We start from the raw sequence: 461,373 nt of genomic DNA, 5'->3' as shown, positions 1-461,373 counted from the left end.
ATTCTGATTGTCGAAGCGGATGGCAAGATTGTGGGCAGCAGCGCTTTGGCTGACGGCAAAGCAGAGCTAAAAAATCTGTCTGATTTTGCGGGTAGTTTGCCGATGGCTGCCGAGACACAGCGGTTGTTGCCGCAAATGAAAGAGCAAAAAGCGCTAGAAAGCGAATTTGATGTCGATGGCACCTCGCACACCCTGTTTATCCGCCCGATCGCCAATAGCCCGTGGTATTTGGTCACTGACCTGCCAACGAGCTTATTGGTTAAACAGAGTCACAGCATCCTGATGCATCTGGGATTGGTGCAGATTCCGATCATGTTGTTGCTGCTGCTATTCCTGGTGTTCTCCATCCGCGTCTTTATGAAGCGCTTAGCGAATTTGAAAGAGAATATCACCGCATTGTCTGCGGGCGGGGCGGATTTAACTCAGCGCTTGCCGGAGAGCAGCAGTCCGGAGTTCAATGCCATTAACCAGAGTTTCAATGCCTTTATCGACTATTTGCAGCAAATGATGCGTCAAGTCGGTGAGAGCAGTCTGGCGATTGCCTCGGCATCACGTGAGATTGCCAGCGGCAATCTGGACTTGTCTGCCCGTACCGAGGATCAAGCCAGTTCAATTGAAGAGACGGCGGCTTCGATGGATGAGTTGACCAGTACCGTGAAACAAAATGCGGATAACGCCAGCCATGCCAACCAATTGGCGATGGAGGCTTCCGCTGTGGCGGTAAAAGGCAGTACGGTCGTGAAAAAAGTGGTGGATACCATGGGTTCCATCAATCATTCATCGAAGAAAATCGTCGATATCATCAGTGTGATTGACAGCATTGCCTTCCAAACCAATATCTTGGCGCTGAATGCGGCGGTAGAGGCCGCCAGAGCCGGTGAGCAGGGTCGTGGTTTTGCGGTGGTGGCATCGGAGGTGCGTAATTTGGCGCAGCGTTCGGCAACCTCCGCGCGCGAGATTAAAAAGCTGATTGAAGATTCGGTGTCTGATATTGCGATTGGTACCGGTTTAGTGGCTGATGCGGGTACTACCATGGATGATTTGATGAGTGGCGTTTCCAATGTGGCGGCATTGATGAATGAGATTATGTCATCCAGCCAAGAGCAGAGTTTGGGTATTGAGCAGGTTAATTTGGCAATTAATCAGTTAGATAACTCGACTCAGCAAAATGCGGCGCTGGTGGAGCAAGTGGCGGCAGCAGCTCAAGCCATGCAGGATCAAACCTTGCAGTTGGAGAATGTGATTAGCGGATTTAAGGTTTAATGCACGGCTGTGACTTATTTGAAAAATGAGTGAGTGTGTGAAGGGGAAGGGGGACTGCACCTAGGGGCGCTTCGGTGGCTTACGTCACTATGCCCCAACGGCAGGTTTCCCCCTTTCATTTTACTTTAGACGTCAGTCCGGAGACGGGTGCTCCGGCGGCTCACGCCGCTACGCCTCATTCGGCACATTTCCCCGCTTATCAACGGATCATCAGTCTCGGATTTTTACGCATTATTTATTCGCGGCGAATTTTACTGGCAAATAAATTGCCCAGTGATTGGATAAGTTGCACGGTGATAATTAAGACAATGGCGGTGGTGACTGTCACAAAAGTATCAAAACGCTGATAACCATAAGTGATGGCTAAATCCCCGATCCCCCCACCACCGACTGTCCCCGCCATTGCCGTTGCACCAATCAAACCAATGGTGGCGGTGGTCAGGGCCAATATTAACGATGATAAGGCTTCGGGTAACAGAAAATACCAAATCGCCTGTAAAGGGGTCGCGCCCATTGATTTTGCCGCTTCCAAAATACCGGGATTCACATCCAGTAATGAGTTCTCTACCAGCCGACCAATATAGGGCGCGATAAAAATAATCAACGGTACAATCGCTCCCGGTGTCCCGATAGTGGTATTCACAATCAAGCGGGTGAGCGGAATAATCGCCACCATCAGAATAATAAAGGGCAGTGATCGGATGATATTGATGACCGGATTGAGAATATTATAAAAGGCGCGGTTTTTAATTAACCCGCCCGGACGGGTCACTACCAATAATATCCCCAGGGGTATACCAATAAGAGAACCGATCACCAATGAGATACTGACCATCACCAGTGTGTCGTGCAGCGCTTGAACAAATTGGTCCAGTGTAATGGCGGTTTCGATCATCAATTTATTTCCTGTATATCAATACCGGTCCCTGTCAGATAACTGACGGCGTCATCAATGGTGTGATTCTCACCGGTTAATAACAGCACCATGTGGCCGAGAGTGGTGTCCTGTATCTCTGACATGTTGGCAAACAGAATATTAACGCCAATGTCATACTGCTTGATGAGCTGATTGATCACCGGTTGAGTGGCGATTGAACCCATAAAGGCTAATCGGAATTGGCGACCTGCATGGCTGTTATCCAACAGCTTTTTTACGCTCTCGGGTAAACTGTCTTTTATGACGGTGCGGACGAAATTAAGGGTAGTGGGGTGCGTCGGATGACCAAACACCGTTAATACGGATCCTTGCTCAATAATTTGGCCGTTCTCCATAACCGCCACCTTATTGCATATTTTTTGAATCACTGACATTTCATGGGTAATCAGCAAAACCGTAATGTTGTATTGCTGGTTGATTTTCTTCAGCAATAATAAAATCTGGGCGGTGGTTTGTGGATCCAGTGAAGAAGTGGCCTCATCACATAATAGAATCGACGGATTGGTTGCCAGTGCGCGGGCAATACCCACTCGTTGTTTCTGGCCACCCGATAATTCGTTAGGGAAGCTGTGGCTTTTATCGCCTAAACCGACAAAATCTAACAGTTCAGCGACGCGATCCTGAATGAATTTTTTGTTTTTTCCTAATAGAATTAGCGGCATAGCCACATTTTTAAAAACTGTCTTTGATTCCAGTAAATTGAAATTTTGGAATATCATGCCAATATTTTTTTTCAGCAGCCGGAGCTGCTCATGACTAAAATCATGCAGGTTCTTACCATCAATAATGACATTACCTGATGTCGGGCTCTCCAGCGAGTTGACCATCCGCAATAAGGTGCTTTTCCCTGCACCGCTATAACCGATGATGCCAAATATATCGCCATCTTCGACGGTTAAATTGACATTATTCAATGCCTGTAGCTTGATACCTTTGCGCTCAAAGGTTTTAGAAATATGCTGAAGCTCAATCATCAGGTTATCCCGTTAGTTCAGATAATCAGGCAGCATATAACCGCTATATTTTTCGTTTTCTAGAATATATTTTTTGAACTCAGGCGAGTGATATCCAGCAATAATATCTTTGGCAAACTCAGCATCTTTATTTTTACCGGCCACGGTCACTACATTAACAAATTGCGTAGTGGGTTTTTCAAGTTGCAGAGCGGAGGTGAGTTTGATTCCGTTGGATACGGCAAAATTACCCTGAATAGCACCAAAATCGACATCAGGCAGCGCCCTGACTTGCTGGGCATTATCCATCTCTTTGATCACTAGATGATACGGATTTTCCGCAATATCCTTCTGTGAGAAGGTCGCTGGATCAATTCTCTCTTTCAGCTTTATCCAGCCAATAGATTGCAGCAAGAGTGCCGCACGATACTCATTTGAGGGTTGGTTTGGGACGGAAATCCATGCACCATCTTTGGGCTTATCTTCTTTCTGATGCTGATTGGAATATAGCCCCATAGGCGGCGTTGGCACCTGAACAATACCTGTATTATCAATACGTAACCGGTCATTTATGGCTTGCAGATAAATCGGATGCTGCATGATATTGCCATCAATTTCACCGGTACTGACAGCATTATTGACCTGGATGCCATCATTGAAATCTTTATATTCAATGCGGTAGCCTTTGTTTATCAGATAGGGGGCCACGCCCTTTTCGAATTGTTCTTTATAAGGGCCGGGATTAAATCCTAATTTAATTAATTTCTGCTCCTCACTGTGAGCGTTCAGTGACGTTAAAATAATTAAGCTAAGGAGAGGCGCTGCCAGTGAAGATATTCTCATCATCATTTCCCTGTGGAGTAAATATTAATTCAGTATCTAAAGGAGAATTTATTCACAAGGTTGCAGGTGATTGCGTTTGTGGTAAACGAAGAATATAGACTTAGCTTATCTATTATAAAGCTATAGCACTATCAGGAAAGTATAAGGGCGGGGAGTCATAAGAAGATGATTAACCCACTGCGCTGTGGTGTTGCAGCGCAGCGGGTTTGAGTACGGTAAACCTGAGTTTAGCCCTGAATCAGATTCGGGATTTTTACGTCAGGGTTAACATCGGCGTCATAGTCCACACCGTCGACTGAGAAACCGAACAGATTGAGGAATTCGGTTTTATAGCCAACGAAATCAGTCAGTTGATAGATGTTGTCATTAGTGACTTGATCCCACAACTGCTGCACCTGGCTTTGAACTTCAGGAGCCAGCTCTTTGTAGTCAGCGCGCAGACGGCCCTCTTGGTCCATATGTGGCGCGTTACCACACAGGCTGTCTTTATACAGCGAATAGACCTGCTCGATACAACCTTCGTGAGTGCCTTTCTCTTTCATCACTTTGAATAACAGTGACAAATAGAGTGGCATCATTGGAATGGCAGAGCTGGCTTGGGTCACAACAGCTTTCAGCACAGACACACGGGCATCGCCGCCGCCGTGGGCTGCCAAGCTATCGCGGATAGCCAATACTTTTTGGTCCAGATCCTTTTTAGCTGCGCCAATGGAACCGTTCCAGTAGATATCATGGGTGATTTTCTCGCCCAAGTAGGTGAAGGCAGTGGTTTGTGCACCTTCAGCCAACACACCTGCTTCCAACAGTGCATCAATCCACATCTGCCAGTCTTCGCCGCCCATGACCGCGACCGTGTTGTCGATCTCTTCTTGGGTTGCCGGTTGCAGCACGGCTTCTTTGATCACTTCTTTATCGGTATCAAGACCACGGAATTTAACTTCATGGCCGATAGGTTTCAGTGTGGAGTTAAACACTTCGCCAGTTTTCGGGTGAGTACGACGTGGCGAGGCCAGGCTGTAGATCACCTGATCAACTTGACCTAAATCTTGTTTGATCGCGTCAATGGTCAGTTGCTTAATCTGATCGGAGAAAGCATCGCCATTGATGCTCTTCGCGTACAGGCCTTTTTGCTCGGCAAACTTATGGAACGCCGCGCTATTGTACCAACCAGAGGTTGCTGGTTTGTTCTCTTCACCAGGACGTTCAAAGAAAACACCCAGGGTATCGGCACCACAACCAAATGCTGCTGTAATGCGAGCTGCCAGCCCGTATCCAGTTGACGCACCAATCACTAATACTCGTTTTGGGCCGTTAGCGATTGGGCCTTCTGCGGTGACATAATCGATTTGCTTTTTGACGTTGGCTTCACAGCCCGCCGGGTGAGCAGTCACACAGATAAAGCCGCGTACACGTGGTTTTATAATCATGGATACCTCAAATTTAGGGATAGAGTTAAGTGTTCGAGCCACTGTGCAGTACTGATTTTGATAGCTCAAGCCGCTGCACAGTTCAGACACATAGAGCAAGATTATCAAAATTAGCGATAATCTGCTCTCGCGCTAGCGAATTACACTCATTTTCCGATACAAAAACTGGAGAAAATGCGCCCCAGTAAGTCATCCGAGCTAAATTCACCGGTAATTTCACTCAATGACTGTTGTGCTAAACGTAATTCTTCCGCCAGTAGTTCACCGGCGTAAGCGCTTACTAACTGTTCATTGCCCTGTACCAAATGCTGTGCGGCTGTTTCCAGTGCCTGCAAATGGCGGCGGCGAGCCAGAAAACCGCCTTCCGTGTTGCTGGTAAAGCCCATACTCTGCTTCAAGTGGTTACGCAGCAGGTCAATACCCTCGCCAGTTCGGGCGGACAAGCGAATTAGTGAGTGACCATTCACTTCTGTTAGCCCTAACGTCTCACCGGTGATATCCGCTTTATTACGCACTACAGTGATAGGGAGTGTCGAGGGCAAACGCGCCATAAACTCCGGCCAAATCGCGGCGGGCTCGGTGGCATCTGTGGTGGTGCCATCAACCATAAACAGCACTCGGTCGGCTTGTTCAATCTCATGCCACGCCCGTTCGATACCAATGCGCTCAACTTCGTCACTGGCTTCGCGTAAACCGGCGGTGTCGATGATATGCAGTGGCATCCCATCGATATGAATATGTTCCCGTAATACATCACGGGTGGTTCCGGCAATATCGGTGACAATCGCGGCTTCACGGCCTGCTAACGCATTGAGCAGACTAGATTTACCGGCGTTAGGGCGACCTGCAATTACCACTTTCATCCCTTCGCGCAGCAAACTGCCTTGGCGCGCTTCAGTGCGCACCTGTTCCAGGTCGGCCATCACGCCGTTCAACTGGCCTTCAATCTTGCCGTCAGAAAGGAAGTCAATTTCCTCATCTGGGAAGTCAATGGCAGCCTCGACGTAGATTCGCAGGTGAGTAAGTGCTTCCACCAATTGATGGATACGAAGGGAAAATGCTCCCTGCAATGAGTTCACCGCCGAACGCGCGGCTTGCTCTGAGCTGGCATCAATCAGGTCGGCAATCGCCTCTGCTTGTGCCAAATCCAGCTTGTCGTTGAGGAATGCGCGCTCAGAGAACTCACCCGGACGGGCAATCCGCAGCCCTGGCAGGGCTAGAATGCGTTTTAACAGCAGATCCAGTATTACCGGGCCGCCGTGACCTTGCAGTTCCAGCACGTCCTCGCCAGTGAAGGAGTTCGGGCCGGGGAAGTAGAGAGCAATACCTTGATCCAGCGTACTGCCATCGACGTCTTTAAACGGCAGGTAATCGGCATAACGTGGTTTGGGTAATTTACCCAAAACCGCCTGCGCGACGGCAGCGGCGGCACGACCAGAAACACGTAAAATACCCACGCCACCACGGCCTGGCGGCGTTGCTTGTGCGACGATAGTATCAGTGGCGCTCATGGTTGTTTCTCTCTTTAACTTATTGTTTTTGCACAAGCCTGAATCACTAAAATCAGGCTTCTGTAAAAAGAATAAGGCGGTCATATTGACCGCCTTGAGCTTGCTGACAAATCTCATTTATAGCTTGGTGACTGGCGGGGCGACTGCACCGATGGGCGCTCCGACGGCTTACGCCGTGACGACCCATTCGTCACATTTCCCCGCTAATCAACTTTGTCAACGGTCTGCTTGATACCCTGCTGACTTGACGTTACCGCGTTGTGAGTGGTTTATCTACTCGGCCCATCCTTGGGCTTTACCGCTGCAACTCCAATTAATTTGGGTATCTCTCTATTAAGACTGTTTTTTCTTATCGCGGCTGTGTAAGCCACGTTTTTCCAGACCACGATAAATCAACTGCTGTTGCAGGATGGTCACCAGGTTACTGACGATATAGTACAGAACCAGACCCGCCGGGAACCACAGGAAGAACACAGTGAAGATGACTGGCATGAAAGTCATGATCTTCTGCTGCATCGGGTCAGTCACGGTGGTTGGTGACATCTTCTGAATGAAGTACATGGTGATACCCATCAGAATTGGCAGAATGTAGTACGGGTCTTGTGCTGACAGGTCATGAATCCACAAGATGAACGGCGCGTGGCGCAATTCAACCGAGCTCATCAACATGTAGTACAACGCCAGGAAGATTGGCATCTGAATGACCAGCGGTAAGCAGCCACCCAGTGGGTTAACCTTCTCAGCTTTGTACAGCGCCATCATTTCCTGACTCATACGTTGCTTATCGTCGCCGATACGCTCACGCATGGCAGCCAGTTTAGGCTGTAGCAAACGCATTTTCGCCATCGAGGTGTATTGCGCCTTCGTCAGCGGGTACATGATACCGCGCACGATAAAGGTGATAACAATGATGGAGAAGCCCCAGTTACCGACAAAACTGTGAATGAATTTCAGCAGTTTGAACAGTGGCTGAGAGATAAACCATAACCAACCATAATCAACCGTCAGATCCAGATGTGGCGCGATGGCCGCCATTTTGTCCTGAATTTCCGGGCCAACCCACAAGGTGGCACCCAGTTGTTTCTGCTCACCGGGTTGAATGACGACAGGCGTACCTTTGAAGCCGATAGCAGCCAGACCGTTACCCAAGTCAGCGGAGTAGAAGGTGTTGGTTTCGTTAGCCGCTGGGATCCACGCCGTTGCGAAATACTGCTGCAACATCGCAACCCAGCCACCTTTGGTGGAGATGTCTAAACTTTTGTCTTCAATGTCACTAAAGCTGTATTTTTTATATTTAGTGTCATCAGAAGAGTAAGCCGCACCACGATAAGTATGCAGCGCAAAGTTATTGCTGCCGGTATCACGGTGTTTAGGCAAGTTGATGCTTTGCTTCAATTGGCCAAACAGCGTCAGTTCCAATGGGGCATCTGAGGCGTTTTTAACGTGATAATCCACGCCAATGGCGTAATCGTTACGTTTTAGCACGAAAGTTTTGGTGAAAACGGAGCCGTCTTTGCCGGTGAAGGTCAATGGAATGCGCAGTTCGTCCTGACCATCAGCTAATACAAAGCTGGTCTGTGGCGCTTCAAATAGCGGGCGCTCACCGTTAGCTGGATTATCCGGGCCGCTTTTGCCTGTCAAGCCGCTTTGCGCCTGATAAACGAAAGCTGGAGTGGTTTCCAGTAATTCGAAAGTTTTGTCTGAACCCAGAGCATCCGGGTAAGCCAGCAGGTTAGCCTGCTCGATGTCACCGCCACGGGTATTAATGGTCAGAGACAGCACATCAGTTTTTACAGTAATCAGTTGACCCTGACCACTGGCTGGCACGGCCTGACTTGCTTTATCACCGGTAGCAGTATTCGCAGTCTGTTGCGTGGTCTGGGCCGCAGGTTGTGGATTGTTATCCACTTGCCAGGCTTGCCAGATCATGAAAGACACGAACAGCAGAGCGATGAGTAGAAGATTGCGTTGCGAATCCATCGTTAGTGTTCTCTGTTATCGTCGGGTTTCGGCGGCACGGGATCATCGCCACCTGGGTTCAAAGGGTGGCATTTTAATACGCGTTTCAGTGTTAACCAACTGCCTTTTATCATGCCAAACCGGCGCAATGCCTCAATTCCGTAATGAGAGCACGTCGGATGGAAACGACAACGCGGCCCCAACAGCGGACTTATCACGAGCTGATAGCCCCTGATTAGCCCGATCAGGATGCGGGAGCCTGGCGACAGTGGCGACGCCATAATTTTTCCAAAGCTTCCGTCAACGCACGGTTATCGAGGTCAGCCACACCCTTTTTCACCAAAACGACAAAATCCATAGACGGTAACGTGTGCTGATGCAAACGGAAGCTTTCGCGGGTTAGGCGCTTTATCCGATTACGTTCGTGAGCACGTTTGACATGTTTTTTGGCGACGGTAAGACCGATGCGGGGATGCCCCAGCTCGTTCAGGCGGCCGAGGATGGTGATTTGCGGCGTGCCAGCCCGTAGTGGCTGCTGGAAGACGAAAGTGAAATGACTGGGAGTTAACAAACGTAACTCCCTAGGAAATGCTAGCTTAACCACTGAGATGGTTAGCTTTTATTACTTAGAAACAGTCAGACGAGAACGGCTTTTCGCACGACGGCGAGCCAGAACTAGACGACCATTTTTGGTGGCCATACGAGCACGGAAACCGTGGCTACGGTTGCGCTTCAATACGGACGGTTGGAAAGTGCGTTTCATAGCGATTTCTACCTAAACTTAAAATAATTACTGATTCAGTAAACGCGTTTGGCTGCTCGGAGTGAAGACACCGACGCCTCAATCGCAACATATAAAGAAGCGGGATTGTAATAATTGTACAGTCCTGAGTCAATTGACATTGCGCACGCCCGCACAGAAGTTTTCTGTATCGGGAGTTTACCAAGAGCCTGTCCGTGTTTACTGCTGGTCTCTTTTTGACCGAGGCCATCAAGATAACAGTCATCACACGTAGGGCTGAGGATTATACGGACTCCCGAATAAATCGCAAGGATCGCCGTGAGATCCTTTGTGGAATAATGGGGATCAGTTGCCGGAAAAGGGGAAGGTGATACCAGTATAATCTGAAATATTTCGGGATCCTTGACGATGAGGCGCACGAAAAGCTGTGCGCTGGGTTACACTCCCAGCAGAAGTTATGCCCTGTGGATAAAAAGGATCTAATCTGTGAGGAAGGGGAGGATCTATTGCTCCTTTTGCGCTATGATCCGCCATTCCGATCGCATCTATTACTCTGGGATCACTACTCCGGGATCTTGGGGAGATGTTAGTCGTAAAAACAACCGAAAAACGGTTCGCATGTCACCTTGGCTTGCTACAGGCCATATTGGCGTGTGTCAAAAACGATGAGTTGCAAAAATCCTGATTTCTTTCTTTTATTGATCTTGTTCGAGTGGAGTCCGCCGTGTCACTTTCGCTTTGGCAGCAGTGTCTTGCCCGATTGCAGGATGAGTTACCTGCCACAGAATTTAGTATGTGGATACGCCCCCTACAGGCGGAACTGAGTGACAATACTCTGGCGCTTTACGCACCTAATCGCTTTGTGCTGGACTGGGTCCGTGATAAGTACTTAAACAATATCAATGGCTTACTCAATGACTTTTGTGGCAGCGAGGTTCCCTTACTGCGTTTTGAAGTTGGGAGTAAACCAGCGGTAAGAGCAGCACAAAGTCATCCAGTTACAGCCAGCGTTAGCGCGCCTGTCGCTCCGGTTACCCGCAGCGCCCCTGTGCGTCCAAGTTGGGACAGTTCACCCGCTCAGCCTGAACACTCTTACCGTTCGAATGTTAACCCGAAGCACACATTTGATAACTTCGTTGAGGGTAAATCGAACCAACTGGCCCGTGCAGCAGCACGTCAGGTGGCTGATAATCCGGGCGGAGCGTACAACCCGTTATTCCTCTATGGCGGTACAGGTTTGGGTAAAACTCACCTGTTACATGCGGTGGGGAATGGCATCATGGCCCGTAAAGCCAATGCCAAAGTGGTTTACATGCATTCAGAGCGTTTTGTGCAAGATATGGTCAAAGCCTTGCAGAACAACGCGATAGAAGAGTTTAAGCGCTATTATCGTTCGGTTGATGCACTGTTAATCGATGATATTCAGTTCTTTGCCAATAAAGAGCGTTCGCAGGAAGAGTTTTTCCACACCTTTAATGCCTTGCTGGAAGGTAATCAGCAGATCATTCTGACGTCAGATCGCTATCCAAAAGAGATCAATGGCGTAGAAGATCGCCTAAAATCGCGGTTTGGCTGGGGCCTAACGGTGGCGATCGAGCCGCCGGAACTGGAAACCCGAGTCGCGATCCTGATGAAGAAAGCGGATGAAAATGATATTCGCTTGCCAGGTGAGGTTGCGTTCTTTATTGCCAAGCGTCTGCGTTCTAACGTGCGTGAGCTGGAAGGAGCATTGAATCGTGTGATCGCTAACGCCAATTTTACTGGCCGGGCAATCACCATTGATTTTGTGCGCGAAGCGCTGCGCGACTTACTGGCATTGCAGGAAAAGCTGGTGACTATCGATAATATTCAAAAGACTGTCGCAGAATATTATAAAATTAAGGTCGCTGACCTGCTCTCCAAACGGCGTTCACGTTCGGTAGCCCGCCCACGCCAAATGGCGATGGCGCTGGCGAAAGAGCTAACCAACCACAGCCTGCCTGAAATCGGCGATGCGTTTGGTGGCCGCGACCATACCACGGTGTTGCACGCTTGCCGCAAGATTGAGCAATTGCGTGAGGAAAGTCACGACATCAAAGAAGATTTCTCTAACTTAATCAGAACATTATCCTCCTAGCGCTATGAAATTTATCATTGAACGTGAGCATCTGCTAAAACCGCTGCAACAGGTCAGTAGCCCGCTGGGTGGACGCCCTACGTTGCCTATTTTGGGTAACTTGTTGCTGCAAGTGACGGAAGGTTCTTTGCGCCTGACCGGGACCGATCTGGAGATGGAGATGGTGGCCTGTGTTGCCCTGTCCCAGCCCCATGATCAGGGTGCTACAACAGTGCCCGCACGGAAGTTTTTTGATATCTGGCGTGGTTTGCCGGAAGGGGCTGAGATTACCGTTGCATTAGATGGCGATCGCCTATTGGTGCGCTCTGGTCGCAGCCGCTTCTCGTTATCCACCTTACCGGCGGTAGACTTTCCGAATCTGGATGACTGGCAGAGTGAAGTTGAATTCACTTTACCGCAAGCCACTTTGAAGCGTCTGATTGAGTCCACTCAGTTCTCGATGGCCCATCAGGATGTGCGCTATTACTTGAACGGCATGCTGTTTGAAACCGAAGGCGAAGAGTTGCGCACTGTCGCGACAGATGGTCACCGTTTGGCGGTATGCTCAATGCCGATTGGCCAGACGCTGCCGTCACATTCGGTGATCGTGCCACGTAAAGGCGTGATGGAGCTGGTGAGGTTACTGGATGGTGGTGATACGCCACTGCGCCTGCAAATTGGCAGTAATAACATCCGCGCCCATGTCGGTGATTTTATTTTCACCTCCAAGCTGGTTGATGGCCGCTTCCCTGATTATCGCCGCGTATTGCCGAAAAATCCGGACAAAACGCTGGAAGCGAGCTGTGATTTGCTGAAACAAGCTTTTGCTCGAGCGGCTATCTTGTCTAACGAGAAGTTTCGTGGCGTTCGGCTCTATGTTAGCCAAAATCAGCTCAAGATCACCGCTAATAACCCTGAGCAGGAAGAAGCGGAAGAGATCCTCGATGTCAGCTACGATGGGACGGAAATGGAGATCGGTTTCAACGTCAGCTATGTGCTTGATGTGCTTAACGCACTGAAGTGCGAAGATGTGCGCCTGTTACTGACTGATTCGGTTTCCAGTGTGCAGATCGAAGATGGTGCTAGTCAGGCCGCGGCCTACGTTGTCATGCCAATGCGGTTGTAATATTTATCGGGCTATCTTACTTGCCCCTTTGCGATTGGGCAGTGCTCGCCATCCTCACGTACAATAAGTACGCTCCGGTGGCTGTGCGCTGGCCGCACGCAAATGGCCTGCGACGATAACGCCCTTGATAGTTTGATTACTTCGATAATGAAGAAATTTGCAGCATGGCTTTGACGCGTTTACTGATTAAAGATTTTCGAAATATCGAATCGGCAGACTTGGCGCTGGCGTCGGGTTTTAATTTTCTAGTTGGCCCCAACGGCAGTGGCAAAACCAGTGTGTTGGAGGCGATTTATACCTTGGGTCATGGCCGCGCTTTTCGTAGTTTGCAGGCCGGTCGCGTGATACGTCACGACTGTGCTGAGTTTGTGCTGCATGGGCGGGTTGATGTGAATGAACGTGAATCATCGGTCGGCCTGAGTAAAAGCCGGCAAGGTGATAGCAAAGTGCGTATCGATGGCACTGACGGTCATAAAGTGGCTGAATTGGCGCAAATGCTGCCGATGCAGCTGATTACCCCCGAGGGCTTTACGTTATTGAATGGCGGGCCAAAATTTCGGCGCGCTTTTCTAGACTGGGGTTGCTTTCATAACGAACCCGGTTTTTTTACGGCCTGGAGCAACCTGAAAAGGTTACTTAAGCAGCGTAATGCCGCGCTGCGCCAGGTTAGTCGCTATGCGCAAATCCGACCATGGGATCAAGAAATCATCCCACTGGCTGAGCGTATTAGCGAGTGGCGGGCGGCATACAGTGACGCAATTGCGGCAGATATTTCAGCCACATGCGCCCTGTTCCTGCCAGAGTTCGCCCTGAGTTTCTCTTTCCAGCGCGGCTGGGATAAAGAGAGCGACTACGGTGAGTTGCTGGAACGCCAGTTTGAGCGTGACAGAGCGCTAACCTATACCGCCATCGGGCCACATAAAGCGGATTTCCGCATTCGGGCCGATGGTACGCCGGTAGAAGATTTGCTATCGCGCGGTCAGCTAAAACTGCTGATGTGCGCACTGCGGTTAGCGCAGGGTGAGTTTCTCACCCGACAGAGCGGGCGGCGTTGCCTGTATCTGCTTGACGATTTTGCTTCCGAATTAGACACCGGCCGTCGTCGTTTATTGGCCGAGCGTTTGAAAGCGACCCAGGCCCAAGTTTTTGTCAGCGCAGTCAGCGCTGAGCAAGTGGCCGACATGGTAGGCGAAAAGGGCAAGATGTTCCGCGTGGAACATGGCAAAATAGAGGTTCAACCACAGGATTAAAAATGAGCGAGAAACGTTGATGTCGAATACTTATGACTCCTCAAGTATCAAGGTATTAAAAGGGCTGGATGCGGTTCGTAAGCGTCCGGGCATGTATATCGGTGATACTGATGACGGTACCGGTCTGCACCACATGGTATTCGAGGTTGTGGACAACGCTATCGACGAAGCCCTCGCTGGCCACTGTAAAGAAATTATCGTCACCATCCATTCCGATAACTCGGTTTCTGTACAGGATGATGGCCGTGGTATCCCAACCGGTCTACATGAAGAGGAAGGGGTATCCGCAGCTGAGGTCATCATGACCGTGCTGCATGCTGGCGGTAAGTTTGATGATAACTCTTACAAAGTTTCCGGCGGTTTGCATGGCGTGGGTGTATCAGTCGTTAACGCCCTGTCTGAGAAACTGGAGCTGGTGATCCGCCGTGAAGGTAAAGTTCACGAGCAGACTTACAAAATGGGTGTGCCGCAGGCACCGCTGAAAGTGGTAGGTGAAACGGATCTGACCGGGACTACCGTGCGTTTTTGGCCGAGTTTCCAGACCTTCACCAATAACACCGAATTCCAGTATGAGATGCTGGCTAAACGTCTGCGAGAGCTGTCATTCCTGAACTCCGGTGTTTCCATCAAGCTGAAAGACAAGCGCAACGACAGAGAAGATCACTTCCATTACGAAGGTGGTATCAGGGCGTTTGTTGAGTATCTGAGCAAAAACAAAAACCCGATCCACCCGAAAGTGTTCTACTTCTCCACCGTGAAGGATGACATCGGTGTGGAAGTGGCCTTGCAGTGGAACGATGGTTTCCAAGAGAACATTTACTGCTTTACCAACAACATTCCACAGCGTGATGGTGGTACCCATTTGGTTGGTTTCCGTACGGCGATGACCCGTACGCTGAACAGCTACATGGATAAAGAAGGCTACAGCAAAAAAGCGAAAATCAGTGCCACCGGTGATGATGCCCGTGAAGGTCTGATTGCCGTGGTTTCGGTGAAAGTGCCAGATCCTAAGTTCTCCTCACAGACCAAAGATAAATTGGTCTCTTCTGAGGTGAAAACGGCGGTTGAAACACTGATGAACGAGAAGCTGGTTGAGTATTTGCTGGAAAACCCAACTGACGCCAAAATCGTTGTCGGTAAAATCATTGACGCAGCCCGCGCCCGTGAAGCTGCGCGTAAAGCGCGTGAAATGACTCGCCGTAAAGGTGCGTTGGACTTGGCTGGCCTGCCGGGCAAACTGGCTGACTGTCAGGAACGTGACCCAGCGTTGTCCGAACTCTACTTAGTGGAAGGGGACTCTGCGGGCGGCTCTGCGAAACAAGGCCGTAACCGTAAAAACCAGGCCATTTTACCGCTAAAAGGTAAAATCCTGAACGTTGAGAAAGCGCGCTTTGACAAAATGCTCTCTTCGCAAGAAGTGGCAACGTTGATCACCGCGCTGGGCTGTGGCATTGGTCGGGATGAATATAACCCGGACAAATTGCGCTATCACAATATCATTATCATGACCGATGCCGACGTCGATGGTTCTCACATCCGTACGTTGTTGTTGACCTTCTTCTATCGTCAGATGCCGGAAATTATTGAGCGTGGTCATGTGTTTATCGCTCAGCCGCCACTGTACAAAGTGAAGAAAGGCAAGCAAGAGCAATACATCAAAGATGATGATGCGATGGAAGAGTACCAGATGTCGCTGGCACTGGATGGTGCAGCACTGCACATCAATGCCCATGCACCCGCACTGGCAGGTGAGCCATTAGAAAGATTGGTTGCTGAGCATTACAGTGTTCAGAAAACTATCGCCCGCATGGAACGCCGTTTCCCGCGTGCTCTGCTGAATAACCTGATTTATCAGCCCACTCTGCTAGAAGAAGATTTGAGCAATAAAGAGGTTGTGACGCAGTGGATTGATTCGCTGGTGGTCTTGCTGAACGAGAAAGAGCAACACGGCAGCAGCTACAGTTCAGTGGTGCGTGAAAACCGTGAGCGTCAGTTGTTCGAGCCTATTTTGCGTATCCGTACCCACGGTGTGGATACTGACTATGAGCTGGACTTTGATTTCATCCACGGTGGCGAATATCGCAAAATCTGTCTGTTGGGCGATAAGTTGCGTGGCTTAATCGAAGAAGACGCCTTTGTTGAACGTGGCGAGCGCCGTGTACCGGTTTCAAGCTTCGAAGATGCACTGGATTGGTTAGTGAAAGAGTCCCGTCGTGGCCTGGCAATTCAGCGCTATAAAGGTTTGGGTGAAATGAACCCAGAACAGCTGTGGGAAACTACGATGGACCCAGCCAGTCGTCGTATGCTGCGAGTGATGGTCAAAGATGCTATTGCCGCAGATCAACTGTTCACCACCCTGATGGGTGACGCGGTTGAACCTCGTCGTGCCTTTATCGAAGAGAATGCGCTGCGTGCAGCCAACATCGATATCTAATCTGCGGATAAGATAAGCGATAAAAAATCCAGAGCAGGCAACTGTCTCTGGATTTTTTTTGCCTGAAAACAGCCCCTATCGCCGTAACCATTGTACGGCACACAGACTTACTAGCATTTGAGCGCTGAATCGCGTTAGCATGAGGTATTAGTTAAATAAATCTGAGGACTCTATGGCTATTGAATTGATCGCTATCGATATGGACGGCACGTTACTGAATCCGCAGCATGAAATCACACCACGGGTAAAGCAGGCCATTGATGCTGCTCGAGCGAAAGGTGTTTGCGTGGTATTGGCCACGGGTCGGCCTTATATCGGGGTCCAACGTTATTTACGCGAACTAAATATGGAGAACAGTGGCGATTATTGCATCAGCAATAATGGTGCATTGGTCCAAAAAGCCGCCACTGGTGAATGTATTTTGCAGGAAACCCTCAGTTTCGAAGATTATCTCTATTTTGAAGCTTTATCGCGCAAAATGGGCGTCAGTTTCCAGGCTTTTGATTTTGATACCTTATATACCGCCAACAAAGACATCAGCAAATACACCCTGCATGAAGTGTTATTGACCGGTATCCCATTGAAATATCGTGCTGTGGAAGAGATGGACCCGACATTGCGCTTCCCGAAAGTGATGATGATTGATGAGCCTGAAATGCTGGATCGTGCATTAGCGATGATGCCTGCCGAGGCTTTCGAGCGTTTCACCATTATGAAGAGTGCACCTTTCTACCTGGAAATTTTGAGTAAGCGTGTCGATAAGGGAACCGGCGTGAAAATGCTGGCTGACCATTTAGGCATCGCACAAGAAAATGTGATGGCGTTGGGTGATCAGGGTAATGATATCGCGATGGTTAATTACGCTGGCGTGGGAGTGGCGATGGGGAATGCTATTCCTGAGCTAAAAGAGATTGCGCAGTTTATTACCACGACGAATAGTGAAGAGGGTGTGGCAGTGGCAATTGAGAAGTATGTCGTGTGATTATCGAGTCGGGCCGCTGCCGCTGGTGGCCCGGAAGAGGAGATTTACGAGTAACACTTTAAGGGATATGAATATTTGCTGACGCCGCCGCGCTTGATATTCAGCCGCTCATCATCCATCACAAAACCTTTAATCAGATATTCCTGCAAGGTTTGCGTAGCCCACTGGCGGAACTGCTTGGCACGACCCAATCAGCGGTATCTCAATGGGAGGCCGTAGATTCTTGCCCACAGAAGAAAACCAGAGAGCAACTCGCCGCGATTTATAACTGCCGAGCGGCGCAGATGATTTTGTGAGACCAACTTTGGCGGAAGACCACAGGAGTCGAACCTGCCGAGGACCGCTGGCGGCCCCATCTGGATTTGAAGTCCAGCCGCCCCACCGGGGACGATGATCTTCCATAGATATGCATTATCTAAGTCGGTGATTATAGCGCGTTTATTGTATGGCGCTATCCATTCGATAGAGATGGTGAATAAATGGCTTTATTGCATTAACGGAAGTCAGTCAGCAACCGTGGTGTTGTCGCAGAATAAGTGCAGCCTGTTGCCAGACTGCACTTATATCCAACTAAGGGGGTCAGTCCGTAATAGCTCTCAACGCAATGCCTGAAGAATATGATAGGCAGCTTGCACGCGGACAGGATTAGGGTAGTTCTTGTTAGCTAACATCACTATGCCAATATTCTCCTCTGGGATGAAGACAATATAAGCCCCAAAACCATTGGTAGCACCAGTCTTATGCACCCAAGATGCCGGTATTGCAGGCTGTGCAGGCTCCAGTGCCTCAACCTTACGCGGTTTCAACGCGATATCATTGCCACTGTCGGCAATGACTCTCTGTGGATTGATAGGCCAGTTGTACATTTCCCACCCCAACCCCTGGAACATCTCTCCCGCCTGAAAATAGCGAGACTGGGATGCGATGATCGCTTGTTTTAACTTATCGTTACCGGCAGGTAAGCTGTCTGGGTCCATATTGGCCTGCATAAATCTCACCATATCTTGCGAGGTGGATTTCACTCCATAGGCTTCTTCACCCAGCATGCCCAATGTGACACGTACCGGCTGACCATCCTTATAGCCCCACGCATAGCTTGACTGCATGGATTCAGGGACAGTGATAAAAGTATGTTTCAGTTGTAATGGCTGGAACACATTTTTCGTCATGTAGTTTTCAAATGTTAACTGACTTTTCTTCACCGCCAGCGCACCAAATAAACCAATGCTGGCATTAGAGTAATTTCGCATTACCCCTGGAGCCCATTGTGGCTGCCATTGTTGATAATATTGCCATAATGATTTCTGGTCGGTGACCGAATCGGGGAGTTGAAGAGGAAGCCCGCCCGCAGTGTAGGTCGCCAGATGCAACATTTTCACCTGTTTCCACTGCTCCCCCGTTAGCTCAGAAGTGTATTCCGTCACGGGATCATTAAGGTTCATCATTCCGGTTTGCACGGCATACTCCCCGGCAACGCCGGTAAAGGTCTTACTCACCGAACCTAGCTCAAACAGGGTATTTTCGGTTACTCGGCGGCCAGTTTTTATATCCGCGACGCCATAGTTAAAAAATTGCGGCTTACCGTCATAAAATACCGCGACGGCCATACCGGGAATATCTTGTTTTTCGATCAACGGCGTAAGGGTGTTATTGACGATAGCTGCAACCTGCTGTTTCGTCAGGATTGTTTTTGCTGAGGTACAAAGTGGGAAAGCTGCGATGGCGGTAAAGACCAAAGTAGTGATTATAGACTTTTTCATCATTGGGGAATCTTCCATAGACTGATAAATGACACGCAGTGTGGCTCCTTCTGCGGCACAAATTCTGCAAGGATTGACTATGGATCACAATCGATTATATTTGGCATTTGATAATAGAAAAACTAACAGATAAACCTATGGTACGCAGTTATATTCCGCTAAATGCACTTCGTGCCTTCGAAGCCGCAGCCAGACAGTTAAGTTTTACTAAGGCTGCTATCGAATTAAATGTTACCCATGCCGCAATAAGCCAGCAGGTCAAAGCGCTGGAGCAGCACCTCAATTGTCGCCTCTTTATTCGTATTTCACGCGGATTAGTGCTAACAACGGAAGGTGAGAATTTACTCCCCATCCTTAACGACTCTTTTGATCGCATAGCTGACACCCTAGATCGTTTTTCCGCTGGGATGATGCATGAAAAAATCAGAGTGGGCGTTGTCGGCACCTTTGCCACCGGTTATCTATTACCGCGCCTGAAACATTTTCAACAGCGTTACCCCCATGTGGATATTTTACTTTCCACCCATAATAATCGCGTCGATGTTGTGGCTGAAGGGCTGGATTATGCCATTCGCTATGGTAATGGAGCCTGGCATGGCACGGAGTCGCAATTTTTATGCGATGCACCCCTTACGCCTTTGTGTGCACCCTCATTAGCGGGGTATTTACGCAATCCTGATGACCTCCAGAAATTTACTCTGCTTCGCTCCTATCGTCGTGATGAATGGTCGACATGGTTTACCGCAGCAGGGGGATCTGTGCCTTCACCTTCCCAACAAATCATCATGTTCGACTCGTCGGTGAGCATGCTGGAAGCGGCGCAAGAGGAAATAGGTATCGCGCTGGCCCCGCCGTCCATGTTTATGCACCTGCTACGCAGTGAACGCATCATTCAACCTTTTAGCACGACGATTAACCTCGGGGGATATTGGTTAACTCGCCTACAATCCCGCACAGAAACTGCCGCGATGCGGGATTTTGCTCTGTGGTTATTATCTGAGATGAAATCTGAGAGAGTCGAATCGCGCTGACAGATTCTGCTGTATTCGCGGAGGTCACTCAGCAGCAGTTGTGTGGCCATTTCTTTACAGTGACTTAGCGAGGGTTAATAACTCACTTCGCCATATTTATCGCGGTGTTCTTTCGGGGTGATGGAGTAGCCTTTTTTGAATACCGAATAGAAGTATTGCAGCGACGGATAGCCACACATTTGCGAGATTTCATTGATAGGCAGCGAGGTGGCGGCCAATAAATTGCGCGCCCGATCGAGTTTTTCTTCATGAATCACGCCATGAATCGTCTGCCCGATATCGTCTTTAAAGCGCTTTTCTAAATTCGAGCGCGACATCCCTACCGCATCCAGCACCTGCTCGACCTTAATTCCCTTGCAGGCGTGATGACGAATATAGTGCATCGCCTGAATCACCGCCGGATCACGTAGCGAACGAAAATCCGTTGAGCGGCGGGCGATCACTTTCACTGGGGGAACCAGAATGCGCTGCAACGGTGGGGCCTCTTGTTGCTTTTGGCGTTGGTTAAGGCGCTGATGCAGCAACTTAGCCGCCCGATAGCCCATTTGTCGCGTCCCTTGCGCAACCGATGAAAGTGCCACTCGCGATAAATAGCGGGTTAACTCTTCATTATCGATGCCAATAACGCTCAGTTTTTCCGGTACCGCAATATCCAGATGCTCGCACACTTGCAATAAATGACGCGCCCGTGCATCGGTCACGGCGATAATCCCGGTCTGATGTGGCAAGGTTTGTACCCAATCGGCCAGCCGATTTTGGGTGTATTGCCAGTTGGCTGGCGCGGTGGCCATACCTTGATAAACCACCCCTTGATATTGCTCCGCCGCCACTAATTGGCGGAATGCATACTCCCGCTCCTGCGCCCAGCGCTTATCACTGCTGGCCGGTAGCCCGTAGAAAGCGAAGCGATTTAAGCCCTTCTCTTTCAAATGCATAAAAGCCGCCTCGACCAAGGCCCGGTTGTCGGTCGCTATATAATCGACTGGTGGGTAATCTTCCGGCTGATGATAAGACCCACCGACGCCGATGATCGGGACATCGACATTCACCAGCAGTTGCTCTATCTGCCGATCATCAAAATCAGCTATAACGCCATCACCTAGCCAATCGCGGATATTATCGATACGGCAGCGAAAATCCTCTTCAATAAAAATGTCCCAATCACATTGCGAAGCCTGTAAATACTCGCCGACACCCTCTACCACTTGCCGGTCGTACACTTTATTAGCGTTAAACAGCAAGGTTATCCGGTAGCGTTTCTCAAACATGGGAGTGGCTCCTGAAATGGGTGGGGTATCAAAACGGCATCCGCAGAGAGATCAATGCAGTATGGCACTGAACGCTCTGCGGTGGGATAGGGTTAAACCCGACGTTTGGTGGCGGAATCCATCCACACGGCCAACAGCAAAATCGCGCCTTTGACAATGTACTGCCAGAATGTCGGCACATCTAGCATGCTCATCCCATTATCAAGAGAAGCCATGATAAATGCGCCCATGACCGCACCGGCCACACTGCCGATCCCACCGGCAAGGCTAGTGCCGCCAATCACACAGGCGGCAATGGCATCCAACTCAGCAATATTCCCCGCCGAAGGCGAACCGGCCCCCAGACGTGAGCTAAGAATCAAACCGGCGATGGCCACCATCAAGCCATTGATTGCAAATACCGCCAATTTAGTGCGCTCGACGTTCACCCCAGATAAACGGGCAGCATCGATATTGCCGCCAATGGCATAGATCCGGCGGCCAAATGCCGTGCGGGTCGCCATAAATATCCCTGCCAGCATCAACGCCGTCAGAATCAATACCGGAGTAGGCACACCGCGATAATCATTCAGTAAATATATGGCACCAAGCACAATGACGGCGGTAATGGATTGACGGGTTACATCCCCCTGTGGCGCGGCGACAGGTAAACCGAGCCGGATACGGTGGCTGCGGCGATGCCACTGCCAGGCCACAAACAGCATCAGGCCAATCGCGCCGATGCCAAATCCAAGACCATTGGGCAGATAACTTTGACCAATCTGCGACATGGCATTACTGGTGGGGGATACCGTGGTGCCGTTGGTGATGCCAATCAAAATGCCGCGAAAAGCCAGCATTCCCGCTAGCGTGACAATAAATGAGGGCACTTTGCGATACGCCACCCACCAACCATTCCATGCTCCAAGTACCAGCCCTAAACCCAGGGTGACCACAATGGTCAGGGGCAGCGGCCAGCCAAGCCATACGTCAAAAATCGCCGCTATCCCACCCAACAACCCCATCATTGAGCCGACGGACAAATCAATTTCCGCCGAGATAATGACAAATACCATGCCGACAGCAAGGATGCCGGTGATCGCCGTCTGACGCAGCAGGTTCGAGATATTTCTGGCGCTGAGATAGGCCCCTTCGGTGGTGAAAGTGAAAAACAGCATAATAATGGCGATAGCCGCCAACATGACAAAAACTTGCAAATTAACGGATTTTAGTCGAAATAGTGGCTTTTTAGCGCCATTTTCGGCTGTATTCACTTCTGGTTGATTAGCTTGCAACATGGGTTTCACTCCTGAGTGCGGCTTCCATGACCTTTTCTTGAGTCAGGTTCTGGTTAATGAGATCGGCTTTGATGCGCCCCTGATGCATGACCAGCACCCGATCGCTTAATCCCAAGACCTCCGGCAGTTCAGAGGAAATCACAATCACCGCAATCCCCTGTTGGACCAATTGATTGATAAGTTTATAAATTTCATATTTTGCACCAATGTCGATGCCGCGTGTCGGTTCGTCGAGGATCAAAATTCGTGGGTTCAGTAATAGGCATTTAGCCAGTATGGCTTTTTGCTGATTACCCCCACTGAGACGGGCAATGGCCAGCTCCGAAGAAGACGTTTTCACTTTCAATCGCGCCAGAGACTGCACAATCGTCGATTGCTCTTTAGCATCATCCAGCACGCTAAAAGCACCGGTAAAATCATCCAGCGCAGCCAGTGTGATATTGGCCCCAACCCCCATCACTGGCACGATGCCATCCTTTTTTCGGTCTTCCGGCACCATGGCAATACCCAGCTTCATTGCTTGCTGACAATTGCTGATGGTGACGGCTTTGCCATCGATAAAAATCTCGCCCTGCCAGCGGCCCGGATAGACGCCAAACAGGCATTGCACCGTTTCGGTTCGACCCGAACCAACCAATCCGGCCACCCCCAAGATCTCGCCCCGTCTCAATGAGAAAGAGACGTCATCTACCCGACGAATATGGCGGTTTACTGGATGCCAGGCGCAGAGATTTTCTACCCGTAGAATTTCCTCGCCGATGTGGTGTGCTTCGTGGGGGTAGAGTTCTTTAAGTTCGCGGCCCACCATCATGGCGATAATGTCATCTTCGCTCATGGTCGCCGCAGGGCGAGTGCCAATATGACGACCATCGCGGATTACACAGATATGATCCGAGATGGCTTTCACTTCGTTCAATTTGTGCGAGATATAGATGCAGGCTATGCCGTGATTGCGCAGATCACGGATAATATCCAGCAAAATGGCTGTTTCGCTCTCTGTTAGCGAGGCCGTTGGCTCATCCAACACCAGCAGTCGCACTTGTTTATTCAGCGCTTTCGCGATTTCGACCAATTGTTGCTGCCCAAGGCCCAACTCACCGACCAATGTATGGGGATCGACCGCTAGCTTTACCTGTGCCAGCATTCGTTGGCAGCGTAAATACATGGCGTCGTAATCCATGATGCCGAAGCGGCCCCACTCTGAGCCGAGAAACATGTTCTCCAGCACGGACATTTGTTTCACTAAGGCCAGTTCCTGATGAATTATTGCAACACCCTTTTGCTCTGTTTCACGAATATTTTTGGCCTGAAGCGTTTCACCTGCAAAAATTATTTCCCCTTGATAGGAACCTGTGGGGTAAATACCGCATAACACTTTCATTAGTGTGGATTTTCCCGAGCCATTTTCGCCGCATAATGATAATACTTGCCCAGCCTCCAGTGTCAGGCTGATATTATCGACTGCCTTAACGACGCCAAACTGCTTGGTTATCTCTTTCATTTCGAGCAGGTAGGCCATTGATCCCTCCTGTACCTTTATTAATTAAAGTTGCAGCTTTGTCAGCTGCAACTCCAATTGCTTGTGGCACATATGAAATAGCAGCAACTTTAATAATCTGGAAAAACTCACCACTTATTAAAATTAGCAATACAAACTCAAAATAAACTTAATCAGTAAATGTCTGCTTTTTTATGGAATCCATCGGCGATAATTGTGCTATCAATATTATTTTTATCGACTTGAATTGGTGTTAATAAATAAGCCGGAACATCTTTTATGCCATTATTTAACTGACTGTTAGCTTTGGGTTGTTCACCTTTACCCAGGCTCACTGCAATTTCTGCGGCGTCATTGGCTAATTTACTGATTGGCTTATATACGGTCATGGTTTGCGTACCCGCAACAATACGTTTTATTGCTGCCAAATCAGCATCCTGACCAGAAATAGCCACCTTACCCGCCAGACCCTGCGCAGCTAATGCCTGAATAGCGCCGCCTGCGGTGGCATCATTTGACGCCACAACAGCATCAATCTTGTTATTGTTGGCTGTCAGCGCATTTTCCATGATTTTTAAGGCATTTTCAGGTAACCAGGCATCAACCCACTGGTCGCCCACAATTTTGATTTTACCCTCTTTTATCAGTGGATTAAGCACTGTCATCTGCCCCTGGCGGAACAACTTGGCGTTGTTATCTACCGGCGAGCCACCCATCAGGAAATAGTTGCCTTGTGGCACTCGTTCAACCAAGCTTTTGGCTTGTAATTCACCCACTTTTTCATTGTCGAATGAGATATAAAAGTCGATGTCCGCATTATTTATCATGCGGTCATACGCCAATACTTTTATCCCTTCCCGTTTAGCTTCGGCGATCACATTACTTAATACTTGACCGTTATAGGGAATAATAACCAGCACATCAACACCACGGTTAATCATATTCTCAATCTGCGACATTTGTGTTTCTTCATTGCCGTTTGCCGATTGAACAAATACTTTAGCGCCGAGGGACTCAGCCTTGTTAACAAAAATATCGCGATCTTTCTGCCAGCGTTCAAGACGAAGATCGTCTATCGCCATACCGATTTTAATTTCTTTACTGAATCCTGGCTGACTAAACATCACCAGTGCGGCACATGCGGAGAGTAAAATGTTCTTAAATTTCATCTTTTGGTACCTTTCTTATTGTGCAAGCAGGGTAAGAGAAACGGTAAACATCAACTACAATAGGGATTGTTGACGCTTATTTGCACATCAGCAATTACAGATTTTCGTCCGCCAATTATGTTTTTTGGTTTAATGTTAATTTTATGATAACGATCATGTTTTCTTCCCTGCAAAATGCATAATTCCACAGAGAGATGTTATCCGCACGATAAGTATTAGCGTGTTTCTATAATTAATCGGTTATTTATGAGATCTACACCACAATTAATAATTCTCTGAATTTGAGTGTGAAATAACGTAATTGAGAGAATAGCAAACAACTCCGAAGATAAAAGCTCACCCGCCCAATAATGCGGGCCAGCTTCCAAGGAGTATTGCATGCAATCTTATTTTGATGAATTAGAACAAGTGCGTTACGAAGGCAGCCAAAGCGCTAACCCGCTGGCGTTTCATCACTACAATCCGGATGAAATTATCCTTGGTAAGCGAATGGCCGATCACCTGCGGTTTGCCGCCTGCTACTGGCACACTTTCTGCTGGGGCGGGGCAGATATGTTCGGCAGCAATGCCTTTGAGCGCCCGTGGCAGCAGTCTGGCGATGCACTCGCGCTGGCAAAACGCAAAGCTGATGTCGCTTTTGAGTTCTTCCATAAACTGAATGTGCCTTACTACTGCTTCCATGATGTGGATGTCTCCCCTGAAGGTGCGTCATTAAAAGAGTATCTAAATAATTTTGCGGTCATGACCGATGTCTTGGCTGAGAAACAAGCGAGCAGCGGCGTCAAACTATTATGGGGTACCGCCAACTGCTTCACCCACCCGCGCTACGGTGCCGGGGCGGCCACCAATCCTGATCCCGAAGTTTTCAGTTGGGCGGCGACCCAAGTCTTTACTGCCATGAATGCAACACAGAAACTGGGCGGCGAAAACTATGTGTTATGGGGCGGGCGCGAAGGCTACGAAACACTGTTAAATACTGATTTACGGCAGGAGCGCGAGCAAATTGGCCGCTTTATGCAGATGGTGGTGGAGCATAAACATAAAATCGGTTTCCAAGGGACATTACTTATTGAGCCAAAACCGCAGGAGCCGACCAAACATCAGTATGATTATGATGTCGCGACTGTTTATGGTTTCCTCAAACAGTTCGGGCTGGAAAAAGAGATAAAAGTGAACATTGAAGCCAACCACGCCACACTGGCTGGGCACTCTTTCCATCACGAAATTGCCAGTGCCATTGCATTGGGTATTTTTGGCTCCGTGGATGCGAACCGTGGCGATCCGCAGTTAGGTTGGGATACCGATCAGTTCCCGAACAGTGTGGAAGAGAATGCATTGGTGATGTTTGAGATCCTCAAAGCGGGCGGCTTTACCACTGGCGGTCTGAATTTTGATGCCAAAGTGCGCCGCCAAAGTACCGATAAATATGATCTGTTTTATGGTCATATCGGGGCGATGGATACTATGGCATTGGCACTGAAAATTGCCGCCAAAATGATTGAAGATGGTCAGTTGGATCAGTTAGTTGCCAAGCGCTATGCTGGCTGGAATACCGAACTGGGCCAACAGATTCTGCAAGGTAAGATGTCACTGGAAGATCTGGCCCGCTATGCGGGTCAACACAATCTGAACCCACATCACCAAAGCGGTCATCAGGAGTTGCTGGAGAATCAGGTTAATCGCTATATCTTTGGTTGATAATAATATTTGTTAAAAACAACAGTGATAGACGGGGAAATGTACCGGATGGGTCGTAACGGCGTGAGCCGTCGGAGTGCCCATCGGTGCAGTCGCCCCGTCAGGCTCCGCACGATAAAACAGCCTACATGAAGGAAAATATATGTACCTTGGCATCGATCTAGGCACCTCCGGCGTTAAAGCAATCCTATTGGCCGAAAATGGGCAAGTGATTGCCAGCCAAGGTGCTGCATTAACTGTCTCACGTCCCCACCCCTTATGGTCAGAACAAAACCCAGCTGATTGGTGGCAGGCAACTGATCAGGCGATGCAAGCGCTGGCCGCAGCCCATGATTTGCAGCAGGTAAAAGCCCTCGGACTAACGGGTCAAATGCACGGTGCGACCTTGCTGGATAAACAGCATCAGGTGCTGAGGCCTGCCATTTTATGGAATGATGGCCGCAGTTTTGCCCAGTGCCAAACGCTGGAACACGCGGTGCCTGCATCGCGCCACATTACCGGCAACCTGATGATGCCGGGTTTTACCGCCCCTAAACTGAAATGGTTAGCGGAACATGAGCCAGAGGTTTTCAGCCGCATCGATAAGGTGCTGTTACCCAAAGATTATCTCCGTTTTCTGATTAGCGGTGATTTCGCCAGTGATATGTCCGATGCCGCCGGAACAATGTGGCTGGATGTGGCTAAACGCGACTGGAGTGATGAGATGCTGGCCGCTTGCGATTTGACTCGCCAGCAGATGCCCGCGTTATTCGAGGGTAGTCAGATAACCGGCCATGTCAGCGCAGAGATTGCACAGCGCTGGGGCATCAACATCATCCCCGTGGTTGCGGGTGGGGGCGATAACGCCGCTGGCGCGATAGGGGTTGGCCTGTATCAAACTGGTCAGGCGATGTTGTCGCTGGGGACTTCCGGCGTCTACTTCGCGGTTAGCGACGGTTTTCTCAGCAATCCAGCCAGCGCAGTTCACAGTTTTTGTCATGCACTCCCCAACACCTGGCATTTGATGTCAGTGATGCTCAGTGCCGCCTCCTGTCTGGATTGGGCCTGCCAGTTGACCGGTGCCGACTCCGTTCCCGCTCTGATCGATGAGGTGGCAAACACGCCTGCCGCCACGACACCTGTATGGTTCCTGCCCTACCTTTCCGGCGAACGCACGCCCCATAATAATCCTAATGCCAAAGGGGCATTCTGGGGTTTTACCCATGAGCACGGCCGCGCAGATTTAGCTCGCGCCGTGTTAGAAGGTGTGGGGTTTGCTTTAACCGACGGTATGGATGCCCTGCATGCCAGCGGATTACAGCCAAAATCGGTCACATTAATTGGCGGCGGTGCACGTAGCGCCTATTGGCGGCAGATGCTGGCAGATATTAGCGGTCAAACACTGGAGTACCGCACTGGCGGTGATGTCGGCCCGGCGCTAGGCGCGGCGCGACTGGCTCAAATTGCGTTGAATCCGCAGAGGCCTATGGCTGATTTACTCCCCACGCTGCCACTGGAACAGACCCATTTACCTGATGCGCAGCGACATCAAGATTATGCCGCTCGTCGGATAATCTTTAAAAAGCTATATCAGCAATTACTGCCATTAGCGGTATAAGCACATAGATAACAGTGTAAATAGCAATAAGGGGCGATGGGATAAAATATCTCTCAGCCCCTTAGCGGCATCAGTAGTAGTTAATTTTAACAATCGCGGTAGCATCAAATTGCCCCAGCTGTATTGATTGTCCAGCAATAGCATTCAGGCTGGCGGTATAGGTTTTTGTCACCTGATTGACATCATTTAGCTGTGCAAAGTTACTATAGCTGTTGTAGACAATCGCCTGATTAGCATCGTTATAGATCGTGAGTTTCGTGCCATTTTGCATATCAATGGCATTATCCCCCACTAGCGGATTGGTCGTAGAGAACTGTGCTTGAATAGAAAAGTTCGATAAACAACCCTGCTTCACCGCCGTAATAGAGAAGGGCTGGCTGATATTATCACCACTGTTCTGTAGTAACGCTTTATTGAATACACCAAAATTCACAATTTGTGATTCTGGATAAACTACTAAATCCGCACCACAGGCAATAAAGCGCACGCCAGTTAATCCCGATAATGCGTAACGTAAGTTCTTAGCTCCCGCAACCAAATTCAAGCCAGTTGAACCATCAAGTTGGAATACCGTAAAATTATCCGCCCCGACATAAGAACCACTGGAGGGTGGGTTACCGGTCACTTTAATATATAACCGAAAAGTCACCGTCACCGTCACGTTCTGCCCTCGGACTATCGGAGTCGTGTTGGTATTTAAGCGTGCCGCATTCGTTTCCAAATCTTGACCATTATAGCTGACACCTAATTGTAATCCTTGCCCCAGTGACTGATGCAGTGGATTAAAATAGAACCAGACTTGATCGACTGTTGAACCCAAAACATTATCGCAATAGGCCGTGACCGTAATCTCGTTAGACTCCCAGACTTTAGTCCCTGCCGCGACATTGGACGGTATTGCCAGTTGCCCGATAGGGATAGCAGGCTTAATCACCACGCCGGTCCCACTCTCAACACAATCAAGTGCATAGGCGGTCGGTGATAAGAGTAGTGCCACCAATAACATCGTCAGCGAGCCACCTATCCGGCCCATTTTATTTAACATAGCATGAGTCATTGTTATTCCTTTGCCAGTGCCGAGACAGGATGAGTGCATTATTTATTCTTTTCTACCGGCTGAATTTGGCAATCAACCGCTGAACAATTAACGATACGCATTTTCATACCACCAAAATCATCCATATAACCAAGGGTATAATGGCTACCGCTATAGCCCGGCGTTTTTACCGTCTCAGTACCAAAAGGCGCAATCATCACGCTATCGAAACCGGGGAAATTACCGCGATTGTCCTGACTTAAATACCCTAACGTAATGTAATAGGGGGTCGGATTATGAATTTTCAGGCTTTCACCTTGCTTGCTGAGCTGTAATTTCTCCTGCCAGATATTGCGATAATCGGCTTTGATAGCTACGGGCCGATAAAATAATTTCACTCTATTTTGAATGGCGATTTGCACCACATTGGTCATTTCACTTTTAGGCGGAACTTCCCGAATATTGAAATAGAATAATGTTTCGCGATCAGTGGGTAATTTGTCGGCATCGGGTAGCTTCATAATCCGTACCTGGCTTTTTTGTCCGGCATCAATTCGTTGCATCGGAGGCAAAGCAACCAATGGACTATCCACTTTCTGACCTGCGGCATTTTCCAACCATGACTGCGCCAGATAGGGCGATGATTTACTCTGATTCAGCAAAATAACACTGGCGGATTTGTCGCTATCATTAAAAATAATCCGAGTGCGATCCAGATTTATCGCCGCCTCACTTACCATGGCGGTAAACAACAATGCTATGCCTACTATGGCGATATTTATGGGCGAACTTTTTCTAGTACGCATCGGGTTATCAAGATTTCTCATTCTCTGCTTCGCTCTAATGTATGCCGTTATGCTGTGATTAACGGCTTTAATAAATAATGGCTTACTGACAGGGAAGCAGAATTTTTCCAGAATTCATGCCGCTGTTGTTTGGCAATATTATCCTGCACTGATCTTTGCCCCACTGAACCGTTAATTTGCCGCCATCTTCTAATCCAGCGAGATAAGTCAATCCGTTCTCTCCCACAATACCCACCTCTGCACCCGTTTTATCAGCGATAACCGATGAGCCCAGTGGTGGAAAATGACCCTCTTTTTGGCGGATTATGGCCATAATTTGCCGCCCTTTGACCGCTCTTATTTCGCGGTAGCCAATCGCTCCTTCAGTCAGCGTTTTTTGAATTACCGTACTGTAAACTTCAATATCTTCCGGCAAATTTTGTACATCGACTCGGATATCTGACTGCTGATAACTGGTGATGCCATTCACCACCGCGATACCAAATCGGTTGGTCATTGCCGAGTTATTATTCAGGGACACACCAGAGACATCGCCGGTATCAATCATTATTCTCGGTTCATTGCCTGACTTATTTTGATGAGCGGAAATACCCCGAGTCGTGGCGGTAATCGAGCCATACCAGTTGGAGTTGACTGAATTGTATTCGTTGTTTTTATGGCTGCCATCAATACCAAACTCACCATAAGGGGAGCTATGCTGATAGCCACCGCGGAAGACGCCATTACCTTGCTGCAATTCCGGACTAGCGCCACCGGCACTGACACGCCAAATGTTTCTCGGATCTTGGCTGTTAAAATAAGAGATATTTTGCGAGTAGCCGCTGTTTTTATCGTGCTGGGCGTCATAGCTAAGCTGCTGCCCGCTCCCTATTGGGAGGGTGAATGAGAAGAAGATCTGATTCTCATTTTCATACTGATAATTCACTTTATTGGCCGAAATTGTTGTCGAAATGCCCTTAAAAGTGCCGATATCGAAGATTTTACTCACAGAAACACCATAGTTGTTGCTGGAGGCATCATTCCAATAGGTTTTATGGGTTGCCGAGAGATACAGGGTAATATCCGGCCAGGCCAAATATTGGTTAGCGGTCACCGTGTATGTTTGCTTATCGTTCTGTAGGTAATTATTGCCATTGAGCCGATCCAGATACTGATTCATGCTCATAAAGTTCTTCTCCGAAAAACGGTATCCGGCAAAGGTAATCTGGCTATTGGTCTGATCAAAACGTTTGGAATAGTTAATTCGATAACTTTCGCCGCTTTTTTTCTCTTCATTGGGTATTTGAGCGCGCGAATGCGTGACATCGACAGAAAGCGCGCCAAAACTATGTAAATTCTGCCCAGCCCCTACGGCAATAGCGGTGTAATCCTGCGAAGTCGCAATCAACCCGCCATACAGGGAAACATCATTAAATGCTCCCCATGAAAGCTCGCCATTAAAAAAATTTGGATCACTGACCGCATGATGACTGCCCTGTGTTGGACGACCCAACGCCGTTTTATAGCGAATAGCGCCTTTACGGGTTAAGAACGGCACCGTAGCAGCACTCACCTGGAAAGTAGTAACGCGACCATCTTCCTCTTCTACGCGGACATCAATATTTCCCTGTACCGCCTCACTGATATCCTGAATGACAAAGGGTCCAGGCGCGACGTTGGTTTGATACAGCGTCCGGCCATTCTGACTCAGAATGACTCTGGCATTGGTGCGGGCAATCCCGACCACCTGAGGCGCATAGCCACGCAGGGTCGGGGGTAACATGCGCTCGTCGCTGGAGAGTGATACCCCGAGAAAACGAAATGAATCAAAAATACTGGAGCTGAGATAGGTCTGGCCGCCAACGAATTTAGCCTCTATCGACGGGATAGCCCGGAAAGCATAAACTTGCGACCAGTCAAAATTGCCGTAATGTGAACCGTCGGTTTCATTATTGATATATTGATAGTCAGCACGAATGCGCCAGGGTCCCATATTGGCACCCGCAGTACCGTAGCTGCTAAAATTCGTCGTGCTATCGCCATTTTTCGGCGCATAACGATTAGCAAACAGGTTGTAATCTAATATCACGCCAGGAATACCCTCATCCCATTGTGAAGGCGGTACCCAATTCGGATCACTGTAGGCCAACCATGCTTGTGGGATAGAGATAATTAAATACTGTTTTTCTTTATCGTAATTTGCGGTTATCTCTTCTTTTTCATCAATAGAAACACACTTACCGTCATTCCATAATGTCAGTGATTCACGAACGGCAGGGGATAAACCCAATAGGTCAACCAACTCTGGGGATAAACATAATCGGGTTGACTTTCCGCCTTCAATAGGCAGATAGGTTATTAAGAAACGCTCGGGTAACAATCGGCCATTAATAAGGATATCCAGCAGATAGTGTCCTGCTGGCGTGTAATCATCAACTTCAAAACGCGAGAGATCGATATTATCGCGGTCTTTCGCATCGATAATATTGGTATTGAACTCTACAGCCTCGGCCCATCGAGGCAAAAATAAGCTCATGCCTGCCAATGTTAATATTTGCACTATTCGAAAGATCATCTCTTTTCTTTTAGAATGATATTGCATAAATAAATCACTGTCTTATGGCAAGATATTAATAAAGGGGAGTGGCCTCCCCTTAAATTGCAGCAAGGAATGAACCGCTAGTCATACTGCAACTTTCAGCACGCAGGATAATTTTATTTATAGTTCAGCGCGTAAGTCGCCTGAGACACAATAGTCCCTGTGGTGACGGGGGCGCCAGTTGCTTCAACACGGGCGGCAAATACGATCTGATTAGGGCCAGTGACTAGGTTAACATCAGCACCGCTATCACCGACTTTCAGCAGCGCACCGTTAGTGTCAATCAGACGAATGCCAGCACCACCCGCGCTACCCGTATTAGCCAGCAATTCTGAGGCTGTCGCATCAGAAATACCGCCAAATGTTACGCTCACTTTTGATTGTGCTGGATAAGTCACGCTACCCGCGGTTTGCTCAGTCAAATCACAGTCTTGCAGATCGATGCTGTACTGTACGTTCTGAGAATATTTATTCCCGGTTTCCAGTACCTTATTTGCTACTTGCCCCATATCGACGTTAATATCAGTAGAATTTGGTGCAATGCTACAAGGTGCATTAATCACCGTACCGGTGAAATGAATACGGCCATTACCTTCATCCGCAGCAAATGCCTGAGAAATGAAAGCTGAAGATGCTAACGCAATAACCAATGCACTTTTCTTAAAATTGGACATATTAAAAACCTTTATTTAGACACTACATTTGAAGAAATTCGTTGATTGAAGGTTTCAACGACTCATGTCACTACCGGTGAACATCGCCACGGTAAATAAGATAAAATCAAACAGAAGAATGGGGGATCATAAAGTGATACGGTAATTTTTTTACAAAAACTCATTCCGGAATAAATAACCCCAGAATCCTATTTCATAATTTTCGTTATATCTATTAATGATCTGTTGTTATCAAATACGAATCCATATCATTAAGAAATTAATTAACAGGGAAAATAATATCCTGCTGACTTCAATATTTTTATACCACTTTGCTGATTTACTCATTTTTGACACGGGAAAGTATACGCGATCTTTTTATCTAGTAAATTGTCATTTTGTCGACGAATCGATCGCTATATGTAATATATGCAGCGTTTTATTCTAAAAAATAGATAGATATGTGGTGTTTTAAGCTAGTGTGAGATCATTAAGTAAGGTTATACTTCAAATAGTTTTATAATTGTAGCTATAAATATTATCGGCATCTATTCGATAAATCAGAAGCTTCATTCAAATAAAATGAAATTTCGTACAAAAATGAAGGAAAAAAATATTTTTATTTTTCTAAGTTTCCTATTCTCATTATTAAATAAATGAAACGCGAAATCAGTTTATTTATATAAGATGGCGATAAGAAGCCAAATGAGAGGCTGAATGAAGATCTGGTCCTGATTATCCCCTACGATGGCCTGATTTGGCATTCCTCTTGGTTTGAAACCCGCGCATGATGGATTCATACCCATACGGCGGAGGGCCGAAAATGACTCACAGCGCACTTTTGATCATCGATGTTCAGCAATCATTCGAACATAAACCTTTTTGGCAACTGCAAGACGTACCTGCCTTCTCAGCCGCACTGAACCAGCTCATTAGTGGTTGCAAGCAACGTGGCGTTTCACTGGTGGATGTGTTCCATGTTTCACCCGAGGGGCCATTCTCATTGGCTTCCGGTTATGTTAAACCGATGTCGCTGGTTTCCCATCAGGCCGATGTTTCCGTGCAAAAGCGGGTGCATAACGCGCTAACCGATTCAGGGCTAGATCACTGGCTCAAAGAGAGAGAGGTCGACCACCTGATTATTGCCGGTATGCGAACCGAGCAGTGCTGTGAGACCACCGCCCGCGTGGCGTCGGATCTGGGCTATCAGGTCACCTTTGTCACCGAGGCCACTCTGACCTTCCCGATGACGCAGCCAAATGGTGTGGTGCTGAGCAGCGCAGAATTGAAACTGCGCACTGAAACGGTCTTGGCTGACCGCTTTGCGACTATCCGCACTGTCGCAGAGACACTGGATGCGCTGGATTCACAATCTGTCGCAGCGACCGTCGAAGAAACGGTCAGCTGGCAACCACAGCCTTATTTGCCACGGGCCATCACGCCAGCAGGGATCAAAATTCTCAACCAATGGCGATTAAAGCGCTATGTGATTCGCTACTCGCAGGCGCAGGGTGCCACGCCGGATTACAGCCCCGCTTATCAACTCGTTGGGCAGTGGTTACCGCATGATGCAGAGACCGTCAATCGCCCTGGCGTAGGTTTTGTGATTGAGCATCAGGGGAAAACGCTGAATTACCTGATTGTCGGATGGTGGGATAACGAAAACGAATTACGAGTGAAAGTGTGGGTGCAGGAACAGGGAATGTGGCGCGCGGCGCGGGATGAATCATTCTGTGTGTGGGATTTGCAGGTAATGGCCTTTGAGCGCGACGCGTTTGTTGGTACTTTGCTACAGCATACTCCGGATATTCCGGCTTATATGACCCGTTATTTGACGGTAACTGTGGATTAACCATGCAACGAAATGTCTATTTTCTCTTGCTGCCCGGCGTGCTGTCGCTGGATTTAACTGGCCCTGCTGAGACTTTACGGCTGGCGGGGTCGTTTAACCTTTGCTATATCAGCCCGCTACCAGAAGTGATCTCTTCCACCGAAATGTTGCTGGGCCAACTGCAACCACTGCCCGCGCATTTGCCGGAAGGCAGTTTACTGGTGGTACCGGGTGTGAGCGATTCGCATCACTATTTTGCGACCGAAACGGCGGCGGTGGCGCGTCAGTGGTTACAGCAGCAGAAAAAAGCCATCGTGCAGCAAAAAATCCTATTGGTCTGTGTCTGCTCCGGTGCGTTGCTGGCCGCGCAAGCGGGGTTACTGGACGGTTATCAATGCACTACCCATCACCTTGTGCTTGAGCGGTTGCGCCAGCAGGCACCGGCGGCACAAACCAAAGAGAACCGCATTTTTGTTGAAGATCGCGGGGTGTATACCAGCGCCGGGATTACGGCGGGGATTGATCTCTCTTTGCATCTGATCAGCCGCTATTGCAGCCCACAAATCGCGCTGGAAGTGGCGCGGGAGATGGTGGTTTACTTCCGCCGTTCGGGGGATGACCCGCAACTTTCGCCTTGGTTACGTTACCGCAATCATCTCCACCCAGCGGTCCATCGCGCACAGGATGTGATGTCAGCAGAGCCACAAGCCGAATGGTCGCTGCTTCAGGTGGCGCAGAAAGCCCATGTTAGCAGCCGTCACTTAACCCGCTTGTTCCGCGAACATGTTGGCATCAGTGTGCGCGAATTCCACGAGCAACTGCGGGTCGCGGTCGCTGAAGTGCGCTTGCAAGAGGGGTTTAATCTGGAGAAAGCCGCGCTGGCCGCCGGATTCTCCTCCGGTCGCCAGCTACGGCGCGCACAACAGCGCGGGTTAGCGATGGTTAACTGACCAAACGCCGCCGATCAATGCGCTGTAACCCCATCGATAGCAAGGTGCTCAATGCGAGGGCCAGCGCAAAGACATAGAAAATATCCAGCACCGGATAAGCGGTGAAATCGTAATGATGGGTGCGGATAAAATGGATAATTAGCGCGTGGAAACCATAAATCGCCAATGAATGGCCCGCCAACCAACTTAGCCAGGCAATTTGCTGGTTGAGGCAGTTTTTAAACCACACCAGCATCGATACTGCCGCCACAAAGACCAATGGGCCGCAATACATATAGAAAGTATCGGCAAAGCTGCCATTAATCCGCGTCTGCTTTTCCGTTGAGATGGCAATAAATATCACGCTCAGGATAAACAGTGCAGCTGCGCTCCAACTGATGATTCGCCCCTGCGTTTCCAGCATCCCAATCGCCCGTCCCAACAGCGCGTACAGCAAATAATAGAAAGTATCGCCATAGATATAGAGGTTGATCGGCAGTAAATGGAAGCCGCCAATCGAGAATTTGCTGGCCTGTGGATTGGCGAGTACCGCCAGCAGCAGGATGATCACCGCTAGGTAGCGGCCCGACACCGGTTTGACGTTTATCAGCGGTGAAACCAGGTAAACCACGATAATGGCGTAGAAAAACCAGAGGTGATAAAACACCGGTTTTTGCAGGATATTCTTCAGTGAGGCCCAGCCATCGATGGGGGTGAGTGTCGAGATATAGATCAGCGCAATCAGGCTATAGAACAGCAGACACAATCCGATGCGGGTAAAGTGCTTCTGTTTGGCGCTTTTTTCACCAAAAAACAGGTAACCGGAGATCATAAAGAACAGCGGTACACAGGCACGGGAGGCTGAATTTAGCAGATTGGCAATATCCCAGTTCACTTCCCCCACCTGCGCACCACTGGTCACGTAATAGGTGGTGGCGTGGATCATGACCACCATAATGCAGGCCACCGCCCGCAGATTATCAATCCAGCCAATCTTATTGGTCATGCATACTCTCGATCGCCTTAATATGAGTCTGAAAACAGTTACTTCACGAATAATAACGTAAGTTTGGGGATATACACAGGGATCAGGGGGATTAGGGTTTGCCTCTGTAGTGGAACGGATCTGGTTTCGGTTGGTAGTCGACTCGGTGATCGGTTCGGTTGACATGAGATCGGCGTTTATTTGGCCTCTAACGCCTCAACCGCCAAGGGGGTTACAAGCGCGTAACCCCCTTGGAACCCCTGCGCTAGCGCACGTATCGCTTGCCCACTTCGTGGGTACCCTCGGCTCATCATATCGCTGGCGGGACGGTGTGATTCGCAATCCATTGCTCAAGCACACCTCAACCCGCCGTCCATGGCGGGTTGCCCTTGCGACACTCTTCACTCGGCAGCTCAAATGTGCTTTTAACTTCAAAACCTAAAAACAGGATTTTGAATTGGCTTTTGACGTTGAGCGCAATCAGGAATATTGCCGACAAGGATAGAGGGTAGAGTGAGCGGGCAGGACGCCCGCGAAAAGCGCGCTTGAGCAATGGATTGCGAATCGCGCTGGCTCGTCAGCCCGAAAGACGTGGGAGGTTGACCCGCAGGGCAATATTTCGCGCAAGGCGCGGGTGTTGGGCCGCCGCCCTGCGGCCCGACTCGGTTGAGGCCACGAGGGTAAGGTGATCACTGAACAAATATCAACCGAAACCTGATCCATTCCTACCTTCACTCTTCACTCGGCAGCTCAAATGTGCTTTTAACTTCAAAACCTAAAAACAGGATTTTGAATTGGCTTTTGACGTTGAGCGCAATCAGGAATATTGCCGACAAGGATAGAGGGTAGAGTGAGCGGGCAGGACGCCCGCGAAAAGCGCGCTTGAGCAATGGATTGCGAATCGCGCTGGCTCGTCAGCCCGAAAGACGTGGGAGGTTGACCCGCAGGGCAATATTTCGCGCAAGGCGCGGGTGTTGGGCCGCCGCCCTGCGGCCCGACTCGGTTGAGGCCGCGAGGGATAGGTGGTCACTGAACGAATATCAACCGAAACCAGATCCATTCCTACCTTCACTCTTCACTCGGCAGCTCAAATGTGCTTTTAACTTCAAAACCTAAAAACAGGGTTTTGAATTGGCTTTTGACGTCAGGCGCAATCAGGAATATTGCCGACAAGGATAGAGGGTAGAGTGAGCGGGCAGGACGCCCGCGAAAAGCGCGCTTGAGCAATGGATTGCGAATCGCGCTGGCTCGTCAGCCCGAAAGACGCGGGAGGTTGACCCGCAGGGCAATATTTCGCGCAAGGCGCGGGTGTTGGGCCGCCGCCCTGCGGCCCGACTCGGTTGAGGCCGCGAGGGATAGGTGGTCACTAAACGAATATCAACCGAAACCTGATCCATTCCTACCTTCACTCTTCACTCGGCAGCTCAAATGTGCTTTTAACTTCAAAACCTAAAAACAGGGTTTTGAATTGGCCTTTGACGTTGAGCGCAATCAGGAATATTGCCGACAAGGAGAGAGGGTAGAGTGAGCGGGCAGGACGCCCGCGAAAAGCGCGCTTGAGCAATGGATTGCGAATCGCGCTGGCTCGTCAGCCCGAAAGACGCGGGAGGTTGACCCGCAGGGCAATATTTCGCGCAAGGCGCGGGTGTTGGGCCGCCGCCCTGCGGCCCGACTCGGTTGAGGCCACGAGGGTAAGGTGATCACTGAACGAATATCAACCGAAACCTGATCCAATAATCGAACAGATAACATAAACACCTATCAACCGAAACCAGATCCGATCCATCACTCCCATCTATTGTGGTAATTGTTGCCATAACGTTATATTGACGGCAAAATAGCCGACCTGACGCGCTCTGACTGGCATCCTGCCTGAGTGCTTCCCATTTTTTACGTTTATAATTAATAGCTTAATCTATGCAAACTTCATTTTCACCCGCGACGCGTTTAGGTCGACGGGCGCTTTTATTTCCGCTGTGCCTGGTATTATTCGAATTTGCCGCTTATATCGCCAACGATATGATTCAGCCCGGAATGTTGGCAGTCGTGGCCGATTTTAATGCCAGCGTTGAGTGGGTTCCAACATCCATGACCGCTTATTTGGCGGGTGGGATGTTCCTGCAATGGCTGTTGGGGCCACTGTCAGACCGCCGTGGGCGTCGTCCGGTGATGTTGGTCGGCGTGGCGTTCTTTGTGGTGACCTGTCTTGCTATTTTGCTGGTCAATAACATTGAGCAATTTATCGCCATGCGCTTCCTGCAAGGGATCGGTTTGTGCTTTATTGGCGCAGTCGGTTACGCCACGATTCAGGAGTCATTCGAGGAAGCGGTGTGTATCAAAATCACTGCGCTGATGGCCAATGTGGCCTTGATAGCCCCGCTGCTTGGCCCATTGGCCGGTGCGGCGCTGATTCACGTCGCGCCATGGCAGTGGATGTTTGTACTGTTCGCGGTACTGGGCGCAATTTCCTTTGTTGGCTTGTGGCGTGCCATGCCAGAAACCGCGTCGCTGAAAGGCGAGAAATTGTCAGTGGCGGCGATGTGGAGCGACTATAAGCAAGTGCTCGCCAACCGCCGTTTCCTGTGCGGTTCGCTGGCCTTGGGCTTTGCCAGTCTGCCATTGCTGGCGTGGATTGCTCAATCGCCGGTTATTTTGATCAGCGGCGAGCGGCTATCCACTGTCGGGTACGGGGTGCTACAGGTACCGATTTTTGGCGCGCTGATTGTGGGTAACCTGACACTGGCGCGATTGAGCGGCAAAACCTCCATTCCACGGTTGATCCGCTATGGCGCAGGCCCAATGATTATCGGCCTGCTGATTGCAGCCGGTTCCACACTCTACTCATCCCATGCTTATCTCTGGATGACGGCAGGGTTGAGCCTGTATGCCTTTGGTATTGGGCTGGCGAATGCCGGTTTGGTGCGGCTGACACTGTTTGCCAGTGATATCAGCAAAGGGACGGTCTCTGCGGCGATGGGGATGATCAGTATGATGGTCTTCACCTTCGGCATTGAGTTTGCCAAGTTGGCTTACCTGTGGGGCAATAGTGGTATCTTCAATTTATTCAATTTGATCAGCGGCTTGCTGTGGCTGGGCTTGGTGATGATATTTATTCGCCGCCAGCCAGAGACACTCGCGGCAGAATAAAGCGGTGTGAGTTCCCCTCGGAATACCAAGATATCCCGAGGGGAGTCACCGCGTTTTATTGCCTGTTCCCGGCCAATTGCACGACTCGATCCAGTCATTCGCCAAGAATAAAGTCATTAATGATGCTGTCAAAATCCTTATCGCTAATGAAGCCAAGCGCCTTGGCGTAGTGCGCCTCGAAATCCCCCGGCCAAGAGTTGACGATTTTCTCGATCGAAGGGTCTTGCTGCACTTTAATACGATCCGCCACTGCATCCCCCGCGATACGCCGCAAGGCATCAATCATCTGCTGCACCTTGATGGATAACCCCGGCAGGTTAATCACTCGCCCAGATTTCAGCTGGCTGGCACTCAGTTGATGACCGAGGATCAAGTTATTAATCGCCATTTTTGGCGAGAGCAACCACAGCGGTGTTTGCAGGCTAACTGGGCAAATCACGTCGATGCCTTGCAGCGGCTCGCGGATAATACCGCTGGCAAAACTGGAGGCGGCGCGGTTCGGTTTACCGGGGCGAACCACAATAGTTGGCATCCGCAGACTGCGGCCATCAATAAACCCCCGGCGGCTATAATCGGCCAGCAATAAGTCGTTTAAGGCTTTTTGCGTGCCATATGAGCTTTGCGGCGACCACACCTGTTTATCAGGTACTACCGTCGGTAAATCACCGCCAAAGACTGCCACCGAACTGGTAATAATGACTTTCGGACAGTGGCCTAGCTGACGCGCTTGCTCAAATAAATTGCGGGTCGCGTCGAAGTTAACCCGCATACCCAAATCAAAATCTTCCTCAGCCTGACTGGAGACAATCGCCGCCAGATGAAAAACCGTGTCGATCTGTCGATCTAAAACGGTGGCTAGCCATTTGGCATCTGAAATATCACCACAAACGACCTGCACTCGCTCATCCGCGATACCACTCAGCGGTACCACATCACAGGCGATAATTTTATTGATACTGCGCTGATTGCCTTGGCTGTCCGCCAGATAATCTAGCGTCAGTAAGCGCTCAATCAAGCGGCGACCCAGAAAACCTGCGGCTCCCGTGACCATTATGTTCATTGTTTCATCCTTTTTATCTGTGCCGTTAGCGGTTTACTGTCTTGGCCGGCACCAGGAAGACCAGTGCTGCGCCAATAAAGAGCATGGTGGAGATAATCAACATCCCGGTGGTGGTGCTTTGGGTGAGATCTTTCAGGTAGCCCATCATGTAAGGTGCGACAAAGCCCGCCAGGTTGCCCCAAGAGTTAATCAGCGCGATACCGGCAGCAGCGGCGGTGCCACCGAGGAAGGCGGTCGGTAGGCTCCAGAACAGTGGCAACGTACTTAATGCGCCCATCGCCCCCATGGTTAGACCAATCATGGCGATGACGATATTGTCGCTGAAGCTGGCGGAGATAATCATCCCAATCCCCCCCAAGGTGGCGGTGAGGGCTAAATGCCAGCGCCGCTCCCGCAAGCGGTCAGCACTGCGCGATACCACAATCATGGTCAGCGCCGCGGCAGCATAAGGAATGGCACTCAGCAGGCCGATACTCAAGATGCTGGTGACACCGCTGTCTTTAATCAAGGTCGGCAACCAGAAGCCAATGGTGTAAAAACCGGCGATCAGGCAGAAATAGATCAGGGTTAACAGCCACACGCGGGGTTGCAGGAAGATCTCTTTCAAGCTGCTGTGGACGTGATGTTGGGTGTCGTTATCAATATTGGTCTGTAAGATTTTTTTCTCTTCGGCGGTTAACCATTTGGCATGGCCGATGCGATCTGTCAGCTTAAAAATCACCAAAATACCGATTAATACCGAGGGAATGCCTTCCAGAATGAACATCCATTGCCAGCCCGCAAAGCCGTGGAAGCCATTAAAGGCATCCATGATCCAGCCGGATAACGGCGCACCTATCACGCCAGATAATGGCACTGCGGTGGCGAATAGGGCATACATGCGGCCACGACGGTTGGTCGGGAACCAATATGAGATATAAAGAATCACCCCTGGGTAAAAGCCCGCCTCGGCAATCCCCAGTAAGCAGCGCATCACGTAAAATGACATTGGCGTGGTGACGAAAGCCATCCCCGCCGAGATGATGCCCCAGGTGATCATGATGCGCGCGATCCACAGCCGCGCGCCGACCCGATGCAGCATCAGGTTGCTGGGTATCTCCAGAAAGAAGTAAGCGATAAAGAAGATGCCCGCCCCAAAGCCATATACCGCCTCGGAGAACTGTAAGTCATCGGCCATTTGCAGTTTGGCAAAACCGACGTTAACTCGGTCCAGATAAGCGACGACATAACAGAGCATCAGTAAGGGTAAAATGTGCCATGCCGCCTTACGGTAGGCATGATTCTCTGCCGGTAGCACCGTCGGTATCACTGTTGGTTCAGTGGATGTTTCAGACATGATAGAGCCTCATTTTTAATTATTTGTAGGGAACAAGGTTCAGCGATAATCCTTTGGGCTATGGCTGCAGGCGTTGGATAAAAACAAAATGTTAAATTTAGTTATTTAATGTTTGATAAAGTTAAATCTAAGGGATTGGATAACAACTAAATGCGAGTTGACTCACAAATATTAACAGTCGATAACTTAACATCCGTTAAGATACTGATTGTTAGTGTTATTTAAACTTCGAGGTGTTCACGAAAAGCAACATTACTGAGGAGATATCTGCCATAAGCCGCCGCAGGCACCCATAAAGGCGGTGAATAACAAGACCAATGCAATAGAAAATGCCACTGCATTGGCCGATGATGCATGAAAGAATCAAGGGGTGGGGGTTTTGGCGATCAGCAGATGGATGCCCGTATGCTCAAGGGTTTCCAAGGCGGTGAGTGGTATGCCCTCATCAGTAATGATGGTGTCGAAGACGGTCATCGGCAGCGCCAGATAGGTGGCTATCTTGCCGTATTTCGAGGTATCGCACAGCAAAACCCGCTTACGGCTGGCTTCAACAATGGCTTTTTTTACCGCGACTTTATCTTCGCTGGGCGTTGAAAGGCCGCGCATACTCCACGAGGAGGCCGAGATAAAAGCGATATCTATCGACAGATGCCGCAGCGCTTGGGCCGCCGCCTCACCCACGCAGGAGCGGTTTTCACGGCACACCCGCCCACCGGTATGAATCAGCTCACACTGGCTGAATTCCATCAGGTAGTTGGCAATCACAAAATCATTGGTGACCACCAGCAGATCTTGCCGCTCAGCCAGATGCCGCGCTAAGGCCAATGTCGTGGTCCCCGCATCCAGATAAATACAGCTGTTATCCGGTATCTGCTGGGAGGCCAATGCACCAATCGCGGCCTTCTGGCGGCTGTACATCCCCTCTTTATCCTGATGAGAAGGTTCAAACACCAATTTTTCCGGTAGCTGAATCCCACCGGAAACCGAGAGCACCATCCCTTGCTGCTCCAGTTTTTGTACGTCACGGCGGATGGTCATATGGGAGACATGCAGGCGCTCGGTCAGTTCGGCAATGCTGATTGCGCCACGTTCGGCCACCAGTGCCAGTATTTGTTGATGCCGTTCAACAGGGATCACGATGACCTCTTGGTTTGCTCAGAGTGGTAAATAATGTGATTTTACGTCAATTTTCACAAATAAGTGGTGAATTTTTTCGCAACATCACAGGGTTAGGAGGTTTCTGACAGAGTTAACATTTTTTCCCTTGCTGAAGGAAACCAAAATAACATTCGATAAAACAATCAACTAACGTAATTCTCTCCACCTAAAAATAGATTTTCACGTAATTTAAGCTATCTTTAAATGTTAATAACTGTGATGCTGGTCACCGTACCTGCGGGTTAAAGCCCTTACATTTAACACATAAGAACAAATGGCAACTAAAATTAACAAGCATCATGGGGGGGGTTATGAGATTAGGTGTCATTGCTGATGACTTTACTGGCGCGACCGATATTGCCAGTTTTCTGGTCAATAATGGGATGGCGGCGATCCAATTCAATGGCATCCCTGAGAACCCGCCACAGGTTAATGCTCAAGCGCTGGTTGTCAGTCTGAAAACGCGCTCTTGTCCGGTTGATCAAGCGGTATCGCAATCGCTGGCCGCCTTGCAGTGGCTACAACAACAGGGCTGCACTCAGTTTTATTTCAAATACTGCTCCACCTTCGACAGCACCCCGCAAGGCAATATTGGCCCCGTGATCGATGCATTGCTGGCGGCACTTGGGGAACTGCACACGGTTATCTCCCCTGCGCTGCCCGTCAATGGGCGCACAGTTTATCAGGGCTACCTGTTTGTGATGGATCAGTTGTTGGCTGAATCGGGGATGAAAAACCACCCAGTGACGCCCATGACAGAGAGCAATCTGCTGCGGCTGATCGAAGCGCAAGCCTGTGGTCGTGCAGGGCTGGTGGCTGCTAGCGTGATGGATCAGGGAGCCGAGGCCGTTTGCCAGCAACTCCAACAACTGTATGACAACGGCGTCAGTTATGGGGTGCTGGACTGCCTGAATGAGCAGCATCTGCTGACCCAAGGCCATGCGCTACACAAGATGAAGCTGGTCACTGGCGGATCTGGGCTGGCGCTGGGTCTGGCCCGTCACTGGGCTAGCACCGCCCCGCAACACTCCTTCGCCACCGCAGCGGGCAAACCACAAGGGCAGCGGGTCGTAGTGCTCTCTGGCTCCTGCTCCACCATGACCAATCAACAAGTGGCGCTCTATCAGCAGAAAGCCCCCGCCAAAGCCATCGATATTGCCCAGTGTATGGGGAGCGAGGAACAGCGGGCGGCTTATGCCGAACAACTCAGCCAGTGGGTGCAATCTCATGGTGCGGAGACCCTTGCCCCATTGATCTACGCCACCGCCCAACCCGCTGTTTTGCAACAGATTCAGCAGCAGTATGGCATGGCGATCGCCAGTCAGGGTATTGAGCAGCTGTTTGCTCTACTGGCGGTGCGCCTACAGCAGGTGGGGTTCTCACGCTTTATTGTCGCCGGGGGTGAGACCTCTGGCGTGGTGTGTCAGGCACTGGCGATCGACGCTTTCTACATTGGTCCCAGCATCTCCCCCGGCGTGCCTTGGGTGAGATCAATCAACCCCAACGTCCCAATTTCACTGGCCTTAAAATCCGGCAATTTTGGCGACGAGGACTTTTTCGCCAGAGCACAATTGGCGTTCCCAGTATGACTGACGTTTCCACTATATGACTGACGTTTCCACTATATGACTGGCGTTTCCACTACGATTGGAGTGACCACAATGATTGAAGATTCCACCGTCCATGAACAGCAGGCGCGTGACAGTTTGGTGCGTTTGGGGGCCTCGTTCTTCCAGCGGGGTTATGCCACCGGATCCGCCGGTAATCTCTCCCTGCAACTGGCTGATGGCTCGATTCTGGCCACACCCACCGGATCATGTCTGGGGGAGCTGCAACCGGAGCGGCTATCGAGGGTCAGCTGGCTGGGGGAGTGGTTATCCGGCGATAAGCCCTCGAAAGAGGTGAGTTTCCATCTGGCGCTCTACCATAATAACCCCGAATGCAAAGCGGTGGTTCATCTGCACAGCACCTATCTGACGGCGCTTTCCTGCCTGCAAGATTTGGACCCGCACAATGCCATCAAGCCCTTCACCCCTTATCTAGTGATGCGGGTCGGCAAACTGCCCGTGGTGCCTTATTATCGGCCGGGGGATAAGCGTTTAGGTGAGGATCTGGCGCGGCTAGCCCCCCATCACACCGCGTTTTTGTTAGCGAATCATGGTTCGGTGGTGATTGGCAAAGATCTGCGCGCGGCGGCAGACAATACCGAAGAGTTGGAAGAGACCGCCAAGCTGATTTTCACTCTCGGCAACCGCAAAATACGCTATTTAACTGACGAAGAAGTTGCCGAATTACGGAGTTGAGTCATGCCCAAGTTTGCTGCTAACTTATCGATGCTGTTTAACGAGGTGCCGTTTCTGGCGCGTTTTAAAGCTGCTGCCGATGCCGGTTTTAAGGCGGTGGAGTTTTTGTTCCCTTATGACTACCCCGCCGACCAATTAGCGGCGCAATTGCAGCAGCACAGACTACATTTGGCGCTGTTTAATACTCCGCCCGGTCAGCCACTGAGTGGCGAGTGGGGGTTGGCGGCGCTGCCAGGGCGCGAGGCGCAGGCGCGGCAGGATATCGATCGGGCGCTGGAGTATGCCCTCGCCTTAAACTGCTCTTCGATACATGTGATGGCGGGTATTGTGCCGCCGAGTGCCGATCGCGCTGCGTATCAGCAGACATTTATCGACAATATCCGCTATGCGGCTGAGAAGTGCGCTCCGCATCAAATCAACATTTTGATTGAAGCGCTCAGCCCGCAGGTGAAGCCCCACTATCTGTTCTCCAGCCAATATCAGACCCACGAACTGCTGTCGTTAATTGACCGTGGCAATGTGTTTATGCAGTTGGATTTGTTCCACGCACAGTTGGTGGACGGCAACCTCACGCAGTTAATCGAGGATTTCGCTGGGCGCTACGCCCATATCCAGATCGCCTCGGCCCCCCATCGCCATGAACCGGATGACGGGGAGATCAACTACACCTATCTATTTGATTTGCTAAATAAGGTTGGCTATCAAGGCTGGATTGGTTGTGAATATCACCCCAAAACCGACACCTTGGCGGGATTGGGGTGGATCAAGAAATATCTCAATTCATAGCCGAAAACAGCCCACTGTCGCGCAAGATATGGTCATTGCCTCGGCGGCGGGTAAATCCGCTGCGGTCAAAGAATTCGAGGATTTGAATCGCCAGCTTGCGGCCCACACCTAATCTGTCGCGGAAATCCGCGGCGCAGGCGCTGCCCTGAGTGGCATCCAACTCTCGGACCAAATCGGCGAACTGCTCAATACGCTGACTCAGATAGTAGCGATCCGGCACGATGGCCGTGATGTGGCCCAGTTGCGCCGCTTTACGCAGTAGTGCGCGCATCTCGCCTTCATCCATCTGCAACTCCGCCGCTAAATCACGCACCCACCACGGAGAATCCGCAAAATAGGGGGCGACTCGCTGCCACTGCGCCTGCTCCTGCTCGGTAAACCCCAGCCCGTGCGCTGGCAGATGCAGCCAGCCACGACTATTTTTTAGCTCCCCTTGCGTCAGCAAGTGATCGATCAGCCGGAAGACCAGTCCTTCATCCAACGTCGGCAAGGCCATGCGCCGCAAGCGCGCGCGCCCTAATCCCAACTGGTCGCCATGCTGCTGATGATAAAGGCACAAGACATGCAGCAGGGTTTGCTGCGCCTGCTGAGCATGGGGCTGCGACAGCACGATATCACCGGCGACCACGCTCTCCGTTCCCGCCAGCAGTGCCGCCATATCAGGTTCAGTCAACTGGCGCGCCCAACTGAAGCTACGCAAGGAAACTGGCCCTTGCGCCAAGTGTAAATCCAGTACTTCGTGGTCAGTATTAGCCTGCGCCAACGCCGTTAACCAGGCTAAATAGGCGGGTTGACGTTTACCCCGTTTCGGCACCGACAGATGGATCACCCGTGCGCCGCCTAAGGTTCTCTTCGCCGCGATATCCCGCAAAATAAGGCGGTCGTTTTCGGCCAGCCACAGGGGGTGATCCAGCAGTAGCTCAGCCAGTATCAGTGGGGATGAGTTATCCGTGGATGGGTGATCAATGGATAGGTTGTCGTCAGGGGAGGGTGGATTCGTCAGCAGCGAAAAACGTCCGGTAATGTGGCTGGCGGCGTGGTGCAGATGCAGCGGCTGCCAGTGCTGTATTGGCAGGTCGGCATCGACCACCACCAGCACCCGCTCCACCGCTTCAGGGGGTTGTTGCGCTAACAGCCAGTCGCCGCGATTGATCTGCGCCTTGCTGATATCACCGCTGATATTCAGGGCAATACGTTGGCCTGCCTGCGCCTGTTGGGTATCTTGATTTTGGGCATGAATGCCTCGCACCCGCACCGGACCATCACTGCCGGTGAGCCATAAGGTATCACCCACCGCCACTTTGCCTGCCAGTGCGGTGCCAGTGACCACCAAACCGGCCCCTTTCACGCTAAATGCCCGGTCGATCGCGAGGCGAAAACGCCGTTGTAATCGGCCATGGGCGTTGTCTTGCTGATGACATTGCGCCAGATGTTCGCGCAATTCACTGATGCCACGGTCAGCGGTGGCGGCGGTCACAAACAGGGTCACTTGCTCTGGCTGCCAGCCTTGCGCAATCAGTTCCGCCATCACCTGCTGGCGCACCTGCGCGATGCGCTCATCATCCACCCGATCCGCTTTGGTTAGCGCAACAGTGAGGGTCGGGCGACCCGTGAGCCGTAAAATCGCCAGATGCTCATGGGTTTGCGCCATGACGCCATCATCACATGCCACCACCAGCAAGGCATGATCAATACCGCCCACGCCCGCCAACATATTGGCTAAGAATTTTTCATGACCGGGAACATCAATAAAGCCGAGAATGGAGCCATCAGGCTGCGGCCAATAGGCATAGCCGAGATCAATGGTCATCCCACGCTGTTTTTCTTCCGGTAAGCGGTCAGCATCGACCCCGGTAATCGCCTGTAAAAGTGTGGTTTTGCCATGGTCGACATGGCCTGCTGTAGCAATAATCATGGTGCCAATTCCCTGAGCAACGCTGTTTCATCCTCCAAACAGCGCAAGTCTAACCATAAACGCCCGTCAGCCACTCGGCCAATCACTGGCTTCACCAATCCACGCCAGCGTGCTGTCAGTGCTTCCAACGTGCGCCCGCTGCCATCGTTAGGCGCAAAGGTTACGGCCCAACTGGGTAAGCGGTCAACCGGTAATGAGCCGCTACCGATCTGCGACAAACAGGGTTCCACTGCCAAGGTAAAATCAGCGCGATAGCGATCACTCAGTGCCGCCAGTACCCGTTGTGCACTCTCGGCGATAGCGTCTATCGGGCGGGTCAGTAGCCGCATCGTGGGCAGCAGCTCCGTGAGCCGATCGGGCTGTTGATAGAGGCGTAAGGTGGCATCCAGCGCGGCGAGCGTCATTTTATCAGCCCGCAGTGCTCGCTTGAGCGGATGCTGCTGTAAGCGCTCAATCCACTGTTTTTTGCCGAGGATAATCCCCGCCTGTGGCCCGCCCAGCAATTTGTCACCGGAGAAGGTGACCAAATCCACCCCTGCGGCAATCAATTGCTGTGGCATCGGTTCTGCGGGTAAGCCATAGCGGGTCATATCCACCAGTGAACCACTGCCGAGATCGGTGGCGGTCGGAATGGCGAACTCTTGCCCCAAGGCCACCAGTTGCGGCTCGGCAACGGCAGCGGTGAAGCCTGCAATGCTGTAATTGCTGGTGTGCACTTTCATCAGCAGGCCAGTCTGCTCATTGATGGCCTGGCGGTAATCTTTTAGGTGGGTGCGGTTGGTGGTGCCCACTTCAACCAGTTCACAGCCCGCCTGTCGCATGACATCAGGGATGCGAAACGCGCCGCCAATCTCCACCAGCTCACCGCGTGAAACCACCACTTGCTTGCCCGTCGCCATCACCGTCAGCATCAACAGCACCGCCGCAGCATTGTTATTGACGATGCAGGCATCTTCTGCGCCAGTCAGTTCGCAGAGCAGATCGGCCACCGCGCGATCACGATGCCCACGGCCTGCGCCGCTCAGGGAGTATTCAAGGGTGACCGCACCGCGCATGGCATCATTCACCGCCGCAATGGCCGATTCCGCCAGTGCCGCACGACCCAAATTGGTGTGCAGGACGGTGCCAGAGAGGTTAAAGACCGGTTTTAATGCGGGCTGACGTTGATTCAACCGCTGACGTAAGGCCGCAGGCCAGTCCGTGCACCAATCCGCCAGCGAATGAAACTGGCTTATGTATTCACGGGCTTCGCATTGCATCTGACGCAGGGTATCGGTCAATAGCGCAGGACCATATTCTGCCAGTAACGGGGCCATTGCTGGCTCCCGTAGCAGGCGGTCAATGGCCGGTAACTGGCTGTAAAGGTGGTGTGGTTCAGTGCTCATAGTCACGCAGGTCGCCAAATCTGGGGAATAGGTTATTCTCCGGGAAACACAAACGGATTGATACTGCTGCGCGCGAAACCTTCGCCTTCCATCTTAGCGTCTAGGATCAGCGAGGCCAGATCATCCGCCACCGCTTCTACCTGCGGATCTTTTTCCTGATACAGAATTTTCAGGTAAGTGCCACAATCGCCACAACTTTCCGCTTTCACGGCGGCATTCTCGCTGTCCAGCGACCAGTAGTTCAAATCGCGGGTCTGTTCGCAGTTGCTGCACTTAATCCGCACCACATGCCACTCGCTTTCGCACAGATTACAGTGCAAATAGCGTAAGCCATTGTGGGTGCCGATATGGACCACACTGGAGACCGGAATACTGCCGCATACTGGGCAGAATTGACGGTGCTCACCATATTCCGCGCGGGCTTTGCCGGGAATTTGGCTGGCCATCTGCGCCCAGTACAATGATAGTGCAGCCCAGATAAAGGGCGCCTTTTCGCTGCCGATCTGCGCAAATTCGCGATTTAACAGTGCATCGGCATAGAGTTCAAGCTCATGGACCGACGCTTTCTCCAGATTATCCAGCACCGCCAGAATATGATCCGGTGCATCAGGGCGCAGTTCGGCAATTAACGCGGAGAGCAGCTTGCGCCAATGTTCGGTGCGTGGAAAGACGCTCAAATCCAGTGGCGGTTTGCCGCTGGCCGCGGACTGTTCCAGCTCGGCTTTCATGTCCAACACCAACGGATGGTCATGGAGTGCCTTTTGCTGCGCTTGGGTAATTTTAGCCGCAAAATCCAGATAATCTGACAGCGGGTTATCCAGCGCCAACTGCTGTAAACGTTCAGTGCGCCGGGTATACAGGCTTTTTAAATTCGCGAAAAGTAACGGCGGGATATTCCCCGCCGTTGTACCTTTTTCGCTTTGTTTTCCCAACTGATCTTTAGGGACAATGCGAATACTCATCAGGGTTTCTCTTCCTGTTTTTTCTGAAGTTGCCGTTTGGCGTTCACCTCACGATACCAGCGCGGATGGTGCTTTTTCGCCCATGCTGCCGGTACCCAACCTTCGACCATCGCGGTTATGGTGCCCTTCACCCACAGGGCGGCGTAGATATGCACCATAATCACCAGAATCAACACTACAGCCGACAGCGAATGCACCAGCAACGCCAGACGAATCAGCGGGATGGGGAACGAGGGCGCAAAGTAAGGCCGCCAAATCACCACGCCACTGGCCAGCAGCAGCACCAGACTGATAATAGCAGCCCAGAATACGCATTTCTGTCCGAAATTATAGCGTCCAGTATCGCCCACTTCCTCATTCATGGCGATTTTATGGATATTTTTAGCCCACTCCAGATCTTCCTTGTTAATCAGGTTATGTTTCCAGTAGCGGAAAAACATGATCAGGAAGGCGGCGAACATAATCACCCCGGCGAAGGGGTGAAGGATGCGTGCCAGCTGTGGTGTACCAAAAATATTCATCAGCCAGTTAAATGACGGGAAGAAGAACCCCAAACCACTGATCGCCGCCAGCATAAAGCAGAAGGCCACTATCCAGTGGTTGATACGCTCCGGCGCACTGTAGCGCTGGATCCGTTTCTCTTTTTTCATTTCCGCGTCTCCCCGTCGTCTGAGTGTTCAGCGGTGGTTGCCTCTGGTGCCTTGTCGGTGGTTTCGGTTGGTGTGGCGTCCGGCTTATCGCCTTCCTCCTCTTCTTCCTCAACCCGATTCGGGCCGACCCCCACGTAGTGGAAGATACTGGCGGCAAAGGTGGCCGCAAAGCCAATCGCTGCCAGTGGTTTCCAGATGCCCTTCCAGAAGGTGATCGTTGGGCTGATGGTGGGGTTGTCCGGCAGGCCATGATAGAGCTGAGGTTTATCCGCATGATGCAGCACATACATCACGTGAGTACCGCCAACGCCCGCAGGGTCATACAACCCGGCGTTATCAAAGCCACGGGTTTTCAGCTCCGCGACACGGCCAGCGGCTACCTCTTTCATCGACTCTTTGGTGCCAAAGTGAATCGCGCCCGTCGGGCAGGTTTTCACACAGGCGGGTTCCTGGCCGACACCCACACGGTCGACACACAGGGTACATTTGTACACTCGGTTGTCGTCTTTGTTCATGCGCGGCACATCGAACGGGCAACCGGCGATGCAGTAGCCACAGCCGATACAGTGTTCTGACTGGAAATCGACGATACCATTCGCATACTGAATGATAGCCCCTTCCGACGGACATGCCTTCAGGCAGCCCGGATCAGCGCAGTGCATGCAGCCATCCTTACGGATCAGCCACTCCAGCTTGCCGCTCTCTTCGTCTTCGATTTCAGAGAAACGCATCACCGTCCATGATTTAGCGGTCAAATCGGCAGGGTTATCGTACACCCCGACGTTATGGCCCACTTCATCACGGATATCGTTCCACTCCGAGCACGCCACCTGACAGGCTTTACAGCCGATACAGGTGGTGACGTCGATAAGCTTCGCCACCTGTTCCTGATGGTTACGATCCTGTGGCGGCGGCGTAAGGGAGTTGGTGCCGGAGCGCCGGATAATGTCTTGAGTTTGCAGTGACATAGATTCTCTCCGTTACACCTTTTCCACGTTGACCAAGAACGCCTTGAACTCTGGCGTTTGCGTATTGGCATCACCGACAAATGGCGTCAGTGTGTTAGCCAGGAAGCCTTTTTTCGCTACCCCCTCGAATCCCCAGTGAATCGGGATGCCAATGGTGTCCACTTCTTGTCCGTGGACATTCAGTGTGCGAATACGTTTGGTCACCACCGCCTTGGCTTTGATATAGCCTCGGTTGGAGCTGACCTTCACGGTATCTCCCTGCTTGATGCCCTTCTTCGCGGCCAGTTTTTCGCCAATTTCCACAAACTGTTCCGGCTGAGCGATGGCATTAAGCAGCGCATGCTTGGTCCAGTAGTGGAAATGCTCAGTCAGACGATAGGTAGTACCGACGTACGGGAATTGCTCATGAGAACCCATCGCGGCCAGATCGTCTTTAAAGACGCGGGCGGCCGGGTTGGATATCACATTCGGATGCAGCGGGTTGGTACCCAGCGGCGTTTCGAATGGCTCATAGTGTTCCGGGAATGGCCCTTCCGCCATTTTGTCGATGGCAAACAGGCGGCCCATCCCTTCAGGCTGCATGATAAACGGCCCAACATCACTGCCCGGTGCGGCGGCACTGTAGTCGGCAACATCAATACCGGTCCACTTGGCCCCATCCCACTCCAGCAACTGACGCTTTGGATCCCACGGCTTACCTTGCGGGTCAGCGGAAGCACGGTTGTATAGAATGCGGCGGTTAAGCGGCCATGCCCACGCCCAGCCCAGCGTATTGCCGAGGCCCGATGGGTCGGCGTTATCGCGGCGTGCCATCTGGTTACCGGCGGGTGTCCAGCTACCGGCAAAGATCCAGCAACCGCTGGCGGTGGTGCCGTCATCACGCAGATGTGCGAAGGTACTGAGCTGCTCGCCTTTTTTGACCAGTACTTTGCCGTCGGCATCAGTGATATCAGCTAGCGCACGACCATTACTCTCCTGCGCCACCTCTTCTGGCTCTGGATTGTCCGGTGTCAGGTAATCCCAGGTCATATTGAGCACCTGTTCTGGCACCGCGCCACCTTCGCGGCGGTACTGCTCACGCAGACGCATAAAGATGCCCGCCAGAATGGCGCCATCGTTTAGCGCCTGTCCCGGTGCATCTGCGCCTTTCCAGTGCCATTGCAGCCAGCGGCTGGAGTTGACGATAGAACCGTTCTCTTCAGCGAAGCAGCTGGATGGCAAGCGGAACACTTCCGTTTGAATTTTCGATGGATCGACATCGTTAAATTCACCGTGGTTTTGCCAGAAGTTCGCGGTTTCCGTATTGAGCGGATCAATGGTGACCAGGAATTTCAGTTTCGACAGTGAAGCGACCACTTTGTTTTTGTTCGGGAACGACGCCAGCGGGTTAAAGCCCTGGCAGATATAGCCATTCACTTTACCCTGCGACATCATTTCGAAATACTGCAAGACGTCGTAGCCTTTATCCCACTTCGGCAACCAGTCGTAACCCCAGCTATTCTCTTTCTGGGCTTTATCGCCGTAGAAACTTTTCATCAAACTGACGAAGAATTTCGGGTAGTTACTCCAGTAGTTCACCTGGCCCGGCAGCAGGGTTTTTGGCGTATTGGCCTTGAGATAGGTATCAATGTCCGGCTGCTTTTCTGACGGTAGATTCAGGTAACCCGGCAGGCTTTGTGACAGCAAGCCAAGGTCGGTTAACCCCTGAATGTTGGAGTGACCGCGTAAAGCGTTAATGCCGCCGCCCGCCATCCCCATATTGCCCAGCAACAGCTGAATCATCGCCATGGTGCGGATGTTCTGCGCGCCGACCGAGTGCTGTGTCCAGCCCAAGGCATATAGGAAGGTGGCGGTTTTATCGGACACACTGGTTTCGGCGAGATATTCGCAAACCTGCAAGAAATCGTCTTTTGGTGTGCCGCAAATGTTGGATACCACCTCCGGCGTATAGCGGCTGACATGCTGTTTCAGCAGGTTCCACACGCAACGCGGGTCTTGCAGGGTGACGTCCCGTTTGGCAAAACCGTTCTCGTCCAACTGATAGTTCCAGCTGGTTTTATCGTATTTGCGGTTTTCGGCGTCATAACCACTGAATAAACCCTCTTCGAAGGTAAAGTCTTCCCGCACCAGCAAGCTGGCGTTGGTATAGGCTTCGACGTATTCACGGTTAATTTTTTCGTGGGTCATCAGGTACAACAATACGCCGGACAGGAACGCAATATCGGTACCGGAACGGATTGGCGTATAGAAGTCAGCCACCGAAGCAGTACGGGTAAAGCGCGGGTCTATCACCAGCAGCTTGGCATTGTTGTGGATTTTGGCTTCCATCGCCCAGCGGAACCCCACCGGATGCGCTTCTGCCGCATTACCGCCCATGACGATAATCAAATTCGCGTTCTTAATGTCAACCCAGTGGTTGGTCATCGCACCGCGACCAAATGTTGGAGCAAGACTTGCTACCGTTGGTCCGTGTCAGACACGTGCTTGGTTGTCTACGGCAAGCATGCCGAGAGCGCGACTAAATTTCTGGGTCAAATAACCCGTTTCGTTACTGGATGCCGAAGCACACAGCATACCGGTGCTCAGCCAACGGTTGACGGTCACGCCCGCGTCGTTGGTCTTAATGAAGTTCGCATCCCGGTCCTCTTTCATCAACTTGGCAATGCGGTCAAAGGCATCATCCCAGGTGATTCGCTGCCATTTGTCCGAACCTGGCGCGCGGTATTCTGGGTATTTCAGGCGGCTTTCGCTGTGGATGAAATCCACCAGCCCTGCTCCTTTTGGGCAAAGTGCGCCACGGTTGACCGGATGATCTGGGTCCCCTTCGATATGGAAAATACTCTCTTTAGCGTTTTTCGCGCCGTCGCCGAGGCTATACATCAAAAGCCCGCAACCGACAGAGCAATATGTGCAGGTATTCCGCGTTTCACGGGCACGCAGCAATTTGTAATTGCGCGTTTCCGCCAGCGCCACTGACGGCGCAAAGCCGAGTGCCGCGACCGTGGTTCCCGCCATACCGCCAGCGCAGATCTTAAAGAACTGCCTTCTGCTGACCTGCATGGGTCTCTCCTTCATCTCACGATTGTCACATTGTTGAAATTTAAAATTCAGTTCGCGCTTCCCTCAACGAAATAGGAGACGCTAAAATCGCTTACGCGATATCACGCTTTGCAGTGTGGGATACATTTCTAAAACAACGATACGTAGCCACACTATTCTTAATGTGAATGTTACCACATTGTGATTATGGGTTATAACTTTCAGGACCGCATAGTGAGCCAGATCAAACCTTCAGAAAATGACCTCACCACCGAAATTTGCGGTGCCAAGCGACTTAACGTGCTACAGCGCCATCAAATGACAGCACCACAATTGGATTGGCTGGCGGAAGAAGTGCCGGTAGCTCTGGTCTATAATGGTATTTCTCATGTGGTGATGATGGCAACCCCGAAGGATTTGGACGCCTTCGCGTTGGGATTTTCGCTGTCGGAAGGCATTATTAGTGCACCGCAAGAGATCTATGCCATTGATGTCACCCCAGGCTGTAACGGCATAGAAGTTAACATTGAGTTATCAAGCCGCCGTTTTGCCGGGTTGAAAGAGCGCCGCCGAGCGATGGCAGGCCGTACTGGTTGTGGTGTCTGCGGTATTGAGCAACTGGAGGATATCTTCCGCCCAATCTCCCCGCTATCTTTCACGCAAACCTTCAATTTGAATCAATTAGACAGCGCCCTTGCGCAGCTCAAGCAGGTGCAAACCGTGGGTCAGTTGACGGGGTGCACCCATGCTGCCGCGTGGATCACTCCGCAAGGTGAATTATTGGGGGGGTGCGAAGATGTGGGCCGCCATGTGGCGCTGGATAAGCTGCTGGGAATACGGGCCAAACAGCCGTGGCAACAAGGCGCGGTGCTGGTCTCCAGCCGGGCCAGTTATGAAATGGTGCAGAAAACCGCTATGTGCGGCGCAGAGATTTTATTTGCTGTTTCAGCTGCCACAACCTTAGCGGTTGAAGTCGCCGAGCGCTGTAATTTAACCTTGGTTGGCTTCAGTAAACCGGGCCGTGCCACGATTTATACTCATCCGCAGCGAATTTGCGAATAGAAAGACCACATTATTAGTACGGCATTGATAATCATTTTCAATATCATTTAATTAACTATAATGATCCGAACGCTTACGCGGTGCTCACTTTTTTGCACCGCCCTACACCTACGGAGACGATGATTATGAGTTACTCACTGCCATCCCTGCCTTATGCTTATGATGCTTTAGAACCCCACTTCGATAAGCAGACGATGGAAATCCATCACACCAAACACCACCAAACCTATGTTAACAATGCAAACACGGTGTTGGAGAGCTTCCCTGAGCTGACTAAACTGAGCGTTGAAGAGCTGATCCAAGATCTGGATAAAGTCCCAGCTGAAAAACGCACCTTTATGCGTAACAACGCCGGCGGTCACGCTAACCACAGCCTGTTCTGGAAGGGCCTGAAACTGGGCACCACTCTGACCGGTGATCTGAAAGCCGCTATTGAGCGCGATTTCGGTAGCGTAGAGAAATTCCAAGCCACATTTGAGCAAGCTGCCGCCACCCGTTTCGGTTCTGGCTGGGCTTGGCTGGTACTGAAAGCTGACGGCAAACTGGCCGTGGTTTCTACCGCTAACCAAGATAGCCCGCTGATGGGTGAAGCCGTTGCTGGCGCGTCAGGCTTCCCAATTGTGGGCCTGGATGTGTGGGAACACGCTTACTACCTGAAATTCCAAAACCGTCGCCCAGACTACATCAAAGCTTTCTGGAACGTGGTTAACTGGGATGAAGCAGCAGCGCGTTTCGCTCAAGGCAAGTAATTAATCAGCACCGCGCATTCGTGCCTTAACCCGCACGTTTCCGGGACTCGATCGATGCCAGCAAGGTTCTCCTTGCTGGCATTTTTATTGCCCATTTCATTGCTAAAGTTTAGCCAATTCCTGCCGATAGATTGTACAAGAGGGACACTGATATTTATGGCATGAGTCTATGAGTCATGGCCCCATAAATGTCGCCACATAAACGTTAGGGAAAGCACTCTTGCCAAGGCCGATCCCACGTCCAGCGCCCCTCCATTCTTCTAATAATTAGACCTACCCATTCACCTACGCTGATTGATTTGCAGCAAAGACACCGCATAACGGAGATAACATGGCAGCATTGAGCAAAGTTTTTGGCAACTTTGAAAACGTGAAAGTCGGTAAAAAGCTGGGATTAAGCTTTTTCCTGATGTTGTTGTTGGTTGGGATCATCGCAGGAACGACCGCCTATCACTTCTCCGTCATTGAAGAACATGCTTACAAAGTCGATCTGAGCTACAAAATTAACGATGAAGCTAATCAGGCAAAATATAATCGTGCGTTATACGAGCGCACCTATGACTTGAAATACATCAAAGAAAACTCGCAACACATCAACAATATAAAAAATCTGCTGACTCAGAGCGAGGGGCTGAGCTGGTCAGAAGATAACCGCAAAACGATAGGTAGCATTGCCGATGTGGTAGACGAATACCTGCAACAGCAGAGTAATTTTGTCAATGCTGTGGCACATAAAGATGATGTGCGCAAAAGCTGGAATATCTCCGAAACACAGAAGAATCTCAACGAGTTACAACAAAGTTTGCTCAATGAGGGCGCGGATACCAATACTCAAATTCTGCTCGCTGAGATGAACCAGAAGCTGATGACCGTGCGTTATAACGCGCGAGGCTTATTGCTGGATCGCAACCAAGAAGCCGAGTCGTCGCTGATTACCTCGATCAATATTGCCAACAGTGCAGCCAATGCATTTATGCCCGTGTTATCGGCGGATCAACAAAAATTGCTCGCGCCGGTTATCACCAGTCTAGGCACCTACAAAGACAACGTATTGGCCTATTTACCGGCTTATCAGCAAGAGCTGGAAGTGGGTAAAGTGATGGAAGCCAATGCCAATGAATTGAATAAGCTAGCAACTCATCTGTTCACCCAAGAGCTGCAAGGTACTCACGACGAAATCAATAATGCGCAATTGCAGTTAACTATTGCGGCCATTGCCGCTCTGCTGTTTGGTTTGCTGATTTCATGGCGTATGACCCGCCAAATTACCGTGCCATTACGTACCACGCTGGCGATGGCAGAGCGCATCGCTACCGGTGATTTAACAGCGGCGACCACCTCCAATCGTACCGATGAGTTGGGCCTGCTGATGAATGCCGTGGCGCGGATGAATGAGAACCTGCGCGCCATGATTGATGAAATCCGCATTGGCGTCAGTCAGGTGTCCCATGCCTCCGGCGAGATTGCTGCGGGTAATACCGATCTCTCCTCCCGCACTGAGGAGCAAGCTGCTGCCGTAGAAGAGACCGCCGCCAGTATGGAGCAGCTAAATGCCACGGTGAAACAGAATGCCGACAATGCTCACCACGCTAATCAACTGGCGACGGAAGCATCACAAACCGCGCAACAGGGCGGTAAGCTGGTTAGCGATGTAGTGCGCACCATGAATGACATCTCCGGCAGCTCTAAACGGATTTCTGAAATCACCTCAGTGATTAACAGCATTGCGTTCCAGACCAATATTCTGGCGCTGAATGCTGCCGTTGAAGCTGCTCGCGCTGGCGAGCAAGGTCGTGGCTTTGCGGTGGTTGCCAGCGAAGTGCGCAATCTGGCACAGCGCAGTGCGCAAGCTGCAAAAGAGATCGAGGGGCTGATTGGCGAATCCGTATCCCAGGTGAATGCCGGCACCTCGTTGGTGCAAAACGCCGGTCAGACGATGGAAGAGATCGTCCGCTCAGTGACCCACGTTCGCGATATCATGGCAGAGATCGCCTCAGCATCTGATGAGCAAAGTCGTGGCATCACGCAAGTCAGCCAGGCGATTTCCGAAATGGATAGTACGACGCAACAAAATGCCGCCTTGGTGGAAGAGTCTGCTGCTGCCGCGGATTCACTGGCGGAGCAAGCTATTTTGCTGGCGCAAGCGGTCGCGGTGTTCCGTTTGTCCGACGCGGAGACCCACTCCGTTCAAGCGAGTGTCTCCGTGCCAGTGGCGAAAGAGAGTGCATCAACACCACGTCCGGGTCCAGACAGCCGTCGCGTCAATCAGCAAGATAATTGGGAAACGTTCTGATTATCCATTGAACGTGATTATCGAGCAGGAGTAGTCAATACGGTTATTCCTGCTCATCTCATCGTATCTATCGTGCTATCAATAATCCCTTTTGCAGCCCAGCAGTCAGGCAGGTATTCTGGCTCTCCCTTCCGCACGCAGACAAGGAGAGCAGATGAAATATCCACAGGTTTATATCGGTCAAATCGAGCCTTATAACGGCAGTTCCCCGAGCGCCATTGGTAAACGTCAGGTCGAGGGCGGGATCATGCTCACGCCACTGGGGTTGGAGGGGGATGAGCAAGCTGAAAAGCGCTTTCATGGCGGCCCAGATCGCGCATTATGTCACTACCCACGGGAGCATTATGCTTACTGGGCGCAGCAGTTTCCTGAGCAAGCCGACATCTTCTCGCCACCCGCTTACGGCGAAAATATCTCAACCCTAGGTATGACCGAACAGAGTGTCTATATGGGGGATATTTACCGCTGGGGCGAGGCCATGATTCAGGTCACCCAACCACGCTCCCCTTGCTACAAACTCAACTTCCATTTTGCTATCGAGGATATGTCGGTGCTGATGCAGCAAACCGGCTACTGCGGCTGGCTGTACCGAGTGATCTCCCCCGGTAAAGTCAGCGAGAGTCATCCGCTGGAGCTGTTAGCGCGCACCAGTGATATCTCCGTCGCTGAGGCCATTGGTATCGCCTGGCACATGCCGTTCGACGAAGAGCAATATCAGCGCTTGCTGGCTGTTGCCGGATTATCCGCCAGTTGGAGCAAAACCATGCTGACGCGGATTGCTGAAGGGAAACTGGAGGATTTTAATCGGCGCTTGCTGGGGAATAGTTAAGTGACATCATTGATAATGATGCCAAAAAGCCGATAGCCGTAGGGAAATCAAAGTCAATGCCAAGGATGGCAGTCAAGACTAAATCCCCCCAATATGAACATTTATTAGAGAGAGACAATGAGTTTTCTGAGCCTATTATGTTTACTGGATATATTGAGCTTATAAATAATAATTAATTAACCCAATCCTCTATTCGTAACTTTTTAACTCGTTCGAACTCTCTCACATTATTAGTAACTAATATTGCACCGGCGGAAATAGCATGCCCGGCTATTGCTGCATCATTCCCACCTATTGGTGTACCCTGCTTTGCCAGCTCTATTTTAATATTTGTTGTGGCATCAATAGCCGCGACATCCCACGGCAATATAGCATCCAATCGTTTCACGAACTCATCAACTAAGTAGGTATGTTTTGGTGACGCTTTCTTACCAATAGCGCCAAAGCGCATTTCTGAATAAGTGATGGCTGAAACAACTATCTTATTCTGATGCTCAATACATTTTTGTAATCTTATAATTATTTCAGCTGGCCGTTCCCGCATAATAAAAGAACAAATGTTTGTATCAAGCATATATATTTTTTTGATCATAACTCGAAGCGTCCCTCTTCGATAACATCTTGTCTTTCGGCAAGAAAATCATCATCTGCTTTATCTTCATCCATAAATGACACCCACGTTGGTCGTATTGGGCGTAAGATTATATTATCGCCATCTTTGATTATTTCTAGTTCCGTGACCCCCTCAAAATCCATATCTTTTGGCAAACGAATTGCCCGATTCTGTCCATTTTTAAAAATAGATACGGTTCTCATATTTTTTCTCCTGATAGAAGTGTTACCAAAAACACTAGCATATGCCTAACATATGTCAAGAGAGAGTGGTGTGAGTGTCTTGGTCTACGTAGAACAAATCTGCACTATTTGACTGGTAATACTCACAAAAAACCGGGTGGCGGCGATGCCACCTACCCGGATTTATTCGACGCGGTGATCAGAAGGCTTTTTTAGCGTAACCCGTCACTTCTTTCAGGCCCATCTCGCGGCCTAATGCCGTCATTGGGTGGACGACAATGATGCCGCGTACCGCTTTCTTCAAGGTACCCATATCTGCCTGCTCTTTCTTGGTAATTGCGCGGCTGAACGGCAACTGAGCCAGTTTCTGAGCTTCGGCGCTCAGATTTTTGACTCGCACTTCTTTCAGGCGCTGAATTTCAGCCGCCAGTTTCTCTTTCTCTTTCATATGCTGCGCGATTAAATCCACATTGCCCTGCTGGATAACGCTTGGGTCTTTGTGGTTCATCGCATCCAGCAGATCGCTTAGACGTTTGATTTCTGCATGTTCTTTCATAGTATTGGCCCGTACATGCCGCTGATGGGCACGATATTTCGCTAAAGTTGGAGATAGGATAGCACTGATTGTGCATCGATATAGATAGTGTATCAGGATGCTGGCCTTTCGGCAGCAACCTCCTCTACCGGCTGCCACTGCATTCCCGCGGGCAGGCCACTGATTTCACAGGCTACGGCTCCCAGCCTCGCCAATGCCTCGGTATAGCGATTGTTGAACGGATAACAGCACGAGAGGCGGAAGGCGTTGCGATAGCGGCCACTGGGCGAATAGAGCGTTCCCGGTGTCAGGCAAATCTGTTCTTTCAGCATTTGATGGAACAGTGCAACGGTATCGACGCTCTCGGGGAATTCGACCCAGAATACAAATCCCCCGGCCGGTTGGGTCACTTTGGTGCCTTGTGGGAAGTAGCGCGTAATCAGCTGCTGGGCTTGCTGTACCTGCTGAGCATAACGGCGGCGCAAGCTGCGCAGGTGGTGGTCATAGCCACCGGACTCAAGAAACAGCGCCAGTGTTTCCGACAACAGCGCCGGTTCTGCCATTGAAGAGACCGCTTTTAGCTTGTGCAAGGCTTCGGCGAAACGACCACCGTCTATCCAGCCGACGCGAAAATCTGGGGCCAGTGTTTTGGTGAAACTGGAGCAAAACAGTATCCAGCCGTCGCGATCAAAGGCTTTGACCGCCGGGGATAAGGTGGAGCCAAATTGAATTTCGGCATATAAGCCGTCCTCTATCAAAGGCACTTGATGATCGTTCATCAGCTGCGCCAACCGCTTTTTTGCCGCCAATGGCATGGTATAACCCAAGGGATTTTGCACCGTGGGCATGGCGATCAGTGCATTCAACCGCCCCTCCTTAAGCAGCAACTCCAGCACATCCAGCGATAAGCCCTGCTGCGGATCAGTTGGAATCTCCACCGCTCTCAAGCCGAGACTCGCCAGCAATGGCATCAGGTAGAAATAGGTCGGTGACTCCAGTCCGACGCAATCCCCCGGCTTGGTAGTGACCCGCAGCGCCAGTTGCAGCGCCTCCATACAACCATGGGTAATAGTGATATCCGTTGGATTGGCCAGCATCCCCAGTGTCATCGCGCGGCGAGCAATCTGCTGGCGTAGGCGCTGGCTGCCGGGGGGCAGGGCGTATTGGCTGATCAATTGCGGCTCACGGCGCAGCAACGAGGCCATAATGCGCCCCAATTTCGCGCTCGGATAAAAATCACCCGTCTGCGGGCAGGCCAGCGAGATATTGGTAAAGCGCGGATTTTGTTGCGCGGCAAAAACGGTATCAATCAAATCCAGCACTTCATCCACTGGTTTACCCACCGTGGCCGTCGGCACCACCGCCGTCGAGGGGCTACAGACGTAGAACCCAGACTGCGGGCGCGCCTCAATCAGGCCGCGATCTTCCAGTGTGCGATATGCCGCCACCACCGTATTGATGCTCACCTGATGGCTCTGAGCATAACCGCGCACCGATGGCAGGCGGCTCCCCGCCAGCAAACTGCCATTGTTAATGGCTTGCGCCAGATTGTCTGCCACCTGTAAGTAGCGAATTTCATTCATAACAAGGGACATGGTGACAGTTCTCCGCAGGATCAATGGGTACAGTTTGGGCACACTTAAACTGTACCCATAACAATAGATAACTTCTGCTTCTGACGCCATCACGGATTGATGTTTATGCTGAATCTCTTGGTTGCACGCTTTTTGAAAAATAAGAAAATCGGGGTTTATATTATGCTAGACAGCGCTTTCATCAGTTACGTCACCGTCATGTCGATCACGCCCGGCCCGAACAATCTGTTGTTGGCGGCATCCGGCGTTAACTTTGGCTTGCGCCGCACCTTCCCGATGATGTTGGGGATTACCTTTGGTTGTGCATTGCAATGCGCGTTAATGACCACGCTGCTGGCCTTAATCCTCAGTTGGGTGGGGGTGATTCGCCTGCCGCTGGTGACACTGGGTTGCGGTTATCTACTGTGGTTATCGTGGAAGATTTATCATGCCGGTAGCCCCAATGCCAAAGAGGGCGAGCAGCCGATGGGGTTTGCTCAGGGGGCGCTGTTTCAGGCCATCAATCCGAAAGCATGGTTGATGGCAATGAATGTCGCCATCTTATTCACCCCACGTGAAGGTGCAACACTGAGCCACACGTTGCTGATTGTCGTCGGCTTTGCGCTATTGAATCTGCCTTGTGTCGCCGTCTGGGCCGTGATGGGTGATCAATTGCGTCATGCACTGCGGGTTAATTGGAAATTGCGGTTATTCAATGGCGTGATGGGAGGGTTGATGGCAATCACCGCACTCTGGCTGTTGGTGGATGAGTGGCTGAGTGTGTTGCGTTAATTTAGGCGTGGCCGAGGGGGGAGAGCTTGGAGACTTGTTTCAGGCTGATGCGGGAGAGCAGTTCAGTGATCGACAGTACCATGGTTGAGCGCACCATTTGCTGATAGCGCTGACGTTGCATGGCAATTAACGAGGCGTCTGCTTCATCGGGGCGCAAAAACGTAGGGACTGGGGGCAGCTCCGCGACACAATGTAATTCACCAAATGGCCCGAGGATTTCGTCGTCAGTGAAGCGATACTCGGTGCCATCGTGGTTGAGCTCTTCACGGAGCGCCATCAATAACTCAGCATCTTCATATTCATGACGCGTAATCACACCCAAGGCATAAACCAGCTTTAACCGCACTGATAACTCACCCAGCGGCCCATCCCCGACCAGCAATGGCTCCACGGCATATTTCACCGCATAGTCATCTTTACGAAAAACCTGCACCACGAGAATATTCAGCGCTTCTGCCAATAATTCGACAGCGGCCATCAGGAAACTCCGAACCGTCTTTCCGGCGTTCAGATGTTCCAGTACCCGATTCTCAAATGCCTGTGTTTTCTCAATCATCGCTTGTCACTGGGGTGGTTGGTGAATACTAAATGCGTCATCATTGGCCTGATAGTACTATCAGGCCAAGACTGAGAATCAGTGCGCCCGCTTATCCTGCATGGCGTTATACACATTCACCGCCTGTTCGACAACCTCGCTATCTGCAGGTAACGCTGAAATTTGCGCTAACGCAGCTTTCGGCCCTAATTTCGCCAGTAACTCAACTAATTCCTGTGCTTGCGGGTCCTGCTCACTGCGATAGCTCATGGCAGCGGCGATGCCGGTGACCAGATTATCGTGCGGCAATTGGTACTCCAGCGTTCCCAGCAGCGGTTTGATCAACCGATCACCGGCACTCAATTTACGCAGTGGCTGACGGCCAACGCGCTCAACATCGTCATGCAGGTAAGGGTTTTCAAAACGGGAGAGAATTTTGTTGATATAAGCGGCATGTTTTTGTGGATCAAATGCATAGCGCTTAATCAGTACCGCGCCGCTCTCTTCCATCGCGCCTTTCACTGTCTGGCGCACCGCAGGATCCAGAATCGCATCACGGATGGTCTGGTGACCCGCAAGTTGGCCCAAATAGGCGGTAATGGCATGACCGGTATTGAGGGTGAAGAGCTTACGCTCCACAAATGCCATCAGATTGTCAGTCAACTCCATACCGGCGATTTTTGGTGGTTGTCCTTTAAACTGGGTGCCGTCGACAATCCACTCGCTAAACGTCTCAACTGTTACGGCCAGAATATCGGTGCTGCCTGCTTCTGATGGCGGCACAATGCGGTCAACCGCAGAGTCGACGAAACCGACATGTTGCTCAACCCAGGCCTGCTCACTTTCCGGCAGGGCGGCAAAAACATGTTGTTTTAACTGACTGGTGCCACGCACCATATTTTCGCAGGCAATAATATTCAGCGGGCGGGTATTACCTTGTTGATGGCGGGCAATCAAACCCTGTGCCACCGTCCCGGCGATGCGGGCCAAAATTTGCGGGCCAACGGCGGTGGTGACAATATCAGCGTCGGCAATCAGTGCCACCACTTCTGGGCTACCACTGTTGACTGCGCTGACATTGTTGACTTCCTCGACTCGGGCCTGCTCGCCAACTACGTTGACCTGATAACTTTTGCGCTTATTCAGCTCATCCAGCAGCGGCTGGTTAACATCAGCGAAGGTCAGTTGCGCGCCAGCATCAGCAAGAAGTTTACCGATAAAGCCTCGGCCAATGTTACCTGCGCCAAAATGTAATGCTTTCATATTCGTTACCTTTTTTTGCTGTAAAAGGGCCGTTTGCTCCCAACGGCCCTATTCAGTTATTGCGGGTTTACTTCTTACCGCCAAGCAAATCCAACACTTCTTGCACGCTGGTGGTTTTGCTTAAGCGCTCAATCACCGACTCATCGTCCAGCGCGTTTGTCAGGCTGGTAATCACTTGAATGTGCTCGTTATTACGGGCAGCGATACCAATCACCAAACGGGCCACTTCATCTTCTTCATCGCCAAAGCGCACGCCATCAGGGTATTGGCAGAACACCACACCGGTTTTCAGCACACGGTCTTTCGCTTCAATCGTCCCGTGAGGCACGGCGATAGATTCGCCCAGATAGGTGGAGGTCAGTTTTTCACGTTCCAACATCGCCTCAACATACTCTGGCTCGACATAACCGCCTTTCACCAACTGTTCACCGGCGAAGCGGATAGCTTGCTCTTTGGTCGTCGCATGTTGATTGAGGAAGATATTCTCTGCGCCCAAGCGGAACAGATTGGCTTCAGATGCTTCAAAGCTATCGTCCAGCGTTTCAATCACTTTCTGAGTGGTCGCTGTCGCAATACCGGCTTCGACCAAACGTGTTGTCAGATTGGTGTACAGCTGGCTGTCGAGGAAGTTAGTCAACGAGATATGTTGTGCCTGCGGTGCGTGACGCATCGCTCGCTCGGTCAAATCACGGTGCGTGATCACCAGATCCACATCATCCGGCAAGTTGTTGATGGCGCAGTTAGTCACGGAGATATGTTTCAGACCTGCGTCTTGTACTTTTTTACGCAGCACACCCGCACCCATCGCACTGGAACCCATACCGGCATCACAGGCAACGATGATTTTACGCACGGTGCTTAAGTCACCCGCCGCGGCAGCAGCATTCGCCGCTTGTGCGCCTTTGGACTGCGCTTTCATGTCTTGCATACGGCGAGTGGCATCTTCCAGACTGTCTTCTTCGTCATCTTTCACTTTAGAGGTTTTCAGCAGGATAGCGGAGACGGCGAAGGAGACGGCAAACGCCGCAGCAACCGCAGCAATGTTGGCAAAATAGGCACCTTTCGGGGTCATCGCCAATACCGCCAGGATAGAACCTGGGGACGCAGGTGACACCAGACCGCCATTCAGCAGGGTCAGGGTGAACACGCCAGTCATACCGCCCAGAATCACCGCCAGCAATAAGCGTGGGTTCATCAGCACGTATGGGAAATAGATTTCGTGAATACCACCGAAGAAGTGGATGATCGCCGCGCCGCCAGCAGATTGCTTAGCGTTACCTTTACCGAAGAACATATAAGCCATCAACACACCCAAGCCTGGACCTGGGTTCGCTTCGATCAGGAAGAAGATAGACTTACCGGTTTCAGTCGCCTGCTGGATGCCCAGTGGTGAGAAGATACCGTGGTTAATCGCGTTATTCAGGAACAGGATTTTTGCAGGTTCAACAAAGATCGAAGCTAATGGCAGCAGGTTGTTCTGCACCATGATATGCACGCCAGCAGCCAGTACTTTAGACAGCACTTCTACCAGTGGGCCAATCGCCATAAAGGCCAGAATCGCCAACAGCATACCAATGATACCGGCTGAGAAGTTGTTAACCAGCATCTCAAAGCCACTTTTGATTTTGCCGTCTACCCAGCGGTCAAAGCGTTTGATTGCCCAGCCACCCAGTGGGCCTGCAATCATCGCGCCGAGGAACATTGGCATATCCGCACCAACGATAACCCCCATGGTGGTTATCGCACCCACCACACCACCACGATCGCCACCCACCAAACGGCCACCGGTAAAACCGATCAGCAGTGGTAACAGGTAGGTGATCATCGGGCCGACCAGTTTGGCTAAAGTTTCATTTGGCAGCCAGCCGGTAGGAATAAACAGTGCGGTGATAATACCCCAGGCGATAAATGCGCCGATATTGGGCATAACCATATTACTGAGGAATCGGCCAAAATTTTGAATTCTGACCTTTGCGTCTGGTGAAAACATAAAACACCCCTATTGGTACGCGCTAACAATAAGAGCGCGATATAATTGTTTTGTTGAGGCAGTTCTGCAAAACCCGCCGATGCTATCGAATACAAACACGCTGTATGCAAAACAAACTCTAGCACGCTCCTTTACCCACGCGTAGCTCACGGGATTTATGTGATAGAAGTCACACCAATCACCCCGTCATAGGGGGTTATTTGTTGATGGAGATCACATTATTGGGCTGTAAGAAAGTCACGGCGGAGAATTTTTAAGCTAAAAACCCTGAAAAAGGTGATTTTTATCACACTTAAAGTGTGGTGGTTTGTTTTTAAAATGTGATGTTAATCACAAGTTATTTTTGCTCGCAGAGGAGAGATAAGACATTTGCCTGTTCAATGCTTGCCTGGTGGGCAAGTGGCGGGGGAATGTGTAATAAAATGACAGGGGGATTAGGGGCCAGTTGGTGACGGTTTGGTGATTGAGTTTCGGTGATTGGTTCTGTTGTTAGAGTTTCATGGTTCACCTTGCCACCGTAATGGCTCGGATCAGGTTTCGGTTGATGGTCGTTAAGTGTTCATTTTAGCTACGCAGCCTCAACCGAGCAGGAGGGCAGGCCGGCCCTCCTGCTCCTGCGGCTTGCGCGAAATATTGCCCTGCGGGTAAACCTCCCACGTCTTTCGGGCTGACGAGCCAGCGCGATGGGCATCCCTGCCCAAGCGCGCTTTTCGCGGGCGTCCTTGCCCGCTCACTCTACCCTCTATCCTCGTCGGCAATATTCCTAATTGCGCTCAACGTCAAAAGCCAAAAACCATGGGGTTGACCTTGATGTTAAAAGCACATTTGAGCTGCCAAGTGAGCGCCGATCTCATGTCAACCGAACCCGATCACTAAGCTAAACCATCACTGAATAACACTCATCACACTCTTCTGTGCCGCCATCATCGCCGGGTATTTGGCGACCAAATTAGCCATCATAGTGTTGTACAACGCCGCTTGCTGTGGAGTCTGGAACTGAACGCCGCCATTATTAAAAGTGACCTGCGTTCCCTGCTGTTGTAGGAAATCCCCAACTTGGGCCAAATCTTGCACAAAAGCAGACACCACCGGAATGGCGGGGATCAGCACATTGGCGGGCTGAGTCACAATATTATCAAAAGCTTTACTGAACACCGCTTTCAAGTCATCAGGCTGTTTCAAGGCGGCGACAGCACTATCGGCCTGTGTTTTGGCCGTGCGAATCTGCTGCACCAACAGGTTCAAGGCACCCGCTGACTGCTGCAATGCATCGCGCTTATTGAGATAATCCTGCGCTACACGAATCTCATTGATTTGTGCGATAGCGGGCGTCAAGCTGGCATCTACAGATTTAGTCAGTTGCTGCGAAAAAGTGACTAAAATCGCATAATCGCTGACATAAGGGCCAAATTTCTGCTTTTGATCTTCACTCAGTGTGGGCAGCTTCATCCCGCTACGCATTACTGTATTTTGCAGATAATCAATAAACGCCTTACGTTGTTCTGGCTCTTTATCCCCGCAGGCAGTGAGTTGAAACACTACCAGTAACGCCAAAAATGGCGCGAACCAACGTGAATATCGGGTCGTTTTCAATGCAAAAGTCATGTGAAACTACTCCTGTAATAGGTACTTATCTTCACAACATCCCACTCTTATCACCCTGTGTCAGTGTTAAGAATAGCTAAGGGGAGCAAAAAAGCTCCCCTGTGACGAGCCAAATACCAGACTTACTGTAACAGCGAAATATCAGCAACCTGCAAGAACAGCTCGCGCAATTTACTCAGTAATGTCAGTCGGTTAACGCGAACTGCGTCGTCTTCTGCCATCACCATCACGCTGTCGAAGAACTCATCGACTGTCTCTCGCAGCGCAGCCAGTTCCACTAGCGCCTCTTTATACTGACCGGCAGCAAATACCGGTTCCAGCTTGTCGCGTAAGACCACCAAGTGTGTGGCCAGTTTCAGCTCTGCCGGCTCTTTAAGCACCGAAGCATGAACATGGTCATTCAGGGTATCCGTCGATTTCGCCAGAATATTCGACACACGTTTGTTGGCGGCAGCCAGTGTGGCTGCAGCATCCAGTGTGCGGAAATAGGTCACCGCTTTCACTCGGGCATCAAAATCAGCGGGTCTGGTTGGACGACGCGCCAGTACCGCCTGAATGGTATCGACACTATGACCTTCATCCTGATACCAGGCGCGGAAGCGGCCCAGCATGAACTCAATCACTTCATCGACTACTTTGGCGTTGGTCAGCTTGCTGCCGTATAGACGCGTGGCCTCTTCGGTCAGGGTTTGCAGATCCAGCGGTAAGTTCTTCTCAACGATAATTCGCAGCACACCCAAGGCCGCACGGCGCAGAGCAAACGGGTCTTTATCGCCTTTTGGATGTTGACCGATACCGAAGATACCCGCCAATGTGTCCATCTTATCGGCAATCGCCAGTGCACAAGCCACTGGGTTAGAGGGCAAGTCATCGCCCGCAAAACGAGGCTGATATTGCTCATTCAGCGCGACCGCAACGTCTTCAGCTTCACCGTCGTGGCGAGCATAGTGCATCCCCATCACACCTTGGGTGTCGGTGAATTCGAAGACCATATTGGTCATCAGGTCACACTTGGAGAGCAAACCGGCGCGCGTGGCGTGGTTAACATCGGCACCAATTTGCGCAGCAATCCAACCCGCCAGCGCTTGGATACGATCGGTTTTATCACGCAAGGTGCCCAGTTGCTGTTGGAACAGCACGGTTTCCAGACGCGGTAAATTATCTTCCAGCCGTTTTTTGCGGTCGGTGTTAAAGAAGAACTCTGCATCGGCCAGACGTGGGCGAACCACTTTCTCATTACCGGAAATAATCTGCTGAGGATCTTTGGATTCGATGTTGGTGACGAAAATGAAGTTTGGCAGCAAGTTACCGGCGGTGTCGTAAACCGGGAAATACTTCTGATCGCCTTTCATGGTGTACACCAGCGCTTCCGCCGGGACAGCCAGGAATTTCTCTTCGAATTTGGCGGTCAATACCACCGGCCACTCCACCAGTGATGCCACTTCTTCCAGCAAGCTTTCACTCAGATCGGCGACGCCGCCAATCTTCTGTGCTGCCAGCTCTGCATCGCGCTTGATGATCGCTTTACGCAATTCATAATCGGCAATCACTTTGCCGCGTTCCTGCAAAACTTGCGGGTATTGGTCGGCATTATCGAGAGCGAATTCTGCTTCACCCATAAAGCGGTGACCACGGATAATGCGGTCTGAATCGATACCTAACACGGTGCCAGGAATGACTTCAGCGCCCAATAGGAGGGTCACGGTATGAACCGGACGAACGAATTGAGTCTCTTTATCACCCCAACGCATCAGTTTAGGGATCGGCAACTTACTCAGTGCGGCATTAACCATGCCTGCCAGCAACAATTGAGCCGATTGACCTTTTACATGAGCGCGATACAGCAGCCATTCGCCTTTATCTGTGACCAGACGTTCAGCTTGGTCAACGGTAATACCACAACCACGAGCCCAGCCTTCAGCCGCTTTGCTTGGTTTACCTTCAGCATCAAATGCTTGTGCAATTGCGGGGCCGCGTTTTTCGACTTCGCGATCCGCCTGTGCAGCACTCAAATTCATTACTTTTACCGCTAAACGGCGCGGTGCAGCATACCAAATCACCTCGCCATGAGGCAGGTTGGCGTTATCCAGCTCGGCGGTAAAATTGGCAGCAAAAGATTCGGCCAGAGAACGAAGAGCCTTCGGCGGCAGCTCTTCCGTGCCGATTTCCACCAGGAAAGTCTGTTGAGTCATGACAGCCTCTTAGTTCTGATTCTTTTTGCACATAGGGAAGCCCAACGCCTCGCGGGAGGCATAGTAAGCCTCGGCGACAGCTTTGGTCAGTGTGCGGATACGCAGGATATAACGCTGACGCTCAGTCACTGAGATAGCTTTGCGGGCGTCCAGCAAGTTAAACGTGTGGCCTGCTTTCAGAATGCGTTCGTAAGCCGGTAGTGGTAGCGGATTTTCCAGCGCCAGCAGCGACTTAGCTTCTTTCTCATACTGCTCAAAGCAGGAGAACAGGAAGTCCACATCGGCATATTCGAAGTTATAGGTGGATTGCTCCACTTCATTCTGATGATAAATATCGCCGTAAGTCGTTTTGCCCAGCGGGCCGTCGCACCAAATCAGGTCATAAACGCTGTCTACGCCCTGGATGTACATCGCCAGGCGCTCCAGACCATAGGTGATTTCACCTGTGACCGGTTTACATTCCAAACCGCCGACTTGCTGGAAGTAAGTGAACTGAGTCACCTCCATCCCATTGAGCCACACTTCCCAGCCCAGACCCCAGGCACCCAAGGTTGGGTTTTCCCAGTTGTCTTCGACAAAGCGAATATCGTGAATCGTCGGGTCCAGACCCAGCTCTTTCAGTGAACCTAAGTACAGCTCCTGAATGTTGTCTGGCGAAGGCTTAATGATCACCTGGAACTGATAATAGTGTTGCAGGCGGTTAGGGTTCTCACCGTATCGGCCATCGGTCGGGCGGCGTGAAGGTTGTACATAAGCGGCAGCAATTGGCTCTGGGCCAAGTGCGCGCAGGCAGGTCATTGGGTGGGAAGTACCCGCGCCGACTTCCATGTCCAGTGGTTGAACAATGGTGCAGCCTTGGCGCGCCCAATAGTCCTGTAACGTCAGGATCAGGCCCTGAAAGGTCTTGGTATCAAACTTTTGCATGTTGGATTCGCACGCGATACAAGTGGATTAAAATAGAATGAGTTAGTATACCCGTTGACCGTAAGATATACAGCCAGAATCCGGTAACACATGCGAATTGGTGTGAAAAATAACGTTAACTATTCAGCTACTGCCCTACCAAACAATCGGTGGCGGTGCTAAAAAACGCAGGTTATTGACTTTGGGCTTCATTCTCGCCCCTTTCCAAGGGGGATCGAGATCACAATTAGTTGTACCCGGCTCCAATACACAATCATCATCTCTGATGTCGGAATCATCCACATGGCACTGGGCCAAGGTGGGGCCGACACTCGCAAAGAATATTGCCAACGCCATCATGGCGGTAATCGGCGCTAGTTTTAAATATTTAACATTCATACTAATTCCTCATAATAATGCTAATTAATTAAGTTTGAATGGAATTTAATTTCAGTTATTGATCAATTATTGTACAAATATATTTTCCGTCAAGAAACGCGCAATATAAAATAGATAGGTTGCATATCACCTACTGAACAGCGACTATCGTTGCCAAATGAAGCGCTGGAATGGGGTACGACTATGGAGTTACAACGTTGCGGCTGGGTCACCAGTGATCCGCTCTATCTCGCTTATCACGACACTGAGTGGGGGATTCCTCGCACTGATAACCAGGCGCTGTTCGAAATGCTCTGTCTTGAGGGCCAACAAGCGGGGCTGTCGTGGATAACCGTGCTGAAAAAGCGTGAACGCTACCGCCAGTGTTTCCATAATTTTGATCCGGTTCGAGTGGCTAAAATGGGGCCAGACGACATCGAAACACTGATGCAGGACAGCGGAATTATCCGCCATCGGGGCAAAATTCAAGCCATCATTACCAATGCCCAAGCCTATTTGGCAATGGAAGCTAAGGGTGAGGACTTTTCGCAATTTATCTGGAGTTTTGTCGATGGCGAGCCAAAAGTGAACCATTGGTGGTGTCTGGCAGAGTGTCCCGCCAGCACACCGACCGCCGATGCGATGTCAAAAGCGCTGAAAAAACGAGGCTTTAAGTTTATCGGTGCGACCATTTGCTATGCCTTTATGCAGGCCAGCGGTCTGGTGAACGATCATCTGGCAAGCTGCTTCTGTCACCCAGATAACACAGTGAAATGATTAGAGATTACCAACCGGACGATCTCGATGCCCTGATGCAATTATGGCTAACCAGTACCATTGCCGCGCATCCTTTTGTGGCAGAGCCATACTGGCACGAGAGCGCCCCGCTGGTCCGTAATACCTACCTTCCGGCGGCAAGAACCTGGGTGTATTGTTCGCAGGAAGGTCTGCCCGGGAAAAATTCCATTGTCGGATTTGTTAGTATTTTGGAAGAGCAGTTGGTCGGGGCGCTGTTTGTCGCCCAGGCCTACCACGGCAATGGCGTGGGTAAGGCGTTGATGGACCACGTGCAGCAGCACTACCGCGCACTGACACTGGAGGTTTATCAACTCAATCGCCGCGCCTACCGTTTTTATCGTAAACAGGGTTTTACGGTGACCGGGAAAACCTATAACGCCGAAACCAAAGGTTATATTTTGACGATGCATTGGCAGCAACCTTTTATTTAATTCATTTCACTTATTTCATCTATGACTTGATAAATTTTAATAACGCCTCGGATTAACAATAGTATTACGCTATTGCTGATTATCATTCCCAATGGGGAAATAAGAGGAGCGTTACATGAGAAATAAAAGGATTTTATTATCACTACTAATCTATTTATCATTCACAGAAATGACTTTAGCGAAAGAAAAAATAATCGATATATTAAAGTTTAAAGGTCTTGAACTGAAAATAAAACCTGAAAACACGTCACCTATCTGTTTCTATTATGAGAATTATTTCCAAGGCAAGAAATTCTGTTTAAATTCATCAGAGGTGATTGATTTTAAAATCAAAAATAACATTGGTGTTCGCGCCGATGAAATACATTCAATAAAAATACCTGAAACCCATCAGATAATCGTTTATCAAGGTGAGCATTCCTTCACCTTAACCGACAGTATTTTGCAGGAAGCATGGCAAAAAATAACGGGAAAAAATGACGTCACGGGAATCGTCGCCACAACTAAAAAACGGCTCAGTTGTGACACCAATTGTATTATTGCACAGAAAATGATAATTCCACTTTCTGCTATTTTCGCGCCTTATAGCGCAGACACTCAACACCAAGAAAGATCGGTATTACTCAGTTTTGAAAAGAGTCATAATACCTTTGATTTGAGTTTTAATAATTTTATGGAGGTGACCGTTGATAATGGCTTGGTTTCAATTCTGCCTGCAAAATCACAACAAATTGATTTTCCACTAAACCAAGATACGACCCATATTTCCTTTCTGTTCTCTTGGCATAACAACACATTGTCCCTCAGTTTCCTGGAAACAATGGAAGGTAAGTTACTCCATCTATCTCCGACGATTTCAATGTCACCTGATGATTCAATTCATCAGCAAGATATTTATTTAGCCATCTTTAATAGTGATGATCGACAACCACTGTCCATGCCAAAAGTGCTGATGGCAGTAAACAATGAGCCTGGCAGAGCGAAACGTGGCACCGCAGGGATCCTGGGCTGTTTTTTGTCTGGCCCTTTGGCACTTTATAACGTCATTACCCAAGGTCGTTGTAATCAGGTTGAGTCTGCATGGCATCATATTAAGACATTTTTCAGTGGGGAGGACCCGTCAAATAGCGTCATAGCGGGCACGGCTGGGCCTTTAAAACCCAAGTCTCTTACGACGGCCACTTTACCGGAAATAACCCCTCCAACACTCATGTTAACGCAGTTAAATACTGACCTTCATGGTCAATCATTGACCCTGCCAGCAGTGTCTCACTATTGCCAGACACCACTAGAACATGTGGTCGGTGCTCGTTTTCCCCGCCAAATTAAGCACTCCTGTTACACATGGATGTCATCAGTATTAGCCGACTTTACCTTGCTGTTCGGGCGCAGCTTGCATACTTGGTCAACGGAATATCTGATTCAAACCCTGAATGGCATTTTGGACAGAAGAGCCATCGACAGTGATCATGATGCCATTGATGCCTTTATTCGTGACCCACGGGCGGGGAATCGCTTAATCCAAACCATTAATGATGTTGCCGAGGAGTATGGCCGATCGGCGCTAATCGATAGCCTCACGCAAGCCTTTGTCTACGCTGAACAAAATTATATGCAGTATGCAATGGCTAATAGCCCACCGGGGCCGAGCAGCGGAAATTCTGCTGCCAGTTGCCATAGCCAAAGTGAGTACGATAGCGAAAGCTCTAGTAGCAGTGATAGTGACAGTGACACCGCATCACCGCTGCAAACTCAGCAATACCCACTGGGGACTTACCAGATGCCAATCTCCTCCTATGTGCATCAAGATGTATTACCGCGTGTGCTACATAATGGTGAATGGCAGGTGTCACAACAGCGATTTGATATTGAGGTCATTCAGGGTACTTATGAGCAAACCCGTCGCAGCATCTATAATTTACTCGAAACCATCGCCGCATGGGAAAACACCTATCAGGAACAGCAGGTTCACTGTAATCACCATGGCATCTTTCCGACTGAGATAGCGACCAATAGATATGCAGGCCAGGTCACCAGCCGACTGATAACCAGCCACGCACGGCACCCTCGTGCGAATCAAATCATTATCGTGGTGAGATTCAATCATCAGATTGTCAGTGTCAGCGTGGCGGACAGTTATTTTATTGATGGCAATCCAGCGATGAAACACGGCACGATAAGGGCAACATTAACCAACCCCGCCTATGTGTTAACACCGCAAATTGAAGGCGCGATTAGAGGTGCGGGATCAGCCGCACTGCACACCATGATCCAGCACTTAATAGCCGATGGTATCTCGGTGATTGAAGCGGAAGTGATCTCTACCCCTTCGGCCGTGATAAAAAAACGCATTGGTTTTGTTTTTATCCCTGACCCCTATGACAATTATCAATTCCCAGCCACAGACATACCCACTCCCGAACCTGAGCTTTAGGCTATTCCCCATTGAGCACTGCCCCCCTATTGCCGCCCATAGGGGGAAATCATAAAACAGCAGATCAATTGATGGCCTTTCCGTGCCTATTTTGCTGATAAACCGGCCAAATAACCCTTTGTGCTGAAACTATGAGAGTTTTCTCAATGGTATTCCCCCATCTTTTACCGGATAACGATGGCACACAAATACCGGTCGATAAGATGACGGCGGGTTAATGATTTTTTTAGTTAACTATTATTGGGCGACATTGCTGGATTTTCGCCGAAATAGAGCGCCATTTAAGGAAAAATTGATGAAAAAATGCATTCTGGCCACGGTGGCCGCCATTTCTGTTGCGCTCACCCTTTCTGCTTGTACTACCAACCCTTATACCGGTGAATCACAGGCAGGGAAATCGGGCTATGGCGCAGGGATCGGTGCCGTTTTAGGGGCAGGGATCGGCATGTTGTCATCATCCAAACATGACCGTGGCAAAGGGGCGTTAATTGGTGCCGCAGCAGGGGCCGCTCTGGGTGGCGGTGCGGGCTACTACATGGATGTGCAGGAAGCTAAATTGCGCGAAAAAATGAATGGTACGGGGGTCAGCGTGACCCGTCAGGGTGACAATATCGTGCTGAATATGCCGAATAACGTCACTTTTGATACCGACAGCAGCAACTTGAAACCGGCAGGGGCCAATACCCTGACTGGGGTCGCTATGGTATTGAAAGAGTATGAAAAAACCGCCGTCAATGTGACAGGTTTTACTGATAGCAGCGGTGCCAGAGCCCATAACATGACACTTTCGCAGCAGCGGGCTGACAGTGTTGGCAGCGCACTGATTGTGCAAGGCGTGGCCGCCAACCGTGTCCGTACCAGCGGTGCAGGTCCGGATAATCCGGTCGCCAGCAACAGCACCGCCGCCGGTAAAGCACAGAACCGCCGGGTAGAAATCACCCTAAGCCCACTGTAATCCTCCACCATGCGGTATGCGGATAAGCGCTCAGGTTTATCCGCACTTTTCTGACGGCCGCAATCACCCGGTCATCATAACTAATCTGTCATCACTCTTCTGGTTTGATGCGATAAGTGCAGCGGCGGGAACCCGATAATATGTGCTCTACGCGCTCAACGGGTGCGCCTAACGCTTGCTGAAATACCGCCAGTTCGGCGCGACAAAACCCCTGACAACGGGTAGCTGCCGCACAAATAGGGCAGTGATTTTCGATCAACAGCAGCGTGCCATCCGCCTCCACCTGCATCTCTGCCATATAACCTTCGCGTGTGCGAATCGCCACCAGCCGCTCAACACGCTCGGTCACATTTTCAGCCCCTACCATCGCCTGACAATATTGATTGCGGGTCTCTTGCTCACGGCTATCAATCAGCAGCTCAAGGGCGCTGTCACCCAATTGGGTGCGAATCAACCGCAGCAATTGCACGGTCAGTTCGCCATGAGCATCAGGAAATTGCGCGTTACCCGCCTCGGTTAACTGCCATAGCTGAATCGGGCGACCCACCCCCTGCGTTTTCGCTTCGGCGACCACCAGCCCCTCTTTGGCCAGTTTGACAAATTGCTGTCGGGCCGCTTCACCGGTCGTCCCCAGCAGCCTCCCTGCATCAGTCGATTGCAGCGGGCCACGGGTCTTGAGCAACATCAGCAAGCGCTCCGCAACAGACTGTGGCGGGCTGGCTGTATGATCGATATTCATATCTTCCCCACTATCATTCATTGCAACTTTATTAATTTTTGATGAATTATTGTCAGCATAACATTTCCCAAGTAGATGCTTGACTTATTATCGATGACTGGCCTACCTTATTCCAAGAATATTCTTGTTTAACTTTATCGTAACAACTTAATGAACTCAACAACCAGACTTCTGGCAGGATGGAAACGTGATAATGAATGATGCAAGCCGTTGGAGTGACCTGTTCTCCGGTAAAAATGCGGCCTTTGCCATAGCCCTGTCGGGGGGCGTTGTATTGCATGCGATCAATATTTATATCGCCACCACCATTTTGCCCTCCGTGGTGCTAGAGATTGACGGCCTGAGCCTGTACGCCTGGAATACCACCCTATTCGTCACCGCCTCCATCCTCGGCTCGGCGCTCTCTGCCCGCCTGCTCAGTGGTTACGGCCCCCGTAGCGCGTACCTGTTTGCCTCACTGGTCTTTATGTTGGGCAGCGCCTTATGTGCCATGGCACCCAACATGCCGATGATGCTAGTGGGCCGAACCGTGCAAGGTTTGGGGGGCGGCTTCCTGTTTGCACTCTCTTACGCCATGATTAATCTGGTCTTTCAGCAATCGTTGTGGCCACGAGCCATGGCACTGATTTCCGGCATGTGGGGCGTTGCGACCCTGATTGGCCCGGCTATCGGCGGCATTTTTGCTGAAATGGACGCCTGGCGCTTTGCCTTCTGGACGTTGCTACCAGTGACCTTGATTTATGCCATTTTTACCTGGCGGATCCTGCCTGCGGGCCGATCCAGCACCGACGCCGCCTCGACCCTACCTGTCACCCAATTAGTGTTATTAACCGCCATTGTCCTGACCATCTCCGCCAGCAGCATCGCCAGTAGTGGCCTGATAAACATGGCGGGAATGGCGCTGGCGGTGGTGCTGTTACTGCTGCTATTTCGCATCGAATCTCGCGCCACTTCGCGTCTGCTGCCAAAAGGGGCGCTGCGTCTTAGCTCACCGCTGGCGGCACTCTATATCACCATCTCTCTGTTGGCCGTCGGCATTACCTGTGAGATTTTCGTCCCTTACTTCCTGCAAACCCTACACGGCCAATCGCCACTGATTTCCGGCTATATTGCCGCCACCATGGCAGCAGGTTGGACGATTTCGGAGGTGATGAGTGCGGGCTGGAAGAAATCAGGTGTTCGCTGGGCCATTATCAGCGGCCCCATCATAGTGCTGGCGGGGATTGTGGCACTGGCGATCCTGATGCCAGCCGCCTCACTGGGGAGCTGGCAACAGATGGCCCCGATCGCCATCGCGTTAACACTGGTGGGTTTTGGCATCGGCTTTGGCTGGCCGCACCTACTGACCCGCATTCTGCAAGTGGCCGCTGACGAAGATAAGGACATTGCCGGGGCGTCGATTACCACGGTACAGATGTTTGCGACGGCCGTAGGTGCCGCGATGGCAGGGATGGTCGCCAATCTCTCCGGCCTGAACTTCCCAGGTGGCGTTGCGGGGGCGGAGAACACGGCCCACTGGCTGTTTACCCTGTTTTCCATTGCCCCTGCACTGGCGATTATAACCGCGCTACGTTGTGCCGCGATTCGCTCGCACAGCCTGACGGTGAAGAGTATCGCTAGCAGCGAAGCGTGATTTTTTAATTAGTCGTAACATTATGAGCGCGATTAGTGCTTGATCTCGCTATCGTGTTCGCTGTTATGCTGGCTTCAGATCTCACTTGCCCAAATTAATTGGAGTTTGCGATGAAGCCTTCCATTGTGCTGTACAAAAGTATTCCTACCGACCTGCATCAACGATTAGCGCAACATTTTACCGTAAATAGTTTTGATGGTTTAACGCCAGAGAATCAGCCCGAATTATTATCGGCGCTGCAACAGGCGGAGGGATTGATCGGTTCCGGCGGCAAGATTGATCAGGCTTTTTTGCAGCTAGCGCCACAGTTGCGTGCGGCTTCAACCATTTCTGTCGGCTATGATAATTTTGATGTGGATGCGCTAAACCAGCGTGGTGTGGCACTGATGCACACGCCAACCGTCCTAACAGAAACCGTGGCCGATACCATGATGGCGCTGGTGCTCTCTTCGGCACGAAGAGTGGTGGAATTGGCTGAGCGAGTCAAAGCCGGCGAGTGGCAAGAGAGCATTGATGATGAGTGGTATGGCGTGGATGTTCATCATAAAACCATCGGCATTCTTGGCATGGGCCGCATTGGCATGGCGCTGGCTCAGCGGGCGCATTTTGGTTTTAGCATGCCGGTGCTGTACACCAGCCGCCGCCCCCACGAGGAGGCTGAAACACGCTTTGGCGCACGCCGTTGCGATTTAGATACCTTGCTGGCGGAGGTGGATTTCCTCTGTATTACCCTGCCGATGACCGAGCAGACTTACCATATGATTGGCCGCGATCAATTGGCAAAAATGAAGTCCAGCGCCATCCTGATTAATGCAGGCCGTGGGCCGGTGGTGGATGAGCAGGCGCTGATTGCCGCCCTGCAAGATGGCACTATCCATGCCGCTGGGTTGGATGTTTTTGAGCAAGAGCCGCTGTCCGTGGACTCGCCGCTCCTCAAGTTACGCAATGTGGTTGCTGTGCCGCACATTGGTTCCGCCACCCATGAAACCCGCTACAACATGGCCGCCTGCGCCGTGGATAACCTGATTGCCGCACTGACCGGCAGCGTCACAGAAAACTGCGTCAACCCACAAGTTTTGCAGAAATCGTAAACTGACGCTACTGGCCTGCTTGCAGCTCAGTAGCATTTCACAGATGAATAGCTACCATTTATCTTTCGGTGGCTCTCGATGCGTATAAAAGACACGTAGTATTTGTATTTCATTATTTATCCTTCCCCTGAACGACCCCTCCCATTCTTTTAAAAAGTGAATTCATCTCATTTTCGAGAATGAAATCTTGCTGCTCGCTTCGATAATTGCTTGTTTTATTTCTGCAATTTGCCATGCCTCACGATCCAGAAAATCTTGGATTGCCTGTCCGGTCAGATTCTCCTCCTCCACCGCTCTCATCCCGACAAAAACTGTGCAGGGATGAGGTTATTTCTTCACCAAACGGCACACTGATACGTATCAAACTTTATTCAGATTTAAGGAAGATGTGCCATGAAACATCTCACTGTCCCTTTGCTATTGCTCATATCTCCGGCGGCGATGGCGAATTGGTCACTCCCCCATTTCCCCACCTTTACTGAGCAGGATAGCGGGGTCTTTCTCAGCAGCAGCGCATTGACCAAAGGTGAATATCCGCTCAAGTTTTATCAGGATAAGCAGTGCTGGCAACCCACCAGCGCGGTGAAGTTGAATCAGACTTTTTCGCTGCAACCCTGCCAGAATCAGGCCGATATCTCGTGGCGGCTGTTCCGCGATGGTCAGTATCAGGCGCGTATTGATACCCGTAGCGGCACCCCAACCCTGACCCTCAGTCTCCAAGAACCGGTGGTAGAAACTGCCAAAGTCGTGGTTCACAGTTGCCAGCGTTGGGATGGACAGCCAGTGACCATTGATGTGAGCAAAACCTTTGCTGAAGGCGAAATGGTGCGGGATTTCTACTCCGGCCAAACGGCAAAAGTCTCTCTCGGTAAAATCACCTTGCAACCCGCGCCCGAGAGTGGCGGCTTACTGCTGCTGGAGTCGGCACAAACCCAACAGGCCGCGCCGTTCAGTTGGCAAAATGCCACTGTCTATTTCGCCCTGACTGACCGCTTCGAAAATGGCAATCCGGCCAATGACCACAGCTATGGCCGCCACGGTGACGGCATGCAGGAGATCGGCACTTTCCACGGTGGCGATCTGGCGGGATTAACCGAAAAACTGGATTACCTGCAACAACTTGGTGTCAATGCACTGTGGATAAGCTCGCCACTGGAACAAATTCACGGCTGGGTCGGTGGCGGCACCAAAGGTGACTTTCCGCATTATGCCTATCACGGCTATTACGGGCTAGATTGGTCGCGGCTGGATGCCAATATGGGCACCGAACAGGAGCTGCATACTCTGGTTGAACAGGCGCATAAACGCGGTATTCGTATTCTATTTGATGTGGTGATGAATCACGTGGGTTATGCCACGCTGGCAGATATGCAGAGTGACCAATTCGGCGCGCTCTATCTGCAAGGCGATAAGCTGGAGAAAACCTTAGGTAAAAATTGGACAGATTGGACGCCCGGTAGCGGTCAAACTTGGCATAGCTTCAATGATTACATCAATTTCGGTGATAAAGCCGCGTGGGATAACTGGTGGGGTAAGAAATGGATTCGCACGGATATTGGTGATTACGACTCCCCCGGCTATGACGATCTCACCATGTCGCTGGCTTTCCTCCCGGACATCAAAACTGAATCCACCCAAGCTAGTGGCTTACCGGTGTTTTACCGTAACAAACCGGACACCGCCGCACGGGAAATTCCAGGCGCAACCCCGCGTGATTACATGACGCATTGGTTGAGCCAATGGGTTCGCGATTACGGCATTGACGGTTTTCGGGTTGATACCGCCAAGCATGTGGAGAAGCCTGCCTGGCAGCAACTTAAGCAACAAACTACCGCTGCGCTGGCCGCATGGAAAGCTGCTCACCCCGATCAAGCGCTGGATGATTTACCGTTTTGGATGACCGGCGAGGCATGGGGTCATGGGGTGATGAAGAGCGATTATTACCAAAATGGCTTCGACGCCATGATTAACTTTGATTTTCAGGATCAGGCAAAACAGGCGCTCACCTGCTTCTCATCCATTGATGGCACTTATCAACAGATGGCAGATAAACTGCAAGGATTCAATGTGTTGAGCTACATCTCCTCGCACGATACTCGGCTATTTTTTAAAGATGACGCGCAGCAATCATTGGTAAAACAGCAGCGAGCGGGTGATCTACTGCTGCTGGCACCAGGGGCGGTGCAAATCTTCTACGGCGATGAGAGTGGGCGCGAGTTCGGCCCCACCGGTTCTGACCCACTCCAGGGTACTCGGTCCGATATGAACTGGAATGAATTATCTGGTGAGAAAGGTGCGCTGTTGGCGCACTGGCAGAAAGTCAGCCAGTTCCGCGCCCGCCATCCAGCCGTTGGCGCGGGCGAGCAAAAATCGCAACAAACCGCTGATTATTATGCCTTTAGCCGTCAACATCAGGGCGATAAAGTGCTGGTGGTTTGGGTGGGTGACAAAAAAGAGTAGATCAGGGTATTATCCCGCAATAACCCTTCCTGTCGATATTTTCGCTCGGCAGGAAGAAATCCTTTCGCATTGCACCCGCTTTTATCTGCGAGTATGGTACTTGTTCACTTACGGATAACAATAAATTTTCATTTATGAAGTTCTCACTTTTCGGCGACAAATTCACCCGCTACGCGGGGATTACCAGATTGATGGACGACCTCAACGACGGCCTTAGAACCCCAGGTTCTATCATGCTCGGCGGGGGTAATCCGGCACATATTCCAGAGATGGATGCTTACTTCCAGCAACTGTGTCAGGAGATGCTGGAGCGCGGGCAATTGACCGAGGCACTGTGCAATTACGACGGGCCACAAGGCAAAGATTTGCTGTTAACCGCCTTGGCGAAAATGCTGCGCGACGAGCTGGGCTGGCAAATTGAGCCACAGAATATTGCACTGACAAATGGCAGTCAGAGCGCATTTTTCTACTTATTTAATTTATTCGCAGGCCGCTATGCTGATGGTAGCCGTCGTCGGGTTTTGTTCCCGCTGGCCCCTGAGTATCTCGGTTATGCCGATGCCGGTCTGGACGAGGACTTATTTGTCTCCGCTAAACCCAATATTGAGCTGCTGCCAGAAGGCCAATTCAAATATCACGTTGATTTTGATCACCTCAATATTACCGATGATATTGGTCTGATCTGCGTCTCGCGCCCCACCAATCCCACCGGTAATGTGATTACGGATGAAGAGTTAATTCGCCTTGATGCTATCGCTCAGCAGCGTGATATACCGCTATTGATTGATAACGCCTACGGCGTACCTTTCCCCGGCATCATTTTTACCGACGCCACTCCGTTGTGGAACCCGAATATCATCCTGTGCATGAGCCTGTCGAAGCTGGGCCTACCGGGTTCACGCTGTGGCATTGTCATTGCCGATGAGAAAGTGATCTCGGCCGTTACCAATATGAATGGCATCATCAGTTTGTCGCCGGGTAGCATGGGGCCAGCAATTGCCGCCGAAATGATTGAGCGTGGTGATTTATTGCGTTTATCCAACGAGGTGATTCGGCCATTCTATTTTGAGCGGGTACAGCAGACCATCGCTATCTTGCGCAAATACCTGCCGCCTGAACGCTGCCTGATCCACAAACCCGAAGGGGCCATCTTTCTCTGGCTCTGGTTTAAAGATCTGCCGATCAGCACCGAACTGCTCTATCAGCGCCTGAAAAAACGCGGCGTACTGATGGTACCGGGCCACTACTTCTTCCCCGGCTTGGGATATGACTGGCCGCATACCCATCAATGTATGCGGATGAACTACGTCCCTGCACCAGAAGAGATTGAAAAGGGCGTGGCGATACTGGCTGAAGAGATTGAGCTGGCGTTTCAGGAAGCGAAGTAAGCGACAAAATGCAAAAAAGGGCAGCTTATTCAGCTGCCCTTGAGGTTATTGATAAAGTGTCAGTGGCGGAGAGAACAGGCCGATCGCGTCACCGAGCTATAAATGAGGTTGATAATCACCTGTCTCGGGCGACATCACATTGTTGTCCAAAACAACACGGCCAAAATCTGCGGCGACATAATACGTAAAAACATCGCCAGTGGATAAACCGTGGCATAAGAGAGCGCGGCCGCACCGCTGGTCGGATGCAGGCCATTGGCAAACGCTAGCGCCGGTGGATCCGTCATGGAACCGGCTAACATGCCGCACAGGGTCAGGTAGTTCATCTTGGCTAACATGCGCGCCAGAATCCCCACGGTCAGCAATGGTATACCGGTAATCATCGCGCCATAACCAATCCACGCCAGCCCATCACCATTGACCAGTGTATTGATAAAATCACCGCCAGACTTCAGCCCAACCACCGACAAGAACAGTACAATCCCCAGTTCACGCAGCGCCAGATTGGCACTCGGCGGCATAAACCAATACAGCTTGCCGATACTGCCGATACGCCCGAGAATCAGCGCCACCACCAGCGGACCACCGGCCAGCCCCAAACGTAATGCCGCAGGGAACCCCGGTATAAACAGTGGGATAGACCCCAGCAATACACCCAGCCCGACGCCGATAAAGACCGGCAACATCTGCACTTGTTGCAACTTCTGCTGCGCGTTCCCCACTACAGCGGACACCGCCTCGATAGCTTCCGGACGGCCCACCAGATTCAGGATGTCACCAAATTGCAGGCTGGCACTGTTACTGGCGACCAACTCAATACCCGCACGATTCAGGCGGGTGATCGCCACGTCATACTTCTGTTTCAGATTAAGATCGCGGATTTTTTTACCTAATACCGCCTCATTGGTCACCACCACACGAGCGGTTTGCAATACCGTCCCCGCAGTGGACAGGGTGACATCGACCTCTTCACCCACCACCAGCCGCACTTTCTCCAAGGCTTCGCGCTGCCCGACCAAATGCAGATAATCTCCTAGCTCAATCACCGTGGCAGGCAGCGGCACCATCAGCAGGTCACCGCGTTTCAGCCGAGAGCAAACCACCTCATCACTGTTGAGTAACGGCACCTCTTGCACTGACAAACCATTCAAATTGGGGTTACGTACCGCGACATTCATAGTTTGCAGCAATTCACGGTTCTGCCCGTTATTGCTGTCAAAATCTTTTGCTTCGCGGTCGACGTTGATTTTAAAGAATAGGCGGATCAGCCACATCACCAGCAAAATGCCGCAAATGCCGAATGGATAGGCCATGGCATAACCCATCCCCATTTGGCTGACCAATTGTGGTGGCGACCCTAAATCAGTGAGAATTTGTTGTGCTGCCCCGAGTGCTGGCGTGTTGGTCACCGCTCCCGAAAAAATACCCAAAATGATGGGCAGTGGCACCGCAAACAGCTTATGGATAATCGCCGTCACCAAGCCGCCGACCAGCACCATCAGAATGGCAAAACAGTTAAGTCGCAGTCCTGAGACGCGCAGTGAAGAGAAGAACCCCGGCCCGACTTGAATACCAATCGTGTAAACAAACAGAATCAGGCCAAATTCCTGAATGAAATGCAGCATGTCTCCGTTAAGAACAACTTCATATGTTTGTGCAAAATGGCCCACAATAATGCCGCCAAATAACACCCCGCCGATACCTAACCCAACACCATAGATCTTCCAATTACCGATCCATAACCCCAATACGGCGACCAGCGCCAACATACTGACGGTAAGGGCGATAGCACTCATAAATCACTTCCTTGCCTAAGTTTAAAAACTGGTCGGCCAAGTGGATGGTGACGAAACACATGGCCTTAAATTCTTACAATTAGTAAGGATTCTGTCAGAAGGGAGGGCGGTTGAATGTGGGATGCACCACAAAATGCACCGGAGAGCGGGGAATCTCTCCGGTGAAAAACTAAACAGCAAAAAGCTTAACGCTAAAAGGACAACATAAGGAGAGGGTAATCGCTACCGACACCTCATGTGGAGGTGCCGGTCATCATTATTACTGCTGGTCAGTCGTGACCGGACTATCTAATACTTGCTGCTCTTGAGGAGCCGCACTGCCGATAGTAATACGCTGTGGTTGCAGCGCTTCAGGCACCTGACGCAACAGATCTATGTGCAGTAGACCATTTTCAAACTGTGCATTATCAACATTCAGATGCTCAGCCAGCGTGAAGGTCAGGGAGAACTCTTTACGCACCAAGCCCTGATGCAGATATTCAACCTGTTTTTCAGCCGCTGCTGGCTTACCGCGTACGGTCAGGCGTGGGCCTTCAACTTCGATATCCAGTTCGCTCTGTTTAAAACCGGCCAATGCCAGTGAGATGCGATAGTGGTTATCGTCAGTTTTTTCAATGTTGTATGGCGGGAAGCCTTGGGCATCCTGACTGCCTTGCATTGAGCTAGCCAGCTTATCAAAACCAATCCACTGACGAAGTAAGGGTGACAAATCATAATTACGCATAGATATACTCCTTCTTTGAAGCGAGATATTCCCATTATCTTTCAAACCACAGGTGTGTTAGCAGTTTGAAATCTATTGGGTATTAAAGCGGTCACGAATTAGTGATATAAATAGCCCTAACGCAAGAGAGTGGCGTTATATTATTTAAGTCTATCACTCCGTGACCGGTTAGCCCCCGATTACGGCAGGCTGAACGCTGTATTAAATAAAATCACTTACTCTAGATATAAAGGTTCATTATTTAATTTCAATACGACGTGGTTTTAAATTTTCAGGTACAACACGTTCGAGGTCGATATACAGCAAACCGTTAACCAAGTTGGCACCTTTAATTTTAACATGCTCAGCCAACTGGAATTTACGCTCAAAGTTGCGCTCAGCGATACCTTGATATAGATAGGTGCGCTGCGCAGGCTCACCGGCATGAGAACCACGAACAATCAATATGTTATCTTGAGTGGTGATCTCTAACTCCTGCTCCGCAAAGCCTGCCACCGCAATCGCAATGCGGTAGTTGTTGTCATCAACCAACTCGACGTTATAAGGAGGGTAACCCCCATTACTTTGATTCTGCCCTGACTCTAATAGATTAAACAACCGATCAAAACCGATAGCTGAACGATACAGTGGAGCAAGCTCGGAATTACGCATAAAAACTGCCTCCTAAATAGATTAGCAAGGGTGTTATCCTATTTTAAATAAGGCCCTCCATTATGGACAAGCCTATAGTCAGAATACCCTGTCGGCGTATTCTCTCTGACCTGATAATAAGATGGTATCGGTCTGCCTCTTTTCAAGAGCAAAATAAAAAATTTTTCTAAAAAAAATCTCAATAGGGCTTTTACTCGACTCATATTCGATAAATCAGCTGCTATAACTTACACTTAAGTGAAATCACGTCATAGGATTGAATCTTTGACCATAGGAACTGTCTGTAAGAGAGTGTAAAAGTTCACGACAAAACCTGACACTATGTAGTGTGATCGCCTGGCATGATGATGAGAGCTGAAAAAACAATGAGAAACACCGTTATCCCTTTTGTTACTGGCTGTTCGCTGCTGTTATCCAGCGGCTGCTCTAGCATTATGACGCATACCAGTAGCAGTCAGGGTTACTACTCCGGCACAGAAGCCAACGTGGCGATGCTCAAAGATGACAACACTGGCTGGGCACTGCGGCCCTTGCTCGCGGTAGATCTGCCCTTCTCTGCGGTAATGGATACTCTGTTGCTGCCGTATGATTATTTACGTTCAGACGGTGAAGATAAAATGGCCAGCTCGCCACGTGAACGGGTTCGCCAAGCTGAAGCCGCCAATCAGCCAACGGCACATATTGGCGAAACGCCAGCGCAATAATCTAACCCGCATTTACGGTAAAGATTTGAGCCAGCCCCGCTATTTCGCGCATAAATGCAATCTGGGTGCCGTCCGGTGAAAACACCACCGCGTCTGCTAATGGGGCGGTGGCACTCCGCGCAGTCAGTCGCCGAAGTTGGCCGCTCGTACTATCACACCGCATCACGCTGTTATCACAAACAAACGCCAAACTATGTCCTTGCGGATGCCAGCTAAAGGCAGATTGAATCCCCCATTGACTGTAGGTCAATTGCCGTGGTTCTCCGCCATTCGGGGAGACCAGCCACAGCTGCACAACACCATTATCATCTCTCATCAAGCAAGCAATAGTACTGCCATCAGGTGAGGCGCGTAGCCAGTGACGCGGGCTAGTGACAAGCCCAGGAAAGCGGCGCTCTGTGGTATGAGTGACCCGCCGCTGACTGACACCCGCAGGTGGTGCAGGCAGGGTGGTTGGTGTCCCCTCAAGTGGTGCATCGCCTGCGCGAGCATAATCTCGGTCATGCTCAGGTAGATCAGCAACAAAGATTTCTGGGATTTTCTCCCCTTGCGCCGAAAGGGTATCGCCAATAAAGGCGAGCGCCCAGCGCTGGCGGGTGCCATCTTTTTTCAGGTACCCCTGTGTGCCAATCCACCCCTCTTCATAAGCGCGATTGATTTGATCACTGCCCGCCTGCGGTGTGGGCGTGGTGCGGCTGATCAACACACAAAAATGGCTACCCTCATATTCACGTGGGTGCTGCTTGGGCGGATTGACTCCATGCAGCGGCAGCGCAATGCCGACATTGCGGCAATCCAGCGCAGGGTCTAACTCATGCAACACATGGTCGTTATAGGTAAAGCTCAGGCGGCTACCGTCTGGGCTGAAAACGTGAACATGTGTGCCACCGCGCAAAGCGCCCGGCGTATAAGGTGCCGTGATATCCATCGCATCCAGTGTCACCACCAGCTCTCTGTCCGGCTCAGCAACAATCACCCCGCGCCGATGATGAAAATCATAATGCCAATGGCTGTCTGGATGCTCTGGGCCGTGGATAAACACATAGCGCGCGGGCTGATCAGGGCTAACCGTCACCACCCCAACATGAGCGCCATGCTGAGCACGATAGATCACCTCAATATTGCGGGTGACACAATTAACTCGCTCAATGGTTAAGCCGCTAAAAGTCCCGCCATTGGGCCGCACGTCGTACACCAGCCACTGGCTGTCCGGCGTCCAGACATTGATATTAGTGAGCTGATGCCCTCTGGGATCAAAGGTGAGCTGCTGTTCCTGACAAGAGGCATCTTTCTGGCTGATCATGCTGACTCCGGTGATGCGACGGGTTAAATTATTCCATAAAATTATATCACTAATAACCTTCTGCACATCGGCATGAAAGATTTAGATGCAGTAAGATCATTGAGCAAGTAAATTACAGTAAAAAAAATTTATTAAGCTGTTAAATTCAGATTTCATGCAGAAATGATAACTCTGGATAGCCTAGTCTCTGCTGAGTATGTTATAGATACTAAATTACTCTAATTATTGACTGTAACTTACTCATTAGTCTTAAAATACTCGCTAAGGGGAATAGTTGTGTCTGCTTTCCATAAGTGGTTATCTGAAAAATCATCTGGCGAATGGCATATCTATATTAAGCGCCTTTCCGGTAATGATACTGGCGCAACAGGTGCGCATCAGGCTGGGGTCTATATCCCGGCGGAAGTGATTGAGAAACAATTCTCTTCAATTGTCCGAACTGATGTCAGAAATCCGGATATTCTTTTGTCAGCAAGAATAAGTTCGCATGGCAATCTTGAGAGTGTCGTAAGAGCTATTTATTACAATAACCGTCATTTTGATGGTACACGAAACGAAAAGCGAATTACTCGTTGGGGTAAAGGTAGTCCATTGTTGAATAAAGAAAACACTGGAGCACTGACTGTCTTCGCTTTTCAGTGTGTACCCGATGGCGTCTGTGATTTTATTGATGTGTGGCTATGTAATTCTCTGGCAGAGGAAGAGCTGCTGGAATCTATGACTGGAGAAATCATTCCTGGTTTTTCAGTTTCAGGCCCATCGAATCAGGTCTTGGGTGGTTTTGCTATAGCAAGCTATAGTTGGAAGTCTGGTAATTATCCGATCCCAGAACAATGGTCTGTTTCATTCCCATCAGGCGTTGAAATCATTCGTTATCTCCCCGAAGTATTCCGGTTTAAAAGTTTAAACCCTGATGAACTATTGCTCGAAAAACGCGATGCTGAATACTCTCTGTTTCGCCGAATAGAAGAATTACATGTTTTGGAGAGAGTGCAGGCAGGATTTTCTTCAGTAGATGATTTTATTAGCTTAGCAAATTCAGTAAGTAATCGCCGCAAGTCCCGAGCAGGAAGATCTCTGGAATTACACCTAGAGAATGTATTTATAGAAAATAACCTTACTGATTTTGTTACTCAAAGTGTTACTGAAGGCAATAAGAAACCTGATTTTTTATTTCCCTCTTCTGAAGCTTACTATGATGCTAAATATCCTTCAGATAAATTAAGAATGCTTGCGGTAAAAACAACATGTAAAGATCGCTGGCGTCAGGCACTCAATGAAGCTAACCGAATTGATAATATTCATCTTTTTACTCTTCAGGAAGGGGTGTCTGTTAATCAGTTTCAGGAAATGAAAGATGCAGGTGTCCAATTAGTGGTTCCTAAACCTCTTCACGAAAAGTATCCTAAATCTATTCGTGATGAGTTGATTTCTCTCTCTGATTTTATTGAGAAAACCAAAAGTATATATAATCATTAACGCCCAAAAGACTGAATTCTTACTTATTTCTAGTTAGAATTCGGTTAATTACTTATCATTTGACTAATTCCTTGTGTATTAATTTGAGCATTTTTTTCACTGGTACAAATCCACTCCTCTACTCTTGCTGAAATATCATTATCTGTAAGTTTATGCTTACCTCGCAATGCACATTCCCAGACCACTAAAACTTTCCAACCAACGCCTGAGAGGTGTTTTATAACATCATTACCTTTTTTTACATTCCCCTGTATTTTTTTAAGCCAAAAATCGGTACGTGTTGCTGGAGTCTTAAACAAATAGCAATTATGTTTATGCCAAAAGCAGCCATGAACGAATATTATTGCCCGATACTCATCAATAACAAAATCGGGTTTACCAGGGAGCTCGCTGGCCTGAACGCGGTAAGAAAGCCCTAACTGGTCAAGTGTTTTTGCTAACTTAATCTCTATGGCTGTATCCTTGGTTCGGATGGCCTTCATATTTTTACTACGAGTTTCCGAAGAGTGAACATCAGCCATAATTATCAAGCCGCCTTATCTTTTCGTTCTTTTTCCATTTTTACTATTTTTGCTATGAATGGAGCCAATAATTGAGCTACCGCAGCAAAAACCGGAACAATAACAGAGTTGCCAAATTGCCGATAAGCTTGTGTATCAGATACAGGAATACGAAACGACTCCTTACCAAGGGTTTCGAATCCCATCAAACGAGCACACTCTTTGGGTGTAAGGCGACGGGGGCGTTTTACCTGATTTTTTTTATCGTCAAAATCTATTTCTCCTAAAACTTTATCCCACCCTCGGTCAATCAAAATCTCTGAACCATCTTTATGGTAACGGGCTGATAATGTCCTGGCTACGCTTTCGCTATTTTTTGGATCAACTAATCCAAATCCAAAACCATTCCCTTTTGCCTGATGCTTTTTGGCATAATTATATAAATACTTCCACAAGTGTGGGGTCAATATATATTTATCATCAACAACTGGCTCAAGTAGTTCGCCAAATGTTGGCCGTTTTTCAGGGAAATATTTATGGATGTCTTTTAATGTAAAACCTTTATCAATATTGAGATCTTTACGAAAACCGACTAAAACGATACGTTCCCTATGTTGGGGGAGAAAATTCTTTCCATCCACGATTTTAGGATCTTGTGATCCGACCGCATCAGCATCAGCAACTGAATAGCCCAACTCATTGAGTGTATTCATAATAACCCGAAAAGTTTTACCCTTATCATGACTTTTCAGATTCTTAACATTCTCAAGTACGAAAATAGCGGGTTTCTTTGAGGCAATAATTCTGGCGACATCAAAAAATAATGTACCCTGGGCTTCACACTCGAAACCATGCGCACGGCCTAAAGAGTTTTTCTTTGATACCCCCGCTAGCGAGAACGGCTGACAGGGAAAACCGGCAAGTAAAACCTCATGATCGGGAATGTGTTGATTTATATATTTATAGGCTTCTTCATCTGATATTTCCGTATTTTCACTGAGTGTAATTTCGCGTATATCTGAATTAAATTGGTGCTCAACAGGATCACAATACCAATTAGCTTTATATGTCCGAACCGCATAAGGGTTCCATTCGCTGGTAAAGACACACTGTCCGCCAATAGCCTCAAATCCTTTTCGGATGCCGCCAATTCCAGCAAAAAGATCAATAAAACGGAATTGATAATTAGGATGGTGTTTTGGTGGTGAAGGTAGCATATTTTGTAGCATATCAATTTCGGCCTCAGTCAGAGGCTTCTGCATGGATTTCCCGTTATACCAGCGATTGAGAGCTTCACGAGTCCATTCACACTTACTGACTTTCCGCAGAACTTCAGCAACAGCTTTTTGATCGTAGATTTCTAGTACACGTCGAACAAGTTCTTTATCCTGTTGTAATCTTTGCTGTTCTTTCTGTTGTGCTTGTTCAGCAATCTGATTTGCGATTAAATTCAACTCTTCCATACTTAGGATTGCTCAGTTAGGGAATTTCATATGTAAGAATATCACTCATTTTACCCAGATGAAATAAGGCTGTATAAAAAAACAGTGTATCAATAATGAAAGTCCTCACCTTTTTCTCGCATTGTGGAGTGCCTTTATTAGACTGATTTTAGATAACTTTCAGCTGCTCATACATAATTTTCAATATCTGACCCCTTTCTCAAATTAGCTAGATTTCTAGAATAATAAGTCTAATATAGATTTTTTATTCTAAATGATGTGACCTATGCTTAGCCGCTACCAACCCATTGCCGATGCGATCGCCATGCTTTTTTCTCCTTATGCGGAAGTCGCCATTCACGACTTAGCCAGCCAGTCGCTGGTCTATATCGCCAATAACTATTCACAGCGGGAATTAGGCGAGGACTCCAACCTCAGTGATCTGCAATTTGACCAACATTCGCAGGTGATCGGTCCGTACCAAAAGCGTAACTGGGATGGCCGTCAACTGCGATCCATCAGCACCGTGCTGCGGGATGACCAAGGGCAATCTATCGGGCTACTGTGCATCAATCTGGATATTACGGTGTTTGAAAGTGCCAAAGCGGCGCTGGATATGTTTCTATCCGGCCATCAACTGCAACCACAACCTGATGTCCTGTTTCAGGATGATTGGCAAGAACGCATCAATACTTATATCCATAATTGGCTACAACAGCAGCAACTTACACTGGCGACCCTCAATAATGTCAGCCGTCGACTGCTGATTGAAGCGCTCTATCAGCAAGGGGCATTTAACGGCAAAAATGCGGCAGGTTACGTCGCAAAAATCCTTGGCATCGGCCGAGCCACTGTTTACAACCAGCTGAAAAGTATAAAAAACCGCTGAAGAATCTTAAGGGACCGACATGAATACACTATTTGATGCCATCAAAGAAGCCCATCAGGTTTTACGACCACAAGTGAGGGTGACACCGCTGGAGTACAGCCCGCTGCTGTCGCAACACAGCGGTTGCGAAATCTATCTCAAATGTGAGCATCTGCAACACACCGGTTCTTTTAAATTTCGCGGTGCCAGTAATAAGTTGCGGTTATTAACCGATGAGCAGCGCCAGCAGGGGGTTATCACGGCCTCCACCGGCAATCATGGTCAGGCGATGGCGCTGGCGGGGAAATTGGCGGGGGTTAAATCCACCATTTATGCACCGGAGCAGGCCGCGGCGATCAAGCTGGAGGCCATTCGTGCACTGGGCGGCGACATTGAGCTGATACCGGGGGATGCTTTGAATGCGGAGTTAGCCGCGGGTATCGCCGCGCAACAGCAGGGAAAAACCTATATTTCCCCTTATAACGATGTGCAGATTATTGCCGGACAAGGCACTTGTGGCATGGAAATGGTTGAGCAACAGCCGGATCTTGATGCGGTATTTGTTGCCGTCGGCGGCGGTGGCCTAATTTCTGGCATTGCGACTGTGCTGAAGAAACTCTCTGATAAAACGCAGGTTATTGGCTGCTGGCCCGCCAATGCCACTAGCATGTATACCAGCCTGCAAAACGGGCAGATTCAGGAAGTGGCAGAGCAAGAGACGCTGTCGGATGGAACCGCCGGAGGTGTTGAGCCGGGGGCAATCACCTTCGCGCTTTGCCAGCAGTTAATCGATCAGAAAGTGCTGGTCAGTGAGCCGGAAATTAAAGAAGCGATGCGCCTGATTGCCCGCACTGACCGTTGGATGATTGAAGGTGCGGCTGGCGTGGCGCTCGCCGCAGCCCTGAAGCTGGCACCACAATGGCAAGGTAAAAAAGTGGCAGTGGTGCTGTGCGGGAAGAACATTGTGCTGGAAAAATATCTGGGAGCGGTCGGCGAATGATTATCCTTAATAAGCAACAGATTCTCGACAGATTCGATGCCGATGCCGTCACGTTGCTACTCAAACAGGGCTTTATTGCTTTTAGCCAAAAACAGGTACAAATGCCGCCGGTACAGCATTTACTCTTTGCGCAAGCCAATGGTGATTGTTGCATTAAAAGTGGTTATTTGCAGGGCGACGACCAGTTCGTGGTAAAGATTTCCGGTGGATTTTACGATAATCCCGCGCAAGGACTCGCCAGTAATCAGGGGTTGATGATGGCATTTTCGGCCCAGACTGGTGAGCCGCAAGCCATTTTGCTCGATGAAGGTTGGCTGACCGCACTGCGCACTGCACTGGCTGGACGTATTGTCGCTGAACTTTGCGCCCCCCAGCATATCGGTGCCATTGGCATCGTCGGCACCGGTATGCAGGCGCGGTTACATCTGATGTATCTGAAAAGTGTTATTTCATGCCGTCAGCTGTGGGTTTGGGGCCGCAGTGAAACGGCATTAGAAGAGTATCGTCAATATGCGCAAGAGGAAGGTTTTGAGGTCAATATCACGCAGAATGCCGCTGAATTAGCCGCTCACTGCCAGTTCATCGTCACCACTACTCCCAGCCGAGAGGCGATTCTGCACGCTACCGATATCCAGCCTGGCACACATATTACCGCCGTCGGCGCCGATGGTGCGGGCAAGCACGAACTGGCACCCGAGTTAGTGGCGAAGGCCGATAAGATATTGGTGGATTCATGGGCGCAATGTACTGAATTTGGTGAGATTTCACCCGCATTTCAGCAGCAGTTGTTGGCGCACCTTACGTTGACCGAAATCGGGACTGTTTTAGCGCAAAACGCCTTTTTCAGAGACAATGATCAACAGATTACCTTGGCAGATTTAACCGGGCTAGGGGTGCAAGATGTGCAGATTGTGAAGGGGATTTTGGGAGGGTAAGGGGCTTTTAATCCCGGATGTTGAGGTTGATTAGGGAATGGATCTGGTTTCGGTTGATATTTGTTCGCAAGCCCGCGAATCTGCGGGCTTGCTGGTTTTATGCTTTCTGGTGATAGCTTGTGAAAGCTTACTCGATATTCTGAATCTGTTCGCGCATTTGCTCGATAAGCACTTTCAGCTCGATGGCTGAGTTAGTAACTTCGGCATTGATCGATTTTGATGCTAGCGTATTCGACTCGCGGTTGAATTCTTGCATCATAAAATCAAGGCGGCGACCCACGGCTTCTTTCTTCTTCAGAATATTGTGCGTCTCTTTGACGTGCGCTTCGAGGCGATCCAGCTCTTCGGCGACATCAACACGCTGCGCCATCAGCACTAACTCTTGTTCCAGACGGGTATTTTCCAGCTGGACCTGCGCTTCTTCTAGTTTGTTTAGCAGCCGCTCACGTTGCCACTGCAAAATGTTGGGCATGTGCGCACGGACTTTGACCACTTCCGCACTCACGCCGTCAAGGCGCTGTTCGATCAGTGTTTTTAATGCCGCACCTTCGGTCTCGCGAGAAACGATAAAGTCATCAAGGGCGATATCCAGTGCTTGCATCAGTTCAGTGCTGATGGCATCCAGATCCTGCTCTTCTGCTGACATCACGCCCGGCCAGCGCAAAACATCCAGCGGGTTGACCTCGCCTTCATCACTTTGCATTTTGACCCAGTTTGCTGCTTCAACCAGCTGTTTTGCCAGTTTTTCGTTCAGAATCAGCGAACTTTGCGCGGTGGCGTCCAGTTCAAAGCGCAGGCTGCACTCAATTTTGCCGCGAGTCAGGCGGCTGCGGATACGTTCGCGGATGACCGGTTCCAGGCTGCGGAACTGTTCTGGTAAGCGAATATAAGTTTCTAAGTAGCGTTGGTTAACGGAACGCAGCTCCCAAGCTGCGCTGCCCCATTCACCCTTAATGTCACGCCGGGCGTAGGCGGTCATGCTGCGGATCATTGTGCGTACCCGTTTTAATAAAGAAAAGATGCAGGGATTATAGCCTCGCAGGCGCAGGCAGGATAGGCATTACATCACTAAGGCCGTATAATGCGCGACCAATATCGATTTAAAGCCGGAGAAAGCCCATGCGTCCAGCAGACCGAGCAGCACAACAAGTCCGCCCATTAACCCTGACCCGTAATTACACGAAACACGCTGAAGGTTCAGTGTTGGTTGAGTTTGGCGATACCAAAGTATTGTGCACCGCCACGGTGGAAGAGGGTGTTCCGCGCTTTCTAAAAGGCCAAGGCCAAGGCTGGATTACCGCTGAATACGGCATGTTGCCACGCTCCACCCATAGCCGTAATGCCCGCGAAGCCGCGAAAGGTAAGCAAGGTGGCCGTACCTTGGAAATTCAGCGCCTGATCGCCCGTTCTTTACGTGCAGCAGTGGATTTGAAGAAGTTGGGTGAGTTCACCATTACTTTAGACTGCGACGTTTTGCAGGCTGATGGCGGCACCCGTACTGCTTCAATCAGCGGGGCTTGTGTGGCTCTGGCTGATGCGCTGAATAAATTGGTAGCCAGCGGTAAATTAAAAGCTAACCCAATGAAAGGGCTGGTTGCTGCGGTTTCTGTGGGGATCGTGAAGGGCGAAGCCCTTTGTGATCTGGAGTATGTAGAGGACTCTGCGGCAGAAACTGATATGAATGTCGTGATGATGGAAGACGGCCGGATGATTGAGGTGCAGGGTACTGCAGAAGGTGAGCCGTTCAGTCATGAAGAGTTATTGGCGTTGCTGGCATTGGCCCGAGGGGGGATAGAGACGATCTTCCAGGCGCAGAAGGCGGCGTTAGCGCAGTAATTGATTTAGGCGACTCGGTAGTCGCCTTTTTTTTGCCTGCAATTTGAGGCACCTAATAAATAACCCAAGTGATTAACGAAAGCGGTCACAATCTGGAGAGGAGAGGTCCCCATGAAAGCCTATCAGCGCGAGTTTATTGAGTTTGCGCTTAACAAGCAGGTGTTGAAGTTCGGCGAATTTACCCTGAAGTCTGGGCGAATCAGCCCCTATTTCTTTAATGCAGGGTTGTTTAATACCGGGCTTGATCTGGCAAAACTCGGGCGTTTCTACGCCGCTGCATTAATGGATTGTGGCGTGGAGTTCGATCTATTATTCGGGCCTGCCTATAAAGGTATTCCGATTGCGACCACTACCGCTGTCGCGTTGGCAGAACATCATGAGCGCGATGTGCCTTACTGCTTTAACCGCAAAGAAGCGAAAAACCACGGCGAAGGTGGCAGTCTGGTGGGTAGCCCGTTACAGGGCCGAGTCATGCTGGTTGATGATGTGATAACCGCAGGTACTGCAATTCGTGAATCAATGGAAATCATTAATGCGCAAGGCGCGACGCTGGCTGGCGTGATGATTTCATTGGATCGTCAGGAGCGTGGCCTTGGTGAAATCTCAGCGATTCAAGAAGTTGAACGTGATTATCATTGCAAAGTGATCTCTATTGTTACCTTGAGTGACGTGGTCAGTTATCTGGAAGAGAAGCCGGAAATGGCCGATCATCTGGCGGCGGTGCATCGTTATCGCGAACAGTATGGGATCACCCTAGGTCGTTGATCATAAACAGTAATAGCTGAGTTATCATGCCGTACTCCTCCCTTGAGGCGTTGTGCGGCACGATTTTCAGTTTCTTGATATTCCCCCAAAAAATACATCCCACTCCTGCTATTGATTGCAGACATCGCGCCATAAAACCCTCAGTTCTTTGACCGCACACCCTGTTAACTGCTGCTTTTTATCCATCACCATGATTAATCATTTCTGGTTAATTGTCTGGTTGAACTCTGTGTATTTCTATTGTTGCGTCCGCTTGAAGCGTTTCAGTTCTTAATTTCGAACGAAGGGTGCAATCCAGTGCAACTAATAATTTTCATATTGTTATGAGGGTGTTATTTTCCGCGCAAGCACGGATAAAAAAGAAGTGTCACTCAATCATTACTGAGAACAAAGCGACAGGCTGCCGTGTATTTCTCCAAAAGGACATAGTTATGAAAGCGTCAATATTTAAAAGTCTTTATTTTCAGGTGTTAACGGCGATTACATTAGGCGTCTTGTTAGGTCATTTCTACCCTGACCTTGGCGCTCAGATGAAACCTCTGGGTGATGGATTTGTTAAACTAATTAAAATGATTATCGCACCCGTGATTTTCTGTACCGTCGTAACGGGTATCGCGGGTATGGAAAGTATGAAGGCCGTTGGCCGTACCGGTGCAATAGCTTTGCTCTATTTTGAGATTGTCAGCACCATCGCACTACTGATTGGTCTGGTGATTGTGAACGTGGTGCAACCCGGTGCGGGTATGAATATCGACCCGGCGACACTGGATGCCAAAGCGGTTGCACTCTATGCCGAGCAAGCCTCGCAGCAAGGGATTGTGCCGTTCTTGCTTGATATCATTCCCGGCAGTGTGGTGGGGGCTTTTGCCAGCGGCAATATTCTGCAAGTGTTGCTGTTTGCGGTGTTATTCGGCTTTGCCTTGCACCGTTTGGGTGAGAAAGGCCAGATCATCTTCAATGTTATCGAGAGTTTCTCCCGTGTTATCTTCGGTATCATCAATATGATCATGCGCTTAGCGCCAATCGGGGCTTTCGGTGCCATGGCCTTCACTATCGGCAAATACGGTGTCGGTAGCTTGGTGCAACTGGGTCAGTTGATCATCTGCTTCTACGCCACTTGTATCCTGTTTGTGGTGGTCGTGCTTGGCTCGATTGCCAGATTCAACGGCTTCAATATTTTCAAGTTTATCCGCTATATCAAAGAAGAGTTGCTGATCGTGTTGGGGACTTCATCCTCTGAATCCGTGTTGCCGCGCATGCTGGACAAGATGGAGAAAGCGGGCTGTAAGAAGTCCGTGGTGGGTTTGGTTATCCCGACCGGCTACTCATTTAACCTTGATGGCACCTCTATTTACCTGACCATGGCGGCGGTATTTATTGCGCAAGCCACCAACACCCATATGGATGTGATTCATCAGGTAACATTATTAGTGGTGTTGCTGCTCTCCTCGAAAGGGGCGGCAGGGGTGACAGGCAGTGGCTTTATCGTGTTGGCTGCCACCATTTCTGCGGTTGGGCATCTGCCACTGGCTGGTTTGGCGCTGATCTTGGGTATCGACCGCTTTATGTCTGAAGCTCGTGCGCTGACTAACTTGGTGGGTAATGGTGTTGCAACCATCGTGGTTGCCAAATGGTGCAACCAGCTGGATAACGATCAATTACAAGCGGTGTTATCCAATAAAACACCACCGAATAGTGAGATAAAGGGCAGCATTTCTTCTTCTTGATCGGTGAGTCATAAAGATTCAGACAATTCACATAAAAACCGCCAGTGGCTCGCTGCTACTGGCGGTACTTCCCGCAAAATAAGTCCCCGATCCCCGTTTTCTTGTATTAATTACCCTTTAGATACTATTTTTTACTCTGATGAGTGACATCCGCAAAAGCACGCGGTCTAACAGAATGGTACACTCCCACCTCCAGTTTTCACGGTGGCGATGGCCGTTGATTTTTAGCCCAAAAATGCGGGTATTGCGGCCTGTCTTTGAACGCTAGCGGGTTTATGCATGTCTTTATGGCTGCGATATATGGCGTTGGTCGCTGACATGCTCAGCATTGGCCGTTCACGTGAAACACAAGTGACTTACGTAAAATTGTATTGTTTATACCCAAGGTAATTGGTGTTGCAGGTAGGCAGTCAGCGATGCACTGACCCATGTCAGGGAAGGCAGCTAACAGCACTGTGGCTTCGAGTAAGAAGGGTTAAAATTGGATAGATTATTAAGTAGGGGTTCACATGCAGGGCACCAGAATTCGTCTCATCGTGGGTGGATTATTGTTGGCTGCCGCCAGCAGTAATGTGCAGGCTGAAGCACTACAACCCGATCCTGCCTGGCAGCAGGGGAAGTTAGAAAACGGGTTTTCATGGCAGCTGTTGGCAACGCCACAGCGCCCAAGCGACCGGATCGAGTTACGTCTGGTCGTCAATACTGGCTCATTAGCAGAAAGCGCACAGCAAATTGGTTTTGCCCATCTGTTGCCACGTCTGGCATTAATGAGCAGCGTGAGCTTTACGCCCGCCCAACTTCAATCGCTGTGGCAGCAAGGGGTCGATAACGAGCGCCCGTTGCCACCGGCGATTACATCTTATGATTTCACTTTATACAGCCTCAGTCTGCCCAATAACCGCCCTGACCTGATGAAGGAAGCGCTGGCCTGGTTATCTGATACCAGTGGCAAACTGGCAATAAATGAACAAACCGTTAATGCGGCACTGAATAGCGCGACTGATCCGATAGCCACTTTCCCGCAAAACATTCAGGAGCCTTGGTGGCGTTATCGGCTGAAAGGCTCTTCGTTGATTGGGCATGATCCGGGCCAGCCCGTGGCGCAACCCGTTGATGTCGAGAAGCTAAAGCAGTTTTATCAGCAGTGGTACACTCCGGATGCCATGACGTTGTACGTGGTGGGGAATGTGGATAGCCGCAGTATCTCCGCCCAAATCAGCAAAACCTTCTCCGAGCTGAAAGGGAAGCGCACGACACCCGCGCCTGTAGCGATGTTAGCGCCATTACCGCCAGAACCGGTGAGCTTGATGGGTGAACAGGCCACGCAAGATACGTTATCACTGATGTGGGACACTCCATGGCACCCGATTCAGGACTCCATCGCATTAAGCCGTTACTGGCGCAGTGATTTAGCCCGTGAAGCGCTGTTCTGGCATATCCAACAAGTACTGAATAAAAGTGATCAGAAGAACCTGAAGCTGGGCTTTGATTGTCGGGTACAGTATCAGCGTGCCCAATGTGCGATTCACTTGAATACGCCGACAGAGAATCTGACCCCAGGGATGAGTTTTGTGGCTCGCGAGCTAGCTGCATTACGCACTAATGGTCTGAGTCAGGCGGAATTTGATGCATTGATGGCGCAGAAAAATGATCAGCTCAGCAAGTTGTTTGCCACCTATGCCCGCACCGATACCGACATTCTGATGAGCCAACGCCTGCGTTCACAGCAGAGTGGTGTGGTTGATATCGCGCCAGAGCAGTATCAAAAGCTTCGGCAGGCATTCTTGTCTGGCTTGACGCTGGCAGAGCTGAATCAGGAATTGAAGCAGCAGTTGTCGCAAGATACCACGCTGATTCTGACGCAACCGAAAGGCGAGCCGGAAGTGAATGTGAAGGTGTTGCAGGACGCTTATAACGCGATTATGACGCCACATACCGTGGTGCCTGAGGATGCAGTGCCGGTAGTGAGTGCAGCGGAAACTGCACCGCCAACACCTACGACGGCACAGTAGGGATATTTTCTGGTCGGCCACTGCGCTTTGCCATCTTAGGATTGGGCAGTGCTCGTCATCCTCACGTACTAGACTGCACCAACAACAGCTCGGTCATTAAATCGCCCGGATGCGGTATGCTCCGGGCTGACTAATGGCTATTGCTGAACGAAGGGGACGCGTGCCGTTGGAGGCGTAGCGGTGTAAACCGCCGGAGTGGCCCGAGGTGCGTTAACCCCTTCGAACTTAATGCTGAGTCAATCAGACCGCCGGCATGGCCGCCAGTGGGATGATGGCACCACGATACTGAATCACAGTGCTGGCGGTTAAATGGCCACGCACTGCGGCGTCATGGGCGCTGCCACCGGTCAGGCGAACAGCCAGATAACCGGCACTGAAAGAGTCCCCGGCTGCCGTGGTATCTACCACTTTCTCTTTTGGCAGTTTGACTGCCGGAACATCGTATCGCTGAGCTTCAAAGCCCTCTTTGACCCAGACGATGCAGGAGTCCGCGCCACGCTTGATGATAATCTCGCTCACACCTAATGCTTGAGTGCGATCAATCACCTGCTCCAATGGCTTCTCGCCCCACAACATATCTTCATCATCCAGTGTCAGGAAGGCGATATCAGTACAAGCCAGCATGTCGCGGTAGGCTTCCTGCGTCTCTTCCTTGCTCTGCCACAGACGTGGCCGGTAGTTGTTATCAAAGATAACTTTGCCACCGTTAGCACGGCAGGCGCGTAGCAATTTCAGTAACCGCTGACGGGAAACGCTGTCCAGAATCGCCAGACTGATACCACTGAGATACAGATAATCAAATTTTTCCAAACGTTGGCAGATTTCATCCGCCGCCGGGCTGGTCAGCCAGAAACGGGCAGCGGCATCATTGCGCCAATAATAGAATGTGCGCTCACCCGTACTGTCGGTTTCGATGAAATAGAGCCCCGGTAACTTATTATCCATACGCTGAATAAGGTCAGTGTGGATCTGCTCCTGCTGCCAAGCGGTCAGCATCTCTTCGCTGAAGTTGTCAGTACCTAATGCGGTCACATAATGCACATTCAGGGCCTGCTCAGAAACCTGACGGGCAACATACACTGCTGTATTCAGCGTATCACCGCCAAAGCCCCGGCTAAGGTCGGAACCTTTTTGTGATAATTCAATCATGCATTCGCCGATAACGGCAATATTTTTGCTGGTCATGGAAAGCTGGCCTATTCCTGAATGTGTGTCAGTGATGGGAGTGATTTAGGCTAGTCTCACTGCTGGCTTAGTCAGAGTCAATAGTATTAAAACGACGTTTTAAATTTTTTATGATATAGGTTGGGAAACTGACAAGTTTCCCGCTGTTCCGAGCCCAATTATGACGATTTTCGTAGGTCAGTGACACTCTGACCACCAATACCCCAGTTATCGGTCTCCACTTCATCGATTACCACCACGGTGGTCGCCGGGTTTTTGCCCAAGGTATCGACTAACAGTTGCGTAACGCCCGCGATCAGCTGTTTTTTCTGTTCCGCCGTCGCCCCTTCGCGAGTAATTTTAATATTTACATAAGGCATATTCATCTCCATTAAGAGTAATGGCATTATTGAGTTAAGTAATATAGATGGCTTAAATGTGTCGCGCCAGCTCATCCTGTCTGGGACCGTAATCTACCGGGAAATAAGAATCTGTCATGCCGCAATATAAAGTTATGGTCACACGAGTCGATAACATCTCCAGAAGGAATCACCTTTACCACAGGATGTCATCGGACTGGCGGCAATACACTCCACCATTACGGTCTGATGTCCTGAAACATGGCGACTAAACTGATGATGACTAATAAAGTATCAGGTTTACTTGCGCCATCCTTTGCCGCCATTGATCGAAATAAAGGACAGAGCTTCTGGCGGCAATGTCAGCGTCGGTACACTTTTCAACCTATCTATCGCACATCCGGGGCGTTGCTGGCGATTGAGTTGCTCACGGCTGTTTTTCACCCTTCCTCACCGGATACCCGTCTGAACCCCGAAGATTACTTCAGTTCCATTAGTATCCGCGATCGTCTGGATGTGGTGCTGGAGCAGCTGAACATGATTAAGCAGTGGCACGCGATATTTGTTCATCACTCGGTGCTGGTTTCGATCAATATTGATGGTCAGGCGCTGATGGCGATGCAGGATGACCGGCAGGCCAAGGTGCTCATCGACGGCATGCCCTACATTCGTTTTGAGTTGCTCGAACACGTTGATACCTCCCTTGATACCCCCTTTGCACGCATTGCCGAAGCAGACCGACTGTGGCTGGATGATTTTGGCAGCGGGCTAGCGAATTTCACTTCATTCATTAGCTGGCGCTATGAATACATCAAAGTTGCCAGAGATCTGTTTATCCTATTGCAAGAGAGTGATGTCGGAAACCAACTGTTCTTCACGCTAGTCACCTTAATGGACCGCTACAGCAAAGGCGTGATTGTGGAAGGTGTTGAAACCTCGCAGGAGTGGGCCATGGTGCAACGCTCTGACGCGGCAGCGGCGCAAGGTTATTACCTCTCCCGTCCAACCTCATTTGACCGATTGCAGGCGCTACCTATGCTGTTTTGTGGCTAATACTCTCTGAGCACTATTATCTGATTTTCCCTGTGTTGCCTCCCTCCGCGCCACCGCATTGAGCTGCCCAAATAATGGACTCTCCCCCATCATCGACTATGGTTAGTGTAGTCTTCTGAATCCGCAATATTCATCGGTTAACGATTTTTCTGACTGATTTTTCGACTAAAATACCGCAAGCTGACGCGCGTTTAAGCACCTCTTGGTGGTGGGTTTAGCGTTATCTATCAGATTACTGGCATGGAGCTAATATGACCAAAACCGGAAAAGTGCTCACCGCTGTTGGTGGGCTGATTCTGCTGCTATTGGCGGCGATTATCGTGTTTGTGATGACCTTCGACTGGAATCGACTCAAGCCGACGATTAACGAAAAAGTCTCCGCCGAGCTACAACGGCCTTTTGCCATTCGTGGCAATCTGGGGGTCGATTGGGCACGAAAAGGCGATGAGCCGGGTTGGCGCGGTTGGGTTCCCTGGCCGAATATCCACGCAGAAGATCTGTTGCTGGGCAATCCGCCGGATTTGGTCAGTGATAAAACCGCCGACGATAAAACAGCCTCCACGGCGTTCCCTGCTGGCGAGATGGTCACCCTGAAACGGGTCGATGCCAGTATCGCCCCCTTGGCCTTACTGGCGAAAGAGGTCTGGATACCTCGTATCTGGCTGACGCAGCCGGATGCCAACCTACTGCGGCTGGCTGATGGTAAGAATAACTGGACATTCAATCTCGCCAATAGCCCGAAGGAGGGCAAGCAGTCCTCTTCTTGGTCAGTCAATATCGACGATATCGTCTTTGATCGTGGCGAGATAAGTCTGAATGATGCCATCCTGAAAGCGGATCTGCACGCCGTGATTGACCCTCTGGGCAAGCCCTTGCCCTTTGCTGAGGTGACGGGGACACGCACGGAGAAAAAGGGCCAGACGCCTGCGGATAGTGCGCAAAGCAACACGGCAGATTATGTTTTTGGTTGGAAGATTGACGGAAAGTATCAGGGCCAGCCACTCACTGGCAGCGGTAAAATCGGCGGTATGCTGTCGATGAGTGATGCGAGTCGGCCATTCCCGTTGCAGGCTGATCTGCGATCGGGCACTACTCGAGTGGCGGTGGTGGGTACCCTAACTGACCCCGGCAATCTGGCGGGGCTGGATCTGCAATTGAAATTCTCGGGTACCAGCCTGGATAATCTCTACCCGCTGATCGGCGTGTTACTGCCCGCCACCCCACCTTACAACACCGATGGCCGCTTAGTAGCGAGCCTCAAGCAAACCGATGGGGCAGTTTATCGCTATGAAAACTTTAACGGTAAAATTGGCGACAGCGATATTCGCGGCAATCTGACCTATACCGCCAGTCAGCCACGGCCAAAATTAACCGGTAACATGGCATCAGAAAAATTGCGCTTTGCGGATTTAGCGCCATTGATTGGGGCTGACTCCAATCAGGAAAAAGCCAAGCGCGGCGAGCGAAATCGGCAACCCGCAAATAAGGTATTACCGACTGAACAGTTTGATACCAAAAGCTGGGGGGTGATGGATGCGGATGTTACCTATGCTGCAAAACGTATCGAACGCGATAAATCATTACCCCTAAATGATTTGTCGACCCACGTGGTGCTGAATAATGGTGAGTTATTGCTCGATCCGCTGCGTTTTGGTATGGCGGGAGGAAATCTGAATGCCACGCTACGGCTGAATGGCAACAAAGATCCGATGCAGGGCAAAGTGGATTTACATGCCCGTCGGCTGCAATTGAAGGCACTGTTGCCACAGGTAAAAGAAATGCGTAACAGCTTGGGCCAATTGAATGGTGATGCCTCATTTACCGCAACCGGTAACTCGGTGGCCGCGCTACTGGCGACCAGTAATGGCAGCCTGCGCTTGCTGCTGAATCAAGGATTGATCAGCCGCAGCTTGATGGAGCTGCTTGGCCTGAATGTGGGTAACTATCTGGTGGCGAAGTTGTTTGGTGACGATCAAGTGAAGATTAACTGTGCGGTGGCTGATATTCAGCTGCGCAATGGGCTAGCAACACCGCGCCTGTTTGTTATTGATACCGAAAACGCCATTATCAACATTACCGGTAACATCAACTTTGCGACCGAGCGACTGGATTTATCCATCAATCCAGAAAGCAAAGGGCTGCGTATTCTGACCCTGCGCTCCCCGCTCTATGTGAAAGGCACATTTAAGCAGCCGGATGCAGGTGTGAAAGCGGGGCCATTGATTGCCCGAGGTGCTATCGCCGCCGTGTTAGGGGTGGCACTGACACCCGCAGCGGCACTGCTGGCGCTGATCTCCCCCAGTGAGGCAGAGGAGAATCAGTGCACCCCATTCCTACAAAAAATAAAGCAGAAAAAATAATCGGTTAGTGCACCGGTGGTGGGGAAAGCAGCTTACATTCGTGATCCTGCAACTCCTCCACTGATGCACGATGAAGCTTCGTCAGGCTCGCTTTACTGGCTAACAGCAAGAACTCCCCGTTCGGCAATGCGGTCATGGCTAAACCATAATGGCCCATGTGACCTTTCGCGCCTGGGACTTCGTCGGCAAGCAGGCGAAACGCACCTAAATTCTGTAATTCCGTTGTCGTGGTACGCCGCACCAGATAGTCATTGCCTAGTAGACCGCCAGGCAAGGGCTGCCATTGCGGGCTGAAGTCCGCCGTATGTGCTGCTAGCGCGGTTTTTACCTGTGGTTTCAGGCAAGAGATATGGACATGTAATTGATCCTGAGAGCGACCATATTTTGAGTTAATGGTGAGTGAGATATCCGCGTCATCAATGGGTGCGCCATATTTATCAGCCATAAAGTGGCGGGCCTGCCAGGCATCCAGAAAATAGTTAGGGCTGTTAGCGGCTAATATCTCAGGACTTTCTATGCCGCTGATTTTTGCTGTTGGCATGAGTAAATATTGTAATGGCCCGTCTATGGACTTATACACCACAAAGCCAGCGGGCATATTGACCTCAATACAAGGCTTCGGGTCATTATTGGCCTCCATATTGGGCACGCATTGTTGGCTAACAATTTTCCACAAGATGTCGGCACGGCTGTTAAATCGCGATTGATAGGTCGCGATCAGCGTGATAATCACCAGTAACCCCAATACTAACCATCTAAATCCTGCTTTTTTTATATAACGTGACATGTGTGCTCCCTCACTTTCAACGATGGGTCATCAGTGTAGTGACAAATCAGAAATGGGGGCAAACCTTATAGCCCTTATTTATCATTATGGGGTATTCACCTTACTTGGCAGCAGATAGGCTCAAAGCGTCAGCCTGCCTTCTTACCCGGATTTTGGGGTAGGGTTTCATCCTCAATATAGTGGGCGGTGGCTATCCAGGCGGCGCAGAAGAGGGTCAGGCGAGCAAAGAAATAGAAAAAGGCCATCAAGCCAATCACGGAACCAAAAGCTGCACCGGAAGGCGAACTGGCAAGGCGTGGCAGCATCATGGTCATGACAAACTTGATAATTTCAAAGCCGATGGCAGCAATCAGAGTGCCGCGCAGCAGGGCTTTTTTCTTCGGCTTATGCCGTGGCAGAATCCAAAATATCCACAAAAATAACAGATAGTTAGCCGCGATAGAGATCGACATCGCAATCAGTGTCATTGCGGGCCGTAGCCACTCAATCCCCCCCAGCCCTAAGGCGTTGACGATGGCAGACTGCGCAGCACCCGCTATCGACGTCAGTGACAGCGTGATAATCAACGCGACAACCAATCCGATAAGCGAGATAAAATCACGGGCATAGCGGTAATAGAATTTTTCCTGATCCTGCGGATTACGCTCCCACACCTCCCGTGACTGAGCACGAATGGCTTCACGCAGATTACCCATCCAGCTAATGCCGGAATAGAGGGCAATCGCTAAACCGGTCAGCCCGACGGTGGTACGCTGCTGAATGGCGGTATTAACGGTATTTTTAAGTGTGGCGGCTAACGTGGGATCACTGATGGTATTAACAATTTTGTTAATTAATTCAGCTAATAAGTCAGGGTTTGAGGCCAGCACAAAACCGACCGCGGCAAAAGAGACCATCAAAATAGGGATCAGCGACAAAAATGAAAAATAAGTAATGGCCGCCCCGAACTGGCTGCCCAGTCGATCATTAAAGCGATCCGTGGCACGGATAATATGAGCGACAGCCGGGTAAGCTTTCACTCGGTTACTCATTCGCGTCATATAGGAAATCGCTTTCTTTCCGGTTTCAATACCCGTTGTCAGTGGCGCTGAGCTGTTTTTCGGTGCGTTCGGCATAATTCTCCTTAATTGCGTTAATCCATGCCTTATGCAGATGATTCTTCTACAAAATGTGACATAAAATGGCGAGTAGTCTGTTGATAATAGCAGAGTCGATGGCTATCACAAACGCAGTGGATAAATCTCGCGCTTATGGCCCCCAAATTTATATTCAATATTCTTATTAAAAAAACCTAACGTCTTGATTAAGATCTTAATTTCTATTTCATTAGGAAAAATCCTACATATTAGGTGGTGCGGTCTCATATTAAATGAATTTTTAAGGGATATATTGGCTATAGGCAGAGTCAATTATTTATCAATAATTTAATTCGGCAATAAATATAAGTAATTCAAAGCAAAAAAAATAAATAGATTAAAAATTCTTCTTTATTTAGAACATCTTGTTAAACACCAGGTTATTAATATGAAAATAAATAAAATAATGCTATCGCCTTGTTCTCGTAAGAGACTACTGGTCAGTTTACTGATTCCTCTTTTTAGTCCGCTTTATTGCTGGGCGGCGCAAACTATCAGTGTCACTAATGGTAGCTCTGTTCCTATCTCTGGCGATTACGGCACAGAGGATAGCTCCCAACCGGCTGTCGAAGTGAAAGGTTCTGGTAGCACCGTCACCGGGGGAGCCGATCTCTCCATTTATACCACCGGGCGGATGGCCAATGGCGTCGAAATATCGAATGGCGGTGCACTCAATTTGAAGGGTTCTACCATCAAGACCGATGGCGTGGTTGCCTATGGTATCCGTAATAATAGTGGTACGGTGAATTTGCAGGGTGGGGAAATAATGACCACTGGCTCCAGTGGTAATGGTATTTATTCCTCTGGTGCGGGGAGCCGTGTTGATATTAATGGCACAACATTCACTATGTTAGGTGGATCCGCTAACGCGGTGTCAGGTTATGGTGGCTCGGCATTAGCACTAAATAATACGACGATAAATATCAGTGGTGGGTATGGTATTTATCTGAGTGATCTTGGGAGTACATTAACTGGCGAAAATAACGTCATTAATAATACCAGCCCCTATAGCGGCACGGGTGTTTATATTTCCAATGGCGGCTTAAATGCCACACTGGATAACACGACACTTAATATGACCAACGCTTTTGCGGGGGTCGGTGTGGGTAAAGGCTCGACTATTACGATGGATGGCCTGACTGCTACCGGTAATATCAATAACGTTTTCGATATCAATGGTAGCGCCAATATCAGTAACGCCAATATTGATTTAGCGTCTGGTGCGGTATTGCGAGCCATGGGTAGCAGCCTGACCAACAAGGCCGTCATCGTGTTAAATAACGTCAATGCCATCTCTCGCAGCGGTAACGCCACCTTGGTTAACGTGAATATGAACGCCGATGTCACGATTAATGGCGGCTCTTACCACTCCCAAGGCACTTATGCCATGGGGATTTGGGTGCCGGACAACACCTCGTCTGTGAGAGTTAATAACGCCACGGTGATGACAGATGGAAACAGTGCGACCGCCATCGAGAATCGGGGAACGGCGATTGTTGACCATACGACGGTAAAAACCACAGGCAATAGCTCTCACGGTATTTACTCGGAATCGATTTTTAATGCTACGAACATGGCTATCTCGACTGCGGGTGTCGGCAGTATTGGTGCTACCGCTGCCCGAGGCGGTAACCTGAATCTTGATGGGGCGACTATCGAAACTACCGGTGCTTCCGGCATGGTGCTGGGGACGTTCATCGGATCATCCATCAGTGCCAAAAATGTGATCGGTACTTCTACGGGAGCCAGTGCCTATGCGCTGTGGACTCAAACCAGCAGCTCTATTTTGCTGCAAGACAGCCAGATCACCACTACGGGGATGAATGCTGGCGGTATTTACGCCGCAGGTTCCGATACGATTTATAGCAAGGTGACCTTGGATAATGCTCAGGTGCTCAGTGAGCAGGGGGCGGGCGTTCGGGCCTATGGTGCCAATATAAATATTGACGTGAACAATGGTTCGCAACTCAGCGGTGGTAACGGGTTGCTGGTCAATGCCAGTACCAATGTTGGCACCACGACCACCCCGCTGAATATTATCAGCAACGTCAATTTGAATGCCGATAACCATTCCATTTTGGTGGGGGATATTCAAGCCGATACCAATAACAATGTCAGTCTGGCGCTGAAAAATAGCTCAGTTTGGATGGGGGCAGCGCGTAACGCCAAACGTATTGATATCGACAACAGCAGTGTTTGGAACCTGAACGGTAATGCGGATGTTGGGTCAATGAATGTGCTGGGCCAAGTCAACTTTGTAATAACGCCTACGATCCCAGGTTCAAATGTATCGAACAATGGTTTCAGCACCTTAACGGTGAACGGCGACTTAACCGGCAATGGCAGTTTTGTCTTTAATGCGCAATTGGGCGATGACAGTTCACCGGCTGATAAGCTGCATATCACGGGTAATGCGACAGGTGAACATTACGTGAAAGTCGTGAACCAAGGGGGGCTGGGCGCGTTAACCACGGGCTCTGGGATCAGTCTGATTCGGGTTGATGGTGATGCACTCTACAGTCAATTTTTGATGAGCGACTTGGTGACCGCCGGTGCTTATCAGTATTTTTTATATCAAACTGATGAAAATAGCTGGAATTTACAATCCTATCTGGCTCCGGTTGGCCCAACCGATCCGGGTAAACCCATCGTCGTTAATCCTAGCCGTCCGGTAATACCTGAGATCGCTTATCGTAATGAAGTGCCGAGCTATATTGCCGCACCTTGGCTCAATACCTTTTACGGCTTCGCAACATTGGGCCGCTTACACGAACGCCGTGGTTCGGCAGAAGGCGGGACGAATGGTTTTAATCAGGACTCTTGGGGCCGGATCAGCGGGCAGCATAATACCTTCGAAGCAGGGCGTTTTAGTTACGATTCAGATATCTGGTTCGCACAATTGGGCCATGATCTCTTTCAGGGAGAAAATGCGGCCGGAACGCAGGCAATAGCGGGTGTGATGATTACACTCGGTAAACAGGAAACCGATGCGCAGGATAAGGCACGGGCAGTACGTCCAAGTTTATCAATCGATACCGGTAAAATCAAAACTGATGCCTATGGTTTGGGCGGTTATTACACATTAATGACGCAGCAGGGCGGCTATGTTGATCTCGTCGGCCAGGGAACGTTATACCGCAACAGCTACCAAAGCCAGCATGATGCCAAGCAGAATGGTTATGGTGTGGCGATGTCTGCCGAAGTCGGTCAAGCATACCCTGTCGTTGGCAGTTGGAAAGTGGAACCTCAGGGGCAGTTGAAATATCAATATCTGAACCTAAGCAGTTTCAGCGATGATATTTCTGGGATTAATGGTACTTCGTCCTCTGTCGGACAGGCCCGCGCGGGTGTGCGAGTGTTCAGTGAGGCCAACAAACAGCAAACCATTAAGCCTTATTTGTCAACTGATGTGATCTATCAACTGGGTGATAACCCTGAAGTAACTATTGATACCGCGAACCTGCGTCCTGAATTCAGTAAAACCTACTGGCAGGGGGGCACGGGTGTTAACGCTAAAATGAATAACAACGTTGATATTTATGCGGATGTTAAATACCAAAGAGCCTTTGATGGCAAGATGGACGGTTACACCGGGAACCTGGGTGTGAAAGTCAGTTTCTGAGTGATCCCTTGGTAATTAAAAATAGAGGCTAGAAACGACGAAGCCCACCGGAGGTGGGCTTCTAAACTCGCTTTGCCTATTATGTACGCAACGAGTACCTACTGAGTAGGGGAAGTAGACAGCACAAGCTCTTGGCTCTAAGGACAGGGGCCTATGACGGGGTCGTCAAGCCAAAAATTTGTCAGTATGCTTAGCGCATCGTCACAAACTCTTCGGCAGCCGTTGGGTGGATAGCGACAGTGTTGTCGAAATCTTTTTTGGTCGCGCCCATCTTCACTGCCACGGCGAAGCCTTGCAGGATTTCATCCATGCCGAAGCCGATACCATGGATGCCAACAATCTTCTCTTCCGCACCGACGCAGACTAGCTTCATCCGGCATGGTTGGCGGTGCTGAGTGACAGCGCTGTACATCGCGGTGAATGACGATTTGTACACTTTTACTTGATCGTCGCCAAACTTCTCGCGCGCTTGTGGTTCAGTCAGACCAATGGTGCCGATAGGCGGGTGGCTGAATACCACGGTCGGGATATTGCTGTAATCCAGATGCTCATCCGGCTTGTTATTGAACAGGCGCTCAGACAAACGGCGACCTGCTGCCACAGCCACAGGGGTCAGTTCAACCGCGCCAGTGTTATCGCCGACGGCATAGATGCCTTGGACGTTAGTATTCTGGAACTTATCAACCTCGATGTAGCCTTTTTCATTGGTTTTGACGCCGCTGGCAGCCAGATTCAGGTTGTCGGTTGCGGGTTCACGGCCAATCGCCCAAATCAGGTGATCAACAGTCACTTCAGTGCCATTTTCCAGCTGCAGTGTCAGGCTGCCATCGGCATTTTTGATGACCGCTTTTGGCACCGATTCGGTATGCAGCTTCGGCCCTTCGGTGTTCATCACTTCCAGCAGGGTTTCTACAATCAGCGGATCAAAAGTACGCAGCGGCGCATGTTTACGAACAAACAGATGCGTTTCTGTACCTAATCCATTGAGTACACCGGCAATTTCTACCGCGATATAGCCTGCACCCACGACGGCAACACGTTTTGGCATTTCGTCCAATTCAAAGAAACCATCGGAATCTATACCGTATTCAGCGCCTGGAATATCTGGATGGCTCGGACGGCCACCGGTGGCGATCAGGATGTGGTCAGCGGTGATTTTCTCACCGTTAACTTCCACGGTATGGGCATCAACAAAACGCGCATATCCATGAATCACATCAACTTTGTTATTACCTAAGCCACGCTCATAAGACTGATGGATACGATCGATGTAAGCAGTACGATTGGCAATCAGCTTTTTCCAATCGAAATGATTCACTGTGGTGTCGAAACCGTAGTCTGGGCCATACAAATGAATAGCTTCCGCAATTTGTGCGGCATGCCACATCACTTTTTTCGGCACACAACCGACATTCACACAGGTGCCACCGAGCTGTTTAGCTTCGATCAGTGCACATTTTTTGCCGTACATGGCAGCCCGGTTGATCGACGCGATCCCGCCACTGCCACCGCCAATTGCTAGATAGTCGTAATGTTTGGTCATCAGGGTCGTTTCCCGTTTGTTTAAAATTTGCCTAAGAGTTTAACCTTTGCTGGCGTTTTGTCGCAAAGGTTGCATCAATGGCTCTGATTCGCGTGACCAATTGGTTTAGGTCGCACTTATTCCGGTACGACCCATTTCACCAGTGTATGACCATGGCCTGATGGTACGAGTGCTTTGTGCAGCCACGGCAACAGCGTGTTCATTTGCTGTTCCAGTTTCCACGGTGGATTAATCACAATCATGCCAGAAGCCGTCATGCCGTGCTGGTCGCTGTCTGGGCGTACCGCCAGTTCAATTTGCAAGATACGGCGGATGCCCGTGGCTTCCAGATCCCGTAGCATGCGCTTGATTTGCTGACGTAAAACCACTGGATACCATAATGCATAGGTGCCGGTTGCAAAGCGCTTATAACCTTCCTGAATACCTTTTACCACGTCCTGATAATCAGTTTTCATTTCATACGGTGGATCAATCAGAACGAAACCACGGCGGGACGCAGGGGGTAACTGCGACTTAAGCTGTTGATATCCATCGGCACGCTGAACTTTAGCACGCTCATCTTTGGCAAATTCATTGCGCAGCAGCGGGTAATCGCTGGGGTGCAGTTCGGTCAGATGAATTTTGTCATCTTCACGCAATAAATGACGCGCAATCAACGGCGAACCGGGGTAATAACGCAGCTTCTCGGCACGGTTAAAATAGTGAATAGCACTCATGTATGGGGCTAAATCATCAGGTAAGTCATCGCGTTGCCACAGTTTGCCGATACCTTCAAGGTATTCACCCGTGCGCTCGGCATGCTCGCCGCTTAACTGGTAGCGACCGGCCCCGGCGTGGGTATCCAGATAAAGGAAGGGTTTCTCTTTCTCTTTCAGAGACTCGATAATCAAGCTCTGAACGGTGTGTTTAAGGACGTCGGCATGGTTGCCAGCGTGAAAACTATGGCGATAACTTAACATTTTATATTAACCAATTGATATTAATGATGAATGTTTCATTCACCGAAAATATATGCTGTACATTGTGGCAGTGCTTTTTGCGGTTTCTCTTTGTCGATGCAACAAAACATCACAGTCAGAAGCCGCAGCCAGCACATTATGGCAACTAGTATAAACTGTCTGGTGGATAAAAAGTGAAAAGCATTAATTTGCGGTGAATATCTCATCGCCACTCAAAAAGTAAAATTACGTGAGTGAAGCCGTCTGCCATTGATTTTCATGCTGGCAGACCTCATGTTAATTATTCAATCATCATTTATTCTCCGACGCTGGACAGGTTTTGGCGCTGGAATTCAAAATCATAATCAGGACTGCCCTATGACAAATCCGCTGTTGACCCCGTTCTCCCTGCCGCCATTTTCTGCTATTCGCCCTGAAGATATCGTGCCTGCGGTGAAATCCGCACTGGATGAATGCCGTCAAGCGGTGGAGCGGGTCGTTGCCCAGCCGGGGCCTTTCACTTGGGATAATCTGTGCCAGCCACTGGCTGAATCGGATGACCGCTTATCACGTATTTGGTCACCGGTCGGGCATTTAAACTCGGTGAAGAACAGCCCGGAATTGCGCACTGCTTACGAGCAAAGTCTGCCATTGCTGTCGGAATACGGCACTTGGGTCGGGCAGCACAAGGGCTTGTACCAGGCTTATGTCAGCTTGAAAGAGGGACCGGGCTTTGAAACATTGACCGCTCCACAGCGCAAAGCAGTAGAAAATGCGCTGCGTGACTTCCAGTTATCCGGTATTGGCCTGGAGCCTGAGCAGCAAAAACGCTATGGCGAAATCGTGGCCCGTCTGTCTGAGCTGGGTTCGACGTACAGCAATAATGTGCTCGATGCCACTATGGGTTGGAGCAAGCTGATTACCGATGTCGAGCAGCTGAAAGGGTTGCCGGAAAGCGCACTGGCGGCGGCTAAAGCCATGGCGGAAGCCAAAGAACAAGATGGCTGGTTGCTGACGCTGGATATGCCAAGTTACCTGCCGGTGCTGACCTACGCTGATAACGCCGAATTGCGCGAAGAGATGTACCGCGCCTTTGCGACTCGCGCTTCTGATCAGGGGCCGAATGCTGGCAAATGGGATAACAGCGAAATCATGGCTGAGATCCTCACGTTGCGACATGAGTTGGCACAGTTACTGGGCTTTAATAGCTATGCGGATAAATCGCTGGCGACCAAGATGGCTGAAAGCCCGCAGCAGGTGTTGGGATTCTTAAATGATCTGGCTAAACGCGCCCGTCCGCAGGCGGAAGCAGAGCTGGCGCAGTTACGCGCATTTGCTGAAAAACATTATGGTGTCAGTGAATTAGCCGCTTGGGACATCACCTATTACTCCGAGAAACAAAAACAGCACCTGTTCTCAATCAGCGACGAACAATTGCGCCCTTATTTCCCTGAGCAGCGCGTAGTCGAAGGGCTGTTTGAAGTGGTTAAACGCATCTACGGCATCACCGCCAAAGAGCGCCACGATGTGGATACTTGGCATCCAGATGTGCGTTTCTTCGAACTCTATGATGCCAGTGGCGAACTGCGCGGCAGCTTCTATCTTGACCTGTATGCCCGCGAACATAAGCGCGGCGGGGCTTGGATGGATGATTGTGTCGGCAGCCTGCGATTAGCAAACGGCCAGTTGCAAAAGCCGGTGGCGTATCTGACCTGCAACTTCAATGGCCCTGTTGGCGGCAAACCGGCACTATTTACCCATAACGAAGTGACCACGTTGTTCCATGAGTTCGGCCATGGTTTACATCATATGCTGACCAAAATTGATACTGCGGGTGTCTCGGGTATCAATGGTGTGCCGTGGGATGCAGTCGAATTGCCGAGCCAGTTTATGGAAAACTGGTGCTGGGAGCCGGAAGCGCTGGCGTTTATTTCTGGCCATTACGAAACCAACGAACCGCTCCCGCGAGAGATGTTAGATAAGCTACTGGCGGCGAAGAACTATCAGGCTGCGCTGTTTATTCTGCGCCAACTGGAGTTCGGGCTGTTCGATTTCCGCATGCATTACGAGTTCGATCCGCTGACTGGCGCGCAGATCCTGCCGATCTTGTATGAAGTGAAAAAGCAGGTCGCTGTGGTGCCCTCACCAACATGGGGCCGCTTCCCCCATGCCTTTAGCCACATCTTTGCCGGTGGCTACGCTGCGGGTTACTACAGCTACCTGTGGGCGGAAGTGCTCTCTGCCGATGCATTCTCGCGCTTTGAAGAGGAGGGGATTTTCAATGCGGCTACTGGCCAATCCTTCCTCGACAACATTTTGTCCCGTGGTGGTTCAGAAGAGCCAATGACACTGTTCAAGCGCTTCCGTGGTCGTGAGCCGCAGTTGGATGCTATGCTGCGCCATTACGGTATTAAGGGCTAGAATGTGTCACAGGTAAGTATTTGTTTATTGTCTGAAGCAGGCGCCGATCCCGGCGCCTTGTCTATTCTGGCTGAGCGCTGGGGATTGGTGTCTGACGAGCAGGCCATTATGGCGCTGGTGCTCACACCTGAACGCCTTGAGCTGCGCAAGCGGGATGAGCCGAAACTTGGCGGCATTTATGTTGATTTCGTCTCTGGCACACTGGCCCATCGTCGCAAATTTGGCGGCGGCCGGGGTGAAGCGGTTGCCAAAGCGGTCGGCATCAAAAAAGGCTACATTCCGCGCGTGGTTGATGCCACTGCAGGTTTGGGGCGCGATGCTTTTGTGCTCGCCGCACTCGGCTGTCATGTGCAAATGCTGGAACGTAATCCGGTGGTGGCGGCCTTGCTGGATGATGGTTTACGCCGTGGGTATCAGGATGCTGAGATTGGCCCGTGGTTGCGTGAGCGTTTGACGCTGCTACATGCTTCCAGTTTGACGGCGTTAGCGGCCATTGAGCCACGGCCGGAAGTGGTGTACCTCGATCCCATGTATCCGCACCGGCAGAAAAGTGCGCTGGTCAAAAAAGAGATGCGGGTATTCCAATCGCTGGTGGGGGCGGATGAAGATGCCGATGGTTTACTGGCACCGGCCCGTGCATTGGCGACCAAGCGGGTGGTAGTTAAGCGCCCAGATTATGCCGAACCGCTGGCCGGAATCGCGGCACAGGCGGCAGTGACCACCAAAAGCCACCGTTTTGACCTCTATTTGCCTTAGCGGTTTTCCTTGAAATAACAGGCTGTGGCACCCGCATGTCAGCAGCCTGTAATAAATAGTCAGGCTGTCAGCTGTGGTACACAAATAAAATTCTGAGTAGTCAGTTGATGCTTACCTACTATTTTGATCACAATATCTGTCTTATCGGTATAATAAAAATCAATCATTAGGTAAGTGATATCACTCACCGCACCATAAAATTGCATAATTTCCGTACCGCCATTACGATTTAATGTAGAACTAAATGAATCAACCAGCGTAATGTCACCATGCGCCAGATACGATAAATCGATTTTATCGAGACCAGACTCGAAATCATATATTGTATCCGCAGCATTTAGGGTTGAATCATTTATATTACGGTAGCTAAATATATCTTGCCCTTTCCCGCCCCATAGATGATCTGCCCCCCCCCCTCCGGTCAGAATGTTATCAGCATCATTCCCCCATATTCTATCATTGCCGTGACCCCCAATCGCATTTTCAATGATGACGCCGACAGCAATAGAAATATTTGCCGTGAGTCCACCTGCATCAGAAAAACTCGCTTGGTTAAGATTAATATTTTGATTTTCGGTATAGCCGGAGAAGTCGAAAGTATCCATGCCGCCAGCATCCCAAACACAGAATATCAGTTTATCTGCGGAAGTCCTGGCCGTTAGAAAATCTCTGTCACTATTGGAGTTAAAACCATAAATGGAATTACCTGTGCGGGTATTCATGTTCGGCCCATAGAGATATTGGGCAGCTGCAATATCATATAATTGCGCTGCCGACGCTAAATTACCGCCATGATCAGCACCTGAATACCATACCTCGCAGTAGCTCATCACGCTGACTTGCTGAGTATCACGTTGGTCATCCGGCATATCTGTTGGGCCGTGGGTGTGTTTTAACCCAAGTGTATGGCCTATCTCATGGGCCAATACAAAGCCGCCAAAGTTTGATTTGGTGGGTGTATTATTCTCACTGAGTATGTACTTAATATATATTGGAGTGCATCTCGAACTGTTTGGATAGTAGGCAAATCCATGTGGGGTGATATCTTCTGAGAAATTATAAAAGACAATGTTGGGGTCATCATATCCCGATGTTTCAATAAAATGAATGTTAGCCACGTCAGCCCAGGATTGCATAATTTCTTTGGTTAAGATTCTCTGTAACCCATTGAATGGAAAAACATCTACAACATTATATTCATTAAGGTTTCTTTTATTAAGTGGAGCATCGAATGTGTATGATAGAGTAATACCACGGCCATAATTCCTCCAACCGTTCCATGTGTCGTCTTTGACTATACTTGGCGCTATATATCTTTTTATTTCATATTGAAAATTTATATTTTCTTGCTGATTTATTGATTTAGAGTATTTATTGCTGCGACGCATGGCTAACTTTACCTTATAAACAATACTGATAGATGCCAGTTAAAATAGAATGGTATATTAACAATCAATATTGTTTTTAAAATTCGGATAGTCTTAAATTGTTTGTGTAATCATTACTCACAAAATTATAAATCATTATATAGATGGACACCCCATACTCTTTATCGATGCAGCTTAAAGAATATGGGGATAATCATGCCTTATTTACAGCACGCCTTGGGCCAACATGGCGTCTGCTACTTTGACAAAAGCAGCAATGTTCGCGCCGTGTACATAGTGGGTCTGTTTGCCTTCACCGCCGTACTCAACGCAAGACTGATGAATATCCAGCATGATGTGATGCAAGCGAACGTCCACTTTCTCTGACTTCCAGCTTAAGCGGGCCGCATTTTGCGCCATCTCCAAGCCAGATGTGGCAACGCCACCCGCATTGGCCGCTTTGCCTGGCGCGAAGAGCACACCCGCTTCCAGGAATGCATCTGTTGCCTGAATGGTTGTTGGCATATTTGCGCCTTCAGCCACAGCTTTAACCCCATTGGCAATCAACTGACGTGCCGCAGGCAGGTCCAGTTCATTCTGTGTCGCGCAAGGCAAGGCGATATCGACCGGCACACTCCATGGCTGCTGACCCGCTAAATAGACCAGATTACGTTCACGGGCATAATCTTCGATACTGCCGTAACGTTTGTTTTTAATTTCAGCCAGATGAGCCAGTTTTTCCGGTGTGAAGCCCTCTTCATCAACCACTGTGCCACAGGAGTCAGAGGCGGTAATGACTCTGGCACCCAGTTCCATCGCTTTTTCAATGGTGTATTGCGCCACGTTCCCGGCACCGGAAACTGACACTCTTCGACCTTCAAAACCTAAACCGTGGCGTTTTAACATGGCGTCGGTGAAATAGACCAAACCATAGCCGGTCGCTTCTGGGCGGATCAGGCTACCGCCAAAGGACAACCCTTTGCCAGTGAAGACACAAGCGGTGTTATTCGATAGCTTTTTCATCATGCCGGACATAAACGCCACTTCGCGGCCACCAACGCCAATATCACCCGCCGGAACATCAGTATCCGGGCCAAGATGGCGATACAATTCAGTCATTAGCGCCTGACAAAAACGCATCACTTCGGCCTGACTTTTCCCTTTCGGATTAAAGTCAGAGCCGCCTTTACCGCCACCCATGGGTAACGTTGTCAGGGCATTTTTGAACGTTTGCTCAAAACCGAGGAACTTAAGAATTGATAAGTTGACTGATGGATGGAAGCGCATTCCGCCCTTATAAGGACCAATCGCTGAGCTAAACTGAACGCGCCAGGCTCGGTTGACTTGCACCTTACCCTGATCGTCTGTCCAGGCAACACGGAATTGAATCACCCGTTCTGGCTCGACTAAACGCTCCAGTAGGCTCTGTTCACAGTAATGCGGGTTTTGCTCCAGAAAGGGCCAAAGCGAGGTGAAGACTTCACGCACGGCTTGGAGATATTCTGGTTGGTTGGCATCACGTTTTTGTAACGATTCTAAAAACGACTCCAGAGAGATTAAATCATTCATTACTAATCATTCCTTGTACCAATTAAGACTCTCCTGATAATTATTTCTAACTATTATTTTTATAAAAATAGTCAGGAGACGATGTTGTGCGTCATCGACTATATCATTGGTTTATATTCATACAGCAAGGGATTTTGAGAAAAAGTTAGCAGGGTTATCAATGAGTGGCGATGGGGTATACCAGCAAAAGCACCATAAAAAAACGCCCGCAAAAGGCGGGCGTTAGCGGTGACAACGTTAAGCTAGATTGAACGGACGCTTAATCGTCTTCGCCATTTTCGTCATCGCGCAGAGGCACGATCAACATATCGACATGCACGGTGTTGATCAGCTGACGCGCTGAAGACATCAACTTACTCCAGAAGTCCTGATGATGGCCGCATAATACCAAGTCCATATCATATTTCTTAATGGCATCAACCAGCACTTGACCCAAGTCACCGCTACCACTCAGCGTTTGCTCAATCGGGTAGCCCGCATTCTGTGAAAGCTCAGTGAGCGCATTATGTGTTTCTTCCGAGATGCGTTTTTGCATATCGCCAAGATTAACGTCGATCAAGCCGGTATAAAGATCTGAGTAGTTAACATCGACATGGATCAGGGAAACTTTGGCATTGTACGGTTTAGCCATGGAGACCGCTTTTTCCACCAACACCTTGCTTTCCGGAGATAGGTCAACCGCAATCAGAATGTGTTTGTAAGCCATAAGTAAACTCCTTCCATAATGTTAATTAATGGGTAAGCAAACATTCAACTGTTGAACGGGTGCTAACGCGATATCGACATAGTAGCATTATGACCCCTAACTGAAGTGTTTCACGGATCACAACACACTGTTTTGACGATGATCACTAAAGTAACCCTATGTCGTTTTACATCTATTTGTGCCGAGGTGTAACTCAATTCTGCTGTTTATAGCCTCGGAACCTTATCCGGTCACTCGAATTTGAAACAGATCATTATCTTAAGTATAGCGCTGATAAAGTACCCCAATGAACGGAATTTCATATTTGTGATGCAAATATAATTCAGTAAAAGCTGCAGTCAAGTTAATCTAATTTAGTTAAGTGAGATTAATGTTTGAGCGGTTTTTGTGTGAATATAACGCGTTTCCAGCAAGTAAGATTCAGTATAAGTTAGTGCTAATCGATAGTTAACAAAGGCTCAAATAGGCATAATTTAGAGATTATCAGGCTATTTCCCATTTCATTTCCTACACTCATAAAGGGAGTCCTACACGTTCGGATGCGGTGTCGAGCGAATAACACGTCGAACCACCATGAGAAAGCGAACGATAGGGGGTGGTTTTTTAGGCCCTGGGGGTGTTTGTATCGGCTAGAGTGAGCGATAGCGCAAAGGTTCAGGTAACTGACCCAATGTGTGAAATATCGCTGGGAGGATGATTATGATCAGTACCGTCGCGCTTTTTTGGGCTTTGTGTGTGGTATGTGTGATTAATATGGCACGTTATTATTCATCACTACGTGCTTTGTTAGTGGTATTACGTGGCTGCGACCCGTTGCTGTATCAATATGTTGATGGCGGTGGATTTTTTACCTCCCACGGTCAGCCGAGCAAACAGATTAGGTTAGTGGGTTACATTTTTACTCAACGCTATCTCGATCATCATGATCCAGAGTTTATCCGCCGCTGTGAGCGGTTACGTGGGCAATTTATACTGACCAGTGCATTGTGTGGTTTGGTCGTAGTGAGTCTGATGGGGTTAATCTTGTGGTATTAGCATGAATGATGGGCAGAGAAGGATTTAAAAAGGCGACCTGTTAAGGCCGCCTTTTTGCTTATTACCACCGTTCAGTGCTATGCACCGTCCGATATTATCATCGTGTTGAATATAGACGCACGGTGATAGTAAAACGTCTCGCTTGGCTTAAATAAACTTCAATGCGACCCAGTATAACCCACCGGAAAGAAGAATAGAGATCGGTAGGGTTAATACCCATGCCAACATAATGTTCTTAACCGTCTTACTCTGCACACCACCGCCATCAACCAACATGGTCCCGGCAACAGCTGAAGAGAGCACCTGCGTTGTCGATACGGGCATACCGGTATAACTGGCAATCCCGATGGAAACCGCCGCAGTCATCTGGGCCGAAACCCCTTGCGCGTAGGTCATGCCTTTCTTACCGATTTTCTCACCAATTGTCACAGCAACACGTTTCCAGCCAATCATGGTCCCCAAAGAGAGGGCCAGAGCGACGGCAACGATAATCCAGGTCGGTGCGTATTCCACAGTTTCCAGCAAATCAGTACGTAGATTATTGAGGAAACGACGGTCTTCAGCACTGGTTTCTGGCAGCTTGGCAACAGTCCCAGCCGTTTCTGCGACACACATCAGCAAGCGACGCATATGGCTGCGTTGATCAACCGTTAAGTTGTCATAGCTTTGCAGATTGGCCAGCAGAGTTTGCGCATGATCAATGGCTATCATGGCGCGTGAGCTATCACAGTGGAACTGTGCAGGTGTATTTGGCAAGGTTTCTGGTGTCGGTACCAGTGGTTTCAGCGCGACGGCATGAGGCAATACCTCAACATGTTGCTGATAATATTGTTGCAGATGAGTTACTGCATCGCGGGTGCGGGCAATATCATAACCGGTTGCATTCATATTCACGACAAACCCAGCCGGAGCCACGCCGATTAATACCAGCATGATCAAGCCAATCCCTTTCTGACCATCGTTAGCGCCATGAGAGAAACTCACACCGATAGCCGAGATGATCAGCGCTGTACGGGTCCAGAATGGCGGTTTACGTTTACCGTCTTTCTTTTCACGCTCAGCGGGTGTCAGGTGAATACGTTGCTGCTTCTTGGTTCCGTTCCAGTAACGACGTAACAGGAACACCATCAAACCGGCAATAACCAGACCCACAATCGGGGATAAGATCAATGACAGGAAGATTTGAATCATCTTAGGAACGTTCAGCGCATCGACAACGGATGTACTGGTCATTAATGCATTGGTTAAACCAATGCCGATGATAGCACCAATCAGCGTATGAGAACTGGAGGCTGGGATACCGAAATACCAGGTGCCCAAATTCCAGATAATCGCCGCCAGTAGCATGGAGAAGACCATAGCCAACCCATGTGCCGAACTGACGTTTAACAGCAGATCAGTAGGCAATAAGTGAACAATGGCGTAAGCCACGCTCAAACCGCCCAGCATCACGCCGAGGAAGTTAAACACCCCTGCCATCACAACAGCAACCTGTGAACGCATGGCACGGGTATAGATTACGGTCGCAACCGCATTGGCTGTATCATGAAAACCATTAATGGCTTCGTAAAACAGCACGAACATCAAAGCAAGAACTAACATAAGGCCGGTATGGAAATCCAGGCCAGCGAAAAGATGTAGCATAAGCGTTACGCCAGTTTGTGGACATGAACGCGGCGCATTATCAGTGACAATGGGGGGTGGGGAAAAGGAAAATATGACCTTTTTTTGACATGACCGCAGACGAACTGCTCTTTTTAAGCCACATATGTATGTTATATCAGCAAGTTACTTAATTTTACCGTATGAGACATTTTCTTACTATGGCGATCTTCCAGCCAGCGACTTACAATCCCCCGCCGCTAATTTGTCGGTTGAATGCCCTAAACAATATAATAAGCAGCCAAATATGGGCAATTTTGCAGCAATGATGATTTTACTCAGTGAGGCCCAGTGTGGAACAGTTTGATGTGGTCGTGATAGGTGCAGGTGCTGCGGGGCTATTTTGTGCCGCTCAGGCCGGGCAAGCAGGGTGTCGGGTGCTATTGGTCGATAATGGCAAAAAAGCAGGGCGCAAAATATTGATGTCCGGTGGTGGCCGCTGTAATTTCACCAATATGTATGCAGAACCTGCCGCTTACCTGTCACAGAACCCTCATTTCTGTAAATCTGCCTTGGCGCGTTATACCCAATGGGATTTTATTGATCTGATGAATCGCCATGGCATCGCCTGGCATGAGAAGACTCTGGGGCAACTTTTTTGTGATGATTCCGCGCAGCAAGTGGTGGAACTTCTGCTGAAAGAGTGTGAATTGGGGCAGGTGACGATCAGATTGCGCAGTGATGTGCTGTCAGTTGAAAAAAGCGAAGCGGGCTTTTTGCTCCAGATTAATGATTTAAAAGTGAGCACTCACTCACTTGTTGTCGCTTCTGGTGGGCTATCAATGCCTGGCCTTGGCGCTTCTCCATTCGGTTATAAGCTGGCAGAGCAGTTTGGTTTGAAAGTGTTGCCAACCCGCGCGGCATTGGTGCCTTTTACCTTGCATAAACCCTTGTTGGAACACCTGCAAACGCTATCTGGTGTTTCAGTCCCGGCGGTGGTCACGGCAGAAAATGGTGTTAGCTTCCGCGAGAGTATTTTATTTACCCATCGTGGACTTTCTGGCCCGGCTATTTTGCAGTTATCAAGCTATTGGCAGGCTGGCGAGTATGTGAGCATTAACTTACTTCCTGACACTGATCTGGACGCTTTCCTAAACAACGAGCGGCAAGCGCATCCTAATCAGACGCTGAAGAATACCTTGGCCCAACTGTTACCCAAGCGCTTGGTGGAGTGCCTTCAGACATTGGAGCAACTGCCGGATGTCACCTTGAAGCAATTAAATGCACCGCAGCAGGCAGTGCTGGTGGCCCATCTCCAGCAATGGCGCGTACAACCCAATGGGACAGAAGGCTACCGAACTGCCGAGGTCACCATTGGCGGCGTAGACACTCAGGAGCTCTCATCCAAGACGATGGAAGCCCATAAAGTGCCGGGATTGTACTTTATTGGCGAAGTAGTTGACGTCACCGGCTGGTTAGGAGGGTACAACTTCCAATGGGCCTGGAGTTCCGCCTGGGCTTGTGCGCAGGCAGTGTCCGCTAAAAGCGGGAGTGAGTGAAAGTCTCGAAATAATAATGGGATATAGAAAGGGTAGACTAAATAACAACCTCCTCAATATAATCAGGTTATTCATACCCCAATGTTATATAAGGAGGATTGCCATGTTGACCCGTGAAATGTTTTTAGTTTCGCTCGTCCTTAGCGATCGTCATAGCTCAAGCATTATCGGTATCGTGCTGCGATAACCTGCTGGTTGATCCACCAACGACGGCTTGAAGAGTGGCATGACCTGGCTCCGGTTTACGCCATTCTGGCCGATAATCCGGTTATGGCACCGAGTTCGACTTCAGCTGTTGTAACGGAGGTCATTACTGCACCAATATGACCAATAAGCCTCATCATTTCCTGATGAGGCTTATTTTTTGGCACTGGCAGGTATCAACGGTGAGTAACGGACGGTTGCTGATCGCCATCTACCTCAGTTGACGTTGTCTTGGTGGTCACATTTTATTGTCCAATTTTACCCTTACGGGCCGACTTTACTGTTTCTGCACAGTAGCTAGCTTTTAGAAATTGCTATGACTTACAAACGGTATTACTGTAATAAAATTACGAGGGTGCATTATATTCTAGTACAGATAAAGACTGGAATATTGAAGGTTGTAAAGACATACCCATCTCCTTGCTGATAAATGCGGATCCGCAACCCTCGATCTTTAAATAGATAGAAATCAGGAACGAACGAAACCAGCATTCTAGCTTGGTCATCGTTCAATGCTGAATTTGTAGATAACATAACAATTTCATTACCATGACGAGTGTAATTAAATGATAATTGCTGCGAGATTCGTCGGATCATCTTTCCTGATTTGCTGAGTTCACCCACGGCGACTACTTCACCCTTATCACCATCAAAAGTGTATTTAACTTGTGCGTTATAGCTTGTGTCATCATAGATGAAGTTGATTCTCCCCTTGCATGAGAAGTGATCTGAATGATAGTGATAGACTACCTTTGCGATATAAGGAGAAAAGGCGAGCACCACTAAAAAGGCAAATAGAATGAGCGTCCTTTTACCGTTCATTTTTACTCTCTATAATATATAGTTTTGTTAAGCAGGATGTAGTATTACTCACGCTTTCATCACAAACATGGATGAGTACACGTGTTCTAAATATATTTATCGTTATGTAGGCTACCTGTTCGGGTTGGCAATGAATGTTTTTATTATGGATGAAATTTAAATACTCGTTACGGGGCCACAGAATAGATGTATTGCTGGCATAAACCTTACACTGGTTCACTTCACCAATTAGCTGATAGTTTGAAAAAAATTCTGCGTTTTGGCTGGTGTCATTCTGGAAGTTTAACAAAAGAGAAATGAACACACTCAATAGACTGAGTATCAAAAAAATTTTGACATATAAAATAATCTGACTAGAAAAGAGTGGCATGGATGGTGGCTCTATTTCCACATCAATCACGTCGGGAGTCAGTATATCCGTTGATGCTTTGGTGGAGATATTCCTTGTATCGTCCTCCGTGGACTCAGTAGTAGATCCTGAATTGTCTTCATTGAGGTATGTTACTGTGCCTGTAAATCGGATCCCTTCCTTTGGTACCGTTTTAATGATGTTTTCTTCAATGCCAGAATTCTTCAAAGCCTTGCGTAATAAATGTATATTTTGAAAATAGGTATTGGCATTAGCAAACTGTCCTTTACTTTCCCAAACTTCATAAACAAAGTCACTTTGACTGATAACGCTTCCTTTGCGTTGAAGTAGTAATAATAAACACCGACTAGCAGGTACGTTCAAAGAAATGGCAGACCCTTGCTCTCCTATCGGCTCCAATCGATGCTCATCAGATAAAAAGCAAACCTTGCCATTAATAATAAATTTAGTGTGCATTTTTAATACCCTGATTAAAAATAAATTATTCTACTGTGGATAAATTCTGCCTTATTTAAGTGTAATTCAATATCTAATGGGAAAGGCGAAATTTATTAATAAGATAAATTAATTAAATTAAAACAAGTGGTTAGATTGTCTCTATCAATGGCTCTCCCTATTCTTTAGCCATGAACTCTATGCCTTGCTGGTAGAATCTTCCTACCTAGAATTAACTAAACATAAGTTTTAATAAACTTAAATAAAATTAATTAAAAAAAGTTAATTACGATAATTCCAGATTGTCTCTTAGTATTCATCTCACACAACAGAACGAGCGAAAAGACTGTTGTATGACAGAATGAATTGAGGAGGAGTACTGCAACAAAATAGCAGATGACGTATCAACGATACTGTCTGTTATAACAGATTACTTATGGGTTTTAGCTTCATAGAATGATGCTTTCATCATATTTTTGATAAAACCCTATGACTACCAGGGGTTAACACTGGAAATATACATTAAAATAACTTTTTATGCTAGCAAGAAAAGTGGAGAGATTTTAAGATGAAAAAACCAATAATTTACACATAAATGAACAAATTAACTGCAATATGCAGAATGATAATAAAAAATACTAAAAATACCAAGTTGGCATGAAAATACTTTGCCATATGTATGTGATTGCTTTGAGATGAGGATACCCTATATCATTAATAACCAATCGGAATGGAAATTGAATACTATACGTATTTGAATAAGGCTGTATGATTTATGGAAAATGGACTTTTTGGTTTTATTATTGATGATGATATTCAATTTGATATTGCCAATAAAAGATTAACGAGAATCTCGGCAGTGTTTCCTGAGCGCTCAATGATTGTGGGTGCCGTTGCCCTCAATGATGTGATGGTAAGGTTTTTGAAATGTCTTTTAACTCGAGTGTCTAAAGGTGAACACACAGTTTCAAAAGAAACTTTCCTAAAGGAAGTGTGGGAAGACCATAACCTGGTTGCATCTAGTCAGCAATTATGGAAAACGATACGAGAATTAAAATTCAAACTAACTTCGATTGGTTTAAATCAGGATTTTATTATTAATGTTGGAAAGGTTGGTTATTCGTTAAAAATTCATACTGTTACACCATTGTTTTATCGCCTAATTTCGTAGCAACTAGAGTTGCTTCAGTTGGCTGTGCGATTGATCCTGCAATGATTCTAGCTAGCTAATAGCATCTGAAGTATTGGATTTAATTGTAACCCCTTATGGGATATATAACATCTAGCTTGATAATAAAATTTGCATTTCGTGTTCGTAAATACCCCGTCAGGGGTGGGAGTTTTATCGAAGTGTATTCTAACGGCATTTAAAATAGACTTCGCTAATATAACCGAATATTAAAAACAGAACAGATTTACTGTTTTGTTTAAGGTTAACTTTATCTTATTTTTCACAACATCAATATATAGAAGGTATTCACATGAAAGTACATAATAAATCTCTGGCCAAGAAGCTGTTACCGTGCAGCTTGTTAGCACTGATTCCTCTGGCGGCCTCTTCCTTTGCTGCGGAAGTTGCAGGTGGAACCATTAATTTTAACGGTTCCGTTGTGACTACCGCCTGCGCCGTGAGTAGCAACAGCGCTAACATTAACGTAGATATGGGGCAGGTAAGAGCTGCGACTTTGAGTGCCGCAGCCAGTGAAGCACCAACGCTGAAGAAATTCTCTATTGTTTTGGAAGATTGCGACTCTTCAGTCTCCCAGGATGTTGCCGTCACCTTCAGTGGCACGCCAAATAATGATGATCCTACCAGCTTGGCAGTAGGTTCAAATGGCGGTACTGGTACTGCGCAGAATGTAGCTGTTCGCCTTTATAACGAAGAGGGCACGGCTGTTAAATTAGGTGAAGCCTCAAGCGCGGTGAACTTACGTGATGGTGTCAATACATTAAACTTTGGTGCGAAATACTATTCACCGAATGGCGGAGCTACTGCAGGTGATGCGAGCACTGTTGCTACTTACACCCTGACTTACTCTTAATCGACAGGTCTGGCAAGGATGGCTGGACCTTAAATTTTATTCCAACATCTAGGTTTTTTATTATGCGTATTCTGACTATATTTATTTTATTGATCACTTCTCTGTGCACATCTGCAGTCTATGCAGGGGGAGTAGGATTAGGTGTAACCCGGATGGTTTATTCAGGGTCAGTCTCACAATCTTTATTAGACGTCAGAAATACGGATAAAGAATTATCTTTTCTTATTCAGTCATGGGTTGAAAATTCCCAAGGGCAACGCTCGAGTGATTTTGTTATCACGCCACCTCTATTTGTTCTGAAACCGGAAATGGAAAATGCGGTTAAGGTCATGTTTAATGGACAGCAATTACCTCAAGATCGTGAAACACTCTATTGGATAACGGTAAAAGCGATTCCTCAAACGGCTAAACAAAGTAGTACTAATACCTTACAGTTTGCTTCTGCGAGTCGTATTAAGTTGTTTTATCGTCCTGATGCCCTGACAAAGAAAGCCAATAATGATGAGTGGAAAAATCTTAGTGGCGAATTTCATAACGGTAAAATAAAACTTACTAACCCGACTCCTTTTCATATTACGACTATAAATATGAAAGTGGATGGAAAAGCGGTCAAACCGTTAATGATTCCACCCAAAGATAGCGTGATACTTGAAGAGTCATTCAGCAACGCTCGACAGCTTACTTACCAGGCGATCAATGATTATGGCGCCTGGACGTCGGAAACTTCTCTTTCGTTAACAACACATTAAGTTATAACAATTCAGAGTAAATGAGAGTGTATAGAGTGAGGATGAAAATAAATTGCGTTCTGCTTTCCCAATTTTTATTTGGAAGCGTAGTTCACGCACAGAATGATATTCATTTTAATCCCGCATTTCTTAATGGCGAAAGTGATAGTGTTGCGGATCTATCTTGGGTTAATGATGGGCGTGAATTACCTCCAGGTGAATATAATGTCAGCATATACGTAAACGAAGAATACGTATTTACAGGGGACGTAAAATTTAGCACTAACAAAGAGAAAGATAACTCCGTACTTGAGCCATGTTTGACATTAGAACAGATGAAATCAATGTTAATTGATATCACTCAAACACAAGGTAATTTCTCCCCAGTTGATGACCAATGTTATTTTCTAGGAGATCATTTTCCAGACGTGCAGATCTCTTTTGATCAAAATAAGTTGTCTGTTTATTTTAATTTGCCACAGCGATATATGTTGAATGTGCCTCGGGGTTATATCAACCCAAAGAGTTGGGAAGATGGCATTCGTTCTGCTTGGCTGAATTACGTCGTTAATGGATCTCGTAATGAATATCATCGTGAGAAACGAGAAATAGACAATCAGATGTTTATTGGTTTGAACAGCGGAATGAATTTTGGTCCATGGCGTTTTCGTGATTATTCGACATGGACAAAAAATACGGATGATGGCCTGACGCATGTCCGAACGTGGGTTCAACGGGATTTACCCGCATTACAGTCTCAGCTCTATTTGGGTGAAACCAACACCTCCTCACAGATTTTTAGCTCAGTGGGGCTAAGAGGTGTGGCAATGAATACTGACGATAATATGCTGCCGACTAGCCTGAGCGGCTACGCCCCTGAAGTCCGTGGCATCGCGCGCAGTAACGCCACTGTCACTGTGCGTCAGAATGGCAATATTATTTATCAGACCTCCGTATCCCCCGGAGAGTTTGTATTGAACGATCTGTATCCGACGTCTTCTGGTGGCGATTTATCCGTTACGATCCAAGAAGCTAACGGTACTGAAACGCATTACACGGTGCCTTTTGCTAGCGTGCCGAATCTGGTACGTCCGGGCCAATTTAAATATGCCGCTGGAGTTGGCTATTTCCGCTCGAACGAAAACCAGGACTCCCCCCTTATTATGCAAACTGAAGCATTTTGGGGCTGGAAATATGGCTTGACGCTCTATGGCGGCGCTCAGTTTTCAGAAAATTACACTGGGCTGGCGATGGGGATCGGGCAAAACGTTGGGCGCCTAGGGGCCTATTCCATTGATATGACTCATGCCCAAAGCGTGTTGGCTGACAGAAATAGCTACAGTGGTGATGCGTTGCGTCTGCGCTACAACAAATTGGTGAACGACTATGGGACAAGACTCAATTTAAATTCGTGGTTCTTCTCCTCTGATGGCTTCTATGAATTGAGTGATACCACCTATAAAAGGATGCAAGGTGGAAATGTGGCGCTGATAACAGAGGCTGATGGTTCCATCAGCACTAATTATGAGAATGTCTACAATCTGGCCTTGTCACGTAAATCCAGAAATCAGGTGGTTTTGTCACAAAGTATGGGAGAGGCTGGCGCGTTATCGTTGTCGTGGGATAAACAGACTTACTGGAAATCAGATAAATCCGCTGAAAGTGCTCAATTTGCGTGGAATAGCACGCTCGGTCGTGTTTCCTACGGTGTTAGCTACCAGCGAAGTACCAGTCTGTATGACAGCAAAAAAGAGAATATTTTCTCGTTGTCGCTATCGTTACCGTTAGGGGATCCTGCGCTGTCAACGCGTGCAAATTATGCTCTGACGCACTCTGATTCATCCGGCACCATAAGCAATGTGGGTCTTAACGGATATGTGCCGGGGCAGGAAAATTTATTCTATAGCGCCAACCAGCGTTACAGCGCCCAGCAGCAGTATGGCGGTGATCTGGCCCTTCGTTACCAAGGGGCAAGGGGTGATTACAACCTCGGTTATGGTTATTCCAAAAATGCTCGCAACCTGAGTTACGGTATGAGTGGTGGTGCAGTGCTACATGAAGATGGCCTGACATTAAGCCAACCATTGGGTAATACCAATATTCTGATTAAAGCGGAGGGCGCGAGTGATGTCGCTATCCGTAGCCATCGAGGCGTTAAAACCGACAGCCGTGGTTATGCCGTGGTTCCGTTTGCCACCCCTTATCGTGTAAACCGGGTCGAAATGGATGCTACGACGGCAGGCGAAGGCGTTGAACTGGACAATACAATTATTAGCAAAACACCAACCGAAGGCGCACTGGTGAGAGCGACTATCTCCACCAAAGTTGGTATGAAAGCGATGTTTTTCGTTCGCTATAAAAATGGTGTTCTTCCATTTGGCACTATTGTCTCTCTGACTGATGAAAGCACTAACAGCAGCATCATCGGTGATGAGGGAAGTCTTTATCTATCCGGGCTACCGCAGCAAGGAACACTGCGGGCGGTATGGGGAGCTGGCAGTGATAAATCCTGTACAGCCCGTTATCAACTGGATAAAAAATATTACAACCCAAACACGGGCCTCTATTCGCAGGAGTTGGTATGTCAATAATCTCAAGAATGCCATTACTGACAATACTGGCGCTTTCGTTTTTACCGCCCCCTGTGCTGGCTTACGATGTGCTGGTATCAGTGACGGGAAAACTGATTGGTAACACCTGTACTGTGTCAACGGATTCGAAAATGCAGACAGTCCCGTTGGGAAACATCGCCACAAAACAGTTCGGTGTTAGTCATGGGGTTAGCAATATTAAAACCCCCTTTTTTATCAATCTGGAAGAGTGTGGGCCAACGTTTACGGGGGTGAAAATTCGTTTTGTCGGCACTCCGGACGGTGATGCGGCAGATCTTATTAAGGTTGATGACGGTAGTGCCACAGGCGTTGCCGTTGAATTACTGAATAAAGACGAACAGCCTCTTGCACTAAATAGGCAAACAGATGTTCTGGGAACACCCGGTGCGGAGAATGTTCAGATGAAATTTCACGCACGTCTTGCTGCAACCGGTTCACCAGTCAGCCCCGGACCTGTCTCAGCCATTGCCACTTGGGTATTGGAGTATCAATGATACGATTATTTTTCACTATTATTCTTTCGCTTTACTGCATAAGTAAGGCTTATGCGTTGGATTGGAAGTCCGATATTACGTTATCTCCACAGCCGATGAACTATTCAGGACCTGCTGATTCGGTGAAGCCCGGTAATATTATAGGCTCTACCTGGAGTGCGACTGCATCTGTTCAGCAGGTATTCTGGTGCGGTTATTTCGTTTATTGTACAAAAGGCACAATGATGCCAGGTAGCGGTGCAATCTCTACAGGTGCATCGGTAAATGTCGATGGTGTTAATTACACCATTTTTGAAACTGGGGTGACTGGCGTAGGGTTTATTATTGGAGTGAAAGATTTCAATAGCTCAGTCTATATACCGCTTCAGGACGGACTGACCCAGACGTATCCAGCACCAGGGACCAGCAGTTCCAGTCCGGATCTGGGCTGGTCAGCAAAAGTGACGTTTATCAAAACAGGTAATACACTCACCTCCGGCGTGTACCAGACTCGCTCTATCGATGCCGCAGTACTGACGGCTTATAACAATGAGGTGAAAACTGCGCGTGTGATCATCAATCCTGTCACTATCACGGTGAAGGCATCCGGATGTACGGTCATGACCAAAGCCGCCGATGTGGATCTTGGGGTAATTGATGTCCGCACACTTCCCTCAGTCGGCAGTACATCCGCCTTTGGTAGCTTCAACGTTGCATTGGGTTGTGATGAAAACATTGCCGTGAACGCAGTGATAACTGATCAGGCTAACCCCGCGAACAGCTCCTCTGTCGTCTCATTAACCAGTGACTCAACCGCCGCAGGTGTCGGTGTGGAATTTTTCTATAACGGTAATGGTCCGCTTATGCTGGGGCCGGACAGCTCGGCCTCAGGGACGCTCAATCAATTTTTTGTTCAAACCACCGGCCAGGCACAAACACTGAATCTGCCTTTCCAGGCGCGGTATATCCGCAAGGGCGATCTACGGCCAGGCACCGCGAATGCACTTGCCAGTATTACTTTTTCTTATCAATAGATAAGCATGAATTAAGCATTGTTACAAAAGGAGCTTGAACCGAGCGGTTAAGGCTTCCAAAAATTAGCGTAATTGCCGGTGCCGTTTGTTCATACTGAATGCCATTACGGGTAAAAACAGGAACCGCGAGTAAGAGGTCGGCTCCGGCACTCATCATCAGAAACTCGCGACGTGTTGGCATCACTTCTCTCCTTTAACTTCGTTTGAATCGCGACAGTTTGGTTGGGCTTTGTGTTCCGGCTAGACTCGGCATGGCTTGGCGCATAATATCAAGAAATGCCCGCAGTCTGGCGGGGTAAAAGCTGGCATGGGGATAAACCAGATATATAGGTAAAGGTAGCCCCTGCCAATCTGGCGTCAAATGCACTAACCGTCCCTGTGCAAGGTCATCGCTTATCACCCAGGTTGAGGCGATCCCCGCACCTAGCCCAGCCAATGCGGCGTTACGTAATGCATATAGGCTGTCGGTGCTAAGTTGTGGCTGAATGGCCAGCCGATAGATTTCACCATCTGTTTTGTGGCTCAATACCACTTCATTACGGTAGAACGAATTTAATGCTAGCCACTGAAAACCCTGCAATTGTTCAGGATGCGTCGGTATTGGCTTACCGGCCAGCCGTTCAGGTGCGGCAACCACAATACGCGGTATTTCGGCTAGCAAGATCGCCACCACCGAAGGGTCGGTTACCGCGCCGACTTGAATGGCACAATCAATGCCTTCTGCAATAAAATCGGGCCGACGGTCGTTGAGCATCCACTCAACACTCATCTTCGGATAACGGCGCAGATACTCTTTCAGTGGCTTGATTAACTGGTCTTGCCCGAAAGCGTGTGGAACCAAAACCCGCAGCAACCCTCTGGGTTCATCTGTCGCACCACGCAAGTCATCAGCCATGGTATTCCAGCTATCAATCAGTGACTTAGCATGGGAATAGCAGCGCTCGCCATCGTCGGTCAACTTCATGATGTGGGTCGTGCGCTGTAATAACTTTAGACCCAGTAAGCGCTCCAGTGTCTGCAACCGGCGGCTGATAGTCGGCTGGCTGGTACCCAAGCGCACTGCCGCCCCGGATAAACTCCCCGCCTCGACAATACGTATAAATGTTTGCATCAACTCTATACGATCGATGCTTGCTAAATTAGGCTCAGTCATACGTTAAGCGTATAACAGTTTTACTCCCCAAGCGACTACCAAGATAGGGCTGCGCACGCAAAAATAGCGGCTCAACATCACTATAGGTAGCCATCATGTCAGTCATTCAAACCACCTCTAGCCATGCAGAAAGTACCGAGCGCCCTCTTTCTGGCCGCACAGTTCTGATGTTGGCAACTGGCGCGGGCCTCAGCGTCGCATCAATTTATTACAGTCAGCCACTGTTGGGTGTCATGGGTACTGACTTGCAGGCTAGTGTCGGGACGGTGGGCATGGTGCCGACATTGACACAAATTGGTTATGCATTGGGCATTTTGTTACTCGCCCCATTAGGCGATCGCCATGACCGTCGGATGATCATTTTATTGAAGGGCATTTTGCTGACTGCCGCGCTGCTGTTCAGTGGTTTTGTTCCCGATATCCATGGCTTGTTGGTCACGAGTTTTGTTATCGGGGTGGCTGCAACCATGGCGCAGGATATCGTGCCAGCATCCGCTACGTTGGTTTCGGCAGCACAACGAGGGAAAACAGTCGGAACGGTGATGACAGGTTTACTCTTGGGCATTTTGCTGTCTCGAGTGCTCAGCGGTTTTGTCGCCGAATACTTCGGATGGCGGTCGCTATATATGGGGGCATCGTTATCCGTCATTTTGATTACTCTCGTCATATGGCGCCGCTTGCCGCAGGTCCCCGCAACCTCGATACTGAGTTATCCGGCACTGTTCGCATCGATGAGCCATTTATGGCTCCAGTTTAAAGATTTACGTCGGGCAGCGTTGTCACAGGGCTTACTGTCCGTCGGGTTCAGCGCATTTTGGTCAACGCTGGCTGTAATGTTACAAGACACATACCACCTTGGAAGTGCGGTCGCAGGTGCATTTGGTTTGGCAGGTGCTGCTGGTGCATTGGCTGCTCCTTTAGCGGGTACATTGGCCGATCGCCGTGGGCCACAAGTTGTTACCCTTATCGGTTCTGGTCTGGCAACTCTGTCATTTGCTGCTCTGTTCCTCTTGCCCTTGTTACCGCTTCATTTTCAAATAGGGCTTATTGTGATCAGCGCAATTGGTTTTGATTTTGGTGTTCAAGCCTCGTTGGTGGCACATCAAACCATTATCTATAGCTTGGAGCCTGCGGCTCGCAGTCGGCTTAATGCTTTGTTATTTACTGGTATGTTTATAGGCATGGCGATGGGGTCCGCCTTGGGTAGTTTGATGTTGGAACGATTTGGTTGGACTGGGGTTGTCGTTTTGATTACCTTGGCCGGTGCCGCAAGTTTGGCTGTTCGTTGGGGGGCGCAGCATCAAATAGCTAGGGCACTGATGGCAAAAGGGTAGCAATACAATCTTATCCAAGGTGGTTAGCATTATCTGATCTGTATCCATGTCGTTAGCGTTACCCAGTATCGTGAGTACTTCCCAAAATCGTCACTGTTTCGGGATGGCTGCTCCTACAGACATCCCGAAAATATCCCTTAAGCTCTGCGATAACACGCCCAGCCAGACCATCACTCGCAGTGCTGTTACTTGTTCTGCCTATTCGCTTGGCTTATTAACTTTGCAAATAGGCAATGCTCTGGCGAATCTCTCTTTCAATATCGGCTTCTGACCAAGTATTCAGCTGTGAGGAGAATGGCTCAAAAGCATATATTCCCTGATAACCCAACCGTTCAAGATTGGCTACCTGCTGCTTGCTGTTCAATTTATCCTTATCACTTAGCATGATGCGGTCTTCATCAGTTAATGTGGACTTCAATCTTGCCTCTTCGACACCGGAAAGATGCACCAGTCCAATCGTATTGACGTCAATATGCGCATCAAACTCAGCCTGAGCGATATCACTCAGGTAGTAGTGGAAGGTATCTAATACCATTTTGTAGGGCGCGGCTGATTTGTGGATGATGGATTGCGTCAGCAGATGAGAGCGTAATGAGCTGATGCCGAAACCTAAAGGTTCTACTAAACCAGTGACCTGATATTTTTTAAATAGCGGTGCCAGCAACAGTAGGGCATCCAGTGTGTCTTGCTCTTTTTGCTCGGCTGAACGCTTATCACTGGTACTACAATTTGGGCACAGGATAACTCCATGGCAATGAATCGCTTGCGCCAGTTTTAGCATCTCTTCTGCCTCTTGCAACAGCACAGAACGGCGCTCAGGCAGGTTGAAATATTGCAAGGCATTGATAGTGACAATCTCAATATCATATTCATTTGCCAGCGCATTAAGTTGTGCGGTGGTCAACTCGTCAGTCACTTTCCCACTTGGCATGTCATTGCGTAACTCAACCTTATTTAAGCCACATTTTTTAACCAGACGGAAAAAGCTTTCAATACTTAAATTGGGGGCAATTTTACGATTAATACAGAAACGATTTTGTGCAATGGACATGATATTTGCTCCTGCTATGGTGACTGCTTGAGATATATTTATTTTCCGAGCCAAGAGACCCGGAAATTAACCGTTCAATAAATAATGGCCGATAGAAAAACTTACTCGATAAAGATGTTACTTACTCTCACTAGGAACCACTGGTATGGCCTCTGCTAATGATTTTTTCGATCGTTTTGCTAGCATGGTCTCTTCCATATGTTCCAGTGCCACCCCTTTGGTTTCTGGTACAAAGCGGCAGATAAACCAATAACTGAATAAACAGCAAATGGCGAAAATCCACATTGGGAAGGCACCGTGGAATTGTGATGAAAGATAAGGTTGGTCATTCATCATCGGGAAGCTTTGTGAAACAGCAAAGTTGGCCACCCACATGCAACCGACTGCAATGCTCATACCTTGCGCTCGCATGCGGTTCGGAAATATTTCAGAAATCAGTACCCATGTCCCTACGCCCCATGAAAGTGCGTAGAAAATCATGAAGAACAGCATACCGAACAGTGCCAGATAACCAGTCGACTGGTTGTAGAGGGCAAATGAGGTAATCAGTAATCCGAGGATGGTGCCGATAGTGCCAAAGCGCATTAGTGGTAAGCGTCCCATGCGATCCATTAACACCGCACCAATAACCGACCCAACCAGTTGAAGTACGCCGAGCCAGATGGTTTGGAATAGCGCTTCTTGCATGCTACCGGTGACGACTTTCAGCACGACTGGCGCGTAATACATCATGACGTTCACGCCAGTCACTTGTTGCAACATTGCCAGCATACAGCCGACAAAAATAATAAAACGCACTCTGTAATCTTGGTAGTTCAGTCGATTTTTATGCTGTTGCCGATCTTCTGCCAGTGACATTTTTATTTCGTTCAGCACATTCTGAGCATGGCTGGCATTGGAGACCTTGGTGAGCATCGCTAATGCTTGAGCTTCTCTTCCCACCATTACGCTCCAGCGCGGAGATTCAGGAATAAAGAAAACAAAGATACAAAATAGTGCACAGGGAATAACGGCTGAACCAATCATCCAGCGCCAGCCATATTCAATCAACCAAAGCTCTGTGGCTTGGCTGGCAATTTTATAGTTAACGTAAAAAATCACGATCTGCCCAAATACAATGGCAAATTGTTGCATGCTCAGTGCTCGGCCACGCATATTTTTAGGGGAGACCTCCGACATATACATGGGAGAAACCGTTGAGGCCAATCCTACCGCCAATCCGCCGATAATTCGGTAGATGACAAATACCGTGAAAGTGGTTGCAAGTGCAGCGCCGATAGCGGAAATAGTAAATAGAGCCGCAGCCAGCATCAACGCTTTTTTGCGCCCCCAACGGCCTGCTATCGGGCCTGAGATAAATGCCCCAATCACACAACCAATGACAACATTGGATACTGCCCATCCGGTTTCTGCTGGGCTAAGGTTAAAGTAACTTTTCAGTGAATCGATCGCACCTGAGATAACCGCAGTGTCGTAGCCGAATAAGATGCCACCGAGAGCGGCGATGCCGCAGATCCGTAACACATAGCCGGTATTCCTTTTTTGCTGATATGCCATAAAAACTCCGTTTAGTGTCCCTTGTCGCCAACCTGCTGCATTAACCTGTTGAGAGAAATAGGCAGGGCAAGAGTTGGATTGAAGTAACGTGCATACTGATTTTAATAAGAACATTCATTTCATTTTTATTAAATAACGGAACATTAATTTTTCGATCCAGCTCAAATATCGAGCTAAAAAAAATCTTACAAAGGCGACTTAAGGCGACAAAGAGCCAACTGATTGCGTTTGTTTTTTTTTACATTAGCAGCTTATTCAAGCGGAAAAGATGAGAAATTGCAGGCGGATGAACACAATGCGGAGATGATCTGGACATTTTCATGATTGCTTGGAAGGCTTGCAGGAACTTGCGAGGTATCGCACAAAACAAAATTTCTAAAGAAAGTTATTTGAAACTTTTTTTTCAATAGAATAGAGTCTGCATATCGGCTGGTTTTTCGCCTTTCTGGCGGCTGGTCGCCTTGCGGGCTATCTTGGCTCAACAACAAGATAACCCTTACTGATTGAGCGCATGGTCCGTTAGGTGTCCGGCATATAGCCATTTTCAATGACCCTTGCGATAGCCGCTATTAAGAAGAGGGTGAGACATGAAAATTGTGAGTAACTTTATTGGCGGGAAGAATTCTCTGAGTTCCAGCAACCAGACTGCCGATATTCATAATCCTGCCACCGGTAAGGTTGAGGGTCGGGTGACGCAAAGCACTGCTGAGGAAGTTTATCAGACCATCGGGGTTGCTCATCATGCGTTTGCCGACTGGTCACGTACTACTCCTCTGCGCCGCGCCCGTATCATGTTCAACTTTAAGGCATTGATTGAACAACACCGTGATGAACTGGCTGAATTGATTGTCCGCGAGCATGGCAAAGTCTATTCCGATGCATTGGGAGAGATCACTCGCGGCTTAGAGGTGGTCGAGTTCGCCTGTGGTATCCCACACTTATTGAAAGGTGAATACTCCGCAGATGTCGGTACTGGTGTCGATAGCTTCTCAATGATGCAACCGTTGGGTGTCGTGGCTGGTATAACGCCATTCAATTTCCCAGCAATGGTGCCAATGTGGATGTTCCCTGTCGCATTAACTTGCGGCAATACTTTTATATTGAAACCGCCTGCGCTAGACCCTTCTGCTTCTGTTCGTTTGGCTGAGTTATTAACTGAAGCTGGATTACCGGATGGTGTGTTCAATGTTATTCACTGTTCAAATGAAAGTGCTGCCCAACTCTGCACTGACTCACGAATTCAGGCAGTCAGCTTTGTTGGGTCATCCACCGTTGCTGAACATATTTACACGACGGCCAGTGCTCATGGGAAGCGTGTACAAGCTTTTGGCGCCGCAAAAAATCAGGCGATCATCATGCCGGATGCTGATCTGGATGCCACGGTAAATGCATTGATGGGTGGCGCATTTGGATCCGCAGGTGAGCGTTGTATGGCATTGCCTATCGCGGTTGTCGTTGGCGATAGCACAGCAGATAAGTTAATCGAAAAGCTAAAACCACTTATTGCTCGATTGCGTGTTGGCCCTGGTATTCAGCAAGGTGGGGAAGAGAATGAGATGGGGCCGTTAATTTCAGCCACCCACCAGGAAAAAGTCATTGGTTACATTGCTCAAGGGGTTAAAGAGGGTGCGACGTTAGTTACAGATGGCCGTAATTATAAAGTTGCTGGCTATGAGCAAGGGTATTATGTCGGTGGCACATTATTTGACCATGTCACTCCTGATATGAAGATTTATCGGGAAGAGATCTTTGGCCCAGTACTGGGTATTGTCAGAGTTCCTGATTACCAAACAGCAATTGATACCGTGAATAGCCATGAATTTGGTAACGGGAGCGCTATTTTTACCAGCAATGGCCATTATGCTCGGCAGTTCGTCCATGAAGTTCAGGCTGGAATGGTGGGTGTCAATGTGCCGGTTCCAGTTCCAATGGCATTCCACAGCTTTGGTGGCTGGAAGCGGTCTGTATTCGGTGCATTAAATGTCCACGGTACTGATGGTGTGCGTTTTTATACGCGGATGAAAACAACCACAGCTCGTTGGCCTACGGGGCAACAAACTGTTTCAGAATACAGTATGCCAACGCTGGGTTAATGCAATAGATGGTGTTTTTTCGAATAATTTCATGCTGTTAATAGGAGAGTCATTATGCCTTCACTGCTTGCCAAATGTCAGTCGCCGGATGCGAATGAGCGTATTCAGCATATTTCACCAGAGAATGCGGGCTGGCGTTTTGTTGGGTTTGATGTTTATCGCCTCTCGGCGGGTAAGACATTAATCCTGGACAGTGGTGACAATGAACTTTGTCTAGTACTGATAGCAGGCATTGCTTCAGTTTCAACACAACGAGCTGAATATCCACATATTGGCAAACGCATGAGTCCGTTCGAGCGAACACCACCTTATTCTGTATATGTCCCTCATCATGATCATGTGAAAGTCGTGGCAGAGACCGATCTGGAGTTGGCTGTATGCCGTGCCCCAGCAAAAGGGCATTTACCTTCCCGTTTGATTACACCTGCAGATGTCAGTGTTGAGCAGCGCGGAAAGGGGCGTAACCAACGGTTGGTTCATAATATTTTACCTGACAGCGAACCTGCGGACAGTTTGCTGGTGGTTGAAGTCTATACCGATGAAGGGAATACCAGTTCATACCCGAGCCATAAGCATGATCAAGAAGATGCAACAGATGAAACCTATCTGGAGGAAACCTATTATCACCGGCTGAATCCAGAACAAGGCTTCTGTATGCAGCGGGTGTATACCGACGATCGTTCGCTGGATGAATGTATGCCGGTTTATAACCGTGATGTGGTGAAAGTGCCAAAGGGTTATCACCCAGTGGCAACATTGGCAGGCTATGACAGCTATTATTTAAATGTGATGGCAGGGCCAGTACGGCTATGGAGATTTACTTGGGAGAAAGATCACGCTTGGATCAATAGTGATCAGTATCCGGTAAAGAAAGGCTAATTCACGGCTATTAGAATAATGCGGATGGGTAGAAAGAATTCTACCCATTGATGAATCTACTGAGATCATGCACTTCCTGGCAGGAATAGCTAGAGCCGCGCTTTAGACGTTATGCCTTTGCGTTATTCAGCGCCAATGAAACCGCCAGTGTTTGCGCCAGGCACATAGATGCAACTTGCGAGCGGAATCCATCAACCTGAGCCTCCCGCACCACAAAGCACACATCGCTGAAAGCCGCTAATGGGCTAACCTGACTATCCGTAATCGCAATCTGCTGGGCACCACTTTTAGCGCCTAGCTCCACCAGTTCTAGTGCTTCTTGCGCATAGGGCGAATAGCTGATGGCGATCACGACATCTTTAGGTTTTACCATGCTCAACTGTTCAGCAAACATGCCACCTAATCCATCAATCAAGAAAGCGCGCCGTTCCAAATGGCGTAGCGCATAGGTTAGATAAGACGCGACGCTGAATGAGCGACGTAAGCCAATGACATAGATATTTTCGGCGTTTTTCAACAACTCAACTGCTTTATCCAGCTGTTCTGCACTGGTTTGTACTGCCAATTGTTGCAGAGCTTGCGCATTGACCATGGTAAATACATTCAGTATTTCAGACGGTTTCTCTGGTGCAGTATTACCATCTGTGGAGGTTTGGCGGAACAACCGAGCACGCTCGGTATAGTTCACCGTCTCTTCCATCAGGTGTTGACGAAATACCTGTTTCATTTCGTTAAAGCCACTGAAACCAAAGGCATTGGCAAATCGAATTAAGGTCGAAGGTGGCACACTGGCTTGAGCCGCAATGGAAGCAACCGTATCAAAAGCAATGCTATTACTGTTATCCAAGATATAACGGGCAACCTGTTTTAGGCGTTTGCTTAACGTCTCATAACGATGACGAATTTGGTCTTGTAACAATGAAAGTTGAGTAGGGTTATTCATCCATTCGGCCCACGGCAGAGGAAAATTAAGGTGCTATCTGTCAGGCATTCTAACAGATGGTTTGAAAATTTCATTTACTGATATTGGCATTTTATTTTATTTCATTACAACTTGAATCAGTTCACAAAACCATCTTAAAGGAAATGCGGTTAACCTAAAGAGTTTACTTTATTAAGTTTGATAAAAATCAGGATTTTTTCGGGCGTATAAGGAGTAAATAGCGTAGATAGCGGCATAATGGCGCCGACGTATTCACACGTCAGCGCCTATAAGGCAGTGTTAGATTCAGACTGTTGGACGATAGTCACGCCAATACCCAATTAGCGTTTGGTAATTTTGTTTCACTTGTGCAATCAGCTGTGCATCATTCAACTCACCCTGTAACCAGTGGCGTGATGCCTGCCCAAAAATGGTCCGGCCGACGGCAAAACCCTTCACCCATGGTGCCTGTGCAGCTGCGGCAAAACCTGCTTTTAACATGGCTTCTGGGGAGTCTAAACCCAGAATGAGTACCCCACGGCAATAGGGGTCTTGCGCTTCAATCAATTTGCCAACTTGTTGCCAGTTCTCGGCGCTTAGCGGTGGTAGTTTCCACCAATCCGGCTGAATACCGAGCTGATAGAAATGAGCCATAGTTTCAATATAATAACGCTCATCTTTATCATCATTATCTTCAGGTAAGATCACTTCCAATAGCAGTTCATGCCCTGTTTTACAGCATCCATGATAGACATCAAGAATCAGTTCATCTTGTTGCTGGCGTAGCTTTGCACTGTCTTTGGGGTGATAAAAAACTAGGCACTTCACAACATGTTCCAGTGGCCAATCGATAAGTTGGGAACCAATATTGCCATGTTCGAGCTGTAACGGTCTTGAACTGGGTAACTCAATGGGTCGGCCTATCCACCACCCTTGCCCGGTAATGGTATTGAGTGCTTCCTGACCATAAGTTGTATCCGCCAGAATGCCACTTTTATGCTCTAAGCCAGATTCTTGAGCCGCCTGTTGCGCGGCCTGTAGTAGTAATGTTTTGAGTTTAGGGATCCGTTCTTCACCAACGCCGGCCTCACGGGCCATATCAGCCAGTTGCTTGCGGTGATCAAAGGCGAAGACACAAAGTTCAGGCCATTGCTGTTTACGTGTGGTCACTCGGTGCAAATGATTAAGGCGGGCATCACGATCTGGGCGTGGAACAGAATTTTCACGGCTAAGATAATCATCTAATTCGATTTTGGTCGGCATGGCTGGCGCACAACCATGACGCGAAACAACCAGCGCTCCACAGGCATTAGCATAACGGCAAGCCTGTTCCCAGCCCTCATCATTAAGATAACCACGAAGTAGGCCAGACATAAATGCATCGCCAGCACCCAGCACATTGAGGACCTCGACCCGGACACCTGAGTGCAGTTTTACGACTTCCCAATTTGTGGGGATGTCTCCTTCAAACACGGAACAACCTTGTGCTCCCCGCTTGCAGACCAGTGTTGCCTGTGTGGCCTTACGTACATTTTGCAGTGCTGTCAGGGTATCGGTGCTACCACCTGCAATGTGGAATTCTTCTTCAGTACCGACGATTAAATTGAAATGATGCAGTACTTCCTGTAATTCCTGCGTCACTTTTTGCGACTCAATGAAACGTGTTTCACCATCTCCGAGTGATGTTAGATCCCATAATACTGGGCGATAATCAATATCCAAGGCCGCCCGTAAACCATGTTTATGAGCATATTCCAATGCTTTTAGCACTGCTGCACGGGTGTTTGGGTGAGAGAGGTGTGTGCCGGTAATTGCCAACGCTTTTGATGAAGCGATATAAGATTCGTCAATATCGTCCGGCGTCAGGGCCATATCTGCACAGTTTTCACGATAAAAAATCAGAGGAAAAGTCTCTTGATCTTTGATACCGAGAATAACCAACCCGGTCAGGCGCTGTTTATCAGTAATCAGAAAACGAGTATCGGCCCCAACACGCTGTAATTCCTCGCGTAAAAAACGGCCCATATGTTCATCACCTACACGTGCCAGCATGCCTGACTTTAATCCCTGAATCGCTGTACCATAAGCAACATTACCTGATGATCCGCCTAAATATTTGGCAAATGTACTGGTATCTTCCAGACGAGCACCAATCTGTTGCCCATAAAAATCGACGGCAATGCGCCCGATACATATGACATCCAGCACTTTGTGTTGTGTACCCATCCCCATTTCCTTCTGTATTAAACCAAGCCCCGACAATGATCGATGAAATGAATCTGTAATGGCGTTTCGAAAAACAGTATGAGGAATAAAAATTTCAAGTTCAAGGTTAAATGGAATTTATTCCCCGGTTATGTGACGCGGATAAAAGCCTTATATCACCCAAGAATATGGGACTTAGGCTAAACCCTTACGCAAGTTATTAGTGGCTTTTTCGGTGAGTAGAAGTAGAGATTAAAGTGCAATATAACTGAATAATATCAATGTAATATATGTTGATTTTGATGCGTAAAGGTAACGCTGCATAGAACGGGTCGCGAGTGGTTCAGTAGTTTCAGCGTTTACTGGATTATTTGATCTTCATCGCATAATGAAATGTTTCTTCTGTAATGTTATTTTATGAAAAAAATATTTGTTTATAATCCCTACTATGTTTCAACTTACTGTCGCCAGCATAGTGGAAGCCACCAAGTTTGCTTCCTCTCTTGGCTACGTATCCTTAGGGGCTGGATGTATTTCGGTCACCATGGTGTCGCGCAAACAGAGCAAAGGATGGGTAAATGAATAAGATTCGGCTAACCACTGCACAGGCATTAGTCCGATTTTTGGACAATCAATACCTGCAAGTTGATGGTCAGGAAATCAAATTTATCAAAGGGATTTTTGCTATTTTTGGCCATGGTAACGTGCTGGGGATTGGGCAAGCACTGGAACAAAATTGTGGTGACTTAGTGGTTCATCAGGGGCGAAATGAGCAAGGAATGGCCCATGCTGCAACCGGTTTTGCCAAACAAAAACTGCGTCAGCAGATCTATGCTTGTACATCGTCTGTCGGGCCAGGTAGCGCTAATATGATTACTGCGGCAGCGACGGCAACGGCTAACCGCATTCCACTGTTATTACTTCCCGGCGATGTGTTTGCATCGCGCCAACCTGATCCCGTGCTGCAACAAATTGAACAGTCTCATGATCTTAGTATCAGCACCAATGATGCATTCAAGCCGGTCAGTAAATACTGGGATCGCATAACGCGGCCAGAACAGCTGATGAGTGCGTGTATAAATGCGATGCGGGTACTGACCGATCCCGCAGAGACTGGCGCGGTGACACTTTGTCTGCCGCAAGATGTTCAAGCAGAAGCCTATGATTACCCAGACTATTTCTTCCAAAAACGAATCCATCGCCTTGATCGGCGACCTGCCAGTGCTGCAATGCTGGCTGATGCCATTGCTCTGTTGACCTCAAAGCGTAAACCGATTTTGGTGTGTGGCGGAGGGGTGAAATATTCGCAAGCGGGTCAAGCATTACAACGATTTTCTGAATGCTTTGGTTTGCCATGGGTAGAGACGCAAGCCGGTAAAGGCACTATCAGCTCCGAACATGAATTGAATCTCGGCGGTATTGGTGAAACAGGCTGTTTGGCCGCGAATACATTGGCAAAACAGGCTGATCTAGTGATCGGTGTTGGCACGCGCTATTCCGATTTCACAACATCATCAAAATGGTTATTCCAGAACCCGAACGTTTCATTCCTCAATATTAATGTTAGCGCTTTTGATGCTGGCAAACTGGATGGTTTGCAATTGCTGGCTGATGCGCGTGAAGCTCTGTCAGCATTGCATCAACAGCTTGGTAGCACCGGTTATCAGGCTGGCTGGGGTGGTGAAATCGCCCGGATGCGTGCTGAACAATTGGCAGAAACACAGCGAGTCTATCAGGTAGAGTACTGCGGTGAGGATTTCATCCCTGAAATAAATGACCACTTGGATCGTGAACACGTTTTTGCTGAGTTTATCCAGAAAACTGGCTCATTCTTGACGCAGAGCCAGGTGCTGGGTGTACTCAATAATCAATTGCCTCATGATGCCGTCATTGTTGCGGCAGCCGGTAGTCTACCCGGTGATTTACAGCGAGTTTGGCGTACCAAAGGGATCAATGGTTACCACGTTGAATATGGCTATTCGTGTATGGGTTATGAAGTCAGTGCGGCATTGGGTGTGAAGCTGGCCGAACCTAGCCGTGAAGTCTATTCGTTAGTCGGCGACGGTGCCTTCATGATGCTGCATTCCGAACTGGTCACCTCTATCCAAGAGCGCTGCAAAATCAACGTGATACTGTTCGATAACATGACCAATGGCTGCATAAATAATCTCCAGATGGAACATGGCATGGATAGCTATGCCACTGAATTCCGCTTCCGCAATCAGGAAACTGGTCAACTGGATGGTAATTTTGTTCCAGTAGATTTCGCCATGCTAGCTGCTGCCTATGGTTGTAAAACATACCGTGTTTCCACCGAACAACAATTGGTCGACGCATTGGCCGATGCCCGTTTACAGACAGTTTCTACCTTGATTGACATAAAAGTGCTGCCAAAGACCATGGTACATAAGTACCTGAGTTGGTGGCGGGTAGGGGTTGCTCAGGTATCTGAAGGTGAAAGGACTGACGCCGTAGTCCGTGTATTGGAACAGAATATAGCCAAAGCTCGCGACTATTAGCGCTAGCCCAATGAGTGGTAAAGAGCAGCTCTAATCGTATGTGATCTGGATGTGAAGTCATAAAACGAGCAGGTATCACCTGCAAACCGAAACTTCATGAGGAAAATAATATGTCGTTAAATATTGGTGTGATCGGAACGGGTGCTATTGGTCAGGATCATATTCGTCGTTGTAGCAAGGTTTTGCAGGGCAGCCGCGTAGTCGCTGTGACTGATATCAATCGTGAACATGCTACTAAAGTTATTCGCGACCTAGGTATTGAAGCGAATGTTTATGCTGATGGCTATGAAGTTATTAATGCAAAAGAAGTGGATGCGGTGCTAGTCACGTCCTGGGGCCCGAGCCACGAAGAGTTTGTTCTGGCCGCCATTGCTGCGGGTAAATATGTATTCTGTGAAAAACCATTGGCTGTGACGGCCGAGGGGTGTAAACGCATTGTAGAAGCTGAAGCTGCACAAGGTAAGCGTTTGGTTCAGGTCGGGTTTATGCGCCCTTATGATCAGGGTTATCGTGCACTGAAAGGGGTGATTACCAGTGGGAAGATTGGCGAGCCACTGATGCTGCACTGCGCCCACCGTAACCCAACTGTGGGTGAGAATTATACGACTGATATGGCTATCACGGACACATTAATCCATGAGATTGATGTATTGCGCTGGTTACTCGATGATGACTATGTTTCCGTACAGGTTGTTTTCCCACGTAAAGCCAAACATGCCAAAACACACCTGAAAGACCCGCAGATCGTGTTATTTGAAACGGTGAAAGGGACGCGTATTGATGTCGAAATTTTCGTGAACTGCCAATATGGCTACGACATTCAATGTGAAGTCGTGGGTGATATAGGTATCGCAAAATTACCGGAGCCATCATCAGTGTTGCTGCGCAGTGAAGCTCGTCTGTCACATGAAATTCTTACCGATTGGAAAGATCGCTTTATCGACGCCTATGACGTGGAGCTGCAAGCTTTTATTAACGATGTTCTGGCTGAAAAACTCACCGGGCCTTCTGCCTGGGATGGCTTCGCCGCCGCAGTGACTGCGGATGCCTGTATTGCCGCTCAGCTCAATGGCGAAATTGTTCCTGTTGATTTGCCACAACGGCCTGCTTTTTATAATAAATAATACCGATATCAGCCGCCTGTGCGTCAGTCATCATGCTGCCGCATAGTCAGACCTTTTATTGCAAACCGGGCTTATTTCAAGTTTGCGCGCATCACATGTGAAATCGGGGGCGTTATGAAGATTGCATTTGACGTTGATGTTATTAAAGAGCTCGGTATTACCAAGATGGTTCGCCAAGTTGCGGAGTGGGGATATGACTATATAGAGCAGTCACCACATCCACAGATTAATCCCTTTTATAAACATCCAAAAGCGGGCCGCGAAGTTGTCGCAGAATATAAGAAAGTCCTAAAAGAGACCGGAATCGAAATATCATCTTTTATCGTGGTATATCGCTGGGCTGGACCGCTTGAAGCACGGCGGCAAGCGGCGGTAACCAACTGGAAGAGAATGATTGAGGTTGCGGTCGAAATGGGTGTTTCAGTGATTAATACCGAGCTCTCGGGTGATCCGAATGAACCCGAGATTTGTGAAGAGATGTGGTATCGCTCAATGGAAGAGTTATTGCCAATTATTGAGCGGGAAGGCATCCGGGTAGAGATTCAATCTCACCCGTGGGATTTCTGCGAAGAAAATAATGAAACTGCGGATTTAGTGAAATCATTACGCAGCGATAATGTGAAATATCTCTATAGCGTGCCTCACACCTTTTTCTACGATAAAGGCAAAGGGGATGTCGCCAGTATGCTGAAATATGCCGGTGATGACCTCTCTCACGTATTGATCGCCGATACCATGAATCACACTAAACACTGTCGCTATATTGTTAATCCACCAGGGGTTGATGCTGTTATTCATCAGCATGTGGGAATTGGTGAAGGGGAGGTTGATTTCTCGGCACTATTCCAAACCCTGCGTGATATGGATTTCGCCAATCGCACTTTTAAAGTCGGCGGCGAATCAATTATTGCGACGTCTCTTTTTGGTTATCCGGAAAAAATGGTGCATCAGGCGGTTGCTACCCGCGAACGAATTGAGCGTGAACTATTGGGCAAATAGCATCGCTTGATGGCCTGAATATTAGGCGCCATTAAGACCTATTACTTTTTGAATAAAGACTATTTCTTGCATTAAAGGACGGCAATTAATCACCTTTTAATTGTATTCATCTGTATTAATTGGATGTATCGGCGAGGTTTATTATGAATAAAGATCGTGTGAAGTTGGCAATCGCTCCTATTGGCTGGACGAATGACGATATGCCAGATTTAGGCAAAGAAAATACTTTCCAACAATGCATTAGTGAGATGGCATTGGCCGGATTCACCGGCAGTGAAGTTGGCAGTAAATATCCACGAGATCCTAACGTATTGAAACCTATGCTTGAACTGCGAGGTATACAGATCTGTAATGCCTGGTTCAGTACTTTCTTTGCTGATGATCAACGCGCTAAGACCATAGATGAATTCACAAATCATATGAACTTCCTCCATGCTATGGGGGCAAAAGTGATTGGTTGCTCAGAACAGAGTAAGAGCATTCAAGGAACAACAAAAGCAGTCTTTGAAGAGAAACCCTACTTTACTGATGTAGAGTGGCAGCGTGTGGCGGAGGGTTATAACGAGTTAGCTAAAATTGCAGCGACCAAGGGTATGCAAGTCTGTTTACACCATCATATGGGGACTGGTATTCAAACTAGCGAAGAAATAGATCGCTATATGAGCATGGTTAACGATGATGTCTATCTGCTATTTGATACGGGTCATGCCTATTATTCCGAAGGCAGCCAAGAAGCCATGTTAGCCATTTTAGAAAAGTATTTACCGCGTATTAATCATGTTCATCTGAAAGACGTTCGTGATGACGTTGTCGCTGAAGTTAAAGCTAAAAAACTCAGCTTCCTTGATGGCGTTAAAAAGGGCACATTCACTGTACCCGGCGATGGCGTTATTGATTTTCGACCTGTGTTTAAATTACTGGATGAAAAAGGCTATCAAGGTTGGATGGTGGTAGAGGCGGAGCAAGATCCCGCTATTGCTAATCCATTTGAATATGCAGTGAAGGCGCGGCGTTATATTAAGGAGGCTGCTGGGATTTAGCCATACCCGTCATCTTTCAAATTGCAGGTGTGTTGGCTGCACTCACTCACCCGAATCACTGACTTGAGTCAGCTCATCGGGATTCGTTTGTTTGCCGCCTTCCTGCACTCTGAAGTCTATAGGGTATGAATACCCGTCATCTTGCAAATTGCAGATGTGTTGGCTTGCACGCTTAATTATCTGTTAGGGGATAGAGATAGGCTTGCGCACTATCCCCTGATGGTTAAGCGGGTATCTTGAGCCGGCCCATATGATGAGCATCAACAAACTGACCGTCGCGGAAAGCAAAACGTGGACTGGTACCTTCAATTTCAAACCCAAACTTATGATAAAGCGCGATAGCTGCTGCATTATCGATAAATACAGTTAGCTCAATACGTTGTATATTCAGCCAGTTATCACATAAATCTATCATGGCAGCCATCAATGCACTGCCGACACCTTTCCCACAAAAATTCGCGTCAACAGCAATACCAAAGGTAGCGACATGACGGCGGCGTGCCCGTTGATTCGCATCAACAGTAAGTTGCCCGACAATTGTTCCATCAATGCATGCCACCAGATTATGAACTCCTGCCGGAAAATCTTTAATCCTTTTAGCCCACATCTCTTGTGAAGGTAGGGGTAGTTGTAACGTGTCGCGATAAACCTGTGGATGAGAAAATAGCTGCTGCAAGGCTTGGTAGTCGGTGGATTCCACGTGGCGTATCTGCACATTCTTCATAAGCATACCCTTACTCTTAGCGTTTGAATAACCTGATAAAAAGTCCGTTTATTGACTCGATTCAATAATATTGCAATTGGCTAAAAAAAACACTTTACAAGTGAGAGTGATAATGATTATCATTGTCGTGCTTTCAGATGAGACCACCAAAGTTTAGGTGTTCGCATTACGAAGGCACGACATTGCTCACATTGCTTCCAGTGTTTACTTAGCCAGCCGGGTGCTGGCTTTTTTTTAGCTGTTTTTAGCTATTTTCTCTGTGAATCATGAGTCTGCAAACTACCATACCCAACTTACCTCGACGTTTCCTCTCTCTAATGACTCCAAATTCAAATCATTTGTATTTCAGCTGACTAATCAGTCGAATTTTTTGAACAGAGGAGTGAGTATTTTGCGCTTTCATATTCTCCAGCGACATCTAGACTAAAGAAAACGTTGAGGAGAACTGAACATGATTTTTTTACGCAAAGCAGAAGAACGCGGCCATGCTAATCACGGTTGGCTGGATAGCTGGCATACCTTCTCATTCGCCGATTATTACGATCCAGAGTTTATGGGTTTTTCAGCGCTGAGGGTGATTAACGAAGATGTTATCGACGCAGGTCAGGGATTTGGCACCCATCCACATAAAGACATGGAAATCCTGACTTATGTACTGTCCGGTACTGTAGAGCATCAAGACAGTATGGGTAACAAAGAGCAGATTCATGCTGGTGAGTTCCAGATTATGAGTGCCGGTACCGGTATCCGCCATTCAGAATATAATGGGCGGGATGATCAACTACTGCACCTATACCAAATTTGGATTATTCCAAATGAAACAGGTTTAGCGCCGCGTTATGAGCAGCAGATGTTCGACATCCCACAAGGGCGGCAGCTCGTGCTGTCACCGGATGCCCGTGATGGTTCGCTGAAAGTGTTCCAAGACATGACATTGTGGCGTTGGGCATTGAAGCGCGAAGAGCAGTCGATTTACCAGATTCAGGCAGAGCGCCGCATTTGGATACAGGTGGTGCGCGGTAAAGTGTCTATCAATGGTCACCATGCTGGTGCCAGCGATGCATTCGCTATCTGGGATGAAACAGCGCTGTCTATTCATGCAGATGAAGATAGTGAGATCTTGTTGTTTGATCTGCCACCGGTATAAGTTTTCTGCCTAATTAATAAAGGGTATGCGCATCGCGTTATACCCTTTTTAATCGACGCGACAGCGTTATTCTCGGCTCTTGTTACTCGTTTTCTGCCTAACTGTAACGCCAATTACTTTGGGTATATCCCCTTATTCTTTGCTAGAATGACATCCCGTTTACTCTGCCTCAGTTCATTGATAATGAAGAAAAAAAGGCCAGTGCTACAAGATGTCGCTGATATGGTGGGGGTCACTAAAATGACCGTCAGCCGCTATTTGCGTAATCCAGAACAAGTTTCCGCACTCTTGCAGGAAAAAATCGCGCTGGCACTAGATGAACTAGGCTATATCCCCAACCGCGCCCCCGATATCCTTTCAAATGCAACCAGTCATGCCATTGGTGTATTGCTGCCATCATTAACTAATCAGGTTTTTGCCGAGGTTTTGCGCGGTATTGAGAGTGTGACGGATGCGCATGGTTACCAAACCATGTTGGCACATTATGGCTATCAGAAAGAGCGTGAGGAGCAGCGATTGACCTCGCTACTCTCCTACAATATTGATGGCCTGATTCTCTCTGAGCGCCATCATACTGCCCGCACATTGAAAATGATTGAGGTCGCGGGCATTCCTGTTATTGAGCTGATGGATTGTTCTTCGCCGTGTATTGATTTGGCTGTGGGGTTTAATAACTTTGAAGCCGCGCGGCAGATGACGCAGCAAATTATCGCCAAAGGCCATCAGTACGTGGTCTATTTTGGCGCGCGTCAGGATGAGCGGACGGTGATTAAGCAGCAAGGTTATGAGCAGGCGATGCGTGAGTCAGGTTTGGTGCCGATGAGTGTCATGACCAGCCGATCTTCATCCTATTCTGCAGGGGCTGAGCTATTGATTGAGGCACAGTCGAGTTATCCGCAGATTGACAGTATTTTCTGTACCAATGATGACTTGGCAATAGGTGCGGTATTTGAGTGCCAGCGTCAGGGCCTATCTATCCCTCGTGATATGGCGATAGCCGGTTTTCATGGTCATGATATTGGGCAGTCGATGGTGCCGAAGCTCGCCAGTGTGCTGACTCCACGCGAAAGAATGGGGCAAATCGGTGCCGAGCGTTTATTGGCACGGCTGCGCGGAGAGGTGGTCACACCCAAGATGGTTGACGTAGGTTTCACCATCCTCCCCGGCGGCAGTATTTAACGCACTATTTTCTGAACTATTATTGCCTAGATCACCATCGACAACAGCAGGCAACCGACCAGGCCGCAGACTGAAATAATAGTTTCCAGCACCGACCACGATTTAAAGGTTTCGACGATGGTCAGGTTGAAGTACTCCTTGAATAGCCAGAAACCCGGATCGTTTACGTGAGAGAAAATCACGCTGCCGGAACCGACGGCAATCACCATCAGCTCAGGACTGGCACCGGTGGTGGCGATTAAAGGTGCCACGATACCGCCTGCGGTAATCGCCGCAACTGTTGCCGAACCCAGCGCGATACGCAGAACCGCCGCAATGGTCCATGCCATCAAAATTGGTGATAAGCCGCTGCTATTCATCATGCCAGCAATGTAATGGTCAACGCCGCTGTCGACTAAAACCTGCTTGAAAGCTCCGCCCCCGCCAATCACCAGCAACATCATCGCGATGATTTTAATGGAGTCGCTGACGGTATCCATCACCGACTCCATTGAGCGGCCACGGTTTAAACCAAAGGTGAAAATTGCGATCAGCACAGCAATCAGTGTGGCGATGACTGGGTCACCAAAGAACTCAGCATAAGAGAGAATCGGGTGGCCTTTTGGCAAAATCATCTCTGCCACTGCCCGCAGCGCCATTAAAATGACCGGAACCAGCGCCGTACTGACACTGACACCAAAGCTCGGCATCTCTTCGTCGGTGAAGGTTTTCGGGTTATACAGCCCTTCAGGAACCGGCTTATCGATCCCTTTCAGGAAACGAGCAAATACTGGGCCGGCCAGAATCACCGTTGGGATTGCCAGTAATGTCCCGTACAGCAGGGTCTTACCCATATCTGCGTGGAAAATGGTGGCAATGGCGGTTGGGCCTGGATGTGGTGGTAGGAAACCGTGAGTCACCGACAGCGCGGCGGCCATTGGTACGCCCACATAAAGTAGCGGAATACGTGCTGAGGCAGCGATACTGAATACTAATGGTAGTAACAACACAAAGCCGACTTCATAGAACAGGGCAAAACCCACGGTGAAGCCGGTCAGTACCACGGCCCACTGAATATGTTTTTTACCGAATTTATCAATCAGGGTGGTGGCAATTCGTTGAGCGCCGCCGCAGTCGGCCAGTAATTTACCGAGCATGGCACCGAAGCCCATGATCAGCGCCAGACTGCCCAGTGTTCCGCCCACCCCAGCTTTGATTGAACTGACGACTTTATCGACGGGCATTCCTTGCATGACACCCACCGCCAGCGCGACCAGTATCAGGGAGATAAATCCGTTGAGCTTGAAACGGATCATCAGTAACAGCAGCATGGCAACGCCAACCGCAACAATGACTAATGGCATGGTGTTTCTCCACTTACGTTAAGTATATATCTGTTTTAGTTATCTTTTTTAGCCATCTTCACCGGTGGTAGGGGAAGGAAGGTGACCCTTGTTTTATTATTTACACCCAGCCTTTCGGTCTGTGCGATTGTGCGATTGAGTTCAATAACGATGTTCTATCCTATGTGATAAAAGTCACATCTCCATTTGTTACCGGTATCATGATACCGGTAACATGGTAAAATACGGAACCATAGAGCGCGGTAAAATTCCTATTCTGAGATAGAGATCAAAATTATGGCAGGACATAGCATTATCGTGATGGGTGTATCGGGCAGCGGTAAAACCACGGTGGGAGAAGCTGTGGCCCGCCAAATTAATGCCAAATTTATTGATGGCGACGATCTGCATCCTCGCGCCAATATTCAGAAAATGGGCAGTGGGCATCCTCTCAATGATGAGGACCGTATGCCGTGGCTGGAGCGTCTGAGTGATGCGGCCTACAGCCTGAATCATAAAAATGAAACTGGCATTATTGTCTGCTCAGCACTGAAACGCCGCTATCGCGACCGCCTGCGGGAAGGTAATCAGGGCATGGTCTTTGTATATCTGAAAGGCAGTTTTGACGTCATCATGGCGCGACTCAAAGCCCGGTCCGGCCATTTTATGCCGACCGACCTACTGAAAAGTCAGTTTGAAGCACTAGAAGAACCCGGTGCAGATGAGCCGGATGTGATTTGCGTGGATATTGATGCGGATATTGATGAAGTGGTGCGACGCTGTGTGTCAGCATTGGAAGGGCAGGGTTGAACCGCTTTCTTATCGCTAAATGCTGAAAATCCAAAGCGGGCAGCGCGCCCCGCTTTGGTCATCACATCTGTGGGTAGAGCTTATTTACTCAGGTAGGCTCGCACGCCATCCAAAAACATCTGCGTCGATAGCATCACCAAGATCAACCCCATCAGCCGCTCCAGCGCACTGACTCCTTTACTACCGAGCAAACGCAGGAACAGATTCGACATCAATAAAATCGCAGCGGACAGACCCCATGCAATCATCAGTGCCAGAACTAAGTGGCTGATTTGATTTGGATATTGATGCGATAACAGCATCAGTGTCGCCAAAATGGACGGACCGGCAACCAAGGGAATCGCCAGTGGTACCAAAAAGGGTTCCTCCCCAGCCGATAGCCCGGTGACGCTGCTTTCGGGTGAAGGGAAAATCATCTTAATGGCGATTAAAAACAAAATGATACCGCCAGATATCGACACGGTTTCTGTTCGCAGATTCAGGAACGCCAAAATCTTCTCACCAGCGAACAGGAAAATCAGCATCAATACGAGTGCGATCAGCAATTCGCGGATCAATACCACTCGCCGCCGTTTCGGCTCCAGATGCTTGAGCACCGACATAAAAATCGGCAAGTTTCCTAGCGGATCCATAATCAAAAACAGCAACACAGTTGCTGCAATCATCTCTGTCATTATTACCTCAAAATAATCAAAACGACTGGCGTTTCCAGCCAGTCAAAGTCACATATTAGGAAGATTGCTTTGAATCATTCTGGTATCGAATAATTTAACTTGCCACTTTGTCCATATTTTGTAAGGTGGTATGACGTCTATCTTAGTCAGTCTGCCATACCCTACTACAACGTGTAGATGACAAGACAGCCATTCCATTAATCAGTGTCACCCTCCAAGGCAGGACAGTAAACATGAAAAACGTTGGTTTTATCGGCTGGCGCGGTATGGTCGGCTCAGTCCTCATGCAACGCATGATTGAAGAACGCGACTTTGACGGCATTCGCCCAGTCTTTTTCTCTACCTCGCAACACGGTCAGGCTGCACCGACATTCACCGGTCAGCAAGGCACGTTGCAGGATGCTTTTGATATTGATGCATTGAGTGCATTGGATATTATTATCACCTGTCAAGGGGGGGATTATACCAACGAAGTTTATCCAAAGCTGCGTAAAGCGGGCTGGCAGGGTTATTGGATTGATGCGGCTTCTTCACTGCGCATGCAAGATGACGCGATTATCATTCTCGACCCAGTTAACCACGATGTCATTAAGCAGGGTTTGGATAAAGGCATCAAGACCTTTGCTGGTGGTAACTGTACTGTCAGCCTGATGCTGATGTCTCTGGGGGGGCTGTTTGCGAATAATTTGGTTGAGTGGGCATCTGTTGCGACTTACCAAGCGGCATCCGGCGGCGGCGCGCGTCATATGCGCGAGTTGCTGACGCAAATGGGTATGTTGCATGCTGGTGTGGCAAAAGAGTTGCAGGACCCTGCATCAGCCATTTTGGATATTGAACGTAAAGTGACTGCCGCCACCCGCAGCGGCACTTTGCCGACGGATAACTTTGGCGTACCGCTGGCTGGCAGCTTGATTCCTTGGATCGACAAAGCGCTGGATAACGGCCAGAGTCGCGAAGAGTGGAAAGGTCAGGCCGAGACGAACAAAATTCTGAATACCGGTAGCGTGATTCCAGTTGATGGTCTGTGTGTCCGCATCGGCGCACTGCGCTGTCATAGCCAGGCATTCACTCTGAAACTGAAAAAAGACGTGCCGTTGCCGGAAATCGAGCAATTGCTGGCGACGCACAATGACTGGGTTCGTGTTATTCCGAACGATCGCGAGCTGAGTATGCGTGAACTGACCCCTGCGGCCGTCACTGGCACACTGAATACCCCTGTTGGCCGCCTGCGTAAACTGAACATGGGGCCGGAATATCTCTCCGCCTTTACCGTCGGCGACCAGTTGCTATGGGGCGCGGCAGAACCACTGCGCCGTATGCTGCGGATTCTGCTGTAATCAACTATTCAGAGTTATCGAATAGCAAGAGATAATAATAGAGCCCTGATCTCATGGTCAGGGCTTTTTAATTTATGATATATATGCAGGTTTGGTGTTCTTATTTTTATGGTGAATGCATAATTAAATAACCCTTCGCTTTATAATTAAGTTATTAATACTAATAATATGCTCATTTATTTTATTCATGCTATTTTTATGAGAGGGTAAAAATAAATAAAATTATGACTTGGATGAAAAATAAATTAGCGGTAACGTAATGGCTGGTTCGGAATATTCTAATGTTGTTGAGTTGAGTTCTCATTTGATAAAGTTAGCTACATCACCGTGCGCTATTCACTTTATGAATGTTATAAGGCGCATTAAATACAATATTATCTATTGTATCTGATCTTGTGTAGGGCGTATGAATGGTTATAAGCTTTTAATTATTGTTTTTAATATCCTTATCAAACTGTCATGTTATGTATTTTTTTTCGTTGCAATGATGTATTTGTCCGACGTTGTATTAGATTGGAGAGTCCCAGTCCTTGGAACTAAGCTCTATGTTTCTTTATTTTTCTCCGTTATTTGTACGTTTGTTCCTTTTTTTGACTTTATGGGTAAGTATATAAAACCCATACTTAAATAAGCAATGATGGGTGTGACAACGTAAGTTACTTTCAATAAAAGGAATTATCATATGAAAAAACTATCTATATTTGAAACTAAAAAAGTCAGTGGTGGGGATTCAGGACGAGAATTAGCTCAGGCCGCTGGTTCAGTCGCAGGAGGAGCAATAGGGGGGCGCTTAGGTGGCTCAGCAGGTATGACCGGAGGGGCCGCACTTGGTGGTGTAGTAGGAGGAAGAGCTTATGATGCAGCATCTAACGCCATTAACTCATCGCCACAAATTACTATTCCCGCGATGAGTTACGATCCTGCAACACTGGGAAGACCCGCTTATCTTAGTGGTCCTGACAGTTATTATATTTGTAGAATGACAGGAAAATTAAATTGTGGTTAATTCATTGGATCTAAAATAAAAAATCAAAAAGTACGCTATGTTTATTTTGTGCTATTGGCATTGGATGTGGTGTGCTTTTATTAATGGTTTAGATGACTATTAATAAAAATAACAGGATAGTATATGTTCAGGCAGGAAGTCTTTGATTATCAGAAGACAAAATGGACAGGAAAGGCATTGCTTATATCTGGTGTTCCCCCTTGGGTGGTCGCAACGGTATCATTGACAATTATTATTGTTTTTATAAGTGCTATCATGTTTGGTAATTACACTCGAAGAATAAATGTTTCTGGTGAAGTGACAACCCTCCCACGATCAATCAATATTTTTGCTTCTCAGCAAGGGTATATTACTAAAACCTTGGTTAAGGTGGGTGATGACGTCGTAAAAGGACAAGCTATTTACCAAATAGATATCGGTAAAGTGACTGACTCTGGCAGAGTCAGTCAAAATAACCAGCAAGCTATTGAACGTCAATTAACACAGGTTGATAGTATTATTAAAAAACTACAAAGCAATAAAACGGCCACTCTCAGTAATATTCAGGATAAAAAGAAAAAGTATGAAGCTGCTTATAAACAATCGTCTCAATTGGTAAAAGATAGCCAAGAAAATGTTGAGTCCATGCGCAAGATAGCAGAGAGCTATAGTGAATATCAGCGCCAAGGCCTTATCACTAAAGAACAGGTCAATAATCAAACCTATTCATATTATCAGCAACAAAGTGCTTTTCAGGGGTTGTATAACCAAAATATGCAAGAAGCACTACAAATTACCAATCTGGACAGTGAAATTATTACCCGTTCGGCTGACTTCGATAATCAGATTTCAAAGTATCAATTACAGTATGGGGATCTACAACGGCAGTTAGCTGAAACTGTTGCTACAGGGGTATTGGTCATTAATGCGCCAGCCACTGGACGTATAGAATCTCTCAGTGTGACAACTGGGCAAATGGTCAATATGGGGGATAGTCTGGCACAGTTGGTTCCGGGTACTGACGCCACATATTACTTGGTACTTTGGCTGCCGAATCATGCACTCCCCTATGTCACTACGGGCGATCGTGTCAATGTTCGTTACGATGCCTTCCCATTTGAAAAGTTTGGTCAATTTTCCGGTCGCATTGATACGCTCTCCACCGTACCAGCCTCTATCCAGGAGATGGAGAGTTACAATAACGCTCCGCTTCGCCACCCCGAGATGGACACAGAGTCTTATTATAAGGCTTTGATAGAGTTGGATAAGGTTCAATTCAGCCATAAAGGCAAAACACGTCATCTGGCTGGTGGTATGAAAGCACAATCCACCCTTTTTCTCGAAAAACGTCCTCTCTATCAATGGATGTTTTCACCTTTCTATGACATGAAAAAAAGTCTGATGGGGCCTGTTCATGAATAGCGGTCTCTTTTCCTCGTTGATTGGTAAGTTGAATCTGGCATGGAGAAAAAAGGTTCCACAGATTTTACAAACTGAATCATCCGAATGCGGTGTGGCAAGCTTAGCCATGGTATTTCACTATTTTGGCTTAAATATCGATCTATTTTACTTGCGGCAGCAGTTTGGTACTTCAGCACGTGGTGCAACGCTTAATACGCTGATGGATATTGCCAGTTCACTCAATTTTAAAAGTCGTGCTTTATCGCTTGATATCGATGAACTTTCAGCACTTAAAACTCCCTGTATCCTGCATTGGGATCTCAACCATTTTGTGGTGCTGGTGGCTGTTCGGCGAAATGGTATTGTTATTCATGATCCTGCCTTGGGGCGCAGAGTTATTGGTGTGCACGAGTTATCTCAGCATTTTACGGGTATTGCGTTGGAGCTATGGCCTGATAGCAATTTTACGCCAGTGACTCAACAAAACCGGTTACAACTGCGCCGTTTACTCTCTAATATCAGTGGATTAAAGGGGGCATTAGCCAAAATATTTTGTCTCTCACTGGTTATTGAAGCCGTTAGCTTGTTAATGCCTGTAGGTACACAACTGGTTTTGGATCATGTGATTCAAGCCAGCGATCATCACTTACTGGCTCTCATTTGTACTGGTCTACTGTTTTTTATTGTGTTCCGAACGGCTGTAGCGATGTTGCGTTCGTGGACCACAATTGTGATGGATTCACTGATAGATGTGCAGTGGAAGGCGGGTATGTTCGACCACCTTATGAGGCTCCCGCTGGCCTATTTTGAAAAACGTAAATTAGGTGATATCCAGTCGCGTTTTGGCTCTCTGGATACCATCCGCACGACTTTTACGACCAGCATTGTTAACAGCATTATCGACTGCATTATGTCTGTCGGTGTACTCGTCATGATGCTGTTATATGGTGGCTGGTTGGTCTGGGTGGTCGTGGGATTCACTGCTATTTATATTGGTATGCGCCTGATGACTTATAACTACTATCGGCAGGCTTCTGAAGCGTTACTGGTTAAGGAGGCGAAGGCAAGTTCGCACTTTATGGAAACGCTATATGGGATCGGTACACTGAAAGCGCTGGGAGTGTTAAAGACTCGCTCTCAATTCTGGTTGAACCTGAATATTGATACTACAAATGCAGGTATTCGTATTACGCGACTGGACATGCTATTTGGTGGTGTGAATGCCTTTATCGCGGCCTGTGATCAGGTCATCATTCTGTGGCTAGGGGCATCACTGGTTATCGATAATCAGATGACGTTGGGGATGTTTGTCGCTTTCAATGCCTATCGTGGCCAGTTCTCTGAGCGTGCAAGCAGTTTGATTGGTATGGTACTGCAACTGCGGATGCTCAGTCTGCACAATGAGAGAGTCGCGGACATTGTTCTGTCGGAACCGGAAAAAGAGAGTCCATCGCGCCAGCTGTTTCCCCCCAATACTGCGGTAACTTTTACAGCCCGTGATTTGATGTATCAATATGACGGTCTCTCTAAGCCAATCATTAATCAGATGAATTTTGAGATTAAGTCCGGTGAAAACGTGGCTATTGTCGGGCCATCTGGCGTGGGAAAAACCACGTTAATGAGATTGATGAGTGGGCTGTTGGAGCCGAGTGCTGGGAGTTTGTTGGTTAATGGGCTTGATATTCACACCATCGGTATTAATAACTACCGCCAATGTATCGCCTGTGTTTTGCAGGATGACAAACTGTTCGCCGGTTCTATCGCCGAGAATATTGCCAGTTTTGATGCTTCTTTAGATCGGGATTTGATTATTCACTGTGCCCGTCAATGCAATATTCATGACGATATTATTCAGATGCCCATGGGGTATGAAACGCTACTGGGCGAGTTGGGTGGCAGCTTATCCGGCGGACAAAAGCAGCGCTTATTGATTGCTCGGGCCTTATATCGCCGCCCCAGCATTCTTTTTATGGATGAGGCGACCAGTCATTTGGATTTGAAAAATGAAGCCTATATTAATGCCAGCATTGCTGCATTAGAAATAACCCGAGTGATCATTGCTCATCGTCCATCAACAATTGCTTCAGCTGATCGTGTTATTACATTGGCTTGAGTGGGTCATTTACTCACTCGCCGTGATAAAGGGTAATTTAATAATAATGCGAGTGAATTTCTCCACCTCGCTGATGACGGTGACACCATACTCCTTGCCATAGCGGACTTTAATTCGTCGATCGACCAGATTCATCCCCAAGCCATCGCCATTAGGGCGCGGTTGATACAATCCGGCATTATCTTCCACCGCCAATATAAGTACGCTGTCATCCAGCTTGCCGTGCAAGATAATTCGCCCATGGCTGAACATCTGTGATGTCCCGTGCTTAATAGCGTTTTCGACCACCGGTTGTAGGGAGAATGCGGGTAATCGGGCCTCCATCAGTTCATCTGGCAATGATATTTCGACACTCAGGCGATCAGCAAAACGCGCCTTTTCTATCTCCAGATACGCCTTCACATGTTCTATTTCATCGCTTAGCGTCACCACATCGTGGCTACGTTTAAGATTCTTGCGGAAGAATGTCGAGAGTGAGAGCACCAGCTTGCGGGCATGATCTGGATTACGGCGGATCACCACCGATAACGTATTGAGCGCATTAAACAGAAAATGAGGGTTGACCTGTGCGTGGAGCAATTTTATTTCGGATTGTGCTAGCAGTTGTTTCTGTTGTTCAAATTCACCGGCCAGGATCTGCGCCGATAACAGGTGCGCAATACCTTCGCCCAGTGTGCGGTTGATACTGGAGAACAATTTACTTTTCGGCTCATACAGTTTGATACTGCCAATCACCCGATGCTCTTCGCCCCGTAAGGGAATGACCAGTGTGGAACCCAGTTTGCAGGTGGGGGAAATGGAGCAAGTATAGGGCACAGCATTACCATCGGCATAGACCACCTGATTCAGCTCAATCGCCCGGTGGGTATGGTCTGAGGTAATGGCGCTCCCCACCCGATGATGGTCAGAACCGGTGCCGATAAAAGCCAGTAGTTTCTCGCGGTCAGTGATGGCGACTGCGCCAACACCCAGCTCCTCATACAATATGCGCGCCACCCGCATGCTGTTCTGCTGGTCAAAACCATGGCGTAGCAACCCCTCCGCCCGCGCGGCAATTTGCAAGGCTTTGGCCGAGAATGCCGTGGTGTATTTTTCGAAAATAGCCCGTCGATCCAATAAGATGCGCATAAACATAGCAGCACCAATGGTATTAGTGATCATCATCGGTAGGGCAATGTTCTCAACCAGTTCGACGGCCTCATTGAATGGGCGTGCCACCGCCAGAATAATCAGCATTTGCAGGACTTCAGCCAGCAGGGTCACCCCGGCCACCACCAGCGGTTGGAACAGCAGATCGAGGCGATTCTTACGGATTAGATAGCTGTGGAGAAAGCCCCCCAATAGCCCTTCGGCGACAGTAGATAACATACAGGCGCTGGCAGTCATCCCGCCCATGGAGTAGCGGTGTAACCCGCCAGTCAGCCCTACCAGAAACCCAACCGACGGCCCTCCCAGCACACCGCCCAATACGGCCCCAATGGCACGGGTATTGGCGATCGAGTCCTCAATATGCAAGCCAAAATAGGTACCCATGATGCAAAACATGGAGAAGGTGAGATAGCACACCAGCTTATGAGGCAACCGAATTGTCACCTGCATTAAAGGGATAAACAGGGGCGTTTTACTTAACAGATAGGCAATAACCAGATACACACACATCTGTTGCAGAAGGGAAAAAATCAGTTCGACCTGGCTGACGCCCATGTAGATGACCACAATTTTGTCTGGGAGGGGTTATTTTGGGCGCGATTATACCCATATTTTGGCGCGGAAAATTTTAACTGCCGCCCCTTTTAAGTAAAAAAGGCGTTATCTCGCCAAACCTCAGTCCAGCTCCCTATTTCTACTCTTTCTTAAGGTGAATGCTGACCCTCACTATTTTCACGTCATGACTTAGGATTTTTATGTCACTGGCCCACATCTTACGCAGTGCAAACGTCGTTTTTATGCCCAATTTACGTGAGAAAAAATTTCATTAAGCGTAAGCCAATTTTTTTAGCGTCCTTTGACTATGCTTATATACCCATCATCTTTCAAACTGCAGGTTTATTGGCCGCGCATTAGCGTTAGAAAAAACGTATTTGAGCATTAAATCAACTTATTGGTTGATCATTGACCTTAGTCACGCTTTAAACATTAAATGGATTGCATGATGAAAAGGTCATTTTCGAATGAAATTGTTCGGAATTTGTCCAATAATCATGTCATTAATCATAGGAAGAATGCCATGCCAGTACTTCCCGATCGTCAGGTGATTAATCAAATTATTTCCGGCCACTATGCCGATCCTTTTTCCATATTGGGAATGCATCAAACTGCACAGGGGTTACAGATCTGCGCACTGTTACCAGATGCTAAAGAAGTCTGGTTGGTTGAAACGGAAACGGGGCGCAACCTTGTTCAGCTAACCCGTGAAGACCCACGTGGTTTTTTTATTGCTAAACTTCCTCGCCGTAAAAGTCCATTTCGTTATCAACTCGCTGTGACCTGGCAAGAAAGCGCACAAATCATCGAAGATCCCTACCGTTTCGGTACATTATTGCAGGACATCGATAGCTGGCTCTTAGCTGAGGGCACCCATTTACGCCCTTATGAGCGGCTGGGCGCGCATTTGATGAGTCTCGATGGTGTTGCTGGTGTCAGCTTTGCGGTTTGGGCTCCCAATGCCAAACGGGTCTCGGTGGTGGGTGAGTTTAACTTTTGGGATGGTCGCCGCCATCCAATGCGGTTACGCCGCGAAAATGGCATTTGGGAGCTATTCCTGCCCGGTGTAGAGATTGGACAGTTGTATAAATTTGAGATCATTGACAGTAATGATCAAATGCGGCTGAAAGCGGACCCTTATGCGTTTAAAGCACAGATGCGGCCAGAAACCGCATCGATCATCAGCCCACTACCTGAGGTGGTGCCCAACACCGCCAGACGGCAAAAAGCCAATGATTTGCGCTCACCGGTTTCTATCTATGAAGTGCATCTTGGCTCATGGCGTCGCCATACTGATAATAACTTTTGGCTCAGTTATGGCGAATTAGCCGATCAACTGGTCGAATACGTCAAATATATGGGGTTTACCCATGTCGAGCTGTTGCCGATAAATGAGCACCCCTTTGATGGTAGTTGGGGTTATCAGCCATTGGGATTGTATGCCCCTACCCGCCGCTTTGGTACGCCACAGGATTTCAAAGATTTCGTCGCCAAATTCCATGAGGCGGGGATTAACGTCATTCTGGATTGGGTGCCCGGCCACTTCCCTAGTGACGAACACGGCTTAGCTCAGTTTGATGGTACTTCGCTGTATGAATATGCCGATCCGCGTGAAGGCTATCATCAGGATTGGAATACCCTGATCTATAACTATGGCCGCAATGAAGTACGTAACTATCTGGCGGGGAATGCGTTTTACTGGATGGAGCGTTTTGGTATTGATGCACTGCGTATCGATGCCGTGGCTTCGATGATTTATCGCGATTATAGCCGGGCCGAAGGGCAGTGGGTGCCTAACTATTACGGCGGGCGGGAGAATTTGGAGGCGATTGCTTTCCTGCGTTACACCAATCACACCATTGGTGTTGAGCGTCCCGGTGGCGTGACTATGGCTGAAGAGTCGACGGACTTCCCTGGGGTCACATTGCCGCCGGATGCCGGTGGATTAGGTTTCAACTACAAATGGAATATGGGCTGGATGCACGATACGCTCAATTACATGCAGTGTGATCCGGTTCACCGCAAATACCACCATAATTTGATGACTTTCGGGATGTTGTACGCCTATACCGAGAATTTCATCTTGCCTATTTCTCATGATGAAGTGGTTCACGGCAAGCGTTCCATGCTGGATCGTATGCCGGGGGATGCATGGCAGAAATTTGCTAACCTGCGCGCCTATTACGCCTTTATGTGGGCGCATCCCGGCAAAAAACTGCTGTTTATGGGCTGCGAGTTTGCGCAGGGGCGCGAGTGGAATTTTGATACCAGTCTGGACTGGCATCTGCTGGATGATGAAAACGGCTGGCATGCAGGTGTGCAACGCTTGGTTCGTGATCTTAACCATTGCTATCAGCAGCATGCACCACTCTATGAGCTAGATTACCAACCCGCCGGTTTTGAATGGCTGGTGGTGGATGACCACGAAAACTCGGTGTTTGCCTTCTTGCGCCGCGACGTGAACGGCGGTGAATTGATCGCTATCAGTAATTTCACCCCCGTCCCGCGCTATAACTACCGTGTGGGCATTCCGCAGGGCGGCCACTACCGTGAAGTGCTGAATTCTGACTCTGGATTTTACCGTGGCAGCAATATGGGTAATCAGGGTGGGATTCATAGCCATAATGTGAGTAGCCATAATCATGCGCATTCATTGCTGTTAACCCTGCCACCACTATCGACGATTTATCTGTTGCGGGAGGGGTAGGATGGTCAATCTTACTCAAGGACTCCCGACCCCAATGGGCGCGCATTTTGATGGGGCGGGGATAAATTTCACCCTGTTTTCAGCTAATGCTGAACAGGTTGAGCTGTGTCTGTTTGATGATGATAACCAAGAGCTGCGGATTTCATTGCCCGCTCGTACCGGTGATATTTGGCATGGCTATCTCCCCGGAGGAAAACCGGGGCAGCGCTATGGCTATCGGGTCAGCGGGCCATTTGATCCGCGCCAAGGCCATCGTTTTAATCCGCATAAGTTATTGATAGATCCCTGCGCCCACGCACTTGATCACAAAGTGGGTGATGACCCACGTTTAAGCGGTGGGGTCAGTCAACCTGACGAGCAGGACAGTGCGGCCGCTGTGCCTAAATGCATTGTGGTGCACGAAGAATATGATTGGCAGGGGGATAGATCTCCCTCAATTCCTTGGGGCAATACGGTGATTTATGAAGCCCATGTCCGTGGCTTAACCCAACTGCATCCAGATATCCCCACAGACCTGCGCGGGACTTATGCCGGTTTGGCCCATCCGGCCATGATTAATTATCTGAAAAAATTGGGCATTACCACGTTAGAGCTGCTGCCAGTGCAATTTCATGTCGATGAGCCGCGGTTGCAGAAAATGGGGCTGGGTAATTACTGGGGCTACAACGTGCTGGCTCCCTATGCCGTCGATCCGGATTACGCCTCGGGCCGTGAGGGCGTCTCTCCGCTACAGGAGCTGCGGGATGCGGTCAAGGCGCTGCACAAAGCCGGTATCGAAGTGATTCTCGATGTGGTGTTCAACCACTCCGCTGAATTGGATGTTTTCGGCCCTACGCTGTGCCAGCGCGGTATCGATAATGCTAGCTACTACTGGCTCACCCCCGAAGGCGAGTACGACAACATGACCGGTTGCGGCAATGCGCTGCGCCTTAATCACCCTTATGTGACGCAGTGGGTTGTCGAGTGCCTGCGCTATTGGGTCGATAGCTGCCACGTTGATGGTTTCCGTTTTGACTTAGGGACGGTTCTGGGCCGCACTCCGGCGTTTGATCCGCACGCGCCGCTGTTTGCCGCGTTAGCCGCTGACGAACGACTCAGCGCTTGCAAGATGATTGCCGAGCCTTGGGATATCGGCTTGGGCGGCTATCAATTGGGCCAATTCCCCACCGGTTTCAGCGAGTGGAATGACCAATATCGCGACGCGATGCGCCGCTTCTGGTTGCGCGATGACTTGCCGCTAGGGCTGTTTGCCCAGCATTTTGCGGCGTCCAGTGCGCTGTTCGAACAGCGGGCGCGCTTGCCCTCCGCCAGCATCAATCAAATTACCGCCCACGATGGTTTTACCTTGCTGGATTTGCTGTGTTTTAACCAAAAGCACAATCAAATCAATGGCGAAGAGAACCGTGATGGCAGTGATAACAATCTTAGCAATAATTTTGGACGTGAAGGTTTAGTGGCTGACGAGGCTATCTGGCAACGGCGTAGATCGTGCCAGCGGGCTTTACTGGCTACCTTGTTGCTGTCGCAGGGAACGCCGATGTTGCTGGCCGGTGATGAGCATGGTCATAGCCAGCAAGGTAACAATAATGCGTATTGCCAAAACAACATCCTCACTTGGCTCGATTGGGGCAGTGCGGATAACACATTGACGGCATTTACCGCTGAGCTTATCCGGTTGCGCCAGCAAATTCCGGCCCTGATTAAAGATTCATGGTGGCAGGAGGGTGATGGCAGTGTGCAATGGCTGGATAGCCAGGGGCAAGTATTGAGTAATGCAGCTTGGGAGCAGGGTCGCCAGAAACAGCTGCAAATCTTGCTGTCCCAGCGCTGGCTGGTGGTGATTAACGCCACAGACCAACCCTGTGACATGCACTTACCTGCGGGAGAGTGGGAGGGGATTCCTCCTTTTGGGCCATCAGCGCATCAAGGGCCATTAACCGTATGGAATGGAGCCGCGCATGATATTTGCGTGCTCGTACAGAAATCTTAAGGAGTCAGCCATGGTTAAATTCGAAAATAAAGACCCGTTGATGTTGGCCAGACAATTACCGAATAAAACGGTGGCGCTGATTTTAGCGGGTGGTCGTGGTTCGCGGCTGAAAGATTTGACCGCCACTCGTGCCAAGCCGGCGGTACATTTCGGCGGCAAGTTTCGCATCATCGACTTTGCGCTGTCTAATTGCCTGAACTCCGGCATCCGCCGCATTGGCGTCATTACCCAGTACCAGTCTCATACGCTGGTTCAGCATATTCAGCGCGGTTGGTCATTCCTTAATGAGGAGATGAATGAGTTTGTCGATCTCTTGCCGGCCCAGCAGCGCCTCAGCACTGAGCAGTGGTACAAAGGCACGGCAGACGCGGTTTACCAGAATCTGGATATTATTCGTCGCTATGATGCGGAATATATCGTTATTCTGGCCGGTGATCACATCTACAAGATGGATTACTCGCGCATGTTGATAGACCACGTCGAGAAAGAGTCAGAGTGTACAGTTGCCTGTATTCCGGTCCCCATTAATGAAGCCAATGAATTTGGGGTGATGGAGGTCGATGACGATTTTCAGGTGACCGCTTTTTATGAAAAACCGGCAAACCCACCCGCCATGCCAGGTCGCCCGGATATGGCGCTGGCGAGCATGGGGATCTATATTTTCAATGCCGACTATCTGTTTAAGTTATTAGAAGAAGACCGGAACACCCCCGGCTCTACCCATGATTTCGGCAAAGACTTAATCCCGAAAATCACCGCGCAAAAAAGCGCGTGGGCGCATCCGTTTGATCTCTCCTGCGTGACTTCTAATGCGGATATGCCCCCTTACTGGCGTGATGTCGGGACCTTGGACGCCTACTGGCGGGCGAACCTCGATTTGGCGTCGGTCACTCCTGAATTGGATATGTATGACCGCGCCTGGCCGATCCGCACCCATATGGAACCCCTGCCGCCGGCCAAATTTGTGCAAGACCGCTCCGGCAGCCATGGCATGACCATGAATTCGCTGGTCTCCGGCGGCTGTATTGTCTCCGGCTCAGTGGTGGTGCACTCGGTGCTGTTCCCTCGAGTGCGCGTGAACTCGTTCTGCACCATCGACTCCACCGTGCTGCTACCGGATGTCAATGTCGGGCGTTCGTGCCGCTTGCGCCGCTGTATTATTGACCGGGCATGTCACATTCCCGAGGGGATGGTGATCGGGGAGAACGCCGATGAAGATAGCGCCCGTTTTTACCGTTCTGAGGGTGGGGTGGTGTTAGTGACTCGGGCGATGCTCGCCAAGTTGGCTGCCAAATAGGCCTATTTGAGTGATTTTTAGCTAATTAGACGTACAGGTAAGTGATTCGGGTGAGTGAGCGCAGCTAACAACCCAGCCACTTCAATTAAGAAGGGTATAATTAGGAGCCACAATGCGGGTACTACACGTATGTTCTGAGCTATTTCCTTTATTAAAAACAGGGGGATTGGCGGACGTTGTTGGTGCTTTACCTGCCGCCCAAATTGCTGAGGGGGCGGATGTGCGGGTCATGCTGCCCGCTTTCCCTGACTTGCGTCGCGGTATTCCGGATACCGTGCTAGTGAGGGAAATTGATACCTTTGCGGGTCGGGTCTCGTTACGTTACGGCCAATATCAGGGGATTGGCATCTATCTGATTGATGCCCCCGCTCTCTATGATCGGGCCGGTAGCCCTTATCACGATCAATCGTTATATGCTTATTCCGATAACTATCGTCGCTTTGCGTTACTGGGATGGATGGCGTGTGAGTTGGCTTGCGGACTGGATGGCTACTGGCGTCCGGAAGTGGTACATGCTCACGATTGGCACGCCGGATTGGCCTGCGCGTATCTGGCGGCGCGGGGTCGTCCTGCACGATCAGTATTTACCGTCCATAATTTAGCCTATCAAGGGCTATTCTCAGGGCATCACTTGGCTGAGCTACAGCTGCCTGCGGCATTTTTCCAAATGTACGGGCTAGAGTTCTACGGCCAAATTTCCTACCTGAAGGCAGGGTTGTTCTTTGCTGACCATGTCACTACGGTCAGCCCGACCTATGCCAAAGAGATTACCCAGCCTGCGTTTGGCTACGGCATGGAGGGGTTATTACAAGAGCGTGCCAGTCAGGGAAGATTGACTGGGATACTCAATGGGGTAGACAGTGACATTTGGGACCCACAGACTGATACCTTGCTGCATGCACGTTATGACACGGAAAACCTGCAACAGAAAGCCGTCAACAAGGTACACCTGCAAACCACCATGGGGTTGGAGGTGACGGAAAAGAGACCTATTTTTGCGGTAGTCAGCAGATTGACCGAGCAAAAAGGGTTGGATTTAGTGTTGGAAGCCTTGCCCGAATTACTGAAACTGGGGGGACAGTTAGCGGTTCTTGGTGCAGGGGATGCGATTCTACAAGAGGCATTTTTGGCGGCCGCAGCGGACTACTCTGGTCAGGTTGGGGTGCAAATTGGTTATCACGAGGCATTTTCTCACCGAATCATTGCCGGTGCAGATGTGATTCTGGTGCCAAGCCGTTTTGAACCCTGTGGACTCACGCAATTGTATGGTTTGAAATATGGCACTTTGCCACTGGTCCGGCACACGGGCGGGTTGGCAGATACCGTGGTGGATTGCGCACTGGAAAATCTGGCAGATGGCAGCGCCTCGGGGTTTGTGTTTGATGAATGCGATGCGCAGGCATTGGTACGGGCAATGCGCCGTGCTTTTGTCTTGTGGAGCCGGCCAAAACATTGGCGCCATGTCCAGCGCCATGCCATGGGGTTGGACTTCGGTTGGCAAGTAGCAGCGGCAGAATATCTGTCACTTTATCGGCGTCTTTAGTTGCTGATTGGTTAGAAATACGATGGCTTATCTACCCTAAATAATTCAAGTTGCAGCAAGGCAGCTAACGCACATGCAGCTTGCAGTATGACGGGGATAACCACGAACTTGGGAAAACCGCTATGACATCACCGTTCAGTTATACCTCACCCGTTGTCAGTGTGGATGCACTGAAACATTCCATTGCCTACAAATTGATGTTTATTGTCGGCAAAGATCCCACCATTGCGACTCAGCACGATTGGCTGAATGCGACTTTATTTGCAGTACGTGACCGTATGGTTGAGCGCTGGCTGCGTTCTAACCGCGCACAGTTATCACAAGATGTCCGGCAGGTTTATTATCTGTCGATGGAGTTTTTATTGGGTAGAACGCTCTCTAATGCACTGTTATCGATGGGCATTTATGAAGATATCGAGCAGGCGTTAGATGAGATGGGCCTCAATTTGTCCGAGCTGTTACAGGAAGAGAACGACCCCGGTTTAGGTAATGGGGGGTTGGGCCGTCTGGCGGCGTGCTTCCTCGACTCGCTGGCAACCTTGGCACTGCCGGGGCGCGGCTATGGCATTCGCTACGAATATGGGATGTTCAGCCAGAAAATAGTCAACGGCCAACAGATGGAGTCGCCGGATAACTGGCTGGAATACGGCAATGCCTGGGAGTTCCCACGGCACAATACCCGCTATAAAGTGCGATTTGGTGGCCGTATTCAGCAAGAGGGCAGCAAAACCCGCTGGCTGGAAACCGAAGAAATTCTCGCCTGCGCTTATGATCAAATCATCCCCGGTTTTGATACTGATGCGACCAATACGCTGCGTTTATGGTCTGCGCAGGCCAGTAATGAAATCAATCTAGGGAAATTCAATCAGGGCGATTACTTCGCGGCGGTTGAAGATAAAAACCATTCAGAAAATGTATCGCGGGTGCTCTACCCCGATGACTCAACCTATTCCGGACGCGAACTGCGTTTGCGGCAAGAGTACTTTTTAGTGTCAGCGACGGTGCAGGATATCCTCAACCGCCACTGGACCATGCACCAGACGTTCGACAATCTGGCCGACAAGATTGCCATTCACCTGAATGATACCCACCCAGTGCTTTCTATCCCTGAAATGATGCGTCTGTTGATCGACGAGCATAAATTTAGCTGGATGGATGCGTGGGATGTGGTGCAACAAGTCTTCTCCTACACCAACCACACTTTAATGAGTGAGGCGCTGGAAACCTGGCCAATCGACATGATCGGCAAGATCCTGCCACGGCATTTACAAATTATCTTTGATATCAATGATCATTTCCTCAAGCTGGTACAGGAGCAGCACCCAGGCGAACCTGAGCTGTTAGCGCGGGTATCCATTATTGATGAAACCCATGGTCGGCGAGTGCGTATGGCTTGGCTTGCGGTGATCGCCAGCCATAAAGTGAATGGCGTATCCGCCCTGCATTCGGAGTTGATGGTGCAGTCACTGTTTGCGGATTTTGCCCGCATCTTCCCTAACCGCTTCTGCAATAAAACCAATGGCGTCACGCCACGGCGTTGGCTGGGGTTGGCTAATCGGCCACTGGCGGCGGTATTGGATGACAGTATCGGCCACAACTGGCGCACAGATCTGAGCCAACTCAGCGAGCTGGAAAAGAATCTCGATTACCCGAGTTTCCAGCTTGCGCTACAAAAAGCTAAGCTGGAGAACAAAAAACGGTTGGCAATCTATATTGCTGAAAAGCTGAATATTGTGGTGAATCCAGCGGCGTTGTTTGATGTCCAAATCAAGCGTATCCATGAGTACAAACGACAATTATTGAATGTGCTGCATGTGATCACCCGCTATAACCGCATCCTTGAAGCGCCTGACGAAAAGTGGGTGCCACGGGTGGTTATTTTTGCCGGTAAAGCGGCCTCGGCGTACTACAACGCGAAGCAAATTATCCGTCTGATCAATGATGTCGCCAAGGTGATCAACAATGATCCACGAATCAATAATCTGCTGAAAGTAGTGTTTATCCCGAACTACAGTGTCAGTTTGGCGCAGCTGATTATTCCGGCGGCTGATCTCTCTGAGCAGATTTCGCTGGCAGGCACCGAGGCATCGGGGACCAGTAACATGAAGTTTGCCCTGAACGGGGCGCTGACGATCGGCACACTGGATGGGGCGAACGTCGAGATGCGCGAACATGTGGGCGAGGATAATATCTTTATCTTTGGCAACACCACCGAGCAGGTCGAGGCGCTGCGCAACAGTGGCTACAACCCACGGAAATATTACGATGAAGATCCTGAGCTGCACCTGGCCCTGACGCAGATCGCCACCGGTACCTTCAGCCCGGAAGAGCCTCAACGTTATACCAGCCTGTTTGATTCGTTGGTGAACTTGGGTGATCACTATCAGTTGCTGGCGGATTATCGCAGCTATGTGGACACGCAGGATAAAGTCGATGCGCTCTATCGTCACCCTGATGAGTGGACGCGCAAAACCTTACTCAACATTGCCAATATGGGCTATTTCTCTTCCGATCGGACGATTCAAGAGTATGCCGATGAGATTTGGCATATTAAGCCTATCCGGCTATAAATGGGGTTTGCCAATAACTCAAACCCCTCTTCAGCTGTGAAGAGGGGCTTTTTGAAGCTAAAAAAGCGTAAATACTCGCGTTCGCTATCAGGAAACCAGCGACAGCGTCTGCTGTTTCTTGCCCTGTTCTGCGGCTAACCACTCAGCAACGCGTTGTTTTTGCGCTTCGTCCAAGGTCATACCCAGTTTGGTGCGACGCCAGATAGCATCATCCAACTCGACCACCCACTCTTTCTCGACTAAATAGCGTAATTCAGCTTCGTACAAGCCATGGCCGAAGTGTTCACCCAGATCTTCGATGCTAGTGGCACCCGCTAAAATTAGCTCACTGTGGCTGCCATAAGTGCGGGTATAGCGACGGGCCAGCGCTTCGGGTAACCAGTTATAACGATGGCGCAACTGCACAGTATAGTTATCACGGTTACCGCCAATATCGCCACCCGGTAACGCGCCGGTTTTGGTCCATGCTGGGCCGACATTCGGATAATAGGCCGACAGTTTCTCCAGCGCATGCTCTGCCAGTTTGCGATAGGTGGTCAGTTTGCCACCGAATACTGACAGCAGTGGTGCCTTGCCATCTTCGTCAGCCACATCCAGCGTGTAATCGCGGGTCACGGCTTGCGGTGCATCTGATTCATCATCACACAGCGGGCGCACACCTGAGTAAGTCCAGACGATATCGTCGCGGCCCAACGGCTTCTTAAAGTGGTCGTTATAGACTTTAAGCAGGTAATCAATCTCCTGATCGTCGATCTTCACCTCTTTCGGATCGCCGTGGTACTCCACGTCTGTGGTGCCGATGATGGAGTATTCGTCCAACCAAGGAATGACGAACACAATGCGATTATCTTCGTTTTGCAGAATATAGGCTTGTGGCTGGTTATGAACCCGTGGCACCACAATATGGCTGCCCTTGATCAAGCGGATACCATAAGGTGATTTAAGCTTCAGGCCATCGTCGAAGAACTGTTTAACCCACGGGCCAGTCGCATTCACCAAACCTTTGGCTTGCCAGGTATAGGTTTTGCCGGTGCTCACATCCACGGCTTCAACCATCCATAAACCTTGCTCACGCCATGCACGGGTCACTTTAGTGCGAGTGCGAACTTCCCCCCCACGCTCGACCACTTCCTGCGCATTCAGTACCACCAGCCGAGCATCATCTACCCAGCAGTCAGAATATTCGAAACCGCGCACCAGTTCGGGTTTCAATACCGACTCTGGTCCAAAACGCAGCCCTTTACTGGCAGGCAAGGTGGTGCGTTTACCTAAATGATCGTACAAGAACAGGCCCGCACGAATCATCCAGGCGGGGCGCAGATGGGGCTGATGCGGTAGGCGGAAGCGCATCGGGAAGGCGATATGCGGTGCCAGTCTCAGCAGCACTTCACGTTCGGCCAGCGCTTCGCTTACCAAACGGAACTCATAATGTTCCAGATAGCGCAGGCCACCGTGGATAAGTTTGGAGCTGGCGGAAGACGTCGCACAGGCCAAATCTTGTGCTTCCAGCAGCAGAACGGACAGGCCACGCCCTGCAGCGTCAGCAGCGATACCGGCACCATTAATGCCGCCACCGATCACGATCAAGTCTTTGGTTTCCATGCTTCCTTCCTCCAGATGTTCGAAACAGCTCTTTAATGTTCGTTTTCGCTCACGATTGTAATCAAAAACCAACAAACAAGCCAAGAGTTAACCAAAAAAAAACATTCACCCGTGATGGAGGTAACAGTTTTGTTATCAGGATGTGGGATGAATTGGGGAAAGGGAGTTGGGGTTGGTTGATATTTGGTTTGGTGATCGGTTCGGTTGACATGAGTTAGGCGCTCACCTTGGCTCCGATGCCCCAACCGCCAAAGGGGTCACAAGCGCGTGACCCCTTTGGAATCCCCGCGCTTGCGCACGTATCGCTTGCCTGCTTCGCAGGTGCCCTCACTCATCGTTTCGGCTGACGGACCGCCGTGATTCGCTCCTGCTCAAGCACGGCTCGCTCGGCATCCATGCCTCGCATCCTACCTTCACTCTTCATTCGGCAGCTCAAATGTGCTTTTAAACATCAACGTCAAAACCATAATTTTTGGCTTTTGGCTTTTGGCTTTTGGCTTTTGGCTTTTGGCTTTTGGCTTTTGATGTTGAGCGCAATCAGGAATATTGCCGACAAAGATTGCAGGCCGAATGAGCCGCATGGACGCGGCGAAAGGGGCTGTCGAGCTGGGAGCGAGTCAGCTCCGGTTCGATTAGCCGGCAAGCTGCCGGAGGGAATGGCGCAGCCACAATATTTCGCGCAAGGCGCGGGTGTTGGGCCGCCGCCCTGCGGCCCGACTCGGTTGAGGCCACGAGGTCAAAGTGACCGCAGAACGCCTATCAACCGAAACCAGATCCGATCTTATTTTGAAATTGAAATTGAAATTGAAATTGAAATTGAAATTAAAACTCCACCCTCAACACAACTCCAATTGAACCTCATGCTGCTCGATAATCTTCATCACGCTGGCGGGGGGCATCTGATCGGTAAACAGATAATCAATCAAATTCATATTCCCCAAGTTCACCATCGCATTACGGCCAAACTTGGAGTGGTCGGTCACCAACATCACGCAACGGGAGTTTTCGATAATCGCCCGCTTAGTGCGCACTTCATGGTAGTCAAACTCCAACAGCGAGCCGTCCATATCGATGCCGCTGATACCGAGGATGCCGTAATCAAGGCGGAACTGAGAAATGAAATCCAGCGTGGCTTCGCCAATAATCCCACCGTCGCGGGTGCGGACTTCACCGCCAGCCAAAATCAGGCGGAAATCCTCTTTGGCTGTCAGCAAGGTTGCCACATTAAGATTGTTGGTCACCACCCGCAGACCTTTATGGTTCATCAGGGCGTGAGCAACCGCTTCTGGCGTGGTGCCGATATCGATAAAGAGTGTCGCCCCATCGGGGATCTGGCTGGCAACACGTTGCGCAATACGGGCTTTCTCTTCCGACCACATCACTTTGCGATCGTTATACGCTGCGTTAACCGAACTGGACGGTAACGCCGCACCACCATGATGACGATGAATCTTGTTTTGATCCGCCAAATCATTCAAGTCGCGGCGGATGGTTTGCGGGCTAACGGTAAAATGCTCCACTAACTCTTCAGTACTGACGTAACCTTGTTGGCGTACCAATTCAATAATCGCATCATGCCGCTGCGTTTGCTTCACGATAATCCCCTAATGCGCCTGGTTATTCCAGGCAGTTATTGTGCGGTTCTTACGCTGCTGCGCGTATCCCAGAATGCCATTAATAGCCCAATAATCAAACCTGAGACATGAGCGGCGTTGGCAATCGATAAACCTAACATATCGAAATATCCGGCAACCAGCCAGAGAACAGAAAAAGCCATCAAACCGCGGGGTAGCGAGATACCACGCTCGGGTGCGCGTTCGCCAGTCAGCCAAACATAGCCCATTAAGGCATAGACCACACCAGAAAGCCCCCCAAAGTTCGCGCCGCTAAACAGCGACTGCCCCCAACCACTGAACAAAGCGGAAACGATAGTTAATACCAGCAATTTGCCGGTGCCAAGTCGTTTTTCCATCTGCCCACCCAGATACCACCACCACATCAGGTTAAACAGGATATGCAGCAGTGAAAAGTGGAGGAAGGCAGGGCTAACCCAACGCCAGATTTGCAGATATTGGCTGCTATCGCGAGGCCAGGCAAGCCAAGACATCACGGCGTTATCGCCGAAGATCTGCATCAGTATATAGATGGTGATGCATAGCACCATCATACTCAGGGTCAGTGGCCCAGCCTGACTGCGCAGAGTCTGGAGGTAGGAGAAGCGCTGATAGGACAAGTTAGAGTGTAAATTACCCGATTGCCAGCTGGCCGCTTGATAACGTGGATTCAGTGGATCAAGCAAAAATTGCTCCAACTCATGCTGCACCAGAGGTAATTGCTCATCATCGGCGAGCCAGATCTCAGCACCCTGAGTATCTGGTCGCACTTCCAGTGCCACATTACGGGTGGCCATGTAATCAACAAAGGCCTGCGCCAGACGTTGATTAGATATTGCTATCACACGAATCATATTTTTTTCATTCTAATGTGAGGTTATAAATCTTATAAATGCGATTAAAAATATCACAGTCGGGTGAGAATTGGCTAACTGGCAGACACCACATCTTGTGGGTAGCTTCTGGCCCAAGCTTCAAAACCACCGTCAATGCTGTAAACCGCTTCAAAACCTTGTTGGAGCAAATACTGTGCAGCACCTTTGCTGCTGTTGCCGTGATAGCACATCACCATCACGGGTTGTTCAAAATCGGTTTGCTGCATAAAAGTATGCAGGCTGCTATTGGTCAGGTGGAATGCAGTTGGTACATGACCTGCCTCGTAACTTTGTGGGTCGCGAATATCGACTAATACCGCGCTATTCTCTTTCAAGCGGGTATACGCTTGCTCAACACTGATGGTTTCAAACTGTTCCATATCGCCATTAAACCCTGATGCAGATAAATGATTTTAATGCGCTATTGTAAGCGATTTTTGACGGACAAAAACCAACAACTTATGTATGGGTATAGCCATTATCTAAAAAAGGTAAAATAAGGTGTTATATAAAAGAATTTTCTATGGCAAAGCATAAAATCATATAAAAATGTATGGGGGTATTTCTAATGGGTGATATTACTACGGCAGGGTATTTTGCCAATCATCAATTAAGTGAAAGTGATTTCTGTTCTCTTCAGGCAAAACCTGAGGAATTTAAACCGAAATTAACACCTTACGAAGCTATTGCTGATTTTTTAAGAATGATATTCTGCTGTGAAATGAAAAGAAGTGCACTAGTTAATTTAAATTATTTTATGCATGAAAATTATTTAACAAACAACCCAATTGAAATATTGACTGTATTCGAAAAAATACTTCCAGATGAGATAAAAGAGAAGGTTTTTTATTCTATTCATTATGAGGGTAGTGAGAGTAAACTAAAGAGTATAGTGATACAATACAATGAAAAGTCTATAGAAATAAGCCCCAATCACTGTTGGTTAACGGACTCAGATAAAGAGATAATAAAAAAACTAAAGTCAAATGTGATTATATTCCATACTGGAAATAGTGACATTATCAATGCAGATGAAGTCAATGAAACTGAAGGGAAAGAAAATAGCAACAGCAAAAGAGAGAACTTCATTAAGAATGCGTTGAATAGAGGAGTTAATGAATTATCAAGTGAAAAAAAATGCGTTAACTTAATTTACGATATTGATAGTAAGGATTGTGTGGTCGAAAGGGTAGTTCTAATCAATAATGGCCTTCCTTACTTGGAAATACCTCTCAAGTCAGGAGAGAACATAATCATACAAAATAGTCTTTCCGAAAGAATCGCTATTGAAAATACATACACTAGTTCACCATATAAAAAAATAACCCGTGAATTAAGATCTCTTGACGAAAAATTAGCATATTTAGATGATGATCAATCACCAGCCACGCCAAGGTTAATTGATGAAGTTGCTAAAATAATAGTGGAATTAAAGGAGTTGATTCAATTTAATGATATAGTTAGGGCGATAGATATCGATATTCAGTCAAAAAAGTGTAAGTATTATATTTCTAAAGCCCTAGATGCGATTAATAATATTAAAGATAATAAGTTAAGTCGTAATGATTTCAATCTTGAAGTTTTAGAAATAAAGAATAATATAATGTTTTTTAAAAATAACATAAGCACTGAAAATTATCATGATCCGCATAACCCAGAACAAACCATTACTTATGCTGAACGTGCTATTAGAATTACTGAGAAGAAAATAAAAGATTGGCAAGACAGACTAGGGCTAATCGATGTTAATTCAACCGTATCTACTATGACAGAATTCGTTAAGTACTGCGCTGAATATCTAAACGTAAAGACTCCCAAAGTTCACACCAAAAATATCGTTGATGTACAGGCGTTAGATGATCTTGAACGACAAAACGCCATGAATGCTGCATTTAATAACCTGTATAATTTTGCTTCTAATGATGAGGAGAATTCAAAATTAATTTCAATTAATAAAATTGAAGAATTCTTATTAGAATATCAAGGGAATAATTTAATTAACAAAGGAAATCAAGATATATCAAAATTTAGCGATGAACTTTATGGTTTCAATCCTAATTTATTTATTCCAAGAGACTTACTTAATGAGTATTCTGCTGCTAACAAGACATTAACCGAAGAAATAAAAAGTTCGCTTAACCTATCACTTCATAACTCGGAGGAATTTAGAGCTAAGGCTATGGGTTTATTAAGTAAAGTCCATGTAATGAAATCATTATTTTTAGATAAATATATGAAGTGTTTTGATGCGCAGCGAATGAGTGAAAGCCAAGATATGTTAACGGTGTTTAAGACTATTCTAAATCGAATCGAACAAAATAAGACTATCGATGAGGATAAAAAACACACATGGCTTCTACAGGCTAATAAGCGGTTACTGGATGAAATCAACCGCAAAATAGGGGCAAGCGCCACTATACCGGAATAATGAAATAGCAGGGCGATCTCACCCTGCGGCTAACTTAAATATACCCCATCATCTGTAATAAACGCTGCGCCTGCTGTACCGCTTCTTGCCGGTGGGCGACACCCAGTTTTTGGTACAAATTACGGATATGAGTTTTAATGGTGGTGGCCGCCACCTCCAACTCCCCAGCGATTTGGTCATTACTGTAACCGGAGTAAATCAGCCCCAATACCTGCCATTCACGTTGTGTTAGCGGGCTGGTGCGAATCAACTCCGGCACTTGTGGATGAGTCAGCAACTTATCGACGAAGATCTCGTCAAAATGGGCGAATTTATGCCGATGGTGCTGGTTAAGGTCTTTCAGAATTCGTTGGGCGCGGAATTGTTCCAATTCAGGCAACGCATTAAGTTGAATCAGTTGGCGCAGCTGTTGCGCCATGGCTTCACCTTCAATGACAAAATGGCTGATAAAGCCGGTGCGATTGGCCAGTGACAGTGATTCAATCAGCGCTTTCTGCGCCTCGCTTTTACGTTCGGTTTGCCAATAGAGCGTATTACTTAACAATAAGTTACGGTTAAGATCGCTGGTTAAGCGCAGGCGGCGAGCATTTTCATTTAGCTCATCCAACACCACTTCGGCTTCATTATAACGCCCCAACATAATCTGAATCCGGGCAATATTGCGCCATTGGCCCTGCAAAAAGTGGTTATCGGCCATGCCCGGTTTTTCCGCCTGACGCAGCCAATTTGCCGCCGCGGCTTTATCGCCGGTCATCTGCCAGTGAATTACCCGTGGCTTATCGGCATTGGTTATCCAGTCGAGATGATACTGGCTGCCATGTTGCAGCGCCTCGCAGCGCTGGATATACATATTAGCGTTATCCAGATCCCCACGGGCCAGTGAACACTTCGCCAGCATCGCCAGACACTGCAACTGCTGCTGCGGCTGGTAGTTAACCAAGATTTCGATGCCTTTACGTGCGGCGGCTTCTGCCTCATCCAGCCGTGACCATGACCACAACACCTGTGAGCGAATGCGCAGCAGGAATTCATGCATTGGCAGCTGCTCAAGATGTTGCTCATGAATCAGCTCAAAGGCTTTATCTTGTGTCTCATAGGCCGCTTGCAAGAAGCCCTGAGCAATCAGTATTTCACTCTGCTGCAGCAACGCCCACAAAGCGTAGTGATAAGCTTCATGGCGGCGTGCCATCTGCTCGGTTTGCTGCATCATCGGCAGCGCACGGCTCAGCTCCCCCTTGCAATGATGTACCTCTCCGGTGACGGAGGTGGCCACGATCCGGCTGTAAAAGTTCGCCATGGGGAGATATTTCAGGGCATCGGTCGCCAGTTTTTCGGCTTCGTCTGGTTTACCGGCATTGATTGCCACCTGAGCACGCAGCGCATCAAATTCAGCGCGCAAAATTTCATCGATCGGAATTTTACGCTCCTGCATCGCCGACTCCGCGCGCTCGAGTAGGGTATTGACCTCGCCGTAACGGTGTTGGCTCTGGGCCAACCAGGCTTGCAGCAATGCCAGTTCCGGATTTTGCACCAATAACGAGTAAGGCAGGGCGACCAGACACTGCTCCAGTAACGCCAACTCACTATGGTTAAATAACGTCCAGGCATGTTGCAGTAAAATATCGCGCAGCATGCCGACATCACCGGCCGCCAGCGCGTGGTGAATAGCTTCAGCGGGGTAGCCCAGCGCCATCCAACCTTCCGCTGCCGCATGATGCAGGTCCGGCAGTTCCAGTGCTAATTCCCACTGGCAGCGCTGGCGCAGGAAAGTGGCAAATAATGGATGGAAGCAGAACCACTCACCGCTGTCATCCATGCGATGAATGAATAGCCCCTGACGCTCTAACTCTTCCAGCCGCTGTTGGCCGTTGTCTTCACCGGTCAGGCGCACAATCAGGGCATCATTCATGGAACGTAATACTGAGCAACGCAGTAGGAAGGCGCGAGCATTGCTATCAACCTGATCCAGTACCTCATCGACCAGATAGTCTGACAGATGGCTGGCATTCAACCCCGCCAAGCGCTTGGCCGATTTTTGCGCCGAGGAGTTGGGCTGACGTGATGACAGCGCAATCAGTTGCAGCGCGGTAGCCCAACCTTCGACTTCATCACACAGGCGGCTACTGTCCCCCTGCTCCAGTGGCGCGGGCAGGCGGCAATCGAAGAATTGCTGTGCTTCCTGATGATTAAACGCCAGCTGCTGCATCCCCAACTCCAGCAATTGATCGCGCACTCGCAGGTTAGCAATACCCAGTGGCGGCAAGGTTCGGGAGAGCAGAATTAGCGTCAGATTTTCGGGTTGATGGCGCAAGAAGAAGCGCATGGCTTCATGAATGGCGTCAGTGGTAATCAGATGATAATCATCGATGACCAGATAGAGCGGGCCGTCCCAATCGGACAACTCGATGAATAATTGAGCAAACAGCGCCGAAAGGCTGGCATATTGATGCTTCTGGCTGAGAGCTTCACTTTTACTGCAATGGCCGCCAGTGGCTAGCTGTACCGCCGCGACCAGATAGGTGGCGAAGCGTTCTGGCTGATTGTCACTTTCATCCAGAGAATACCAGCCGAGGCAGGATTGGTCCGCAGCCCATTGGGCGACCAACGTGGTTTTTCCGTATCCCGCCGGGCAATTGATTAACGTCAGACGATAATTCGCCACACCTGATAACTTAACCAACAGGCGGTCACGTATCACGGTATTTTGTAGCCGTACCGGGCGGCTCAGTTTTGATGGGATCAGCATGCTGTGTCCGGTTTTAAATAAATCCGGTGAAAAGACGTCCTGGTGATTGATATGTCCATTTGTAGTGAGTTGTTACAGGCATTCATAAGAGTAATTATTTTTAGCCTCGTAATTAATCAGCACTGCTAAGGTCTGATAACAGCCATCTTATTGCAACAGAGTTAATGTTTCCTATGGCTGTAAGTTGCACCGGATCACAATTTTAGCTACGCCCTGCGACTCATCCCCAGCTAATCCTCCGGCAGGATGATGCCCTTGCCGGTTCTCCTTGGCAGGATAAGGGTAAAATTACCTAACCCACAGGATAGAGATCCCCCTATGTCACAGCCTATGCTTAAAAAGGACGATTTCCTGGCTGCACTGACCCGCCAGTGGCAGCGCTTTGGCTTAACCTCCGCTCAGCAAATGACCCAACACCAATGGTGGGAAGCGGTTAGTGCAGCGTTAGCCGAACAGTTATCTGCTCAGCCCGCGCCAGCGAAGGCCACGAAAGTACAGCGCCATGTTAACTACATTTCGATGGAGTTTTTAATCGGTCGTTTGACGGCAAATAACCTGATTAACTTGGGTTGGTATGAACAGGTGGAAGCCGTGCTGGCTGAACAGCAGATTAACTTGAGTGACCTGCTAGAGCAGGAGACCGACCCGGCACTGGGCAATGGTGGATTGGGGCGTTTGGCGGCCTGTTTCCTTGATTCGATGGCGACGGTTGAGCAATCCGCCACCGGTTATGGCCTGAATTATCAATATGGCCTGTTTCGTCAGTCGTTCAGTGAATGTAAGCAGCAGGAAGCGCCAGATAACTGGCAGCGTGAGAGCTATCCGTGGTTCCGTCACAATAGCGCACTGGCGGTGGATGTCGGTTTTGGTGGCAAGCTGGAAAAACAAGCGGATGGCCGTCAGTTATGGCGTCCGGCGTTTGCTTTGCGCGGCGAAGCTTGGGATCTACCGGTGTTGGGCTATCGTAATGGCGTCACCCAACCACTGCGTTTATGGCAGGCGACTCATCAGCATCCCTTTGATTTAACCAACTTTAATGACGGCAAATTCTTGCTGGCAGAACAAAATGGCGTTGAAGCCGAAAAACTGACCAAGGTGCTGTATCCCAATGATAACCACTTGGCTGGTAAGCGCTTGCGACTGATGCAGCAATACTTCCAGTGCGCCTGTTCGGTGGCCGATATCCTGCGTAAGCACCATCTGGCGGGCCGTAAAGTGGCGGAACTGCCGGATTATGAAGTCATTCAGCTCAATGATACTCACCCGACGATCGCTATTCCTGAAATGCTGCGCGTACTGATTGATGAGCATCAGCTAAGTTGGGATGCTGCTTGGGCGATTACCAGTAAAACCTTTGCTTACACCAACCACACCTTGATGCCAGAAGCCCTTGAGTGCTGGGATGAAAAGTTGGTCCGCAGCTTGTTGCCGCGCCATTTTGTCATCATCAAGCAGATCAATGCGCAGTTTAAAAAGTTGGTCGATAAGCAGTGGCCGGGTAATGACGAAGTTTGGGCCAAACTGGCGGTACATCATAATAAGCAGGTGCGCATGGCCAATCTGTGTGTGGTCAGTGGCTTCGCTGTCAATGGTGTCGCACAGTTGCACTCGGATCTGGTTATCAAAGATTTGTTCCCTGAATACTATGAGTTATGGCCAAATAAATTCCACAATGTGACTAATGGCATTACGCCGCGTCGTTGGTTGAAGCAATGTAATCCGGCGCTGTCTGGTCTGATTGATGAAACGCTGAAAGTTGAGTGGGCGAATAATCTGGATGCATTAGCTGGCCTTGAGTCTTATGCCGACGATAAAGCGTTCTGCGAACGCTATCAGCAGATCAAATATGACAACAAAGTTAAGCTAGCTGAATATGTTAAGCGTGTGATGGGGCTGACCATTAACCCAGACGCCATCTTTGATGTACAGATTAAGCGGCTGCATGAATATAAGCGGCAGCATTTGAATCTGTTGCATATTCTTTCTTTATATCGCCAGATTCGCGATAACCCGAATCTGGATATGGCGCCGCGCGTGTTCCTGTTTGGGGCCAAAGCTGCGCCAGGTTACTATTTAGCCAAAAATATCATTTATGCGATAAATCAGGCTGCCGATAAGATCAATAATGATCCGATCGTTAAAGATCGCCTAAAAGTGGTGTTCATCCCCGATTATCGGGTATCAGTTGCGGAATTGATGATCCCAGCCGCCGATGTCTCTGAGCAGATTTCAACCGCGGGTAAGGAAGCTTCCGGTACGGGTAACATGAAGTTGGCGCTAAATGGTGCTTTGACGGTGGGCACGCTCGATGGGGCTAACGTTGAAATTGCTGAACAGGTGGGCGACGAAAATATCTTTATTTTCGGTAACACCGTGGAGCAGGTAAAAGCCATTCTGGCGAAAGGTTATCAGCCACAGAAATACCTGAAAACGGATAAACACCTGAAAAGCATTCTGGATGAGCTGGCCAGTGGGGCATTCAGCCAAGGTGATAAACACGCATTTGACATGATGTTGCATAGCCTGTTGGAAGGGGGTGACCCTTATCTGGTGCTGGCTGATTTTGCCTCATATTGTCAGGCACAGCAGCAAATTGATGCCCTGTACCGCGATAAGGATGAATGGACCCGCCGTACCATTCTTAACACTGCCCGGGTAGGGATGTTCAGTTCTGACCGTTCAATTCGCGATTACCAATCGCGTATCTGGCAAGCCAAACGTTAAGGAGAAGACTGCATGGATCGTAAATCGCTCGATCAAGCAGCGACACTGGCAGGGATCGCCGCCAGCTATATTAATGCTCATGGTAAGCCGCAGGCTATTTTGCCGGAAACCAAGCAACAGTTGTTGGCGGCTATGGGGCGCATGAATGCGTCCCATGTTACCCAGACAGAAAAAGCACCATTACCGGTGGTAAAAGTATTTATTTTTGGTAGCCCAATGCAGCTGCCAATGGCGGGTTCAGGCGATTATCATTGGCAGCTTCAGACAGAAAAAGGTGAGTTGCATCAAGGGCGTATCAGTGCGAAAAAAACGCTGACCCTGCCTGCATCCCTGCCTCAGGGTTATCACCGTTTGATTCTGGAGCAAGGCTTACAGCAGTGGCAGTGCTCGGTTATCGTCGCGCCGAAGCGCTGCTATGAACCGGATGCGTTACTGGCCGGGAAAAAGCTGTGGGGAGCCTGTGTGCAGCTCTATACCCTGCGCTCTGAGCGCAATTGGGGTATCGGTGACTTTGGCGATTTAGCCCAGATGTTGGGGCAGGTCGGGGAACGGGGCGGGGCTTTTATTGGTTTAAATCCGATTCATGCGCTCTATCCGGCTAACCCACAAAGTGCTAGCCCTTACAGCCCCTCATCCAGACGCTGGCTGAATGTGATTTATATCGACGTCAACAGCGTGGATGAATTTACGCACAGTGAAGCCGCACAAATTTGGTGGCATCAGCCCGAAACACAACGCATCTTGGCTGAGATCCGTGCCAGTGAATGGGTCGATTATCCGCAGGCCATGGGGCTTAAACTGACCGCCTTACGTTTGGCATTCCCGCTGTTTACGGCGCGGAAAGCAAAAGACACGCGGGTGCAGGCATTCCATCAGTTTTTTGAGCAAGGTGGCAGCAGTTTACATCAACAGGCTGCCTTTGACGCCCTGCATGCCCATTTGAGTGAAAATGATCCCATGATGTGGGGCTGGCCAGTATGGCCTGCCGAATATCGCGATGGGCATAGCAGTGCCGTGGCTGAATTTTGCCGCAAGCACGCGGATGACGTGAACTTCTATCTGTGGCTACAGTGGCTAGCCGCCAGCCAGTTTGATGACTGCTTTCGTGACAGTCAGGCGCGTAAAATGCCGCTGGGCCTGTACCGTGATTTAGCGGTGGGTGTGGCTGAAGGGGGGGCTGAAACTTGGTGTGATCGCGAGTTATATTGCCTGAAAGCTTCAGTGGGCGCGCCGCCAGATATTTTAGGGCCGCTTGGTCAGAATTGGGGCTTGCCGCCGATGGACCCGCATGTGATGGTGGCTCGCGCCTATCAGCCGTTTATTGATTTGCTGCGCGCCAATATGACCAGTTGTGGCGCACTGCGTATTGACCATGTGATGGCGTTACTGCGCTTGTGGTGGATCCCTTACGGTCACACGGCGGATCAGGGGGCTTACGTCAAATACCCGGTCGATGACCTGCTGGCGATATTGGCGCTGGAGAGTCAGCGTCATCACTGTATGGTGATTGGCGAGGATTTAGGTACTGTACCGGTTGAGATTATCGGTAAGTTACGTGATAGCGGCGTGTACTCCTATAAAGTGCTCTATTTTGAGCATGACAGTGAAAATACCTTCCGTGCGCCGCAGTCTTATCCGGTTCAGGCGATGGCGACCATTACCACTCATGACCTGCCGACGCTGCGAGGTTATTGGCAAGCAGATGATCTGACTCTGGGCAATAAGCTAGGGTTATATCCGGACCAACAAATATTGAAGCAGCTCTATCTTGATAGGGAGCGTGCCAAGCAAGGGTTGTTGGAAGGGCTACATCATTATGATTGTGTGCCAAAGAAGGTGGGTCACAAAGCGTCGTTACTGGCGATGAGCCCGGTACTCAATCGTGGCTTGCAGCGTTATGTTGCTGACAGCGCGAGTGCGTTATTGGGCTTGCAGCCGGAAGACTGGCTGGATATGGCGACCCCGGTCAATATTCCCGGAACCAGCGATGAGTACCCAAACTGGCGACGTAAGTTGACGGTCACGCTGGAAGAGATGTTTGCTGACAGCCAGATTAATCGCTTATTGAAGGACTTGGATAAGCGCCGTAAGAATGTTTCTGCGGGGTGACTTTTTAGGTCGTACAAAGGGTCATTAGGTGATGGGTTCGGTTGATATGAGATTGTCGCCCACCCAACCCTTGATGCTTCAACCGGTTAAGGGTGTGTGGGTGCACACCCTTAGCAATCTTGCGCCTTGCGCGAAATATTGTGGCTGCGCCATTCCCTCGAGTCGCCGCTAGCCTCATCGAGCCAACGCGATGGGCATCTCTGCCCAAGCGCGCTTTTCACCGCCGTTCGTGGTGGCTCACTCGGGCCATCGTCTTTGTCGGCAAAATCTCTGACTGCGCTCAACGTCGAAAGATAAACTCGTCACATGCTGCAAGCACATGCGCTCTAGCGAAGCTAACACCGCTGTAGCGCCAAGGACGCAAGATAATTAGTAGTAAGAGTGCTCGCCGCGCTGATGCTCGGTCAAATCCCTCACGCCCTTCAATTCTGGGAATTTCTGCAACAGTTCTTTCTCAATGCCCTCTTTCAGGGTGACATCAACCATAGAACATCCGTTACAGCCGCCACCAAATTGCAGGATAGCCAAGGCATCTGGTGTGATTTCCATCAAGGTGACACGACCGCCGTGACCAGCCAATTGCGGGTTAATCTGCGATTGCAGTACATACTCGACCCGCTCCATCAGCGGCGCATTGTCGTCCACTTTGCGCATTTTGGCATTCGGGGCTTTCAGGGTGAGCTGCGAACCTAGCTGGTCGGTGACAAAGTCGATTTCCGCGTCTTCCAGATAGGGCTTGCTCAGCTCATCAATATAGGCTGATATCTGCTCGAATTTCAGTTCAGTATCTGTTGCTTCAACCGCATCCGGTGGACAGTAGGAGACACCGCATTCAGCGGTTGGCGTACCGGGGTTGATAACAAATACGCGGATTTGGGTGCCTTCTTCTTGATTTGCCAACAGTTTGGCAAAATGAGATTGTGCTGCGTCTGTTATTGTGATCATGGCATCTGCTCAATAGTTGACTACTCTTGTCGGCTATAATACGCCCATTGTTAGGGTGACTACAAGGTTCGGCAAATACACCAAACCTGTAATGAGGCAATCCCCTCAGCCCATAATAGCTTGGCAATCTCATTCAGCGTACTGCCAGTGGTGACAACATCATCCAGCAGGGCAATATGTTGACCCCGAATCGGCTCCATACAGCGAAATATTCCCTGCATATTTTTACGCCGCGCCGTGGCGTTGAGTTGCCGCTGGGGAGGCGTCGCGCCAATGCGCTGTAAGGTCATATTGCTATAGTGGCAGTTAAGCCAGCGAGCCAATGGCTGGGCTAACAGATCCGTTTGGTTATAGCCGCGTCGCCAGTGACGCCCGCGGTGGAGCGGTACACTGATAACTCTTTCTGGCTTGATGACCTTGCCCTGACGCCAGGCATCAAGCCAGCGCAGTAATAATAAGCGTGCTAATGCCGGGGCCAGTTGGGTGGATCCATTAAATTTGAGTTTTTTTATCAGCCCATTCAATGGGGGGGCATAATCACTGACAAAAGTGAGGCTTCCCCAGTCTGGTGGTTCACGCAGGCAGCGGCCACAGGGGAGATCAGGGCTGGAGCTGGGCAAACCACAACGTGGGCAGCAGGGCGGTAACCTGGGCAGATGGCGGCGGCAGTAGCAGCAGATACCGTGCCATGGGTGGTATAGCATTTGTTGGCATAGCCAGCATTGGCTGATGAGGGTTAGCATGCATATCTCCTTGGGGATCTATCTTCTTCGTCCTTGAAGTCGCAGGGGGCACTGCTCTATTTTCGTTAAGCCATTGAGTCAGGCAAGATGCCTGACAGGATTAAGGCGACAGGATATTAACGTATGAAACAACTTTATTGGAACATCTGCGGTGAAGGCGATCGCGATCTTGTGCTGTTGCACGGATGGGGGCTGAATGCAGAGGTGTGGCATTGCATCATTGATCGACTCTCCCCGCATTTTCGGCTGCACTTAGTAGACCTTCCCGGTTATGGGCGCAGCAAAGATTTTGGTGCGATGTCATTGTCTGATATGGCTGCCATCGTTTTGCAGCAAGCGCCTGAACAGGCGTTGTGGCTGGGTTGGTCGATGGGCGGGTTGGTTGCCAGCCAGATAGCCTTGAGTCATCCAGAGCGCGTCAATGGGTTGATCACCGTCTCTTCCTCACCCTGTTTTACTGCCCATGACGAGTGGCCGGGTATCCGACCGGAAGTGCTGGCAGGCTTCGAGCAGCAACTTAGCGAGGATTTCCAACGTACGGTTGAGCGCTTTTTGGCGTTGCAAACGTTGGGCACTGAAAGTGCGCGGCAGGATGCCCGCTTATTGAAAGCGGTGGTGCTGCAACACCAGATGCCGGAGGTAGAGGTGCTGACCGGCGGGTTGGAGATTTTGCGTAATGAGGATTTGCGCGAAGCGCTGGCGGCATGCGATCTACCATTTTTGCGTATTTATGGTTATCTGGATGGGTTGGTGCCGCGCAAAGTGGCGTCGTTATTAGATAGCGCATGGCCGCACACGCAATCAGTGGTGATGAAAGGGGCCGCCCACGCGCCGTTTGTTTCTCATCCTGATGATTTTTCGAATTTAATTTTGGATTTCGCACAACAAAACAGGCGCTAACACGGCGAATATCCCCTCGGCTCACCATGGGATCCTAGCCTCGCGCATTCTGAATATGCAGATGAATTTAATTTGTCATTAAATGGCTAAATATCAAATTTGTTTAATAATTAAGTCTGCTTTACTGGTATTACCCATTCATTGACGAGGTATTTGGTATGAATTTATTGAAAAATTTGGCTGTGGCTCTGGTGGTGACGGGTATCTCTTTTGGCGCAATGGCGGCGAAAGAGATCACTAAAGATGAAGCGAAGAATTACGAAAAAATCGGCACGATCTCAAGTTCTGGCGAAGCAACATCGCCAATGGACGTGAAAGAAGAATTATCAAAATTAGCTGATGAGAAGGGCGGTAAGTATTACGTGATCACCGCCGAGCGTGAGAAGAAGAAGTTTGATGCCACTGCTGACGTCTATAAATAGTCAATATAAGGGATGCCCGTCTGGGCATCCTGAGCTTGCTGACAAACCTCATTTATCGCTCGGTGACTGGCGGGGCGACTGCACCGATGGGCGCTCCGACGGCTTACGCCGTGACGACCCATTCGGCACATTTCCCCGCGAATCAACTTTATCATCAGTCTGGGCATCCTTTACCGATATTCTTTACCGAGATTACGGCTGCCCTTTTAACTGATAAATCACGGTATGACATTGATTCTGCCCCTCAGGGCAACTTTTGCAACTGCCCGTCAGGCACCCGCTGTTATCTTGCTCAATGCGTTCAATCTTGCCCATCGCCGCCAATCTTTCCAGCATCGCCTCAACCAGCGGCAAAGGTGCTGCCAATTGCTGGCTGAGTTGATGTGCGTCCGCGCTGCCACTGAGGGCGATTGCATCGCGTAATTGCAGTAAGCTTGCCATGGCATCTCCTCTTTTAGCCAAAATAGCCGTGAATGGCGATCATCAATTAATGGCAGTCGCTGCCTGAGCTTTGGCAACAACTGGCCGGGGTGCTGCTTTGTAATCTCATGGTGACCCGACTGCGCGCACGGCGTAAGCCAAAGAGTATCAGCGTATTAATCACAATCACTACTGCAATGATGCTCAGGCTTTGCTGTGGATGCTCGTGGAAGGTGGCTGCCTGATAGAACAGGGTCGCCAGTGAGTAAGCCACATTTAGCCCCCACAGTATCGAGAACGTCATCCAGCCACGGCTGGTTTCGCGCGCAATAGCCCCCATTACTGAGACGCAAGGCACATAGAGCAGCACAAATATCAGGTAGCTGTAGGCGGCAATGCTGGAGCCGAATTTGCTGCTCATCATGCCCATTGAGCCGGCAGCCATTTCGCCATCCCCTTTGCTGGCTTCAATCGGGTTGGCTAACACACTGAGACTAAAAGTGTCTTTTAACCCCTGCCACGTGGTTTGCGCCGCACCAGTCAGTTCTGCCAACAGGTTGAAGTTCTTTGCATCAAACGGCTGATTCTTGATCTGCTCAGCGGTGTAAAGGGTGTTGAGTGTTCCCACCACCACCTCTTTCGCCATGGCACCTGTCACCAATCCGACGGTGGCCTGCCAGTTATCGCTATGAACCCCCATTGGCGTCAGCATGGGCGTTAGCACTTTACTGACCGAGGCCAGCGCCGAGTCATTGATGCTATCCACCGCTTTGCCGCTGAAGGAGAAGCTATTCAGACCACCAATGAAGATACTGGCGATAACAATGACTTTCCCCGCTCGCAGTACAAAGCCTTTCAGCCGTTGCCAGGTTTGCAGTAATAAGCTTTTCAGATGGGGAACATGATAAACCGGCAGCTCCATCACAAAGGGAGAGGCTTCACCGCGCATGATGGTGTATTTCAGCACCAGCCCGGTGAGGATGGCGACCAGGATACCCAGCAGATAGAGAGAGAACACGATGCTGGCCCCGTCTTGCCCGAAGAAGGCCGCCGCGAAGACGGCAAAAATCGCCAGCCGCGCCCCGCAGGACATAAAGGGTGCCATCATGATGGTGATTAGGCGCTCGCGTTGTGCATCCAGTGTGCGTGCGCCCATGATGGAGGGCACGTTGCAGCCGAAGCCGACAATCAGCGGCACGAAGGATTTACCCGGTAAACCCAGCGCTTGCATTAAGCGGTCCATCACAAAGGCGGCGCGGGCCATATAGCCGGAGTCTTCCAGAAATGAGAGAAACAGGTACATCATGCCAATTTGCGGCACTAATGGCAGCACGGTATTAATCCCGCCCCCCACTCCTTGAGCGAGGAAGATGGTGAGCCACTGCGGGAAATGTAGGGTATAGCCGACCCATTGCAGCCCCTGAATAAAGATAGCCGCAGAGCCGATATCAAATATCGGCTGCAATGCCCCACCAATATTGATAGCCAATACGAACATTAAATACATCACAAACAGGAATATCGGGACACCCAACCAGCGGTTAAGGATCACCTTATCCAGTGCTTGTGTCAGGCGGTTGGGCTCCGCCTGCTGCGAGTTGCCGACGATATCGCAAATACGGGCAATGCTTTGATAGCGGGCATCGGCGATCACCAGTTCTGGGTCTTCGTGCTGGCTCTCTCGCAGATGATTACGCGCCAGCTCCACCATAGCGGGTGCAATATTCGCGCGGGCCAAACTGTAGATGTCGCCTTCCAGTATTTGCAGCGCGAGCCAGCGGCGCTGTTGCTCGGGCCAGGATTCCGGCATGGCCTGTACCAGCTTATCCACCTCGCCGAGTAGCACTGGCGGATAGTTAACCAATGCCTTGAAGGTGGCAGGTTGAAATTCATCAATACTGTTTTTTAATTCATTGATGCCATGCCCACGGGTAGATACCAGTGGAATGACCGGACAACCTAATTGCTGCGATAACGCATTGATATCAATCTCGATATTCTGACTTTTGGCGATATCCAGCATATTGAGTGCCACGATGCAGGGGATGCCTAACTCGACCAGTTGTAGTGTGAGATAGAGATTGCGTTCCAGATTCGCCGCGTCAATCACGTTAATCAGTAGGTCAGCTTCGCCACTCAGAATGTAGTGACAGGCAATTTGCTCATCCAGCGAGGTTTGCTCTGAGATGGTCGTCAGGGAGTAAGTCCCCGGCAGGTCAACCAAGGTCACCTGATGCTGCGCAGTGGTGAAGTGGCCCTCTTTGCGCTCGACAGTGACCCCCGCCCAGTTACCCACCCGCTGACGAGCGCCAGTTAACTGGTTAAAAAGCGTGGTTTTACCCGCGTTGGGGTTGCCGATCAGACCGATTGTGAGTGCTTTCATGATCCAACGTGATATCAGTAAATTAAAATTAAGCTGCACCCAGGCATTTTCACCGGCCACAAGGCAGAAAAAATCGGCAGCGAACCTGAGGTCTAGGGCTGTAGATCCAGTGTGAGCAGGTCTAAATCTTTTTTGCGTACCACCAGACTGACCCGACGGGTTTCTATCTGAATAGGATCACCTAAGGGTGCGAGACGAACAACATTAAATGAGGAACCGGGTAACATACCCAGTGATAACAGTTTTTGCCGATAAGCTGGGCTGATTTCAGGTGAGAAGCCCACGATTTTGTAGGAACGCTTCGGGATAAGATGCATAGGAGCCTCTTGAAATATCGTTATTGGCGTACCGGAGTTCAGAATAATGACATTCTAAAAACGAATGGATAAAATAATGATAGTAATAATCGTTTTCATATTCAACTAAAGCCAAATACTGAACAGTAAATATTCGTTACGCTTCTATTTTTAAAATTAATTAGTTTGATTTCTATTTGTGCTTGTTTTACCACCAAATCGACGTGATCGCAAATGCGAATGATGAGTTAAATCAGTTAACTAAATGTATCCAACACGTACCAGATGTACTGTGATACGCCGATCAGTAACATAATCGATGCACTCTGAATTGAATCAAATAACATTCACATTTTAATGAATTGGTAGCATGCCATCGTAATTATTTATAAATTAATGGTAATTTCTTTTAGATTAATCACTATTGTTAAATAGATTGTTAAATTGGTTTTATTTCTACCGCACACCGAATTGTTCGATATAAGCATAATATTGATTTGTTATTTTTTGTGTCGACGGCAATGCGATGCGGTGATGAAGGTATCGCCGTCATTAATATCTGTGCAGCAAGACCAAAATAATGAAACGTTGAGAATAGCATGGGCAAAAAATAACCCCCAATATCAGATGAGTATCCAATATTGGGGGTTAAGTGAATCAGCCGGACAAAAAGCTAGCGCTTTTTAAACGCTGCCGCCAGTGCATCACTCATGGCGCTGTTACCGCTTGAGCTACTCTCGGCGCGCCCTTTTGCCGGTGGGCGATTATTTGAGTCATTACTGTTGCGTGGGCGGCTGGCACCACGATTATCATTATTGGTGGTGGCGCGGTTTTCACCACCACTACCACGGCGCGAGCCGCTTTCACCCGGCTGCTCATCAAGGCGCATGGTCAGGGCAATACGCTTGCGCTGTAAATCCACTTCCATGACTTTCACTTTGACGATATCACCGGCTTTCACCACTTTATGCGGGTCATCGACAAACTTATCCGCCAGTGACGAGATGTGCACCAAACCATCCTGATGAACGCCGATATCCACAAAGGCACCAAAGTTGGTCACGTTAGTGACTGAGCCTTCGAGGATCATTCCTGGCGTCAGATCATTCATCGTTTCAACGCCTTCGGCAAAGGTCGCCGTTTTGAACTCAGGACGCGGATCACGGCCCGGTTTTTCCAGCTCGCGCAGGATATCCGTGACCGTCGGAACACCAAAACGCTCGGTGGTGAAATCACGTGCGTTGAGATTGCGCAGTGCCGCAGCATTGCCCATTAACTCCTGCAAAGCTTGCTCAGTGGCGGCCAAAATGCGCTCGACCACTGGATAAGCTTCCGGATGCACGGTAGAGGCATCCAGCGGGTTATCGCCGTGATTGATACGTAAGAAGCCCGCACACTGCTCAAAGGCTTTTGGCCCAAGGCGGCTGACTTTTAGTAATTGCTCACGGTTATGGAAGCGGCCATTCTCATCACGCCAGTTAACAATGTTTTGCGCCATCATGCGGGTCAAACCGGCAACGCGGGTCAGCAACGGCACCGATGCGGTGTTGAGGTCCACGCCGACGGCATTTACGCAGTCTTCCACCACCACGTCCAGCTTTTTCGCCAGTTGGCTTTGGCTGACATCATGCTGATACTGGCCGACCCCGATGGATTTTGGATCAATTTTGACCAGTTCGGCCAGTGGGTCTTGTAAGCGGCGGGCAATCGAAACGGCACCACGGATAGAGACATCTAGATCCGGGAATTCCAGCGCAGCTAATTCAGAAGCAGAATAAACGGATGCCCCCGCTTCGCTGACAATCACTTTTTGTGCCGTGACTGCCGGATACTGCTGTTGCAGCTCAGTAAAGAAGCGCTCGGTTTCCCGCGATGCGGTGCCGTTACCAATGGCCACCAGTTCAACCTGATGTTTGATGCACAGGGCGGCGACAGTGGCGGCGGCTTTGGCTGCCTGCCCTGTGTGAGGGTAGATAGTGTCATAGGCGACCAGCTTGCCGGTGTTATCCACCACGGCCACTTTCACCCCAGTACGCAGCCCTGGATCGAGGCCCATGGTGGCGCGCATCCCAGCCGGTGCGGCCATCAGCAGATCTTGCATGTTGCGGGCAAACACGTTGATGGCTTCGTCTTCGGCCCGCTCGCGCAGGGTGCTCATCAATTCGGTTTCCAGATGCATCAGCACCTTGATACGCCATGTCCAGTTAACTACCGCTTTGCGCCAGGTGTCGGCGGGGGCGTTATTTAATCGCAGGTCCAGATGGTTGATGATGATCTGCTCGCCCTGACTCTCGCGAGGGGGTTCATCAAACTGTGGATCTGGGTTTAACGCCAGTTGCAACACCCCTTCATTACGGCCACGGAACATCGCCAATGCGCGGTGAGACGGCACTTGGGAGATCGGCTCATGGTGGTCAAAGTAGTCACGGAATTTAGCGCCTTCCTGCTCTTTACCTTCCACCACTTTCGAAACCAGATGCGCGTTCTTCCACAAATATTGGCGCACTTTCGCCAGCAAAGTGGCATCTTCAGCAAAGCGCTCCATCAGGATATAGCGTGCGCCATCCAGTGCGGCTTTGGTGTCCGCGACGCCTTTATCGGCATCGACATAGGTCAGTGCCACCTGTTCTGGATCTTGTTGCGGGTCACTCCATAAGCTGTCCGCTAATGGCTCCAGACCGGCCTCAATGGCAATCTGCCCACGGGTGCGGCGCTTCGGCTTATAAGGCAGATAGAGATCTTCCAGCTCGGTTTTACTCATGGTGCCCTTGATGGCACCGGCGAGCTGTTCGGTCAGTTTGCCCTGATCGTCGATGGATTTAAGAATGGTTTGGCGGCGATCTTCGAGTTCACGCAGATAACCCAAACGGCTTTCCAACTGGCGCAACTGGGTATCATCCAACCCGCCGGTAACTTCCTTACGATACCGCGCAATAAAGGGCACGGTATTACCTTCATCTAACAGGCTGATGGCGGAGCTAACTTGCTCCGGTCGGGCCTGTATTTCGCTTGCAATAATGCGGCTCAGTTGTTCATTCATAAGTCTAATGTCAGTTCTGATAGAGGAGTAGGGGAAAATCATAGAGGACAGTTATACGGATTGCGGCAAAAAATTGCCAGTGCTGCGGTAATACCTGCGAGCCAGAGAAAGTATTGCTGTATATCTCCACTTTGCAGCAGGAAAGCAAACCCCCACATTCCTAGCATGCTGCCGAAAGAATCACCGAGTGTTGCTGAGAGTGAGGCCAAACCAAAATAGGTAGCGAAACTGCCAGGGCTGGCAAATGCGGCATTGCTTGCATCGGCGCTGGGCATAAAGACCATACGGGCAAGGGCGAAAACGGCACCTGCCAAGAGAAGCAATACCATGCCTTGAGCGAGATAAATCAGGAAAAAAGAGAGGGAAAATAGCAGCAGAACCACGGCAGGGTAATAAGGCTGAATGTGCTGATTAATATAGAGACTGACCCAGTGCTGCAACACCATGATGCATAGCGCTTCCACGGTAAAAAATAGGGTCAGATGATTTTCGCCCCCCAGCGTTTCGCGGATATAGAGCGGTATGGTGGAATAGAGCTGGGCATGTAACATCCACAATAGGCTGTTGATAAGCAGAAAGCGGCAATAACGTCGCTGCTTAAAGGGCATCAGCCAATCGGCGAGCGTGGGTCGTGGTGTTGGGGCGTTTGTGTTCTCAGGCCCCGATATATATGCCAGACAATAGATCAGGAGCAATAAATAGAACCCGCCTATTATCCAATAGAGCCCTTGGGGCAAATGGCGCAGTATTTCAAAACCGATGAACGGTGCCACTAATGCGGTGCCATTCATCAAAATATAGATAAAAGAGTAATCCGCCGGGGTGGTCACGCGGCGTAATTGAGTCTGTTTTTGGTTGGCAATAAATGACTGAATGAGCAGGACAACCGAGGCTGTACCCACCCCAGCAATACACAAACACCAAGGGGCGAATTTGCCCATGATACTGTTCGGTGATGCCAATAAAAATCCACCAGCGGAAATGCTCAGGGCAAAAATCAAGCCGGAGCGAAAAGTCCGGCGATCAAACCACGGCCCCAACGCCACTTTGGACAACCGCGAAACGAAAATATACCCAAACATAATGGCGCTAACAGTCGTAACAGGAAAATTCAAATAATCATGGAGATAAGTGGATAACGTCGTCATCAGCACGTAATAAGCCAAGGATGAGCCGATAAAAACAATCACCATTGGCTGCATCGATTTCGGGCGTTTCCATAAAGGCATCAATGAGTGACCTAAGCAGACCGACGGCTACGGTGGCCTTGACCCAGTGGCTGATGCAAATAAATATCTAATAGGTGACACTGCCAGAGATAAAGTGCTTCAGTAAAGCGATAGGCGAGCCTCAGCGCTTCCCCAACGATGGCTATCGGCAAGGCACCATAGCAGGCGGAGAATAGGCTTAATGAATTAAGGTGATCATACTCTTCATCGGTTTCGGCATGTTTTATCAGCGGGGCAACAACGTTGTCAGGCAAAGCATGTTGGGCCGCTACATGGCGATAAAACTGGCGAGTCTCTTCAACTCGCTGCGCCGTTTTCTCCAAAACGGCCACGCAACTCTTATAGACAAATGGGTGTTGTTTAGCCGCCATCTGTAAGAACAGGCAAATACCTTGGGTGCTGGGCAGTGGCAGTAAGTTTTCCTCCAATGGGGGTAATTGATGAGCATGGCGAAAACGGGTGGCGCTGATTTTAAATAGGTAAGGGTGATCCCACTCTTCAGCTAAATGAGTTATACACTTATTAATCAGCAATGGCTCATTTGTGTGGGCTATTACGGCTCCCAGATGTTGGATCACACTGTGGGTATGGTGATAATTCTCTATGGCCCAAGCGTAAAGGGTATTAAGGTTGCCGGGATAATCCGGATTATTCATTCTTTGCCAAAATGGATCACAGTACAAGGCATCAGCCCAAAGATGCAGCTCTCCGTTAAGGGCGTCAGCAGCCAGACTGGCATCAATGTAGTCGGCATCGGGTGGAAAAGGGTAGAGCATCCTATTTTTGTCCAGAAACGCCATAAAATCGTTGCTGAACTCCTCGCCACAATCCGCCTCTTTCAGTGCCTGCTCGGGATCTCTGTGTGTCATAAGCTGAGCGATAAAATAGGCACTGATATCGGTATGAACCAACTCGACAACCTGTAGCCTTGAGGTCAGGCGCAGCCTGTGTTCCTGAAGAGACTCAATGATAATCGAATTTTTCAACATCATGATTTCCTCCTGTTGTTACTCGGTTGGATGTTGCCTGGATTACACGCCGTGTAGCCAATCCATTTTTAGGTGAGGGAACGGCAATGCTTTATTGACATAAAAAATGCTTATTCCCCGATAAAACAAGTGAAATTGATCCCCTAAAGCGGCCAGGTTAATCAAACTTGCCTCTAAGTCCCGTTGTAAATGAACGCCCATAATTTGGGTGCAGGCTTTGCCATAACTGCCGCTATAGGGGTAGCCATAGTCGTGGGTCACAGGAATGCTGGCGAAAGATATTTCGTTACTGGTCGCCTCGGCGACCCATAAAGTGAGCTGTTTGTTCACTTCCGGATGAATAGACAGAAGCTCGAAAAATTGCGCCATGGTGTTAAGCGAATCTATATCGCCCGGTGATCCAAAAAGGCCCAAGGCGTAAGAGAATGCCAGCGGGTCTTTTACTGCCATGTTTTCCAGCGCCAGTTGAAACATCTGAGTGGAGGTTAATGGCTCAAGATCAGTGATGGGGATGTGCGTCAGTTTCTGGCAGATGAAATCCCAGTATTTATGCATGTGGTGCGAATGGAATGCGTGGCGGATAAACAACTCCTGTAACTGTTTATCCTCCGTCTCTGCCGCACATCGTGCGAGGGTTTTGTCCAATCCGTACAGCAAATGGCACATTTCAACCATCAGTTTGCAGTTGTGCGGCGTTAATCCGTAGTATTCACTGAGTTTGTCTCCCTCCAACCAGCCACGTAATAACTGAAGGGTAGCAGTAAGATGTTCGTCTATCTCATCGGGTTGGGCAATATCCCAAGCTTCTTTAGTCAGAGATAGATCATGTGGAGATATCAGTGGGATAGCAGGGGCGATTGCAGTGGTTTCCATACATAGACCTCGAACAGTAGGTGTTAGCCGTCAACTCCTGACGACTGATGTTGATGAGATGTTTTTTGTGGGGTGTTGTGGTTGACTGAATAGGGCGAGTCTGACTGCCGATAGTGCTGATAAATATCGTCATTCCATATCTCAAACCATTCAGCCAACCTATGGCAGCTTGAGAATATCGAGGCCACGGTGGATGCTGGCAGCATCGGATAGTCCTCCAGCAGCTGTGCGAAAATATCGATATGTCCGAACTCTTTATCGACCATCAGGTGGTGAACCAACTCATCGGTGAATGTCTGGGGCAAGTTGTGCCGTTGGCCGACGGTTTGGTAAAAATCCACCACGGTGCGCCCATTATCCGTGGTCGCCTCCAGTAGTGCCTCGCATGCGTTATATACCAGTGTCCCTAGTGGGGCGACGCTGCGCATAAAGAGTGTGATATTCAATGTACTTGCCAGTGGGCGGCTTTGATTGAGGCTCTCTTCACTGACTCCCGTGGATTGGCAGGCGGTCATAAACAGCCGATAGTGATCCCACTCTTCGCTGAGATGGCGGAGCTGTATTTGCCGCTCCTTTGCCGTATTGGCGTATTGGACTGCGAGGGGCATATGTGCCATCACGCTACGGGTATAGTGCATATTCTCCTGTGCCCAACCAATCATTATTGATGCGGGTTCATTGCCCTCATACAGGCCTTGCCATATCATCGGCTGGTCGTACATCTGGTGAACCCAGATGGGTAGCCAGCGGTTAAACTCCTGTAGGAATAAAGACGTTGGGATGGCGTGGTAATCCGGTAAACACCAAATAAACCCCGCTTCTTCCAGAGAGTTGAGAGTGTTATTCAATGTGGAGATATCGAGAGAAAGGGTTGTGGCGATTTGTTCTGTCGTGTGTTTGCCATCACAGCATTCAAGCAGGCGATTGAAACGATCCCATTCACCAAGGTCGGCAATGGTCAGCAGAACCCCTGCGCGTGAAGCCGTGTGGGTTGATAGTGTTATATGGGGTAACAATAAGGGTTTAGAACCTTCCATAGGAGCACGTTCTCCATTCCGTAAAACGTTATATGGGCCGAGGTATATATAACCTCCCCAGATGCACCAGGGAGGCCTCGGTCATTATTGGTCAGCGGCTGGGCGAGGGATGTCTTGCGCTGGCAATTTGGTTTCAAGAATAATTATTTCCATTTTTATACTCTCCATAATGTGAGTTAACTTACTAATAGTATTGCGTTTACTTAATGTTCACGAGTGCTTAACCACTCATTTCTTTTTTTAAAACTCAAGGTGTATAAAGTCAAGATGGCCCGTTTTAAATAAGAGAAACTATCGCGTCCGATGAGTGAAGTGCTCATGAGGGGCAACACATTGGCGAGTGAGGAAATCAACTTATTGATAGAAAGTTGCGTTATATTGCGGTAGCAGGGAACCCAACCGATATTGATTGGATAATTTTATGGCTAAAAGCAACTATATTACCCGTGAAGGCTGGCAGGCGCTGGATCGTGAGCTGCATTATCTGTGGCGGGAAGAGCGCCCAGTGGTCACGCAGGCAGTATCTGAAGCAGCAGCGATGGGTGATCGTTCGGAAAATGCCGAATATATTTATGGTAAGAAGCGGTTGCGGGAAATTGATCGCCGGGTGCGCTTTCTTGCCAAGCGCCTTGAGGTGCTGAAAGTGGTCGATCCGGACCCACGTCAGGAAGGCAAAGTCTTTTTTGGGGCTTGGGTGCGGGTAGAAAATGAAGCTGAAGAACAGCGGATCTTCCGTTTGGTCGGGCCGGATGAGTTCGATCCCGCGAAAAAATGGATTTCTATCGATTCACCGGTGGCTCGCGCTTTGATTGGCAAACAGGTGGATGATGAGGTGACGGTTCAAACACCCAATGGTGAGGCGACCTACTGGATTTTAGAGATTCGCTATCACCCATTCGACGAAAGTGTTGATAATTAGGCACAACAATAAGCTTTGTAACAATTTCGACTAGAATGTATACCATTAATCGCTGTCTGTTATACCCGTCATACCTCAAGCTGCATATGCGTTGGCTGCCTTCGTTCACCCCAGTCACTTACTGATGTAAGCTCCTGGGGATTTGCTCAGTTGCCGCCTTCCTGCAACTCGAATTATTTAGGGTATGGAGTAAGTATTTCTAACAATGTTCAGATTCGGGCAATACGGCCTTTGGGAGTAATAAAATGCAAGAGAATCACAAGATTCTGGTCGTTGATGACGATATGCGCCTGCGTGCGCTGTTGGAACGTTACCTAACAGAGCAAGGTTTCCAGGTGCGCAGTGTCGCCAATGCTGAACAGATGGATCGCTTGCTGACCCGTGAGTCTTTCCACCTCATGGTGCTTGATCTGATGCTGCCGGGTGAAGATGGCCTGTCTATCTGCCGCCGTCTGCGTAGCCAAAGCAACCCGATGCCGATCATTATGGTGACGGCGAAAGGTGAAGAAGTTGACCGTATCGTTGGGCTGGAAATTGGTGCTGACGACTATATTCCGAAGCCATTCAACCCACGTGAGCTGCTGGCGCGTATCCGTGCGGTCTTGCGCCGTCAAGCCAATGAATTACCGGGCGCACCGTCGCAAGAAGAGGCGATTATTGCGTTTGGTAAGTTCAAGCTGAATTTGGGTACCCGCGAGATGTTCCGCGAGGATGAGCCTATGCCACTGACCAGTGGTGAATTCGCTGTGCTGAAAGCCTTGGTGAGTCACCCACGCGAGCCGTTATCCCGCGATAAACTGATGAATTTGGCCCGTGGTCGTGAATACAGCGCGATGGAACGTTCTATCGACGTACAGATTTCGCGCTTACGTCGTATGGTGGAAGAAGATCCGGCGCACCCGCGTTATATCCAAACCGTGTGGGGCTTAGGTTACGTATTCGTCCCGGACGGCAGTAAAGCATGAGGCGATGGCGCTTTTCTCCCCGTAGCTCATTTGCCCGCACCTTATTACTGATTGTGACCTTGCTGTTTGTCAGCTTGGTCACCACTTATTTGGTGGTGCTAAATTTCGCTATTTTGCCCAGTTTGCAGCAGTTCAATAAAGTGTTGGCCTATGAAGTTCGTATGCTGATGACGGATCGGTTGCAACTGGAAGATGGCACGCTACTTGAAGTCCCGCCAGCATTTCGGCGTGAGATTTACCGTGAATTGGGGATTTCGCTTTATACCAATGCAGCGGCAGAGGAAAGTGGCCTACGTTGGGCGCAGCACTACAAATTTCTCAGTGATCAAATGGCCCAGCAATTGGGTGGGCCTACTGATGTTCGGGTCGAAGTTAACAAAAACTCGCCAGTTGTCTGGCTGAAAACTTGGTTGTCACCGGATATCTGGGTGAGAGTGCCACTCACCGAGATCCATCAAGGCGATTTCTCGCCACTATTTCGTTATACCCTCGCGATTATGTTGCTGGCCGTTGGTGGGGCCTGGCTGTTTATCCGTATTCAGAATCGACCCTTAGTGGAGTTGGAGCACGCGGCTTTACAGGTCGGGAAGGGGATTATTCCGCCACCACTGCGGGAGTATGGTGCCTCGGAGGTGCGCTCGGTCACTCGGGCATTTAACCAGATGGCTGCTGGCGTGAAGTTGTTGGCGGATGACCGAACTTTGCTGATGGCCGGGGTGAGCCATGATTTGCGCACGCCGTTGACGCGTATCCGTCTGGCGACCGAAATGATGAGCGAAGCCGATGGCTATCTCTCTGAGTCGATCAATAAAGATATCGAAGAGTGCAATGCCATTATCGAGCAATTCATCGATTATCTGCGCACTGGGCAGGAGATGCCGACAGAACCGAGTGATCTTAATTCGGTATTGGGTGAAGTGATTGCGGCGGAAAGCGGTTATGAGCGGGTCATTGAAACGGATCTCTGCGAAGGCGAAGTGCTGGTGGATATCCATCCGCTATCGATCAAACGCGCCTTGGCGAATATGGTGGTGAACGCGGCTCGCTACGGTAATGGCTGGATAAAAGTGAGCAGCGGCACCGAGCTACAGCGGGCGTGGTTCCAGGTAGAAGATGATGGTCCTGGCATCAAGCCAGAAGAGTTAAAGCATCTGTTCCAGCCTTTCGTCCGTGGCGATAGCGCCCGTAGCACCAGCGGTACAGGACTGGGGCTGGCGATTGTGCAGCGGATTATTGATGCCCACGCCGGTTCGTTAGATATCGGTACCAGTGAACGAGGTGGGTTACGGATTCGGGCGTATATTCCATTGCCGTTGGATGTGAAGTCTAAGTTACCGGTGGTGGTTTAGGTTTCCTCTGGTTATCTGGTTATCAAGAACTTGCTTACCCCCCCATCCACTAAAAACCAGACCAGATCTATTCTTGATTTGCGAGAAACAAAAAGGGGCACCAATGTGCCCCCTCGATCTTCTGTACTCAAATAACCTAATCTAAATCAGATCTTCGGCCCTGCACTCACCAACGCGGCCCCGGCTGGGGTATCGGTATACTTATCAAAGTTGGTGGTAAAGCGTCTTGCCAAATCTTCCGCTTTATCCTGCCATTGTGCGACATCTGCGTATGTGTCACGCGGGTCGAGAATCGCTGGGTCTACACCCGGTAATGCCATTGGCACTGCCAGATCGAAGATGGGTAAAGTGAAGGTTTCTGCCTTATCGATTTCGCCGTTCAGGATGGCATCAATGATGGCGCGGGTATCCTTGATGGAAATACGTTTGCCAGTCCCATTCCAGCCAGTGTTGACCAGATAGGCTTGTGCGCCCACAGCCTGCATGCGTTTAACCAGCACTTCAGCGTATTGCGTTGGATGCAGCGACAAGAAGGCTGCGCCAAAACAGGCGGAGAAGGTTGGGGTCGGCTCGGTGACTCCGCGCTCAGTACCGGCCAGTTTAGCGGTAAAGCCAGACAGGAAGTGATACTGGGTTTGATTTGCGGTCAGACGTGATACCGGCGGCAACACGCCGAAGGCATCGGCCGTCAGGAAAATGACCTTGGTCGCATGACCCGCTTTGGAAACCGGCTTAACGATGTTTTCGATGTGATAGATCGGGTAAGAAACACGGGTGTTTTCAGTTTTGGAGCTGTCATTGAAATCAACCGTCCCATCTGGCAGCACAACCACGTTTTCCAGCAAAGCATCACGTCTAATGGCATGATAAATATCGGGTTCAGCTTCTTCGGATAACTTGATGGTTTTCGCGTAGCAGCCACCTTCAAAGTTAAAGACGCCGTCATCATCCCAGCCGTGCTCGTCATCGCCGATCAACTTACGTTTCGGGTCAGTAGACAGCGTGGTTTTACCGGTGCCGGACAGGCCGAAGAAGATGGCGACATCGCCTTTTTCACCGACGTTGGCCGAGCAGTGCATAGAAGCAATGCCCTTCAGCGGTAGCAGGTAGTTCATCATCGAGAACATACCTTTTTTCATTTCGCCGCCGTACCATGTGCCGCCAATCAGCTGCATACGTTCCGTCAGGTTAAAGGCAACAAAGTTCTCGGAATTCAGGCCCTGCTCTTTCCAGTTCGGGTTAGTGCATTTAGCGCCATTCATGACGATAAAGTCAGGCTCGAAATCGGCCAGCTCTTCATCTGTTGGGCGGATAAACATGTTTTTGACGAAATGCGCCTGCCAAGCCACTTCAGTGACAAAGCGAACTCGCAAGCGACTGTCGGCATTAGCACCGCAGAAGGTATCCACAACAAACAGACGTTTACCTGACAACTGCTCGGTGACCAGCCCTTTCAGGTGGCTCCAAGTCTCTTGGTTCAGCGGCTTGTTATCGTTTTTACCTTTGCCCTGATCAGCCCACCACACGGTATCCTGTGTAATTGCATCGCGGACAATATATTTATCTTTTGGCGAGCGACCGGTAAAGATGCCGGTATCGACCGCTATTGCTCCTGTGGTGGTGAGGGTTCCGCGCTCGTATCCTTCAAGCGTGGGTTTGGTCTCTTCCTGGAACAGTAAATCATAGCTTGGGTTGTAAACAATCTCGCTGACGTTATGGATGCCATAGGCGGCGAGCTCCTGCGGGGTAATTCCTTTAACACTCATGTCATAACTCCTGGATCGTCAATTTTCTACCCGCGATTGTAAATCCTCATCCCTGATTAACAGCGATAGCGTTCAAATATTTCAACATATGACCTATTTTTCGCTAGGTTATGAGAGATAGAACACGGATTGTCGCAAGTATGAAACGGCAGAAGCGCTGGGCACGAGTCAGCACCCAGCTAAATATTACTAGAATTAATGAATTTGTTCAGAAGACGCGCTATTGCCATTCTTGATTGAGGCGATATCTACCGCATCAAACAGGTAGTGACTGCCGCAATACTCGCAATGCATATCAATATTACCGTCTTGCGCCAGCATTTCGTCGATATCATCTTCGGACAACGTGACTAATGCATCGGCGCAACGCTCGCGCGAGCAGGTACAGCGAAAGCTCACGTTTTGTGGCTCATAGAGCGTCACTTCTTCTTGATGGTATAAACGATACAGCACCTCATTGGCCGGCAGGGTGAATAACTCTTCGGCTTTGATGGTGGTGGTCAGTTGTGCCAGATGATCAAACTCATCTTCATTGCGCTCTTGCGCCGGCATCACTTGCAGCAGCATACCACCCGCGGCCGCTTTACCTTCCACTTCGCCGGTACGGATAAACAGGCGAGTTGGGAGCTGCTCAGATTGCATAAAGTAACTTTCGAGGCAGGCACCGATGGTTTCGCCCTCCAATGCCACCACGCCCTGATAGCGCTCACCTTTTGCTGGCGTAATGGTGATCACCAGATAGCCATTACCGACCATCTCCTTTAGCGTGCTTTCATCGTTGATTTCACCTTTGAAACGGGCCACACCACGCATCTCTTGCTGGTTATTGCCGTTAATCACCGCCAGTGTCAGGGGGCCATCGGTGCTCTGCAATTGCACGGTGATATCACCATCAAATTTCAGGGTCGCGGTCAGCAAGCTGGTGGCGACCAACATTTCACCCAGCAGTTTTTTTACCGCAGGAGGGTAATCGTGATTGGCTAATACCTGCTGGTAGGTTTCATTCACTGAAACCAGCTCACCGCGCACAGCATGGTTAGCAAATAGATAGCGGTGCAATTGGTCGTGATTAGACATAGGTTTCTCTCATTCTGCTTGCCACTACTCTGGCTCGCCTTGTTTAAATTTGATTAGGTTGCGACGCTCTTTTTTATCCGGCCGCCGATCAGGGTGTGGCATGGTCAGAGCATTCAGTTTACGCGCTTGCGCCACTTTCTCGCGGTTGACGATACTGGCCTCAGTCTCTTCATACATTGTCTGTGCCTCACTGGCACCTCGGCGCTGGCCCTGTAACGCCAATACCCGCACCCTGCGCTCGTCATTGCCCTGACGCAGACGAATTTCAGCATTGACTTCAACTAGCTTGCTGGGTTTCCCGCGCTGACCGTTGTAGTGGACTTTGCCACCATCCACCATTTCACGGGCGATGGCTCTGGTTTTATAAAACCGGGCCGCCCACAGCCATTTATCCAGCCGAACCGATTCGTCAGCGGCTGTCTTATCCTTCATGAAGACTCCTGCCATTAGGCTGATTGATTCTTTGCACCACTATTGTTCATCACGCAACTATTGTTCATCACGCAACTATTGTTCATCACGCAACTATTGTTCATCACGCCACTTTATTCAGACCGTAAATGCAATGCGGGCAATAGTTTACGATAGTCATTGATTGCCGGATGGCTGTGAAAAATTTTGTCAGCACAGCTAGAGTCTGGGTTCTCTATCCCCAAACAGTAGCGAATACCAAAGGTACGCGCGGCATCCAAAATGGCTTCACTGTCATCAACAAATAGGGTTCTGGCCGGATTCAGTCCGGTGTGCTGCGCGACAGCTTGCCACAGTCGTTGATCTTCTTTCGGATATCCAAATGTATGGGTGGAAAGTAATAAATCAAGGTGCTGATCCAGTGCGGTGTGCTCAATTTTTACCGCGAGGCTGTGTGGGTGGGCGTTGGTGAGCAAAATTGTTTGCAAACCTCGTTCACGCAAGCTGGATAAAAACGGCTCAGTATCCTGGCGCAAGCGGACGCGGCTACCTGCCTCGGTGGTCATGGCGTAAATATCCAAATCCAGCCGTTCACTCCAGTAATCGAAGCAATACCAATTTAAGGTGTGCTGCACAGCGAGATATTCGTCGTGAATAATTTTGTGCGCTGACTCAAGCGGAATTCCCCGACGTTGGCTGAGTGTCTCCGGCACCTGTTTTAGCCAGAAATGGCTATCGAACTCCAAATCCAGCAGGGTGCCATCCATGTCGAGCAGCACGGTATCAATTTCTTGCCAATTAAGTTCAGGGGGCATAGCGACTCCACAATCACAGTAGTGGTGATAAATTATACGCGCAATAGACGAAAAAGGGCTAACGCAGGAAAGGGGGCGGGGTGAGGGTTTGGTTAAAGCAGCTATCATAATAGCGCTGAATATTATCCATGCGGCTACGATTTTTCAGTATCCGCTGAATTAATAGGGTGGTATTCACCACTAAGCAGACAATCAGTGCCAGCAGTAGCAGGCTGGTGCCCAAATAGCGGCTGAGCGTCATAATATCCGGCTCGCTATGTAGCGCAATATGCCGAGTGCCATTCGCGTCGACCGTGATATTGGTAATGATGCCTTCGGCCTTAAACGGAGTATTGAGCAGTAGTCCAGAGAGCCGCTGCAACTCCCGCCACTGTTCCAGCGCGCTGTAATCAAACAGTGGCACGGCAGGTGCTGGGTGATTCACTAACTGCTTACCTTCATCGCTGGTGATCAGGAAGCCACCCGGCGGCGGGCTGTTTAATGCTTCTGTTGCCAAATGTGTTTCACGGTAAACAAAGGATGAAGTAGCGGTTTTAACCAGATTTTCCAGAGTATCGGCACTGACTGGGCGTAACAGCACATTCATGCCCTTTAAGGTGCCAGACTGCGCACGTTTGACCAGCCCCGACCAATTCTTGGCATTGCCCAAATTCACCAAGGCATTCTTTAGGCGAATACAATCGCTATCTGCGCCACATAATGCCTGCGTTTTTAAGACGATATCCGCAAAATCATCCAGCAAAATCATGCCGGATTTTTCAATCGCTGTCGCCAACTGTGGGTTGACGTTGGCATCACTGCCCTGTGGGTGTAACTGCTGATTGACCGTCGCCATCAGCGACGCGGCTTTTTCAATCGTGTCAGACTCAGGGAGTGGCAGGGGAGCCGCGTTATTCCAATAGATGCCGGAGCAGTCAAATGGCGTAAACACAAAGCTGTGTGGGTTTTGTGTATTCGGCGGGACATAACACATCCCTGTCCCCTGAGCCTTCAACATATCGCCGATGCGCAGTGGCATTTTTTCCAAGGCTTCGACACTGGTTACCTGCTGACTTTGCGCGCCTTGCAACCAAGCAACACTTAATTTTAGCGGCAAGCCGAGGGGAACATAGATCAACAATAAGGTCATCACCAGCAGGGAACCCGCAATCAGCGTCAGGTTTTTCCCCCAGCGCTGCAATGGGAAATGTGTCATCTCATCATGCAGGGATAAAAAACGCCCTTGGCGGATAACTTGACGATTGAGGTAGATATCAATATTGGTTTTTTTGCCCAAGTCATGAGCAAAATATGGCCCCCAATGGGCAGGGTAGATCAGGTCAACAACCCCGAGCGAGATATTGCTCATCTGCCCCTGATTTGATTCACCAAAAAGCCCCCAGCGCTTTGGCGTACCACTCAAACAATGGACTTCCCGCAGATCTTTTTCAGACAGTGGGCGGAACATATTCCAGCATGCCCAGCCGGTTAATGTCGCGGCGACAATCACCAGCCAAGGGAGAGTGACCGCCGGGCCGATCAGCGCGAAAAACAGCAAGAGCAACGCCAGACAAATGGCGATGGCCTCTTTTAAGTCATTTGCGCCATGTAGGGCATACTCTTCTGCTGTTTCCTTGCGGATACTCAGCAGCTCAATGTGTTCGCTATCTGCTTTGCGAATCGAAGCATTTTGCGTGGTGGACGGCAATATAGGCTGATAGGTGCTCTCCGGCTGATGGTTTTTCAGCGTATGACCATTGAGGGAGATGACCAAAGGAATGCTCTGGGTTTGGATAAGTTCGACGTCATTATCCTGAGTGATGTACTGCTCCCACGACGAGGGCAGATGGACTTCAATCGAATCAAGGTAATAGCGCCATCTATTGGGTTCATCACTCGCCACGCCGTAGCGGGTAATAGCGCGGGTAACCGAATACACCTTTTCGCTTTGGGGCGTTAGAATGAGTTTGACTGGCGCAAGATCGCGGTTGGTCAGGGTGTTGGGATCAAAAGTTGACAGGGTTTTGAAGCCAGGATTTTCGTGCTGGCTGAGCAGATAATTCTCAATATTTACCCGCTCTTCCGGCGTCAGTATGCGGTGGGTGGGTTTCGCGAATGGCAGTGTTGCAGCTACGCGAGAGCTACGGCGGAATTTAAACCACCACAGCAAGCCTACTGTGATCAGACTGGTCAACAGCAAGGCCAATATTAAAACTATTGTGCTCATCCCATCCCCATCCGAGCGCCCCTGACTTACGTCAACTCTATGAAAGAATGCATATAATGCGTAAATACAGTGCAGAGGCCGATCGCAGAGTTATTCAGTGAACTAGCTATTTCGATCGCTATTATTCATTAAAATAACTAATACAGTGCTCTTAAACTGCCCGTAGACTGATAAGGATAGCAAGGTTAAAACATCGGTAATATCAGCATAATCCTATTTTCAAACACAATTTTTACCGTGCATTGAGTGGGGATAGGGCGAGAGATTTCACCGATTGAATCTTGACTAAACTGGTCGTCATGTTAAAAACAGGTAAATTATATCTAACTGACATTGCGATAAAGGTTCTCATTAACGCACAATGTGATCAAGTTCTAATAAATTTCATTACAAAGTATCAGGTTAATCCCGATGGGCAAAAAATGGCTGATTAATTAACCATAATAAGACCCGATTATCCCAGTGCGAGTCCGTTCGGCGGTGAGTTTTTAATTTGGGGCTATCATGAAACATCTGCAAAAACCTAAAATTCTTAAAATAGAAACGGTTGCCCGCTCCCGCTTGTTTACGGTCGAAGCGGTAGATTTGGCATTCAGCAATGGCGTGCAACGTGTTTATGAGCGCATGCGCCCATCCAATCGTGAAGCGGTGATGATTGTGCCGATTATCGGTGATGATTTGTTGCTGATTCGCGAATATGCGGTCGGTATTGAAGAGTATGAGTTGGGCTTCCCCAAGGGGCTAATTGACCCAGGAGAGGGGGTGCTGGAGGCTGCAAATCGTGAGCTGATGGAAGAGGTGGGGTTTGGTGCTGAGCATTTTGAATATCTCACGAAGCTAACGATGGCACCGTCCTATTTCTCCAGCAAAATGAATATCGTGATCGCCCATGGTCTCTATCCGCAAAGTCTCGAGGGTGATGAGCCGGAGCCTTTGCCACAAGTGCGTTGGCCCATTGCCAATATGATGGCGCTGCTCGACGAACCTGATTTCTGTGAGGCGCGTAATGTCAGTGCGCTGTTTTTAGCGCAGGTATTTCTTAATCGCGCTGACGCCACTTAATCCGTGACACTCGAATAATTTGTTGCTGCATATAAAAAGCCGGGATGATCTTGCGATCTCCCGGCTTTTTCATTTGTGACGATCACGACTCTTCCGTCAGAACAACTCGTGGGTCTGACCGTTATCCATCAGTGTCGTCCCCGCCTCATGCACCGAATACTCGGTGGGTTGTGTCCCTTCGATAAAGTACTCTGAGCGGCTACCTGGCCCACCACTAGAGAGCTTACCGGTCTGCTTATCAATCACCACACTGACGATACCAGGCGGTGGTGTGACGGGTTTCTCCGGCAAGCCTTCAAGGGCCACTTTCATAAAGTCATCCCAGGCTGGTTGAGCTGTCTTCGCCCCACCTTCAGCACCGGCGATCTGGTCTGGTATTGCGCCAGATGCCGAACTGCGGCCTAAGTCACGGCGATGATCATCGAAACCAATCCAGACCGAAGTCACGGTCTCTGGGCCATAGCCAGAGAACCAGGCATCTTTCGAGTTGTTGGTGGTACCGGTTTTGCCGCCAATATCTTTGCGCTTCAAATCACGCCCAGCCCGCCAGCCCGTTCCCATCCAGCCCGGTTCCCCGAAGATGTTGGAGTTCAGTGCATCACGAATCAGGAACGCCAGCGGTGTACTGATCACATGTGGCGCATATTGCTCATCACTATTGAGCTTGGCCTGTGCTGGGGTGACTTGTTCCAGTTCAGGCATTGGCACATTGCTGGCACTGTTGGTCTGTGATGTCGCGACATTTTCGGTGTTATCGTCCGACAGCACCACCGAGCGCTGAGTGTCACCATAAATGACCGGTAAATTGCACTCTTGGCAGACAATTTTGGGTTTCGCCTCAAACAGCACATTACCGACATCATCAGTGATTTTAGTGATGAAATAGGGGTCAACCAAATAACCGCCATTTGACAGCACCGCGTAGCCGCGGACTAACTGCAATGGTGTGAATGAGGCTGAACCCAATGCCAGTGACTCCGAATGCACGATATTCTGTGCTGGGAAGCCAAAGCGTTGCAGGTATTCAGCGGCGTAATCCACACCCATCGCGCGCATTGCCCGCACCATCACCACGTTCTTCGACTGACCTAGACCTTGGCGCAAACGAATTGGGCCATCATAAGTTGGCGGTGAGTTTTTTGGCCGCCAGTCAGTACCGGCACCGGCATCCCAACGGGTAATGGGCAAGTCGTTGAGGATAGTCGCCAGCGTCAGCCCTTTATCCATCGCAGCGGTATACAGGAAAGGTTTGATATTCGAACCCACCTGACGCAGCGCTTGGGTGGCACGGTTGAATTTACTCTGGTTAAAGTCAAAACCGCCCACCAAGGCTTTAATCGCACCATTGTTTGGATCGATAGAGACCAAGGCGGAATTGACGTCCGGCACCTGTGCCAGCCACCAATTATCCTCGACTTTTCTGACCCAAATCTGCTGACCCGGCTGTACCACATCGGTGACTTGTTTCGGTGTCGGCCCCTGAGCGTTATCCGACTTAAACGGACGCGCCCAACGCATACCGGACATCGGTAAGGTCACGTTAGTGCCATCCGCCAGCATGGCCGTGGCTTGTGCCGCATTGGCTTCCGTCACAACGGCTGGCAGCAGCGGGCCATAGACCGGCAGTGTTTTCAGCGAATCAATAATCTGTTCACGGCTCCACGCACCTTCGCCCACCTTCCACAACACATTGGACGGGCCGCGATAGCCATGGCGCATGTCATACGCCAACACGTTGGCGCGCAAGGACTCAACCGCTGCTGTTTGGAGCTTTCTGGTGATGGTGGTATAGACCTGATAGCCGTCGGTATACGCATTCTCGCCATAGCGCTTAATCATCTCCTGCCGCACCATTTCGGACAGATAAGGTGCAGAGAAGGCAATTTGCGGCGCATGGTAGTTGGCAACCAGATCTTCACTGCGCGCCTGATCGTACTGCGCTTGGGTGATGTATTTCTCATCCAGCATCCGCGACAGCACGACGTTGCGGCGCGCGACCGCTCTATCGTGTGAGTAGAGTGGGTTGAAGGTTGACGGTGCTTTTGGCAAACCGGCAATCATCGCCATCTGGCTGAGGGTCAACTCGTTGACCTCTTTACCGAAATAGACCTGTGCCGCCGCCCCGACGCCATAGGCACGGTAGCCGAGATAAATCTTGTTCAGATACAGCTCAAGGATTTCATCTTTGCTCAATAACTGTTCAATACGAATGGCCAGAAATGCTTCCTTGATTTTACGCATCAAGGTCCGCTCTGGGCTTAAGAAAAAGTTTCGCGCCAATTGTTGGGTAATGGTACTTGCCCCTTGTGAGGCGCGACCAGAAACCATGGCAACTGAGGCGGCACGTAGGATACCCACTGGGTCCACACCGTGATGCTCATAGAATCGGCTATCTTCCGTCGCAATAAACGCATGCACCATTTCTGGTGGGATCTGTTTTAGTGTCAACGGGATACGGCGTTTCTCACCGTATTGGGCGATCAATTCGCCTTCGGCGCTATACACCAGCATCGGTGTTTGCAGCCGGACATCTTTCAGCGTGGCAACGTCGGGTAGCTGAGGCTCAATATATTTGTAGAGACCAAATATCGAGGCTGCTCCCAGTAAAATGCAACACACTGTAAGGATCAAAAAATACTTTACGAACTTCACCTGAGATTTCCCATTCAATGTCAATTGGGCAGTTTATAAACAACCGCGCCGTAGTATAAAGGCAAGCCCTTAACATGGATACGTTCTTTTATTCTCTCTCGACACGGAGGTCGACAAAAATGTACACACAATATTGGCAGGTTGGGCTGGATATTCAAATGGAGGCCATACGCGCCTTGGCGGTTGTCAGGCGTCGCCATGGCTGGCAACTGCGCTACTGGTGGTATCAGTCCTTACCTGCTGGCACGTTGCGCGAAGGTATTTTACAACAGCCGGATATCGTTAGCGACAAACTCAAATCATTACGAAAACAATTACCACGACATATTTCATTACGTATTGCATTGCCCGCACAGCGGATATTGCAACATGCCATGGCCGCACCAGATCGACGTCTGCGTGAGCCAGAACGTGAAGGCTATATCAACGCGGCGGCCAGCCGGGCATTTCCGCTAAACAGCCAGGAGTTGGCGCTGGATTATCGCACCGCAACGCCATCCGACAGTGAGCTATTAGTTACTGCTGCCCGTCAGTCAGAAGTTCAGCAATGGCAAAGCTGCTTACATCAGGCCGGTTTGCCATCACACATTATTGATATCACCCCCTGCGCTTTGCGCTATATGGCCACAGCGGCAGGGCTATCCGGTCAATATTGGTTGATCCATCGTCTGGCGAATGAGTGGCTGTGGGTCTCTTCCCGCGAGATGCCGTTTGAGTTCGGTGTGGTAGCCATTGACGCAGATGATGATGTACCTGAAGGCCATTCGCCTAATGCTGTCGACCCGCGAGCGGCATTGCTGTCGCAGCTTCAGAGCCGTTATCCCGAACAGGATGCGGTTCCGATGAGGGTGTACTACAGCAGCACGATGGATGAATCCTCGCCTGAAAACACCCTCCATTGGTCACCCTTCGCGGCATTTACCCAGTATCAACCGCCACTCCCGTCCTTACCTGCCGCCTACATTCTGGCCGGAGGGCTGGCACTGCGCCCAGCGGACTATTGATGTATCAGGTTAACTTATCATCATGGCGCGCTGAACGCCTGCTCGCCCGCTACCGTTTTTGGCGCAATACGAGTTTGTACCAGTGCTCATTTTTAGTCATCGCACTGGTGATCGTGTTGATGCAATCCCATGGGGTGCAAACCCGCCAACGGGGCAGTTTGGCTGAGTTAACACAGCAACAGGCGGCATTAAGCCAGCATCACCAAGAGGTGCAGCACGCCATGACACAGTTGCAGCAAGCAGAGCAGCGCTTGCTGATCTATCGTCAGGCACATCAATCTGCTCGTCGATACGCCACATTATTGCAGCAGCTAGCACAGCACATCCCGGATAGCTGTTGGTTGGTCAACTTAGTGCCACAAGACGACAAGGTCATTTTCGAGGCGATTAGCCAAGAGTATGCCGCCATTAACGGCTTTTTAGTGCAACTCGGCCGTCAATCGCTACTCGTGAATGTGCGCTTACAAAAGATTGCTCAGCAGGATGACGGTAATTTCCGTTTTGCGGTTTGGGCTAAATGGCAGAGTGGGGAGGCGAACCATGGATAAGTCATTACAACGTTGGCTGGATAGGCCGGGCTGGCAGCTCTGCTTATGGCAATGGGGTGTTCTGGGGCTACTTGGTGCGGCCACTTATGGCATGTTGTTGCGCCCTGCATGGCAGCAGCAGAGTCTCACTGAAAATAAAATTATTCAGTATCAGCAGCAAGTTGCGCATCAACAATCGGTTTTGGCGACACTGCCCGCACTCTCCCTCATTAGCCAGCAAATCGCGGCGATGAGATCTGAGGAAGCAGTATGGCGGCAAAATAATAGCTCGATGGCCCATCTGGTCGGTGAATTGATTGCACCCTTTGGCGGGCAGGTTATCCATTGGCAGCGGCAATCTGAACCGGTAGTGGAGGCAGAGCCGGATGCCGTGCCACATCAGCAGTGGCACGCGACTTTGCGGGTCAATTTCTATGGGTTGCTTCACTTACTTCGCCAACTATCTGAGATATCCGCCCCGATTCAGGCCCAACTGATTGAGATTAAAAGTGATAACGCTGTGCTGGTGGTGAAAATAAGCCTGAAAGAGTACCTCGCGGAGGGCAGCAATGAGTAATCGCAGCAAAGGATTGGGCGTGGGGCTACTGATAACCGCATCACTGGTGCCTAGGGTTTATGCTGATCCCGTATTGACTACGACGGAGCGTAACCCTTTTCAAAAAGTCTCGGCAGAGTCTTGTCGCAGCGATCGAGAGCGGCTAGCCAGTTGGCAGCTACAGGGCATTGTCAGTGGCGCAGATTACCGCTCCAGTTGGGGGCGGTGGCCCGGTGGCAGCGGACAACGACTGGTGGTAGGGCAGCAACTGCTGCCCAATTGGCAGGTTACCCAGATTAGCGCGCAGCAGATGAGCCTACAGCATGTCAGACCAGATAAGAGATGCGCAGAGGGCTCTGCGCCAGTGGTGCTGGTCATGCGCTGAGTTAACTATTTTTCTGATGGATGATAGCCAGTATTAAAAGGAATTGATCTAATGGATATGGATATAACTAAAGCCAAAACTGAAACAACAGGTTGGCTAACACTGACACTCAACTTCGCGCGCAGGCTCCTGCTGCTCAGCCTATTACTCACGAGCACCGTGTCCTATGGCACAAAAGGAGGGCCGCCTGTCACATTGGCGTTTCAGGACGCCCCGGTCTCCGTTGTGTTACAGGCGCTGGCTGATTATCAGCAATTGAATTTGGTGGTTGCGGCAGGGGTCAGTGGCAATATTAGCCTTCGACTAGTTGATGTCCCTTGGGAGCAAGCGTTGACTATCATTTTGCGCATGGCGAATCTGAAAGTAGAGCGTGAAGGGGCAGTGATGATGGTGTTCACTGAGCAGGATATAGAAGAGAGGCAGCAGCGAGCCAAACAAAAAACGGAGCCGGACTCTCTAAATAATCTGACACTGGCTTTACAGCATGCTGATGCCGAGCAAGTGGCGAACGGTTTGGAGGAGGGGAGCCTACTCTCTCCGCAGGGTAGCGTAGTGGTCGATAAACGCACGAATACATTACTCATTCGCGACACTCCCGCATCATTAGCAATATTGAAAGGCTGGCTGGCAGAGATGGATCTCCCCTTACAGCAAGTCCAACTCGCTGCGCACATTGTGACCATGAGCCGTGAAAATTTGCAGGAGCTGGGCGTGCGCTGGGGCATGGGAGAGTCGCAACCCGCCACGTCGCTGAGAGTGAATGGTTTCAATGTCAATTTACCGCTGGCAAATAGTGCCGTCAGCGCAGGCTTTAATGTCGCTCGTATTGGTGGGCGGCTATTGGAGCTTGAACTGAGCGCATTAGAGCAAGAAAATCAGGTCGATATTATTGCCAGCCCACGTCTGGTTGCCTCCCATCAGCAAACCGCCAGTATCAAGCAAGGTTCTGATATTCCTTATACTGTCTCGCGGGGGAAGAAAGAGGTGGCTTCTATCGAATTTAAGGAAGCGGTATTAGGTATGGAAGTCACACCTAAAATACTGCGTAATGGCAAAATTACTCTAGACTTGAAAATTAGCCAGAATATGCCTGGAATGACAATTAAGCGTGGCGATACTGAAGCCTTGCTAATAGATAAGCAGGAGATAAAAACCCAAATAACAGTAAATGATGGGGAAACTATTGTGCTGGGGGGCATTTTCCAACAAAAAAACAGTCAGGCAGTAAATAAAGTGCCCATATTGGCCGATATTCCTTGGTTGGGGGCACTGTTTAAACAAGACGCCCAGCAACAAAGTCGACGGGAACTGGTGATTTTCATCACGCCAAGGCTAGTCAGTGCTTGAGCTCAATAAGGTGCTGTTTTATGAAAACAGGTCAATCTTGGTGACTTTCTACAACTTTTTGTGTGATAGAAGGCTTCTAAATTTGACGCTGCGTCAGATTTAGCTTACAAGGGTTACCGAATTGAGCGCCGAGGTTTTTAATAACGTTGATACGCCGATAAAAACGTATGGTTTCCCTCCCACGACGTGTACAACGATTTATTCGGTTGCCAAACTACCAGATGTGCTGAGATAATTTTCCGTCTGATCTCGCACTATCGCTCATGAGGTTTCAGTTTAGGTCCCGCCGCTAATTTGATTGGCGGGGCGGGTTATCATTAACGAATAGTCTTAGTAATACCAAAAACATGGCAGAGAAACGCAATATCTTTCTGGTTGGGCCTATGGGTGCCGGCAAAAGCACTATTGGTCGTCAGTTAGCTCAGCAACTCAATATGGAGTTCTTCGACTCCGATCAAGAAATTGAGCGACGTACCGGAGCTGACGTGGGCTGGGTATTCGACGTGGAAGGCGAAGAAGGTTTCCGCGATCGCGAAGAAAAAGTTATTAATGAACTGACGGAAAAACAAGGCATTGTTCTGGCAACCGGTGGTGGATCTGTTAAATCCAGAGAAACCCGTAACCGTTTGTCAGCCCGTGGCGTTGTGGTGTACTTGGAAACCACAATCGAAAAGCAGTTAGCCCGTACACAGCGCGACAAAAAACGTCCGTTGTTGCAGGTTGATTCGCCTCCGCGTGAAGTGTTAGAAGCACTGGCAAGAGAACGTAATCCGTTGTACGAAGAAATTGCAGATGTCACCATCCGCACTGACGATCAAAGCGCGAAAGTTGTTGCTAACCAGATTATCAACATGCTGGAAAGTAACTGATTTTAGCATTTTACTAATGCCTACGGGCGTAAGTTAAGAAGGTTACTGAGCGCGACATGGAGACGATTACTGTCACGTTAGGGGAGCGTAGCTACCCCATTACGATTGCTGCTGGATTGTTCAATGATCCGGCTTCTTTTAAGCCGCTAAAGGCGGGTGATCAGGTTATGCTGGTCACCAACCAAACGCTGGCTCCACTCTATCTGGACTCACTCCGGATAGTGCTGGAACAAAGCGGCATTAAAGTTGATCAGGTGATTTTGCCTGATGGCGAGCAGTATAAATCTCTGAGCGTTTTGGAGCAGGTATTTTCTGCCCTTCTGGAAAAACCGCACGGTCGTGATACTACGCTTGTCGCCTTAGGTGGCGGTGTAGTAGGCGACCTGACCGGTTTTGCCGCAGCTTGCTATCAACGTGGTGTCCGCTTCATTCAAGTCCCTACGACCTTACTTTCTCAAGTGGACTCTTCTGTCGGTGGCAAAACCGCAGTAAATCACCCCTTGGGCAAGAACATGATTGGTGCTTTCTACCAGCCCGCATCGGTGGTGGTTGACCTTAATTGCCTTAAAACTCTTCCTCCACGTGAACTTGCTTCTGGGCTGGCTGAAGTGATCAAATACGGCATTATTCTTGATGCTGCATTCTTTGATTGGTTAGAAGATAATATCGACGCATTACTCGCACTGGATATGTCAGCATTAGCTTACTGCATCCGCCGTTGCTGCGAATTAAAAGCCGATATTGTTGCCGCCGATGAACGCGAAGAGAGCGGAATGCGCGCTTTACTCAATTTGGGTCATACTTATGGTCATGCCATAGAGGCTGAAATGGGCTATGGCGTCTGGCTACATGGTGAAGCTGTTGCTGCTGGTATGGTGATGGCGGCACAGACTTCTCGTCGATTGGGCCAATTCGCAGCGAGCGATGTTGAGCGTATCAAAAAACTACTTTTACGTGCCGGTCTGCCTGTCTGCGGGCCACAGGAAATGACACCAGAGTCCTATCTACCGCACATGATGCGCGATAAAAAAGTGCTGGCAGGCGAGCTTCGTCTGGTGCTGCCGACGGCTATCGGTCAGTCAGAAATCCGTAGCGGTATTGCACACGACATGGTGTTGGCGTCGATCGCTGATTGCCAGCAATAGGAAATGGCAAAAGTACGATATTCATAAGATCTATGCTCATAAGCCCTATGATGCTGTATCATAAGTACATCATATTCCTTTGCTGCGGGCGGTTTAGCCTGTTTGCAGTCAGTAAATTCAATCAGCCGAATCGCAGTGATAAACGCGGTAGGCTTTTGCCTCTAGTTGGAGGGTTTAGATGGATGATTTAAAGCCGGAAGACGATCTGAAACCAGATAGCAGTGACCGTCGTCCTACACGCGCTCGTAAGTCCTCAACAGGGCCGAAGCTGGCTGTTTCACGCCAACACATGATGATTGGTATCGGCATTTTAGTGCTGCTATTGATCATTATTGCCATCGGCTCAGCTCTGAAAGCGCCGACAGAGCATGAAGCCTCTCAACAGAATCCCAATGTTGATGCCGCGAAAAACATTAATCTATCTGATTCATCTTCACTCACCAGCGGTAACAACGCGCAACCGGGTGTGGCGAACAATGCCAGCGATGGTCATGATGCCAATGGCGTGAAGAACACGGCTCAACCACAAGATATCAGTGTTCCGCCGATTTCGCCGACCCCAACTGAAGCCACAGCACAACCGTCAGCGAACGGCCCGACTCAGCGTGTCGAGTTACCGGGCAATATGTCTGATGCGCTTTCTCAGACTCAGGGGCAAGTCGATACACTGTCTCAGAATATGAATGACGGCCAGACATCAACCTTACCGACAGCACCAGCAACGGTTTCTGGCTCAAAAGGGGCGAAAGCGCCAGTGACGGGTGAAACCATTACCCACCCATCACAGAAGCCAGGCACGGTGGCCTCTAAACCCTCAACTGCCAGCCATAAAAAACCGACAGCAGTGGTCTCCCCAGCAGCATCTGCGGTTGCTAAAGCAGGTTCGGCGGGTGGCAGTAGCAGTGCGTTGAAAAATGCACCAGGCAGTCACTTCACCTTACAACTGAGCAGTGCATCTCGCTCAGACACGCTGAATGCCTACGCCAAGCAGCAAAAATTAACTGACTATCATGTCTATGAAACTAAACGTGATGGCAAGCCTTGGTACATTTTAGTGAGTGGTAATTACGCCTCTTCTGCTGATGCAAAAAGGGCTATCACCACACTACCAGCCGATGTTCAGGCGAAAAAACCGTGGGTTAAACCTGTACAACAAGTACAGCAAGACCTTAAAAAATAAATCATTCTTATTTGTGCGCTGATGTGCTGTTTGAAACAGAGTACAATCTGCGGCTCTGAATTATTAAGTAGCTAACTGACGGCATGAAGAAAAACCGCGCTTTTTTAAAATGGGCTGGTGGGAAATATCCGCTGGTTGATGACATTCGACGCCATCTTCCAGCGGGAGACTGCTTGATAGAGCCATTCGTCGGTGCGGGGTCGGTGTTTCTTAACACTGAGTATGAGTCTTACATACTGGCCGATATCAACAGTGATCTTATCAACCTCTACAATATCGTAAAGGAACGCACGGATGACTTTGTGCGTGACGCTCGCGTTTTATTTACGGGCGATTTCAATAATTCCGAAAGTTTTTATATTCTACGTCAAGAGTTTAACTCCAGTACCGATACCTATCGCCGTGCATTATTGTTCCTCTATCTGAATCGCCATTGTTATAACGGTCTGTGTCGTTATAATTTGAGCGGTGAATTCAATGTGCCTTTTGGTCGCTACAAAAAACCTTATTTCCCAGAAGCGGAGCTGTATTGGTTTGCTGAAAAATCACAACATGCTGTTTTTGTTTGTGAGCACTATCAGGAAACTTTATTAAAAGCCGTGCACGGGGCCGTGGTTTACTGCGATCCTCCGTATGCACCGCTGTCGGCGACCGCCAATTTTACGGCATATCACACCAACAATTTTGGTATCGCGGATCAACAGAATCTGGCGCGTCTGGCTTACCAGCTTTCGGCTGAAAACCAGATTCCGGTTCTGATCTCTAACCACGATACAGAACTGACGCGCGATTGGTATCATCAGGCGTCACTGCATGTAGTGAAAGCGCGCCGAACTATCAGCCGTAATATCCTAGGCCGTAGTAAAGTGAACGAGCTTTTGGCGCTATATAGCTGAGCGGAATTATCCGCTCGGTAAAGATTCAAACCCCGTGGTTTATGAAACAGACCGTTTGATGTAGAGGGTTAAATCTACAAAATGGATGCTTCATAAAACAAAGAGATACGTTTGGAGAAGCGGATGAAAAAGTTTTTAATTGCCCCATCTATTCTGTCAGCAGATTTTGCCCGCTTGGGTGAAGATACTGCCAAGGTGCTCGCGGCTGGCGCTGATGTTGTGCACTTTGATGTGATGGACAATCATTACGTTCCTAATCTGACCATCGGCCCAATGGTGTGTCAGGCGCTGCGTGACTACGGTATTACCGCCCCGATTGATGTGCATCTGATGGTGAAGCCGGTTGATCGTATCGTGCCGGACTTTGCCAAAGCCGGTGCCACTTATATTTCATTCCATCCTGAAGCCTCAGAGCATGTCGACCGCACGCTGCAACTGATCAAAGAGAGCGGTTGCAAGGCGGGTCTGGTGTTCAATCCAGCCACGCCTCTGAGCTACCTTGACTATGTGATGGATAAGCTGGATGTCATTTTGCTGATGTCGGTAAACCCTGGTTTCGGCGGGCAATCATTTATCCCCGAGACACTGAACAAACTGCGGCAAGTGCGTAAGCTGATTGATGACAGCGGTTATGACATCCGTCTGGAAGTGGATGGCGGGGTGAAAGTGGATAACATTCGCCAGATAGCCGCGGCGGGTGCCGATATGTTTGTCGCCGGCTCGGCTATCTTCAGCCAACCGGATTATGCTGCGGTCATCGATGCAATGCGTAGCGAGCTGGCGATGTCTGCCCATGACTAAATTCAGCGCTATTCGTGGTGTGGCTTTCGATCTGGATGGCACATTAGTCGATAGCGCACCGGGGCTGGCCAGCGCGATTGATCTGGCGTTGGTACATCAAGGCTTACCTGCTGCGGGCCAAGATCGGGTGTCTACCTGGATTGGCAACGGTGCCGATGTTCTCGTCGAACGCGCGTTGCATTGGGCTGGCGGTGAGCCTAATGCTCAGGCGGTAGCCCATACCCGCGAGCTGTTTGACCACTATTACGCTAAAACGGTTGAGCAGGGCAGTCAGCTATTCCCGCAGGTTAAAGCTACCTTGGAACAGCTGGCAGCCAGTGGCTTACCCATGGGCCTGATTACCAATAAGCCCACGCCCTTTGTTGCGCCCTTGCTGGCATCACTGGGCATTGCTGATTACTTCTCCGTCATTATTGGCGGTGATGATGTAGTGGTGAAAAAGCCCCATCCGGCCCCACTCTATTTGCTGTTGGCTAAACTTGGCCTGCATGCCCGCGAAATGCTGTTTGTCGGTGATTCGCGCAATGACATTATGGCCGCACAGGCCGCCGGTTGTCCCAGTGTTGGGCTGACCTATGGATATAACTACGGTGAAGCTATTGCTACCAGTCATCCCGACTGCGTGATAGATCACTTTGCCGATCTGTTGCCCGCTATCGGGCTACCATCTTTAAAAGATCAGGAAGTATAAAATGAGTCATCCCACTGAATTAGGTCAACCTGTTGTGTCCAATAAACCTATCGTATTTAGCGGCGCGCAACCGTCCGGTGAATTGACCATTGGTAATTACATGGGTGCGCTGCGTCAGTGGGTACAGATGCAAGATGATTATGATTGCATCTATTGCATTGTTGACCTGCATGCCATCACCGCGCGTCAAGACCCGGCGCTGTTAAGAAAAAGAACGCTGGACACACTGGCGCTCTATCTGGCTTGCGGCATCGATCCGAAGAAGAGCACCATTTTCGTTCAGTCCCATGTACCAGAACACTCTCAACTGAGCTGGGCGCTGAACTGCTATACCTATTTTGGCGAACTGAGCCGTATGACCCAGTTCAAAGACAAGTCAGCCCGCTATGCTGAAAACATTAATGCTGGTTTGTTTGATTACCCAGTGTTGATGGCGGCAGATATCTTGCTGTATCAGACCAATCAAGTGCCAGTGGGTGAAGACCAGAAACAGCATTTGGAGCTGAGCCGCGATATCGCGAATCGCTTCAACAATCTGTATGGCGATATCTTTAAAATTCCTGAGCCGTTTATCCCTAAAGCCGGTGCGCGGGTGATGTCGTTGCAGGATCCAACCAAAAAGATGTCCAAATCTGATGACAATCGCAACAACGTCATTGAGTTGCTGGAAGATCCTAAATCGGTGGTTAAAAAGATTAAGCGCGCGATGACTGACTCTGATGAGCCCGCAGTGATCCGCTATGACACCGAAAAGAAAGCTGGTGTGTCTAACTTGCTGGATATTCTCTCTGGTGTGACAGGCAAATCAGTTCCTGAGCTGGAAGCGCAGTTTGAAGGCCAAATGTACGGCCATCTGAAAGGGGCTGTTGCCGAGGCGGTTTCTGGCATGCTGAGTGAACTACAGGCGCGTTATCACACTTATCGTGAAGATGAGGCTTTCTTGCAGGAAGTGATGCGTGAAGGGGCAGCCAAGGCCCGTGCTCGCGCCCAAGCGACATTAGCGAAAGTGTACGAAGCCATTGGTTTTGTGGCACATCCGTAAGTAGAGCAATAAGCCATTCGAAGGGGGGGATCTCTCTCCCCCTCAGACTGCTGACAAAGTTGATTGAAGGGAAATGTTCCGTTGGGGTCGTAGTCGCGTAAGCGACCGAAGTGCCCCTAGTGACAGTCGACCCTGCGTGCACCTGGCTTAATGCTGGTTTTGTCATTAACCTCAGGGGAGTTATCCCCCCTTATGAGTCAACTCAGCTTAACCCACTCTTTCAGCCTGCTCCTTTACTGCGACTTTGCCGTGCTCGGCGCTGGAAAACCAATTCAGTTTTTCACGTAAGCTGACCACGCTGCCGACAATAATCAGGCTAGGGCTGCTGACCTGCTGGGAAAGTAGCGCCAACTGGCTCAGTTCGCCGCTGACCACTCGCTGATGGCGCGAGGTGCCATTCTCCACCAGTGCCACTGGCGTCGCGGCAGGCATACCGTGTCGAATCAGCTGCTGCTGGATCTCTCCGGCCTGCGACAACCCCATATAAAACACCAGTGTTTGCTTCTCTGCCGCCAGATTAGCCCAATCCAGCTGAGCCTCTTTTTTGGCATGGCCAGTAATTAGCCGTACACTCTGCGCATGATCACGATGGGTTAGGGGAATGCCACTATAAGCAGAGCAGCCCGACGCGGCAGTGATTCCCGGCACCACCGAGAAAGGAATGCCGTATTCCGCCAGCGTTTCCAACTCCTCGCCGCCCCGACCAAAAATAAACGGATCGCCACCTTTCAACCGCACCACCCGTTTACCCAGCTGCGCTTGCTGCAACAAGATTTGATTGATTTGATCCTGCGGAACACTGTGATGGCCCGACTGTTTGCCGACAAAAATCCGCTCGGCATCGCGCCGTACCAGATTCATCACCTCATCGGAAACTAAGCGGTCGTACACCACCACATCGGCTTGCTGAATCTGTTGCAAACCTTTTAAGGTCAGCAAACCGGCATCACCCGGCCCAGCACCGACTAACACCACTTCGCCACGATCAGAGAGCGGCGCGTTGAATAACTGTTCGATATGCTGCTCGACTTGCATCTGATCGTCATTCGCCAGTGACTGCGCCAAACGATCGTGGGTCAGCAGCTTTTCCCAAAAACGACGGCGATCGGGCATGGCGGCAAAATGTTGCTTTACCCGTTGGCGCAAATCACCCGCCAACTGTGCCAGTTGCCCCAAATGCAGGGGCAATATAGCCTCGAGCTTTTCCCGCAGCAGTCGTGCCAGCACTGGCGCTTTACCGCCAGAAGAGATAGCAATCATGATGGGTGAGCGGTCAATGATTGATGGCATGATAAAGCTGGTACGCTTGGGATCATCCACCACATTGCAGAATACTCGCTGTTGGTTAGCGCTCTGATAGACCAATGCATTCACCGCCACTTGATCGGTGGCGGCAATCACCAGCCACTTCTCTGCCAGCAACTCAGGGACAAACTCGCTGCTCACTAAGGAGAGCCGCCCCTGCTCAGCCCAATCGTGAAACTGTGGCGTAAACTCGCAGGCGTTGGCGGTGACAACCGCCCCCGCCTCCAGCAGCAGGCGGGCTTTGCGTTCGGCCACTTCACCACCACCGACCAGCAGGCAGGCTTTGTTTTGCAGTTGGCAGAAAATCGGGAAGTAGTCCATCGGCAATCCTTCAGATTAAGGTAGCGGGGTGATAAAGCCCGCCCTTGCGGACGGGGAAATGCGGGTAACCGTTACTCTTTCACCGCGTGTGGCGCGCTGATGATTGCGGGCTGTGGGCGCTGATCCCGTGGCGTGGCATACCAGTAGCCCAGCCCCATAAACACCGCACCCGACAGGGTATTCCCCAGTGTGACCCACAACAGGTTGTGACCAATGCCACTTAGGGTGTAAGCCTCGCTGTGATGACCAAACCATGACAGCGCGAACAGCGTCATGTTGGCGACTGAGTGCTCGTAGCCAGAAGCAATAAAGGCCAGCAGACACCACCAGATAGCAATAAATTTCGCCGCACCTTCTACGCGGATTGCCATCCAGATCGCCAGACAAACCAGCCAGTTACATAATACACCTTTGAAGAATAAGGTCATAGCAGGCGCAGAGGTTTTTGCCAGCGCGGCGGTGTGCACCAAGCTGGTATCTACCGTGAGCAAGCTGCCGCCGCCGTAGTAATAGAGCAGGGCCACAAACACTGAGCCCAGCAGATTCCCCAGCCAGGTTTGTGGCAAGACCGCCCACATTTGACTGGATTTGATGACGCCCGCTTTCACGCCGAAGGTTAGGAACATGGTGTGACCGGTGAACAGCTCAGAACCGGCGATAATGACTAAGGTCAGCGCCAGACCAAAGGTCGCTCCCATCACCAGCGGACGGTAAGCCGGGTCGATCAGGTTTCCTAAGGTGAAAATCAGAATAATGCCAAGGCCCACATAGGCACCGGCCATGGCGGAACCAATCCAGAAGCCCAGTGGGCTCTCTTTGGCCAGTTTGACGATTCGCGCCGCGTTAGCCGCGCATTTGTTGATGGTGTCGCTGTACATTTTTAATCCCAATCCTAATCCCTTGCTCTTGACGCCGCAGCGGTGTTAGCTGCAACGTCAATCACTTTGGGGATGATCAATCATTCTCTATAGGCATTCGGATTGACCGAATTCACCCGCTATTTATCACGCTTTGACTTGCACCATGCCGTCGCGGACTCGCACGTCATAGTGGGTTACCGAGCGCGTTTCATCTTCCAGACAGAGGCCATCATGCAGGCGGAAGTGCTGTTTTTTCAGAGGGCTGGCGACCCACAAATCACCTTGATGCTCGGCAATCAATCCGCGTGACAGCACACTGGCCTGAGCGAAAGGATCGATGTTACTGATGGCGAAAACCTGCTCGTCAGTGTAAGGGCGGAAAACCGCGATGTGTTGTTCGCCGATCAGGCCACATACGCCGCTGCCGGGCAAAATATCGTCTAACAGGCAGAGTGGGATCCACTGGCTCATAGGTTCTCCTCCAGCACTCGCACTGGGATGCGCTCATCCGGGCGGGCTGGGCGATGTTGTTCACGTTCAGCCACCACTTGCACGTTCGGGTCGCGCAGCGGGCTATTGATAAAGTGGGCAAAGCGAACTTGTGCCGCGGGGTTCTCGACGGTGGCTTTCCATTCGCAGGTCACTTTATCGCGCAGACGGGCGATATCGGCTTCCAACTGATCGTTGATGCCCAGTTTGTCGTCGAGGATAACCGCCCGCAGGTAGTTAATGCCGCCTTCCAAACTCTCCAGCCACACCGAAGTGCGTTGCAGCTTATCGGCGGTGCGGATGTAGAACATCATAAAGCGGTCGAGATAGCGCATCAGCGTCTCTTCATCCAGATCCGCTGCCAGTAAGTCCGCATGACGTGGCTTCATGCCGCCATTACCACAGACATACAGATTCCAGCCGTTTTCGGTGGCGATAATCCCCACGTCTTTGCCCTGTGCTTCGGAACACTCGCGGGTACAGCCGGAGACACCAAACTTCATTTTGTGTGGTGTGCGGATGCCTTTGAAGCGATGCTCCAGTGCGACACCAAAACCGACGCTGTCACCGACACCAAAGCGGCACCAAGTGCTGCCGACGCAGGTTTTGGCCATGCGCAGCGCTTTGGCGTAGGCGTGGCCGGTTTCAAAGCCCGCTTCAATCAGTTGCGCCCAGATAGCCGGCAGGTCATCTTTTTGCGCGCCAAACATCCCCACTCGCTGCGAGCCGGTCAGTTTGGTGTACAAATTATACTCTTTGGCAATGCGGCCGATGGTGAGCAGGCCATCCGGTGTGATCTCGCCACCTGGTGAGCGCGGGATGACCGAGTAAGTGCCGTCTTTCTGGATATTGCCGAGGAAGTTGTCATTGGTGTCCTGCAACGGCGTATGTTGCGGCGCCAAAATATAGTCATTCCAGCAGGATGCCAGCAGTGAGCCAACCGTCGGTTTACAGACTTCACAGCCGTAACCTTTGCCGTATTTCTCCCGCAGGGCATCGAAGGATTTAATCCCTTCAACACGGATCAAGTGATACAGCTCTTGGCGCGAATAGGCGAAGTGCTCACACAAATGGTGATTGACTTCAATGCCTTGCTTGCTGAGTTCCGCATTCAGTACTTGCGTGACCAGCGGAATACAGCCGCCGCAGCCGGTGCCTGCTTTAGTGGCGGATTTCAGTGCCGCAACCGTATGGCAGCCCTGACCGATGGCCTGAATAATGTCGCCTTTGGTGACATCAAAACAGGAGCAGATCTGTGCGGTATCGGGCAGTGAGTCCACCCCCATAGCGGGTTTACTGCCCGCGTGGGCAGGGAGGATCAGGCTATCTGGGTTGTCTGGCAGCACAATATTGTTCAGTGCCAGTTGCAGCAGATTGCCGTAATCCGAGGTATCCCCCACCAGCACTGCGCCCAGCAGGGTTTTGTTGTCAGCGCTGACCACCAAACGCTTATAAATTTCTTTATTTTCATCCAGATAAACGTAGCTGCGCGCGCCTTCAGTGCGGCCATGGGCATCACCAATTCCGCCCACATCGACACCCAGCAACTTCAGCTTGGCGCTCATGTCGGCACCCTTGAAGGCGTTTTCGCGGCCTAACAGGTGATCGGCGGTGACCTGCGCCATTTTGTAGCCCGGCGCAACCAGCCCGAAGGTCCGCTCTTGCCACGAGGCACACTCACCAATGGCGTAAACATCTGGGTCGGATGTCTGGCAATAATCATTGATAGCAATACCACCACGGCGTGCTGTGGCTAAACCGCATTGATGCGCCAGTTTGTCTTGTGGGCGAATCCCGGTGGAGAAGACAATAAAATCGACTTCCAGCTGCGAACCATCAGCAAACTGCATGGTTTTGCGGCTGTTTTGGCCTGAATGAATAATTTCCTGGGTATTTTTGCCGGTATGGACCCTGACGCCCATGCGCTCAATCTTCTGGCGCAGTTGGTCGCCACCCATGGGATCAAGCTGCTCGGCCATTAATACTGGCGCAAATTCAATTACATGGGTTTCAACGCCGAGGTTTTTCAATGCCCCTGCCGCTTCCAGCCCGAGCAGACCGCCACCGATAACCGCCCCACGTTTGCTGCGGCGGGTACAGGCTTCGATAGCGTTCAGGTCTTCAATGGTGCGATAGACAAAGCAATCTTGCCCTTCGCTACCTTTGATGGGCGGGATCCACGGATAGGAGCCGGTCGCCATAATCAGCTTGTCGTAATAGAGAGTACGGCCGCTGTTGGAGTGAATCACTTTCTCGGTGCGGTTGATGGTAATGGCGCGTTCGCCCACCAGCACTTTGACACCGTGTTTTTCATAAAAGCCTTCACGAACCAGTGACAGTTCTTCGGCGGTATGGTGGGAGAAGTAAGAGGAAAGATGTACCCGGTCATAAGCGATGCGAGGCTCTTCGCAAAATACGGTTATCTCAAATTGGTCTTTATCCGCTTTATCCAATAAGTCTTCGATAAAGCGGTGGCCGACCATGCCGTTGCCAATGATGGCAAGTTTGACTTTGCTCATTTTTGCCTCAATTTTTAATTTTCTACGCTTACCTTAATCTTCCCAACATGGCGCTTCTTGATGTAAATCAATTAGCGTTCCATATACCTCTAAGGTGGTAGATGAATGATTTTAAACGATTTTTGATAAGTTGCGGATTTCATTCATCTTTAGCTGAAAGGTTTCAGTTTTGGCTGTTTTTTTGATTTTATGATAGATCCGCATTTAAAAAGAAAATCGGGCGGGCCACTGCTGATCGGATAAGCTAAGAGCAAATAAGGCCGAAGGTGGCAAAGGGATAATGGAGGCATCAATGTCAGCGCAATCCTCAACACAGCATTTACTGACGAGCATCAATAATGTGCGCCTTGTCGGGCAAACGGGGCTTTGGCAGCTCACTGTCGCCGACGGAAAAATCAGCGCGATTGTGCCACAACCGGAGCAACTGCCCACCGGCGCGGGCGTGCTGGATGCACAGGGCGGTTTGGCACTGCCTCCCTTTGTCGAGCCACATATTCATTTGGATACCACCCAAACGGCGGGGCAACCGAGCTGGAATCAGTCAGGCACCCTGTTTGAGGGCATCGAGCGCTGGGCTGAGCGCAAAGCGCTGCTGACGCGCGAGGATGTTAAGCAGCGGGCATGGCAGACGCTGAAATGGCAAATTGCCAACGGTATTCAGCATGTGCGCACCCATGTGGATGTCTCCGATCCCAGCCTGACGGCCCTGAGCGCAATGCTGGAAGTGAAAGAGGAGGTCAGTCCGTGGGTGGATATGCAGATTGTGGCCTTTCCACAGGAGGGCATCCTCTCCTATCCCGACGGTGCGGCGTTGTTGGAAGAGGCGCTGCGACTGGGCGCGGATGTGGTGGGGGCCATCCCGCATTTTGAATTTACCCGCGAATATGGCGTTGAATCACTGCATATCGCCTTTGCGCTGGCGCAGAAATATCAGCGGCTGGTGGATGTGCATTGTGATGAAATCGATGATGAGCAGTCGCGCTTTGTCGAAACGGTAGCGGCGTTGGCGCACCGTGAAAACATGGGGGCGCGGGTGACTGCCAGCCACACTACGGCGATGCACTCCTATAATGGCGCTTATGCCTCACGTTTATTCCGTCTACTGAAGATGTCCGGCATTCATTTTGTCGCTAATCCCTTGGTGAATATTCACCTGCAAGGGCGCTTTGATACTTATCCGAAGCGGCGCGGCATTACGCGGGTCAAGGAGATGCTGGCGGCAGACATTAATGTCTGCTTCGGCCACGATGATGTGTTCGACCCGTGGTATCCGCTGGGCACCGCCAATATGTTGCAGGTGCTGCATATGGGGCTGCATATTTGTCAACTGATGGGATATGGCCAAATCAATGATGGTCTGAATCTGATAACCCACAACAGCGCCAGAACGTTGAATTTATCGGATTATGGTTTGCAGTTAGGTAATAGCGCCAATCTGATTATTCTGCCCGCCGAAAGCGGTTTTGATGCGGTGCGGCGACAAGTGCCAGTGCGCTACTCCATTCGTCATGGGGTGGTGATTGCCAAAACGCAACCGGCCGAGAGTCGGATCTATTTGGGGCAGGAGGAGCGGGTTAACTTTAAGTAGGGAAACTGCCCTGCTACCGCAATGGCAGCAGGGCAGTTTGTACATCAATCAGTGTGTTGCATGACCGTGGCTACGGTGCTTGGTGAAGAAGCCCAGAATCAGGCACATCACGAATACCGCCAGATACAGACCGTTTGCTGTGGTCAACGCGGCATGAACACCACTGTTCGCCACAATCGGGCCAGTGACAACGAAGGTCAACATGGTCCCTACGGTGCCGCAGGTCAGAATGAAGTTCACCAGCTTGGGTGAGGACACTTTGGTTTGCAGCGATCCGAGCGTAATCAGTGTGGTGTAGATGGCACTGGAGACAAAACCTAACGCCAGAATGTAGTAGCTCAGATAGGCCGGATTATCGGTGCTGACGAACAGGTACATTGCCAGTGTTGCCAGCGCAGCCAGCACGGTCACGATACGTTGCAGGTCAAAGAAGCGCAGAATAAAGCTGAACACCCACATCCCAATCATGTAGGAGATCCAGAAGTTACTCACCAGTTGGCCAGCCTGGCTGATATCCATATTGAAGGTTTTGGTGGCGTATTCCGGCACCCATTGGATGAAGCCGAGTTGACCCAAGATGTAGCACAGTGCAGCAATCGACAGGAATAGCACGCCAATGCCCCATTTCTCTTTCGCTACTGGCTTGTTTTCACCGCTGGCTTTATGGCCCAGAACCGGGAACTCAGAGCAGAGTGTCAGTACGAAAATCCCCACATACAGCAGGCCGATGCAGGCATACACCCAGTACCACTCGATATGACGTGCCAACAGCATCGCCGCCGCCACAGGGAAGATCATCCCCGCCATACTAAAGAATGAGTCGGTAAACAGCAGGCGGGAGCCACGCTGACGCCCTTCATACATATGGGTTATCAGGAAAGTCCCGATCGACATGGTGATCCCGCTAACCACCCCGAGGATAAACATGCTGATGGAGAAGACCATCAGATTATGACCCACCATCAATCCGGCAATCGCTATCAACATCAGAATAAAGCCAAATACCAACTGACGTTTTAATGGAATGATTTCCATCAACCAGGCATTAAGGAAAATGGAGATCAGAATACCTGCATTGAGGAAAGTAAATGTGTTACTCATACTGGCAATAGGCAGATTGAAATACTCTGCGATATTCCCCATCACCATTCCGGTGACAATAACTAACGCACCGGTTAGGGCGTAAGAAAAGTAACTTATCCAAGTGAGTCGAAGGCGATTGCTGTCATTCATAGATGGGGCCTGTTTCAGCATAGAGTTAATACGACCATAGTTAATACAACCATAGTAAGCACATCAATAAAAAGGGTTCTAACCCATTCACTTCTCAGGCGGCGGATCCTAGCACAGGCATAGTGAGTTTTTGTGATTTACATCCAACTTTTAATGTAATGAATGAAATGTGATGGAGAATAATAGTGAGGCGTCACATATTCCGGCTCAGAGATTATGAGAAATACTCTTAATTTAATGAGATTTAACGCCGCATTTAGATGGGTTCAGATATGATCCTCCCCGCGACCTTGACACCTCAGGGTTAACAAAAACTGTTCATAAAACAGAGAGTAATCAATCGTATTCTATTAGTTGTTATTGAGATAAAGGAACTATCGTGATGAAAAGTGGGATCATGGCTGCAATGCTATTGGTGCACTGGTGCCATTAGGTCAAATTTTTTATCGCAGCAGGCGCTATTCTGCCTGGCTAGGGATAGCCGCGATTCTGATGTTATTTATTGCCCCGGTGGTTTCAGTCTCACTGACGCTTTCCTACGAAAGAAACACGTCCGCCATGACCATGACCATGGCTGATGGTGCGATGGATATGGCGAGTCACCACGGCAGTGGGCCTGATGTCCATCATGACGCTAAAACAACCGATGCCGATGAGCACGGGGGCAGTCATGACGGCATGATGATGAACCATGCCGCCTGTGGATATTGTGTCTTACTGACCCATCTGCCCTTGCTCAATACCGCATTTAAAGCGGACATTCGCTCTGCATTACTGCTGGCTGAGTTATCTCCGCCGCTATTTATCTATACGCTTGTCATCAAAGGCCGCTATTCCGAGAGCCAACCCCGCGCACCGCCTGCCTTTTATTCCTGAACATTCAATAAAAAATCAAAACCACTTATTTGCTGTGGATTATCTGGTGTGAGTTCTCTGGTATGAGAAATCTCCACCGGACTCATTTCTATTGCCCAAGGAATAATTATGTCTGGTAAGAATAACGGTTATAAAAAAACTTTATTAGCGTGTGCAGTGACTTCCGCGCTTTCTGTATTGACCTTACATGCGACGGCAGCGGCACCGGATCATCTCGTGGCGGCAGATCATGCGACGAATCACGGCACCGATAATCGCGGCGATAAAAAAACCAATGACGGCGAGGTGATGACGGTCACCGCCCCTCAGTATTCGCCGCTCACCATCGTCACTTCCCCTAAAACGCCGCGTCAGCCCGTCCCAGCCAGTGATGGTGCGGACTACCTGAAAACTATCCCCGGTTTTTCGCAAGTCCGTAATGGCGGCACCAACGGCGATGTGGTTTTCCGTGGCATGTTTGGTTCGCGCATCAAGATTCTGACTGATGGCGCTGAAACACTGGGTACCTGCCCGTCACGGATGGATGCGCCCACCTCCTATATTTCACCGGAGAGCTTTGACCTGCTGACGGTAGTGAAAGGGCCGCAATCGGTGCTATGGGGCCCAGGCGCTTCCGCTGGTACGATTCTGTTTGAGCGCGAACAACCCCATTTTGATCAGGCGGGCGTCAAAGGGAATGCCAGCTTGCTGGTGGGTTCCAACGGGCGCTGGGATAAGAATCTCGATGCCAGTCTGGGCAACGAGCAGGGCTATCTGCGCATGATGGGGAATCAGTCTCAAGCGGGGAATTATAAGGATGGCGACGGCACTCGAGTGCCATCGAAGTGGGACAAATGGAATGCGGATGTTGCACTGGGCTGGACACCAGATAGCGATACTTTGCTCGAACTGACAGCAGGCAAAGGCGATGGTGAGGCAAGCTATGCTGGGCGCGGCATGGACGGCTCTCAGTTCTTGCGGGAAAGCCTAGGGGCGCGCTTCGAGAAAACCAATATTGGCGAGGTGCTGGATAAGATTGAAGCCAAGGTTTACTACAACTATGTCAATCATATTATGGATAACCATACCTTACGTACCCCGCCGATGATGGCGATGACCAGTAATCTGGACCGTCGCACCATTGGTGGCAGAGTGATGGGAACCTGGTTGTGGGAGGACCTGAAATTAGAAGCCGGCAGTGATATGCAAACCAATACCCATCGCAAGAACACACAGAATACGTGGAACAAAAATGCCAGCTTCGCGAACTATGGTCTGTTCGGCGAACTGACATGGACGATGAGTGAGCAAGATAAGCTGATTACCGGCACTCGTCTGGACCATAATCAGGTCACTAATTATACCCGTGCTAATGAGCCATCGCGCTCTGCCACACTCCCCGCAGGCTTTATGCGTTTTGAGCATAATCTGGCCGATGCTCCGGTGATGTGGTATGCCGGAGTGGGCCACACCGAGCGTTTTCCCGATTATTGGGAGCTATTTTCCCCGACGTTCGGGCCAACAGGGTCAACCAGTGCTTTTGAGGGGGTAAAAAGTGAAAAGACCACCCAGCTTGATATTGGCGCGAAGTACAGTGGCAAGCAGCTAAACGGTTGGGTCTCTGCTTATCTGGGCCGGGTGAATGATTTTATTCTGTTCAAGTATGATCCCAAAAACCTGCGTATTAGTCAGGCGGATAATATCAATGCAACCATCATGGGCGGTGAGATGGGGGCAGGATATGCCTTCAACGACCACTGGAAAGCAGATGCCAGTCTGGCCTACGCGTGGGGCGAAAACACCAGCAATAATCGCCCACTGCCGCAAATTCCCCCTCTTGAAGCACGGCTGGGGCTGACCTATGAAACTGGCAACTGGAGCAGCACCGCACTATGGCGTCTGGTCAGCAGTCAGCATCGGGTGGCGATTAACGAAGGCAACGTGGTCGGTAAAGATTTCGCCGACAGCGCGGGCTTCGGTGTGCTCTCGGCCAATGTGGCCTACAAAATCACGCCACAAGTGAAGGTCAGCGGGGGCATCGATAATCTGCTGAATAAAGCCTACAGCGAACATCTTAATCTGGCGGGTAACAGCGGGTTTGGTTATTCCGTCAATACGCCAGTGAATGAGCCGGGCAGGACACTTTGGGCGAAGTTGAATGTGACGTTCTAAGCGCTATCTTCGTCCTTGACGTTGGAGAGAGCCATTAGCCATAAATCAGCGTGGCAGGCAGTTGCTTGCCACGTTTTTTCAATCAATGGAACTCGTTGGGTGGCATCACCGAATCGCGCATGATAATCGCTGGTGGGAAGTTGGCTGGTGGGAGTTGCGGGTTAATCAGTAATTGCGTGGCGTATTGCGCCATTTCGACAATGGGAAAATGCAGGCTAGTTAATGCCGGGCAGACAAAAGGTGCGCGTTCGCCACTGTCGTAGCAAATCAATGAGATATCCTGCGGTACCTGCAAATGATGCTTATTGATAGCCAACAGTGCACCAATGGCCATCTCTTCATTGCAGCAATAAATCGCCGTCGGCAAATGAGGCTGTTTGAGGATCTCGTCAGCGCGCTGATAGCCACTCTCCAGATCATAAACCCCCTCCACACAGGCGACGGGTGTCAAACCAGCCGATTGCATGGCATCGATAAACCCCTGACGACGCAACTCGCTGGAGTGACGCTGTGCGGAACCACTGATGCACGCAATGTGCCGATGACCCGCATCGATAAGTACCTGTGTCGCCATTTGGCTGGCGCGGCGGTGATCGAAGGTGACACAGCGAGCTTCAAGACCGGGAACTAACCGATCTAACAAGACGAATGAGCGATCTGCGGCAGCCAACTGGCGCAATCTTTCATCACTGAGAAAACGGACATGGAGGATTAAGCCGTCACAGCGTAAGTTATACAGGCGCTGAATAGCCTGCCACTCTTTATCCGCATTATCCCGCCCCTGAGTGACTAATAACTGCTTACCCTGAGACTCGGTTTCCGTTTGCACAAAATCCATCAATGCGCCAAAGAAGCCGCCACGATAGGAGGTGGTCACCAGCCCGAGTGTATTACTTTGGCTCGATGCCAATGCCCGTGCGGCAGGGTTTGGGGTGTAACCCAACACCGCGACCGCTTGTTCTACCTTTTCGCGAGTCAGGGCTTTGACATTGGTATCACCGTTGACCACGCGGGAAACCGTAGCGCGGGAAACCCCGGCTAATACCGCGACATCTTCCAGTGTCACCATCTGCTACTCCTGATATACCTGCCATCTTTCAAGTTGCAGCTGTGTTGACTGCAACTCCAATAACTTTGGGTATCAATTAGTTAACATCACAAATCTGCGAACTGAGGCAAGTAAGGTTTATTGACCTGTAGAACCTCTTCCAACAGTGGCTGAGCAATGCTGGCGTTAGCAATCAGTGGGTTAGTCACTAGTGCCAACAAGGCACTGCGGCGATCACCGTGCACCGCCGCTTCAATGGTCAGACGTTCATAGGCTTTGACTTGCTGCGTTAACCCATGCATCGCCACAGGTAAGGGGCCGAAAGTGAGTGGATGAGCACCTTGTGCATCGACAATACAGTTAGTTTCTACCACAGAGCCGTCGGATAAACCGCGAATCGCACCACGGTTTGTTGTATTCACAACTAATTGTGTCCCTAAATTATTATAAATAGCACGAATGAGTTCTAATGCAACTTCAGAATAAAATGATCCGCCACGGAAGCTGAGCTGCTCAGGTTTGCTGTCCAGATGGGGATCAGCGTACAGATCGAACAGCTCTTTTTCTACTTGCATCACCTGCTCCGCGCGCGTACCCCGCTCAGCGGCAGCGGCCATCTCTTCTGCCAGCATATCCTGAGTCTGGTAGAAATAGCGATGATACGGACAAGGAATTGCTCCCATTGCTCGCAGGAATTCCGGTGGCCATGGTGCTTCCTTAATATTGTTCATGGTCAGCGATGCACCGTCACACAGCATGTCCATCACATCGGCGGTGACATTCTTACCCTGCTGCAACACCTCATGCACCCACACCATATGGTTTAATCCAGCAAAGCGCAGTTGGATATCTTCATAAGGTGCTTGCAGTAAATTGGCAATCATATGATGCATGCTGATCGGGACATTACACAGACCGATAATTTTCGCGTTGCTATAACGGGTCACCGCTTCGGTGACGATCCCGGCGGGATTGGTGAAGTTAATGATCCAGGCGTCCGGTGCCAGTCGCTCGACTTTAGCCGCAATATCAAGCATCACTGGAATGGTGCGCAGTGCTTTGGCAAAACCGCCGACCCCCGTGGTTTCCTGCCCGAGCAGGTTATATTTTAGCCCCAAACGTTCGTCCGCCGCCCGCGCAGGGAGCTGGCCGACACGGAACTGGGTCAGCACAAAGCTGGCTCCTTCGATGGCGGTATCCAGTGAGAAGTGAACACTGACTTTCACTTGCTCCAGCCCGTGGCGATCCAACATTCTGCGGGTCAGTGCGGCAATAATCTCCACTTTTTGACGACCCAATTCGACATCAGCCAATGCCAACTCGGTGACCGGTAACTGGTCAATGCGCTGAATCAGCCCATCAACCAACTCAGGGGTATAGCTACTACCGCCACCAATAATGGCAATTTTAAAGGTTTTCATAATTTGGCCTCAAAATGGATGAATTAGAAATGAGAGCGCTCTCATTTGGAGGCAGATTAACGATTAGCCAGAAACAAAATGGGATGTTTCTCCCAAAAACGACAGATAGTGGGTAAGAAAATCAGCAAGACGTGATCTTGGTTGCAGAATTTCACTGTTGCCGTGGAATGCCTTGATGGGTTAATTTGGCTAATTGATCGCTATTGTGCCGCTTATTCATCGTAGTGACGCGTTTTCAGCGAAAATGCGCATTTTGTTACGTAAAAATCGGTAAATGGGTGGCATTACGCGGGTTAGCTCTCTAGAATCAAAGCGCTTTTCCGCTGTTTGTACCCCACAGAAAGGAACCGTTAATGTTCAAACGTACTTTAGTGACCTTCATCGCACTTTGTTCCCTCAGCGCCGTGGCACCCGCTGCTTTAGCTGCCGGTGAACCTCATGTGTTGTTAACGACATCGGTTGGGAATATTGAGTTGGAACTCAATAGCCAGAAGGCCCCGATTTCAACACAAAACTTCGTTGATTACGTCAACAACGGCTACTACAACAACACTATTTTCCACCGTGTTATTCCTGGCTTTATGGTTCAAGGTGGCGGCTTCACCGCTGATTTCAAACAAAAAACCGCTAAAACGCCAATCAAAAACGAAGCGGATAATGGCTTGCGTAACCTGCGTGGCACCATCTCGATGGCCCGTACCGCAGATAAAGACAGCGCCACCAGCCAGTTCTTCCTCAACGTAGCAGACAATGCGTTCCTCGATCATGGCCAGCGCGACTTTGGTTATGCCGTGTTCGGTAAAGTGGTAAAAGGCATGGATGTGGTAGAGAAAATCTCCCAGGTTCAGACGGAAAACGTCGGCCCGTATCAGAATGTGCCGGTTAAGCCGATAACTATCCTGTCAGCGAAAGTGTTGCCTTAATCAGTTATGCCAGCTTTCGTCCCCCGAAAGCTGGCTTATCCCTACCCAAATCCCATTCCGATATAAATTAATCCGTTTGCGCCAATGGCATGCTTATAATCAATTATCTAGCAGCGATGGGGTGAAAGGTTTATGAGCGAAACATTACTTATCGGCAAAGCACTGCCGGCGCAAGACTTGGTGATTCTATCGGCACTGGCAAACCGCCATGGCTTGATTACTGGGGCGACGGGGACCGGTAAAACCGTCACTTTGCAAAAGATGGCCGAGCAATTCTCCCGCATTGGCGTACCCGTATTCCTGGCGGATGTGAAAGGGGACCTCTCCGGCATTGGCGCTGAAGGTGTTGCTTCGGAGAAACTGGAATCCCGGCTGGCCGCGATAGGTGTCACTGACTGGCAGCCACAGGCATGCCCGATTGTGCCTTGGGATATTTTCGCGGAAAAAGGCCATCCAATCCGCGCCACCCTCTCTGACCTTGGCCCACTGCTGCTAGGCCGTCTGCTTGATCTGAATGACGTGCAAAGCGGCGTACTGCAATTAGTGTTTAAGATCGCCGACGATAACGGACTACTGCTGCTGGACATGAAAGATCTGCGCGCTATCGTGCAGTTCGTCGGCGACAATGCCAAACAGTTCCGCACCCAATATGGCAACGTCACTCCGGCCTCGATTGGGGCCATCCAGCGGGGTCTGCTGACCCTGGAAGAGCAGGGGGCGAATCAATTCTTTGGTGAGCCGATGCTGGATATCCACGATTTAATGCAGACCGACAGCAACGGACAGGGGATTATCAACCTGCTGGCGGCGGATCGGCTGATCAATCAGCCCAAGTTATACGCCATTTTCCTGCTTTGGTTGCTGGCTGAGCTGTTCGAGCAGCTTCCGGAAGTGGGCGATGTCGAAAAACCTAAATTGGTCTTTTTCTTTGACGAGGCCCATCTGCTCTTCACCGATGCCCCTGCGGCGCTGGTGGACAAAGTTGAGCAAGTGGTGCGGCTGATCCGCTCAAAAGGTGTCGGCATCTATTTCGTGACGCAAAACCCGCTGGATATCCCGGATAAAATTCTTGGTCAGTTGGGCAACCGCGTGCAACATGCCCTGCGTGCCTTTACCCCGCGCGACCAAAAAGCGGTGAAAGCGGCAGCACAAACCATGCGTGCTAATCCTGCCTTCAGCGCCGAACAGGTGATTACCGAATTGGCTGTCGGTGAAGCGTTGATCTCCTTCCTCGACGAGAAAGGACGGCCCAATGTGGTGGAGCGAGGCATGGTTATCGCGCCACAATCAAAAATGGGTGCATTGGATGCAGCAGCACGCAATCACGCCATCAATCATTCACCCCTCTATGGTCGCTATGAAGAGATGGTCGACCGTGAATCTGCCTATGAAAAATTATCCGCTGGCGGCTTCTCGACTATGGGGAGTGCGGCGCCAGGGGAGGCGGCAGCGCCTCAGCAACCGGCTGAACAGCAAAATAGTGGCGGTGGTTTGATGGGCGGACTGAATGATTTACTCTTTGGTTCTACCGGCCCACGGGGCGGCAGACATGATGGTATCGTCCAGACCGCAGCGAAAAGCATGGCGCGTGATCTCGGCCGACAAATTCTGCGTGGCGTTCTGGGGTCAATTACCGGTGGGCGTAAGCGTTAAGCTGATCAGAAGCCATCTATCAAGAAATCAATAGCATTTTTTATACGGCCTCTATCCGATGATGCGTTACCTGCAACATCCCCAAGCAAGCTACGTCGGATACTGGCCATTTCGTGGGTCATGACAACAAATCTGTCTCCGCATACATCAATTACCGGACATAGACGTTCGGGGGGCTGCGCTCGGATTTTCCTGATGGGAAATAGTGGGATGACGAGTCGAGTTGTGAGCACATCAATAAGATCACTTTGTACATCAATCAAGTAAGGGTAATCGGTGCTGTTGCTTAAGTTATTATAGATAGTAAATTGCATCCTCAGAACGTCCTGTAATCGTCAGAAAGTAATCCGTGCTCTTCTGTGATTCTATTGAGCTCTTCCAAGCCAACTCTGTTATCTGCTTGCCATTTTGCCATTTCAATTTCATGAATACGGCTTTTCACTTTTTCGGCCAATAATTGGGACAAGTTTAATCCTGCCAGCTTGGCTCTCTCATACAGATCTGGATCAAGAGTGACATTCACCGAACGCTTTGTTGCCATCGCTATTTACCCCCGTGGTCATGCGCATTACTCACACGCATGATTGCACCATTGTCTAAACAGCGCAACAAGTTGATTGACTCAAATTTCATAATAATGGGCATGTGTGCAAAAATACGCACATCCAAATAATCGGCGCTAAATAGAATAACCTGACTCGTCTACAGATCAGTAGGATGAAATAACATGCTGTTATTAATCGATAATTACGATTCATTTACCTACAACCTGTACCAGTATTTTTGTGAGCTGGGCGCGCAGGTGGTGGTGAAGCGTAATGATGAAGTGCAACTGGCTGATATTGAAAAGTTATCGCCGTCGCATTTGGTGATATCGCCCGGCCCTTGCACGCCGAATGAAGCGGGGATCTCATTGGCGGCCATCAGCCATTTTGCCGGTAAATTGCCAATACTGGGGGTTTGTCTGGGTCATCAGGCGCTAGGGCAAGCTTTTGGCGCGCGCATTGTGCGGGCGCGGCAGGTGATGCATGGCAAGACCACGGCGATTTGCCACAATAATCAAGGCGTCTTTCAAGGGCTGAATCAGCCGCTGACGGTGACTCGCTATCACTCGTTAGTCATTGACGCCGATTCACTGCCTGCGTGTTTTGAGCTAACCGCATGGACGGAGCAAGAGGGGGTGATGGATGAGATCATGGGCATCCGCCACCGCACATTGCCACTGGAGGGCGTGCAGTTTCATCCAGAGAGCATCCTCAGTGAGCAGGGCCATCAATTGTTGGCTAATTTTCTTAAAAATTAATGAGTTGAGATTGATTCATCAATAAAGTGATCTTTTTGTTTGCTTGATTGTGATTTTTTATGCATATTTTGTGATTATATTCTCACTCGTCAGTAATTGGCGGCTCAATGGATTATCTTAGGTGGGCAGTGCAATGGCAGATAAACTAGCAGTTAATCGCAGTACATTCGATCAGGTTATCTTGCCTGTTTATGCACCAGCGCAGTTTATTCCGGTAAAAGGAAAAGGTAGTCGAGTATGGGATCAGCAAGGCACGGAATACGTTGATTTTGCTGGCGGGATCGCGGTGACTGCGCTCGGCCACTGCCATCCGGCATTGGTAGCGGCATTGCATCAGCAGGGTGAGACGTTGTGGCATACCAGTAATGTATTCACCAATGAGCCCGCGCTGCGTTTGGCGCAAAAACTGATTGCTGCGACCTTTGCCGATCGGGTGTTTTTCGCCAATTCAGGCGGTGAAGCGAATGAAGCTGCATTTAAGTTGGCCCGTCATTACGCCATTGAGCGCCATAGCCCGTATAAAACCAAAATCATTGCTTTCCACAATGCATTCCATGGCCGGACCTTGTTTACCGTATCCGTTGGTGGTCAGCCAAAGTACTCCGATGGTTTTGGCCCAAAACCAGCCGACATCATCCATGTGCCATTTAATGATCTGGCCGCAGTGAAAGCTGTGATGGATGACCACACCTGTGCGGTGGTGCTGGAGCCGATTCAAGGGGAGGGCGGGATTACCGCCGCAACACTTGAGTTCCTGCAAGGGGTGCGCGATCTCTGTACCCAACACAAAGCGCTGTTGGTGTTCGACGAAGTACAAAGCGGCATGGGCCGTAGCGGCAAGCTTTTCACCTATATGCACTATGGCGTGACGCCCGATATTCTCACTACGGCGAAAGCCTTGGGCGGCGGTTTTCCGATCAGTGCGATGCTCACCACCGAAGAGATTGCCTCGGTAATGGCCGTAGGCACCCATGGCACCACTTATGGCGGTAATCCGCTGGCTTGTGCGGTTGCTGAGGCCGCGCTGGATGTGATTAATACCCCAGAGGTCCTTGAAGGTATTGAACAGCGCCATGGCCTGTTTGTGCAGGCTCTGCAAGTGATTAACCGTAAGTACTCTGTGTTTAGTGATATCCGCGGCATGGGGCTGCTAATTGGTGCTGAGTTAGCGCCGCAATACCGAGGCCGTGCGCGGGAGTTCCTGACGGCAGCGGCGGCGCAGGGTCTGATGATTCTCAATGCGGGGCCAGATGTGCTGCGCTTAGCGCCTTCGCTGGTAATTGAGCTAGATGATATCCAGCAAGGAATGGCGTGTTTGGAGAGAGCCATCGCCAGTCTGGTGAATGGGAACTAAATTTACTCTCCGGTAATGTTATCGAAGGGAGGCGCTTGGCCTCCCTCTCTTGCTTCTTTTTACGTCTGATCACGCAACTTGTGACTGCGCCAAATACCATGGTGGGGCTGCTGCTGCCAGGCCATCGACGAAACGGTATGCATAACACTTAAATGTGACAGAATCCGCCGCAAATTACGTTCCAGTTCAGAGATTTGTGTATCGGGGGCGACATCCGGCGCTTGCACAAAATCATCATCTCCCCCGCTGCTGTCTGACTCCAGCCGCTGCTGGCACTGCTGAATTGCCATCTCACATAACTGCAAATATTCTGTCGCCAGCGCAGCATTCATGCGGTTGTGATCCTCCTCAGACGGCGTGGTTGATTCAGTCAATGGATGATCCCGCGTCAGAATAGTCATTTCGTTGATATGCCCAACAATCAACTCGCTATGGGTCGCCCACAGCCGCATATCAGCCAAATATTTTGAGTTGAAACCGGGTTCTTGCATCGCCTGATTCAGTGAGCTTAAGACCGTGTTACTGGCTTTGTTCACCTGAATGCGTTCATAGGAGAGCTGGACAATATCAGGGTGAGGGGTCAGCAACAAACGTAGAATCTTCTGGTAAGCTCCCAACGCCTGATGCGCATTCTTACGCAGTAACCCGCTCTGCCACTGGGGCCACAGCCATAAGGTGCTGCCAAAGGCCAACGCACAACCGATTAAGGTATCCAACAGACGCGGGACTAAAAAGTCAGCGCCTTCGCCGGTTAATAGCTGCAAGATATACACCGCAGTGATGGTTCGACCGATCACCGCCAGCCCGTAGTTCTTACGTTGCACCAGATAGGATGCCAGTGTGATGAGCAACATAATGCCCAGCGTCACCCCTTCCGGCATCCGCAAATGCAGCAAACCTGCCGCCAAAATCAGCCCGATCAGTGTTCCGAGGGCACGGTGGTGGATACGCACCTTGGTGGCGTTATAGCCGTTTTGTACCACCAGCATCACGGTGAGCAAGATCCAATAAGGTTTTGGCAGGTGCATCAAGGCACCAATATAGCTGCCTGCCGCCAGCGTTACCCCCAGTCGCGCTGCATCGCGCAACGCAATCGATTTAAATGACAGGTAACTGACGAAGGCGGGCCAAAACGGCTGCTGTTGCTGGCTGGACATTAACTCGCGGTCATACAGCGGGCGTCGGTCACTCAGGATTTGGATAATGTGACTGATATGGTAGTAGGAAAATTGCGCCACTGAGTTATTGGGGTGCTGTTGGGCTATCTCTTCCAGTTCAACCAACGCATCACCAGCGGTGAAATGTGTCTTAGCATGGTGGTGGTAGAGAATATCATCGGCAATAGTACGCATCTGAGCCGAGATAATCTGCATATTGCGCTGAAGTACCGCCTCAATCTGACTGTGCTCCAACAGGTCTTGCACTTTATCTGACTGATTCAGCGCCGCAGTAATATGCTCTTGCAGGTCGAGCGCCATCTGGAATAGCCCCAATAGCCGTTTTCTCTCGGCCTTGGTGGCATTGCTGATTAAGTTGAATTGCTGATAAAGCTGGTTAATTTTGTCCATTATCCCCTGTTGCCGATCGAGCAATGGGGGGATCGCCTTTTCCGGTTCAACATGCTGAGAGAGTAGGTTGTATTTAGCATCGCAATAATCAGCCAGCAAATGATAAAGCTGGCTTAATGGCTCGCGGATCGGCTGGTCTCTGCATAATCGGAACCACAGCCAGTTAAAGACCCCATACCAGAGTGTCCCGACGGCGCACAACAGCGGCGCTTGCCAAATAGGTGCGCGACCAACCATGCTGAGGCTGAATATTGCGGCGATTAACGCGGCAGGCAGTAAACGGCCATGAAGGGGGCTGATCGTACCGTTTACACCGAGTACCAGTGCCAGTCCGAGCATGATCCACGGCAAGGGAATGTGCCACAGCAACAGCTGCTGAGTCAGAAAGCTGCTCAGTGTAAAGAGCGCGCCGCCTATAATCAGCCGCCGGAAGAAGTGTTGGTGCGGTGTATCCAGCGAGGCAATATTGCAACACGCAGGTATCAGGGAGAACATCAGTCCGAGTCGCAGCTCGCCTATGGCAAAGCCTAGAGCTGCTGGCAGGCAAAGAACCAATGTTTGGCGTAATGCGTAGTTTACTTCAGGATGATAAATAACCCGTTGCCAATTCATGTAGGCCCCAGAAATTTATTGATCACAAAAGATTAAGAAAACCGGTGCCGAGGGTTATCGGCACCGGTTTAGAGGGAATTAACGGGTGCCGTAAACGACAATCGTTTTACCGTGTGCGGAGATCAGGTTTTGATCTTCCAGCATTTTTAGTATCCGCCCCACAGTTTCGCGGGAGCAGCCAACTATCTGACCAATTTCCTGGCGAGTAATCTTAATCTGCATCCCATCTGGGTGGGTCATGGCATCAGGTTGTTTTGCCAGATTAAGCAGCGTTTGTGCAATGCGCCCAGTGACATCAAGGAAAGCGAGGTTACCCACTTTCTCGGATGTAATCTGAAGGCGGTTCGCCATTTGTGAAGACAGGCGCATCAAGATATCTGGATTTACCTGAATCAGCTGACGGAATTTTTTGTAAGAAATTTCAGCCACTTCACAGGCGGTTTTTGCTCTAACCCAGGCACTACGCTCTTGGCCTTCTTCAAATAATCCAAGCTCGCCGATGAAATCCCCCTGGTTTAAATAGGAGAGAATCATCTCTTTACCTTCTTCATCTTTGATCAGCACCGCAACGGAGCCTTTCACGATGTAGTAAAGCGTTTCGGCCTTTTCACCTTGGTGAATTAGCGTACTCTTCGATGGATATTTGTGGATATGGCAATGAGACAGGAACCATTCGAGAGTCGGGTCTGTTTGTGGCTTGCCGAGAACCATTCGCTGTTATCCTCTGTTGTTATCGCTGCCTAACTTAACAGGGCTCAGAGTTCCCTGTACGGCGTGCTTTTAAAATACACTTTCTATTAGCATATTAATTTGCTCAACTGCCGAAAGGTATAGCCAATATACGTACCGGATAGAAACCCTTCACTGAGTATTGATCACTACCCTATTTAATTCTAGAACAACACTTTCGGTTCTGTTTGTAGCACAGGATGAGGTCAGTGTCTTGTGTTGTATCGCTTCAGCATGATGAACATCGGGTTACATTGCGAGTTTCTAAATGAAAGGGTAGTCTGGATCAGGAAATTTAACTGGGAGCGAGCGTTATGCAGGCACGTGTAAAGTGGGTTGAGGGGCTGACATTTTTGGGTGAATCGGCGTCAGGACATCAAGTTTTGATGGATGGAAATGCCGGCGATAAGGCACCTAGCCCGATGGAAATGTTGTTGATGTCAGCCGGTGGCTGTAGCGCGATTGATGTGGTGTCGATTTTGCAAAAAGGGCGTAACGATGTGCGCGATTGTGAGGTCACGTTAACTTCTCAGCGTCGCGAAGAAGCGCCGCGTCTGTTTACGCAGATCAATTTGCACTTCATCGTCAGCGGTAAGGGCCTCACCGACAAAATTGTTGAGCGTGCAGTTGAGTTGTCAGCAGAGAAATATTGCTCCGTTTCCCTGATGCTAGGTAAAGCAGCGACTATTACCCACAGTTTTGAAATCCGCGAAATCGGTTAATTAACCAGCAATTTAGTCATGTCCAAAGTTATTGGTGTTGCAGCAAGGCAGAAAACACCGCTGCAACGCCAAGAACGGAGGAGATTAGCCTATCTTCTTACCCTCTAATAACTGCTGTACCAACGGTGCCATAATCAGCTCCATTGCCAACCCCATCTTCCCGCCAGGCACTACCAAGGTATTGATATTGGAGATAAATGACCCTTGCAGCATTGCCAGCAAGTAGGGGAAGTCGATCTGATCCAAACCTCGGAAATGAATGACAACAAAACTTTCATCCAGCGACGGAATAGCTTTAGCCGCAAAGGGGTTTGAGGTATCAACGGTCGGCACGCGCTGGAAGTTAATATGGGTGCGTGAGAACTGTGGCGTAATGTAGTTAATGTAATCGTCCATCGATCGCACCACGGAATCCATCACCGCTTCACGGGAGTGACCGCGCTCGCCGGTATCGCGCACTAGCTTTTGAATCCATTCCAGATTGACGATAGGCACTACGCCCACCAATAAATCGACGTGCTTTGCCACATCATGATGCTCGGTCACGACACCGCCGTGTAGCCCTTCATAAAACAGCACATCGGTGGGTTCTGGCAGTGACTCCCACGGAGTGAATGTCCCTGGAATTTGGTTATAAGGCACGGCTTCATCGTAGGTATGTAAGTACTTACGCGAACGCCCAGTCCCGTGCTTGCCGTATTCCGACACACTCTGCTCCAACTGACCAAAGTCATTGGCTTCAGGGCCAAAATAGCTGATATGTCGGCCTTGATCCCGCGCCTTACGGATAGCAGCATCCATTTCGGGGCGGGTATAGCGATGGAAACTGTCACCTTCAATTTGTGCCGCGCGAATATTCAACTGCTGAAATATTTTACGAAACGCCAGACTGGTGGTGGTGGTCCCTGCGCCACTTGAGCCGGTAACGGCTATGACTGGATGTTTAGTTGACATATTAGCGGTAACTCCATGGGGTGAGAGCCTCAGTGGCCGGGCGGCATTTGCCTGTTCATCTTATCGGTAAAGGTTATTTTTAGGGCAAAGTGTCCGGCTTGTCACCTTGATTTTCATCAAATCTGTTTACGACCAGAAGACGATTATGGCTGCTCTTCTGCATCGGCGCGGAAAGAGCCTCGGGGCATGATATTGATGGTTTCGTGTAACTCGGACCAGACTAAAACGGCGTCACCGCTCACCAGTTGGCGGCGGACATCCTCAACTTTTTGCGCCAATGAACGCTCATGTTCGCCGTAATCGGTGCCTTCACGCAGCACAAAGGCTTCCAGCAGATTATCCAGCGTTTCGCCGTCGACTTGCTGCCAGGGAATGATCATTGCTGTTGCTCCAAATAAGGGGAAAGCCAGGCGGGAATGCGTTGTTCCAGCCACATTTGAGGGTGTTGCAAGGAGCCGCCGACAAAACCGACGTGGCCGCCATGCTCAGTTAACTGATAATCAATATTGCTCGGCAGCGTATCGAGGTTGGGAATGACTTCCGCCGTCATAAAAGGGTCATCTTTGGCATGAATGATCAGCAGTGGAATCTTAATCTGCGGCAATAGCGGCAGGGCGCTGCAACGGCGATAATAATCCAGTGCATCATTAAAGCCATGTATTTTGGCGGTGATTGCTTCATCGAAATCTCTGACTCGCCGCAACTCTTTCAATTGCGGCAGCCCCAGCGGCAAGCTACCGGGGTAACGTAACAGCTTACGGGTGGCGTTTAACTTCAACTGCCCCAGTAAATAGCGCTGATAGACTCGCGAAAAGCCTTGTTCCATACGGTTCGCGCAAGGCTCCAGCATCAGTGGCGCTGAAACTACCACGGCGGCTTGCAATAGACTCTCCTGTCCTTGTTGCGCCAACTGCCCTTGCTCCGCCAAATACATCGCCAACATATTGCCGCCCAACGAGACGCCCACGGCGGCGGTGGGGACCTGACCATAAGTTTCCCGCAGCCAACGCAAAAAGAAGCGCGCATCTTCAGTTTCGCCAGAATGATAAATGCGTGCCTTACGATTCGGCTCGCCACTGCATCCACGAAAATGCATCACCACTCCCAGCCAGCCTTCGGCTTGCCATGCACGCAGTAAACCATGGGCATAAGGGCTGTAAAAGTTTCCTTCCAGGCCATGGAACAGCACCACTCGGGGCTTATCCCGCGCCAGCTCGGGGTTTTCACTCCAGGCCAGATCGACAAAATCGCCATCGGGCAATTCCAGACGTTGCCAAAAAGGTTGCAGCTGCACACGCCGCCTAACCAATCGGGGCAGCAGCGTTTGCAGATGTGGATTACTGGCTCCGGCCAGCGGACGAAATAATTCATGCATATAGTGAATGGAAATCATGTCGTTGCTCTTGTGTGATCAATAGCACACTGTTAGCTTCATGGGTATATCGCGCATCATTTTGGGTGGGAGGCACCCGTCTCATGGAACTGAGTTTATTTCTCTCAATGGTAGGTTTTCTCTGGGTTGCTGCTATTACCCCTGGTCCGAATAATATGTTGCTCACCTCTGCGGGGGCCAATTTTGGTTTTATGCGCTCTATCTGGCTGATGTTAGGCATTATGTTAGGTATGCAGAGCATGCTGATATTGGTGGCTTTTGGCGTCGGCGGCCTGATTCTGATCTACCCCTCCATCCACCTGATTCTGAAAATTCTGGGTAGCCTGTATCTGCTGTGGCTGGCATGGAAAATTGCCACTTCCGCCTATGAAAAGTTGGAAACCAATGTCGTGCCGCCAAAGCCGCTACGTTTGTATCAGGGCTGGTTATTACAATTCCTGAATCCAAAAGCTTGGCTGATGGGATTAGGCTCAGTCGCCAGTTTTAGTATGGCAGGCGCGGCTTATAACCACTCCATCGTCATGATTAGCTTAGGTATGTTTATGGTGAATCTGGTGGCGGGCATTATTTGGCTGGGTTTTGGCACCTTGATTGGCCGCTTGCTGCGCAGCCGTCGCGCCTGGTTTACCTTTAATATCTCAATGGGCTTGCTGACGGCAGCTTGTGTGTTGTTGATTTGGCATTGACCAATCACTGGAGCTAATTGATGGCCTGTAACTATTTTCATGTTGATGCGTTTATCGGCGCGGGGCTTTCCGGTAATCCGGCTGGCGTCTATTTGCTGAAAAAACCGCTCTCTGCTGAGCAGATGCAGCGCATCGCTGCCGAGATTAATCTGCCAGAAACCAGTTTTGTCTGGGATGAAGGGGATAAATCGGCGATCCGCTGGTTTACGCCAGAACGTGAGGTGGATTTGTGTGGTCACGGCACCTTGGCTGCGGCGCATGTGATGTTTAGCATGGTGAATCCCGGCTTGCATGATATCTGCTTTCGCAGCGCCAGCGGTGACCTATACGTCACGCGTGATGCCGATAACTTTGGCCGATTGGCCCTGAATTTCCCCTCGTTACCCCCTGAGCAAATCGCGATTCCGGCAGCGCTGCCAGCCCTGATCGGTGCGGATATTCAGCAGTTGTGGCAGGCAAAATCCCTGCTGGTCGTGCTGGAAAGCGAGCAACAGGTGCGGCAGTTGCAGCCCGATATCGCCGCGCTGATTGCTTACACAGGCCGTGGTGTGATTGTCACCGCACCCGGTGATGAGGTGGATTTTGTCTCGCGCTACTTTACCCTCAGCAGCAATGAAGATCCGGTGACTGGCTCAGCCCATTGCACCTTGATGCCCTACTGGGTGGCCCGATTGGGCAGGGTGTCATTGCATGCTCGCCAGATATCAGCACGAGGTGGCGAGCTATTTTGCACGTTAGCGGGTGATCGCACCCTAATTGCCGGAGATTCCCATATTTTCATGAGTGGCAGCATCCTGCTCTAAGTGAGCGTCATAGCCGATCCTTTCCCAACTCAATTATCACCAAAAGGAATAAAGAATATTTTTTTATTCCTTTTACCTAATTCCTCCTTCAGGTAACACTGTCATCTCAAAGCGCCGGGTGCGCTTCGGGTCGCAACAACAGCGAATGAGACAGTTAACTGAGCGGAGTCAACCAATGGCGATAACCTTTTCTACTGCGCATCTTGCCACCGCAATTCGCGGTTTCTTACGGCCCACTGGCGCACTCTTGGCCCTGTCACTGGTCGCGACCAGTGCCCACGCTGTCGATGTCACGGTGGCGTACCAAACTTCTGCTGAACCGGCGAAAGTCGCGCAGGCGGATAACAGTTTTGCCAAGCTATCCGGTGCCAATGTCGATTGGCGCAAGTTTGATAGCGGCTCCAGCGTGGTCAGAGCATTAGCTTCTGGGGATGTGCAGATCGGCAATATAGGCTCCAGCCCGCTGGCGGTTGCCGCTAGCCAAAATGTCCCGATTGAAGTCTTCCTGCTGGCCTCACAGCTGGGGAGTTCTGAAGCGCTGGTGGTGAAAAAAGAGATCAAAACGCCACAAGATTTAATCGGCAAGCGCATTGCCGTGCCCTTTATCTCCACGACCCATTACAGCCTGCTGGCCGCGCTGAAACATTGGGGTATCAAGCCGGATCAGGTCACCATTCTCAACTTGCAGCCTCCCGCCATTGCGGCGGCCTGGCAGCGGGGGGATATTGACGGCGCTTATGTCTGGGCTCCTGCCGTTAACGAACTCGCTAAAACTGGCACGGTGCTAACTGATTCCGCCCAAGTGGGCCAATGGGGCGCGCCAACGCTGGATGTCTGGGTGGTGCGCAAAGACTTCGCCCAAGCCCATCCTGAAGTGGTGACCGCCTTTGCCCGCAGTGCTTTAGCCGCCCAAGGGGCCTATCTGGCGCAGCCGGATCAGTGGCTCAAAAACCAGCAGAATCTCAGCCAACTGGCGCGCTTAAGTGGTGTGCCGACGGATCAAGTCCCGGAACTGGTGAAGGGCAACACCTATCTGCCAGTCACCGACCAGATAACGCAGCTCGGTCAGCCAGTGGATCAGGCGATCCGCGACACCGCCGCATTCCTCAAACAACAAGGCAAAATCCCGCAAGTGGCGAGTGATTATCATGATTTCGTCACTGACCGCTTTGTGAAAGCCGTGCAGGCCACGCCGCAGTCTTAGGAGCCATCATGCTAAACGTGCGCGGCCTGTGGGCCGAATATCAGGGCAAACCTGCCTTACAGGATGTGTCGCTACAAATCGCATCGGGCCAGTTGGTCGTGGTATTGGGGCCATCGGGCTGCGGTAAAACCACATTACTGAATTTGATTGCCGGGTTTATGGAGCCTTCAGCTGGCAGCATCACTCTGGATGACAAACCGGTTCACGGCCCAAGCGCCGAGCGGGGAGTGGTGTTCCAGCATGAGGGTTTACTGCCGTGGCGTGATGTGGTCAGCAATGTGGAGTTTGGCCTGCAACTGGCGGGATTAAGCAAATCACAGCGGCGGGCCACGGCGCTGAAAATGTTGAATCGCGTGGGGTTAGCCGGTTTCGAGCATCACCACATTTGGCAGCTGTCTGGCGGTATGCGTCAGCGGGTGGGGATTGCCCGCGCACTGGCGGTCGACCCGCGCTTATTGTTACTGGATGAGCCCTTCGGCGCTCTGGATGCTTTTACCCGCGAACAGATGCAAGAGCTGTTGCTGACGATTTGGCGTGATACCGGTAAGCAGATTCTGCTGATCACCCACGATATCGAAGAAGCAGTGTTTCTGGCCAGCGAACTGTTGTTGCTGTCACCGGGGCCAGGGCAGGTGGTCGAGCGGTTATCTCTGAACTTTGGTCAGCGCTATGCCGATGGAGAAGCGTGCCGCAGCATCAAATCTGATCCTGAATTTATCGCCCGCCGTGAATACGTGCTGGGCAAAGTCTTCCAACAGCGGGAGGCGCTGGTATGAGTCTACACGGGACGTTACGCGACAGTTCATTACCTGACAGCGCATTACCTCATCCATCGGCCGCTGATGCACCGCTAACTGCGCGCGCCGTCGCCAAGAAGCCGCCGCGCCGCCGTTCATCGGTAGCGAATGGTTTGTGGCTCAGCATTGGCACAGTGATTACTGTGGTGGCGCTGTGGTGGTGGGTGACGGCGTTGCAGCTGATCAGCCCGCTGTTTTTACCCGCACCGCAGCAGGTATTGCATCAGCTATTGGTGATTGCCAGCCCGCAGGGATTTATGGATGCCACCTTATGGCAGCATCTGGCCGCCAGTTTGGGGCGCATTTTAATCGCCCTCTTCGCCGCTGTGGCGCTCGGGGTGCCAACCGGTATTGCGATGGGCCTCAGCAGCAGAGTGCGTGCGGTGCTGGACCCGCTGATCGAAATTTATCGCCCAGTACCGCCGTTAGCTTATTTACCGCTGATGGTGATCTGGTTTGGTATCGGTGAAACCTCAAAAATTCTGCTGATCTATATGGCGATATTTGCTCCAGTGACCTTGGCCGCCGTGGCGGGAGTGCGCAGTGTGGCCGAGGTGCGCGTTAGAGCGGCCCGTGCATTGGGGGCCAGCCGCTGGCAGGTGTTACGTTTTGTGGTGCTGCCGAGTGCACTACCGGAAATTTTAACTGGCATCCGCATTGGGTTGGGTGTGGGTTGGTCAACCTTGGTGGCTGCGGAACTCATCGCCGCCACACGCGGATTGGGCTTTATGGTGCAATCCGCCGGTGAGTTTCTCGCCACCGACGTGGTGATTGCCGGTATCAGTGTGATCGCCATTATCGCTTTTGGGATGGAATTGAGTTTGCGGGCGATTCAACGCCGGTTAACGCCTTGGTATGGAGCACAGCAATGAATGAACGTTTGGTCGTGACCCCTTTGGGGCCGCATATTGGCGCGTTGGTTGAGAACATTAATATTGCCCGCCCGCTGGGCGACGGTCAGTTTGAGCAGCTTTATCATGCGCTGCTCAAGCATCAGGTGCTCTTTTTCCGCAATCAGCCCATCACGCCCTTGCAGCAGCGCGAGCTGGCAGGGCGTTTTGGTGACCTACATATTCATCCGGTCTATCCGCACACCAAAGAGTGCGAAGAGATTATCGTGCTGGATACTCACGACAACAATCCGCCGGACAATGACAACTGGCACACTGACGTGACCTTTATCGAGAATCCGCCCTTGGGCGCGATTTTGGCCGCCAAGCAGCTTCCCGCCACGGGTGGTGATACCTTGTGGAGCAGCGGAGTGGCGGCTTATGACGCACTGTCTGCGCCATTCAAGCAGCTTTTAGCGGGGTTGCGGGCTGAGCACGACTTTGCGCACTCCTTCCCAGAGCACAAAAACCGTGGGACGCCGGAGGAACATCAGCGCTGGTTACTGGGCAAAGAGAAGAATCCACCCCTGTTACATCCAGTGGTACGCACCCATCCGGTGACCGGACGTCAGGCATTGTTCGTCAATGAGGGATTCACTACGCGAATTGTTGACCTGAGTGCAAAAGAGAGTAACGCGATACTGCGTTTCCTCTTTGCCCATGCCACCAAACCGGAATTTCAAGTGCGCTGGCGCTGGCAGCAGGACGATGTGGCTATCTGGGATAACCGCGTCACCCAGCACTATGCCAATGCCGATTATCTGCCGCAGCGGCGAGTGATGCACCGCGCGACGATTTTAGGCGACAAGCCCGTATTCCGGCCTTAACAGGCTACTTTTTGGTATAAAAGCCCAAGGTCAGATTGCAACGTAACGCCCGCCAAAACTCACTGAAGGTGGTACTGCCACGGAACAGCGCGGCGGGTAAGCCGAGGGCGAAAAACCGTTTGGCTAACGTACGGCGAGCAAGAGGGTCCGTTATCTTCTTACGTATCAGCCCCAGCAGATGACCACTCTCGCGGTTGGCATGGCGCAGCAGCGTTTTGCGTAACGCCGATGGGCTACTGGCCGCAATCTCAACCAGCCCATGAATGATATCAAGATAACTATTCGCGCGACGCAGTAATGCTTGTGGCGACGGCGAGTTGGTGATGGATTCCGGATTGGTGCGATAGCCGTAAAACGGCTGCTGGCAGAACCCTATCCGCTTGGCGACCCGCGCCAGTTGGGTAGTCCACAAGATATCCTCATGCACCATGTCGCGGATAAAGGCCAGCTGATTGTCGGCGATCACCTCGCGGCGAATCAGTTGCAACCAAGCAAAATGCGGCCACTCATCCTGTTCGACACTGCGCATAATCCACTGTTGACCATCCAACACCTCGCCCCATGGCTGTTTATGCAGTAAGGGCACTTCTGTTTGTACCGCAGGATGAGTGGTGAATCGATAACCGTTGCCAATGAGTAAATCCAGCGACTGCTCTTTGGCTTGTGTTAACCAGCGGTGCAGCGCATTGGGTGCGAGCCAGTCATCGCCATCGACAAAGGCGATCCACTGGCCCTTGGCCTGCGCGATACCGGCGTTGCGGGCGGCGGACAGACCTTGATTCGTCTGATTGATAATCACCAGTCGGCTATCATTGCGGGCAATGTCTGCGAGCTTCTCTGGGCTGGTGTCCGTCGAACCATCATTCACGGCGATGATTTCAAATGAGACATCTGCTTGGCTTCTCAATGAATCCAGCAACTCGACGAGATAGGTTTCACAGTTATAAACCGGAACAATGATACTGACTTCAATTGGCATCATGCTGATTACTCCGCCTCAAATTGCTTGGTGATATCTTCCAGTTGCTCCTGCGCGTCCAGCCACTGCATTTCGGTCTCTTCCAGCTTGGACTTCACCTGAATCTGCTGCTGTAGGCATTGGGTCAGATCCGTCTTACGGGCGATGTCGTATAGTGCTGAATCGGCCAGTTGTTCTTCGATGGCGGTTAACTCGGTGGTGAGCTTTTCCATCTGTTTTTCCAGCGTCATAATCTGCTTACGCAGTGGCTGAGTCTGGCTGCGGAACTCGGCATCGCGGCGTTTTTGATCTTTACGCTGCTGGGCGCTATTGCCCGATAGCTCTTTGGCTGGGCTGTCCTGCTGGCTTTGCTGGCGCTGCACATCCACCAAAAACTGCTGGTAGTCTTCCAGATCGCCGTCGAACTGCTCCACTTTGCCATCGTGCACCAAATAGAGGTCATCGGTGGTAGATCGTAGCAAATGACGGTCATGGGAGACCACCACTAATGCGCCCTCAAAATCAATTAGCGCCTCAGTCAGTGCCTGACGCATATCAAGGTCAAGGTGGTTGGTCGGTTCATCCAGCAGCAGCAGGTTAGGGCGCTGCCAGATAATCAGCGCCAAGACCAGTCGCGCCTTTTCGCCGCCAGAGAAGCGAGCGGTAGGGTCAGTCACCTGATCGCCCTGAAAACCGTAGCCGCCTAAGTAGTCACGTAGCTGCTGTTCCGACTCTTTGGGGGCCAAGCGACTCATATGTTGTAGCGGAGATTCATCTGCGCGTAAGAATTCAAGTTGATGCTGGGCGAAGTAACCCAGTTTGATGCCTTTGGACAGGCCAATCTCGCCGCTTTGCGGTTCCAGTGTGCCAGCCAACAACTTAATCAGGGTGGATTTACCCGCACCGTTGCGGCCCAGCAGGCCGATACGTGAACCGGGCACCAAGTTCAGCTTGATGGATTGCAAAATAGTTTTATCGCCGTAGCCCGCGCTGACTTTATCCATCCGTAGCAGAGGGTCTGGCAAGCTCTCTGGCGTGCGGAAGCTGAAGTGGAACGGGTTATCGACGTGAGCAGGGGCAATCAGCTCCATGCGTTCGAGCATTTTAATGCGGCTCTGGGCCTGCTTTGCCTTGGTGGCCTGCGCACGGAAACGGTCGATATAGCTTTGTAAATGCGCGACTTTTTCTTGCTGATGCTGATACATCGATTGCTGCTGCGACAGTTTGGTGGCGCGCTGGCGTTCGAAAGATGAATAGTTACCGGTATATTCATTCAGCGTCTGCTGTTCAATATGTAAGATCTTATCAATAATAGGATCAAGGAAATCACGGTCATGGGAGATCAGCACCAGTGTCCCGCTGTAGCTCTTCAGCCATTTTTCCAGCCAGATAACCGCATCCAAGTCCAAGTGGTTGGTCGGTTCATCCAGCAGCAGCAGATCAGAGCGACAAAGCAGCGCCTGTGCCAAGTTAAGGCGCATACGCCAGCCCCCTGAGAAGGAGCGCACTGGCTGCTGTAATTGATCTTGGGAGAAGCCCAGCCCATTGAGCAAACTGGCGGCGCGGGACTGAATGGTCCAGGCATGGATGGCGTCGAGCTTGCCGTGCACGGTGGCAATGGCATGACCATCATTTTTTTCGTTGGCAGCCTGAAGCTCAGCCTCCAATTGACGATATTCACGGTCGCCGTCGATGACATACTCTATCGCCGGAATATCCAGTGCCGGGGTCTCCTGATTAACCCAGGCCAGCGCCCAGTTGCTAGGGAAAGTTGCATTGCCCCCATCGGCGCTCAGTTCGCCTTTGAGCAGCGCCAGCAGGGTGGATTTACCACAACCGTTTTTGCCGACTAACCCAACTTTCTGGCCGGGGTTAATCGTTGCTGTAGCGTTGTCCAGCAAGACGCGGGTACCACGTCGAATTTGAAGCGAAGAAAAAACAATCATAGAGTGCCGTATGTTTAGAGTATGTTAAATTGTTATCCCCTTCGTCCTTGACGTTGTAGGGGTTTTAGCGGCGTTGACTCACCCGAATCACTGCTCATATCGGGGGTCGCTCGCTTTGCCTGACTGCAACACCAATCACTTTGGGTATAAATCTTAGTCTTTTTAGTCTTTGCGAAGCATGGTAACGGAAAAACCGGACCCTGACGACGCTTTGGAGGGGAATGATGTCGCAGCCACCGAAGGTTTTGCTGCTGTATGCCCATCCGGAATCACAGGACTCGGTCGCTAACCGGGTTTTGCTGCAACCGGTGCAGCAGTTAGAACATGTCACCGTGCACGATCTTTATGCACATTATCCGGATTTCTTTATTGATATTCACCATGAGCAGGAATTGCTGCGTGAGCATCAAATTATCGTCTTTCAACACCCCCTTTATACCTACAGCTGCCCGGCGTTGCTGAAGGAGTGGCTGGATCGGGTGCTGGCGCGTGGCTTTGCCAATGGCGTCGGCGGACATGCTTTGACCGGCAAATATTGGCGTTCGGTGATCACCACCGGTGAGCCGGAAGGTGCTTATCGGGTGGGGGGCTACAACCGCTATCCGATGGAGGACATTTTGCGTCCCTTCGAATTGACGGCAGCTATGTGTCATATGCATTGGATGAATCCCATGATTATTTACTGGGCGCGGCGTCAAAAACCGGAAGTCCTCGCCAGCCATGCGCAAGCCTATGCACAGTGGTTGCAGTCACCGCTGCCTACAGGGGGGCACTGATATATGGAAGGTTCAGCGCTACTGACTGCCATTTTACTCTTTCTCTTTGCCGCCGTGGTGGCGGTGCCTATCGCCCAACGGCTGGGGATCGGCGCGGTATTGGGCTACCTGATAGCCGGTATTGCCATCGGCCCATGGGGCTTGGGCTTTATTCGTGATGTTGACGAAATTCTGCACTTCTCCGAGCTGGGTGTGGTCTTCCTGATGTTTATCATTGGCTTGGAGTTGAATCCGGCCAAGCTCTGGCAGCTGCGGCGCTCGATTTTTGGTGTCGGCGCGGGTCAGGTGGTGATAACCGCCAGCGTGTTGGGGGCATTGCTCTATTTCACCCAATTTGCCTGGCAGGCGGCGGTGATCGGCGGTATCGGTTTGGCGATGTCCTCAACGGCGATGGCATTGCAACTGATGCGCGAAAAGGGCATGAACCGCAATGAAGGCGGGCAGCTCGGTTTCTCGGTTTTGCTGTTTCAGGATATGGCGGTCATCCCCGCATTGGCGCTGATCCCGATTTTGGCTGGTAGCGGCGGTGAGACCAATGATTGGGTCAAGATTGGCATCAAAGTTGCGGCCTTTGCGGGCATGCTGATTGGTGGCCGTTATCTGCTGCGCCCCCTGTTCCGCTACATTGTGGCCTCCGGCGTGCGGGAAGTTTTCACCGCTGCGGCGTTACTGGTGGTGTTAGGCTCTGCCCTGTTTATGGATGCGCTGGGTCTATCGATGGCGCTCGGGACATTTATCGCTGGAATATTATTGGCAGAAAGTGAATTCCAGCACGAGCTGGAAATTGCCATCGAACCCTTTAAAGGGTTGCTGCTTGGCTTATTCTTCATTTCTGTTGGCATGGCGTTGAACCTTGGTGTTCTGTTCACCCATCTGCTGGATGTATTATTGGGTGTTCTGGCGTTGGTCTTTATCAAAGGCGCAGTGTTGTATGGCCTGGCACGGACCTTCGGTTTGCGCCGCTCGGTGCGGCTGCAATTCGCTGGCGTGCTCAGTCAGGGTGGTGAGTTCGCCTTCGTCTTGTTCTCTGCGGCCTTCTCTCAGCACGTTTTTAACGCGGAGCAACTGGCCCTGCTGCTGGTGGTCGTGACGCTATCTATGATGACTACGCCACTCTTGATGCAGGTGATTGACCGCATTTTGGTCCGCCGTTACAACGCGCAAGAAGAGAGCGACGAGAAGCCGTTTGTTGAGGATAATGATCCGCAGGTGATTATTGTTGGCTTTGGACGATTTGGTCAGGTGATTGGCCGTCTGCTGATGGCGAATAAAATGCGTATTACCGTACTGGAACGCGATGTCAGCGCTGTCAGTGTGATGCGCAAATATGGCTATAAAGTGTACTATGGTGATGCCACTGAGCTAGAACTGTTACGTGCCGCTGGCGCGGAGAAAGCCAAAGCCATCGTGATCACCTGTAATGAGCCGGAAGACACCATGACGCTGGTGCATTTGTGTCAGCAGCACTTCCCGAACTTGCATATTCTGGCCCGTGCCAGAGGGCGTGTTGAAGCGCATGAATTGTTGCAAAACGGCGTCAAAGACTTCACCCGCGAGACATTTTCCAGTGCGCTAGAATTGGGCCGAAAAACCCTATTGGGCTTGGGGATGCATCCCCATCAGGCGTATCGGGCGCAACAACATTTTCGCCGTCTCGATATGCGCATGCTACGTGAATTGGTGCCACAGCATCACGGCGATGTGGCGCAAATCTCCCGAGTTAAAGAAGCCCGCCGTGAACTGGAAGATATTTTCCAACGGGAAATGCTGCATGAAAGTCGGCAGTTAGATGGGTGGGATGAATATGAATAATGTCGGAGAAAACGATGACAATGGCGCTAAATAACAAGGCAAACACCCGCAAAAGGTTTATCGCTGGAGCGGTTTGTCCGCAATGCAAGGCATTGGATACACTGGCTTTATGGCGTGAAGATCAGGTCGAAGTGGTGGAGTGTGTGAAGTGCGGCCACCATCAGCGTCAGACGGACAAACAGGTCAGCCAACACGTTCGCCAACATGAACAAGTGATCGGTATTTTCAATCCGAAGTAGCGTTATCCTTCGCGATTTTTTATGCTGGAGGGTACAGCGGTGCAGATTTCCGCTACAATCTGTGCCAATTTTTGTTCCAAGGGTAGGAGATATCATGAAAGTAGCAAAAGACTTGGTGGTCAGCCTGGCTTACCAGGTACGTACAGAAGACGGTGTTTTAGTTGATGAGTCTCCGGTGAGCGCGCCGTTGGACTACCTGCACGGTCACGGTTCTTTGATCGCAGGTCTGGAAAAAGCGCTTGAAGGCCATGCAGCTGGCGACAGCTTTGATGTGCGCGTCAATGCCGACGAAGGTTACGGCAACTATGATGAAAATCTGGTGCAGCGCGTACCGAAAGACGTCTTCATGGGCGTTGACGAGCTGGAAGTGGGCATGCGTTTCCTGGCTGATACCGATCAAGGTCCAGTACCGGTCGAAATCACTGCTGTGGAAGACGAGCACGTTGTGGTTGATGGTAACCACATGCTGGCGGGTCAGGATCTGAACTTCCACGTTGAAGTGGTTGCTATCCGTGAAGCGACAGAAGAAGAGCTGCAACATGGCCACGTCCATGGCGAGCATGATCATCACCACGAACACGGTGACGGTTGCTGCGGCGGCGGTCATGACCATGGTGATCATGACGCAGGTCATGAACATGGCAAAGGCGGCGGTTGTGGTAAAGGCGGCTGTGGCTGTCACTAAAATCTGACGTTAGTTGTCAGTCAAAAGCCAGCCTTGCGGCTGGCTTTTTGCTATTAGCTCTATTGTGGCCAGCAGCGCTAGCTAAGCGACTGGTGCTAACAAAACTAATAGTGCGGAGGAGGTGTTTCTTCCGCTTCGTTTACCAGCATTGACGGCTGGGATGCGCGTAGTTTGTCGGTCAGTAGGCGCAAATGCTCACGCAGTTTGGTCATTTCCATCTGATGCTCTGTCACGATCAAATTAAGTTCTTCAATCGTCACTTCCTGAAATGCCAAACGACTTTCCAGCATTTCCAGTCGTTGCTCAAACAGGGATTGTTCCATTTTATTTCCTCTCATGACTGCTAAACGACACAGCTACACTTGGCATAGCTGCAAACCATACCTTTTGGTTATTTTCCGCTCGATGGCAGTATAGCTAAAATAGCAGGACGCGCTAGATTCTACCTGTAAAAGCTTATGATTGCGCTGCGAGGGTCAAGATATCTATAAAAACGAAACTTCTTGTAGTAAAAAAAGTCTTAATATCACTTAATAGCATGAGTACTGAGATTGTTTTGTGTTCACACTGGCAGTTATAGTACCAATTACTCTTAAAAATCGTTGCTTGGGGTAAGAGTCCTTAAGCCAATGGAGAAATGGATGAAATCACTGTTTAAAGTAACGCTACTGGCTACCACCATGGCGCTGACCCTGAATACCTCTGCGGCTTTCGCTGCTGAAGCAGCAAAAACTGCCACTGCAGCTGCACCAGCAACGACAAATAGCGCATTTAAGAATGATGATCAGCAATCTGCATATGCTTTAGGCGCATCATTGGGGCGTTATATGGATAACTCCCTGAAAGAACAAGAAAAGCTGGGGATTAAGCTGGATAAAGACCAGTTAATCGCGGGTGTACAAGATGCTTTCGCTAGCAAAAGCAAATTGACTGACGAAGAGATCGAAAAAACCTTGCAAGGTTTTGAAGCGCGCGTAAAAGCGTCTGCTCAAGCCAAAATGGAGCAAGATGCGAAAGAAAACGCCGATAAAGGTGCTAAATATCGCGAGACTTTCGCTAAAGACAAAGATGTGAAGAAAACGGCATCTGGCCTGCTGTATAAAGTTGAGAAAGCTGGCACTGGCGATGCGCCAAAAGATAGCGATACCGTTGTCGTGAACTACAAAGGCACCCTGACTGACGGTACTGAGTTTGATAACTCATATAAGCGTGGCGAGCCACTGTCATTCCGTCTGGATGGCGTTATCCCAGGCTGGACTGAAGGTCTGAAGCAAATCAAGAAAGGCGGCAAGATCACTCTGGTTATCCCACCAGAACTGGCTTACGGCAAAACTGGCGTCCCAGGCATCCCTGCTAACTCTACGCTGGTATTCGATGTAGAACTGCTGGATGTGAAAGCGGCACCTAAAGCTGACGCACCAGAAGAGCAACCTGCTGCTGCGGACACCAAAGCGAAGAAGTAATTTAGCTTCGTTATCCGGTCCTACTGATAACCGCTGCGATAATTGTCGTGGCGGTTTTTTTTGTGGTACGTCTATCAATTTGCACTTCTGTTCGTTGATAACTTGACGGTTTATGGCTTGTGGGCTTAACGTCAATATCACGCGCAAACGCAAGGATTTTATCTCAGCATATTTGCTAGACTTAAAATCTAAGATATTGAGTTATGAGTCTGCCAACGATATTGAGACAGGCTTTACCTAGAGGATGGTGTCTTCGATGTCTAATTCGCTTCTCAGTAGCGAAACCAGTGAACTGGATTTACTGGATGAACGTCCGTTCAGTCAGACGGACCATGAAATACTAAAATCATACGAAGCTATCGTTGATGGTTTGGCGATGCTTATCGGCAGTCACTGCGAAATTGTGCTGCATTCACTGGAAGACCTAAAAAGCTCAGCGGTAAGAATTGCTAACGGTGAACACACCGGGCGGCAGATTGGTTCGCCGATAACTGACTTGGCCCTACGGATGTTGCACGATATGGCTGGTGCCGACAGCAGTGTTTCGAGAGCTTATTTCACGCGCGCCAAAAGCGGCGTGCTGATGAAGTCTGTCACTATCGCCATCCGTAACCGCGACCAGCGCGTTATTGGCCTACTGTGCATCAACATGAATCTGGATGTGCCTTTCTCGCAAATCATTCAGACTTTTATGCCGCCAGAAACGCAAGAAGTGGCCTCTTCGGTTAACTTTGCCTCATCGGTCGATGACCTGGTGGCGCAAACACTGGAATTTACCATCGAAGAAGTGAACGCGGATCGCAACGTTTCTAACAATGCGAAGAACCGCCAGGTCGTACTCAATCTGTATGAAAAAGGTATTTTTGATATTAAAGATGCCATCAATCAGGTTGCTGAACGACTAAATATCTCTAAGCACACGGTTTATCTCTACATTCGCCAGTTTAAGAGTGGCGATTTTGTGGGACATGATCGTTAATGTCAGGGGAGAATGTAGCGAAATATTGCCTGATGGTCACGGGGCCAGCTTATGGCACGCAGCAGGCCAGCAGTGCTTATCAATTCGCACAAGCTATTGTTAATTCAGGGCATAATTTGGTCAGTGTTTTCTTTTACCGCGAAGGGGTGCTGAACGCGAACCAATTAACCGCGCCAGCCAGTGATGAATTTGACCTGGTCCGAGCGTGGCAACAATTGGCAGCCAAGCATGCTGTAGTGCTGAATGTCTGTGTGGCGGCGGCGCTGCGTCGTGGCGTGACTGACCAACATGAAGCAGAGCAACTCAATCTGGCAACGGCAAATTTGCAACCAGGTTTTACCTTGAGTGGCTTGGGTTCACTGGCTGAAGCTGCATTGACATGCGACCGCATGGTGCAATTTTAATGACGATGAAACGCATTGCTTTTGTTTTCACCCAAGGTCCACATGGCAGTTCAGCAGGGCGGGAAGGGCTGGATGCATTGCTGGCGGCTTCGGCATTGAGCGAAAACATCGGTGCCTTCTTCCTTTCGGACGGCGTTTTGCAATTGTTACCTCAGCAGCAACCCGAAAAAATTCTCGCCAGAAACTATATTGCGACTTTCGGTGTCTTACCTCTGTACGATGTCGAGAATTGTTATATTTGCGAAGCCTCGTTACAGCAACGCGGATTGAGCGAAGTCACAAACTGGGTCCTTGATGTCGAGGTGCTATCTCCGGTAAATTTACGTCGCCAACTGGCGACTTATGATGTTGTGCTGACTTTTTAATTGAGGTTTGGGCCGCTATAATGCTTTATACCGTCAGTCATTCTCCTTATCGTTGTGATTTATCTGCGTTGTTGAGATTAGTCACATCGGAAGATGAGATTCTCTTTCTGCAAGATGGGGTGATGACTGTTTTGAAAAACAGCGAAAGCCTTAAGCTGTTGTTAAATAACCCTGCTTCTTTCTTTGTATTGGAAGATGACGTTATTGCGCGCGGCTTATCTGGTCAAATTTCAGACAGCGCTACTCTAATCGGCTATACTCACTTCGTGGATTTGACCCTAAAACATCAGCAACAACTGGCATGGTAATGCGAGTAATGCTGTATATTTCTTGACACCTTAGATAGTCAGCCATAAAATTCTGCGTCCTCGTTCTCTGCCAGTAGTGCAAACGAGGGGGATTTATCACGTGTTTACGAAGCAAAAAACCAGGAGCTTTTTTAATAATGGCAACGATTAACCAGCTGGTTCGCAAGCCACGCAGCATGAAGGTTGCTAAAAGCAACGTTCCTGCGCTGGAAGCATGCCCGCAGAAACGTGGTGTATGTACCCGCGTATATACAACCACCCCGAAAAAACCTAACTCCGCACTGCGTAAAGTTTGCCGTGTGCGTTTAACTAACGGTTTTGAAGTCACCTCCTACATCGGCGGTGAAGGTCATAACCTTCAGGAACACTCCGTGATCCTGATCCGTGGCGGTCGTGTTAAAGACTTGCCAGGTGTGCGTTACCACACCGTCCGCGGCGCGCTTGACTGCTCAGGTGTTAAAGACCGTAAGCAATCACGTTCTAAGTACGGCGTGAAGAAGCCAAAGGCTTAATGGTTCTCCGTTAAGTAAGGCCAAACATTTTCACATTAATGTCAAAATAAACTCTTAGAGTTTTGGACAACCCTGAATTAACAACGGAGTATTTCCATGCCACGTCGTCGTGTAATTGGTCAGCGTAAAATTTTACCAGATCCTAAGTTCGGATCTGAATTGCTGGCTAAATTTGTAAACATCCTGATGGTAGATGGTAAAAAATCTACTGCAGAAGCAATCGTCTATACCGCGCTGGAGACCCTGGCTCAGCGTTCTGGTAAAGATTTTCTGGAAGCTTTCGAAGTAGCTCTGGATAACGTGCGCCCGACTGTCGAAGTTAAGTCTCGCCGCGTTGGTGGTTCTACTTATCAGGTACCAGTTGAAGTTCGTCCGGTTCGTCGTAATGCCTTGGCAATGCGTTGGATCGTTGATGCTGCTCGTAAACGCGGTGATAAATCCATGGCTTTGCGCTTGGCGAATGAACTGTCTGACGCAGCAGAGAACAAAGGTTCTGCTGTTAAGAAACGTGAAGACGTTCACCGTATGGCCGAAGCTAACAAGGCGTTCGCCCACTACCGCTGGTAATTACCACGCAGTAGTCATGCTAACCATGCGGGCTGTCTTCTTGAAGCGCCCGCATGGGTTAACCGAATGAACGCCCTAGGAATAGAGGAATCAAATGGCTCGTAAAACACCCATTGAGCGCTATCGTAATATCGGTATCAGCGCTCACATCGACGCCGGTAAGACAACCACTACCGAACGTATCCTGTTTTACACCGGTGTAAACCATAAAATCGGTGAAGTTCATGACGGCGCAGCCACCATGGACTGGATGGAACAGGAGCAGGAGCGTGGTATTACCATTACTTCTGCGGCTACTACCTGCTTCTGGTCTGGTATGGCTAAACAGTTCGAACCACATCACGTCAATATCATTGACACCCCTGGGCACGTTGACTTCACCATCGAAGTAGAACGTTCCATGCGTGTTCTTGACGGCGCGGTAATGGTTTACTGTGCAGTTGGTGGTGTTCAGCCACAGTCTGAGACCGTATGGCGTCAGGCGAATAAATATAAAGTTCCGCGTATCGCGTTCGTTAACAAAATGGACCGTATGGGCGCGAATTTCCTGAAAGTTGTTGGTCAGATTAAATCTCGTCTGGGCGCGAATCCAGTTCCATTGCAACTGGCTATCGGCGCGGAAGAGAAATTCACCGGTATTATTGACCTGGTGAAAATGAAAGCGATCAACTGGAACGAAGCTGATCAGGGCGTGACCTTCGAATACGAAGAGATCCCTGCTGATATGGCTGAGCTGGCTGCTGAATGGCACCAGAATCTGGTTGAATCTGCTGCAGAAGCGTCAGATGAGCTGATGGATAAATACTTGGGCGGCGATGAGCTGACCGAAGAAGAGATCAAGAAAGCTCTGCGTCAACGTGTTCTGCGCAACGAAATTATCTTAGTTACCTGTGGTTCTGCGTTTAAAAACAAAGGCGTACAGGCGATGCTGGATGCGGTTATCGAATATCTGCCTGCCCCGACTGACGTTGAAGCAATCAACGGTATTCTGGACGACGGTAAAGATACTCCGGCAGTTCGTCACTCATCTGACAAAGAGCCGTTCTCTGCGCTGGCATTTAAAATTGCTACCGACCCGTTTGTTGGTAACCTGACGTTCTTCCGTGTGTACTCTGGTATCGTAAATTCCGGTGACACCGTGCTGAACTCAGTACGTTCACAGCGTGAGCGTCTGGGCCGTATCGTACAGATGCACGCAAACAAACGTGAAGAGATCAAAGAAGTTCATGCTGGCGACATCGCAGCAGCAATCGGTCTGAAAGATGTGACGACGGGTGACACTCTGTGTGATCCAGCTAATCCGATCATCTTGGAACGTATGGAGTTCCCGGAGCCAGTAATCTCTGTTGCTGTTGAACCAAAAACCAAAGCTGACCAAGAAAAAATGGGTATGGCTCTGGGTCGTCTGGCAAAAGAAGATCCATCATTCCGCGTTTGGACTGACGAAGAATCTGGTCAGACTATCATCGCTGGTATGGGTGAGTTGCACTTGGATATCCTGGTTGACCGTATGCGCCGCGAATTTAACGTGGAAGCAAATGTCGGTAAACCTCAGGTTGCATACCGTGAAACTATCCGCGACACCGTTAAGGACGTGGAAGGTAAGCACGCTAAGCAGTCAGGCGGTCGTGGTCAGTACGGTCATGTTGTTATCGACATGTCTCCGTTACCACCGGGTGGCGCTGGGTATGAATTCGTCAACGAAATCGTTGGTGGTTCTATTCCTAAAGAGTTCATCCCTGCTGTTGATAAAGGTATCCAGGAACAACTGAAATCTGGCCCTCTGGCAGGTTATCCGGTTGTTGACGTTAAAGTGCGTCTGCACTACGGTTCTTACCATGACGTCGACTCCTCAGAATTGGCATTTAAATTAGCCGGTTCTATCGCCTTTAAAGAAGGTTTCAGAAGAGCTAAACCAGTTCTGCTTGAGCCTATCATGAAGGTTGAAGTCGAAACCCCTGAAGATTACATGGGTGACGTAATGGGCGACCTTAACCGTCGTCGCGGTATCATCGAAGGTATGGAAGATACTGCTACCGGTAAAACCGTTCGCGTCAAGGTTCCGTTGTCTGAAATGTTCGGTTATGCTACTGACCTGCGTTCTCAGACTCAGGGCCGTGCTTCTTACTCCATGGAATTCCTGGAGTATGCTGAAGCACCTAGTAACGTCGCTAAAGCCGTTATCGAAGCCCGTGGCAAATAAGCTTTCGGGTTTAAAACAATGATCCAGTGCTCTCTCATAAGTGGGAGAGCACAAGAGTAAGGAATATAGTCGTGTCTAAAGAAAAATTTGAACGTAACAAACCCCATGTAAACGTCGGTACTATCGGCCACGTTGACCATGGTAAAACAACTCTGACTGCTGCAATCACCACCGTACTGGCTAAAACCTACGGCGGTAGCGCTCGTGCCTTCGATCAGATCGATAACGCACCAGAAGAAAAAGCACGTGGTATCACCATCAACACTTCTCACGTTGAATATGACACCCCGACTCGTCACTATGCGCACGTTGACTGCCCAGGGCATGCCGACTACGTTAAAAACATGATCACCGGTGCTGCTCAGATGGACGGCGCGATCCTGGTTGTTGCTGCAACTGATGGCCCTATGCCACAGACTCGTGAGCACATCCTGTTGGGCCGTCAGGTTGGCGTTCCGTACATGATCGTATTCATGAACAAATGTGACATGGTTGACGATGAAGAGCTGCTGGAATTGGTAGAAATGGAAGTTCGTGAACTTCTTTCTGCTTACGATTTCCCAGGCGACGACATCCCAGTAATCAAAGGTTCAGCGCTGAAAGCACTGGAAGGCGTTCCTGAGTGGGAAGCTAAAATCATTGAACTGGCTGAAGCACTGGATAGCTACATTCCACTGCCAGAACGTGCTATCGATAAGCCATTCTTGCTGCCTATCGAAGACGTATTCTCTATCTCAGGCCGTGGTACTGTTGTAACTGGTCGTGTAGAGCGCGGTATCGTTAAAGTTGGTGAAGAAGTAGAGATCGTTGGTATCAAAGATACTGTTAAATCTACTTGTACTGGCGTTGAAATGTTCCGCAAACTGCTGGACGAAGGTCGTGCTGGTGAGAACGTTGGTGTTCTGCTGCGTGGTATCAAACGTGAAGACATCGAACGTGGTCAAGTTCTGGCTAAACCAGGCTCAATCAAACCACACACTACCTTTGATTCAGAAGTTTATATTCTGAGCAAAGAAGAAGGCGGTCGTCATACTCCGTTCTTCAAAGGCTACCGTCCTCAGTTCTACTTCCGTACAACTGACGTAACAGGTACCATCGAACTGCCAGAAGGCGTTGAAATGGTGATGCCAGGTGACAACATCAACATGGTTGTTACTCTGATTCACCCAATCGCAATGGACGACGGCCTGCGTTTCGCAATCCGTGAAGGCGGCCGTACTGTAGGCGCTGGTGTTGTTGCTAAAGTAATCGCTTAATTGTTTTATTGATTAATTATTATATTGATCAAGTAAAAGGGTGCTTCGGCACCCTTTTTTATTGAACTGCTAGATAATCTTAATTGAAATAACTCGTATTCTTATTTAGACTTGAGAGATTGGTTAAGAAGTGAGTCTCTCTATGTATGTTTGTCTATGTAATGCGATCTCTGACAAAGTTATCCGTAAAGCTGTACGTCAGCACCATCCACATACCATTAAGCAGTTGTGTCAACTCGTACCTATCGGTACTGACTGCGGAAAGTGCATTCGACAGGCCAGAGAAATCTTGATTGAGGAACGCGCTAACATTCCAGAAATGAATGATGTTGCCTAATAGTTAGTAGGGATAAGTTTTCCCCACACTTTGCCATCTGGTACTACACTTTTAGTACTGGAAGCGGAGGGTATAACTATGAAAGGCGATAAAAAAATAATTGCACATCTCAATAAACTACTCGGAAACGAGCTAGTTGCCATCAATCAATATTTTCTTCATGCCCGAATGTTCAAAAACTGGGGGCTGATGCGCCTTAATGATAAGGAGTATCACGAGTCCATCGATGAAATGAAACATGCGGATAAATACATCGAGCGCATTTTATTTCTCGAAGGTATTCCTAACCTGCAAGATCTAGGTAAGTTGAATATCGGTGAAGATGTAGAAGAAATACTGAAATCTGACTTAGCTCTCGAGTTATCCGGAGCGAAGGACTTGCGCGAAGGTATTGCGTATGCCGATTCAATCCATGACTATGTCAGTCGCGATTTGTTGAAGGAAATCTTGACTGAAGAAGAAGGCCATATTGATTGGCTTGAGACAGAGCTCAGTCTGATCGAACGTTTGGGGATACAAAACTACTCGCAGGCTCAGCTGGCGAAAGACTAAATCCTCGCAAGACAGTTTCTTTATCAGTCATAGCGCTGTTCAGTTAAAAGGAGTGAGAACCATTATGGGCTCACTCTTTTCTTATTGCTCTCTCAAAAAGTCCTCTTAATCCTCATTAATTAAATTATCTGGCAAGTTTCCGCATAGATTTCCAACAGCGGCTTGCTTCCTGCTGGTATTTACGTATAATGCGCGGGCCTACCTAATCTTGATAGGTCAGATTGAAACTAATCTGTCAGTTTCAGCCTAGTGTTGCAACTGAACAATACTCCCGATATGGGGGTTATATGTTGAACGATTACACTCCCCCATCAATCGAAATGGGTGCGAGGAGTAATCATTTACGTTTATAAATAATTGGAGCTCTGGTCTCATGCAGAACCAAAGAATCCGTATCCGCCTGAAAGCGTTTGATCATCGTTTGATCGATCAATCAACTGCGGAAATCGTCGAGACTGCCAAGCGCACTGGTGCGCAGGTTCGTGGTCCGATCCCGCTGCCAACTCGCAAAGAGCGCTTTACTGTTCTGATCTCTCCGCACGTCAATAAAGATGCGCGCGATCAGTACGAAATTCGCACTCACAAGCGTCTAGTTGACATCGTTGAGCCAACCGAGAAAACCGTTGATGCTCTGATGCGTCTGGATCTGGCTGCCGGTGTAGACGTGCAGATCAGCCTGGGTTAATCAGGTCATTGAGCGATTGAGAGGTTGAAACAATGATTGGTTTAGTCGGTAAAAAAGTGGGCATGACTCGTATCTTCACTGAAGATGGCGTTTCAATCCCAGTAACTGTTATCGAAATTGAAGCGAACCGTGTAACTCAGGTCAAAAGCCTGGAGAACGACGGATACCGTGCTGTGCAAGTAACTACCGGTGCTAAAAAAGCTAACCGCGTTACTAAACCAGAAGCGGGTCATTTCGCTAAAGCTGGCGTAGAAGCTGGCCGTGGTCTGTGGGAATTCCGCCTTCCAGAAGGTCAAGAGTTTACTGCTGGTCAAGAAATTAGCGTCGAAATTTTTGCAGACGTTAAAAAAGTCGACGTTACAGGTACGTCTAAAGGTAAAGGTTTTGCCGGTACTGTTAAGCGCTGGAATTTCCGTACCCAAGATGCTACCCATGGTAACTCCTTGTCTCACCGTGTTCCGGGTTCTATCGGTCAAAACCAGACTCCGGGCAAAGTGTTCAAAGGCAAGAAAATGGCTGGCCACCTGGGTGACGAGCGTGTAACCGTTCAAAGCCTGGACGTAGTACGTGTTGACGCTGAGCGCAACCTGCTGCTGGTTAAGGGTGCTGTACCGGGCGCAACCGGTGGCAACCTGATCGTTAAACCAGCTGTGAAGGCGTAAGGGGATAGCAATGGAATTAGTATTGAAAGACGCGCAAGGCGCGCTGACTGTTTCCGAAACTACCTTCGGTCGTGATTTCAACGAAGCGCTGGTACATCAGGTTGTTGTTGCTTATGCAGCAGGTGCCCGTCAAGGTACTCGTGCTCAGAAGACCCGCGCTGAAGTAACAGGTTCCGGTAAGAAGCCGTGGCGTCAAAAAGGCACCGGCCGTGCGCGTGCAGGTTCTGTAAAGAGCCCAATCTGGCGTTCAGGTGGTGTGACCTTTGCTGCGAAGCCTCAGGATCACAGTCAGAAAGTAAATAAAAAGATGTACCGCGGCGCGCTGAAAAGCATTCTGTCCGAATTGGTACGTCAAGATCGTCTGATCATTGTCGAAAAGTTCTCTGTTGAAGCACCTAAAACTAAGTTGCTGGCGCAGAAACTGAAAGATATGGCTCTGGAAGATGTGCTGATCGTAACGGGTGAACTGGACGAGAACTTGTTCTTGGCAGCTCGCAACCTGTACAAGGTTGACGTTCGCGATGTAGCCGGTATCGACCCAGTTAGCCTGATCGCCTTCGACAAGGTGGTTATGACTGCTGATGCTGTGAAGCAAGTTGAGGAGATGCTGGCATGATTCGTGAAGAACGTCTGCTGAAAGTACTGCGCGCGCCGCATGTATCTGAAAAAGCGTCCGCTGCGATGGAAAAGAATAACACCATCGTTCTCAAAGTTGCCAAAGACGCGACCAAAGCAGAAATTAAAGCTGCAGTGCAGAAACTGTTTGAAGTCGAAGTCGAAGACGTTAACACCTTGCTGGTTAAAGGCAAGAGTAAGCGTCACGGTCAGCGTGTTGGTCGTCGTAGCGACTGGAAAAAAGCTTACGTCACCCTGAAAGAAGGCCAGAATCTGGACTTCATCGGCGGCGCAGAGTAAGTCGGAGGAGTAAACAATGGCAATTGTTAAATGTAAACCTACATCTCCGGGTCGTCGCCACGTTGTTAAAGTGGTTAACCCTGAGCTGCACAAGGGTAAGCCTTATGCCCCGTTGCTTGAGAAATTAAGCAAAAGCGGTGGCCGTAACAACAATGGCCGTATCACTACCCGTCATATCGGTGGTGGCCACAAGCAACATTATCGTCTGGTTGACTTCAAACGCAACAAAGATGGTATCCCTGCTGTGGTTGAGCGTCTGGAGTACGATCCGAACCGTTCCGCGAACATCGCGCTGGTTCTGTACAAAGACGGCGAACGCCGTTATATCCTGGCGCCGAAAGGCCTGAAAGCTGGTGACCAGATTCAATCTGGCGTTGATGCTGCAATTAAAGCAGGTAACACCCTGCCTATGCGTAACATCCCAGTTGGTTCAACGGTTCATAACGTAGAAATGAAACCAGGTAAAGGCGGCCAATTGGCTCGTTCTGCTGGTGCATACGTTCAGATCGTTGCTCGTGACGGTTCCTACGTTACTCTGCGTCTGCGCTCCGGCGAGATGCGCAAGGTTCTAGCTGATTGCCGCGCCACCTTAGGTGAAGTCGGTAACGCTGAACACATGCTGCGTGTCCTGGGTAAAGCAGGTGCTAGTCGTTGGCGTGGTATTCGTCCTACCGTTCGCGGTACGGCGATGAACCCGGTAGATCACCCACACGGTGGTGGTGAAGGTCGTAACTTTGGTAAGCACCCGGTAACCCCGTGGGGCGTTCAAACCAAAGGTAAGAAGACCCGTAGCAACAAGCGTACTGATAAGTTCATCGTACGTCGCCGTAGTAAAAAATAATTAGAGGATAAGCCATGCCACGTTCTCTCAAGAAAGGTCCCTTCATTGACCTGCACTTGCTGAAGAAGGTAGAGAAAGCGGTGGAAAGCGGAGACAAGAAGCCAATTCGGACTTGGTCCCGTCGTTCAACGGTCTTTCCAAATATGATCGGTTTGACCATCGCTGTCCATAATGGTCGTCAGCACGTTCCTGTATTTGTTTCCGATGAAATGGTCGGTCACAAATTGGGTGAATTCGCGCCGACCCGTACTTATCGCGGCCATGCGGCCGATAAAAAGGCTAAAAAGCGCTAAGGTAGGAGGAAGAGATGGAAACTATCGCTAAACATCGCCACGCTCGTTCTTCTGCTCAGAAGGTTCGCTTGGTAGCGGACCTGATTCGCGGTAAGAAAGTGTCGCAAGCTCTGGAAACTCTGGCCTATACCAACAAGAAAGCTGCTGGTTTGGTTAAGAAAGTGCTGGAGTCTGCCATTGCTAACGCAGAACACAACGATGGCGCTGACATCGATGATCTGAAAGTCACGAAGATTTTCGTAGACGAAGGCCCTAGCATGAAGCGCATTATGCCGCGTGCAAAAGGTCGTGCAGATCGCATCCTGAAGCGCACCAGCCACATTACTGTGGTTGTGTCCGATCGCTGAGACTCTGGAGACTAGCAATGGGTCAGAAAGTACATCCTAATGGTATTCGACTAGGTATTGTCAAAGCTTGGAACTCTACCTGGTACGCAAATACCAAAGAATTCGCTGACAACCTGGACAGCGACTTTAAAGTTCGCCAATTCTTGACTAAAGAATTAGCGAAAGCTTCCGTTTCTCGCATCGTTATCGAGCGTCCAGCGAAGAGCATCCGTGTGACTATTCACACCGCTCGTCCTGGCATCGTTATCGGCAAGAAAGGTGAAGATGTCGAAAAACTGCGTAAGGTCGTAGCGGATATCGCTGGCGTTCCTGCACAGATTAACATCGCCGAAGTCCGTAAACCGGAACTGGACGCAAAATTGGTTGCTGACAGCATCACTTCACAGCTGGAACGTCGTGTTATGTTCCGTCGTGCTATGAAGCGTGCTGTACAGAACGCAATGCGTCTTGGCGCTAAAGGTATCAAAGTTGAAGTAAGCGGCCGCCTTGGCGGTGCTGAAATCGCGCGTACCGAATGGTACCGTGAAGGTCGTGTTCCGTTGCATACACTGCGTGCGGATATCGATTACAACACATCTGAAGCGCACACCACTTATGGTGTAATCGGCGTAAAGGTATGGATCTTCAAAGGTGAGATCTTGGGTGGTATGGCTGCTGTTGAACAACCGGAACCGGCTGCTCAACCTAAAAAGCAGCAGCGTAAAGGCCGCAAGTAAGGAGAATCGCTGATGTTACAACCAAAGCGTACAAAATTCCGTAAGATGCACAAAGGCCGTAACCGTGGCCTTGCGCAAGGTACGGATGTTAGCTTCGGTGAGTTCGGCCTGAAAGCTTGTGGCCGTTGCCGCCTGACGGCTCGTCAAATCGAAGCAGCCCGTCGTGCGATGACACGTGCAATTAAGCGTCAAGGTAAGGTCTGGATCCGTGTATTCCCGGACAAACCGATCACCGAGAAGCCGCTCGAAGTGCGTATGGGTAAAGGTAAGGGTAACGTAGAGTATTGGGTTGCCCTGATCCAGCCAGGAAAAGTTTTATTTGAAATGGCTGGTGTGCCGGAAGAAACTGCTCGCGAAGCATTTAAGCTCGCTGCAGCGAAACTGCCTGTAGGAACCACCTTTGTAACTAAGACGGTGATGTAATGAAAGCACAAGAGCTGCGTGAAAAAAGCGTTGAAGAGCTGAACACTGAGCTGCTCAACCTGCTGCGTGAGCAATTTAATTTGCGCATGCAGGCGGCTAGTGGCCAGCTGCAACAAACTCACCTGTCGAAACAAGTGCGTCGTAATATCGCACGTGTTAAGACTTTACTGACTGAAAAGGCGGGTGCGTAATGACTGACCAAATCCGTACTCTGCAAGGTCGCGTAGTTAGTGACAAAATGGAGAAATCCATGGTTGTTGCTATCGAACGTGTGGTGAAGCACCCGATTTATGGGAAATTCATCCGTCGTACGACGAAATTGCATGTACATGACGAGAACAATGAATGTGGTATCGGTGACGTGGTAGAAATCCGCGAATGCCGTCCACTGTCAAAGACTAAGTCTTGGACACTTGTTCGCGTTGTAGAGAAAGCGATTCTGTAATAGAGTAGCTGACTCGAACATAATAAGCGGCTCAGAAAGTGGGCCGCTTATTTTTTCTACCCATAATCTGGAAGCGGTGTTATAATGCTGCGCCCTCGTTATTGGGGCTTTTAAACGACCTATTCTGGGTCCTAAAGTAGTAGTTGACATTAGCGGAGCACTAACATGATCCAAGAACAGACTATGCTGAACGTGGCCGACAACTCCGGTGCACGTCGCGTAATGTGTATCAAGGTTCTAGGTGGCTCGCACCGTCGCTACGCAGGCATCGGCGACATCATCAAGATCACCATCAAGGAAGCAATTCCTCGTGGCAAGGTGAAGAAAGGCGATGTTCTGAAGGCGGTAGTGGTGCGCACCAAGAAGGGTGTACGTCGCCCGGACGGTTCTGTCATTCGCTTCGATGGTAACGCTTGTGTTATTTTAAATAATAACAGCGAGCAGCCAATCGGCACGCGTATTTTTGGGCCGGTAACTCGTGAACTGCGTAATGAGAAGTTCATGAAAATTATCTCTCTGGCACCAGAAGTACTCTAAGGAGCGAACCATGGCAGCGAAAATCCGTCGTGATGACGAAGTTATCGTGCTAACCGGGAAAGACAAAGGTAAGCGCGGTAAAGTAAAGAATGTCCTGTCTGCTGGTAAGGTCATTGTTGAAGGTATCAACCTGGTTAAAAAACATCAGAAGCCGGTTCCGGCCCTGAACCAACCAGGTGGCATTGTTGAAAAAGAAGCTGCAATTCAAGTTTCCAACCTTGCGCTGTTCAACGCGACAACCGGTAAGGCTGACCGTGTAGGCTTTAGATTCGAAGACGGTAAAAAAGTCCGTTTCTTTAAATCTAACAGCGAAACTATCAAGTAATTTGGAGTAATACGATGGCGAAACTGCATGATTACTACAAAGACGAGGTGGTCAAACAACTGATGTCTCAGTTTGGCTACAACTCTGTCATGCAAGTCCCTCGGGTCGAGAAGATCACCCTGAACATGGGTGTTGGTGAAGCGATCGCTGACAAGAAACTGCTGGATAATGCAGCAGCTGACTTGGCAGCTATCTCCGGCCAAAAGCCGTTTATCACCAAAGCACGCAAATCTGTTGCAGGCTTCAAAATCCGTCAGGGCTATCCGATCGGCTGTAAAGTGACCCTGCGTGGCGAACGCATGTGGGAATTCTTTGAGCGTCTGATTACCATTGCTGTTCCGCGTATCCGTGACTTCCGTGGCTTGTCCGCTAAGTCATTCGATGGTCGTGGAAACTACAGCATGGGTGTGCGCGAGCAGATCATCTTCCCGGAAATCGACTACGATAAAGTCGATCGTGTACGTGGTTTGGATATTACCATTACCACTACTGCGAAGTCCGATGATGAAGGCCGTGCATTGTTGGCTGCTTTTAAATTCCCATTCCGCAAGTAAGGTAGGGTTACTGATGGCTAAGCAATCAATGAAAGCACGCGAAGTTGTTCGCGTGAAACTAGCTAACAAATACCGCGCTCAACGCGAGGAATTAAAAGCTATTATCTCTGGTGTGAACTCATCCGACGAAGATCGTTGGAATGCTGTTCTGAAGCTGCAGTCTCTGCCGCGTGATTCCAGCCCGTCCCGTCAGCGTAACCGCTGCAACCAAACTGGTCGTCCGCATGGTTTCCTGCGGAAGTTCGGGTTGAGCCGTATTAAAGTCCGTGAAACCGCAATGCGCGGTGAAATCCCGGGCCTTAAAAAGGCTAGCTGGTAATTGTCACCAATTGAATCACGGGAGTAAAGACAGATGAGCATGCAAGATCCGATCGCGGATATGCTGACCCGTATCCGTAACGGTCAAGCCGCAAACAAAGTTGCGGTCACCATGCCTTCCTCCAAGCTGAAAGTGGCAATTGCCAACGTTCTGAAGGAAGAAGGCTTTATTGAAGATTTTAAAGTCGAAGGCGACACCAAGCCTACTCTGGAATTAGCACTTAAGTATTTCCAGGGCAAGGCAGTGGTAGAAAGCATTCAACGTATCAGCCGTCCAGGTCTGCGCATCTATAAGAAAAAAGATGAGCTGCCAAAAGTTATGGCCGGTTTGGGTATCGCTGTTATTTCTACCTCTAAAGGTGTTATGACCGATCGTGCAGCTCGCCAAGCTGGTCTTGGTGGCGAGATTATCTGCTACGTAGCTTAATTCGGGAGGAAAGAATGTCTCGTGTTGCAAAAGCACCCGTCGTCATTCCTGCCGGCGTAGAGGTAAAACTCAACGGTCAGGTTATTTCGATAAAGGGTAAGAACGGCGAGCTGACTCGTACCGTCCATAGTGCTGTTGAAGTTAAGCAAGAAGGTAATACATTGACTTTCGCTCCACGCGAAGGCGCTGTAGACGGTTGGGCCCAAGCGGGTACCACTCGTGCACTGCTTAATGCAATGGTCATTGGTGTTACCGAAGGCTTCACCAAGAAGCTTCAACTGGTAGGCGTAGGCTACCGTGCCGCAGTTAAAGGCAACGTGGTGAATTTAGCCTTAGGCTTCTCTCACCCAGTTGACCATGAATTGCCGGCTGGCATCACTGCCGAATGCCCGACCCAAACTGAAATCGTGCTGAAAGGCGCTGATAAGCAGGTGATTGGTCAGGTTGCAGCAGATTTGCGTGCCTACCGTCGTCCTGAGCCTTATAAAGGCAAGGGTGTCCGTTACGCCGACGAAGTCGTGCGTACCAAAGAGGCTAAGAAGAAGTAAGGTAACACTATGGATAAGAAAGCAGCTCGTATCCGTCGTGCGACCCGCGCACGCCGCAAGCTCAAAGAACTGGGTGCGACTCGCCTGGTGGTACATCGTACCCCACGCCATATTTACGCGCAGGTTATTGCACCAAACGGTTCTGAAATTTTGGTAGCCGCTTCTACTGTAGAAAAAGCTATCAATGAGCAATTGAAGTACGCCGGCAACAAAGATGCCGCCGCAGCTGTAGGTAAAGCTGTTGCAGAGCGCGCATTGGAAAAAGGGATCACGAAAGTATCCTTTGACCGTTCCGGTTTCCAATATCATGGTCGAGTCCAGGCACTGGCAGATGCTGCCCGTGAAGCTGGCCTTCAGTTCTAAGGTAGAGGTGTAAGATGTCACACATCGAAAAACAAGCTGGCGAACTGCAGGAAAAGCTGATCGCGGTAAACCGCGTATCTAAAACCGTAAAAGGTGGCCGTATTTTCAGCTTTACCGCACTGACAGTAGTTGGTGATGGTAACGGTCGCGTTGGTTTTGGCTACGGCAAAGCACGCGAAGTTCCGGCAGCGATCCAGAAAGCGATGGAGAAAGCCCGTCGCGCTATGATTAATGTTGCTTTGGATAACGGCACTCTGCAGCACCCAGTTAAAGGTGCTCACACGGGTTCTCGTGTATTCATGCAACCAGCTTCTGAAGGTACCGGTATTATTGCCGGTGGTGCAATGCGCGCCGTCTTGGAAGTTGCAGGGGTTCATAACGTATTGGCCAAGGCATATGGTTCTACTAACCCGATCAACGTGGTTCGTGCAACTATTTTAGCTCTGGAAGATATGAAATCCCCAGAAATGGTCGCTGCTAAGCGTGGTAAGTCCGTCGAAGAAATTCTAGGGAAATAACCATGGCAAAGACTATTAAAGTAACTCAAACAAAAAGCAGTATCGGTCGTTTGCCGAAACACAAGGCAACTCTGATCGGTTTAGGTCTGCGTCGTATTGGTCATACTGTAGAGCGTGAGGATACTCCCGCTGTACGTGGTATGGTCAACTTGGTTTCCTACATGGTTAAAGTTGAGGAGTAACAGATGCGTTTAAATACTCTGTCTCCGGCTGAAGGTGCCAAGCATGCGCCGAAGCGTGTAGGTCGTGGTATTGGTTCTGGCCTGGGTAAAACCGCTGGTCGTGGTCACAAAGGTCAGAACTCACGTTCTGGTGGTGGCGTACGTCGTGGTTTTGAAGGTGGTCAGATGCCTTTATATCGTCGTTTGCCGAAATTCGGCTTCACCTCTCGCAAAGCTATGATCACGGCAGAAGTTCGTCTGTCTGAACTGGCTTTAGTGGAAGGCGACGTAATCGACCTGAACACGCTGAAAGCCGCTAACGTTGTTGGTACCCAGATTGAGTTCGCGAAAGTTATGCTTTCAGGCGAAATCACTCGTGCGGTAACTCTTCGTGGTCTGCGTGTCACCAAAGGCGCTCGTGCTGCTATCGAAGCTGCTGGCGGTAAAATTGAGGAATAAGTAGCAGATGGCTAAGCAACCAGGATTAGATTTTCAAAGTGCTAAAGGCGGATTAGGCGAACTGAAGCGCAGACTTTTGTTTGTTATCGGTGCGCTTATTGTTTTCCGTATCGGCTCTTTTATTCCGATTCCTGGTATCGATGCCACTGTGCTTGCTAAATTGCTCGAGCAGCAGAGAGGGACCATCATTGAAATGTTTAACATGTTCTCTGGTGGTGCTCTCAGTCGTGCTTCTATCTTTGCCTTGGGTATCATGCCGTATATTTCGGCATCAATTATTATCCAACTGTTAACGGTGGTTCATCCAGCGTTAGCTGAAATAAAGAAAGAAGGGGAGGCTGGCCGTCGTAAGATTAGTCAGTATACCCGTTATGGCACGTTGGTATTGGCTATATTCCAATCGATCGGTATTGCTACCGGTCTACCGAATATGCCTGGGATGCAAGGTCTGGTAATAAATCCAGGCTTTGCCTTCTATTTTACCGCTGTTGTTAGCTTGGTCACTGGGACAATGTTCCTTATGTGGCTTGGCGAACAGATTACTGAGCGTGGTATCGGTAACGGTATTTCAATCATAATCTTTGCTGGTATTGTTGCCGGTCTACCACCTGCAATAGCCCATACCATCGAGCAAGCTCGGCAAGGCGACCTGCACTTCCTCCTGTTGCTGTTGGTTGCAGTATTAGTGTTTGCAGTAACCTTCTTCGTTGTTTTCATTGAACGTGGTCAACGCCGTATCGTCGTTAACTATGCTAAACGTCAACAAGGTCGTCGTGTTTATGCAGCACAGAGCACACACTTACCGTTGAAAGTGAATATGGCCGGGGTTATCCCAGCAATCTTTGCTTCCAGCATAATTCTGTTCCCTGCCACGATTGCATCATGGTTTGGGGGTGGGACAGGTTGGAACTGGCTGACGACTATTTCGATGTATTTGCAGCCAGGACAGCCGCTTTATGTGTTACTCTATGCGTCTGCAATCATCTTCTTCTGTTTCTTCTACACGGCGCTAGTTTTCAACCCGCGTGAAACAGCAGATAACCTGAAGAAGTCCGGTGCATTCGTGCCAGGAATTCGTCCGGGAGAGCAAACGGCGAAGTACATCGATAAAGTAATGACGCGTCTAACCTTAATTGGTGCGATGTATATTACTTTCATCTGCCTGATCCCGGAGTTCATGCGTGACGCGATGAAAGTACCATTTTACTTTGGTGGTACCTCCCTACTTATCGTAGTGGTGGTCATCATGGACTTTATGGCTCAAGTGCAAACTCTAATGATGTCGAGTCAGTACGAGTCTGCATTGAAGAAAGCAAACCTGAAAGGCTATAACCGCTAATCAGGGATGTTTGAGAAGTTACGGAGAGTAAAAATGAAAGTTCGTGCTTCCGTCAAGAAATTATGTCGTAACTGCAAAATTGTTAAGCGTAACGGTGTCGTTCGCGTAATCTGCAGTGCCGAACCAAAGCATAAACAGCGTCAAGGCTGATTTATCTTGCATATTTTTCTTGCAAAGTTGGGTTGAGCTGGCTAGATTAGCCAGCCAATCTTTTGTATGTGACTGCAATACTATTTGAGTATCCTGAAAACGGGCTTTTCAGAATGGTATTGCTGTATAAAATAGTAGGAGTGCATAGTGGCCCGTATAGCAGGCATTAACATTCCTGATCAGAAACATACCGTTATCGCATTAACTGCGATCTACGGCATCGGTAAAACTCGCTCACAGGCTATCTGTGTTGCAGCGGGTATTGCTGAAAATGTTAAGATCAGTGAGCTGTCTGAAGAGCAAATCGAGAAGCTGCGTGACGAAGTTGCCAAGTACGTTGTAGAAGGTGATCTGCGTCGTGAGGTGACCCTGAGCATCAAGCGTCTGATGGACCTTGGGACTTATCGTGGTTTGCGTCATCGTCGTGGTCTACCAGTTCGCGGTCAGCGTACTAAGACCAACGCACGTACCCGTAAGGGTCCGCGTAAACCGATCAAGAAATAATCGGGGTGATTGAATAATGGCAAAGGCACCTATTCGTGCACGTAAGCGTGTAAGAAAGACAGTCTCTGACGGTGTGGCTCATATCCATGCTTCTTTCAACAACACCATCGTTACCATTACAGATCGTCAAGGTAACGCATTGGGTTGGGCAACAGCAGGTGGTTCCGGTTTCCGTGGATCTCGTAAGTCTACTCCGTTTGCAGCGCAAGTTGCAGCAGAGCGCTGCGCTGACGCAGTGAAAGAATACGGTATCAAGAATCTGGAAGTTATGGTTAAAGGACCTGGTCCGGGCCGTGAGTCTACTATCCGTGCGTTAAACGCGGCTGGTTTCCGCATCACTAATATTACTGATGTGACTCCGATCCCTCATAACGGTTGTCGTCCGCCGAAAAAGCGCCGCGTATAACGCTGCTTTTAGGTTTGTTGGAGAGAGAAAATGGCAAGATATTTGGGGCCTAAGCTCAAGCTGAGCCGTCGTGAGGGCACAGACTTATTCCTTAAGTCTGGTGTTCGTGCGATTGACACCAAGTGTAAGATCGAACAACCACCTGGCCAGCACGGTGCGCGTAAACCGCGTCTGTCTGACTACGGTGTGCAGTTACGTGAAAAGCAAAAAGTTCGCCGTATCTATGGTGTTCTAGAACGTCAATTCCGTAACTACTATAAAGAAGCAGCACGTCTGAAAGGCAACACCGGTGCAAACCTGTTGCAACTGCTGGAAGGTCGTCTGGATAACGTAGTTTACCGTATGGGCTTTGGCGCAACTCGTGCTGAATCACGTCAGCTGGTTAGTCATAAAGCTATCATGGTAAATGGTCGCGTTGTTAACATCGCTTCTTATCAGGTATCTCCGAATGACGTAGTCAGCATCCGTGAGAAAGCTAAAAAGCAGTCTCGTGTTAAGGCAGCTTTGGAGCTGGCTGAGCAGCGTGAAAAGCCGACTTGGCTGGAAGTTGATGCTGTCAAGATGGAAGGTGTGTTCAAACGTATTCCTGAACGTACTGATCTGTCTGCGGACATTAATGAACACCTGATCGTCGAGCTTTACTCCAAGTAAAGCTTAGTACCAAAGAGAGGACACAATGCAGGGTTCTGTGACAGAGTTTCTAAAACCGCGCCTGGTAGATATCGAGCAAGTCAGTTCGACGCACGCCAAGGTGACCCTTGAGCCGTTAGAGCGTGGCTTTGGCCATACTCTCGGCAACGCACTGCGCCGTATTCTGCTTTCATCTATGCCGGGTTGCGCGGTGACCGAGGTTGAGATTGATGGTGTACTGCATGAGTACAGCACCAAAGAAGGCGTACAGGAAGATATCCTGGAGATCCTGCTCAACCTGAAAGGGCTGGCGGTGAGAGTTCAGGGTAAAGATGAAGTTATTCTTACCCTGAATAAGTCTGGCATTGGCCCTGTGACTGCAGCCGATATCACCCATGATGGTGATGTCGAAATCGTCAAGCCGCAGCACGTTATCTGCCACCTGACCGATGAAAACGCATCTATTAGTATGCGTATCAAAGTTCAACGTGGTCGTGGTTATGTGCCGGCTTCTGCCCGAATTCATTCGGAAGAAGATGAGCGCCCGATTGGTCGTCTGTTAGTAGACGCATGCTATAGCCCTGTAGAGCGAATTGCCTACAATGTTGAAGCAGCGCGTGTAGAACAGCGTACCGACCTGGACAAGTTGGTTATCGAGATGGAAACCAATGGTACGATCGATCCTGAAGAGGCGATCCGCCGTGCGGCAACTATCTTGGCTGAACAGCTTGAAGCTTTCGTTGACCTACGTGATGTACGTCAGCCGGAAGTTAAAGAAGAGAAGCCAGAGTTTGATCCGATCCTGCTGCGCCCTGTTGACGATCTGGAATTGACTGTCCGCTCTGCTAACTGCCTCAAGGCAGAAGCTATCCACTACATCGGTGATCTGGTACAGCGTACCGAGGTTGAGTTGCTGAAAACGCCGAACCTGGGTAAAAAATCTCTTACTGAGATTAAAGACGTGCTCGCTTCACGTGGTCTTTCTTTAGGCATGCGCCTAGAAAATTGGCCGCCAGCTAGCATTGCTGACGAGTAACCGGATCACAGGTTAAGGTTTTACTGAGAAGGATAAGGTCATGCGCCATCGTAAGAGTGGTCGTCAACTGAACCGTAACAGCAGCCATCGCCAGGCTATGTTCCGTAACATGGCCGGCTCTTTGGTTCGTCATGAGATAATCAAGACGACCCTGCCGAAAGCGAAAGAGCTGCGTCGCGTTGTTGAGCCGCTGATTACTCTTGCCAAGACCGACAGCGTAGCTAATCGTCGTCTGGCATTCGCCCGTACTCGTGATAACGAGATCGTGGCAAAACTGTTTAACGAGCTAGGCCCGCGTTTCGCGAGCCGCGCCGGTGGTTACACTCGCATTCTGAAGTGTGGCTTCCGTGCAGGCGACAACGCACCGATGGCTTACATCGAGTTAGTTGATCGTGCTGCATCGCAAGCAGAAGTAGTTGCTGCAGAGTAATCTGTAAACGCGTAAAAAAACCGGGCTTGCCCGGTTTTTTTACGTCCATAATTCAATGACCTGATATTACATCCTCGCGCTTTGCCTCTTTTCTCCTATTATTTATCCGCGAATCCATTAATCTTAACTAACCTTCGGCTTTGCGAGATCTCCTCACTTGGGTGCGATATGGCATTAATTGATGAATGGGCTGAAAGACACATTATCCAAGCCCTAGCAAATGGCGAGCTCGATAATCTGCCAGGAAATGGCAAACCCCTACAACTCGATGATGATGCCCTTGTTCCTCTTGATCTGAGAGTCGGGTATAGAATACTGAAAAATGCAGGATATCTTCCTTTTGAATTGCAGGACCGCCAGGAGGCTCTTACTATTGTTGACTTGCTATTGCAGCTAGATGAACAGCATGATCATCATCCCAAACTACATAAGCGGTTGGCCTTGTTAGAAATGCGATTAAGGCAAGCGGGGCTTAGCACTGATTTTCTGCATCTAGAGTATCAGTATAAGGTGGCTGATAAGCTGTCAAACGAGGGATAAGCAATGTTAAAAATTGGGCAACTCGCCAAACTCGCCGATGTTACACCAGATACTATTCGGTACTATGAAAAGCAAGGCATGATGCAACACGGTGAACGGACGGAGGGCGGTTATAGACTTTACAATGAACAAGATTTGCAGCGCTTGCGCTTTATTCGTTATGCGAAGCAGCTTGGCTTCACATTGGATACTATCGCTGAATTGCTGTCGATCCGCGTCGATCCTGCGCATCATACATGTCAAGAGTCTAAGGCGATTGTAGATTCGCGATTGCATGATGTGGAAAGCAAGATTATTGAACTTAAAAAAATGCGTGAGTCACTAAAACGTCTCAGCAATGCCTGTTGTGGAAGTTCACATGCGACGACTTATTGCTCTATTTTGGAAGCTTTGGAGCAAGGGGCGGCTGAAGAATTAGTTTAAGACTACATTTTTTCGATGAGGAGTTTAAATCGGTTCAAACAAACAGTATTATCTTGTTGGTATTTTAATCTACACCATCATTAGTGAGGCACTATTATGACGACATATCGCCATACCAAAGGAAAGATAAAAGATAACGCATTAGAAGCGCTACTCCATGACCCACTTTTCAGGCAGCGTATTGAGAAAAATAGTAAGGGGAAAGGGAGTTACCAGCGTAAAGATAAACATGCAAAGGGTGGTAACTGGGAGACCAGTGGTAAGCAATCAATAGATTCTTTACCACTGGTCTCCTGATTTACGGTAATAAAAACGCCATCGGGTTGATGGCGTTAATGTCTTACTCAATCTGAATTATTTTGATTGCTGTGCTTTCAGCAAATCACGAATCTCGGCTAACAACTTCTCTTCAGTTGTTGGTACTGGCGCTGCTGCGGGTTCTTCCGCTTTTTCACGGCGCATTTTATTCATAAGCTTAACTGCGGAGAATATTGCCAGGGCCACAATAACAAAATCAAAAATACTTTGGATGAAGGTACCGTAATTCATTACAACTGCGGGTATCGTGCCCTCAGCAGCACGTAATACGAAATGGAATTGTTTAAAATCTACACCACCGAGTAATAAGCCCAAGGGGGGCATGATAATATCGGCAACAAGTGAAGAAACGATTCTGCCAAATGCCGCACCAATAATGACACCGACAGCTAAGTCGACCACATTGCCACGCATGGCAAATTCACGAAACTCCTTCATAAAACTCATAACCTACACCCCATTTCAAAATGAATGACTTAATCTTAGCTAAATAAAACTCGGTACGAGCATAATTATAGGAAATTTTTCCTAATACCCCATGGGAATAGTTTTAATTTATAAGCCAGTTTGGCTAACTTAATTGTTATTTATTACAAAAAGAATGGACTTGGTTGGAACAGTCGTTCAACGTCGGGAACAAATTTCTTGTGAGTAATAAACATCACCACATGATCGCCCTGCTTAATGACTGAATTACCGTTAGCAATGATAACTTCATCGCCGCGCACAATGGCCCCAATCGTCGTACCTGGTGGCAGTTTGATATCTTCAACCATTCGGCCAACAACTTTTGACGTGCTTTCATCACCATGAGCAATAGCTTCTATTGCCTCGGCGACACCACGTCTCAACGAGGACACGCTGACAATATCCGCTTTACGGACATGACCCAACAGTGCGGAAATAGTGGCTTGTTGTGGCGAGATAACAATATCAATAACACTTCCCTGTACCAAATCCACATAAGCGCTACGTTGGATTAATACCATCGCCTTTTTTGCACCCATACGTTTTGCCAGCATCGCTGACATAATATTGGCTTCATCATCATTGGTAATCGCTATAAAAACGTCAACCTGCTCGATGTGCTCTTCTGCTAGTAATTCTTGGTCTGATGCATCGCCATAAAAAACGATGGTGTCATGCAGCATTTCGGCTAATTCGGCAGCTCTCTGCTGGTCGCGTTCGATTAATTTTACGCTGTAATCTTTTTCCAACCGTAGGGCTAAACCTGCGCCCACATTCCCGCCGCCAACAATCATAATGCGCTTGTAGGGTTTCTCTAAACGCTGTAACTCACTCATTACTGCGCGGATATGTTGCGAAGCGGCGACGAAGAAGACTTCATCACCTGCCTCAATGATCGTTGACCCTTGTGGGCGAATTGGACGATCTTGACGAAATATAGCGGCAACGCGGGTATCAATATGCGGCATATGTTCACGTAGGGATGACAATGCATTCCCCACAAGAGGCCCGCCATAATAGGCTTTAACAGCGACAATACTGACTTTACCTTCCGCAAAATTGACCACCTGTAATGCGCCAGGATACTCGATTAACTTATAGATATAATCGGTAACCAGTTGCTCTGGCGATATTAGATGGTCAATAGGGACGGCTTCCGGAAGAAATAATTTGTCGGCTTCACGGATATATTCAGCTGAACGAATACGAGCAATACGGTTTGGTGTATTAAATAGCGAGTAGGCGATTTGGCATGCCACCATATTGGTTTCATCAGAATTCGTCACTGCAACCAACATATCTGCATCTTCTGCCCCCGCTTCTCGTAACACGCGCGGGTGTGAGCCATGCCCTTGTACTACACGTAGATCAAATTTATCTTGCAACTGACGTAGGCGGCTAGAGTTAACATCAACGACAGTGATGTCATTGTTTTCTCCCACCAAGTTTTCCGCCAGGGTTCCGCCAACTTGCCCCGCCCCAAGAATAATTATTTTCATAGCGTTCTCTGTTTCACACTGAAATTAGGTTTGAGGCATAGCAAAAGCCACGACTATCTTTTGATCAACTTCGCATAAAAGAAACCGTCGCCATCCTCAGGGTGGGGCAGGTTCTGTTTACCGGGCGCCACAGTCGTCCCTGTTTCAACCAATTCGGCTTCAGAATGACGCTGCAAGAAAGCGGTAATCTGTTGCTGATTCTCTTCCGGCAATATAGAGCAGGTAGCATAAACCATTACGCCACCTTTTTTCAGTTTAGGCCAGATAGCTTCAATGATCTCAGATTGCAATTGAGCTAGCTCAGCAATGTCACTGTCTCGGCGTAACCATTTGATATCGGGGTGACGGCGGATAACCCCGGTTGCAGAGCAGGGGGCATCTAACAGAATACGATCAAATTGTTGATCTTCGCACCATGCCTCTGGGGTTCTACCATCGCCGACGCGCACTACAGCATGGAGCTGTAGGCGCTGTAAGTTCTCTTTCACTCGGCTGAGGCGTTGCTCATCAATATCAACCGCCAATACATGCGCCTTTGGTGCAGCTTCCAGAATATGGGTTGTCTTACCGCCGGGGGCTGCGCAGAGATCAAGGATCTGCTCGCCATTTTGTGGATCAAGCAGATCAACACAACCTTGGGCCGATGCATCCTGCACGGTGACCCAGCCAAGTTCAAAACCAGGTAGCGCACTGACGGCACAAGGAGTGATCAGGCGCAGCGCATCGGGATAAACCTCATGGGGCGCTGCATCTATATCGACTTGTTTTAACAGTTCGAGATATTCATTGCGAGTGTGATGTAGGCGATTAACACGCAACCACATTGGCGGCTTTTGGTTATTCGCATCCAAAATCTGCTGCCACTGATCGGGATATGCCAGCTTGATCCGTGCCAATAGCCAGCTTGGATGTAGATAGCGGCTATCATTATTTGCCGCACGCTCCAGTAGTTCAACTTGTTGGCGCTGGAATTGGCGCAATACACCGTTAATCAGCCCCTTTAATTGTGGGCGTTTTAGCGCAGTAGCACCCTCAACGGTTTCTGCCAGAGCGGCATGAGGAGGAATGCGCGTGTAGATCAACTGATACAGTCCAACCATAATCAGATAATGGAAAACGCGCTGCTTACCCGTCATCGGGCGAGCCATCAACTGCTGGATACACCACTCTAATTGCGGCAAGACACGCAAAGTGCCAAAACACAACTCCTGCAGCAATGCGCGATCTTTATCAGAAATACTGTTGTGTAACCCAGGCAAAACGGTACTGAGCGATTGCCCCTGATCCAATACTTGGCTAATTGCTTTGGCAGCGATGCTGCGGAGATTATATGTGTTTTTCATAACCAAAAAAGCCGACAAACGTCAGCAAATAAAGGGAAAGTGGCCCGACGATGAAGTATCGGGCGATGAAATTTATAGTGAGTAAATCTATTATGCTAGCTGACTTCCGGACGTAAACCACTCGCGACGCGAATTTAATAAGTCAGCGGCAGACATGGTTTTTTTCCCGGCAGGTTGCAGCTGCGTGATATTTAAAACACCCTCTGCGGTTGCTACTTGGATACCATGCTTATCTGCATGAATGATGGTACCGGGCTGAGTATTATCAACCGCAGGGAGTACCTGTGCTTGCCAGACTTTGACCGGCTGTTCATCAACGACAAAATAGCTAACTGGCCAAGGATTAAAAGCACGAATACAACGTTCTAACTGAGCAGCAGAAAGTGACCAATCCAATTTAGCCTCTTCTTTGCTGAGTTTTTCTGCGTAAGTCACGTGTGCTTCATCTTGTACTTCTGGCTGCGCACGGCCTTCGGCCAATTGTTGCAGTGTAATCAATAAGCCTTGAGGGCCTAATTGTGCCAATTTATCGTACAGTGTCGCGCTAGTATCTTCCGGCTGAATATCACATTCAATCTTATGCAACATATCGCCAGTATCTAGCCCAACATCCATCTGCATGATGGTTATCCCAGTTTTTGCATCTCCAGCCCATACTGAACGTTGGATAGGTGCGGCACCACGCCAGCGTGGCAGCAGGGAACCATGGACATTGATGCAGCCTAACCGCGGCATTGCCAATACAGATGCTGGTAAAATCAGGCCATAAGCCACCACGACCATAATATCTGCATTAAGATCGGCAACTAAATGTTGGTTCTCTTCTGGCCGCAATGATTTTGGCTGAAAAACGGGGATACCCTGTTGTTCTGCCAATACTTTAACCGGGCTAGGGGTGAGCTTATTGCCTCGTCCGGCCGGGCGGTCTGGTTGAGTGAAAACACCAACAATCTGATGCTGGGAAGACAACAACGCGCCGAGATGGCGCGCTGCAAAATCAGGAGTTCCGGCAAAAATAATCCGCAAAGAGTCAGACACGTAGATTTCCTGCATTAGAAAGGGTTAGTTGTCACGGGCATTCAACTTGGCCAGTTTCTCCAGCTTTTGGCGGATACGCTGACGTTTCAGCGGTGACAAATAGTCCACAAACAGTTTTCCAACCAAGTGATCCATCTCATGCTGGATACAAATCGCTAATAAATCATCGGCTTCCAGCTCGAACGGTTTACCGTCACGGTCCAGCGCTCTGATTTTTACCTTTTCGGCTCGAGGCACTAATGCACGTTGCTCAGGAATTGATAAACAACCTTCTTCGATGCCAGTTTCACCGCTTTTTTCCAACAACTCTGGATTAATCAGCACCAAACGTTGGTCACGGTTTTCCGAGACATCAATGACGATAATTTGCAGGTGAACATCCACTTGTGTTGCGGCAAGACCAATACCTTCCTCTGCGTACATCGTTTCGAACATGTCGTCCACAATGCGCTGGATTTCACCATTGACTTCTTTTACCGGCGCAGCAATTTTGCGCAGCCGCTCATCTGGGTAATGTAATACTTGTAATACTGACATAAATATCTAGATCTGCGTCCGAGTAGTGAATGATATTCAATCTCTATTCTAGACATTTCTCGCTCGGATTGACAGCATTGGCTACCAATTGAACTAATCGGTGTCAGCTTAGGAAACAAGCCAGGGAGGCGATATGTTAGCAGCAGAATTATGGCTCAGGATGAGCAAGGTTAAGGGATTTGGCGTAGCGAAGAGCAGTGGATTGGTCAGGCGATTACTCACCAGTGGTGATATTCATCCTGGCAGATTGGCCGCTTATGGGCTAAATCCACAACAATGTCAGCAGTTTTATCAGGTAGATCCCCACTATATTGAAGCGACATTAACCTGGCTGAATCACTCCTCTCATCACTTATTAGCTCATGGTGAACCAGGCTATCCACCCCGCTTAACCCATATTTCGGGCGCACCCTTGATACTTTTTGTTTCCGGTGAACTGGACGTTATCTATCGCCCACAGATCGCCATGGTCGGGAGCCGCCATTTTAGCCATTATGGCGAACAGTGGGGCCGTCATTTTGCTTCGGAACTGGCCCGAACTGGATTAGTTATCACTAGCGGCCTCGCCATGGGGATCGATGGGATTTGTCATCAGGCGGCGTTGAGTGCGAAAGGGAAGACTATCGCAGTATTAGGCAGCGGATTAGAAAATATCTATCCACGGCGACATAGTCAGTTAGCCGAATCGATTGAACATCAGGGCGGGGCATTGGTCTCTGAGTTTTTGACGACGGCATTACCGATTGCTGCCCATTTCCCTCGAAGAAACCGCATCATCAGTGGATTAAGCTCGGCTGTACTCGTTGTCGAAGCCACACTGAAAAGTGGCTCTTTAATTACTGCCCGCTATGCTATTGAGCAAGGGAGAGATGTTTTTGCTCTGCCGGGGCCATTAGGGAGTGCAACCAGTGAAGGTGTGCATTGGCTGATTCAGCAAGGAGCCTACTTGGCGAGTTCGGTACAAGGGGTCGCCGAGCAGCTAGGCGGTTCACTTCAATGGATATCATTACCTGAGAAAGCAATTATTTCTTCATCAGAGGGGCAAGTTGAATTGCCATTTGCTGATGTGTTGGCTAACGTAGGAGATGAGGTGACACCCGTTGATGTCGTCGCCGAACGTGCCGGCCAACCTGTGCCAGACATCGTAAGCAAATTGCTCGAGCTGGAGTTAGCAGGGTGGATCGCAGCAGTACCCGGCGGCTATGTCCGATTAAGGAGGGCAGGCCATGTTCGACGTTTTAATTTACTTATTTGAAACTTATATGCATAACGAGTCGGAAATGCTTGTCGACCAAGATAAGATTACCGACGATCTTGCTGACGCAGGTTTCTATCGTGAAGATATCAACAACGCTCTGAACTGGTTGGAGGCTCTGGCTGACCTACAAGAAGGGCAGAAAGCACCTTATCTCTATGCCGCCGATCCACAGGCGTTACGCATTTATACTGTGGAAGAGTCTCAACGTTTGGATACCACTTGTCGTGGTTTTATCCTATTTCTTGAACAAATTCAGGTACTACACTTTGATACCCGCGAAATGGTTATCGATCGTATTATGGCGTTAGATTCTAATGAGATTGATCTGGAAGATCTTAAATGGGTCGTGCTGATGGTGCTGTTTAACATACCGGGTTATGAAATTGCCTACCAGCAGATGGAAGAGCTACTTTTTGAAGTCAATGAAGGTTATTTGCACTAAGTGGTAACATGACGGGCTGATAACTTTAATACAGAAGGCGTTATGACGAAAACAGTTACTGCCAAGGATAATGGGTCGTGTCCTGAATGCGGATCGGCTTTAGTCATTCGCAGCGGTGGCCATGGCCCATTCCTTGGTTGTTCGCATTATCCTGACTGCCAGTATATGCGCCCGCTGAAAGCGCAATCTGATGGTCATATCGTGAAAGTTCTGGATGGGCAGTTCTGTCCAGAATGTGGGTCAGAAATGGTATTGCGGCAAGGGCGTTTTGGTATGTTTATTGGTTGCAGCCAATATCCACAATGTGACCATACCGAAGTGATTGATAAACCTGATGAGACGACGATCGACTGCCCGCAATGCGGCCAAGGAAAACTGCTACAGCGCAAGTCACGGTTTGGGAAGGTTTTTCATGCCTGTAACCGTTATCCGGATTGCCAATTTACCATTAACCAGCAGCCTATCGCTGGAAACTGTGGCTATTGCCACTATCCATTATTAATGGAAAAGAGAACAGCACAAGGCGTCAAACGTTTTTGCGCCAGCAAGTTATGTGGGAAGGTCGTGGCAAGTGAGTGATAACAGTGTAAGCATAAAAGAGAAGAGTGACGTTTTGGCTGATGTGCTGCGGGCATTGCAGCAAGAAGAGGTTATTGCCTATCCGACAGAAGCTGTTTTTGGCTTAGGCTGTGACCCTGATAGCGAAAAAGCAGTGAATGCCTTATTAGCCTTAAAACAGCGACCATGGCAGAAAGGTTTGATCCTGATTGCAGCCAATTATGAACAATTGAAACCTTATATTGATGACTCGGCGTTAAGTGACTCACAACGAGAGACTATTTTTTCCTGTTGGCCAGGGGCGGTAACGTGGGTCATTCCTGCTCGAGCTGAAACACCACGCTGGCTAACGGGTAGCTTTGGTTCATTGGCCGTGAGAGTGAGTGACCACCCACTTGTACAACAGCTTTGCTTGCAATATGGCAAGCCACTGGTTTCAACCAGCGCCAATTTAAGTGGTCATGAGCCTTGCCGTACCGATGAAGAAGTGAGAACACAATTTGGCCCTTCACTACCGGTGCTCTTTGGTAAGGTGGGTGGTCGTTTAAACCCATCTGAAATCAGAGACGCCTTAACTGGTAAGCAATTTCGTCAAGGGTAGGAAATAGCATGGATCAGAAGTTCGCAGTGTTTGGTAATCCCATTGGGCACAGTAAATCGCCGAGGATCCATGCGCTTTTTGCTGAGCAAACAGGTATAGAGCATCAATACGGTAAAGTACTTGCACCTAATGATACATTTGAGGACGTATTGGCGTCCTTTTTTGCGCGTGGCGCAGCGGGTGCGAACATCACCACGCCGTTTAAAGAACGCGCGCATGCTAAATGTGATGAGCTGACGGATCGTGCATCATTGGCAGGGGCGGTTAATACGATCAAGCAATTAAAGGATGGCCGCTTATTAGGTGACAATACCGACGGCATTGGCTTGCTTAGTGATCTTCAACGGCTGGACCTGATCCAAGAAACCGACACTATCCTGTTAGTGGGGGCGGGTGGGGCGGCCCGAGGTGTTATCCTCCCTTTACTCTCATTCGGGTGCAAGGTGGTGATGACTAATCGCACTTATTCGCGTGCGCAGCAGCTTGCTGAAGTATTCCACCATTTAGGTGATATCGATGCTGCCGAAATGCAAGCTCTGCATGGACAGCAATTTGATTTAATCATAAATGCCACTGCTTCAGGTATTCATGGCGAGGTTCCAAACTTACCTACGGATATCATCGTCCCGCAAACACGCTGCTATGATATGTTCTATCAAGCTGATGACACCCCATTCATAGTCTGGAGCAAGAGGCTCGGTGTGACAAACTACGCGGATGGTTTGGGTATGCTGGTGGGACAAGCGGCACATGCTTTCCAACTCTGGCATGGTGTGATGCCTGACATTGCGCCGGTCTTAAATCAGTTGCGTGATGAGTTAGGTAAATAGAAGAGCGCAGAATAATGCAGGAAAGATAATGGCCTATTTCCTGCATCGTCCATGACTACTTATTGAGTTTCAGCCAGATAGTCATCTTTCCAGCGCACATAGTTACCGGCAGAGTAGAGCAGACCTTTAAATTCTGCTGGTGTTAATGGGCGGACTTGTTTAGCGGGGCTGCCCATATAGAGGTAACCGCTAACTAACCGTTTCCCTGGAGCGACTAGGCTGCCAGCTCCAATCATCACATCATCTTCTATTACGGCCCCATCTAACAGGATCGATCCCATTCCAACGAGCACTCGGTTGCCGATAGTACAACCATGAAGCATGGCTTTATGCCCAACGGTCACGTCCTCGCCAATAATCAGCGGGTTTCCTTCAGGATTATGTTCAGACTTATGGGTCACATGTAACACACTACCGTCTTGAATATTTGAACGTGCGCCGATGACGACCTGATTGACATCACCCCGAATTGCGACCAGCGGCCAGACACTAACATCATTGCCCAGAACAACATTGCCAATGATCACACTGGATCCATCGACCATGACGCGATCACCTAGCGTAGGTAAATAATGTAAATACGGGCGAATAGCATCAGACATAACAATAACCTCTTTTATACGGTCACATTTTACTGGCAATACTAGCCTTTGTTGCTGGAATTACAACCAATCGGTGGCGGGGAAGTCAGTGAAAATGCGACGGATCGACCAAGATCTGCGCGTAAGGAGTGAAAAGTATTCAAACAGTAGAAAAAGACGAAAAAAGAGTTGTGCAAAAAACTCGACTCCCTATAATGCGCATCCATCGAGACGGCACACAACGAATCAAGTAGTTAAGTGACCGGCAAAGAGAACAGAGAAATTCAACGAAATAAGTAGTTGACTCTGAGTGAGGAAAGCGTAATATGCGCACCTCGAGTTGATGACCGGAAGGTTGCTAACTCACTGCTCTTTAACAATTTATCAGACAATCTGTGTGGGCACTCGCAAGACGATATCGAAGCCTGTTTCGACAGGCAGAAATAATATCAAAGTCTTGAAGAGTGACCAAAGCAGTACACATTTGAACTTCGGTTCGAATGCATATTTGCAGAAAGTAATCTTTGAGCATCGCTATGTTAACTCATAGCAAATCAAACAAATCTTAAATTGAAGAGTTTGATCATGGCTCAGATTGAACGCTGGCGGCAGGCCTAACACATGCAAGTCGAGCGGCAGCGGGGAGTAGTTTACTACTCTGCCGGCGAGCGGCGGACGGGTGAGTAATGTCTGGGGATCTGCCTGATGGAGGGGGATAACTACTGGAAACGGTAGCTAATACCGCATGACCTCGCAAGAGCAAAGTGGGGGACCTTCGGGCCTCACGCCATCGGATGAACCCAGATGGGATTAGCTAGTAGGTGAGGTAATGGCTCACCTAGGCGACGATCCCTAGCTGGTCTGAGAGGATGACCAGCCACACTGGAACTGAGACACGGTCCAGACTCCTACGGGAGGCAGCAGTGGGGAATATTGCACAATGGGCGCAAGCCTGATGCAGCCATGCCGCGTGTGTGAAGAAGGCCTTCGGGTTGTAAAGCACTTTCAGCGAGGAGGAAGGCAGTCGTGTTAATAGCACGATTGATTGACGTTACTCGCAGAAGAAGCACCGGCTAACTCCGTGCCAGCAGCCGCGGTAATACGGAGGGTGCAAGCGTTAATCGGAATTACTGGGCGTAAAGCGCACGCAGGCGGTTTGTTAAGTCAGATGTGAAATCCCCGCGCTTAACGTGGGAACTGCATTTGAAACTGGCAAGCTAGAGTCTTGTAGAGGGGGGTAGAATTCCAGGTGTAGCGGTGAAATGCGTAGAGATCTGGAGGAATACCGGTGGCGAAGGCGGCCCCCTGGACAAAGACTGACGCTCAGGTGCGAAAGCGTGGGGAGCAAACAGGATTAGATACCCTGGTAGTCCACGCTGTAAACGATGTCGACTTGGAGGTTGTGCCCTTGAGGCGTGGCTTCCGGAGCTAACGCGTTAAGTCGACCGCCTGGGGAGTACGGCCGCAAGGTTAAAACTCAAATGAATTGACGGGGGCCCGCACAAGCGGTGGAGCATGTGGTTTAATTCGATGCAACGCGAAGAACCTTACCTACTCTTGACATCCACGGAATTTAGCAGAGATGCTTAAGTGCCTTCGGGAACCGTGAGACAGGTGCTGCATGGCTGTCGTCAGCTCGTGTTGTGAAATGTTGGGTTAAGTCCCGCAACGAGCGCAACCCTTATCCTTTGTTGCCAGCACGTAATGGTGGGAACTCAAGGGAGACTGCCGGTGACAAACCGGAGGAAGGTGGGGATGACGTCAAGTCATCATGGCCCTTACGAGTAGGGCTACACACGTGCTACAATGGCAGATACAAAGTGAAGCGAACTCGCGAGAGCAAGCGGACCACATAAAGTCTGTCGTAGTCCGGATTGGAGTCTGCAACTCGACTCCATGAAGTCGGAATCGCTAGTAATCGTAGATCAGAATGCTACGGTGAATACGTTCCCGGGCCTTGTACACACCGCCCGTCACACCATGGGAGTGGGTTGCAAAAGAAGTAGGTAGCTTAACCTTCGGGAGGGCGCTTACCACTTTGTGATTCATGACTGGGGTGAAGTCGTAACAAGGTAACCGTAGGGGAACCTGCGGTTGGATCACCTCCTTACCTAACGATACGCATTGCGTAGTGTCCACACAGATTGTCTGATGAATGTAATGAGCAAGAGCACCTGTTGATGTCGTGAGTTTCGACTCATGCTGACGCGAACGGTTAGATTTCGGTTTAATCGGTACTTCGTGTCCCCATCGTCTAGAGGCCTAGGACACTGCCCTTTCACGGCTGTAACAGGGGTTCGAATCCCCTTGGGGACGCCAATCCGATAATGTGTGAAAGACATTATCACTGAATATCTTAAAGATGACTTTAACGAGTCGTGTTTAAGATATTGCTCTTTAACAATCTGGAACAAGCTGAAAATTGAAACAATACAGCTGAAACTTATCTCTCCGTAGATGTACTGAGATGAGGAGTAACCTGTATTAGAGTCTCTCAAATAATCACAGCGCAAGATGTCTGTAAAGACACCTTCGGGTTGTGAGGTTAAGCGACTAAGCGTACACGGTGGATGCCTAGGCAGTCAGAGGCGATGAAGGGCGTGCTAATCTGCGAAAAGCGTCGGTAAGCTGATATGAAGCGTTATAACCGACGATACCCGAATGGGGAAACCCAGTGCAATTCGTTGCACTATTGCATGGTGAATACATAGCCATGCAAGGCGAACCGGGGGAACTGAAACATCTAAGTACCCCGAGGAAAAGAAATCAACCGAGATTCCCCCAGTAGCGGCGAGCGAACGGGGAAGAGCCCAGAGTCTGAATCAGTTTATGTGTTAGTGGAAGCGTCTGGAAAGTCGCACGGTACAGGGTGATAGTCCCGTACACAAAAATGCATATTCTGTGAACTCGATGAGTAGGGCGGGACACGTGACATCCTGTCTGAATATGGGGGGACCATCCTCCAAGGCTAAATACTCCTGACTGACCGATAGTGAACCAGTACCGTGAGGGAAAGGCGAAAAGAACCCCGGCGAGGGGAGTGAAATAGAACCTGAAACCGTGTACGTACAAGCAGTGGGAGCACCTTCGTGGTGTGACTGCGTACCTTTTGTATAATGGGTCAGCGACTTATATTTTGTAGCAAGGTTAACCGAATAGGGGAGCCGTAGGGAAACCGAGTCTTAACTGGGCGTCTAGTTGCAAGGTATAGACCCGAAACCCGGTGATCTAGCCATGGGCAGGTTGAAGGTTGGGTAACACTAACTGGAGGACCGAACCGACTAATGTTGAAAAATTAGCGGATGACTTGTGGCTGGGGGTGAAAGGCCAATCAAACCGGGAGATAGCTGGTTCTCCCCGAAAGCTATTTAGGTAGCGCCTCGTGAACTCATCTTCGGGGGTAGAGCACTGTTTCGGCTAGGGGGTCATCCCGACTTACCAAACCGATGCAAACTCCGAATACCGAAGAATGTTATCACGGGAGACACACGGCGGGTGCTAACGTCCGTCGTGAAGAGGGAAACAACCCAGACCGCCAGCTAAGGTCCCAAAGTCATGGTTAAGTGGGAAACGATGTGGGAAGGCATAGACAGCCAGGATGTTGGCTTAGAAGCAGCCATCATTTAAAGAAAGCGTAATAGCTCACTGGTCGAGTCGGCCTGCGCGGAAGATGTAACGGGGCTAAACCATGCACCGAAGCTGCGGCAGCGACGCTTAGGCGTTGTTGGGTAGGGGAGCGTTCTGTAAGCCGTTGAAGGTGACCTGTGAGGGTTGCTGGAGGTATCAGAAGTGCGAATGCTGACATAAGTAACGATAATGCGGGTGAAAAACCCGCACGCCGGAAGACCAAGGGTTCCTGTCCAACGTTAATCGGGGCAGGGTGAGTCGACCCCTAAGGCGAGGCTGAAAAGCGTAGTCGATGGGAAACAGGTTAATATTCCTGTACTTGGTGTTACTGCGAAGGGGGGACGGAGAAGGCTAGGCTAGCCGGGCGACGGTTGTCCCGGTTTAAGCATGTAGGCGGAGTGACTTGGTAAATCCGGTTGCTTATCAACGCTGAGGTGTGATGACGATGCACTACGGTGCAGAAGTAGTTGATGCCAAGCTTCCAGGAAAAGCCTCTAAGCATCAGGTAACATTAAATCGTACCCCAAACCGACACAGGTGGTCAGGTAGAGAATACTCAGGCGCTTGAGAGAACTCGGGTGAAGGAACTAGGCAAAATGGTGCCGTAACTTCGGGAGAAGGCACGCTGGCATTAGGTAAAGAGACTTGCTCTCGGCGCCGAAGCCAGTCGCAGATACCAGCTGGCTGCAACTGTTTAATAAAAACACAGCACTGTGCAAACACGAAAGTGGACGTATACGGTGTGACGCCTGCCCGGTGCTGGAAGGTTAATTGATGGGGTCAGCCTTACGGCGAAGCTCTTGATCGAAGCCCCAGTAAACGGCGGCCGTAACTATAACGGTCCTAAGGTAGCGAAATTCCTTGTCGGGTAAGTTCCGACCTGCACGAATGGCGTAATGATGGCCAGGCTGTCTCCACCCGAGACTCAGTGAAATTGAACTCGCTGTGAAGATGCAGTGTACCCGCGGCAAGACGGAAAGACCCCGTGAACCTTTACTATAGCTTGACACTGAACATTGAGCCTTGATGTGTAGGATAGGTGGGAGGCATTGAAGTGTGGACGCCAGTCTGCATGGAGCCAACCTTGAAATACCACCCTTTAATGTTTGATGTTCTAACTCGGCCCCGTAATCCGGGGTGAGGACAGTGTCTGGTGGGTAGTTTGACTGGGGCGGTCTCCTCCCAAAGAGTAACGGAGGAGCACGAAGGTTAGCTAATCACGGTCGGACATCGTGAGGTTAGTGCAAAGGCATAAGCTAGCTTGACTGCGAGAGTGACGGCTCGAGCAGGTACGAAAGTAGGTCTTAGTGATCCGGTGGTTCTGAATGGAAGGGCCATCGCTCAACGGATAAAAGGTACTCCGGGGATAACAGGCTGATACCGCCCAAGAGTTCATATCGACGGCGGTGTTTGGCACCTCGATGTCGGCTCATCACATCCTGGGGCTGAAGTAGGTCCCAAGGGTATGGCTGTTCGCCATTTAAAGTGGTACGCGAGCTGGGTTTAGAACGTCGTGAGACAGTTCGGTCCCTATCTGCCGTGGGCGTTGGAAGATTGAGAGGGGCTGCTCCTAGTACGAGAGGACCGGAGTGGACGAATCACTGGTGTTCGGGTTGTCATGCCAATGGCATTGCCCGGTAGCTAAATTCGGAAGAGATAACCGCTGAAAGCATCTAAGCGGGAAACTTGCCTCGAGATGAGTCTTCCCTGGGGCTTTAAGCCCCCTGAAGGAACGTTAAAGACTATGACGTTGATAGGCTGGGTGTGTAAGTGCAGCGATGCATTGAGCTAACCAGTACTAATGATCCGTGAGGCTTAACCTTACAACACCAAAGGTGTTTTGGCTATTTGAGACAAAATCGAGTGAAACGATTTTGAGCGCCATGAGTGGCGAACCCGAAAGGGTGAGTATCGGTATGATACGTATACTCTTGATTTTCAGCGAAGTTCCGAGATTGAGCTAATTGGTTTGGTATTTGATACTGAACGGGTTGGTTAAAACAGAATTTGCCTGGCGGCCATAGCGCGGTGGTCCCACCTGATCCCATGCCGAACTCAGAAGTGAAACGCCGTAGCGCCGATGGTAGTGTGGGGTCTCCCCATGCGAGAGTAGGACACTGCCAGGCATCAAATAAACAAAACAGGCTACCCTAACGGGTGGCCTTTTTTGTTTATGGGTTTTAACCGAGAGCGACTGGAGCATGACATGCGACAAACTGTGAACGCAGTTTGAACAGCGTCTGCGCTGGCCCCGTTAGGGGTGAGACTCATCTTAAAGATGAGACGAATACTGTGGACACTGGCAGGCATCAAATAAAGTCGAGACCCCATGCCAAAAGCGTGGGGTTTTTGCTATGTGCAAAATACAAAAGTAAAAAAAACTCTGCTACTGAACTGCACCCTGAAAGTTGGACACCCAACGAGTAGAGGGCGTTTTTTATGTCTTCACTTAAAACAAAATACAATATGCGTATTATGATCGGTTAGACTAGCGCCAGAGCTAGTTAGAATGAGTATCTAATGTAATGTCGAATCAAGGTTCCCCGCTAAAACATCTCAATACTTTCGCGCTATCAGCTTACGCGAGCAACGTAATCAGTGCCAATTCGCCTGAGGAATTGATCAGCGCATGGCGTGAATCAGTCTCTAAGCATCAACCCGTACTTTTGCTTGGTGAAGGTAGTAATGTTCTATTTATCGAAAATTATTCAGGAACAGTATTACTTAATCGCATAAAAGGCATCATTTCTACTGAAGATGATACTGCTTGGCATCTGCATGTTGGGGCTGGGGAAAACTGGCATCAATTGGTCTGTTATTCATTGCAAAACAACATGCCAGGCTTAGAGAACCTAGCGTTAATTCCCGGCTGTGTCGGCTCTGCACCGATTCAAAATATCGGTGCCTATGGCGTTGAACTGCAAAAAGTATGCGAATACGTTGATTTACTTGATATGGATAAAGGTACCGTTTTGCGCCTTTCAGCTCAAGAGTGTCAATTTGGTTATCGCGATAGCATATTTAAGCATCAGTATGGTGATGGATTTGCCATCGTCGCTGTGGGTATCAAATTAATGAAATCATGGACGCCGACACTGGGCTATGGTGATTTAATCCGCATGGACCCATCAAGTGTTACCGCGCAAGACATCTTCAACTCTGTCTGTGCGATGCGCCGTAGCAAACTGCCAGACCCAACAGTGACCGGTAATGCAGGTAGCTTTTTCAAAAATCCGGTAGTAGATGCTGCTGTCGCCGAAGACATTGTAAAACATTATCCTAATGCACCTCATTATCGACAACCCGATGGATCGATAAAGCTGGCCGCCGGTTGGCTTATCGACCAATGCGCACTTAAAGGACACCAGATCGGCGGGGCGGCGGTACATCAACAGCAAGCTCTGGTTCTGATTAACCTTGCAGAGGCCACAGGTCAGGATGTACTTGGTCTTGCCAGTTATATCCGTCAGCAGGTCGCAAAGAAATTTTCAATCTGGTTAGAACCAGAAGTGCGCTTTATTGCCAGTAATGGTGAGGTTAATGCTGTGGAGCGTTTGTCGTGAAAGATTTTAAAATCCCTTTACGGTTAATCGGTATATTAGCGGATGGTACTTTTCACTCTGGCGAGCAGCTAGGTACAATGTTTGGCATGAGCCGTGCCGCGATTAACAAGCATATACAAACGATCAGAGAGTGGGGATTAGATGTTTTCACGGTTCCCGGCAAAGGTTATAGCCTACCTGCGCCTATTCAATTGTTGGATGAACAAAAAATATTGAGTCACTTGCCTACAGGGCAGGTGGCCGTATTACCTGTTGTTGACTCGACTAACCAATATCTACTGGACCGCATCGCCGAACTTAAATCAGGCGATGCCTGTGTGGCTGAATACCAACACGCTGGGCGCGGCAGACGCGGGCGTCAGTGGATATCGCCTTTTGGTGCTAATCTCTACCTCTCCATGTTCTGGCGTCTGGAACAAGGCCCTGCGGCGGCAATGGGGTTAAGCTTGGTTGTTGGGATAGTCATGGCTGAGGTGCTACACAAGCTGGGCGCTGAAAAGGTTCGAGTTAAGTGGCCGAATGATCTGTACTTAAATGATAAAAAATTAGCAGGTATATTAGTCGAGCTAACGGGGAAAACAGGTGATGCTGCCCAGTTGGTGATTGGTGCCGGTATCAATCTGACAATGCGTGAATCGACAACCAATGCTATTAGCCAAGACTGGATTAATTTGCAAGAAGCGGGTGTTATTATCGACCGTAATAAGCTAACGGCTGAGTTATTATCCGAATTACGACTGGCAGTGGTTAAATTTGAAAATGAAGGCTTATCGGCCTTTATTTCTCGCTGGCGAGAAATGGATAATTACCTTGATCGTCGAGTGAAATTGATTATTGGAAATCAAGAGATATATGGGATAGCTCGAGGTATCGATCAGCAAGGTGCATTACTATTGGAGCAGAACGGTGATGTAAAACCTTATATTGGCGGCGAGATATCTCTTCGTGGTGCTTAATAAATAATTACGCGGGCAGTGATTGACTGCCCGCAATTTTTTATTTTCTTAGGCGCACACTTTCGACTGCATGATTGGCACTCTTGGTCATTATCAGGCTTGCCCGCTCACGCGTCGGTAATATATTCTGCTTTAGATTCAGTCCATTAATCTCTTTCCACAACTGGGTTGCGATCTTGACGGCCTCGGTCTCAGGCAGTTTCGCATAGTTATGGAAGTAAGAATCAGGATTAGAAAATGCACCCTGACGAAATTTAAGGAACCGATTAATATACCAACTTTGAAGTAGTTCCTCAGGCGCATCAACATATATCGAGAAATCTACAAAGTCAGATACAAATACACGATGGGGATCGTGAGGGTAATCCATACCACTCTGGAGTACATTTAATCCTTCTAATATCAGGATGTCTGGCTGCTTAATAATCTTATTACCATCAGGCACGACATCGTATATTAGATGAGAATAAACTGGTGCAGTCACATGGTCAGCGCCTGATTTTACTTCAGAAACGAATTTCACCAAATTATGCATATCATAGGATTGCGGGAATCCTTTTTTCTTCATCAAACCGCGCTCATTAAGCACCTTATTTGGATAAAGAAAACCGTCTGTAGTAATCAGCTCTACACTGCGATGTTCCGGCCAGCGGCTCAGCAACGCCTGCAATAAACGGGCGGTTGTACTTTTACCGACAGCAACACTGCCTGCAATACCAATAACATAAGGAATCCGCTGACCATCGGTTCCAAGGAATTGCTCCAGAACAGCCTGGCGACGCAGGTTAGAACTGATATAAAAATTAAGCAGGCGCGAGAGTGGTAGATAAATCTGTGCCACTTCATCTAATGAAAGATCTTCGTTAATCCCTTTGAGCTTAACGATCTCTTCTTCTGTGAGTGTCAATGGTACTGAGTCACGTAGAGCTGCCCACTGAGTACGATCGAACTGTAGATAAGGCGTCGCTAAAGATTGATCTCTTTTTGTCATAAGCCAAATTCTGCCTGTTAACGCAGGTGGACAAGGCGCTGGACGCCAACTCCAGATAAGAAATAAGCTGCATATTATAGGCAGCTGGCTTTTTGGCGTAGAGATTTTTGTGCTTAGTGAGTGATTTCTTTGAAGTGTGTTGCTATTCCAATCAATTCGGAAGACTTATTGTAAGCCCTGACCTTTTTACTGGCAGCGGTTTCAACAGTTAACTTGCTACCGCCGTATGTGATTGATTAACAGTAAATAAACGCTTGAAGTAAATCGCTGTCGGGTGATAATTACCATCCGGTGTGCAGGCATAATCAGGAATCTCTCCCATGCAGAAATAGCCTTGCGCACGGTAAAAGGATTCGGCAGGAGAACCCGCTTGGGTATCGAGATAAAGCAGTCCTCGGCGCAGCTGAACGGCCACTTTCTCCATTTCTACAATCAATTTATGTCCAATACCAGCACGCCGACTACGGCTGTGTACTAATAACTTCTGTACTTCAGCCCGATTTAAGCCATTCGACTTTTGACAAAGATCTAACTGGATAGTCCCTGTGATTCCTGTTTCATCACGAGCTATCCATAATAAAAGTGATCCTTTTGCGATAGCGGGGCACAGGCCACTAAAATAGTTCTCGGCTTCTTCCTGTGAAAGGGAGCGAGTGTTATAGCCAATAGAGGCGCCATGAGAGACTGCATCCATCAATAATCTTGCCAGCTCACTGTGGTAGACAGGCAATGTAGCCGCATTAAGTAAAACTATCTTCATGATAAAACCTCTCAAAAATCCTTAATCGCGCAGATATTTATCTGTAAGCAATAAACAGGCCAAATATATGACGGTACAATTACCCTTATATGACGGTACAATTACCCTTAAATGGGGCAGACCGTTTTTAACAGATAAGCACTATACTGGGGCGAATTGCTCTATTTTGGGGAGGTAGCTCAAATTATATTCAGTCAGCGGCGATAAGATTGCCGGGATGTAAGGAACATCTGGTTTTTTTGGATAGATTTTCATTTGCGGTGTCGATTACCATCGCTAATGTGCTGGATGCAAATTAAGCTAATCGCGGTTAATAATGCTACGTCCATTTAAAAAATGGCCGTTTTGTGAGCAAAAAGGTGACTAATGCAATTTTTTTGTTGCATCATAGGCCAGCTCTACCTAGAATGCGCAGCACTTGATGCCGGCATAGCTCAGTTGGTAGAGCAACTGACTTGTAATCAGTAGGTCCCGAGTTCGACTCTTGGTGCCGGCACCATTCAAGTACTTACAATTAGGTGGGGTTCCCGAGCGGCCAAAGGGAGCAGACTGTAAATCTGCCGTCATCGACTTCGAAGGTTCGAATCCTTCCCCCACCACCATATTTAACCTTGAGCCTCAAGCTGATTTCGCATTAGGAATTCAGATGAGCACTTAAGGGGAAGGTGAAAACCTTCGATAAGGTTCGAGCCGAGCGTAGCGAGACAACGACGCAAAGCGGCGGCCCGAAGGGTGAGGAACGAAGTGACGAATAATCCTTCCCCCACCACCATATTTAACCTTGAGTCTCAGGGTGATTCAGAAGATCGAACTCCCAATACACACTCAAGGCGAGAGCAACGCTCTCGATGAAGAGTGAAGTGGCCAAGCCCTTCCTTTCAAGTTTCTGCAGATTAAGTCAGGTAGCCGAGTTCTAAGATGCGGGCATCGTATAATGGCTATTACCTCAGCCTTCCAAGCTGATGATGTGGGTTCGATTCCCACTGCCCGCTCCAAGATGCGCTGATATGGCTCAGTTGGTAGAGCGCACCCTTGGTAAGGGTGAGGTCGGCAGTTCGAATCTGCCTATCAGCACCATTTCTCATTCTCTCGTCCCCCTGATTTTTCTTTCTGTGTTATGGATTCATCAAGCATGCGCTTGGTTGATGTGGTGAAACCACCGATTCCGTGTCTTAGAGGGACAATCGATGTCTAAAGAAAAGTTTGAACGTACAAAACCGCACGTTAATGTGGGTACTATCGGCCACGTTGACCATGGTAAAACTACCCTAACTGCTGCAATTACTACCGTATTGGCTAAAACCTACGGCGGTAGTGCTCGTGCATTCGACCAGATCGACAACGCTCCGGAAGAGAAGGCCCGTGGTATCACCATCAACACTTCACATGTTGAATATGACACCCCGGCGCGCCACTATGCGCATGTTGACTGCCCAGGGCATGCTGACTACGTTAAAAACATGATTACCGGTGCTGCGCAGATGGACGGTGCTATTTTGGTTGTTGCTGCAACCGATGGCCCAATGCCACAGACGCGTGAGCATATCCTATTGGGTCGCCAGGTTGGCGTGCCTTACATTATCGTCTTCCTGAATAAATGTGACATGGTTGACGATGAAGAATTGCTGGAGTTAGTTGAAATGGAAGTGCGTGAACTTCTGTCTCAATACGATTTCCCAGGTGATGACACTCCGGTTATCCGCGGTTCTGCGCTGAAAGCGTTGGAAGGTGTGCCAGAGTGGGAAGCCAAAATTATTGAGCTGGCCGAAGCGCTGGATAGCTACATCCCACAACCAGAACGTGCGATTGATCGTCCGTTCCTGCTGCCAATTGAAGATGTGTTCTCTATCTCCGGCCGCGGTACTGTGGTGACGGGGCGTGTAGAGCGCGGCATCGTCAAAGTCGGTGAAGAGGTCGAAATTGTGGGTATCATCGATACCATCAGAACGACTTGTACCGGCGTTGAAATGTTCCGTAAGCTGCTTGACGAAGGTCGTGCTGGCGAAAACGTCGGTGTTCTATTGCGTGGTACTAAACGTGATGATGTGCAGCGTGGTCAGGTACTGGCTAAACCAGGTTCGATCAAGCCACATACCAAATTTGAATCAGAAGTTTATATTCTGAGCAAAGATGAAGGTGGCCGTCATACGCCATTCTTCAAAGGATACCGTCCTCAGTTCTACTTCCGTACAACTGACGTAACCGGTACTATAGAGCTACCAGAAGGCGTTGAGATGGTGATGCCTGGTGATAACATTCAAATGGTTGTTAACCTGATAGCCCCTATCGCAATGGATGACGGTCTGCGTTTCGCCATTCGTGAAGGCGGTCGCACTGTTGGTGCGGGCGTTGTTGCAAAAGTCATTGAATAAGATTTGACGCGACATGCGATAAAAGGGCATCATTTGATGCCCTTTTTCTACGTTGTCATACTAGAACCTATCTCATCAGTAGTTTTTTATCATAATTACCGGTGAGATGGGCTCTGGAAGTACGGCGAATAGTGCTGAATGGTGCCGATTAGAGAGTCTCTAGAGCATCCTTCGGCTTGGTTTGCTTTGCGATGCGAAGCAAAGTTGTTTGTTTTGAATCATAGTGACAGGTTGGTTTATGAGTGCGAATACCGAGGCTCCAGGGAGCGGACGCGGCCTGGAAACGGCTAAATGGCTAATCGTTGCTGTATTATTAGTTGCAGCTATTGTTGGCAATTATTATTACCGTGATTTCAGCTTGCCGCTGCGCGCGTTGGCAGTTGTAGTAATTATCGCTGTTGCCGGTGCTGTTGCGCTGATGACGGCAAAAGGTAAAGCCACTGTAGCGTTTGCTCGTGAAGCACGCACGGAAGTGCGCAAAGTGATTTGGCCTACCCGTCAGGAAACGCTGCACACAACGTTAATCGTTGCTGCGGTAACTGCTGTAATGTCACTGATTCTATGGGGGCTAGATGGTATCCTGGTCCGCTTGGTATCATTTATTACTGGCCTGAGGTTCTAAGATGTCTGAAGCACCAAAAAAGCGTTGGTACGTCGTTCAGGCGTTTTCCGGTTTTGAAGGCCGTGTAGCTCAATCGCTGCGCGAGCACATCAAGTTACATGACATGGAAGAGCTGTTTGGCGAAGTCATGGTTCCAACGGAAGAAGTCGTCGAGATTCGCGGTGGTCAACGCCGTAAAAGTGAACGCAAATTCTTCCCAGGTTATGTACTGGTTCAGATGGTGATGAACGATGCCAGCTGGCACTTAGTGCGTAGCGTGCCACGTGTTATGGGCTTCATCGGTGGTACATCCGATCGCCCAGCACCAATCAGTGATAAGGAAGTTGATGCGATTATGAATCGCCTTCAACAAGTGGGTGATAAGCCACGTCCTAAAACACTGTTTGAACCAGGCGAACTGGTACGTGTTAGCGATGGTCCGTTTGCCGACTTCAACGGTGTCGTTGAAGAAGTGGATTACGAAAAAAGCCGCTTGAAAGTGTCTGTTTCCATCTTTGGTCGTGCAACACCGGTCGAACTGGACTTCAGTCAGGTAGAAAAAGGCTGATTCATTTTTCGGCAATGGTTGAAATTTGAGTCTTGTCTTAGGCGCGAAATTACAATATAATTTCGCGCCTTTTGTTTTTAGATGTTTTGCTTTTGTCATCCGTGGCAAACCCTAAGCGAGACAAAACACGGGGAGCCTCAAGCGAGGCGATATTACCCAAATCGAGGAAATCGTAAATGGCTAAGAAAGTACAAGCCTATGTCAAGCTGCAAGTTGCGGCTGGTATGGCGAACCCAAGTCCACCAGTTGGTCCAGCTTTGGGTCAGCAAGGTGTTAACATCATGGAATTCTGTAAAGCGTTCAATGCTAAGACTGAAAGCATTGAAAAAGGCCTGCCGATCCCTGTTGTTATTACTGTTTATTCTGATCGCTCTTTCACTTTCGTTACTAAAACCCCGCCAGCAGCAGTTCTGCTGAAAAAAGCGGCAGGTATTAAGTCTGGTTCCGGCAAGCCGAACAAAGACAAAGTAGGGACCGTGACCAGTGCTCAGGTTCGTGAAATCGCAGAAACCAAAGCTGCGGATATGACTGGTGCTTCAATTGACGACATGATGCGTTCAATTGAAGGTACTGCTCGTTCCATGGGCCTGGTAGTGGAGGGTTAATAAATGGCTAAGCTGACCAAGCGCATGCGCGTGATCCGTGACAAAGTTGATGTTACTAAGCAATACGATATCAACGAAGCTGTTGCCCTGCTGAAAGAGCTGGCTACTGCTAAATTCGTAGAAAGCGTGGACGTTGCCGTTAACCTCGGTATCGACGCACGTAAATCTGACCAGAACGTTCGTGGTGCAACTGTGTTGCCACATGGTACTGGCCGTTCAGTACGCGTTGCTGTTTTCGCTCAGGGTGCAAACGCTGAAGCTGCGAAAGAAGCAGGCGCTGAATTGGTAGGTATGGAAGATCTGGCTGACCAAATCAAGAAAGGCGAAATGAACTTCGACGTTGTTATTGCTTCCCCGGATGCAATGCGCGTTGTTGGTCAATTGGGCCAAATCTTGGGTCCACGTGGCCTGATGCCTAACCCTAAAGTGGGTACTGTTACTCCTAACGTGGCTGAAGCAGTTAAGAATGCTAAAGCAGGTCAGGTTCGTTATCGCAACGACAAAAACGGTATTATCCACACAACAATCGGTAAAGTTGATTTCGACTCAGAGAAATTGAGAGAAAACTTGGAATCACTGATTGTTGCGCTGAAGCGAGCTAAACCAGCTACAGCGAAAGGCGTTTATATCAAGAAAATCAGCCTGTCCACTACCATGGGCGCCGGCGTTGCTATTGATCAAAGCGGCCTGACTGCAGTAGTGAACTAATCACTATTTGCTTTTATCGCTTTACGTGGGCGTAAGGTTTGTCTAGAATCTTACGCCCATGCTTCTGTTGATGGTGTTTTTTCTCTCAACAGAAAACAGAATTTTTCGGTTGGAGCTTGGCCTTATCCAAGCCTCCGTCCAAGACCGCAGGTGTTCTGCAAAGAACTTAATCTCCTGCGTAGACGGTGACAGAACCTAAAGAAATTTTTTCTCTTTTTTATAAAGAATTGAAAAGAATAGTCTTTGCTGGATTCTGCTCACCGTGTTTCAACGCCCGTTCGCTGCATTTTGTAGTGTGTTGGGTGACGTGAGTTCCGGGGAATTACTCCCCGGTTAATCCAGGAGCAAGAACTAATGGCACTAAATCTTCAAGGCAAACAAGCGATTGTTGCTGAAGTTAAAGAAGTAGCCAAAGGTGCGCTGTCTGCGGTTGTTGCGGATTCTCGTGGCGTTACCGTTGATAAAATGACTGAACTGCGTAAAGCAGGTCGTGAAGCTGGCGTTCACATGCAAGTTGTTCGTAACACCTTGCTGCGTCGCATTGTTGAAGGCACTCCATTCGAATGCCTGAAAGACACGTTTGTTGGTCCAACCTTGATTGCATTCTCTACTGAGCACCCGGGCGCAGCTGCTCGTCTGTTCAAAGCATTTGCTAAAGATAATGCAAAATTTGAGGTTAAAGCAGCAGCCTTTGAAGGCGAGTTAATCCCTGCGGCTCAGATCGACCGCCTGGCAACTCTGCCGACCTACGAAGAAGCAATCGCACGTCTGATGGGAACCATGAAAGAAGCCGCTGCTGGCAAATTGGTTCGTACTCTGGCTGCGCTGCGTGACCAGAAAGAAGCTGAAGCGGCTTAATCGCCCTCACTTTTTTAGTCATTGCTTTTTAACGTATTAACTATTTCTGTATTTTAGGAACACTTGTTATGTCAACTATCACTAAAGACCAAATTCTGGAAGGCGTTGCAGCTCTGTCTGTAATGGAAATCGTTGAACTGATCTCTGCTATGGAAGAGAAATTCGGCGTTTCTGCTGCTGCTGTTGCTGCAGGTCCTGCTGCTGCTGCTGAAGCTGTTGAAGAACAAACTGAATTCAACGTTGTTCTGGCTTCATTCGGCGACAACAAAGTTGCAGTAATCAAAGCTGTTCGCGGCGCAACTGGCTTGGGCTTGAAAGAAGCTAAAGACCTGGTTGAATCTGCACCTGCAGTTCTGAAAGAAGGCGTGAACAAAGACGAAGCTGAGTCTCTGAAAAAATCTCTGGAAGAAGCTGGTGCTTCTGTTGAGATCAAGTAAGTTTAGCTTTGAGTTCGCAGCCTAACTTATAGGCTGATGGCTGGTGACTTTTTAGTCATCAGCCTTTTTGCGCTGTAGGGCGTCAGTTGCATTTCACACTGTTTAGCGACTGACTAACCCCCAATATTCCTTTCTATTTGACGACTTAATATACTGCGTTCTCAGCTACGACCCACTCGGGTAGCTCGGTAGTTAAAGTAACGCGATGAAATGGTTTAAGAGTGATAGAAAAGAGTATTCCGAGAAGTGTTTCGACTTCTCGATCAAAATAATAGTGTTGCATGACCTGTCCTAGTGTTAGGGCGGACAGAGTGGGTCACTGATCAGCGAGCTGAGGAACCCTATGGTTTACTCCTATACCGAGAAAAAACGTATTCGTAAGGATTTTGGTAAACGTCCACAAGTTTTGGACATACCTTATCTCCTTTCTATCCAACTTGACTCGTTCCAGAAATTTATCGAGCAAGATCCCGAAGGGCAGCACGGCCTAGAAGCAGCATTCCGTTCTGTTTTTCCAATCCAGAGCTACAGCGGCAATTCGGAGCTGCAATACGTTAGCTACCGTCTTGGTGAGCCAGTATTTGACGTCAAAGAGTGCCAGATCCGTGGTGTGACTTATTCCGCACCGCTGCGCGTTAAGCTGCGTCTGGTAATCTATGAGCGCGAAGCTCCGGAAGGTACGGTTAAAGACATCAAAGAACAAGAAGTCTACATGGGTGAAATTCCACTCATGACCGAGAACGGTACCTTTGTCATTAACGGTACTGAGAGGGTTATCGTATCTCAGCTGCATCGTAGTCCTGGCGTATTCTTTGACAGTGATAAGGGTAAAACCCATTCATCGGGTAAAGTGCTGTATAACGCACGTATCATCCCTTACCGCGGTTCATGGTTAGATTTCGAGTTCGACCCGAAAGACAACCTGTTTGTCCGTATTGACCGTCGTCGTAAACTGCCTGCAACCATCATTCTGCGTGCATTGAATTTCACCACTACACAGATCCTGGATCTGTTCTTTGACAAAGTGGTTTTTGAGATTCGTGACAACAAGCTGCAGATGGAGTTGGTTCCAGAGCGTCTGCGCGGTGAAACGGCATCCTTTGATATTGAAGCGAATGGCAAAGTTTACGTCGAGAAAGCGCGTCGTATTACTGCTCGCCACATTCGTCAGCTTGAAAAAGACGGCATTGATCGCATCGAAGTTCCGGTTGAATACATTGCTGGCAAAGTGGTCGCAAAAGACTACATCGATGAGAACACTGGCGAACTGATCTGTGCAGCCAACATGGAGCTGTCACTGGATCTGCTTGCTAAGCTGAGCCAGTCTGGTCACAAGCAAATCGAAACATTGTTCACCAACGACCTGGATCACGGTGCTTATATTTCCGAGACCCTGCGTGTTGACCCAACCAGCGATCGTCTGAGCGCTCTGGTTGAGATTTACCGCATGATGCGTCCTGGTGAGCCACCAACACGTGAAGCAGCTGAAAATCTGTTTGAGAACCTGTTCTTCTCTGAAGACCGCTACGATTTGTCTGCGGTTGGCCGGATGAAGTTCAACCGTTCACTGCTGCGTGACGAGATCGAAGGTTCCGGTATCCTGAGCAAAGAAGACATCACAGAAGTGATGAAAAAGCTCATCGATATCCGTAACGGTAAAGGCGAAGTGGATGATATCGACCACTTAGGCAACCGTCGTATTCGTTCCGTTGGTGAAATGGCTGAAAACCAGTTCCGTGTAGGTCTGGTTCGTGTTGAGCGTGCAGTTAAAGAGCGTTTGTCTCTGGGCGACCTCGACACTCTAATGCCTCAGGACATGATCAACGCCAAGCCAATTTCGGCCGCGGTGAAAGAGTTCTTTGGTTCCAGCCAGTTGTCACAATTTATGGACCAGAACAACCCGCTGTCTGAAATCACGCATAAGCGTCGTATTTCTGCATTGGGCCCGGGTGGTTTGACCCGTGAACGTGCTGGCTTTGAAGTTCGAGACGTTCATCCGACTCACTACGGTCGTGTATGTCCAATCGAAACGCCAGAAGGTCCAAACATCGGTCTGATCAACTCCTTGTCCGTGTACGCACAGACCAATGAGTATGGTTTCCTGGAAACTCCATATCGTCGTGTACGTGACGGTGTGGTGACTGATGAAATCAACTATCTGTCTGCTATTGAAGAAGGCAACTTCGTTATCGCTCAGGCGAACTCCAACCTGGATGATGAAGGTCGCTTCTTGGAAGACTTGGTCACTTGTCGTAGCAAAGGCGAATCAAGCCTGTTCAGCCGCGACCAGGTTGACTACATGGACGTATCTACCCAGCAGATCGTATCCGTTGGTGCTTCTCTGATTCCATTCCTGGAACACGATGACGCCAACCGTGCCTTGATGGGCGCGAACATGCAACGTCAGGCGGTTCCTACTCTGCGTGCTGATAAGCCGCTGGTAGGTACTGGTATGGAACGTGCAGTAGCGGTTGACTCAGGGGTAACCTCTGTAGCCAAACGTGGCGGTACTGTTCAGTACGTAGATGCATCCCGTATCGTTATCAAAGTTAACGAAGACGAAATGTATCCGGGCGAAGCAGGCATTGATATTTATAACCTGACCAAATACACCCGTTCTAACCAGAACACCTGCATCAATCAGATGCCGTGTGTGAATCTGGGTGAGCCAATCGAGCGCGGCGACGTGCTGGCAGATGGCCCATCAACAGACTTGGGCGAACTGGCATTGGGTCAGAACATGCGCGTAGCCTTCATGCCTTGGAACGGTTACAACTTCGAAGACTCCATCTTAGTCTCCGAGCGCGTGGTGCAAGAAGATCGCTTCACGACTATCCACATTCAGGAATTGGCATGTGTGTCTCGCGACACCAAGTTAGGGCCTGAAGAGATCACCGCCGACATCCCTAACGTGGGTGAAGCTGCGCTCTCCAAACTGGATGAATCCGGTATCGTGTATATCGGTGCTGAAGTGACTGGCGGCGACATTCTGGTAGGTAAAGTGACACCTAAAGGTGAAACCCAACTGACCCCAGAAGAGAAGCTGTTACGTGCGATCTTCGGTGAGAAAGCGTCTGACGTTAAAGACTCTTCTCTGCGTGTACCAAACGGTGTTTCCGGTACGGTTATTGACGTGCAGGTCTTTACTCGCGATGGCGTAGAAAAAGACAAGCGTGCGTTGGAAATCGAAGAGATGCAACTGAAGCAGGCTAAGAAAGACCTGACTGAAGAGTTGCAGATCCTGGAAGCGGGCCTGTTTGCACGTATCCATGCAGTACTGGTTTCTGGTGGCATCGAAGCTGACAAGCTGAGCAAGTTACCACGTGATCGCTGGCTCGAACTGGGCCTGACCGACGAAGACAAGCAAAACCAGCTGGAACAGTTGGCAGAGCAGTACGACGAAATGAAATCCGAATTCGAGAAGAAGATGGATGCCAAGCGTCGTAAGATCACCCAAGGTGATGATTTAGCACCAGGCGTGCTGAAGATCGTCAAGGTGTATCTGGCCGTTAAACGTCAGATTCAACCGGGTGACAAGATGGCCGGTCGTCACGGTAACAAAGGTGTTATCTCCAAGATTAACCCGATCGAAGATATGCCTTACGATGAAAACGGTACGCCGGTAGACATCGTTCTGAACCCGCTGGGCGTACCATCGCGTATGAACATCGGTCAGATTTTGGAAACCCACTTAGGGATGGCAGCGAAAGGCATCGGCGAGAAAATCAACGCCATGCTGAAGAAGCAGGAAGAAGTTGCCAAACTGCGTGAGTTCATCCAGAAAGCCTACGATCTGGGCGACAACGTTTGTCAGAAAGTTGATCTGAGCACCTTTACCGATGATGAAGTACTGCGTCTGGCTGAGAACCTGAAAAAAGGTATGCCAATCGCAACTCCAGTCTTCGATGGCGCGACAGAGAAAGAGATCAAGGAACTGTTACAGCTGGGTGGCCTGCCAACTTCTGGTCAGATTACTCTGTTTGACGGCCGTACCGGTGAGCAGTTCGAGCGCCAGGTTACTGTCGGCTACATGTACATGCTGAAACTGAACCACTTGGTTGATGACAAAATGCATGCGCGTTCTACCGGTTCTTACAGCTTGGTTACTCAGCAGCCGCTGGGTGGTAAAGCTCAGTTCGGTGGTCAGCGCTTCGGTGAGATGGAAGTGTGGGCGTTGGAAGCTTATGGCGCCGCGTACACATTGCAGGAAATGCTTACCGTCAAGTCCGACGATGTAAACGGCCGTACCAAGATGTACAAAAACATCGTGGATGGCGATCACCGTATGGAACCAGGCATGCCGGAGTCCTTCAACGTATTGTTGAAAGAAATCCGCTCGCTGGGCATCAATATCGAGCTGGAAGAAGAGTAAATCTTCACCAGACGGCAAGCTCTCATAGCCGGGAGTTTGCTGGTGGTTCGCACTGGTCACAGGGGCGCTCAAACCTAGGTTTTTATATTCTTAGGTTTGGGCGCCTATCAGGTCTAACTCCGACAGGAGCCAATCCGTGAAAGACTTATTAAAGTTTCTGAAAGCGCAAACTAAGACCGAAGAGTTTGATGCGATCAAAATTGCTCTGGCATCGCCAGACATGATCCGTTCCTGGTCGTTCGGCGAAGTTAAAAAGCCGGAAACCATTAACTACCGTACGTTCAAACCAGAACGTGACGGCCTTTTCTGCGCCCGTATCTTTGGCCCAGTAAAAGATTACGAATGCCTGTGCGGTAAGTACAAGCGTTTGAAACACCGTGGTGTTATTTGTGAGAAATGTGGCGTTGAAGTGACTCAAACCAAAGTACGCCGTGAGCGTATGGGTCATATCGAGCTGGCTTCTCCAACTGCGCACATCTGGTTCCTGAAATCCTTGCCTTCACGCATCGGTTTGTTGCTGGATATGCCATTACGTGACATCGAACGTGTTCTGTACTTCGAATCCTATGTGGTTATCGAAGGCGGCATGACCAACCTGGAACGTCGTCAGATCCTGACTGAAGAGCAGTATCTGGACGCGTTGGAAGAGTTTGGTGATGAGTTCGACGCGAAAATGGGCGCCGAGGCTATTCAAGCCCTGTTGAAAAACATGGATCTGGAAGCTGAGTGCGAGATCCTGCGCGAAGAATTGAACGAAACAAATTCTGAAACCAAGCGTAAGAAGCTGACCAAGCGTATCAAGTTGCTGGAAGCGTTCGTACAGTCTGGCAACAAGCCAGAGTGGATGATCCTGACCGTGCTGCCTGTATTGCCGCCAGATCTGCGTCCATTGGTTCCATTGGATGGCGGTCGCTTTGCGACTTCTGATCTGAACGATTTGTATCGTCGCGTGATCAACCGTAACAACCGTCTGAAGCGCCTGCTGGACTTGGCTGCTCCTGACATCATCGTACGTAACGAAAAGCGTATGCTGCAAGAAGCAGTAGATGCATTGCTGGATAACGGCCGTCGCGGTCGTGCGATTACCGGCTCTAACAAGCGTCCGTTGAAGTCACTGGCTGACATGATCAAAGGTAAGCAAGGTCGTTTCCGTCAGAACTTGCTGGGTAAACGTGTTGACTACTCAGGCCGTTCGGTTATCACCGTGGGTCCATACCTGCGTCTGCATCAGTGCGGTCTGCCTAAGAAAATGGCTCTTGAGCTGTTCAAACCGTTCATCTACGGCAAGCTGGAACTGCGTGGTCTTGCTACCACCATCAAAGCGGCCAAGAAGATGGTTGAGCGTGAAGAAGCGGTTGTTTGGGATATCCTGGATGAAGTTATCCGCGAACACCCAGTACTGCTGAACCGTGCACCAACCCTTCACCGTTTGGGTATCCAGGCGTTTGAACCGGTTCTGATCGAAGGTAAGGCAATCCAGTTGCACCCATTGGTTTGTGCGGCATACAACGCCGACTTCGATGGTGACCAAATGGCTGTTCACGTACCGCTGACACTGGAAGCTCAGTTAGAAGCACGTGCGTTGATGATGTCTACCAACAACATCCTGTCACCAGCGAACGGCGAGCCAATCATCGTTCCTTCTCAGGACGTTGTATTGGGTCTGTACTACATGACTCGTGACTGTGTTAACGCCAAAGGCGAAGGCATGGTTCTGACTGGCCCGAAAGAAGCTGAGCGTATTTATCGCGCTGGCTTGGCATCTCTGCATGCCCGGGTAAAAGTCCGTATTACTGAAGAAATTCGTAATATCGAAGGCGAAAGCACAACACGCACCAGCATTATCGATACGACTGTCGGCCGTGCCATTTTGTGGATGATTGTCCCGAAAGGTCTGCCTTACTCTATCGTTAATCAGCCGTTGGGCAAAAAAGCCATCTCCAAGATGCTGAACACTTGTTACCGCATCCTGGGCTTGAAACCAACGGTTATCTTTGCTGACCAGATCATGTACACCGGTTTTGCTTACGCAGCACGCTCAGGCGCCTCTGTAGGTATCGATGACATGGTTATCCCAGATGCGAAAGCAGGGATCATCGAAGAAGCTGAAACTGAAGTTGCCGAGATCCAGGAGCAGTTCCAATCCGGTCTGGTGACAGCAGGCGAACGTTATAACAAAGTGATCGATATCTGGGCCGCGGCCAACGAACGTGTTGCCAAGGCGATGATGGATAACTTGTCTGTAGAAGACGTCGTTAACAGCAAAGGCGAAATCGAACAGCAGGTCTCCTTCAACAGCATCTTTATGATGGCCGACTCCGGTGCGCGTGGTTCTGCTGCACAGATTCGTCAGCTGGCAGGGATGCGTGGCCTGATGGCTAAACCAGATGGCTCGATCATTGAAACGCCAATCACCGCGAACTTCCGCGAAGGTTTGAACGTACTTCAGTACTTCATCTCAACGCATGGTGCGCGTAAAGGTTTGGCGGATACCGCATTGAAAACTGCGAACTCCGGTTACTTGACTCGTCGTTTGGTTGACGTGGCACAGGATCTGGTTGTAACCGAAGATGACTGCGGTACCCATAATGGTATCGTGATGACTCCGGTTATCGAAGGTGGCGATGTTAAAGAGCCACTGCGCGATCGCGTTCTGGGTCGTGTGACCGCTGAAGAAGTTATCAAGCCGGGTACGGCTGATATCCTGGTTCCGCGTAACACCCTGTTGGACGAAAAATGGTGTGATCTGTTAGAAGAGAACTCCGTCGACAGCGTTAAAGTTCGTTCAGTTGTAAGCTGTGAAACCGATTTCGGTGTGTGTGCTAACTGCTACGGTCGCGACCTGGCACGTGGTCACATCATCAACAAAGGTGAAGCGGTTGGTGTTATTGCAGCACAGTCCATCGGTGAGCCGGGTACCCAGCTTACGATGCGTACGTTCCACATCGGTGGTGCGGCATCTCGTGCGGCGGCAGAATCAAGCATTCAGGTTAAGAACAAAGGCACGCTGAAACTGAGCAACGTCAAGTTCGTCACCAATGCAGCGGGCAAGCTGGTTATTACTTCTCGTAATACCGAGCTGAAGCTGATTGACGAATTCGGTCGTACTAAAGAGAGCTACAAAGTGCCTTACGGTGCCGTAATGGGCAAAGGTGATGGTGCAGAAGTGGTTGGCGGCGAAACTGTTGCTAACTGGGATCCGCACATCATGCCAGTTGTGACCGAAGTGAGCGGTTTCATTCGCTTCGCGGACATGGTTGACGGCCAGACCATTACTCGCCAGACCGATGAACTGACTGGTTTGTCTTCTCTGGTGGTTCTGGATTCAGCAGAGCGTACCGGTAGCGGTAAAGACCTGCGTCCAGCACTGAAAATCGTTGATGCCAAAGGTAACGACGTATTGATCCCAGGTACAGATATGCCTGCTCAATACTTCCTGCCAGGTAAAGCGATTGTACAGTTGGAAGACGGCATTCAGATCGGTGCGGGTGATACCTTGGCGCGTATTCCGCAAGAATCAAGCGGTACCAAGGATATTACCGGTGGTCTGCCACGTGTTGCTGACTTGTTCGAAGCACGTCGTCCGAAAGAGCCTGCAATCCTGGCTGAAATCAGCGGGATCATCTCGTTCGGTAAAGAGACCAAAGGCAAGCGTCGTCTGGTGATCTCACCGTTGGATGGTAGCGATGCATACGAAGAGATGATTCCGAAATGGCGTCAGCTCAACGTGTTCGAAGGTGAAATTGTAGAACGCGGTGACGTGGTCTCCGACGGTCCAGAATCTCCACACGACATTCTGCGTCTGCGTGGCGTTCATGCGGTTACTCGTTACATCACCAACGAAGTGCAGGAAGTTTACCGTCTGCAAGGCGTTAAGATTAACGATAAACACATTGAAGTTATCGTTCGTCAGATGCTGCGTAAAGGCACCATTGTTGACGCAGGTAGCACCGACTTCCTGGAAGGCGAGCAGGCAGAAATGTCTCGCGTTAAAATCGCTAACCGTAAGCTGGCAGCTGAAGGCAAAATCGAGGCCACGTTTACCCGTGACCTGCTGGGTATCACCAAGGCATCCTTGGCGACCGAGTCCTTCATCTCTGCGGCTTCGTTCCAGGAAACCACGCGCGTTCTTACCGAAGCGGCAGTTGCCGGTAAACGTGATGAACTGCGTGGCCTGAAAGAGAACGTTATCGTGGGCCGTCTGATTCCAGCCGGTACCGGTTACGCTTATCATCAGGATCGTGCGCGCCGTAAAGCTCAAGGTGAAGTACAAGCTGTTCCGCAAGTTAGCGCGGATGAAGCAACGGCTAACCTGGCTGAATTGCTCAACGCCGGTTTCGGTAACAGCAAAGACTAAGCTCTTTGTTCGTCACCAAGCTAAAAACCGCTCCTTCGGGAGCGGTTTTTTTTTGTTATGCGCGGGCATGGCGCGTAGTGTCTTGACGGCGCAGCCCTTTGGCTGTGGTGAATAAAAGGCGACTTGGCGGTGAAAGCCCCTACACACCCGTAACCCTATTAGCCCACTTATTCCACCGGGCGATTTACATTTTTTGATGGGGCGCTAATCATAAATAGTCGAAATAATAAGCTGTTAAAATATTAAATCAGCCAAACCACAATAAGATTTTCACCCCAAATTGCGTAGGCTAATGCGTGAGTTGTTCTCTCCGGCTCACGTGCTGTTTGCCTGTCAGATAGCGAGTTTGCTGATAACCCACGCAACACCAGGAAGGTGATCTTATGGAAGGAAATGCTTATCGATTTAGGCGTCTGGCCAGCTGGCCAGCTGGCTACTGATTTATCTTACCGCAATACAACCCCTCCACCCGGTCATCGCCGCTCAGCAAACACCGGCGTTTCTGCCAGTGATTGCTATCCGTGCGCCCGATGCGAATGGAGTTTCCCATACCCCCTATAGCGAACTTAATGTCGGCGCTAACGGAATCGTGCTGAATAATGCCACAGAGGCGGGGCAGTCTGTGCTGGCAGGTCGGTTGGCAGCCAATCCCCATTTTAATGGCGAGAGTGCGAAATTAATCATCAATGAAGTCATCAGCAACAAGCCGACAACACTGGCGGGTAAGCTGGAGATCTTCGGCCAGAAAGCCGATGTGATTATCGCCAACCCTAATGGTTTGACTTGCAATGGTTGTAGTTTTATCAATGCCAGCGGCATCACCTTAACCACGGGTACACCGATATTGAGCCCGCAAGGTGAGCTGGAGCGGTTCAATGTGATGGGCGGAACCATCACCGTCGGTGATAAAGGGTTCGATAGCCAATCACAAGATTATGCCCAACTGATCAGCCGCTCTCTGGCACTTGAGGGGGAAGTCCGGGCCAATCACCTTGATGTTATTTTGGGCGTTAATCAGGTTGATGACCAACTGGGTCGTATTAAGCCACAAACAGCAACGGGTGCGGCTCCGGTCTTGGCACTGGACACCAAAAACGTGGGCGGCATGTACGCCAATCGCATCCGACTGGTTATCACGGAAAAAGACGTTGCTGCCAATCTTAACAATATCGTCAGTCATCAAGGTGATATCACTATAGATACTGCGGGGGATCTGACTTTCGGCAATGTGACGGCGAAAAAAGATCTCAATGTTATTGGCAAAAAGACCACTGTCGCTGCGGGCAGTCAATTACGCAGTGGGCGTGATATTACCTTAGCGACGACTGAACTTAATAATTTTGGTCAGGTGAAAGCCGAGTGTGATATGCGGTTATTCAGTCATCAGGTACGTAATACGGGGCCATCGGCTGAACTGTATGCGAATAACCAGATGTGGATACAAAAAGATGCTGCAGGGAATAAAAATGCACTGGTTGAAAATAAGTCCGGCAGCATTAAAACCGGCGTCGGTGATTTAATTATTCGTACAGATAAGCTGGAAAATACCCGTCAGGTATTTAACGCAGAATGGAGAGAATTAACACCAGATTCGACCAGCGCAATGATTTATGCTTACGATGAGAATCATTACCCATATAAGACAGTAGCAACATTTTCTAAACAACAACTTCACGGTGAAGGTCCTACAGGATGGTTCGGCATCGCAGATTTCAGAACTGTTCATATACTTGGGCAATGGTCTTTATATAAATTAAATACAGAGAGAAGTTTGTATGAGATAACAGCGGAAACACCTGCTGCCACACTCTACTCCGGTAATAATCTGTATATCAATTCTGACCAGCTAACTAACAATGTCAGTAATGTTGGGGCAAAAAAAGATATTTTTCTCACAGGGAATGACTTTTTAAACCGTAGCCACAGTAACTGGGTACAGGATGATATTTATGATTATGAAGTACGAGGAGTAATGCGTGATGAAAATTATGGGAGGATAACTGAGTGGTACGCCCCATGGAGTGAAGCTGAAAAATATCCTGCCGCCATCACTGCTGGGGGGAATATTGTGCTTGATTTTAATAGCCGTATTAATTTATCCACGGAGATCCCGGAAAGTGATAATAGGTTCTATACAATCTTAGAGTTAAAAGAACTGACTCAACCTATCCTACAGGGTAAAAACATCCTATTAAATGCCAATACTATAACCACCAATAATGAACTGATACATGCCAGTGGTGATATCACGTTAATTGCTGAAGATAATATTTATTTAAATAACAGTGCGCTGCGAGGTAGAGATGTCTCCCTTGCAGCACTCAATGATATTAATGGGATACACGGTGAAATTTCTGGACGGGATATCACGTTGCTTAGTCGCCAAGGGAATGTTGAATTCAAGCCAATATATGACAGAGCACATTATCTTCAACCTGATCAACAACGAATTATCAGCCAGATCAATGCAACTGGTGATTTCACTGCGATGGCCGGTAATGATATTAATTTGATAGATACGCTTTTGCATCCTGCCGGTAATATTAACTTATCGGCAAGTCAAGATATTAACATTACGCACAGCAAAGATCTGATAGAACCCATTCATGACAGAAAAATTTTCACTCGCGAGCAGAATATACAGCTGTTTAATCAATTGCTCACGTTACCGGGGAAATTAAAAAGTCGTGCGGATATTAATATAAATTCCGGTAATAGCCTGTCGCTAAAGGGAATCACGCTGGACGCGGGGAGAGATATTAACCTGCACTCTACTCACGATATTGATCTGACGGCGCGCGATATCTCATTTATATCTGATAACCCTGCCACAATAGAAGAGTACAACTATCCACATGATGATATATACCTGTTCTTCCCCGACTCACGCACCCCTGAACTCGATACTAAGATAAGTGCCAACGGCAATATCCTAATCAATGCCGGCCGCGATATTCTGGCTCAGACCACGGAGATCACCGCGGATAATAATATGACTTTGCTGGCCGGTCAGAATATCCAACTGGCGGCGGTACCTTATCCGGCTGTTGCCCCACGTCGGGATCGCCATAGGGTCACCCGCTTGCAGGCGGGGGGAAAACTCAACGCGGCAGCGAACCATCAACTGCTGACCTATGGCGCTGAACTGGCTTCCGGCCACGACATGACGCTAACCTCTGGCAACAATATGCGTTTTGAGTCGTTGCTTAACGAAGAGCATCAGGGCGGCGGCGATAATTTCAGTTATAGAAAGCTGCAACAGCCGACGCAACTGAGCAGTGGCGGTGCGCTGACACTGATTTCAAACGGCAGCATTCTGTTTCAGGCCACTCAACTGGTGGCTAAAAGTGTCATGGACATCGCCGCTGAAGGCGGTTACTTATTCGCCCAAGCGATGGAAGAGACCAGCCACTCGGAAGCGCACTGGACCACCCGCACATGGTATGGGCGGAAAAAGTCGCACCATAATGTCAGCCACTCCAGCATCAATAAAGTCACGGAATTCACCGCCGAAGGTGATATTAGCCTGTTAAGCCGCGATGACAGCACCTATCAGGCCAGCAAAATCGCCGCCGGGCAGAATGCCAGGCTCACCAGCACCCACGGCAAAGTGATTTTCGACGCGGTAAAAGACGCCACTTTCGCGCAAAAAACCACGCTGGCGAAAGGTTTTTACATCAAACAGACCGATAACGGCTATCAGCAGGGCAAATGGGTACTGCCCGCCATCTATACCGGCGGCGAGTTAACCGTTAATGCCGCACAAGGTATCAGCGCTGATGTTAAGGCCAGAAATAACCAATCGGTCCAGGCGGCGGTTAATGAACTGGCAGCCCTCCCCGGTAACCAATGGCTGAAACAGCTGTACCTGCGCGATGACGTGCAGTGGCAAAAAGTGATGGATGCCTACCACCACTGGGATCACCAAAGCGAGCACCTAAACCCGGTGGTTGCTGCGGTCATTGGTATTGGTGTGGCCGTCGCCACTGCGGGATCGGGGCTGGTTGCCACCGCCAACAGTGCTGTGGGCGGCGGTGTCGCGGGCGGCGCAGTGACTGGGGGGATCTCCGCACTGGCGTCGCAGGCCGCGGTCGCACTGGTCAATAATCAGGGGGATCTCTCCCAAACCTTCAAAGATCTGGGCAGTCAATCATCGGTAAAATCGTTGGTCACCTCGATGGCACTGGGTGGCGCACTGAGCGGATTTGATGGGCTGATGGGGTGGGAGAGCGCCGCTGACGGAGCCACTGCCGCCAAACTGCCACGGCTGAGCAATGGCGACTGGAGCAAAGTTGCACAGCGGGTCGCGGGTCAATCTATCATCAGTTCCAGCCTGAACACGGGCATCAACGGCGGCAGTTTTAAAGATAATCTGACCGTGGCGCTGCTCGCCAATATTGGCGGCCAGTTACACGCCGAAGGGGCCAATCTGATTGGCAATAACGGTGCGGTGTTGGGCGCGCCCGGCAAAGCGGTCAGCCATGCGATGATGGCCGGTATCGCTGCAGAAATCGGCGGTGGCAATGCCAAAGGTGCCGCCGCAGGCGCACTGGCAGCAGAGCTGGCTGGGGTGGTGATGGGGGAAAACTTCATCGGCTCGCAACAGTGGCAGGCGAAGTCTGAGCGTCAAGCCCAGCTAACTCGGTTCTTCGGTGGTGTGGTAGGGGCGGTATTTACTGGCACATCGGAAGGTGCCTACAGTGGTGCCAATGCCGCCGAAACTGCATTTCGTTATAACTATCTCAGCCACCATCAACAAAAGCTGATGGAAGCTGAAATGGCGGCGGCTGAAACATTGGCGGATAAGGGCAAAGTCTTTATTGACTGGGGGCTGACCAGCACCACACAGGACGGGGCTTTTGCGGCCGGCATTGTTGCAGGAGTGCCAGAAGGGCTCTACGACAGCGCCGTTGAATTGCTGGGGATGCTAAAAGAGCCTCGGCAGGCTATTGCCGCACTGAGAGAGCTGGTTAACAGTGATGATGTTATTGTCACGGTGGTGCAAAGTGTTAAGCAAGACTGGCTGGCCCGGATTAACAGAATGGAGGCCCACTACCAGCGGGCCGGCGTGAGGGGAGCCTATGATTCAGGAAGAGAAGCCGGTAAGCTGCTGTTGGAGTTTGGTGGCTACGCCACAGGCGCGGTCGGTGCCACCGCGGGTGCTGCGAGTATCACGGCGAAAGGTGTGCGTTTTGCCAGTAAGCAGGTTGAGAAGTTTGGGGTAAAAAAAGCACTAGCTGAAATTGATGACGTTGCTCCAGCATCGCGCCCTGCTCATAGGCAGTCAGAAGTTGATGTAGGGAAAGACTTGGGGGATGGATGGCGGGAGCAAATCTCCTTCAAAGATGGTCAGGAAGTTCCTTATGGTACTAAAGGTAGCGTTCGGCCAGACTGGTGTCATGGCAATGTTTGCAGTGTCGAAGTAAAAAATTATAACATTGTCACAAACAAAAATGGCTTGATTAATAATGTTGCCGCACAAGCGATTGAAAGGCAGAAAAACCTTCCCACAGGGATGCGACAAGAGGTTGTCATTGATGTTAGGGGACAAGTGGTAACAGCTAAACAACAAGCTGAGATCAGACGAGGTATTGTTGAGAAATCAAACGGTGCAGTATCCATTTCATCGGTAAGGTTTAAATCAGAATGAGACACATAGGATTTAGCGGAGGAGCTCTTACAGTTGAACTCGGCACAGTCAATGATGTTGCATTGTTTTTTGAATGTTTGAAATTTTTTTCCGAATGGAAATATCCAAAACAAAACTGGCACCTTTTAACTGATCGACTTTATAAGCGCTATCTAAAGCAGGAAGAAGCATTGGCTGCCAAGGATCAGATGATGCAGGTAAGGCAATTATTTACAGAACTGCCAAACTCATCTGTTGAATGGGACAAGGTTAATCAAGTAGGGCATAAAAATAGTAAGTTGAATCCTGAGTTGTTGACACTTGCTGATATTTTCTCGCGCTATTTTAGTGCATTTTTCGAATGTCTTGAGTCTGCGGAAGTAATGTTCGAAGAATTTAAATCTTATCCTAACTATCAGTATGAGCCATTAAGAGTAGTGATCACAGACATGCCTTTATATTTAGACGATCAACACCGATCATTAGCTCAATATGATGCTCTTGGCCCAGATGATCTACCGTTTTGGTTACGTTAACGTTAACAAAAAATCCCGGCTAAAAACCGGGATTTTAAAGGCTGATATTACCTACGATTTATCACACTTCTGGCACGTTACGGCCATAGTAGATTTCCTGCATTTCTTTGTATAACAGGCGGGTAATGCGTTCTCGCTCTTCCGTACTCAGCTCTTTTGTCTCCTACTCGATTTTTCAGTACACCAATGTCCCGGTTAGGAGATTACGCGCCCTAAATGACGATCCCAGTCTTTCCAAACCGGTTGTAGCCCTGCTTGTGTTAAGGCGTGGGCCACTTGTTGCGGCGAACGATTATCGTGGGGGGCGAACTGTTCCAGCTCAGGGTGATCATCAGCATAACCGCCAGGCTGGGTTTTAGAGCCTGCACTGACATTGTTGATCGCCACCGGAATCACATTATCGCGGAAGAACGGCGATTCACGCGTCGATAACGATAACTCCACCTCCGGCGCAAACAGACGGAAAGCACAAATCAGTTGCAGCAGTTGTGGTTCACTCATCAGTGATGCCGGTTCAATGCCGCCAGCACAGGGCCGCAAACGTGGGAAGGAGATTGAGTAGCGGCTCTGCCAATAAGTCCGTTGCAGGTAGAATAGGTGTTCCGCCAACATATAGCAGTCCGTGCGCCAGCTATTGGATAGCCCGATCAATGCACCTAATCCGATCTTATCGATCCCGGCCCGCCCTAAGCGATCGGGGGTCGCCAGTCGCCAATGGAAATCCTGCTTATGGCCCCGTAAGTGATGCTGCCGATAAGTCGCGGGGTGATAAGTCTCCTGATAAACCATCACGCCATCCAATCCCAACGTTTTTAACTCCGCATACTCCTCTTCGGCCAGTGGTTGCACCTCCATCATCAGTGAACTAAAACGACTGCGAATAGTGGGCAGGTGGCGACGAAAGTAATCCATGCCCACTTTTGCCTGATGCTCCCCAGTGACCAATAACAGGTGCTCGAAGCCCAGCGCTTTGATGGCTTCACACTCACGGATGATCTCCGTTTCATCCAGCGTTTTACGTTTGATGCGGTTACTCATCGAGAAACCGCAATAAGTGCAATCATTGGCGCACAGATTGGAGAGATACAACGGCACATAAAAACCCACGGTATTCCCGAAACGTTGGCGAGTGAGTTGTTGCGCTTTTTGCGCCATTGGCTCCAGATAGGCCAGCGCGGCCGGTGAAATCAGCGCCATCAGATCTTCTCGGTCGGGCTTGCTGCTATTAATCGCCCGTTCGACATCACGGGCGGTTTTAGCATTGATGCGCAGCGAAATATCATCCCAATCCAATTGCTGCCAGTGATGACTAAAATCTTCAGACATGATGATTCTCCTCCAACTGGCTGAGGAATCCGGTCAGCGGGCTGGTGGCCGTGGCCTGACGTTGTGAAGGCCCCAACCCCGCCTGACGTGCCAACTCGCCGGACTCCACCGCCAGCCGAAAAGCGTGGGCCATTTGCACTGGCGAACGGGCGACAGCAATCGCGGTATTCACCAGCACAGCATCCACACCCAGTTCTATCGCCTCAAGCGCATGGCTTGGCGCACCAATACCGGCATCAACCACCACTGGCACCTTAGCTTGCTCGATAATAATTTGCAGAAAATCGCGGGTGCGTAATCCCAAATTTGAACCAATAGGCGCGCCCAATGGCATGACGGCGGCGCAGCCCGCTTCCTCCAGTCGCTTGCACAAAACCGGGTCCGCGCCGCAGTAAGGCAATACCACAAAACCCTCTTTCACCAATATTTCAGCGGCTTTCAGGGTTTCTATTGGGTCAGGCAGCAGATACTTTACGTCCGGGTGAATCTCCAATTTCACCCAATGGGTGCCGAGCGCTTCACGGGCCAGACGCGCCGCAAACACCGCTTCCTCGGCGGTTTTCGCCCCCGAGGTATTGGGCAGCAAGCGCACACCCAACTGGCGCAAGGGGGCGAGAATGGCATCGTTGCCTGATTTCAGGTCAACCCGCTTCATCGCCATGGTGATGAGCTGCGAACCGGACGCCTGTAGCGCCGCCAACATCAGTGCGGGCGTCGAAAACTTTCCGGTTCCGGTCAATAATCTTGAGGTAAAAGTAGTATCGGCAATTTTCAGCATGTCAGCCTCCCGCAATAGCTTGAAACAGCAAAATGTCATCCCCGTCCTGCAATAGGCGGTCGTGCCAAGTATCACGGGGGATAATGGTTTGATTGATCGCCAGCGCGCTACCCGGCTGGTTGTAACCCAGTTGAGTTAACAGCCCCTGCACTGTCAGCGGATTCTCCAGCGCGATCAATTCATCATTGAGTGAAATCTTCACGCTCTGCCTCCGCAAGCCGGACAATGACTGGCTTTGCTCAGTTGTAGCGTGCTCCAGCTTTGCTGTTTGCCATCGAAAAGACGTAATTTGCCACTGAGTGCCGAGGGCAGCCCCGCTAACATTTTGATCGCCTCCAATGCCTGCAAGGTGCCGATCACTCCGACTACCGGCCCCAATACACCGGCGGTGCGGCAGTTTCGCTGTTGCGTCTCTTTGCTGGGATACAAGCAGGCGTAGCAGCCGTGGGCGTAAGGGGGTTCGATAATCAGCAACTGACCACTAAAGCCGACGGCACTGCCGCTGATCAGTGGCTTGCCCGCTTGCACGCAGGCGGCATTCACCTGATGGCGGGTTTCCATGTTGTCACAGCAATCGAGCACTAAATCCACTGCCGCGACGGCATCGGTTAAGGTGCTGCCCGTCAGCCGCTGGTCGAGAGTGATGGCCTCGATCTGCGGGTTCAGACCTTGCAAATGTCGCTGAGCCAATTTGGCCTTGCTTTGACCAATATCTGCCGTGCGATAGAGCACCTGCCGCTGTAAGTTACTTATCTCTAAGGCATCATCATCTGCCAGCCACAATTTTCCTACGCCAGCGGCGGCAAGATAGAGTGCCGCTGGCGAGCCAAGGCCACCCAGGCCGACAATCAGTACGCTGGCTTGTTTCAGTTTTTGCTGCCCCTCGGGGCCAAGATCTTCCAATAGCAACTGGCGGCTATAGCGTAGAAAATCTTGATCACTCAATGTGTTATCCTGCATAAGTTGGCTCCTTACCTTCCACCAGTCGCAATAACTGCGCGGTCGCGAGCTGCCAGTCGGCGGCTTGCGTGATGGCACTGACCACCGCCACACTCCCTACGCCGCTGGCGAGCACCTGAGGAGTGCGCGCCAAACTGATACCGCCAATGGCAACTGTGGGGTAATCCGGCGTGTTGCTCACCTGTCGTGTTAAGGCTTCTACTCCTTGCGGGGCAGAGGGCATCTGCTTGGTTTGGGTCGGGAAAATATGGCCGAGGGCGATATAGGAAGGACGCAGTTCACGGGCTCGCGCCAACTCATGCTCATCGTGGGTCGACACGCCCAGCCGCAATCCGGCCTGCTGAATCGCCACTAAATCGGCGATCGCCAGATCTTCTTGCCCCAGATGCACACCGTAAGCACCATGCTTAATCGCCAGCCGCCAATAGTCATTGATGAATAGGCGGGCGTTATAGTGTTTACCCAATTCAATAGCAGCGGCAATATCCTGCTCCACCTGTGTCTCATCAAGATCTTTGATCCGCAGTTGGAGGGTGGTTACGCCGCTGGCTAATAGCCGGGTGATCCAGACCAGCGAATCCACCACTGGGTACAAACCCAGTCGGTGTTCAGTGGCGGCAAAGGGGGCGTTAGGCTTGTTCATCGTTGACCTCGCTCTGCCGGATGTTGGCGCTGTGGTACAACTCGCTGCCACGAGAGCGAAATTCCGCCGACATCTGCGCCATACCTGCTTGTTGAATCTGGATGGGTTGCGCCGTGACAGCCGGTTTTTGTGCTGAGGTCTGTTCTGGTGCGGCGGCTTGTTCCTGTGCAGCAGCATGTTCCTGTGTAGCAACATAGTCGCGCACTTCTTGCGAGATTTTCATTGAGCAGAATTTTGGCCCACACATGGAACAGAAGTGGGCCACTTTGCCCGACTCTTGTGGCAGGGTTTCATCGTGATAGGCGCGCGCGGTTTCGGGATCAAGGGCCAGATTGAACTGATCTTCCCAGCGGAATTCAAACCGGGCTTTCGACATGGCGTTATCGCGGATCTGCGCGCCGGGGTGGCCTTTGGCCAGATCAGCCGCGTGGGCGGCGATCTTGTAGGTGATCAGCCCCTGTTTTACATCGTCTTTATTCGGCAGGCCCAGGTGCTCTTTTGGTGTGACGTAACAGAGCATGGCGCAACCAAACCAGCCGATCATTGCCGCTCCAATGCCCGAGGTGAAGTGATCGTAACCCGGTGCGATGTCGGTGGTGAGCGGCCCCAAGGTATAAAACGGCGCTTCGTGGCAGTGCTCCAGCTCCTCGGTCATATTGCGGCGGATCATCTGCATCGGCACATGGCCGGGGCCTTCGATCATCACTTGAACATCATATTCCCAAGCGATCTTGGTTAATTCACCCAGCGTATGTAATTCAGCAAATTGGGCTTCGTCATTGGCATCCTGAATAGAACCGGGGCGCAAGCCATCACCCAGTGATAGTGAAACGTCGTAAGCGGCGCAAATTTGGCAAATCTCGCGGAAATGCTGATAGAGGAAGTTCTCCTGATGATGGGACAGGCACCACTTCGCCATGATAGAACCGCCGCGAGAGACGATACCGGTTAGGCGTTTGGCGGTCATCGGCACATAGCGCAGCAACACACCTGCGTGGATAGTAAAGTAATCCACCCCTTGCTCCGCCTGCTCCAGCAAGGTATCGCGGAACATCTCCCAGGTCAGATTTTCAGCCACGCCATTCACTTTTTCCAGCGCTTGATAGATAGGCACTGTTCCGATCGGCACCGGACTGTTACGCAAAATCCATTCGCGAGTTTCATGGATATAGCGGCCAGTAGACAAATCCATCACGGTATCGGCCCCCCAGCGGGTTGACCACACCAGCTTCTCCACCTCCTCTTCGATGGAGGAGGTCACCGCCGAATTGCCGATGTTGGCATTCACTTTGACCAAGAAATTGCGACCAATAATCATGGGTTCAGCTTCTGGGTGATTAATATTGGCGGGGATGATGGCGCGGCCTGCGGCAACCTCTTGGCGCACGAATTCTGCCGTAATATTTTCCGGCAAATTGGCCCCGAAATTCTGCCCAGGGTGCTGGTGGCGCAAGACTTCGCCACGAATTCTTTCTCGCCCCATATTTTCACGTAGGGCGATAAACTCCATTTCTGGCGTGGCAATCCCTGCGCGAGCATAGTGCAGTTGGGTGACGCACTTGCCCTCGATGGCTTTTTTCGGCTTCGGTAAGTGCTCAAAGCGCAGATGATCTAAACCTTCGTCCGCTAAGCGCTGCTGGGTAAAGCCTGAACTGACTGAGGTAAGGACTTCGGTATCCTGACGATCGGCAATCCAGCTGGCCCGCAATTTGGGCAGCCCCACATGGACATCCAATTTGGCGAGGGGATCGCCATAAGGGCCGGAGGTGTCGTAAACCGGAATGGCTTCGTTATCTTCGTAGCGAGGATCGTCTTTGCTGCCGCTGATCAAGGTCGGGCTAAGTTGGATCTCACGCATCGGCACCTGAATGTCAGGTCGTGAGCCTTGCAGGTAGATGCGCTGGGAGTTGGGGAAGGTGACGCCCTGTAAACTATCAATAAACTGTTGGGCTTCTTCGCGCTGTTGTTTACGAGGGATGCCTTTACGCGGGCGCGATGGGTTTTGAGTGGTGGCTGACGTTGTATTATTAGACATAGCAAATTCCTACCAGTGTGGTGTATAGGGAAAATTGCTTGTCTGGAGCTTGGCGGGAGTAACGATGTTGGCCAGTGACCGGAAGCCACCTGTGAAGGGGAAGACCGGTCCTGTAGCGATAAATTACTCTTGTTCCCTTCGCGGGTACTAACCCGATCAGGTTCCGCGGATCCCGAATTAACGGTCTCAGCCTGCGTTTGCTTTCCTAAAAAAGCCTGCGCTAGGCACTCCGACAAGAGTCCTCAGTATATGAGGTTGTATTAAAACTACAATAGCGTAAACGGGTTGTAAGCTATTTTACTTGCCACTTTGAATTTGGGCGGTGCTCCAAATCCTCACGTACTACGTATTTTCTGGTTGGGCGGCTTGCCAGGACTCTGCTGCCCATTTGATTAACTGGTCTTCTAACTGGAAACGGGCGTCGAGAGCTTCGCCGATATCGGATAACGCCTGCTGGAACTCGGTGCAGCTATCATCGTCATCGATTTCAGTATTTGTATAACGATCGTGGAATGACATGATAGTTTGAGTGTTATTTTTTAACGCAGGGTAAACTTTGGTGGTCAGCGCCATTCTTGGGCTGGACTCGCCTTCTACCTGCTTGATAATTCTGTCGTAGATGTGAAAATGACCAGCAGAGAGATAATCCACCAAGTTATGACAAAAGTTCTCCAGCGCTTTTTCATTAAGCGGGGTATGCTTTTCTTTTCGCGGCTTAATACCGATCACTGCGCAATACGAAACTAAGAGCTCTTTACGAGCATGAAGCCATTGATCAATTAATTCATTACTGCCGCCAACGCGTTGAGTCAAGCTTTCCAGTCGATTGAGCATGAACGACTCCGTGAAGTAATAATGAGTTACAAAAATGTAACAAGCCAGATTCTAGATTGCCAGTGAAGTCGAGGTTGTGCAACAACGATATGGAACTACAACTTACGGGTAAAGAGAGTGGCTGGTGGATCGTCAGCCATGAAAACAAATTATGGCTGCCAAAAGGGGAACTGCCGCAAGGTAATGCCGCCAATTGGTCACTACAGGGCGCAACCGCCAGACAGATTGGTGAATGGCAGGGGCAGGCGGTTTGGCTGATTCGCCAGATCATGCCGACCGACATGGGATCAGTGCGCCAATTGCTGGAGGTGGATCGCGGCTTATTCCAACTGGCTGGGCGGGGTGTGCAATTGGCGGAGTTTTATCGCTCCCACCGCTTCTGCGGTTATTGCGGCCATCAAATGCACGCTAGCCGCACCGAATGGGCTTGCCTGTGTAACCACTGCCGTGAACGCTATTATCCGCAAATCGCCCCATGTGTGATTGTTGCCATTCGCCGTGGTGATGAAATCTTATTGGCGCAGCATGTGCGGCATCGTGGCGGCATCAATACGGTGCTGGCCGGTTTTGTCGAAGTGGGCGAAACACTGGAGCAAGCGGTGTCCCGCGAGGTGATGGAAGAGAGCAATATCCAGATTAAAAATCTGCGCTATGTGACGTCACAACCTTGGCCATTCCCGCACTCGCTAATGGTGGCTTACATGGCGGAGTACGATAGCGGCGAACTGCGGCACGATCCGAAAGAGTTGCTCAATGCCGGTTGGTATCGCTACGACCAACTTCCGTTACTGCCGCCGCCAGGTACCGTGGCCCGCAGGTTGATTGAAGATACGGTGGTCTTGTGCCGCAGTGAGCAGGAAAGCTGAATCTGGCATGCTACAATGCGGCCAAATAAAAGATGGCCGCCAGATAATTAAGGGAGCTTCACCATGAATGAATTGAAAAACGATCGCTATCTGCGGGCTTTATTGCGTCAACCGGTTGATGTTACACCGGTATGGATGATGCGTCAGGCGGGCCGTTATTTGCCAGAATATAAAGCCACCCGCGCGATTGCAGGCGATTTTATGTCACTGTGCAAAAACGCGGAGTTGGCCTGTGAAGTGACGATGCAGCCATTGCGTCGTTATCCACTGGATGCAGCGATTTTGTTTTCAGACATTCTGACCATCCCGGATGCCATGGGGCTGGGGCTCTATTTTGAAACCGGCGAAGGTCCACGCTTCCAGTCACCGATTACCTGCCGTGCCGATGTTGAAAAGTTGCCGATCCCTGACCCTGAGCAGGAACTGGGCTACGTCATGAATGCGGTGCGCACTATTCGCCGTGAACTGGCAGGGCAAGTGCCGCTGATTGGCTTCTCCGGCAGCCCATGGACACTGGCGACCTACATGGTCGAGGGCGGTAGCAGCAAAGCCTTCACCAAACTGAAAAAAATGATGTACGCCGAGCCACAAACGCTACATCTGTTGCTGGATAAACTGGCTGATAGCGTTATTTTGTATCTCAACGCGCAAATCAAGGCTGGCGCACAATCAGTGATGGTCTTTGATACCTGGGGCGGTGTGCTGACAGGTCGTGACTACCTTGAGTTCTCCTTGAATTACATGCATAAAATCGTCAATGGTCTGATCCGTGAAAATGAAGGTCGCCGTGTGCCGATCACCTTGTTCACCAAAGGCGGTGGGCAGTGGCTGGAAGCGATGGCCGTCACCGGCTGTGATGCACTGGGACTAGATTGGACCACTGATCTTGCCGATGCGCGCCGCCGCGTGGGTGACAAAGTTGCGCTGCAAGGCAATATGGATCCTTCCATCCTGTATGCACCGCCTGCGCGTATTGAGCAAGAAGTCAGCACCATCTTAGCCAGCTTTGGGCAAGGTGAAGGGCACGTGTTTAATCTAGGCCACGGTATTCATCAGGATGTCCCGCCAGAACATGCTGGTGCTTTTGTTAAAGCGGTGCATGCGTTATCACGGCCTTATCACCAATAAATTATCTGAATAGGTTGCCAGATGATTGATACTAAAGCGCTAAGGGCAGAACAGCAACAGCGAGCATCTGAGGTGTTACTGCAAGATGCTCCTGTGCTGACTAATCCTCTTGGTCAGTCGGTACGCTTTATTGCTGGCGCTGATGTGGGTTTCGAGCAGCAGGGGGAGGTGACCCGTGCTGCTATCGCGATTTTGCGCTATCCCTCGCTCGAGCTGGTGGAATATCAGATTGCGCGGGTAGAAACTTCACTACCGTATATCCCCGGTTTACTCTCTTTTCGTGAATATCCTGCACTATTGGCCGCCTGGGCGAAGCTCCAGCAACGGCCTGATCTGGTTTTTGTTGATGGGCAGGGTATTGCGCATCCACGCCGTTTAGGGGTTGCCAGCCATTTTGGCCTGTTAGTGGATGTGCCCACCATTGGTGTCGCCAAAAGCCGCCTGTGTGGGCATTTTCAGCCGCTAGAGAGTGATAACGGCGCACTACAACCGCTGATTGATGGCAATGAGCAGCTTGGCTGGGTATGGCGCAGTAAAATCCGCTGCAATCCACTGTTTATATCGCCGGGACATCAGGTGAGTGTGGATAGCGCATTGACGTGGGTTCAGCGCTGTATGGCGGGTTACCGTTTGCCGGAACCGACCCGTTGGGCGGATGCTATCGCCTCAAACCGCCCGCAATTTCAACGTTGGATGCGGAAAACTCCTGATTTGCTTGGCAACAATAGGGATATGATTTAATTTCGGGTACACTGCCGCGCAGATAATGAATAATGAGAACTCATCATGATACGTAATCCGATTCATCTACGTCTCGAAAAGCTGGAGAGCTGGCAACACCTGACTTTCATGGCTTGTTTGTGCGAACGGATGTATCCCAACTATCAGCAGTTTTGTCTGGAAACAGAATTTGGCGATCCGGCGGTTTATCGGCGCATTCTGGACCTTATCTGGGAAACGTTGGTCGTAAAAGACGCTAAAGTGAATTTTGATAGTCAGTTGGAGAAGTTGGAAGAGGCAATTCCTTCAGCTGATGACTATGTTATTTACGGTGTTTATCCTGCTATCGATGCCTGTATCGCATTGAGTGAGGCTATCCATTCGCGTTTGAGTGGAGAAACACTGGAACATGCCATCGCGATCAGCGAAGCATCCATTCGTACCGTAGCCATGTTAGAAATGACATTGGCGGGTAAAGAAATGACCGATGAAGAGCTAAAAGTCTTACCCGCGGTTGAAGAAGAATGGGACATCCAATGGGAGATTTTTCGCCTGTTGGCTGACTGTGAAGAGCGCGACCTGGATTTGATAAAAGGGTTACGATCTGACCTGCGGGAAGCGGCTGTTAGCAACATTGGCATAAATTTAACGCAATAAGGCAAGAAAACGTGATTTAACGCCTGATTTGTCACGTCTTAAGGCTTCACATCTGCCCCCTGTCTGTTCTACATTTGGGGGGCGAAAAAAAGTGGCTATCGGTGCGTGTATGCAGGAGAGTGCTGTCATTTGGCATATCCGTCGCACTTGATGCTTTGCAAACGATAAACACACTGTAAGGATAACTTATGAATAAGACTCAACTGATTGACGTAATCGCGGACAAAGCGGACCTTTCTAAAGCTCAAGCTAAAGCTGCTTTGGAGTCCACACTGGCTGCAATTACCGAATCTCTGAAAGACGGTGATCCAGTACAATTGGTTGGTTTCGGTACTTTTAAAGTAAACCATCGTAATGAGCGCACTGGCCGCAACCCACAGACTGGTAAAGAAATCAAAATTGCTGCAGCTAATGTGCCAGCGTTTGTTTCTGGTAAAGCACTGAAAGATTCTGTTAAATCTTAATAGTGTGTCAGTGAAAATAATAAGCAGGGGGGTGACAAAACCCCTTTTGTTTATGCAGCGGGTGCTGATGACCCTCGGCTTAGCCTTTGGTCTCAGCGCCTGTAGCAGTCAGTCAGGCTCCCCCCAATTCAGTGCCAGCGGATACATCGCCGATAGCGGCGTGGTGCGTTTATGGCGTCAGGATAATGCGCAGCAACAGCCACTGGTGTTGATGAGCGTCTATAGCCCCTACTCCGGGGACAATACCCGCGTGACCTTCTATGAATACCAAAATGGTATTTTGCATGAAATTCGTCGCAACGATTTAGGCCATAACCCACAGAGTGTCGAGCTGCGTTTCGATGAGCAGGGGCAGGTGAGCTTTATGCAGCGGCAATTAGCCGAGCGACGTGAACAGCTCTCAGCTGATGAGATTGCGGTTTATCAGTTGGAAGCGAAACGTATTCTGGATCTGAGCAGCGCACTGCGCGTCGGAAACGTCAGATTAATTCAGGGGGGCTGGCAGGATGGCATCGTCACCACCTGTGCCGGAAAAACATTACGGTTGAGTCTCGATGATAACTCGCAGGTATGGTTGAGTCAGCGCGGCGGGAAGAGTGCGCAACCTTTAGGTGTCGCATGGCTGGACTCACCGGAAGGTCAGCAACTGCTGCTGGTCGCCAATCAAGATTTCTGCCGCTGGGAACCCACTGCCGGCAGTTTATAGCATCGCTAAAATGCAAATGGGCACAGCGAACCGTGCCCATCGAAAGTCGTGACTGCTAGCCATTACTTGCTACGAGTCAGTTACTTACCGCGGGCAATCGCCCGATAGCCAATATCTTTACGGCAGAAACTGCCTTCCCAGTGAATATCCGCCGCTAACTGATAAGCACGTTGCTGCGCCTCAGCGACAGTGGCCCCCAGTGCCGTCACGCATAATACGCGCCCGCCGCTGGTTACCACCTGATTATCACTATTCAACTGCGTCCCCGCATGGAAAACCTTCCCGTCGGCCACTTCTTGTTGCGGCAATCCATGGATCACATCGCCTTGGCGATAATCTGCTGGATAACCGCCCGCTGCCAGCACCACACCCAGTGAAGGGCGCTCATCCCAGTCAGAGGTTTTCTCGTTGAGCTTGCCTTGCGCACCTGCCAGACAAAGATCGACCAGATCAGAACGCATCCGCAGCATGATGGGTTGCGTTTCTGGGTCACCAAAGCGGCAGTTGAATTCGATAACTTTCGGTTGCCCATCCGCTGAAATCATCAAGCCCGCGTATAGGAAGCCGGTATAGACATTCCCTTCCGCTGCCATGCCGCGCACGGTTGGCCAGATAATCTGATCCATCACACGCTGGTGGATCTCATCGGTCACCACGGGGGCTGGTGAGTAAGCCCCCATCCCGCCGGTATTCGGGCCGGTATCGCCATCGCCGACGCGTTTATGGTCCTGACTGGTGGCCATTGGCAGCACATTTTCGCCATCAACCATCACGATAAAGCTGGCTTCTTCGCCGTCGAGGAACTCTTCCACCACGATACGGTGGCCTGCATCACCAAAAGCATTGCCTGCCAGCATGTCGTGAACAGCAGTTTCCGCCTCGTCCAACGTCATGGCGACAATCACACCTTTACCTGCTGCCAGTCCGTCAGCCTTAATCACGATTGGCGCGCCAATCTTGCGAACATAGGCCAGCGCTGGTTCGATCTCAGTGAAGTTCTGGTAGAACGCGGTAGGAATATTGTGCCGTGCCAAGAAATCTTTGGTGAACGCTTTGGAGCCTTCTAACTGAGCTGCTGCTTGCGTCGGGCCGAAGATCGTCAGACCCGCGTCACGGAACGCATCCACCACACCAATCACTAACGGCGCTTCTGGGCCAACAATGGTCAAGCCGATATCATGGCTTTGGGCAAAGGCCAGCAAGCCCGCAATATCCGTCGCGGCGATAGCCACATTTTCTAAGCGAGGTTCCAGCGCCGTACCGGCATTGCCCGGTGCGACATAGATTTTATCCGCTAAAGGCGATTGCGCAGCTTTCCAGCCCAGTGCGTGTTCGCGTCCACCGTTACCAATAATCAAAATATTCATCGGGTGACTCCGTTAAGCGGTTTAATTAATGACGGAAATGACGCATGTCAGTAAAGATCATCGCGATATTGTGTTCATCCGCAGCAGCAATCACTTCGTCATCGCGAATAGAACCACCCGGCTGGATCACGCAAGTGATGCCAACGGCAGCGGCGGCATCAATGCCATCGCGGAACGGGAAGAAAGCATCAGATGCCATGGCGGAACCAGCAACCTGTAAACCTTCGTCGGCGGCTTTGATTCCGGCGATCTTCGCGGAGTAAACACGGCTCATCTGGCCTGCGCCTATCCCGATGGTCATATTATCGCGGGCATAGACAATGGCGTTGGATTTAACGAACTTAGCCACTTTCCAGCAGAACAGCGCATCACGCAGCTCTTGCGCGGTTGGCTGGCGTTTGGACACCACGCGCAGATCCGCTTCTGTCACCATACCTAAATCACGATCTTGTACCAGCAAACCGCCATTCACACGTTTGAAATCCAGACCGGCAGAGCGCGCCTGCCACTGACCGCAGGTCAACACACGCACGTTTTGTTTAGCCGCCAGAACACTTAAGGCGTCGACGCTGACACTTGGCGCGATAATCACTTCCACAAACTGGCGACTGATGATCGCTTGCGCGGTTGCAGCATCTAACTCACGGTTAAAGGCAATAATGCCGCCAAAAGCAGAGGTGGGGTCAGTTTTGTATGCGCTTTCGTAAGCGGCAAGAATGGAGTCACCCATCGCCACGCCACAAGGGTTAGCGTGCTTGACGATCACACAGGCCGGCTCGTTGAACTCTTTCACGCACTCCAATGCGGCATCGGTATCAGCGATATTGTTGTAAGAGAGCGCCTTGCCTTGCAACTGTTCTGCGGTGGCGACGGAAGCTTCTTGCAGATTCTCTTCTATATAGAAGGCAGCTTGCTGGTGGCTGTTTTCACCGTAACGCATATCTTGCTTCTTAATATAGTTAAGATTCAGAGTCCGTGGGAAGTGACCCGCAGGCTGCTCGGTCTCGCCGTGGTAGGCCGGAACCATGGTGCCGAAGTAGTTGGCGATCATACTGTCGTAGGCAGCGGTATGCTCGAATGCTTTAATCGCCAGATTGAAACGGGTTGGGTAGGTCAGGGAACCGTCATTATTATCCAGCTCGGTAATGATGGCGGCGTAGTCACTGCTCTTCACCACGATGGCGACATCTTTATGATTCTTCGCCGCCGAGCGCACCATAGTCGGCCCGCCGATATCAATATTCTCAACGGCATCTTCCAGTGAACAATCTGGACGCGCCACGGTTGCGGCAAAAGGATACAGATTGACGACTACCATATCGATCGGCTGAATATCATGTTCAGTCATGATGGCATCGTCTTGACCACGGCGACCAAGAATACCGCCATGGATTTTTGGATGCAGAGTCTTAACGCGGCCATCCATCATTTCCGGGAAACCGGTGTAATCAGAAACTTCGGTGACCGGCAGACCAGCATCGGCTAACAGGCGGGCAGTCCCACCGGTGGAGAGTAACTCGATGCCACGCTGAGAAAGCGCTTCGGCGAATTCAATGATACCCGCTTTATCAGACACACTAAGCAGAGCACGGCGGATTGGACGGCGTTGTTGCATGGTTTTATCCCTTGGCTTTGGAATCGCAGTTTTTCATTCGCTATAAATAGAGCGTTACGTGAATCTCTACCTGATACTTCTTCTATATATAGAGGAACAGATTCAGATAACGTCCCGAAAAGGGGACGACCGGCCTGTCATTAGCGCGTTGATGGCTAGGATAAGCGGAAAAGCACACTTAATTTTGGCCTGCCGCACGCTATTTTGATAAAAATCGATCCGCAGAGACCCTATTTGATGAATATCTCCCTGCATTTTCGACGCGGGGAATTGTAGCGAAAACGATTGCGTGATGCTCGTCAATTTTCAGTTCAGATTGCAACTGTGGATAAGTTTGTGCACAACAGGGTATAAAGCGGGGTTTTGCTGTGGAATGCAGCAAACGATCATTTTTATTGAAATTAGCAGTTGCGGCCTGCGCGGAACTCCCTATAATGCGCATCCATCGAGACGGCACACAACGAATCAAGTAGTTAAGTGACCGGCAAAGAGAACAGAGAAATTCAACGAAATAAGTAGTTGACTCTGAGTGAGGAAAGCGTAATATGCGCACCTCGAGTTGATGACCGGAAGGTTTCTAACTCACTGCTCTTTAACAATTTATCAGACAATCTGTGTGGGCACTCGCAAGACGATATCGAAGCCTGTTTCGACAGGCAGAAATAATATCAAAGTCTTGAAGAGTGACCAAAGCAGTACACATTTGAACTTCGGTTCGAATGCATATTTGCAGAAAGTAATCTTTGAGCATCGCTATGTTAACTCATAGCAAATCAAACAAATCTTAAATTGAAGAGTTTGATCATGGCTCAGATTGAACGCTGGCGGCAGGCCTAACACATGCAAGTCGAGCGGCAGCGGGGAGTAGTTTACTACTCTGCCGGCGAGCGGCGGACGGGTGAGTAATGTCTGGGGATCTGCCTGATGGAGGGGGATAACTACTGGAAACGGTAGCTAATACCGCATGACCTCGTAAGAGCAAAGTGGGGGACCTTCGGGCCTCACGCCATCGGATGAACCCAGATGGGATTAGCTAGTAGGTGAGGTAATGGCTCACCTAGGCGACGATCCCTAGCTGGTCTGAGAGGATGACCAGCCACACTGGAACTGAGACACGGTCCAGACTCCTACGGGAGGCAGCAGTGGGGAATATTGCACAATGGGCGCAAGCCTGATGCAGCCATGCCGCGTGTGTGAAGAAGGCCTTCGGGTTGTAAAGCACTTTCAGCGAGGAGGAAGGCAGTCGTGTTAATAGCACGATTGATTGACGTTACTCGCAGAAGAAGCACCGGCTAACTCCGTGCCAGCAGCCGCGGTAATACGGAGGGTGCAAGCGTTAATCGGAATTACTGGGCGTAAAGCGCACGCAGGCGGTTTGTTAAGTCAGATGTGAAATCCCCGCGCTTAACGTGGGAACTGCATTTGAAACTGGCAAGCTAGAGTCTTGTAGAGGGGGGTAGAATTCCAGGTGTAGCGGTGAAATGCGTAGAGATCTGGAGGAATACCGGTGGCGAAGGCGGCCCCCTGGACAAAGACTGACGCTCAGGTGCGAAAGCGTGGGGAGCAAACAGGATTAGATACCCTGGTAGTCCACGCTGTAAACGATGTCGACTTGGAGGTTGTGCCCTTGAGGCGTGGCTTCCGGAGCTAACGCGTTAAGTCGACCGCCTGGGGAGTACGGCCGCAAGGTTAAAACTCAAATGAATTGACGGGGGCCCGCACAAGCGGTGGAGCATGTGGTTTAATTCGATGCAACGCGAAGAACCTTACCTACTCTTGACATCCACGGAATTTAGCAGAGATGCTTAAGTGCCTTCGGGAACCGTGAGACAGGTGCTGCATGGCTGTCGTCAGCTCGTGTTGTGAAATGTTGGGTTAAGTCCCGCAACGAGCGCAACCCTTATCCTTTGTTGCCAGCACGTAATGGTGGGAACTCAAGGGAGACTGCCGGTGACAAACCGGAGGAAGGTGGGGATGACGTCAAGTCATCATGGCCCTTACGAGTAGGGCTACACACGTGCTACAATGGCAGATACAAAGTGAAGCGAACTCGCGAGAGCAAGCGGACCACATAAAGTCTGTCGTAGTCCGGATTGGAGTCTGCAACTCGACTCCATGAAGTCGGAATCGCTAGTAATCGTAGATCAGAATGCTACGGTGAATACGTTCCCGGGCCTTGTACACACCGCCCGTCACACCATGGGAGTGGGTTGCAAAAGAAGTAGGTAGCTTAACCTTCGGGAGGGCGCTTACCACTTTGTGATTCATGACTGGGGTGAAGTCGTAACAAGGTAACCGTAGGGGAACCTGCGGTTGGATCACCTCCTTACCTAACGATACGCATTGCGTAGTGTCCACACAGATTGTCTGATAGAAAGTAACGAGCAAATAAGGCCGGACTGAGAAATTAGTCGGGCTTTAGTACCTTGTTGGGTCTGTAGCTCAGGTGGTTAGAGCGCACCCCTGATAAGGGTGAGGTCGGTGGTTCAAGTCCACTCAGACCCACCAACTCACTATTCCCTGTTGAGTTGCAGCAATAAGGTGATTTGCTTTTTATATGGGGCTATAGCTCAGCTGGGAGAGCGCCTGCCTTGCACGCAGGAGGTCAGCGGTTCGATCCCGCTTAGCTCCACCATATAAAAAACTATTTCAAAACGTACTGTGGTCGCAAGACTCAGTGGGTTGTGAAATATTGCTCTTTAACAATCTGGAACAAGCTGAAAATTGAAACAATACAGCTGAAACTTATCTCTCCGTAGATGTACTGAGATGAGGAGTAACCTGTATTAGAGTCTCTCAAATAATCACAGCGCAAGATGTCTGTAAAGACACCTTCGGGTTGTGAGGTTAAGCGACTAAGCGTACACGGTGGATGCCTAGGCAGTCAGAGGCGATGAAGGGCGTGCTAATCTGCGAAAAGCGTCGGTAAGCTGATATGAAGCGTGACAACCGACGATACCCGAATGGGGAAACCCAGTGCAATTCGTTGCACTATTGCATGGTGAATACATAGCCATGCAAGGCGAACCGGGGGAACTGAAACATCTAAGTACCCCGAGGAAAAGAAATCAACCGAGATTCCCCCAGTAGCGGCGAGCGAACGGGGAAGAGCCCAGAGTCTGAATCAGTTTATGTGTTAGTGGAAGCGTCTGGAAAGTCGCACGGTACAGGGTGATAGTCCCGTACACAAAAATGCATATTCTGTGAACTCGATGAGTAGGGCGGGACACGTGACATCCTGTCTGAATATGGGGGGACCATCCTCCAAGGCTAAATACTCCTGACTGACCGATAGTGAACCAGTACCGTGAGGGAAAGGCGAAAAGAACCCCGGCGAGGGGAGTGAAATAGAACCTGAAACCGTGTACGTACAAGCAGTGGGAGCACCTTCGTGGTGTGACTGCGTACCTTTTGTATAATGGGTCAGCGACTTATATTTTGTAGCAAGGTTAACCGAATAGGGGAGCCGTAGGGAAACCGAGTCTTAACTGGGCGTCTAGTTGCAAGGTATAGACCCGAAACCCGGTGATCTAGCCATGGGCAGGTTGAAGGTTGGGTAACACTAACTGGAGGACCGAACCGACTAATGTTGAAAAATTAGCGGATGACTTGTGGCTGGGGGTGAAAGGCCAATCAAACCGGGAGATAGCTGGTTCTCCCCGAAAGCTATTTAGGTAGCGCCTCGTGAACTCATCTTCGGGGGTAGAGCACTGTTTCGGCTAGGGGGTCATCCCGACTTACCAAACCGATGCAAACTCCGAATACCGAAGAATGTTATCACGGGAGACACACGGCGGGTGCTAACGTCCGTCGTGAAGAGGGAAACAACCCAGACCGCCAGCTAAGGTCCCAAAGTCATGGTTAAGTGGGAAACGATGTGGGAAGGCATAGACAGCCAGGATGTTGGCTTAGAAGCAGCCATCATTTAAAGAAAGCGTAATAGCTCACTGGTCGAGTCGGCCTGCGCGGAAGATGTAACGGGGCTAAACCATGCACCGAAGCTGCGGCAGCGACGCTTAGGCGTTGTTGGGTAGGGGAGCGTTCTGTAAGCCGTTGAAGGTGACCTGTGAGGGTTGCTGGAGGTATCAGAAGTGCGAATGCTGACATAAGTAACGATAATGCGGGTGAAAAACCCGCACGCCGGAAGACCAAGGGTTCCTGTCCAACGTTAATCGGGGCAGGGTGAGTCGACCCCTAAGGCGAGGCTGAAAAGCGTAGTCGATGGGAAACAGGTTAATATTCCTGTACTTGGTGTTACTGCGAAGGGGGGACGGAGAAGGCTAGGCTAGCCGGGCGACGGTTGTCCCGGTTTAAGCATGTAGGCGGAGTGACTTGGTAAATCCGGTTGCTTATCAACGCTGAGGTGTGATGACGATGCACTACGGTGCAGAAGTAGTTGATGCCAAGCTTCCAGGAAAAGCCTCTAAGCATCAGGTAACATTAAATCGTACCCCAAACCGACACAGGTGGTCAGGTAGAGAATACTCAGGCGCTTGAGAGAACTCGGGTGAAGGAACTAGGCAAAATGGTGCCGTAACTTCGGGAGAAGGCACGCTGGCATTAGGTAAAGAGACTTGCTCTCGGCGCCGAAGCCAGTCGCAGATACCAGCTGGCTGCAACTGTTTAATAAAAACACAGCACTGTGCAAACACGAAAGTGGACGTATACGGTGTGACGCCTGCCCGGTGCTGGAAGGTTAATTGATGGGGTCAGCCTTACGGCGAAGCTCTTGATCGAAGCCCCAGTAAACGGCGGCCGTAACTATAACGGTCCTAAGGTAGCGAAATTCCTTGTCGGGTAAGTTCCGACCTGCACGAATGGCGTAATGATGGCCAGGCTGTCTCCACCCGAGACTCAGTGAAATTGAACTCGCTGTGAAGATGCAGTGTACCCGCGGCAAGACGGAAAGACCCCGTGAACCTTTACTATAGCTTGACACTGAACATTGAGCCTTGATGTGTAGGATAGGTGGGAGGCATTGAAGTGTGGACGCCAGTCTGCATGGAGCCAACCTTGAAATACCACCCTTTAATGTTTGATGTTCTAACTCGGCCCCGTAATCCGGGGTGAGGACAGTGTCTGGTGGGTAGTTTGACTGGGGCGGTCTCCTCCCAAAGAGTAACGGAGGAGCACGAAGGTTAGCTAATCACGGTCGGACATCGTGAGGTTAGTGCAAAGGCATAAGCTAGCTTGACTGCGAGAGTGACGGCTCGAGCAGGTACGAAAGTAGGTCTTAGTGATCCGGTGGTTCTGAATGGAAGGGCCATCGCTCAACGGATAAAAGGTACTCCGGGGATAACAGGCTGATACCGCCCAAGAGTTCATATCGACGGCGGTGTTTGGCACCTCGATGTCGGCTCATCACATCCTGGGGCTGAAGTAGGTCCCAAGGGTATGGCTGTTCGCCATTTAAAGTGGTACGCGAGCTGGGTTTAGAACGTCGTGAGACAGTTCGGTCCCTATCTGCCGTGGGCGTTGGAAGATTGAGAGGGGCTGCTCCTAGTACGAGAGGACCGGAGTGGACGAATCACTGGTGTTCGGGTTGTCATGCCAATGGCATTGCCCGGTAGCTAAATTCGGAAGAGATAACCGCTGAAAGCATCTAAGCGGGAAACTTGCCTCGAGATGAGTCTTCCCTGGGGCTTTAAGCCCCCTGAAGGAACGTTAAAGACTATGACGTTGATAGGCTGGGTGTGTAAGTGCAGCGATGCATTGAGCTAACCAGTACTAATGATCCGTGAGGCTTAACCTTACAACACCAAAGGTGTTTTGGCTATTTGAGACAAAATCGAGTGAAACGATTTTGAGCGCCATAAGTGGCGAACCCGAAGGGGTGAGTATCGGTATGATACGTATACTCTTGATTTTCAGCGAAGTTCCGAGATTGAGCTAATTGGTTTGGTATTTTGATACTGAACGGGTTGGTTAAAACAGAATTTGCCTGGCGGCCATAGCGCGGTGGTCCCACCTGATCCCATGCCGAACTCAGAAGTGAAACGCCGTAGCGCCGATGGTAGTGTGGGGTCTCCCCATGCGAGAGTAGGACACTGCCAGGCATCAAATTTAGCGTGCTGATATGGCTCAGTTGGTAGAGCGCACCCTTGGTAAGGGTGAGGTCCCCAGTTCGACTCTGGGTATCAGCACCAGTTATATGGGTTTAAAAGTTCGGTAGTTGTAGAAAAGAATTTACCTGGCGGCAATAGCGCGGTGGTCCCACCTGACCCCATGCCGAACTCAGAAGTGAAACGCCGTAGCGCCGATGGTAGTGTGGGGTCTCCCCATGCGAGAGTAGGACACTGCCAGGTATCAAATAAAGCTGAGACCCCATGCCAAAAGCGTGGGGTTTTTGCTTTTCTGTTATCCAAAAAGTAAAGATCAATAGAAAGTGTCGCGAGCAGTATCGTGACAACATAACTCCGACTGCTGACAAATTCCGCTGACTCTATCCGCCTGCTTTCCTCATTATTGCTGCTATTACTAATAACCTCAACCCACTGTAAATTAGTCAATTTTTTTGTTTTTTAGCCGCTGAAAAAATCAAACTAACTGTTTTGCTGACAGTCGATATTGCCACCTCCGCAGTGAAAAATTTTCAGGTTGTGGTAGAACGCTCGACTTTTCATCTAAAACCCGCTATCTTCGGGCATCTAGAAGTCTAAACGTATAAACGGATATATTGAGGATATAGGCATGCCAATTCGGGTTCCTGATGAATTACCGGCGGTGAGTTTCTTACGCAATGAGAATGTCTTTGTCATGACTTCATCGCGTGCGAAAACTCAGGAAATTCGTCCCCTGAAGGTGTTGGTTTTGAATCTGATGCCTAAAAAAATTGAGACGGAAAATCAATTCCTGCGTTTACTCTCTAACTCACCCTTACAGATCGATATTCAATTGCTGCGGGTTGATAGTCGCGAGTCAAAAAATACCCCCGCCGAGCACCTGAACAACTTCTATTGTGACTTTGAGGATATTCAGGATCAAAACTTCGATGGGCTGATAGTCACTGGCGCACCTCTGGGCTTGGTCGATTTCTGTGATGTCGCCTACTGGCCACAGATCGAGCGCATTATTGCCTGGGCCAAGGATCATGTTACCTCAACCCTATTTGTCTGTTGGGCGGTACAGGCGGCGTTAAATATCTTGTACGGCATTCCCAAGATGACCCGTGAGGTCAAACTCTCCGGAATTTATCAGCACCAAACGCGGGAACCGCTGGCACTATTAACACGCGGCTTCGACGAGACCTTCCTCGCCCCCCATTCCCGCTATGCGGATTTTCCGCTTGAGGTGCTTCAGCAATATACTGATCTGGATATATTAGTCTCATCGGAAGAGGCGGGTGCTTATCTGTTTGCCAGCAAAGATAAGCGGGTAGCTTTCGTGACGGGTCATCCTGAATATGATGTTGATACGCTAGCAGGAGAATATCAGCGTGATGTGGCCGCAGGTCTTAACCCGCAAGTTCCACTGAATTATTTCCCTCACGATGATGCAACTTTGCCACCCAAAGCTTCATGGCGTAGCCATGGGCATCTGCTGTTTGCCAATTGGCTGAACTACTATGTTTACCAAATCACCCCGTTTGATTTGCGTCGTATGAATCCTACCCTCGATTAGTATTCTCCCCCCCAAATGTTAATAATGGCGGCTGAATCGAAGCCGCCTGTCTGTTTTTACTCCCAATAAGTGCCACTCAACATAGTGTTAACTGGTCTGATCTCTTTGATAAACAATAAGTTATCTCGCCAAAATTGATGTAATGGAAGTAGCTTCCTATCTATTCACACTACACTTATATGTTAACAACATGATAAATAAAGATTAAAAAAATATTTTAAATAAAAATGGAAATCGTTTTTGATTTTCATAATTAATTGATTATTCTTAGTGCTGTCGGGGTGAAAAATGACCATGAAATTCAGCCTTCAATTTACAGCCGAAGCGTATTACCCGATAAGAGTCCAAGAGTGACGCTGTGTTAGCGTTGATGTGAATGACCTGAGATGGGTAAGGGGAAGGGTAATGACACAACAGATAGTCGGCACGGAGTTAGTTTTCACCCAGCATTTTAATACTGCTGAGCGGCAGGTTTTGCCTGATGAGGCCATCGAATTTTTGGCTGAATTAGTGGCAAAATTTGCAGAGCCGCGTAGCAAACTCCTTGCTGCGCGGGCCTCTTGGCAACAGGTGATTGACCAAGGCGCACTACCTGATTTCATTTCGGAAACCAATTCCATTCGTGAAGGTAACTGGAGAATTCAGGGTATCCCTGCGGACTTACGTGATCGTCGCGTTGAAATCACCGGGCCGGTTGAGCGCAAAATGGTAATTAATGCCCTCAATGCGAATGTGAAAGTCTTTATGGCCGACTTTGAAGATTCGCTGGCACCTAGCTGGGATAAGGTTATTGAGGGTCAGATTAATTTGCACGATGCGGTCAAAGGCACCATCTCTTATGCGAATGAATCCGGCAAGATTTATCAGTTAAAACCCAATCCAGCGGTGTTGATTGCCCGCGTTCGTGGCCTGCACTTGCCAGAAAAACACGTTAAGTGGCAGGGAGAAGATATCCCCGGTGGCTTATTCGATTTCGCGTTGTATTTCTACCATAACTATAAGTTATTGCTCGCGAATGGCAGCGGCCCCTATTTCTATCTACCAAAGATGCAGTCCTATCAGGAAGCGGCTTGGTGGAGTGATGTTTTCACCTTTACCGAACAGCGTTTTGATCTGCCACAAGGCACCATTAAGGCGACGGTCTTAATCGAAACCTTGCCAGCAGTATTCCAGATGGACGAGATCCTCTACCATCTGCGCCACCACATTGTTGCCCTGAATTGTGGCCGCTGGGACTACATCTTCAGCTATATCAAAACGCTGAAAAATCACAGCGATCGTGTGTTGCCCGATCGTCAGTCGGTCACCATGACTAAACCCTTCCTGAGTGCCTACTCTCGTTTACTGATCAAAACTTGCCATAAGCGTGGCGCGTTGGCGATGGGCGGTATGGCGGCCTTTATCCCGAATAAAGACCCAGAAAAAAATGCGCAGGTATTGGATAAAGTTCGTGCGGATAAAGAGCTGGAAGCCAGCAACGGCCATGATGGCACATGGGTTGCACACCCAGGGCTGGCCGATACCGTGATGGACGTCTTTAACAAAGTTCTCGGTAATCGGCCAAACCAATTAGAGGTGAGCCGCGCACAGGACAAACCGATCATTGCCGCTGAGTTGCTGGAGCCTTGCAGCGGCGATCGCACCGAAGAAGGTATGCGCGCCAATATCCGCGTCGCGGTGCAATACATCGAAGCATGGATCTCTGGTAATGGCTGTGTCCCGATTTATGGCCTGATGGAAGATGCCGCCACGGCTGAGATCTCCCGAACTTCTATCTGGCAATGGATTCATCACCAGAAAAGCCTGAGCAATGGTCAGACGGTGACGAAAGCGCTGTTCCGCAGCATGTTGAGTGAAGAAATGCAGGTAGTGAAGCTTGAGCTTGGCGCAGAACGTTTTGATGGTGGGCGGTTTGAAGAAGCTGCACGTCTGATGGAGCGTATTACAACACAAGACGAGCTTATCGACTTCCTGACGTTGCCAGGCTATGCCCTATTAGCTTGAGTTCACACCCTATTTAACCCTACAAAATCGAATAATAAGGAATATCGCCATGACAACCTCTCGTACTCAACAAATTCAGCAGTTGGAACAGGAATGGAAATCGCCGCGCTGGAAGGGGATCACCCGCCCTTATAGCGCTGAAGAAGTGATCAAACTGCGCGGTTCGGTTAACCCAGAGTGCACGCTGGCACAGCATGGTGCGAACAAATTGTGGGCGCTGCTGCACGGCGAATCGCGCAAAGGTTACATCAACTGTCTGGGGGCGCTGACAGGTGGTCAGGCATTGCAACAGGCGAAGGCCGGTGTCGAGGCGATTTATCTGTCAGGTTGGCAGGTTGCCGCCGATGCCAATACCGCGTCCAGCATGTATCCAGACCAGTCACTGTATCCGGTCGACTCGGTACCCGCGGTGGTAAAACGCATTAATAACAGCTTCCGTCGTGCGGATCAGATTCAGTGGTCGAATAATATTGAGCCGGGCAGCAAAGGCTATACCGACTATTTCCTGCCGATTGTGGCAGATGCTGAGGCGGGTTTTGGCGGCGTTTTGAATGCGTTTGAATTGATGAAAGCGATGATTGAAGCTGGCGCGGCGGGCGTTCACTTTGAAGACCAATTGGCGGCAGTGAAGAAATGCGGCCATATGGGCGGCAAAGTTTTGGTGCCAACACAGGAAGCGATTCAGAAGCTGGTTGCTGCCCGCTTAGCTGCTGACGTGCTCGGCGTGCCAACACTGCTGATTGCACGTACCGATGCCGATGCTGCGGACTTACTGACCTCCGATTGCGACCCTTATGACAGCGAATTTATTACTGGCGACCGTACCGCCGAAGGTTTCTTCCGCACCCATGCAGGTATCGAGCAAGCCATCAGCCGTGGTCTGGCCTATGCCCCTTACGCTGATCTGGTGTGGTGCGAAACCTCGACCCCGGATCTGGCGCTGGCGAAACGCTTTGCTGATGCTGTTCACGCTCAATTCCCTGGTAAATTATTGGCTTATAACTGTTCTCCATCATTTAACTGGAAAAAGAATCTGACCGACCAGCAAATCGCCAGTTTCCAGGAAGACCTCTCCGCGATGGGCTACAAATATCAATTTATTACGCTGGCGGGTATCCACAGCATGTGGTTCAACATGTTCGACCTGGCCCACGCCTACGCACAAGGCGAGGGCATGAAGCACTATGTTGAGAAAGTACAGCAGCCAGAATTTGCCTCTGTCGAGCGCGGCTACACCTTTGCCTCTCATCAGCAAGAAGTGGGTACTGGCTACTTTGATAAAGTCACCAATATCATTCAGGGCGGCGAATCCTCAGTTACCGCACTGACTGGCTCGACGGAAGAGCAGCAGTTCTAAGCAACTGATTGATCAGCGTGCGTTTTATCAGGAGCCTGCTTATGCAGGCTCTGTTCCGTATGGCAGGGGGTGAGCATGGCGGTAAAATTAGAACAATTAATCGCTCAGACAATTTTGCAGGGATTTGATGCACAATATGGCCGTTTTCTGGAGGTGACCGCCAGCGCCCAGCATCGTTTCGAGCAAGCAGATTGGCATGCGGTACAGCAGGCGATGAAAAAACGTATTCACCTCTATGACCACCACGTGGGATTAGTGGTCGAGCAGCTCAAACACATCACCGACCAACGCCATTTTGATGCCGCCTTTCTGGCACGGGTCAAAGAGATTTATACCGAGCTGTTACCGGATTATCCGCGCTTCGAAATTGCGGAAAGCTTTTTTAACTCGGTTTACTGCCGCTTGTTCAAACACCGTGATTTAACGCCGGACAAACTGTTTGTTTTCAGCTCACAACCGGAGCGGCGCTTTCGTGAGATCCCACGGCCTTTAGCTCGCGACTTTACCCCAAAAGGGGATTTGAGCGGCATGTTACAGATGGTGCTCAATGACTTACCGCTGCGCCTACCGTGGGAAAATCTGCCACGAGACATCGATTATATTGTGGCTGCCCTGCGGCAGACCTTTACCGATGAGCAACTTGTCGATGCCCGCTTTCAAATCGCCAACGAACTCTTTTATCGCAACAAAGCCGCATGGTTAGTGGGCAAACTGCGACTGCCGGAGGGGATCTTCCCATTCCTGCTGCCTATTCATCACAATGAATCAGGCGCATTATTTATCGATACCTGCCTGACCAGCAAGGCCGAGGCCAGCATCGTGTTTGGCTTTGCCCGCTCTTACTTTATGGTTTACGCGCCACTGCCCTCGGCCATGGTCGAATGGCTACGGGAGATCTTACCGAGTAAATCGACGGCTGAGCTGTATATGGCGATTGGCTGCCAGAAACACGGTAAAACTGAAAGCTATCGTGAATATCTCACTTTCGTCCATCAATCCAGCGAACAGTTTATTATTGCACCGGGGGTCAAAGGCATGGTGATGCTGGTCTTCACCTTACCCTCATTTGATCGGGTATTTAAGGTGATCAAAGACCAGTTTGCGCCGCAAAAAGAGGTCACTCAGGCGCGGGTTTTAGAGTGCTACCAACTGGTTAAAGAGCACGATCGCGTCGGGCGCATGGCAGACACCCAAGAGTATGAGAACTTTGTCATCGATAAGCACCGTATCAGTCCTGAACTGCTGGCTGAGCTACAGCGGGAAGTGCCGGAGAAACTGGAGGATTTAGGCGATCAAATCATCATTAAGCACCTGTATATGGAGCGGCGAATGACGCCACTGAATCTCTATATGGAGCAGGCGAATGATCAGCAGTTGAAGGATGCTATCGAAGAGTATGGTAATGCCATCAAACAGCTGGCCGCCGCCAATATCTTCCCTGGCGACATGCTCTTTAAAAACTTTGGCGTGACCCGCCATGGGCGCGTGGTGTTCTACGATTATGATGAAATTTGCTATATGACCGAGGTGAATTTCCGCGACATCCCCCCTCCGCGTTATCCAGAAGATGAGATGGCTAGCGAGCCGTGGTACAGCGTGTCACCCAATGATGTGTTCCCAGAGGAGTTTCGTCACTTCTTATGCACCGACTTAAAAATCAGACACTTTTTTGAGGAGGTGCACAGCGACCTGTTCCATGCCAGTTATTGGCGTGGGCTGCAGGCGCGCATTCGGGATGGGTATGTGGAGGATGTTTTTGCCTATAGGCGGAAGCAGCGCTTCTCCCAGCGGGCTTTAAATTAACGGGTTCTGCGCGCAGGGCGCATCCAAACGCCTTTCGTTCGCTACGCCTTGATTGGATTGAAAAATACAGATTCAAATGAAGGGGGATCGTGCCGTTGGGGTCGTAGCGGCGTGAGCCGCCGGAGTGCCCCTAGGTGCGGTAAACCCTTCGAGCACTGAACCTCTCGGTCACCGATCGACAAAATTTAACGCTATTTTTCATTACATTACATCCCTAACCACGGCTCCCACCCCCGTAGGATTGGGTGATCTCTTTCGCGGCGTGGATGACCAGTGCGCCCAATTCAGTCACGCGATCGTCGGTGATGCGCGATACCGGACCGGAGATGGAGATCGCGGCGAAGGCTTCGTGGTGTTCATCGAACAGGCAGGCGGCGATACAACGCAGGCCGAGGGCATGCTCTTCATCATCAAACGAATACCCTTGCTTACGAATCAGCGCTAAATTCTCCTTCAAACTGGCCGGATTGGTACGGGTATGCTGAGTGTAGGCGTGCAGCCCTTTCTTATGTAACAGCTGCACCAACTGATCGTCGCTCAGGGTGGAGAGAAAGGCTTTACCAGCTCCGGAAGCATGCATAGGCAGCTTACCGCCAATAGGGGCGGACATCCGCATCAGCGCCGTACACTGCACCTGATCGATAATAATCGCCTGATAATCACTGTGATCCAGCACCGCCAGATTCACCGTCTCGCCGGATTCATCCATCAAACGGCGCAACATCGGGTGAACCATGGCCAATAAATTACGGCTCTGCAAAAAACTACTGCCGACAATAAAAGCATGAGAACCCATGGTCCAAAGTCCTAAATCCCCCACCTGACGGACAAAACCCTGCTGTTGCATGGTGGTCAGCAATCGATGGGTGGTGGAGTTCGGCAAACCCGCCTGTTGGGCCAAATCCGTCAATGCCACACTTCCTTGCGCTTCGGAAATATATTCCAGTAATTTAAGCCCGCGCGTCAGTGACTGAACCTGACCTGTTACCGCAGGCATTGTTTGCGCGGCTGCCTTGGGTTTCTTGCCTCGCTTAATTGGAATCGGTAACGCCATAAATTAGCCTCTTCTTTATTCTTATGGAATTCATTTTCGTTTTTCAATTATGCATGCAAACCCCAAAAAACGCTCATCCGATGAGTTAGGTTTTCTACCTGAAAAAGTCTCAACTGTGAGTGGACTCATAACGCGAGTAACTTGTGCTAGGATGTCAGACGGGTATGTCGAATGGTTTATTTTTGCAGCATGTCTGATACGTACAAATCGCAAAAAATAGATGCGTCGGATAATGGCAAGACAACAGGGTAAAGAGGCGGCAGTGGTGGATACAGCAACAAAGAATAAGGTTAAGGAGTTACATCAGCAACTGGCACAACGGATTTTGGTGCTGGACGGCGGCATGGGCACCATGATCCAGAGCTATCGGCTGGAAGAGGCGGATTACCGTGGCGCGCGCTTTGCCGATTGGCCCAGTGATCTGAAAGGTAACAATGACTTACTGGTGCTTTCTAAACCGGAAGTGATTACCGCCATCCACAATGCCTATTTGGAAGCGGGCGCTGATATTCTCGAAACCAATACATTTAACTCCACCACTATTGCGATGGCAGATTACCAGATGGAGTCGCTGTCGGCGGAAATCAACTATGAAGCCGCCCGTCTGGCCCGCATCTGCGCCGATGAATGGACGGCCCGCACACCTGACAAACCACGCTATGTGGCTGGGGTGCTTGGCCCGACCAACCGCACCGCGTCTATCTCCCCTAAAGTAAACGATCCGGCGTTCCGTAACGTCAGTTTCGATCAATTGGTCGAGGCTTATCGCGAGTCAACTCGCGCCCTGATTGAGGGCGGTGCCGATCTGATTATGATTGAAACCGTCTTCGATACCCTGAATGCCAAAGCGGCCACCTTTGCCGTCGAATCTGAATTTGAAGCCATGGGCGTGCTGCTGCCGGTGATGATTTCGGGCACCATTACCGATGCCTCGGGCCGCACATTGTCAGGCCAAACCACCGAAGCGTTTTATAACTCCCTGCGCCACGTCAAGCCGCTCTCCTTTGGTCTGAACTGTGCTTTGGGGCCAGATGAGCTACGCCAATATGTCGCGGAGCTATCGCGCATCTCTGAATATTATGTCAGTGCGCACCCTAATGCCGGTTTGCCGAATGCCTTTGGTGAATACGATCTCGACGCCAAAGAGATGGCTGATCACATTGGCGAGTGGGCACGTGCCGGATTCCTGAATATTGTCGGCGGTTGCTGCGGCACGACCCCACGGCACATTGCAGCGATGGCTAAAGCCGTGGCTGGCGTACCGCCACGCCAGTTGCCCGATATTCCGGTCGCCTGCCGTTTGGCGGGGTTGGAGCCGCTGACCATCGATGCCAATACGCTGTTTGTTAACGTCGGCGAGCGCACCAACGTTACCGGCTCTGCCCGCTTCAAACGGCTGATAAAAGAAGATAAATACGATGAAGCGCTGGAAGTGGCTCTTCAGCAAGTCACCAGCGGCGCGCAGATCATCGACATCAATATGGATGAGGGCATGCTGGACGCAGAAGCGGCCATGGTGCGCTTCCTCAACCTGATTGCTGGTGAGCCGGATATTGCACGTGTGCCAATCATGATCGACTCCTCGAAGTGGGAGGTGATCGAGAAAGGGCTGAAATGCATTCAGGGCAAAGGCATCGTCAACTCCATCTCAATGAAAGAGGGCGAAGAAGCTTTTATTCATCATGCCAAACTGGTTCGCCGTTATGGGGCCGCCATGGTGGTGATGGCGTTTGATGAAGCGGGGCAGGCGGATACCCGCGCCCGTAAAATCGAGATTTGCCGCCGCGCCTATAAGATTTTGACTGAAACGGTGGGCTTCCCGCCGGAAGATATTATTTTCGACCCCAATATTTTTGCCGTGGCGACTGGGATTGAAGAGCATAACAACTATGCCGTTGATTTTATTGAAGCCTGCGCCGATATCAAAGCCGAGCTACCCCATGCGATGATCTCCGGCGGCGTCTCCAACGTCTCCTTCTCCTTTCGTGGTAATGACCCGGTACGTGAAGCGATCCACGCGGTGTTCCTCTATTACGCGATTCGTAACGGCATGGACATGGGGATCGTGAACGCCGGTCAGTTGGCGATTTATGATGATCTGTCTGATGAGCTGCGGGATGCGGTTGAGGACGTCATTCTCAACCGCCGCAGTGACAGCACCGAGCGCTTGCTGGATCTGGCCGAGAAATACCGCAGCAACAAAAGTGGTGAAGTGGCGATTCAGCAAGCGGAATGGCGCGGCTGGCCAGTGGTGAAGCGCCTCGAGTACTCACTGGTGAAAGGGATTACCGAATTTATTGAGCTGGATACTGAAGAGGCCCGCCAGCAGGCTGATCGTCCCATTGAGGTGATCGAAGGGCCTTTGATGGCCGGGATGAATGTGGTTGGTGACCTGTTTGGCGAGGGGAAAATGTTCCTGCCGCAGGTGGTGAAATCAGCTAGGGTGATGAAACAGGCGGTGGCCTATCTCGAACCTTATATCGAAGCCAGCAAACAGAAAGGAACGACGGCAGGTAAAATCCTGCTGGCGACGGTGAAAGGCGATGTCCATGATATCGGTAAAAATATCGTTGGCGTGGTGTTGCAGTGTAATAACTACCAAATTATCGATTTGGGCGTGATGGTGCCAACCGAAAAAATCCTACGGACGGCGCGGGAAGAGAAAGTGGATATCATCGGCTTATCTGGCCTGATTACCCCGTCGCTGGATGAGATGGTTAACGTGGCGAAAGAGATGGAACGTCAAGGCTTTACGCTGCCACTGCTGATCGGCGGTGCGACCACCTCCAAAGCCCATACCGCAGTGAAAATCGAGCAGAACTACAGCGGCTCGACCACCTACGTTTCTAACGCTTCGCGCAGTGTTGGCGTAGTGTCCGCGCTGCTATCTGATACTCAACGTGATGATTTTGTGGCGAAAACTCGCAAAGAGTATGAGACCGTCCGTATTCAACATGCCCGTAAAAAACCGCGAACCCCACCGGTCAGTTTGCCTGTCGCGCGGGCGAACCACACCGTCATCGATTGGGAAAACTACACGCCACCTGTCGCGCACAAACTCGGTGTACAGGTGGTGGAAGCCAGTATTGAAACCTTGCGTAATTACATCGATTGGACGCCATTCTTTATGACTTGGTCGCTGGCGGGCAAGTATCCACGAATTCTGGAAGATGAAGTGGTCGGTGAAGAGGCCAAGCGAGTCTTTGCTGATGCGAATGAGCTGCTGGATAAGCTGTCGGCGGAAGGTTTGCTGCACCCGAAAGGGGTGGTGGGTTTGTTCCCGGCCAACAGTGTCGGTGATGATATCGAGATTTACCGTGATGAGCGGCGCGACGAAGTGCTGGTGGTCAGTCATCATCTGCGCCAGCAAACTGAGAAAACAGACTTCCCTAACTACTGTCTGGCTGATTATGTTGCCCCCAAATCCAGTGGCAAAGCGGATTACTTCGGTGCCTTTGCCGTCACCGGCGGCTTGGAAGAGGATGCACTGGCCGACGCCTATGATGCTCAACATGATGACTACAACAAAATCATGATTAAGGCACTGTCAGATCGTCTGGCGGAAGCCTTTGCAGAATATCTGCATGAGCGGGTGCGCAAAGTGTATTGGGGCTTCTCGCCCAATGAAAATCTGAGTAACGAAGAGCTGGTGCGCGAGAATTATCAGGGCATCCGCCCAGCACCAGGCTATCCGGCCTGCCCAGAACACACGGAAAAAGGCCAAATCTGGCAGTTGCTGGATGTGGAAACTCACACCGGAATGAAGCTGACCGAGTCTTTCGCCATGTGGCCGGGGGCATCGGTATCGGGCTGGTATTTCAGCCATCCAGAGAGTAAGTACTTTGCCGTGGCGCAGATTCAGCGGGATCAGGTGGAGGACTATGCCGCCCGTAAAGGGATGCCTGTGGCCGAGGTTGAGCGCTGGTTAGCCCCGAATCTGGGTTATGACGCGGACTAACGCCTAACTCGATGATTCTATAAAAGAAAAAGGAGGTCACCAGCAATGGAGACCTCCTTTTTTAATCCGCGTTTAGCGGGATTAGGGGGGAGTTTTAGCCTCGCGTTATCCCCGAGACTGCATTTTTTTGCTCAGAGCCACCCTGAGCGCTGATCAGCGGTATTTTGCCGTCTGTAATGTCGCTGAAACCATCCCCAATAACACCGGCGAAGGAGGAAGAACCACTCACTCTGGCCCCGCCTTCGGTGTGTTTACCCTCAATATCTTGTAACTCAAGGCCATTGGTTTTCAACGAAACATCACTGTTTTTATTGGATATTTCTCCACCAATCAAATGCGTTTTACCCTTAACGTTTAGGTTGACACTCTGCTTACCGCTAATGGCTGATTGTGCCTCAACGGCGTTGTTCTCAACCACGTTAACATCAATTTTGGCACTCCCACTCCCCCCTTTGACCTGATCTTCCTGAACGTTACTTTTGACTTTCTTCCCGACGTTTTTCGCGCCTTTTTGCCACCATTTATCTTTGGTTTCTTCTTCATCCTTTGATTCGTCTAATGTCACTTTTTTTCCGTCGTTGGTATAGCTGACGAGTTTGACGTTATCCTCTTCTTTGGTGGTGAATTTGCTTGAGATCTGGTCATATTGTTTTTTGACCTTGTCGAACAATTTGTTGGACTTTGTATCTAATTTTTTCTTGATTTTATCTTCACCAATCGGGCTGGCACTGGCTAACTGGTTAATCATGCTGTCTTGCTTGCCGTTACTGTGGCCGGCACCCAGTGCGACATTGACATTGGTTTTGTACAGCTCATCGGTACGACTTTGGACTTTTAGGTCACCGCCAATAGTGCCATTAATATTATTAGCGGCGATGATAGCGCCAGCCAGCTCGGTATCTTTTGCACTGTTCAGAACAACGTCAGAGCTGTTGATCTGGGTATTTTGTTGGGTGATAGAGTCCAGTTTATCAACGCCAACAGCTAATTTTGCGCCGATATCATGTATCTTCTCGCGGCTATTTCTATCAACTATGCCTTTGTCATCCTTATTGACGGAGGTGTTCTGACTCGCATTCGCAGCGATGTTAACGCCCCAGTTATTTTTGTGCTCTTTATCCTGCGCTGACTCCAGTAAGATGCCACCATTGTTGGCTGTCAGAACAGTTTTCTGGCTAGTGATATTGGCGTTCTGTAGATGAATAGCTTGTTCATCATTACTGTCCACTTTTATCGTCAAGGTCCCATTACTATTGATAACGCTTCCCTGATGTTTAGTGACAGATTCATCGGTGTTCTCGACCTTGACTTCCAACCCAGCCCCCAGACCTTTGCCATTTTTTTCTTTACTGCTACTTTTACTAGCACTTGCATTGGCGCTAGCTGACCAAGTCATATCTTGTTTGGATGAGTGTGATTGTGCGGCTTGCATATCCACTTTCCCGCCTGCCGTGAGCAGAATATCGCCAGTGGGCTTTTCCTTGCTGCCAAATGATGTGCCAGTCAGTGTCAGATCCTGCCCTGCGTTCAGTTCAACGCCTTGCTCTCCCTGAATATTGCTGACTTGGGCAATAGACATGTTGTTTTGCCCCTGACTGTTACCACCACCTAATCCCGCGCCAAACTCTTTGTTGCCAGGAGTCGTGCCGAAATTGATTTTGGCATCGGCATCAACGTTATTGTGGTTTTCACTGGCAAGATGGGTCGCTTGATCAAAGTGAACATTACCGCCTGCATTGATCGTTGTTTTCCCGGTTCCTGCGTTGATATTGGTGCCTTGATAAGTCGCATCGTTACTCACGTTAATATTGATACCATTAGTGGCATTCATGCTGCCAACCTGCGCAATCTCACCGTTGACGCGATGATTTTTAGATCCACCTTTCCCCTTACCATCAACGGAAATATCACTGCCTGTACTGGTAGCAACCCGAATGTCTGCTTCACCAAAGGTCTCTTTAGTTTGTTGCTCAACACGATTAACAGCGGCCTCTGAAATATGGCTGCCTGCATTCAGGGTAATTGACCCTTTATCTGCCTGATATTTTGTCCCTTGATCTTTGACTTCATCGGTGGCGCTAAGCACGATGCTGCCGCCTTGTATTGATGTCCCGACCGATTGGGTGTTATTGAACGTGGTCTCTTTGGTACTCCCTTTGGCATAGAGATCTATCCCGACGTCAGGTGTACCGATGTTGTCTGTCGCTTCCATCATGCCGCCAATATTTTCATCTTGTACATTTTTTATGACATCTTCAACAGGGCGGGTAACCTTACTATAGTCAATATTGGCACCATAACCGACATCAATCTGGGTGGTGGTGGTATTGGTTTTCTCGCGGTTCTCTGCTGCCAGGTTCTGGATATTTTCGCCCTGTACTTGATAAGCACCATCCACTTTATGGTCGCTTCCTTGATTGGTGACGTCTTTAGAGGCAGTGATATTCAGGTTGCCCGCTACCTGTGAGCCAGATACCACCGCGGTTGAATTATCGGCGGTTGTTTGGGTCTCTTCATAACTGACATTTGCACCACTACCCGCTTTATCCATCCCGCCGGTATAGTGGGCATCAATACCGATGGTCTCTTTCTCTTTATTGCTGGTGAGGGTGTCTTGTGCTGCCACGAATGAGACGTTTTCACCTTTAATATCCGCATCGCCTTGGGTGGTTACAATAGTTGAACCGGTGAACGTAATATCTTTATCGGCCTCCAGTTTTATTGACCCCCCTTCAAGGGTTGCACCATGATGTGTGACTCTGTCCATTTTTTCACTTTCACTGGTATGCTCGAGTTTTATCCCCGCCTTATACTGATTTTTATCATCATCACTGGTAAAGCCTTCAATAATTAACTGCGTTTTTTGCTCATCAATTTTCTGCTGCTCTACTGCGGCCTTAACATTGATTTCACCGAGTGTTTCAATGCCCAGTTCGCCAGCACTTTTTACCAGGCTGCCAATCACATCGACATTATCTTTACTCACTATTTTTAGATTGGCTTCTGACGCCAACTCACTACCGGTAATTTTTTCATCACTGTTATTCGCTTTATGGGAACTGCCAGTAATATTAAAGGCAACCCCAGTACGCTCATCAATTTTAGTGGTGGTGGTGCTGATAGCATTATCAATCTTAATACCACCTTGCTCCGCTTGGACATAACCATCTTTAGCGGCTTTTACTTTGCTGCCGGTAATGGCGACACCTTTATTGCCAGTAATAAGAATATTGCCGTTTGCCGTTATTTCGGAGCGGTGACTGGTTTCCGCATTTTTATCGTTATTGTTGTGGTCAATACCGCCTAACCCCAAGTTTTGTTCGTTTCTTCCGCTTGTTTTTTTCTGATTTATAGTTTTTTGTACATTGATCTGTACTTCGTTGGCCGTGATCAGTAAATCATTACCGGCCGATGCGTGAGCAGCACGGGTAGTGACTTTTCCTCCTGCCGTTAGGCCCAGATTTCCACCTGCCTGAAGTGTGGTTTTGTGCAGGTCTTGGGAGGCTGATTTGTTATCCCAGGTTATATCTTTAGAAAGATGGGCATAATCATGACCTTTGTTGTGGCTCAAATCCTCCGTAATTGCACCTTCCAGTTGTAGGTCTTTCTTGGCTTTGAACGAAAGATTCTTGCCTGCTTTTATCGCTGAGCCTGATAGTTTTATATCTACATCTGTTGATATTAGAGATATATTATTTTCACCAATGATAGAAGTACCAATGTTTTTTTGTTGTATATTCCTATTACTTTCCGATTTATTCCATTTGCCAAGGCCAAGAACGCCCTTTCCACCCTCAGATGATTCATTGGTTTGGCTATTGGTCAGTGTTAAGGTATCTAGCAGAATATCCCCACCCTGGAGCGAAATATTGTCACCCTTGATTTCTGTTGCTGTGAGATGATTTCTCTTATTAGCAACGAGCGTAATATTTTTACCTGTCAGTTTGGTTTGTTGCAGACTTTGCGTGGTGTTGTTTCCGTTTTTATACTCTTGGAGATTCCCGGATGCACGGATACTATTGGCTTTAAGATTAATATCATTACCCTGTAAATTAGCCGCCTGTAAATCAAGATTACCCGCAATTGAGGTCGCAATGGCTTGCGCTGCACTCAAATTACCGCTGATTTTTACGCCACTGCCTTCACTGGTGCTGACTAAATTAATACGTCCAGCTTTCATTCCCCCTAAATAGCTACTATCCAGTTTGGTTGCATTTTTATTGATGGCTTGTATCAGTTTGCCATCTGCGGAGACTCGGTTGTGGCCAGATAGCGCATTGATTTCACCCGCAGTAATATCGGCTTCGCTATAAATCATCGGCGCGATTAAATCCAATATGCCGTTAGTCGTGACGGAGCCCATCATATTCAAACGTTTATTGCCACTATTGGCAGTATTAAAACTTTGTAATACACCTTGTTCAACTAGCGGATTACCAACGACGAGTGAGGTACGGTTAGTATTAATAAAGCCACAACCAAAGCAACTAATGCCATTAGGGTTAGCCAATACATAATCAGCCGCCATACCAAAAACTTCCTGCTTGCCCATTAACAATGATGGGTTACGACCAACGACTTCGTTAAGAATAATGTTGGCGGCCTGACCATTGAGGTTTGAGTTAGCTGATAACTGACCGGCAAGTTGTGACTCTCCCCCCGTCGTTGAGTTGTTAAATACAGCACCAGGTCGATTCACATTAAATTCCTGGAATTGGTTATGGGATAATCCTGACGCAGAGGGTTTTACGATATTAATAATATCTTTCCCCATCTGTTTGCTGAGATCAGGTCGATGGGCATTATCACCAGCACCGACCATCCCAGCGGCATAACAGGTGGCAATTGAAACTGAAATAATACCGATAGCGGCCGCCAATTTACCTGCGGGAGAGAGCTTGAACTTATTTTTTTTCACTTTATATCTCCAGTTATATTTACATTCTAGTGTTGGTAAAAATGCTGAAAATTGGCGGCGAATTAATTAAAAGGAATAGGAAAAACGCGCCAGAATTTGTGTCGGGTCTTTTATCGGTGAGGTGACAGACAATAACCGGCCACGATTGACCTCAATATCCAATTTAAAATCGTGATAATTGATACTGGCTCCGGCGCTGATGCCCATTGCGCTGGCCCAATTTTGCTGTTGTTGCTGAATGCGACCGATATCAAAGCCTAAACGCGGTGTTAGGGTGATATCACCCAAAGCGATGTTGTGCGATAGCGTATTTTGCAAGTACCAACCATTATCAGCAGAGAGGGTATTGCGACTGAAACCACGAATAGCGCTGCTATCGGTAATGCTGATCCACTCGGTACCCGGTAGACGGTCATGGGTGTATTGACCATAGAACTGATTGCTAAACAGATAAAAATCATCAAATAATTTGAAATATTGGTTAGAAGTGATGGCGAGCTTAGCTTTGGAAAATTGGCTATCCTGATAACTGGCTGACAGATTTTGGTCGGCACCCAGCAATGTTAATCCTTGCTCAATGCTGAAGTTAACGTTGAATATACCGGTTGGTAAGATTTGCAGGTGATTAACACCCAGTTCAAATACCGTTAGAGTTGGGCTGCTGACTGAAATTTTCTGGTCATCAAGATAGTTCTCAGCCTGCTTATAGGTTAGCTGAGCACTTAAGCCATTGATTTGGTCCTGGTCACGATAGAATACATAATCCGTGCGTAAACCATGTTGCTGAGTGTTACCTTGCAATTCGATGGTATTAAACTGCAATTTAACTGGGTAAAGGTATTCGGAATAACTGCCAAAACCACTGAAGGTTAATGCACCGTAGGGTACGGAATAAAACAGTGAGTATGCGCGGCTATGATTTTTTTTCGGACTATCGGTGGTGCCAGTGATATTCAAACTAATGGAGTCTGACAACCCAAGAGGGTTATCAAAAGAGAACGTATTGCGGCTCAACCATTTTCCAGTATGTTCATTACCGTAATTATCGAGTGATGTGGTCAGATGCCAAGGTTGTGAGCGGATATTACTGAGTTTGAGAATTGACCCTCCCGGTAGGGTTCCTGGCAAGATATCCACGGTGACTTTGTTCGACGGTAAACGGTTGGCTTGATCTAGCCCTTGGTCCAGTTGGCTAATATTCAGCGGCTTACCGATCATATTTGGGAATAGTTTTTCTCCGTCTAATTCCGGGTCATCACTTTCAAATTCCTCAATAAATCCCTCGGTGACATCCAAGCCCAGCGCCCCCTCGGCATTAGGTGGTATAAACTGGACACGTGCGGTGATATAGCCTTTCGTTAGATAAATATGAGTTAGCTCGCGAGCCAACAGATTGACATTTTCACTGCCAATACATTGTTCAGGTAGGGCGGTTAGATTATTTAAATCCGCGGGGGTTAATAAGGTAATACCCTGAATATAAACACCGTTGATAGGCAGGCATTGTTCGATATTTTCTAGTTCTGGCGCATTGTTCTCAGCGTCTGTTATGTATTCGGGCTGTTTAAGTTGTGCCCGGCGGCGCTCTTCTATTAATTGATTAATCTCATTGCTGCTGTTTTGTAAGTTTTGGCGTGATTCATCAATGGGGTTGGGGATATCTGCTAGCGGAGCCGTGTTAGCCTGAGCGCCCGTGCTCAATAAAAACCATAATACAGTGCGTTTTTTGATCATGATGTCTGATGGGGGAGTGTCATGGCCAGATGTACCCTTTTGATCTGTCATACCCATTTATTCGGGTATAACTCGATGGGCCGGCTTAGCCTTCTCCGTCCTTGCGTCAAATTTACGGGCAGCACAATTACCGTCCCTGATAAATAAGAGCGGCAGGCGAATAGCGGAATTAAGGGATATTCAGGAGGGAGGAAAAGATAATGATATTTTAATATTAATATTGCACCAAATGACTAAATTCAGATTTAATTAAAATATATTCAGGCTAATGCCGGGTGTTATTCGGTTGTTTTTTTTGCGATGGGAGGTGCGGGGAGCAAGCGGAGGATTTTTACCAATATGAGGTGAGAATCCTTAATCGTTAGTGTCAGATATATAACAAACCGGACGAAATCGCCCAGTTTGTCATAACGCTATATTGTGGTTGTTGTCATTATTCAAACAAATTGTGATGCAGCGTTTGCACCACTTTTTCGGCATCACTGCCCGGAATCAGGAAGCAGAGATTATGGCTGCTGGCCCCGTAGCAAATCATGCGAATATTGAATGGGTCGAGCACGCCAAACACCTCTTTGCCCACACCGCAGGACTGTGACAGGTTGTTGCCGATAATCGCCACCAATGCCAGACCCTCTTCCACTTCCACCCGACAGAGGGAGGATAGCTCAGTTAGCAGCGAGGTGGTTAGCAGGCTACCTGCCGTTGATGTCGAGCCTGTAGTATCCAATGTCAGTGCCACACTCACTTCTGAGGTGGTGATCAAATCCACGGAAATATTGTGGCGCGCCAGAATGTTAAATACTTCAGCCAGAAAACCACGAGCATGTAGCATGTTCAGGCTATGCAGGGTCACCAACGTCTGATTGCGACGCAGCGCCAAGGCACGGAACAGCGGTGGATTTTCGGTTTCGTTGCACACCAAGGTGCCACCCGCGGCGGGATCTTTGCTTGAGCCGACAAACACTGGGATGTCGCTGCGTACTGCCGGTAATAGGGTGGCTGGATGCAGCACTTTGGCACCAAAGGTCGCCATTTCAGCAGCCTCTTCAAAGGCAATTTTATCAATGCGTTTTGCGGCTGGCACCACCCGTGGGTCAGTGGTGTAAATCCCTGGCACGTCGGTCCAGATATCAATGCGGCTGACGTTAAGCGCTTCGCCCAGCAGGGCGGCGGTATAGTCACTGCCGCCACGGCCAAGGGTGGTGGTTCGGCCTTTGTTTTCGCTGCCGATAAATCCTTGGGTCACGATAATGGCGTGCTCAATGCGCGGGGCCAACTGAGTTTGGGCCAATTCAGCCAATACCGTGGTATCCGGTTCTGCGCGGCCAAAACGGTCATTGGTTCGCATAATTTTACGCACATCAAACCACTCTACTGCGACTTGACGCTGGCGTAGCAGTTCGACAAACAGCAGGGTCGACATTAACTCGCCGTGGCTGACCAACTCATCCGTCAGTGCCGCAGAGGTCGCCAGACTGGCGGCTTCAGACAGCATGGCGATATTCTCCAGCATGCGATCAATCTCTTCACGGATCACCACCGGATCGGCGAGCTTAGCGAGAATAGCGTCTTGAATACGGCGGATTTCATCCAAATGGTGCTCGCGTTGTTCTGGCTCGCAGCCATCGGCAAGGGCGACCAACAGATTGGTAATCCCGGCAGAAGCCGACAGGATTACCAAACGAACGTCCGGGTTCGATAAAACCACATCTGCGCTGCGGCTCATGGCATCAAAATCAGCCACACTGGTGCCCCCAAATTTGGCGACCACGGTTGCAGAAGGGGTGCGGTTAGTCTGTTGTTGCATAGCGGAAATCATCTAAAAAACCTCGTGTCAGGGATGCCATCTTGGGTGGTCATCTGTATTCGCCTTGGCACAAGGGAAGAGCGATAAGTCAGGGGGCAGGCGTAGAAATATCACTACGTTACACCCAGAAGCGCTCCACCTTGTTGACCGCCCGAAAGGAACGGCACTGGTGACAACCCAGAGGATTCAGCCCCTGTAGTCGACACGTTGACTGCCGAAATCACCGTGTCTCGGCGTCGCTCCCCCTCGAGTGTCTTCAACGGATCACGGCTCCTCCGACACTCTACCTGGGCGACGCACCTCTTCTGGCTTACGCACTTGGTGCGCAAGTAGGTGTTTAGGAATAACGGGTTATCGGCTCTCTGTCAACGATATGACCATGAGGTATTTTCATCTTTAATAATTAGTCCCGTCATATCACTAAATTAACTGGATACTGGCTGAGATGTGGGCGGCTGCTAAGATTGAAAGTCCTAACACGAACTGGCGTAGCAAGAAAACAGGGATGAGATCAAGTGTTGTTTCGAGAGATAACACCTATCGCAAGAAAAGAGATCTCAATCACACCCGAACAGGATACAATTAGGCCATTCGTTTCATTATCCTTAAGCCTAGAAGAGCGCCGCTATGAAAAATATCAATCCTAGTCAAACCGCTGCCTGGAAAGCGTTACAGCAACACTTTGAACAGATGAAGGACGTCACCATTCGTGATCTGTTTGCCAAGGACGACCAGCGTTTCAGCAAGTTTTCAGCCACTTTTAACGATCAAATGCTGGTGGATTTCTCTAAGAACCGCATTACCAGCGAAACCATGGAGAAGCTGCAAGCTCTGGCGAAAGAAACTGATTTAGCTGGTGCGATTAAGTCCATGTTCTCCGGTGAGAAAATCAACCGTACCGAAGATCGCGCCGTGTTGCATGTTGCTCTGCGTAACCGCAGCAACACACCAATTGTGGTGGATGGCAAAGATGTGATGCCAGAAGTGAATGCGGTGCTGGCTAAGATGAAACAGTTCTGCAGTCGCGTGATCGGCGGCGATTGGAAAGGCTATACCGGTAAAGCAATTACCGATGTGGTGAATATCGGCATCGGTGGCTCAGACCTCGGCCCTTACATGGTGACTGAAGCGCTGCGCCCTTACAAAAATCATCTGAACATGCATTTCGTTTCTAACGTCGATGGCACACACATTGCCGAAACGTTGAAACCGCTGAACCCGGAAACCACACTGTTCCTGGTGGCATCGAAAACCTTCACCACCCAAGAGACCATGACCAACGCCCACAGCGCGCGCGACTGGTTCTTGTCTAGCGCCGAAGATGTGCAGCATGTTGCGAAACACTTTGCGGCACTGTCCACCAATGCGAAAGCGGTCGGCGAGTTTGGTATTGATACCAACAATATGTTTGAGTTCTGGGATTGGGTCGGTGGCCGTTACTCCCTGTGGTCAGCCATCGGTTTGTCTATCGCGTTGTCTGTGGGCTTTGAACACTTCGAAGAGCTGCTCTCTGGCGCACATGCCATGGATAAACACTTTGCCGAAACGCCTGCCGAGAAGAATCTGCCTATCCTGCTGGCGCTGATTGGTATCTGGTATAACAACTTCTTTGGCGCAGAAACCGAAGCTATCCTGCCTTATGACCAATACATGCACCGTTTCCCAGCTTACTTCCAGCAGGGCAATATGGAGTCCAACGGTAAGTATGTGGATCGTAACGGTCATCCGGTTGATTACCAGACTGGCCCAATTATCTGGGGCGAGCCTGGCACTAACGGTCAACATGCGTTCTATCAGTTGATCCATCAGGGTACTAAATTGGTTCCTTGTGACTTTATCGCTCCAGCAATCAGCCATAATCCGCTGAGTGATCATCACGCTAAGCTGCTGTCCAACTTCTTCGCGCAAACCGAAGCTCTGGCGTTTGGTAAATCACTGGCTGAGGTTGAAGCTGAATTTGCCGCTGCCGGTAAAACCCCTGAGCAAGTGGCTCATGTTGCGCCATTTAAAGTGTTCGAAGGTAACCGCCCAACGAACTCCATCCTGCTGCGCGAAATCACGCCGTTCAGTTTGGGGGCGTTGATTGCGCTGTATGAGCACAAAATCTTCACCCAAGGGATTATTCTGAACATTTACACCTTCGACCAATGGGGTGTAGAGCTGGGGAAACAGCTGGCAAACCGCATTTTGCCAGAGTTGGCAGATGGTAAAGATGTCACTAGCCATGACAGTTCAACCAATGCGTTGATTAACCGTTTCAAGAGCTGGCGTTAAGCTGACAAGCTTAAGCTCCTTGACCCGTGCTTATTGCCTCTTACACAGTAAGGGGCTTTTTTTCGGCTCGGGTAATTTTATCGAGGTTAAATGGGGGTATTTATGGCCAAGAATTCGCGTTCGCAATGGATAGCTAAAAATCTACAACGGTTGTTGAATGTGGGATTGATTTTTTTGGCCGCTATTTTGGTGGTTTTCCTGATCAAAGAAACGTTTCATCTTGGCAAAGTGTTATTCATGAATAATCAAGAGGCATCGTCTTACATGCTGATTGAGGGGATTGTGATTTACTTCCTCTATTTCGAATTTATCGCCTTGATTGTTAAGTATTTTGAGTCGGGCTATCACTTCCCGCTGCGCTATTTTATCTATATTGGCATCACCGCCATTATCCGACTGATCATTGTCGATCATGAAAACCCGATTGATACGCTGATTTATTCCGCATCCATCTTATTGCTGGTGGTGACCTTGTATTTAGCGAATACCGAGCGGCTGAAACGAGAATGACCCATAAAAATGGCGGCCATTAAGGCCGCCCTAAAGACACAGTACCAGAGGATTAAAGTACAACAAGTGATGCAGCGGCATAAACGATCGAGAAACGTTAGCCCTTCACCCCACCGGCGGTTAAGCCACCTACCAGCCAGCGCTGTGCTAGTAGGAAGACGGTGGTGATTGGAATGGCGGACAACACGGCGGCAGCGGCAAAGTCGCCCCACAGGTAGTTTTGTGGATTCAGATATTGCTGCATTCCCACCGCCAAGGTGTAGCTATCGACATCCCGCAATAGCAAGGATGCGACGGGAACTTCAGTGATGGCGGCAATAAACGACAGAATAAATACCACGGCTAAAATCGGCACCGACAGCGGTAACAACACCAGCCGGAAGGCTTGCCATGGGGTGGCACCGTCCAAGGCAGCGGCTTCTTCCAGTGAGTTATCAATGGTTTCGAAGTAGCCTTTGATGGTCCAGACGTGCAGCGCAATCCCGCCCATATAAGCAAAAATCACCCCACCATGGGTATTCAACCCGATGAACGGCATATATTGCCCGAGGCGGTCAAATAAGGCATACAGTGCCACTAATGACAGCACCGCAGGGAACATCTGGAAGATCAACATGCCTTTGAGCAAGGTACTTTTGCCACGAAAACGCATCCGCGCAAAAGCATAGGCGCAAGTGGTGGAGAGCGTCACAATGCCCATCGCGGTGATCACCGCAATCTTGATGGAGTTCCATAACCACAGCATCACCGGGAACGGCGGTGGGGTGGTACTGCCATCCGCATGGGTCACACTCATACCCAGCGCCAACTGCCAGTGTTCCCACGAAACTTGATCAGGGATCAGGCTGCCGGTGGCGAAGTTGCCGGGCCGCAGCGAAATGGCAATAACCATCAGCAGCGGGAACATAATTAGCGCAATAAAGCACAGCATCAGAGAGTGAGCGCCCAATAGACGCAAACGCTGGGATTTAGGTTGAACCATAGCCATCTGCATCTCCTCCTTAGTCAAAATTCATTTTGCTGGCTTTCAAATTCAGTATCGCGAGTGCGGCGACCAGAATGAAAATCAGGGTTGCGATGGCGGCTGCCAAACCAAAGTCCTGCCCGCCACCGCCTTCAAAGGCGACGCGATAGGTATAGTTGACCAGCAAGTCGGTATACCCCGCAGGCGTGCTGGTGCCAATCATATCTGGGCCACCGTTGGTCAATAGCTGAATCAGCACGAAGTTATTAAAGTTAAAGGCGAAACTGGCAATCATCAGCGGTGTCAGTGGCTTAATCAGCAGCGGAAAGGTGATGCGGAAAAAGTTCTGGAATGGCCCTGCACCATCCATGGCTGATGCCTCATATAAGTCATCAGGAATCGCTTTCAGCAGCCCCATACAGAGAATCATCATATAGGGGTAACCGAGCCAGGTATTGACGATCAAAATCATGCTTTTAGCGGTAAGCGGGTCGCTGAACCAAGCGGGTTTAATGCCAAATAAGTGGTTTAGCATGAGGTTGATTTCACCGAAGCTTTGGTTAAATAACCCTTTAAAAATTAATATCGAGATAAACGCAGGGACGGCGTAAGGCAAGATAAGCATCACCCGATAGATGGCTTTGCCTTTCAGGGCATCCCATTGCACTACACAAGCCAGCACCATGCCGACGGCAACCGTCAGGATGACACTCAGTATCGAGAAGGTGATGGTCCAGATAAAGATCGAGATAAAGGGCTTCTGGATCCCTTCGTCGTGCAGTACCCGTAGGAAGTTTTTCCAGCCAATAGTGACGGTAAAGCCGGGGCTGAGTTTCTCATTTTCCCACTGTCCATCTGCACTCACGGCCTGATAGAAACCGATGTCGGTATTAGGCCGATAGATAACGCCAGTCTGCTTGTTGATCAGTTCTTTGCCATCGGTGCCCAAGGTGTAGAGTGGGCTGGTTGCGGCAAATTGCCGCAGTGAACTCATGCGCAGTTCGCCACCTTCCGGCAGGATAGCGACTAACCCACCGAGTGCCTGACGATTCTGCGTAATGATCCGTAGGGAGGCGCGTTCGCCCGTCAGTTCAGCGCTGGCAGGGGTGACGTTAACTTTATGTTCACCGACAGCATCAAAGCTGAACGGCTCGGAAATCAGGACGGTGTTGTCATCTGGATTGGTCAGTTGCAAGCGCCATTGGTTATCGCTCGGATAAAGACCAAAAGTGAAGGTTTTACCGGTTTGGAACTGCCGGTCCATCAAAACGGATTGGGCGCGTTCGAAGGTCAGTTGGTTGGTGCTACTGTAGTTGGTAAAAGCGATGGCGATGGTACAAATCAGGGGGAACAGGACAAACAGCCCCATCCCAGCCACGCCGGGATAAACATAACGCCAGGCATAAGCGCGGCGATTGGCAAAAACATACAGCCCCAAACTCACCAGAATCAGCGTCACGATGGCAAAAAGATATTCACCTTGAGCATACATCAACAGGATCAAATAGCAGGTGAAGAGACTTAATACGCTGATAACCAGCCATTTAAGGACATCACTTTGCCACCAGGCAATTTTCTTTTTACGGCTTTGATACTCGGTGTGGGATAACTGCATAATGGTCCCTTTTGTGACTATTTGGTGATTCTATTGAGTTACAGCATAACGACTGAAAACTGGGTGGGGCACAGCGAACCGTGCCCCTTTTGCAGGTGAAACTGTTATTTGGTGATACGGGCTGCCGCATCGTTCAGTGCCGCTTCCACCGTCTGACGCCCAGTGATGGCGTTCAACACCGCACTGCGGGTGGCATACCAGAAGGCGGCCATTTGTGGAATGTTCGGCATGATTTCGCCTTTGGTGGCGTTATCCATGGTCGCAGCAATACGTGGGTCTTTTGCCAGCTGCTCTTGGAATGATTTCAATGCCACCGCGCCCAGTGGCTTGTCTTTGTTGACTTCAGCCAGACCTTGGTCGGTTATCAGGTAGTTTTCCAGGAATTCAGTGGCGAGCTCTTTATTCGGGCTGGCGGCGTTAATACCGGCAGTCAGAACACCAACGAAAGGTTTAGATGGCTGGCCATGGAAGGTTGGCAGCAAAGTCACACCGTAGTTGATTTTGCTCTTATCAATGTTAGACCACGCCCATGGGCCATTGATGGTCATCGCAGTTTCACCTTTGTTAAAGGCAGCTTCAGCGATGGAGTAATCCGTATCCGCATTGATGTGCTTGTTTTTCACCAGATCGACGATAAATTGCAAGCCCGCTTTAGCACCGGCATTGTTCACGCCGACGTTTTTCACGTCGTAAACACCGTTTTCAGATTTGAAGGCGTAACCACCGTCAGCGGCGATAAGTGGCCAAGTGAAGTAGGGTTCTTGTAGGTTCCACATGATGGCACTCTTGCCATTGGCACGCAGTGTTTTGTCCAGCGCAGGGATCTCTTCCCATGTTTTCGGCGCTTCTTTTACCAGATCTTTGTTGTAAATCAGTGACAGTGCTTCGACCGCCACTGGGTAACCAATCAGCTTGCCATTAAAGCGAACCGCATCCCAAGTGAATGGGAACAATTTGTCCTGGAAGGCTTTCGATGGGTGCAGCTCAGCCAGCAAGCCAGATTGTGCGTAGCCGCCAAAACGGTCATGGGCCCAGAAGATGATGTCCGGGCCATCGCCCGTTGCTGCCACTTGCGGGAATTTCTCTTCCAATTTATCTGGGTGCTCGATGGTCACTTTAATGCCGGTATCTTTCTCGAATTTCTTACCGACTTCTGCCAACCCGTTATAGCCTTTATCGCCATTGATCCAGATAACCAGTTTACCTTCTTCAATCTTGGCAAAAGCAGAGGAGGAGAGCACCAACGTGGTTAACGCTGAAAGGGCCAAAACACGTGCGGTCTTACCAATGCCGGATTTTGTGAAGCTGCGAGTCATAATCCAATCCTTTTATCCAATTTTGTGGGTACTCACTTTCTTGAGAATCATTAGCTGTCATTCTTTAGCCTACTTTCAGGCCCGTATCGCCGTGAATCACTTAGTGAGGAGGGGGTGGCAGCGTGGCAAAAAATGTTGAGCTGCAAGCCAGTTATTGCACTGACCAAAACATTACGCTGACATATTGAGTCACAACCGGATACACCATCATCCTCCCCCCCTCTACGCCCCCCGACGAGTTATTGTGACTCACTTAACATTGCTGCCTATTCTGTGGTGTCAGACACAATAATGCAGGTCGAAATTTGCAAGGCAGATCACGTATTTGTATTTACAGTGGAACTTCTGCCTACCTCAGTCGTTCCCTCATCCTCCTATCTCCTCCCCCATGAAAAACTTTGTTACGGATGATTACCTAATGGTGTCACTCCCGCATTATCGCCAACATTGAAAAACGGCACCGCCACTGAAACTGCGTCTGCAGCATAGAAACATCGTTACCAACAAAATGCGGTTGTTAGGTTAATTATTACCCAGCCAGATCAAGACGTTGAAGCGTTAACTAGCGCGCCGCCCTATACTCAGGCCGCGACGTCGTCCGGGGCAACCGGCTCAAAGCTTGGCGGAACGACGCGTAGCAAGAGAGTCATCAGGGCTGGGAGTTATCGATGGGTTATGCCGGGATTTGCTTCCGCCATTTTTCTTCAGTCAGGTTTTTATGAAAAGTTGTTTGCGAAAGCAAAGGAGTAACAGATGGCTAATGTAACGCTGAGCGGCGTTTATAAAGCCTTTGGTGAGGCTGTGATTTCCAAAGATATCAATCTGGAGATCGATGACGGTGAATTTGTGGTGTTTGTTGGCCCATCCGGATGTGGAAAGTCAACGCTGCTGCGGATGATTGCCGGTCTTGAGGACATTACCTCGGGTGAGTTGTTGATTGGTGGTAAGCGGATGAATGAAGTGCCGCCTTCTGAACGCGGCATCGGCATGGTGTTTCAGTCCTATGCGCTTTATCCCCACCTGTCGGTGGCAGAGAACATGTCGTTTGGCCTGAAATTGGCCGGCGCAAAGAAAGCCGAAATTAACCAACGGGTGAATCAGGTAGCAGAAGTGCTGCAACTGGCTCACCTGCTGGACCGACGACCAAAGGCGCTATCAGGGGGCCAGCGTCAGCGAGTGGCGATCGGTCGCACCTTGGTGGCTGAGCCAGATGTTTTCTTGCTTGATGAACCCCTATCCAACCTGGATGCCGCACTGCGAGTGCAGATGCGCATTGAGATATCGCGGCTCCACAAGCGGCTGCAACGCACCATGATTTACGTCACCCATGATCAGGTCGAAGCCATGACGCTGGCCGACAAAATTGTGGTGTTGGATGCGGGCAATGTGGCGCAGGTGGGTAAGCCACTGGAGCTTTACCACTACCCAGCCAACCGCTTTGTCGCGGGCTTTATCGGCTCGCCAAAAATGAATTTTTTACCGGTTAAAGTGACCGCCGTTGAACCTCATCAGGTGCAGATCGAACTGCCAAATCCCAATGGCCAGTTAGTGTGGCTACCGGTAGAAGGCACTCAGGTTAACGTCGGCGCGAATATGTCTTTGGGTATCCGCCCGGAACATCTGCTGCCAAGCAATGCCTCTGAAGTCACGCTGGAAGGCGAGATTCAGGTGGTCGAGCAGCTGGGTAACGAGACGCAAATTCATATCCAAATCCCGGCAATACGTCAGAACCTGGTTTACCGCCAGAACGACGTGGTGCTGGTAGAAGAAGGTGCAACATTCTCCATCGGTCTGCCACCACATCGTTGCCACCTCTTCCGCGAAGATGGCAGCGCATGCAAGCGGTTGTACCAAGAACTGGGCGTTTAAAGATAGCCGCGTCCCGTGACGGCAAATGTTAAGCACGCATGCCGACAGGCAAATATAACAGGAGATTACTGATGATTACTCTGCGCAAGTTACCGATAGCACTGGCTGTTGCCGCTGGTGTTCTTTCCACTCAAGCCATGGCAGTTGATTTCCACGGGTACGCTCGTTCTGGTATCGGTTGGACGGGAAGCGGTGGCGAACAACAATGTTTCAAAGCGACAGGTGCTCAAAGCAAATACCGTTTGGGTAACGAGTGTGAAACTTATGCGGAACTTAAATTAGGTCAGGAGTTGTGGAAAGAGGGCGATAAGAGCTTCTACTTCGATTCCAACGTGGCGTATTCCGTTTCACAACGCGATGACTGGGAATCGACGACACCCGCATTCCGCGAAGCTAACGTGCAGGGTAAAAATCTGATTGAAGCATTGCCTGGCGCTAACATGTGGGCCGGTAAACGTTTCTATCAACGTCATGACGTCCATATGATTGACTTCTACTACTGGGATATTTCTGGCCCAGGTGCCGGTTTAGAGGCTATTGATCTGGGCTTCGGTAAATTATCAGTGGCAGCAACCCGTAACTCAGAAGCGGGGGGGTCAAGTGCCTGGATCGACAATCAACAAAAATTTGCTGATCAAACCATTAATGATGTGTACGACGTGCGTTTAGCCGGTTTAGAAACTAACCCAGGCGGCACCTTGGAGTTTGGTGTGGATTACGGCCGCGCTAATACCCAGGATGGTTATGCATTAGCACAAGATGCCTCGAAAGATGGCGTGATGCTGACCACTGAACATACCCAAAGCATGATGGGTGGCTTTAACAAATTTGTTATTCAGTATGCTACTGACTCCATGACCTCCTATAACAGCGGCCATTCACAAGGGACATCGGTGAATAATAACGGCCATATGCTGCGTATCATTGACCACGGTGCCATCAATCTGGCTGAGAAGTGGGACATGATGTATGTCGCGTTATACCAAGATACAGATTGGGACAACAACAATGGCACCACTTGGTACAGCGTGGGTGTGCGCCCAATGTACAAATGGACGCCAATCATGAGTACTTTGCTGGAAGCGGGCTACGACAATGTTAAGTCACAACATACCGGCGAGCGTAACGGCCAGTACAAACTGACCTTGGCACAACAATGGCAGGCAGGCGATAGCATCTGGTCACGTCCGGCAATCCGCGTCTTCGCAACTTATGCCAACTGGGATGAGAAGTGGGGCTACAACGATACCACTGGCGTCGCGCAAAACGGCACCATCGATACTAACAGCCGTGGCAAGAGCAACGAAGTCACCTTCGGTGCGCAATTCGAAGCTTGGTGGTAACAGAAGTGGGGCAGCCGTCCTTTGGGGCGGTTGTTCTATTTTGACTCCCGTTTTTAACAAGATAAGTCTATATACCCGTCATACCTCAAGTTGCAGCCAACGCACATGCAGCGCGAAGTATGAAGGGTAAATTGGTTAACTCTGCCAACCTTGCCTGTGCACAGTTAGCGCGACGCTCAATGTATGAGGGTATAACAATGAAAAAAAATCTGCTGACACTCTGTCTGGCATTGGCTTTGGGGGTCACCGCACCTCTGGCAGTGCAAGCTGACTCAACCATTTCTCCGGCGAATGTCTCTATCGCCCCGACGATCAGTACCGCCACATTACAGCAGTTGCCATGGCAGCCATTAGTGCCACCGGCGACACAAGACATCAAACTGACGGCTGCCAGCCCACAAATCTCGCAAGGGAATATTGAGGGGGCGGTTGCTGCCTTTGCACTGCCTGCCGATCGTGGATCGATGGAGATCACCCTTAACAGCTTAGTGACCGATAACCAGCTGTTCTCCCCTAGCGTATTGGTGCTCGACGAGCAAATGCGCCCGGCCGCTTACTATCCTTCCAGCTATTTCACCTATGAAAAAGCGGGCATCATGACCAGCGACCGCCTGCAAGGGGTGATGAAACTGACGCCTGCGCTGGGCCAGAAACAAATTTATCTGCTGGTGTATACCACTCGCGAAGATCTGGCAAAAACCACCAAACTGCTTGATCCAGCCAAAGCTTACGCCATGGGCGTGGGTAACGCGGTGCCAGATATTCCAGACCCCATTGCCAAGCATATGCCAACGGGTAACCTGAAAATTAAAGCCACTGCCGAGCAAGGCATGGGTAACGTCATGATTGGCTTAATTCAGTCAGCACCGGCTTCGGCCCCGGTCGTGGTGGGCAGTGCTGCTCAACCCGCAGCGGTAGCGGCACCTGCACCGGCAAAACCAACAGAACCGATGCTGAGCGAGACTGAAAACTACTTCAACCAAGCGATTAAAGACGCGGTGAAAGCCGGTGATGTCGATAAGGCGCTGAAATTGTTGAACGAGGCGGAACATTTGGGCTCAACTTCAGCCCGAAAAACCTTTATTGGTAGTGTAAAAGGCAAGGGTTAAATCCCGGCACTGCCGAGTATGGCTAGATGGTTGGTGCGTTTCGACGCACCTTTTTTTATTGGGATATATGAGCGGCTACTGCGCGTCGTCATACTGAGCTTGTGCAGTACCCGAACTCCTCCGCTCTAATACTCCGTAATACACGCTGCTATATATATTTATTCTGCTTAATTATCAGATCAAGTTACTTAATAATTTATTAAAATGACAAAGATAAAAGAGGATCTACAAGGTCATTAATTGGGCCAGCGCAGTTATTATAAATTGAGTGACGGAAAGCTATTTCAAACAATCATTATTATTAATCAATTTAATTATAAGGAACTGATTGATGTTGCAGAAAACTCAACTTTATTCATGGACTCCGCCGCAATCCTCCCCTTTAATGCAAACTTGGTCGACTCCGATTGAAGAAGATAATCTTTCGTTATTAACCATGAGTTCTATCATGGCTCAATGTACGTCCCTGCAGGAAGAGAGAATATTGCCGTTAAAAATAACGGCAAGAGATCATGTCGTATTGGAAAAAATGGCAAAGGAGCTGCCCAATGTCAGCTCTACTTCAGATCCCGTATTTCGTCAGGCGATGAAGTTAATTGATCGTTCCAGAGAAATGGATCAACAGACGTGGGCGCAGCAATTTCCAGACATCAGTGACGCCCGTATAGGGAGAATTGTAGATTTCTATCTACAACTCTATGATGTAAAAGATATATTTCTTGCCGATGGCTTGGATTATTTATCGCGCTTAAGGCCCGGGTTAACGGCCAACCAAGGGTATGAAAAAGCACGCGTTATTAGTCTGGAACGGGAAATCTTTTTTAAGTTATCCCAAAAAAACCAGACACTATCCACAGAGGAAAAACTCACCCCACTCGGCGCTCTGAGCCTTGCCTGGTGGCTACATCGAGAGGGACAGCCTAAGTTGGCTGAATTATCTGCTGTAATTTATCGGCCTGAAAATAAAGAGATCAGGATTCAGGCGGCGATACTTTATAACCATTCCCATTATGGAAATCGTTATGGTGAAATAGCGGCGGTTTCCACAGCGGATTTTAACGATTGGGGAATCAACCAAATGGATGCGCCAGAGCTGCCTATTTCCAGAGCGGTCAGCGCGTTAAGGGTGATACATGAAGGGATGGATGCTCCGCCGTCCATATTGCAATCATCCGGGGGTTATCTTGCCAATAGATTTGCGCCGAAAAATGCCCAGGGGAGATACCTGAAAATTCAATCGTTAAGTTTGGAAGAGTTGATGTCAATCGGATCTGGTGAGACTGACTTTAGCCAGCAGGATTGCACTCAAATTTTCGATTCTCAATCTGCCGTAGGTAGTTTGGCATTTTCACTTAGAGCCACACTCAAGTTACATTATCAATTGCAAGGCAACACCCTTGATGAATTAGAAGATAAGAATACTGAGCAGTTGTATGACTTATTAAATAAGGAAGAACAGCAGTTGCATCAGGTGGGTGGCGCGCACTACAGCCCGATGGCTATCTTCTTATCTCATTTCAGCCAATCTAATGAAGTCGAGTTTTTGACCTTAGAGCAAGCGGCAAAGATATTCAAACTCAATACCGAACTCACTGATTTCTCCTATTTATCTAAACCAGAACAGCTCACTATTAATATATTAAAACAAATTGCAGACAATATTATTGGTAATACAGCTATTGATATAGAGCATGAAAGGTTTGAGTTGGGGCTTAAAATGTTGGCTGAAATTTTTGAGCCTAACCATCCGTTATACAAGTTGGCACACCACGGACGTTATAAAACCGAGCAAGAAAAAATAGAGCGGCAATTAGATTATCTCGATATGCGTTTGGCCTATCGCCATCCTCCAGCCCTGTTTGATGAAAATCAGGCGATAAGAGAGATTCTGAAAGAGAAAGGGGTAAGAAATATTGAGACTTCCAGGCGATATATTTACCGCCAGGATCCTCAATATGGCTATTCACAGAAGGAAAACGACTCACCCGTTGAGGAATTTAAACGGCGTCGCAATGCAAGCAATCACTTTGTCGCTAATATGTCTGTGCTCGGTAACGACGGTAGGCTGATTAACGTTATTGATACATTAGAGGCGAAAAAAACCGCATATAACAGCAAGATAAAATCTCATCCGGCTATTTTGGCCCAGGCAATTAAGTTATTAATTGATGAAGGTCAGCGGCCAGAGGGTCGTGTGCTGCAAGATAAAATCAATGCTCTTGCCAAAGACTATCGGCCAGAGTCTGAGAGCTCGCGTTTTTGGGGCAATGCCTGGTCATCATTGGAGAGGCATTGGGTCTGTCAACTGCCCGTACCTAACCCCATGTGTACTATCTCCAGCGTTGAGGGGCCGCGCTATCGCAACGAAAAGGAAAAGATGGCGGCAGGGATGATCACAATGCTGATGGCGACTAGCCAATTCAAGGGAATGGAGCGGGGGGTAAAACTGATAAAAAACCCTCCGCAGGGCGGAAAACCCTCGGGTTCTTTAGCGCCAACGCCACAACCTGCCATAACCCCCCGTTTACCGGCTGGGGAAGGCGAAATGATCTCGTCTGGAACGAAGGTTGAAGCGCAACGGATTGAGTTGACTGATCCACAAGCCCCTGATGGAGTACGTGAAGCTTGGGTGCGGCAGGGGGGCAGCGGCGTTTATTGGGAAGTTGATTCAGTCACCGGTAAATACTTGGGCGTTGTCCTAAAACATGGTCCGACATTTATCCAGCAGGGTCGATTACCGGGGGGCGGACCCTCTTTCTCAAAAACGTCGAATCCTGAATTTAACCCTGTCATTAAATTAGGTAAAAAAATTGGCAGCGGATTAATGGGAGATGTTTATGTTGATGCCAATAACCCCGGTTTTGTTTTAAAGAGACTGCCTAAACGAAATAGGGAATTAATAAACGAAGTCTTCGCTCAAGGGGTGGAGCTTTTTAATCGATACTACGGCGAAGGCGCAGCTGAAATAGTTGAGCAGAATAATCAATCTTATATAAGAATGTACCGAGTGCCAGGGAAAACCCTGAAAGAGATTAATTCAAAAATATTCCCGAAAGATGCAAGGGAGAGATTTTTACGCATGATGGACGATTTAGGTCATTACAATATAGTCCATAATGATATGAATATTAATAATGTATTATATGACAAAAAAACCAATACTTTTTATCCTATTGATTTTGATGATACTGAAGAGGGCTATTTTTCAGCACGAGATCCAAACAACGACACTCAATTTGTGGGAAAAGGAATGCAGGTTGAAGATATCCTTGAACATATTGATATGTACACGCGCAATTAGGATATGAGTTCAGTGTGGTGGTCATAAAAAGTAAGCTGATGTCGCTGGAGACCCAATCTGCGCTACAATGGCTCCCTATTTACGAATCAGCGGGGATAGATTTTTATCCCCGGTAGGGAGCGAGTCGCATGCCCACCGGCGATGCATCAATTTTAAAACCTATCCAATGGTATGCCATTGAGCAACCAAATCTTCCCACTGACATCGCTGACTGGCTGATGGAGTTGGGATCTATGACCCGGCGTTTTGAACAGCATTGCCAGCGGGTACACGTCGAACCGCAACGGGAATGCTTTATTACGCGCAGTGAGTTAGGTGAAGATGCAGAGCATTTACCCGTAAGCGAACGCTATTGGCTGCGGGAAATCATTTTGTGTGGTGATAATGAACCCTGGCTACTGGGTCGCACGGTGATCCCCGAGGAGACCCTGTCCGGCCCTGACCGCGCGCTGGTGGATTTAGGCACACTGCCGCTTGGGCGCTATCTATTTGGTGGCAATAATTTAACCCGGGATTATATCCAAGTGGGGCGACAAGATGTACTTTGGGCGCGCCGATCGTTGCTGCGCCTATCTGGCAAGCCCTTGTTACTGACTGAAGTTTTTTTACCGGCCTCGCCGCTTTATTCGGTTTCAGCCGGTTGATGTGGCGGTGAGATTTAGGAGATGGATAAATTGAAGGGAAGTATTGTTCAGAGCAAATGGCTGGCCTATTGCCGTTTGATGCGTATTGATAAACCTATTGGCTCATTACTGTTGTTGTGGCCGACCCTTTGGGCATTATGGTTGGCGGGGCAAGGCATTCCTGAGACGCGAATATTGATCGTCTTTGTCTTAGGGGTGTTTTTCATGCGTGCGGCCGGTTGTGTGGTCAATGATTATGCTGACCGACATATTGATGGCTTTGTGAAACGCACGGCGTCCCGACCCTTACCCAGCGGCCTGATCAGTGAGAAAGAGAGCAAAATCCTATTCGTCGTCTTGGTGCTGCTCTCGTTTGGTTTGGTTTTAACCCTCAATCTTATGACCATTGGGTTGTCGTTGGCTGCACTGGCTCTGGCCTGGGTTTATCCGTTTATGAAGCGGGTCACCCATCTGCCACAGGTGGTTTTAGGCGCAGCCTTTGGGTGGTCAATCCCCATGGGTTTTGCTGCGGTCAGCGAAAGTTTACCGCTGGTTTGCTGGCTGCTATTACTGGCCAATATCTGCTGGACCGTCGCTTACGACACGCAATACGCCATGGTTGATCGTGATGACGATCTAAAAATTGGCGTGAAATCCACCGCCATTTTATTTGGTCAGCATGACAAGTTGATCATCGGTTTGCTGCAACTGGCTACGCTGGTGTTGCTGGTTGCCATAGGCTGGTTGATGAATCTGGGCGGGGCATTTTACTGGTCAATCTTGCTGGCAGGGGCGCTGTTTGTTCATCAACAGAAGATGATTGCCGGGCGTGAGCGGGATGCCTGTTTCCGTGCGTTCTTGAATAATAATTATGTGGGATTGGTGCTGTTTTTAGGCATTCTCATCAACTACTTGTAAATAATGGGCAAGACGGTAAAAAAAATGGCCAGACGATAAATCTGGCCACTCTTATTTTTGCGCTGAAGGATTAATCTTCCGATTTATCCTCTGCCTCAGGTTCCGGCCGTGGGTTGCTGGTTTCCGCTGGCATACTGACGCTTTCAATGGTCAGCTTCACTTCTGGCGTCATCAAGGCGCTCAGCATGTTATACACTTCCAGCGTATGGGCTTGAACCGCATCACCGCTATCACTGATATACCCCTCTTCACGCAAGGTACCGACCAGCGTTGAAAAGACCGCTTTATCGAAGAACTCCGGTGCGTTAATCCCATGCAGCACGGACAAACGCTGCGCCATGATGCGACTCTCTTTCTCCAGCGCCCCACGGTTGATACTTGGGTTGGCACTGAGGAGCGACAGCGTAATCGCGTAGCGTTGTAGTGTCTCGCGCACACCGGCGGCCAATAATTGCAGCGGACGAATACGGGCCGGATTCAGCACCAATTCGTTCCCTTTATCGCAAATCAGCTGCTGGCGAGCCAGTTCATCAATCAACGTATCCAGCGTCTGCGGTAACTGCTCTTTGCTGTAATGCAGGAACAGTTCCGCTTTCAACATCGGATAAATCATGCTGATTTGCCGCAACAACTCGGCGCGGGTAATACGTCGGTGGTACATCACCATACTGGCAATCAGTGACGGCAACATCAGCAAGTGCTGGATATTATTGCGATAGTAGGTCATCAGCACGGCTTGTTCCCGTGGCAGGATAATAATGTCACCGATATTGTCTTTCTCTACCTCGAACTTATTCATATTCAAGGCGTGATTCAGTAACTCTTCCGGCGTTTTATCCGGCACGGTGACATCTTTCGCATAAGGCACATTGCGCATCAGTTGCAGGTAGCAATCGAGTTGCTCGAGCAGTTGCTCGCGGGTCAGTGAGCGCTGACGTGAAGCTAACAACGCGGTAGAACAGAGGTTCATGGCATTAGCTGCCGCCGCATTGTTGATTCTGACCATGATCTTACCAGCCAAATCATTCACCGCTGGCGTCAACCAACTCGGGCGCTGGGCTTCAATCGGATCGATAGCATCCCGCCATTGCGGTACATTGGTGTTCAGGTAGGTGGTCAGCGGGATCGGCTCACCAAAATTGACGTAGCCCTGGCCGAGATTACGCAACTTGCGCAGGCCACGTAACATCTGCAACAGGTTCTCTTTCTCTTTGGTCGCGCCACGCAGCTCTTTGGCGTAAGTGCCCACTTCCATCACATGCTCGTAGCCAATATAAATCGGCACCAAGGTGATTGGGCGCGAGCCACCACGCAACATGGCCTGAATGGTCATCGACAGCGTGCCGGTTTTTGGCTCCAGCAGACGGCCAGTTCGTGAACGGCCCCCTTCCACAAAGTATTCCACCGAATAACCACGGGTAAACAGCTCGCCCAGATATTCACGGAACACCGTTGAGTAGAGTTTGTTGCCCTTAAAGGTACGGCGGATAAAGAACGCACCCAAACGGCGGAAAATCGGGCCAGCAGGCCAGAAGTTAAGGTTAATACCCGCCGCAATATGTGGCGGCACCAGACCCTGATGATAGAGCACGTAGGAGAGCAGCAGGTAATCCATATGGCTGCGATGGCAAGGCACATAGACGATCTCATGACCATCTTGCGCCAACTGCCGCACGCGCTCAGCATTATGGACGTTAATACCCTGATACAGACGGTTCCACGTCCAGCTCAATACCCGGTCGGACAGACGCACGGCTTCATAAGAGAAGTCCGCTGCAATCTCTTCCATCAGCGTAATGGCGTTCTGCTGCGCTTTCTCATGGGAGATTTTCTTGGTCCGCGCTTCATCAGCCACGGCTTTTTCAATCGCCTTGGAGGTTAACAGCTTCTGGAACAGATCCTGACGGGCTGGCAGGCTTGGGCCGACTGCCGCCAAGCGCTGACGTGAGAAGTGCATCCGCGCCACGCGCGCCAGCTTATGGGCGATGGTTTTATCGGTGCCGTGTTCGCTGGCCATACGGCGCAGTGAGACTGTGGTCGAGAAACGCACAAAGCTATCGCGCCCCAGCCACAAGACGGCAAAGAATTTCTGTATGCCGTTTAGCACGCGGAGATGCGGCGTACCATGGCCCTCACGCCCCGGTGAGCGGCCAAACATCACAGAAACCGGCAGCATCTGGATATCCAGCGCCGGATTATTGCGATGCAGATCCAGATAATCGTGGAAGAGTTTTACCGACTCCTGTTTAGGCGCGTAATAGCGAAAGACCCGCGGGCCATTGTCGATAAACACATGGCTGGGAAGCAGCACGCCATCGATCTCCAATGGAATCAATGGATCGGGCAGATCCAGCGCCTGACACTGCGCTCGCAAAGTCAGTAAATCAGCCTTAGAATTGTAAGGCAAAACGTACAGAATAGGACGAGTCGGGTCTAACCCTAACTCAGTCACAGGATCTGCCGGAATAACCTTGCTTTTTACCAACAATTTAAGTGGTAAATTCAACAACTTATAATATATTTTACGCCAACCTGACATAACTACATGAAGCCTCTTGTTAGCAATTCATCGCAAGGATACCAGAAACTGGTTTTTAGATCTGTGGTGATGAGACAACAGAAAGCGGTAAAAATCATCATCTACTTAAGATAAAGGCAATAAAACATGGCGAATCAAGTAACAGGATTAACTCGGATCTATAAAGCAGCGGGTTATTCTGCGAAAGGCTTAAGCGCAGCCTGGAAGAATGAAGCGGCTTTTCGCCAAGAAACTGTCGCTGCCATCATTGCTATCATACTGGCGTTTTGGCTGGATATAGATGTTATAACCCGCATTTTATTAATTGGCAGTGTTGTTTTAGTGATAATTATTGAAGTTATCAATAGTGCGATTGAGGCCGTGGTAGACCGGATCGGCAGTGAGTTCCATGAGCTTTCAGGGCGAGCGAAAGATATGGGTTCCGCCGCTGTATTTTTAGCTGTTTTGTTAGCCATTTTCGTCTGGGTAACCGCACTTTGGCACCATTTCGGATAATGTTATCGTGAATAGCAGGGCAGTGAGTTAACAACAGGACACAAATAAGCTGTGATTAATCCCTGTTTTTATTCACTCTTTGGTTCCCAACGCCCGCTTACCTGTATATACTCACAGCAAGACTGTATAAACAAACAGGGGGCGGAATGAAAGCACTTACTACCAGACAGCAAGAGGTTTATGACCTGGTTCGCGATCACTTAGCGCAAACCGGCATGCCACCGACCCGTGCCGAAATTGCGCAGCGTCTGGGGTTTCGCTCTCCTAACGCCGCTGAAGAGCATTTAAAAGCACTGGCCCGTAAGGGTGTGATTGAGATTGTCTCTGGCGCTTCCCGTGGCATTCGTTTGCTGATGGAAGAAGAGGATGGCCTGCCACTGATTGGACGGGTTGCCGCAGGTGAACCCCTGCTGGCACAGCAACATATCGAAGGGCACTATAAAGTCGATCCATCGATGTTTAAGCCAAGCGCAGATTTTCTGTTGCGAGTTAATGGGATGTCGATGAGAGATATCGGTATTCTGGATGGCGACTTACTGGCGGTACACAAAACGCAGGATGTGCGGAACGGCCAAGTGGTTGTTGCCCGCATCGATGATGAAGTAACGGTAAAACGCCTGAAAAAACAGGGTAATATCGTGCAGCTTCTGCCAGAGAATAGCGAGTTCCAGCCGATTGTTGTCGATCTGCGCGAACAAAGCTTCACCATTGAAGGATTGGCCGTTGGCGTCATCCGTAATGGCGACTGGATCTGATTCTAGTGTCACCAATATACCCTTCGAGCTAGGAGGGTATATTCGCCATCCCCCACCAAATCGCTTAATTATATTTAGATTGAGAACATTCCGACCATTCGCTATTACCCTCTGTTTTCGCTAAATATTATTAGTGCTTATTTTTACTTTCCCACCACCAATCCAGTGATTAATACTGGCCCAACTTTAATTATCAGTCTCATCTGCTATAGTTATTCCTACGATAAACATTGTGATGATATTTAAATAAGTGATGACTGTGAATGGTCAAATTTAAATAATGTCGCTATTTATAAATAGTGAATGTTTATCGTACTAAATAAACTGACTAATCCCAAGGTAACGGAGATATCATGAATAAAGATCAAGCTGACGGTAACTGGAAGCAGTTTAAAGGTAAAGTGAAAGAGAAATGGGGCAAGCTGACCGACGATGACCTTAAGGTGATTGAAGGTAAGCGTGACCAGCTGGTAGGGAAAATCCAGGAGAAATACGGCTATCAGAAAGAGCAAGCCGAGAAAGAAGTTAAAGCCTGGGAAGAACACAGTAAATATCACTGGTAATAGCCGCGTTAAATGGAATTAAATTGATATCGATATAAATTACACGGGTCTCTCTTTAAATTGTATGCTTATTATTAAATTTATATTTTATTGGTGGTTGCTTAATTACCATGAATGAGATAGCCATCTTTAATAGAAGGCATTATACAAGACTGAGTATTTATATCGATGCGACACAAGGAAGTGTCTTATTTTTTAATAATTAATTATTATCCTGCCGCCTTACGGGCGACAGTCTATTTATTATCGGTAGGGTGCTATTTCTTTTTGGTCACAATCGAGTGGTCGTGATCGCAATGATCATGGCTTTCACAAGCTTCAACCACCCCGCACTCAGCACATAACCCATGGGCTTCAACCACACTATGACGCAGTGTAAAACCTGACTGTTTGGCTAATTGCGCCAGCGCTTCTTCAATACCCACAGTGGTGCGTTCTGTCACTATCTTGCAGCGATCGCAGATAAATAGCGCCGAAGTATGGGTTGGCTCTTCAAAATGATGGCACAGCACATAGCTGTTCGCTGATTCAACACGGTGAATAAAACCTTGCTCTAGTAAAAAATCCAATGCGCGATAAACGGTCGGCGGTTTAGCCTGAGGCTCAGAAATGCGCAGCAAATCCAATAAATCATACGCGCTGATTGCGCCTGGCTGTTGCGCCATTAAGCGTAATACTTCAAGACGTTGCGGTGTCAGCCGGACGTTTCGTTGTTGGCACAAGCTTTCAGCTTGAGCCAACAGTTTTTCCTGATTGATAGGGTTCATCATATACATCCCGCAGCAGTCGAATTGAACTGATTTTACCATATTTACTGTTAATCGCCGATAGATGAAAAGGCGAGGGGAAGGTGGCTATCACAATTCTGGCATATCACCGCCGTCACCGACTTGGTTATCACGTTATGACCTCACCCTCATAGGGCTCCACCATCACACCAGCAGCCATGGCAAGGTTCTATGGTACAATCGCGAGTTCCATCCCTTTGTATTGTTCACTCAGTGAACAAATCAATGGATAATAGATGCAGTAATAACAGATGAAATCACAGTAAATGCACGAAGCTCAGATATTTTCCAGCACTCAGGCCACTAAGCCACCATACCCCCTACAGCGTTTCTCCGTCGCGCCGATGCTCGACTGGACAGATCGCCATTGCCGCTATTTTCATCGTTTGTTAACCAAACAAACGTTGCTCTATACCGAGATGGTCACTACAGGGGCCATTATTCATGGTAAAGGCGACTATCTGGCTTATAGTGAGCAGGATCATCCCGTCGCGCTGCAACTCGGTGGTAGCGACCCGCAGGCATTAGCGCATTGTGCCAAACAGGCTGAACTGCGCGGCTACAATGAAATAAATCTGAATGTAGGTTGCCCCTCTGACCGCGTGCAAAATGGTCGTTTTGGTGCCTGCTTAATGGCTGAGGCCAATCTGGTGGCTGATTGCATTAAGGCGATGCGTGACGTGGTTTCTATTCCGGTAACGGTGAAAACCCGTATTGGAATTGACCAACTGGATAGCTATGAGTTTTTGTGCGAATTCGTGCAAACCGTCGCTGAACAGGGCGAGTGTGATATTTTCACCATCCATGCGCGAAAAGCCTGGCTCTCAGGGCTTAGCCCGAAAGAGAACCGCGAAGTGCCGCCACTGGATTATGAGCGGGTTTATCAGCTCAAACGTGATTTCCCTGCGCTGACCATCGCCATTAACGGCGGGGTGAAAACGCTGGCTGAAGCCAAAGAGCATCTCAAACACCTTGATGGGGTGATGATGGGGCGCGAAGCCTACCAAAACCCAAGTATTTTGACGCAAGTGGATCGCGAGTTGTTTGATTCGAAGGCTCCGGTAGTCGATAGCGTTAGGGCGATTGAAGCGCTTTATCCTTATATCGAGCAGGAGTTGTCACGGGGTGCCTATCTCGGCCACATCACCCGCCATATTCTGGGTATTTTCCAAGGCATTCCCGGCGCACGTCAGTGGCGTCGCCATCTCAGTGAAAATGCGCATAAGCCTGGTGCAGATGTCTCGGTCGTCGAGCAGGCATTGGCGCTGGTCACTCGTCCACAGTAAAATTCACTATAAATTAGTCAAATCGACCATGCCTACCGATTGCTTTGGTAGGCAGTGGCTAACTTATCGATAATAAATTCAATGTATTAGCTAGCATCACTAATTTGGCACGTTTCTTGTAATACTCTTGCTAAAACCCCTGTCGGTACCGTGATATTTGACGATGTGGCGCGTGGGAAATAAATAATGAGTGAGGAGTCTGCCATGTTTGAAATTCTTTTCGTGATCGGTTTTTTCATTATGTTGATGGTGACCGGTATTTCCCTACTAGGGATATTTGCAGCTTTGCTGGTTGCGGCGGCTTTTATGATGGTAGGTGGGTTATTCGTTATGATGATTAAGCTGTTGCCATGGCTGGTTCTGGCTGTCGTCGTCGTCTGGCTCTGGCGTTCGATGCAGAAACCGACCGTCAGGCGTTACTAAAATTTTACTTTCTTGCGGCAGCGATCACAGCCTGAAAGTTTAGTCGGACGAATCTGAGGGAAAACGTATTTTTTCTCCAAGGTGCTTGCTAGGATGCTACGCAATACGATTTGGTATTACATTTTCATCCCTGCCAGAGGTAAAAATAGCCGTATAAACGGCAGTTAGTTCTGGTGGAATACTCTGCTGTACCCCTACATGTGCATCAAAGAAAATAGTGTAACCGGGGCCTCTTGTTATCAGAGGCCCCGGTTATTACTTTCACGGTGATACTAGCGAGAAGAATATCCGTTTTAACAGGGCGCTAAGTATTAATATCAAAGATTAGAAAAAAATCGTTCATAGTTAGCGATGATATAAGCCATTTGTGAATCAAATGCTTCTTTAGCTATTTTTTTCTCATCATCATTTTCGCACTGTTTTTTGATATCAAAAAAACTCTGTTGCATTAATTGAACCGTAACATCCATAGATTTTTGGAATGCGGATAAATTATTGTTTTCACCATAATTTTCTAATAGAAGATCAAATTTTTCATCAGCAAAATCTCTTAATAATTGAAACTCTAAGTTATTGATTTTACAGTCGCTGTAGATGCTTTTTAATAATGAATCTATATTTCTACTACTTTCTGTATTACTCATAATTAAATCCTTATAAAATATAATGAGTGAGCGTATACAAATATTACGTTTTGAGGGTATATATTTATTTATGTAGTTGCAATTAGGATGTATTGAATAATGGTCTGAAAATAATAGAAAGTGATTTTTTTAATAAATTAAAACTAAAATAATGGATAGTAATATTTAGCTATCCATTATCGGAGGTTGCAATTAAGGGATCAGCAAGCTGGATCCCGTGGTCTGGCGGCTTTCTAATATCTCATGGGCACGACGAGCATCCCGCAGTGGGAATTGTTGGTTTTTAGCCACATCAACATTAATTGCGCCACTGATAATCAGTGAGAATAGCTCCTGACTGGCACTTTCCAGCTCTTGCCGATTGGTCACATACACATTGAGTGATGGGCGGGTCACGTAGAGCGCGCCTTTTTGGTTCAGTATAGCAAGGTCAACCCCTGTCACTGGGCCGGAGGCATTGCCGAAGCTGACCAGTAAACCTCGGCGCTTAAGGCTGTTGAGTGAATCCAGCCAAGTGCTTTTCCCCACCGAGTCATACACCACGCCCACTTTTTCGCCATGGGTCAGTTCAGCCACCCGCTCGGCGATATTTTCTGTGCGGTAGTTAATCGTCGCCCAAGCCCCCGCGGCTTTGGCTAATTTGGCTTTTTCATCCGAGCCAACACTACCAATCAGTTTTGCGCCCAGTGCTTTCGCCCATTGGCAGGCAATGAGTCCGACACCACCTGCTGCCGCGTGGAATAAGAACACTTCACCGGGTTTGATTTCATGGGTCTGACGCAATAAATATTGGACTGTCAGCCCCTTAAGGAATGAGGCTGCCGCTTGTTCGAAAGAGATCTGCTCAGGGAGCAAGGCAATTCTCTCCGCTGCCACATTATGTACTTCGCTGTAAGCGCCGAGAGCTGACTGAGCGTAGACCACTCGATCCCCCACTTTTAGGGTGTTGACCGATGAACCCACTTTCACGATAACGCCAGCCGCCTCTGTTCCCAAGCCGCTCGGAAAATGGGGTGGCGAATAAAGCCCGCTGCGGACATAAGTATCAATATAGTTAATGCCGATCGCTTTGTTCTCTACCTGAACTTCATCAGCAGCGGGATCTGTTGGTGTAAAATCAAGGTATTGCAACACTTCAGGCCCGCCAGTGGTGGTAAATTGAATATGCTTTGCCATAGTAGTTCCTCGATGTAGATGTGTTTTCACCCTACAGGGTTCTGTGTGGGTAGCCAAGATCTGGCTCAGACCGATAAGTGATAGGTAATTCATCATTCGCACTCAGTGCTTGAAGTGGCAGCATTCACTCAGCAAAAAACTGCTCAGCATCTGACCGATTTGTCATTCATTTACCACCTACCTGCAACTCCAATTGCTTTGGGTATATACTAGGTCGCTATATTTTCTATTCGTCATTTTTCTATTCGCAACAAAGGTAAAGAACACTCTTCATGGCCGCCAAAAAACCAACCAACAATATGACAGAGCCACGAGATCGCCAGATGGAAGGGCTGAAGCTGCCGCCTCATTCGCTGGAGGCAGAGCAGTCCGTGTTGGGCGGTTTGATGCTGGATAACGAGCGCTGGGATAACGTGTCAGAACGTGTCGCCAGTAATGACTTTTTCAGCCGCCCGCATCGTCGGATCTTTACTGAAATGCAACGTTTGCTGGAAAACAGCAAGCCGATCGACCTGATCACCTTGTCTGAGTCACTGGAGCAAAAGGGCGATTTAGATTCAGTCGGGGGTTTTGCCTATTTGGCAGAGCTCTCCAAAAATACGCCAAGTGCAGCGAATATCGGTGCTTATGCTGATATTGTGCGCGAACGTGCCGTCGTCCGTGAGATGATCTCTGTCGCCAATGAGATCGCCGATGCCGGTTACGATCCCCAAGGGCGTAGCAGTGAAGACCTGCTGGATCTGGCGGAATCCAAAGTTTTCCAAATTGCCGAAAGTCGTGCCAGCAAAGATGAAGGGCCGAAAAGTGTCGATCAAATCCTCGAAGCCACTGTCGCACGAATTGAGCAGCTCTATCAGCGCCCTCATGATGGTGTCACCGGTGTTTCAACCGGCTTTACCGATTTGGATAAAAAGACCGCTGGCTTGCAGAAATCAGATTTGATTATTGTCGCGGCGCGTCCATCGATGGGTAAAACCACCTTTGCGATGAACTTATGCGAAAATGCCGCGATGATGCAGGAAAAGCCGGTATTGATCTTCAGTTTGGAGATGCCCGGCGACCAGATCATGATGCGTATGTTGGCCTCGCTGTCACATGTCGATCAGACCCGCATCCGTACCGGTCAGCTCGATGATGAGGATTGGGCGCGTATCTCCAGCACCATGGGGATATTGATGGAAAAGCGCAACATGTACATCGATGATTCCTCTGGCCTGACACCCACTGAAGTGCGCTCCCGTGCGCGGCGTATCTTCCGTGAGCATGGTGGCTTAAGCCTGATCATGATCGACTACCTGCAATTGATGAGGGTGCCGTCGCTGTCGGATAACCGCACCTTGGAAATCGCTGAAATATCACGCTCCCTCAAAGCCTTAGCCAAGGAGCTGCAAGTGCCGGTGGTGGCACTGTCGCAGCTTAACCGTAGTTTGGAGCAGCGCGCCGATAAACGGCCAGTTAACTCCGACTTACGTGAATCCGGATCTATCGAGCAGGATGCTGACTTAATCATGTTTATCTACCGTGATGAGGTTTATCACGAGAACAGTGATGAGAAAGGGATCGCACAAATTATTTTGGGTAAACAGCGTAACGGCCCGATCGGTTCTGTTCGACTGAAGTTTAATGGTCAATGGTCGCGTTTCGATAACTATGCGGGTCCGCAATACGACGACGAATAATATCCCCTCATACTTTAAGCCGTAGGTTTGTTAGCTTGCGGCCTATCTGCAACTCCAATGACTTTGGGCATAACATCTACTAAGGATAAGAAATGAAAGCGGCAACCGCAGTAATTGACCGCCGCGCTCTGCGACATAACCTGCAACAGGTTCGGCGCATGGCGCCGCAAAGCCGCCTGATTGCTGTTGTGAAGGCAAACGCTTATGGCCACGGGTTATTAGAAATAGCGCATACCTTGCAGGATGCCGATTGCTATGGCGTCGCGCGGATCGGGGAAGCCCTGATGCTGCGCTCCGGCGGAATTGTAAAACCGATTTTGCTGCTGGAGGGCTTCTTTGCCGCCGAAGACCTGCCGATTCTGGTGGCGAACCGCATTGAAACGGCGATTCACAGTATTGAGCAACTGGAAGCGCTGGAAGCCGCCGATCTTCCTGCCCCCATCACTGTTTGGATGAAACTGGATACCGGGATGCACCGTCTGGGCGTGCGCCCTGAACACGCGGAAGCTTTTTATCAGCGCTTGAGTGCATGTCGTAATGTCATTCAGCCAGTCAATATTATGAGTCACTTTAGTCGCGCGGATGAGCCACAAGTGGAGACCACGCGTCAGCAACTTGCCTGTTTTGATGCCTTCGCGGCCGATAAGCCCGGTAAGCAATCTATTGCCGCATCCGGTGGTATCTTGCTGTGGCCAGAAGCGCACCGTGACTGGGTTCGCCCAGGGATCATTTTGTACGGCGTTTCGCCGCTGGATGAACCCTACGCCAGCCATTTCAATTTATTACCGGCTATGGCATTAAAATCCAGCCTGATTGCGGTGCGTGAGCATAAAGCCGGTGAGCCGGTGGGTTATGGCGGCACTTGGGTCAGTGAGCGAGATACACGCTTGGGTGTGGTGGCGATGGGTTACGGCGACGGTTATCCCCGTAGCGCTCCCTCAGGTACACCGATGTGGGTCAATGGCCGCGAAGTGTGCATTGTCGGCCGGGTTTCCATGGATATGATTTCTGTCGATCTCGGGCCAGATGCCCACGACAAAGTGGGCGATGAAGTGCTGTTGTGGGGGGCCGAATTGCCCGTCGAGAAAATCGCGGCCTGCACCGGTATCAGCGCCTATGAATTGATCACTAAGCTGACCTCCCGCGTAGCGATGGAATATCTGGGTGAATAAGGTATAAGGGTAGAGATAATTATTATTGATACAGGAGAGCAGCGCCGTGTTCCAGAATGTTGACGCCTATGCAGGTGATCCCATCCTTTCGCTGATGGAAAGTTTTAAAGCCGACGACCGGGCCCATAAAGTCAATTTGAGCATCGGGCTTTATTACAACGAGCAAGGTGAAATCCCGCAAATGCAGGCGGTGGACATCGCTGAAGCTCAGTTGAATGCTCAGCCACACGGAACACCGGTGTATTTGCCGATGGAAGGTTTACAATCCTACCGTATTGCCATTCAGCAGTTACTTTTTGGTAGCGACCATCCGATGCTGGCTCAGCAACGGGTCGCGACGATCCAAACTGTAGGCGGTTCTGGCGCACTGAAAGTGGGTGCTGATTTCCTTCATCACTATTTCCCTGATTCGCAGGTGTGGGTCAGTGATCCCACTTGGGAAAATCATGTCGCTATTTTCGGTGGCGCAGGTTTTCAGGTGAATACTTATCCCTACTTTGATGATAAGAAACTGGGCGTAAAATTCGACCAAATGCTGGCAACATTGCAGCAATTACCTGCCAGAAGCATCGTGTTGCTACATCCATGCTGCCATAACCCGACGGGTTCTGATCTGACGGATGGGCAATGGGATCAGGTTATTGACGTGGCGAAAGCGCGGGATCTGATTCCGTTCCTCGATATCGCCTATCAAGGTTTTGGTGCCGGGTTGAACGAAGATGCCTACGCCATTCGCGCAATGGCAGCAGCAGAGTTGCCGTGTCTGGTGAGTAACTCCTTCTCCAAAATCTTCTCCCTGTATAACGAGCGGGTCGGTGGCCTGTCCGTGGTGTGCGAAAGTGAAGAGGCGGCTGGCCGCGTATTGGGGCAACTGAAAGCCACGGTGCGCCGTAACTACTCTAGCCCGCCAAACTTTGGTGCGCAGGTGGTTTCGAGAGTGCTGCATGACAGTGAATTGCGCACGAAATGGCAGGCCGAGGTGGAACAGATGCGGCTGCGGATTATTGAAATGCGCAGCACATTGGTACAAGCCTTAAAAGCCTCGCTACCCCATCGCAATTTTGACTATTTGCTGCAACAGCGCGGTATGTTCAGCTACACCGGTTTTAGCGAGGCACAGGTTGATCGCCTACGCGAAGAGTTTGGTGTCTATCTGATTGCCAGCGGCAGGATGTGCATGGCGGGCGTCAATCACAGCAATGTCCAGCGAGTTGCTACCGCTTTTGCTGCCGTACAGTAATTGAGTTATCAAGGCGCAGTCATTGCGCCTTTTTCTTTTATTTTTTCTGCCAATTTTCCGCCACTTACCCCCATCTTCTGCCTATTTTGCCTCAGGCGAATGGCTGTAAATTGATTAAAGAATATACTAATAATGTGGCTGACTCAGGCCAAATGATCATTCATCGCTCACAGTAAATCTATAGTTAGAGGTGCAAGCTAGCATTTCAGCTGATCGCTGTATCGATGGATTGAATGCTTTTATGGAGCAAATAACTTATGAGGCCCTTTCGCGAGACGGCATGGGCCCATTACAGGAGATAACCCAATGAATAATTCCGCATTATTGGAATACTGCATGTCCAAGCCGGGGGCTGAGCAGAGTGACCATGAGGCGTGGCAGGTCAATCAGATTAAAGTCGGGGACGTGATGTTTGCCATGGTGGGTGAGACGAAAGGGCGCCCCTCTATTTCATTGAAAACCAGCCCAGAATTGGCCGAGAGCTTACGGGAGCAACATCCGGAGATCGTGCCGAGTGAACACTTGAATAAAGCGCACTGGAACACGGTGTTTCTGGATGGCGAGTTACCCAATTCGCAGTTTTATTCGTTGATTGATCGCTCTTATCAGTTGGTATTGCAGGGGTTGCCGGAGCAAAGACGCCAGGCACTGGTGATTTAAGAATATCCCTTCGCACTTGAAGCTGCAGGGGCGCGCTGCCTACCTGCAACTCCAATGACTTTGGGGATAATTGGGTGATGACTAAAAATAGCCTCAGAGACAATTGGCTGCCCCTGAGTGCTTTGTTACGTATTTTGTTTGCGTTGCAGTAATGGCTTCAGGAAGCGGGCCGTATGTGATGCGGCGCACTCTGCGACGGTTTCTGGCGTGCCAGAGACTAAAATCTCGCCGCCACCACTGCCGCCTTCTGGCCCCAAATCGACAATCCAGTCCGCCGTTTTGATCACATCCAGATTATGCTCAATCACCACGATGGTATTGCCCTGATCCCGCAATTGATGCAACACCGCCAGCAACTGCTGAATATCCGCAAAATGCAGGCCAGTGGTGGGTTCGTCCAGAATATATAACGTCTGACCCGTACCGCGTTTCGACAGCTCTCGGGACAGTTTGACCCGCTGCGCTTCACCGCCAGATAAAGTGGTGGCCGATTGCCCCAGACAAATATAGGACAGACCCACATCCATCAATGTTTGCAGCTTACGTGCCAGCGCTGGCACGGCATCAAAGAACTCACGAGCCTCTTCGATGGTCATCGCCAACACTTCGTGAATGCTCTTGCCTTTGTACTTAACTTCCAGCGTTTCACGGTTATAACGCTTACCTTTACACTGGTCGCAAGGCACATAGATATCCGGCAGGAAGTGCATTTCGACTTTAATCACCCCATCGCCCTGACAGGCTTCGCAGCGACCGCCTTTGACGTTAAAGCTGAAGCGACCCGGTGTATAGCCGCGAGCGCGTGATTCAGGTACGCCAGCGAATAGCTCCCGGATTGGCGTAAAGATACCGGTATAGGTCGCCGGGTTAGAACGCGGTGTCCGGCCAATCGGGCTTTGGTCGATATCGATAACTTTATCGAAATGTTCCAATCCCTGAATATCGCGGTAGGGCGCGGGTTCGTTGGTGGTGGCACCGTTCAACTGGCTTTGGGCGATGGAATATAGGGTATCGTTGATCAGCGTCGATTTACCGGAGCCAGAAACACCGGTAATGCAGCTAAATAGCCCGACAGGCAGTGTCAGCGTGACATCTTTCAGGTTGTTGCCGCTGGCACCAATCAGTTTCAATACTTTGCTCGGGTCACCCGCCACCCGTTGCGCTGGAATCGCAATTTCCCGCTTGCCGCTGAGGAACTGGCCAGTCAATGAATTTGGCGCAGCCATAATGTCGTCTACGGTGCCTTCCGCCACCACTTCCCCACCATGCACACCGGCACCGGGGCCGATATCAATTACATGGTCTGCGGCGCGGATCGCATCTTCATCGTGCTCCACCACAATCACGGTATTACCCAAATTGCGCAAGTGAATCAATGTTTCCAGCAAACGCTCATTATCACGTTGATGCAAGCCAATGGATGGCTCATCCAACACATACATCACGCCAACCAACCCTGCACCAATCTGGCTGGCTAAGCGGATACGCTGTGCCTCGCCACCGGACAGAGTCTCAGCCGAGCGCGACAATGACAGATAATTCAGCCCAACGTTAACCAAGAACTTCAGTCGGTCGCCAATCTCTTTCAGTATTTTCTCGGCAATCTGTGCCCGTTGACCGCTCAGTTTCATATTCTGGAAGAAGGTCAACGCGTGGCCAATGCTCAGTTCTGAAATCTCTGGCAACGTGGTGTTTTGGACAAAAACATAACGCGCTTCTCGGCGCAGACGTGTGCCGCTGCACGAGGCACAGGAGCGATTGCTGATAAATTTCGCCAGCTCTTCACGCACCGCACTGGATTCCGTCTCTTTATAGCGGCGTTCCATGTTGTGCAGCACCCCTTCGAAGGGGTGACGGCGAACGGTGGTATCACCGCGATCATTAATGTATTTGAACTCAATGGTATCTTTGCCGGAACCGTACAACACCGCTTTTTGTGTCGCGGCATCCAGCGAATTAAAGGGCGCTTCGATATCAAACTTATAGTGATCCGCCAGCGAACGTAGCATCTGGAAGTAATAGAAGTTACGGCGATCCCAGCCACGGATAGCGCCGCCTGCCAGAGACAACTCAGGATTTTGCAGTACGCGCTCGGGATCAAAGAACTGCTGCACGCCAAGGCCGTCACAGGTTGGGCAAGCACCGGCTGGGTTGTTAAAGGAGAACAGACGCGGCTCCAGCTCACTCATGCTATAGCCACAAATCGGGCAAGCAAAGTTGGCGGAGAATAACAACTCTTCGGCGTGGGGATCGTCCATATCTGCCACCACAGCAGTCCCGCCAGATAGCTCCAGCGCGGTTTCAAATGACTCAGCCAGACGCTGCGCCAGATCTTCACGCACTTTGAAGCGATCGACCACCACTTCTATGGTGTGTTTCTTTTGCAGCTCTAATTTTGGTGGATCAGAGAGATCACAAACCTCACCGTCGATCCGCGCCCGGATGTAGCCCTGCATCGCCAGATTTTCCAGCGTTTTGGTATGTTCGCCTTTGCGATCTTTGACCACGGGGGCCAGTAGCATCAGGCGGCGGCCTTCCGGCTGGCTGATGACGTTATCCACCATCTGACTAACGGTTTGAGCAGCCAGCGGCACATCATGATCAGGGCAACGTGGTTCACCGACACGGGCGAACAGCAAACGCAGATAGTCATGAATTTCGGTGATTGTTCCCACGGTGGAACGCGGGTTATGGGAGGTCGATTTTTGCTCAATGGAGATGGCCGGTGAAAGACCTTCAATATGGTCGACATCCGGTTTTTCCATCAGCGATAGAAATTGGCGCGCATAGGCGGAGAGAGACTCAACATAACGGCGTTGCCCCTCAGCATACAGGGTATCAAAAGCCAGTGAGGACTTGCCTGAACCCGATAGACCGGTGACAACAATCAGTTTGTCGCGCGGGATAATCAGGTTGATATTCTTAAGATTATGGGTGCGAGCGCCCCGAACTTCGATATTATCCATTCAAACATTTCCCGGATTTAGCTGAGCCTCTCACCGTGCCTTTTTCGCGCCCATTTGCCATGAAAACACACTTCAGAAAAAGCCAAAATGTGCACCTTGCAACGCCAAAAAAAGGACACAGCCAGTACGAAACGGATAATTATGACACAAAAAAACCTGAATGGATATCCAGTGTCCGAGTGCAATTAAGACAGATTGCGCGATAAATCTGTAATGCATTACGCACTTATGATCTGTTGTGCCGTTTGGTGGTTAGCGTGTTAAACTTACTCGTTTATACTGTACAAAATTTACTTCATCAGGAGAGTTAACATGGCCAGCAGAGGCGTAAACAAAGTGATTTTGGTCGGGAATTTGGGCCAAGACCCAGAAGTCCGCTACATGCCTAACGGCGGCGCTGTTGCCAATATCACCCTGGCCACTTCCGAAAGCTGGCGTGATAAAGCAACCGGCGAGCAGAAAGAGAAGACGGAATGGCACCGTGTGGTGTTGTTCGGCAAACTGGCTGAAGTAGCGGGTGAATACCTGCGTAAAGGCTCTCAGGTCTATATCGAAGGCGCATTGCAAACCCGTAAGTGGACAGATCAGGCTGGTGTTGAGAAATACACCACTGAAGTTGTGGTGAACGTTGGTGGCACCATGCAAATGCTGGGTGGCCGTCAAGGCGGCGGTGCTCCGGCAGGTGGTGGTGCACAACAAGATGGCGGCGCGCAAGGTGGTTGGGGTCAACCTCAACAGCCACAAGGTGGCAACCAGTTCAGCGGCGGCCAGACCTCACGCCCAGCTCAGTCTGCACCAGCAGCACAGCCGCAAGGCGGCAATGAGCCACCAATGGATTTCGACGACGACATCCCGTTCTGATTGGTGTCAGGTAAAAACCGCGTAATCAGCAAAACCCAGCGTAAAAGCTGGGTTTTTTACATTATTTATTTTATAAACCGTAATGAAAAATACCGCTATCGGGTGTCATCGTAATATCCAGTTTATAGGCTGTAATTTGACTCTGATGCCAGAATAATTAGGCTGTAATTTGACTCTGATGCCAGAATAATAAAGTGTTATCGGCGACTCGACTATAATCACTTCTCTACTGTTGTAACTCTTTCTGTCACCTATCATAGGGAGCTTGGTTATGGTCATTGTTCACCATCTGAATAATTCACGTTCACAGCGTATCTTGTGGATGCTGGAAGAGTTGCAAGTCCCCTATGAGTTGAAGCGCTATCAGCGCGATCCGGGCAGCTTGCTGGCACCCCCTGAACTGAAGAAAATCCATCCGCTAGGTAAATCACCGGTGATCACCGACGGCGATCTGACGCTGGCGGAGTCGGGGGCTATCATTGAATATTTGCAGGAAGCCTATGACGCGCAGGGGCTGTTTAAGCCGACTGGCCATTATGATCGCCAGCAGTTTCGCTACTGGATGCACTATGCGGAAGGTTCATTGATGCCGCTGCTAGTGATGAAGCTTATCTTCAGCCGACTGGGTGGGCCGCCAGTGCCGTGGATTATCCGTCCAGTCGCTAAAGCGTTAGGCGATGGGGTGCAGAAAAATTATCTGAATAAGCAAATTGCCACCCACCGCGATTATCTGGAGCAGCATCTCACTCAGCATCAGTGGTTTGCGGGCAGCGATTTCAGCGCGGCAGATATCCAAATGAGCTTCCCTATTGAGGCCATCAACAGCCGTGGTGGTCTTCAGGGCTTTCCGAAACTGCAAGATTTCTTAGTGCGGATTCATCAGCGCCCCGCTTATAAACAGGCGATTGAGAAGGGCGGGGCCTACAAACTGGAAAGCTGATCATCGGCGATTCAGTATCAAAGGTCACTCGAGGTCAACGGGTGTGAGGCCGCTCACACTTTCGTTTGCCCTCGATTTGATGCTTACGGACAAATTAATGTTAAAAAATGCATTAAATGTCGCTATCTGGAGTTGATTAGTCAGTACTTTTGGCTAGATAATCGTTTGCCTTACAATAAAGCTATTTTATTTGCCATTTTGAACTTGGGCAGTGCTCCAAATCCTCACGTACCATGCGTACTTCCAGCTAATCGTTTGCTATTTCCTCCGCCATCTTGGCATTGGAGGAATTGACGAGTTAATCGGCAGGGACGGAAACGATTACGTATGGAAAGGGTGCCTGGTTTGCTGATGACTTTTAATGACACACACAGGGGACATAACCATGTCTAGCACCAATCCTCAAGCGAATGCGGCAGCAAAGCCAAAAAGTTCGCTTGATGCATTTTTCAAGATTAGTGAACGTGGCAGTAATGTACGCCAGGAAGTGCTGGCCGGTCTGACGACCTTTTTGGCGATGGTCTACTCGGTCATCGTTGTGCCAAGCATGTTGGGCAAAGCAGGCTTCCCGCCAACAGCGGTGTTTGTCGCGACCTGTCTGGTGGCGGGCTTAGGTTCTTTGCTTATGGGCTTGTGGGCGAATTTGCCGATGGCGATTGGTTGCGCCATCTCATTGACTGCGTTTACCGCATTCAGTTTAGTATTGGGTCAACACATCAGTATCCCTGTGGCATTGGGCGCAGTATTCCTGATGGGGGTGCTGTTTACCATCATCTCTGTCACCGGGATCCGTTCGTGGATATTGCGTAACTTGCCGATGGGCGTGGCACACGGCACCGGTATCGGTATCGGTCTGTTCCTGCTGCTGATTGCGGCGAACGGTGTCGGCTTGGTGATCAAAAACCCAATTGAAGGTTTGCCAGTGGCGTTGGGTGCATTTACCTCTTTCCCAGTGATTATGACGTTATTGGGTCTGGCAGTGATTTTCGGCTTGGAAAAACTGCGGGTGCCGGGTGGCATTCTGCTGGTGATTATCGGCATCTCGGTTATCGGTTTGATTTTTGACCCAAGTGTGACCTATCAGGGGCTGTTCGCTATGCCTAGCTTGGCGGATGCTAACGGCGACTCTTTGATTTTCAGCCTCGATATCATGGGCGCACTGAAACCTGTGGTGCTGCCAAGTGTGCTGGCGTTAGTCATGACTGCGGTGTTTGATGCCACGGGCACTATCCGCGCGGTGGCGGGTCAGGCTAACTTGCTGGATAAAGACGGCCAAATTATCAGTGGCGGCAAAGCGCTAACCTCTGACTCCGTTAGCAGCATCTTTGCGGGTTTGGTGGGTGCGGCTCCGGCTGCGGTGTACATCGAGTCTGCTGCGGGTACGGCGGCAGGTGGCAAAACCGGTATGACCGCAACTGTGGTCGGTGTGCTGTTCCTGTTCATGCTGTTCCTCTCGCCGCTCTCCTATCTGGTTCCGGCTTACGCCACGGCTCCTGCCCTGATGTATGTGGGTTTGTTGATGTTAAGCAACGTGTCCAAACTGGATTTTGACGACTTTGTTGATGCGATGTCCGGCCTGCTTTGCGCGGTGTTTATCGTGCTGACCTGTAATATCGTCACCGGCATCATGCTGGGCTTCAGTTCACTGGTGATTGGCAGGATCTGTTCCGGCGAATGGCGTAAACTGAACATCGGTACCGTGATTATTGCGGTGGCGCTGGTGGCATTTTATGCAGGCGGTTGGGCGATTTAACGCCACAACGATTGGGGACGTCTTGTCCCCAATATTGCCACCACCGCAATATCCCCATTTCTTTGTTTTTTCCTGCTCTCTGCGACAGGTTTTTTTCCCGTTTCATAAAAAAGTGATCTACTATCAAAAGCTACGCGTTGGCCCTGTTGACGGGCGAGTTCGATCGTTAGGTAGTATTGAGTTGAGTCTAAGGAAAGCATGGAAATCTTTTTTACAATCCTCATTCTGATTCTGGTGGTGTCGCTCTCCGGCGTGGTCACCCGAATGTTACCGTTTCAAATCCCCCTCCCACTGATGCAGATTGTCTGTGGTGCCTTATTAGCCTGGCCCCACTTTGGTTTGCATGTCGATTTTGACCCAGAATTATTCCTGGTGCTGTTTATTCCGCCGCTGCTATTTGCCGACGGTTGGAAAACACCGACACGGGAGTTTATTCATCATGGGCGGGAGATATTGGGTCTGGCGCTGGCCTTGGTGCTGGTCACCGTGGTGGGTATCGGCTATCTGATTTACTGGATGGTGCCGGGTATCCCGCTGGTGGCGGCCTTTGCGCTGGCGGCGGTATTGTCGCCAACCGATGCCGTGGCGTTGTCCGGTATTGTGGGGAAAGGGCGCATCCCGAAATCGATTATGGGCGTACTGGAAGGGGAGGCGTTGATGAACGATGCCTCCGGTCTGGTGGCGCTGAAGTTTGCTATCGCGGTGGCGATGGGCACCATGATATTTACGGTGTCCGGTGCCACGTTAGAGTTCCTAAAAGTGGCGATCGGCGGCCTGTTGGCGGGTGTGGCGGTCACTTGGCTGTACAGTAAATCGCTGCGTCTGATGAGCCGCTGGAGCGGCGATGATCCGGCGACACAAATTGTGTTGTTGCTGCTGTTACCTTTTGCCTCTTATCTGATTGCCGAACATATTGGCGTGTCCGGTATCCTGGCGGCCGTGGCGGCGGGTATGACCATCAGCCAGTCTGGCGTGATTCGCAATGCCCCACTGACGATGCGGTTACGTGCTGATAGCGTGTGGTCGATGCTGGAATTCGTGTTTAACGGCATGGTATTTATCCTGCTGGGCCTGCAATTACCGGGGATTTTGGAAACCTCGATCGTGCAGGCGGAACTGGACCCAACCATCCAAACCTGGAACCTGTTTGCTGACGTTGCCATCATTTATGGCGCATTGCTGGTGCTGCGCTTCAACTGGCTGTGGTCGATGAAAAGAATCAGTAAGCGCTTACTGAAGAAACGGCCGCTGGAGTTTAGCAACTACACCACTCGCGAGCTGTGGGTGGCATCGTTTGCTGGGGTGCGTGGGGCGATTACCCTCGCCGGTGTGCTGTCGATCCCGTTATTCCTGAGTGATGGTTCCGCATTCCCCTCCCGCTACCAATTAGTGTTTATCGCCACTGGCGTTATTCTGCTGTCGGTCATTGTCGGGGTTATTGCCCTGCCGCCATTACTGCGCGGTGTGGTCATGGCCGATAAGAGTGCCAGCCGTGAAGAGATTCGCTTGGCGCGGGCGGCGGCGGCGGAAGTGGCGATTGTCAGCCTGAATAAGATGGAAGAGCGGCTGGCGGCCAGCAGTGAGGAGAATATCGATCCCGAACTGCTCAAAGAGGTCAGTTCACGAGTCATCGGTACTCTGCGACGGCGCACGGGCAGTAAGGATGAAGTCGAGAGCACCTTATTGATCGAAAATCTGGAGCGACGTTTCCGCTTAACCGCGCTGCGGGCCGAACGTGGCGAGCTGTATCACCTGCGTGCCACACAGAAAATCAGTAATGAAACCCTGCAAAAACTGCTGCACGACTTGGATCTGCTGGAAGCGCTGCTGATCGAAAAAGAGGGTTAGTTCCTCTCATCCGGCTGCTGCTTGGCAGCCGGTTTTATCTCAACCAATGAACCATTGGGCCAAAATTCACGGCAGCGGCTAATCCACGCCTGCGCGCTGTGCGAAAGGTAACTTCCCTGCCGCCAAATTAACCCCAATTGCCACGGCATCAGTGGTGTTAACGGCAGCCATAGCAGCGCTTTTTTATCCAGCCGCTGGCAAATCGGTTCCGGTAAAATGGCGATGCCAATATTGGCTTGCACCATGGCGGCCAAAAAGTCCCATTGGCCGCTGCGCACTGCGATTTTGGGAATAAAGCCACTGGCAGTGAACGCCCCCATTAACTGGCGGTAGAGGGCGAAATCCTTGTTATAAATCAGGATAGATTGGTCGGCCAATTCGGCAATGCTGATGGTGGTGCGGTTGAGCCAGAACGCGGTGCGTGGTACCACCACACATAGCGGATGACTGAACAGTGGCAGGGTGGTCAGGGGTAAATCGGCATCGGCGGGCAGGGCGGTGAGGGCAAGATCCAGTTCACCTGAGAGCACCGCCTGTTGCACGGCTAAGCCGCCGAACTCGGCAATTTGCAGCTCCACACCGGGGTAGCTTTGGCGAAACTCGCTGATGAGCACCGCCATTTGGGTGCCAACCATCGGCGGAATACCTAAGCGTAATTTGCCCTTCTTTAACGAGCCAATATCTTCCAGCTCCGTCTCCAACTGCTGAAATTGGTCGAGGATCGCCAGTCCGCGCTGATAAACCGCTTGCCCGCTATCCGTCAGATGCAGGTGGCGACCCTCGCGAATCAACAAACTGCACTCAAGTTCGTTTTCCAGATTGCGCAACATTTTGCTGATGGTGGGCTGGGTGACAAACAGCTTCTCCGCCGCACGTGTGAAGCTCTGCTGGCGCACCACTTCGACGAAATAGCGCAGCGTTCGGATATCCATCGATTTTTCCTGTCAGTGAGTGGAGCCATAGCTTGAATTCAAAGTATGCCATTTAGGCATGATTACGATGATTTTAATTCATTTTTTGCAAGGTTGCCTGCGGCCTATACTGAGCACTGACAAAATTTCCCACTGGGGTTGCTCATGTTGTTGGCGTTACGCAGTTTTGCGCCGTCATTTCTCACTCGCTTACAGGTACCAGTTCAAGTGGCGCTGTATGCGGGGCTATTTATCATTGCTGATCAGCTGGTTAGCGTCTTCCATCTGCCCTTGCCTGCTAATATCGTCGGCATGTTACTGCTGCTAGCGATGATTATGCTGCGAATTCTGCCGGTGCGTTGGGTTCAGGCCGGATCGCGCTGGTTGCTGGCCGAAATGCTGCTGTTTTTTGTCCCCGCAGTGGTGGCGGTAGTGAATTATGCCCAGTTGATCATGGTGGATGGCTGGAAGATTTTCGCTGTGATTGCCGTCAGCACTTCGCTGACACTCGGGGCAACCGGGTTAGTGGTTGATCGGGTTTACCGCTTTGAGGTGTGGCTGCAACGCCGCAAGTCTAATCGCCATGAATGATTTAATCATCAGCATCGCCTGTTTTCTGGCGACACTGGTACTCTATTTTGCCAACAAAAAACTCTATCGCCGCCGCCGTTCACTGTTGCTGATGCCCTTGGTGCTGACGCCGATGGTTTTGGTGTTGCTGCTGGTGGTTACCCATATCTCTTATCAGGATTATATTGGTGAGACGCATTGGTTGCTGTGGCTATTGGGGCCAGCCACCATCGCTTTTGCCGTGCCAGTGTATGAGAATTTGTCGATCATCCGCCGCCATTGGCTATCACTTACTGCAGGGGTGATTACCGCCATCACCGTGGCGGTGGTCAGTTCGGTGTGGTTGGCGAAGTTACTCACGCTGTCGGAAGAGGTGCAACGCAGTCTGGCGGTGCGCTCCATCACCACACCTTTCGCGCTGGAAGCGGCTAAACAGCTGGGTGGACAACCTGATTTGGTGGCGCTGTTTGTGGTGATTACCGGGGTGTTTGGTATGGCGGTCGGGGATCTGCTGTTCCTGCGGCTGTCAGTGCGCAGTGGGCTGGCAAAGGGCGCCGGTCTGGGGGCCTCCTCCCACGGCGCGGGTACCGCGAAAGCCTATGAGATGGGGCCGCAAGAGGGCGTGGTCTCCAGCTTGGTGATGATGTTAGCTGGTATTATTACAGTGATCGGCGCGCCGCTCATTGGCCACTTATTGTGGTAAAAAATCGGTGATAAAACAGTCATGGGTAAAAACAACACCCTGGTGATGGTCGCTGAGTCAATAAAGGCTTAACTCAATCGCCATTGGCCTTTTTCGGCATAAATAGGAAAGAGCCAGAGCGCTCAAAGAAGCTTTGAGGAATGTAATTATTAATGTTATTTGCATCGCAATATTCGATGATTTGCCGTTTACTGGAAACGCCCGCCTTCCGATAAATACTTTGGATGATATTACAGACGGTTCTGGAAGATAGAAAGATTTTACTGGCGATTTCTGCACTTGAGTATGCGTGTAAAAGATAAAATAATACCTCCCATTCTCTGTTTGAAAATAGATTTGAGGGGGGCGTAAATACAATTGATGTCGGTATTTTTATCTTGCCTAAATAAGACAGTGTCATATTATCCACTGCTCGACCATGGAAAATGGTCCCTACAGATGTTCCATCTTCATCAATTAAGGGATATTTATCAAAAAACCAAGGTTGAACATAGGGGCTACCCTCAAATGCATGTATTTCCAAGGATGTTATACGATCTTGTAACGATTCAACCTTACGGTCATGTTCTTGAAACTCAGTTTGAAACTCGGACGTTGATGCAGGAAGCTCACCATCTAATCGACCTTCCACGCAAAAATCGTCAGGTAAGGTCAGTAATTGATGATATTTCTTATTTGCATAAATAAACCGTGATTGATTATCTTTCACTCCCCAAGGCTCTGAGCTTTTCTCCCAGAATCGGATTAGAAAGCTCAGCATTTTTGATAAATCATCTTTCATCGTGTTTCACTCTTACTGATTTAGTTGATTAATTTATTGTTTAATAATTAGCGGCATCTCGTTATTTATAGAGAATGTTAATTTATTTAATAACGATTGCCTTCTGTCGGCAAGATTATTATTTTTATATTTTAAGCTAGTCAGCGCTGAATAATAAACTTTTGTGAATTTAGCGGTAATAATTCGATGGATGATAATATGGTGAATATTTCAATGGCAGAAATAATTAAGAATGATGATTTACGGGCTTATTGCAGAGTAGCGGGATGAAAAAAGGGTGAGGAAACCTCACCCACAAATATTCAATGAAAACACCCAACGTAATGAATTTAGTGAATAACCTGTGCCAGAAACGCCTGTGTGCGCTCTGATTTCGGATTCGAGAAGAATTCCGCTGGCGGTGCTTGCTCCACGATTTCGCCGCGATCCATAAAAATAACCCGGTCGGCAACGGTGCGGGCAAAGCCCATTTCGTGGGTTACGCACAACATAGTCATGCCCTCGTGCGCCAGACTTATCATGGTATCCAGCACTTCTTTGACCATCTCCGGATCTAGCGCCGAGGTGGGTTCGTCGAACAGCATGATTTTGGGTTTCATACACAGAGAGCGGGCAATCGCCACGCGCTGTTGCTGCCCACCGGAGAGCTGACCAGGGAATTTATGGGCGTGCTCGGCAATTCGCACCCGCTCCAGATAGTGCATTGCCAGCTCATCGGCCTCTCTCTTTGGCATCTTGCGTACCCAGCTTGGGGCCAGGGTGCAGTTCTGCATCACGGTTAAGTGCGGGAACAGATTGAAGTGCTGGAACACCATGCCGACCTCGGTGCGCACTCGTTCGATGTTCCGCAAATCATCATTTAGCTCAATGCCATCCACCATGATCTTGCCCTGCTGATGCTCTTCCAGATGGTTGATGCAACGGATAGTGGTGGATTTGCCGGAGCCGGAAGGGCCGCACAGCACAATGCGTTCGCCGGGGCGTACATGCAAATTGATATCTTTCAATACGTGGAACTGTCCGTACCACTTATTGACGTTTTCCAGCGTAATCATCATTTTATCGCCGAAGATTGGCTGATTGTCGCTCATGTTATGCCTCAATGTGTGGAACGTCCGGTGTGAAAGCGCTTTTCCAGATGCTGGCTGTAGCGCGACATGCTGAAACAGAAAATCCAGTAAACCGCGGCGGCGAAGACATAGCCTTCAGTTGACATCCCCAGCCAGGCGGGGTCGACGGTGGCTTGTTGCACGCTGCTGAACAGATCAAACAGGCCAATGATGATCACCAGACTGGTATCTTTAAACAGAGCGATAATGGTGTTCACCAGCCCCGGAATCACCATTTTTAGGGCTTGCGGCAAGATGACCAGCCCTTGGGTTTTCCAGTAGCCCAACCCGAGTGACTCTGCGGCTTCGGTCTGGCCTTTGGGTAAGGCTTGTAGCCCGCCGCGCACCACTTCTGCCACATAGGCGGACTGGAACAGCACGACCCCCACCAAGGCACGGATGAGCTTATCGATGCTGGTGCCTTCGGTCATAAACAGCGGCAACATGACCGAGGACATAAATAGCACGGTGATTAACGGCACCCCGCGCCAGAACTCGATAAATACCACCGACAAAATACGCACCACGGGCATATTGGAGCGGCGAGCCAGCGCCAGTAAGATGCCGAGCGGCAGTGCGCCCGCAATACCGACGGCGGCAATGATTAATGTCAGTGTCAGACCGCCCCACTGGCGGGTCTCCACGCGGGTCAGCCCGAGAAAACCGCCATATAGCATCACCCAGACCAGCAGCGGATAGGCCACCATCCAGATCGCCAGATAGCGGCCACGACGTGGCATTCCGCGCCAGAACAGCGGGATCAGCGTGAGTAATCCGATGATGAGCGTGGTATTAATGCGCCAGCGCTGTTCGATCGGGTAGAGGCCATACATAAATTGGCCAAAGCGCGCATGAATAAATACCCAACAGGCCCCTTCGCGAGTGCAATCGGTGCGTGATGTGCCTAGCCAGTTAGCATTAAAAATTGTCCAATTCAGCAGCGGTGGGATCAACTGCCACATCAGCCACAGACACAGCAAGGTCAGCAGGCTATTGCTCCAACTGGAGAAGAGATTCTTTCTGGCCCAAAAGACCATCCGACTCAATGGGTTCCCCGGCCGCACAGTGCTGGGTGGTTCGCGGGTTAATGTCATCGTCATTCGCTCCCCTTAGCGCTCTACCAGCGCAATGCGCCGATTGTAGAGATTCATTAAGAATGAAATGGATAGGCTGATAACCAAGTAGACCGACATGGTGATGGCGATGGTTTCTATCGCCTGACCGGTTTGGTTCAGCACGGTACCCGCGAATAGCGACACCATATCGGGGTAGCCGATGGCCGCTGCCAGTGAGGAGTTTTTGACGATATTCAGATATTGGCTGGTCAGTGGTGGAATGATGACCCGCAACGCCTGCGGCAAAATAACCTGACGCAAGGTGACAGTATTCGGCAGTGCCAGTGATCGTGCGGCTTCATGCTGGCCGTAGGGCACGGACTGAATGCCGGAGCGAATCACTTCCGCAATAAAGGTTGAGGTATAAACCGACAGCGCCAGTGTTAGGGCGGCCAATTCAGGGATCAGCACCAAGCCGCCTTTAAAGTTAAAACCGCGCAGTTCGGGGATATCCCAGTGCAGCGCCGGACCAAACATGAAGTGAGCCGATGCGGGCAGGGCAATCAAGAGCAACAGACCCAGCAGCCAAGTGCGGTGGAACTGGCCGGTATGTAACTGACGGAAATGGTTATAGCGATAGAGGGCGATGATGGCGACCACCGCCAGCAGCAGGGCGATCAGCGCGGGCATAAAACCTGCAGCAAACTCCGGTGACGGCAAATATAAACCACGGTTACTCAGAAATGCGACACCGAAGGCATCCATACTCTGCCGTGGCCCCGGTAGATTGCGTAATACCGCGAAATACCAGAAGAAAATTTGCAGCAACGGCGGGATATTGCGGAAGGTTTCGATGTAGATGGTCGATAGTTTGCGTAATAGCCAGTTGTCAGACAGACGCGCCAGCCCGATAAAGAAGCCCAGTATCGAAGCAAAGAAGATGCACAATACTGAAACCAGTAAGGTATTGAATAGCCCGACCAAGAATACGCGACCATAGGTATCGCCCTGCTCATAGTCGATAAGATGCTGAACGATGCCAAAACCGGCACTGTTGTTCAGGAAGGCAAAACCGGAGGTGATGCCCCGGGTTGATAGATTAGTAATGGTGTTATGAATCAGGTACGCACCGCATCCGATCAGTATCAATAGCGCAATAATTTGATACAGCCAGGCGCGCACCGCTGGATTGGTCAGCGAAAAGGCACCTTTGACGGTTGGGCGTTGTGACATAGTGTGGGCCTCGGTCTGGGTCATACATCCGGCAGGGCTAACCTGCCGGAGAGATCAAAGAGTGCATCTGTTATTAGCGAATCGGTGGGGCGTACTGGAGGCCACCATTGTTCCACAGTGCATTTTGCCCACGTTTGATTTTCAGCTCACTGCCCATACCGACGTTGCGGTCAAAGCTTTCGCCGTAGTTACCCACTTGTTTGACGATTTTAACCACCCAATCGTTCGGTACTTTCAGATCTTTGCCGTAGTTGCCTTCCTGACCTAACAGGTGGGCCATATCCGGAGTGGTAGGTTTCGCCGCCAGTGCATCGACGTTTTTCGAGGTCACACCCATCTCTTCCGCATTCAGCATGGCAAACAGTGTCCAGCGCACGATGGCGAACCAATCTTCGTCACCACGACGTACCACTGGCCCCAGAGGCTCTTTCGAGATCACTTCTGGCAACACGATAAATTCGTCTGGTTTACCTAACTTGATACGTAGCGCATACAGCTGGGATTGGTCAGAGGCCAGCGTGTCGCAACGACCTGAGTCCAGCGCCTTGGCACTCTCATCGGAGCGGTCGAAGGTCACTGGGGTGTATTGCATTTTGTTGGCTTTAAAGTAGTCAGCAACGTTCAACTCCGTATCGGTACCGGCCTGAATACAGACAGTGGCACCATCCAGCTCTTTGGCGCTCTTCAGCCCAGCTTTATTGTGGGTCAGGAAGCCGATACCGTCGTAATAGTTCACGCCGGTAAATAACATTCCCATACCCGCGTCGCGAGAGGAGGTCCAGGTGGTGTTACGGGACAAAATATCCACTTCGCCGGATTGCAGGGCGGTGAAGCGCTCTTTGGCGGTCAGCGGGGTATATTTTACTTTTTCGGCATCACCGAAGATGGCGGCAGCAACACCGCGGCAGACATCGACATCCAGGCCGGAGAATTTGCCGCTGGCATCGGCGTAAGAGAAGCCGGGCAACCCATCACTGATACCACATTGCACAAAACCTTTTTTCTTCACCGCATCCAAAGTAGTACCCGCGTGGGCCTGACCCGCTAATGCCACTAATGAGGCGGCAGCTACCAGCGTTGAAATCATAATTTTTTTCATGAAAGCGTCCTGTGAGGCAAAGTCGAACCTATTTTAATTTTGTGGCGCACCAGTGATGCACCGTCGCTGTCTGTTGGCATGTAGCCAGTTTGGTATTAGCAAATGGGATGCCAGAGTTGCATTTCATTGCTTAGAGAGCGAATGACTGGGGTATACCTCTTTGTAGGTAATTTCTGACAGGGCAATACGCACTTAAATGGCGCATTTATCGGCAAGTTGATGCTTTTTAGTGCAAGGGGGGTGGAAAAAATGGGTACAGTTGTGCAAAGAGGTGCAGCGTGGATTTCAGATAACAAAAAACCCGCATTGGGTGCGGGTTTTGTGCTTGCTGACAAATCTCATTTATAGCTCGGTGACTGGCGGGTCGACTGCACCGATGGGTGCTCCGACGGCTTACGCCGTTACGACCCATTCGGCACATTTCCCCGCTAATCAACTTTGTTAGCAGTCTGAACCCGCATTGGATGCGGGTTTTGTGCTGTTGGATGTCTTACTCGCTTAATTTATTGATGTGATGGGGGCACTCAATAAAGTGATGGTTCCCCGGTGGGGCGGGTTTTAAAGCGGCGATGCAACCACAGATATTGCTCTGGCGCGCGCAAGATCTCTTGCTCAATCACCTTATTCATATAGCGGGCGGCGGCGATCTCATCGTCGATGGGGTAATCTTCCAACGCCGGTTGTATCAGTAGCTCATAGCCACGGCCATCGGGTTTGCGCAGTAAAACCAATGGTAGCAGTGCCGGTTTTGCCAGGCGGGCCAGCATAAAGGTGCCGCTGGTGGTCGCCGCTTGATCGACGGCGAACAACGGTGCAAACACGCTGCCACGCGGGCCGTAATCTTGATCCGGTGCAAACCATACCGCTTCACCTTTCTTCAATGCCTGTACCATGCCACGGAGATCTTTACGGTCGAGCATCGCCTTATTGGACCGCATACGACCCCAAGTCTGTACCAGCTCCATCACTTTATTGTTGTGTGGGCGATACATTGCCATCATCGGCTGACACTGCCCCATTACGCGGCCACCTAGCTCCAGCGACATAAAGTGTACGCCAATCACCAAGACGCCACGGTTGCCCTCCTGCGCCTTTTTCAGGTTATTCAAGCCGGAGACGGTAAACCAACGCTTAATGCGGGAATCGGGCCAAAACCAGGCCATACCAGTTTCCATCAATCCCATGCCCAAGGATTCAAAATTACCCACAATAGTGCGCTCCAGGGTCTGCTTGTCCATATCAGGGAAACAGAGCTCCAGATTGCGTCGAGCGATGGAAACCCGCCGCTTGAGGAAGCGCATTGAGGTACGCCCCAGCCAAATCCCCAGTTTGTTAAGCATCGGGTAGGGCAGTTGGACTAACAGAAACAGCAAACCAAGGCCAAACCAGGTGAGCCAATAGCGCGGGTGAAGCAAGGAAATATGAAATTTCTGCGGTTTTATCATGTGAACTCTATCGTTATGCGTTAAGTGCGAGTGTGTAACGCATAAGGACATAACTCGATAGCGGTACATATCGTCAGACACTGAAGGTCAACTATTGTTTTCGGGAAGACGACAATTGACGCAATCTTTACATTAAAAGCGGGGATCGCGTAGTGAATGGTCATAGAGGCAGGCTATCGGTTAGCGAGTGTAGCTTTAAGAGGATTATATCATATTCGGGGTAAATGAAAGAAAAAGATCAACCTATGAGGTACGGGCTGAGTTATCTCGACATAAACTGCGATCACACTGCCGCGATGAGCAGAAAATTAGGCTCTAAAAGGGGGGCATGTTTATCCATTGTGGGCGAAACGAGATCGCTATCTCAGTTTCGATCAATGGTGGTTTTAGGTGCTGATGATAGGGGGTTGTTAACGTGCTACATCACGCTCAGAAAAAGTAATTTGTATTTAATTGGTTAACCATTTGTTATCAAATGGTGTGAAACACATCTGGTTTTGATCGCTTTTGTTCTTCTCATTATTTTATTAACTAATATTTAACTCAATAACTCACTGGATTTTACTTTTATGGGCTTGCATCACAACTCTCTCTGCTTCGTCGCGCGGCCTCTTGTGTTCCTTTGTTAATCTTCTGTGTGTGAAAAGCAGTCACATGAAAATAAAACACTCACTTTGCAACACCACTGACTCTTCACCCTGCAACCCACCCGTTATCTGAAAGAAAACAAGAAGGTATTGCTATGAAATTTAATCTCGCATTACTGAATGCATGTGTTGTTTCTGCATGCATGCTGTTCACCACGCAAACGATGGCAGAGAAAAAACCTGAAATTGCCGTTGTGGCGAAAGTCACCGGTATTCCATGGTTTACGCGCATGGAAGTGGGCGTCAATGAAGCCGCCAAAAAACTGGATGTGAATGCTTACCAAGTGGGGCCAGCGACGCCCGATCCAGCGCAACAAGTTAAAGTGATTGAAGACCTGATCGCCAAAAATGTGGATGCCATCATTGTGGTGCCGAACGATGCCAAAGTGTTGGAGCCGGTACTGAAAAAAGCCCAAGAGAAGGGCATCGTGGTACTGACCCATGAATCACCGGATCAACGAATTGGGCAGTGGGATGTTGAAACCATCGATAGCGAAAAATATGCTCAGGCCAATATGGATGAACTGGCAAAAGCCATGGGCGGCAAAGGTGGCTATGCCATTTATGTTGGCTCTCTGACTGTGCCACTGCATAACGCTTGGGCAGATTACGCCATCAAATACCAGAAAGAAAAATACCCTGAGATGTTCGAAGTGACCCCGCGTCTGCCAGTGGCCGAGAACATTGATAAATCTTACTCCACCACACTGGATCTGATGAAAACCTATCCACAAATGAAAGGGATCATTGGTTTTGGTTCACTGGGACCTATTGGTGCGGGTCAAGCTGTCGCCAAGAAACGGGCTAAGGATCAAATCGCGGTTGTCGGCATTGCGATGCCAGCACAGGCTGCACCTTACTTGATGCGCGGTGATATCAAAAAAGCCCTGCTGTGGGACCCGAAAGATGCCGGTTTTGCGGTGGTACAGATTGCTGATCAACTGCTGAAAGGGCAGAAAGTGACATCGGACTTGACCATCGAAGGCTTGGGTAAAGCAGATGTTGATAGCGAAAAAGGTGTGATCCGTTTTAACAAGATTCTTGAAGTCACCAAAGACAATGCGAAAACGTTAGGCTTCTGATTTTCAGACGCCACATCAGGGCATCACCGGCTTCCAAGCTGGGTTTAGCAGTAAAACAGGCAGTGGGAAAGCAGCCCCACTGCCCTCACCACCATCACCGAATGGCGGCAAAAATAGCGCCATACCTATGGCGTTAGGGAAGGTATTGTCATGACTCAGGCCAACGCATTTATCACGCTTGAAAATATCAGTAAGCGATTCCCCGGCGTGCTGGCGCTGGATCAGGTGAATCTCACGCTGAACAAAGGAGAAGTGCACTGTCTGGCAGGCCAGAACGGCTGTGGCAAGAGCACCATTATCAAAGTGATTTCAGGGGTTTATCAGCCAGAGAAAGGCGCTAGCATCCTGATCGACGGCAAGCTGTTCCATCAGCTTACGCCGCAACTCTCATTCTTCTATGGCGTACAGGTGATCTACCAAGACTTGTCGCTCTTCCCCAATTTAACGGTCTCAGAGAACATTGCCGTCCACCGCTATTTGCCCGGCGGCGACTTCTGGGTGAAACGTAAAAGTATGCGCGATCGGGCGCTAGCCGCCATGCAGCGCGTGGGTGTTACCCTCGATCCCGATAAAAAAGTGGAGCAACTCTCCATTGCTGACCGCCAGTTAGTGGCGATCTGCCGCGCTATTGCCGCAGATGCTCGCTTGGTGATTATGGATGAGCCAACCGCGTCGCTGACCAGTCAGGAAGTGAAAGGTTTACTGAACGTGGTACGCGACCTGAAATCGCAAGGTATCTGTGTGGTGTTCGTCAGCCACCGTCTGGATGAAGTGATGGAAGTTGCCGACAGAATCAGCGTGATGCGCGACGGCCAACTGATTGGCACTTGGCCTGCCAGCGAATTAGACAGCCACGAGTTGGCGTTCCGCATGACCGGCCAGCGCTTTACTTACAGCCAACTGCCGCCATTAGCCGCCAAGGCCGCGCCGCTGCTGGAAGTCAGAAAACTGAGTCGTGGCGAGCAGTTCCGCAACATCGATCTGACCCTGCATGAGGGCGAGATTGTCTCGATTACCGGTTTACTGGGGGCGGGCCGCACTGAGCTGTGCCTGAGCCTGTTTGGCATGACCCAACCGGACAGTGGCGAAATACGAGTAGCTGGTGAGCCGGTACATTTTCGCCATAACCGCGACGCGATCCGTCAAGGGATCGGCTATGTCTCCGAAGATCGCCTGACACAAGGTTTGATCATGGAGCAGTCGATCTATGACAACACCATTGTGTCGGTTTTCGACAAATTGCATACCCGTAGCGGCTTGTTGGATCACCCCAAAGCTGCTGCGCTGGTGAAGCAGCTGGTGCAGGATCTGAATATCAAAGTCTCCGACACCGCACTGCCAGTCAAAACCCTGTCTGGCGGGAATGCACAGCGGATCGCCATTGCTAAATGGGTGGCGACACAGCCGCGTATTTTGATTCTCGACTCACCGACGGTGGGGGTGGATATCGCCAACAAAGAGGGGATTTACCACATTGCCAAGGCTCTGGCGGCGCAGGGTATGGCGGTATTAATGATTTGTGACGAGATCCCGGAGGCGTACTACAACAGCCATCGGGTGTTGGTGATGCGTAAAGGTGAGCTGGTGGCCGAGTTTTATCCGCATCAGTGCACCGAACAACAGATCGCCGAGGTGGTCAATGGATAAGCTAAAACTGCGGCAACTTACGGGCCGCCATGAGTTCTATCTGGGTCTGCTGGTGCTGTTACTGGCGGTTGGACTGAGTGTGAAAAGCCCAGAATTCCTGACGTTGGGGAATCTAACTGATGTCGCTACCAGTTATGCCATTTTGGGTATTTTAGCTTGCGGTCTGTTTGTGGTGCTGATTGCCGGTGGCATTGATATCTCCTTCCCTGCAGTTACGGCGATTGCACAATATGTGATGGCCTCGTGGGTGATTACCCATGGCGGTAGCTTCGCTCTGGCATTCATCTTGGCGATGACTGTCGGTTTGGTACTAGGGCTAATTAATGGATTGCTGGTTTATTGGCTGAAAGTCCCGGCGATTATCATCACCATCGCTACACTGAATCTGTTCTACGGTCTGCTGGTCTATGTCACCAACGGCACTTGGCTGTACGGCTTCCCTGACTGGTTTATGACCGGGATTAACTGGTTCTCGTTTACCGGCAGTGATGGCTATGACTATGGCCTGACCCTCCCGCTGTTTTGTCTGGCCGCCACCATTATTTTCACTGGCGTATTGATGAATTATACCCGCCTCGGGCGGCAGATTTTCGCCATGGGCAGCAACAAAGATGCCGCTTCCCGTCTGGGGATTAACATTCTGCGACTGCATCTGTATGTCTATGGCTACATGGGCATGTTAGCAGGCGTCGCGGCAGTGGTTCAGGCGCAGATCTCTCAATCGGTCGCACCTAACTCATTGATGGGATTTGAGTTAACTGTGCTGGCGGCAGTGGTACTTGGTGGCACCAGTATGAGTGGGGGACGGGGAACACTGACCGGCACCGTGTTGGGTGTGATGCTGCTGGCATTTTTGCAAAACGGCCTGACGCTGCTGAGCGTCTCTTCTTACTGGCATACGGTTTTCAGCGGCGTGATCATTTTGGTGAGTATCAGTACCACCGCATGGAATGAAAAACGCAAGTTGTTGAGGGAGCACTGATATGACTTGGTTAAACCGAATTATCCCCGATGACCGCATTATCCGGCTGCAACTGTTGATTCTGGTGGCGGTGCTGTTGGCCTTCTCATTGACCTTGGGCCAGCGCTTTTTCAGCTTGGGTAACTTCCAGTCGATCTCATCGCAGCTGCCGATTTTAGGCATGTTGGCGCTGGGAATGGGGCTGACCATGCTGACGGGCGGCATCAATTTATCCATCATTGCCGGAGCCAATGCCTGCGCGTTAGTGATGGCCGCCATTATTGTCAGCCACCCTGATCAGCCGCTGTTTCTGCTGCTGGCATTGGGGGCGGGATTACTGGTAGCGGTGGCGATTGGCACCTTGAATGGGCTGCTGATCTCGGTGGTCGGTGTGTCACCCATTTTGGCGACCTTGGGCACCATGACACTGATCACTGGCCTGAATATCTTATTGTCCAACGGCGATGTGATTTCTGGTTTCCCGCCAGTGATTCAATACATTGGCAGCGGTGATATTGCCGGCATTCCAGTGGCGATGATCCTGTTTCTACTGGTGTCGTCAGGGCTGTGGGTCTTGCTGGAACACACCACGCTGGGGCGCAGTATCTATCTGGTCGGTTCCAATGAGCAGGCGACCCGCTTTAGTGGCGTGAACACCCATCGGGTGCAGATCGCGGTCTATATCCTGTCAGCCCTATTGGGTTGGGGGGCTGCCATTTTGATGATGGCGAAATTTAACTCAGCCAAAGCCGGTTATGGCGAGTCCTATCTTTTGGTGACGATTCTGGCCTCGGTGTTGGGTGGGATTAACCCAGATGGCGGCTTTGGTCGCATTATCGGCCTGATTTTAGCGCTAGTCGTGCTGCAATTACTGGAGAGTGGCCTGAATTTGCTGGGGGTGAGTAGCTACCTAACCATGGCGTTATGGGGTGGGGTGCTGATCCTCTTTATCGCATTACAGAATCGTAAAGCTTAAGAATTGAGGGACAAAACAATGGCAAGTTACTTTATCGGCGTAGACGTAGGGACCGGCAGCGCAAGAGCCGGAGTATTCGATTTGCAGGGCCGCATGGTCGGGCAGGCCAGCCGTGAAATCACCATGTTTAAGCCCAAGGCAGATTTTGTTGAGCAGTCATCCGACAATATCTGGCTAGCGGTATGTAATGCGGTGCGCGATGCGGTGAGTCAGGCTGATATCAACCCGATTCAGGTCAAAGGGCTGGGGTTTGATGCCACCTGTTCGCTGGTGGTGCTGGATAAAGAAGGCAATCCGCTAACCGTCAGCCCATCAGGGCGCAGCGAGCAAAATGTGATTGTCTGGATGGATCACCGCGCGATTATTCAGGCGGAACGAATCAATGCCACCCAGCATCCGGTGCTGGAGTTTGTCGGCGGGGTTATTTCACCGGAGATGCAGACACCAAAACTGCTGTGGCTGAAGCAGCATATGCCCACCACCTGGAGCAATGTCGGTCATCTGTTTGATCTACCTGACTTCCTGACCTGGCGCGCGACCAAAGATGAAACCCGTTCGCTCTGTTCCACGGTCTGTAAATGGACCTATCTGGGTCATGAAGATCGCTGGGACCCCTCCTATTTCAAACGGGTGGGGCTAGGCGATTTGCTGGATAACAATGCGGCCAAAATTGGGGCCACGGTGAAGCCGATGGGTGAACCGCTGGGGCGTGGTTTAAGCCAGCGAGCGGCATCAGAAATGGGACTGATCGCCGGCACTGCCGTCAGCGTTTCCATTATTGACGCCCATGCGGGTACGATTGGCATCCTCGGTGCCAGTGGTGTGACGGGCGAGAACGCCAACTTTGATCGACGAATTGCGCTGATCGGTGGTACCTCGACGGCCCATATGGCGATGTCACGTTCGGCCCATTTTATTGGCGGAATCTGGGGGCCATATTATTCGGCCATTCTACCGGAATACTGGCTCAATGAGGGCGGACAGTCAGCGACAGGTGCCTTAATTGACCATATTATTCAGTCACATCCGTGTTATCCAGAGCTGCTGGCGCAAGCCAAAAGCAAGGGAGAAACTATCTATGAGGCGCTGAATCATATTCTGCGCCAACTGGCGGGGGAGCCGGAAAATATCGCCTTCCTGACCAACGACATTCATATGCTGCCCTATTTCCACGGCAACCGCTCACCACGCGCCAACCCGAATCTGACTGGCATCATTACCGGACTGAAACTCTCCACCACGCCGGAAGATATGGCGCTGCGCTATCTCGCCACCATTCAGGCGCTGGCACTGGGGACGCGGCATATCATCGAAACCATGAATCAGAACGGCTACAACATTGACACCATGATGGCCAGCGGCGGTGGCACGAAAAACCCCATTTTTGTGCAGGAGCACGCTAATGCCACCGGTTGTGCCATGTTATTGCCGGAAGAGAGCGAAGCGATGTTGCTGGGCAGCGCCATGATGGGCACGGTCGCCGCCGGTGTGTTTGAGTCTCTGCCGGAGGCGATGGCGGCCATGAGCCGCATTGGGAAAACCGTCACACCGCAAACTAATAAAATCAAAGCCTTTTACGATCGCAAATATCGCGTGTTCCACCAGATGTACCACGATCATTTGCGCTATCAGGAATTGATGCGGGAGGATGCATGAGTCAGAGTGATGAATGGCAAACCGCCAGTGAGGCATGGATGACCTACAGCCGCGAGCTGGCGGCCTTAAAGGAGAATGTCGATCAGCAGGTGTGGTTGCAGGTGTTGGACGCGCTGGCAGAGTGCCGTGGCAAAATTGCAGTGACGGGCGTGGGAACATCAGGTATCGCGGCGCGAAAAGTGGCGCATATGCTGGCTTGCGTGGAGCAACCTGCGATCTACCTGAACGCGACCGATGCCGCCCACGGTGATCTGGGCTTTCTCGACGCGCAGGATATTATCATTTTGATCTCCCGAGGCGGCAATTCTGACGAGCTAACCCGCTTGTTACCCACGCTGCAACGTAAGCAGGTGAAGATCATCAGCGTGACAGAAAACGAACAATCGGCCATCGCGCAAGTCTCCGCCTTGGTGCTAAAGACCCATGTGAAGCAAGAGATTGACCCGCTAAATATGTTAGCCACCACCTCTATCGTTTTGGTGCTGGCACTGTTTGATGCCATCTGTGCCTGTCTGATGGCCCGCAGTGGATTCACCAAAGAGACCTTACTGGCAGTGCATCCAGGTGGGGATGTCGGTATTGAGTTACGTAAGCAGCAGTAAGCGGTAATGAGTCACCGCAAACAATAGATAAAAACTACCGCGCCAGTGTGACTGCGCGGTAGTTTTTTAACAGATTTTTGTTACCAGAAGCCCAGCACTTTCCACCAGGCGCTACCGATAATCAGCCAGATAGGGATCACTACCAAACTGATCAGGAAGCCAATTTTCCACCAAGTTGCCAGCGGGATAAAATTACAGCCGAACAAGATAGGAGCAGGGCCGCCGGAGTAGTGAGTGGTCGCCATATACAGGTTACTGAACATACCGAACACCAGCACCGTCAACATAGGTGGCGCACCCGCCGCGATAGCAATAGAAACAAAAATGGCATACATGGCGCTGATATGTGCGATGGCGCTCGCCATCATATAGTGGCTGTAATAGTAGGCCAGCAGCAGAATACCCATCATCGGTATCCAATTCATCCCCTGCACCGAACCGGCAATGGACGAGCCAAACCAGCTAATAAAGCCCAATTTGTTCAGTTGGCTGGCGAGTGTCAGCAGCACGGCAAACCAGATCACGGTGTGCCACGCTTCTTTCTCGGCAATCACATCATCCCAAGTCAGCGCGCCGCTCAGTAGCAGAATGGCTAAGCCAATAAAGGCGGTCATGGTGGCATCAATATTGAGTGTCGCGCCGCTCACCCACAGGGTTACCAGCCCAATAAAGACGGATAACACAATCCACTCATTGCGGCTCATCGGCCCCATTTCTTTCAGTTTCTCATGTGCTAGCGCCCGCATTTCCGGCGTTTTTTTCAGTTCTGGCGGGTAGAAGCGATAGAGCAGTAAAGGGATAACCGCCAGAGAGATTAAGCCGGGGACGATGGCGGCCAGCGCCCAACTGGTCCAGGTGATGGTAATTCCCATCTCACCTGCCAGCTTACTGATCATCGGGTTACCGGCCATTGAGGTCAGGAACATCGCACAGGTAATGGCGTTGCACTGGAAGATACACTGCACCAGAAATGCCCCGATTTTGCGCTCGGTACCGCGTTCTGGGGTCGATTCATAGGCCTCAGAGATGGAGCGGAACAGCGGGGTGATGATGCCACCACAACGCGCCGAGGTAGAGGGCATGGCGGGGGCAAACAGTAAATCAGTCAGCACCAAACCGTAAGCCAGACCCAATGAACTGTGACCTAACTTGCTGATAAACAAGTAGCCGACTCGGCGACCAAAACCGGTTTTAATAAAGCCGCGCGAGATAAAGAAGGCGCAGGCAATCATCCAGATGGTGGGATCGGCAAAACCGGCGAGCACTTCTTTGATGCTCAGCAGCCCAGTCGCCGCGACCACTGTCAGACTGAAAATGGCCATCGCCCCCAATGGGTATGGCGAAAGGATCAGGCCAATAACCGTTGCCGCAAAGACCGCCATGAGGTGCCAGGCGCGCGGATCTACGGATTCCGGTACTGGGCTAAACCAGATGCCTATCCCAATAAAGAGAATAAGCAGCATTCTTCCTATACGTGTTTTGAATATCGACATGATTATTTACCTTGATGCAATTATATATGCGGTGCTAATGATCACGGGTTAAAACCGGTGGGCATTAAATGATTAAGGTTGTGAAGATATGAATTAACTGTATAGACAAAATAACTTAGTCATTTTGATCGAAGTCATTTTTATATTGTACGGAGTACAGTGAGTCGCGGGGAAAATATATTGTTCTGGTGATAGCATTTCAGACAAACTCTAGCGATTACTTTACTTTTTTAATTATAAATAACAGAATTTTATCTGTTAAAACAAGGTAAATTCACATCAATAGCCGAGGCGGAAGGGTAATGGATCAGGTAAGTCGTATAGATTAGGAGCAATAGGAAAAAATAAGATCTGGCATATCAATATTTCTTATTGAATATTCGCTTTTAGCGGGGTAATAATTTTATATTATTATGTGCTGCACTATATTCTGGGCAACAAAAAACCCGCACAAAGGCGGGTCTTTTTTATTCAGAATGATTTAACTGCTCAGGGCTATCACCTTCATCGCTATCGTAAATCATTCTAAATTATCCTGCGTCCTTGAAGCCACGGCTGCATTAGCGGCGTATAACTCCAATGACTTAGGTATTGGGCTTAGTTATTAACTCTTACAGAGCAACAACATTCGCCGCTGCTGGGCCTTTCGCGCCGTTCTCGATAGAGAACTCAACGTTTTGGCCTTCTTCTAAGGTTTTGAAATCATTGCTCTGGATGGCAGAGAAGTGAACGAACACGTCTTTGCTACCGTCAGCAGGAGAGATGAAACCGAAACCTTTGTCAGCGTTAAACCATTTTACTAAACCAGTCATTTTATTAGACATAGAGATACTTCCTTCAATTATTTTTGATTGCCGCCATAGGCGAGCGAATAGGCTTGGGTACAACTTATGGGGGCACTTAGAAGGAATTTCGCGGAGAAGAGGTATCTGTCTGATAACGCTAATACGGAGAACTGCTTTACTAAAACTGCTTGCATAAATGTTACTGTCAACCGGGTACTGCTTTCTTGCTTGAGTGTTGGCAACACTGCTCGGGTTAAACCGTCATCGCTGTCGGTTGCCAACACCCAGAATCACACTGTATTACAGAGCGACTACGTTTACCGCTGATGGGCCTTTAGCGCCGTTCTCGATAGAGAACTCAACTTTTTGGCCTTCATCTAAGGTTTTGAAATCATTGCTCTGGATAGCAGAGAAGTGAACGAACACGTCTTTGCTGCCGTCAGCAGGAGTGATGAAACCGAAACCTTTACCAGCGTCAAACCATTTTACTAAACCAGTCATTTTATTAGACATAGAGATATTTCCTTCAATTATTTTTTGCCACAATATTGCAGCGAACGTGGTCTGTCTTTCAGAGGATAACTTATGGGCACTTAGGAGGAGACTCACGGAGAAGGGATATCTAGGATAGCGCTTGAACTGAGGACTGCTTTACTAAAACTGCTTTCATAAGGTCTGTGTTCCAAACCGATGACGCTATTTAACCACAATGCATTTCTCGTGGCAACACTATATTTGACTTTCATAGCTAACATGAATGGTTTTTTCATCTGAAGTCGCACAGAGAAACGGCGTTTTCATGTGACTAAACAAGTTGTTAGGCCGATAAAAAACGACGTTAAATTTTAAGCCATTTTCTGTCATTAAGCCGCTAAATGCCGGAGGATAACCTCCGGCATGCCGTTTTAGCGAGGAGAAACTGTCACTGTGCCGCTACGATCGCTGGCAATCATGACGCGTTGGCCTGCGCTGAAACGGGTTGGACCTTGCGCCTGTACCACGACAATGCTGCTGCCATCATCTCGGCGTATTTCCAGTTGCACACCTTCACTGCGGTTCATCGCACTCTGTACGCCTTGACCTGCCATACCACCGGCAACCACACCACCTGCTGTTGCCAGGCTGTTACCACGGCCACCGCCAATAGTATTCCCCAAGAATCCACCGACGACGGCACCGCCGATAGCACCGGCTACGTTATTCTTATCGCCACCTTGAATGGTTACCGGACGCGCAGAAACGACGGTCCCGTAGGTGACGGTATGGACTTGCCGTGCCTGAGAGGCAGAAAACGTATCGCCAGATAACGTATTGTTGTTGGCGCATCCACTTAATACAGTTGTTGCGAGCGCTACGGCAATGACCAGCTTTTTCATAATTAACCCCTAATTGTTGGTATGAGTCAGCCATACCCTTCTTATTTGACGTTGCAGCTCGCTATCCCAACGCACTGATTTTAATCAGCTCATCGGGGTTCATTCGTTTGCTGCCGTGCTGAAACGCCAGCTATTTAAGTATAGATAGCCGTTGATAATGACTATAGCGTGATAACGATTGATCTGAGGAGATAAATATTGAGCATATGTCTATATATAGGCGAGTTCTTGCTCTCTTTTCGTGCTACCGTCATGGCTAAATAGGTCCTCTCTACCGCTTCAGGAATGCTGTCTTGTCACGCTCGATTATTTCTACCAAGATTTTCCGTCTCGACTTAGGTCGCTTAATCCTTATTCTGGCTGTGATGAGTGCATTTGTGACGCTGGCGAACAGCTTCTATGCCAGTTATCGAGTACAGCGACAGCTATTGATTGATAACACATTGGAGTCCAATCGTGTTTATGCCACCAAGCTGGCCTCCAGTACCGAGATTTTTCTGAAAAGTGCACAAAAGCAGCTTCACTACAGCAGCATGATTGCCGCCCAGCATTTTGATGATCAGGCCATTTTGCAGGCAGAAACTGCACGGCTAAAATATCAGACTGACAGCTTCAACTCGGTGGTCATCACCGATGCACATGGCGTTATCCGCGCCACTTCCCCTGATAGTCTCCAGTTGTTAGGCCATGTATTAACATCACCAGGATCGATAGAGGCGTTAAAAGCACGTCGCCCGCTAATCAGTAAGCCTTATGTATCGGCAGCTAATAATTTGGTCGTCAATATATCAACCCCGATTATTACGCCGGATGGGCGTTATCGTGGCTATATCGGCGGGACTATTTATCTGCGCAAGCAAAGTGTCTTAAATGAGCTATTGGGTGAGCACTATTACCGCGATGGTTCCTATATCGTGGTGTTGGACAGTGAGCGGCGCATCCTATACCACCGAGATGCGAGTCGTATCGGGGAGGTGCTTGCGCCGAGACCACTTACAGAGGCCGCGAAAACTGCAACCAATGGCAGTTTGATGGTGACCAGTTCGGGTGGCGAATCAATGCTAGCGGGCTACGCCGTTGTAGAGCCATCAGGTTGGGAGATCATTACCTTACGGCCAGAGGCATCAACCTTGAAACCGCTGGAAGGGCTAATGATTAAGGGGTTAGGGCATATTGCGCCGCTGGCGTTACTCACCCTGCTGGGTGTCTGGCTATTATCTCGCCTGATCGCCCGTCCATTATGGTTACTGGCTGGCAGTGCTAACGATATGGATAAACCCGATATCGCCATCAGTATCAAAGAGATACCATCATGGTATTTTGAGTCTACGCAACTCAAGCGGGCGATGTTGATAGGTATCAGCCTGCTGCAAAAGAAAATTGGTAAATTGAAATTTGAAGCCCAAACCGATCCGATGACAGGCCTGTATAACCGACGGGGATTGGCAACGACCCTCGAGCCTATTGCGCAACTCGGGCAACACTTTTCAGTTATTGCATTGGATATCGACCACTTTAAGTTGATCAATGACACCTACGGTCATGATGTCGGTGATGAAGTGATTAAGCAATTGGCGACTCAGATCCGTGATAGCTCCCGCGATACCGATATCCTGTGCCGTAGTGGCGGTGAAGAGTTCCTGATGTTGCTACCGGGTACGACACTTGATGTGGCGACACAGGTCGCCAACCGGCTGCGCCACAATGTGGAAATGATGGAGATAGCGAAAATTCGCCCCATTACAATTTCACTGGGTGTGGCCTATTGGAGTGGCGAAGCTATGCCAGAAGATGCGCTTAAACTGGCTGATGAAGCCTTATATCGTGCGAAGCAGCAGGGGCGTAATCGAGTCGTGGTGAGCTAGCCATCTACGGGATTTCGCGAGCGATAAGTGTCGTCACTCCAACAAAAAAGGCGCGCTCCGTGTGGAGTACGCCTTTTTAAACAGCACCTTAACTGACTAGTATCAGTTCATGCCGTATTCTATAAAGTACTGTTTTTTATGGTTTATAGGTGTTCGTCATCGTTCGTATAACTTTTTGATATTCATTAAGTATTAGCCTATCCTTGTTCATGTTCGTTCAAGCTTGTTTGCTGAGATGCAACGAACGGTGTAGTCATCCGTGTAGTCATCGCAACACATGAACTGAGATTTATATGGCTGGTGGAACAAACAAACTTAGCGACGCAACCCTTAGAAAAATGCTTGGTAGGGAAAGCCCTGGTGATAATTTTTACGCTGATGGTGATGGCCTGAGCGTTAAAGTGACAAAATCAGGTGCTATGACCTGGGTATTTGCATATCGTCTTGGTGGACGTAGTGCCAAACCACAGCGGCTAAAATTGGGGAACTACCCGGACATGCCTCTTAAGTTGGCGCGGGAGAAGCGCGATCAGTGTCGTGCATGGCTGGCTGACAGCAAAGATCCTAGACATCAATTAAACCTCACCACTTCTGAAACTCTCAAACCTGTCACGGTAGAGGATGCTCTCCGTTATTGGATTGCCGAGTATGCGACCGACAATCGCGCCAATGTGAAACGGCATAAAGCCCAGCTCGAAAAACACATTTACCCTTATATCGGTGCTCTGCCACTTTCACAGTGTGAAACCCGTCACTGGCTGGAATGTTTTGATCGAATGAAAAAAGATGCACCAGTGGCCACCGGCTATGTTTTTCAGATGTGTAAGCAGGCTCTCAAGTTCTGCCGAGTACGCCGGTACGCTGTTAGCAATGCTTTAGACGACTTAACCATACCTGATGTTGGTAAAAAGCAGGAGAAAGGCGATAGAGACCATACCGACGAGGAGATAGGGCAACTCTGGAAGGCTAGCCAGCAACTTAAGTTTAAACCGTACTATGCTGCCATGCTTCGCCTGCTGGTGGCATTTGGTTGCCGCTCCCAAGAGGTGAGATTATCTACCTGGTCAGAGTGGGACTTAAAAAAATGGGTATGGACGGTACCCAAAGAGCACAGTAAAGGGGGCACAAAAATAGTTCGCCCAATACCAGACGTCATAAGGCCAATCATTGAGGGGCTGCATCGCGAACACAAAGACAGCGGTTTACTTCTTGGTGAAATAAAGCAATCAAGTGCTGTGAGTGCTTGGGGCCGACTGGTCTGGAAACGCTTGGGCCATGCTGAACCTTGGTCACTTCACGATATCCGACGAACGTTCGCCACTAAGCTAAACGATCTGGGTGTTGGTCCACACGTCGTTGAGCAATTGCTGGGCCATATCATGCCGGGAGTCATGGCGGTCTATAATCTTAGCCAATATATGCCGGAGAAACTGGAGGCGTTAAATATGTGGTGTGAACGCTTAGGGTTGCTTGCGGGTGAACATGAAAACGTTATTTTGTTGCAGGTGAAAAAATGAATAGAATAAATTCAAAAATAGATTTGCCGAAAGAATTTAACTTAAATAAATATAGCACATTATCAACAATGTCTGACAAGGACTTATTTAGGCAGATTTATAGGCGACAGGAATGCTTAGAGGGGTTATGCAGTTATGATTCCAGTACATATTTTTTAGAACATGGTGAATTATTACCGCAACCTTTTGATAGTCGAGATCCTTTCGATGAGTTTGACATAACTATACCAGAAGAGTATTACGAATTTAATGGTGGTAGAGAACGGTTAGATAAATATAAAAAGAATATAGATACATCAAGAAGAATAAGTAATGGATATGGATTACATGGGGTTACACGACATCAGATATCATTTCTATCGGAAAGTACTGACACTATCGGTAGTCGGGCTGGGATGTCTTTAATAATTAATAATGAAGAAATTAATAATATTTTAGAGTCGGGTGATGAAAATCACGGATTGTTAATGGCAAGAATGACTGACTCTATTAGTATGGTAACTGATGAGGGCTTATTATTAACTGTAGATTTAACAATACCAGATGAGTTTTTAGTTGATGATTTTAAAAAGTTACTACCTATTTGGCGTAAAGAGATTGGCATTGAATCTGTAAATATTACTTTTAATAATTCATGGGATGTAATAAGAAGGAAAATAATAGATTATAACGTTATTCCATATATTGATTTAATGATATGGTCGATAGACAGTAGATGTAGTATCTCCCAAGGAGTGCTAGCCGTATCCCTGTTTCCTAATGGAGAAAAAGATGTATTTGCAATAGCACAAACAGTCAAGCCGTTTGTAGATAAACTAATGAATGAAGAGTCTTTAGAAAAATTCCGCAGAGAAATTTCTAAATAGTTTAATTAATAGATTTTTTACCAATTAAAAAATAGTTGTTTTCTTACCATCGCAGAGCTTAATTAATTATTAAAGAATGTCCTTGTCGAACCAATATAAACAAGGGCGTTTTTCTATGAACAATCAAATAACCAATCTAGACCGCACCGTTCGCGAACCTGAATGCCGTAAATTAACAGGGCTATGTCGAACCACACGTTATCTAATGGAAAGAGAGGGCAAATTCCCAGCACGCCGGAAACTTGGTGGTCGTGCTATTGGCTGGATGTTATCTGAGATTCAGGTATGGCAGCAGAACCAGCCTAGAGTAACCACGGATAAAGCGTGTGAGGTGGAACATGCCAGATAAAACAAAAGCGGCCCTGCAAGGCCGCCAATGTCAAAACACTTATATAAACCACAACCAGATTAGCATATCTGCTGGCCCCATTACGAGAGTTGCAGATATGCAACTCGGTCAAGAAATGAACTATGGTTATAAGTTAACCGCGCCATTGGCGCAGTTCAACCGAGATACGCGCAAACTTGCTCACACCGGAAATTCTACGCATTTAAAATCAATCGCTGGCTGGTGGGTGTCTCCAAATCTGGATAGACCTTTTTACACCCAACCTATAGGCGTATGCCTACTCCCTCTGTGGGGGTCTATGGCAATGGCTGATACCCAAAGAAGGAATTCCGGCTTAGCCGAAGGGGAAATACCACCCTCGAAACAAAATCAATCAGTCAGCTTTGCTTTCTTGCGCTGGCGGCGTTTGATCTCGCCTTTAGCTGCCGTTACGAGAAAGCCAGCAGTACTCTCTCCATCTTCCTTTAGCTGCTCAATATCTACCATTACTTCATGTGGAATTCGAACAGTTGTCATTTGTGATTTTGCGTTCTTTGCACCCGTTGCCATTACTGGATCTCCATACGTTAGGTGTATGTCAGTATACGCAAAAATAATAATAAAAAAAGGCTTGAAGTGTATTTCACTTGAGTGTAGCGTTAAAAGTCAAGGTGACATACACCTTAAAATAACGAAGCCCGGAAGTGTCTCACCACTAACCGGGCCTCTTACCACCAACGATAGAATGAGTATCGAGGTAGCTATGTTAAATCATACCCAAACTCGCCCCAAATATCAGTATCGTTTTCTAGCCCTGCATCGTTCAGATCGCAGTGCTGCACCCTGTCGCTTATCGGTTGAGGCTTTTACTGAGAAAGAAGCGCGTCAGGTTCTGTCTGCTCACTTCATCCTTTCCCTTGCTGCTCGTCTGCCAGTTCAGGAGGTGCGCCATGCGTAAATCAGAAATGACGGCGGTTATGTCAACTCTCCAGCAGGCGCAGAGAGCAAGCGCGGTCATTCGTGCACTTCGCTATTCACTTTGGGAGCTTTCCAGCCATGAGATTGAAACATTGCTTGAGGTTTCTTCGGAGTATGCCGACTCAGCAACCGAATGCCTGATCAACCTTTCTGGCGAGGAGGTGAGCCATGCGTGAACTAAAACCCAATGAGCAGATAAATGTGCTGAGTGCCGCCATCAAAGATATGGACTGCCTGTCACAGCAAGCATTGTCGGAAATCGTAGCCATTACTGATCTGTTGCTGCACTGGATGGAGTCCCCAGAATGTTATCAACGCATGCATATGATGGCCGACGCGCTAAATCTCATCTCCTACAGGGCGCAGGAAACCATTGAGAATGTTGGGCGTGAAGCGGAATTAGTGGGTTGCGAATACATCGATCATGACCGTCAGCGCCGCCTAGTAGCTGCGAAAAAGTACAAGATGGGAGGGGCTGACCATGGGTGATATTTATCATGTTCTTGTAACTCATGATGTTAGCAAGGTATCTGACGAGAAGTTAGATGAGCACAACAGTATCTACTGTGGTGCCAGTATGGCTATTAATTCTGCGATACAGGTTATCGGCAATCTGCTGCTGGAAGTTTCAGAGAGCGAAGGATATTCAGGGGAAGAAGCTATGCGCGACCTGCATTTAATAGGTTCGGTACTCAGACACCTTCCCCGCATGGCCCAAGCACTAGAGCAAAACGGTAGTTCTATTGCGTTCGAGCAAGAGAAGCGCAAGGGGGCCAAAAAATGATTAGCACATTGAAATTTAACGAATTGGAAAAGCGCGTTGCGGCCCTCGAGCTGGCACTAACTGCCATGCAACGTAAAGGCTCAGTACCGGAAGGAATGGCACCTCTTACCACTCTGGCGGCTGAAATGGGGCTATCCACCTGTAAAGCGGAAGAACTGGCGAGAAATTGTGGTGTGATGATAATTCGTCATGGCAATGGTCACGCAGTACATGAGGCGAAATTCCGTGAAGCGGCGCTGATAATTATCAAGGGTGCCAAGCGTAAATACGGTAGCAAGTACTGGTATCACCCGCTGATCGGCAAGTTCACCATGTCAGCGAGGCCACAGCTATGAGTAAGCCACAGAAGACAAGCGTTAACCAATGGCCCAATGAACTATTTTCCTGTGTTTATCGTTGGGTTAATGGTCGCCCGATTGAGAAAGCGGTGGTAGCAAAGGCCATACTACAAACCACAACGGGGACACCTCTCAATTGTCTGGCCGTAAGGCTGGGATCTTTCGCGATTGGGACAGTTACGCCGGAGTGGTTAGCCGACAATGGCTTCCATTCAGCCAAATCACCGGAATACGCACGGGAGAAACGCGAAGCGGTGGTACTGGAGTTTATCAGCCGTCCTGATCTTGTGGCTGTATTAGCCAATGCCGATCGCATTAACTCCCTGTTTAATGTTGTTCCCGCTGATGAACCCGCCGTAATCCCGGCACTTAACCAAATGGGGCCAAGCCAGCGCGGTGAGGTACTTTTGGCCCGTTATGACGGTGATTTAGCCGTACATGGTGATTCGGACACTGTACACCACTACAACGGCATAATCTGGCAACCTGTTTCAGATAAGGCGCTGTCGCGTGAGATGGCGGCAATATTTATGGAATCGAGGGTTCCTTACTCCATGCCAGCCATGAAGAACGCCGTTGATACCATGAAATTGAGTCTGCCAATAATGGGGACCACAGCACGCAATCTGATTGGGTTTAGCAACGGTGTATTTGATACCCGAGAGGGGTTATTCAGAGAACACCGGCAAGAGGACTGGTTATTGATTGCCAGTGATGTGGAATTTATTCAGGCAGAGGAAGGGGAATCATTGGCCACTCACTCTCCCGCATTCTGGAAGTGGCTTAACTGGTCAACGGCCGGTAATGCTCGGAAAGCCGATCGGGTACTGGCAGCACTCTATATGGTGATGGCGAACCGGTATGACTGGCAGCTATTTCTTGAGATAACCGGCGCGGGTGGTAGTGGTAAAAGTGTACTGGCGGAGATCTGCACCATGCTGGCAGGGAAAGCCAACACCGTATCGGCCAGTATGAAGGCACTCGAGGAGCCAAGGGAAAGGGCGCTGATAGTCGGATACTCTCTTATCATCATGCCAGATATGTCCCGCTATGCTGGTGACGGGGCAGGGATCAAAGCCATTACCGGTGGGGATAAGGTCGCGATAGACCCGAAACACAAAGCGCCTTACTCGACACGGATCCCGGCTGTTATTTTGGCAGTAAACAATAACGCCATGTCATTCAGTGACCGAAGCGGCGGTATATCCCGACGTCGGGTTATTTTCAACTTCTCGCAGGTTGTGCCAGAGAATGAGCGTGATCCGATGTTGTCAGAAAAGATAGAGGCAGAGCTGCCGGTTATCATTCGCCACTTACTGACACGCTTTGCAGATCAGGGAGAAGCTAAACGGCTTTTGTTCGAACAGCAGAAATCAGAAGAGGCGTTGGCTATTAAGCGTGAAGGTGACTCGCTGGTGGACTTCTGCGGCTACCTAATGGCATCGGTGCAGTGTGACGGCTTGTTTATCGGCAATGCTAGCATTATACCGTTCAGCCCACGGAAGTACCTGTACCACGCCTATCTTGCTTATATGCAGAGTAATGGGTTGAGTAAGCCGATCTCACTTAACCGGTTCGCTACTGATATGCCGGGTTCAATGGCTGAGTATGGTAAAGAGTACATCAGGAAGAAAAGTACCAAAGGAAATATGCGCTCCAACATCCGGCTGGCTGATGATGCCGAGGAGTGGCTACCGGCTGCAACAGGGGGTACAGAGTAAAAGTTATTGAATAAGTCTCCACCTGTCTCCACTCAGTTAAATAGATATTATAAAACATATAGTTAATGGGTGGAGACCTTTAAATGGAGTCTCCACCTAGTCTCCACCTCTCCACCCATTTCTAAAAAGGTGGAGGCATAGAGTGGTGACTTACGGAGACTTAAAACAGGAGTCACCACCCATTATCATAATGATTTATATAGTGAAAATGGCTTGGGTGGCGAGGTGGAGACTTAAAAGCATAATTTATTTTTATAAGTAGTGGGGTCTGATTGGGGAGATCCAAAATGAATACTATGTTTTTGCTAATGGCAGAGTTTGAGATGGCGGTTATACCTCTGTCTGTGATTGCAGATAAATACCTGGGTATGAGTCCGGCCACAGCAGACAAGAAAGCCAATGCGGGAGATATGCCAATACCCACCTTTCGCATCGGAAATACACAAAAGTCCCCTAGAATGGTTCATGTGCAAGATCTAGCTGACTTTATTGATGAGCGAAGATGTAAAGCCAAGAAGGAAATTTTACTATTGAGGCGATAAGTATTTTAATATCAATTAAATAAGTTTAGGGTAAGTAACGGATATAGGTGGTGTAGCAGAAATAACAAAATAATATACGAAGATGGTTTATCAAGAAATTTATCTTTCTCATATAAAGAGGTGATTATGGATCGTCTGTTGGAAATTAAACGCCGTGTTGATGATATTAGTGAAAACTTGAACGCTATGTATCCGCGGTTTAATACTGACAAAGCCATCAGCAATAAAGTTACTGAATTAAAAGAATATGCTCAGTCTGCTCTAAAAGAAATTCAAGGCCAGCTTAAACGTGGTGAATTAACTGAATTTGAGTCAAATTTTCTGGAGCCTGCTATTTATGATTCATATATGAAGGGTATTGATAAGATCAGAAAAGGTGCAAAACCAAGCCTAGAGTTGAGTGATTTAATTTTTGAAACGGACTCGACTATTAGTTATTGGCTGTGTGCTATTGAAAAATACAATAATAAAGTTTTGTAAATTACTTGTTCGTAGTTGTTTGTATGCGTTCATTTGTAATTCTCTATATTTACACTTTATTTTTCATGTATATGTTGAATGGTGACACTCCGACGGGAGCCGTCACTTTAGCCGTTTAGCGCCCACCTTTCCGCACTGGAATTCTGTTAAATGGCTTTACCTTTTAAGTTGGTTTCCCGTCTGTATTCACACTTACGGAAACCACTATGAAAAAATTGTTAGAGTTACGCCAGAAGAAAGCCGAGTTAGCCACGCAAATGCGCTCACTGCTGACCAAGGCCGAAGATGAAAAACGCAGCCTTACCCCCGAAGAAGCCACCCAGTTTGATGAAATCCGTGCTCAGGCAGATGTTCTGGTTACTGATATCACCCGTTATGAATCCCTTGCTGATGAAGAACGCACTCAGGGCGGTAAAGCCAAGCCTGTAGGCGATGGTAAGAAAGTGACCAACGACGAGTTACGCCATTACATCATGACCGGTGAAACCCGCATGTTATCCACCACCGTGAATGAGAGCGGCGGCTATTCGGTTATCCCGGAGCTGGACAGTGAGATTATGCGCATGTTGGCTGATGAGTCAGAAATGCGCCAAATTTGCACCGTCAAAACCACCAAATCCAACGAGTATAAAAAACTTGTGTCCGTGGGCGGTGCGGCGGTAGGTCGAGGCGTAGAAGGTGAAGCCCGTACCGAAACCGCGACGCCTAAGCTGGAAGAGGTCAGTATCAAGCTGAACCCTATCTATGCTTACCCGAAAACCACGCAGGAAATCCTTGATTTTAGTGATGTGGATATCATGGGCTGGTTGACCGAAGAGATCAGCGACACCTTTATTGAAACCGAAGAAACCGACCTTGTTAACGGTGACGGTACTAAAAAGGCTAAAGGCTTCCTGTCTTATCCTCGAGCTGCAGCCGGTGACCGTACTCGCCCATTCGGAACGCTGGAAAAAATGGTTGCTGCTGGTGATGCGCCTACCGCTGATGAATTAATTGATTTGGTCTTCAAACTGCGCCGCCGCTACCGCAAAAATGCTGTATGGGTGATGAACTCCAACAGTGCCGCCATGCTGCAAAAGATTAAAAACGGTAATGGTGATTATATCTGGCGTGACCGTCTACAAGCTGGTGATCCGGATATGTTGCTGGGCCATCCAGTGCGATATCTGGAAAACATGCCCGATGCAGAACCGGGTAAACCGGTCATTGCTGTAGGTGACTTCAAGCGCGGCTATTTCATCGTCGATCATGAAACGGGTACCCGCACCCGTCCTGACAATATCACCGCGCCGGGCTTCTACAAGGTTCACACTGATAAGTATCTGGGTGGTGGGCTGGTGGACTCCAACGCGATCAAAGTTCTCGAAATCGCAGAGTAAGCAACAGGGGCTACGGCCCCTTTCTTATCAGGGAGTTTACCAATGAAAGATACCGATTTTGAGATCCGCACCGCCAGCTTATCCACCAGCGATAAAAAGTTAGTGGGTTATGCCGTGAAATGGAATAGCCGCTCAGAAGTGCTGTGGGATGAGTTTGTCGAGCAGTTTGCCCCTAATGCCTTTAAAGCCAGCCTTGCAGCCGGTACCGATGTTCGTGCTTTGTTTGAGCATGACTATACCGCGCTGTTAGGTCGCACCCAGTCAAACACCCTTGTATTGAGTGAGGATGCTACCGGTCTGCGTTTTGAATTGACCCCACCCGATACCCAGTTAGGCCGTGATGTGCTGACCATGGTTGAGCGTGGCGATATATCAGGCATGAGCTTTGGTTTCCGTGCATTAAAAGACCAGTGGGACAGTACCAAACAGCCTTATGTCCGTACTGTTTTGGCGGCAGAACTACGGGAAATCACTGTGACCAGCTTACCGGCCTACCGTGAAACGGATGTTCAGATTGCTAAGCGCTCACTGTTAGCCCAGCACCCGGAGCTGGTGGATCTGTCTCTGCGTTCCCATTGGGCTTATCTGGCGGGGTTGTGATATGTGGCCGTTCAAACGTAAGACCGAAAGCCGAGCAATGACCATTGATGAGTTTATGGCGCTGGCTGGCATCCCCAATACGGGAGCCGGTGAACATGTGTCTGCTGCTACTGCTGAATCTCTGCCGGCGGTTATGAATGCTGTGACCGTTATCAGCGAAGCTGTGGCCTCGATGCCGTGTTACCTGTACCGAGTTCAGAATGAGAAAAGAGAATGGTTATCGGAGCATCCGGTTGATTACCTGCTGAATGAATACCCGAATGACTGCCAGACGCCTTATCAGTTCAAGCGTACGATGATGCGCCATTGTCTGTTGAACGGTAACGCCTATGCCGTTATCGAATGGGGCAAGGATGGCAAGCCGCAATCACTGCATTCTTACCCACCTCGCGCCGTGGTACCCAAGCGCCTGAGTAATCACCGATTCGCCTATACCATTACACACCCGGACGGCACGGTCAAAACGTACCTTCAGGAGGAAATCTTGCACCTGCGACATGCGACTGAAGATGGTTTCCTTGGGCGTTCTCCGATAACTGTCTGTCGTGAAACGGTTGGGCTTGGACTGGCTCAACAACGTCATGGTTCGTCGGTGATGAATAACGGCCTGATGGCTTCCGGCGTATTGACAACCAGTGACTGGTTAGACGGGCCAAAAGGCGCTAAGGCACTGGAAGCACTGGAGCGTTACAAAGGCGCACGCAATGCCGGTAAAACGCCGATTATCGAAGGCGGCATGAAGTACGAGCAGTTAGGCATGAGCAATCAGGATGCTGAGTGGTTGGCGTCTCGTCGCTTCACCATTGAAGACATCGCCCGGATATTCAACATCAGCCCGATATTCCTGCAAGAGTACTCCAACAGCACCTACAGCAATTTCAGCGAGGCGAGTCGCGCTTTTCTGTCTCAGACCTTGCGCCCCTGGCTAACAAATTTTGAGCAACAGGTTAAAGCCTCTCTGCTGGTGGCAAGTCACCCGGTTCAGGTTCGCTATCAGGTGGAGTTTGACACTGCCGATTTGCTACGGGCCAATCCTCAAGAACGTTTCCGCAGTTACGAAACCGCCATTAAATCCGGCGTGATGTCTCCGAATGAAGCGCGTGAGCGTGAGGGGATGCCAGCGTATGCCGGTGGCGAAGAATTCAGTCAGGCATGGAAACAAACGGTTCAGGTGAAAGCGGCTGACGATAAGGAAGTTATATGAATGATTCATTGATTACGCTGGAAGAGGTGAAACTTCAGTGCCGAATTGAACCTGAATTCACCGAGGAAGATAGTCTGATCAAAATTTATATTGATGCCACGTTGGAGGTTTGCCAGCGTCATATTGGTAAACGGTTTGATGATGGATTGGAATTCACGCCAGCAATGAAAGTCGGTTGTTTGATGTATGTGACACAACTTTATGAAAGTAGATCAATGGTTGCTGACCTTACGATTAAAGAAGTCCCACTGACCATATCTCACTTGTGGACGGTATATCGCGAGCCGGGGATTTACTAATGCCAGTCCATCCATTGAAACGTTGTAGTTATCCCGGGTGCCGTGTACGTGTGAAGGCTGGCCGCTGCGCTGAGCATAAACGTGAAGCTAGCGCACAGGTGACAGCCAGCCGCGGCACCCGCACCACGCGCGGCTATTCCAACCGTTGGGGAAAATACCGCCTGATGTACCTGAAAGCCAATCCCTTATGCGTTGATTGTGAGAAAAAAGGCTTCTATATCCCGGCCAAGATAGTTGATCACATCATCCCGATTGATGGCGAGAGTGATGTGTTGTTCTGGCCCGCCAGCAACCATCAAGGGTTGTGCGCCAGCTGCCATAGCCGTAAGACCACCACCCAAGACCCACTAACCAAACAGCAGCGTAAAGCCGGTAAGTTCAAGCCCCAAGAGGAAGAAGCCTCCCATCGCTGGGACTGGATATACGAGGCGGGTAAGGAGTAACAAGTCATGACGGAACAAGAGCAGAATCAATTGGTTAAGTCACTGATTAATAGCCGTGAAAGGTTCAAGCGGACACATAATAAAACGCCAGAGCAAGCCATGACGCGGCGCACATCACAGCGTGATCGGGACATCATGGATTCATTTCGAAACCGGTGACGAGGCGCAGGGCAAGGGGTGGGGGAGGTTTGAGGACAAAACTCCTCTCCGCTGGAACCACCCGCCCCCTCAAATTTTTATGCGCGGCACTTTTTTTCGTAGCAGTAAAGGCACAGGAAACAGCAATTTATGGCTAGACCACCCAAAGCCCCCACTTATTTAGATGAGATTGCTACCGTCGAGTGGAAGGCAAGAGCAAAGCAATTGATGGAGCGCGGCGATCTGATTGATGCTGACTGGCGTAACCTTGAATTGTATTGCCTCAACTACTCGATGTACCGCCGCGCCGTGGCAGACCTTGCGACGCATGGTTTTTCGGTTGAAGGTTCACGTGGTGCCACCACGACCAACCCCGCCTTGAAAGCCAAGTCTGACGCCGAAAAAATCATGATAAAAATGTCCTCGCTGATGGGCTTTGATCCAGTGTCTCGCCGTCGTAATCCGGTGGAAGTTGATGAGGAAGACGCGCTTGACCGCTTATAATCAGTACGCACTGGAGGTGCAAAGTGGCAAAATACCCGCCTGTGAGCGGCTAAAACAAGCGGTAAATCGTTACTTTAACGACCTAAACAACCCACTTTATGCGTTCGACAGTGCCACTGTAGAGCGCTTTATTGCCTTCTCTCACCTTTGCCCCCACGTCAAAGGTCCATTACGGGGCCAGCCTATCGAGCTGGAGCCGTGGCAACAGTTCGCCTTTGCCTGTCTGTTAGGCTTCAAGGTGGCAGCGACAGGCCGCAGGAAGTACCGCAGTGCTTACATTCAGGTACCCCGCAAGAATGCCAAATCAACGGTAGCCGCTATTCTGGCTAACTGGTTTCTGGTGATGGAACCGGGCCAGCAGGATATCTACACCGCCGCCGTGAGTCGTGATCAGGCGCGTATCGTGTTTGATGATGCCCGTCAGATGAACCTTATCTCAAAGCCCTTGAGAAAGCGCCTTACTATCCAGCAGCACAAAATGATTTATGCCAAAACCAACAGCCTGTTAAAGCCACTGGCCTCCAAAGCCTCGACCATTGAAGGGACGAATCCCAGTCTGGCGGTGGTGGATGAGTACCATCTTCACCCGGATAACGCCGTTTATTCAGCGCTTGAGTTGGGAATGGGTGCCCGGCCAGAAGGGATACTCTTTGCTATCACCACAGCGGGTAGTAACGTGGTTTCAGCCTGCAAGCAACATTATGATTATTGCTGCCAGATATTGGCCGGTGAAGAACAAAACGAATCGTTGTTTGCCTTGATCTACGAGCTGGACGACGAGAGCGAAGTTGAGCAGCCGGAACACTGGATTAAGGCTAACCCTAATCTGGGCGTTTCTGTTGATGTTACGGCACTGACTGACACCATCAATAAGGCGCGGGGCATTCCTTCGCAATGGGTCGAAATGCTGACAAAGCGTTTTAATATCTGGTGTCAGGGCGAAACGCCGTGGATGGGAGCCGGTGCATGGGATGCCTGTAAAGCCGATTACAGCGAGGATGATTTAGCCGGTCTGGAGTGTTACGCCGGGTTAGATCTGTCTTCAACCAGCGATATTACCAGTGTGTGCTACTCGTTCCCGGTTGAGAACTGCGTATTGCTACTTACCCGTCACTATATCCCCGAAGCCCAGTTGAATAATGCCGCCAATAAGAACCGGGCTATATATCGGCAATGGGTTAAAAGTGGCTGGATACGCCCCACACCGGGCGACTGTATCGATTATGACCGCATCCGTGATGATGTGTTGGCTGATAGTCAGCGGTTCAATATCAAGCTAACGGGGTTTGATACGTGGAATGCCACTCATCTGAGAACACAGCTACAGGGTGCCGGTCTGGATGTCGAGCCGTTCCCGCAGACCTACATGAAATTTAGCCCGGTTGCCAAGTCTGCCGAGGTATTCGTTAACCGCAAGGTGATACAGCACAATGGCGATCCGGTCTTAGCCTGGGCGATGAGCAACGTTGTGATGGAAACTGACGCAAACGCCAATATCAAGCCGAACAAGAAGAAAGCCGCCAACAAGATAGACCCAGCTATTGCCTTCCTGATGAGCTTTGGCACCTACCAGATTGAGCATGAAGATTTTGCGTATACCCTGAGTGAAGAACAGCAACAGCGTCTTAAAATATTCAATGGCATCTAATTTGATAACATTATGAACCATGAAAGAAGGAATAACTGAAATTGAGTTATACAGCTTTTAGAAAAATATATTTGGCAGGTAATCTACCTGCCAAATGCTAATTCATATTGTTGTGGAAAACTCAGTTTGAGTCAAAATCTCTTTGATCTTTTCCTTGTTTTGGAAGAAACGAGCTATATAGCATTCGGGATGATGAACCATAATGTACTCCGTTGTTGAGTTTGAAATGTTTTTTACAAGAGGTGGGATTTTGGTGAGATCAAAATCAATAATATCTCTAGTATCCTTTTTAATATTATAGTTATTCATTACTAAAGCAGCTATAGCATAATTTCCATGAGTTAATATAGCATTTAGTTTCCCCGTGGAGTTTCGGGTTTCTCTCGTTATTTCTTTGGCTATTTCTCGATATAAAGTGACAACGTTTATTGTGAAAATCCCACTCACAGTTGGATTAAATACATTCCTATAAATACCACCAGAGAGATTATCGTAAAAACGACCTCGACTTGATTTCAATGTTGCCAAAAGGCGTTCATCCCCTAAGAAACAAACTATTGCAGAAAGAGCTTCATCTAGATCGATCACAGAATCAGTCAAGTTATCAACAAAGTCTTGTCGATGAATATTATACTTAAAGTTTCTTTCAACAAATATTTCATTCTGTATTCTTATTTGTTCTGGATCCTGAGATGCAAAGTCTCGGCCTGTAACCCTATTTTGATGGTTATTTGCTCTAGTAACTAACTCCGCAAAGTTATCATCACCAGCAATTTTTATGAACCTTATTGGAACCTTAACTGTTTCTAGAAAACCTTCATCTATACTATCCGCATTCATTCCGATAGTACTTAATGTTTGAGCTCCATTAATTATACTTGCATTTTTGAAATTGAAGTTTCCTGAGTCTCTTACAATACTAGCTCTCTTTCTTTCCTTTTTCTTTATATCTTCAACCAGCACTGTTATTCCGTTGTTAAAATACCAGAATTTTTCAGGTGAAGTATTAAGTGTATCTTTAATTGATAGGTTTACATCAGTTTTACCGCCTAGTACACCACGAATATTTTTTTCTAATAGTTTATCAGCATATGTTTCCCACCAGTCGGCAAGTTGTATCCCAGATATAATCCCAAATACAGCTTCATAAGGTTCTGTTGTCATACCATATTGTAGAAGCTCAACGTTTTCCAATACAACGCTATGAGATGATTCTTTTCTAAGATAGGAAACCATATCCTCTAGTGAAAATGGAATTACTCGTACTATATAAGTGTCTCTATCATCGATATTTTCAGCACCCATACTAGCGTTAATTTCTTTTTCCCAATCAGTAATCCGTCGGTTTACGTCATCACTTAATTCTTTTTTTCCCGTATAGGCATATACACACAATATTTTATAGTCAAAATTAGTGATGGCCTCATGAATATCAGATTGAAATCTCTTCAATAATTTATTAAAGAGATTGAATTTTTCATCCATTAATTCAGTACACGAATCTTTGAATCGTAAGAAATCGGTAATAGCGATAGAGCCGGAAGCTTGTTGATCATATTTTGACTGAACTATTACCATGGTTTTTAAAGCATGATTTACATATAAAGCATCAATTCCATTATCATCAAAACCATCACATACGCTAAAGCCAGCTTGTTTATGATCATTCGTTTCACCGAACGCATCTATTGCAAAAGCAGCAATACAGCGTGATGTTATTTTTATATCTCGTTCTTTATCGTGGGCTGCTATATCATCTTTGTATATAAATTCTGAGTATGTTTCGAATATTCTACGTCCGATTCTTTTTGCTAATACTGCCGATGCCATGAACATCTCCTTTATGTTTTACGATTGTAAATCTAAGTGAGTGCATTAACTATGAATTAGTTTAGCAAGAATATATTACCACCTTGAAATAATTTCCATTTAAAGTAATATTTGAGACCTGAACATTCATCTGCTCCAGCTTTCTTTTCCTCAAATCGCCTCCTAAAAAGTGCCTATGTAAATTGTGTTCGCATCAGTATATCAGAAGGTACTTAATATCTAACATATGGTTACATCCAAAAATGATACCTAAAGCAGGTATATGGTTTACAAAGTGGTTTTTTTAAGGTAACTCACTTTAGTTTACAGTCTAAGTTAGAGTTCAATAGTTATTTTGTTTAATATCGTTCACTAATATTTGTAGTCATTGGTGTAGTCATTTCAATAAAAAAGGCGCTAGCCAATTAAGGATAACGCCTTTTTAAACAACATCTTAACTGACTAGTATCAGTTCATGCCGTATTTTTTCAATTTCTTACGCAGCGTGCCACGGTTGATGCCCATCATCAGGGCAGCACGGGTTTGGTTGCCACGGGTGTATTGCATCACCATGTCCAACAATGGCTGTTCAACTTCAGCCAGTACCAACTCATACAGGTCACTCACATCCTGACCATTCAGTTGAGCAAAATAGTTCTTCAGTGCTTGTTTAACCGAGTCACGCAAAGGCTTTTGAGTCACCTGATCTTGTGAATTTACGGTTGCAACGGTCAGTACGTCAGAATTTACGCGTTGTTCGAACATAGTTCTGTCAGCTCTTTTTTCTGTTTACGCAAGATTTTCGAAATATGCCTCCAACGCCTCCAGCTGTTCGCTGGCATCCTCAATGGCGTTGAATGTGCGCCGAAACTGGTCGTTAGGGGCGTGCTCTTGCAGATACCAAGAGACGTGCTTACGTGCAATACGAAATCCCTTGCCTGGACCATAAAAGTCGTGCAATTCCCGTATATGCCCATTTAACAAGCGCTGCACTTCGCCAAGTGGCATCGGTGGCAGCAACTCCCCAGTGTCCAGGTAGTGCTGGATTTCCCGGAAGATCCAAGGTCTTCCCTGAGCGGCACGTCCTATCATCAGAGCATCAGCTCCAGTGTAGTCAAGCACCGCTCTGGCTTTATGCGGGTCAGTGATGTCACCATTCGCGATAACGGGAATGGAAACAGTCTGCTTAACTGCCCGAATGCTGTCGTATTCCGCCTCACCATTAAACAGGCAAGAACGAGTTCGGCCATGAATCGTCAGGGCTTGTATACCACAATTTTCGGCCAGTTGGGCAATTTCTATACAGTTACGGTGTTCTGGCGACCAACCCGTCCGGATCTTCAGCGTCACTGGCACATCTACCGCGTTGACGACTGCGGAGAGGATCTGTTTGACCAGATCCGGATGCTGCAACAATGCAGATCCTGCCAGCTTGCGGTTCACTTTCTTGGCCGGACATCCCATATTGATATCGATGATTTGGGCACCGTTTGCCACATTAATTCGGGCAGCCGCCGCCATATCATCTGGGTCGCTACCGGCAATTTGCACGGTACGAATTCCAGGCTCATCACTATGAACCATGCGCAAACGCGACTTATCCGTCCGCCATACCTCAGGATTCGAGGAGAGCATTTCAGATACTGCCATCCCAGCCCCCATGCCATGACATAGTGCTCTGAAGGGGCGGTCTGTTATACCGGCCATCGGGGCGGCAATCAGGCAATTTGTAAGCTGGAAGTGTCCAATACGCATAGACAAAGAATGACCACACTGTGTCCGTAAGGGCGCGTATATTACGCATTTTTGCGCCCAGATGAAAGGCCAAACTTTGACCAATTGATGAAAAAAGAGCAGTAAATTGCGACTCAATCTTGGCTAATTAAATATTTATTCATATATAACATGATGTTAAAGATAATTGGTTAATTTGTGCGCTTTAGTGTTTTCTACTAAACAACATCATTATTGACTGGTAACGCAACATAACCTTGGTCGAAAGTGCTGATTTATTCATCAAATCAACGATAAAGCACAGATTAAAATGTGTCTGGTATCTCATTTTGGCTAAAAATCGTGTGCGGTAAGGTGATAGGAAGTGCTGGTTTGAATGGCGGGAGAACACCCCCTGCTGTTATCCCATAACAATAGCAGGGGATCTTGCTGGTTATGCTATGACTTACGCACGCCCGTAATGCGACACCACTCTTCTTTCTCGGCCACTGGGTCGAGGGTGAACTTGTCCTCGTAAGCCTCAGCGACACCCGCCGCTTGCGTTGCCAACACGCCTGACAGGCCAAGGTGGCCGCCAGCAACTGGTAAGACGCTAATCAGGGGTGCCAGTTCCCGTAGCGGACCCGCCAAAATATTGGCAACCACTACGTCAGCGGATAAGTCAGCCGGTTGGTCTTTTGCCAGATATAGCGCCAAACGCTCTGAAACGCCATTACGCTGTGCGTTATCACGACTGGCCTGAATGGCCTGCGGATCGATATCAATGCCGATAGCGTGCGCTGCACCGAGTTTTAGCGCCGCAATCGCCAGGATGCCAGAACCGCAACCGAAGTCGATAAGGGTTTTACCCGCCAGATCGAGGCCGTCGAGCCATTGCAGGCATAATGCGGTGGTTGGGTGAGTCCCAGTCCCAAACGCCAGACCGGGGTCGAGCATCACGTTAACGGCGGTAGGGTCGGGCACATCACGCCAGCTTGGGCAGATCCACAGGCGTTCGCCAAAACGCATCGGATGGAAGTTATCCATCCATTCACGTTCCCAATCTTTGTCTTCCAACTGCTCAATTTTATGGATGAAACCTTTACCGAGTTGCGGGTTGTATTCCAGCATGGCAACCACTGCGGCCATATCGGTTTCTGCATCATACAGACCGATAACATCGGTATCGCCCCACAGACGCGTTTCCCCCGGCAGCGGCTCAAATACCGGATTATCGTGGGTATCCTGAAACGTGACAGAGACCGCGCCACTCTCAATCAGCACATCGCCAAGTGATTCGGCCTGATTACCGGTGGTGTTTAACTTCAATTGGATCCAAGGCATAACTTTTCTCTTCCAAAACCGATCCTTAACTTACGCTTTTGGATCGGTTTTTCTTAATTAGGTTTCGGTAAATAATACCGGCATATAGCGACTTATTCAGCGCTGACGGTCACTGGCTTTCGCGCTCGTGCCCGATCGCCAAACTGATTACCGATATAAAACGCCAGCAGATTGAGCACCAGCGAAGGCACTATTGGGTGCAGGCCGGCAATTTTAATGTTGAAACTGGCCAGTACTGTATAGCATACCGCACCGACAATCATTGAGCTAAGGGCTCCGTGGGCATTGGCGCGTTCCCAGTACAGCCCCAGCACCAATGGCCAGAGGAATACCGCCTCCAAGCCACCAAAGGCCAGTAGGTTCAGCCAGATAATCATCTCTGGTGGACGCCAGGCGGCAAGCAGCAGCAGTAGCCCGAGGATCAGTGTCGACATGCTGGAAATGCGCTTCAGTTTCCCCTCATTCTTCAACTGCGCCGGCCTCAGATTGAGGTACAGATCTTTCACGATAGTGGCGGAGGATTGCAGCAGTTGGGCATTGATGGTCGACATAATTGCCGCCATCGGTGCCGCCAAAAAGATCCCCGCCGCAAAAGGGGGGAGGACAGTGATCATCAGTGTTGGGATCACTTGATCGGGGATCTTCAGATCCGGCAGGATCGCCCGCCCGAGTGCACCCGCCAGATGCATACCGAACATCAGGATCGCCACCACAATGGTGCCGATGATAATACCGCGATGCACCGCTTTGCTATCACGATACGAAATGCATCGTACGGCAGTATGTGGCAGACCAATCACTCCAAAGCAGACCAAGATCCAGAATGAGGCCATAAATGGCACATCCAAGATCTGATCGCCCCCTTGTGGGGAAACCAGCGCCGGATCGATATGTTGCAGTGTCTCGACCGCTTTATGCAGACCGCCTGCGGCATGGATCACCGCCACTAACAGCAAAATGGTGCCGATCAACATCACCAGCCCTTGCAGGGCATCATTCAATACACTGGCGCGGAAGCCGCCAAAAGAGGTATAGAGCGCGATACTGACGCCGAAGATCAATAAGCCGGTGTCATAGGGGATGCCAGCGGCGGTCTCCAGCAAGCGCGCGCCGCCGATAAACTGCACCGTCATGGCTCCGACAAACGCCACCAGCAGACTGAGACTGGCCAGCCACACCAGTAAGCGGCTCTGATAGCGGGCATACAGCATGTCGTTGAGGGTCACGGCATTATAACGGCGCGCCAAAATAGCAAATTTCTTACCTAAAACACCCAACGACAACCAGACCGCGGGCAGTTGGATCATCGCCAACAAGACCCAGCCGAGGCCATATTTATAGGCCGCACCCGGCCCGCCGATGAATGAGCTGGCGCTGATATAGGTGGCGGTTAGGGTCATTGCCAATACGAATCCCCCCATCGAGCGATTGCCGATGAAGTATTCATTGAGAAAATTCCCAGTTTGGCGGCGGGTATAAGCATAAATAGATAAGCCAAATACCATCGCCAAATAGCCCACTAATGGCAGGATGACATCAGTTTGCATCGTCGTCCCCCAGTGGGATATCACGGAAAATCACGCGTACCATCAGCCAACATAGCCCGATAAACAGCAGCGGCAGTGCAATACAGGCAGCTTCAAACCAGGCGGGCAAGCCACTCATACCGGGGAGATTACCCGGGAAATACGCTGTTATTATCCAGCCAACCAGATAAGCCAGCGTTAAGCCAAAGGCCCAGCGCGCTTCTTTGTTTGCCTGTAGGAATCTTGTTTCCAATTTGTCCTCCCATACCCTTCGTACTTGGCGCTACGGCGTTGTTAGCTGCTTTCACCCACCCGAATCACTGACGTGAGTCAGCTCATCGGGATGCGCTCGTTTGCTGCCTAGCTGTAACACCAATTACTTTGGGTAATTTCTTCGTACTTGGCGCTACGGCGTTGTTAGCTTGGCCGCTCCCGCTACCCGAATTGATTTATCGGATTTCATTCGTTTGCCACATGGTAGTTGGGCCAATTATTTAGGGTATCTAAGCCGAAAGAAAGTTTAAAAAGAAAAAAGGCCGATGATTAACCGGCCTGATATATAAAGACGAAATGTTTGAAGGGCGAAAAATCAGGTTTCTTGTAACCCGAGTTTCTTCTCCAGATAGTGGATATTGGTGCCACCGTGCTGGAAGTTTTCGTCGTTCATGATGCGTTGCTGCAACTCAACGTTGGTTTTGATGCCATCGATAATGAGTTCTGCCAGCGCATTTTTCATGCGAGCAATTGCCACATCACGGTTTTCACCGTAAGTAATCAGCTTGCCGATCATGGAGTCATAATATGGCGGCACAGTATAACCGGCGTAAATATGAGACTCCCAACGAACACCAAAACCGCCCGGCGCATGGAAACGGGTAATTTTACCCGGACTTGGCAGGAAGGTATTTGGATCTTCGGCGTTGATACGACACTCGACGGCGTGACCATGGACTTTCACTTCATCTTGTTTGATGGAGAGAGGTTGGCCAGCAGCGATACGCAACTGTTCTTTGATCAAATCGACACCGGTGATCATCTCGGTAACCGGGTGCTCAACCTGAATACGGGTGTTCATTTCGATGAAATAGAACTCGCCGTTTTCATACAAGAACTCGAAAGTCCCTGCACCACGATAGCCGATCTCCACGCAAGCTTTTGCACAGCGTTCGCCGATATAACGGCGCATCTCGCCAGTGATGCCTGGTGCTGGTGCTTCTTCGACCACTTTCTGGTGGCGGCGCTGCATAGAACAGTCGCGCTCAGCCAGATAGATAGCGCTACCCTGACCGTCAGCCAAAATCTGAATTTCGATATGACGTGGATTCTCAAGGTACTTTTCCATATAAACCATGTCGTTATTGAAAGCCGCTTTGGCTTCCGCACGGGTCATGTTAATGGATTGCTCAAGATCTTTATCGTGGCGAACCACACGCATACCACGACCACCGCCGCCGCCAGATGCCTTGATGATGACCGGATAACCGATACGTTTGGCAAAGGCTTTGTTCTTGGTGGTGTCGTCGGTCAGCGGGCCGTCGGAGCCGGGTACGCAAGGGACACCCGCTTTCTTCATCGCGCTGATGGCGGAAACTTTATCGCCCATCAGGCGAATGGTTTCGGCACGTGGCCCGATAAAGATGAAACCTGAACGTTCTACCTGTTCGGCAAAATCAGCATTTTCAGACAGGAAACCATAGCCGGGGTGAATAGCCACCGCGCCGGTGATCTCAGCAGCAGAAATGATTGCCGGGATGTTCAGATAGCTTTTAACAGAAGGCGCGGGACCGATACAGACAGTCTCGTCAGCCAATAACACATGTTTAAGATCACGATCCGCCGTGGAGTGAACTGCGACAGTTTTGATCCCCAGCTCTTTACAAGCTCGCAGGATACGCAGCGCAATCTCACCACGGTTAGCGATTACGATTTTATCAAGCATGGAACGCCTCGTTACTCGATGACGACAAGAGGCTCGTCGAATTCAACCGGTTGACCGTTTTCAACCAGAATGGCTTTTACAGTACCGGATTTATCTGCTTCGATTTGGTTCATCATTTTCATCGCTTCAACGATGCAAAGAGTGTCACCAGCAGAAACTTTCTGACCTACTTCAATGAAGGCTTTAGCATCCGGGCTCGGGGTGCGGTAGAAGGTACCGACCATTGGGGAGCGCACGATATGGCCGCTGATAGCTGCCGGTGCAGCGACTTCAGCAGCAGGTGCTGGCGCGACGGCGGCGGCCAGAGCTGGCTGCTGAGGTGCAGCAAACGCATACGGCTGTTGCATCATTGGGTAGTTTGGTGCGGCGGGAGCACGACTGATACGTACTGACTCTTCGCCTTCTGAGATTTCCAGCTCTGAAATGCCGGACTCTTCAACCAGTTCGATCAGTTTCTTAATCTTACGAATATCCATGAGTGTGATTCCGTACTCTTTTTGTGTGGCAATTATACCCTGCATACTTCAAGTTGCATGTGTGTTGGCTGTCCTCGTTCACCCCAGTCTCTTACTTATGTAAGCTCATAGGGATTCGCTCAGTTTCCGCCTTCCTGCAACTCGAATTATTTCGGGTCTAGTTGGATTTTGACAAGCGATTTACCGCTGCCTGTAAAGCAAAGTTGTAGCCATCTGCACCCAGTCCGCAGATGATGCCAACCGCGATATCAGAGAGATATGAGTGATGACGGAAAGGCTCCCTGGCGTGCACGTTAGACAGGTGGATCTCGATAAACGGGATCTCCACGCTTAGCAATGCATCGCGCAGTGCTACGCTGGTATGCGTAAACGCTGCCGGGTTGATCAGGATAAAATCGGTATTACCCCGCGCCTGGTGGATTCTCTCGATCAGCACATGTTCTGCATTTGACTGCAAATGGGAAAGAGCGACATCCATTTCCTGAGCTTGAGTCTCTAACTGGCTGACAATCTCAGCCAAGGTGGTCGAACCGTACTTTTCCGGTTCGCGCGTTCCAAGCAGATTCAAGTTAGGGCCATTCAGAAGCAAAATGTGAAACTTATCCGACATTGTGCTGGTATCTCCGGCAATTAGTACATCATCGTAAAAAATAACCTGATGTCACCGATTTGTCACCTTTTTACGATGAATTTGACACTGCGATCGGTACTAAGGTCGGGCATTATAATGATATCGTAGCAATTAGCAGCTAAATACTGGTCTTATCAGCGAAGATATTCAATAGAAAAGAATCCGAACTGTGCATTCGCTACCAACAAATGCCAGTTGTTAGCGGCACCATTGGCGAAATTTTTTGTAGCGTAGCGCCAGTAATATGGCGGCCGTCACTGCATAAATAATGGGGAGGGGCGACAGCGTTTTGACCGACCAAAGATAATGAATTGGTGCAAGAATGGCGACAACATACACCAAATTATGCAGCTTTTGCCAGTTGGCTCCCATTTTTCGTTGCGCCCATAAGGTGGAGGTCACTGCCAGTGACAGTAATACTAGCCAGCTGATGATGCCTAGCGTCAGGTAGGGACGGGTGACCAGTTCACGACCGAGCAGACTCATGTTGCTTAGCCCCAGTTCCAGCACTGAATAGCTGACTAAATGCAGCGTGCCCCAAGCAAAGCACCATAAACCTAATAGGCGACGACAGCGGATCAGCAGCGGTTGTTTGCCATAGCGGGCCAGCGGTGTGACCAGCAGTGTCGCCAATAACAGTTTAAGGGTCATGCGGCCGGTAAAATGCTGAATATCCTTGGCGGGATCGGCGCTGAACCAGCCTTGATCGACGGATAAAACCAACCACAGAAAAGGCAGTGCTGCCGCTAGCCAGATCGCCACCTTGAGCCATTTAATGTGTTGCGGGCTGAGGCGCATCAGAAGTTTTTCCTCAGATCCAGGCCGCGATAGAGCGATGCGACTTGATCGGCATAGCCATTAAACAGCAGTGTCGGCTGGCGCTGTACATCAAGGATGCCGCCAGAGCCGATAAAGCGCTCAGTGGCTTGTGACCAGCGCGGATGGTCCACATGGGGGTTCACATTGGCATAAAAACCATACTCGTTTGGTGCACTCAGATTCCAAGTCGTGGGGGGCTGATCATTGGTCAGGCGGATGTGAACAATGGATTTTATCCCTTTAAAACCATACTTCCACGGCGTAATGAGCCGCAGCGGAGCGCCATTTTGTGGCGGCAGCGCTTTGCCATAAACACCCAGCGTCATGAAGGCTAGCGGGTGCATTGCTTCATCCAGCCGTAGCCCCTCGACATACGGATATTTCAGCCCACCGCCAATAAAGCGATCTTCCTGCCCTGGCATCTGATCCGGTGCATAGAGGGTCTGGAATGCGACGTAGCGCGCATTGCTGGTCGGTTCAACCAGCTTGAGCAGTTTTCCCAGTTCAAAACCAATCCACGGCACCACCATTGACCAGGCTTCAACGCAGCGCATACGATAAATACGTTCCTCCAGTGGGAAGCGCTTCATCAGATCATCCATATCCAGCGTCATCGGCTTAGCCACTTCACCGTCGATTTTGATTTGCCAGCCTTCCGTTTTCAGGGTGCCGGCATTGGCGGCGGGATCGGCCTTATCAAGGCCAAATTCATAGAAATTATTGTAGCCAGTCACTTTATCTTCCGGCGTCATCGCCAGATTGGGGTGATAGGCGGCGGATTGGGTAAACTCCAGTGGTTTCCCTGAAGGGGCTTTGGGGCGATTGTTGCCTTTAAACCATGCCAGCAAATCGGCCTGTGCTGAGGTGGGTAACGCCAGCGCGGCGGCCGTAATTCCCAATGCCTGCAATACCTTACGGCGTTGGTAAAAGATGCTCTCAGGAGTGACATCCGCTTCCGTCAGTTTGCGCGGCGTATTATTTTCATGAGAAACATTTGTACGGGAAACGTTATTTTTGGCGTGAGATAAAACGTTGCGCATAGGGTTACTCCATCGAACAGGGCGTCATATTGACCGTAGTGATATTAATCATGGCGGCTTATGGCGATAAGTGCGAGAGAGCAAAGAGAAATTTAAAAATACTTACAATGAGGGTGAGGAGAGACCGGGGGGCGTAATACCCACCCGGCAGTATTTATCACAAAAACAGTATTTATCAGAAAAACAGTGCTGATGAGGAAAACAGCTAATCAGCGCACTTTAACCAAAGTTCGGCCCGTGACTTCATTCGCCAGCAAACGAGCGGCGATGGTTGGTGCATCGGCCAGGGTGATGGATTGCGATGCTTGCTGATAGAAGCTTTCAGGTAAGATCTTCAGCAGCCGCTGCCAGGCTTGCTGACGGCGCGGTTGTGGTGTCATCACTGAATCCACCCCCTGCAAGCGCACATTACGCAGAATAAATGGCATCACGGTAGTTGGCAGTGTGTAACCGCCCGCCAGCCCACATGCTGCAACAGTGCCGTTGTAGTTCATCTGTGCCAGCACTTTGGCCAGCAATTTGTCGCCAACGGTATCAATAGCCCCTGCCCACAGCTGTTTTTCCAACGGGCGCGAAGCATCGAGATAATCATTGCGGGATAACACTCGGTGCGCACCCAAACTTTTCAGGTATTCACTGTTACTGTCACGACCCGAAATCGCGGCAATCTGGTAGCCCAGCGCAGAAAGTAGGGCGATCGCGGTGCTACCCACGCCGCCACTGGCACCGGTGACCACCACCTCTCCGCTTTCTGGTGTAACGCCACCCTCTTCCAGCGCCATGACGCACAACATGGCAGTAAAGCCCGCAGTGCCGATAATCATCGCTTTACGCGGTTCCAGCCCTTCCGGCATGGGCACTAGCCAGTCGCCATTCACACGCGCTTGTTCAGCCAAACCGCCCCAGTGGTTTTCGCCGACCCCCCAGCCGGTCAGCAACACGGATTGACCCACGTGAAAACGCGGATCTTCGCTGCTGTGAACAGTACCCGCGAAATCAATGCCGGGAACCATCGGGAATTCACGAATGATCTTCCCTTTGCCCGTGATGGCCAGCGCATCTTTATAATTCAGGCTGGACCAATTAACATCAACCGTGACATTTCCGGCAGGCAACTGTGAGGGGGAGATTTCACGCACTTCTGCGGTGGTACGGCCGTCAGTTTGCTCAAGAACAAGCGCTCGCATATCGCACTCCAAAAAACAGGGAAAGTATGAGTTAAGAGTGAGCCAATATAACGACAACATCAACCTTATAGCCTGATCAAGGACAAAAATCAGGCCGTTGATTTTGACTAGGACTATCCTTGAAAGAGGAACTCCCGAACTTCAGGGAAAATGGTGGAGTTATTGGGCTATTGTCGCATTATGAAGTAAAAAAGCAGTGTTATAAGCTGTGTTGTCATATAGTATTTTCCTCAAGGGAATTGAGTTTTTTACTTCTAATGCGCTTCGCAAGGCTAAGGGATGCGATTTACAACCAAACTTTCTGCGTTTATGACACTGCTGGTCGTATTGGCCATGTGTTTGGTGCTACTGGGTAGCACTATAAGTTTCTTCTATCTATGTCAGAAGAAAATGGAGCAGCGGCTCCAGAGTATTGTCACGGCTTATGATCAGTCGCTGTTACTGCAACCGCCTGAACATGAACGCAAATGGCTGCCTATCATGATGCGAACGCTTGGCGTCGTGGATGTCACTATTCAGAACGAAACCAGTACCTTGTACCATCTCAAACTCCCCGCTATCTATACACCTTGGAACAGCAACAGTAAGCAACGTACCCTAATAATACCGATGCTACATCAACCGGGTGCATCGATGCATTTTACCTATATTGACCCCTTAAATAGCTATGCCCGCTCTCTGTATGCTGTGGCAATTTTGTCGCTGGCAACACTGGTGATCGCACTGACACTTTGGTTGAGTTTTCGTTGGCTACGTGAGCAGACCTCCGGGCAAGAGAGATTGGAGTGGCGAGCAAAACGTATCCTGAATGGTGAGCGTGAACACGCGATTCGCAGCGAAGGCCATGAATGGCCCCCCAGTGCCAGCCGCGCCATTGACCATCTACTGGCGGAACTGACAGAGGTGAGGGCAGAGCGTAACCGTGTTGATACATTGATCCGCACCTTTGCGGCGCAAGATGCCAAGACCGGTTTCAGTAATCGGCAGTTTTTTGATAATCAGCTGACCACGCAACTGGAAGAGTCCGGTGCTCATGGGGTCGTGATGATGGTGCAACTGCCGGACTTCGATCGCTTGAATGAAACGGATGACCATCAGTTGGTACAAGAGCTGATGCATTCTCTGCTTAACATGCTTTCTACCTTTGTTGCTCGTCATCCCTCGGCATTACTGGCGCGTTACTATCAAAATGAGATCGCCATATTGCTGCCGCATAAAACCCTAAAATATGCCGATGTCATGGCCGCACAGTTGATCCATGCGGTCGGCACGTTACCCGAACCTCAGGTTATTGATCGTGAATCCTTGCTGCATATCGGGATTGTGGCGTACCGCAGTGGCGAGTCAGCCGAACAGATTATGGATAATGCCAGACAAGCGACCAGAAATGCGGCGATGTATGGCGGAAATGGCTGGTATGTCTACGATACTCAAGTGGCGGAAAGGGGGCGTGGCAGTGTCAAATGGCGTACCTTATTGGAACAAACACTGGCGAACGGTGGCCCAAGGCTTTATCAACGTCCGGTCATTACCATTGACGGCAAGGTCCACCATCGTGAGGTCATCAGCCGTATCTTTGATGGTAAGCAAGAGCTGCTGGCGGCTGAATTTACCCCCTTGGTGCAACTGTTTGGCTTGGCTGAGCGCTACGACCGCCAAAAAATCGATCGGATAATTCCTTTATTAGCTTTATGGCCGGACGAAACTCTGGCATTTTCTATCTGCGTTGATTCATTATTGCAGCGTCCTTTCCAGCGTTGGCTGCGGGATTCGCTATTACAATGCAAAAAATCGGATAGAACGCGAATTATCTTTGAACTTGCAGAGGCCGATGTGTGTCAACATATCGACCGAATCCATCCAATGATACGTTTATTGCTCGGCGTGGGCTGCAAGGTGATGGTGTCGCAGGCCGGATTGACGGTTGTCAGCACCTCTTACATTAAGTCCCTACGGGTTGAAATGATCAAACTTCATCCGGGATTAGTAAGAAATATCAATTTACGTTATGAAAATCAGTTGTTTGTAGAAAGTCTGACCGGTGCTTGTGTTGGTACGCAGGCAAAAGTTTTTGCTGCAGAAGTGCTTACTCGTGAAGAATGGCAAACTCTGAAAGAGAAAGGTATTTATGGTGGACAGGGCAATTTTTTTGCTCCACCGACGCCTTTGAATCCCGGAAAGAAAAAATATTCGTATTAGGCCGTGTTTAGCCTGATCGTTGAGCAAAAATTAACGTAGAATGTGTCCGTCATTTCCGTAAATCGTTGGTGGGCGCTTACTTCCAGCGAGAATCAGGTTAAATGTTAGATTTTATGTGCTGTGTTACGCCGGTCGTTGCGCAGAATCCGTGTTGTGCCAAGGTTTTATTCAACCTTTTCAAACGGTATGGACTCTGAATGGAACGATATGTCAATAACGCAGCTACTTTTTCACCGAATCGGGACGTTTTTGCGCCTTGTCGCTGGTTCGTGTGGTTGGTAAAGTAGGCGGATTTTATTTTCCGCCCCCAGCTTGCAGGATTATCCTTTCGTTATGTTTAAGAAATTTCGTGGCATGTTTTCCAACGACTTGTCCATCGACTTGGGTACCGCCAATACCCTTATTTATGTTAAAGGACAAGGCATTGTACTGAATGAACCTTCAGTGGTTGCTATTCGCCAGGATCGTGCCGGTTCACCGAAGAGCGTTGCGGCTGTGGGCCATGAAGCCAAACAGATGCTAGGGCGCACCCCCGGTAATATCGCAGCTATTCGCCCAATGAAAGATGGCGTTATCGCCGATTTCTTTGTTACCGAAAAGATGCTGCAGCACTTTATCAAGCAAGTTCATAGCAACAGCTTTATGCGCCCAAGTCCGCGCGTACTGGTGTGCGTACCGGTCGGGGCCACTCAGGTTGAGCGCCGTGCGATCCGTGAATCTGCTCAGGGCGCTGGCGCTCGTGAAGTGTTCCTGATTGAAGAGCCTATGGCTGCGGCAATTGGTGCTGGTCTGCCGGTTTCTGAAGCAACAGGTTCAATGGTTGTGGATATTGGTGGCGGGACTACAGAAGTGGCCGTTATCTCTCTGAACGGCGTGGTTTACTCCTCTTCTGTTCGCATCGGTGGTGACCGCTTTGATGAAGCCATCATTAATTATGTGCGCCGTAACTATGGTTCACTGATTGGTGAAGCGACTGCCGAACGTATCAAACACAGCATCGGTTCTGCTTATCCAGGTGATGAAGTTCTGGAAATTGAAGTTCGTGGCCGTAACCTTGCTGAAGGTGTACCTCGTGGCTTTACCCTGAACTCCAATGAGATCCTCGAAGCACTGCAAGAGCCGCTGACCGGTATTGTTAGCGCGGTCATGGTTGCTCTGGAACAGTGTCCGCCGGAACTGGCATCTGACATCTCTGAGCGCGGTATGGTGTTGACCGGTGGTGGCGCATTGCTGCGTAACCTGGATCGCCTGCTGATGGAAGAGACCGGTATCCCAGTGGTGGTAGCCGAAGATCCATTAACCTGCGTCGCGCGCGGCGGTGGTAAAGCGTTGGAAATGATCGACATGCATGGCGGCGATTTGTTCAGCGAAGAATAGTCAGCCAAAAGGAGAAACGCCAGATCGAATAAACTCATGTTCAGGGTAAGTGGGGCATAGGTTTAGGTTTGGCGCTTCTTCCTCATGTCGTCGAGGAATACGCATAATTTATGAAGCCGATTTTTAGCCGGGGTCCATCCCTGCAACTGCGGTTGTTCTTTGCCGTACTTGCTGCCATTGTTTTGGTTATCGCTGATAGCCGATTGGGTACGTTTGTTAAAGTGCGCACCTATATGGACACCGCAGTTAGCCCTTTCTATTTTCTGGCCAATGGGCCACGCAAAGTTCTCGACAATGTTTCTGAAACTCTGGCGACTCGCGACCAGCTCGGGCTGGAAAACCGTGCGTTACGCCAAGAGTTATTACTGAAAAACACTGACTTACAGCTACTCGGGCAATTTAAGCAGGAAAATAATCGCTTACGTGAATTGCTGGGTTCTCCGCTGCGTCAGGACGAACAAAAAATGGTGACTCAGGTGATGTCCAGCGGGACAGATCCTTATAGTGACCAAGTCGTTATCGATAAAGGTTCTAACAATGGTGTGTACGAAGGCCAGCCGGTTATCAGTGATCGGGGCGTCGTCGGCCAGGTTGTGGCGGTAAGTAAATTAACCAGCCGCGTATTATTGATTTGCGATGCTTCCCACGCATTACCTATTCAGGTGTTACGAAATGATATTCGGGTTATTGCCGCAGGGAGTGGTTGTACCGATGACTTATTACTGGAACACCTCCCCAGCAATACAGACATTCGCGTTGGTGATGTGTTAGTGACGTCCGGTTTGGGTGGTCGCTTCCCAGAAGGTTACCCGGTCGCAGTGGTCTCTTCTGTTAAAGTTGACAACCAACGTGCTTATACCGTGATTCAAGCGCGTCCGACGGCTGATCTACAACGCTTACGTTACCTGTTGCTCTTGTGGGGCGCTGACCGTAATGGCGATATCCCCTTGCCACCTGATGAAGTCCGCCGTGTGGCGAACGAACGTCTCGCGCCCATGATGTCGCAAGTGTTACCTGCTGCTGATGCAGTGGGGCCACCAGCACCTTCTGCTGCGGCACCTACCGCAATCACTGCGCCGGGAGTCTCGCCATGAACCGTTACAGCAGTAATGGCCGTTGGGTTATCTGGCTATCTTTCCTGATTGCCATGGTGCTGCAAATTATGCCGTGGCCTGAACAAATTTATATGTTCCGCCCTTCATGGCTGGCATTGGTTTTAATCTATTGGGTGATGGCATTACCGCACCGTGTGAATGTTGGCACTGGTTTTTTTCTCGGGCTGATTATGGATCTTATTTTGGGTTCAACACTCGGGGTGCGGGCGCTGGCGCTGAGTATCATCGCGTATCTGGTGGCGTTTAAGTTTCAGCTATTCCGTAATATGGCGCTGTGGCAGCAAGCACTTATTGTGATGCTACTTTCGCTCACCATGGATGTTGTGGTGTTTTGGTCTGAGTTCTTAGTTATTAATGTCTCATTCCGCCCTGAAGTATTCTGGAGTAGTGTAGTTAACGGCATTCTTTGGCCTTGGCTATTTTTGTTAATGCGTAAAATTCGCCGCCAATTTGCGGTGCAATAAGGACTTAAGACTCATGACCGCCCTGTACCTTGCATCTGGTTCCCCGCGTCGCCGTGAATTGTTAGCCCTGCTTGATGTCCCGTTTGAGGTGCTGAAAACAGAGGTTGAAGAGCAACGCCAGCCAGAAGAGAGCGCACAAGAGTACGTCCAGCGTCTCGCGCAAGATAAAGCACGTGCAGGGGTGAAGGTCGCGCCACAGGATCTACCCGTATTAGGGGCAGATACCATCGTGGTGCTCAATGGGCAAGTTTTAGAAAAACCACGGGATACCGCACATGCCCAGCAAATACTGAGTGCATTGTCTGGACAACAACATCAGGTGATCACGGCGGTGTCGCTGGCTGATCAGCAAGACGTGTTATCTGCTATGGTTGTGACAGATGTGACATTTCGTGTGTTATCCCAGTTGGAAATCAGTAATTATATTGCTACCGGTGAACCCATGGACAAAGCGGGCGCTTACGGTATTCAGGGGAAAGGTGGTTGTTTCGTCAGGTCCATCACTGGCAGTTATCATGCCGTGGTCGGTCTGCCGTTGGTAGAAACCCATGAATTACTAAGTAATTTCATTGCGCTACGTAATGTGAGAGGAATACATGACAGCTGAATTACTGGTCAATATTACCCCGTCTGAAACGCGGGTTGCCTACATTGATGGTGGCATCCTGCAAGAGATACATATCGAACGTGAAGCCAAACGAGGGATTGTTGGCAATATCTACAAAGGCCGAGTCAGCCGGGTGTTACCGGGGATGCAAGCGGCTTTTGTTGATATCGGTCTGGAGAAGGCCGCCTTCCTCCATGCTTCCGATATCATGCCCCACACCGAATGCGTGGCTGGGGATGAGCAGAAAAATTTCAATGTGCGCGATATCGCTGAACTGGTTCGCCAGGGCCAGGATTTAATGGTGCAGGTGGTGAAAGATCCCCTCGGCACCAAAGGCGCACGTTTAACCACCGATATCACCCTGCCTTCACGCTATTTGGTGTTAATGCCGGGGGCTGCACATGTCGGCGTTTCTCAGCGTATTGAGAGTGAAGTTGAGCGCGAACGGCTGAAAAAGACCGTGGCAGCCTATTGCGATGAGCAAGGTGGTTTTATCATCCGCACGGCCGCTGAAGGCATTGGCGAAGAAGAGTTATCGGCTGATGCAGCGTTTCTTAAACGCTTATGGACCAAGGTTCAGGAGCGCAAAAAACGCAATATCACCAAATATAAGCTGTATGGCGAGATGGCGTTGGCGCAGCGTGTGCTACGCGACTTTGCCGGAGCAGCGCTGGATAAAATCCGTGTCGATTCCAAACTGACTTACGATTTGCTGGTGGAGTTTACCAGCGAATATATTCCGGAAATGACC

General features: G+C 49.6%; 394 protein-coding genes, 9 tRNA genes, 7 rRNA genes, 1 other RNA gene, 4 pseudogenes and 2 riboswitches (2 of these 417 cut by a window edge). Of the genes and pseudogenes, 251 read left to right on the top strand and 164 right to left on the bottom strand.

Translation table 11 applies throughout. The features are described from left to right. Nucleotides 1-1,263: the 3' portion of a methyl-accepting chemotaxis protein gene (locus ACZ76_RS08900; protein ID WP_048618593.1), read on the top strand. The gene continues 642 nt to the left of window position 1, outside the view; only the last 1,263 of its 1,905 coding nucleotides appear in the window; the start codon falls outside the window, past its left edge; its stop codon occupies nucleotides 1,261-1,263. A 235-nt stretch (nucleotides 1,264-1,498) separates the two neighbouring features. On the opposite strand, the gene ACZ76_RS08895 is transcribed toward ACZ76_RS08900, so the two are convergent. The 9 genes from ACZ76_RS08895 to rpmH all read right to left on the bottom strand — a co-directional run bounded on the left by ACZ76_RS08895 (nucleotide 1,499) and on the right by rpmH (nucleotide 9,656). Further along, nucleotides 1,499-2,158 carry a methionine ABC transporter permease gene (locus ACZ76_RS08895; RefSeq protein ID WP_048618591.1) on the bottom strand — a complete coding sequence of 220 codons (660 nt, stop codon included), beginning with the start codon at nucleotides 2,156-2,158 and terminating at the stop codon, nucleotides 1,499-1,501. After that, nucleotides 2,158-3,174, bottom strand: coding sequence for a methionine ABC transporter ATP-binding protein (locus ACZ76_RS08890; RefSeq protein ID WP_048618590.1), 1,017 nt, complete (start codon nucleotides 3,172-3,174; stop codon nucleotides 2,158-2,160). The genes ACZ76_RS08895 and ACZ76_RS08890 overlap by 1 nt, the downstream gene beginning before the upstream one ends. Nucleotides 3,175-3,186: 12 nt before the next feature. After that, complete coding sequence (locus ACZ76_RS08885; RefSeq protein WP_048618588.1) at nucleotides 3,187-3,996, bottom strand: MetQ/NlpA family ABC transporter substrate-binding protein; 810 nt, start codon at nucleotides 3,994-3,996, stop codon at nucleotides 3,187-3,189. A 227-nt stretch (nucleotides 3,997-4,223) separates the two neighbouring features. Next, nucleotides 4,224-5,423: an enoyl-ACP reductase FabV gene (fabV, locus tag ACZ76_RS08880; RefSeq protein ID WP_048618587.1), complete on the bottom strand. Its 1,200-nt coding sequence runs from the start codon at nucleotides 5,421-5,423 to the stop codon at nucleotides 4,224-4,226. Between the two features lie 146 nt (nucleotides 5,424-5,569). Then, complete coding sequence (gene mnmE, locus ACZ76_RS08875) at nucleotides 5,570-6,934, bottom strand: tRNA uridine-5-carboxymethylaminomethyl(34) synthesis GTPase MnmE (protein ID WP_048620247.1); 1,365 nt, start codon at nucleotides 6,932-6,934, stop codon at nucleotides 5,570-5,572. Between the two features lie 333 nt (nucleotides 6,935-7,267). Continuing rightward, nucleotides 7,268-8,914 carry a membrane protein insertase YidC gene (gene yidC, locus ACZ76_RS08870; RefSeq protein ID WP_048618585.1) on the bottom strand — a complete coding sequence of 549 codons (1,647 nt, stop codon included), beginning with the start codon at nucleotides 8,912-8,914 and terminating at the stop codon, nucleotides 7,268-7,270. 2 nt (nucleotides 8,915-8,916) lie between these two features. Then, nucleotides 8,917-9,174, bottom strand: a complete 258-nt coding sequence (gene yidD, locus ACZ76_RS18305) for a membrane protein insertion efficiency factor YidD (RefSeq protein ID WP_032906726.1) — start codon at nucleotides 9,172-9,174, stop codon at nucleotides 8,917-8,919. Then, a complete protein-coding gene (rnpA, locus tag ACZ76_RS08865; RefSeq protein ID WP_032814795.1) occupies nucleotides 9,138-9,497 on the bottom strand; it encodes a ribonuclease P protein component in 360 nt (119 codons plus the stop codon). The genes yidD and rnpA overlap by 37 nt, the downstream gene beginning before the upstream one ends. Before the next feature lie 18 nt (nucleotides 9,498-9,515). Then, nucleotides 9,516-9,656, bottom strand: coding sequence for a 50S ribosomal protein L34 (gene rpmH / locus ACZ76_RS17950; protein ID WP_019212655.1), 141 nt, complete (start codon nucleotides 9,654-9,656; stop codon nucleotides 9,516-9,518). Between the two features lie 703 nt (nucleotides 9,657-10,359). On the opposite strand from rpmH, the gene dnaA reads away from it, so the two are divergent. From dnaA to yidA, 5 genes are all read left to right on the top strand, one after another. After that, nucleotides 10,360-11,751, top strand: a complete 1,392-nt coding sequence (gene dnaA, locus ACZ76_RS08860; protein WP_050126766.1) for a chromosomal replication initiator protein DnaA — start codon at nucleotides 10,360-10,362, stop codon at nucleotides 11,749-11,751. A gap of 4 nt (nucleotides 11,752-11,755) precedes the next feature. Further along, entirely contained in the window at nucleotides 11,756-12,856 is a 1,101-nt protein-coding gene (dnaN, locus tag ACZ76_RS08855; protein ID WP_048618582.1) for a DNA polymerase III subunit beta, read from the top strand. Nucleotides 12,857-13,020: 164 nt separating this feature from the next. Next, nucleotides 13,021-14,106: a DNA replication/repair protein RecF gene (recF, locus tag ACZ76_RS08850; protein ID WP_048618579.1), complete on the top strand. Its 1,086-nt coding sequence runs from the start codon at nucleotides 13,021-13,023 to the stop codon at nucleotides 14,104-14,106. Nucleotides 14,107-14,125: 19 nt separating this feature from the next. Then, nucleotides 14,126-16,540 (top strand): DNA topoisomerase (ATP-hydrolyzing) subunit B, encoded by a 2,415-nt coding sequence (gyrB, locus tag ACZ76_RS08845; RefSeq protein ID WP_048618576.1) that lies wholly within the window; start codon nucleotides 14,126-14,128, stop codon nucleotides 16,538-16,540. Between the two features lie 172 nt (nucleotides 16,541-16,712). Next, nucleotides 16,713-17,522 (top strand): sugar-phosphatase, encoded by an 810-nt coding sequence (gene yidA, locus ACZ76_RS08840; RefSeq protein ID WP_048618575.1) that lies wholly within the window; start codon nucleotides 16,713-16,715, stop codon nucleotides 17,520-17,522. Nucleotides 17,523-17,623: 101 nt separating this feature from the next. Here yidA and rhuM read toward each other — a convergent pair. After that, nucleotides 17,624-17,707 (bottom strand): annotated as a pseudogene (gene rhuM / locus ACZ76_RS19545) (RhuM family protein); the annotation flags it as partial. Between rhuM and ACZ76_RS18295 the strand changes: the two are divergent. Continuing rightward, nucleotides 17,687-17,818, top strand: a pseudogene (locus tag ACZ76_RS18295) (helix-turn-helix domain-containing protein); the annotation flags it as partial. The pseudogenes rhuM and ACZ76_RS18295 sit on opposite strands and share 21 nt — an antisense overlap. A 9-nt stretch (nucleotides 17,819-17,827) precedes the next feature. On the opposite strand, the gene ACZ76_RS19290 reads toward ACZ76_RS18295, so the two are convergent. Together ACZ76_RS19290 and ampC are read right to left on the bottom strand one after the other, a co-directional pair. Continuing rightward, nucleotides 17,828-17,922 (bottom strand) — tRNA-Sec (locus tag ACZ76_RS19290). A gap of 196 nt (nucleotides 17,923-18,118) precedes the next feature. After that, a complete protein-coding gene (gene ampC / locus ACZ76_RS08835) occupies nucleotides 18,119-19,285 on the bottom strand; it encodes a class C beta-lactamase (RefSeq protein WP_071840539.1) in 1,167 nt (388 codons plus the stop codon). 134 nt (nucleotides 19,286-19,419) lie between these two features. Between ampC and ampR the strand changes: the two genes are divergently transcribed. Further along, nucleotides 19,420-20,313 carry a LysR family transcriptional regulator AmpR gene (gene ampR / locus ACZ76_RS08830; RefSeq protein ID WP_048618571.1) on the top strand — a complete coding sequence of 298 codons (894 nt, stop codon included), beginning with the start codon at nucleotides 19,420-19,422 and terminating at the stop codon, nucleotides 20,311-20,313. 74 nt (nucleotides 20,314-20,387) lie between these two features. On the opposite strand, the gene xylR is transcribed toward ampR, so the two are convergent. From xylR to xylF, 5 genes are all read right to left on the bottom strand, one after another. Further along, nucleotides 20,388-21,581, bottom strand: coding sequence for a D-xylose utilization transcriptional activator XylR (gene xylR, locus ACZ76_RS08825; RefSeq protein ID WP_048618569.1), 1,194 nt, complete (start codon nucleotides 21,579-21,581; stop codon nucleotides 20,388-20,390). A 92-nt stretch (nucleotides 21,582-21,673) separates the two neighbouring features. Further along, the gene (gene xylH, locus ACZ76_RS08820) at nucleotides 21,674-22,858 is read right to left on the bottom strand and encodes a xylose ABC transporter permease XylH (protein WP_048618568.1); all 1,185 of its coding nucleotides are present in this window, start codon (nucleotides 22,856-22,858) and stop codon (nucleotides 21,674-21,676) included. After that, nucleotides 22,845-24,377 carry a xylose ABC transporter ATP-binding protein gene (locus tag ACZ76_RS08815; RefSeq protein WP_048618566.1) on the bottom strand — a complete coding sequence of 511 codons (1,533 nt, stop codon included), beginning with the start codon at nucleotides 24,375-24,377 and terminating at the stop codon, nucleotides 22,845-22,847. The genes xylH and ACZ76_RS08815 overlap by 14 nt, the downstream gene beginning before the upstream one ends. Next, nucleotides 24,325-24,507, bottom strand: coding sequence for a hypothetical protein (locus ACZ76_RS19090; RefSeq protein ID WP_144413903.1), 183 nt, complete (start codon nucleotides 24,505-24,507; stop codon nucleotides 24,325-24,327). Before ACZ76_RS19090 ends, ACZ76_RS08815 begins: the two co-directional genes overlap by 53 nt. 22 nt (nucleotides 24,508-24,529) lie before the next feature. Then, nucleotides 24,530-25,525, bottom strand: coding sequence for a D-xylose ABC transporter substrate-binding protein (xylF, locus tag ACZ76_RS08810; RefSeq protein ID WP_048618564.1), 996 nt, complete (start codon nucleotides 25,523-25,525; stop codon nucleotides 24,530-24,532). Between the two features lie 378 nt (nucleotides 25,526-25,903). Between xylF and xylA the strand changes: the two genes are divergently transcribed. Both xylA and xylB read left to right on the top strand, forming a co-directional pair. Beyond that, nucleotides 25,904-27,223 carry a xylose isomerase gene (gene xylA, locus ACZ76_RS08805; RefSeq protein ID WP_048618562.1) on the top strand — a complete coding sequence of 440 codons (1,320 nt, stop codon included), beginning with the start codon at nucleotides 25,904-25,906 and terminating at the stop codon, nucleotides 27,221-27,223. A gap of 142 nt (nucleotides 27,224-27,365) precedes the next feature. After that, nucleotides 27,366-28,820, top strand: a complete 1,455-nt coding sequence (xylB, locus tag ACZ76_RS08800) for a xylulokinase (RefSeq protein ID WP_048618560.1) — start codon at nucleotides 27,366-27,368, stop codon at nucleotides 28,818-28,820. 70 nt (nucleotides 28,821-28,890) lie between these two features. On the opposite strand, the gene ACZ76_RS08795 is transcribed toward xylB, so the two are convergent. The 4 genes from ACZ76_RS08795 to ACZ76_RS08780 all read right to left on the bottom strand — a co-directional run bounded on the left by ACZ76_RS08795 (nucleotide 28,891) and on the right by ACZ76_RS08780 (nucleotide 33,914). Further along, nucleotides 28,891-29,877, bottom strand: a complete 987-nt coding sequence (locus tag ACZ76_RS08795; protein ID WP_082146900.1) for a fimbrial protein — start codon at nucleotides 29,875-29,877, stop codon at nucleotides 28,891-28,893. A 38-nt stretch (nucleotides 29,878-29,915) separates the two neighbouring features. Then, on the bottom strand, nucleotides 29,916-30,683 hold the full coding sequence (locus tag ACZ76_RS08790; protein ID WP_048618559.1) for a fimbrial biogenesis chaperone: 768 nt from the start codon (nucleotides 30,681-30,683) through the stop codon (nucleotides 29,916-29,918). A 61-nt stretch (nucleotides 30,684-30,744) separates the two neighbouring features. Next, nucleotides 30,745-33,165, bottom strand: coding sequence for a fimbria/pilus outer membrane usher protein (locus tag ACZ76_RS08785; protein ID WP_235428214.1), 2,421 nt, complete (start codon nucleotides 33,163-33,165; stop codon nucleotides 30,745-30,747). Between the two features lie 191 nt (nucleotides 33,166-33,356). After that, a complete protein-coding gene (locus tag ACZ76_RS08780; protein ID WP_048618555.1) occupies nucleotides 33,357-33,914 on the bottom strand; it encodes a fimbrial protein in 558 nt (185 codons plus the stop codon). Nucleotides 33,915-34,716: 802 nt separating this feature from the next. Between ACZ76_RS08780 and ACZ76_RS08775 the strand changes: the two genes are divergently transcribed. Then, nucleotides 34,717-35,745: an isochorismatase family protein gene (locus ACZ76_RS08775; protein ID WP_048618553.1), complete on the top strand. Its 1,029-nt coding sequence runs from the start codon at nucleotides 34,717-34,719 to the stop codon at nucleotides 35,743-35,745. Between the two features lie 2 nt (nucleotides 35,746-35,747). Beyond that, nucleotides 35,748-36,674, top strand: a complete 927-nt coding sequence (locus tag ACZ76_RS08770) for a GlxA family transcriptional regulator (protein WP_048618551.1) — start codon at nucleotides 35,748-35,750, stop codon at nucleotides 36,672-36,674. Here ACZ76_RS08770 and ACZ76_RS08765 read toward each other — a convergent pair. After that, nucleotides 36,667-37,659, bottom strand: a complete 993-nt coding sequence (locus ACZ76_RS08765; protein WP_048618550.1) for an acyltransferase — start codon at nucleotides 37,657-37,659, stop codon at nucleotides 36,667-36,669. The genes ACZ76_RS08770 and ACZ76_RS08765 overlap by 8 nt on opposite strands. A 1,896-nt stretch (nucleotides 37,660-39,555) precedes the next feature. Between ACZ76_RS08765 and ACZ76_RS08760 the strand changes: the two genes are divergently transcribed. Next, nucleotides 39,556-40,785 carry an MFS transporter gene (locus ACZ76_RS08760; protein WP_048618548.1) on the top strand — a complete coding sequence of 410 codons (1,230 nt, stop codon included), beginning with the start codon at nucleotides 39,556-39,558 and terminating at the stop codon, nucleotides 40,783-40,785. Nucleotides 40,786-40,879: 94 nt separating this feature from the next. On the opposite strand, the gene denD is transcribed toward ACZ76_RS08760, so the two are convergent. The 3 genes from denD to ygbI form a co-directional block, all read right to left on the bottom strand. Then, a complete protein-coding gene (denD, locus tag ACZ76_RS08755) occupies nucleotides 40,880-41,845 on the bottom strand; it encodes a D-erythronate dehydrogenase (RefSeq protein WP_048618546.1) in 966 nt (321 codons plus the stop codon). Between the two features lie 25 nt (nucleotides 41,846-41,870). Further along, complete coding sequence (locus ACZ76_RS08750; RefSeq protein WP_048618544.1) at nucleotides 41,871-43,181, bottom strand: MFS transporter; 1,311 nt, start codon at nucleotides 43,179-43,181, stop codon at nucleotides 41,871-41,873. 363 nt (nucleotides 43,182-43,544) lie between these two features. Then, on the bottom strand, nucleotides 43,545-44,318 hold the full coding sequence (ygbI, locus tag ACZ76_RS08745; protein ID WP_048618543.1) for a DNA-binding transcriptional repressor YgbI: 774 nt from the start codon (nucleotides 44,316-44,318) through the stop codon (nucleotides 43,545-43,547). A 332-nt stretch (nucleotides 44,319-44,650) separates the two neighbouring features. Between ygbI and otnK the strand changes: the two genes are divergently transcribed. The 3 genes from otnK to otnI all read left to right on the top strand — a co-directional run bounded on the left by otnK (nucleotide 44,651) and on the right by otnI (nucleotide 47,428). Next, nucleotides 44,651-45,928, top strand: a complete 1,278-nt coding sequence (gene otnK, locus ACZ76_RS08740; RefSeq protein WP_048618541.1) for a 3-oxo-tetronate kinase — start codon at nucleotides 44,651-44,653, stop codon at nucleotides 45,926-45,928. Between the two features lie 72 nt (nucleotides 45,929-46,000). Next, entirely contained in the window at nucleotides 46,001-46,642 is a 642-nt protein-coding gene (gene otnC, locus ACZ76_RS08735) for a 3-oxo-tetronate 4-phosphate decarboxylase (protein ID WP_048618539.1), read from the top strand. A 3-nt stretch (nucleotides 46,643-46,645) separates the two neighbouring features. Continuing rightward, the gene (otnI, locus tag ACZ76_RS08730; protein ID WP_048618538.1) at nucleotides 46,646-47,428 is read left to right on the top strand and encodes a 2-oxo-tetronate isomerase; all 783 of its coding nucleotides are present in this window, start codon (nucleotides 46,646-46,648) and stop codon (nucleotides 47,426-47,428) included. On the opposite strand, the gene selB is transcribed toward otnI, so the two are convergent. The 6 genes from selB to fdnG are packed head-to-tail and all read right to left on the bottom strand — an operon-like array spanning nucleotide 47,418 to nucleotide 56,368. Further along, nucleotides 47,418-49,343: a selenocysteine-specific translation elongation factor gene (selB, locus tag ACZ76_RS08725; protein ID WP_048618536.1), complete on the bottom strand. Its 1,926-nt coding sequence runs from the start codon at nucleotides 49,341-49,343 to the stop codon at nucleotides 47,418-47,420. The genes otnI and selB overlap by 11 nt on opposite strands. Next, the gene (gene selA / locus ACZ76_RS08720) at nucleotides 49,340-50,728 is read right to left on the bottom strand and encodes an L-seryl-tRNA(Sec) selenium transferase (RefSeq protein WP_048618534.1); all 1,389 of its coding nucleotides are present in this window, start codon (nucleotides 50,726-50,728) and stop codon (nucleotides 49,340-49,342) included. The genes selB and selA overlap by 4 nt, the downstream gene beginning before the upstream one ends. Nucleotides 50,729-50,760: 32 nt before the next feature. Beyond that, a complete protein-coding gene (gene fdhE, locus ACZ76_RS08715) occupies nucleotides 50,761-51,690 on the bottom strand; it encodes a formate dehydrogenase accessory protein FdhE (protein WP_048618532.1) in 930 nt (309 codons plus the stop codon). Then, nucleotides 51,690-52,340: a formate dehydrogenase cytochrome b556 subunit gene (gene fdoI / locus ACZ76_RS08710; protein WP_048618530.1), complete on the bottom strand. Its 651-nt coding sequence runs from the start codon at nucleotides 52,338-52,340 to the stop codon at nucleotides 51,690-51,692. The genes fdhE and fdoI overlap by 1 nt, the downstream gene beginning before the upstream one ends. Beyond that, entirely contained in the window at nucleotides 52,337-53,308 is a 972-nt protein-coding gene (gene fdxH, locus ACZ76_RS08705) for a formate dehydrogenase subunit beta (protein WP_048618528.1), read from the bottom strand. Before fdxH ends, fdoI begins: the two co-directional genes overlap by 4 nt. 12 nt (nucleotides 53,309-53,320) lie before the next feature. Further along, a complete protein-coding gene (gene fdnG / locus ACZ76_RS08700) occupies nucleotides 53,321-56,368 on the bottom strand; it encodes a formate dehydrogenase-N subunit alpha (RefSeq protein WP_144413901.1) in 3,048 nt (1,015 codons plus the stop codon). Nucleotides 56,369-56,554: 186 nt separating this feature from the next. Between fdnG and fdhD the strand changes: the two genes are divergently transcribed. From fdhD to yiiM, 4 genes are all read left to right on the top strand, one after another. Beyond that, on the top strand, nucleotides 56,555-57,409 hold the full coding sequence (gene fdhD / locus ACZ76_RS08690) for a formate dehydrogenase accessory sulfurtransferase FdhD (RefSeq protein WP_048618524.1): 855 nt from the start codon (nucleotides 56,555-56,557) through the stop codon (nucleotides 57,407-57,409). 125 nt (nucleotides 57,410-57,534) lie between these two features. After that, entirely contained in the window at nucleotides 57,535-58,158 is a 624-nt protein-coding gene (gene sodA / locus ACZ76_RS08685) for a superoxide dismutase [Mn] (RefSeq protein ID WP_048618522.1), read from the top strand. A gap of 331 nt (nucleotides 58,159-58,489) precedes the next feature. Next, nucleotides 58,490-60,451, top strand: coding sequence for a methyl-accepting chemotaxis protein (locus ACZ76_RS08680; RefSeq protein ID WP_048618520.1), 1,962 nt, complete (start codon nucleotides 58,490-58,492; stop codon nucleotides 60,449-60,451). A gap of 154 nt (nucleotides 60,452-60,605) precedes the next feature. Further along, a complete protein-coding gene (yiiM, locus tag ACZ76_RS08675; protein WP_048618518.1) occupies nucleotides 60,606-61,280 on the top strand; it encodes a 6-hydroxyaminopurine reductase in 675 nt (224 codons plus the stop codon). A gap of 172 nt (nucleotides 61,281-61,452) precedes the next feature. Here yiiM and ACZ76_RS08670 read toward each other — a convergent pair whose 3' ends face one another. The 4 genes from ACZ76_RS08670 to ACZ76_RS08655 all read right to left on the bottom strand — a co-directional run bounded on the left by ACZ76_RS08670 (nucleotide 61,453) and on the right by ACZ76_RS08655 (nucleotide 64,205). Continuing rightward, nucleotides 61,453-61,872: a type II toxin-antitoxin system VapC family toxin gene (locus tag ACZ76_RS08670; RefSeq protein ID WP_072081132.1), complete on the bottom strand. Its 420-nt coding sequence runs from the start codon at nucleotides 61,870-61,872 to the stop codon at nucleotides 61,453-61,455. After that, a complete protein-coding gene (vapB, locus tag ACZ76_RS08665) occupies nucleotides 61,869-62,096 on the bottom strand; it encodes a type II toxin-antitoxin system VapB family antitoxin (RefSeq protein WP_048618515.1) in 228 nt (75 codons plus the stop codon). The genes ACZ76_RS08670 and vapB overlap by 4 nt, the downstream gene beginning before the upstream one ends. A 178-nt stretch (nucleotides 62,097-62,274) precedes the next feature. Continuing rightward, the gene (locus tag ACZ76_RS08660; RefSeq protein WP_048618513.1) at nucleotides 62,275-62,631 is read right to left on the bottom strand and encodes a YibL family ribosome-associated protein; all 357 of its coding nucleotides are present in this window, start codon (nucleotides 62,629-62,631) and stop codon (nucleotides 62,275-62,277) included. A 92-nt stretch (nucleotides 62,632-62,723) separates the two neighbouring features. Beyond that, the gene (locus ACZ76_RS08655) at nucleotides 62,724-64,205 is read right to left on the bottom strand and encodes an aminotransferase-like domain-containing protein (protein ID WP_048618510.1); all 1,482 of its coding nucleotides are present in this window, start codon (nucleotides 64,203-64,205) and stop codon (nucleotides 62,724-62,726) included. A gap of 162 nt (nucleotides 64,206-64,367) precedes the next feature. Here ACZ76_RS08655 and ACZ76_RS08650 point away from each other — a divergent pair, with 162 nt between their 5' ends. Next, on the top strand, nucleotides 64,368-64,976 hold the full coding sequence (locus ACZ76_RS08650; RefSeq protein ID WP_048620244.1) for a LysE family translocator: 609 nt from the start codon (nucleotides 64,368-64,370) through the stop codon (nucleotides 64,974-64,976). A 1-nt stretch (nucleotide 64,977) separates the two neighbouring features. On the opposite strand, the gene ACZ76_RS08645 is transcribed toward ACZ76_RS08650, so the two are convergent. From ACZ76_RS08645 to ACZ76_RS08615, 7 genes are all read right to left on the bottom strand, one after another. Continuing rightward, entirely contained in the window at nucleotides 64,978-65,532 is a 555-nt protein-coding gene (locus tag ACZ76_RS08645) for an MltR family transcriptional regulator (RefSeq protein WP_005186837.1), read from the bottom strand. 78 nt (nucleotides 65,533-65,610) lie between these two features. Then, on the bottom strand, nucleotides 65,611-66,774 hold the full coding sequence (locus ACZ76_RS08640) for a mannitol-1-phosphate 5-dehydrogenase (protein ID WP_048618508.1): 1,164 nt from the start codon (nucleotides 66,772-66,774) through the stop codon (nucleotides 65,611-65,613). Between the two features lie 67 nt (nucleotides 66,775-66,841). Further along, on the bottom strand, nucleotides 66,842-68,764 hold the full coding sequence (locus ACZ76_RS08635; protein ID WP_048618507.1) for a PTS mannitol transporter subunit IICBA: 1,923 nt from the start codon (nucleotides 68,762-68,764) through the stop codon (nucleotides 66,842-66,844). A gap of 885 nt (nucleotides 68,765-69,649) precedes the next feature. After that, a complete protein-coding gene (locus ACZ76_RS08630) occupies nucleotides 69,650-70,369 on the bottom strand; it encodes a DUF3053 domain-containing protein (protein WP_048618505.1) in 720 nt (239 codons plus the stop codon). Nucleotides 70,370-70,491: 122 nt separating this feature from the next. After that, complete coding sequence (glyS, locus tag ACZ76_RS08625) at nucleotides 70,492-72,561, bottom strand: glycine--tRNA ligase subunit beta (RefSeq protein WP_048618503.1); 2,070 nt, start codon at nucleotides 72,559-72,561, stop codon at nucleotides 70,492-70,494. A gap of 9 nt (nucleotides 72,562-72,570) precedes the next feature. Then, nucleotides 72,571-73,485, bottom strand: a complete 915-nt coding sequence (glyQ, locus tag ACZ76_RS08620) for a glycine--tRNA ligase subunit alpha (protein WP_048618501.1) — start codon at nucleotides 73,483-73,485, stop codon at nucleotides 72,571-72,573. A 135-nt stretch (nucleotides 73,486-73,620) separates the two neighbouring features. Further along, nucleotides 73,621-73,863 (bottom strand): hypothetical protein, encoded by a 243-nt coding sequence (locus ACZ76_RS08615; protein ID WP_048618499.1) that lies wholly within the window; start codon nucleotides 73,861-73,863, stop codon nucleotides 73,621-73,623. Nucleotides 73,864-74,046: 183 nt separating this feature from the next. On the opposite strand from ACZ76_RS08615, the gene ACZ76_RS08610 reads away from it, so the two are divergent. The 4 genes from ACZ76_RS08610 (at nucleotide 74,047) to ACZ76_RS08595 (ending at nucleotide 78,460) form a co-directional block, all read left to right on the top strand. Next, entirely contained in the window at nucleotides 74,047-74,619 is a 573-nt protein-coding gene (locus tag ACZ76_RS08610; RefSeq protein ID WP_048618497.1) for a DNA-3-methyladenine glycosylase I, read from the top strand. Further along, nucleotides 74,616-75,071, top strand: coding sequence for an N-acetyltransferase (locus tag ACZ76_RS08605; RefSeq protein WP_048618494.1), 456 nt, complete (start codon nucleotides 74,616-74,618; stop codon nucleotides 75,069-75,071). Before ACZ76_RS08610 ends, ACZ76_RS08605 begins: the two co-directional genes overlap by 4 nt. Nucleotides 75,072-75,621: 550 nt before the next feature. Then, nucleotides 75,622-77,505 carry a hypothetical protein gene (locus tag ACZ76_RS08600; RefSeq protein WP_186371840.1) on the top strand — a complete coding sequence of 628 codons (1,884 nt, stop codon included), beginning with the start codon at nucleotides 75,622-75,624 and terminating at the stop codon, nucleotides 77,503-77,505. A 295-nt stretch (nucleotides 77,506-77,800) separates the two neighbouring features. After that, nucleotides 77,801-78,460, top strand: a complete 660-nt coding sequence (locus tag ACZ76_RS08595) for an OmpA family lipoprotein (RefSeq protein ID WP_048620243.1) — start codon at nucleotides 77,801-77,803, stop codon at nucleotides 78,458-78,460. 91 nt (nucleotides 78,461-78,551) lie between these two features. Here the strand turns inward: ACZ76_RS08595 and ACZ76_RS08590 are convergent, their stop codons facing one another. Further along, nucleotides 78,552-79,199, bottom strand: coding sequence for a helix-turn-helix transcriptional regulator (locus ACZ76_RS08590; protein ID WP_048618490.1), 648 nt, complete (start codon nucleotides 79,197-79,199; stop codon nucleotides 78,552-78,554). A gap of 193 nt (nucleotides 79,200-79,392) precedes the next feature. Between ACZ76_RS08590 and ACZ76_RS08585 the strand changes: the two genes are divergently transcribed. The 4 genes from ACZ76_RS08585 (at nucleotide 79,393) to ACZ76_RS08570 (ending at nucleotide 85,771) form a co-directional block, all read left to right on the top strand. Further along, nucleotides 79,393-80,832, top strand: a complete 1,440-nt coding sequence (locus ACZ76_RS08585; protein ID WP_048618488.1) for an MFS transporter — start codon at nucleotides 79,393-79,395, stop codon at nucleotides 80,830-80,832. Nucleotides 80,833-80,942: 110 nt separating this feature from the next. Then, nucleotides 80,943-81,923, top strand: coding sequence for a glyoxylate/hydroxypyruvate reductase GhrB (gene ghrB / locus ACZ76_RS08580; protein WP_048618486.1), 981 nt, complete (start codon nucleotides 80,943-80,945; stop codon nucleotides 81,921-81,923). Nucleotides 81,924-82,316: 393 nt separating this feature from the next. Further along, nucleotides 82,317-84,383 carry an alpha-amylase gene (locus ACZ76_RS08575; protein WP_048618485.1) on the top strand — a complete coding sequence of 689 codons (2,067 nt, stop codon included), beginning with the start codon at nucleotides 82,317-82,319 and terminating at the stop codon, nucleotides 84,381-84,383. 134 nt (nucleotides 84,384-84,517) lie between these two features. Next, the gene (locus tag ACZ76_RS08570) at nucleotides 84,518-85,771 is read left to right on the top strand and encodes a valine--pyruvate transaminase (protein WP_048618483.1); all 1,254 of its coding nucleotides are present in this window, start codon (nucleotides 84,518-84,520) and stop codon (nucleotides 85,769-85,771) included. Between the two features lie 134 nt (nucleotides 85,772-85,905). Here ACZ76_RS08570 and ACZ76_RS08565 read toward each other — a convergent pair whose 3' ends face one another. From ACZ76_RS08565 to ibpA, 3 genes are all read right to left on the bottom strand, one after another. After that, on the bottom strand, nucleotides 85,906-87,567 hold the full coding sequence (locus ACZ76_RS08565) for a putative transporter (RefSeq protein ID WP_048618481.1): 1,662 nt from the start codon (nucleotides 87,565-87,567) through the stop codon (nucleotides 85,906-85,908). A 259-nt stretch (nucleotides 87,568-87,826) separates the two neighbouring features. Continuing rightward, entirely contained in the window at nucleotides 87,827-88,291 is a 465-nt protein-coding gene (ibpB, locus tag ACZ76_RS08560) for a small heat shock chaperone IbpB (RefSeq protein ID WP_048618480.1), read from the bottom strand. Nucleotides 88,292-88,528: 237 nt separating this feature from the next. Next, a complete protein-coding gene (gene ibpA / locus ACZ76_RS08555; protein WP_005271591.1) occupies nucleotides 88,529-88,942 on the bottom strand; it encodes a small heat shock chaperone IbpA in 414 nt (137 codons plus the stop codon). Between the two features lie 365 nt (nucleotides 88,943-89,307). Here ibpA and ACZ76_RS08550 point away from each other — a divergent pair, with 365 nt between their 5' ends. After that, on the top strand, nucleotides 89,308-89,646 hold the full coding sequence (locus ACZ76_RS08550; RefSeq protein ID WP_048620242.1) for a YceK/YidQ family lipoprotein: 339 nt from the start codon (nucleotides 89,308-89,310) through the stop codon (nucleotides 89,644-89,646). Nucleotide 89,647: 1 nt separating this feature from the next. Here the strand turns inward: ACZ76_RS08550 and ACZ76_RS08545 are convergent, their stop codons facing one another. Beyond that, a complete protein-coding gene (locus ACZ76_RS08545) occupies nucleotides 89,648-90,949 on the bottom strand; it encodes a DUF3748 domain-containing protein (protein ID WP_048618477.1) in 1,302 nt (433 codons plus the stop codon). Between the two features lie 276 nt (nucleotides 90,950-91,225). On the opposite strand from ACZ76_RS08545, the gene ACZ76_RS08540 reads away from it, so the two are divergent. Continuing rightward, complete coding sequence (locus tag ACZ76_RS08540; protein ID WP_048618476.1) at nucleotides 91,226-92,428, top strand: type II restriction endonuclease; 1,203 nt, start codon at nucleotides 91,226-91,228, stop codon at nucleotides 92,426-92,428. Between the two features lie 44 nt (nucleotides 92,429-92,472). On the opposite strand, the gene ACZ76_RS08535 is transcribed toward ACZ76_RS08540, so the two are convergent. Both ACZ76_RS08535 and ACZ76_RS08530 read right to left on the bottom strand, forming a co-directional pair. Then, nucleotides 92,473-92,949, bottom strand: coding sequence for a very short patch repair endonuclease (locus ACZ76_RS08535; RefSeq protein ID WP_048618474.1), 477 nt, complete (start codon nucleotides 92,947-92,949; stop codon nucleotides 92,473-92,475). A 5-nt stretch (nucleotides 92,950-92,954) separates the two neighbouring features. After that, entirely contained in the window at nucleotides 92,955-94,391 is a 1,437-nt protein-coding gene (locus tag ACZ76_RS08530) for a DNA cytosine methyltransferase (RefSeq protein ID WP_048618472.1), read from the bottom strand. Between the two features lie 265 nt (nucleotides 94,392-94,656). On the opposite strand from ACZ76_RS08530, the gene ACZ76_RS08525 reads away from it, so the two are divergent. Genes ACZ76_RS08525 through ACZ76_RS08515 form a run of 3 tightly spaced genes read left to right on the top strand, consistent with a single transcriptional unit; the run spans nucleotide 94,657 to nucleotide 97,173 of the window. Beyond that, nucleotides 94,657-95,259: a helix-turn-helix transcriptional regulator gene (locus ACZ76_RS08525; RefSeq protein WP_048618471.1), complete on the top strand. Its 603-nt coding sequence runs from the start codon at nucleotides 94,657-94,659 to the stop codon at nucleotides 95,257-95,259. A gap of 19 nt (nucleotides 95,260-95,278) precedes the next feature. Continuing rightward, nucleotides 95,279-96,238 (top strand): threonine/serine dehydratase, encoded by a 960-nt coding sequence (locus tag ACZ76_RS08520; RefSeq protein WP_048618469.1) that lies wholly within the window; start codon nucleotides 95,279-95,281, stop codon nucleotides 96,236-96,238. After that, nucleotides 96,235-97,173 carry an ornithine cyclodeaminase family protein gene (locus ACZ76_RS08515; RefSeq protein ID WP_048618468.1) on the top strand — a complete coding sequence of 313 codons (939 nt, stop codon included), beginning with the start codon at nucleotides 96,235-96,237 and terminating at the stop codon, nucleotides 97,171-97,173. The genes ACZ76_RS08520 and ACZ76_RS08515 overlap by 4 nt, the downstream gene beginning before the upstream one ends. Before the next feature lie 127 nt (nucleotides 97,174-97,300). Here ACZ76_RS08515 and ACZ76_RS08510 read toward each other — a convergent pair whose 3' ends face one another. Next, the gene (locus ACZ76_RS08510) at nucleotides 97,301-98,164 is read right to left on the bottom strand and encodes a YicC/YloC family endoribonuclease (RefSeq protein WP_048618466.1); all 864 of its coding nucleotides are present in this window, start codon (nucleotides 98,162-98,164) and stop codon (nucleotides 97,301-97,303) included. Between the two features lie 128 nt (nucleotides 98,165-98,292). On the opposite strand from ACZ76_RS08510, the gene rph reads away from it, so the two are divergent. The 4 genes from rph (at nucleotide 98,293) to ACZ76_RS08490 (ending at nucleotide 103,513) form a co-directional block, all read left to right on the top strand. Continuing rightward, nucleotides 98,293-99,009, top strand: coding sequence for a ribonuclease PH (gene rph, locus ACZ76_RS08505; RefSeq protein ID WP_004705100.1), 717 nt, complete (start codon nucleotides 98,293-98,295; stop codon nucleotides 99,007-99,009). A gap of 111 nt (nucleotides 99,010-99,120) precedes the next feature. Beyond that, nucleotides 99,121-99,774 carry an orotate phosphoribosyltransferase gene (gene pyrE / locus ACZ76_RS08500; protein WP_048618465.1) on the top strand — a complete coding sequence of 218 codons (654 nt, stop codon included), beginning with the start codon at nucleotides 99,121-99,123 and terminating at the stop codon, nucleotides 99,772-99,774. A gap of 431 nt (nucleotides 99,775-100,205) precedes the next feature. Further along, nucleotides 100,206-101,501 carry a dicarboxylate/amino acid:cation symporter gene (locus ACZ76_RS08495; RefSeq protein WP_048618463.1) on the top strand — a complete coding sequence of 432 codons (1,296 nt, stop codon included), beginning with the start codon at nucleotides 100,206-100,208 and terminating at the stop codon, nucleotides 101,499-101,501. A gap of 509 nt (nucleotides 101,502-102,010) precedes the next feature. Further along, nucleotides 102,011-103,513: a M16 family metallopeptidase gene (locus ACZ76_RS08490; protein ID WP_048618462.1), complete on the top strand. Its 1,503-nt coding sequence runs from the start codon at nucleotides 102,011-102,013 to the stop codon at nucleotides 103,511-103,513. A gap of 240 nt (nucleotides 103,514-103,753) precedes the next feature. Here the strand turns inward: ACZ76_RS08490 and kdgK are convergent, their stop codons facing one another. Further along, nucleotides 103,754-104,698 carry a 2-dehydro-3-deoxygluconokinase gene (gene kdgK, locus ACZ76_RS08485; RefSeq protein WP_048618460.1) on the bottom strand — a complete coding sequence of 315 codons (945 nt, stop codon included), beginning with the start codon at nucleotides 104,696-104,698 and terminating at the stop codon, nucleotides 103,754-103,756. A gap of 158 nt (nucleotides 104,699-104,856) precedes the next feature. Further along, the gene (locus ACZ76_RS08480) at nucleotides 104,857-105,057 is read right to left on the bottom strand and encodes a 2-hydroxymuconate tautomerase family protein (protein ID WP_032897557.1); all 201 of its coding nucleotides are present in this window, start codon (nucleotides 105,055-105,057) and stop codon (nucleotides 104,857-104,859) included. A gap of 240 nt (nucleotides 105,058-105,297) precedes the next feature. Between ACZ76_RS08480 and pdeH the strand changes: the two genes are divergently transcribed. Beyond that, nucleotides 105,298-106,089, top strand: coding sequence for a cyclic-guanylate-specific phosphodiesterase (pdeH, locus tag ACZ76_RS08475; RefSeq protein WP_048618457.1), 792 nt, complete (start codon nucleotides 105,298-105,300; stop codon nucleotides 106,087-106,089). 251 nt (nucleotides 106,090-106,340) lie between these two features. Then, complete coding sequence (locus tag ACZ76_RS08470; protein ID WP_048618455.1) at nucleotides 106,341-108,449, top strand: AsmA family protein; 2,109 nt, start codon at nucleotides 106,341-106,343, stop codon at nucleotides 108,447-108,449. Nucleotides 108,450-108,453: 4 nt separating this feature from the next. On the opposite strand, the gene ACZ76_RS08465 is transcribed toward ACZ76_RS08470, so the two are convergent. Together ACZ76_RS08465 and yhjD are read right to left on the bottom strand one after the other, a co-directional pair. Beyond that, nucleotides 108,454-109,236, bottom strand: a complete 783-nt coding sequence (locus ACZ76_RS08465) for a CDP-diacylglycerol diphosphatase (protein ID WP_048618453.1) — start codon at nucleotides 109,234-109,236, stop codon at nucleotides 108,454-108,456. A 128-nt stretch (nucleotides 109,237-109,364) separates the two neighbouring features. Continuing rightward, nucleotides 109,365-110,351: an inner membrane protein YhjD gene (gene yhjD / locus ACZ76_RS08460; protein ID WP_048618451.1), complete on the bottom strand. Its 987-nt coding sequence runs from the start codon at nucleotides 110,349-110,351 to the stop codon at nucleotides 109,365-109,367. A 409-nt stretch (nucleotides 110,352-110,760) separates the two neighbouring features. On the opposite strand from yhjD, the gene ACZ76_RS08455 reads away from it, so the two are divergent. Further along, nucleotides 110,761-113,994 carry an autotransporter outer membrane beta-barrel domain-containing protein gene (locus tag ACZ76_RS08455; protein WP_048618450.1) on the top strand — a complete coding sequence of 1,078 codons (3,234 nt, stop codon included), beginning with the start codon at nucleotides 110,761-110,763 and terminating at the stop codon, nucleotides 113,992-113,994. A 190-nt stretch (nucleotides 113,995-114,184) separates the two neighbouring features. Here the strand turns inward: ACZ76_RS08455 and gorA are convergent, their stop codons facing one another. Then, on the bottom strand, nucleotides 114,185-115,537 hold the full coding sequence (gorA, locus tag ACZ76_RS08450; RefSeq protein WP_048618448.1) for a glutathione-disulfide reductase: 1,353 nt from the start codon (nucleotides 115,535-115,537) through the stop codon (nucleotides 114,185-114,187). Between the two features lie 116 nt (nucleotides 115,538-115,653). Beyond that, on the bottom strand, nucleotides 115,654-116,496 hold the full coding sequence (locus ACZ76_RS08445; RefSeq protein ID WP_048618445.1) for a 23S rRNA (adenine(2030)-N(6))-methyltransferase RlmJ: 843 nt from the start codon (nucleotides 116,494-116,496) through the stop codon (nucleotides 115,654-115,656). Between the two features lie 357 nt (nucleotides 116,497-116,853). Between ACZ76_RS08445 and prlC the strand changes: the two genes are divergently transcribed. Both prlC and rsmJ read left to right on the top strand, forming a co-directional pair. Continuing rightward, nucleotides 116,854-118,896, top strand: a complete 2,043-nt coding sequence (gene prlC / locus ACZ76_RS08440; RefSeq protein WP_048620241.1) for an oligopeptidase A — start codon at nucleotides 116,854-116,856, stop codon at nucleotides 118,894-118,896. Nucleotides 118,897-118,899: 3 nt separating this feature from the next. Then, nucleotides 118,900-119,652 carry a 16S rRNA (guanine(1516)-N(2))-methyltransferase RsmJ gene (gene rsmJ, locus ACZ76_RS08435; protein WP_048618443.1) on the top strand — a complete coding sequence of 251 codons (753 nt, stop codon included), beginning with the start codon at nucleotides 118,900-118,902 and terminating at the stop codon, nucleotides 119,650-119,652. Nucleotides 119,653-119,711: 59 nt separating this feature from the next. On the opposite strand, the gene ACZ76_RS08430 is transcribed toward rsmJ, so the two are convergent. The 3 genes from ACZ76_RS08430 to uspA form a co-directional block, all read right to left on the bottom strand. Continuing rightward, nucleotides 119,712-121,040: a M10 family metallopeptidase C-terminal domain-containing protein gene (locus ACZ76_RS08430; RefSeq protein ID WP_048618441.1), complete on the bottom strand. Its 1,329-nt coding sequence runs from the start codon at nucleotides 121,038-121,040 to the stop codon at nucleotides 119,712-119,714. 204 nt (nucleotides 121,041-121,244) lie between these two features. After that, a complete protein-coding gene (gene gdhA, locus ACZ76_RS08425; protein WP_048618440.1) occupies nucleotides 121,245-122,588 on the bottom strand; it encodes an NADP-specific glutamate dehydrogenase in 1,344 nt (447 codons plus the stop codon). Nucleotides 122,589-122,847: 259 nt separating this feature from the next. Continuing rightward, nucleotides 122,848-123,294 (bottom strand): universal stress protein UspA, encoded by a 447-nt coding sequence (gene uspA, locus ACZ76_RS08420; protein WP_004874931.1) that lies wholly within the window; start codon nucleotides 123,292-123,294, stop codon nucleotides 122,848-122,850. 699 nt (nucleotides 123,295-123,993) lie between these two features. Between uspA and uspB the strand changes: the two genes are divergently transcribed. Next, complete coding sequence (uspB, locus tag ACZ76_RS08415; protein ID WP_005273532.1) at nucleotides 123,994-124,329, top strand: universal stress protein UspB; 336 nt, start codon at nucleotides 123,994-123,996, stop codon at nucleotides 124,327-124,329. A gap of 147 nt (nucleotides 124,330-124,476) precedes the next feature. Here uspB and pitA read toward each other — a convergent pair whose 3' ends face one another. Beyond that, on the bottom strand, nucleotides 124,477-125,973 hold the full coding sequence (gene pitA, locus ACZ76_RS08410; RefSeq protein ID WP_048618438.1) for an inorganic phosphate transporter PitA: 1,497 nt from the start codon (nucleotides 125,971-125,973) through the stop codon (nucleotides 124,477-124,479). A gap of 311 nt (nucleotides 125,974-126,284) precedes the next feature. On the opposite strand from pitA, the gene ACZ76_RS08405 reads away from it, so the two are divergent. Next, nucleotides 126,285-127,490 (top strand): BaiN/RdsA family NAD(P)/FAD-dependent oxidoreductase, encoded by a 1,206-nt coding sequence (locus ACZ76_RS08405; RefSeq protein ID WP_048618436.1) that lies wholly within the window; start codon nucleotides 126,285-126,287, stop codon nucleotides 127,488-127,490. A gap of 564 nt (nucleotides 127,491-128,054) precedes the next feature. Here the strand turns inward: ACZ76_RS08405 and ACZ76_RS08400 are convergent. Beyond that, complete coding sequence (locus tag ACZ76_RS08400; RefSeq protein WP_048618434.1) at nucleotides 128,055-128,516, bottom strand: hypothetical protein; 462 nt, start codon at nucleotides 128,514-128,516, stop codon at nucleotides 128,055-128,057. After that, nucleotides 128,506-129,342: a winged helix-turn-helix domain-containing protein gene (locus ACZ76_RS08395; protein ID WP_048618432.1), complete on the bottom strand. Its 837-nt coding sequence runs from the start codon at nucleotides 129,340-129,342 to the stop codon at nucleotides 128,506-128,508. The genes ACZ76_RS08400 and ACZ76_RS08395 overlap by 11 nt, the downstream gene beginning before the upstream one ends. Before the next feature lie 754 nt (nucleotides 129,343-130,096). Between ACZ76_RS08395 and ACZ76_RS08390 the strand changes: the two genes are divergently transcribed. From ACZ76_RS08390 to ACZ76_RS08365, 6 genes are all read left to right on the top strand, one after another. After that, nucleotides 130,097-130,492: a winged helix-turn-helix domain-containing protein gene (locus tag ACZ76_RS08390; RefSeq protein ID WP_048618430.1), complete on the top strand. Its 396-nt coding sequence runs from the start codon at nucleotides 130,097-130,099 to the stop codon at nucleotides 130,490-130,492. A 310-nt stretch (nucleotides 130,493-130,802) separates the two neighbouring features. Then, nucleotides 130,803-131,363, top strand: a complete 561-nt coding sequence (locus ACZ76_RS08385) for a fimbrial protein (RefSeq protein WP_048618428.1) — start codon at nucleotides 130,803-130,805, stop codon at nucleotides 131,361-131,363. Between the two features lie 62 nt (nucleotides 131,364-131,425). Further along, complete coding sequence (locus ACZ76_RS08380; RefSeq protein WP_048618427.1) at nucleotides 131,426-132,112, top strand: fimbrial biogenesis chaperone; 687 nt, start codon at nucleotides 131,426-131,428, stop codon at nucleotides 132,110-132,112. 41 nt (nucleotides 132,113-132,153) lie between these two features. Then, nucleotides 132,154-134,682, top strand: a complete 2,529-nt coding sequence (locus ACZ76_RS08375) for a fimbria/pilus outer membrane usher protein (RefSeq protein ID WP_048618426.1) — start codon at nucleotides 132,154-132,156, stop codon at nucleotides 134,680-134,682. Further along, the gene (locus ACZ76_RS08370; protein WP_048618424.1) at nucleotides 134,673-135,197 is read left to right on the top strand and encodes a fimbrial protein; all 525 of its coding nucleotides are present in this window, start codon (nucleotides 134,673-134,675) and stop codon (nucleotides 135,195-135,197) included. Before ACZ76_RS08375 ends, ACZ76_RS08370 begins: the two co-directional genes overlap by 10 nt. After that, complete coding sequence (locus tag ACZ76_RS08365) at nucleotides 135,194-136,210, top strand: fimbrial protein (protein ID WP_144413900.1); 1,017 nt, start codon at nucleotides 135,194-135,196, stop codon at nucleotides 136,208-136,210. The genes ACZ76_RS08370 and ACZ76_RS08365 overlap by 4 nt, the downstream gene beginning before the upstream one ends. Here ACZ76_RS08365 and ACZ76_RS08360 read toward each other — a convergent pair. Both ACZ76_RS08360 and ACZ76_RS08355 read right to left on the bottom strand, forming a co-directional pair. Further along, on the bottom strand, nucleotides 136,191-136,391 hold the full coding sequence (locus ACZ76_RS08360) for a hypothetical protein (RefSeq protein ID WP_048618422.1): 201 nt from the start codon (nucleotides 136,389-136,391) through the stop codon (nucleotides 136,191-136,193). The two genes, ACZ76_RS08365 and ACZ76_RS08360, sit on opposite strands and share 20 nt — an antisense overlap. Nucleotides 136,392-136,403: 12 nt before the next feature. Further along, entirely contained in the window at nucleotides 136,404-137,363 is a 960-nt protein-coding gene (locus ACZ76_RS08355; protein ID WP_048618420.1) for a LysR family transcriptional regulator, read from the bottom strand. 95 nt (nucleotides 137,364-137,458) lie between these two features. On the opposite strand from ACZ76_RS08355, the gene ACZ76_RS08350 reads away from it, so the two are divergent. Next, nucleotides 137,459-138,697, top strand: coding sequence for an MFS transporter (locus ACZ76_RS08350; protein WP_048618418.1), 1,239 nt, complete (start codon nucleotides 137,459-137,461; stop codon nucleotides 138,695-138,697). Between the two features lie 214 nt (nucleotides 138,698-138,911). Here ACZ76_RS08350 and ACZ76_RS08345 read toward each other — a convergent pair whose 3' ends face one another. Beyond that, nucleotides 138,912-139,748, bottom strand: a complete 837-nt coding sequence (locus ACZ76_RS08345; RefSeq protein WP_048618416.1) for a TIM barrel protein — start codon at nucleotides 139,746-139,748, stop codon at nucleotides 138,912-138,914. 117 nt (nucleotides 139,749-139,865) lie between these two features. Continuing rightward, complete coding sequence (locus tag ACZ76_RS08340) at nucleotides 139,866-141,305, bottom strand: sugar porter family MFS transporter (protein ID WP_048618414.1); 1,440 nt, start codon at nucleotides 141,303-141,305, stop codon at nucleotides 139,866-139,868. Nucleotides 141,306-141,892: 587 nt separating this feature from the next. Between ACZ76_RS08340 and ACZ76_RS08335 the strand changes: the two genes are divergently transcribed. Further along, complete coding sequence (locus ACZ76_RS08335; RefSeq protein ID WP_048618412.1) at nucleotides 141,893-143,398, top strand: CoA-acylating methylmalonate-semialdehyde dehydrogenase; 1,506 nt, start codon at nucleotides 141,893-141,895, stop codon at nucleotides 143,396-143,398. Between the two features lie 54 nt (nucleotides 143,399-143,452). Then, the gene (iolB, locus tag ACZ76_RS08330) at nucleotides 143,453-144,277 is read left to right on the top strand and encodes a 5-deoxy-glucuronate isomerase (protein ID WP_048618409.1); all 825 of its coding nucleotides are present in this window, start codon (nucleotides 143,453-143,455) and stop codon (nucleotides 144,275-144,277) included. Nucleotides 144,278-144,386: 109 nt separating this feature from the next. Here iolB and ACZ76_RS08325 read toward each other — a convergent pair whose 3' ends face one another. Together ACZ76_RS08325 and ACZ76_RS08320 are read right to left on the bottom strand one after the other, a co-directional pair. Further along, a complete protein-coding gene (locus ACZ76_RS08325) occupies nucleotides 144,387-145,220 on the bottom strand; it encodes a MurR/RpiR family transcriptional regulator (RefSeq protein ID WP_048618408.1) in 834 nt (277 codons plus the stop codon). A 285-nt stretch (nucleotides 145,221-145,505) separates the two neighbouring features. Then, nucleotides 145,506-147,425, bottom strand: coding sequence for a bifunctional 5-dehydro-2-deoxygluconokinase/5-dehydro-2-deoxyphosphogluconate aldolase (locus ACZ76_RS08320; RefSeq protein ID WP_048618406.1), 1,920 nt, complete (start codon nucleotides 147,423-147,425; stop codon nucleotides 145,506-145,508). Nucleotides 147,426-147,982: 557 nt separating this feature from the next. Between ACZ76_RS08320 and iolD the strand changes: the two genes are divergently transcribed. The 4 genes from iolD (at nucleotide 147,983) to iolE (ending at nucleotide 153,086) form a co-directional block, all read left to right on the top strand. Then, on the top strand, nucleotides 147,983-149,923 hold the full coding sequence (iolD, locus tag ACZ76_RS08315) for a 3D-(3,5/4)-trihydroxycyclohexane-1,2-dione acylhydrolase (decyclizing) (protein ID WP_048618404.1): 1,941 nt from the start codon (nucleotides 147,983-147,985) through the stop codon (nucleotides 149,921-149,923). 110 nt (nucleotides 149,924-150,033) lie between these two features. Beyond that, a complete protein-coding gene (locus tag ACZ76_RS08310) occupies nucleotides 150,034-151,047 on the top strand; it encodes a Gfo/Idh/MocA family protein (protein ID WP_048618402.1) in 1,014 nt (337 codons plus the stop codon). Nucleotides 151,048-151,161: 114 nt separating this feature from the next. Next, nucleotides 151,162-152,046, top strand: coding sequence for a sugar phosphate isomerase/epimerase family protein (locus tag ACZ76_RS08305; RefSeq protein WP_048618400.1), 885 nt, complete (start codon nucleotides 151,162-151,164; stop codon nucleotides 152,044-152,046). A gap of 143 nt (nucleotides 152,047-152,189) precedes the next feature. Then, complete coding sequence (iolE, locus tag ACZ76_RS08300; RefSeq protein WP_048618399.1) at nucleotides 152,190-153,086, top strand: myo-inosose-2 dehydratase; 897 nt, start codon at nucleotides 152,190-152,192, stop codon at nucleotides 153,084-153,086. Between the two features lie 223 nt (nucleotides 153,087-153,309). Here the strand turns inward: iolE and ACZ76_RS08295 are convergent, their stop codons facing one another. Beyond that, on the bottom strand, nucleotides 153,310-153,810 hold the full coding sequence (locus tag ACZ76_RS08295; RefSeq protein WP_048618397.1) for a GNAT family N-acetyltransferase: 501 nt from the start codon (nucleotides 153,808-153,810) through the stop codon (nucleotides 153,310-153,312). A 451-nt stretch (nucleotides 153,811-154,261) separates the two neighbouring features. Between ACZ76_RS08295 and ACZ76_RS08290 the strand changes: the two genes are divergently transcribed. Further along, nucleotides 154,262-154,957: a pirin family protein gene (locus ACZ76_RS08290; RefSeq protein WP_048618395.1), complete on the top strand. Its 696-nt coding sequence runs from the start codon at nucleotides 154,262-154,264 to the stop codon at nucleotides 154,955-154,957. A gap of 183 nt (nucleotides 154,958-155,140) precedes the next feature. Then, entirely contained in the window at nucleotides 155,141-156,136 is a 996-nt protein-coding gene (gene gntR / locus ACZ76_RS08285; RefSeq protein WP_048618393.1) for a gluconate operon transcriptional repressor GntR, read from the top strand. A gap of 26 nt (nucleotides 156,137-156,162) precedes the next feature. Here the strand turns inward: gntR and gntT are convergent, their stop codons facing one another. Then, nucleotides 156,163-157,479: a gluconate transporter gene (gene gntT, locus ACZ76_RS08280; protein WP_048618391.1), complete on the bottom strand. Its 1,317-nt coding sequence runs from the start codon at nucleotides 157,477-157,479 to the stop codon at nucleotides 156,163-156,165. A 276-nt stretch (nucleotides 157,480-157,755) separates the two neighbouring features. Between gntT and ACZ76_RS08275 the strand changes: the two genes are divergently transcribed. Continuing rightward, nucleotides 157,756-158,268, top strand: coding sequence for a gluconokinase (locus ACZ76_RS08275; RefSeq protein ID WP_048618389.1), 513 nt, complete (start codon nucleotides 157,756-157,758; stop codon nucleotides 158,266-158,268). Nucleotides 158,269-158,348: 80 nt separating this feature from the next. Here the strand turns inward: ACZ76_RS08275 and ACZ76_RS08270 are convergent, their stop codons facing one another. Beyond that, entirely contained in the window at nucleotides 158,349-158,942 is a 594-nt protein-coding gene (locus tag ACZ76_RS08270; protein WP_048618387.1) for a YhgN family NAAT transporter, read from the bottom strand. Between the two features lie 233 nt (nucleotides 158,943-159,175). Here ACZ76_RS08270 and asd point away from each other — a divergent pair, with 233 nt between their 5' ends. From asd to ACZ76_RS08250, 4 genes are all read left to right on the top strand, one after another. Next, a complete protein-coding gene (asd, locus tag ACZ76_RS08265; RefSeq protein WP_048618386.1) occupies nucleotides 159,176-160,279 on the top strand; it encodes an aspartate-semialdehyde dehydrogenase in 1,104 nt (367 codons plus the stop codon). A 682-nt stretch (nucleotides 160,280-160,961) separates the two neighbouring features. Continuing rightward, nucleotides 160,962-161,285 (top strand): hypothetical protein, encoded by a 324-nt coding sequence (locus tag ACZ76_RS08260; RefSeq protein ID WP_048618384.1) that lies wholly within the window; start codon nucleotides 160,962-160,964, stop codon nucleotides 161,283-161,285. Nucleotides 161,286-161,408: 123 nt separating this feature from the next. Further along, on the top strand, nucleotides 161,409-162,686 hold the full coding sequence (locus tag ACZ76_RS08255) for an HlyD family secretion protein (protein WP_048618381.1): 1,278 nt from the start codon (nucleotides 161,409-161,411) through the stop codon (nucleotides 162,684-162,686). Beyond that, on the top strand, nucleotides 162,679-164,778 hold the full coding sequence (locus ACZ76_RS08250; RefSeq protein WP_048618380.1) for a peptidase domain-containing ABC transporter: 2,100 nt from the start codon (nucleotides 162,679-162,681) through the stop codon (nucleotides 164,776-164,778). The genes ACZ76_RS08255 and ACZ76_RS08250 overlap by 8 nt, the downstream gene beginning before the upstream one ends. A gap of 9 nt (nucleotides 164,779-164,787) precedes the next feature. Here the strand turns inward: ACZ76_RS08250 and ACZ76_RS08245 are convergent, their stop codons facing one another. Beyond that, the gene (locus ACZ76_RS08245; protein WP_048618378.1) at nucleotides 164,788-166,482 is read right to left on the bottom strand and encodes a sensor histidine kinase; all 1,695 of its coding nucleotides are present in this window, start codon (nucleotides 166,480-166,482) and stop codon (nucleotides 164,788-164,790) included. Between the two features lie 523 nt (nucleotides 166,483-167,005). On the opposite strand from ACZ76_RS08245, the gene glgB reads away from it, so the two are divergent. The 5 genes from glgB to glgP all read left to right on the top strand — a co-directional run bounded on the left by glgB (nucleotide 167,006) and on the right by glgP (nucleotide 176,589). Beyond that, a complete protein-coding gene (glgB, locus tag ACZ76_RS08240; protein WP_048618376.1) occupies nucleotides 167,006-169,189 on the top strand; it encodes a 1,4-alpha-glucan branching protein GlgB in 2,184 nt (727 codons plus the stop codon). Between the two features lies 1 nt (nucleotide 169,190). Beyond that, nucleotides 169,191-171,179, top strand: coding sequence for a glycogen debranching protein GlgX (glgX, locus tag ACZ76_RS08235; protein ID WP_048618374.1), 1,989 nt, complete (start codon nucleotides 169,191-169,193; stop codon nucleotides 171,177-171,179). 10 nt (nucleotides 171,180-171,189) lie between these two features. After that, on the top strand, nucleotides 171,190-172,476 hold the full coding sequence (gene glgC, locus ACZ76_RS08230) for a glucose-1-phosphate adenylyltransferase (protein WP_048618372.1): 1,287 nt from the start codon (nucleotides 171,190-171,192) through the stop codon (nucleotides 172,474-172,476). A gap of 112 nt (nucleotides 172,477-172,588) precedes the next feature. Further along, nucleotides 172,589-174,019 (top strand): glycogen synthase GlgA, encoded by a 1,431-nt coding sequence (gene glgA, locus ACZ76_RS08225; protein WP_048618371.1) that lies wholly within the window; start codon nucleotides 172,589-172,591, stop codon nucleotides 174,017-174,019. A gap of 122 nt (nucleotides 174,020-174,141) precedes the next feature. After that, nucleotides 174,142-176,589 (top strand): glycogen phosphorylase, encoded by a 2,448-nt coding sequence (glgP, locus tag ACZ76_RS08220; protein ID WP_048618369.1) that lies wholly within the window; start codon nucleotides 174,142-174,144, stop codon nucleotides 176,587-176,589. Between the two features lie 87 nt (nucleotides 176,590-176,676). Here glgP and glpD read toward each other — a convergent pair whose 3' ends face one another. The 4 genes from glpD to glpE all read right to left on the bottom strand — a co-directional run bounded on the left by glpD (nucleotide 176,677) and on the right by glpE (nucleotide 181,059). After that, complete coding sequence (gene glpD / locus ACZ76_RS08215; RefSeq protein ID WP_048618368.1) at nucleotides 176,677-178,191, bottom strand: glycerol-3-phosphate dehydrogenase; 1,515 nt, start codon at nucleotides 178,189-178,191, stop codon at nucleotides 176,677-176,679. An 836-nt stretch (nucleotides 178,192-179,027) separates the two neighbouring features. Then, a complete protein-coding gene (locus ACZ76_RS08210) occupies nucleotides 179,028-179,786 on the bottom strand; it encodes a DeoR/GlpR family transcriptional regulator (RefSeq protein WP_048618366.1) in 759 nt (252 codons plus the stop codon). Between the two features lie 35 nt (nucleotides 179,787-179,821). After that, nucleotides 179,822-180,658 (bottom strand): rhomboid family intramembrane serine protease GlpG, encoded by an 837-nt coding sequence (gene glpG, locus ACZ76_RS08205; protein WP_048618365.1) that lies wholly within the window; start codon nucleotides 180,656-180,658, stop codon nucleotides 179,822-179,824. A gap of 74 nt (nucleotides 180,659-180,732) precedes the next feature. Next, nucleotides 180,733-181,059 (bottom strand): thiosulfate sulfurtransferase GlpE, encoded by a 327-nt coding sequence (gene glpE, locus ACZ76_RS08200; RefSeq protein ID WP_048618363.1) that lies wholly within the window; start codon nucleotides 181,057-181,059, stop codon nucleotides 180,733-180,735. A gap of 188 nt (nucleotides 181,060-181,247) precedes the next feature. Here glpE and ACZ76_RS08195 point away from each other — a divergent pair, with 188 nt between their 5' ends. Further along, nucleotides 181,248-183,107, top strand: coding sequence for a hypothetical protein (locus tag ACZ76_RS08195; protein ID WP_048618361.1), 1,860 nt, complete (start codon nucleotides 181,248-181,250; stop codon nucleotides 183,105-183,107). A gap of 34 nt (nucleotides 183,108-183,141) precedes the next feature. Here ACZ76_RS08195 and malT read toward each other — a convergent pair whose 3' ends face one another. Next, entirely contained in the window at nucleotides 183,142-185,853 is a 2,712-nt protein-coding gene (gene malT / locus ACZ76_RS08190) for an HTH-type transcriptional regulator MalT (protein WP_048618360.1), read from the bottom strand. A 318-nt stretch (nucleotides 185,854-186,171) separates the two neighbouring features. Between malT and malP the strand changes: the two genes are divergently transcribed. Next, on the top strand, nucleotides 186,172-188,577 hold the full coding sequence (gene malP, locus ACZ76_RS08185; protein WP_048618358.1) for a maltodextrin phosphorylase: 2,406 nt from the start codon (nucleotides 186,172-186,174) through the stop codon (nucleotides 188,575-188,577). Between the two features lie 12 nt (nucleotides 188,578-188,589). Next, entirely contained in the window at nucleotides 188,590-190,686 is a 2,097-nt protein-coding gene (gene malQ, locus ACZ76_RS08180; RefSeq protein ID WP_048618356.1) for a 4-alpha-glucanotransferase, read from the top strand. Between the two features lie 369 nt (nucleotides 190,687-191,055). Here the strand turns inward: malQ and nfuA are convergent, their stop codons facing one another. Together nfuA and gntX are read right to left on the bottom strand one after the other, a co-directional pair. Next, nucleotides 191,056-191,631, bottom strand: a complete 576-nt coding sequence (gene nfuA / locus ACZ76_RS08175; protein WP_048618354.1) for a Fe-S biogenesis protein NfuA — start codon at nucleotides 191,629-191,631, stop codon at nucleotides 191,056-191,058. A 59-nt stretch (nucleotides 191,632-191,690) separates the two neighbouring features. Then, on the bottom strand, nucleotides 191,691-192,374 hold the full coding sequence (gene gntX, locus ACZ76_RS08170) for a DNA utilization protein GntX (protein ID WP_048618353.1): 684 nt from the start codon (nucleotides 192,372-192,374) through the stop codon (nucleotides 191,691-191,693). Between the two features lie 123 nt (nucleotides 192,375-192,497). On the opposite strand from gntX, the gene bioH reads away from it, so the two are divergent. Both bioH and ACZ76_RS08160 read left to right on the top strand, forming a co-directional pair. Then, nucleotides 192,498-193,274: a pimeloyl-ACP methyl ester esterase BioH gene (bioH, locus tag ACZ76_RS08165; RefSeq protein WP_048618351.1), complete on the top strand. Its 777-nt coding sequence runs from the start codon at nucleotides 192,498-192,500 to the stop codon at nucleotides 193,272-193,274. 158 nt (nucleotides 193,275-193,432) lie between these two features. Beyond that, nucleotides 193,433-193,696 carry a YdgH/BhsA/McbA-like domain containing protein gene (locus ACZ76_RS08160; RefSeq protein ID WP_048618350.1) on the top strand — a complete coding sequence of 88 codons (264 nt, stop codon included), beginning with the start codon at nucleotides 193,433-193,435 and terminating at the stop codon, nucleotides 193,694-193,696. Nucleotides 193,697-193,888: 192 nt separating this feature from the next. Here the strand turns inward: ACZ76_RS08160 and ACZ76_RS08155 are convergent, their stop codons facing one another. The 8 genes from ACZ76_RS08155 to ACZ76_RS08120 form a co-directional block, all read right to left on the bottom strand. Beyond that, on the bottom strand, nucleotides 193,889-194,137 hold the full coding sequence (locus tag ACZ76_RS08155) for a FeoC-like transcriptional regulator (RefSeq protein ID WP_048618348.1): 249 nt from the start codon (nucleotides 194,135-194,137) through the stop codon (nucleotides 193,889-193,891). 46 nt (nucleotides 194,138-194,183) lie between these two features. Further along, nucleotides 194,184-196,499: a Fe(2+) transporter permease subunit FeoB gene (feoB, locus tag ACZ76_RS08150; RefSeq protein ID WP_048620239.1), complete on the bottom strand. Its 2,316-nt coding sequence runs from the start codon at nucleotides 196,497-196,499 to the stop codon at nucleotides 194,184-194,186. Nucleotides 196,500-196,591: 92 nt separating this feature from the next. After that, nucleotides 196,592-196,816 carry a ferrous iron transporter A gene (gene feoA, locus ACZ76_RS08145; protein WP_048618346.1) on the bottom strand — a complete coding sequence of 75 codons (225 nt, stop codon included), beginning with the start codon at nucleotides 196,814-196,816 and terminating at the stop codon, nucleotides 196,592-196,594. 652 nt (nucleotides 196,817-197,468) lie between these two features. Continuing rightward, nucleotides 197,469-199,835, bottom strand: a complete 2,367-nt coding sequence (locus ACZ76_RS08140; protein WP_048618345.1) for a Tex family protein — start codon at nucleotides 199,833-199,835, stop codon at nucleotides 197,469-197,471. 38 nt (nucleotides 199,836-199,873) lie between these two features. Further along, nucleotides 199,874-201,064, bottom strand: coding sequence for an MFS transporter (locus ACZ76_RS19075; protein WP_235428213.1), 1,191 nt, complete (start codon nucleotides 201,062-201,064; stop codon nucleotides 199,874-199,876). Between the two features lie 11 nt (nucleotides 201,065-201,075). Continuing rightward, nucleotides 201,076-202,056, bottom strand: coding sequence for a hypothetical protein (locus ACZ76_RS19070; RefSeq protein WP_048618342.1), 981 nt, complete (start codon nucleotides 202,054-202,056; stop codon nucleotides 201,076-201,078). Between the two features lie 39 nt (nucleotides 202,057-202,095). Continuing rightward, the gene (locus ACZ76_RS08125) at nucleotides 202,096-202,926 is read right to left on the bottom strand and encodes a hypothetical protein (RefSeq protein WP_048618340.1); all 831 of its coding nucleotides are present in this window, start codon (nucleotides 202,924-202,926) and stop codon (nucleotides 202,096-202,098) included. Between the two features lie 23 nt (nucleotides 202,927-202,949). Continuing rightward, complete coding sequence (locus ACZ76_RS08120) at nucleotides 202,950-203,963, bottom strand: MarR family transcriptional regulator (RefSeq protein ID WP_048618335.1); 1,014 nt, start codon at nucleotides 203,961-203,963, stop codon at nucleotides 202,950-202,952. Between the two features lie 421 nt (nucleotides 203,964-204,384). On the opposite strand from ACZ76_RS08120, the gene greB reads away from it, so the two are divergent. The 3 genes from greB to envZ all read left to right on the top strand — a co-directional run bounded on the left by greB (nucleotide 204,385) and on the right by envZ (nucleotide 207,196). Then, entirely contained in the window at nucleotides 204,385-204,882 is a 498-nt protein-coding gene (greB, locus tag ACZ76_RS08115) for a transcription elongation factor GreB (protein ID WP_048618334.1), read from the top strand. Nucleotides 204,883-205,127: 245 nt separating this feature from the next. Beyond that, nucleotides 205,128-205,847 carry an osmolarity response regulator transcription factor OmpR gene (gene ompR, locus ACZ76_RS08110; protein ID WP_004393220.1) on the top strand — a complete coding sequence of 240 codons (720 nt, stop codon included), beginning with the start codon at nucleotides 205,128-205,130 and terminating at the stop codon, nucleotides 205,845-205,847. Beyond that, nucleotides 205,844-207,196, top strand: a complete 1,353-nt coding sequence (gene envZ, locus ACZ76_RS08105) for a two-component system sensor histidine kinase EnvZ (RefSeq protein WP_048618333.1) — start codon at nucleotides 205,844-205,846, stop codon at nucleotides 207,194-207,196. Before ompR ends, envZ begins: the two co-directional genes overlap by 4 nt. Before the next feature lie 146 nt (nucleotides 207,197-207,342). Here envZ and pckA read toward each other — a convergent pair whose 3' ends face one another. The 5 genes from pckA to ACZ76_RS08080 all read right to left on the bottom strand — a co-directional run bounded on the left by pckA (nucleotide 207,343) and on the right by ACZ76_RS08080 (nucleotide 213,471). Further along, entirely contained in the window at nucleotides 207,343-208,962 is a 1,620-nt protein-coding gene (gene pckA, locus ACZ76_RS08100; protein WP_048618332.1) for a phosphoenolpyruvate carboxykinase (ATP), read from the bottom strand. A 195-nt stretch (nucleotides 208,963-209,157) separates the two neighbouring features. Then, on the bottom strand, nucleotides 209,158-210,039 hold the full coding sequence (gene hslO / locus ACZ76_RS08095) for an Hsp33 family molecular chaperone HslO (protein ID WP_048618330.1): 882 nt from the start codon (nucleotides 210,037-210,039) through the stop codon (nucleotides 209,158-209,160). Between the two features lie 24 nt (nucleotides 210,040-210,063). Continuing rightward, a complete protein-coding gene (gene hslR, locus ACZ76_RS08090) occupies nucleotides 210,064-210,471 on the bottom strand; it encodes a ribosome-associated heat shock protein Hsp15 (RefSeq protein ID WP_048618328.1) in 408 nt (135 codons plus the stop codon). Between the two features lie 113 nt (nucleotides 210,472-210,584). Continuing rightward, on the bottom strand, nucleotides 210,585-211,265 hold the full coding sequence (gene yrfG, locus ACZ76_RS08085) for a GMP/IMP nucleotidase (protein ID WP_048618326.1): 681 nt from the start codon (nucleotides 211,263-211,265) through the stop codon (nucleotides 210,585-210,587). Nucleotides 211,266-211,323: 58 nt separating this feature from the next. Further along, nucleotides 211,324-213,471 (bottom strand): intracellular growth attenuator family protein, encoded by a 2,148-nt coding sequence (locus ACZ76_RS08080; protein WP_048618324.1) that lies wholly within the window; start codon nucleotides 213,469-213,471, stop codon nucleotides 211,324-211,326. Nucleotides 213,472-213,975: 504 nt separating this feature from the next. Here ACZ76_RS08080 and nudE point away from each other — a divergent pair. Further along, the gene (gene nudE / locus ACZ76_RS08075; protein WP_048618323.1) at nucleotides 213,976-214,533 is read left to right on the top strand and encodes an ADP compounds hydrolase NudE; all 558 of its coding nucleotides are present in this window, start codon (nucleotides 213,976-213,978) and stop codon (nucleotides 214,531-214,533) included. A 96-nt stretch (nucleotides 214,534-214,629) separates the two neighbouring features. Here the strand turns inward: nudE and mrcA are convergent, their stop codons facing one another. Next, nucleotides 214,630-217,185, bottom strand: a complete 2,556-nt coding sequence (gene mrcA / locus ACZ76_RS08070; RefSeq protein ID WP_048618321.1) for a peptidoglycan glycosyltransferase/peptidoglycan DD-transpeptidase MrcA — start codon at nucleotides 217,183-217,185, stop codon at nucleotides 214,630-214,632. 119 nt (nucleotides 217,186-217,304) lie between these two features. Here mrcA and pilM point away from each other — a divergent pair, with 119 nt between their 5' ends. The 12 genes from pilM to trpS all read left to right on the top strand — a co-directional run bounded on the left by pilM (nucleotide 217,305) and on the right by trpS (nucleotide 227,628). Continuing rightward, nucleotides 217,305-218,189 carry a type IV pilus biogenesis protein PilM gene (gene pilM / locus ACZ76_RS08065; RefSeq protein ID WP_048618320.1) on the top strand — a complete coding sequence of 295 codons (885 nt, stop codon included), beginning with the start codon at nucleotides 217,305-217,307 and terminating at the stop codon, nucleotides 218,187-218,189. Continuing rightward, nucleotides 218,189-218,737, top strand: a complete 549-nt coding sequence (locus tag ACZ76_RS08060) for a PilN domain-containing protein (RefSeq protein WP_048618318.1) — start codon at nucleotides 218,189-218,191, stop codon at nucleotides 218,735-218,737. Before pilM ends, ACZ76_RS08060 begins: the two co-directional genes overlap by 1 nt. Beyond that, the gene (locus ACZ76_RS08055) at nucleotides 218,730-219,293 is read left to right on the top strand and encodes a hypothetical protein (RefSeq protein ID WP_048618317.1); all 564 of its coding nucleotides are present in this window, start codon (nucleotides 218,730-218,732) and stop codon (nucleotides 219,291-219,293) included. The genes ACZ76_RS08060 and ACZ76_RS08055 overlap by 8 nt, the downstream gene beginning before the upstream one ends. Beyond that, entirely contained in the window at nucleotides 219,286-219,657 is a 372-nt protein-coding gene (locus tag ACZ76_RS08050) for a pilus assembly protein PilP (RefSeq protein ID WP_071840485.1), read from the top strand. The genes ACZ76_RS08055 and ACZ76_RS08050 overlap by 8 nt, the downstream gene beginning before the upstream one ends. 51 nt (nucleotides 219,658-219,708) lie before the next feature. After that, nucleotides 219,709-221,004: a DNA uptake porin HofQ gene (hofQ, locus tag ACZ76_RS08045; RefSeq protein ID WP_235428212.1), complete on the top strand. Its 1,296-nt coding sequence runs from the start codon at nucleotides 219,709-219,711 to the stop codon at nucleotides 221,002-221,004. A 347-nt stretch (nucleotides 221,005-221,351) separates the two neighbouring features. Then, nucleotides 221,352-221,873 (top strand): shikimate kinase AroK, encoded by a 522-nt coding sequence (aroK, locus tag ACZ76_RS08040; RefSeq protein WP_005271698.1) that lies wholly within the window; start codon nucleotides 221,352-221,354, stop codon nucleotides 221,871-221,873. Nucleotides 221,874-221,929: 56 nt separating this feature from the next. Continuing rightward, a complete protein-coding gene (aroB, locus tag ACZ76_RS08035; protein ID WP_048618316.1) occupies nucleotides 221,930-223,018 on the top strand; it encodes a 3-dehydroquinate synthase in 1,089 nt (362 codons plus the stop codon). 178 nt (nucleotides 223,019-223,196) lie between these two features. Beyond that, nucleotides 223,197-224,198, top strand: a complete 1,002-nt coding sequence (locus ACZ76_RS08030; protein WP_048618314.1) for an SPOR domain-containing protein — start codon at nucleotides 223,197-223,199, stop codon at nucleotides 224,196-224,198. A gap of 83 nt (nucleotides 224,199-224,281) precedes the next feature. Beyond that, nucleotides 224,282-225,094 carry an adenine-specific DNA-methyltransferase gene (gene dam / locus ACZ76_RS08025; RefSeq protein ID WP_048618313.1) on the top strand — a complete coding sequence of 271 codons (813 nt, stop codon included), beginning with the start codon at nucleotides 224,282-224,284 and terminating at the stop codon, nucleotides 225,092-225,094. A 123-nt stretch (nucleotides 225,095-225,217) separates the two neighbouring features. Next, nucleotides 225,218-225,895 carry a ribulose-phosphate 3-epimerase gene (rpe, locus tag ACZ76_RS08020; protein WP_048618311.1) on the top strand — a complete coding sequence of 226 codons (678 nt, stop codon included), beginning with the start codon at nucleotides 225,218-225,220 and terminating at the stop codon, nucleotides 225,893-225,895. Further along, nucleotides 225,888-226,586, top strand: coding sequence for a phosphoglycolate phosphatase (locus tag ACZ76_RS08015; RefSeq protein ID WP_048618309.1), 699 nt, complete (start codon nucleotides 225,888-225,890; stop codon nucleotides 226,584-226,586). The genes rpe and ACZ76_RS08015 overlap by 8 nt, the downstream gene beginning before the upstream one ends. A 1-nt stretch (nucleotide 226,587) precedes the next feature. Beyond that, the gene (gene trpS, locus ACZ76_RS08010) at nucleotides 226,588-227,628 is read left to right on the top strand and encodes a tryptophan--tRNA ligase (RefSeq protein ID WP_048618307.1); all 1,041 of its coding nucleotides are present in this window, start codon (nucleotides 226,588-226,590) and stop codon (nucleotides 227,626-227,628) included. A gap of 207 nt (nucleotides 227,629-227,835) precedes the next feature. On the opposite strand, the gene cysG is transcribed toward trpS, so the two are convergent. The 4 genes from cysG to nirB all read right to left on the bottom strand — a co-directional run bounded on the left by cysG (nucleotide 227,836) and on the right by nirB (nucleotide 233,122). Continuing rightward, nucleotides 227,836-229,254 (bottom strand): siroheme synthase CysG, encoded by a 1,419-nt coding sequence (gene cysG, locus ACZ76_RS08005; RefSeq protein ID WP_048618305.1) that lies wholly within the window; start codon nucleotides 229,252-229,254, stop codon nucleotides 227,836-227,838. A gap of 71 nt (nucleotides 229,255-229,325) precedes the next feature. Then, nucleotides 229,326-230,132, bottom strand: coding sequence for a nitrite transporter NirC (nirC, locus tag ACZ76_RS08000; protein ID WP_048618304.1), 807 nt, complete (start codon nucleotides 230,130-230,132; stop codon nucleotides 229,326-229,328). 126 nt (nucleotides 230,133-230,258) lie between these two features. Further along, complete coding sequence (gene nirD, locus ACZ76_RS07995) at nucleotides 230,259-230,585, bottom strand: nitrite reductase small subunit NirD (RefSeq protein WP_048618302.1); 327 nt, start codon at nucleotides 230,583-230,585, stop codon at nucleotides 230,259-230,261. Beyond that, a complete protein-coding gene (nirB, locus tag ACZ76_RS07990) occupies nucleotides 230,582-233,122 on the bottom strand; it encodes a nitrite reductase large subunit NirB (protein ID WP_048618300.1) in 2,541 nt (846 codons plus the stop codon). Before nirB ends, nirD begins: the two co-directional genes overlap by 4 nt. Nucleotides 233,123-233,402: 280 nt before the next feature. Here nirB and ACZ76_RS07985 point away from each other — a divergent pair, with 280 nt between their 5' ends. Continuing rightward, on the top strand, nucleotides 233,403-234,710 hold the full coding sequence (locus tag ACZ76_RS07985) for a cytosine deaminase (protein ID WP_072081048.1): 1,308 nt from the start codon (nucleotides 233,403-233,405) through the stop codon (nucleotides 234,708-234,710). 48 nt (nucleotides 234,711-234,758) lie between these two features. Here the strand turns inward: ACZ76_RS07985 and tsgA are convergent, their stop codons facing one another. Further along, entirely contained in the window at nucleotides 234,759-235,943 is a 1,185-nt protein-coding gene (gene tsgA, locus ACZ76_RS07980) for an MFS transporter TsgA (protein ID WP_048620236.1), read from the bottom strand. Nucleotides 235,944-236,366: 423 nt separating this feature from the next. On the opposite strand from tsgA, the gene ACZ76_RS07975 reads away from it, so the two are divergent. Both ACZ76_RS07975 and ACZ76_RS07970 read left to right on the top strand, forming a co-directional pair. After that, nucleotides 236,367-236,819, top strand: coding sequence for a DUF2946 domain-containing protein (locus ACZ76_RS07975; protein ID WP_048618297.1), 453 nt, complete (start codon nucleotides 236,367-236,369; stop codon nucleotides 236,817-236,819). Between the two features lie 108 nt (nucleotides 236,820-236,927). After that, nucleotides 236,928-238,970: a TonB-dependent copper receptor gene (locus tag ACZ76_RS07970; RefSeq protein ID WP_208757932.1), complete on the top strand. Its 2,043-nt coding sequence runs from the start codon at nucleotides 236,928-236,930 to the stop codon at nucleotides 238,968-238,970. An 82-nt stretch (nucleotides 238,971-239,052) separates the two neighbouring features. Here ACZ76_RS07970 and ACZ76_RS07965 read toward each other — a convergent pair whose 3' ends face one another. Then, a complete protein-coding gene (locus ACZ76_RS07965; RefSeq protein ID WP_048618293.1) occupies nucleotides 239,053-240,039 on the bottom strand; it encodes a LacI family DNA-binding transcriptional regulator in 987 nt (328 codons plus the stop codon). A gap of 86 nt (nucleotides 240,040-240,125) precedes the next feature. Beyond that, complete coding sequence (locus ACZ76_RS07960; RefSeq protein WP_048618292.1) at nucleotides 240,126-241,439, bottom strand: 6-phospho-beta-glucosidase; 1,314 nt, start codon at nucleotides 241,437-241,439, stop codon at nucleotides 240,126-240,128. A gap of 353 nt (nucleotides 241,440-241,792) precedes the next feature. Here ACZ76_RS07960 and ppiA point away from each other — a divergent pair, with 353 nt between their 5' ends. Beyond that, the gene (ppiA, locus tag ACZ76_RS07955; protein ID WP_032896774.1) at nucleotides 241,793-242,362 is read left to right on the top strand and encodes a peptidylprolyl isomerase A; all 570 of its coding nucleotides are present in this window, start codon (nucleotides 241,793-241,795) and stop codon (nucleotides 242,360-242,362) included. Nucleotides 242,363-242,494: 132 nt separating this feature from the next. Continuing rightward, on the top strand, nucleotides 242,495-244,015 hold the full coding sequence (locus tag ACZ76_RS07950; protein ID WP_048618289.1) for a helicase HerA-like domain-containing protein: 1,521 nt from the start codon (nucleotides 242,495-242,497) through the stop codon (nucleotides 244,013-244,015). A 5-nt stretch (nucleotides 244,016-244,020) separates the two neighbouring features. On the opposite strand, the gene ACZ76_RS07945 is transcribed toward ACZ76_RS07950, so the two are convergent. Continuing rightward, nucleotides 244,021-244,329, bottom strand: a complete 309-nt coding sequence (locus tag ACZ76_RS07945) for a CcdB family protein (protein WP_048618287.1) — start codon at nucleotides 244,327-244,329, stop codon at nucleotides 244,021-244,023. Between the two features lie 2 nt (nucleotides 244,330-244,331). Then, nucleotides 244,332-244,556: a type II toxin-antitoxin system CcdA family antitoxin gene (locus tag ACZ76_RS07940; RefSeq protein ID WP_048618285.1), complete on the bottom strand. Its 225-nt coding sequence runs from the start codon at nucleotides 244,554-244,556 to the stop codon at nucleotides 244,332-244,334. A 186-nt stretch (nucleotides 244,557-244,742) separates the two neighbouring features. On the opposite strand from ACZ76_RS07940, the gene ACZ76_RS07935 reads away from it, so the two are divergent. Then, the gene (locus tag ACZ76_RS07935; RefSeq protein ID WP_048618283.1) at nucleotides 244,743-245,318 is read left to right on the top strand and encodes an aminodeoxychorismate synthase component II; all 576 of its coding nucleotides are present in this window, start codon (nucleotides 244,743-244,745) and stop codon (nucleotides 245,316-245,318) included. Between the two features lie 133 nt (nucleotides 245,319-245,451). After that, a complete protein-coding gene (argD, locus tag ACZ76_RS07930) occupies nucleotides 245,452-246,672 on the top strand; it encodes a bifunctional acetylornithine/succinyldiaminopimelate transaminase (RefSeq protein WP_048618281.1) in 1,221 nt (406 codons plus the stop codon). Nucleotides 246,673-246,731: 59 nt separating this feature from the next. On the opposite strand, the gene ACZ76_RS07925 is transcribed toward argD, so the two are convergent. Both ACZ76_RS07925 and crp read right to left on the bottom strand, forming a co-directional pair. Then, nucleotides 246,732-248,852 carry a YccS/YhfK family putative transporter gene (locus ACZ76_RS07925; protein ID WP_048618279.1) on the bottom strand — a complete coding sequence of 707 codons (2,121 nt, stop codon included), beginning with the start codon at nucleotides 248,850-248,852 and terminating at the stop codon, nucleotides 246,732-246,734. Between the two features lie 78 nt (nucleotides 248,853-248,930). Next, on the bottom strand, nucleotides 248,931-249,563 hold the full coding sequence (gene crp, locus ACZ76_RS07920; protein ID WP_002212297.1) for a cAMP-activated global transcriptional regulator CRP: 633 nt from the start codon (nucleotides 249,561-249,563) through the stop codon (nucleotides 248,931-248,933). A 332-nt stretch (nucleotides 249,564-249,895) separates the two neighbouring features. Between crp and ACZ76_RS07915 the strand changes: the two genes are divergently transcribed. Next, a complete protein-coding gene (locus ACZ76_RS07915; RefSeq protein ID WP_048618278.1) occupies nucleotides 249,896-250,303 on the top strand; it encodes an OsmC family protein in 408 nt (135 codons plus the stop codon). Nucleotides 250,304-250,387: 84 nt separating this feature from the next. Here the strand turns inward: ACZ76_RS07915 and ACZ76_RS07910 are convergent, their stop codons facing one another. The 3 genes from ACZ76_RS07910 to ACZ76_RS07900 all read right to left on the bottom strand — a co-directional run bounded on the left by ACZ76_RS07910 (nucleotide 250,388) and on the right by ACZ76_RS07900 (nucleotide 252,632). Continuing rightward, the gene (locus tag ACZ76_RS07910) at nucleotides 250,388-251,257 is read right to left on the bottom strand and encodes a phosphoribulokinase (protein ID WP_048618275.1); all 870 of its coding nucleotides are present in this window, start codon (nucleotides 251,255-251,257) and stop codon (nucleotides 250,388-250,390) included. Nucleotides 251,258-251,400: 143 nt separating this feature from the next. Beyond that, nucleotides 251,401-251,637: a YheU family protein gene (locus tag ACZ76_RS07905; protein WP_048618273.1), complete on the bottom strand. Its 237-nt coding sequence runs from the start codon at nucleotides 251,635-251,637 to the stop codon at nucleotides 251,401-251,403. Then, nucleotides 251,634-252,632: a hydrolase gene (locus tag ACZ76_RS07900; protein ID WP_048620235.1), complete on the bottom strand. Its 999-nt coding sequence runs from the start codon at nucleotides 252,630-252,632 to the stop codon at nucleotides 251,634-251,636. Before ACZ76_RS07900 ends, ACZ76_RS07905 begins: the two co-directional genes overlap by 4 nt. A gap of 101 nt (nucleotides 252,633-252,733) precedes the next feature. Between ACZ76_RS07900 and ACZ76_RS07895 the strand changes: the two genes are divergently transcribed. The 6 genes from ACZ76_RS07895 (at nucleotide 252,734) to tauD (ending at nucleotide 257,857) form a co-directional block, all read left to right on the top strand. Then, nucleotides 252,734-253,336, top strand: coding sequence for a LysE family translocator (locus tag ACZ76_RS07895; protein ID WP_048618271.1), 603 nt, complete (start codon nucleotides 252,734-252,736; stop codon nucleotides 253,334-253,336). 20 nt (nucleotides 253,337-253,356) lie between these two features. Then, complete coding sequence (locus tag ACZ76_RS07890; protein WP_048618269.1) at nucleotides 253,357-254,139, top strand: PhzF family phenazine biosynthesis protein; 783 nt, start codon at nucleotides 253,357-253,359, stop codon at nucleotides 254,137-254,139. Nucleotides 254,140-254,314: 175 nt separating this feature from the next. After that, nucleotides 254,315-255,343: a taurine ABC transporter substrate-binding protein gene (gene tauA / locus ACZ76_RS07885; RefSeq protein WP_048618267.1), complete on the top strand. Its 1,029-nt coding sequence runs from the start codon at nucleotides 254,315-254,317 to the stop codon at nucleotides 255,341-255,343. Between the two features lie 8 nt (nucleotides 255,344-255,351). Then, on the top strand, nucleotides 255,352-256,119 hold the full coding sequence (gene tauB / locus ACZ76_RS07880) for a taurine ABC transporter ATP-binding subunit (RefSeq protein WP_048618266.1): 768 nt from the start codon (nucleotides 255,352-255,354) through the stop codon (nucleotides 256,117-256,119). Continuing rightward, nucleotides 256,116-257,012 carry a taurine ABC transporter permease TauC gene (gene tauC / locus ACZ76_RS07875; RefSeq protein WP_048618264.1) on the top strand — a complete coding sequence of 299 codons (897 nt, stop codon included), beginning with the start codon at nucleotides 256,116-256,118 and terminating at the stop codon, nucleotides 257,010-257,012. Before tauB ends, tauC begins: the two co-directional genes overlap by 4 nt. Next, nucleotides 257,009-257,857: a taurine dioxygenase gene (gene tauD / locus ACZ76_RS07870; RefSeq protein ID WP_048618262.1), complete on the top strand. Its 849-nt coding sequence runs from the start codon at nucleotides 257,009-257,011 to the stop codon at nucleotides 257,855-257,857. Before tauC ends, tauD begins: the two co-directional genes overlap by 4 nt. A 4-nt stretch (nucleotides 257,858-257,861) precedes the next feature. Here tauD and ACZ76_RS07865 read toward each other — a convergent pair whose 3' ends face one another. Both ACZ76_RS07865 and ACZ76_RS07860 read right to left on the bottom strand, forming a co-directional pair. Then, a complete protein-coding gene (locus ACZ76_RS07865; RefSeq protein ID WP_048618260.1) occupies nucleotides 257,862-258,839 on the bottom strand; it encodes a glycosyltransferase in 978 nt (325 codons plus the stop codon). Between the two features lie 5 nt (nucleotides 258,840-258,844). After that, nucleotides 258,845-260,761 carry an ABC transporter ATP-binding protein gene (locus tag ACZ76_RS07860; protein WP_048618258.1) on the bottom strand — a complete coding sequence of 639 codons (1,917 nt, stop codon included), beginning with the start codon at nucleotides 260,759-260,761 and terminating at the stop codon, nucleotides 258,845-258,847. Nucleotides 260,762-260,985: 224 nt separating this feature from the next. On the opposite strand from ACZ76_RS07860, the gene kefG reads away from it, so the two are divergent. The 4 genes from kefG to slyD all read left to right on the top strand — a co-directional run bounded on the left by kefG (nucleotide 260,986) and on the right by slyD (nucleotide 264,273). Continuing rightward, nucleotides 260,986-261,537: a glutathione-regulated potassium-efflux system ancillary protein KefG gene (gene kefG / locus ACZ76_RS07855; protein WP_019213286.1), complete on the top strand. Its 552-nt coding sequence runs from the start codon at nucleotides 260,986-260,988 to the stop codon at nucleotides 261,535-261,537. A 3-nt stretch (nucleotides 261,538-261,540) separates the two neighbouring features. Beyond that, nucleotides 261,541-263,349 (top strand): glutathione-regulated potassium-efflux system protein KefB, encoded by a 1,809-nt coding sequence (kefB, locus tag ACZ76_RS07850; protein ID WP_048618254.1) that lies wholly within the window; start codon nucleotides 261,541-261,543, stop codon nucleotides 263,347-263,349. 14 nt (nucleotides 263,350-263,363) lie between these two features. Continuing rightward, the gene (locus tag ACZ76_RS07845) at nucleotides 263,364-263,588 is read left to right on the top strand and encodes a YheV family putative zinc ribbon protein (RefSeq protein WP_048620234.1); all 225 of its coding nucleotides are present in this window, start codon (nucleotides 263,364-263,366) and stop codon (nucleotides 263,586-263,588) included. Nucleotides 263,589-263,682: 94 nt separating this feature from the next. Further along, on the top strand, nucleotides 263,683-264,273 hold the full coding sequence (gene slyD, locus ACZ76_RS07840) for a peptidylprolyl isomerase (protein ID WP_048618252.1): 591 nt from the start codon (nucleotides 263,683-263,685) through the stop codon (nucleotides 264,271-264,273). Nucleotides 264,274-264,377: 104 nt separating this feature from the next. Here slyD and ACZ76_RS07835 read toward each other — a convergent pair whose 3' ends face one another. Beyond that, the gene (locus ACZ76_RS07835; protein ID WP_048618249.1) at nucleotides 264,378-264,596 is read right to left on the bottom strand and encodes a protein SlyX; all 219 of its coding nucleotides are present in this window, start codon (nucleotides 264,594-264,596) and stop codon (nucleotides 264,378-264,380) included. Nucleotides 264,597-264,914: 318 nt separating this feature from the next. On the opposite strand from ACZ76_RS07835, the gene fkpA reads away from it, so the two are divergent. The 42 genes from fkpA to ACZ76_RS07635 all read left to right on the top strand — a co-directional run bounded on the left by fkpA (nucleotide 264,915) and on the right by ACZ76_RS07635 (nucleotide 288,511). Beyond that, a complete protein-coding gene (fkpA, locus tag ACZ76_RS07830) occupies nucleotides 264,915-265,736 on the top strand; it encodes an FKBP-type peptidyl-prolyl cis-trans isomerase (RefSeq protein ID WP_048618247.1) in 822 nt (273 codons plus the stop codon). A 256-nt stretch (nucleotides 265,737-265,992) separates the two neighbouring features. Further along, nucleotides 265,993-266,715, top strand: a complete 723-nt coding sequence (locus tag ACZ76_RS07825) for a helix-turn-helix transcriptional regulator (RefSeq protein WP_048618245.1) — start codon at nucleotides 265,993-265,995, stop codon at nucleotides 266,713-266,715. After that, nucleotides 266,715-267,119, top strand: coding sequence for a sulfurtransferase complex subunit TusD (tusD, locus tag ACZ76_RS07820; protein WP_048618242.1), 405 nt, complete (start codon nucleotides 266,715-266,717; stop codon nucleotides 267,117-267,119). Before ACZ76_RS07825 ends, tusD begins: the two co-directional genes overlap by 1 nt. Continuing rightward, nucleotides 267,119-267,484, top strand: coding sequence for a sulfurtransferase complex subunit TusC (tusC, locus tag ACZ76_RS07815; RefSeq protein WP_072081046.1), 366 nt, complete (start codon nucleotides 267,119-267,121; stop codon nucleotides 267,482-267,484). The genes tusD and tusC overlap by 1 nt, the downstream gene beginning before the upstream one ends. A gap of 20 nt (nucleotides 267,485-267,504) precedes the next feature. Further along, complete coding sequence (gene tusB, locus ACZ76_RS07810; protein ID WP_005186220.1) at nucleotides 267,505-267,792, top strand: sulfurtransferase complex subunit TusB; 288 nt, start codon at nucleotides 267,505-267,507, stop codon at nucleotides 267,790-267,792. Between the two features lie 137 nt (nucleotides 267,793-267,929). Beyond that, complete coding sequence (gene rpsL / locus ACZ76_RS07805; protein WP_002212323.1) at nucleotides 267,930-268,304, top strand: 30S ribosomal protein S12; 375 nt, start codon at nucleotides 267,930-267,932, stop codon at nucleotides 268,302-268,304. Nucleotides 268,305-268,400: 96 nt separating this feature from the next. Further along, nucleotides 268,401-268,871 carry a 30S ribosomal protein S7 gene (gene rpsG, locus ACZ76_RS07800; RefSeq protein WP_002212324.1) on the top strand — a complete coding sequence of 157 codons (471 nt, stop codon included), beginning with the start codon at nucleotides 268,401-268,403 and terminating at the stop codon, nucleotides 268,869-268,871. A 94-nt stretch (nucleotides 268,872-268,965) separates the two neighbouring features. Continuing rightward, nucleotides 268,966-271,074: an elongation factor G gene (fusA, locus tag ACZ76_RS07795; protein ID WP_048618239.1), complete on the top strand. Its 2,109-nt coding sequence runs from the start codon at nucleotides 268,966-268,968 to the stop codon at nucleotides 271,072-271,074. Nucleotides 271,075-271,145: 71 nt separating this feature from the next. Then, nucleotides 271,146-272,330: an elongation factor Tu gene (gene tuf, locus ACZ76_RS07790; RefSeq protein WP_005271793.1), complete on the top strand. Its 1,185-nt coding sequence runs from the start codon at nucleotides 271,146-271,148 to the stop codon at nucleotides 272,328-272,330. Between the two features lie 142 nt (nucleotides 272,331-272,472). Further along, complete coding sequence (bfd, locus tag ACZ76_RS17945) at nucleotides 272,473-272,667, top strand: bacterioferritin-associated ferredoxin (protein ID WP_050126048.1); 195 nt, start codon at nucleotides 272,473-272,475, stop codon at nucleotides 272,665-272,667. Nucleotides 272,668-272,745: 78 nt separating this feature from the next. After that, nucleotides 272,746-273,219: a bacterioferritin gene (gene bfr / locus ACZ76_RS07785; RefSeq protein WP_048618236.1), complete on the top strand. Its 474-nt coding sequence runs from the start codon at nucleotides 272,746-272,748 to the stop codon at nucleotides 273,217-273,219. Between the two features lie 373 nt (nucleotides 273,220-273,592). After that, entirely contained in the window at nucleotides 273,593-273,904 is a 312-nt protein-coding gene (gene rpsJ, locus ACZ76_RS07780) for a 30S ribosomal protein S10 (protein WP_001181005.1), read from the top strand. 32 nt (nucleotides 273,905-273,936) lie between these two features. Continuing rightward, nucleotides 273,937-274,566 carry a 50S ribosomal protein L3 gene (gene rplC, locus ACZ76_RS07775; protein ID WP_004709250.1) on the top strand — a complete coding sequence of 210 codons (630 nt, stop codon included), beginning with the start codon at nucleotides 273,937-273,939 and terminating at the stop codon, nucleotides 274,564-274,566. Between the two features lie 10 nt (nucleotides 274,567-274,576). Next, nucleotides 274,577-275,182: a 50S ribosomal protein L4 gene (rplD, locus tag ACZ76_RS07770; protein ID WP_004716380.1), complete on the top strand. Its 606-nt coding sequence runs from the start codon at nucleotides 274,577-274,579 to the stop codon at nucleotides 275,180-275,182. Further along, nucleotides 275,179-275,481, top strand: a complete 303-nt coding sequence (gene rplW / locus ACZ76_RS07765; RefSeq protein ID WP_005159841.1) for a 50S ribosomal protein L23 — start codon at nucleotides 275,179-275,181, stop codon at nucleotides 275,479-275,481. The genes rplD and rplW overlap by 4 nt, the downstream gene beginning before the upstream one ends. A 16-nt stretch (nucleotides 275,482-275,497) precedes the next feature. After that, entirely contained in the window at nucleotides 275,498-276,322 is an 825-nt protein-coding gene (gene rplB, locus ACZ76_RS07760; RefSeq protein WP_004709246.1) for a 50S ribosomal protein L2, read from the top strand. A 14-nt stretch (nucleotides 276,323-276,336) separates the two neighbouring features. After that, on the top strand, nucleotides 276,337-276,615 hold the full coding sequence (gene rpsS / locus ACZ76_RS07755; protein ID WP_002213430.1) for a 30S ribosomal protein S19: 279 nt from the start codon (nucleotides 276,337-276,339) through the stop codon (nucleotides 276,613-276,615). A gap of 14 nt (nucleotides 276,616-276,629) precedes the next feature. After that, on the top strand, nucleotides 276,630-276,962 hold the full coding sequence (rplV, locus tag ACZ76_RS07750) for a 50S ribosomal protein L22 (protein WP_004391423.1): 333 nt from the start codon (nucleotides 276,630-276,632) through the stop codon (nucleotides 276,960-276,962). Between the two features lie 17 nt (nucleotides 276,963-276,979). After that, complete coding sequence (gene rpsC, locus ACZ76_RS07745; protein WP_002221644.1) at nucleotides 276,980-277,678, top strand: 30S ribosomal protein S3; 699 nt, start codon at nucleotides 276,980-276,982, stop codon at nucleotides 277,676-277,678. Nucleotides 277,679-277,690: 12 nt separating this feature from the next. Next, nucleotides 277,691-278,101 carry a 50S ribosomal protein L16 gene (gene rplP, locus ACZ76_RS07740; RefSeq protein ID WP_002218940.1) on the top strand — a complete coding sequence of 137 codons (411 nt, stop codon included), beginning with the start codon at nucleotides 277,691-277,693 and terminating at the stop codon, nucleotides 278,099-278,101. After that, nucleotides 278,101-278,292, top strand: coding sequence for a 50S ribosomal protein L29 (gene rpmC, locus ACZ76_RS07735; protein WP_005159843.1), 192 nt, complete (start codon nucleotides 278,101-278,103; stop codon nucleotides 278,290-278,292). Before rplP ends, rpmC begins: the two co-directional genes overlap by 1 nt. Further along, on the top strand, nucleotides 278,292-278,546 hold the full coding sequence (gene rpsQ / locus ACZ76_RS07730; protein ID WP_002228135.1) for a 30S ribosomal protein S17: 255 nt from the start codon (nucleotides 278,292-278,294) through the stop codon (nucleotides 278,544-278,546). The genes rpmC and rpsQ overlap by 1 nt, the downstream gene beginning before the upstream one ends. A gap of 165 nt (nucleotides 278,547-278,711) precedes the next feature. Continuing rightward, the gene (gene rplN, locus ACZ76_RS07725; RefSeq protein ID WP_002213325.1) at nucleotides 278,712-279,083 is read left to right on the top strand and encodes a 50S ribosomal protein L14; all 372 of its coding nucleotides are present in this window, start codon (nucleotides 278,712-278,714) and stop codon (nucleotides 279,081-279,083) included. A 10-nt stretch (nucleotides 279,084-279,093) separates the two neighbouring features. Then, nucleotides 279,094-279,408, top strand: a complete 315-nt coding sequence (gene rplX, locus ACZ76_RS07720; protein ID WP_004875104.1) for a 50S ribosomal protein L24 — start codon at nucleotides 279,094-279,096, stop codon at nucleotides 279,406-279,408. 14 nt (nucleotides 279,409-279,422) lie between these two features. Continuing rightward, nucleotides 279,423-279,962 (top strand): 50S ribosomal protein L5, encoded by a 540-nt coding sequence (gene rplE, locus ACZ76_RS07715; protein WP_004391419.1) that lies wholly within the window; start codon nucleotides 279,423-279,425, stop codon nucleotides 279,960-279,962. Nucleotides 279,963-279,975: 13 nt separating this feature from the next. Further along, a complete protein-coding gene (gene rpsN / locus ACZ76_RS07710; RefSeq protein WP_004391418.1) occupies nucleotides 279,976-280,281 on the top strand; it encodes a 30S ribosomal protein S14 in 306 nt (101 codons plus the stop codon). 33 nt (nucleotides 280,282-280,314) lie between these two features. Beyond that, nucleotides 280,315-280,707, top strand: coding sequence for a 30S ribosomal protein S8 (rpsH, locus tag ACZ76_RS07705; protein WP_048618231.1), 393 nt, complete (start codon nucleotides 280,315-280,317; stop codon nucleotides 280,705-280,707). Between the two features lie 14 nt (nucleotides 280,708-280,721). Continuing rightward, a complete protein-coding gene (rplF, locus tag ACZ76_RS07700) occupies nucleotides 280,722-281,255 on the top strand; it encodes a 50S ribosomal protein L6 (protein WP_048618229.1) in 534 nt (177 codons plus the stop codon). Nucleotides 281,256-281,264: 9 nt separating this feature from the next. Beyond that, nucleotides 281,265-281,618, top strand: coding sequence for a 50S ribosomal protein L18 (gene rplR / locus ACZ76_RS07695; RefSeq protein WP_004391413.1), 354 nt, complete (start codon nucleotides 281,265-281,267; stop codon nucleotides 281,616-281,618). A 14-nt stretch (nucleotides 281,619-281,632) separates the two neighbouring features. After that, nucleotides 281,633-282,136, top strand: coding sequence for a 30S ribosomal protein S5 (gene rpsE / locus ACZ76_RS07690; protein ID WP_004875101.1), 504 nt, complete (start codon nucleotides 281,633-281,635; stop codon nucleotides 282,134-282,136). Between the two features lie 2 nt (nucleotides 282,137-282,138). After that, nucleotides 282,139-282,318 (top strand): 50S ribosomal protein L30, encoded by a 180-nt coding sequence (gene rpmD, locus ACZ76_RS07685; RefSeq protein WP_002213339.1) that lies wholly within the window; start codon nucleotides 282,139-282,141, stop codon nucleotides 282,316-282,318. Nucleotides 282,319-282,321: 3 nt separating this feature from the next. Then, nucleotides 282,322-282,756: a 50S ribosomal protein L15 gene (gene rplO / locus ACZ76_RS07680; protein ID WP_004391411.1), complete on the top strand. Its 435-nt coding sequence runs from the start codon at nucleotides 282,322-282,324 to the stop codon at nucleotides 282,754-282,756. 7 nt (nucleotides 282,757-282,763) lie between these two features. Further along, nucleotides 282,764-284,095 (top strand): preprotein translocase subunit SecY, encoded by a 1,332-nt coding sequence (secY, locus tag ACZ76_RS07675; RefSeq protein WP_002213344.1) that lies wholly within the window; start codon nucleotides 282,764-282,766, stop codon nucleotides 284,093-284,095. 33 nt (nucleotides 284,096-284,128) lie between these two features. Continuing rightward, nucleotides 284,129-284,245 carry a 50S ribosomal protein L36 gene (gene rpmJ / locus ACZ76_RS17940; RefSeq protein WP_002227352.1) on the top strand — a complete coding sequence of 39 codons (117 nt, stop codon included), beginning with the start codon at nucleotides 284,129-284,131 and terminating at the stop codon, nucleotides 284,243-284,245. Nucleotides 284,246-284,392: 147 nt separating this feature from the next. Then, nucleotides 284,393-284,749: a 30S ribosomal protein S13 gene (gene rpsM, locus ACZ76_RS07670; protein WP_004702348.1), complete on the top strand. Its 357-nt coding sequence runs from the start codon at nucleotides 284,393-284,395 to the stop codon at nucleotides 284,747-284,749. A gap of 16 nt (nucleotides 284,750-284,765) precedes the next feature. Continuing rightward, nucleotides 284,766-285,155 carry a 30S ribosomal protein S11 gene (gene rpsK / locus ACZ76_RS07665; RefSeq protein WP_004709234.1) on the top strand — a complete coding sequence of 130 codons (390 nt, stop codon included), beginning with the start codon at nucleotides 284,766-284,768 and terminating at the stop codon, nucleotides 285,153-285,155. Nucleotides 285,156-285,185: 30 nt separating this feature from the next. Beyond that, the gene (gene rpsD / locus ACZ76_RS07660; RefSeq protein WP_002218949.1) at nucleotides 285,186-285,806 is read left to right on the top strand and encodes a 30S ribosomal protein S4; all 621 of its coding nucleotides are present in this window, start codon (nucleotides 285,186-285,188) and stop codon (nucleotides 285,804-285,806) included. Nucleotides 285,807-285,831: 25 nt separating this feature from the next. Further along, on the top strand, nucleotides 285,832-286,821 hold the full coding sequence (locus tag ACZ76_RS07655; protein WP_002438685.1) for a DNA-directed RNA polymerase subunit alpha: 990 nt from the start codon (nucleotides 285,832-285,834) through the stop codon (nucleotides 286,819-286,821). Nucleotides 286,822-286,861: 40 nt separating this feature from the next. Then, the gene (gene rplQ, locus ACZ76_RS07650; RefSeq protein ID WP_004391407.1) at nucleotides 286,862-287,251 is read left to right on the top strand and encodes a 50S ribosomal protein L17; all 390 of its coding nucleotides are present in this window, start codon (nucleotides 286,862-286,864) and stop codon (nucleotides 287,249-287,251) included. Between the two features lie 168 nt (nucleotides 287,252-287,419). Continuing rightward, nucleotides 287,420-287,791, top strand: coding sequence for a DnaJ family domain-containing protein (locus tag ACZ76_RS07645; RefSeq protein WP_048618221.1), 372 nt, complete (start codon nucleotides 287,420-287,422; stop codon nucleotides 287,789-287,791). Between the two features lie 3 nt (nucleotides 287,792-287,794). Beyond that, a complete protein-coding gene (gene zntR / locus ACZ76_RS07640) occupies nucleotides 287,795-288,214 on the top strand; it encodes a Zn(2+)-responsive transcriptional regulator (protein ID WP_048618219.1) in 420 nt (139 codons plus the stop codon). Nucleotides 288,215-288,310: 96 nt separating this feature from the next. After that, nucleotides 288,311-288,511 carry an alternative ribosome-rescue factor A gene (locus tag ACZ76_RS07635; protein WP_048618217.1) on the top strand — a complete coding sequence of 67 codons (201 nt, stop codon included), beginning with the start codon at nucleotides 288,311-288,313 and terminating at the stop codon, nucleotides 288,509-288,511. Nucleotides 288,512-288,568: 57 nt separating this feature from the next. Here the strand turns inward: ACZ76_RS07635 and mscL are convergent, their stop codons facing one another. From mscL to def, 5 genes are all read right to left on the bottom strand, one after another. Further along, on the bottom strand, nucleotides 288,569-288,979 hold the full coding sequence (mscL, locus tag ACZ76_RS07630) for a large-conductance mechanosensitive channel protein MscL (RefSeq protein ID WP_048618214.1): 411 nt from the start codon (nucleotides 288,977-288,979) through the stop codon (nucleotides 288,569-288,571). A 143-nt stretch (nucleotides 288,980-289,122) separates the two neighbouring features. After that, complete coding sequence (gene trkA / locus ACZ76_RS07625; RefSeq protein WP_048618213.1) at nucleotides 289,123-290,499, bottom strand: Trk system potassium transporter TrkA; 1,377 nt, start codon at nucleotides 290,497-290,499, stop codon at nucleotides 289,123-289,125. A gap of 53 nt (nucleotides 290,500-290,552) precedes the next feature. Next, entirely contained in the window at nucleotides 290,553-291,842 is a 1,290-nt protein-coding gene (gene rsmB, locus ACZ76_RS07620) for a 16S rRNA (cytosine(967)-C(5))-methyltransferase RsmB (RefSeq protein WP_048618211.1), read from the bottom strand. Nucleotides 291,843-291,932: 90 nt separating this feature from the next. Beyond that, nucleotides 291,933-292,880, bottom strand: coding sequence for a methionyl-tRNA formyltransferase (gene fmt / locus ACZ76_RS07615; RefSeq protein WP_048618209.1), 948 nt, complete (start codon nucleotides 292,878-292,880; stop codon nucleotides 291,933-291,935). A gap of 24 nt (nucleotides 292,881-292,904) precedes the next feature. Next, nucleotides 292,905-293,417: a peptide deformylase gene (gene def, locus ACZ76_RS07610; protein ID WP_048618208.1), complete on the bottom strand. Its 513-nt coding sequence runs from the start codon at nucleotides 293,415-293,417 to the stop codon at nucleotides 292,905-292,907. A 133-nt stretch (nucleotides 293,418-293,550) separates the two neighbouring features. Here def and dprA point away from each other — a divergent pair, with 133 nt between their 5' ends. From dprA to aroE, 5 genes are read left to right on the top strand one after another with little or no spacing between them, the layout of a single operon-like run. Continuing rightward, nucleotides 293,551-294,672, top strand: coding sequence for a DNA-protecting protein DprA (dprA, locus tag ACZ76_RS07605; protein ID WP_048618205.1), 1,122 nt, complete (start codon nucleotides 293,551-293,553; stop codon nucleotides 294,670-294,672). Next, nucleotides 294,644-295,117 (top strand): DUF494 family protein, encoded by a 474-nt coding sequence (locus ACZ76_RS07600; protein WP_032814325.1) that lies wholly within the window; start codon nucleotides 294,644-294,646, stop codon nucleotides 295,115-295,117. Before dprA ends, ACZ76_RS07600 begins: the two co-directional genes overlap by 29 nt. A gap of 42 nt (nucleotides 295,118-295,159) precedes the next feature. Next, a complete protein-coding gene (locus ACZ76_RS07595; RefSeq protein ID WP_032814323.1) occupies nucleotides 295,160-295,696 on the top strand; it encodes a DNA topoisomerase family protein in 537 nt (178 codons plus the stop codon). After that, nucleotides 295,689-296,276 carry an L-threonylcarbamoyladenylate synthase type 1 TsaC gene (gene tsaC, locus ACZ76_RS07590; protein ID WP_048618202.1) on the top strand — a complete coding sequence of 196 codons (588 nt, stop codon included), beginning with the start codon at nucleotides 295,689-295,691 and terminating at the stop codon, nucleotides 296,274-296,276. The genes ACZ76_RS07595 and tsaC overlap by 8 nt, the downstream gene beginning before the upstream one ends. 8 nt (nucleotides 296,277-296,284) lie before the next feature. Beyond that, nucleotides 296,285-297,106, top strand: a complete 822-nt coding sequence (gene aroE / locus ACZ76_RS07585) for a shikimate dehydrogenase (RefSeq protein ID WP_048618200.1) — start codon at nucleotides 296,285-296,287, stop codon at nucleotides 297,104-297,106. 59 nt (nucleotides 297,107-297,165) lie between these two features. Here aroE and ACZ76_RS07580 read toward each other — a convergent pair whose 3' ends face one another. After that, nucleotides 297,166-297,708, bottom strand: a complete 543-nt coding sequence (locus ACZ76_RS07580) for a gamma carbonic anhydrase family protein (protein ID WP_048618199.1) — start codon at nucleotides 297,706-297,708, stop codon at nucleotides 297,166-297,168. Nucleotides 297,709-298,254: 546 nt separating this feature from the next. Here ACZ76_RS07580 and ACZ76_RS07575 point away from each other — a divergent pair. From ACZ76_RS07575 to birA, 6 genes are all read left to right on the top strand, one after another. Continuing rightward, nucleotides 298,255-299,797: ribosomal RNA gene (locus ACZ76_RS07575) — 16S ribosomal RNA — on the top strand. Nucleotides 299,798-299,930: 133 nt separating this feature from the next. Then, a tRNA-Glu gene (locus ACZ76_RS07570) sits at nucleotides 299,931-300,006 on the top strand. 224 nt (nucleotides 300,007-300,230) lie between these two features. Continuing rightward, a 23S ribosomal RNA gene (locus ACZ76_RS07565) occupies nucleotides 300,231-303,137 on the top strand. A gap of 187 nt (nucleotides 303,138-303,324) precedes the next feature. Further along, nucleotides 303,325-303,440 (top strand): 5S ribosomal RNA (gene rrf, locus ACZ76_RS07560). Together the 16S, 23S and 5S rRNA genes with 1 tRNA gene alongside form the textbook arrangement of a ribosomal RNA operon. Nucleotides 303,441-303,839: 399 nt before the next feature. Then, nucleotides 303,840-304,877, top strand: a complete 1,038-nt coding sequence (gene murB, locus ACZ76_RS07555; protein WP_048618197.1) for a UDP-N-acetylmuramate dehydrogenase — start codon at nucleotides 303,840-303,842, stop codon at nucleotides 304,875-304,877. After that, a complete protein-coding gene (gene birA / locus ACZ76_RS07550; protein WP_048618195.1) occupies nucleotides 304,874-305,833 on the top strand; it encodes a bifunctional biotin--[acetyl-CoA-carboxylase] ligase/biotin operon repressor BirA in 960 nt (319 codons plus the stop codon). The genes murB and birA overlap by 4 nt, the downstream gene beginning before the upstream one ends. A 40-nt stretch (nucleotides 305,834-305,873) precedes the next feature. On the opposite strand, the gene coaA is transcribed toward birA, so the two are convergent. Then, a complete protein-coding gene (gene coaA / locus ACZ76_RS07545; RefSeq protein ID WP_048618193.1) occupies nucleotides 305,874-306,824 on the bottom strand; it encodes a type I pantothenate kinase in 951 nt (316 codons plus the stop codon). 208 nt (nucleotides 306,825-307,032) lie between these two features. Beyond that, the gene (locus tag ACZ76_RS07540; RefSeq protein ID WP_048618191.1) at nucleotides 307,033-307,584 is read right to left on the bottom strand and encodes a GNAT family N-acetyltransferase; all 552 of its coding nucleotides are present in this window, start codon (nucleotides 307,582-307,584) and stop codon (nucleotides 307,033-307,035) included. 423 nt (nucleotides 307,585-308,007) lie between these two features. Between ACZ76_RS07540 and ACZ76_RS07535 the strand changes: the two genes are divergently transcribed. The 16 genes from ACZ76_RS07535 to ACZ76_RS07465 all read left to right on the top strand — a co-directional run bounded on the left by ACZ76_RS07535 (nucleotide 308,008) and on the right by ACZ76_RS07465 (nucleotide 328,627). Beyond that, nucleotides 308,008-308,083: transfer RNA gene (locus ACZ76_RS07535), tRNA-Thr, on the top strand. A gap of 18 nt (nucleotides 308,084-308,101) precedes the next feature. Beyond that, a tRNA-Tyr gene (locus tag ACZ76_RS07530) sits at nucleotides 308,102-308,186 on the top strand. 43 nt (nucleotides 308,187-308,229) lie between these two features. Then, nucleotides 308,230-308,356: non-coding RNA, RtT sRNA (locus tag ACZ76_RS18265), on the top strand. Between the two features lie 148 nt (nucleotides 308,357-308,504). After that, nucleotides 308,505-308,579, top strand: a tRNA-Gly gene (locus tag ACZ76_RS07525). A 6-nt stretch (nucleotides 308,580-308,585) separates the two neighbouring features. Then, a tRNA-Thr gene (locus ACZ76_RS07520) sits at nucleotides 308,586-308,661 on the top strand. 110 nt (nucleotides 308,662-308,771) lie between these two features. Then, on the top strand, nucleotides 308,772-309,956 hold the full coding sequence (gene tuf / locus ACZ76_RS07515; protein WP_032898571.1) for an elongation factor Tu: 1,185 nt from the start codon (nucleotides 308,772-308,774) through the stop codon (nucleotides 309,954-309,956). A 238-nt stretch (nucleotides 309,957-310,194) separates the two neighbouring features. After that, nucleotides 310,195-310,578 carry a preprotein translocase subunit SecE gene (secE, locus tag ACZ76_RS07510; protein WP_004704671.1) on the top strand — a complete coding sequence of 128 codons (384 nt, stop codon included), beginning with the start codon at nucleotides 310,195-310,197 and terminating at the stop codon, nucleotides 310,576-310,578. Nucleotide 310,579: 1 nt separating this feature from the next. Then, nucleotides 310,580-311,125: a transcription termination/antitermination protein NusG gene (gene nusG, locus ACZ76_RS07505; RefSeq protein ID WP_002210671.1), complete on the top strand. Its 546-nt coding sequence runs from the start codon at nucleotides 310,580-310,582 to the stop codon at nucleotides 311,123-311,125. 176 nt (nucleotides 311,126-311,301) lie between these two features. Next, nucleotides 311,302-311,730 (top strand): 50S ribosomal protein L11, encoded by a 429-nt coding sequence (rplK, locus tag ACZ76_RS07500; protein WP_004393384.1) that lies wholly within the window; start codon nucleotides 311,302-311,304, stop codon nucleotides 311,728-311,730. 3 nt (nucleotides 311,731-311,733) lie between these two features. Continuing rightward, nucleotides 311,734-312,438 (top strand): 50S ribosomal protein L1, encoded by a 705-nt coding sequence (gene rplA / locus ACZ76_RS07495; RefSeq protein ID WP_004876758.1) that lies wholly within the window; start codon nucleotides 311,734-311,736, stop codon nucleotides 312,436-312,438. A gap of 354 nt (nucleotides 312,439-312,792) precedes the next feature. Then, nucleotides 312,793-313,296, top strand: a complete 504-nt coding sequence (gene rplJ, locus ACZ76_RS07490) for a 50S ribosomal protein L10 (protein ID WP_004876760.1) — start codon at nucleotides 312,793-312,795, stop codon at nucleotides 313,294-313,296. A gap of 68 nt (nucleotides 313,297-313,364) precedes the next feature. Continuing rightward, entirely contained in the window at nucleotides 313,365-313,733 is a 369-nt protein-coding gene (gene rplL, locus ACZ76_RS07485; protein WP_004876762.1) for a 50S ribosomal protein L7/L12, read from the top strand. A 343-nt stretch (nucleotides 313,734-314,076) separates the two neighbouring features. Continuing rightward, nucleotides 314,077-318,105, top strand: coding sequence for a DNA-directed RNA polymerase subunit beta (gene rpoB / locus ACZ76_RS07480; protein WP_048618187.1), 4,029 nt, complete (start codon nucleotides 314,077-314,079; stop codon nucleotides 318,103-318,105). 136 nt (nucleotides 318,106-318,241) lie between these two features. Further along, nucleotides 318,242-322,462, top strand: coding sequence for a DNA-directed RNA polymerase subunit beta' (gene rpoC / locus ACZ76_RS07475; RefSeq protein WP_048618185.1), 4,221 nt, complete (start codon nucleotides 318,242-318,244; stop codon nucleotides 322,460-322,462). A 508-nt stretch (nucleotides 322,463-322,970) separates the two neighbouring features. After that, the gene (locus tag ACZ76_RS07470) at nucleotides 322,971-328,112 is read left to right on the top strand and encodes a DUF637 domain-containing protein (RefSeq protein ID WP_327213644.1); all 5,142 of its coding nucleotides are present in this window, start codon (nucleotides 322,971-322,973) and stop codon (nucleotides 328,110-328,112) included. Then, nucleotides 328,109-328,627 (top strand): hypothetical protein, encoded by a 519-nt coding sequence (locus tag ACZ76_RS07465; RefSeq protein WP_048618183.1) that lies wholly within the window; start codon nucleotides 328,109-328,111, stop codon nucleotides 328,625-328,627. Before ACZ76_RS07470 ends, ACZ76_RS07465 begins: the two co-directional genes overlap by 4 nt. A gap of 61 nt (nucleotides 328,628-328,688) precedes the next feature. Here ACZ76_RS07465 and ACZ76_RS19045 read toward each other — a convergent pair. The 8 genes and pseudogenes from ACZ76_RS19045 to ACZ76_RS07430 form a co-directional block, all read right to left on the bottom strand. Then, nucleotides 328,689-328,784 (bottom strand): annotated as a pseudogene (locus ACZ76_RS19045) (adenosylmethionine decarboxylase); the annotation flags it as partial. A 38-nt stretch (nucleotides 328,785-328,822) separates the two neighbouring features. Continuing rightward, nucleotides 328,823-329,953 carry a 2-iminoacetate synthase ThiH gene (gene thiH, locus ACZ76_RS07460; RefSeq protein WP_048618181.1) on the bottom strand — a complete coding sequence of 377 codons (1,131 nt, stop codon included), beginning with the start codon at nucleotides 329,951-329,953 and terminating at the stop codon, nucleotides 328,823-328,825. Then, entirely contained in the window at nucleotides 329,946-330,731 is a 786-nt protein-coding gene (locus ACZ76_RS07455; protein ID WP_048618179.1) for a thiazole synthase, read from the bottom strand. The genes thiH and ACZ76_RS07455 overlap by 8 nt, the downstream gene beginning before the upstream one ends. 1 nt (nucleotide 330,732) lies before the next feature. Then, nucleotides 330,733-330,933: a sulfur carrier protein ThiS gene (gene thiS / locus ACZ76_RS07450; RefSeq protein WP_048618177.1), complete on the bottom strand. Its 201-nt coding sequence runs from the start codon at nucleotides 330,931-330,933 to the stop codon at nucleotides 330,733-330,735. Next, a complete protein-coding gene (locus tag ACZ76_RS07445) occupies nucleotides 330,930-331,691 on the bottom strand; it encodes a HesA/MoeB/ThiF family protein (protein WP_048618175.1) in 762 nt (253 codons plus the stop codon). The genes thiS and ACZ76_RS07445 overlap by 4 nt, the downstream gene beginning before the upstream one ends. Continuing rightward, the gene (gene thiE / locus ACZ76_RS07440; RefSeq protein ID WP_048618174.1) at nucleotides 331,681-332,334 is read right to left on the bottom strand and encodes a thiamine phosphate synthase; all 654 of its coding nucleotides are present in this window, start codon (nucleotides 332,332-332,334) and stop codon (nucleotides 331,681-331,683) included. Before thiE ends, ACZ76_RS07445 begins: the two co-directional genes overlap by 11 nt. Further along, on the bottom strand, nucleotides 332,321-334,369 hold the full coding sequence (thiC, locus tag ACZ76_RS07435; protein ID WP_048618171.1) for a phosphomethylpyrimidine synthase ThiC: 2,049 nt from the start codon (nucleotides 334,367-334,369) through the stop codon (nucleotides 332,321-332,323). The genes thiE and thiC overlap by 14 nt, the downstream gene beginning before the upstream one ends. 116 nt (nucleotides 334,370-334,485) lie before the next feature. Continuing rightward, nucleotides 334,486-334,611: riboswitch (TPP riboswitch) on the bottom strand. A gap of 100 nt (nucleotides 334,612-334,711) precedes the next feature. Next, nucleotides 334,712-335,203 (bottom strand): Rsd/AlgQ family anti-sigma factor, encoded by a 492-nt coding sequence (locus ACZ76_RS07430; RefSeq protein ID WP_048618169.1) that lies wholly within the window; start codon nucleotides 335,201-335,203, stop codon nucleotides 334,712-334,714. A gap of 89 nt (nucleotides 335,204-335,292) precedes the next feature. Here ACZ76_RS07430 and nudC point away from each other — a divergent pair, with 89 nt between their 5' ends. From nudC to ACZ76_RS07400, 6 genes are all read left to right on the top strand, one after another. After that, the gene (gene nudC / locus ACZ76_RS07425; RefSeq protein ID WP_048618167.1) at nucleotides 335,293-336,069 is read left to right on the top strand and encodes an NAD(+) diphosphatase; all 777 of its coding nucleotides are present in this window, start codon (nucleotides 335,293-335,295) and stop codon (nucleotides 336,067-336,069) included. Between the two features lie 63 nt (nucleotides 336,070-336,132). After that, nucleotides 336,133-337,197 (top strand): uroporphyrinogen decarboxylase, encoded by a 1,065-nt coding sequence (gene hemE / locus ACZ76_RS07420; protein ID WP_048618165.1) that lies wholly within the window; start codon nucleotides 336,133-336,135, stop codon nucleotides 337,195-337,197. Between the two features lie 21 nt (nucleotides 337,198-337,218). Next, nucleotides 337,219-337,938: a deoxyribonuclease V gene (nfi, locus tag ACZ76_RS07415; RefSeq protein ID WP_048618164.1), complete on the top strand. Its 720-nt coding sequence runs from the start codon at nucleotides 337,219-337,221 to the stop codon at nucleotides 337,936-337,938. 45 nt (nucleotides 337,939-337,983) lie between these two features. Further along, the gene (locus ACZ76_RS07410) at nucleotides 337,984-338,574 is read left to right on the top strand and encodes a YjaG family protein (RefSeq protein WP_048618162.1); all 591 of its coding nucleotides are present in this window, start codon (nucleotides 337,984-337,986) and stop codon (nucleotides 338,572-338,574) included. A gap of 188 nt (nucleotides 338,575-338,762) precedes the next feature. Beyond that, nucleotides 338,763-339,038, top strand: a complete 276-nt coding sequence (hupA, locus tag ACZ76_RS07405) for a nucleoid-associated protein HU-alpha (RefSeq protein WP_004876782.1) — start codon at nucleotides 338,763-338,765, stop codon at nucleotides 339,036-339,038. A gap of 52 nt (nucleotides 339,039-339,090) precedes the next feature. Continuing rightward, a complete protein-coding gene (locus tag ACZ76_RS07400; protein WP_048618160.1) occupies nucleotides 339,091-339,744 on the top strand; it encodes a DUF1481 domain-containing protein in 654 nt (217 codons plus the stop codon). Nucleotides 339,745-339,824: 80 nt separating this feature from the next. Here ACZ76_RS07400 and purD read toward each other — a convergent pair whose 3' ends face one another. Beyond that, complete coding sequence (gene purD, locus ACZ76_RS07395) at nucleotides 339,825-341,111, bottom strand: phosphoribosylamine--glycine ligase (RefSeq protein WP_048618158.1); 1,287 nt, start codon at nucleotides 341,109-341,111, stop codon at nucleotides 339,825-339,827. A gap of 25 nt (nucleotides 341,112-341,136) precedes the next feature. Further along, a complete protein-coding gene (gene purH / locus ACZ76_RS07390) occupies nucleotides 341,137-342,726 on the bottom strand; it encodes a bifunctional phosphoribosylaminoimidazolecarboxamide formyltransferase/IMP cyclohydrolase (protein WP_048618156.1) in 1,590 nt (529 codons plus the stop codon). Nucleotides 342,727-343,512: 786 nt separating this feature from the next. Here purH and ACZ76_RS07380 point away from each other — a divergent pair. From ACZ76_RS07380 to aceK, 11 genes are all read left to right on the top strand, one after another. Next, nucleotides 343,513-345,055, top strand: a 16S ribosomal RNA gene (locus ACZ76_RS07380). A 102-nt stretch (nucleotides 345,056-345,157) separates the two neighbouring features. Beyond that, nucleotides 345,158-345,234, top strand: a tRNA-Ile gene (locus tag ACZ76_RS07375). A gap of 51 nt (nucleotides 345,235-345,285) precedes the next feature. Further along, nucleotides 345,286-345,361 (top strand) — tRNA-Ala (locus ACZ76_RS07370). A gap of 210 nt (nucleotides 345,362-345,571) precedes the next feature. Continuing rightward, nucleotides 345,572-348,478 (top strand): 23S ribosomal RNA (locus ACZ76_RS07365). Between the two features lie 188 nt (nucleotides 348,479-348,666). Continuing rightward, nucleotides 348,667-348,782: ribosomal RNA gene (rrf, locus tag ACZ76_RS07360) — 5S ribosomal RNA — on the top strand. A gap of 14 nt (nucleotides 348,783-348,796) precedes the next feature. After that, nucleotides 348,797-348,872: transfer RNA gene (locus tag ACZ76_RS07355), tRNA-Thr, on the top strand. 43 nt (nucleotides 348,873-348,915) lie between these two features. Continuing rightward, nucleotides 348,916-349,031, top strand: a 5S ribosomal RNA gene (gene rrf / locus ACZ76_RS07350). 385 nt (nucleotides 349,032-349,416) lie between these two features. After that, nucleotides 349,417-350,346 carry a homoserine O-acetyltransferase MetA gene (metA, locus tag ACZ76_RS07345; RefSeq protein ID WP_004877686.1) on the top strand — a complete coding sequence of 310 codons (930 nt, stop codon included), beginning with the start codon at nucleotides 349,417-349,419 and terminating at the stop codon, nucleotides 350,344-350,346. Between the two features lie 405 nt (nucleotides 350,347-350,751). Continuing rightward, nucleotides 350,752-352,350, top strand: a complete 1,599-nt coding sequence (aceB, locus tag ACZ76_RS07340; RefSeq protein ID WP_048618152.1) for a malate synthase A — start codon at nucleotides 350,752-350,754, stop codon at nucleotides 352,348-352,350. Nucleotides 352,351-352,399: 49 nt separating this feature from the next. Beyond that, nucleotides 352,400-353,707, top strand: coding sequence for an isocitrate lyase (gene aceA, locus ACZ76_RS07335; RefSeq protein WP_048618150.1), 1,308 nt, complete (start codon nucleotides 352,400-352,402; stop codon nucleotides 353,705-353,707). A 75-nt stretch (nucleotides 353,708-353,782) separates the two neighbouring features. Then, nucleotides 353,783-355,510 carry a bifunctional isocitrate dehydrogenase kinase/phosphatase gene (aceK, locus tag ACZ76_RS07330; protein ID WP_048618148.1) on the top strand — a complete coding sequence of 576 codons (1,728 nt, stop codon included), beginning with the start codon at nucleotides 353,783-353,785 and terminating at the stop codon, nucleotides 355,508-355,510. Nucleotides 355,511-355,724: 214 nt separating this feature from the next. Here the strand turns inward: aceK and iclR are convergent, their stop codons facing one another. Continuing rightward, a complete protein-coding gene (gene iclR, locus ACZ76_RS07325; protein ID WP_048618147.1) occupies nucleotides 355,725-356,564 on the bottom strand; it encodes a glyoxylate bypass operon transcriptional repressor IclR in 840 nt (279 codons plus the stop codon). 262 nt (nucleotides 356,565-356,826) lie between these two features. Here iclR and metH point away from each other — a divergent pair, with 262 nt between their 5' ends. After that, complete coding sequence (metH, locus tag ACZ76_RS07320; protein ID WP_048620231.1) at nucleotides 356,827-360,522, top strand: methionine synthase; 3,696 nt, start codon at nucleotides 356,827-356,829, stop codon at nucleotides 360,520-360,522. 94 nt (nucleotides 360,523-360,616) lie between these two features. Here metH and ACZ76_RS07315 read toward each other — a convergent pair whose 3' ends face one another. The 3 genes from ACZ76_RS07315 to lysC form a co-directional block, all read right to left on the bottom strand. Beyond that, nucleotides 360,617-365,440, bottom strand: coding sequence for a hemagglutinin repeat-containing protein (locus tag ACZ76_RS07315; RefSeq protein WP_048618145.1), 4,824 nt, complete (start codon nucleotides 365,438-365,440; stop codon nucleotides 360,617-360,619). A gap of 66 nt (nucleotides 365,441-365,506) precedes the next feature. Then, on the bottom strand, nucleotides 365,507-367,174 hold the full coding sequence (locus ACZ76_RS07310; RefSeq protein WP_048618143.1) for a ShlB/FhaC/HecB family hemolysin secretion/activation protein: 1,668 nt from the start codon (nucleotides 367,172-367,174) through the stop codon (nucleotides 365,507-365,509). A gap of 433 nt (nucleotides 367,175-367,607) precedes the next feature. Continuing rightward, the gene (lysC, locus tag ACZ76_RS07305) at nucleotides 367,608-368,993 is read right to left on the bottom strand and encodes a lysine-sensitive aspartokinase 3 (RefSeq protein ID WP_048618141.1); all 1,386 of its coding nucleotides are present in this window, start codon (nucleotides 368,991-368,993) and stop codon (nucleotides 367,608-367,610) included. A 108-nt stretch (nucleotides 368,994-369,101) separates the two neighbouring features. Beyond that, nucleotides 369,102-369,294, bottom strand: a riboswitch (Lysine riboswitch). 314 nt (nucleotides 369,295-369,608) lie between these two features. Here lysC and pgi point away from each other — a divergent pair. Together pgi and psiE are read left to right on the top strand one after the other, a co-directional pair. Next, nucleotides 369,609-371,255, top strand: a complete 1,647-nt coding sequence (pgi, locus tag ACZ76_RS07300) for a glucose-6-phosphate isomerase (RefSeq protein ID WP_048618139.1) — start codon at nucleotides 369,609-369,611, stop codon at nucleotides 371,253-371,255. Nucleotides 371,256-371,357: 102 nt separating this feature from the next. Further along, complete coding sequence (psiE, locus tag ACZ76_RS07295) at nucleotides 371,358-371,765, top strand: phosphate-starvation-inducible protein PsiE (RefSeq protein ID WP_048618137.1); 408 nt, start codon at nucleotides 371,358-371,360, stop codon at nucleotides 371,763-371,765. Between the two features lie 97 nt (nucleotides 371,766-371,862). Here psiE and malG read toward each other — a convergent pair whose 3' ends face one another. From malG to malE, 3 genes are all read right to left on the bottom strand, one after another. Then, nucleotides 371,863-372,753 (bottom strand): maltose ABC transporter permease MalG, encoded by an 891-nt coding sequence (gene malG / locus ACZ76_RS07290; RefSeq protein ID WP_048620230.1) that lies wholly within the window; start codon nucleotides 372,751-372,753, stop codon nucleotides 371,863-371,865. A 13-nt stretch (nucleotides 372,754-372,766) separates the two neighbouring features. After that, a complete protein-coding gene (gene malF / locus ACZ76_RS07285; RefSeq protein ID WP_048618135.1) occupies nucleotides 372,767-374,344 on the bottom strand; it encodes a maltose ABC transporter permease MalF in 1,578 nt (525 codons plus the stop codon). Between the two features lie 104 nt (nucleotides 374,345-374,448). Continuing rightward, a complete protein-coding gene (gene malE / locus ACZ76_RS07280) occupies nucleotides 374,449-375,660 on the bottom strand; it encodes a maltose/maltodextrin ABC transporter substrate-binding protein MalE (protein ID WP_005271231.1) in 1,212 nt (403 codons plus the stop codon). Between the two features lie 525 nt (nucleotides 375,661-376,185). Between malE and ACZ76_RS19675 the strand changes: the two are divergent. From ACZ76_RS19675 to ubiA, 7 genes and pseudogenes are all read left to right on the top strand, one after another. Beyond that, nucleotides 376,186-376,410, top strand: a pseudogene (locus ACZ76_RS19675) (hypothetical protein). Between the two features lie 3 nt (nucleotides 376,411-376,413). Beyond that, nucleotides 376,414-377,529 (top strand): maltose/maltodextrin ABC transporter ATP-binding protein MalK, encoded by a 1,116-nt coding sequence (gene malK / locus ACZ76_RS07275; RefSeq protein WP_048618133.1) that lies wholly within the window; start codon nucleotides 376,414-376,416, stop codon nucleotides 377,527-377,529. Nucleotides 377,530-377,600: 71 nt separating this feature from the next. Beyond that, on the top strand, nucleotides 377,601-378,872 hold the full coding sequence (locus tag ACZ76_RS07270; RefSeq protein WP_048618131.1) for a maltoporin: 1,272 nt from the start codon (nucleotides 377,601-377,603) through the stop codon (nucleotides 378,870-378,872). A gap of 197 nt (nucleotides 378,873-379,069) precedes the next feature. Next, nucleotides 379,070-379,981: a maltose operon protein MalM gene (gene malM, locus ACZ76_RS07265; protein WP_048618129.1), complete on the top strand. Its 912-nt coding sequence runs from the start codon at nucleotides 379,070-379,072 to the stop codon at nucleotides 379,979-379,981. A gap of 331 nt (nucleotides 379,982-380,312) precedes the next feature. Continuing rightward, a complete protein-coding gene (locus ACZ76_RS07260; RefSeq protein WP_053082172.1) occupies nucleotides 380,313-383,282 on the top strand; it encodes an OspG family effector kinase in 2,970 nt (989 codons plus the stop codon). A gap of 128 nt (nucleotides 383,283-383,410) precedes the next feature. Next, nucleotides 383,411-383,926: a chorismate lyase gene (gene ubiC / locus ACZ76_RS07255; protein ID WP_048618127.1), complete on the top strand. Its 516-nt coding sequence runs from the start codon at nucleotides 383,411-383,413 to the stop codon at nucleotides 383,924-383,926. Nucleotides 383,927-383,956: 30 nt separating this feature from the next. After that, a complete protein-coding gene (ubiA, locus tag ACZ76_RS07250) occupies nucleotides 383,957-384,823 on the top strand; it encodes a 4-hydroxybenzoate octaprenyltransferase (protein ID WP_048620228.1) in 867 nt (288 codons plus the stop codon). Nucleotides 384,824-384,893: 70 nt separating this feature from the next. Here the strand turns inward: ubiA and plsB are convergent, their stop codons facing one another. Further along, nucleotides 384,894-387,362: a glycerol-3-phosphate 1-O-acyltransferase PlsB gene (gene plsB, locus ACZ76_RS07245; RefSeq protein ID WP_048618125.1), complete on the bottom strand. Its 2,469-nt coding sequence runs from the start codon at nucleotides 387,360-387,362 to the stop codon at nucleotides 384,894-384,896. Nucleotides 387,363-387,488: 126 nt separating this feature from the next. On the opposite strand from plsB, the gene ACZ76_RS07240 reads away from it, so the two are divergent. From ACZ76_RS07240 to ACZ76_RS07230, 3 genes are all read left to right on the top strand, one after another. Continuing rightward, entirely contained in the window at nucleotides 387,489-387,857 is a 369-nt protein-coding gene (locus ACZ76_RS07240) for a diacylglycerol kinase (RefSeq protein ID WP_048618123.1), read from the top strand. A gap of 146 nt (nucleotides 387,858-388,003) precedes the next feature. Further along, entirely contained in the window at nucleotides 388,004-388,612 is a 609-nt protein-coding gene (gene lexA / locus ACZ76_RS07235) for a transcriptional repressor LexA (protein WP_004704739.1), read from the top strand. Nucleotides 388,613-388,965: 353 nt separating this feature from the next. Continuing rightward, the gene (locus ACZ76_RS07230; RefSeq protein WP_048618120.1) at nucleotides 388,966-389,175 is read left to right on the top strand and encodes a CsbD family protein; all 210 of its coding nucleotides are present in this window, start codon (nucleotides 388,966-388,968) and stop codon (nucleotides 389,173-389,175) included. Between the two features lie 257 nt (nucleotides 389,176-389,432). Here ACZ76_RS07230 and zur read toward each other — a convergent pair whose 3' ends face one another. Further along, a complete protein-coding gene (zur, locus tag ACZ76_RS07225) occupies nucleotides 389,433-389,942 on the bottom strand; it encodes a zinc uptake transcriptional repressor Zur (RefSeq protein ID WP_048618118.1) in 510 nt (169 codons plus the stop codon). Nucleotides 389,943-390,229: 287 nt separating this feature from the next. On the opposite strand from zur, the gene dusA reads away from it, so the two are divergent. Together dusA and pspG are read left to right on the top strand one after the other, a co-directional pair. Next, nucleotides 390,230-391,249 carry a tRNA dihydrouridine(20/20a) synthase DusA gene (dusA, locus tag ACZ76_RS07220; RefSeq protein WP_048618116.1) on the top strand — a complete coding sequence of 340 codons (1,020 nt, stop codon included), beginning with the start codon at nucleotides 390,230-390,232 and terminating at the stop codon, nucleotides 391,247-391,249. 204 nt (nucleotides 391,250-391,453) lie between these two features. After that, on the top strand, nucleotides 391,454-391,672 hold the full coding sequence (gene pspG / locus ACZ76_RS07215; protein WP_048618114.1) for an envelope stress response protein PspG: 219 nt from the start codon (nucleotides 391,454-391,456) through the stop codon (nucleotides 391,670-391,672). Between the two features lie 317 nt (nucleotides 391,673-391,989). Here pspG and ACZ76_RS07210 read toward each other — a convergent pair whose 3' ends face one another. Together ACZ76_RS07210 and ACZ76_RS07205 are read right to left on the bottom strand one after the other, a co-directional pair. Further along, on the bottom strand, nucleotides 391,990-392,316 hold the full coding sequence (locus ACZ76_RS07210) for a hypothetical protein (RefSeq protein ID WP_048618112.1): 327 nt from the start codon (nucleotides 392,314-392,316) through the stop codon (nucleotides 391,990-391,992). Nucleotides 392,317-392,508: 192 nt separating this feature from the next. Then, nucleotides 392,509-393,492, bottom strand: a complete 984-nt coding sequence (locus ACZ76_RS07205) for a quinone oxidoreductase (RefSeq protein ID WP_048618110.1) — start codon at nucleotides 393,490-393,492, stop codon at nucleotides 392,509-392,511. Nucleotides 393,493-393,764: 272 nt separating this feature from the next. Between ACZ76_RS07205 and dnaB the strand changes: the two genes are divergently transcribed. The 4 genes from dnaB to ACZ76_RS07185 all read left to right on the top strand — a co-directional run bounded on the left by dnaB (nucleotide 393,765) and on the right by ACZ76_RS07185 (nucleotide 398,243). Beyond that, on the top strand, nucleotides 393,765-395,171 hold the full coding sequence (dnaB, locus tag ACZ76_RS07200) for a replicative DNA helicase (protein WP_005191462.1): 1,407 nt from the start codon (nucleotides 393,765-393,767) through the stop codon (nucleotides 395,169-395,171). Nucleotides 395,172-395,263: 92 nt separating this feature from the next. Further along, on the top strand, nucleotides 395,264-396,343 hold the full coding sequence (gene alr, locus ACZ76_RS07195) for an alanine racemase (protein WP_048618105.1): 1,080 nt from the start codon (nucleotides 395,264-395,266) through the stop codon (nucleotides 396,341-396,343). Nucleotides 396,344-396,389: 46 nt separating this feature from the next. Next, nucleotides 396,390-397,583 carry an amino acid aminotransferase gene (locus ACZ76_RS07190; RefSeq protein WP_048618103.1) on the top strand — a complete coding sequence of 398 codons (1,194 nt, stop codon included), beginning with the start codon at nucleotides 396,390-396,392 and terminating at the stop codon, nucleotides 397,581-397,583. A gap of 306 nt (nucleotides 397,584-397,889) precedes the next feature. Continuing rightward, the gene (locus ACZ76_RS07185; protein ID WP_048618101.1) at nucleotides 397,890-398,243 is read left to right on the top strand and encodes an MmcQ/YjbR family DNA-binding protein; all 354 of its coding nucleotides are present in this window, start codon (nucleotides 397,890-397,892) and stop codon (nucleotides 398,241-398,243) included. Between the two features lie 125 nt (nucleotides 398,244-398,368). On the opposite strand, the gene uvrA is transcribed toward ACZ76_RS07185, so the two are convergent. Next, nucleotides 398,369-401,209: an excinuclease ABC subunit UvrA gene (uvrA, locus tag ACZ76_RS07180; RefSeq protein ID WP_048618099.1), complete on the bottom strand. Its 2,841-nt coding sequence runs from the start codon at nucleotides 401,207-401,209 to the stop codon at nucleotides 398,369-398,371. Nucleotides 401,210-401,521: 312 nt separating this feature from the next. On the opposite strand from uvrA, the gene ssb1 reads away from it, so the two are divergent. The 4 genes from ssb1 (at nucleotide 401,522) to ACZ76_RS07155 (ending at nucleotide 406,611) form a co-directional block, all read left to right on the top strand. Next, nucleotides 401,522-402,070, top strand: coding sequence for a single-stranded DNA-binding protein SSB1 (gene ssb1 / locus ACZ76_RS07175; protein WP_048618097.1), 549 nt, complete (start codon nucleotides 401,522-401,524; stop codon nucleotides 402,068-402,070). A gap of 271 nt (nucleotides 402,071-402,341) precedes the next feature. Further along, the gene (locus tag ACZ76_RS07170; RefSeq protein ID WP_048618095.1) at nucleotides 402,342-403,010 is read left to right on the top strand and encodes a glutathione S-transferase family protein; all 669 of its coding nucleotides are present in this window, start codon (nucleotides 402,342-402,344) and stop codon (nucleotides 403,008-403,010) included. 385 nt (nucleotides 403,011-403,395) lie between these two features. After that, nucleotides 403,396-404,763, top strand: a complete 1,368-nt coding sequence (locus ACZ76_RS07165) for an NCS2 family permease (protein ID WP_048618093.1) — start codon at nucleotides 403,396-403,398, stop codon at nucleotides 404,761-404,763. A 198-nt stretch (nucleotides 404,764-404,961) separates the two neighbouring features. Further along, the gene (locus tag ACZ76_RS07155) at nucleotides 404,962-406,611 is read left to right on the top strand and encodes a Na+/H+ antiporter (RefSeq protein WP_048618089.1); all 1,650 of its coding nucleotides are present in this window, start codon (nucleotides 404,962-404,964) and stop codon (nucleotides 406,609-406,611) included. Here ACZ76_RS07155 and ACZ76_RS07150 read toward each other — a convergent pair. Continuing rightward, complete coding sequence (locus ACZ76_RS07150) at nucleotides 406,608-407,543, bottom strand: LysR family transcriptional regulator (protein ID WP_048618087.1); 936 nt, start codon at nucleotides 407,541-407,543, stop codon at nucleotides 406,608-406,610. The genes ACZ76_RS07155 and ACZ76_RS07150 overlap by 4 nt on opposite strands. A gap of 144 nt (nucleotides 407,544-407,687) precedes the next feature. On the opposite strand from ACZ76_RS07150, the gene ACZ76_RS07145 reads away from it, so the two are divergent. Both ACZ76_RS07145 and ACZ76_RS07140 read left to right on the top strand, forming a co-directional pair. Next, a complete protein-coding gene (locus ACZ76_RS07145) occupies nucleotides 407,688-408,113 on the top strand; it encodes a CidA/LrgA family protein (protein ID WP_048618085.1) in 426 nt (141 codons plus the stop codon). Beyond that, the gene (locus ACZ76_RS07140) at nucleotides 408,106-408,795 is read left to right on the top strand and encodes an LrgB family protein (RefSeq protein ID WP_048618083.1); all 690 of its coding nucleotides are present in this window, start codon (nucleotides 408,106-408,108) and stop codon (nucleotides 408,793-408,795) included. Before ACZ76_RS07145 ends, ACZ76_RS07140 begins: the two co-directional genes overlap by 8 nt. A gap of 73 nt (nucleotides 408,796-408,868) precedes the next feature. Here the strand turns inward: ACZ76_RS07140 and ACZ76_RS07135 are convergent, their stop codons facing one another. From ACZ76_RS07135 to lpxP, 6 genes are all read right to left on the bottom strand, one after another. Continuing rightward, nucleotides 408,869-409,576: a helix-turn-helix transcriptional regulator gene (locus ACZ76_RS07135; RefSeq protein ID WP_048618081.1), complete on the bottom strand. Its 708-nt coding sequence runs from the start codon at nucleotides 409,574-409,576 to the stop codon at nucleotides 408,869-408,871. A 329-nt stretch (nucleotides 409,577-409,905) separates the two neighbouring features. Further along, on the bottom strand, nucleotides 409,906-410,667 hold the full coding sequence (locus ACZ76_RS07130) for an amino acid ABC transporter ATP-binding protein (RefSeq protein ID WP_048618079.1): 762 nt from the start codon (nucleotides 410,665-410,667) through the stop codon (nucleotides 409,906-409,908). 8 nt (nucleotides 410,668-410,675) lie between these two features. Beyond that, nucleotides 410,676-411,779 (bottom strand): amino acid ABC transporter permease, encoded by a 1,104-nt coding sequence (locus tag ACZ76_RS07125; RefSeq protein ID WP_048620227.1) that lies wholly within the window; start codon nucleotides 411,777-411,779, stop codon nucleotides 410,676-410,678. 15 nt (nucleotides 411,780-411,794) lie between these two features. Continuing rightward, nucleotides 411,795-412,973 (bottom strand): amino acid ABC transporter permease, encoded by a 1,179-nt coding sequence (locus tag ACZ76_RS07120; protein WP_048620226.1) that lies wholly within the window; start codon nucleotides 412,971-412,973, stop codon nucleotides 411,795-411,797. Nucleotides 412,974-413,046: 73 nt separating this feature from the next. Further along, nucleotides 413,047-414,072, bottom strand: a complete 1,026-nt coding sequence (locus ACZ76_RS07115) for an amino acid ABC transporter substrate-binding protein (protein ID WP_048618077.1) — start codon at nucleotides 414,070-414,072, stop codon at nucleotides 413,047-413,049. A 524-nt stretch (nucleotides 414,073-414,596) separates the two neighbouring features. Beyond that, on the bottom strand, nucleotides 414,597-415,517 hold the full coding sequence (lpxP, locus tag ACZ76_RS07110; protein WP_048618075.1) for a kdo(2)-lipid IV(A) palmitoleoyltransferase: 921 nt from the start codon (nucleotides 415,515-415,517) through the stop codon (nucleotides 414,597-414,599). Nucleotides 415,518-416,259: 742 nt separating this feature from the next. Between lpxP and ACZ76_RS07105 the strand changes: the two genes are divergently transcribed. The 6 genes from ACZ76_RS07105 to ACZ76_RS07080 all read left to right on the top strand — a co-directional run bounded on the left by ACZ76_RS07105 (nucleotide 416,260) and on the right by ACZ76_RS07080 (nucleotide 423,088). After that, entirely contained in the window at nucleotides 416,260-417,246 is a 987-nt protein-coding gene (locus tag ACZ76_RS07105; protein WP_048618073.1) for an autoinducer 2 ABC transporter substrate-binding protein, read from the top strand. Between the two features lie 150 nt (nucleotides 417,247-417,396). After that, entirely contained in the window at nucleotides 417,397-418,893 is a 1,497-nt protein-coding gene (locus tag ACZ76_RS07100; RefSeq protein WP_048618071.1) for a sugar ABC transporter ATP-binding protein, read from the top strand. After that, nucleotides 418,886-419,875 carry an ABC transporter permease gene (locus ACZ76_RS07095; RefSeq protein ID WP_048618069.1) on the top strand — a complete coding sequence of 330 codons (990 nt, stop codon included), beginning with the start codon at nucleotides 418,886-418,888 and terminating at the stop codon, nucleotides 419,873-419,875. The genes ACZ76_RS07100 and ACZ76_RS07095 overlap by 8 nt, the downstream gene beginning before the upstream one ends. Nucleotide 419,876: 1 nt before the next feature. Beyond that, complete coding sequence (locus ACZ76_RS07090) at nucleotides 419,877-420,830, top strand: ABC transporter permease (RefSeq protein WP_048618067.1); 954 nt, start codon at nucleotides 419,877-419,879, stop codon at nucleotides 420,828-420,830. Nucleotides 420,831-420,848: 18 nt separating this feature from the next. Further along, nucleotides 420,849-422,486 carry an FGGY-family carbohydrate kinase gene (locus ACZ76_RS07085; RefSeq protein WP_048618065.1) on the top strand — a complete coding sequence of 546 codons (1,638 nt, stop codon included), beginning with the start codon at nucleotides 420,849-420,851 and terminating at the stop codon, nucleotides 422,484-422,486. Further along, nucleotides 422,483-423,088 carry a KpsF/GutQ family sugar-phosphate isomerase gene (locus tag ACZ76_RS07080; RefSeq protein WP_048618063.1) on the top strand — a complete coding sequence of 202 codons (606 nt, stop codon included), beginning with the start codon at nucleotides 422,483-422,485 and terminating at the stop codon, nucleotides 423,086-423,088. Before ACZ76_RS07085 ends, ACZ76_RS07080 begins: the two co-directional genes overlap by 4 nt. Nucleotides 423,089-423,168: 80 nt before the next feature. Here ACZ76_RS07080 and ACZ76_RS07075 read toward each other — a convergent pair whose 3' ends face one another. From ACZ76_RS07075 to ACZ76_RS07060, 4 genes are all read right to left on the bottom strand, one after another. Continuing rightward, nucleotides 423,169-424,581, bottom strand: coding sequence for an anion permease (locus ACZ76_RS07075; protein WP_048618061.1), 1,413 nt, complete (start codon nucleotides 424,579-424,581; stop codon nucleotides 423,169-423,171). A 611-nt stretch (nucleotides 424,582-425,192) separates the two neighbouring features. Beyond that, on the bottom strand, nucleotides 425,193-425,405 hold the full coding sequence (gene cspG / locus ACZ76_RS07070) for a cold shock protein CspG (protein WP_005271336.1): 213 nt from the start codon (nucleotides 425,403-425,405) through the stop codon (nucleotides 425,193-425,195). Between the two features lie 261 nt (nucleotides 425,406-425,666). After that, on the bottom strand, nucleotides 425,667-425,879 hold the full coding sequence (cspE, locus tag ACZ76_RS07065; protein WP_005163090.1) for a transcription antiterminator/RNA stability regulator CspE: 213 nt from the start codon (nucleotides 425,877-425,879) through the stop codon (nucleotides 425,667-425,669). Between the two features lie 392 nt (nucleotides 425,880-426,271). Next, nucleotides 426,272-426,742 (bottom strand): outer membrane lipoprotein, encoded by a 471-nt coding sequence (locus ACZ76_RS07060; RefSeq protein WP_048618057.1) that lies wholly within the window; start codon nucleotides 426,740-426,742, stop codon nucleotides 426,272-426,274. A 305-nt stretch (nucleotides 426,743-427,047) separates the two neighbouring features. Between ACZ76_RS07060 and ACZ76_RS07055 the strand changes: the two genes are divergently transcribed. The 4 genes from ACZ76_RS07055 to ACZ76_RS18250 all read left to right on the top strand — a co-directional run bounded on the left by ACZ76_RS07055 (nucleotide 427,048) and on the right by ACZ76_RS18250 (nucleotide 431,339). Beyond that, complete coding sequence (locus ACZ76_RS07055; RefSeq protein ID WP_048620225.1) at nucleotides 427,048-428,607, top strand: GGDEF domain-containing protein; 1,560 nt, start codon at nucleotides 427,048-427,050, stop codon at nucleotides 428,605-428,607. A gap of 293 nt (nucleotides 428,608-428,900) precedes the next feature. Next, nucleotides 428,901-430,124 (top strand): tyrosine-type recombinase/integrase, encoded by a 1,224-nt coding sequence (locus ACZ76_RS07050; protein ID WP_048618056.1) that lies wholly within the window; start codon nucleotides 428,901-428,903, stop codon nucleotides 430,122-430,124. Continuing rightward, nucleotides 430,121-430,990, top strand: coding sequence for a DUF6387 family protein (locus ACZ76_RS07045; protein WP_048618054.1), 870 nt, complete (start codon nucleotides 430,121-430,123; stop codon nucleotides 430,988-430,990). Before ACZ76_RS07050 ends, ACZ76_RS07045 begins: the two co-directional genes overlap by 4 nt. Before the next feature lie 115 nt (nucleotides 430,991-431,105). Then, nucleotides 431,106-431,339 (top strand): helix-turn-helix transcriptional regulator, encoded by a 234-nt coding sequence (locus tag ACZ76_RS18250; protein WP_050163129.1) that lies wholly within the window; start codon nucleotides 431,106-431,108, stop codon nucleotides 431,337-431,339. A 369-nt stretch (nucleotides 431,340-431,708) separates the two neighbouring features. On the opposite strand, the gene ACZ76_RS19540 is transcribed toward ACZ76_RS18250, so the two are convergent. Beyond that, the gene (locus ACZ76_RS19540) at nucleotides 431,709-431,888 is read right to left on the bottom strand and encodes a YlcI/YnfO family protein (RefSeq protein ID WP_048618052.1); all 180 of its coding nucleotides are present in this window, start codon (nucleotides 431,886-431,888) and stop codon (nucleotides 431,709-431,711) included. Between the two features lie 193 nt (nucleotides 431,889-432,081). On the opposite strand from ACZ76_RS19540, the gene ACZ76_RS19535 reads away from it, so the two are divergent. The 15 genes from ACZ76_RS19535 to ACZ76_RS06965 all read left to right on the top strand — a co-directional run bounded on the left by ACZ76_RS19535 (nucleotide 432,082) and on the right by ACZ76_RS06965 (nucleotide 442,376). Next, nucleotides 432,082-432,276, top strand: a complete 195-nt coding sequence (locus tag ACZ76_RS19535; RefSeq protein ID WP_048618050.1) for a host cell division inhibitor Icd-like protein — start codon at nucleotides 432,082-432,084, stop codon at nucleotides 432,274-432,276. Next, nucleotides 432,269-432,472: a hypothetical protein gene (locus ACZ76_RS07030; RefSeq protein ID WP_048618048.1), complete on the top strand. Its 204-nt coding sequence runs from the start codon at nucleotides 432,269-432,271 to the stop codon at nucleotides 432,470-432,472. Before ACZ76_RS19535 ends, ACZ76_RS07030 begins: the two co-directional genes overlap by 8 nt. Beyond that, on the top strand, nucleotides 432,465-432,785 hold the full coding sequence (locus ACZ76_RS07025; RefSeq protein ID WP_048618046.1) for a hypothetical protein: 321 nt from the start codon (nucleotides 432,465-432,467) through the stop codon (nucleotides 432,783-432,785). The genes ACZ76_RS07030 and ACZ76_RS07025 overlap by 8 nt, the downstream gene beginning before the upstream one ends. Then, nucleotides 432,778-433,080: a hypothetical protein gene (locus ACZ76_RS07020; RefSeq protein ID WP_048618044.1), complete on the top strand. Its 303-nt coding sequence runs from the start codon at nucleotides 432,778-432,780 to the stop codon at nucleotides 433,078-433,080. The genes ACZ76_RS07025 and ACZ76_RS07020 overlap by 8 nt, the downstream gene beginning before the upstream one ends. Next, entirely contained in the window at nucleotides 433,077-433,415 is a 339-nt protein-coding gene (locus tag ACZ76_RS07015; RefSeq protein ID WP_048618042.1) for a hypothetical protein, read from the top strand. The genes ACZ76_RS07020 and ACZ76_RS07015 overlap by 4 nt, the downstream gene beginning before the upstream one ends. After that, nucleotides 433,412-435,139, top strand: coding sequence for a DNA primase family protein (locus ACZ76_RS07010; RefSeq protein ID WP_048618040.1), 1,728 nt, complete (start codon nucleotides 433,412-433,414; stop codon nucleotides 435,137-435,139). The genes ACZ76_RS07015 and ACZ76_RS07010 overlap by 4 nt, the downstream gene beginning before the upstream one ends. A 287-nt stretch (nucleotides 435,140-435,426) precedes the next feature. Then, nucleotides 435,427-435,681, top strand: a complete 255-nt coding sequence (locus ACZ76_RS07005) for a pyocin activator PrtN family protein (RefSeq protein WP_048618038.1) — start codon at nucleotides 435,427-435,429, stop codon at nucleotides 435,679-435,681. Between the two features lie 126 nt (nucleotides 435,682-435,807). Further along, nucleotides 435,808-436,161, top strand: a complete 354-nt coding sequence (locus ACZ76_RS07000) for a hypothetical protein (RefSeq protein WP_048618036.1) — start codon at nucleotides 435,808-435,810, stop codon at nucleotides 436,159-436,161. Between the two features lie 206 nt (nucleotides 436,162-436,367). Then, the gene (locus ACZ76_RS06995) at nucleotides 436,368-437,540 is read left to right on the top strand and encodes a phage major capsid protein (protein WP_048618035.1); all 1,173 of its coding nucleotides are present in this window, start codon (nucleotides 436,368-436,370) and stop codon (nucleotides 437,538-437,540) included. A 42-nt stretch (nucleotides 437,541-437,582) separates the two neighbouring features. Further along, nucleotides 437,583-438,140, top strand: a complete 558-nt coding sequence (locus ACZ76_RS06990) for an HK97 family phage prohead protease (RefSeq protein WP_048618033.1) — start codon at nucleotides 437,583-437,585, stop codon at nucleotides 438,138-438,140. A 1-nt stretch (nucleotide 438,141) separates the two neighbouring features. After that, a complete protein-coding gene (locus ACZ76_RS06985) occupies nucleotides 438,142-439,344 on the top strand; it encodes a phage portal protein (protein WP_144413896.1) in 1,203 nt (400 codons plus the stop codon). Further along, nucleotides 439,341-439,643, top strand: coding sequence for a head-tail connector protein (locus ACZ76_RS06980; protein ID WP_048618028.1), 303 nt, complete (start codon nucleotides 439,341-439,343; stop codon nucleotides 439,641-439,643). The genes ACZ76_RS06985 and ACZ76_RS06980 overlap by 4 nt, the downstream gene beginning before the upstream one ends. Continuing rightward, nucleotides 439,643-440,086, top strand: a complete 444-nt coding sequence (locus ACZ76_RS06975) for an HNH endonuclease signature motif containing protein (RefSeq protein ID WP_048618027.1) — start codon at nucleotides 439,643-439,645, stop codon at nucleotides 440,084-440,086. The genes ACZ76_RS06980 and ACZ76_RS06975 overlap by 1 nt, the downstream gene beginning before the upstream one ends. Nucleotides 440,087-440,374: 288 nt before the next feature. Beyond that, nucleotides 440,375-440,728 carry a phage terminase small subunit P27 family gene (locus ACZ76_RS06970; RefSeq protein ID WP_048618025.1) on the top strand — a complete coding sequence of 118 codons (354 nt, stop codon included), beginning with the start codon at nucleotides 440,375-440,377 and terminating at the stop codon, nucleotides 440,726-440,728. Further along, nucleotides 440,715-442,376, top strand: coding sequence for a terminase large subunit (locus ACZ76_RS06965; RefSeq protein WP_048618022.1), 1,662 nt, complete (start codon nucleotides 440,715-440,717; stop codon nucleotides 442,374-442,376). Before ACZ76_RS06970 ends, ACZ76_RS06965 begins: the two co-directional genes overlap by 14 nt. Before the next feature lie 102 nt (nucleotides 442,377-442,478). On the opposite strand, the gene ACZ76_RS06960 is transcribed toward ACZ76_RS06965, so the two are convergent. The 12 genes from ACZ76_RS06960 to acuI form a co-directional block, all read right to left on the bottom strand. Beyond that, nucleotides 442,479-444,206, bottom strand: coding sequence for an AIPR family protein (locus ACZ76_RS06960; protein ID WP_048618020.1), 1,728 nt, complete (start codon nucleotides 444,204-444,206; stop codon nucleotides 442,479-442,481). A gap of 447 nt (nucleotides 444,207-444,653) precedes the next feature. Then, complete coding sequence (gene fis, locus ACZ76_RS06955; RefSeq protein WP_002210061.1) at nucleotides 444,654-444,950, bottom strand: DNA-binding transcriptional regulator Fis; 297 nt, start codon at nucleotides 444,948-444,950, stop codon at nucleotides 444,654-444,656. A 24-nt stretch (nucleotides 444,951-444,974) separates the two neighbouring features. After that, nucleotides 444,975-445,940: a tRNA dihydrouridine synthase DusB gene (gene dusB, locus ACZ76_RS06950; protein WP_050125812.1), complete on the bottom strand. Its 966-nt coding sequence runs from the start codon at nucleotides 445,938-445,940 to the stop codon at nucleotides 444,975-444,977. Between the two features lie 417 nt (nucleotides 445,941-446,357). Continuing rightward, nucleotides 446,358-447,242 (bottom strand): 50S ribosomal protein L11 methyltransferase, encoded by an 885-nt coding sequence (prmA, locus tag ACZ76_RS06945; RefSeq protein WP_048618018.1) that lies wholly within the window; start codon nucleotides 447,240-447,242, stop codon nucleotides 446,358-446,360. Nucleotides 447,243-447,334: 92 nt separating this feature from the next. Further along, nucleotides 447,335-448,789, bottom strand: coding sequence for a sodium/pantothenate symporter (panF, locus tag ACZ76_RS06940; RefSeq protein ID WP_048618016.1), 1,455 nt, complete (start codon nucleotides 448,787-448,789; stop codon nucleotides 447,335-447,337). Then, nucleotides 448,779-449,021: a YhdT family protein gene (locus ACZ76_RS06935; protein ID WP_048618015.1), complete on the bottom strand. Its 243-nt coding sequence runs from the start codon at nucleotides 449,019-449,021 to the stop codon at nucleotides 448,779-448,781. The genes panF and ACZ76_RS06935 overlap by 11 nt, the downstream gene beginning before the upstream one ends. A gap of 336 nt (nucleotides 449,022-449,357) precedes the next feature. Beyond that, nucleotides 449,358-450,707: an acetyl-CoA carboxylase biotin carboxylase subunit gene (gene accC, locus ACZ76_RS06930; protein ID WP_005271359.1), complete on the bottom strand. Its 1,350-nt coding sequence runs from the start codon at nucleotides 450,705-450,707 to the stop codon at nucleotides 449,358-449,360. Between the two features lie 11 nt (nucleotides 450,708-450,718). Beyond that, nucleotides 450,719-451,183, bottom strand: a complete 465-nt coding sequence (gene accB, locus ACZ76_RS06925) for an acetyl-CoA carboxylase biotin carboxyl carrier protein (protein ID WP_048618011.1) — start codon at nucleotides 451,181-451,183, stop codon at nucleotides 450,719-450,721. A 157-nt stretch (nucleotides 451,184-451,340) separates the two neighbouring features. After that, nucleotides 451,341-451,793: a type II 3-dehydroquinate dehydratase gene (gene aroQ / locus ACZ76_RS06920; RefSeq protein WP_048618009.1), complete on the bottom strand. Its 453-nt coding sequence runs from the start codon at nucleotides 451,791-451,793 to the stop codon at nucleotides 451,341-451,343. Nucleotides 451,794-452,012: 219 nt separating this feature from the next. Then, nucleotides 452,013-452,612, bottom strand: a complete 600-nt coding sequence (msrQ, locus tag ACZ76_RS06915; protein ID WP_048618007.1) for a protein-methionine-sulfoxide reductase heme-binding subunit MsrQ — start codon at nucleotides 452,610-452,612, stop codon at nucleotides 452,013-452,015. Continuing rightward, nucleotides 452,612-453,673: a protein-methionine-sulfoxide reductase catalytic subunit MsrP gene (gene msrP, locus ACZ76_RS06910; RefSeq protein ID WP_048618005.1), complete on the bottom strand. Its 1,062-nt coding sequence runs from the start codon at nucleotides 453,671-453,673 to the stop codon at nucleotides 452,612-452,614. The genes msrQ and msrP overlap by 1 nt, the downstream gene beginning before the upstream one ends. Nucleotides 453,674-453,882: 209 nt before the next feature. Then, the gene (gene acuI, locus ACZ76_RS06905; RefSeq protein ID WP_048618003.1) at nucleotides 453,883-454,860 is read right to left on the bottom strand and encodes an acrylyl-CoA reductase (NADPH); all 978 of its coding nucleotides are present in this window, start codon (nucleotides 454,858-454,860) and stop codon (nucleotides 453,883-453,885) included. Between the two features lie 279 nt (nucleotides 454,861-455,139). On the opposite strand from acuI, the gene csrD reads away from it, so the two are divergent. From csrD to rng, 6 genes are all read left to right on the top strand, one after another. Next, nucleotides 455,140-457,059: an RNase E specificity factor CsrD gene (gene csrD, locus ACZ76_RS06900; RefSeq protein WP_048618001.1), complete on the top strand. Its 1,920-nt coding sequence runs from the start codon at nucleotides 455,140-455,142 to the stop codon at nucleotides 457,057-457,059. A 333-nt stretch (nucleotides 457,060-457,392) separates the two neighbouring features. Then, nucleotides 457,393-458,436, top strand: a complete 1,044-nt coding sequence (gene mreB, locus ACZ76_RS06895) for a rod shape-determining protein MreB (protein ID WP_004875762.1) — start codon at nucleotides 457,393-457,395, stop codon at nucleotides 458,434-458,436. Between the two features lie 110 nt (nucleotides 458,437-458,546). Then, nucleotides 458,547-459,530: a rod shape-determining protein MreC gene (gene mreC / locus ACZ76_RS06890; protein WP_048617999.1), complete on the top strand. Its 984-nt coding sequence runs from the start codon at nucleotides 458,547-458,549 to the stop codon at nucleotides 459,528-459,530. Beyond that, nucleotides 459,527-460,015, top strand: a complete 489-nt coding sequence (mreD, locus tag ACZ76_RS06885) for a rod shape-determining protein MreD (RefSeq protein ID WP_048617997.1) — start codon at nucleotides 459,527-459,529, stop codon at nucleotides 460,013-460,015. The genes mreC and mreD overlap by 4 nt, the downstream gene beginning before the upstream one ends. 13 nt (nucleotides 460,016-460,028) lie before the next feature. Continuing rightward, nucleotides 460,029-460,622: a Maf family protein gene (locus ACZ76_RS06880; protein ID WP_048617995.1), complete on the top strand. Its 594-nt coding sequence runs from the start codon at nucleotides 460,029-460,031 to the stop codon at nucleotides 460,620-460,622. Continuing rightward, a protein-coding gene (gene rng / locus ACZ76_RS06875) for a ribonuclease G (RefSeq protein WP_048617993.1) crosses the window boundary here: on the top strand, nucleotides 460,612-461,373 show its 5' portion. 708 nt of this gene lie beyond the right edge of the window; the window shows 762 of its 1,470 coding nt (coding positions 1-762); the start codon lies at nucleotides 460,612-460,614; its stop codon lies off the right edge, out of view. Before ACZ76_RS06880 ends, rng begins: the two co-directional genes overlap by 11 nt.

Origin of the sequence: Yersinia aleksiciae, from assembly GCF_001047675.1 — a bacterium.
GTDB classification, from domain to species: Bacteria; Pseudomonadota; Gammaproteobacteria; order Enterobacterales; family Enterobacteriaceae; genus Yersinia; species Yersinia aleksiciae.
The sequence above is the reverse complement of the archived record's forward strand: the minus strand, read 5'-3'. Positions and strand labels throughout refer to the sequence as shown.

Bases quoted from the DNA above. Each gene is read 5' to 3' on its own strand.
- ACZ76_RS07010 (WP_048618040.1), top strand. From the start codon at position 433,412: ATGAGTAAGCCACAGAAGACAAGCGTTAACCAATGGCCCAATGAACTA.
- dnaB (WP_005191462.1), top strand. From the start codon at position 393,765: ATGGCCGCCAAAAAACCAACCAACAATATGACAGAGCCACGAGATCGC.
- ACZ76_RS07125 (WP_048620227.1), bottom strand. From the start codon at position 411,779: ATGACATTAACCCGCGAACCACCCAGCACTGTGCGGCCGGGGAACCCA.
- ACZ76_RS08775 (WP_048618553.1), top strand. From the start codon at position 34,717: ATGACTCACAGCGCACTTTTGATCATCGATGTTCAGCAATCATTCGAA.
- tusD (WP_048618242.1), top strand. From the start codon at position 266,715: ATGTCAGGGGAGAATGTAGCGAAATATTGCCTGATGGTCACGGGGCCA.
- pdeH (WP_048618457.1), top strand. From the start codon at position 105,298: ATGGCGACTAAACTGATGATGACTAATAAAGTATCAGGTTTACTTGCG.
- ACZ76_RS07595 (WP_032814323.1), top strand. From the start codon at position 295,160: ATGACGAAAACAGTTACTGCCAAGGATAATGGGTCGTGTCCTGAATGC.
- selA (WP_048618534.1), bottom strand. From the start codon at position 50,728: ATGAGCACTGAACCACACCACCTTTACAGCCAGTTACCGGCCATTGAC.
- ACZ76_RS07655 (WP_002438685.1), top strand. From the start codon at position 285,832: ATGCAGGGTTCTGTGACAGAGTTTCTAAAACCGCGCCTGGTAGATATC.
- ACZ76_RS08615 (WP_048618499.1), bottom strand. From the start codon at position 73,863: ATGAATGTTAAATATTTAAAACTAGCGCCGATTACCGCCATGATGGCG.
- ACZ76_RS08535 (WP_048618474.1), bottom strand. From the start codon at position 92,949: ATGGCTGATGTTCACTCTTCGGAAACTCGTAGTAAAAATATGAAGGCC.
- otnK (WP_048618541.1), top strand. From the start codon at position 44,651: ATGAGATTAGGTGTCATTGCTGATGACTTTACTGGCGCGACCGATATT.
- otnC (WP_048618539.1), top strand. From the start codon at position 46,001: ATGATTGAAGATTCCACCGTCCATGAACAGCAGGCGCGTGACAGTTTG.
- iolB (WP_048618409.1), top strand. From the start codon at position 143,453: ATGCCTTCACTGCTTGCCAAATGTCAGTCGCCGGATGCGAATGAGCGT.
- ACZ76_RS07635 (WP_048618217.1), top strand. From the start codon at position 288,311: ATGACGACATATCGCCATACCAAAGGAAAGATAAAAGATAACGCATTA.
- kdgK (WP_048618460.1), bottom strand. From the start codon at position 104,698: ATGACCAGCAAAAATATTGCCGTTATCGGCGAATGCATGATTGAATTA.
- panF (WP_048618016.1), bottom strand. From the start codon at position 448,789: ATGCAAACTGATGTCATCCTGCCATTAGTGGGCTATTTGGCGATGGTA.
- dam (WP_048618313.1), top strand. From the start codon at position 224,282: ATGAAGAAAAACCGCGCTTTTTTAAAATGGGCTGGTGGGAAATATCCG.
- thiC (WP_048618171.1), bottom strand. From the start codon at position 334,369: ATGTCTAATAATACAACGTCAGCCACCACTCAAAACCCATCGCGCCCG.
- ACZ76_RS08530 (WP_048618472.1), bottom strand. From the start codon at position 94,391: ATGGAAGAGTTGAATTTAATCGCAAATCAGATTGCTGAACAAGCACAA.
- crp (WP_002212297.1), bottom strand. From the start codon at position 249,563: ATGGTTCTCGGCAAGCCACAAACAGACCCGACTCTCGAATGGTTCCTG.
- tauA (WP_048618267.1), top strand. From the start codon at position 254,315: ATGGCGATAACCTTTTCTACTGCGCATCTTGCCACCGCAATTCGCGGT.
- accB (WP_048618011.1), bottom strand. From the start codon at position 451,183: ATGGATATTCGTAAGATTAAGAAACTGATCGAACTGGTTGAAGAGTCC.
- rplL (WP_004876762.1), top strand. From the start codon at position 313,365: ATGTCAACTATCACTAAAGACCAAATTCTGGAAGGCGTTGCAGCTCTG.
- greB (WP_048618334.1), top strand. From the start codon at position 204,385: ATGGCTAAAAGCAACTATATTACCCGTGAAGGCTGGCAGGCGCTGGAT.
- ghrB (WP_048618486.1), top strand. From the start codon at position 80,943: ATGAAGCCTTCCATTGTGCTGTACAAAAGTATTCCTACCGACCTGCAT.
- ACZ76_RS08815 (WP_048618566.1), bottom strand. From the start codon at position 24,377: ATGGCCTACCTGCTCGAAATGAAAGAGATAACCAAGCAGTTTGGCGTC.
- msrQ (WP_048618007.1), bottom strand. From the start codon at position 452,612: ATGCGCCTCAGCCCGCAACACATTAAATGGCTCAAGGTGGCGATCTGG.
- ACZ76_RS08125 (WP_048618340.1), bottom strand. From the start codon at position 202,926: ATGGAAACCACTGCAATCGCCCCTGCTATCCCACTGATATCTCCACAT.
- ACZ76_RS08650 (WP_048620244.1), top strand. From the start codon at position 64,368: ATGCTAGACAGCGCTTTCATCAGTTACGTCACCGTCATGTCGATCACG.
- aceB (WP_048618152.1), top strand. From the start codon at position 350,752: ATGACACAACAGATAGTCGGCACGGAGTTAGTTTTCACCCAGCATTTT.
- ACZ76_RS07915 (WP_048618278.1), top strand. From the start codon at position 249,896: ATGCAGGCACGTGTAAAGTGGGTTGAGGGGCTGACATTTTTGGGTGAA.
- ACZ76_RS08360 (WP_048618422.1), bottom strand. From the start codon at position 136,391: ATGCCAACACGTCGCGAGTTTCTGATGATGAGTGCCGGAGCCGACCTC.
- ACZ76_RS08565 (WP_048618481.1), bottom strand. From the start codon at position 87,567: ATGAGTGCTATCGCCCTTACCGTCAGTATGTTGGCGCTGGTCGCCGTA.
- ACZ76_RS07310 (WP_048618143.1), bottom strand. From the start codon at position 367,174: ATGATCAAAAAACGCACTGTATTATGGTTTTTATTGAGCACGGGCGCT.
- ACZ76_RS07150 (WP_048618087.1), bottom strand. From the start codon at position 407,543: ATGGATATCCGAACGCTGCGCTATTTCGTCGAAGTGGTGCGCCAGCAG.
- fis (WP_002210061.1), bottom strand. From the start codon at position 444,950: ATGTTCGAACAACGCGTAAATTCTGACGTACTGACCGTTGCAACCGTA.
- ACZ76_RS19535 (WP_048618050.1), top strand. From the start codon at position 432,082: ATGTTAAATCATACCCAAACTCGCCCCAAATATCAGTATCGTTTTCTA.
- aroQ (WP_048618009.1), bottom strand. From the start codon at position 451,793: ATGTCGGATAAGTTTCACATTTTGCTTCTGAATGGCCCTAACTTGAAT.
- ACZ76_RS07925 (WP_048618279.1), bottom strand. From the start codon at position 248,852: ATGAATTGGCAACGGGTTATTTATCATCCTGAAGTAAACTACGCATTA.
- hslR (WP_048618328.1), bottom strand. From the start codon at position 210,471: ATGAAGGATAAGACAGCCGCTGACGAATCGGTTCGGCTGGATAAATGG.
- ACZ76_RS07060 (WP_048618057.1), bottom strand. From the start codon at position 426,742: ATGAAAAAGCTGGTCATTGCCGTAGCGCTCGCAACAACTGTATTAAGT.
- feoA (WP_048618346.1), bottom strand. From the start codon at position 196,816: ATGCATCTTATCCCGAAGCGTTCCTACAAAATCGTGGGCTTCTCACCT.
- nirB (WP_048618300.1), bottom strand. From the start codon at position 233,122: ATGAGCAAAGTCAAACTTGCCATCATTGGCAACGGCATGGTCGGCCAC.
- pckA (WP_048618332.1), bottom strand. From the start codon at position 208,962: ATGAGTGTTAAAGGAATTACCCCGCAGGAGCTCGCCGCCTATGGCATC.
- kefB (WP_048618254.1), top strand. From the start codon at position 261,541: ATGGAAGGTTCAGCGCTACTGACTGCCATTTTACTCTTTCTCTTTGCC.
- ACZ76_RS07045 (WP_048618054.1), top strand. From the start codon at position 430,121: ATGAATAGAATAAATTCAAAAATAGATTTGCCGAAAGAATTTAACTTA.
- secE (WP_004704671.1), top strand. From the start codon at position 310,195: ATGAGTGCGAATACCGAGGCTCCAGGGAGCGGACGCGGCCTGGAAACG.
- bfr (WP_048618236.1), top strand. From the start codon at position 272,746: ATGAAAGGCGATAAAAAAATAATTGCACATCTCAATAAACTACTCGGA.
- gdhA (WP_048618440.1), bottom strand. From the start codon at position 122,588: ATGAATGATTTAATCTCTCTGGAGTCGTTTTTAGAATCGTTACAAAAA.
- secY (WP_002213344.1), top strand. From the start codon at position 282,764: ATGGCTAAGCAACCAGGATTAGATTTTCAAAGTGCTAAAGGCGGATTA.
- metA (WP_004877686.1), top strand. From the start codon at position 349,417: ATGCCAATTCGGGTTCCTGATGAATTACCGGCGGTGAGTTTCTTACGC.
- pgi (WP_048618139.1), top strand. From the start codon at position 369,609: ATGAAAAATATCAATCCTAGTCAAACCGCTGCCTGGAAAGCGTTACAG.
- gyrB (WP_048618576.1), top strand. From the start codon at position 14,126: ATGTCGAATACTTATGACTCCTCAAGTATCAAGGTATTAAAAGGGCTG.
- selB (WP_048618536.1), bottom strand. From the start codon at position 49,343: ATGATTATTGCTACAGCAGGCCATGTCGACCATGGCAAAACCACACTT.
- ACZ76_RS07115 (WP_048618077.1), bottom strand. From the start codon at position 414,072: ATGAAAAAAATTATGATTTCAACGCTGGTAGCTGCCGCCTCATTAGTG.
- nudE (WP_048618323.1), top strand. From the start codon at position 213,976: ATGAAACATCTGCAAAAACCTAAAATTCTTAAAATAGAAACGGTTGCC.
- ACZ76_RS07050 (WP_048618056.1), top strand. From the start codon at position 428,901: ATGGCTGGTGGAACAAACAAACTTAGCGACGCAACCCTTAGAAAAATG.
- rplO (WP_004391411.1), top strand. From the start codon at position 282,322: ATGCGTTTAAATACTCTGTCTCCGGCTGAAGGTGCCAAGCATGCGCCG.
- ACZ76_RS08605 (WP_048618494.1), top strand. From the start codon at position 74,616: ATGATTAGAGATTACCAACCGGACGATCTCGATGCCCTGATGCAATTA.
- ACZ76_RS07910 (WP_048618275.1), bottom strand. From the start codon at position 251,257: ATGTCAACTAAACATCCAGTCATAGCCGTTACCGGCTCAAGTGGCGCA.
- glpD (WP_048618368.1), bottom strand. From the start codon at position 178,191: ATGGAAACCAAAGACTTGATCGTGATCGGTGGCGGCATTAATGGTGCC.
- cspE (WP_005163090.1), bottom strand. From the start codon at position 425,879: ATGTCTAATAAAATGACTGGTTTAGTAAAATGGTTTGACGCTGGTAAA.
- lysC (WP_048618141.1), bottom strand. From the start codon at position 368,993: ATGATTTCCGCTATGCAACAACAGACTAACCGCACCCCTTCTGCAACC.
- aceK (WP_048618148.1), top strand. From the start codon at position 353,783: ATGGCGGTAAAATTAGAACAATTAATCGCTCAGACAATTTTGCAGGGA.
- rplP (WP_002218940.1), top strand. From the start codon at position 277,691: ATGTTACAACCAAAGCGTACAAAATTCCGTAAGATGCACAAAGGCCGT.
- rpmD (WP_002213339.1), top strand. From the start codon at position 282,139: ATGGCAAAGACTATTAAAGTAACTCAAACAAAAAGCAGTATCGGTCGT.
- malQ (WP_048618356.1), top strand. From the start codon at position 188,590: ATGGATCGTAAATCGCTCGATCAAGCAGCGACACTGGCAGGGATCGCC.
- malM (WP_048618129.1), top strand. From the start codon at position 379,070: ATGAAAAAAAATCTGCTGACACTCTGTCTGGCATTGGCTTTGGGGGTC.
- ACZ76_RS08570 (WP_048618483.1), top strand. From the start codon at position 84,518: ATGAAGTTCTCACTTTTCGGCGACAAATTCACCCGCTACGCGGGGATT.
- ACZ76_RS07445 (WP_048618175.1), bottom strand. From the start codon at position 331,691: ATGCAGGATAACACATTGAGTGATCAAGATTTTCTACGCTATAGCCGC.
- iolD (WP_048618404.1), top strand. From the start codon at position 147,983: ATGAATAAGATTCGGCTAACCACTGCACAGGCATTAGTCCGATTTTTG.
- ACZ76_RS18250 (WP_050163129.1), top strand. From the start codon at position 431,106: ATGAACAATCAAATAACCAATCTAGACCGCACCGTTCGCGAACCTGAA.
- gntR (WP_048618393.1), top strand. From the start codon at position 155,141: ATGAAGAAAAAAAGGCCAGTGCTACAAGATGTCGCTGATATGGTGGGG.
- ACZ76_RS08050 (WP_071840485.1), top strand. From the start codon at position 219,286: ATGAGTAATCGCAGCAAAGGATTGGGCGTGGGGCTACTGATAACCGCA.
- recF (WP_048618579.1), top strand. From the start codon at position 13,021: ATGGCTTTGACGCGTTTACTGATTAAAGATTTTCGAAATATCGAATCG.
- xylA (WP_048618562.1), top strand. From the start codon at position 25,904: ATGCAATCTTATTTTGATGAATTAGAACAAGTGCGTTACGAAGGCAGC.
- purH (WP_048618156.1), bottom strand. From the start codon at position 342,726: ATGCAACAACGCCGTCCAATCCGCCGTGCTCTGCTTAGTGTGTCTGAT.
- glyS (WP_048618503.1), bottom strand. From the start codon at position 72,561: ATGACTCAACAGACTTTCCTGGTGGAAATCGGCACGGAAGAGCTGCCG.
- ACZ76_RS07170 (WP_048618095.1), top strand. From the start codon at position 402,342: ATGGTCATTGTTCACCATCTGAATAATTCACGTTCACAGCGTATCTTG.
- ACZ76_RS08515 (WP_048618468.1), top strand. From the start codon at position 96,235: ATGATTATCCTTAATAAGCAACAGATTCTCGACAGATTCGATGCCGAT.
- argD (WP_048618281.1), top strand. From the start codon at position 245,452: ATGGCAGATAAACTAGCAGTTAATCGCAGTACATTCGATCAGGTTATC.
- pilM (WP_048618320.1), top strand. From the start codon at position 217,305: ATGTACACACAATATTGGCAGGTTGGGCTGGATATTCAAATGGAGGCC.
- prlC (WP_048620241.1), top strand. From the start codon at position 116,854: ATGACAAATCCGCTGTTGACCCCGTTCTCCCTGCCGCCATTTTCTGCT.
- ACZ76_RS08060 (WP_048618318.1), top strand. From the start codon at position 218,189: ATGTATCAGGTTAACTTATCATCATGGCGCGCTGAACGCCTGCTCGCC.
- pyrE (WP_048618465.1), top strand. From the start codon at position 99,121: ATGAAAGCCTATCAGCGCGAGTTTATTGAGTTTGCGCTTAACAAGCAG.
- ACZ76_RS07230 (WP_048618120.1), top strand. From the start codon at position 388,966: ATGAATAAAGATCAAGCTGACGGTAACTGGAAGCAGTTTAAAGGTAAA.
- purD (WP_048618158.1), bottom strand. From the start codon at position 341,111: ATGAATATTTTGATTATTGGTAACGGTGGACGCGAACACGCACTGGGC.
- ACZ76_RS08765 (WP_048618550.1), bottom strand. From the start codon at position 37,659: ATGACCAATAAGATTGGCTGGATTGATAATCTGCGGGCGGTGGCCTGC.
- ACZ76_RS08305 (WP_048618400.1), top strand. From the start codon at position 151,162: ATGAAGATTGCATTTGACGTTGATGTTATTAAAGAGCTCGGTATTACC.
- rpsK (WP_004709234.1), top strand. From the start codon at position 284,766: ATGGCAAAGGCACCTATTCGTGCACGTAAGCGTGTAAGAAAGACAGTC.
- ACZ76_RS08335 (WP_048618412.1), top strand. From the start codon at position 141,893: ATGAAAATTGTGAGTAACTTTATTGGCGGGAAGAATTCTCTGAGTTCC.
- ampC (WP_071840539.1), bottom strand. From the start codon at position 19,285: ATGATGAAAAAGTCTATAATCACTACTTTGGTCTTTACCGCCATCGCA.
- ACZ76_RS07430 (WP_048618169.1), bottom strand. From the start codon at position 335,203: ATGCTCAATCGACTGGAAAGCTTGACTCAACGCGTTGGCGGCAGTAAT.
- aroB (WP_048618316.1), top strand. From the start codon at position 221,930: ATGGAGACGATTACTGTCACGTTAGGGGAGCGTAGCTACCCCATTACG.
- ACZ76_RS07260 (WP_053082172.1), top strand. From the start codon at position 380,313: ATGTTGCAGAAAACTCAACTTTATTCATGGACTCCGCCGCAATCCTCC.
- ACZ76_RS08325 (WP_048618408.1), bottom strand. From the start codon at position 145,220: ATGAATAACCCTACTCAACTTTCATTGTTACAAGACCAAATTCGTCAT.
- ACZ76_RS08885 (WP_048618588.1), bottom strand. From the start codon at position 3,996: ATGAGAATATCTTCACTGGCAGCGCCTCTCCTTAGCTTAATTATTTTA.
- ubiC (WP_048618127.1), top strand. From the start codon at position 383,411: ATGCCCACCGGCGATGCATCAATTTTAAAACCTATCCAATGGTATGCC.
- xylH (WP_048618568.1), bottom strand. From the start codon at position 22,858: ATGTTGCAAGCTAATCAACCAGAAGTGAATACAGCCGAAAATGGCGCT.
- malK (WP_048618133.1), top strand. From the start codon at position 376,414: ATGGCTAATGTAACGCTGAGCGGCGTTTATAAAGCCTTTGGTGAGGCT.
- ACZ76_RS08660 (WP_048618513.1), bottom strand. From the start codon at position 62,631: ATGAAAGAACATGCAGAAATCAAACGTCTAAGCGATCTGCTGGATGCG.
- slyD (WP_048618252.1), top strand. From the start codon at position 263,683: ATGAAAGTAGCAAAAGACTTGGTGGTCAGCCTGGCTTACCAGGTACGT.
- nirD (WP_048618302.1), bottom strand. From the start codon at position 230,585: ATGAGCCAGTGGATCCCACTCTGCCTGTTAGACGATATTTTGCCCGGC.
- ACZ76_RS07950 (WP_048618289.1), top strand. From the start codon at position 242,495: ATGAGCGAAACATTACTTATCGGCAAAGCACTGCCGGCGCAAGACTTG.
- ACZ76_RS07005 (WP_048618038.1), top strand. From the start codon at position 435,427: ATGAATACTATGTTTTTGCTAATGGCAGAGTTTGAGATGGCGGTTATA.
- ACZ76_RS08375 (WP_048618426.1), top strand. From the start codon at position 132,154: ATGAAAATAAATTGCGTTCTGCTTTCCCAATTTTTATTTGGAAGCGTA.
- dnaN (WP_048618582.1), top strand. From the start codon at position 11,756: ATGAAATTTATCATTGAACGTGAGCATCTGCTAAAACCGCTGCAACAG.
- ACZ76_RS08260 (WP_048618384.1), top strand. From the start codon at position 160,962: ATGAAAAAACTATCTATATTTGAAACTAAAAAAGTCAGTGGTGGGGAT.
- ACZ76_RS08495 (WP_048618463.1), top strand. From the start codon at position 100,206: ATGAAAGCGTCAATATTTAAAAGTCTTTATTTTCAGGTGTTAACGGCG.
- rplV (WP_004391423.1), top strand. From the start codon at position 276,630: ATGGAAACTATCGCTAAACATCGCCACGCTCGTTCTTCTGCTCAGAAG.
- ACZ76_RS07145 (WP_048618085.1), top strand. From the start codon at position 407,688: ATGTTGTTGGCGTTACGCAGTTTTGCGCCGTCATTTCTCACTCGCTTA.
- yidC (WP_048618585.1), bottom strand. From the start codon at position 8,914: ATGGATTCGCAACGCAATCTTCTACTCATCGCTCTGCTGTTCGTGTCT.
- ACZ76_RS07105 (WP_048618073.1), top strand. From the start codon at position 416,260: ATGAAATTTAATCTCGCATTACTGAATGCATGTGTTGTTTCTGCATGC.
- ACZ76_RS07000 (WP_048618036.1), top strand. From the start codon at position 435,808: ATGGATCGTCTGTTGGAAATTAAACGCCGTGTTGATGATATTAGTGAA.
- psiE (WP_048618137.1), top strand. From the start codon at position 371,358: ATGGCCAAGAATTCGCGTTCGCAATGGATAGCTAAAAATCTACAACGG.
- ibpA (WP_005271591.1), bottom strand. From the start codon at position 88,942: ATGCGTAATTCCGAGCTTGCTCCACTGTATCGTTCAGCTATCGGTTTT.
- dusB (WP_050125812.1), bottom strand. From the start codon at position 445,940: ATGCGTATTGGACACTTCCAGCTTACAAATTGCCTGATTGCCGCCCCG.
- ACZ76_RS07015 (WP_048618042.1), top strand. From the start codon at position 433,077: ATGATTAGCACATTGAAATTTAACGAATTGGAAAAGCGCGTTGCGGCC.
- ACZ76_RS08160 (WP_048618350.1), top strand. From the start codon at position 193,433: ATGAATTTATTGAAAAATTTGGCTGTGGCTCTGGTGGTGACGGGTATC.
- rplB (WP_004709246.1), top strand. From the start codon at position 275,498: ATGGCAATTGTTAAATGTAAACCTACATCTCCGGGTCGTCGCCACGTT.
- rsmB (WP_048618211.1), bottom strand. From the start codon at position 291,842: ATGAAAAACACATATAATCTCCGCAGCATCGCTGCCAAAGCAATTAGC.
- cspG (WP_005271336.1), bottom strand. From the start codon at position 425,405: ATGTCTAATAAAATGACTGGTTTAGTAAAATGGTTTAACGCTGACAAA.
- ACZ76_RS08250 (WP_048618380.1), top strand. From the start codon at position 162,679: ATGAATAGCGGTCTCTTTTCCTCGTTGATTGGTAAGTTGAATCTGGCA.
- rpsG (WP_002212324.1), top strand. From the start codon at position 268,401: ATGCCACGTCGTCGTGTAATTGGTCAGCGTAAAATTTTACCAGATCCT.
- acuI (WP_048618003.1), bottom strand. From the start codon at position 454,860: ATGCGAGCGCTTGTTCTTGAGCAAACTGACGGCCGTACCACCGCAGAA.
- glpE (WP_048618363.1), bottom strand. From the start codon at position 181,059: ATGGAACAGTTTGAAACCATCAGTGTTGAGCAAGCGTATACCCGCTTG.
- glgX (WP_048618374.1), top strand. From the start codon at position 169,191: ATGGTCAATCTTACTCAAGGACTCCCGACCCCAATGGGCGCGCATTTT.
- yrfG (WP_048618326.1), bottom strand. From the start codon at position 211,265: ATGCCCCCTGAACTTAATTGGCAAGAAATTGATACCGTGCTGCTCGAC.
- ACZ76_RS08310 (WP_048618402.1), top strand. From the start codon at position 150,034: ATGTCGTTAAATATTGGTGTGATCGGAACGGGTGCTATTGGTCAGGAT.
- bfd (WP_050126048.1), top strand. From the start codon at position 272,473: ATGTATGTTTGTCTATGTAATGCGATCTCTGACAAAGTTATCCGTAAA.
- ACZ76_RS06980 (WP_048618028.1), top strand. From the start codon at position 439,341: ATGAATGATTCATTGATTACGCTGGAAGAGGTGAAACTTCAGTGCCGA.
- ACZ76_RS08455 (WP_048618450.1), top strand. From the start codon at position 110,761: ATGAAAATAAATAAAATAATGCTATCGCCTTGTTCTCGTAAGAGACTA.
- ACZ76_RS08385 (WP_048618428.1), top strand. From the start codon at position 130,803: ATGAAAGTACATAATAAATCTCTGGCCAAGAAGCTGTTACCGTGCAGC.
- nudC (WP_048618167.1), top strand. From the start codon at position 335,293: ATGGAACTACAACTTACGGGTAAAGAGAGTGGCTGGTGGATCGTCAGC.
- mscL (WP_048618214.1), bottom strand. From the start codon at position 288,979: ATGAGTTTTATGAAGGAGTTTCGTGAATTTGCCATGCGTGGCAATGTG.
- ACZ76_RS07935 (WP_048618283.1), top strand. From the start codon at position 244,743: ATGCTGTTATTAATCGATAATTACGATTCATTTACCTACAACCTGTAC.
- ACZ76_RS07095 (WP_048618069.1), top strand. From the start codon at position 418,886: ATGGATAAGCTAAAACTGCGGCAACTTACGGGCCGCCATGAGTTCTAT.
- aroE (WP_048618200.1), top strand. From the start codon at position 296,285: ATGGATCAGAAGTTCGCAGTGTTTGGTAATCCCATTGGGCACAGTAAA.
- ACZ76_RS08640 (WP_048618508.1), bottom strand. From the start codon at position 66,774: ATGAAAGCATTACATTTTGGCGCAGGTAACATTGGCCGAGGCTTTATC.
- ACZ76_RS08760 (WP_048618548.1), top strand. From the start codon at position 39,556: ATGCAAACTTCATTTTCACCCGCGACGCGTTTAGGTCGACGGGCGCTT.
- ACZ76_RS08155 (WP_048618348.1), bottom strand. From the start codon at position 194,137: ATGGCAAGCTTACTGCAATTACGCGATGCAATCGCCCTCAGTGGCAGC.
- pitA (WP_048618438.1), bottom strand. From the start codon at position 125,973: ATGCTACATCTTTTCGCTGGCCTGGATTTCCATACCGGCCTTATGTTA.
- ACZ76_RS07020 (WP_048618044.1), top strand. From the start codon at position 432,778: ATGGGTGATATTTATCATGTTCTTGTAACTCATGATGTTAGCAAGGTA.
- rplX (WP_004875104.1), top strand. From the start codon at position 279,094: ATGGCAGCGAAAATCCGTCGTGATGACGAAGTTATCGTGCTAACCGGG.
- pspG (WP_048618114.1), top strand. From the start codon at position 391,454: ATGTTTGAAATTCTTTTCGTGATCGGTTTTTTCATTATGTTGATGGTG.
- ACZ76_RS19540 (WP_048618052.1), bottom strand. From the start codon at position 431,888: ATGGCAACGGGTGCAAAGAACGCAAAATCACAAATGACAACTGTTCGA.
- ACZ76_RS08245 (WP_048618378.1), bottom strand. From the start codon at position 166,482: ATGGGCGTCAGCCAGGTCGAACTGATTTTTTCCCTTCTGCAACAGATG.
- yidD (WP_032906726.1), bottom strand. From the start codon at position 9,174: ATGGCGTCGCCACTGTCGCCAGGCTCCCGCATCCTGATCGGGCTAATC.
- ACZ76_RS06960 (WP_048618020.1), bottom strand. From the start codon at position 444,206: ATGGCATCGGCAGTATTAGCAAAAAGAATCGGACGTAGAATATTCGAA.
- ACZ76_RS08630 (WP_048618505.1), bottom strand. From the start codon at position 70,369: ATGACTTTTGCATTGAAAACGACCCGATATTCACGTTGGTTCGCGCCA.
- rplF (WP_048618229.1), top strand. From the start codon at position 280,722: ATGTCTCGTGTTGCAAAAGCACCCGTCGTCATTCCTGCCGGCGTAGAG.
- kefG (WP_019213286.1), top strand. From the start codon at position 260,986: ATGTCGCAGCCACCGAAGGTTTTGCTGCTGTATGCCCATCCGGAATCA.
- plsB (WP_048618125.1), bottom strand. From the start codon at position 387,362: ATGTCAGGTTGGCGTAAAATATATTATAAGTTGTTGAATTTACCACTT.
- ACZ76_RS08395 (WP_048618432.1), bottom strand. From the start codon at position 129,342: ATGCACACTAAATTTATTATTAATGGCAAGGTTTGCTTTTTATCTGAT.
- rplN (WP_002213325.1), top strand. From the start codon at position 278,712: ATGATCCAAGAACAGACTATGCTGAACGTGGCCGACAACTCCGGTGCA.
- nfuA (WP_048618354.1), bottom strand. From the start codon at position 191,631: ATGATCACAATAACAGACGCAGCACAATCTCATTTTGCCAAACTGTTG.
- malF (WP_048618135.1), bottom strand. From the start codon at position 374,344: ATGCAGTTATCCCACACCGAGTATCAAAGCCGTAAAAAGAAAATTGCC.
- rpsS (WP_002213430.1), top strand. From the start codon at position 276,337: ATGCCACGTTCTCTCAAGAAAGGTCCCTTCATTGACCTGCACTTGCTG.
- vapB (WP_048618515.1), bottom strand. From the start codon at position 62,096: ATGAGAACCGTATCTATTTTTAAAAATGGACAGAATCGGGCAATTCGT.
- rpsH (WP_048618231.1), top strand. From the start codon at position 280,315: ATGAGCATGCAAGATCCGATCGCGGATATGCTGACCCGTATCCGTAAC.
- ACZ76_RS08575 (WP_048618485.1), top strand. From the start codon at position 82,317: ATGAAACATCTCACTGTCCCTTTGCTATTGCTCATATCTCCGGCGGCG.
- ACZ76_RS08545 (WP_048618477.1), bottom strand. From the start codon at position 90,949: ATGATCAGCCAGAAAGATGCCTCTTGTCAGGAACAGCAGCTCACCTTT.
- ACZ76_RS07210 (WP_048618112.1), bottom strand. From the start codon at position 392,316: ATGAGTAATACAGAAAGTAGTAGAAATATAGATTCATTATTAAAAAGC.
- mreD (WP_048617997.1), top strand. From the start codon at position 459,527: ATGAACCGTTACAGCAGTAATGGCCGTTGGGTTATCTGGCTATCTTTC.
- rpmJ (WP_002227352.1), top strand. From the start codon at position 284,129: ATGAAAGTTCGTGCTTCCGTCAAGAAATTATGTCGTAACTGCAAAATT.
- ACZ76_RS08520 (WP_048618469.1), top strand. From the start codon at position 95,279: ATGAATACACTATTTGATGCCATCAAAGAAGCCCATCAGGTTTTACGA.
- fdoI (WP_048618530.1), bottom strand. From the start codon at position 52,340: ATGAAAAAAGAGAAACGGATCCAGCGCTACAGTGCGCCGGAGCGTATC.
- zntR (WP_048618219.1), top strand. From the start codon at position 287,795: ATGTTAAAAATTGGGCAACTCGCCAAACTCGCCGATGTTACACCAGAT.
- ACZ76_RS07240 (WP_048618123.1), top strand. From the start codon at position 387,489: ATGGCGAATCAAGTAACAGGATTAACTCGGATCTATAAAGCAGCGGGT.
- ACZ76_RS06975 (WP_048618027.1), top strand. From the start codon at position 439,643: ATGCCAGTCCATCCATTGAAACGTTGTAGTTATCCCGGGTGCCGTGTA.
- nirC (WP_048618304.1), bottom strand. From the start codon at position 230,132: ATGTACAGCGACACCATCAACAAATGCGCGGCTAACGCGGCGCGAATC.
- yhjD (WP_048618451.1), bottom strand. From the start codon at position 110,351: ATGCCGAACGCACCGAAAAACAGCTCAGCGCCACTGACAACGGGTATT.
- ibpB (WP_048618480.1), bottom strand. From the start codon at position 88,291: ATGCGTAATTATGATTTGTCACCCTTACTTCGTCAGTGGATTGGTTTT.
- tusB (WP_005186220.1), top strand. From the start codon at position 267,505: ATGCTTTATACCGTCAGTCATTCTCCTTATCGTTGTGATTTATCTGCG.
- ACZ76_RS08525 (WP_048618471.1), top strand. From the start codon at position 94,657: ATGCTTAGCCGCTACCAACCCATTGCCGATGCGATCGCCATGCTTTTT.
- ACZ76_RS06880 (WP_048617995.1), top strand. From the start codon at position 460,029: ATGACCGCCCTGTACCTTGCATCTGGTTCCCCGCGTCGCCGTGAATTG.
- tauB (WP_048618266.1), top strand. From the start codon at position 255,352: ATGCTAAACGTGCGCGGCCTGTGGGCCGAATATCAGGGCAAACCTGCC.
- ACZ76_RS08015 (WP_048618309.1), top strand. From the start codon at position 225,888: ATGACTAAATTCAGCGCTATTCGTGGTGTGGCTTTCGATCTGGATGGC.
- rpe (WP_048618311.1), top strand. From the start codon at position 225,218: ATGAAAAAGTTTTTAATTGCCCCATCTATTCTGTCAGCAGATTTTGCC.
- ACZ76_RS07865 (WP_048618260.1), bottom strand. From the start codon at position 258,839: ATGATGCCAATTGAAGTCAGTATCATTGTTCCGGTTTATAACTGTGAA.
- ACZ76_RS08290 (WP_048618395.1), top strand. From the start codon at position 154,262: ATGATTTTTTTACGCAAAGCAGAAGAACGCGGCCATGCTAATCACGGT.
- ACZ76_RS06990 (WP_048618033.1), top strand. From the start codon at position 437,583: ATGAAAGATACCGATTTTGAGATCCGCACCGCCAGCTTATCCACCAGC.
- rplR (WP_004391413.1), top strand. From the start codon at position 281,265: ATGGATAAGAAAGCAGCTCGTATCCGTCGTGCGACCCGCGCACGCCGC.
- ACZ76_RS07155 (WP_048618089.1), top strand. From the start codon at position 404,962: ATGGAAATCTTTTTTACAATCCTCATTCTGATTCTGGTGGTGTCGCTC.
- ssb1 (WP_048618097.1), top strand. From the start codon at position 401,522: ATGGCCAGCAGAGGCGTAAACAAAGTGATTTTGGTCGGGAATTTGGGC.
- uvrA (WP_048618099.1), bottom strand. From the start codon at position 401,209: ATGGATAATATCGAAGTTCGGGGCGCTCGCACCCATAATCTTAAGAAT.
- fdhE (WP_048618532.1), bottom strand. From the start codon at position 51,690: ATGAGTATTCGCATTGTCCCTAAAGATCAGTTGGGAAAACAAAGCGAA.
- thiE (WP_048618174.1), bottom strand. From the start codon at position 332,334: ATGAACAAGCCTAACGCCCCCTTTGCCGCCACTGAACACCGACTGGGT.
- ACZ76_RS07580 (WP_048618199.1), bottom strand. From the start codon at position 297,708: ATGTCTGATGCTATTCGCCCGTATTTACATTATTTACCTACGCTAGGT.
- ACZ76_RS08480 (WP_032897557.1), bottom strand. From the start codon at position 105,057: ATGCCTTATGTAAATATTAAAATTACTCGCGAAGGGGCGACGGCGGAA.
- glpG (WP_048618365.1), bottom strand. From the start codon at position 180,658: ATGATTCGTGTGATAGCAATATCTAATCAACGTCTGGCGCAGGCCTTT.
- ACZ76_RS07075 (WP_048618061.1), bottom strand. From the start codon at position 424,581: ATGTCGATATTCAAAACACGTATAGGAAGAATGCTGCTTATTCTCTTT.
- ACZ76_RS07120 (WP_048620226.1), bottom strand. From the start codon at position 412,973: ATGTCACAACGCCCAACCGTCAAAGGTGCCTTTTCGCTGACCAATCCA.
- fkpA (WP_048618247.1), top strand. From the start codon at position 264,915: ATGAAATCACTGTTTAAAGTAACGCTACTGGCTACCACCATGGCGCTG.
- nusG (WP_002210671.1), top strand. From the start codon at position 310,580: ATGTCTGAAGCACCAAAAAAGCGTTGGTACGTCGTTCAGGCGTTTTCC.
- ACZ76_RS08030 (WP_048618314.1), top strand. From the start codon at position 223,197: ATGGATGATTTAAAGCCGGAAGACGATCTGAAACCAGATAGCAGTGAC.
- ompR (WP_004393220.1), top strand. From the start codon at position 205,128: ATGCAAGAGAATCACAAGATTCTGGTCGTTGATGACGATATGCGCCTG.
- ACZ76_RS08350 (WP_048618418.1), top strand. From the start codon at position 137,459: ATGTCAGTCATTCAAACCACCTCTAGCCATGCAGAAAGTACCGAGCGC.
- ACZ76_RS08345 (WP_048618416.1), bottom strand. From the start codon at position 139,748: ATGTCCATTGCACAAAATCGTTTCTGTATTAATCGTAAAATTGCCCCC.
- zur (WP_048618118.1), bottom strand. From the start codon at position 389,942: ATGAACCCTATCAATCAGGAAAAACTGTTGGCTCAAGCTGAAAGCTTG.
- rplC (WP_004709250.1), top strand. From the start codon at position 273,937: ATGATTGGTTTAGTCGGTAAAAAAGTGGGCATGACTCGTATCTTCACT.
- malE (WP_005271231.1), bottom strand. From the start codon at position 375,660: ATGACTCGCAGCTTCACAAAATCCGGCATTGGTAAGACCGCACGTGTT.
- ACZ76_RS07965 (WP_048618293.1), bottom strand. From the start codon at position 240,039: ATGGTGACACTGGAAGATGTCGCGGTATTAGCCGGGGTTTCCCGCGCT.
- gntT (WP_048618391.1), bottom strand. From the start codon at position 157,479: ATGCCATTAGTCATTGTTGCGGTTGGCGTTGCCATGCTGCTGTTACTG.
- ACZ76_RS08680 (WP_048618520.1), top strand. From the start codon at position 58,490: ATGGCAGCATTGAGCAAAGTTTTTGGCAACTTTGAAAACGTGAAAGTC.
- envZ (WP_048618333.1), top strand. From the start codon at position 205,844: ATGAGGCGATGGCGCTTTTCTCCCCGTAGCTCATTTGCCCGCACCTTA.
- mnmE (WP_048620247.1), bottom strand. From the start codon at position 6,934: ATGAGCGCCACTGATACTATCGTCGCACAAGCAACGCCGCCAGGCCGT.
- accC (WP_005271359.1), bottom strand. From the start codon at position 450,707: ATGCTTGATAAAATCGTAATCGCTAACCGTGGTGAGATTGCGCTGCGT.
- ACZ76_RS08080 (WP_048618324.1), bottom strand. From the start codon at position 213,471: ATGAGCACAATAGTTTTAATATTGGCCTTGCTGTTGACCAGTCTGATC.
- glgA (WP_048618371.1), top strand. From the start codon at position 172,589: ATGCGGGTACTACACGTATGTTCTGAGCTATTTCCTTTATTAAAAACA.
- rplW (WP_005159841.1), top strand. From the start codon at position 275,179: ATGATTCGTGAAGAACGTCTGCTGAAAGTACTGCGCGCGCCGCATGTA.
- iclR (WP_048618147.1), bottom strand. From the start codon at position 356,564: ATGGCGTTACCGATTCCAATTAAGCGAGGCAAGAAACCCAAGGCAGCC.
- rpmH (WP_019212655.1), bottom strand. From the start codon at position 9,656: ATGAAACGCACTTTCCAACCGTCCGTATTGAAGCGCAACCGTAGCCAC.
- mreB (WP_004875762.1), top strand. From the start codon at position 457,393: ATGTTTAAGAAATTTCGTGGCATGTTTTCCAACGACTTGTCCATCGAC.
- ACZ76_RS07895 (WP_048618271.1), top strand. From the start codon at position 252,734: ATGGAACTGAGTTTATTTCTCTCAATGGTAGGTTTTCTCTGGGTTGCT.
- ACZ76_RS08340 (WP_048618414.1), bottom strand. From the start codon at position 141,305: ATGGCATATCAGCAAAAAAGGAATACCGGCTATGTGTTACGGATCTGC.
- ACZ76_RS08490 (WP_048618462.1), top strand. From the start codon at position 102,011: ATGCAGGGCACCAGAATTCGTCTCATCGTGGGTGGATTATTGTTGGCT.
- ACZ76_RS08590 (WP_048618490.1), bottom strand. From the start codon at position 79,199: ATGAATATCGATCATACAGCCAGCCCGCCACAGTCTGTTGCGGAGCGC.
- ACZ76_RS08795 (WP_082146900.1), bottom strand. From the start codon at position 29,877: ATGACTCATGCTATGTTAAATAAAATGGGCCGGATAGGTGGCTCGCTG.
- ACZ76_RS07825 (WP_048618245.1), top strand. From the start codon at position 265,993: ATGTCTAATTCGCTTCTCAGTAGCGAAACCAGTGAACTGGATTTACTG.
- ACZ76_RS08595 (WP_048620243.1), top strand. From the start codon at position 77,801: ATGAAAAAATGCATTCTGGCCACGGTGGCCGCCATTTCTGTTGCGCTC.
- malP (WP_048618358.1), top strand. From the start codon at position 186,172: ATGTCACAGCCTATGCTTAAAAAGGACGATTTCCTGGCTGCACTGACC.
- rplK (WP_004393384.1), top strand. From the start codon at position 311,302: ATGGCTAAGAAAGTACAAGCCTATGTCAAGCTGCAAGTTGCGGCTGGT.
- glgB (WP_048618376.1), top strand. From the start codon at position 167,006: ATGCCAGTACTTCCCGATCGTCAGGTGATTAATCAAATTATTTCCGGC.
- rpsE (WP_004875101.1), top strand. From the start codon at position 281,633: ATGTCACACATCGAAAAACAAGCTGGCGAACTGCAGGAAAAGCTGATC.
- thiH (WP_048618181.1), bottom strand. From the start codon at position 329,953: ATGTCTGAAGATTTTAGTCATCACTGGCAGCAATTGGATTGGGATGAT.
- ACZ76_RS07455 (WP_048618179.1), bottom strand. From the start codon at position 330,731: ATGCTGAAAATTGCCGATACTACTTTTACCTCAAGATTATTGACCGGA.
- ACZ76_RS07890 (WP_048618269.1), top strand. From the start codon at position 253,357: ATGGCCTGTAACTATTTTCATGTTGATGCGTTTATCGGCGCGGGGCTT.
- ACZ76_RS07085 (WP_048618065.1), top strand. From the start codon at position 420,849: ATGGCAAGTTACTTTATCGGCGTAGACGTAGGGACCGGCAGCGCAAGA.
- rpsC (WP_002221644.1), top strand. From the start codon at position 276,980: ATGGGTCAGAAAGTACATCCTAATGGTATTCGACTAGGTATTGTCAAA.
- ACZ76_RS08430 (WP_048618441.1), bottom strand. From the start codon at position 121,040: ATGCGTCGCAGCAATAAATACTCTAAATCAATAAATCAGCAAGAAAAT.
- aroK (WP_005271698.1), top strand. From the start codon at position 221,352: ATGGCAGAGAAACGCAATATCTTTCTGGTTGGGCCTATGGGTGCCGGC.
- ACZ76_RS08055 (WP_048618317.1), top strand. From the start codon at position 218,730: ATGGATAAGTCATTACAACGTTGGCTGGATAGGCCGGGCTGGCAGCTC.
- rph (WP_004705100.1), top strand. From the start codon at position 98,293: ATGCGTCCAGCAGACCGAGCAGCACAACAAGTCCGCCCATTAACCCTG.
- iolE (WP_048618399.1), top strand. From the start codon at position 152,190: ATGAATAAAGATCGTGTGAAGTTGGCAATCGCTCCTATTGGCTGGACG.
- rpsN (WP_004391418.1), top strand. From the start codon at position 279,976: ATGGCTAAGCAATCAATGAAAGCACGCGAAGTTGTTCGCGTGAAACTA.
- ACZ76_RS07540 (WP_048618191.1), bottom strand. From the start codon at position 307,584: ATGAAGATAGTTTTACTTAATGCGGCTACATTGCCTGTCTACCACAGT.
- malG (WP_048620230.1), bottom strand. From the start codon at position 372,753: ATGGCTATGGTTCAACCTAAATCCCAGCGTTTGCGTCTATTGGGCGCT.
- ACZ76_RS07600 (WP_032814325.1), top strand. From the start codon at position 294,644: ATGTTCGACGTTTTAATTTACTTATTTGAAACTTATATGCATAACGAG.
- denD (WP_048618546.1), bottom strand. From the start codon at position 41,845: ATGAACATAATGGTCACGGGAGCCGCAGGTTTTCTGGGTCGCCGCTTG.
- ACZ76_RS08400 (WP_048618434.1), bottom strand. From the start codon at position 128,516: ATGAACGGTAAAAGGACGCTCATTCTATTTGCCTTTTTAGTGGTGCTC.
- ACZ76_RS08255 (WP_048618381.1), top strand. From the start codon at position 161,409: ATGTTCAGGCAGGAAGTCTTTGATTATCAGAAGACAAAATGGACAGGA.
- lpxP (WP_048618075.1), bottom strand. From the start codon at position 415,517: ATGATAAAACCGCAGAAATTTCATATTTCCTTGCTTCACCCGCGCTAT.
- ACZ76_RS08610 (WP_048618497.1), top strand. From the start codon at position 74,047: ATGGAGTTACAACGTTGCGGCTGGGTCACCAGTGATCCGCTCTATCTC.
- nfi (WP_048618164.1), top strand. From the start codon at position 337,219: ATGATTGATACTAAAGCGCTAAGGGCAGAACAGCAACAGCGAGCATCT.
- ACZ76_RS07165 (WP_048618093.1), top strand. From the start codon at position 403,396: ATGTCTAGCACCAATCCTCAAGCGAATGCGGCAGCAAAGCCAAAAAGT.
- def (WP_048618208.1), bottom strand. From the start codon at position 293,417: ATGTCAGTATTACAAGTATTACATTACCCAGATGAGCGGCTGCGCAAA.
- ACZ76_RS07270 (WP_048618131.1), top strand. From the start codon at position 377,601: ATGATTACTCTGCGCAAGTTACCGATAGCACTGGCTGTTGCCGCTGGT.
- uspB (WP_005273532.1), top strand. From the start codon at position 123,994: ATGATCAGTACCGTCGCGCTTTTTTGGGCTTTGTGTGTGGTATGTGTG.
- fusA (WP_048618239.1), top strand. From the start codon at position 268,966: ATGGCTCGTAAAACACCCATTGAGCGCTATCGTAATATCGGTATCAGC.
- ACZ76_RS08770 (WP_048618551.1), top strand. From the start codon at position 35,748: ATGCAACGAAATGTCTATTTTCTCTTGCTGCCCGGCGTGCTGTCGCTG.
- ACZ76_RS06995 (WP_048618035.1), top strand. From the start codon at position 436,368: ATGAAAAAATTGTTAGAGTTACGCCAGAAGAAAGCCGAGTTAGCCACG.
- ACZ76_RS08895 (WP_048618591.1), bottom strand. From the start codon at position 2,158: ATGATCGAAACCGCCATTACACTGGACCAATTTGTTCAAGCGCTGCAC.
- rplD (WP_004716380.1), top strand. From the start codon at position 274,577: ATGGAATTAGTATTGAAAGACGCGCAAGGCGCGCTGACTGTTTCCGAA.
- alr (WP_048618105.1), top strand. From the start codon at position 395,264: ATGAAAGCGGCAACCGCAGTAATTGACCGCCGCGCTCTGCGACATAAC.
- gntX (WP_048618353.1), bottom strand. From the start codon at position 192,374: ATGCTAACCCTCATCAGCCAATGCTGGCTATGCCAACAAATGCTATAC.
- ACZ76_RS07905 (WP_048618273.1), bottom strand. From the start codon at position 251,637: ATGATCATTCCCTGGCAGCAAGTCGACGGCGAAACGCTGGATAATCTG.
- glgP (WP_048618369.1), top strand. From the start codon at position 174,142: ATGACATCACCGTTCAGTTATACCTCACCCGTTGTCAGTGTGGATGCA.
- dusA (WP_048618116.1), top strand. From the start codon at position 390,230: ATGCACGAAGCTCAGATATTTTCCAGCACTCAGGCCACTAAGCCACCA.
- ACZ76_RS07080 (WP_048618063.1), top strand. From the start codon at position 422,483: ATGAGTCAGAGTGATGAATGGCAAACCGCCAGTGAGGCATGGATGACC.
- otnI (WP_048618538.1), top strand. From the start codon at position 46,646: ATGCCCAAGTTTGCTGCTAACTTATCGATGCTGTTTAACGAGGTGCCG.
- ACZ76_RS08390 (WP_048618430.1), top strand. From the start codon at position 130,097: ATGGAAAATGGACTTTTTGGTTTTATTATTGATGATGATATTCAATTT.
- murB (WP_048618197.1), top strand. From the start codon at position 303,840: ATGTCGAATCAAGGTTCCCCGCTAAAACATCTCAATACTTTCGCGCTA.
- tuf (WP_032898571.1), top strand. From the start codon at position 308,772: ATGTCTAAAGAAAAGTTTGAACGTACAAAACCGCACGTTAATGTGGGT.
- cysG (WP_048618305.1), bottom strand. From the start codon at position 229,254: ATGGACTACTTCCCGATTTTCTGCCAACTGCAAAACAAAGCCTGCCTG.
- ACZ76_RS08470 (WP_048618455.1), top strand. From the start codon at position 106,341: ATGACCAAAACCGGAAAAGTGCTCACCGCTGTTGGTGGGCTGATTCTG.
- tauD (WP_048618262.1), top strand. From the start codon at position 257,009: ATGAATGAACGTTTGGTCGTGACCCCTTTGGGGCCGCATATTGGCGCG.
- ACZ76_RS08275 (WP_048618389.1), top strand. From the start codon at position 157,756: ATGGCAGGACATAGCATTATCGTGATGGGTGTATCGGGCAGCGGTAAA.
- ACZ76_RS08370 (WP_048618424.1), top strand. From the start codon at position 134,673: ATGTCAATAATCTCAAGAATGCCATTACTGACAATACTGGCGCTTTCG.
- xylB (WP_048618560.1), top strand. From the start codon at position 27,366: ATGTACCTTGGCATCGATCTAGGCACCTCCGGCGTTAAAGCAATCCTA.
- ACZ76_RS07140 (WP_048618083.1), top strand. From the start codon at position 408,106: ATGAATGATTTAATCATCAGCATCGCCTGTTTTCTGGCGACACTGGTA.
- msrP (WP_048618005.1), bottom strand. From the start codon at position 453,673: ATGCGCAACGTTTTATCTCACGCCAAAAATAACGTTTCCCGTACAAAT.
- gorA (WP_048618448.1), bottom strand. From the start codon at position 115,537: ATGACCAAACATTACGACTATCTAGCAATTGGCGGTGGCAGTGGCGGG.
- ACZ76_RS08550 (WP_048620242.1), top strand. From the start codon at position 89,308: ATGAGAAACACCGTTATCCCTTTTGTTACTGGCTGTTCGCTGCTGTTA.
- uspA (WP_004874931.1), bottom strand. From the start codon at position 123,294: ATGGCTTACAAACACATTCTGATTGCGGTTGACCTATCTCCGGAAAGC.
- glgC (WP_048618372.1), top strand. From the start codon at position 171,190: ATGGTTAAATTCGAAAATAAAGACCCGTTGATGTTGGCCAGACAATTA.
- yiiM (WP_048618518.1), top strand. From the start codon at position 60,606: ATGAAATATCCACAGGTTTATATCGGTCAAATCGAGCCTTATAACGGC.
- ACZ76_RS07135 (WP_048618081.1), bottom strand. From the start codon at position 409,576: ATGAAAGATGATTTATCAAAAATGCTGAGCTTTCTAATCCGATTCTGG.
- tauC (WP_048618264.1), top strand. From the start codon at position 256,116: ATGAGTCTACACGGGACGTTACGCGACAGTTCATTACCTGACAGCGCA.
- xylF (WP_048618564.1), bottom strand. From the start codon at position 25,525: ATGAAATTTAAGAACATTTTACTCTCCGCATGTGCCGCACTGGTGATG.
- rplJ (WP_004876760.1), top strand. From the start codon at position 312,793: ATGGCACTAAATCTTCAAGGCAAACAAGCGATTGTTGCTGAAGTTAAA.
- ACZ76_RS07970 (WP_208757932.1), top strand. From the start codon at position 236,928: ATGTCTGGTAAGAATAACGGTTATAAAAAAACTTTATTAGCGTGTGCA.
- ACZ76_RS07100 (WP_048618071.1), top strand. From the start codon at position 417,397: ATGACTCAGGCCAACGCATTTATCACGCTTGAAAATATCAGTAAGCGA.
- ACZ76_RS08600 (WP_186371840.1), top strand. From the start codon at position 75,622: ATGATAATTCCACTTTCTGCTATTTTCGCGCCTTATAGCGCAGACACT.
- tsgA (WP_048620236.1), bottom strand. From the start codon at position 235,943: ATGAATGACAGCAATCGCCTTCGACTCACTTGGATAAGTTACTTTTCT.
- ACZ76_RS08355 (WP_048618420.1), bottom strand. From the start codon at position 137,363: ATGACTGAGCCTAATTTAGCAAGCATCGATCGTATAGAGTTGATGCAA.
- hemE (WP_048618165.1), top strand. From the start codon at position 336,133: ATGAATGAATTGAAAAACGATCGCTATCTGCGGGCTTTATTGCGTCAA.
- ACZ76_RS07985 (WP_072081048.1), top strand. From the start codon at position 233,403: ATGGAGGCATCAATGTCAGCGCAATCCTCAACACAGCATTTACTGACG.
- ppiA (WP_032896774.1), top strand. From the start codon at position 241,793: ATGTTCAAACGTACTTTAGTGACCTTCATCGCACTTTGTTCCCTCAGC.
- rplE (WP_004391419.1), top strand. From the start codon at position 279,423: ATGGCGAAACTGCATGATTACTACAAAGACGAGGTGGTCAAACAACTG.
- ACZ76_RS08585 (WP_048618488.1), top strand. From the start codon at position 79,393: ATGAATGATGCAAGCCGTTGGAGTGACCTGTTCTCCGGTAAAAATGCG.
- ACZ76_RS08445 (WP_048618445.1), bottom strand. From the start codon at position 116,496: ATGTTAAGTTATCGCCATAGTTTTCACGCTGGCAACCATGCCGACGTC.
- rplQ (WP_004391407.1), top strand. From the start codon at position 286,862: ATGCGCCATCGTAAGAGTGGTCGTCAACTGAACCGTAACAGCAGCCAT.
- ACZ76_RS08195 (WP_048618361.1), top strand. From the start codon at position 181,248: ATGGGTGATATTACTACGGCAGGGTATTTTGCCAATCATCAATTAAGT.
- ACZ76_RS19075 (WP_235428213.1), bottom strand. From the start codon at position 201,064: ATGCCTTTATGGAAACGCCCGAAATCGATGCAGCCAATGGTGATTGTT.
- fabV (WP_048618587.1), bottom strand. From the start codon at position 5,423: ATGATTATAAAACCACGTGTACGCGGCTTTATCTGTGTGACTGCTCAC.
- feoB (WP_048620239.1), bottom strand. From the start codon at position 196,499: ATGAAAGCACTCACAATCGGTCTGATCGGCAACCCCAACGCGGGTAAA.
- rpmC (WP_005159843.1), top strand. From the start codon at position 278,101: ATGAAAGCACAAGAGCTGCGTGAAAAAAGCGTTGAAGAGCTGAACACT.
- ACZ76_RS08295 (WP_048618397.1), bottom strand. From the start codon at position 153,810: ATGAAGAATGTGCAGATACGCCACGTGGAATCCACCGACTACCAAGCC.
- ACZ76_RS08365 (WP_144413900.1), top strand. From the start codon at position 135,194: ATGATACGATTATTTTTCACTATTATTCTTTCGCTTTACTGCATAAGT.
- ACZ76_RS08750 (WP_048618544.1), bottom strand. From the start codon at position 43,181: ATGTCTGAAACATCCACTGAACCAACAGTGATACCGACGGTGCTACCG.
- ACZ76_RS07205 (WP_048618110.1), bottom strand. From the start codon at position 393,492: ATGGCAAAGCATATTCAATTTACCACCACTGGCGGGCCTGAAGTGTTG.
- asd (WP_048618386.1), top strand. From the start codon at position 159,176: ATGAAAAACGTTGGTTTTATCGGCTGGCGCGGTATGGTCGGCTCAGTC.
- trkA (WP_048618213.1), bottom strand. From the start codon at position 290,499: ATGAAAATAATTATTCTTGGGGCGGGGCAAGTTGGCGGAACCCTGGCG.
- csrD (WP_048618001.1), top strand. From the start codon at position 455,140: ATGCGATTTACAACCAAACTTTCTGCGTTTATGACACTGCTGGTCGTA.
- xylR (WP_048618569.1), bottom strand. From the start codon at position 21,581: ATGTTTGAGAAACGCTACCGGATAACCTTGCTGTTTAACGCTAATAAA.
- ACZ76_RS07645 (WP_048618221.1), top strand. From the start codon at position 287,420: ATGGCATTAATTGATGAATGGGCTGAAAGACACATTATCCAAGCCCTA.
- ACZ76_RS08140 (WP_048618345.1), bottom strand. From the start codon at position 199,835: ATGAATGAACAACTGAGCCGCATTATTGCAAGCGAAATACAGGCCCGA.
- ACZ76_RS07185 (WP_048618101.1), top strand. From the start codon at position 397,890: ATGAATAATTCCGCATTATTGGAATACTGCATGTCCAAGCCGGGGGCT.
- trpS (WP_048618307.1), top strand. From the start codon at position 226,588: ATGAGTCATCCCACTGAATTAGGTCAACCTGTTGTGTCCAATAAACCT.
- ACZ76_RS08780 (WP_048618555.1), bottom strand. From the start codon at position 33,914: ATGTCCAATTTTAAGAAAAGTGCATTGGTTATTGCGTTAGCATCTTCA.
- ACZ76_RS08645 (WP_005186837.1), bottom strand. From the start codon at position 65,532: ATGATTGAGAAAACACAGGCATTTGAGAATCGGGTACTGGAACATCTG.
- ACZ76_RS07900 (WP_048620235.1), bottom strand. From the start codon at position 252,632: ATGCATGAATTATTTCGTCCGCTGGCCGGAGCCAGTAATCCACATCTG.
- ACZ76_RS08380 (WP_048618427.1), top strand. From the start codon at position 131,426: ATGCGTATTCTGACTATATTTATTTTATTGATCACTTCTCTGTGCACA.
- rpsJ (WP_001181005.1), top strand. From the start codon at position 273,593: ATGCAGAACCAAAGAATCCGTATCCGCCTGAAAGCGTTTGATCATCGT.
- ACZ76_RS07940 (WP_048618285.1), bottom strand. From the start codon at position 244,556: ATGGCAACAAAGCGTTCGGTGAATGTCACTCTTGATCCAGATCTGTAT.
- ACZ76_RS06985 (WP_144413896.1), top strand. From the start codon at position 438,142: ATGTGGCCGTTCAAACGTAAGACCGAAAGCCGAGCAATGACCATTGAT.
- ACZ76_RS08670 (WP_072081132.1), bottom strand. From the start codon at position 61,872: ATGATCAAAAAAATATATATGCTTGATACAAACATTTGTTCTTTTATT.
- ACZ76_RS19070 (WP_048618342.1), bottom strand. From the start codon at position 202,056: ATGATGTTGAAAAATTCGATTATCATTGAGTCTCTTCAGGAACACAGG.
- ampR (WP_048618571.1), top strand. From the start codon at position 19,420: ATGGTACGCAGTTATATTCCGCTAAATGCACTTCGTGCCTTCGAAGCC.
- ACZ76_RS08635 (WP_048618507.1), bottom strand. From the start codon at position 68,764: ATGTTTTCACCAGACGCAAAGGTCAGAATTCAAAATTTTGGCCGATTC.
- rplA (WP_004876758.1), top strand. From the start codon at position 311,734: ATGGCTAAGCTGACCAAGCGCATGCGCGTGATCCGTGACAAAGTTGAT.
- rpsD (WP_002218949.1), top strand. From the start codon at position 285,186: ATGGCAAGATATTTGGGGCCTAAGCTCAAGCTGAGCCGTCGTGAGGGC.
- ACZ76_RS07945 (WP_048618287.1), bottom strand. From the start codon at position 244,329: ATGCAATTTACTATCTATAATAACTTAAGCAACAGCACCGATTACCCT.
- hofQ (WP_235428212.1), top strand. From the start codon at position 219,709: ATGGATATGGATATAACTAAAGCCAAAACTGAAACAACAGGTTGGCTA.
- ACZ76_RS07960 (WP_048618292.1), bottom strand. From the start codon at position 241,439: ATGAAAACCTTTAAAATTGCCATTATTGGTGGCGGTAGTAGCTATACC.
- ACZ76_RS08790 (WP_048618559.1), bottom strand. From the start codon at position 30,683: ATGAGAAATCTTGATAACCCGATGCGTACTAGAAAAAGTTCGCCCATA.
- rpsQ (WP_002228135.1), top strand. From the start codon at position 278,292: ATGACTGACCAAATCCGTACTCTGCAAGGTCGCGTAGTTAGTGACAAA.
- ACZ76_RS07860 (WP_048618258.1), bottom strand. From the start codon at position 260,761: ATGATTGTTTTTTCTTCGCTTCAAATTCGACGTGGTACCCGCGTCTTG.
- ACZ76_RS06970 (WP_048618025.1), top strand. From the start codon at position 440,375: ATGGCTAGACCACCCAAAGCCCCCACTTATTTAGATGAGATTGCTACC.
- bioH (WP_048618351.1), top strand. From the start codon at position 192,498: ATGAAACAACTTTATTGGAACATCTGCGGTGAAGGCGATCGCGATCTT.
- ACZ76_RS07845 (WP_048620234.1), top strand. From the start codon at position 263,364: ATGACAATGGCGCTAAATAACAAGGCAAACACCCGCAAAAGGTTTATC.
- rpsL (WP_002212323.1), top strand. From the start codon at position 267,930: ATGGCAACGATTAACCAGCTGGTTCGCAAGCCACGCAGCATGAAGGTT.
- rpoB (WP_048618187.1), top strand. From the start codon at position 314,077: ATGGTTTACTCCTATACCGAGAAAAAACGTATTCGTAAGGATTTTGGT.
- ACZ76_RS08120 (WP_048618335.1), bottom strand. From the start codon at position 203,963: ATGGAAGGTTCTAAACCCTTATTGTTACCCCATATAACACTATCAACC.
- ACZ76_RS08890 (WP_048618590.1), bottom strand. From the start codon at position 3,174: ATGATTGAGCTTCAGCATATTTCTAAAACCTTTGAGCGCAAAGGTATC.
- ACZ76_RS08320 (WP_048618406.1), bottom strand. From the start codon at position 147,425: ATGGGTACACAACACAAAGTGCTGGATGTCATATGTATCGGGCGCATT.
- ACZ76_RS07030 (WP_048618048.1), top strand. From the start codon at position 432,269: ATGCGTAAATCAGAAATGACGGCGGTTATGTCAACTCTCCAGCAGGCG.
- malT (WP_048618360.1), bottom strand. From the start codon at position 185,853: ATGCTGATCCCATCAAAACTGAGCCGCCCGGTACGGCTACAAAATACC.
- yidA (WP_048618575.1), top strand. From the start codon at position 16,713: ATGGCTATTGAATTGATCGCTATCGATATGGACGGCACGTTACTGAAT.
- ACZ76_RS07410 (WP_048618162.1), top strand. From the start codon at position 337,984: ATGATACGTAATCCGATTCATCTACGTCTCGAAAAGCTGGAGAGCTGG.
- coaA (WP_048618193.1), bottom strand. From the start codon at position 306,824: ATGACAAAAAGAGATCAATCTTTAGCGACGCCTTATCTACAGTTCGAT.
- tusC (WP_072081046.1), top strand. From the start codon at position 267,119: ATGACGATGAAACGCATTGCTTTTGTTTTCACCCAAGGTCCACATGGC.
- ACZ76_RS07090 (WP_048618067.1), top strand. From the start codon at position 419,877: ATGACTTGGTTAAACCGAATTATCCCCGATGACCGCATTATCCGGCTG.
- dprA (WP_048618205.1), top strand. From the start codon at position 293,551: ATGTTAGCAGCAGAATTATGGCTCAGGATGAGCAAGGTTAAGGGATTT.
- ACZ76_RS08465 (WP_048618453.1), bottom strand. From the start codon at position 109,236: ATGTCACGTTATATAAAAAAAGCAGGATTTAGATGGTTAGTATTGGGG.
- mreC (WP_048617999.1), top strand. From the start codon at position 458,547: ATGAAGCCGATTTTTAGCCGGGGTCCATCCCTGCAACTGCGGTTGTTC.
- lexA (WP_004704739.1), top strand. From the start codon at position 388,004: ATGAAAGCACTTACTACCAGACAGCAAGAGGTTTATGACCTGGTTCGC.
- ACZ76_RS07025 (WP_048618046.1), top strand. From the start codon at position 432,465: ATGCGTGAACTAAAACCCAATGAGCAGATAAATGTGCTGAGTGCCGCC.
- ACZ76_RS07130 (WP_048618079.1), bottom strand. From the start codon at position 410,667: ATGAGCGACAATCAGCCAATCTTCGGCGATAAAATGATGATTACGCTG.
- ACZ76_RS07835 (WP_048618249.1), bottom strand. From the start codon at position 264,596: ATGGAACAATCCCTGTTTGAGCAACGACTGGAAATGCTGGAAAGTCGT.
- glyQ (WP_048618501.1), bottom strand. From the start codon at position 73,485: ATGCAAAAGTTTGATACCAAGACCTTTCAGGGCCTGATCCTGACGTTA.
- aceA (WP_048618150.1), top strand. From the start codon at position 352,400: ATGACAACCTCTCGTACTCAACAAATTCAGCAGTTGGAACAGGAATGG.
- ACZ76_RS08655 (WP_048618510.1), bottom strand. From the start codon at position 64,205: ATGTCCCTTGTTATGAATGAAATTCGCTACTTACAGGTGGCAGACAAT.
- hupA (WP_004876782.1), top strand. From the start codon at position 338,763: ATGAATAAGACTCAACTGATTGACGTAATCGCGGACAAAGCGGACCTT.
- hslO (WP_048618330.1), bottom strand. From the start codon at position 210,039: ATGTCTAATCACGACCAATTGCACCGCTATCTATTTGCTAACCATGCT.
- fdhD (WP_048618524.1), top strand. From the start codon at position 56,555: ATGGGTTATAACTTTCAGGACCGCATAGTGAGCCAGATCAAACCTTCA.
- ACZ76_RS07400 (WP_048618160.1), top strand. From the start codon at position 339,091: ATGCAGCGGGTGCTGATGACCCTCGGCTTAGCCTTTGGTCTCAGCGCC.
- prmA (WP_048618018.1), bottom strand. From the start codon at position 447,242: ATGCCTTGGATCCAATTGAAGTTAAACACCACCGGTAATCAGGCCGAA.
- ACZ76_RS08270 (WP_048618387.1), bottom strand. From the start codon at position 158,942: ATGACAGAGATGATTGCAGCAACTGTGTTGCTGTTTTTGATTATGGAT.
- fdxH (WP_048618528.1), bottom strand. From the start codon at position 53,308: ATGTCACTGCAAACTCAAGACATTATCCGGCGCTCCGGCACCAACTCC.
- sodA (WP_048618522.1), top strand. From the start codon at position 57,535: ATGAGTTACTCACTGCCATCCCTGCCTTATGCTTATGATGCTTTAGAA.
- ACZ76_RS07465 (WP_048618183.1), top strand. From the start codon at position 328,109: ATGAGACACATAGGATTTAGCGGAGGAGCTCTTACAGTTGAACTCGGC.
- ACZ76_RS08510 (WP_048618466.1), bottom strand. From the start codon at position 98,164: ATGATCCGCAGCATGACCGCCTACGCCCGGCGTGACATTAAGGGTGAA.